455 protein-coding genes, 1 other RNA gene, 6 pseudogenes, 3 riboswitches and 1 other annotated feature (2 of these 466 running past the window's edge) are annotated in these 461,373 nt (G+C 43.8%); of the genes and pseudogenes, 345 read left to right on the forward strand and 117 right to left on the reverse strand.

Annotation, left to right across the window (positions count from 1 at the left end):
- The 22 genes from ftsA to pyrE form a co-directional block, all read left to right on the forward strand.
- A protein-coding gene (ftsA, locus tag M3193_RS01260; protein ID WP_251623879.1) for a cell division protein FtsA crosses the window boundary here: on the forward strand, positions 1-622 show its 3' end. It extends 662 nt beyond the left edge of the window; only the last 622 of its 1,284 coding nucleotides appear in the window; the start codon falls outside the window, past its left edge; it ends in the stop codon at positions 620-622.
- A gap of 41 nt (positions 623-663) precedes the next feature.
- The gene (gene ftsZ, locus M3193_RS01265; RefSeq protein WP_251623881.1) at positions 664-1,836 is read left to right on the forward strand and encodes a cell division protein FtsZ; all 1,173 of its coding nucleotides are present in this window, start codon (positions 664-666) and stop codon (positions 1,834-1,836) included.
- A 250-nt stretch (positions 1,837-2,086) separates the two neighbouring features.
- Complete coding sequence (locus M3193_RS01270) at positions 2,087-2,947, forward strand: sigma-E processing peptidase SpoIIGA (protein WP_251623883.1); 861 nt, start codon at positions 2,087-2,089, stop codon at positions 2,945-2,947.
- Entirely contained in the window at positions 2,931-3,644 is a 714-nt protein-coding gene (gene sigE, locus M3193_RS01275; protein ID WP_251623885.1) for an RNA polymerase sporulation sigma factor SigE, read from the forward strand. Before M3193_RS01270 ends, sigE begins: the two co-directional genes overlap by 17 nt.
- A 96-nt stretch (positions 3,645-3,740) precedes the next feature.
- On the forward strand, positions 3,741-4,520 hold the full coding sequence (gene sigG / locus M3193_RS01280; protein WP_435372026.1) for an RNA polymerase sporulation sigma factor SigG: 780 nt from the start codon (positions 3,741-3,743) through the stop codon (positions 4,518-4,520).
- A 478-nt stretch (positions 4,521-4,998) separates the two neighbouring features.
- Positions 4,999-5,241 carry a PRC-barrel domain-containing protein gene (locus M3193_RS01285; RefSeq protein ID WP_060209335.1) on the forward strand — a complete coding sequence of 81 codons (243 nt, stop codon included), beginning with the start codon at positions 4,999-5,001 and terminating at the stop codon, positions 5,239-5,241.
- 71 nt (positions 5,242-5,312) lie between these two features.
- Positions 5,313-6,008, forward strand: a complete 696-nt coding sequence (locus M3193_RS01290) for a YggS family pyridoxal phosphate-dependent enzyme (RefSeq protein WP_285851886.1) — start codon at positions 5,313-5,315, stop codon at positions 6,006-6,008.
- Positions 6,005-6,454 carry a cell division protein SepF gene (locus M3193_RS01295; RefSeq protein WP_251623889.1) on the forward strand — a complete coding sequence of 150 codons (450 nt, stop codon included), beginning with the start codon at positions 6,005-6,007 and terminating at the stop codon, positions 6,452-6,454. The genes M3193_RS01290 and M3193_RS01295 overlap by 4 nt, the downstream gene beginning before the upstream one ends.
- Before the next feature lie 19 nt (positions 6,455-6,473).
- Positions 6,474-6,770, forward strand: a complete 297-nt coding sequence (locus M3193_RS01300; RefSeq protein ID WP_251623891.1) for a YggT family protein — start codon at positions 6,474-6,476, stop codon at positions 6,768-6,770.
- Between the two features lie 37 nt (positions 6,771-6,807).
- A complete protein-coding gene (locus M3193_RS01305) occupies positions 6,808-7,584 on the forward strand; it encodes an RNA-binding protein (RefSeq protein WP_251623893.1) in 777 nt (258 codons plus the stop codon).
- A gap of 94 nt (positions 7,585-7,678) precedes the next feature.
- Entirely contained in the window at positions 7,679-8,185 is a 507-nt protein-coding gene (locus tag M3193_RS01310) for a DivIVA domain-containing protein (protein WP_251623894.1), read from the forward strand.
- 56 nt (positions 8,186-8,241) lie between these two features.
- Positions 8,242-8,456 (forward strand) — a binding site (T-box leader).
- Positions 8,457-8,496: 40 nt separating this feature from the next.
- Entirely contained in the window at positions 8,497-11,259 is a 2,763-nt protein-coding gene (ileS, locus tag M3193_RS01315; RefSeq protein ID WP_251623895.1) for an isoleucine--tRNA ligase, read from the forward strand.
- A gap of 144 nt (positions 11,260-11,403) precedes the next feature.
- A complete protein-coding gene (gene lspA / locus M3193_RS01320) occupies positions 11,404-11,880 on the forward strand; it encodes a signal peptidase II (protein ID WP_285851783.1) in 477 nt (158 codons plus the stop codon).
- A complete protein-coding gene (locus tag M3193_RS01325; protein ID WP_251623896.1) occupies positions 11,880-12,794 on the forward strand; it encodes an RluA family pseudouridine synthase in 915 nt (304 codons plus the stop codon). The genes lspA and M3193_RS01325 overlap by 1 nt, the downstream gene beginning before the upstream one ends.
- A 385-nt stretch (positions 12,795-13,179) precedes the next feature.
- Entirely contained in the window at positions 13,180-13,722 is a 543-nt protein-coding gene (gene pyrR, locus M3193_RS01330; RefSeq protein WP_251623897.1) for a bifunctional pyr operon transcriptional regulator/uracil phosphoribosyltransferase PyrR, read from the forward strand.
- A 28-nt stretch (positions 13,723-13,750) separates the two neighbouring features.
- A complete protein-coding gene (locus tag M3193_RS01335) occupies positions 13,751-15,046 on the forward strand; it encodes a solute carrier family 23 protein (RefSeq protein ID WP_435372007.1) in 1,296 nt (431 codons plus the stop codon).
- Positions 15,047-15,197: 151 nt separating this feature from the next.
- On the forward strand, positions 15,198-16,112 hold the full coding sequence (locus tag M3193_RS01340) for an aspartate carbamoyltransferase catalytic subunit (protein ID WP_251623899.1): 915 nt from the start codon (positions 15,198-15,200) through the stop codon (positions 16,110-16,112).
- Positions 16,079-17,386, forward strand: a complete 1,308-nt coding sequence (locus tag M3193_RS01345) for a dihydroorotase (protein ID WP_251623901.1) — start codon at positions 16,079-16,081, stop codon at positions 17,384-17,386. Before M3193_RS01340 ends, M3193_RS01345 begins: the two co-directional genes overlap by 34 nt.
- A complete protein-coding gene (locus M3193_RS01350; protein ID WP_251623902.1) occupies positions 17,383-18,159 on the forward strand; it encodes a dihydroorotate dehydrogenase electron transfer subunit in 777 nt (258 codons plus the stop codon). The genes M3193_RS01345 and M3193_RS01350 overlap by 4 nt, the downstream gene beginning before the upstream one ends.
- The gene (locus M3193_RS01355; RefSeq protein ID WP_251623904.1) at positions 18,156-19,070 is read left to right on the forward strand and encodes a dihydroorotate dehydrogenase; all 915 of its coding nucleotides are present in this window, start codon (positions 18,156-18,158) and stop codon (positions 19,068-19,070) included. Before M3193_RS01350 ends, M3193_RS01355 begins: the two co-directional genes overlap by 4 nt.
- Entirely contained in the window at positions 19,067-19,786 is a 720-nt protein-coding gene (gene pyrF, locus M3193_RS01360; RefSeq protein ID WP_251623915.1) for an orotidine-5'-phosphate decarboxylase, read from the forward strand. The genes M3193_RS01355 and pyrF overlap by 4 nt, the downstream gene beginning before the upstream one ends.
- The gene (gene pyrE / locus M3193_RS01365) at positions 19,779-20,408 is read left to right on the forward strand and encodes an orotate phosphoribosyltransferase (protein WP_251623917.1); all 630 of its coding nucleotides are present in this window, start codon (positions 19,779-19,781) and stop codon (positions 20,406-20,408) included. Before pyrF ends, pyrE begins: the two co-directional genes overlap by 8 nt.
- A gap of 52 nt (positions 20,409-20,460) precedes the next feature.
- Here the strand turns inward: pyrE and M3193_RS01370 are convergent, their stop codons facing one another.
- Positions 20,461-22,152: an Rqc2 family fibronectin-binding protein gene (locus tag M3193_RS01370; protein WP_251623918.1), complete on the reverse strand. Its 1,692-nt coding sequence runs from the start codon at positions 22,150-22,152 to the stop codon at positions 20,461-20,463.
- A 131-nt stretch (positions 22,153-22,283) separates the two neighbouring features.
- Between M3193_RS01370 and gmk the strand changes: the two genes are divergently transcribed.
- The 13 genes from gmk (at position 22,284) to spoVM (ending at position 34,905) form a co-directional block, all read left to right on the forward strand.
- Complete coding sequence (gmk, locus tag M3193_RS01375; protein WP_251623919.1) at positions 22,284-22,901, forward strand: guanylate kinase; 618 nt, start codon at positions 22,284-22,286, stop codon at positions 22,899-22,901.
- Positions 22,902-22,904: 3 nt separating this feature from the next.
- Positions 22,905-23,129: a DNA-directed RNA polymerase subunit omega gene (gene rpoZ / locus M3193_RS01380; protein WP_251623920.1), complete on the forward strand. Its 225-nt coding sequence runs from the start codon at positions 22,905-22,907 to the stop codon at positions 23,127-23,129.
- Between the two features lie 158 nt (positions 23,130-23,287).
- Positions 23,288-24,505 (forward strand): bifunctional phosphopantothenoylcysteine decarboxylase/phosphopantothenate--cysteine ligase CoaBC, encoded by a 1,218-nt coding sequence (gene coaBC, locus M3193_RS01385; RefSeq protein WP_251627155.1) that lies wholly within the window; start codon positions 23,288-23,290, stop codon positions 24,503-24,505.
- Entirely contained in the window at positions 24,495-26,906 is a 2,412-nt protein-coding gene (gene priA / locus M3193_RS01390) for a primosomal protein N' (protein ID WP_251623921.1), read from the forward strand. The genes coaBC and priA overlap by 11 nt, the downstream gene beginning before the upstream one ends.
- 33 nt (positions 26,907-26,939) lie before the next feature.
- Complete coding sequence (gene def / locus M3193_RS01395) at positions 26,940-27,437, forward strand: peptide deformylase (RefSeq protein WP_251623922.1); 498 nt, start codon at positions 26,940-26,942, stop codon at positions 27,435-27,437.
- On the forward strand, positions 27,434-28,375 hold the full coding sequence (gene fmt, locus M3193_RS01400) for a methionyl-tRNA formyltransferase (RefSeq protein WP_251623923.1): 942 nt from the start codon (positions 27,434-27,436) through the stop codon (positions 28,373-28,375). Before def ends, fmt begins: the two co-directional genes overlap by 4 nt.
- Positions 28,372-29,727: a 16S rRNA (cytosine(967)-C(5))-methyltransferase RsmB gene (gene rsmB / locus M3193_RS01405; RefSeq protein ID WP_251623924.1), complete on the forward strand. Its 1,356-nt coding sequence runs from the start codon at positions 28,372-28,374 to the stop codon at positions 29,725-29,727. The genes fmt and rsmB overlap by 4 nt, the downstream gene beginning before the upstream one ends.
- A gap of 72 nt (positions 29,728-29,799) precedes the next feature.
- Positions 29,800-30,558, forward strand: coding sequence for a Stp1/IreP family PP2C-type Ser/Thr phosphatase (locus tag M3193_RS01410; protein WP_251623925.1), 759 nt, complete (start codon positions 29,800-29,802; stop codon positions 30,556-30,558).
- Positions 30,555-32,522, forward strand: coding sequence for a Stk1 family PASTA domain-containing Ser/Thr kinase (gene pknB, locus M3193_RS01415; protein WP_251623927.1), 1,968 nt, complete (start codon positions 30,555-30,557; stop codon positions 32,520-32,522). Before M3193_RS01410 ends, pknB begins: the two co-directional genes overlap by 4 nt.
- A gap of 14 nt (positions 32,523-32,536) precedes the next feature.
- Positions 32,537-33,421, forward strand: a complete 885-nt coding sequence (gene rsgA / locus M3193_RS01420) for a ribosome small subunit-dependent GTPase A (protein WP_251623929.1) — start codon at positions 32,537-32,539, stop codon at positions 33,419-33,421.
- A gap of 2 nt (positions 33,422-33,423) precedes the next feature.
- The gene (gene rpe, locus M3193_RS01425; protein WP_251623930.1) at positions 33,424-34,089 is read left to right on the forward strand and encodes a ribulose-phosphate 3-epimerase; all 666 of its coding nucleotides are present in this window, start codon (positions 33,424-33,426) and stop codon (positions 34,087-34,089) included.
- A complete protein-coding gene (locus M3193_RS01430; protein WP_251627157.1) occupies positions 34,089-34,742 on the forward strand; it encodes a thiamine diphosphokinase in 654 nt (217 codons plus the stop codon). The genes rpe and M3193_RS01430 overlap by 1 nt, the downstream gene beginning before the upstream one ends.
- Positions 34,743-34,755: 13 nt before the next feature.
- Positions 34,756-34,905 (forward strand): stage V sporulation protein SpoVM, encoded by a 150-nt coding sequence (spoVM, locus tag M3193_RS01435; RefSeq protein WP_285851784.1) that lies wholly within the window; start codon positions 34,756-34,758, stop codon positions 34,903-34,905.
- A gap of 62 nt (positions 34,906-34,967) precedes the next feature.
- On the opposite strand, the gene rpmB is transcribed toward spoVM, so the two are convergent.
- A complete protein-coding gene (gene rpmB, locus M3193_RS01440; RefSeq protein ID WP_251623931.1) occupies positions 34,968-35,156 on the reverse strand; it encodes a 50S ribosomal protein L28 in 189 nt (62 codons plus the stop codon).
- Positions 35,157-35,549: 393 nt separating this feature from the next.
- Here rpmB and M3193_RS01445 point away from each other — a divergent pair, with 393 nt between their 5' ends.
- The 122 genes from M3193_RS01445 to hfq all read left to right on the forward strand — a co-directional run bounded on the left by M3193_RS01445 (position 35,550) and on the right by hfq (position 163,633).
- On the forward strand, positions 35,550-35,909 hold the full coding sequence (locus tag M3193_RS01445; protein ID WP_251627161.1) for an Asp23/Gls24 family envelope stress response protein: 360 nt from the start codon (positions 35,550-35,552) through the stop codon (positions 35,907-35,909).
- A gap of 21 nt (positions 35,910-35,930) precedes the next feature.
- Positions 35,931-37,589 carry a DAK2 domain-containing protein gene (locus tag M3193_RS01450; protein WP_251623932.1) on the forward strand — a complete coding sequence of 553 codons (1,659 nt, stop codon included), beginning with the start codon at positions 35,931-35,933 and terminating at the stop codon, positions 37,587-37,589.
- A gap of 114 nt (positions 37,590-37,703) precedes the next feature.
- On the forward strand, positions 37,704-38,366 hold the full coding sequence (gene sdaAB, locus M3193_RS01455; protein WP_251623933.1) for an L-serine ammonia-lyase, iron-sulfur-dependent subunit beta: 663 nt from the start codon (positions 37,704-37,706) through the stop codon (positions 38,364-38,366).
- A gap of 13 nt (positions 38,367-38,379) precedes the next feature.
- A complete protein-coding gene (sdaAA, locus tag M3193_RS01460; protein ID WP_251623934.1) occupies positions 38,380-39,288 on the forward strand; it encodes an L-serine ammonia-lyase, iron-sulfur-dependent, subunit alpha in 909 nt (302 codons plus the stop codon).
- Entirely contained in the window at positions 39,269-41,317 is a 2,049-nt protein-coding gene (recG, locus tag M3193_RS01465; RefSeq protein WP_251623935.1) for an ATP-dependent DNA helicase RecG, read from the forward strand. Before sdaAA ends, recG begins: the two co-directional genes overlap by 20 nt.
- A 1,159-nt stretch (positions 41,318-42,476) precedes the next feature.
- Positions 42,477-43,061: a transcription factor FapR gene (gene fapR / locus M3193_RS01470; protein WP_251623937.1), complete on the forward strand. Its 585-nt coding sequence runs from the start codon at positions 42,477-42,479 to the stop codon at positions 43,059-43,061.
- The gene (plsX, locus tag M3193_RS01475) at positions 43,058-44,050 is read left to right on the forward strand and encodes a phosphate acyltransferase PlsX (protein WP_251623939.1); all 993 of its coding nucleotides are present in this window, start codon (positions 43,058-43,060) and stop codon (positions 44,048-44,050) included. The genes fapR and plsX overlap by 4 nt, the downstream gene beginning before the upstream one ends.
- Positions 44,047-44,982 carry an ACP S-malonyltransferase gene (gene fabD, locus M3193_RS01480; RefSeq protein ID WP_251623940.1) on the forward strand — a complete coding sequence of 312 codons (936 nt, stop codon included), beginning with the start codon at positions 44,047-44,049 and terminating at the stop codon, positions 44,980-44,982. Before plsX ends, fabD begins: the two co-directional genes overlap by 4 nt.
- Positions 44,982-45,728: a 3-oxoacyl-[acyl-carrier-protein] reductase gene (gene fabG, locus M3193_RS01485; protein WP_251623942.1), complete on the forward strand. Its 747-nt coding sequence runs from the start codon at positions 44,982-44,984 to the stop codon at positions 45,726-45,728. The genes fabD and fabG overlap by 1 nt, the downstream gene beginning before the upstream one ends.
- A gap of 276 nt (positions 45,729-46,004) precedes the next feature.
- Positions 46,005-46,241 carry an acyl carrier protein gene (locus M3193_RS01490; RefSeq protein ID WP_060209057.1) on the forward strand — a complete coding sequence of 79 codons (237 nt, stop codon included), beginning with the start codon at positions 46,005-46,007 and terminating at the stop codon, positions 46,239-46,241.
- Positions 46,242-46,604: 363 nt separating this feature from the next.
- Entirely contained in the window at positions 46,605-47,372 is a 768-nt protein-coding gene (gene rnc / locus M3193_RS01495; protein WP_251623944.1) for a ribonuclease III, read from the forward strand.
- A 2-nt stretch (positions 47,373-47,374) separates the two neighbouring features.
- Complete coding sequence (gene smc, locus M3193_RS01500; protein WP_251623945.1) at positions 47,375-50,932, forward strand: chromosome segregation protein SMC; 3,558 nt, start codon at positions 47,375-47,377, stop codon at positions 50,930-50,932.
- A gap of 34 nt (positions 50,933-50,966) precedes the next feature.
- On the forward strand, positions 50,967-51,953 hold the full coding sequence (gene ftsY / locus M3193_RS01505; RefSeq protein ID WP_251623946.1) for a signal recognition particle-docking protein FtsY: 987 nt from the start codon (positions 50,967-50,969) through the stop codon (positions 51,951-51,953).
- Between the two features lie 135 nt (positions 51,954-52,088).
- The gene (locus M3193_RS01510) at positions 52,089-52,421 is read left to right on the forward strand and encodes a putative DNA-binding protein (RefSeq protein WP_251623947.1); all 333 of its coding nucleotides are present in this window, start codon (positions 52,089-52,091) and stop codon (positions 52,419-52,421) included.
- 12 nt (positions 52,422-52,433) lie between these two features.
- Positions 52,434-53,789: a signal recognition particle protein gene (ffh, locus tag M3193_RS01515; protein WP_251623948.1), complete on the forward strand. Its 1,356-nt coding sequence runs from the start codon at positions 52,434-52,436 to the stop codon at positions 53,787-53,789.
- Positions 53,790-54,107: 318 nt separating this feature from the next.
- On the forward strand, positions 54,108-54,380 hold the full coding sequence (gene rpsP / locus M3193_RS01520) for a 30S ribosomal protein S16 (protein WP_060209070.1): 273 nt from the start codon (positions 54,108-54,110) through the stop codon (positions 54,378-54,380).
- A 15-nt stretch (positions 54,381-54,395) separates the two neighbouring features.
- The gene (locus M3193_RS01525; RefSeq protein ID WP_251623949.1) at positions 54,396-54,629 is read left to right on the forward strand and encodes a KH domain-containing protein; all 234 of its coding nucleotides are present in this window, start codon (positions 54,396-54,398) and stop codon (positions 54,627-54,629) included.
- Positions 54,630-54,785: 156 nt separating this feature from the next.
- Entirely contained in the window at positions 54,786-55,301 is a 516-nt protein-coding gene (rimM, locus tag M3193_RS01530; RefSeq protein WP_251623951.1) for a ribosome maturation factor RimM, read from the forward strand.
- On the forward strand, positions 55,301-56,044 hold the full coding sequence (trmD, locus tag M3193_RS01535) for a tRNA (guanosine(37)-N1)-methyltransferase TrmD (protein WP_251627169.1): 744 nt from the start codon (positions 55,301-55,303) through the stop codon (positions 56,042-56,044). Before rimM ends, trmD begins: the two co-directional genes overlap by 1 nt.
- Positions 56,045-56,308: 264 nt before the next feature.
- On the forward strand, positions 56,309-56,653 hold the full coding sequence (rplS, locus tag M3193_RS01540) for a 50S ribosomal protein L19 (protein ID WP_251623953.1): 345 nt from the start codon (positions 56,309-56,311) through the stop codon (positions 56,651-56,653).
- Positions 56,654-56,786: 133 nt separating this feature from the next.
- Positions 56,787-57,344: a signal peptidase I gene (lepB, locus tag M3193_RS01545; protein WP_251623954.1), complete on the forward strand. Its 558-nt coding sequence runs from the start codon at positions 56,787-56,789 to the stop codon at positions 57,342-57,344.
- Between the two features lie 18 nt (positions 57,345-57,362).
- Positions 57,363-58,241: a ribosome biogenesis GTPase YlqF gene (gene ylqF, locus M3193_RS01550; protein ID WP_251623955.1), complete on the forward strand. Its 879-nt coding sequence runs from the start codon at positions 57,363-57,365 to the stop codon at positions 58,239-58,241.
- A gap of 179 nt (positions 58,242-58,420) precedes the next feature.
- A complete protein-coding gene (locus M3193_RS01555; protein WP_251623956.1) occupies positions 58,421-59,191 on the forward strand; it encodes a ribonuclease HII in 771 nt (256 codons plus the stop codon).
- Positions 59,192-59,197: 6 nt separating this feature from the next.
- A complete protein-coding gene (locus tag M3193_RS01560) occupies positions 59,198-60,988 on the forward strand; it encodes a hypothetical protein (protein ID WP_251623957.1) in 1,791 nt (596 codons plus the stop codon).
- A complete protein-coding gene (locus tag M3193_RS01565; protein WP_251623958.1) occupies positions 60,985-61,284 on the forward strand; it encodes an EscU/YscU/HrcU family type III secretion system export apparatus switch protein in 300 nt (99 codons plus the stop codon). The genes M3193_RS01560 and M3193_RS01565 overlap by 4 nt, the downstream gene beginning before the upstream one ends.
- A gap of 127 nt (positions 61,285-61,411) precedes the next feature.
- A complete protein-coding gene (sucC, locus tag M3193_RS01570) occupies positions 61,412-62,572 on the forward strand; it encodes an ADP-forming succinate--CoA ligase subunit beta (protein ID WP_251623960.1) in 1,161 nt (386 codons plus the stop codon).
- Positions 62,573-62,590: 18 nt separating this feature from the next.
- The gene (gene sucD, locus M3193_RS01575) at positions 62,591-63,493 is read left to right on the forward strand and encodes a succinate--CoA ligase subunit alpha (protein ID WP_251623962.1); all 903 of its coding nucleotides are present in this window, start codon (positions 62,591-62,593) and stop codon (positions 63,491-63,493) included.
- 70 nt (positions 63,494-63,563) lie between these two features.
- A complete protein-coding gene (gene dprA / locus M3193_RS01580) occupies positions 63,564-64,448 on the forward strand; it encodes a DNA-processing protein DprA (RefSeq protein WP_251623964.1) in 885 nt (294 codons plus the stop codon).
- Positions 64,449-64,619: 171 nt separating this feature from the next.
- Positions 64,620-66,695, forward strand: coding sequence for a type I DNA topoisomerase (gene topA, locus M3193_RS01585; protein WP_251623966.1), 2,076 nt, complete (start codon positions 64,620-64,622; stop codon positions 66,693-66,695).
- A gap of 311 nt (positions 66,696-67,006) precedes the next feature.
- Positions 67,007-67,924 (forward strand): tyrosine recombinase XerC, encoded by a 918-nt coding sequence (xerC, locus tag M3193_RS01590; protein ID WP_435372008.1) that lies wholly within the window; start codon positions 67,007-67,009, stop codon positions 67,922-67,924.
- Positions 67,925-67,933: 9 nt separating this feature from the next.
- A complete protein-coding gene (gene hslV / locus M3193_RS01595) occupies positions 67,934-68,479 on the forward strand; it encodes an ATP-dependent protease subunit HslV (protein ID WP_251627171.1) in 546 nt (181 codons plus the stop codon).
- The gene (gene hslU, locus M3193_RS01600; protein WP_251623969.1) at positions 68,476-69,879 is read left to right on the forward strand and encodes an ATP-dependent protease ATPase subunit HslU; all 1,404 of its coding nucleotides are present in this window, start codon (positions 68,476-68,478) and stop codon (positions 69,877-69,879) included. Before hslV ends, hslU begins: the two co-directional genes overlap by 4 nt.
- 83 nt (positions 69,880-69,962) lie before the next feature.
- A complete protein-coding gene (gene codY / locus M3193_RS01605; RefSeq protein WP_251623971.1) occupies positions 69,963-70,739 on the forward strand; it encodes a GTP-sensing pleiotropic transcriptional regulator CodY in 777 nt (258 codons plus the stop codon).
- Positions 70,740-71,035: 296 nt separating this feature from the next.
- Positions 71,036-71,428, forward strand: a complete 393-nt coding sequence (gene flgB, locus M3193_RS01610; protein WP_251623973.1) for a flagellar basal body rod protein FlgB — start codon at positions 71,036-71,038, stop codon at positions 71,426-71,428.
- Between the two features lie 2 nt (positions 71,429-71,430).
- On the forward strand, positions 71,431-71,892 hold the full coding sequence (gene flgC, locus M3193_RS01615; RefSeq protein ID WP_251623975.1) for a flagellar basal body rod protein FlgC: 462 nt from the start codon (positions 71,431-71,433) through the stop codon (positions 71,890-71,892).
- A gap of 22 nt (positions 71,893-71,914) precedes the next feature.
- On the forward strand, positions 71,915-72,223 hold the full coding sequence (fliE, locus tag M3193_RS01620; RefSeq protein ID WP_251623977.1) for a flagellar hook-basal body complex protein FliE: 309 nt from the start codon (positions 71,915-71,917) through the stop codon (positions 72,221-72,223).
- A gap of 369 nt (positions 72,224-72,592) precedes the next feature.
- The gene (gene fliF / locus M3193_RS01625; RefSeq protein ID WP_251623979.1) at positions 72,593-74,170 is read left to right on the forward strand and encodes a flagellar basal-body MS-ring/collar protein FliF; all 1,578 of its coding nucleotides are present in this window, start codon (positions 72,593-72,595) and stop codon (positions 74,168-74,170) included.
- 14 nt (positions 74,171-74,184) lie between these two features.
- Positions 74,185-75,198: a flagellar motor switch protein FliG gene (gene fliG, locus M3193_RS01630; RefSeq protein ID WP_251623981.1), complete on the forward strand. Its 1,014-nt coding sequence runs from the start codon at positions 74,185-74,187 to the stop codon at positions 75,196-75,198.
- A complete protein-coding gene (gene fliH, locus M3193_RS01635) occupies positions 75,182-75,961 on the forward strand; it encodes a flagellar assembly protein FliH (protein ID WP_435372009.1) in 780 nt (259 codons plus the stop codon). Before fliG ends, fliH begins: the two co-directional genes overlap by 17 nt.
- Positions 75,962-75,963: 2 nt before the next feature.
- The gene (gene fliI / locus M3193_RS01640; RefSeq protein ID WP_251623985.1) at positions 75,964-77,292 is read left to right on the forward strand and encodes a flagellar protein export ATPase FliI; all 1,329 of its coding nucleotides are present in this window, start codon (positions 75,964-75,966) and stop codon (positions 77,290-77,292) included.
- Complete coding sequence (gene fliJ, locus M3193_RS01645; protein WP_353056354.1) at positions 77,289-77,744, forward strand: flagellar export protein FliJ; 456 nt, start codon at positions 77,289-77,291, stop codon at positions 77,742-77,744. The genes fliI and fliJ overlap by 4 nt, the downstream gene beginning before the upstream one ends.
- A gap of 1 nt (position 77,745) precedes the next feature.
- Complete coding sequence (locus M3193_RS01650) at positions 77,746-78,351, forward strand: MotE family protein (RefSeq protein WP_251623987.1); 606 nt, start codon at positions 77,746-77,748, stop codon at positions 78,349-78,351.
- 44 nt (positions 78,352-78,395) lie between these two features.
- On the forward strand, positions 78,396-79,643 hold the full coding sequence (locus tag M3193_RS16780) for a flagellar hook-length control protein FliK (protein ID WP_251623988.1): 1,248 nt from the start codon (positions 78,396-78,398) through the stop codon (positions 79,641-79,643).
- Between the two features lie 3 nt (positions 79,644-79,646).
- Complete coding sequence (gene flgD, locus M3193_RS01660; protein ID WP_251623989.1) at positions 79,647-80,294, forward strand: flagellar hook assembly protein FlgD; 648 nt, start codon at positions 79,647-79,649, stop codon at positions 80,292-80,294.
- An 18-nt stretch (positions 80,295-80,312) separates the two neighbouring features.
- Positions 80,313-80,693, forward strand: coding sequence for a TIGR02530 family flagellar biosynthesis protein (locus M3193_RS01665; RefSeq protein ID WP_251623990.1), 381 nt, complete (start codon positions 80,313-80,315; stop codon positions 80,691-80,693).
- Between the two features lie 87 nt (positions 80,694-80,780).
- Positions 80,781-81,593, forward strand: a complete 813-nt coding sequence (gene flgG / locus M3193_RS01670) for a flagellar basal body rod protein FlgG (RefSeq protein ID WP_251623991.1) — start codon at positions 80,781-80,783, stop codon at positions 81,591-81,593.
- A gap of 278 nt (positions 81,594-81,871) precedes the next feature.
- Positions 81,872-82,093: a flagellar FlbD family protein gene (locus M3193_RS01675; RefSeq protein ID WP_251627175.1), complete on the forward strand. Its 222-nt coding sequence runs from the start codon at positions 81,872-81,874 to the stop codon at positions 82,091-82,093.
- A complete protein-coding gene (gene fliL, locus M3193_RS01680) occupies positions 82,083-82,508 on the forward strand; it encodes a flagellar basal body-associated protein FliL (protein WP_251623992.1) in 426 nt (141 codons plus the stop codon). Before M3193_RS01675 ends, fliL begins: the two co-directional genes overlap by 11 nt.
- 38 nt (positions 82,509-82,546) lie before the next feature.
- A complete protein-coding gene (fliM, locus tag M3193_RS01685) occupies positions 82,547-83,545 on the forward strand; it encodes a flagellar motor switch protein FliM (RefSeq protein ID WP_251623993.1) in 999 nt (332 codons plus the stop codon).
- The gene (gene fliY / locus M3193_RS01690) at positions 83,538-84,749 is read left to right on the forward strand and encodes a flagellar motor switch phosphatase FliY (protein WP_251623994.1); all 1,212 of its coding nucleotides are present in this window, start codon (positions 83,538-83,540) and stop codon (positions 84,747-84,749) included. The genes fliM and fliY overlap by 8 nt, the downstream gene beginning before the upstream one ends.
- 19 nt (positions 84,750-84,768) lie before the next feature.
- Positions 84,769-85,131, forward strand: a complete 363-nt coding sequence (locus M3193_RS01695; protein WP_251623996.1) for a response regulator — start codon at positions 84,769-84,771, stop codon at positions 85,129-85,131.
- 3 nt (positions 85,132-85,134) lie between these two features.
- Positions 85,135-85,860, forward strand: a complete 726-nt coding sequence (locus tag M3193_RS01700) for a flagellar biosynthetic protein FliO (protein ID WP_251623998.1) — start codon at positions 85,135-85,137, stop codon at positions 85,858-85,860.
- Positions 85,853-86,518 carry a flagellar type III secretion system pore protein FliP gene (gene fliP / locus M3193_RS01705; protein ID WP_251623999.1) on the forward strand — a complete coding sequence of 222 codons (666 nt, stop codon included), beginning with the start codon at positions 85,853-85,855 and terminating at the stop codon, positions 86,516-86,518. The genes M3193_RS01700 and fliP overlap by 8 nt, the downstream gene beginning before the upstream one ends.
- A 74-nt stretch (positions 86,519-86,592) precedes the next feature.
- Entirely contained in the window at positions 86,593-86,862 is a 270-nt protein-coding gene (fliQ, locus tag M3193_RS01710; protein WP_251624000.1) for a flagellar biosynthesis protein FliQ, read from the forward strand.
- Positions 86,863-86,866: 4 nt separating this feature from the next.
- Positions 86,867-87,643 (forward strand): flagellar biosynthetic protein FliR, encoded by a 777-nt coding sequence (gene fliR / locus M3193_RS01715; RefSeq protein ID WP_251624001.1) that lies wholly within the window; start codon positions 86,867-86,869, stop codon positions 87,641-87,643.
- A 3-nt stretch (positions 87,644-87,646) separates the two neighbouring features.
- The gene (gene flhB, locus M3193_RS01720; protein WP_251624002.1) at positions 87,647-88,726 is read left to right on the forward strand and encodes a flagellar biosynthesis protein FlhB; all 1,080 of its coding nucleotides are present in this window, start codon (positions 87,647-87,649) and stop codon (positions 88,724-88,726) included.
- Positions 88,727-88,794: 68 nt separating this feature from the next.
- Positions 88,795-90,825, forward strand: coding sequence for a flagellar biosynthesis protein FlhA (flhA, locus tag M3193_RS01725; RefSeq protein ID WP_251624003.1), 2,031 nt, complete (start codon positions 88,795-88,797; stop codon positions 90,823-90,825).
- Positions 90,825-91,937, forward strand: coding sequence for a flagellar biosynthesis protein FlhF (locus M3193_RS01730; RefSeq protein ID WP_251624005.1), 1,113 nt, complete (start codon positions 90,825-90,827; stop codon positions 91,935-91,937). Before flhA ends, M3193_RS01730 begins: the two co-directional genes overlap by 1 nt.
- Entirely contained in the window at positions 91,930-92,793 is an 864-nt protein-coding gene (locus M3193_RS01735; RefSeq protein WP_251624007.1) for a MinD/ParA family protein, read from the forward strand. The genes M3193_RS01730 and M3193_RS01735 overlap by 8 nt, the downstream gene beginning before the upstream one ends.
- A 1-nt stretch (position 92,794) precedes the next feature.
- Positions 92,795-93,928 carry a protein-glutamate methylesterase/protein-glutamine glutaminase gene (locus M3193_RS01740; RefSeq protein ID WP_285851785.1) on the forward strand — a complete coding sequence of 378 codons (1,134 nt, stop codon included), beginning with the start codon at positions 92,795-92,797 and terminating at the stop codon, positions 93,926-93,928.
- Positions 93,929-93,940: 12 nt separating this feature from the next.
- The gene (locus M3193_RS01745) at positions 93,941-95,986 is read left to right on the forward strand and encodes a chemotaxis protein CheA (RefSeq protein ID WP_251624009.1); all 2,046 of its coding nucleotides are present in this window, start codon (positions 93,941-93,943) and stop codon (positions 95,984-95,986) included.
- A gap of 16 nt (positions 95,987-96,002) precedes the next feature.
- Entirely contained in the window at positions 96,003-96,473 is a 471-nt protein-coding gene (locus M3193_RS01750; RefSeq protein ID WP_251624011.1) for a chemotaxis protein CheW, read from the forward strand.
- The gene (locus M3193_RS01755) at positions 96,463-97,095 is read left to right on the forward strand and encodes a chemotaxis protein CheC (RefSeq protein ID WP_251624013.1); all 633 of its coding nucleotides are present in this window, start codon (positions 96,463-96,465) and stop codon (positions 97,093-97,095) included. Before M3193_RS01750 ends, M3193_RS01755 begins: the two co-directional genes overlap by 11 nt.
- Before the next feature lies 1 nt (position 97,096).
- On the forward strand, positions 97,097-97,591 hold the full coding sequence (locus M3193_RS01760) for a chemotaxis protein CheD (RefSeq protein WP_251624015.1): 495 nt from the start codon (positions 97,097-97,099) through the stop codon (positions 97,589-97,591).
- Between the two features lie 132 nt (positions 97,592-97,723).
- The gene (locus M3193_RS01765; RefSeq protein WP_251624017.1) at positions 97,724-98,506 is read left to right on the forward strand and encodes a FliA/WhiG family RNA polymerase sigma factor; all 783 of its coding nucleotides are present in this window, start codon (positions 97,724-97,726) and stop codon (positions 98,504-98,506) included.
- On the forward strand, positions 98,503-98,805 hold the full coding sequence (locus M3193_RS01770; RefSeq protein WP_251624019.1) for an RNA polymerase subunit sigma: 303 nt from the start codon (positions 98,503-98,505) through the stop codon (positions 98,803-98,805). The genes M3193_RS01765 and M3193_RS01770 overlap by 4 nt, the downstream gene beginning before the upstream one ends.
- Before the next feature lie 5 nt (positions 98,806-98,810).
- A complete protein-coding gene (locus tag M3193_RS01775; RefSeq protein WP_251624022.1) occupies positions 98,811-99,326 on the forward strand; it encodes a hypothetical protein in 516 nt (171 codons plus the stop codon).
- Positions 99,327-99,470: 144 nt separating this feature from the next.
- A complete protein-coding gene (gene rpsB / locus M3193_RS01780; RefSeq protein ID WP_251624024.1) occupies positions 99,471-100,202 on the forward strand; it encodes a 30S ribosomal protein S2 in 732 nt (243 codons plus the stop codon).
- A 91-nt stretch (positions 100,203-100,293) separates the two neighbouring features.
- A complete protein-coding gene (gene tsf, locus M3193_RS01785) occupies positions 100,294-101,178 on the forward strand; it encodes a translation elongation factor Ts (protein ID WP_251624026.1) in 885 nt (294 codons plus the stop codon).
- Positions 101,179-101,255: 77 nt separating this feature from the next.
- Entirely contained in the window at positions 101,256-101,981 is a 726-nt protein-coding gene (pyrH, locus tag M3193_RS01790; RefSeq protein ID WP_251624027.1) for a UMP kinase, read from the forward strand.
- Complete coding sequence (gene frr / locus M3193_RS01795) at positions 101,982-102,539, forward strand: ribosome recycling factor (RefSeq protein WP_251624028.1); 558 nt, start codon at positions 101,982-101,984, stop codon at positions 102,537-102,539.
- 222 nt (positions 102,540-102,761) lie between these two features.
- Positions 102,762-103,556, forward strand: a complete 795-nt coding sequence (locus M3193_RS01800) for an isoprenyl transferase (RefSeq protein ID WP_251624029.1) — start codon at positions 102,762-102,764, stop codon at positions 103,554-103,556.
- Positions 103,553-104,347, forward strand: a complete 795-nt coding sequence (locus M3193_RS01805) for a phosphatidate cytidylyltransferase (RefSeq protein WP_251624030.1) — start codon at positions 103,553-103,555, stop codon at positions 104,345-104,347. The genes M3193_RS01800 and M3193_RS01805 overlap by 4 nt, the downstream gene beginning before the upstream one ends.
- Positions 104,348-104,369: 22 nt before the next feature.
- Positions 104,370-105,518, forward strand: a complete 1,149-nt coding sequence (locus M3193_RS01810; RefSeq protein WP_251624032.1) for a 1-deoxy-D-xylulose-5-phosphate reductoisomerase — start codon at positions 104,370-104,372, stop codon at positions 105,516-105,518.
- Positions 105,519-105,562: 44 nt separating this feature from the next.
- Complete coding sequence (gene rseP, locus M3193_RS01815; RefSeq protein WP_251624033.1) at positions 105,563-106,822, forward strand: RIP metalloprotease RseP; 1,260 nt, start codon at positions 105,563-105,565, stop codon at positions 106,820-106,822.
- Positions 106,823-106,860: 38 nt separating this feature from the next.
- On the forward strand, positions 106,861-108,561 hold the full coding sequence (locus M3193_RS01820; protein ID WP_251624035.1) for a proline--tRNA ligase: 1,701 nt from the start codon (positions 106,861-106,863) through the stop codon (positions 108,559-108,561).
- Between the two features lie 74 nt (positions 108,562-108,635).
- Positions 108,636-112,952 (forward strand): PolC-type DNA polymerase III, encoded by a 4,317-nt coding sequence (locus M3193_RS01825; protein ID WP_251624037.1) that lies wholly within the window; start codon positions 108,636-108,638, stop codon positions 112,950-112,952.
- Between the two features lie 373 nt (positions 112,953-113,325).
- Positions 113,326-113,802, forward strand: coding sequence for a ribosome maturation factor RimP (rimP, locus tag M3193_RS01830; protein ID WP_251624039.1), 477 nt, complete (start codon positions 113,326-113,328; stop codon positions 113,800-113,802).
- A gap of 22 nt (positions 113,803-113,824) precedes the next feature.
- Positions 113,825-115,045 (forward strand): transcription termination factor NusA, encoded by a 1,221-nt coding sequence (nusA, locus tag M3193_RS01835; RefSeq protein ID WP_251624041.1) that lies wholly within the window; start codon positions 113,825-113,827, stop codon positions 115,043-115,045.
- Positions 115,046-115,064: 19 nt separating this feature from the next.
- A complete protein-coding gene (rnpM, locus tag M3193_RS01840; protein ID WP_251624042.1) occupies positions 115,065-115,343 on the forward strand; it encodes an RNase P modulator RnpM in 279 nt (92 codons plus the stop codon).
- Positions 115,340-115,714 carry a YlxQ family RNA-binding protein gene (locus tag M3193_RS01845; RefSeq protein WP_251624043.1) on the forward strand — a complete coding sequence of 125 codons (375 nt, stop codon included), beginning with the start codon at positions 115,340-115,342 and terminating at the stop codon, positions 115,712-115,714. The genes rnpM and M3193_RS01845 overlap by 4 nt, the downstream gene beginning before the upstream one ends.
- Positions 115,662-118,184 carry a translation initiation factor IF-2 gene (infB, locus tag M3193_RS01850; protein WP_251624044.1) on the forward strand — a complete coding sequence of 841 codons (2,523 nt, stop codon included), beginning with the start codon at positions 115,662-115,664 and terminating at the stop codon, positions 118,182-118,184. Before M3193_RS01845 ends, infB begins: the two co-directional genes overlap by 53 nt.
- The gene (locus M3193_RS01855; RefSeq protein WP_251624045.1) at positions 118,181-118,459 is read left to right on the forward strand and encodes a DUF503 domain-containing protein; all 279 of its coding nucleotides are present in this window, start codon (positions 118,181-118,183) and stop codon (positions 118,457-118,459) included. The genes infB and M3193_RS01855 overlap by 4 nt, the downstream gene beginning before the upstream one ends.
- Positions 118,460-118,481: 22 nt before the next feature.
- The gene (rbfA, locus tag M3193_RS01860; RefSeq protein WP_251624046.1) at positions 118,482-118,829 is read left to right on the forward strand and encodes a 30S ribosome-binding factor RbfA; all 348 of its coding nucleotides are present in this window, start codon (positions 118,482-118,484) and stop codon (positions 118,827-118,829) included.
- Between the two features lie 83 nt (positions 118,830-118,912).
- Positions 118,913-119,824 (forward strand): tRNA pseudouridine(55) synthase TruB, encoded by a 912-nt coding sequence (gene truB / locus M3193_RS01865; RefSeq protein ID WP_251624047.1) that lies wholly within the window; start codon positions 118,913-118,915, stop codon positions 119,822-119,824.
- An 11-nt stretch (positions 119,825-119,835) separates the two neighbouring features.
- Positions 119,836-120,783, forward strand: a complete 948-nt coding sequence (locus M3193_RS01870; protein WP_251624049.1) for a bifunctional riboflavin kinase/FAD synthetase — start codon at positions 119,836-119,838, stop codon at positions 120,781-120,783.
- Between the two features lie 405 nt (positions 120,784-121,188).
- A complete protein-coding gene (rpsO, locus tag M3193_RS01875) occupies positions 121,189-121,458 on the forward strand; it encodes a 30S ribosomal protein S15 (RefSeq protein WP_251624051.1) in 270 nt (89 codons plus the stop codon).
- A gap of 142 nt (positions 121,459-121,600) precedes the next feature.
- On the forward strand, positions 121,601-123,724 hold the full coding sequence (gene pnp / locus M3193_RS01880) for a polyribonucleotide nucleotidyltransferase (RefSeq protein ID WP_251624053.1): 2,124 nt from the start codon (positions 121,601-121,603) through the stop codon (positions 123,722-123,724).
- A gap of 85 nt (positions 123,725-123,809) precedes the next feature.
- A complete protein-coding gene (locus M3193_RS01885) occupies positions 123,810-125,039 on the forward strand; it encodes a M16 family metallopeptidase (RefSeq protein ID WP_251624056.1) in 1,230 nt (409 codons plus the stop codon).
- 81 nt (positions 125,040-125,120) lie between these two features.
- On the forward strand, positions 125,121-125,396 hold the full coding sequence (locus tag M3193_RS01890; protein ID WP_251624057.1) for a YlmC/YmxH family sporulation protein: 276 nt from the start codon (positions 125,121-125,123) through the stop codon (positions 125,394-125,396).
- Positions 125,383-126,162, forward strand: a complete 780-nt coding sequence (locus tag M3193_RS01895; protein WP_251624060.1) for a hypothetical protein — start codon at positions 125,383-125,385, stop codon at positions 126,160-126,162. The genes M3193_RS01890 and M3193_RS01895 overlap by 14 nt, the downstream gene beginning before the upstream one ends.
- Before the next feature lie 12 nt (positions 126,163-126,174).
- Entirely contained in the window at positions 126,175-126,759 is a 585-nt protein-coding gene (locus tag M3193_RS01900) for a dipicolinate synthase subunit B (RefSeq protein WP_251624062.1), read from the forward strand.
- A 173-nt stretch (positions 126,760-126,932) separates the two neighbouring features.
- On the forward strand, positions 126,933-127,967 hold the full coding sequence (locus M3193_RS01905) for an aspartate-semialdehyde dehydrogenase (protein ID WP_251624065.1): 1,035 nt from the start codon (positions 126,933-126,935) through the stop codon (positions 127,965-127,967).
- An 86-nt stretch (positions 127,968-128,053) separates the two neighbouring features.
- Positions 128,054-128,944 carry a 4-hydroxy-tetrahydrodipicolinate synthase gene (dapA, locus tag M3193_RS01910; protein ID WP_251624067.1) on the forward strand — a complete coding sequence of 297 codons (891 nt, stop codon included), beginning with the start codon at positions 128,054-128,056 and terminating at the stop codon, positions 128,942-128,944.
- Between the two features lie 245 nt (positions 128,945-129,189).
- Positions 129,190-130,857 (forward strand): ribonuclease J, encoded by a 1,668-nt coding sequence (locus M3193_RS01915; RefSeq protein ID WP_251624069.1) that lies wholly within the window; start codon positions 129,190-129,192, stop codon positions 130,855-130,857.
- A gap of 113 nt (positions 130,858-130,970) precedes the next feature.
- Positions 130,971-133,328, forward strand: coding sequence for a DNA translocase FtsK (locus M3193_RS01920; protein WP_251624071.1), 2,358 nt, complete (start codon positions 130,971-130,973; stop codon positions 133,326-133,328).
- Positions 133,329-133,489: 161 nt separating this feature from the next.
- Positions 133,490-134,218, forward strand: a complete 729-nt coding sequence (locus M3193_RS01925) for a GntR family transcriptional regulator (protein WP_251624072.1) — start codon at positions 133,490-133,492, stop codon at positions 134,216-134,218.
- A gap of 168 nt (positions 134,219-134,386) precedes the next feature.
- Positions 134,387-135,445 (forward strand): BMP family lipoprotein, encoded by a 1,059-nt coding sequence (locus M3193_RS01930; protein ID WP_251624073.1) that lies wholly within the window; start codon positions 134,387-134,389, stop codon positions 135,443-135,445.
- 160 nt (positions 135,446-135,605) lie between these two features.
- The gene (locus M3193_RS01935) at positions 135,606-137,165 is read left to right on the forward strand and encodes an ABC transporter ATP-binding protein (RefSeq protein ID WP_251624074.1); all 1,560 of its coding nucleotides are present in this window, start codon (positions 135,606-135,608) and stop codon (positions 137,163-137,165) included.
- On the forward strand, positions 137,155-138,201 hold the full coding sequence (locus tag M3193_RS01940) for an ABC transporter permease (protein ID WP_251627179.1): 1,047 nt from the start codon (positions 137,155-137,157) through the stop codon (positions 138,199-138,201). The genes M3193_RS01935 and M3193_RS01940 overlap by 11 nt, the downstream gene beginning before the upstream one ends.
- A 1-nt stretch (position 138,202) precedes the next feature.
- Entirely contained in the window at positions 138,203-139,162 is a 960-nt protein-coding gene (locus tag M3193_RS01945; protein ID WP_251624075.1) for an ABC transporter permease, read from the forward strand.
- Between the two features lie 146 nt (positions 139,163-139,308).
- Positions 139,309-140,574: an EF-P 5-aminopentanol modification-associated protein YfmF gene (yfmF, locus tag M3193_RS01950; RefSeq protein ID WP_251624076.1), complete on the forward strand. Its 1,266-nt coding sequence runs from the start codon at positions 139,309-139,311 to the stop codon at positions 140,572-140,574.
- Positions 140,575-140,576: 2 nt separating this feature from the next.
- The gene (yfmH, locus tag M3193_RS01955; protein WP_251624078.1) at positions 140,577-141,875 is read left to right on the forward strand and encodes an EF-P 5-aminopentanol modification-associated protein YfmH; all 1,299 of its coding nucleotides are present in this window, start codon (positions 140,577-140,579) and stop codon (positions 141,873-141,875) included.
- Between the two features lies 1 nt (position 141,876).
- A complete protein-coding gene (gene ymfI / locus M3193_RS01960) occupies positions 141,877-142,605 on the forward strand; it encodes an elongation factor P 5-aminopentanone reductase (protein WP_251624080.1) in 729 nt (242 codons plus the stop codon).
- Positions 142,606-142,814: 209 nt separating this feature from the next.
- Positions 142,815-143,612 carry a YmfK family protein gene (locus M3193_RS01965; protein ID WP_251624082.1) on the forward strand — a complete coding sequence of 266 codons (798 nt, stop codon included), beginning with the start codon at positions 142,815-142,817 and terminating at the stop codon, positions 143,610-143,612.
- A gap of 17 nt (positions 143,613-143,629) precedes the next feature.
- Positions 143,630-144,505 carry a helix-turn-helix domain-containing protein gene (locus tag M3193_RS01970; RefSeq protein ID WP_251624084.1) on the forward strand — a complete coding sequence of 292 codons (876 nt, stop codon included), beginning with the start codon at positions 143,630-143,632 and terminating at the stop codon, positions 144,503-144,505.
- A gap of 55 nt (positions 144,506-144,560) precedes the next feature.
- Positions 144,561-145,139, forward strand: coding sequence for a CDP-diacylglycerol--glycerol-3-phosphate 3-phosphatidyltransferase (gene pgsA / locus M3193_RS01975; protein ID WP_251627181.1), 579 nt, complete (start codon positions 144,561-144,563; stop codon positions 145,137-145,139).
- Positions 145,140-145,151: 12 nt separating this feature from the next.
- Positions 145,152-146,405, forward strand: a complete 1,254-nt coding sequence (locus M3193_RS01980; RefSeq protein WP_251624086.1) for a competence/damage-inducible protein A — start codon at positions 145,152-145,154, stop codon at positions 146,403-146,405.
- A 173-nt stretch (positions 146,406-146,578) separates the two neighbouring features.
- On the forward strand, positions 146,579-147,643 hold the full coding sequence (gene recA, locus M3193_RS01985; RefSeq protein ID WP_251624088.1) for a recombinase RecA: 1,065 nt from the start codon (positions 146,579-146,581) through the stop codon (positions 147,641-147,643).
- 280 nt (positions 147,644-147,923) lie between these two features.
- On the forward strand, positions 147,924-149,492 hold the full coding sequence (rny, locus tag M3193_RS01990) for a ribonuclease Y (protein ID WP_251624089.1): 1,569 nt from the start codon (positions 147,924-147,926) through the stop codon (positions 149,490-149,492).
- Positions 149,493-149,581: 89 nt separating this feature from the next.
- Positions 149,582-150,379 (forward strand): TIGR00282 family metallophosphoesterase, encoded by a 798-nt coding sequence (locus M3193_RS01995; RefSeq protein ID WP_251624090.1) that lies wholly within the window; start codon positions 149,582-149,584, stop codon positions 150,377-150,379.
- Positions 150,380-150,466: 87 nt separating this feature from the next.
- Positions 150,467-150,736: a stage V sporulation protein S gene (locus tag M3193_RS02000; RefSeq protein WP_251624091.1), complete on the forward strand. Its 270-nt coding sequence runs from the start codon at positions 150,467-150,469 to the stop codon at positions 150,734-150,736.
- A gap of 245 nt (positions 150,737-150,981) precedes the next feature.
- Complete coding sequence (gene miaB, locus M3193_RS02005) at positions 150,982-152,532, forward strand: tRNA (N6-isopentenyl adenosine(37)-C2)-methylthiotransferase MiaB (protein ID WP_251624092.1); 1,551 nt, start codon at positions 150,982-150,984, stop codon at positions 152,530-152,532.
- The gene (locus tag M3193_RS02010) at positions 152,532-152,966 is read left to right on the forward strand and encodes a RicAFT regulatory complex protein RicA family protein (protein WP_251624093.1); all 435 of its coding nucleotides are present in this window, start codon (positions 152,532-152,534) and stop codon (positions 152,964-152,966) included. Before miaB ends, M3193_RS02010 begins: the two co-directional genes overlap by 1 nt.
- 116 nt (positions 152,967-153,082) lie before the next feature.
- Positions 153,083-153,640: an outer spore coat protein CotE gene (gene cotE, locus M3193_RS02015; protein ID WP_251624094.1), complete on the forward strand. Its 558-nt coding sequence runs from the start codon at positions 153,083-153,085 to the stop codon at positions 153,638-153,640.
- A gap of 116 nt (positions 153,641-153,756) precedes the next feature.
- Entirely contained in the window at positions 153,757-156,327 is a 2,571-nt protein-coding gene (gene mutS, locus M3193_RS02020; RefSeq protein WP_251624095.1) for a DNA mismatch repair protein MutS, read from the forward strand.
- Between the two features lie 69 nt (positions 156,328-156,396).
- Complete coding sequence (gene mutL / locus M3193_RS02025; RefSeq protein WP_353056356.1) at positions 156,397-158,307, forward strand: DNA mismatch repair endonuclease MutL; 1,911 nt, start codon at positions 156,397-156,399, stop codon at positions 158,305-158,307.
- 44 nt (positions 158,308-158,351) lie between these two features.
- Positions 158,352-159,845, forward strand: coding sequence for a glycerol kinase GlpK (gene glpK / locus M3193_RS02030; protein ID WP_251624097.1), 1,494 nt, complete (start codon positions 158,352-158,354; stop codon positions 159,843-159,845).
- 17 nt (positions 159,846-159,862) lie between these two features.
- A complete protein-coding gene (locus M3193_RS02035; protein ID WP_251624098.1) occupies positions 159,863-161,509 on the forward strand; it encodes a glycerol-3-phosphate dehydrogenase/oxidase in 1,647 nt (548 codons plus the stop codon).
- A complete protein-coding gene (locus M3193_RS02040; RefSeq protein WP_251624099.1) occupies positions 161,506-162,420 on the forward strand; it encodes an alpha/beta fold hydrolase in 915 nt (304 codons plus the stop codon). The genes M3193_RS02035 and M3193_RS02040 overlap by 4 nt, the downstream gene beginning before the upstream one ends.
- Positions 162,417-163,367 (forward strand): tRNA (adenosine(37)-N6)-dimethylallyltransferase MiaA, encoded by a 951-nt coding sequence (gene miaA, locus M3193_RS02045; RefSeq protein ID WP_251624100.1) that lies wholly within the window; start codon positions 162,417-162,419, stop codon positions 163,365-163,367. Before M3193_RS02040 ends, miaA begins: the two co-directional genes overlap by 4 nt.
- 41 nt (positions 163,368-163,408) lie before the next feature.
- The gene (gene hfq, locus M3193_RS02050; RefSeq protein WP_251624101.1) at positions 163,409-163,633 is read left to right on the forward strand and encodes an RNA chaperone Hfq; all 225 of its coding nucleotides are present in this window, start codon (positions 163,409-163,411) and stop codon (positions 163,631-163,633) included.
- A 109-nt stretch (positions 163,634-163,742) separates the two neighbouring features.
- On the opposite strand, the gene M3193_RS02055 is transcribed toward hfq, so the two are convergent.
- The gene (locus tag M3193_RS02055) at positions 163,743-164,339 is read right to left on the reverse strand and encodes a trimeric intracellular cation channel family protein (protein ID WP_251624102.1); all 597 of its coding nucleotides are present in this window, start codon (positions 164,337-164,339) and stop codon (positions 163,743-163,745) included.
- Between the two features lie 139 nt (positions 164,340-164,478).
- Here M3193_RS02055 and M3193_RS02060 point away from each other — a divergent pair, with 139 nt between their 5' ends.
- Positions 164,479-165,744, forward strand: coding sequence for an aminotransferase class I/II-fold pyridoxal phosphate-dependent enzyme (locus tag M3193_RS02060; RefSeq protein WP_251624103.1), 1,266 nt, complete (start codon positions 164,479-164,481; stop codon positions 165,742-165,744).
- 242 nt (positions 165,745-165,986) lie between these two features.
- Here M3193_RS02060 and lexA read toward each other — a convergent pair whose 3' ends face one another.
- On the reverse strand, positions 165,987-166,607 hold the full coding sequence (lexA, locus tag M3193_RS02065) for a transcriptional repressor LexA (RefSeq protein WP_251624105.1): 621 nt from the start codon (positions 166,605-166,607) through the stop codon (positions 165,987-165,989).
- A gap of 202 nt (positions 166,608-166,809) precedes the next feature.
- Here lexA and yneA point away from each other — a divergent pair, with 202 nt between their 5' ends.
- The 8 genes from yneA (at position 166,810) to M3193_RS02105 (ending at position 173,814) form a co-directional block, all read left to right on the forward strand.
- Positions 166,810-167,124, forward strand: coding sequence for a cell division suppressor protein YneA (yneA, locus tag M3193_RS02070; protein ID WP_251624107.1), 315 nt, complete (start codon positions 166,810-166,812; stop codon positions 167,122-167,124).
- A gap of 2 nt (positions 167,125-167,126) precedes the next feature.
- The gene (locus tag M3193_RS02075) at positions 167,127-167,789 is read left to right on the forward strand and encodes a YneB family resolvase-like protein (RefSeq protein WP_251624109.1); all 663 of its coding nucleotides are present in this window, start codon (positions 167,127-167,129) and stop codon (positions 167,787-167,789) included.
- A gap of 92 nt (positions 167,790-167,881) precedes the next feature.
- Positions 167,882-168,115: a DUF896 domain-containing protein gene (locus M3193_RS02080; protein ID WP_251624111.1), complete on the forward strand. Its 234-nt coding sequence runs from the start codon at positions 167,882-167,884 to the stop codon at positions 168,113-168,115.
- A gap of 104 nt (positions 168,116-168,219) precedes the next feature.
- Positions 168,220-170,229 (forward strand): transketolase, encoded by a 2,010-nt coding sequence (tkt, locus tag M3193_RS02085; protein ID WP_251624113.1) that lies wholly within the window; start codon positions 168,220-168,222, stop codon positions 170,227-170,229.
- Between the two features lie 170 nt (positions 170,230-170,399).
- Positions 170,400-170,849, forward strand: coding sequence for a sporulation inhibitor of replication protein SirA (gene sirA, locus M3193_RS02090; protein ID WP_251624115.1), 450 nt, complete (start codon positions 170,400-170,402; stop codon positions 170,847-170,849).
- A 124-nt stretch (positions 170,850-170,973) separates the two neighbouring features.
- Positions 170,974-171,210, forward strand: coding sequence for a YneF family protein (locus M3193_RS02095; protein ID WP_251627185.1), 237 nt, complete (start codon positions 170,974-170,976; stop codon positions 171,208-171,210).
- Between the two features lie 210 nt (positions 171,211-171,420).
- Positions 171,421-172,353 carry a tyrosine-type recombinase/integrase gene (locus M3193_RS02100; protein WP_251624116.1) on the forward strand — a complete coding sequence of 311 codons (933 nt, stop codon included), beginning with the start codon at positions 171,421-171,423 and terminating at the stop codon, positions 172,351-172,353.
- A gap of 555 nt (positions 172,354-172,908) precedes the next feature.
- Positions 172,909-173,814: an LAGLIDADG family homing endonuclease gene (locus M3193_RS02105; protein ID WP_251624118.1), complete on the forward strand. Its 906-nt coding sequence runs from the start codon at positions 172,909-172,911 to the stop codon at positions 173,812-173,814.
- A gap of 76 nt (positions 173,815-173,890) precedes the next feature.
- On the opposite strand, the gene M3193_RS02110 is transcribed toward M3193_RS02105, so the two are convergent.
- The gene (locus M3193_RS02110) at positions 173,891-174,406 is read right to left on the reverse strand and encodes a hypothetical protein (RefSeq protein WP_251624120.1); all 516 of its coding nucleotides are present in this window, start codon (positions 174,404-174,406) and stop codon (positions 173,891-173,893) included.
- A 357-nt stretch (positions 174,407-174,763) separates the two neighbouring features.
- Here M3193_RS02110 and M3193_RS02115 point away from each other — a divergent pair, with 357 nt between their 5' ends.
- The 8 genes from M3193_RS02115 (at position 174,764) to M3193_RS02150 (ending at position 183,584) form a co-directional block, all read left to right on the forward strand.
- Positions 174,764-175,090 (forward strand): hypothetical protein, encoded by a 327-nt coding sequence (locus tag M3193_RS02115; RefSeq protein ID WP_251624121.1) that lies wholly within the window; start codon positions 174,764-174,766, stop codon positions 175,088-175,090.
- An 84-nt stretch (positions 175,091-175,174) separates the two neighbouring features.
- Complete coding sequence (locus tag M3193_RS02120) at positions 175,175-175,528, forward strand: hypothetical protein (protein WP_251624122.1); 354 nt, start codon at positions 175,175-175,177, stop codon at positions 175,526-175,528.
- A gap of 77 nt (positions 175,529-175,605) precedes the next feature.
- Positions 175,606-176,667, forward strand: a complete 1,062-nt coding sequence (locus M3193_RS02125) for a hypothetical protein (RefSeq protein WP_251624123.1) — start codon at positions 175,606-175,608, stop codon at positions 176,665-176,667.
- 62 nt (positions 176,668-176,729) lie between these two features.
- Complete coding sequence (locus tag M3193_RS02130; RefSeq protein ID WP_251624124.1) at positions 176,730-178,196, forward strand: DEAD/DEAH box helicase family protein; 1,467 nt, start codon at positions 176,730-176,732, stop codon at positions 178,194-178,196.
- A gap of 288 nt (positions 178,197-178,484) precedes the next feature.
- A complete protein-coding gene (locus M3193_RS02135; protein WP_251624125.1) occupies positions 178,485-179,024 on the forward strand; it encodes a hypothetical protein in 540 nt (179 codons plus the stop codon).
- 250 nt (positions 179,025-179,274) lie between these two features.
- A complete protein-coding gene (locus tag M3193_RS02140) occupies positions 179,275-180,030 on the forward strand; it encodes an HNH endonuclease (RefSeq protein ID WP_251624126.1) in 756 nt (251 codons plus the stop codon).
- A 113-nt stretch (positions 180,031-180,143) separates the two neighbouring features.
- Positions 180,144-181,880, forward strand: a complete 1,737-nt coding sequence (locus tag M3193_RS02145) for a DNA/RNA helicase domain-containing protein (RefSeq protein WP_251624128.1) — start codon at positions 180,144-180,146, stop codon at positions 181,878-181,880.
- A 681-nt stretch (positions 181,881-182,561) separates the two neighbouring features.
- Positions 182,562-183,584, forward strand: a complete 1,023-nt coding sequence (locus M3193_RS02150) for an IS1595 family transposase (protein WP_251624130.1) — start codon at positions 182,562-182,564, stop codon at positions 183,582-183,584.
- 184 nt (positions 183,585-183,768) lie between these two features.
- On the opposite strand, the gene M3193_RS02155 is transcribed toward M3193_RS02150, so the two are convergent.
- The gene (locus M3193_RS02155; protein ID WP_251624132.1) at positions 183,769-184,623 is read right to left on the reverse strand and encodes a DUF2785 domain-containing protein; all 855 of its coding nucleotides are present in this window, start codon (positions 184,621-184,623) and stop codon (positions 183,769-183,771) included.
- A 426-nt stretch (positions 184,624-185,049) separates the two neighbouring features.
- Between M3193_RS02155 and M3193_RS02160 the strand changes: the two genes are divergently transcribed.
- The 7 genes and pseudogenes from M3193_RS02160 (at position 185,050) to M3193_RS02190 (ending at position 192,969) form a co-directional block, all read left to right on the forward strand.
- Positions 185,050-185,973 carry an STM4504/CBY_0614 family protein gene (locus tag M3193_RS02160; RefSeq protein ID WP_251624134.1) on the forward strand — a complete coding sequence of 308 codons (924 nt, stop codon included), beginning with the start codon at positions 185,050-185,052 and terminating at the stop codon, positions 185,971-185,973.
- A 1,099-nt stretch (positions 185,974-187,072) separates the two neighbouring features.
- Positions 187,073-187,663, forward strand: a complete 591-nt coding sequence (locus tag M3193_RS02165) for a recombinase family protein (RefSeq protein ID WP_251624136.1) — start codon at positions 187,073-187,075, stop codon at positions 187,661-187,663.
- A gap of 465 nt (positions 187,664-188,128) precedes the next feature.
- Positions 188,129-188,506: a hypothetical protein gene (locus M3193_RS02170; RefSeq protein WP_251624138.1), complete on the forward strand. Its 378-nt coding sequence runs from the start codon at positions 188,129-188,131 to the stop codon at positions 188,504-188,506.
- A gap of 554 nt (positions 188,507-189,060) precedes the next feature.
- Positions 189,061-190,368, forward strand: a complete 1,308-nt coding sequence (locus tag M3193_RS02175; protein WP_251624140.1) for a hypothetical protein — start codon at positions 189,061-189,063, stop codon at positions 190,366-190,368.
- Positions 190,325-191,566: an SIR2 family protein gene (locus M3193_RS02180; protein ID WP_251624141.1), complete on the forward strand. Its 1,242-nt coding sequence runs from the start codon at positions 190,325-190,327 to the stop codon at positions 191,564-191,566. The genes M3193_RS02175 and M3193_RS02180 overlap by 44 nt, the downstream gene beginning before the upstream one ends.
- A 277-nt stretch (positions 191,567-191,843) precedes the next feature.
- Positions 191,844-191,939 (forward strand): annotated as a pseudogene (locus M3193_RS02185) (YneF family protein); the annotation flags it as partial.
- 418 nt (positions 191,940-192,357) lie between these two features.
- Positions 192,358-192,969: a hypothetical protein gene (locus tag M3193_RS02190; protein WP_251624142.1), complete on the forward strand. Its 612-nt coding sequence runs from the start codon at positions 192,358-192,360 to the stop codon at positions 192,967-192,969.
- A 130-nt stretch (positions 192,970-193,099) separates the two neighbouring features.
- Here M3193_RS02190 and M3193_RS02195 read toward each other — a convergent pair whose 3' ends face one another.
- Positions 193,100-194,716 (reverse strand): thiamine pyrophosphate-binding protein, encoded by a 1,617-nt coding sequence (locus M3193_RS02195; RefSeq protein WP_251624143.1) that lies wholly within the window; start codon positions 194,714-194,716, stop codon positions 193,100-193,102.
- A gap of 769 nt (positions 194,717-195,485) precedes the next feature.
- Here M3193_RS02195 and M3193_RS02200 point away from each other — a divergent pair.
- From M3193_RS02200 to M3193_RS16855, 8 genes and pseudogenes are all read left to right on the forward strand, one after another.
- A complete protein-coding gene (locus M3193_RS02200; protein WP_251624144.1) occupies positions 195,486-196,019 on the forward strand; it encodes a hypothetical protein in 534 nt (177 codons plus the stop codon).
- Between the two features lie 192 nt (positions 196,020-196,211).
- The gene (locus tag M3193_RS02205) at positions 196,212-196,730 is read left to right on the forward strand and encodes a YfiT family bacillithiol transferase (protein WP_251624145.1); all 519 of its coding nucleotides are present in this window, start codon (positions 196,212-196,214) and stop codon (positions 196,728-196,730) included.
- A 394-nt stretch (positions 196,731-197,124) separates the two neighbouring features.
- The gene (locus M3193_RS02210) at positions 197,125-197,910 is read left to right on the forward strand and encodes a hypothetical protein (RefSeq protein ID WP_251624146.1); all 786 of its coding nucleotides are present in this window, start codon (positions 197,125-197,127) and stop codon (positions 197,908-197,910) included.
- Between the two features lie 86 nt (positions 197,911-197,996).
- Positions 197,997-198,260 (forward strand): hypothetical protein, encoded by a 264-nt coding sequence (locus M3193_RS02215; RefSeq protein WP_251624147.1) that lies wholly within the window; start codon positions 197,997-197,999, stop codon positions 198,258-198,260.
- 196 nt (positions 198,261-198,456) lie between these two features.
- On the forward strand, positions 198,457-198,921 hold the full coding sequence (locus M3193_RS02220) for an NUDIX hydrolase (protein ID WP_251624148.1): 465 nt from the start codon (positions 198,457-198,459) through the stop codon (positions 198,919-198,921).
- A gap of 47 nt (positions 198,922-198,968) precedes the next feature.
- On the forward strand, positions 198,969-199,598 hold the full coding sequence (locus tag M3193_RS02225; RefSeq protein WP_251624150.1) for a kinase: 630 nt from the start codon (positions 198,969-198,971) through the stop codon (positions 199,596-199,598).
- Positions 199,599-199,813: 215 nt separating this feature from the next.
- On the forward strand, positions 199,814-200,014 hold the full coding sequence (locus M3193_RS02230) for a cold-shock protein (protein ID WP_251624152.1): 201 nt from the start codon (positions 199,814-199,816) through the stop codon (positions 200,012-200,014).
- 122 nt (positions 200,015-200,136) lie between these two features.
- Positions 200,137-200,272, forward strand: a pseudogene (locus M3193_RS16855) (transposase); the annotation flags it as partial.
- Positions 200,273-200,614: 342 nt separating this feature from the next.
- On the opposite strand, the gene M3193_RS02235 reads toward M3193_RS16855, so the two are convergent.
- Positions 200,615-201,544, reverse strand: a complete 930-nt coding sequence (locus M3193_RS02235) for an alpha/beta hydrolase (protein WP_251624154.1) — start codon at positions 201,542-201,544, stop codon at positions 200,615-200,617.
- 15 nt (positions 201,545-201,559) lie between these two features.
- Positions 201,560-202,462, reverse strand: coding sequence for a hydroxymethylglutaryl-CoA lyase (locus M3193_RS02240; RefSeq protein ID WP_251624157.1), 903 nt, complete (start codon positions 202,460-202,462; stop codon positions 201,560-201,562).
- Positions 202,463-202,569: 107 nt separating this feature from the next.
- Between M3193_RS02240 and M3193_RS02245 the strand changes: the two genes are divergently transcribed.
- The 4 genes from M3193_RS02245 to M3193_RS02260 all read left to right on the forward strand — a co-directional run bounded on the left by M3193_RS02245 (position 202,570) and on the right by M3193_RS02260 (position 205,045).
- Complete coding sequence (locus tag M3193_RS02245) at positions 202,570-203,754, forward strand: acetyl-CoA C-acetyltransferase (protein WP_251624158.1); 1,185 nt, start codon at positions 202,570-202,572, stop codon at positions 203,752-203,754.
- Positions 203,755-203,772: 18 nt separating this feature from the next.
- Positions 203,773-204,021, forward strand: coding sequence for a YqkE family protein (locus M3193_RS02250; RefSeq protein WP_251624159.1), 249 nt, complete (start codon positions 203,773-203,775; stop codon positions 204,019-204,021).
- A 109-nt stretch (positions 204,022-204,130) separates the two neighbouring features.
- Complete coding sequence (locus M3193_RS02255) at positions 204,131-204,685, forward strand: YhcN/YlaJ family sporulation lipoprotein (protein WP_251624160.1); 555 nt, start codon at positions 204,131-204,133, stop codon at positions 204,683-204,685.
- A gap of 201 nt (positions 204,686-204,886) precedes the next feature.
- Entirely contained in the window at positions 204,887-205,045 is a 159-nt protein-coding gene (locus M3193_RS02260; RefSeq protein WP_251624161.1) for an aspartyl-phosphate phosphatase Spo0E family protein, read from the forward strand.
- Positions 205,046-205,083: 38 nt separating this feature from the next.
- On the opposite strand, the gene M3193_RS02265 is transcribed toward M3193_RS02260, so the two are convergent.
- Entirely contained in the window at positions 205,084-206,181 is a 1,098-nt protein-coding gene (locus tag M3193_RS02265) for a branched-chain amino acid aminotransferase (protein WP_251624162.1), read from the reverse strand.
- Positions 206,182-206,380: 199 nt separating this feature from the next.
- Here M3193_RS02265 and M3193_RS02270 point away from each other — a divergent pair, with 199 nt between their 5' ends.
- The 4 genes from M3193_RS02270 (at position 206,381) to M3193_RS02285 (ending at position 210,730) form a co-directional block, all read left to right on the forward strand.
- Positions 206,381-207,520: an NAD(P)/FAD-dependent oxidoreductase gene (locus tag M3193_RS02270; RefSeq protein ID WP_251624163.1), complete on the forward strand. Its 1,140-nt coding sequence runs from the start codon at positions 206,381-206,383 to the stop codon at positions 207,518-207,520.
- An 88-nt stretch (positions 207,521-207,608) separates the two neighbouring features.
- Positions 207,609-208,703 carry a carbohydrate kinase gene (locus tag M3193_RS02275; protein ID WP_251624164.1) on the forward strand — a complete coding sequence of 365 codons (1,095 nt, stop codon included), beginning with the start codon at positions 207,609-207,611 and terminating at the stop codon, positions 208,701-208,703.
- Positions 208,703-209,611, forward strand: coding sequence for a pseudouridine-5'-phosphate glycosidase (locus tag M3193_RS02280; protein ID WP_251624166.1), 909 nt, complete (start codon positions 208,703-208,705; stop codon positions 209,609-209,611). Before M3193_RS02275 ends, M3193_RS02280 begins: the two co-directional genes overlap by 1 nt.
- 360 nt (positions 209,612-209,971) lie before the next feature.
- Complete coding sequence (locus M3193_RS02285; RefSeq protein WP_251624167.1) at positions 209,972-210,730, forward strand: exodeoxyribonuclease III; 759 nt, start codon at positions 209,972-209,974, stop codon at positions 210,728-210,730.
- 67 nt (positions 210,731-210,797) lie between these two features.
- Here M3193_RS02285 and M3193_RS02290 read toward each other — a convergent pair whose 3' ends face one another.
- Positions 210,798-211,106 (reverse strand): KGG domain-containing protein, encoded by a 309-nt coding sequence (locus M3193_RS02290; RefSeq protein ID WP_251624168.1) that lies wholly within the window; start codon positions 211,104-211,106, stop codon positions 210,798-210,800.
- A 302-nt stretch (positions 211,107-211,408) separates the two neighbouring features.
- Positions 211,409-211,510: riboswitch (purine riboswitch) on the forward strand.
- A gap of 153 nt (positions 211,511-211,663) precedes the next feature.
- Between M3193_RS02290 and M3193_RS02295 the strand changes: the two genes are divergently transcribed.
- Both M3193_RS02295 and M3193_RS02300 read left to right on the forward strand, forming a co-directional pair.
- Positions 211,664-212,251, forward strand: coding sequence for a xanthine phosphoribosyltransferase (locus M3193_RS02295; protein ID WP_251624169.1), 588 nt, complete (start codon positions 211,664-211,666; stop codon positions 212,249-212,251).
- The gene (locus M3193_RS02300) at positions 212,248-213,546 is read left to right on the forward strand and encodes a nucleobase:cation symporter-2 family protein (protein ID WP_251624170.1); all 1,299 of its coding nucleotides are present in this window, start codon (positions 212,248-212,250) and stop codon (positions 213,544-213,546) included. Before M3193_RS02295 ends, M3193_RS02300 begins: the two co-directional genes overlap by 4 nt.
- 62 nt (positions 213,547-213,608) lie before the next feature.
- Here the strand turns inward: M3193_RS02300 and M3193_RS02305 are convergent, their stop codons facing one another.
- Together M3193_RS02305 and M3193_RS02310 are read right to left on the reverse strand one after the other, a co-directional pair.
- A complete protein-coding gene (locus M3193_RS02305) occupies positions 213,609-213,854 on the reverse strand; it encodes a hypothetical protein (RefSeq protein ID WP_251624171.1) in 246 nt (81 codons plus the stop codon).
- A 103-nt stretch (positions 213,855-213,957) separates the two neighbouring features.
- A complete protein-coding gene (locus M3193_RS02310) occupies positions 213,958-214,860 on the reverse strand; it encodes an aldo/keto reductase (RefSeq protein WP_251624172.1) in 903 nt (300 codons plus the stop codon).
- 104 nt (positions 214,861-214,964) lie between these two features.
- Here M3193_RS02310 and M3193_RS02315 point away from each other — a divergent pair, with 104 nt between their 5' ends.
- The 5 genes from M3193_RS02315 (at position 214,965) to M3193_RS02335 (ending at position 220,566) form a co-directional block, all read left to right on the forward strand.
- Positions 214,965-215,510, forward strand: coding sequence for an NUDIX domain-containing protein (locus M3193_RS02315; protein ID WP_251624173.1), 546 nt, complete (start codon positions 214,965-214,967; stop codon positions 215,508-215,510).
- Positions 215,511-216,417: 907 nt separating this feature from the next.
- Complete coding sequence (locus tag M3193_RS02320) at positions 216,418-216,876, forward strand: Fur family transcriptional regulator (protein ID WP_251624174.1); 459 nt, start codon at positions 216,418-216,420, stop codon at positions 216,874-216,876.
- 237 nt (positions 216,877-217,113) lie between these two features.
- A complete protein-coding gene (gene xerD, locus M3193_RS02325; protein ID WP_251624175.1) occupies positions 217,114-218,013 on the forward strand; it encodes a site-specific tyrosine recombinase XerD in 900 nt (299 codons plus the stop codon).
- A 46-nt stretch (positions 218,014-218,059) separates the two neighbouring features.
- The gene (gene deoB, locus M3193_RS02330) at positions 218,060-219,253 is read left to right on the forward strand and encodes a phosphopentomutase (protein WP_251624176.1); all 1,194 of its coding nucleotides are present in this window, start codon (positions 218,060-218,062) and stop codon (positions 219,251-219,253) included.
- Positions 219,254-219,267: 14 nt separating this feature from the next.
- Complete coding sequence (locus tag M3193_RS02335; RefSeq protein ID WP_251627187.1) at positions 219,268-220,566, forward strand: pyrimidine-nucleoside phosphorylase; 1,299 nt, start codon at positions 219,268-219,270, stop codon at positions 220,564-220,566.
- Positions 220,567-220,775: 209 nt separating this feature from the next.
- Here the strand turns inward: M3193_RS02335 and M3193_RS02340 are convergent, their stop codons facing one another.
- Entirely contained in the window at positions 220,776-220,940 is a 165-nt protein-coding gene (locus M3193_RS02340; RefSeq protein ID WP_251624177.1) for a hypothetical protein, read from the reverse strand.
- Positions 220,941-221,091: 151 nt separating this feature from the next.
- Between M3193_RS02340 and M3193_RS02345 the strand changes: the two genes are divergently transcribed.
- The 6 genes from M3193_RS02345 (at position 221,092) to M3193_RS02370 (ending at position 226,107) form a co-directional block, all read left to right on the forward strand.
- Positions 221,092-221,442 carry an anti-sigma factor antagonist gene (locus M3193_RS02345; protein WP_251624178.1) on the forward strand — a complete coding sequence of 117 codons (351 nt, stop codon included), beginning with the start codon at positions 221,092-221,094 and terminating at the stop codon, positions 221,440-221,442.
- The gene (gene spoIIAB / locus M3193_RS02350; RefSeq protein WP_251624179.1) at positions 221,432-221,878 is read left to right on the forward strand and encodes an anti-sigma F factor; all 447 of its coding nucleotides are present in this window, start codon (positions 221,432-221,434) and stop codon (positions 221,876-221,878) included. The genes M3193_RS02345 and spoIIAB overlap by 11 nt, the downstream gene beginning before the upstream one ends.
- A 3-nt stretch (positions 221,879-221,881) precedes the next feature.
- The gene (locus M3193_RS02355) at positions 221,882-222,670 is read left to right on the forward strand and encodes a SigF/SigG family RNA polymerase sporulation sigma factor (RefSeq protein WP_251624180.1); all 789 of its coding nucleotides are present in this window, start codon (positions 221,882-221,884) and stop codon (positions 222,668-222,670) included.
- Between the two features lie 3 nt (positions 222,671-222,673).
- Positions 222,674-224,122 carry a spore germination protein gene (locus tag M3193_RS02360; RefSeq protein WP_251624181.1) on the forward strand — a complete coding sequence of 483 codons (1,449 nt, stop codon included), beginning with the start codon at positions 222,674-222,676 and terminating at the stop codon, positions 224,120-224,122.
- A gap of 59 nt (positions 224,123-224,181) precedes the next feature.
- Positions 224,182-225,510 carry a diaminopimelate decarboxylase gene (lysA, locus tag M3193_RS02365; RefSeq protein ID WP_251624182.1) on the forward strand — a complete coding sequence of 443 codons (1,329 nt, stop codon included), beginning with the start codon at positions 224,182-224,184 and terminating at the stop codon, positions 225,508-225,510.
- A gap of 228 nt (positions 225,511-225,738) precedes the next feature.
- Positions 225,739-226,107 carry a GNAT family N-acetyltransferase gene (locus M3193_RS02370; protein WP_251627188.1) on the forward strand — a complete coding sequence of 123 codons (369 nt, stop codon included), beginning with the start codon at positions 225,739-225,741 and terminating at the stop codon, positions 226,105-226,107.
- Between the two features lie 20 nt (positions 226,108-226,127).
- Here M3193_RS02370 and M3193_RS02375 read toward each other — a convergent pair whose 3' ends face one another.
- Positions 226,128-226,559, reverse strand: a complete 432-nt coding sequence (locus M3193_RS02375) for a DUF309 domain-containing protein (RefSeq protein ID WP_251624183.1) — start codon at positions 226,557-226,559, stop codon at positions 226,128-226,130.
- 135 nt (positions 226,560-226,694) lie between these two features.
- Between M3193_RS02375 and M3193_RS02380 the strand changes: the two genes are divergently transcribed.
- From M3193_RS02380 to M3193_RS02450, 15 genes are all read left to right on the forward strand, one after another.
- Positions 226,695-227,459: a segregation/condensation protein A gene (locus M3193_RS02380; protein WP_251624184.1), complete on the forward strand. Its 765-nt coding sequence runs from the start codon at positions 226,695-226,697 to the stop codon at positions 227,457-227,459.
- Entirely contained in the window at positions 227,443-228,057 is a 615-nt protein-coding gene (gene scpB / locus M3193_RS02385) for an SMC-Scp complex subunit ScpB (protein WP_251624185.1), read from the forward strand. Before M3193_RS02380 ends, scpB begins: the two co-directional genes overlap by 17 nt.
- Positions 228,054-229,052 carry a D-alanyl-D-alanine carboxypeptidase family protein gene (locus tag M3193_RS02390; protein WP_251624186.1) on the forward strand — a complete coding sequence of 333 codons (999 nt, stop codon included), beginning with the start codon at positions 228,054-228,056 and terminating at the stop codon, positions 229,050-229,052. Before scpB ends, M3193_RS02390 begins: the two co-directional genes overlap by 4 nt.
- 117 nt (positions 229,053-229,169) lie before the next feature.
- Positions 229,170-229,901, forward strand: a complete 732-nt coding sequence (locus M3193_RS02395) for a pseudouridine synthase (protein WP_251624187.1) — start codon at positions 229,170-229,172, stop codon at positions 229,899-229,901.
- 92 nt (positions 229,902-229,993) lie between these two features.
- Positions 229,994-230,524: a thiol-disulfide oxidoreductase ResA gene (gene resA, locus M3193_RS02400; protein WP_251624188.1), complete on the forward strand. Its 531-nt coding sequence runs from the start codon at positions 229,994-229,996 to the stop codon at positions 230,522-230,524.
- Positions 230,525-230,540: 16 nt separating this feature from the next.
- Positions 230,541-232,193: a cytochrome c biogenesis protein ResB gene (gene resB, locus M3193_RS02405; RefSeq protein ID WP_251624189.1), complete on the forward strand. Its 1,653-nt coding sequence runs from the start codon at positions 230,541-230,543 to the stop codon at positions 232,191-232,193.
- A gap of 2 nt (positions 232,194-232,195) precedes the next feature.
- The gene (ccsB, locus tag M3193_RS02410; protein WP_251624191.1) at positions 232,196-233,380 is read left to right on the forward strand and encodes a c-type cytochrome biogenesis protein CcsB; all 1,185 of its coding nucleotides are present in this window, start codon (positions 232,196-232,198) and stop codon (positions 233,378-233,380) included.
- 104 nt (positions 233,381-233,484) lie between these two features.
- Complete coding sequence (locus tag M3193_RS02415; protein WP_251624194.1) at positions 233,485-234,204, forward strand: response regulator transcription factor; 720 nt, start codon at positions 233,485-233,487, stop codon at positions 234,202-234,204.
- Positions 234,197-235,999 carry an ATP-binding protein gene (locus tag M3193_RS02420; protein ID WP_251624196.1) on the forward strand — a complete coding sequence of 601 codons (1,803 nt, stop codon included), beginning with the start codon at positions 234,197-234,199 and terminating at the stop codon, positions 235,997-235,999. The genes M3193_RS02415 and M3193_RS02420 overlap by 8 nt, the downstream gene beginning before the upstream one ends.
- Before the next feature lie 75 nt (positions 236,000-236,074).
- Positions 236,075-236,602: an RNA polymerase sigma factor SigX gene (locus M3193_RS02425; protein ID WP_251624198.1), complete on the forward strand. Its 528-nt coding sequence runs from the start codon at positions 236,075-236,077 to the stop codon at positions 236,600-236,602.
- Positions 236,603-237,796 carry a hypothetical protein gene (locus tag M3193_RS02430; protein ID WP_251624199.1) on the forward strand — a complete coding sequence of 398 codons (1,194 nt, stop codon included), beginning with the start codon at positions 236,603-236,605 and terminating at the stop codon, positions 237,794-237,796.
- Positions 237,797-237,876: 80 nt separating this feature from the next.
- A riboswitch (FMN riboswitch) is annotated at positions 237,877-238,008 on the forward strand.
- Between the two features lie 217 nt (positions 238,009-238,225).
- Positions 238,226-238,807 carry an ECF transporter S component gene (locus M3193_RS02435; protein WP_251624200.1) on the forward strand — a complete coding sequence of 194 codons (582 nt, stop codon included), beginning with the start codon at positions 238,226-238,228 and terminating at the stop codon, positions 238,805-238,807.
- Between the two features lie 206 nt (positions 238,808-239,013).
- Entirely contained in the window at positions 239,014-239,772 is a 759-nt protein-coding gene (locus M3193_RS02440) for a chloride channel protein (RefSeq protein WP_251624201.1), read from the forward strand.
- A 99-nt stretch (positions 239,773-239,871) separates the two neighbouring features.
- Entirely contained in the window at positions 239,872-240,063 is a 192-nt protein-coding gene (locus M3193_RS02445) for a hypothetical protein (RefSeq protein WP_251624202.1), read from the forward strand.
- A 246-nt stretch (positions 240,064-240,309) separates the two neighbouring features.
- Positions 240,310-240,522 (forward strand): glycosyl transferase, encoded by a 213-nt coding sequence (locus M3193_RS02450; protein ID WP_251624203.1) that lies wholly within the window; start codon positions 240,310-240,312, stop codon positions 240,520-240,522.
- A gap of 263 nt (positions 240,523-240,785) precedes the next feature.
- Here the strand turns inward: M3193_RS02450 and M3193_RS02455 are convergent, their stop codons facing one another.
- On the reverse strand, positions 240,786-241,046 hold the full coding sequence (locus tag M3193_RS02455; RefSeq protein WP_251624204.1) for a ferredoxin: 261 nt from the start codon (positions 241,044-241,046) through the stop codon (positions 240,786-240,788).
- A gap of 109 nt (positions 241,047-241,155) precedes the next feature.
- Here M3193_RS02455 and M3193_RS02460 point away from each other — a divergent pair, with 109 nt between their 5' ends.
- The 39 genes from M3193_RS02460 to M3193_RS02650 all read left to right on the forward strand — a co-directional run bounded on the left by M3193_RS02460 (position 241,156) and on the right by M3193_RS02650 (position 276,235).
- Positions 241,156-242,193 carry a helix-turn-helix domain-containing protein gene (locus tag M3193_RS02460; protein WP_251624205.1) on the forward strand — a complete coding sequence of 346 codons (1,038 nt, stop codon included), beginning with the start codon at positions 241,156-241,158 and terminating at the stop codon, positions 242,191-242,193.
- Positions 242,193-243,629 carry a RecQ family ATP-dependent DNA helicase gene (locus tag M3193_RS02465; protein ID WP_251624206.1) on the forward strand — a complete coding sequence of 479 codons (1,437 nt, stop codon included), beginning with the start codon at positions 242,193-242,195 and terminating at the stop codon, positions 243,627-243,629. The genes M3193_RS02460 and M3193_RS02465 overlap by 1 nt, the downstream gene beginning before the upstream one ends.
- Before the next feature lie 80 nt (positions 243,630-243,709).
- On the forward strand, positions 243,710-244,408 hold the full coding sequence (locus M3193_RS02470) for a LysM peptidoglycan-binding domain-containing protein (RefSeq protein ID WP_251624207.1): 699 nt from the start codon (positions 243,710-243,712) through the stop codon (positions 244,406-244,408).
- 212 nt (positions 244,409-244,620) lie between these two features.
- Entirely contained in the window at positions 244,621-245,394 is a 774-nt protein-coding gene (locus M3193_RS02475) for a metallophosphoesterase (RefSeq protein ID WP_251624208.1), read from the forward strand.
- Positions 245,395-245,428: 34 nt separating this feature from the next.
- Positions 245,429-246,412: a YpdA family putative bacillithiol disulfide reductase gene (locus M3193_RS02480; protein ID WP_251624209.1), complete on the forward strand. Its 984-nt coding sequence runs from the start codon at positions 245,429-245,431 to the stop codon at positions 246,410-246,412.
- A 40-nt stretch (positions 246,413-246,452) separates the two neighbouring features.
- Positions 246,453-247,142 (forward strand): glutamic-type intramembrane protease PrsW, encoded by a 690-nt coding sequence (gene prsW / locus M3193_RS02485; protein WP_251624210.1) that lies wholly within the window; start codon positions 246,453-246,455, stop codon positions 247,140-247,142.
- Between the two features lie 122 nt (positions 247,143-247,264).
- The gene (gene sleB / locus M3193_RS02490; RefSeq protein ID WP_435372027.1) at positions 247,265-248,041 is read left to right on the forward strand and encodes a spore cortex-lytic enzyme; all 777 of its coding nucleotides are present in this window, start codon (positions 247,265-247,267) and stop codon (positions 248,039-248,041) included.
- Positions 248,042-248,100: 59 nt separating this feature from the next.
- The gene (locus M3193_RS02495; protein ID WP_251627190.1) at positions 248,101-249,387 is read left to right on the forward strand and encodes a PepSY1/2 domain-containing protein; all 1,287 of its coding nucleotides are present in this window, start codon (positions 248,101-248,103) and stop codon (positions 249,385-249,387) included.
- 95 nt (positions 249,388-249,482) lie between these two features.
- The gene (locus tag M3193_RS02500; RefSeq protein ID WP_251624211.1) at positions 249,483-250,121 is read left to right on the forward strand and encodes a flagellar brake protein; all 639 of its coding nucleotides are present in this window, start codon (positions 249,483-249,485) and stop codon (positions 250,119-250,121) included.
- Between the two features lie 375 nt (positions 250,122-250,496).
- The gene (cmk, locus tag M3193_RS02505; RefSeq protein ID WP_251624212.1) at positions 250,497-251,174 is read left to right on the forward strand and encodes a (d)CMP kinase; all 678 of its coding nucleotides are present in this window, start codon (positions 250,497-250,499) and stop codon (positions 251,172-251,174) included.
- Positions 251,171-251,752: a lysophospholipid acyltransferase family protein gene (locus M3193_RS02510; RefSeq protein ID WP_251624213.1), complete on the forward strand. Its 582-nt coding sequence runs from the start codon at positions 251,171-251,173 to the stop codon at positions 251,750-251,752. Before cmk ends, M3193_RS02510 begins: the two co-directional genes overlap by 4 nt.
- Positions 251,753-251,832: 80 nt before the next feature.
- Entirely contained in the window at positions 251,833-252,972 is a 1,140-nt protein-coding gene (gene rpsA / locus M3193_RS02515; protein ID WP_251624214.1) for a 30S ribosomal protein S1, read from the forward strand.
- Positions 252,973-253,094: 122 nt separating this feature from the next.
- On the forward strand, positions 253,095-254,405 hold the full coding sequence (der, locus tag M3193_RS02520; RefSeq protein ID WP_251624215.1) for a ribosome biogenesis GTPase Der: 1,311 nt from the start codon (positions 253,095-253,097) through the stop codon (positions 254,403-254,405).
- 78 nt (positions 254,406-254,483) lie between these two features.
- Positions 254,484-255,506 (forward strand): NAD(P)H-dependent glycerol-3-phosphate dehydrogenase, encoded by a 1,023-nt coding sequence (locus M3193_RS02525; RefSeq protein WP_251624216.1) that lies wholly within the window; start codon positions 254,484-254,486, stop codon positions 255,504-255,506.
- A 48-nt stretch (positions 255,507-255,554) separates the two neighbouring features.
- Entirely contained in the window at positions 255,555-255,743 is a 189-nt protein-coding gene (locus M3193_RS02530) for a DUF2768 domain-containing protein (protein ID WP_435372028.1), read from the forward strand.
- Complete coding sequence (locus M3193_RS02535; RefSeq protein ID WP_251624218.1) at positions 255,740-256,459, forward strand: hypothetical protein; 720 nt, start codon at positions 255,740-255,742, stop codon at positions 256,457-256,459. The genes M3193_RS02530 and M3193_RS02535 overlap by 4 nt, the downstream gene beginning before the upstream one ends.
- 99 nt (positions 256,460-256,558) lie before the next feature.
- Positions 256,559-258,037 (forward strand): stage IV sporulation protein A, encoded by a 1,479-nt coding sequence (spoIVA, locus tag M3193_RS02540; protein WP_251624219.1) that lies wholly within the window; start codon positions 256,559-256,561, stop codon positions 258,035-258,037.
- Between the two features lie 291 nt (positions 258,038-258,328).
- Positions 258,329-258,601: an HU family DNA-binding protein gene (locus tag M3193_RS02545; protein WP_037561579.1), complete on the forward strand. Its 273-nt coding sequence runs from the start codon at positions 258,329-258,331 to the stop codon at positions 258,599-258,601.
- A 249-nt stretch (positions 258,602-258,850) separates the two neighbouring features.
- Complete coding sequence (gene folE / locus M3193_RS02550) at positions 258,851-259,414, forward strand: GTP cyclohydrolase I FolE (RefSeq protein ID WP_251624220.1); 564 nt, start codon at positions 258,851-258,853, stop codon at positions 259,412-259,414.
- A 71-nt stretch (positions 259,415-259,485) separates the two neighbouring features.
- On the forward strand, positions 259,486-259,707 hold the full coding sequence (mtrB, locus tag M3193_RS02555; protein WP_251624221.1) for a trp RNA-binding attenuation protein MtrB: 222 nt from the start codon (positions 259,486-259,488) through the stop codon (positions 259,705-259,707).
- Between the two features lie 45 nt (positions 259,708-259,752).
- On the forward strand, positions 259,753-260,487 hold the full coding sequence (locus tag M3193_RS02560) for a heptaprenyl diphosphate synthase component 1 (protein WP_251624222.1): 735 nt from the start codon (positions 259,753-259,755) through the stop codon (positions 260,485-260,487).
- An 18-nt stretch (positions 260,488-260,505) separates the two neighbouring features.
- Positions 260,506-261,201 (forward strand): demethylmenaquinone methyltransferase, encoded by a 696-nt coding sequence (locus M3193_RS02565; protein ID WP_251624223.1) that lies wholly within the window; start codon positions 260,506-260,508, stop codon positions 261,199-261,201.
- A 25-nt stretch (positions 261,202-261,226) separates the two neighbouring features.
- Positions 261,227-262,201: a polyprenyl synthetase family protein gene (locus M3193_RS02570; protein WP_251624224.1), complete on the forward strand. Its 975-nt coding sequence runs from the start codon at positions 261,227-261,229 to the stop codon at positions 262,199-262,201.
- An 88-nt stretch (positions 262,202-262,289) separates the two neighbouring features.
- A complete protein-coding gene (gene ndk / locus M3193_RS02575) occupies positions 262,290-262,736 on the forward strand; it encodes a nucleoside-diphosphate kinase (RefSeq protein WP_251624225.1) in 447 nt (148 codons plus the stop codon).
- Positions 262,737-263,045: 309 nt separating this feature from the next.
- Positions 263,046-263,816 carry a CheR family methyltransferase gene (locus M3193_RS02580; protein WP_251624226.1) on the forward strand — a complete coding sequence of 257 codons (771 nt, stop codon included), beginning with the start codon at positions 263,046-263,048 and terminating at the stop codon, positions 263,814-263,816.
- A gap of 152 nt (positions 263,817-263,968) precedes the next feature.
- Positions 263,969-265,150, forward strand: coding sequence for a chorismate synthase (gene aroC, locus M3193_RS02585; protein ID WP_251624227.1), 1,182 nt, complete (start codon positions 263,969-263,971; stop codon positions 265,148-265,150).
- Position 265,151: 1 nt separating this feature from the next.
- A complete protein-coding gene (gene aroB, locus M3193_RS02590) occupies positions 265,152-266,258 on the forward strand; it encodes a 3-dehydroquinate synthase (RefSeq protein ID WP_251624228.1) in 1,107 nt (368 codons plus the stop codon).
- Positions 266,255-266,620: a chorismate mutase gene (aroH, locus tag M3193_RS02595; protein ID WP_251624229.1), complete on the forward strand. Its 366-nt coding sequence runs from the start codon at positions 266,255-266,257 to the stop codon at positions 266,618-266,620. The genes aroB and aroH overlap by 4 nt, the downstream gene beginning before the upstream one ends.
- A 27-nt stretch (positions 266,621-266,647) precedes the next feature.
- Positions 266,648-267,751, forward strand: coding sequence for a histidinol-phosphate transaminase (hisC, locus tag M3193_RS02600; protein WP_251624230.1), 1,104 nt, complete (start codon positions 266,648-266,650; stop codon positions 267,749-267,751).
- Positions 267,744-268,859: a prephenate dehydrogenase gene (locus tag M3193_RS02605; RefSeq protein WP_251624231.1), complete on the forward strand. Its 1,116-nt coding sequence runs from the start codon at positions 267,744-267,746 to the stop codon at positions 268,857-268,859. The genes hisC and M3193_RS02605 overlap by 8 nt, the downstream gene beginning before the upstream one ends.
- A gap of 19 nt (positions 268,860-268,878) precedes the next feature.
- Positions 268,879-270,183: a 3-phosphoshikimate 1-carboxyvinyltransferase gene (aroA, locus tag M3193_RS02610; protein ID WP_251627191.1), complete on the forward strand. Its 1,305-nt coding sequence runs from the start codon at positions 268,879-268,881 to the stop codon at positions 270,181-270,183.
- Positions 270,184-270,225: 42 nt separating this feature from the next.
- Positions 270,226-271,488, forward strand: a complete 1,263-nt coding sequence (locus M3193_RS02615; RefSeq protein WP_251624232.1) for a tetratricopeptide repeat protein — start codon at positions 270,226-270,228, stop codon at positions 271,486-271,488.
- Between the two features lies 1 nt (position 271,489).
- Positions 271,490-272,041, forward strand: a complete 552-nt coding sequence (locus M3193_RS02620) for a ReoY family proteolytic degradation factor (protein WP_251624233.1) — start codon at positions 271,490-271,492, stop codon at positions 272,039-272,041.
- A 57-nt stretch (positions 272,042-272,098) separates the two neighbouring features.
- Positions 272,099-272,548 carry a DUF2487 family protein gene (locus M3193_RS02625; protein ID WP_251624234.1) on the forward strand — a complete coding sequence of 150 codons (450 nt, stop codon included), beginning with the start codon at positions 272,099-272,101 and terminating at the stop codon, positions 272,546-272,548.
- Positions 272,549-272,768: 220 nt separating this feature from the next.
- Complete coding sequence (locus M3193_RS02630; RefSeq protein WP_251624235.1) at positions 272,769-273,272, forward strand: ubiquinol-cytochrome c reductase iron-sulfur subunit; 504 nt, start codon at positions 272,769-272,771, stop codon at positions 273,270-273,272.
- Between the two features lie 22 nt (positions 273,273-273,294).
- Positions 273,295-273,969: a menaquinol-cytochrome c reductase cytochrome b subunit gene (gene qcrB, locus M3193_RS02635; protein WP_060208191.1), complete on the forward strand. Its 675-nt coding sequence runs from the start codon at positions 273,295-273,297 to the stop codon at positions 273,967-273,969.
- 55 nt (positions 273,970-274,024) lie between these two features.
- Positions 274,025-274,795 (forward strand): menaquinol-cytochrome c reductase cytochrome b/c subunit, encoded by a 771-nt coding sequence (locus M3193_RS02640; RefSeq protein ID WP_251624236.1) that lies wholly within the window; start codon positions 274,025-274,027, stop codon positions 274,793-274,795.
- 92 nt (positions 274,796-274,887) lie between these two features.
- Positions 274,888-275,493 carry a DUF1405 domain-containing protein gene (locus tag M3193_RS02645; RefSeq protein WP_251624237.1) on the forward strand — a complete coding sequence of 202 codons (606 nt, stop codon included), beginning with the start codon at positions 274,888-274,890 and terminating at the stop codon, positions 275,491-275,493.
- A gap of 70 nt (positions 275,494-275,563) precedes the next feature.
- Entirely contained in the window at positions 275,564-276,235 is a 672-nt protein-coding gene (locus M3193_RS02650; protein ID WP_251624238.1) for a zinc metallopeptidase, read from the forward strand.
- A 335-nt stretch (positions 276,236-276,570) separates the two neighbouring features.
- Here M3193_RS02650 and M3193_RS02655 read toward each other — a convergent pair whose 3' ends face one another.
- On the reverse strand, positions 276,571-277,443 hold the full coding sequence (locus M3193_RS02655) for a YitT family protein (RefSeq protein WP_251624239.1): 873 nt from the start codon (positions 277,441-277,443) through the stop codon (positions 276,571-276,573).
- A gap of 72 nt (positions 277,444-277,515) precedes the next feature.
- On the opposite strand from M3193_RS02655, the gene M3193_RS02660 reads away from it, so the two are divergent.
- The 15 genes from M3193_RS02660 (at position 277,516) to M3193_RS02730 (ending at position 292,081) form a co-directional block, all read left to right on the forward strand.
- Entirely contained in the window at positions 277,516-277,887 is a 372-nt protein-coding gene (locus M3193_RS02660) for a nucleotide pyrophosphohydrolase (RefSeq protein ID WP_435372010.1), read from the forward strand.
- The gene (dapB, locus tag M3193_RS02665; protein ID WP_251624241.1) at positions 277,887-278,687 is read left to right on the forward strand and encodes a 4-hydroxy-tetrahydrodipicolinate reductase; all 801 of its coding nucleotides are present in this window, start codon (positions 277,887-277,889) and stop codon (positions 278,685-278,687) included. Before M3193_RS02660 ends, dapB begins: the two co-directional genes overlap by 1 nt.
- A gap of 24 nt (positions 278,688-278,711) precedes the next feature.
- Positions 278,712-279,845, forward strand: a complete 1,134-nt coding sequence (gene bshA / locus M3193_RS02670) for an N-acetyl-alpha-D-glucosaminyl L-malate synthase BshA (protein WP_251624242.1) — start codon at positions 278,712-278,714, stop codon at positions 279,843-279,845.
- Entirely contained in the window at positions 279,842-281,032 is a 1,191-nt protein-coding gene (locus M3193_RS02675; protein ID WP_251624243.1) for a CCA tRNA nucleotidyltransferase, read from the forward strand. Before bshA ends, M3193_RS02675 begins: the two co-directional genes overlap by 4 nt.
- The gene (locus M3193_RS02680; RefSeq protein WP_251624244.1) at positions 281,010-281,993 is read left to right on the forward strand and encodes a biotin--[acetyl-CoA-carboxylase] ligase; all 984 of its coding nucleotides are present in this window, start codon (positions 281,010-281,012) and stop codon (positions 281,991-281,993) included. Before M3193_RS02675 ends, M3193_RS02680 begins: the two co-directional genes overlap by 23 nt.
- 238 nt (positions 281,994-282,231) lie before the next feature.
- Positions 282,232-283,077 (forward strand): 3-methyl-2-oxobutanoate hydroxymethyltransferase, encoded by an 846-nt coding sequence (panB, locus tag M3193_RS02685; protein ID WP_251624245.1) that lies wholly within the window; start codon positions 282,232-282,234, stop codon positions 283,075-283,077.
- On the forward strand, positions 283,067-283,966 hold the full coding sequence (gene panC, locus M3193_RS02690; protein ID WP_251624246.1) for a pantoate--beta-alanine ligase: 900 nt from the start codon (positions 283,067-283,069) through the stop codon (positions 283,964-283,966). The genes panB and panC overlap by 11 nt, the downstream gene beginning before the upstream one ends.
- On the forward strand, positions 283,941-284,321 hold the full coding sequence (panD, locus tag M3193_RS02695) for an aspartate 1-decarboxylase (RefSeq protein ID WP_251624247.1): 381 nt from the start codon (positions 283,941-283,943) through the stop codon (positions 284,319-284,321). The genes panC and panD overlap by 26 nt, the downstream gene beginning before the upstream one ends.
- A gap of 136 nt (positions 284,322-284,457) precedes the next feature.
- On the forward strand, positions 284,458-287,235 hold the full coding sequence (dinG, locus tag M3193_RS02700; RefSeq protein ID WP_251624248.1) for an ATP-dependent DNA helicase DinG: 2,778 nt from the start codon (positions 284,458-284,460) through the stop codon (positions 287,233-287,235).
- 67 nt (positions 287,236-287,302) lie between these two features.
- Positions 287,303-287,782, forward strand: coding sequence for a DUF5590 domain-containing protein (locus M3193_RS02705; protein WP_251624249.1), 480 nt, complete (start codon positions 287,303-287,305; stop codon positions 287,780-287,782).
- 51 nt (positions 287,783-287,833) lie between these two features.
- Positions 287,834-289,027 (forward strand): pyridoxal phosphate-dependent aminotransferase, encoded by a 1,194-nt coding sequence (locus tag M3193_RS02710; protein WP_285851789.1) that lies wholly within the window; start codon positions 287,834-287,836, stop codon positions 289,025-289,027.
- 24 nt (positions 289,028-289,051) lie between these two features.
- Positions 289,052-290,347: an asparagine--tRNA ligase gene (gene asnS / locus M3193_RS02715; RefSeq protein ID WP_251624251.1), complete on the forward strand. Its 1,296-nt coding sequence runs from the start codon at positions 289,052-289,054 to the stop codon at positions 290,345-290,347.
- Positions 290,348-290,381: 34 nt separating this feature from the next.
- Positions 290,382-291,089: a DnaD domain-containing protein gene (locus M3193_RS02720; protein WP_251624252.1), complete on the forward strand. Its 708-nt coding sequence runs from the start codon at positions 290,382-290,384 to the stop codon at positions 291,087-291,089.
- Positions 291,090-291,099: 10 nt separating this feature from the next.
- Positions 291,100-291,750 (forward strand): endonuclease III, encoded by a 651-nt coding sequence (nth, locus tag M3193_RS02725; RefSeq protein WP_251624253.1) that lies wholly within the window; start codon positions 291,100-291,102, stop codon positions 291,748-291,750.
- A complete protein-coding gene (locus M3193_RS02730; protein ID WP_251624254.1) occupies positions 291,743-292,081 on the forward strand; it encodes a YpoC family protein in 339 nt (112 codons plus the stop codon). Before nth ends, M3193_RS02730 begins: the two co-directional genes overlap by 8 nt.
- Positions 292,082-292,126: 45 nt before the next feature.
- On the opposite strand, the gene M3193_RS02735 is transcribed toward M3193_RS02730, so the two are convergent.
- Together M3193_RS02735 and recU are read right to left on the reverse strand one after the other, a co-directional pair.
- Positions 292,127-294,805, reverse strand: coding sequence for a PBP1A family penicillin-binding protein (locus M3193_RS02735; RefSeq protein WP_251624255.1), 2,679 nt, complete (start codon positions 294,803-294,805; stop codon positions 292,127-292,129).
- Complete coding sequence (recU, locus tag M3193_RS02740; protein ID WP_251624256.1) at positions 294,802-295,440, reverse strand: Holliday junction resolvase RecU; 639 nt, start codon at positions 295,438-295,440, stop codon at positions 294,802-294,804. The genes M3193_RS02735 and recU overlap by 4 nt, the downstream gene beginning before the upstream one ends.
- Positions 295,441-295,603: 163 nt before the next feature.
- On the opposite strand from recU, the gene M3193_RS02745 reads away from it, so the two are divergent.
- From M3193_RS02745 to M3193_RS02790, 10 genes are all read left to right on the forward strand, one after another.
- The gene (locus tag M3193_RS02745) at positions 295,604-295,984 is read left to right on the forward strand and encodes a YppE family protein (RefSeq protein ID WP_251624257.1); all 381 of its coding nucleotides are present in this window, start codon (positions 295,604-295,606) and stop codon (positions 295,982-295,984) included.
- Entirely contained in the window at positions 295,981-298,260 is a 2,280-nt protein-coding gene (locus tag M3193_RS02750; protein ID WP_251624258.1) for a DEAD/DEAH box helicase, read from the forward strand. Before M3193_RS02745 ends, M3193_RS02750 begins: the two co-directional genes overlap by 4 nt.
- Positions 298,250-299,515 (forward strand): ribonuclease H-like domain-containing protein, encoded by a 1,266-nt coding sequence (locus M3193_RS02755; protein WP_251624259.1) that lies wholly within the window; start codon positions 298,250-298,252, stop codon positions 299,513-299,515. The genes M3193_RS02750 and M3193_RS02755 overlap by 11 nt, the downstream gene beginning before the upstream one ends.
- 98 nt (positions 299,516-299,613) lie before the next feature.
- Complete coding sequence (gene gpsB, locus M3193_RS02760) at positions 299,614-299,910, forward strand: cell division regulator GpsB (protein WP_251624260.1); 297 nt, start codon at positions 299,614-299,616, stop codon at positions 299,908-299,910.
- 72 nt (positions 299,911-299,982) lie between these two features.
- Positions 299,983-300,379: RNase P RNA component class B (gene rnpB / locus M3193_RS02765), an RNA gene on the forward strand.
- Between the two features lie 141 nt (positions 300,380-300,520).
- Positions 300,521-301,648: a THUMP domain-containing class I SAM-dependent RNA methyltransferase gene (locus M3193_RS02770; RefSeq protein WP_251624261.1), complete on the forward strand. Its 1,128-nt coding sequence runs from the start codon at positions 300,521-300,523 to the stop codon at positions 301,646-301,648.
- A gap of 69 nt (positions 301,649-301,717) precedes the next feature.
- On the forward strand, positions 301,718-303,634 hold the full coding sequence (locus M3193_RS02775; protein WP_251624262.1) for an ATP-dependent DNA helicase: 1,917 nt from the start codon (positions 301,718-301,720) through the stop codon (positions 303,632-303,634).
- A gap of 166 nt (positions 303,635-303,800) precedes the next feature.
- On the forward strand, positions 303,801-307,403 hold the full coding sequence (locus tag M3193_RS02780; protein ID WP_251624263.1) for a dynamin family protein: 3,603 nt from the start codon (positions 303,801-303,803) through the stop codon (positions 307,401-307,403).
- Between the two features lies 1 nt (position 307,404).
- Positions 307,405-308,232: a sulfurtransferase gene (locus tag M3193_RS02785; RefSeq protein ID WP_251624264.1), complete on the forward strand. Its 828-nt coding sequence runs from the start codon at positions 307,405-307,407 to the stop codon at positions 308,230-308,232.
- Positions 308,233-308,249: 17 nt separating this feature from the next.
- The gene (locus M3193_RS02790; RefSeq protein WP_251624265.1) at positions 308,250-308,852 is read left to right on the forward strand and encodes a metallophosphoesterase family protein; all 603 of its coding nucleotides are present in this window, start codon (positions 308,250-308,252) and stop codon (positions 308,850-308,852) included.
- A gap of 36 nt (positions 308,853-308,888) precedes the next feature.
- Here M3193_RS02790 and M3193_RS02795 read toward each other — a convergent pair whose 3' ends face one another.
- The gene (locus M3193_RS02795) at positions 308,889-309,299 is read right to left on the reverse strand and encodes a ribonuclease HI family protein (RefSeq protein ID WP_251624266.1); all 411 of its coding nucleotides are present in this window, start codon (positions 309,297-309,299) and stop codon (positions 308,889-308,891) included.
- Between the two features lie 79 nt (positions 309,300-309,378).
- On the opposite strand from M3193_RS02795, the gene M3193_RS02800 reads away from it, so the two are divergent.
- Entirely contained in the window at positions 309,379-309,567 is a 189-nt protein-coding gene (locus M3193_RS02800; RefSeq protein WP_251624267.1) for a zinc-finger domain-containing protein, read from the forward strand.
- 52 nt (positions 309,568-309,619) lie between these two features.
- Here the strand turns inward: M3193_RS02800 and M3193_RS02805 are convergent, their stop codons facing one another.
- On the reverse strand, positions 309,620-309,823 hold the full coding sequence (locus M3193_RS02805) for a cold-shock protein (RefSeq protein WP_251624268.1): 204 nt from the start codon (positions 309,821-309,823) through the stop codon (positions 309,620-309,622).
- Positions 309,824-309,970: 147 nt separating this feature from the next.
- Here M3193_RS02805 and M3193_RS02810 point away from each other — a divergent pair, with 147 nt between their 5' ends.
- Positions 309,971-310,615, forward strand: coding sequence for an HD domain-containing protein (locus M3193_RS02810; protein WP_251624269.1), 645 nt, complete (start codon positions 309,971-309,973; stop codon positions 310,613-310,615).
- A 158-nt stretch (positions 310,616-310,773) separates the two neighbouring features.
- Here the strand turns inward: M3193_RS02810 and M3193_RS02815 are convergent, their stop codons facing one another.
- From M3193_RS02815 to M3193_RS02830, 4 genes are all read right to left on the reverse strand, one after another.
- The gene (locus M3193_RS02815; RefSeq protein WP_251624270.1) at positions 310,774-311,154 is read right to left on the reverse strand and encodes a YmaF family protein; all 381 of its coding nucleotides are present in this window, start codon (positions 311,152-311,154) and stop codon (positions 310,774-310,776) included.
- A 180-nt stretch (positions 311,155-311,334) separates the two neighbouring features.
- Entirely contained in the window at positions 311,335-311,550 is a 216-nt protein-coding gene (locus M3193_RS02820; protein ID WP_251624271.1) for a hypothetical protein, read from the reverse strand.
- A gap of 161 nt (positions 311,551-311,711) precedes the next feature.
- On the reverse strand, positions 311,712-313,163 hold the full coding sequence (locus tag M3193_RS02825) for a PQQ-dependent sugar dehydrogenase (RefSeq protein ID WP_251624272.1): 1,452 nt from the start codon (positions 313,161-313,163) through the stop codon (positions 311,712-311,714).
- A 207-nt stretch (positions 313,164-313,370) separates the two neighbouring features.
- Positions 313,371-313,910, reverse strand: coding sequence for a transcription repressor NadR (locus tag M3193_RS02830; protein ID WP_251624273.1), 540 nt, complete (start codon positions 313,908-313,910; stop codon positions 313,371-313,373).
- Between the two features lie 89 nt (positions 313,911-313,999).
- Between M3193_RS02830 and M3193_RS02835 the strand changes: the two genes are divergently transcribed.
- The 9 genes from M3193_RS02835 (at position 314,000) to M3193_RS02875 (ending at position 323,525) form a co-directional block, all read left to right on the forward strand.
- Complete coding sequence (locus M3193_RS02835; RefSeq protein ID WP_251624274.1) at positions 314,000-315,103, forward strand: branched-chain amino acid aminotransferase; 1,104 nt, start codon at positions 314,000-314,002, stop codon at positions 315,101-315,103.
- Positions 315,104-315,374: 271 nt separating this feature from the next.
- Positions 315,375-316,175, forward strand: a complete 801-nt coding sequence (locus tag M3193_RS02840; RefSeq protein ID WP_251624275.1) for a DUF6612 family protein — start codon at positions 315,375-315,377, stop codon at positions 316,173-316,175.
- A gap of 361 nt (positions 316,176-316,536) precedes the next feature.
- A complete protein-coding gene (locus tag M3193_RS02845) occupies positions 316,537-317,790 on the forward strand; it encodes a DinB/UmuC family translesion DNA polymerase (protein ID WP_251624276.1) in 1,254 nt (417 codons plus the stop codon).
- 18 nt (positions 317,791-317,808) lie between these two features.
- Positions 317,809-318,141 (forward strand): YolD-like family protein, encoded by a 333-nt coding sequence (locus M3193_RS02850; protein WP_251624277.1) that lies wholly within the window; start codon positions 317,809-317,811, stop codon positions 318,139-318,141.
- A gap of 74 nt (positions 318,142-318,215) precedes the next feature.
- On the forward strand, positions 318,216-319,970 hold the full coding sequence (locus M3193_RS02855) for an ABC transporter ATP-binding protein (RefSeq protein WP_251624278.1): 1,755 nt from the start codon (positions 318,216-318,218) through the stop codon (positions 319,968-319,970).
- A 5-nt stretch (positions 319,971-319,975) separates the two neighbouring features.
- Positions 319,976-321,757, forward strand: a complete 1,782-nt coding sequence (locus M3193_RS02860; RefSeq protein WP_251627192.1) for an ABC transporter ATP-binding protein — start codon at positions 319,976-319,978, stop codon at positions 321,755-321,757.
- Between the two features lie 158 nt (positions 321,758-321,915).
- Positions 321,916-322,626: a cytochrome c biogenesis CcdA family protein gene (locus tag M3193_RS02865; protein WP_251624279.1), complete on the forward strand. Its 711-nt coding sequence runs from the start codon at positions 321,916-321,918 to the stop codon at positions 322,624-322,626.
- 64 nt (positions 322,627-322,690) lie between these two features.
- Positions 322,691-323,020, forward strand: a complete 330-nt coding sequence (locus M3193_RS02870) for a thioredoxin family protein (protein WP_251627193.1) — start codon at positions 322,691-322,693, stop codon at positions 323,018-323,020.
- A gap of 22 nt (positions 323,021-323,042) precedes the next feature.
- The gene (locus tag M3193_RS02875; protein WP_251627194.1) at positions 323,043-323,525 is read left to right on the forward strand and encodes a CcdC family protein; all 483 of its coding nucleotides are present in this window, start codon (positions 323,043-323,045) and stop codon (positions 323,523-323,525) included.
- 326 nt (positions 323,526-323,851) lie between these two features.
- Here the strand turns inward: M3193_RS02875 and M3193_RS02880 are convergent, their stop codons facing one another.
- The gene (locus M3193_RS02880) at positions 323,852-324,262 is read right to left on the reverse strand and encodes a DUF2621 domain-containing protein (protein ID WP_435372029.1); all 411 of its coding nucleotides are present in this window, start codon (positions 324,260-324,262) and stop codon (positions 323,852-323,854) included.
- A gap of 85 nt (positions 324,263-324,347) precedes the next feature.
- Here M3193_RS02880 and M3193_RS02885 point away from each other — a divergent pair, with 85 nt between their 5' ends.
- The 3 genes from M3193_RS02885 (at position 324,348) to M3193_RS02895 (ending at position 325,880) form a co-directional block, all read left to right on the forward strand.
- Positions 324,348-324,485: a YvrJ family protein gene (locus tag M3193_RS02885; protein WP_251627196.1), complete on the forward strand. Its 138-nt coding sequence runs from the start codon at positions 324,348-324,350 to the stop codon at positions 324,483-324,485.
- A 108-nt stretch (positions 324,486-324,593) separates the two neighbouring features.
- Positions 324,594-325,193 carry an SCO family protein gene (locus M3193_RS02890; RefSeq protein WP_251624280.1) on the forward strand — a complete coding sequence of 200 codons (600 nt, stop codon included), beginning with the start codon at positions 324,594-324,596 and terminating at the stop codon, positions 325,191-325,193.
- A gap of 27 nt (positions 325,194-325,220) precedes the next feature.
- On the forward strand, positions 325,221-325,880 hold the full coding sequence (locus tag M3193_RS02895; protein ID WP_251624281.1) for a lytic transglycosylase domain-containing protein: 660 nt from the start codon (positions 325,221-325,223) through the stop codon (positions 325,878-325,880).
- A 48-nt stretch (positions 325,881-325,928) separates the two neighbouring features.
- Here the strand turns inward: M3193_RS02895 and M3193_RS02900 are convergent, their stop codons facing one another.
- Both M3193_RS02900 and M3193_RS02905 read right to left on the reverse strand, forming a co-directional pair.
- Positions 325,929-326,183, reverse strand: a complete 255-nt coding sequence (locus M3193_RS02900; RefSeq protein WP_251624282.1) for a GlsB/YeaQ/YmgE family stress response membrane protein — start codon at positions 326,181-326,183, stop codon at positions 325,929-325,931.
- A 112-nt stretch (positions 326,184-326,295) separates the two neighbouring features.
- A complete protein-coding gene (locus tag M3193_RS02905) occupies positions 326,296-326,841 on the reverse strand; it encodes a cysteine hydrolase family protein (RefSeq protein ID WP_251624283.1) in 546 nt (181 codons plus the stop codon).
- A gap of 280 nt (positions 326,842-327,121) precedes the next feature.
- Here M3193_RS02905 and acnA point away from each other — a divergent pair, with 280 nt between their 5' ends.
- From acnA to M3193_RS02955, 10 genes are all read left to right on the forward strand, one after another.
- Positions 327,122-329,836, forward strand: coding sequence for an aconitate hydratase AcnA (gene acnA / locus M3193_RS02910; RefSeq protein WP_251624284.1), 2,715 nt, complete (start codon positions 327,122-327,124; stop codon positions 329,834-329,836).
- 133 nt (positions 329,837-329,969) lie between these two features.
- Positions 329,970-332,198, forward strand: a complete 2,229-nt coding sequence (locus M3193_RS02915; RefSeq protein WP_251627197.1) for an S-layer homology domain-containing protein — start codon at positions 329,970-329,972, stop codon at positions 332,196-332,198.
- 151 nt (positions 332,199-332,349) lie between these two features.
- Entirely contained in the window at positions 332,350-332,559 is a 210-nt protein-coding gene (locus M3193_RS02920) for a hypothetical protein (protein ID WP_353056360.1), read from the forward strand.
- Between the two features lie 37 nt (positions 332,560-332,596).
- Entirely contained in the window at positions 332,597-332,872 is a 276-nt protein-coding gene (locus M3193_RS02925; protein WP_251624285.1) for a hypothetical protein, read from the forward strand.
- Between the two features lie 65 nt (positions 332,873-332,937).
- The gene (locus M3193_RS02930) at positions 332,938-333,282 is read left to right on the forward strand and encodes a DUF3221 domain-containing protein (protein WP_251624286.1); all 345 of its coding nucleotides are present in this window, start codon (positions 332,938-332,940) and stop codon (positions 333,280-333,282) included.
- Positions 333,283-333,386: 104 nt separating this feature from the next.
- Positions 333,387-333,812 carry an acyl-CoA thioesterase gene (locus M3193_RS02935; RefSeq protein WP_251624287.1) on the forward strand — a complete coding sequence of 142 codons (426 nt, stop codon included), beginning with the start codon at positions 333,387-333,389 and terminating at the stop codon, positions 333,810-333,812.
- Positions 333,812-334,129, forward strand: coding sequence for a hypothetical protein (locus tag M3193_RS02940; RefSeq protein ID WP_251624288.1), 318 nt, complete (start codon positions 333,812-333,814; stop codon positions 334,127-334,129). Before M3193_RS02935 ends, M3193_RS02940 begins: the two co-directional genes overlap by 1 nt.
- 66 nt (positions 334,130-334,195) lie before the next feature.
- A complete protein-coding gene (locus tag M3193_RS02945) occupies positions 334,196-335,416 on the forward strand; it encodes an ATP-grasp domain-containing protein (protein WP_251624289.1) in 1,221 nt (406 codons plus the stop codon).
- Between the two features lie 32 nt (positions 335,417-335,448).
- Positions 335,449-335,859, forward strand: coding sequence for a CotY/CotZ family spore coat protein (locus M3193_RS02950; protein WP_251624290.1), 411 nt, complete (start codon positions 335,449-335,451; stop codon positions 335,857-335,859).
- A gap of 102 nt (positions 335,860-335,961) precedes the next feature.
- The gene (locus M3193_RS02955) at positions 335,962-338,127 is read left to right on the forward strand and encodes a YheC/YheD family protein (protein WP_251624291.1); all 2,166 of its coding nucleotides are present in this window, start codon (positions 335,962-335,964) and stop codon (positions 338,125-338,127) included.
- Between the two features lie 38 nt (positions 338,128-338,165).
- Here the strand turns inward: M3193_RS02955 and M3193_RS02960 are convergent, their stop codons facing one another.
- Positions 338,166-339,383 (reverse strand): ATP-grasp domain-containing protein, encoded by a 1,218-nt coding sequence (locus tag M3193_RS02960; RefSeq protein WP_251624292.1) that lies wholly within the window; start codon positions 339,381-339,383, stop codon positions 338,166-338,168.
- A 176-nt stretch (positions 339,384-339,559) separates the two neighbouring features.
- Here M3193_RS02960 and M3193_RS02965 point away from each other — a divergent pair, with 176 nt between their 5' ends.
- The 4 genes from M3193_RS02965 (at position 339,560) to M3193_RS02980 (ending at position 344,297) form a co-directional block, all read left to right on the forward strand.
- A complete protein-coding gene (locus M3193_RS02965) occupies positions 339,560-340,963 on the forward strand; it encodes a Mur ligase family protein (RefSeq protein ID WP_251627198.1) in 1,404 nt (467 codons plus the stop codon).
- Positions 340,964-341,083: 120 nt separating this feature from the next.
- Positions 341,084-341,527: a hypothetical protein gene (locus M3193_RS02970; protein ID WP_251624293.1), complete on the forward strand. Its 444-nt coding sequence runs from the start codon at positions 341,084-341,086 to the stop codon at positions 341,525-341,527.
- Between the two features lie 71 nt (positions 341,528-341,598).
- Entirely contained in the window at positions 341,599-342,888 is a 1,290-nt protein-coding gene (locus M3193_RS02975; protein WP_251624294.1) for a YheC/YheD family protein, read from the forward strand.
- Positions 342,889-342,914: 26 nt separating this feature from the next.
- Entirely contained in the window at positions 342,915-344,297 is a 1,383-nt protein-coding gene (locus tag M3193_RS02980) for a UDP-N-acetylmuramoyl-tripeptide--D-alanyl-D-alanine ligase (protein ID WP_251624295.1), read from the forward strand.
- A 51-nt stretch (positions 344,298-344,348) separates the two neighbouring features.
- Here the strand turns inward: M3193_RS02980 and M3193_RS02985 are convergent, their stop codons facing one another.
- The 3 genes from M3193_RS02985 to plsY form a co-directional block, all read right to left on the reverse strand.
- Positions 344,349-345,737, reverse strand: coding sequence for an NlpC/P60 family protein (locus M3193_RS02985; protein ID WP_251624296.1), 1,389 nt, complete (start codon positions 345,735-345,737; stop codon positions 344,349-344,351).
- Positions 345,738-345,943: 206 nt separating this feature from the next.
- The gene (locus M3193_RS02990; protein ID WP_251624297.1) at positions 345,944-346,237 is read right to left on the reverse strand and encodes a HesB/YadR/YfhF family protein; all 294 of its coding nucleotides are present in this window, start codon (positions 346,235-346,237) and stop codon (positions 345,944-345,946) included.
- A gap of 37 nt (positions 346,238-346,274) precedes the next feature.
- Entirely contained in the window at positions 346,275-346,877 is a 603-nt protein-coding gene (plsY, locus tag M3193_RS02995; protein ID WP_251624298.1) for a glycerol-3-phosphate 1-O-acyltransferase PlsY, read from the reverse strand.
- 255 nt (positions 346,878-347,132) lie between these two features.
- On the opposite strand from plsY, the gene parE reads away from it, so the two are divergent.
- The 3 genes from parE to M3193_RS03010 all read left to right on the forward strand — a co-directional run bounded on the left by parE (position 347,133) and on the right by M3193_RS03010 (position 352,919).
- Positions 347,133-349,103, forward strand: a complete 1,971-nt coding sequence (parE, locus tag M3193_RS03000; protein WP_251624299.1) for a DNA topoisomerase IV subunit B — start codon at positions 347,133-347,135, stop codon at positions 349,101-349,103.
- Complete coding sequence (gene parC, locus M3193_RS03005; RefSeq protein ID WP_251624300.1) at positions 349,100-351,532, forward strand: DNA topoisomerase IV subunit A; 2,433 nt, start codon at positions 349,100-349,102, stop codon at positions 351,530-351,532. Before parE ends, parC begins: the two co-directional genes overlap by 4 nt.
- 154 nt (positions 351,533-351,686) lie before the next feature.
- The gene (locus M3193_RS03010) at positions 351,687-352,919 is read left to right on the forward strand and encodes an MFS transporter (RefSeq protein WP_251624301.1); all 1,233 of its coding nucleotides are present in this window, start codon (positions 351,687-351,689) and stop codon (positions 352,917-352,919) included.
- 123 nt (positions 352,920-353,042) lie between these two features.
- On the opposite strand, the gene M3193_RS03015 is transcribed toward M3193_RS03010, so the two are convergent.
- The 4 genes from M3193_RS03015 to fni form a co-directional block, all read right to left on the reverse strand.
- Entirely contained in the window at positions 353,043-353,417 is a 375-nt protein-coding gene (locus M3193_RS03015; protein ID WP_251624302.1) for an rRNA methyltransferase, read from the reverse strand.
- Positions 353,418-353,422: 5 nt separating this feature from the next.
- A complete protein-coding gene (locus tag M3193_RS03020) occupies positions 353,423-354,085 on the reverse strand; it encodes an LAGLIDADG family homing endonuclease (protein WP_251624303.1) in 663 nt (220 codons plus the stop codon).
- On the reverse strand, positions 354,054-354,221 hold the full coding sequence (locus M3193_RS03025; protein WP_251624304.1) for a hypothetical protein: 168 nt from the start codon (positions 354,219-354,221) through the stop codon (positions 354,054-354,056). Before M3193_RS03025 ends, M3193_RS03020 begins: the two co-directional genes overlap by 32 nt.
- A 112-nt stretch (positions 354,222-354,333) precedes the next feature.
- The gene (gene fni / locus M3193_RS03030; RefSeq protein WP_251624305.1) at positions 354,334-355,365 is read right to left on the reverse strand and encodes a type 2 isopentenyl-diphosphate Delta-isomerase; all 1,032 of its coding nucleotides are present in this window, start codon (positions 355,363-355,365) and stop codon (positions 354,334-354,336) included.
- 281 nt (positions 355,366-355,646) lie between these two features.
- A riboswitch (FMN riboswitch) is annotated at positions 355,647-355,794 on the forward strand.
- A gap of 58 nt (positions 355,795-355,852) precedes the next feature.
- On the opposite strand from fni, the gene M3193_RS03035 reads away from it, so the two are divergent.
- From M3193_RS03035 to ribH, 4 genes are all read left to right on the forward strand, one after another.
- Positions 355,853-356,032: a hypothetical protein gene (locus M3193_RS03035; RefSeq protein WP_251624306.1), complete on the forward strand. Its 180-nt coding sequence runs from the start codon at positions 355,853-355,855 to the stop codon at positions 356,030-356,032.
- Between the two features lie 206 nt (positions 356,033-356,238).
- A complete protein-coding gene (gene ribE / locus M3193_RS03040) occupies positions 356,239-356,889 on the forward strand; it encodes a riboflavin synthase (RefSeq protein ID WP_251624307.1) in 651 nt (216 codons plus the stop codon).
- Positions 356,890-356,901: 12 nt separating this feature from the next.
- Positions 356,902-358,095, forward strand: a complete 1,194-nt coding sequence (locus tag M3193_RS03045) for a bifunctional 3,4-dihydroxy-2-butanone-4-phosphate synthase/GTP cyclohydrolase II (RefSeq protein ID WP_251624308.1) — start codon at positions 356,902-356,904, stop codon at positions 358,093-358,095.
- A 13-nt stretch (positions 358,096-358,108) separates the two neighbouring features.
- On the forward strand, positions 358,109-358,573 hold the full coding sequence (ribH, locus tag M3193_RS03050; protein ID WP_285851791.1) for a 6,7-dimethyl-8-ribityllumazine synthase: 465 nt from the start codon (positions 358,109-358,111) through the stop codon (positions 358,571-358,573).
- 53 nt (positions 358,574-358,626) lie between these two features.
- Here the strand turns inward: ribH and M3193_RS03055 are convergent, their stop codons facing one another.
- Both M3193_RS03055 and M3193_RS03060 read right to left on the reverse strand, forming a co-directional pair.
- Positions 358,627-358,818, reverse strand: coding sequence for a hypothetical protein (locus tag M3193_RS03055; RefSeq protein WP_251624309.1), 192 nt, complete (start codon positions 358,816-358,818; stop codon positions 358,627-358,629).
- A gap of 91 nt (positions 358,819-358,909) precedes the next feature.
- Positions 358,910-359,626, reverse strand: a complete 717-nt coding sequence (locus tag M3193_RS03060; protein WP_251624310.1) for a YwaF family protein — start codon at positions 359,624-359,626, stop codon at positions 358,910-358,912.
- A 134-nt stretch (positions 359,627-359,760) separates the two neighbouring features.
- On the opposite strand from M3193_RS03060, the gene M3193_RS03065 reads away from it, so the two are divergent.
- Positions 359,761-360,069 (forward strand): hypothetical protein, encoded by a 309-nt coding sequence (locus M3193_RS03065; RefSeq protein WP_251624311.1) that lies wholly within the window; start codon positions 359,761-359,763, stop codon positions 360,067-360,069.
- Between the two features lie 39 nt (positions 360,070-360,108).
- On the opposite strand, the gene M3193_RS03070 is transcribed toward M3193_RS03065, so the two are convergent.
- Genes M3193_RS03070 through M3193_RS03080 form a run of 3 tightly spaced genes read right to left on the reverse strand, consistent with a single transcriptional unit; the run spans position 360,109 to position 363,786 of the window.
- Positions 360,109-360,621, reverse strand: coding sequence for a (2Fe-2S)-binding protein (locus tag M3193_RS03070; protein ID WP_251624312.1), 513 nt, complete (start codon positions 360,619-360,621; stop codon positions 360,109-360,111).
- Positions 360,618-361,448 carry an FAD binding domain-containing protein gene (locus M3193_RS03075; RefSeq protein WP_251624313.1) on the reverse strand — a complete coding sequence of 277 codons (831 nt, stop codon included), beginning with the start codon at positions 361,446-361,448 and terminating at the stop codon, positions 360,618-360,620. The genes M3193_RS03070 and M3193_RS03075 overlap by 4 nt, the downstream gene beginning before the upstream one ends.
- On the reverse strand, positions 361,435-363,786 hold the full coding sequence (locus tag M3193_RS03080; protein WP_285851792.1) for a xanthine dehydrogenase family protein molybdopterin-binding subunit: 2,352 nt from the start codon (positions 363,784-363,786) through the stop codon (positions 361,435-361,437). Before M3193_RS03080 ends, M3193_RS03075 begins: the two co-directional genes overlap by 14 nt.
- Positions 363,787-363,936: 150 nt before the next feature.
- On the opposite strand from M3193_RS03080, the gene M3193_RS03085 reads away from it, so the two are divergent.
- Together M3193_RS03085 and M3193_RS03090 are read left to right on the forward strand one after the other, a co-directional pair.
- Positions 363,937-364,947, forward strand: coding sequence for an XdhC family protein (locus tag M3193_RS03085; RefSeq protein WP_251624314.1), 1,011 nt, complete (start codon positions 363,937-363,939; stop codon positions 364,945-364,947).
- 20 nt (positions 364,948-364,967) lie between these two features.
- Positions 364,968-365,531 carry a nucleotidyltransferase family protein gene (locus M3193_RS03090; protein WP_251624315.1) on the forward strand — a complete coding sequence of 188 codons (564 nt, stop codon included), beginning with the start codon at positions 364,968-364,970 and terminating at the stop codon, positions 365,529-365,531.
- A 51-nt stretch (positions 365,532-365,582) separates the two neighbouring features.
- Here the strand turns inward: M3193_RS03090 and M3193_RS03095 are convergent, their stop codons facing one another.
- From M3193_RS03095 to modA, 3 genes are read right to left on the reverse strand one after another with little or no spacing between them, the layout of a single operon-like run.
- The gene (locus M3193_RS03095; RefSeq protein ID WP_251627201.1) at positions 365,583-366,227 is read right to left on the reverse strand and encodes an ABC transporter ATP-binding protein; all 645 of its coding nucleotides are present in this window, start codon (positions 366,225-366,227) and stop codon (positions 365,583-365,585) included.
- A gap of 4 nt (positions 366,228-366,231) precedes the next feature.
- Positions 366,232-366,918, reverse strand: a complete 687-nt coding sequence (gene modB, locus M3193_RS03100) for a molybdate ABC transporter permease subunit (protein ID WP_251624316.1) — start codon at positions 366,916-366,918, stop codon at positions 366,232-366,234.
- A gap of 56 nt (positions 366,919-366,974) precedes the next feature.
- Positions 366,975-367,748: a molybdate ABC transporter substrate-binding protein gene (gene modA / locus M3193_RS03105; RefSeq protein WP_251624317.1), complete on the reverse strand. Its 774-nt coding sequence runs from the start codon at positions 367,746-367,748 to the stop codon at positions 366,975-366,977.
- 184 nt (positions 367,749-367,932) lie between these two features.
- Between modA and M3193_RS03110 the strand changes: the two genes are divergently transcribed.
- Positions 367,933-368,928 carry a helix-turn-helix transcriptional regulator gene (locus tag M3193_RS03110; protein ID WP_251624318.1) on the forward strand — a complete coding sequence of 332 codons (996 nt, stop codon included), beginning with the start codon at positions 367,933-367,935 and terminating at the stop codon, positions 368,926-368,928.
- Between the two features lie 101 nt (positions 368,929-369,029).
- On the opposite strand, the gene M3193_RS03115 is transcribed toward M3193_RS03110, so the two are convergent.
- Positions 369,030-370,238 carry an AI-2E family transporter gene (locus M3193_RS03115; RefSeq protein WP_251624319.1) on the reverse strand — a complete coding sequence of 403 codons (1,209 nt, stop codon included), beginning with the start codon at positions 370,236-370,238 and terminating at the stop codon, positions 369,030-369,032.
- 18 nt (positions 370,239-370,256) lie between these two features.
- The gene (locus M3193_RS03120) at positions 370,257-371,219 is read right to left on the reverse strand and encodes an LCP family protein (RefSeq protein ID WP_251624320.1); all 963 of its coding nucleotides are present in this window, start codon (positions 371,217-371,219) and stop codon (positions 370,257-370,259) included.
- A 176-nt stretch (positions 371,220-371,395) separates the two neighbouring features.
- Here M3193_RS03120 and M3193_RS03125 point away from each other — a divergent pair, with 176 nt between their 5' ends.
- Positions 371,396-371,500, forward strand: coding sequence for a YjcZ family sporulation protein (locus M3193_RS03125; RefSeq protein ID WP_251624321.1), 105 nt, complete (start codon positions 371,396-371,398; stop codon positions 371,498-371,500).
- A gap of 131 nt (positions 371,501-371,631) precedes the next feature.
- Positions 371,632-372,162, forward strand: a complete 531-nt coding sequence (msrA, locus tag M3193_RS03130) for a peptide-methionine (S)-S-oxide reductase MsrA (protein ID WP_251624322.1) — start codon at positions 371,632-371,634, stop codon at positions 372,160-372,162.
- A gap of 458 nt (positions 372,163-372,620) precedes the next feature.
- Here the strand turns inward: msrA (M3193_RS03130) and M3193_RS03135 are convergent, their stop codons facing one another.
- The 3 genes and pseudogenes from M3193_RS03135 to M3193_RS03145 form a co-directional block, all read right to left on the reverse strand.
- On the reverse strand, positions 372,621-373,169 hold the full coding sequence (locus M3193_RS03135; protein ID WP_251624323.1) for a hypothetical protein: 549 nt from the start codon (positions 373,167-373,169) through the stop codon (positions 372,621-372,623).
- A 107-nt stretch (positions 373,170-373,276) separates the two neighbouring features.
- A pseudogene (locus M3193_RS03140) lies at positions 373,277-373,455 on the reverse strand (IS1595 family transposase); the annotation flags it as partial.
- A pseudogene (locus M3193_RS03145) lies at positions 373,456-374,101 on the reverse strand (transposase); the annotation flags it as partial. It lies immediately after the preceding pseudogene.
- A gap of 331 nt (positions 374,102-374,432) precedes the next feature.
- Between M3193_RS03145 and M3193_RS03150 the strand changes: the two are divergent.
- Positions 374,433-375,440, forward strand: a pseudogene (locus M3193_RS03150) (IS1595 family transposase).
- Positions 375,441-375,511: 71 nt separating this feature from the next.
- On the opposite strand, the gene M3193_RS03155 reads toward M3193_RS03150, so the two are convergent.
- Together M3193_RS03155 and M3193_RS03160 are read right to left on the reverse strand one after the other, a co-directional pair.
- Positions 375,512-375,727 carry a hypothetical protein gene (locus M3193_RS03155; RefSeq protein ID WP_251624324.1) on the reverse strand — a complete coding sequence of 72 codons (216 nt, stop codon included), beginning with the start codon at positions 375,725-375,727 and terminating at the stop codon, positions 375,512-375,514.
- 260 nt (positions 375,728-375,987) lie between these two features.
- Positions 375,988-377,187, reverse strand: a complete 1,200-nt coding sequence (locus tag M3193_RS03160; protein WP_251624325.1) for an MFS transporter — start codon at positions 377,185-377,187, stop codon at positions 375,988-375,990.
- A gap of 513 nt (positions 377,188-377,700) precedes the next feature.
- Here M3193_RS03160 and M3193_RS03165 point away from each other — a divergent pair.
- Together M3193_RS03165 and M3193_RS03170 are read left to right on the forward strand one after the other, a co-directional pair.
- Entirely contained in the window at positions 377,701-379,308 is a 1,608-nt protein-coding gene (locus tag M3193_RS03165; RefSeq protein WP_251624326.1) for an ABC-F family ATP-binding cassette domain-containing protein, read from the forward strand.
- A 124-nt stretch (positions 379,309-379,432) separates the two neighbouring features.
- Complete coding sequence (locus M3193_RS03170) at positions 379,433-380,119, forward strand: hypothetical protein (RefSeq protein WP_251624327.1); 687 nt, start codon at positions 379,433-379,435, stop codon at positions 380,117-380,119.
- A 46-nt stretch (positions 380,120-380,165) separates the two neighbouring features.
- Here M3193_RS03170 and M3193_RS03175 read toward each other — a convergent pair whose 3' ends face one another.
- Positions 380,166-380,366, reverse strand: coding sequence for a cold-shock protein (locus M3193_RS03175; protein WP_147055882.1), 201 nt, complete (start codon positions 380,364-380,366; stop codon positions 380,166-380,168).
- A gap of 174 nt (positions 380,367-380,540) precedes the next feature.
- Positions 380,541-380,861 carry a DUF1033 family protein gene (locus M3193_RS03180; RefSeq protein ID WP_251624328.1) on the reverse strand — a complete coding sequence of 107 codons (321 nt, stop codon included), beginning with the start codon at positions 380,859-380,861 and terminating at the stop codon, positions 380,541-380,543.
- 193 nt (positions 380,862-381,054) lie between these two features.
- Between M3193_RS03180 and M3193_RS03185 the strand changes: the two genes are divergently transcribed.
- On the forward strand, positions 381,055-381,717 hold the full coding sequence (locus tag M3193_RS03185; RefSeq protein ID WP_251624329.1) for a 5-bromo-4-chloroindolyl phosphate hydrolysis family protein: 663 nt from the start codon (positions 381,055-381,057) through the stop codon (positions 381,715-381,717).
- Entirely contained in the window at positions 381,704-382,906 is a 1,203-nt protein-coding gene (locus M3193_RS03190) for a toxic anion resistance protein (RefSeq protein ID WP_251624330.1), read from the forward strand. Before M3193_RS03185 ends, M3193_RS03190 begins: the two co-directional genes overlap by 14 nt.
- 39 nt (positions 382,907-382,945) lie before the next feature.
- Here the strand turns inward: M3193_RS03190 and M3193_RS03195 are convergent, their stop codons facing one another.
- From M3193_RS03195 to M3193_RS03220, 6 genes are all read right to left on the reverse strand, one after another.
- A complete protein-coding gene (locus M3193_RS03195; RefSeq protein ID WP_251624331.1) occupies positions 382,946-384,838 on the reverse strand; it encodes a vWA domain-containing protein in 1,893 nt (630 codons plus the stop codon).
- 10 nt (positions 384,839-384,848) lie between these two features.
- A complete protein-coding gene (locus M3193_RS03200; RefSeq protein ID WP_251624332.1) occupies positions 384,849-385,712 on the reverse strand; it encodes an AAA family ATPase in 864 nt (287 codons plus the stop codon).
- Positions 385,713-385,769: 57 nt separating this feature from the next.
- The gene (locus M3193_RS03205; protein WP_251624333.1) at positions 385,770-385,967 is read right to left on the reverse strand and encodes a DUF6501 family protein; all 198 of its coding nucleotides are present in this window, start codon (positions 385,965-385,967) and stop codon (positions 385,770-385,772) included.
- A 70-nt stretch (positions 385,968-386,037) separates the two neighbouring features.
- On the reverse strand, positions 386,038-387,276 hold the full coding sequence (gene odhB / locus M3193_RS03210; RefSeq protein WP_251624334.1) for a 2-oxoglutarate dehydrogenase complex dihydrolipoyllysine-residue succinyltransferase: 1,239 nt from the start codon (positions 387,274-387,276) through the stop codon (positions 386,038-386,040).
- A gap of 64 nt (positions 387,277-387,340) precedes the next feature.
- Positions 387,341-390,154, reverse strand: a complete 2,814-nt coding sequence (locus M3193_RS03215) for a 2-oxoglutarate dehydrogenase E1 component (protein WP_251624335.1) — start codon at positions 390,152-390,154, stop codon at positions 387,341-387,343.
- A 198-nt stretch (positions 390,155-390,352) separates the two neighbouring features.
- Positions 390,353-391,429, reverse strand: a complete 1,077-nt coding sequence (locus M3193_RS03220) for an undecaprenyldiphospho-muramoylpentapeptide beta-N-acetylglucosaminyltransferase (RefSeq protein WP_251624336.1) — start codon at positions 391,427-391,429, stop codon at positions 390,353-390,355.
- 116 nt (positions 391,430-391,545) lie between these two features.
- On the opposite strand from M3193_RS03220, the gene M3193_RS03225 reads away from it, so the two are divergent.
- Positions 391,546-392,892 carry an MATE family efflux transporter gene (locus M3193_RS03225; protein ID WP_435372011.1) on the forward strand — a complete coding sequence of 449 codons (1,347 nt, stop codon included), beginning with the start codon at positions 391,546-391,548 and terminating at the stop codon, positions 392,890-392,892.
- A gap of 38 nt (positions 392,893-392,930) precedes the next feature.
- Here the strand turns inward: M3193_RS03225 and M3193_RS03230 are convergent, their stop codons facing one another.
- From M3193_RS03230 to M3193_RS03290, 13 genes are all read right to left on the reverse strand, one after another.
- Positions 392,931-394,013 carry a Ger(x)C family spore germination protein gene (locus M3193_RS03230; RefSeq protein ID WP_251624337.1) on the reverse strand — a complete coding sequence of 361 codons (1,083 nt, stop codon included), beginning with the start codon at positions 394,011-394,013 and terminating at the stop codon, positions 392,931-392,933.
- The gene (locus tag M3193_RS03235) at positions 394,010-395,029 is read right to left on the reverse strand and encodes a GerAB/ArcD/ProY family transporter (protein WP_251624338.1); all 1,020 of its coding nucleotides are present in this window, start codon (positions 395,027-395,029) and stop codon (positions 394,010-394,012) included. The genes M3193_RS03230 and M3193_RS03235 overlap by 4 nt, the downstream gene beginning before the upstream one ends.
- Entirely contained in the window at positions 395,026-396,462 is a 1,437-nt protein-coding gene (locus tag M3193_RS03240; RefSeq protein WP_251624339.1) for a spore germination protein, read from the reverse strand. Before M3193_RS03240 ends, M3193_RS03235 begins: the two co-directional genes overlap by 4 nt.
- A gap of 143 nt (positions 396,463-396,605) precedes the next feature.
- Positions 396,606-397,409 (reverse strand): CAP domain-containing protein, encoded by an 804-nt coding sequence (locus M3193_RS03245; RefSeq protein ID WP_251624340.1) that lies wholly within the window; start codon positions 397,407-397,409, stop codon positions 396,606-396,608.
- A 190-nt stretch (positions 397,410-397,599) separates the two neighbouring features.
- Entirely contained in the window at positions 397,600-398,499 is a 900-nt protein-coding gene (locus tag M3193_RS03250) for a CobW family GTP-binding protein (protein ID WP_251624341.1), read from the reverse strand.
- 58 nt (positions 398,500-398,557) lie between these two features.
- Entirely contained in the window at positions 398,558-400,054 is a 1,497-nt protein-coding gene (locus M3193_RS03255; RefSeq protein WP_251624342.1) for a S41 family peptidase, read from the reverse strand.
- A gap of 86 nt (positions 400,055-400,140) precedes the next feature.
- Positions 400,141-400,842 (reverse strand): purine-nucleoside phosphorylase, encoded by a 702-nt coding sequence (deoD, locus tag M3193_RS03260; RefSeq protein ID WP_251624343.1) that lies wholly within the window; start codon positions 400,840-400,842, stop codon positions 400,141-400,143.
- Between the two features lie 80 nt (positions 400,843-400,922).
- Complete coding sequence (locus tag M3193_RS03265) at positions 400,923-401,144, reverse strand: YozE family protein (RefSeq protein WP_251624344.1); 222 nt, start codon at positions 401,142-401,144, stop codon at positions 400,923-400,925.
- 13 nt (positions 401,145-401,157) lie between these two features.
- Positions 401,158-401,583 (reverse strand): peptide-methionine (R)-S-oxide reductase MsrB, encoded by a 426-nt coding sequence (gene msrB / locus M3193_RS03270; protein ID WP_251624345.1) that lies wholly within the window; start codon positions 401,581-401,583, stop codon positions 401,158-401,160.
- On the reverse strand, positions 401,580-402,110 hold the full coding sequence (msrA, locus tag M3193_RS03275; RefSeq protein WP_251624346.1) for a peptide-methionine (S)-S-oxide reductase MsrA: 531 nt from the start codon (positions 402,108-402,110) through the stop codon (positions 401,580-401,582). The genes msrB and msrA (M3193_RS03275) overlap by 4 nt, the downstream gene beginning before the upstream one ends.
- A gap of 138 nt (positions 402,111-402,248) precedes the next feature.
- Positions 402,249-402,824 carry a YpmS family protein gene (locus M3193_RS03280; RefSeq protein WP_251624347.1) on the reverse strand — a complete coding sequence of 192 codons (576 nt, stop codon included), beginning with the start codon at positions 402,822-402,824 and terminating at the stop codon, positions 402,249-402,251.
- A gap of 12 nt (positions 402,825-402,836) precedes the next feature.
- Positions 402,837-403,649 (reverse strand): GDSL-type esterase/lipase family protein, encoded by an 813-nt coding sequence (locus tag M3193_RS03285; protein ID WP_251624348.1) that lies wholly within the window; start codon positions 403,647-403,649, stop codon positions 402,837-402,839.
- Positions 403,650-403,695: 46 nt separating this feature from the next.
- Entirely contained in the window at positions 403,696-404,535 is an 840-nt protein-coding gene (locus M3193_RS03290) for a DegV family protein (protein ID WP_251624349.1), read from the reverse strand.
- A gap of 71 nt (positions 404,536-404,606) precedes the next feature.
- Here M3193_RS03290 and trhA point away from each other — a divergent pair, with 71 nt between their 5' ends.
- Positions 404,607-405,242, forward strand: a complete 636-nt coding sequence (gene trhA, locus M3193_RS03295; RefSeq protein WP_251624350.1) for a PAQR family membrane homeostasis protein TrhA — start codon at positions 404,607-404,609, stop codon at positions 405,240-405,242.
- 14 nt (positions 405,243-405,256) lie between these two features.
- On the opposite strand, the gene M3193_RS03300 is transcribed toward trhA, so the two are convergent.
- The 8 genes from M3193_RS03300 to M3193_RS03335 form a co-directional block, all read right to left on the reverse strand.
- Positions 405,257-405,742: a dihydrofolate reductase gene (locus M3193_RS03300; RefSeq protein WP_251624351.1), complete on the reverse strand. Its 486-nt coding sequence runs from the start codon at positions 405,740-405,742 to the stop codon at positions 405,257-405,259.
- A gap of 34 nt (positions 405,743-405,776) precedes the next feature.
- Positions 405,777-405,920, reverse strand: a complete 144-nt coding sequence (locus M3193_RS03305; RefSeq protein ID WP_251624352.1) for a hypothetical protein — start codon at positions 405,918-405,920, stop codon at positions 405,777-405,779.
- 56 nt (positions 405,921-405,976) lie between these two features.
- On the reverse strand, positions 405,977-406,918 hold the full coding sequence (locus tag M3193_RS03310; RefSeq protein WP_251624353.1) for a thymidylate synthase: 942 nt from the start codon (positions 406,916-406,918) through the stop codon (positions 405,977-405,979).
- Between the two features lie 587 nt (positions 406,919-407,505).
- Positions 407,506-408,108 carry a YpjP family protein gene (locus M3193_RS03315; protein ID WP_251624354.1) on the reverse strand — a complete coding sequence of 201 codons (603 nt, stop codon included), beginning with the start codon at positions 408,106-408,108 and terminating at the stop codon, positions 407,506-407,508.
- Between the two features lie 311 nt (positions 408,109-408,419).
- A complete protein-coding gene (locus M3193_RS03320) occupies positions 408,420-409,205 on the reverse strand; it encodes a class I SAM-dependent methyltransferase (RefSeq protein ID WP_251624355.1) in 786 nt (261 codons plus the stop codon).
- Positions 409,195-409,632 carry a BrxA/BrxB family bacilliredoxin gene (locus M3193_RS03325; RefSeq protein WP_251624356.1) on the reverse strand — a complete coding sequence of 146 codons (438 nt, stop codon included), beginning with the start codon at positions 409,630-409,632 and terminating at the stop codon, positions 409,195-409,197. The genes M3193_RS03320 and M3193_RS03325 overlap by 11 nt, the downstream gene beginning before the upstream one ends.
- 108 nt (positions 409,633-409,740) lie before the next feature.
- Positions 409,741-410,877 carry a conserved virulence factor C family protein gene (locus M3193_RS03330; protein WP_251624357.1) on the reverse strand — a complete coding sequence of 379 codons (1,137 nt, stop codon included), beginning with the start codon at positions 410,875-410,877 and terminating at the stop codon, positions 409,741-409,743.
- A 17-nt stretch (positions 410,878-410,894) separates the two neighbouring features.
- The gene (locus M3193_RS03335; RefSeq protein WP_251624358.1) at positions 410,895-412,781 is read right to left on the reverse strand and encodes an ABC-F family ATP-binding cassette domain-containing protein; all 1,887 of its coding nucleotides are present in this window, start codon (positions 412,779-412,781) and stop codon (positions 410,895-410,897) included.
- Positions 412,782-413,054: 273 nt separating this feature from the next.
- Between M3193_RS03335 and M3193_RS03340 the strand changes: the two genes are divergently transcribed.
- Complete coding sequence (locus M3193_RS03340; RefSeq protein WP_251624359.1) at positions 413,055-414,548, forward strand: peptide MFS transporter; 1,494 nt, start codon at positions 413,055-413,057, stop codon at positions 414,546-414,548.
- A 133-nt stretch (positions 414,549-414,681) separates the two neighbouring features.
- Entirely contained in the window at positions 414,682-415,698 is a 1,017-nt protein-coding gene (locus M3193_RS03345) for a DUF1646 family protein (protein ID WP_251624360.1), read from the forward strand.
- 41 nt (positions 415,699-415,739) lie between these two features.
- On the opposite strand, the gene M3193_RS03350 is transcribed toward M3193_RS03345, so the two are convergent.
- Both M3193_RS03350 and M3193_RS03355 read right to left on the reverse strand, forming a co-directional pair.
- The gene (locus M3193_RS03350; RefSeq protein ID WP_251624361.1) at positions 415,740-416,708 is read right to left on the reverse strand and encodes a proline dehydrogenase family protein; all 969 of its coding nucleotides are present in this window, start codon (positions 416,706-416,708) and stop codon (positions 415,740-415,742) included.
- 193 nt (positions 416,709-416,901) lie between these two features.
- A complete protein-coding gene (locus tag M3193_RS03355; protein ID WP_251624362.1) occupies positions 416,902-418,320 on the reverse strand; it encodes an amidase in 1,419 nt (472 codons plus the stop codon).
- A 507-nt stretch (positions 418,321-418,827) separates the two neighbouring features.
- On the opposite strand from M3193_RS03355, the gene ilvA reads away from it, so the two are divergent.
- Positions 418,828-420,090 (forward strand): threonine ammonia-lyase IlvA, encoded by a 1,263-nt coding sequence (gene ilvA / locus M3193_RS03360; RefSeq protein WP_251627203.1) that lies wholly within the window; start codon positions 418,828-418,830, stop codon positions 420,088-420,090.
- 42 nt (positions 420,091-420,132) lie between these two features.
- Here ilvA and dacB read toward each other — a convergent pair whose 3' ends face one another.
- The 3 genes and pseudogenes from dacB to M3193_RS03375 form a co-directional block, all read right to left on the reverse strand.
- Positions 420,133-421,617, reverse strand: a complete 1,485-nt coding sequence (gene dacB / locus M3193_RS03365) for a D-alanyl-D-alanine carboxypeptidase/D-alanyl-D-alanine endopeptidase (protein ID WP_251624363.1) — start codon at positions 421,615-421,617, stop codon at positions 420,133-420,135.
- A gap of 189 nt (positions 421,618-421,806) precedes the next feature.
- Positions 421,807-423,223 (reverse strand): annotated as a pseudogene (locus tag M3193_RS03370) (NAD-dependent succinate-semialdehyde dehydrogenase).
- Positions 423,224-423,247: 24 nt separating this feature from the next.
- The gene (locus tag M3193_RS03375) at positions 423,248-423,958 is read right to left on the reverse strand and encodes a DUF421 domain-containing protein (protein WP_251624364.1); all 711 of its coding nucleotides are present in this window, start codon (positions 423,956-423,958) and stop codon (positions 423,248-423,250) included.
- A 156-nt stretch (positions 423,959-424,114) separates the two neighbouring features.
- Here M3193_RS03375 and M3193_RS03380 point away from each other — a divergent pair, with 156 nt between their 5' ends.
- Positions 424,115-424,591 carry a general stress protein gene (locus tag M3193_RS03380; RefSeq protein ID WP_251624365.1) on the forward strand — a complete coding sequence of 159 codons (477 nt, stop codon included), beginning with the start codon at positions 424,115-424,117 and terminating at the stop codon, positions 424,589-424,591.
- 49 nt (positions 424,592-424,640) lie between these two features.
- Here M3193_RS03380 and M3193_RS03385 read toward each other — a convergent pair whose 3' ends face one another.
- The 4 genes from M3193_RS03385 to M3193_RS03400 all read right to left on the reverse strand — a co-directional run bounded on the left by M3193_RS03385 (position 424,641) and on the right by M3193_RS03400 (position 427,629).
- The gene (locus tag M3193_RS03385) at positions 424,641-425,189 is read right to left on the reverse strand and encodes a DUF420 domain-containing protein (protein WP_251624366.1); all 549 of its coding nucleotides are present in this window, start codon (positions 425,187-425,189) and stop codon (positions 424,641-424,643) included.
- A 138-nt stretch (positions 425,190-425,327) separates the two neighbouring features.
- Entirely contained in the window at positions 425,328-426,077 is a 750-nt protein-coding gene (locus tag M3193_RS03390; RefSeq protein ID WP_285851794.1) for an amino acid ABC transporter ATP-binding protein, read from the reverse strand.
- 53 nt (positions 426,078-426,130) lie between these two features.
- Complete coding sequence (locus tag M3193_RS03395; RefSeq protein WP_251624367.1) at positions 426,131-426,790, reverse strand: amino acid ABC transporter permease; 660 nt, start codon at positions 426,788-426,790, stop codon at positions 426,131-426,133.
- A gap of 65 nt (positions 426,791-426,855) precedes the next feature.
- Positions 426,856-427,629, reverse strand: a complete 774-nt coding sequence (locus M3193_RS03400) for an amino acid ABC transporter substrate-binding protein (RefSeq protein ID WP_435372030.1) — start codon at positions 427,627-427,629, stop codon at positions 426,856-426,858.
- Between the two features lie 245 nt (positions 427,630-427,874).
- Between M3193_RS03400 and M3193_RS03405 the strand changes: the two genes are divergently transcribed.
- Complete coding sequence (locus tag M3193_RS03405) at positions 427,875-428,159, forward strand: hypothetical protein (protein WP_251624369.1); 285 nt, start codon at positions 427,875-427,877, stop codon at positions 428,157-428,159.
- A 172-nt stretch (positions 428,160-428,331) separates the two neighbouring features.
- On the opposite strand, the gene M3193_RS03410 is transcribed toward M3193_RS03405, so the two are convergent.
- The 16 genes from M3193_RS03410 to M3193_RS03485 form a co-directional block, all read right to left on the reverse strand.
- Positions 428,332-429,912, reverse strand: coding sequence for a class I adenylate-forming enzyme family protein (locus M3193_RS03410; protein ID WP_251624370.1), 1,581 nt, complete (start codon positions 429,910-429,912; stop codon positions 428,332-428,334).
- 26 nt (positions 429,913-429,938) lie between these two features.
- Entirely contained in the window at positions 429,939-431,090 is a 1,152-nt protein-coding gene (locus tag M3193_RS03415; RefSeq protein WP_251624371.1) for a thiolase family protein, read from the reverse strand.
- Between the two features lie 93 nt (positions 431,091-431,183).
- Positions 431,184-432,362: an acyl-CoA dehydrogenase family protein gene (locus M3193_RS03420; protein WP_251624372.1), complete on the reverse strand. Its 1,179-nt coding sequence runs from the start codon at positions 432,360-432,362 to the stop codon at positions 431,184-431,186.
- A complete protein-coding gene (locus M3193_RS03425; protein ID WP_251624373.1) occupies positions 432,359-433,909 on the reverse strand; it encodes a class I adenylate-forming enzyme family protein in 1,551 nt (516 codons plus the stop codon). The genes M3193_RS03420 and M3193_RS03425 overlap by 4 nt, the downstream gene beginning before the upstream one ends.
- Positions 433,910-434,067: 158 nt before the next feature.
- Complete coding sequence (locus tag M3193_RS03430; RefSeq protein ID WP_251624374.1) at positions 434,068-434,838, reverse strand: 3-hydroxyacyl-CoA dehydrogenase; 771 nt, start codon at positions 434,836-434,838, stop codon at positions 434,068-434,070.
- Between the two features lie 15 nt (positions 434,839-434,853).
- Entirely contained in the window at positions 434,854-435,645 is a 792-nt protein-coding gene (locus M3193_RS03435; protein WP_251624375.1) for an enoyl-CoA hydratase/isomerase family protein, read from the reverse strand.
- Positions 435,646-435,726: 81 nt separating this feature from the next.
- Entirely contained in the window at positions 435,727-436,896 is a 1,170-nt protein-coding gene (locus M3193_RS03440) for an acyl-CoA dehydrogenase family protein (RefSeq protein ID WP_251624376.1), read from the reverse strand.
- 60 nt (positions 436,897-436,956) lie between these two features.
- The gene (locus M3193_RS03445; RefSeq protein ID WP_251624377.1) at positions 436,957-437,727 is read right to left on the reverse strand and encodes an SDR family NAD(P)-dependent oxidoreductase; all 771 of its coding nucleotides are present in this window, start codon (positions 437,725-437,727) and stop codon (positions 436,957-436,959) included.
- Positions 437,728-437,742: 15 nt separating this feature from the next.
- Positions 437,743-438,990, reverse strand: a complete 1,248-nt coding sequence (locus M3193_RS16785) for a thiolase family protein (RefSeq protein ID WP_353056392.1) — start codon at positions 438,988-438,990, stop codon at positions 437,743-437,745.
- 10 nt (positions 438,991-439,000) lie between these two features.
- The gene (locus M3193_RS03455) at positions 439,001-440,155 is read right to left on the reverse strand and encodes a CaiB/BaiF CoA transferase family protein (protein ID WP_251624379.1); all 1,155 of its coding nucleotides are present in this window, start codon (positions 440,153-440,155) and stop codon (positions 439,001-439,003) included.
- A gap of 35 nt (positions 440,156-440,190) precedes the next feature.
- A complete protein-coding gene (locus tag M3193_RS03460; protein ID WP_251624380.1) occupies positions 440,191-440,619 on the reverse strand; it encodes a MaoC/PaaZ C-terminal domain-containing protein in 429 nt (142 codons plus the stop codon).
- On the reverse strand, positions 440,606-441,241 hold the full coding sequence (locus M3193_RS03465) for a TetR/AcrR family transcriptional regulator (RefSeq protein WP_251624381.1): 636 nt from the start codon (positions 441,239-441,241) through the stop codon (positions 440,606-440,608). The genes M3193_RS03460 and M3193_RS03465 overlap by 14 nt, the downstream gene beginning before the upstream one ends.
- A gap of 329 nt (positions 441,242-441,570) precedes the next feature.
- Positions 441,571-442,296 carry an amino acid ABC transporter permease gene (locus M3193_RS03470; protein WP_251624382.1) on the reverse strand — a complete coding sequence of 242 codons (726 nt, stop codon included), beginning with the start codon at positions 442,294-442,296 and terminating at the stop codon, positions 441,571-441,573.
- 213 nt (positions 442,297-442,509) lie between these two features.
- On the reverse strand, positions 442,510-443,208 hold the full coding sequence (locus tag M3193_RS03475; protein ID WP_251624383.1) for an amino acid ABC transporter permease: 699 nt from the start codon (positions 443,206-443,208) through the stop codon (positions 442,510-442,512).
- A gap of 77 nt (positions 443,209-443,285) precedes the next feature.
- Complete coding sequence (locus tag M3193_RS03480) at positions 443,286-444,131, reverse strand: transporter substrate-binding domain-containing protein (protein ID WP_251624384.1); 846 nt, start codon at positions 444,129-444,131, stop codon at positions 443,286-443,288.
- Positions 444,132-444,150: 19 nt separating this feature from the next.
- Positions 444,151-444,903: an amino acid ABC transporter ATP-binding protein gene (locus M3193_RS03485; protein WP_251624385.1), complete on the reverse strand. Its 753-nt coding sequence runs from the start codon at positions 444,901-444,903 to the stop codon at positions 444,151-444,153.
- 151 nt (positions 444,904-445,054) lie between these two features.
- On the opposite strand from M3193_RS03485, the gene M3193_RS03490 reads away from it, so the two are divergent.
- A complete protein-coding gene (locus tag M3193_RS03490; RefSeq protein WP_251624386.1) occupies positions 445,055-446,218 on the forward strand; it encodes an acyl-CoA dehydrogenase family protein in 1,164 nt (387 codons plus the stop codon).
- A 268-nt stretch (positions 446,219-446,486) separates the two neighbouring features.
- Here the strand turns inward: M3193_RS03490 and M3193_RS03495 are convergent, their stop codons facing one another.
- Positions 446,487-447,014, reverse strand: coding sequence for a thioredoxin domain-containing protein (locus M3193_RS03495; RefSeq protein WP_251624387.1), 528 nt, complete (start codon positions 447,012-447,014; stop codon positions 446,487-446,489).
- 332 nt (positions 447,015-447,346) lie between these two features.
- Complete coding sequence (locus tag M3193_RS03500; protein WP_251624388.1) at positions 447,347-447,853, reverse strand: hypothetical protein; 507 nt, start codon at positions 447,851-447,853, stop codon at positions 447,347-447,349.
- Positions 447,854-448,429: 576 nt separating this feature from the next.
- Between M3193_RS03500 and M3193_RS03505 the strand changes: the two genes are divergently transcribed.
- The gene (locus M3193_RS03505) at positions 448,430-449,452 is read left to right on the forward strand and encodes a serine hydrolase domain-containing protein (RefSeq protein ID WP_251624389.1); all 1,023 of its coding nucleotides are present in this window, start codon (positions 448,430-448,432) and stop codon (positions 449,450-449,452) included.
- 178 nt (positions 449,453-449,630) lie between these two features.
- Here M3193_RS03505 and M3193_RS03510 read toward each other — a convergent pair whose 3' ends face one another.
- The 10 genes from M3193_RS03510 to M3193_RS03555 all read right to left on the reverse strand — a co-directional run bounded on the left by M3193_RS03510 (position 449,631) and on the right by M3193_RS03555 (position 460,840).
- Positions 449,631-450,698 (reverse strand): YkvI family membrane protein, encoded by a 1,068-nt coding sequence (locus M3193_RS03510; RefSeq protein WP_251624390.1) that lies wholly within the window; start codon positions 450,696-450,698, stop codon positions 449,631-449,633.
- A gap of 105 nt (positions 450,699-450,803) precedes the next feature.
- Positions 450,804-451,916, reverse strand: coding sequence for an o-succinylbenzoate synthase (gene menC, locus M3193_RS03515; protein ID WP_251624391.1), 1,113 nt, complete (start codon positions 451,914-451,916; stop codon positions 450,804-450,806).
- Positions 451,913-452,755: a GNAT family N-acetyltransferase gene (locus M3193_RS03520; RefSeq protein WP_251624392.1), complete on the reverse strand. Its 843-nt coding sequence runs from the start codon at positions 452,753-452,755 to the stop codon at positions 451,913-451,915. The genes menC and M3193_RS03520 overlap by 4 nt, the downstream gene beginning before the upstream one ends.
- A gap of 151 nt (positions 452,756-452,906) precedes the next feature.
- Positions 452,907-453,764 carry a MurR/RpiR family transcriptional regulator gene (locus tag M3193_RS03525; RefSeq protein WP_251624393.1) on the reverse strand — a complete coding sequence of 286 codons (858 nt, stop codon included), beginning with the start codon at positions 453,762-453,764 and terminating at the stop codon, positions 452,907-452,909.
- A 356-nt stretch (positions 453,765-454,120) separates the two neighbouring features.
- Positions 454,121-455,746, reverse strand: a complete 1,626-nt coding sequence (locus tag M3193_RS03530) for a BCCT family transporter (RefSeq protein ID WP_251624394.1) — start codon at positions 455,744-455,746, stop codon at positions 454,121-454,123.
- Positions 455,747-455,858: 112 nt separating this feature from the next.
- On the reverse strand, positions 455,859-456,944 hold the full coding sequence (locus M3193_RS03535; RefSeq protein WP_251624395.1) for a tartrate dehydrogenase: 1,086 nt from the start codon (positions 456,942-456,944) through the stop codon (positions 455,859-455,861).
- Positions 456,945-456,956: 12 nt separating this feature from the next.
- Complete coding sequence (locus M3193_RS03540) at positions 456,957-458,402, reverse strand: aldehyde dehydrogenase family protein (protein ID WP_251624396.1); 1,446 nt, start codon at positions 458,400-458,402, stop codon at positions 456,957-456,959.
- Positions 458,395-459,486 carry an aromatic ring-hydroxylating oxygenase subunit alpha gene (locus M3193_RS03545; RefSeq protein ID WP_251624397.1) on the reverse strand — a complete coding sequence of 364 codons (1,092 nt, stop codon included), beginning with the start codon at positions 459,484-459,486 and terminating at the stop codon, positions 458,395-458,397. The genes M3193_RS03540 and M3193_RS03545 overlap by 8 nt, the downstream gene beginning before the upstream one ends.
- 52 nt (positions 459,487-459,538) lie before the next feature.
- Entirely contained in the window at positions 459,539-459,787 is a 249-nt protein-coding gene (locus tag M3193_RS03550) for a ferredoxin (protein WP_251624398.1), read from the reverse strand.
- Between the two features lie 24 nt (positions 459,788-459,811).
- The gene (locus M3193_RS03555) at positions 459,812-460,840 is read right to left on the reverse strand and encodes an NAD(P)/FAD-dependent oxidoreductase (RefSeq protein ID WP_251624399.1); all 1,029 of its coding nucleotides are present in this window, start codon (positions 460,838-460,840) and stop codon (positions 459,812-459,814) included.
- 247 nt (positions 460,841-461,087) lie between these two features.
- On the opposite strand from M3193_RS03555, the gene M3193_RS03560 reads away from it, so the two are divergent.
- Positions 461,088-461,373: the 5' end (the start) of a sigma-54 interaction domain-containing protein gene (locus M3193_RS03560; protein WP_251624400.1), read on the forward strand. It continues 1,076 nt past the right edge of the window; only the first 286 of its 1,362 coding nucleotides appear in the window; the start codon lies at positions 461,088-461,090; its stop codon lies off the right edge, out of view.

The raw sequence follows: 461,373 nt of genomic DNA on the forward strand, positions 1-461,373 counted from the left end.
TAACCGCTTTATTTCAACAGCTGTCATTCCGGTTGGCGGGGACCATATTACAAAGGATCTATCGATCATTCTGAAGACACCTACTGAGCAAGCTAGAAAAATCAAGCATCAATATGGACATGCCTTTTACGATGACGCGTCGGATGACGAGCTTTTTGAAGTCCCTGTCATTGGTGCCGATTCGAAAGATCAATATAGTCAAAGATACATATCGGAGATCATAGGTGTCCGATTGGAAGAATTATTCGACTTGGTTCTTGAAGAGCTGTACCGTATGGGTATCCATGATTTGCCGGGCGGCGTCGTATTGACTGGAGGAACGACGAAGCTCGATGGGATTTTGCAACTGGCAAGACACGTATTGAGAACGAGGGTACGGATCCATACTCCTGAATATATCGGAGTTCGTGAACCGATGTATTCGACTGCTGTGGGGCTTATCCGTTATGCTAGTATGGAAGATAGCTATTTTGGAATAGAAGCTGAATCGCAAACTGCAGCCACGCAAAGCGAGATGGATTACCCATCTTCCAGTAAAAAGAAGGTCGCTGTCCAACCTAAAGAGAAAAGGACAAGCTTCATGAGCAAAACTAAGAGATTTATTGATGGATTTTTTGAGTGACTGATCTAAATGTGGTCATATAGGGATTAGGAGGAGAGAGCATGCTGGATTTTGATACAAATGTCGATGCACTCGCAGTCATTAAGGTGATTGGAGTAGGTGGCGGCGGAAATAACGCGGTTAATCGTATGATTGAACATGGAGTGCAAGGTGTTGAATTCATTGCAGTGAATACGGACGCCCAAGCGCTTAATTTATCCGAAGCTGGAGTGAAGCTGCAAATCGGAGCAAAATTGACTCGCGGACTTGGCGCGGGGGCAAATCCTGACGTTGGGAAAAAGGCGGCTGAAGAAAGCCGTGAACAAATAGAAGAGGCGCTTCGCGGCGCTGATATGGTGTTTGTTACTGCCGGTATGGGCGGAGGTACAGGGACAGGTGCGGCACCAGTGATCGCTCAAGTGGCAAAGGATCTTGGAGCGCTGACGGTAGGTGTTGTCACACGTCCATTCACTTTCGAAGGAAGAAAGCGCCAAACGCAGGCGATCGGTGGAATCGCGGCGATGAAAGAATCGGTAGACACGCTGATCGTCATTCCAAATGATAAATTGTTGGAGATTGTGGATAAAAACACGCCGATGCTTGAAGCATTCCGTGAAGCTGATAATGTTCTCCGTCAAGGGGTACAAGGAATTTCAGACTTGATCGCTGTTCCTGGACTTATCAACTTGGACTTTGCAGACGTGAAAACGATCATGTCCAATAAAGGTTCTGCACTTATGGGAATCGGCATGTCGACGGGTGAAAACCGTGCTGCAGAAGCTGCGAAAAAAGCCATTTCCAGCCCGCTTCTGGAAACGTCGATCGACGGAGCTAAAGGTGTCTTGATGAATATTACAGGCGGGTCCAACCTGAGCTTGTTTGAAGTTCAAGAAGCAGCGGATATTGTAGCTTCCGCTTCCGATGAAGATGTTAATATGATCTTCGGTTCTGTCATCAATGATGGATTGAAGGATGAAATCCTCGTTACAGTCATTGCAACAGGGTTCAGTGAAGAGCAATTGAGCGCTTCAAAGCCTTCAAGGAATCCAGGATTCGGTGCTCCACGTCAACGTGAACGAGAAAGAGAACCACAGACTATTCAACAGCCTTCACATACACGACGTGAAGAGCCGCAACAGCATTTCCAACAGCCTGAGCCGACTAGGCAGCAGCAAGGCCATCAGCAAGAGGACGCGTTGGACATTCCGACGTTCTTGCGCAATCGCAGAAGATAATAAATAATAGAATTTCAAGTTCTCCGGCAGTCCGATTGGGACATGCCGGAGAACTTTTTTTGCTTGCATTCCGCTGCAACATAACAATTATCGTTTGCAACAGCAAACGAGTTCGTAACAAAACGAATATTGTTCACAACAAAACCCGTCCCTCCGCTATTCATGTCGAATATTTACTATAAATTATCCCTTGTTCCGACAAACATTGCGGTCACGGAATGTTATCCTTACGTACAAGGAGGGCAGGCTGATGTATGGAGAACTCATTATCGGCATTAACATGGTCTTCAATTATGCGATTTTGTCCTTTGCGAACCGAATGGTCAAGGCACAAGCTACTAGGCTTCGCCTATTGCTCGCTTCATTTGCAGGCGCATTGCCCGTCGTGGTTTTCCCTGATTCCTGGCTCGCCATCTTTGTGGCTTTCGGTGTAATGATTGTCTGTGCATTCGGGATAGCACTTGCTCATATCGGCAACCCAGCTGTCATCGTACTAGTCGGTGCACTTTTTGCGGGCGGCGCGCTAACGGTCTTCACGGATAAGTTCATGTTTTCAAATTCAAAGTCTACAGTTTTCCTCAGTGCACTTTTAGCTTATGTTTTTCTGTATTTACTAAAGACCAAGTGGTTGGATGTAAGAATGGCCCGACAACTGTCCTCCTATTCTGTTGAGACGGTGTTGTACATGTGGAATGAAACAATTCCTATTCCCAGTTTCATCGATACAGGAAATCGATGCACAGAACCACTTTCCGGTGAACCGGTGCATTTTGTTTCATTTAAATCAGTGGAACGCTTTATGCCTGATGAGTTGAAAGGCCCTTTACTTGCATGGAAAACAGAAGATATGCCCCAACTTTCAACTTTCCCAAAGAAATTCCAAAAAAGTTTGCGGTTGATCCGTCTCCAAACCGTCCAAGGTGCTTCCTGGGCGGTCGGTTTTAAGTTCGACAGATGGGTCATCGGAGAAGGGAGTGAGCTGCCAGTAGGCTATATCGTCTTTACTAAGCAGGATAACCGTTATCCGGAAGGGGCAGGCGCCATTATGCATGCTTCCGCATTAGAATCCATTACAACCGAAAGGGGAACCAGTCATGTTGCAGGGACTTAAAAAATGGTTGTCGATCGTAAAGAGCTTCTTTTTCAGGAAAAAGAGCGGTACGTATTATATCGGTGGCCATGAATCGCTTCCAAAGCCATTAACAAGAGATGAAGAGGCAATTGCAATTCGGGCTTTTATGGAAGGGGACATGGATGCCAGGGATACACTCATTGAAAAGAACCTTCGTCTTGTTGTTTACATTGCCCGTCGTTTTGATAACACGAATACGCATATTGAAGATTTAATTAGCATCGGGACAATCGGACTTATAAAAGCGATCGAAACATTTAAAGCCGATCGTAATATTAAATTGGCGACATATGCTTCAAGATGCATTGAAAATGAGATACTTATGCATTTAAGAAAAACGAACAGGACACGGTCGGAGATTTCATTTGATGAACCGTTAAATTCCGATGCCGATGGAAATGAGCTGCTGTTGTCTGACATTCTGGGGACGGATGAGCATATTATCATCGACGACGTTGAAAAGAAATTAGAAAGGCAACATATGATTGAAGCGATCAGCACTTTGGACGAACGGGAGAAATATATAATGGAATGCCGCTTCGGATTGACTGGAAGACTTGAAATGACGCAAAAAGAAGTTGCAGAACTACTTGGCATTTCTCAGTCTTATATATCGCGTCTTGAAAAGAAAATCATCTCAGATCTTCGTGACAGGCTGAATCACCCTATTGCCTGATGGTTGAAATTGGCGAATTGGATTTCGCATATTCCGCAAGTGTGAGGACAAACTATTTTGTACAGTCATCTACAGAATGCGGAGGAAAAGCGAATGATGCGTACAAGAGTTGAAATCTGTGGTATCGATACGTCCAATTTGCCCTTACTGACAAATGAAGTGATGAAAGAAACGTTTATCCGGCTTCAGAGTGGTGACGAATCGGCAAGAGAAGAGCTGGTAATCGGAAACTTGCGGTTAGTTTTAAGTCTTGTTCAAAGGTTTGCTTATAGGGGGGAGCAAGCAGACGATCTATTCCAGGTTGGTTGCATTGGATTATTGAAGTCCATTGATAACTTCGATTTGAAACATAATGTCCGATTTTCAACATATGCCGTTCCGATGATTATCGGTGAAATCAAAAGACATTTAAGAGACCATCATGCCATTAGGGTATCCAGATCACTCCGGGATATAGCCTATAAAGCAATCAGGGCGAAGGAACAATTTGTGAATGATCATCAGAAAGAGCCTAGAATATCTGATCTTTCAGAAGCGACGGGCATTCCCGAGGATGATATTTTATTTGCTTTGGATGCAATTCAAGATCCGATGTCCCTTCATGAACCGATGAATGGCGAAGGCGGTGATCCGGTTTATATTATGGATCAGTTGCAGGATAAGAAAGTATCGGAAGAACGTTGGTTGACGTATGTGTCGGTGAAGGAGACTGTGTCTGGCATGACGGAAAGGCAGCAGCTTATTCTTTCCAAACGATTCTATTTAGGGCAGACGCAAACCGAAATTGCAAAAGAACTAGGCATTTCCCAAGCTCAAATTTCAAGACTTGAGAAAAACGCGATTCAAATTATCAGAGATGGTATGGAGAATAAATAATCTTTACAAAAACGCATTGCCTCGGCATTGCGTTTTTTTGGGCGGTTGTGCATACGCTGTAGAAAGGAAATAAATGAGTTCCATAAAAATTGGGTTTAGCTTTTCGTTCCAGCACTCGCTTTACGCTGGCGTTGCCATTCGAACCACGAAGAGTTAGATACTCTCGAAACGCCCAGCTTTTACTCGCAAAAGCAATCTTTGTAACGACTTTCGCAGGAGTCTCGCGCTTGCACTTCAAACATCAGTACTAAGAAATAGAAATTTTTTATCAACAGAAACTTACTGTGAAGTTTGTAAAGTAACTGTTTTTTAATTTGTTGATTGTAACGGAAGGCGGCGACTCCTGCGGGAAAGCGGGACAGGGGAGACCCCGCAGGCAACAAAGCGCAGCGTAGCGGACGAGGAGGCTCACCGCCCGCCCGCGGAAAGCGTCCGCCTGGAGTGGAAATCAATTTATTTATCAGAGGAGGGAATATCAATGCGTTTTTCGGACTTGCAGAAGAAAGAAGTGATTGAAGTGAAAAAGGGCTCGTTTCTAGGATTTGTACAGGACGCGACAATTGATATGAAAAACGGCAAAATTGACGTACTGCAAATAGGTGGAGCAGAAAGATCCCTTTTCTTAGAATCGAAAATGAAGGATTTGAAACAAATTAAGTATGACGACGTCCTTACAATCGGAAAAGATATCGTATTAGTAGGCAAAAAGACTGATAAATGAAGACTAATCATTGATATGTGTCCATCCAATTGATACAATAAAGCAAAGTAAGCAGAAAGACAGTGATTTTATTGGACACACTTCAACAGCGTATGCAAAAAATAGAACAAGAAATTCAAGCAGCATGTGACCGATCGGGAAGGAAACGTCAAGACATAACAGTCGTAGCGGTAACAAAGCAAGTATCTGCAACAAGGGCACTGGAAGTCATCGAACTCGGTATTACGGACCTTGGCGAAAATCGCTCGGAAGGACTTCTCACAAAGCAGGATAGCATCCAATTCGAGGAGCTCTACTGGCACTTCATCGGTAATGTGCAAAGCAGGAAAGTGAAGGATATTATCGACCAAGTCGATTTTCTCCATTCACTTGATCGGCTCAGCATTGCAAAAGAGATTCAAAAACGTGCCTCCGCTACGGTCGACTGCTTTGTTCAAGTGAATGTATCGGGGGAAGAGTCCAAGTCAGGGCTGCAGCCTGACGACTTGGAGGAATTCGTACTTCAATTGGCCGAATATGATATGATCCGGGTTGTAGGCTTGATGACGATGGCTCCATTCACGGAGGATGAGGAATGGATTCGAACAACTTTCCGTTCATTGCGTGAACTTCGTGACAAACTTGTCGAGAAAGAACTGGATCATGCACCATGCACTTTATTATCTATGGGAATGTCAAATGATTTTGCCATTGCTATTGAAGAAGGTGCAACTCACGTTAGAATCGGAACTGCATTAGTCGGAACGGAGAGCGAGGGAGACGAATGAGCATAAAAAGACGATTTGAGAAATGGTTCTATCTTGATGAAGAAGAGGAATTCCAGCAAGAGCAGCCTGTCCGGGAGCAGCAGCCCGTACAAGAGCAACAGCCGAGAAGGGCGGTTGCGCGGAAGCCGCAAGTTGCGGAAGCACCACAGCAACCAGGAACAGTCGTCAGCTTGCAGAGCATCCAGAAATCTTCAAAGGTCGTTCTTTTCGAACCGCGTGTATACGCAGAAGCACAAGATATTTCGGAGCATTTAAAGAATAAAAGAGCCGTTGTCGTCAATTTGCAGAGAATCGAGCGTGATCAAGGGATCCGCATCGTCGATTTTCTAAGCGGGACCGTCTATGCACTTGGCGGAGATATTCAACGGATCGGCACTGACATTTTCTTATGCGTGCCGGAGAACGTAGAAGTGGCTGGTACCATTTCGGATTTTTTTGAGAGATAGGATTGGATGAGGTGTACAGATGGGACTAATAGAAATAGTTAATTTGCTTTTCTCGATACTAATACGGGCAATAGAATTATACTCGATACTCCTCATCATTTATATATTGATGTCATGGGTGCCTGCATCACGTGAGACAAAATTCGGGATTTTCTTGGGAAAGATCACTGAACCTTATTTAGGTTTTTTCCGCAAGTTCATCCCTCCGCTAGGAATGATCGATATATCACCGATCGTCGCAATATTCGTTTTGAATTACTTGATTTCGAGCGGGATACGGGAAGTATATCGCTTGATCATAGCCTCACTCATGTGAGGTTTTTTCTATAAGGTTCGCTAAGGAGACGTTCAACATGGATTCGATCATACAACATTTCAGAAAAGAAGAGCAGCCGTTTATTGAAACGGTAGTCGGGTGGACGAGGGAAGTAGAGGATACTTATTCTCCGAAGCTTACAGGCTTTCTTGATCCGAGGCAGATCTTCATTTTGAACTCCATCGTCAAAAGCACCGGTCTGCAATTCGGAGTCCATGGCGCATTCCAAGAGCCTGAAAGACAGCGAGCATTGATTTACCCGGATTATTTTGAACCGGAAGACAATGATTTCCAAGTGTCGATCTTTACGATTAGATATCCAGCGAAATTCATGACGCTTGAGCACAAAGATATATTAGGCTCTATTATGGCGCTTGGCATCGACCGTTCAAAATTCGGAGATATCCGTTTGGAGGGAGACCTCGTACAATTCGCCGTCGCAGAGGAGATGAAGGATTACCTTTTCGCGAATTTAACGTCGATCGGCAAGTCTAAAGTACGAGTGGAAGAGCTTGGACCTTCTGATGAACTAATTGTGCTGGCAGAATCGTGGAAGGAAGAGCTTCACACGATCAGCTCGCTGAGGCTTGACTCGCTTGTTGCTTCGTTGGTGAATTGTCCGCGCCAAAAAGCGGTATCGCTCATCCAAAATGATAAAGTGAAAGTGAATCATGTTGTCCGCGATCAGCAAGCTTTCGAAGTGAATGAATCAGATATTCTTTCAATTAGAGGCTCAGGCCGTTTTAAGGTCTTGTCGATAGAAGGACGGACACGAAAAGACAAAATACGGTTGTTGATTGGTAGGTTAGAATGATTTTTCAGACAACCAGTGGAAAAACTGGTGTCTTATCTGGTGAGGGCATGTATAATAGGAATTAGAAGATTTACTTGAAAGGGAGGAACAACAAATGGCATTGTCACCACTCGACATACATAATAAAGAGTTCAGCCGCGGCTTCCGTGGATATGATGAAGATGAAGTGAACGAATTTCTAGAACAGATCATGAAGGATTATGAAAATGTCCTGGAAGAGAATAAAATGTTGAAAACCAGTTTGAGCGATACGAAAGATAAAATATCCCATTTCAACTCAATCGAAGAGACTTTACAGAAATCGATTCTAATCGCCCAGGAAGCAGCCGAAGATGTCCGACGTAACTCGGTGCAGGAATCGAAACTAATTGTAAAAGAAGCGGAGAAGAATGCGGACCGCATTGTGAATGAAGCATTGTCACGAGCCCGTAAAATCGCAATGGAAATTGAGGACCTGAAAAAACAATCGAAAGTGTTCAGAAACCGTTTTCGCATGTTGATTGAAGCCCAACTCGATATGATCAAGACAGATGACTGGGAAAAACTTCTTGAATACGAGCCGGAGACAGAACATTTGGAATCCGCTGCGGATGTGGAATGACACGGAAGCTTGACATTCTATTCCCTTCACACATATAATAATGACATTATAAGCAGGAACAGGCGTTGAAAGAGAGAGTACTTTCCGACATTCAAGTATAGCGAGCCAGGGGCGGTGGGAGCCTGGTCTGAAACGGGAACGAAAATCACTCCAGAGCCGGATTGACGAAAATTGATCCCGGATGCACCCCGTTATGGTGTTCTGAGAGGCAGTATGACATCATCATTCTGCAACTAGGGTGGTAACGCGAGAATAATCCCTCGTCCCTTTATTAGGGACGGGGTTTTTTTATATTTAAAGGAGGAAACAATATGGATTACAAAGACACATTGCTCATGCCGAAAACAGAATTTCCAATGCGTGGCAACTTGCCGAATAAAGAACCTGACATGCAAGCAAAATGGGAAGACATGAACATTTATGAAAAAGTTCAAAAACGTACGGAAGGACGCCCTTTCTTCGTTCTTCACGACGGACCGCCTTATGCGAATGGAGATCTGCACATGGGCCACGCCCTTAACAAAGTGCTGAAAGATATGATCGTTCGTCATAAATCGATGACAGGCTTCCATGCACCTTACGTACCGGGCTGGGATACGCATGGTCTTCCGATCGAGCAGGCTCTCGTCAATAAAGGTGTCAACCGTAAAGAGCACTCCGTTGCCGAGTTCCGGAAGATGTGTGAAGAATACGCATATAGCCAAATTGATAGCCAACGTTCACAATTCAAACGGATTGGCGTACGCGGCGATTGGGAGAATCCATATATCACATTGAAGCCTGAATTTGAAGCTAGGCAAATTCAAGTGTTCGGTGAAATGGCTAAGAAAGGCTATATTTACAAAGGGCTTAAGCCTGTCTACTGGTCGCCTTCAAGCGAATCGGCGCTTGCTGAGGCTGAAATTGAATACAAGGATAAAAAATCCCCTTCCATCTACGTGGCGTTTCCGATCAAAGATGGCCTCGGTGTTGTCGATGAGGATGTCCGTATTGTCATTTGGACGACAACTCCATGGACAATTCCTGCAAACCTCGGAATTTCGGTTCACCCTGAATTTACTTACGCTATCGTTACTGTAGATGGAAATAAATTTCTCCTTGCAAAGGATCTCGTCGAGTTTGTTGCAAAAGAGATTGGTTGGGAATCGTATGATATCGTTACCGAGTTAAAAGGCTCGGATCTGGATCGTGTAATTGCGAAGCATCCATTATACGAACGAGATTCCCTTGTCATGCTAGGAGAGCACGTCACGGCTGAGGCTGGTACTGGCTGCGTGCATACGGCTCCTGGCCATGGTGAAGACGACTTTTATGTTTCTAAGCAATATGGAATCGACGCATTGTCGCCAATCAATGATCGAGGCGTCATGACAGAAGAAGCTCCTGGATTTGAAGGATTATTCTACGAAGATGCTAATAAAGAAGTGACAAAAAGATTGGAAGAAGAGGGAGCTTTACTGAAGCTTTCATTCATCACGCACTCGTATCCGCATGATTGGCGTACGAAGAAACCGGTCATTTTCCGTGCAACGGCTCAATGGTTCGCGTCCATTCAATCGTTCCGCGATGAGCTGCTCGAAGCAATCCGCAATACGAAGTTCACTCCATCATGGGGCGAAACACGCCTTTACAATATGGTGCGTGACCGTGGCGACTGGTGCATTTCACGCCAACGTGTATGGGGCGTTCCAATTCCTGTATTCTACGCGGAAAATGGAGAAGCCATTATCACCGATGAGACGATCGCTCATGTTGCAAAACTATTCAGAGAGCACGGTTCAAATGTCTGGTTCGAAAGGGAAGCGAAGGACTTGCTTCCGGAAGGATTCGAGCATGAAGGCAGCCCGAACGGTCAATTTTCAAAAGAGACGGATATTATGGATGTTTGGTTTGATTCAGGTTCTACACATCAAGGTGTGCTAGTGGAAAGGGACGATCTCGTCTATCCGGCTGATTTGTATTTGGAGGGCTCCGACCAATATCGCGGATGGTTCAACTCATCATTGACGACAAGTGTTGCCATCAATGGGATTGCACCATACAAAGGACTACTGAGCCATGGGTTCACATTGGACGGCGAAGGTCGCAAAATGAGTAAATCCCTCGGCAACGTCATTGTACCTTCAAAAGTGATGAATCAACTCGGTGCCGATATTCTTCGTCTTTGGGTGTCTTCGGTCGATTATACCGCTGATGTACGTGTATCCGATTCGAATTTCAAACAAGTGTCAGAAGTATACCGGAAGATCCGTAATACGCTCCGCTTCCTACATGGGAACGTGGCAGATTTCAATCCGGCAGCCGACCGCGTAGCGTTTGATGATATGCGTCCTATTGACCAATACGTTTATGTAAAGCTACAGGATCTGATCAAAGACGTCCTTGAAGCGTATGAAAAATACGAGTTTGCAGGCGTATATCACGCAGTGAATAATTTCTGTACAGGTGAATTAAGCTCGTTCTATTTAGATATTGCTAAAGATGTCGTCTATATCGAAGGCGTTGATCATCCACATCGTCGTGCAATGCAGACAGTCATGTACGATTCACTCCTTGCTTTGTTGAAGCTATTGACGCCAATCATCCCGCATACGACGGATGAGCTTTGGGCTTATCTTGAGCATGTCGAAGAGGAAAGCGTCCAACTTACAGACATGCCGCAAGCAGAAGATCTCGGAGAGAAAGCGAACGCACTTCACGAACGTTTCAGCAAATTGATGCTCGTGCGTGATGATGTGTTGAAGGCGCTTGAAGAAGCAAGGAATGCAAAAGTGATCGGTAAATCGCTCGAGGCGAAAGTTACCGTCGCATTGCCTAAAGAGATGGCGGGCATTCTTGCAGCAGACGATATCGATTTTGCACAGTTCTTCATCGTTTCAAAATTCGAGGAAGGTGAAGAAGGTAAAATGCGGGAAGACGCGCTCAAACTAGACGCTGCTACAGTCCTTGTAGAAAAAGCGGATGGTGAAAAGTGCGATCGCTGCTGGACGATTTCTGAAACTGTAGGAACTGACGCAGAACACCCAGAGCTCTGCTCGCGTTGTGCGGGTGTCGTGAAAAAATACTATTCATAAGCATTTTGGTAAAGGCTGTTTGCAACTGTGGCTATTCCATAGTTGCAACAGTCTTTTTCTTATCCACTGAATACACGCTAATTTCATAAATAAGATGACTTTGTGGTAAAATGAAGCAGATACTGTTGGACGGGGGTTTTTGGATTGATTCTATATTATGGATTGGCGCTATTGCTAATATTGCTCGATCAACTGACAAAATGGATTGTCGTACAGAATATGAACCTCGGCGAGCGGATCCCGATAGCTGAACCTTATTTGGCATTCCTGTCACATCGTAATAAAGGGGCAGCATGGGGAATGCTAGAAGGGCAGATGTGGTTATTTTATATTGTCACAATGCTAGTTGTAGGTGGGATCATTTATTTTTTCCACAAGGAAGCGAAAGGCAGCAAATTACTAAGTGTCAGCCTGATGTTTTTATTAGGCGGAGCAATTGGAAATTTCATCGATCGATTATGGCGTAAGGAAGTTGTTGATTTCATTGATGTCCTCATCCCGGTCATCAATTATGACTTTCCGATCTTCAACGTAGCTGATGCTGCGTTGACAGTAGGGGTCGTCCTCGTTATTCTTCACGTCATAATTGATGAAAAAAAGAACAAGAAAAAGGTGACATGATGGAACCGTTTGAAATTGTACTAACAGAAGAACATGGAAGTGGCAGAATTGATAAAGTCCTATCGGATATTAACCCTGATTGGTCCCGCACGCAAATCCAGCAATGGGTGAAGGATGGGGCAGTACTTGTAAATGAAAGTACGGTAAAACAGAACTACAAAGTGAAAATTGGGGATGTCATCGAGGTGACAGAGCCAGAACCCGTAGAACTAGATATAGTTGCGGAAGACCTCGATTTAGAAATTGTCTATGAGGATGCGGATGTGCTCGTTGTGAATAAGCCGCGCGGTATGGTTGTCCACCCTGCGCCCGGGCATGCCACGGGCACATTAGTGAATGGCTTGATGCACCAAGTTAAAGACCTTTCCGGAATAAACGGCGTCATGCGCCCCGGGATTGTCCACAGAATCGACAAAGACACTTCAGGTTTGCTGATGGTCGCCAAAAATGATCAGGCACATGTATCGCTCGTCGATCAGCTTGTCGATAAATCCGTGACGCGTATTTACACGGCTCTCGTTCACGGTCATATTCCTCATGATCAAGGAACGATTGACGCTCCCATTGGAAGGGATCAGAAAGATCGTCAAAGCATGACGGTTACGGATAAGGGAAAACATGCCATCACCCACTTCAAAGTGTTGGAACGTTTTGGTAATTTTACATTGGTGGAATGCCGTCTGGAAACCGGAAGGACCCATCAAATACGTGTGCATATGAAGTATATTGGTTATCCGCTTGCAGGGGATCCGAAATATGGACCGAAGAAGACAATCGACTTTAATGGACAAGCATTGCACGCCGGCACAATCGGCTTCAAACACCCGCGTACCGGTGAATATTTGGAGTTTACCCAACCTTTGCCAGAAGAGTTTGAAGCATTGATTGAAAAAATGCGTGCTAAAACTAATTGACAAAGTGAAATTGGGCAACTATACTAATCAATGAAATGAATAGCGATACCTTTAAGATCAGTCCAGAGAGGCTGGGAAGGTTGCACGGAAGTACGGTAGGATAGCTGCGCGCTTATTCTTCGGTACGCTTCTTTCTGCACCTGTACCCTCCTGTCATCTGGCAGGAGGGTTTTTTAATGCAAAAGCGAAGGGCGCTTGCTCAGATGCGACAGGCATAAGGCGAAGTTGTGAAGTGGCGGTTTTTGCCACGTAACAGCTTTGACTTATGACCCCGAGCAAGTCGAACTGCGAAGGGTTCGATTTGCCGTATTTCTGCGGTTTCTGCAGAAATTAAGGCATCCTACTAGCGCCCGGAGCTGGATGATAACTAATAGGAGGAATTCAAATGACGGAAAAAGCAATCATTCTAGACGAACAGGCAATTTCCCGGGCGGTGACAAGAATTGCTTACGAGATTATTGAAAAGAACAAAGGAATCGACGGATGCATCCTTGTCGGCATTAAAACAAGAGGTGCCGTACTTGCGAAACGGCTATCTGAACGGATAAAACAAATTGAAGGAAGACCAATCTTGACTGGTGAGTTGGATATAACTCTGTATAGAGATGATCTTCAACATAAACATGGCAACCATGAACCTCTTGTCCACCAAGTCGACATCGAGCACGATGTCACCGAAAAGAAAGTGATTCTTGTGGATGATGTTCTCTACACTGGCAGAACTGTAAGAGCGGCGATGGATGCAGTTATCGATTTAGGAAGACCGTCAGCAATCCAGCTTGCAGTCCTCGTTGACCGAGGACATCGCGAATTACCAATTCGTCCAGACTTTGTCGGTAAAAACATTCCGACCTCTAGTGAGGAACGAGTAGTGGTCAACGTCATCGAAGAGGATGGGTCAGACGGAGTAATAATTCATTCAAAATAAATAAAATCCGAATAGGAACAGGTGAGAAATGATGAATGACAACAAGGTAATAGACGTACTCGACAAGCCGGCTCCTATAAGATGGCTCGCCCTCAGTGTACAACATATGTTTGCAATGTTCGGGGCGACGATCCTCGTACCTCAATTAGTCGGATTAAGTCCGGCAATCGCTTTGCTCACGAGCGGACTTGCGACACTCATCTTCGTCCTTGTCACGCGGTTCAAAGTTCCCGCCTACTTAGGTTCATCGTTCGCTTTCATTGCACCGATACTTGCGGCTACAGAATCAGGAGGCATTGGAAGCGCGATGATCGGAAGCATGTTTGTCGCCCTGGTATATGCACTCGTATCGCTCTTGATCTGGACGACGGGTTCAGGGTGGATTATGAAATTCCTCCCGCCAGTCGTTGTCGGACCGGTCATAATGGTTATCGGATTAGCATTGGCACCAACGGCAGTAAGGATGGCGAGTACAATACAAGTGAATGGCGAGGCGCAATACAATCTCCTGCATTTCTCGGCGGCACTTGTTACATTGGCTACTGCGATCATCTGCCTCATGTTCTTTAGGGGAGTTATCAGCTTGATGCCAGTCCTGATCGGAATAATCGTCGGTTACATATACTCGGCGGCAATCGGAATATTGGACTTTACAAAAGTGCATGAAGCAGCATGGATTGCAATACCGGAATTCCTGATTCCTGGAATAGATTATGAGTTTGTCGTAACTCCTACATTACTAGCAGCCATGGTTCCAATATCAATTGTTACAATTTCAGAGCATATCGGTCATCAGTTAGTACTTGGCCGAGTCGTCAATAAGGATTTTATCAGAGACCCTGGTTTGAACAGGTCATTACTTGGAGACGGGTTAGGAACACTCTTAAGTGGATTCCTTGGCGGTCCACCGAAAACGACTTACGGTGAAAACATCGGGGTTATGGCAATCACACGTGTCTATAGCATCTACGTCATTATCGGCGCGGCAGTATTCGCGATTTTGTTCTCTTTCATCGGCAAGCTGATGGCGGTCATCGCGACGATTCCGGCTGCAGTGCTTGGTGGGATATCGATTCTACTGTTTGGGATCATCGCTTCATCAGGATTAAGGATGCTCGTCGATCACAAAGTAGATTTTGGACAGCAACGAAATCTTGTTATCGCCTCGGTCATTCTTGTCATTGGAATCGGAGGCGCGTCTATCCGATTCAGTGAAACATTCCAAGTCGAGGGAATGGCGCTTGCTGCAATCGTCGGCGTGTTCCTCAACATGGTATTGCCAGGCAGGTCAAATGATAACTTGGCAGATAATCCAACAGAATAGAAAGACCTTTTAAAATTGTACTGAGAGACAAGGAAAGGTTCAGTTGACTAGTAGTCATTCAAACGGATGACGATTGTTTAGTCATGCCCACTGGCCTTTCCATTTAACGGAAAGGCCATTTTTTTATCCAAAACGGAAGGGGATTTTCTATATGAAAAACCTATTATCAATGAAAGATCTAACAATCGACGAAATTTCAGCTATTTTGGATCGGGCGGCAATGTTAAAAAGGTATGGCATCCGCGCATTACCTCAAAAATACATGGTTAGCAATCTATTCTTTGAGCCGAGCACCCGAACAAAAATGAGTTTTGAAGTGGCGGAGCGGAAATTGGGTCTTGAAACAATTCCTTTTGAAGCCGGTTCTTCAAGTGCAGTAAAGGGAGAGACATTGTACGACACGCTTCGCACACTTGAAGAAATCGGGTTGGATGCAGTTGTCATAAGACATCCTGAAGAGCGCTATTATGAAGACCTTGTTGGAAAGATGAATATGGCAATCATCAACGGCGGAGACGGTTCAGGACAACATCCAACACAATCCTTGCTTGACTTGTTCACGATAAAAGAAACGCTCGGCGGTTTCAAAGGGCTTAATGTGCTCATCGCCGGTGACATTTCCCATAGTAGAGTTGCAAAGTCGAATGCGGATGCGCTTACGATGCTTGGTGCAAATGTGAAATTCTTATGCCCTCCTGAGTGGGCAGGTGATTTTCCATACGTGAGTGACTGGGATGAAGTGGTGTACACAAGCGATGTGGTCATGCTTCTAAGAGTCCAGCATGAAAGGCATGATGGCAAAATGAGATTTACAAAGGACGAATACCACACGAAGTACGGAATGACAGTTGAACGGGAAAGGGAAATGAAGCCCGGATCAATCATCATGCATCCTGCACCTGTTAACCGGGACGTAGAAATAGCAGGAAGCCTAGTCGAATGCAGCCGTTCAATGATTTACAAGCAAGTTGAAAATGGCGTCTATATACGTGCGGCTATCTTAGAAACGATTTTACAGAAGGAGGAATTGGCATGGGAAAGATCATCAAGAGTGCATATGTTTTAAACGAAGCAGGTGAAAAGGTTTTGACAGATGTCCGGATTGCAGAAGGGAAGATAACTGAAATCGGAACCGATTTACATGCAGGCGAATCCGAGGTCATTGACGGCAACGGACTACTGTTGGCGCCGGGATTCATCGATGTCCATGTCCATCTGCGGGAACCAGGCGGAGAGCATAAAGAAACGATTGAAACTGGAACTCTTGCGGCAGCTAAAGGCGGTTACACGACGATCTGTGCAATGCCGAATACGAGACCGGTTCCTGACACGAAGGAAAACTTGTCTCTCGTCCATAACTTGATTGCTGAAAAAGCGCATATTCGAGTCCTTCCTTACGCCTCCATAACAATTAGGGAAGCCGGAAAAGAACGGACGAATTTAAAAGAACTGAAAGAGAACGGAGCTTTCGCTTTCACAGATGACGGCGTTGGTGTCCAGCAAGCGGGCATGATGTATGAAGCGATGCAAGATGCAGCTGAGATTGGCATGCCGATTGTCGCTCATTGCGAAGACAATACACTGATATATGGCGGAGCGATGCACCATGGAAAGAAAAACAAGGAGCTTGGACTTCCGGGCATCCCGTCAATCGCTGAATCTGTTCATATTGCACGCGATATACTGCTTGCTGAAGCAGCTGGCGCACATTATCACGTCTGCCACGTCAGTACGAAAGAATCTGTCCGGGTCATCCGCGATTCGAAGAAAGCCGGAATCCACGTAACTGCAGAAGTGAGTCCGCATCATCTGATCTTGTCAGAGGATGATATTCCTGGAGACGATGCTGATTGGAAAATGAACCCGCCACTTCGCGGAAAAGACGATTTGCATGCATTGCAAGAAGGGTTGATGGATGGCACGCTTGATTTCATCGCAACCGATCACGCACCGCATACAGCAGAGGAGAAAAATGCCGGTTTTGCAAAAGCACCGTTCGGAATTACAGGATTTGAAACAGCTTTCCCTCTTCTATACACGCACTTCGTGAAAGAAGGAAAATGGACATTAAAGCAATTGATTGATTGGATGACTGAAAAGCCCTCAGACGTTTTCGGTCTTCCTTATGGGAAAATTGAAGTCGGGGCCCAAGCTGATCTGGTTCTTCTTGATTTGGATAAAGAACAGACAATCGATCGGAATACGTTTCTGTCAAAAGGAAAAAACACTCCATTTGATGGCTGGAAGTGTGTTGGCTGGCCAGTGAAGACAATCTACGAAGGTAATATCGTCTGGCAGGATCAAATGGATGTGATGCCAAAACAGCAGGTGATACTATGATCATCCAAGATAGGATGAGAGTGACGGGTCAAAGGGAAATTGCTAAGAATATATTTGAAATGAAACTGACTGGAAAGCTGGTTGGGGAAATCAATTCCCCTGGCCAGTTTGTCCATATCCGGGTGTCGGATTCATTCGAACCTTTGTTAAGAAGACCGATTTCCATCGCTTCCATCGATCATCAAGCAAACGAAATGACAATCATTTATCGCGCTGAGGGTCGCGGCACTCAATTGCTGTCGATGAAGAAGGAAGGCGATGAGGTCGACGTGCTCGGTCCGCTGGGCAATGGCTTTCCTGTTGGTGAAACATCCCCTGGAGAAACAGCGGTACTTATTGGCGGAGGTATCGGGGTACCGCCTTTATACGAATTATCGAAGCAGCTGACTGCCAAAGGGGTTACATGCATCCATGTGCTAGGCTACCAAACAGCAGATGTGTCCTTTTATGAAGAGGAATTCATTAGACTGGGAGAGACGTATATCGCAACGGTGGATGGTACAAAAGGATCGGCAGGTTTCGTAACCGATGTGATGGAGAAGATCGGAGACGGATTCACGACATACTATAGCTGCGGACCGATGCCGATGCTGAATGCGGTTCAAACAGCCTACACAGGCAAAAGAGGCTTCCTTTCATTCGAACAGCGGATGGGATGCGGAATAGGAGCTTGCTTCGCCTGTGTTTGTGAGACGACTGATAAAACGGATAAAGAGTACATCAAGGTTTGTTCGGATGGACCAGTATTTCCAGCGGGGGTGGTGTCGATATGAATAGATTGGCAGTGGAATTGCCTGGTTTGCAGTTGAAAAATCCAATCATGCCGGCATCCGGTTGCTTTGGTTTTGGCAAGGAATATGGGAATCTATATGACTTATCAATGTTAGGCGCCATTATGATCAAAGCGACGACTCTTGATAAAAGATTCGGCAATCCGACACCGCGAGTAGCAGAAACTGCATCAGGCATGTTGAACGCCATTGGTTTGCAAAATCCGGGGCTACAAGGCGTCATGGAAAATGAACTGCCTTGGCTGGAACAGTACGATGTTCCGATCATTGCGAATGTTGCAGGAACAGAAACGGCCGATTACGTTGAAGTGGCAAAAACAATTTCCATGGCTCCCAATGTAAAGGCATTGGAATTGAATATTTCTTGCCCCAACGTTAAATGCGGCGGCATCACTTTTGGCACGAATCCGCAGCAAGCACATGATCTGACGGCGGCTGTTAAAGAAGTATCCGAAGTGCCGGTGTATGTAAAGCTGTCACCAAACGTCACGGATATCAAAGAAATTGCAAAAGCGGTCGAGGCTGGAGGCGCTGACGGCATTACGATGATCAATACGCTAGTCGGAATGAGGCTCGATCAAAAGACGGGAAGACCTGTTATTGCTAATATAACAGGCGGTTTATCCGGACCAGCTGTCAAGCCGGTCGCCATCAAAATGGTGTACGAAGTGAGTCAAGTCGTACAAATTCCGATTATCGGCATGGGCGGCGTCTCAGAAACAGCGGATGTAATTGATTTTCTATCTGCAGGCGCAAGCGCGGTCGCTGTAGGGACCGCGAATTTCGTAGATCCGTTCATCTGTCCGAAAATCATAGAAGAGCTCCCTTCTAAATTGGATGAGCTTGGCGTCAACCAAATTTCTGAGCTTGTAGGAAGGAGCCATCGGTTATGAAAACCTCCCCAATCATTGCGCTAGACTTTGATTCATCACAAAAGGTATTCGATTTTCTGGAATCATTCGAAAGCGATATTAATGTAAAAGTCGGTATGCAGCTTTATTACAAAGAGGGCCCTGCAATCATCTCGAAATTGAAAGAGAGCGGGTTCGATATATTCCTAGACTTGAAATTGCATGACATCCCAAATACAGTCATGTCCGCGATGGAAGTGCTGGCGAGTTTAGGAGTAGACTTAGTGAACGTTCATGCCGCAGGCGGAAAGTCAATGATGGAAGCTGCATTGGAAGGGCTTGATAAAGGGACGCCGTCAGGTATGAAACGTCCTTCAATCATCGGTGTGACTCAATTGACGTCTACAGATGAGCGGCAAGTTAGGGAAGAACAGCTTATCCAAAGTTCACTTCAAGATTCCGTTCTTCATTACGCGAAGATTGCGAAAGATGCAGGTTTGGATGGAGTCGTTTGCTCCGTACAGGAGGCAGCTATCATTTCCGAAGTTTGTGGACCTGAATTTTTGAAAGTGACTCCTGGCATACGTCTTCCCGATAGTGGGACGCACGACCAGAAAAGGATTGCAACGCCTGAGGAAGCAAGGCAGGAAGGATCGACGCATATCGTAGTCGGCAGGGCGATTACAGGTGCATCGGATCCCCGTGCAGCCTACGAAAAAATTACCGCAAAATGGAAAGGGGTAGAATGGGTTGGGTAAAAAGGAAATTGCAGAAATTCTATTGAACGTCGGGGCAGTGGAACTAAGTCCGGAGGATCCATTTACATGGGCATCCGGAATTCAATCCCCAATCTACTGTGACAACCGATTGACGATGTCAGATCCTATAGGACGCAAACAAATTGCGGAAGGACTTGCCGGGTTAATTAAAACTTATTACCCTGAAACGACGCTTATTGCGGGAACAGCAACAGCGGGCATTCCACATGCTGCATGGGTCGCCGATATTCTCGGATTGCCGATGGTGTACATCCGTTCAAAAGCAAAGGGGCATGGCAGAAGCCGACAAATTGAGGGGAAAGTGAAGCCAGAGGATAAAGCGATCATCGTCGAAGATTTGATTTCCACAGGTGGCAGCAGTCTGAACGCAGTCGAAGCGCTGCAATTAGAAGGGACTGAAGTTGCAGGTGTCGTTTCCATTTTTACATATGAACTTGAAAGCGCAGATAAAGCATTCGCAGAGGCAGACTTATCTTATAAGAGTTTGACCAATTTCGGAGCGCTTGCTGAGGTGGCGATTGAAAGTGGAGCAATTACAGCAGAGTCAATTGATGGCCTACTGGAGTGGCATACAAAAATGAAGGCGGGTTTATTAGCTTAACTAAGCAAAAACGAAAAAGGATTGCCATCCTCGTTGGAATGGCAATCCTTTTTCACTTCCTCAACTTCCTTACAATGTCCTCGTCAGGCGTGACAAACAATGTCTTCTGCTCAAAGTAAATGACAAATCCCGGTTTGGCACCATTCGGTTTCTTCACATGACGGATTTCCGTAAAATCGACCGGAACAGACGACGAACCCCTCGCCTTACTGAAGTAAGCCGAAAGAACTGCCGCTTCTTCAATCGTCCGCTCATCCGGATCTGCATCATGAATGACGACATGCGATCCTGGAATATCCTTCGTATGCAACCAAACATGATCCCGTGCCGCAATCTTGAACGTCAAATAATCATTCTGCTTATTATTCTTCCCAACGGAAATTGGAATGCCAGACGATGAAACATATGACTCAGGAGTAGGTTTCTTAGGCTTCTGTTTTTTCCTGCCCCTTCTTGCCCTCATCAAGCCTAATTCCGCCAACTCTTCCCTTATTTCATCAATATCTTCCGGAGACGCTTGCATGACTTGCTGTTTGATCATCTCAAAATAGTCGATGTCCTCTATCGATTTCTCCAACTGTTTTGCAATCATAATCAATGCGTTTTTTGCCTTCGTATAGCGTGAATAATAGCGTTGGGCATTTTCAATCGGCGTCTTCCTCGGATCAAGCGGAATCGTTACAGTCGTGCCTTCCTCATAATAGTTGTCGACGACCGCTTCCGTATCGCCTTTACTGATCGCATAGCTATTGGCAGTGAGCAGCTCGCCGTATAACTGGAACGTATCAAGTTTCTCGGCGGCATTCTGCTCTTTTTCCAACTTATTCATTTTCAATTTCAACTTCGCAATTTCATTATCGAGCCAGCGCTCCAAATCAGCCGCCTGGGATTTCACCCGTTCCCGTTCTGCCCGTGCAAAATAAACCTTATCAAGCAGTTCCCCGAGTGTATCGAAAGTCGCGACTGTATTGTCTGCATACGTTAACGATGCAGCTGAGAAGATTATTTTATTCCCGACTTCGGCAATCGTCGGAGTTTGGGTTCCGCCTTTGAATGAAGAAAGGAAATCCTTGTATACGCGATAGGCATCTTCAGCAGCGGTATCTTTCAACCGGTGCAACAGCTCTTCTCCATGAATCGGCGAGAATCCGGAAAGTTTGCTAACGACCTGTTTGGCATTCTCCCATTCTGGCAATAATGCTAGGAACTCCTTTTCATCCAACTCAAAAGGATCCAATTTCTCCTGTGGTGGAGCAGGGACATATGGCTGTCCAGGTAAAACCGTACGATAACTGTTTACGGAAGGGGGCAGATGCTTCATGCTGTCGATGATCATATTCCGCTCCGGATCAAGTAACAGCAGATTACTATGCCTTCCCATGATTTCTACGATCAATCGGCGGTGGATATCGTCACCGATTTCATTTTTCGCCCGGATATCGAATGAGATAATTCGATCATTCCCGGATTGCTGAATTGATTGGATCATGCCGCCTTCGAGATGCTTCCGCAATACCATGCAAAACATCGGTGGCTCAGAAGGATTTGCAATCGTCTCCTCGGTCAATTGAACGCGGGAATAAGATGGGTGAGTAGAAATAAGAAGTTTAAAATTGCTTCTTCCTGCCCGAACCATCAATACAACTTCCTGAGCGTTCGGCTGATGTATTTTTGAAATTCGTCCGTCTTTAATTTGTTGCAGCTCTTGCGTAATCGCTGCGGTGAATAAACCGTCAAATGCCATAATAATTCCTCTTTCAAACGTTTTGTACCATTTTAGCACTCTCTGCGTGCGATATGTTATAATATGAGAAGATTGTTTGCTATGATGAATGGAACAATAGAAGGTAGAGAATACATAAGAAGAGGGATTGCATGTACAAACAACGTGGACTGTTGATTGTCCTGTCCGGACCATCCGGTGTCGGAAAAGGGACGGTCAGAAAAGAGCTATTTCAACAACCTGACACGAATTATGAATATTCAATATCGATGACGACGAGAAGCCCCCGAGAAGGCGAACAGGACGGCGTCGATTACTTTTTCAAATCGCGCAATGAGTTCGAGCAATTGATAAACGAAGGAAAATTATTGGAGTACGCCGAATATGTAGGAAATTATTATGGCACCCCTCTGGATTATGTGAATGAAACGCTTGATGCCGGAAGGGATGTATTCCTGGAAATCGAAGTTGTCGGGGCGGCGCAAGTCCGTAAATTAGTTCCCGATGGATTATTCATTTTCCTTGCTCCGCCAAGTCTGTCCGAGCTTGAAGATCGTTTGATCGGCAGAGGAACGGAGAAGGCGGATGTCATTGCAAGCAGAGTATTGAAAGCGCGTGAAGAGCTGGAAATGATGAACTTGTATGACTATGTAGTTGAAAATGATGAAGTTTCAAAGGCATGCGATCGCATCAATGCCATCGTGACGGCCGAACATTGCCGACGGGAACGTGTTGAAAAAAGATACTTACTTATGTTGGAAGGGGAATAATTTATGTTATATCCATCAGTTGACTCGTTAAAGGATAAAATCGATTCGAAATACACACTTGTTACACTTGCCGCTAAGCGTGCCCGTGAAATGCAGGAGAGCAAGAATATGTTGCTGCCGTCCTACACTTCATACAAGAATGTAGGGAAAGCTCTGGAAGAAATTTCAGCAGGGGCATTATCAAAACAAGTTCAAGACGCTTCCATTGTATACGAAGACGAAGTATGATCACTGCTCAATAAGTTGATGCATTTGAATAGGTCTGCATACTCCCTTAGAAACAGAATTTCTTTGGGAGTTTGTCATTTTTAATTAGCGTTTTTCAGAAGTCGATTGTCGGGTTATGGAGTACGTACATATGTCGTAAACGTAGAGAAAGGGTGGGGCTGTTGGTAACTAAAAAAATACTTGTCTGTGTAACTGGTGGGATTGCCGTCTATAAGGCGGTAGCTCTTGTAAGCAAACTAACGCAAGCAGGGGCAGAAGTGAAAGTGATGATGACTGATTCGGCAAAGGAATTCGTGACACCGCTTTCTTTTCAGGTTCTATCAAGGAATGATGTTTTTTATGACACCTTTGATGAAAAGGACTCAAGTGTCATAGCGCATATCGATCTCGCTGATTGGGCGGATCTTGTCATCGTTGCACCTGCAACTGCAAATATAATCGGAAAGCTTGCGAACGGCATTGCGGATAACATGGTCACGACAACCCTTCTCGCGACGACTGCGGAAGTTTGGATTGCACCGGCAATGAATGTACATATGTATGAAAACAAGTCGGTCATCCGAAACATCGGACAGCTCCATGAGGACGGTTACCGTTTCATTGAACCTTCAGAAGGATTTCTGGCATGCGGCTATGTCGGCAAAGGCAGACTCGAGGAGCCTGAAAAAATTGTCCAACTGATCAAGGAGAGATTTTCGCAACCTGAAAATCTGCCTCTTGCAGGGAAAAAGGTCGTTGTTACGGCCGGTCCGACCCGGGAACGGATTGACCCAGTGCGTTACATTTCAAATTTTTCGAGCGGCAAAATGGGATATGCACTAGCGGAAGCTGCTGCATCGTTAGGGGCCGAAACAATATTAATTTCTGGTCCTGTCGGATTGGCAAAGCCCGGCGGCGTCCAACTCATCAACGTGGAAAGTGCTGCACAAATGCTCGACGCTGTGCTTGCTGAATTCGACGATGCAGATATGGTTATCAAATCGGCGGCAGTTGCGGATTATCGCCCGAAAGAGCAATTTACACAAAAGATGAAGAAACAGGATGGGGATTCATCCATTGAACTCGAACGGACAACCGATATTCTCAAGACGCTCGGAGATAGGAAAACGGGACAAGTCCTTGTAGGATTTGCTGCTGAGACGAATGATGCAGTCGAGTATGGCATGAAAAAGCTGTCCAATAAAAACTTGGACTATATCATCGTTAATGATGTGACAGATCCCGATGGCGGCTTCGGCAGTGATACGAATGTTGTCACGTTATTATCAAGAAAGGGGAAGGCATATCCTTTCGATGCAATGCATAAAAAGGAACTGGCGCAAGTACTTCTGAGGACGGTACTGGAATTGGAGAGTGACGTTACAAATGATAGCTGAAGTCATCGTCGATGTATCGGCGTATCCGATCGATCGTCCCTTTGACTACGCTGTGCCTGGACACCTTGAAACGGTGATAGAATGCGGGTCGCGCGTTAAAGTCCCTTTTGGACCAAGGAAAGTGATTGGCTATGTCACAGGCCTCAAGTCAGAGAGTGATCTCGAAGAGCATAAGTTAAAGAAGATTGAGGAACTGATCGACTTGGATCCTGTTCTTTCTCAGGAGCTGATGGGCTTGGCCAAAAAAGTGGCGAGAGAAACGCTATCTTATGAAATCGACGCGCTGCAAGTGATGTTGCCTGCAGCGATGCGTGCCAAATACGAGAAATTCATCAGCATCGAAAGACCGGATGAAATTGATGATGCGAGGGTTTTATCATTACTGAATGGACGTAAGCGCATTCCTTTGAAGCAGATTACTGATTCCGTCTTATTGAAGTTGGTCAAAGAGTATTCGGAAAAAGGGATTGTTTCCGTCGATACGGCGATTAGCCAGCAGACGGGAGTGAAAAAAGTACGAGTGATCCATATCGGGGATTCAGACACATTATCCGAATTGCTGCTCACCATTCATCCGAATGCGAAGAAACAAGCAGAACTGATAGGATGGATGTTGGATCATGCAGGGGAGTCGGTAGAGGCAGCGAAACTGATGAAGGAGTCAGGCATCCAAAACCCGGTACTCAAAGCAGTCATTGAAAAAGGCGGTGCAACAGAAGCATATGTTGAAATGTATCGTGAGCCGGATGCCCCGAAACTTCAGGATACAGCTAAACCCCTTCAGTTGACCGAGGAACAGGAAACCGCACTCGAGAAAGTGAAAGCGGCTTCTGATTCAGGTATTGCTGAAACATTCCTGTTGCATGGCATAACGGGAAGCGGGAAAACCGAAGTCTATTTGCAAGCGATCAAACACGTACTTGACGAGGGGAAAGAAGCGATCGTCCTCGTTCCTGAAATTTCATTGACGCCGCAAATGACTGCCCGATTCCAAGAACGGTTTGGCGGACTAGTTGCAGTCATGCACAGCGGGTTGTCAGCAGGTGAAAAATATGATGAGTGGCGAAAAATCCACCGACGGGAAGTGAAGGTAGTCGTCGGTGCAAGGTCTGCGATTTTCGCTCCATTTGAAAATATAGGAATCATTATCCTGGATGAAGAGCACGAATCGACTTATAAACAGGAAGATACGCCTCGGTACCATGCGAGGGACGTTGCTATCTGGCGTTCAGAGTATTACGGTTGCCCCGTCATCCTTGGCAGCGCGACACCTTCACTTGAATCGTATGCGCGAGCATCAAAAGGAGTCTATACTCTTTTGGAGCTATCCAAGAGGGCAAAGAATCAACCGTTGCCAACTGTCACGGTCGTCGACATGAGAGAGGAATTAAAGGAAGGAAACCGATCGATGTTTTCCGTGCAATTGGCGGAGGCCATCCGACTTCGCTTGGAGAAGAATGAGCAAACGGTCCTTTTTCTCAATAAAAGAGGATTCTCTTCATTCGTATTGTGCAGGGATTGCGGGACGGTCGTCCAATGTCCGAACTGCGACATTTCATTGACCTATCATCGTGCAAATGAAAGCTTGAAATGCCATTATTGCGGCCATGAGGAACCTGTTCCGCTCGTTTGTCCGGAATGTGAAAGTGAGCATATCCGGTTTTTTGGAACAGGCACGCAAAAGGCCGAAGAAGAAATTTCGAAGCTCTTCCCCGAAGCGCGAGTGTTACGGATGGATGTAGACACAACGCGGCAAAAAGGGGCACACGAACGCATACTTCGCCAATTCAGCGAAGGGAAGGCGGATATCCTGCTAGGCACTCAGATGATTGCAAAAGGACTCGACTTCCCGAATATCACCTTAGTCGGAGTGCTTGCTGCGGATACAACATTGCATTTGGCGGATTTCCGGGCCGCGGAAAAAACATTCCAATTGATGACGCAGGTCAGCGGACGTGCAGGTAGGCATGAATTGGCCGGTGAAGTCTTCATTCAGACATATTCACCGGAACATTATGCAATCGAGCTTGCAAAGACCCAGCATTATGAGCCGTTTTACAATCTGGAAATGTCGGCGCGCAAACAATACGGGTATCCCCCTTTCTTTTTTATAACCCTTGTACAGTTTTCACATGAGGATCTATTGAAAGTTGCAGATTTTGCAGATAAGGGGACTCGTTATTTGAAAAGTTCGTTGTCGCCAGAAACTGTCATCATCGGACCTGCGGCAGCTGCGATTAGTCGTGTGAACAATAGATATCGGTACCAATGTTTGATAAAATACAAAAAAGAGCCGAAGTTGATTGGAACGCTTCAGCAATTGATCAGAATGTACCGGACGAACTGGATGAAGGAAGGTCTGCTCATGTCAGTAGATGTGGATCCGACTTCAATTTTTTAATCAGTACGAACGAGTTGGAAAAGAGGAATTAAATTGGCAATACTTGAAATCGTAAAAAGTCCTTCAACAATGCTGACACAGCGTTGTAAGGAAGTTGAAAAATTTGACGAGGAATTGGCTAAGCTGCTCGATGACATGTACGACACAATGATTGACGCGGATGGTGTAGGGCTTGCGGCTCCTCAAGTAGGAGAGTTGGTCCGAGTTGCCATCGTCGATATGGGTGAAGGGGAAGAAGTGATTGAAATGATCAATCCTGTCGTCACTGCAATCGGAGGATCTGTCGTAGAAGTTGAGGGCTGCTTAAGCTTCCCGGGACTGTACGGTGAAGTGGAACGACCGTTTTTCGTTCGTATAGAAGCACAGGAACGGGATGGTTCTCTGTACGAACTGGAAGCGGAAGATTACGAAGCACGGGCGATCCTGCATGAAATTGATCATTTGGATGGCGTGTTGTTCGATTCGAAAATTACAAGGATCGTTGACCCGGAGGAATTTGAAGAGGTAGATGGGGAGGGGGAAATAGAATGACAAAAATCGTATTCATGGGAACTCCCGACTTCTCAGTTCCTGTCTTGACAATGCTGCACGAGGAAGGGTACGACATCATTGCAGTTGTCACCCAGCCTGATCGACCCGTTGGAAGAAAGAGGATATTGACACCTCCACCAGTAAAGGAAGAGGCCGTTCGACTTGGCTTGCCTGTCTTGCAGCCGGAAAAGCTGAGAACTTCCGAAGAGCTTGCGGAACTTATCCAGATGAAGCCGGATTTGATTGTCACTGCTGCATATGGACAAATCCTGCCGAAAAACCTGCTTGATGCCCCGCGACTCGGTTGCATTAATGTCCATGCTTCATTGCTGCCGAAATACCGGGGAGGCGCGCCGATCCACCAAGCAGTAATCGACGGTGAGGACGAAACAGGAGTAACAATCATGTATATGGTTGAGAAGCTCGATGCGGGAGATATTATCTCACAGGTAACTGTCCCTATTACTGATGAAGATAATACCGGCAGCCTCTTCGATAAATTATCCGTCGCCGGTACAAAATTATTGAAAGATACATTGCCTTCCATTATTGATGGATCGAATGAACGGATTCCCCAAGATGAAAAATACGTTTCATTTGCAGGCAATATAACTCGTGAACAGGAAAGAATCAACTGGGCCAAAGGCGGCACAGCCATTTTCAACCAAATCCGCGGGCTCTATCCGTGGCCGGGTGCCTATTCCGTATTTCAAAAAGAGAACGTAAAAATATGGATGGCGGACAAATCCGACATTGACAGTGAGGCTGATCCTGGAACGATATTAAAATTGATGAAGGACAGGCTAATCGTCAAAACTGGCGACAATACATCTATCGCCATAACGGAATTGCAGCCAGCCGGTAAGAAGCGGTTGTCGGCGGAAGAATTCCTTAATGGTATTGGAGCCAAATGGAGTGAAGGGGATAAATTCGAATGACGAATGCCAAAAAGAAGATTTGGAACGGAAATGTCCGCGATGCGGCATTATCAATATTGATGGAAATAAATCAGAATCAGGCTTACAGCAATCTTCTTCTCAACCGGACGATCAAGAAATATGATATCGATCCGAAAGACAGGGGTTTATTGACCGAACTGACGTATGGCACTTTGCAGCATAGATTGACATTGGATTACTATTTGGAGCCTTTTGTCAAAGGGAAATTAGATCCGTGGGTAAGGGAATTACTGCGATTGTCAATTTATCAAATAGTATACTTAACCAAAATTCCTCCGCATGCTGTCGTCCATGAAGCGGTGGAAATCGCCAAAAGAAGAGGGCATAAAGGCATCTCTGCAACCGTGAACGGCATTTTACGTTCCGTATTACGAAAAGGTGTCCGCTCGATCGAGGAAATCCCCGACGATATCGAAAGGATGTCGGTTGAAACAAGCCATCCTGCATGGTTGATTGAGCGCTGGGTTAAGCAGTTTGGCAAAGAAGAAGCGTTAGCGATGGCTCATGAAAACAATCATCCAGCCCGGATGACGGCGAGGGTCAATTCATTGAAAGCGACAGTCGAAGAAGCAATCTCGGCGCTCGCTAAGGAAGGGATTGAAGCATCCAGGGGAGAAGTGATCCCCGGGAGCATCCAAGTATCCAGCGGGAGCTTGGCGAATACGGAAGCATACGCGGAAGGATTATTGACAATCCAAGATGAAAGCTCCATGTTGCCGGTTCTTGCACTTGACGTGAAGCCTGATATGAAAGTGTTGGATATGTGTGCAGCTCCAGGCGGAAAGACGACGTTCATAGCAGAAAAGATGAACGGTACAGGTGAAATTTATGCACATGATTTGCATGACCATAAACTTTCGTTGATCGAGTCGAACGCTAACCGTCTCGGTATACAATCCATCATCACGAAAAGCGGGGATAGCCGTGAGCTGGAGTCCGTATACGGACCTGCATCATTTGACCGCATCCTAGTTGATGCGCCTTGCAGCGGACTAGGAGTCATCCGACGCAAGCCGGAAATAAAATACAATAAGACCGAGCAGGATTTGAAAAGTTTGACGGAAATCCAGGAGCAGCTTCTCGCAACTGCCTACCGGTTACTAAAAGATGATGGCATTATCGTCTATAGCACATGCACCATAGAGTACGACGAAAACGAAGGGATGGTCCGACGTTTCCTGGAAACACATCCAGATATGACGTTGTATTCGCTCGATGCGCTTGCCGACATTGACTCATTGGCAATCAAAGACGATCTGCTTCAAGTGATGCCGCAGCACTTTGGGAGTGATGGATTTTTTGTCGCTGCTTTTCACAAAAAATTGAAGTGAGTAATGAAATGTACGGACATCTGGCAGGGGAGTTTGAAATTCGGTGTCTTTGAAAAAAAGGGGGGACGAGTGTTGCAATTTGAAGTGGTGACAGACATCGGGAAGAAGCGGACAGTGAATGAGGACAGCGCAGCGGTTTTTGCGATTCAGGACGGACCGACGCTCGCAGTTGTCGCGGATGGCATGGGAGGCCATCGGGGCGGAGACTATGCAAGTTCGACAGCGGTCAGGATACTTGGCGAACGGTTCATGAAAGTGGATAGCGCTACAACCATGGACGAGGATGATTGGAGAGAGTGGCTTCAGGAAACGGTCATGCAAGTAAACCGCACTCTATATGACGTTGCTGAAGATGATAATGAATACAAGGGGATGGGAACTACATTAGATGCAGTGCTCATCTACGGCGATAAAGGCCTAGTCACTCACATCGGGGATAGCCGGGTGTATACGATAAACCGGAATGAAATCCTGCAAATTACGAAGGATCATTCATTCGTAAATATATTGCTTGATTCCGGGGAGATCACCGAAGAGGAAGCGGCAAAGCATCCCCAAAGGAATTGGATCATGAAGGCTGTAGGATCCGAAAAAACAATCATGCCCGACTTCTATCAAATCAAATTGGACGGTCAGACATACTTGTTGATTTGTACGGATGGCTTAAGCAATAAAGTCGACAATGCACAGATTCAGACAATCGTCACTGCGGATGGAGATTTGCATGACAAGGCGGTTAAATTGGTCGAGTTGGCGAACGAATTGGGCGGAGAGGATAATATTTCCGTCATATTGGCGAGCCCTTCCGCATCGGAGGTGAGCCCACAATGATCGGTGAAAGAATCGGCGGCCGTTACGAAGTGCTCAAAGGAATCGGAGAAGGCGGCATGTCGAAAGTCTATTTGGCTCATGACATCATACTGGACCGCGATGTCGCCATTAAAGTCTTGAACTATGATTTCGCAAATGAGCAGGATCTGAAAAAAAGATTCCAACGGGAGGCCCTATCTGCCACAAGCTTGACCCATCCTCATATCGTCAATATTTTTGACGTAGGTGAAGATGAAGAACTTCATTATCTCGTTATGGAATATATCGAAGGACAAACTTTAAAGAAATATATCCAATCGAACGGACCATTGCAAGTCCGTGAAGCAGTCAGGATCATGAGGCAGCTTGTCTCCGCGATTGCAAATGCCCATCATAACGGGATTGTCCATCGGGATATAAAACCGCAAAATATTTTAATGGACGCTGACGGCAATGTGAAAATAACCGATTTCGGCATTGCCATGGCGTTAAGCGCAACGGCGCATACAAAAACGAATTCTGTTATCGGTACGGTCCATTACTTATCTCCTGAACAGGCGAGAGGCGGCATGGCAACGAAAAAGTCGGATATTTATTCGTTGGGGATTGTCTTCTATGAACTATTGACAGGTGAACTTCCTTTTTCTGCAGAAACAGCAGTTGCGATCGCTTTGAAACACTTGCAGGAAGAGACGCCTTCAGTGCGCCTATCGTTTCCCGGCATTCCGCAAAGCGTCGAAAACGTCATTTTAAAAGCGACAGCGAAGGATGCTACATACAGATACCAGTCGGCGAATGAGATGTATGAGGATTTACTAACCGTTTTATCACCTGAGAGGCAGCATGAAGAGAAATTCATCATCCCCTTCGATGATGACCGGACACGTGCAATTCCGATCATTGCAGATACATCAAAAGCGGACCACTCAGAAAAGACCAAAATCATAAATCCTGTCGTTCCTGACCCTTTGCCGCCACAGCAGAAGAAGAAACGAAAAAAATGGCCGATCATCGTAGTCCTCTCCGCTTTGCTGTTGGCGATTGCAGTCCTCCTGATCTATTTTTGGCCAACCTTATTCGGTCCTAAAACTGCCGTGATACCAGAGGTGGTCGGATTGGAGGAAGCGGATGCGATTTCATTGCTTGAGGAAAATGGCTTTGTTGTTGAAGATAAGGTTGAGGATTATTCGGATGAATATCCCGCCGGACAAGTTTTCAGGACAGATCCGGAGGCGAATAAAAAACGGGAAATCGCATCAGCTGTCACCATATACGTTAGTACCGGCAAGGAAACGACAGAACTGACCAATTATGTCGATAGGGACTATGAAGAAATTGTAGATTTCCTAGATGGTAGAGGATTTAGGAATATTCGACCAGAATGGGTTTACAATGATGCACCAAAAGGGACAATCCTGAAGCAGACGCCTGAAGCTGGCGAAAAGGTAGTTCCGGAAGAAACCGATATCGTGTTTACAGTCAGTTTAGGGAAAGAAATGAAAACACTTGCTGATCTATCGAATTATACCGAGAACGGACTGAAGGAATATGCTGAGAGTTCGGGCTTCAATATCCGAATTGTAAATAGGGTAGAGTCCGAAAGTGTTAAGGAAGGCCTTGTCATTTCTCAAAAACCTTCTGCGAACACTGAACTTGAAAAAGGTTCGACAGTTGACGTAGTCCTTTCAAAAGGCAAAAAGAAGCTGCCGGTTAAATATTTTGTGAACACGGTTACGATTCCATATGAACCATCGAATGTTGAAGACGATGAGGAAGACATAGACCCTGAACCGCAAACGATCAAAATCTATATTCAGGATAGCAAACATTCCATGACGAAACCGGTTGCGGAATTTACGATAACGGAAGATGTGAAAAGAGAGATTACAATCACACTGGAAGAAGGCCAAACCGGCCATTACCAGGTCCGTAGAGATTCGGAAATTATTGCGGAAAAATCGTTCAATTATAATGATACCGAATAAGAGAGAGGGATTGGATGCCGGAAGGTCAAATCAGAAAAGCAATAAGTGGTTTTTATTATGTCAAGGTGAAGGACGGAGATCTGATACAGTGCAAAGGCCGCGGGGTTTTTAAACTCAGGGGTATATCACCCCTTGTCGGCGACTATGTCACGATTGTTCGTGAAGGCGATAATGATGCAACCGTAACGGAGGTTCATGAACGGGAAAATGAGCTGGTCAGACCTCCGATTGCAAACGTCGACCAAGCGTTGCTCGTATTTTCGATTGTGGAACCCGATTTCAGCTTCCATCTATTGGATCGGTTCCTCGCTGTCATCGAATCAGTCGGCATAAGACCCGTTATCTGTCTGACGAAAAAAGATGTCGCGGGGGAAAAGGAGCTGCAACATGCTGAAAATGCAGCTGACTACTACCGCGGTATTGGATACGATGTAATCGTTACTTATATTGGAGATCCAGAGCTATTCCTATTGCTTAAACCATATTTAGAAGGGAAAACAACGGTTCTTGCCGGTCAGTCCGGTGTCGGGAAATCGACATTGCTCAATACGTTGATTCCTGAGCTTTCTTTGAAGACCGGCGAAATTTCAGAGGCGCTTGGTAGGGGCAAGCATACGACCCGCCATGTAGAGCTTTTGGAAGTCGCAGGAGGGCTCGTCGCTGACACACCAGGCTTCAGCTCACTTGATTTTGATCATATCGAGAAAGAAGAATTACGTGATACTTTCGTTGAAATGGAAAACGTAGCCCATCAGTGCAAATTCAGGGGATGCTTGCATTTGAAGGAGCCTGGATGTGCAGTTAAACAGAAAGTGGAGACGGGGGAAATCCTTCAATCCCGCTACTCTAATTATTTGCAATTTCTGCAAGAGATTACTGACCGAAAGCCGAGGTATTAAAGATGATTAAAATCGCACCGTCCATTTTAGCTGCGGACTTTTCAAAGTTGGCAGATGAAGTGAAAGAAGTAGAGAAAGCCGGGGCTGAACTGATTCATATTGATGTAATGGATGGCCATTTTGTTCCGAACATTACGATGGGACCGATTGTTGTGGAAGCGTTGCGTCCTGTTACGGATCTTCCGCTCGATGTCCATCTCATGATTGAGAACCCTGATGCATATATTGAACAGTTCGCGAAAGCGGGAGCGGATTATATCACTGTCCATGTGGAAGCGTGCCGACACTTGCACCGCACAATTCAGCTGATCCGCTCTTTCGGAGTGAAGCCGGGTGTCGTGCTGAACCCGCATACGCCGGTTGAGCATATCATTCATATCCTTGAAGAGATCGACATGGTCTTATTCATGACGGTCAATCCGGGATTCGGTGGACAGAAGTTCATCCATTCCGTACTTCCGAAAGTGAAGCAATTGTCCGATCTGATTAAGGAAAGAGGATTGTCCATTGATATTGAAATTGATGGCGGCATCAATGAGGAAACGATCATCCCTTGCGTTGAGGCGGGCGCCAATATTTTCGTCGCGGGCTCGGCCGTTTATAATGCGGAAGATCGTACGGAAGCATTGCAACGGATTAAATCCGCTGGGGAGAGCGCACGGAATTGATGGAGAGGATCATCATCTGCGCAGGCGGGCCGGTCGGGGAGTTGCCTGACCTGTCCGCATACAAGGCGGAGGGGACGATTTTCATCGGTGTAGACCGTGGGACAATTCATTTACTGGATCAAGGGATTGTTCCCAAAGAGGCGATCGGAGATTTTGATTCTGTGAGTGAAGAGGAGTATTGCAGAATAAAAGAATCTGTGGAACGGGTCTATCCCTTCCAGACGGAAAAAGACGAAACGGACACGGAACTGGCTATAGATCGTGCCATTTCCTATCGTCCGGGAGAAGTGGTTTTGACCGGTGTCACTGGGGGCAGGTTGGATCATTTCGAATCGGCATTGCACTTATTATATCGGATGCAGATCGAACATATAGAAGTTTCCTTCCGCATCCGCAACGCTCATAATGAACTATCATTACTTCGTCCTGGAGTCCATCGGGTGAAAAGGGCTGCCCAGTTCCCTTATATTTCATTTTTCCCCTTTGGCAGTTCTGTAGAAGGTCTGACATTGACCGGTTTCAAGTATGAGACGGTTAACGAAAGGATCGATATGGGCATGACGAAATTCACGAGCAATGAACCAATTTCAGAAGTTTGTACTATCTCATTCCGGCAGGGCATATGCTTAATGGTAAGAAGTTCAGATTCCTGAAAGGAGAAGGGAATTGCGAGTTTATACATTTACGATGCCGAAGTTTCTAAGTAGCTTTGTACGAAAATGCATGGTTGTCTTCCAAAAAGAAGATAAGGTCAAAGCCCAAGCTACTGCAAGCCAGCGAAACAAAAAACGGAAAAAAGAAAAAACGTCAGGCTGAACTTATCGGCCTGGCGTTTTATTTCTTTTTGTCTTATAGTAATCGGAACGCGGATAAAGATATTATACTCTTTGCACTTTACCTGATTTGAGCGCTCTCGCAGATACCCAAACACGTTTCGGTTTACCGTTTACAAGAATACGGACTTTTTGAAGATTAGCTCCCCAAGTACGTCTGTTGGCATTCATTGCGTGTGAACGGGCATTCCCCGTACGTGCTTTGCGGCCAGTAACTACACATTCTTTAGCCATTTTTATGACCTCCTCGCTAATATTGATTAAGCGATTCACTATCTAATTCGCATACCATAATACTTTATCACAGGAAATAAGGGCATGCAACCTTTTTTACTGATGCTTTCAAGTGAAATTCCTTTACAACAGTTACTACGCTTTTATATTGTCCAGCTTCGGATGGCAGAAGGCTGCCTTAATTTCTGCAAAACACCGCAGAAATACGGCAAATCGAACCCTTCGTTGTTCGATTTGCTCGGGTCACTTCGGCCTTGAAGCGATAGGTAAAACCGCCTTTCGGTTCAATTCCTCCAGTGCCTGTCGCAGTTAAACACCATCCTACGCTTTTATATTGTTATGGTGTATAGTACAATGGGGGTAGTTATTATGGATGCAGGAGGGGAAGCTTTCATGTCAATCGAGATGAAAAACGATTACGGTACGATAGATATTACGAACGACGTCATTGCCCAAGTGGTGGGAGAGGCGGCAATCGAATGCTACGGAATTGTCGGCATGGCTTCGCGTCATCAGATCCGGGATGGACTCACGGACATCCTTGGAAAAGAGAACTATGCAAAAGGAGTCATTGTAAGGAATATCGGAGACGAAACACATATCGATATGTATGTCATCATCGGATATGGAACAAAAATCTCCGAGGTCGCATACCAAGTGCAATCCAAAGTGATGTATACATTGAAAAAGACCTTATCGTTAACAGTGGATTCAGTGAATATATTTGTTCAAGGAGTTCGGGTGACGAACTGATAGAAGGAGGAAAACATTTCAATGAATTTTATTGATGGTGTGAAATTTGCCGACATGGTGAGGATGGGTGCCCATCACCTGCATCAAAATGCAGACTATGTCGATTCACTTAACGTCTTTCCCGTACCTGACGGGGACACAGGGACAAATATGAATCTATCCATGACTTCTGGTGCCAAGGAGACGGAATCTAACGTTTCTGTGCATTTGGGCAAGACTGCCCAAGCTTTGTCCAAAGGGCTGTTGATGGGAGCGCGCGGGAACTCCGGGGTCATTCTATCCCAATTGTTCCGGGGGTTTGGCAAGGCTGTTGAAGAGGAAGAGAAGCTAGATAGCAAGAAGTTCGCAAATGCACTGGAATATGGGGTGCAGACGGCATATAAAGCGGTCATGAAGCCTGTCGAGGGTACGATACTTACTGTTGCCAAAGATGCAGCGAACAAAGGTGTTGAAGTGGCGAAATCGACTACGGACATCATTAAAGTGATGGAGTCAATTGTCGAAGAGTCGAAAGCTTCATTGAAACGGACCCCGGATCTACTTCCGGTCTTGAAGGAAGTCGGTGTCGTCGATAGTGGCGGACAAGGCCTTGTTTATGTATATGAAGGCTTTTTGGCATGTCTGAAAGGCGAAGAGCTCCCAGAGAGGGCGAACATGGATCTCATGGAAGATCTGGTAAACGCCGAACACCATCGCGGAGTCCAAGGGTTCATGAACACTGAGGATATCGTATACGGATATTGTACGGAATTCATGGTGAAATTCGAGGATGAAAAAGTGAAGGACCATCCATTCGAGGAAGGCGATTTCCGTCAGGATCTCAGCAAGTTCGGGGATTCATTGCTTGTCATTTCAGACGAGGAAATTGCGAAAGTACATATCCATACTGAAGAGCCGGGAGATGCATTGAATTATGCACAGCAATACGGTTCCCTCATTAACATTAAAATCGAAAACATGCGTCAGCAGCATATAGATATTGTCGGGGAAAGCCATTCTGCCAAAAAGGCGGAGACAGCGTCACATCCTTACGCAATTGTGACGGTTGCAATGGGGACGGGAATTGCCGAATTGCTGAAGAGCATCGGTGCTGCTGCAGTCATTGAAGGCGGACAGACGATGAATCCATCAACCGAGGATATCGTCAAAGCTATCAAGGATGTGGGCGCAGAGCGGGTCATCATTTTGCCTAATAATAAGAACATTATCATGGCGGCAAAACAGGCAGCAGAGGTGATTGGCATCGAAGCGGCTGTCGTCGAAACGAAATCCGTTCCGGAAGGGCTGGCGGCGATTCTCGCATTCAATCCTGAAGCTGAAGTTGCGGATAATGAAAAGAGCATGTCCAAAGCGGCGGCTGGCGTGAAAACTGGTCAAGTCACTTATTCGATCCGGGATACTTCTATAGATGGCATTGATATTAAAAAAGATGATTTTATGGGACTAGCAGGCAGTAAGATTGTTATCTCCAACCCATCTTTAGATGACGTGATGAAGGCATTGCTTGAATCTCTCATTGATGAAGATGATGAAATCGTCACCATTATCTATGGCGAGGATGTAACTGAGCAAGAAGCTGCTGAAATTGCAGAATATGTGGAATCCACATATGATCATACAGAAGTCGAATTGTACAACGGGAAACAACCTCTTTATCCATTTATCCTTTCCGTGGAATGATACGGAAAACGACGGCATGCCTTTTGAAGGCATGCCGATTTTCTATTTTGTCTTTACTTGAAATGTACGGTAAAATGAAGAAAGCGTTTGCTTCTCAATAAGGGGGTAGTTTACATGAAATATAGATCTGTCTTTGAAATTATCGGTCCCGTCATGATCGGGCCTTCATCTTCGCACACCGCCGGAGCTGCTCGAATTGGACGAGTCGCCCGGGATTTATTCGGGCGTCAGCCGGAGTGGGCTAGAATCCATCTCTATGGTTCTTTTGCAGAAACATATAAAGGGCATGGGACGGACGTAGCAATTATCGGAGGTCTGTTGGATTACGATACGTTCGATGAAAGAATAAAAACAGCTTTCGAAGATGCCGCAGCTGTTGGCATGACTTTCGAGTTCATTCCCGAAGAGGAAGAAGCCGATCATCCGAATACAGCGAAAATTGTTATTGGCGACAGTCAAGGGGAAATGGAGCTTGTCGGGATATCAATCGGCGGCGGCACAATGGAAGTCACTGAGTTGAATGGCTTTCCACTTCGTTTATCAGGACACTTCCCGGCGCTTCTTGTTGTACATGATGATCGCTCAGGCGTCATCGCGAATGTATCCAACGCTATTGCTTCGCAAGGCATGAACATCGCCCATATGGAAGTAGGCCGGAAAGAAAAAGGGAAAATGGCACTTATGGTCATTGAAGTCGACCAGATGTTTGATGAAACACTCATAAATGAATTGAAATCATTGCCAAATGTTACGCAAGTTTCAACATTGGCGAACTGAGGAGGGAATCGCAATGGAAGTTCTATTCGGTACTGTTAAAGAATTAGTGGCACTCGCAGAAGCGCAAAATAAACCGATTTCTGAAATTATGATTGAACAGGAAATGCAAATAACAAGACGTTCACGTGAAGAGATTGTCGCTCAAATGGAAAACAATTTATCCGTCATGGAAAGCGCTGTCGAGCAAGGACTGCAAGGCGTAAAATCGACTTCCGGTTTGACAGGCGGCGATGCTGTCCTAATTCAAAACTATATTAAATCCGGGAAATCGCTTTCGGGGGACCTTATTTTGGATGCTGTGAGTAAAGCGGTAGCTACGAACGAAGTAAACGCAGCAATGGGAATGATCTGTGCAACACCTACTGCAGGGGCTGCCGGAATTGTACCAGGAACGCTTTTCGCAGTGAAGGACAAGTTGAACCCGACGAGAGAGCAAATGGTGAATTACTTGTTTACATCGGGTGCTTTCGGCTTTGTCGTGGCAAATAACGCATCCATTTCTGGAGCGGCAGGAGGATGCCAGGCGGAGACTGGTTCGGCTGCTTCAATGGCTGCGGCTGCGATTGTTGAAATGGCTGGAGGGACGCCTCAGCAAAGCGCTGAAGCTTTTTCAATCGTTATGAAAAACATGCTGGGACTTGTGTGTGATCCGGTGGCAGGTCTAGTGGAAGTGCCATGTGTGAAGCGTAATGCGATGGGTGCTGCGAAGGCCCTTGTCGGAGCAGATATGGCACTGGCAGGAGTCGTCAGCAGAATTCCGACGGATGAAGTGATTGAAGCAATGCATAGAATCGGACAGTCAATGCCTTCTGCTCTTAGGGAAACCGCAAAAGGGGGCTTAGCTGCCACTCCTACTGGAAAGGCGCTCGAAGCCGAGATTTTCGGAAAGGACAAAACGTCTCGTGACACCGTCAATTCTTGACCCTGTCTCAACACTGAAAGGCGTCGGCAAGGCATCTGCCGAACAACTTCAAAAACTGGGCATAGGAACGATTGAAGAGTTGATCAATACATTTCCGTATCGCCACGAAGACTTCAGATTGAAAAACTTAGCTGAAACGCCGCATAATGAGCGGGTTACGATTGAAGGAAGGGTCGAAAGTGAGCCTTCCGTTCTTTTTTTAGGAAGAAACAAATCGCGGCTCCAAATACGGCTGCTGGCCGGAAACCATCTCGTTAAAGCGGTTTTCTTCAATCAGCATTACTTAATAGACCGAATTTCAATCGGAATGATCGTCACTGTGACCGGAAAATGGGATCGTGGCAGGCAAGTGATCAATGTAAGCAATTTCAGTGAGGGTCCGAAAACGGATCACGCTGATTTCGAACCTGTCTATAGTTTGAAAAACGTCATGCATCAAAAGACGTTCCGCAAATATATGAGACAGGCGCTGGATCTGTGCAGCGGTGAGATTGCCGAAGTGCTCCCGTCTTCATTGAGGGAAGCTTATCTGTTGCCGTCGGTCGGAGAAGCGCTTGAAATGGTACATTTTCCAAAATCGCCGAATGATGTGAAGCAGGCGCGTAGACGCTTTGTCTATGAGGAGCTCTTGAAGTTCCAATTGAAAATGATCGGTATGAAAAAAATCCGTAAAGAAACCGAAAAAGGAACTCCGATTCATTATGATCTTGATCGTATTAAGGAGTTCATTGCCTCATTGCCTTTCGAGCTGACGAATGCACAAAAAAAGGTTGTCAATGAGCTATGCGCAGAATTGAAAAGTCCGACGCGGATGAACCGTCTTCTGCAAGGAGATGTAGGATCCGGGAAAACAGTCGTAGCAGCCATTGCTCTATTTGCAGCAATTACCGCAGGGTTTCAAGGGGCGCTGATGGCGCCGACTGAAATTCTTGCGGAGCAGCATGCCGATTCCCTATCATCGTGGCTGGAGCCGTTTGGAGTGAATGTCGCCTTTCTCTCTGGATCCACGAAAGGGAAGGCGAGAAGGATCATCATTGAGAAATTGCAAAGCGGGGAAATTGATCTGCTCATCGGCACGCATGCGTTGATCCAGCCGGACGTCGGTTTTGCAAAATTGGGACTCGTTATAACGGATGAACAGCATCGTTTCGGTGTGGAACAACGGCGTATATTAAGAGAGAAAGGTCTGAATCCCGATGTCCTTTTCATGACGGCGACTCCGATTCCGCGTACATTGGCCATCACTGCCTTCGGGGAAATGGATGTTTCCATCTTAGACGAAATGCCGGCAGGACGGAAAAAAATTGAAACATACTGGTTGAAAGAGGACTCTTTATTGCCGGTTTTACGGAAGATGGAGAAGGAGCTGCAGGCGGGAAGACAGTCGTATGTCATATGTCCGCTCATCGAAGAATCGGACAAGCTCGATGTGCAAAATGCAGTCGATGTTCACGCACAGCTCACGCACCATTTTGCTGGGCGGTACACAGTCGGCCTCATGCACGGTAGACTTCATTCCGATGAGAAAGATGCCATCATGAGGGACTTCAGTGAGGGGAAAATCGATTGCCTTGTTTCGACAACCGTCGTTGAAGTCGGTGTGAACGTTCCGAATGCGACCTTCATGCTCATTTATGACGCCACCCGTTTCGGACTCGCCCAACTTCACCAATTAAGGGGGAGGGTCGGCAGGGGGGCGGACCAATCGTATTGCGTACTTCTTGCCGATCCGAAGAACGAGGAAGGCAAGGAACGAATGCAGTCGATGACAGAGACGAACGATGGATTCTTATTAGCCGAAAAAGATCTTGAGCTTAGAGGCGCGGGCGACTTCTTCGGAAAGAAGCAAAGCGGAATGCCTGAATTCAAGATGGCTGATCTTGTGCATGACTACCGGGCACTGGAAACAGCGCGTCAAGATGCCGAGAAGATGCTGGCATCGGATGATTTCTGGTCCTCACTGGAGTATAAATTCCTAAGAGAAGACTTGGAGCAATCAGGCGCGCTATCGCATGAACGGATAGACTGAAATTCTAACTTACATGGGCATTTGCTTTCCGCTCCTGGCGGACGCTTCCTTACCTGTAGTCAAGTGTTTTACTGATTTCTTTGGGGCTTGGAATGAATTAGAGATGCTAGTCATGTCAACAGGCTGTTGCTTTCCGTTCCAGCGCACGCTTTCCGCGGGCATGGCTTGAGCCAATCGAACCACGAAGAGTTCGATTTGCCGTATTTCTGCGTACTTTGCAGAAATTAAGGCATCCTAATCCTGCTCCATTAGGGTCGCAAAAAAACACTGCTCGCAGCGCTGCGCTTGTGCTCGCAAACGCCGTTCTTCGTAACGGCGTTCGCAGGAGTCGGCGCCTGCACTACAAGCTACAGGTGCCACTATATTAGAATAGTGGGTATGACAAGTGGAGTTCTAATGAATCTTTAGCCGATCCTTGGTTAATAGCGACTGCTAAAACACTTGATTACACAGTTGTTTCTTTTGAAAGCATAATAAACTATAACGTTGGTACAGCTATGCCAAGGGAAAAAATACTAAATGTTGTCAGGACTTAAATGTGAATTGTACAAGCTTATTTAGCATGATGGAACAATTAGGCGTTAAATTGTAGATATAGAATTAGAGTTTCAAACTCCTGGCGAAGTTTTCATTAGTTTAATAGTAATAATTACTGCCTTATATTTAACGAAAATACCTACTGGAAACGGCGGGTATTTTTTTCTTTCTAATATAATTCCTTTTAAAGCTCAGGTAAACGTAATGAAGAACTAGAATAAATTATAGTATCTATTAAATGTAGCACTTATTGAATAAATCAACATAACCTTTTGCTTTTTTGAATTGTTTGATGGGCTGATTAAAGGATGTACATTGAATAAGCCTTTTTGGCAAATAGAAAAAAACACATTTTATTTCTATTTAAATATATAACGAATTTTGTTGATTGGAGTGGAGAGCGGCGACTCCAGCGGGAACAGCGCGAGCTGAAAGTCCCGCAGGAACGTAGTGACGAGGAGATTGAAGCCGTGCACGCGGAAAGCGTCCGCTCGGAACGGAAGTCAACGGTTAGTAGAATACATTACATTTTTAGACATGCCTATTTTTTGTAGAAATCAATGATGAACTATGATAATATACTGGTATTAGTACCAAGTGCTAATCCGGAAGGGTGAATCGAGTGAGAGTGCCAAAAAGGGAGAGGCAGCGCCAGCTTGAAGTGAGCCTCGAACAAAATCCTTTTCTGACAGACGAAGAATTATCCAAGCAATTTAACGTTAGCGTTCAGACGATACGATTAGATCGATTGGAATGTGGAATACCGGAATTGCGTGAACGATTGAAAACCGTGGCTGCACGAACAATAGATGCTGAAGTGAAATCTCTCCAATCCGATGAGGTGATTGGTGACATCATAGATATTGAGCTGGATAAGAGGGCCGTTTCCATATTCGATGTAACGGACGATCATGTTTTCCGTAGAAGTGGGATCACTCGTGGCCACCATTTATTCGCACAGGCAAATTCATTGGCGGTTGCAGTTCTCGATGATGATCTTGCTTTGACTGTCACATCGGACCTCCATTTCCTGAAACCCGTCAGATCGGGTGATCGGGTCATTGCACGTGCCATCGTTGATAAAGAGCGTTCAAATGATAAAAGGACTTTTGTCGATGTCATCTCGACCGTCGAAAACGAGACGGTTTTCACCGGTGAATTCCAGATGTATCAAACTACGGACCACAGCAGGAGGGAATTAAGATGATCATTGCATTGGATGGAATGGGCGGAGATCATGCACCAGGTGAGATTATTGAAGGCGCACTTCTGAGCCTATCTGAATTTGATGATATACATATACATATTTATGGAAATGAAGAAAAGATGGCGCCGTATTTGAAAGAACATGGACGCTTGAAAGTAATTCATTGTACAGAAAAAATCGAAGCGGACGATGAGCCGGTCCGTGCAATCAGAAGGAAGAAAGATGCCTCCATGGTGAGGATGGCGCAAGCTGTGAAAGACGGAGAAGCCGATGCATGCGTCTCTGCCGGGAATACCGGAGCGCTAATGGCAGCCGGGCTATTCATCGTAGGACGGATCGAAGGCATCGATCGCCCGGCGTTATCGCCGACCTTGCCGACAATCGATGGACAAGGTTTCGTCTTCTTGGATGTCGGCGCAAATTCTGACGCAAAGCCTACTCATTTACAGCAATATGCAATTATGGGAAGCATTTATGCGGAAAAAGTGCGTGGCATTCAAAAGCCCCGCGTCGGACTTTTGAATATCGGCACCGAAGAAGGCAAAGGGAACGAACTGACGAAAGCTGCATACAAACTTCTTTCAGAAGCGCCTATTCATTTTATCGGTAACGTCGAATCGAGGGACATTCTAAGCGGTGCGGCGGATGTCATTGTGACGGATGGATTTACAGGAAATATGGTGTTGAAGACAATTGAAGGGACAGCAGCCGGTTTCTTTTCGATGCTGAAAGAAGTATATGGAGCCTCGTTGAAGTCCAAGCTTTCAGCGGCATTGGTGAAAGATGACCTTCGCGGATTGAAAAAGAAAATGGATTACACCGAGTATGGCGGTGCGGGATTATTCGGGTTGAATTCCCCTGTCATCAAGGCACACGGTTCCTCAAATGCCAATGCGATTTATAATGCAATTAGACAAGCGAGGAAAATGGTCGAATTCGATGTGTGCGGAACAATTAGAGAGACAGTAGGAAAGGTGGATGCGGAATGACGAAAATAGCGTTTATTTTCCCAGGACAAGGTTCTCAGTCTGTCGGAATGGGAGCAGAACTATTCAATAGTGGCGGGAATTTCCTGGAACGAGCGGATGAAGTATTGCAGTTCGGCTTAAGCCGTTTGATTACAGAAGGTCCCCAAGAGGAACTGACATTGACATATAATGCTCAGCCTGCACTGTTGACAGTCGGCGCCATGATCGCTTCAAGGCTTGTTGAGGAAGGCATTACACCTGACTATACTGCTGGACATAGTCTAGGTGAGTATACTGCCCTCGTCGCTTCAGGAGTTCTTTCCTTCGAGGATGGAGTGTCAGTCGTCCATAAGCGCGGCTTATTCATGAACGATGCGGTACCTGCAGGTGAAGGAGCGATGGCGGCTATTCTTGGACTGGATGGCGAAAAGCTTCAGGAAGTGACAGATTCCATAACGGCTAAAGGCGATGCGGTCCAACCGGCCAATTTGAACTGTCCTGGACAAATTGTCATATCGGGAACGAAAGCAGGCGTCGAGAAAGCTTGTGTCGAGCTTAAGGAAGCGGGAGCGAAAAGAGCGATACCACTGGATGTGAGCGGACCATTCCACTCTTCCCTTATGAAGCCTGCAGCGGAACGTCTGAAAAATGCGTTGGATGAAGTAGGAATGAAGGATGCTTCCATCCCGGTCGTTGCAAATGTAAACGCTAAAACGGTTTCCGATCACGAGGAGATCAAGCAGCTCCTCGTGGAACAATTATACTCCCCGGTTCGTTGGGAAGACTCCGTTCGTGAATTGATTAACCTTGGCGTTACACATTTCATTGAATGCGGCCCTGGAAAAGTGCTCAGCGGCCTTGTAAAGAAAATAGATCGATCTGTTACAGTGCTTCCTGTCTATGACGAAGAGTCATTGCAAGCAGTCATCGATGCAGCGAAAGGGTGGGAATGATGGGTAGATTTGAAGGGAAATCAGCGATCGTCACTGGTGCCTCAAGAGGAATTGGGCGCGAGATTGCAATTTTGCTAGGAAAAGAAGGCGCGCGCGTTGCAGTGAACTATAGCGGCAGCAAAGAAAAAGCGGAAGAAGTCGTTGAATTGATTAAGCAATCCGGTGGAGACGCTTTTGCTATCCAAGCGAACGTTTCGGATTCCGAACAAGTGAAAGAAATGATTGATGAGACATTGAAAACGTTCGGTTCTATTGATATGCTCGTAAATAATGCAGGAATTACTCGTGATAATTTGTTAATGCGAATGAAGGAAGACGAATGGGATGACGTTATCAACATAAATCTGAAAGGCGTGTTCCTCTGTACGAAAGCTGTGACACGCCAAATGATGAAACAGCGTGCCGGGAAGATTGTCAACCTTGCATCGATCGTCGGCGTCATCGGCAATCCAGGACAGGCAAATTATGTAGCTGCAAAAGCCGGTGTTATTGGCTTGACGAAGACGACCGCGAGAGAACTTGCGACAAGGAATATTACTGTGAACGCAGTTGCACCAGGTTTCATTACAACAGATATGACTGAAGCTCTTCCCGAGGAAGTTAAAGCACAAATGTTGGGCTCCATTCCTTTGGGTAAACTAGGATCAGCTGAAGACGTCGCAGGCGCAGTAGCATTCCTACTGTCAGACGATGCAAACTATATTACAGGACAAACCATCCATGTTGATGGTGGTATGGTGATGTAAGGGACCTACGCTTTTCTAGTGTCCAGCTGCGGGTGGCAGCTGCTCGGGTCATAAGCCAGTCATGCTGTGCGGCAAAGATCGCCGCTTCGCATGCCCGTCTTATACCTGTCGCAGCTACACGCCACCCTCCGCATTTCTATTGTGCAGCTTCGGGCGCTAGCCCCTCGAGTCGCTTCGGTCTTGAATCAAATGGCAAAGAACGCCTTTTGTTCAAGCCCTCCAGCGCTTGTCGGGGCAAAGCAAGCGCCCTACGCTTTTCATTGAGAGGAGGTGACTATGTTGTCAGTACTTGAACGTGTAACGAAAGTGGTTGTCGACCGACTTGGTGTCGATGAAAGCGAAGTAAAACCTGAAGCTTCTTTTAAAGACGATCTCGGCGCAGACTCTTTGGATGTCGTTGAGCTAGTTATGGAACTAGAAGATGAATTCGATATGGAAATTTCCGATGACGATGCAGAAAAGATCGGAACTGTAGGCGATGCAGTAAAATATATCGAAGAAAAAGTGAACTAATTTTATCTTGATTCAACAGTTGTCCAAGCTCCCGCTTAATCAAGATAAAGCCTCCGGCGGATGTCAGAGATTTTGAATGGAGTTAATGAAGGCAACCTAAGTTCGCCGCGTCCTGCGGCAACGGTTGCATGACCAACATCCTGTTGGCCTCAAGCGCAATTCAAAATCCCGACGCAATTACGCCGAGGCATAATTGATTAGGAATCCGAAAAAATGTGCGCATCACTGCATGATGCACTTCCAATGAGATGCTTTCAACCTTTCTTGCGATTTGAAGGGATGAAAGTATCTCTTTTCGGTTTTGCATGTATGACGTGAACAATGTAAAATTAAATGGACTACGAAGTGAAAGGCAGAATCTTGATGACTAATAAACGGAATGTAAAAAGTAAATACCCAACAGTTCCACTTCCAAGCGAGGTGCGGAAAAAATTTGAAGACTTGCAAGGGCGCCTTGACATCCACTTTAAAGACGAAACGCTCCTTTATAATGCATTCACCCATTCGTCCTACGTCAACGAACATCGTCGAAAAAATTTCACGGATAATGAAAGACTTGAGTTCCTTGGAGATGCCGTTCTGGAACTCGGTGTTTCCCGATTCCTTTACGCGACTGAACCGAATATGAGCGAAGGCGAGTTGACAAAGCTGCGGGCAGCCATCGTTTGTGAGCCATCACTCGTCAAGTTTTCGAATGAACTGCACTTCGGTGAATTCATCTTGCTTGGCAAAGGTGAAGAACAAACCGGCGGAAGATTGCGTCCGGCATTGCTTGCAGACGTATTTGAAGCGTATATCGGTGCGTTGTTTTTGGATCAGGGAATGGAACCGGTCACCAAATTCCTTGAAAAGGTTGTATTCCCGAAAATCGGGGACGGTGCTTTTTCGCATGTGATGGATTATAAAAGCCGCTTGCAGGAAATCGTGCAACAGACGAACAGCGGCAGCTTGAATTATGAAATTATAGAAGAGAAGGGTCCTGCGCATGCGAAAAAGTTTGTCACCGTCGTAAGATTGGAAAATCGTGAACTTGGTACCGGAATCGGAAGATCGAAAAAAGAAGCCGAGCAGGAAGCGGCCCGTCAAGCCATCCAAGTATTAAAAGGAAATGAGGCCGAAGGAGAGAACTGATTGTGTTTCTAAAAAGAGTTGAAATTATTGGTTTCAAATCATTTGCCGACAGGATTGGCATCGATTTCGTACCAGGCGTAACAGCCATTGTAGGACCGAACGGCAGTGGAAAAAGCAATATCACCGACGCAATCCGTTGGGTGCTCGGTGAACAATCCGCCAAATCCCTTCGCGGTGCAAAAATGGAGGATGTTATATTTGCAGGCAGTGATTCCCGAAAACCGCTGAATTTTGCGGAAGTGACTCTGATCCTGGATAACACGAATGGGCTCTTCCCGCTCGATTACACAGAAATCAGCGTCAGCCGCCGGGTCTTCCGTTCGGGAGAAAGCAATTACTTATTGAACGGTCAACAATGCCGTTTGAAGGACATCAATGATGTCTTCATGGATTCAGGGTTAGGTAAGGAAGCGTTTTCTATCATATCCCAAGGCCGTGTCGACGAAATCCTAAACAGCAGGCCTGAAGATAGACGCAGTATTTTTGACGAGGCAGCGGGTGTCTTGAAATATAAAACACGGAAGAGGAAGGCAGAGCATAAGCTTTTCGAAACGGAGGACAACCTGGATCGTGTACTGGATATCCTTAAAGAACTTGATTCAAGAATCGGTCCACTCGAAAAGAATGCGGAAGCGGCAGAAAGACATCTAGTGCTCTCAACAGAAATCAGGGAAGCTGATGTCCGTCTTCTGAATTACGATGGAGCGAAATTACGTGAGGAAATCATTGCGAAAACTGAGCTGATCGAAGAAAAAAGGTTGCATCGCGAACAATTGGTGGCGGAGATCGCCAAAGTTGAGCAAGAATCGAATGCGTACAAGATTCGTTTAGAGCAAATCGACCGAAATATTGAGTCACTCCAAAAACAGTTGGTGGAAATTAGTGCTGAAGCTGAGAAGTGGGAAGGGCGCCGGCTATTATCGCTTGAAAAGCAGAAGAATTCGGAGCAGCAGCTAAATAGGATCCGCCAAGAGTTGGCAGATGTGAAAAAGGGTAAAGAAGACGTTGTTGTTAAATTGGCCGCGGCGAAAGAGAAATTGGCCATTACAGGATCTTCTTTGGACAAAATTAATTCGGAGATAAATGAAATTGCGCAAATCCTGAAAAGATCGGCAAAAGAGACCGAAGAGGAAATTGATGAACTGAAGTCATCCTATATTGAAATGCTGAACGAAGAAGCGACGATCCGGAATGACTTGAAGCATATTGAAGAACGGATGCAAGGGGAAAAGACTTCGTCAGTCCGCATATCGGAACAAACTTCCTTGTTAAAGAGCAAGCTTCAAGAGTTACAGGGAAGAAGGTCTATCCAATCTGCCGAGCTTTCTTCCTTGCAAGAAAAATTGGAGAAAGCGGAATCGGCATTTAGTAAATCCGAAAAATTATATCGCGAGTCGGAAGAAGAACTGGGAATCCAGCAGCAATTCATGCAAAATGCGATGAACAAGCAGTCCGAAATGCAGGGGAGATTGCGAGCGCTTCAAAGTTTGGAGGCGGATTTTTCAGGATTCTATTCAGGCGTCAGAGCCGTACTCATTGCAGCAAAAGAAGGCAAGCTGGCTGGTGTTGATGGGGCTGTTGCAGAACTCATTACTGTGGATGATCCCCATATTAAAGCGATTGAAACAGCTTTAGGCGGTGCGATGCAGCATATCGTCACAACTACGGAATCGGAAGCTCGAAATGCGATCGGATATTTGAAGCAGAGAAACGCCGGTCGTGCGACGTTTTTGCCGCGTGATGTCATAAAATCCAGGAAAATCCCAATTGCGTCACTCCGTATTGTGGAGCAACATCCGGAGTTTATCGGAACGGCTGATCAACTTGTGAAGACAGATTCAGCCTTTTCAATCATCACTGAAAATCTTCTTGGCATGACCATCGTTGCAAAAACGCTGGCCGGAGCTTCCGCTATTGCCAAGATGCTAGCATATAAATTCCGTATAGTAACACTTGACGGAGATGTTGTGAATGCCGGTGGTTCCCTTACCGGGGGTGGAGCGAAAGGGCAGTCGACCGTATTTTCCAGAAAAGCGGAGTTGGAGACGCTCAGCGCCCAACTTAAGAAAATGACTAATTCTATTGAAATGGCAAACAGCAAAATTGGTGATTCAAAGATGGCTGTCGCCCAGCATATGCATGATACGGAAAGATATCGTCATCTAAGGGATTCCTTAAGGCAGGAATTGGTTTCAAAAGATTCAGCTCTACGTGAACTGAATATGGAAATCAGGGCGATCGAGTCTGAAATCTCGTTAGCCGAAAGAGGAATCGCCGGCTCGGAAAACGTGGGTGCGGAACTACTGAATAGGAAAAAGGCATTGCTCGAACGCCACGAATCGATCAAATCATCACTCGATTCCACTCAAACAGAAGTGGAAACACTTGAGCGGTTGGCTGCAAATCGACGGAACGAGGAAGCGGCCCTGATGACCAAAAATAGTGAGCTTCGTGAGCAGGCGGCCATCCTACGCGAACAGAAAGGGCACCAACAGGCGACAATTTTCGATATGGAGCAAACACTTATTCAATTAGAAGAAAAGATGTCCGCCTTGGAAGTAGATCGGGATATTTACACCGAACATGAATTAGGCATCGATCTAACGCCAGAGGAAATCGCGGCGCAGATAGAAAGGTCTACGAAGGAGAAGTCTTCGATTGAACAATCCCTGTCTGGGGAACGTAACAGCAGGAGCAAAATTGCATCTGCGCTCGAAAAGCAGGCGGAATTGCTGAAAAATATTCGCAACGATGAAGGGAAGGCGGTCTCTTCTCTGAATGAAATCAATGTTGCCGTCTCGCGTCTTGAAGTGAAATATGAATCCATCACAAATCGCCTTTTGGATGAGTATGGACTTTATCCTGATTTCGAATCCGGGAGCGATTTTGACGTGGATGCAACAAGAGATCGGGTCGACGAATTAAAAAGCGAGATCGAGTCGCTCGGTTCCGTCAATCCGAGTGCAATTCAGGAGTTCAAAGAAGTTTCTGAGCGTCATGCGTTTTTAACTGAACAACGGAACGATCTTCTGGAGGCGAAGAATACACTCAATGATGCAATGTCTGAAATGGACCGTGAAATGGAAGCGCGGTTCAGTACGACGTTCAATGCGGTAAGGAATCGGTTCCATGTCGTCTTTAAAGAAATGTTTGGTGGTGGGGATGCGGACTTGATCCTTACACAGCCTGACAACCTGCTGGAAACAGGGGTTGAGATCGTTGCAAGGCCACCAGGCAAAAAGTTGCAGAACTTGAGCCTGTTATCAGGCGGTGAAAGAGCGCTTACGGCAATCACATTGCTGTTTTCAATCATTGAAGTGCGGCCTGTACCATTTTGCATTTTGGATGAAGTCGAAGCGGCGCTCGACGAAGCGAATGTCATCCGTTACAGTAAATACTTGAAGAAGTTCTCGGATAACACTCAATTCATCGTCATCACCCATAGGAAAGGGACGATGGAAGGGGCGGATGTTTTGTATGGAATCACAATGCAGGAGTCGGGAGTATCAAAGCTGATTTCCGTGAAGCTCTCCGAAGTTCCCGCTGAAGTGTTGGGATAGTCTTCAATAGTATCAGGAAAAGGAGAGAGTCGATTTGACTTTTTTTAAGAAGCTGAAAGAGAAAATTACGGGCACCAATGAAACGGTAACTGAAAAATTCAAGGACGGCCTTTCGAAGACCAGGAATTCATTCACCTCTAAAGTGAATGACCTTGTGGCACGTTTCCGTGAGGTCGATGAGGAGTTTTTCGAAGAGCTTGAGGAACTGCTGTTGCAGGCGGATGTTGGCGTCGAAACAGTCATGGAGCTTGTCGATCAATTACGATGGGAAGTTCAAAGGAAAAACATTAAGAACACCGAGGGCATCCAATCGGTCATTTCTGAAAAACTCGTGGAAATATATAAAGCTGGAGAAGAACTGGACACCGAATTGAATATGCAAGATGATTTGACTGTCATTTTGATGGTAGGCGTCAACGGAGTAGGAAAGACAACGACAATCGGGAAGCTTGCAGCACGTCTTAAAGAAGAAGGAAAGACCGTCATGCTTGCGGCTGGAGATACATTCCGGGCAGGGGCGATCGATCAGCTAGTCGTTTGGGGCGATCGTGTCGGCGTCGAAGTGATTAGACAATCGGAAGGTTCCGATCCTGCCGCTGTCATGTATGATGCAATCCGGGCTGCAAAAAGCCGGAAGGTGGATGTACTGATTTGCGATACTGCCGGCAGGTTGCAAAACAAAGTGAACCTGATGAACGAACTCGAGAAAGTACATCGAGTAATCGGCAAGGAAATCGAAGGTGCTCCTCATGAGGTCCTCCTCGCACTGGACGCGACGACTGGCCAAAATGCATTGATCCAGGCGCAGACGTTCAAAGAGGCTACGAATGTCACTGGAATCGTTCTTACAAAGCTTGACGGGACTGCGAAAGGCGGAATTGTTTTAGCGATCCGCAATAAACTTAAAATTCCGGTCAAATTTGTAGGACTTGGTGAAGGCATGGATGACTTGCAGCCATTTGATCCGGAGAAATATGTTTACGGACTCTTCGCTGAAGGCCTTGAAAAAGAAGCTGAGTAATATTTCTCCATCTTTGTAGTCGAGCTTCGGAAGGCAACTGCTCGGGTCACTTCGGTCAGGAGATAAATGCATCAAGTAAATTTACTTGACAGTTCAATTCAAGCATACTAAGATAAGCAGAGGGGGCGAAGCGCTATGCTTGAAAAAACAACACGCGTCAACTTCCTCTATGATTTCTATCAGACACTGTTGACCGAAAAACAACGGATTTACATGCAGCTCTATTACCTAGACGACCTGTCTCTCGGTGAAATTGCCGAAGAATACGGAGTGTCGAGACAAGCTGTCTACGACAATGTCCGAAGAACAGAAGCTATGCTGGAAGACTACGAAGAAAAATTGAAGCTTTTCTCCAAATTCCGGAACCGGATGGAGATTATCGAGAAGCTGGAACAGCATGTGTTCAGTAATGATGAAGCATCCAGTGAAGTACAGATGTTGCTGAACGCATTGAAAGATCATGAATAGGGGGTTCTGTGCATGGCATTTGAAGGTTTGGCCCAGCGCCTGCAAGGGACGCTTCAAAAAATAAAGGGCAAAGGAAAGATCAGTGAAGCCGACGTCAAGGAAATGATGCGCGAAGTGCGTTTTGCACTTATCGAAGCAGACGTTAACTTGAAAGTCGTAAAAGAATTTGTCAAGACGGTCAGTGAGCGTGCTGTCGGGCAGGACGTCATGAAGAGCCTGACACCCGGCCAACAGGTCGTGAAAATCGTCAAAGACGAATTGACGAATTTGATGGGCGGAGAACAGAATCCGATCCAGTTCGCAAGGAAATCACCGACAGTCATCATGATGGTCGGTCTGCAAGGGGCAGGGAAAACAACGACGACGGGCAAGCTCGCGACAGTTCTTCGAAAACGCCATAATAAGAAGCCGCTTCTTGTGGCGGCGGATGTTTATCGTCCAGCTGCGATCCAACAGTTGGAGACGCTCGGAAAACAATTGACGATGCCGGTATTTTCATTGGGCACGGATGTCTCTCCGGTTGAAATTGCACGCCAAGCGATTGCAGAAGCCGAAAAGGAACATCACGACGTCGTTATCATCGATACGGCGGGCCGTTTGCATGTCGATGAAAACCTCATGCAGGAATTGAAGGATATCCGGGAATTGAGTAAGCCTGACGAAGTATTCCTCGTCGTCGATGCAATGACAGGGCAGGATGCCGTCAATGTGGCAAAGTCGTTCGACGAAGCAATTGGCATTACAGGAGTCGTCCTCACGAAACTGGACGGCGACACACGCGGAGGCGCTGCATTATCCATCCGTTCCGTTACGCAGAAACCGATCAAGTTCGTAGGTATGGGCGAGAAGATGGACGCCTTGGAACCGTTCCATCCCGAGCGGATGGCTTCTCGGATTCTAGGGATGGGTGACGTCATGTCACTCATCGAAAAGGCGCAGGAGAATGTCGATGAGGAGAAGGCGAAGGAACTAGAACAGAAGTTCCGCACGCAAACATTCACACTTGATGACTTTTTGGACCAACTTCAGCAAGTGAAGAAGATGGGCCCTCTTGATGAAATATTGAAAATGATGCCGGGAATGAACAAAATCAAAGGGCTTGAAAATGCACAAGTCGATGAAAGCCAAATGGGGCGCGTCGAAGCAGTCATCCGTTCGATGACAATTGCTGAACGCACAACACCCGAAATCATCAATGCAAACAGACGTAAGCGGATTGCGAAAGGATCAGGAACTTCTATCCAGGAAGTGAACCGTCTATTGAAGCAATTCGAAGACATGAAAAAGATGGTCAAACAAATGACCAACATGCAGCAAAAAGGCAAAAAGAAAATGAAAATGCCTGGTTTCGACTCTTTATTTAGGTAAATTTTAATTTTGATTCTAGGAAGCTTCTTTGATTGAAGCGAAAGGCGGCGACTCCTGCCAAAGCCGTAACGAAGAACGGCTTTTGCGAGTAAAAGCGTAGCGTTACGAGCAGGCTGCCTTAATTTCTGCAAAAGGCGCAGAAATTAAGGCCAATCGAACCTTGCGCTGTTCGATTGGCTGAAGCCAAGCCCGCGGAAAGCGTCCGCCTGTAGCGGAAATCAACGCAATTTCAAGGTGTTAAGAAAAAACACTTTACAAACATGAAAAACCTTGATAATATACTATCTTGTGTGAAACTATTCGGAGGTGCAAGAAAAAATGTCAGTAAAAATTCGTCTTAAACGTATGGGAGCAAAGAAAACTCCTTTCTATCGTATTGTTGTAGCAGATTCACGTTCACCACGTGATGGCCGTCAAATCGAAACAGTAGGTACTTATAACCCGCTTACAAAACCTGCTGAAGTGAAAATCGATGAAGAATTGGCTCTTAAATGGCTTCAAAACGGTGCTAAACCATCTGATACAGTTCGTAACCTGTTCTCAGAACAAGGCATCATGGAGAAATTCCACAACGCTAAATACGGTAAATAATCAGGAGGGGTGGACATGAAGCAGCTGATTGAAACGATTGTCAAACCTTTGGTCGATCATCCCGGAGACGTTCAGGTCGACAAGGATGAGCAACATCATCGTGTCACTTACAAACTTTCCGTTAATCCTGAAGATATGGGGAAAGTGATCGGAAAGCAGGGGCGTGTCGCCAAGGCGATACGTACTATTGTTTATTCAGCAGCAGGAAGTCGCCACGGTAAGAAAGTTTACCTTGATATCATCGAATGATGAAAATCAGTCTTGGACAACGGGTTTACACGGATAGGCTAATGCCGTCCCTGAGAAACCAACACAAAAAAGGAGGGAGCTCATGTTCCTTCCTTTTTTGTCTACTTAAGCTTAAGGAATGCATCCAAGTCCCTAATGAAAAGGAAGGTGTATTGTATGCAATGGTTCAACGTTGGTAAAATTGTCAACACACATGGAATACAAGGAGAAGTGCGCGTTATCTCGCGTACCGATTTCCCGGATGAAAGATATGCAGTCGGAAATGAACTCTCTTTATTCATGCCGAATGAAAAAAAACCGATTAAATTGATTGTAGCAAGCCATCGCCGCCATAAGAACTTCGACCTCCTCACGTTTGAAGGCCATATCAATATCAATGATGTTGAGAAGTATCGGGATGGTTTATTGAAAGTTTCCGAAAAGCAACTTGGTGATCTTGATGAAGGGGAGTTTTACTACCATGAAATCATCGGATGCACTGTTTATACGGATGTTGGTGAAGAGCTCGGTGCAGTGACGGATATACTGGCGACAGGCGCCAATGATGTGTGGACTGTCACACCGAAGACTGGAAAGTCGCATTACATCCCGTATATCGAAGATGTTGTCAAAGAAATTGATATTGAGAAGAAACAAATTATTATCGAGCCGATGGAAGGTCTGCTGTCATGATGAAAATAGACGTTCTCTCGCTGTTTCCGGAAATGTTCGAAGGTGTTCTCCACTCCTCCATTATGAAGAAGGCGCAGGAGAACGAAGCCGTTTCTTTCAATGTGACGGATTTCAGGGAATTCTCCGGTAACAAGCATCATAAAGTGGACGACTATCCATATGGCGGCGGCGCGGGTATGGTGTTGAAGCCCGAACCGCTCTTTGCGGCGGTCGAATCCCTCGCTCTCGATACGTCGAAGAGACCGCGAGTCATCCTCATGTGCCCTCAAGGCGCCAGATTCAATCAGAAAAAGGCCGAGGAGCTCTCAAGGGAAGAACATCTAGTCTTCCTCTGCGGGCATTACGAAGGCTATGACGAACGCATTCGAGAACATCTCGTTACAGACGAGATATCCCTCGGCGACTTCGTTCTGACAGGCGGGGAGATTGCATCCATGGCAATCATCGACAGCGTCGTCAGACTCTTGCCGAATGTTTTGGGCAATACAGATTCCCCTGTCCACGATTCATTCTCGACAGGACTCCTCGAGCATCCTCAATACACAAGACCTGCCGATTTCAATGGCATGAAAGTACCTGACGTCCTATTATCAGGAAACCACGGCGAAATCGAAAAATGGCGCCAAGAACAATCACTAAAACGCACATTCGAACGCAGAAGAGATCTTCTCGAAGAAGCTCCATTAACAGAACACCAACAGAAAGTATTAAAGCAGCTAATTAGTGAGGAATCCGATCGATAGGAAGTTCCGTTGATTGTAGCGGAAGCCGGCGACTCCGGCGGGAACAGCACGAGCTGAAAGCCCCGCAGGAACGAAGTGACGAGGAGATTGAAGCCGTGCCCGCGGAAAGCGTCCGGCTGAAGCGGAAATCAACTTTTAAGGCTTGCACATGCCATCCCTTTATGATAATATCTACTATGTACTTCTATTGGAAGTACATACTGACTGGTGTTCCGCTGCAAAGGCAACAAGTGCAAGAGCATCTGTGGATAAGGAGAGAAAAACATGCAAAACATTATTGCAGAAGTAACAAAAGACCAACTTCGTTCAGATCATCCTGATTTCCGTCCTGGGGATACTGTCCGCTTGCACGTGAAAATCGTTGAGGGCACGCGTGAGCGTATCCAGCTCTTCGAAGGAGTTGTCATCAAGCGTCGTGGAGGCGGAATCAGTGAAACATTCACAGTCCGTAAAATCTCCAACGGTGTAGGTGTTGAACGTACATTCCCTGTACACACACCGAAAATCGCTAAACTAGAAGTTACTCGTCGCGGTAAAGTCCGTCGTGCGAAATTGTACTACCTTCGCAACCTTCGCGGAAAAGCTGCACGTATCAAAGAAATCCGATAAAATTCAAACAGCGGGGATTGCATCTCCGCTGTTTCCTATTCATGAGGAGACCAAAAAGATGGTCTCCTTTCTTTTTGCCTCCATACTGAATAGAATGTACAATGAAGGTAGTGACTTGGCAGGAGGCTTTGTGATGAATGAACAGAAAAAGAAAAATGAAACTTGGGAATGGATCAAGGCGCTTTTAATTGCGTTTGGATTAGCGGCAATCATCCGTATATTTCTATTCACACCGATTGTTGTGGATGGCATTTCAATGATGCCCACGCTTGAACATGGCGATAAAATGATTGTGAACAAAATCGGTTACACACTCGGAAAACCCGAACGTTTTGATATCGTCGTCTTCCATGCCCCTGAAAAGAAGGATTATATTAAGAGGGTCATCGGTCTCCCGGGAGATAAAGTGGAGTATAAGGACGATATTCTTTACATTAATGATCAACCATATGAGGAACCGTATCTTGATCAATATAAAGCCGAGATTCCAGATGGCACGTTGACCGAAGATTTCACACTAGAAGAGAAAATCGGAATGCAGACGGTCCCTGAAGGCCATGTCTTCGTTATGGGCGATAACCGCCGAAAAAGTAAAGATTCCAGGCATATCGGTGCAGTGCCGATCGATGAAATCATAGGAAGCACAAAATTCATATTCTGGCCGATCAGTGATTTCGGCAAGGTGGACTGAAGGAAGGGGGATGAAACAATGACCATACAATGGTTTCCAGGCCATATGGCAAAAGCCAGACGTGAAGTGACGGAACAATTGAAGCTCGTCGACATCGTCTTCGAATTGATCGATGCCCGATTGCCCCTATCATCGAGAAATCCGATGATCGATGAAGTTATCCAGCAAAAACCGAGACTGCTCATTTTGAATAAGATGGACCTAGCTGACGAGAGGGAGACGGAGCGGTGGATCAGACACTTCGAATCGGAAGGTATCCGGGCTGTCGCCATAAATTCCTTCGAAGGAAAAGGGCTGCAGACCGTAACAAAGGCAGCGAAGGAAATATTGGCTCCAAAAATTGAGCGGCTGAAAAAGAGGGGCATTCGACCAGGAGCAATCCGCGCCATGATCGTCGGGATCCCCAACGTCGGGAAGTCTACGTTGATCAACCGGCTTGCGAAGAAAAACATTGCAAAGACAGGCAACAAGCCGGGTGTCACGAAAGCACAGCAATGGATTAAGTTCGAGAAGGAACTGGAATTGCTCGACACGCCGGGAATCCTTTGGCCGAAATTTGAAGACCAAGCCGTAGGGTATAAACTTGCATTGACAGGTGCAATTAAGGATACGATCGTCAATATGGAAAACTTGGCAGTCTTCGGACTCCGCTTTCTTGAGGAGCATTATCCGGATCGGCTTGAAAAGCGGTATGGCATTACAGCTGTAGGTGAGGACATCCAAAAGATATTCCATTCCATAGGCGAATCCCGAAAGACGTATACACAAGGCGGCGAAATCGATTATGACAAAGTGGCTGAACTGATTGTCCAAGACATCCGCAGTGAGCTGCTTGGCAAGCTGACTTTCGATTTCACATCAGATTTATCAAAACAGGTCGATGAAGTCACGGACTAATCCCGTGACAATCGACCTTTTCTTATTGAATAACAATCACAATCAGAAATCCTGTCCGATATAAAAAGAGAATGTTTGTCTGAAGTACGGCAAATCGAACCGTTCGCCGTTCGATTGGAAAGCGTCGACCTGTAGTGAAAACCCATTTATATTGCTTATACATAATAGAAGGTGAAAAGATGAAAACAATCAAAGAAATAGCCGAAATGCTGCAACAAACTTCCGACCCAGAACCGTGGATGAATAAACTAGAAGACGATCATCGCGCAGGTGTCAAAACAGAACTGCGAAAATGGTATCGCAATTATGAAAAGAAACAGCAATTGGAACAATTGCTCCAAGAAAAAATAAACTTTGACAACAGTTTTAAGTCATACGACGGAACGCTTGTCGCAGGGGTGGATGAAGCCGGAAGAGGTCCATTGGCAGGCCCTGTGGTCTGTGCCGCAGTCATTTTGCCTAAAGAAGCAAACGGTCTGCTAGGTCTCAATGATTCAAAAAAGCTATCCATCCAAGAAAGAGATCGATTATCTGTGATCATTAAGGAAGTTGCAATCAGCTATTCAGTACATATTCAATCAGCGGAAAGAATCGATGAAATGAACATTTATGCCGCTACTCGGGAATCTATGGAGAAGGCAGTGAATGCTTTAGAAACCCGTCCGGAAATCGTTTTGGCGGATGCCATGAAGCTTCAAGTCGGCTGCAGATCTGAATCCATCATCAAAGGGGATGCTCAAAGTCTTTCCATAGCTGCAGCCTCCATCCTCGCAAAGACGACGAGGGATCGATTGATGAATCGTATTCACGATGAGTTCCCGATGTACAACTTCAACAAGAATGTCGGTTATGGCACTGCCGAGCACGTGGAAGCCCTCCATCTCCACGGACCGTGCCATCACCATAGAAAAACCTTTGAGCCTGTCAAATCGATTTTGGAAGGAAGGTGACCTAGGATGAACAATCCATCGATTCCCCGCTTGAGCAACCAGTCCATCCCTGTATCGCAGCCACCGTTGACAATGCGGGAAGGACAAATGTTCCACGGGCACATAAAACAGCTTTACCCGGGACAGATGGCCGAAGTGCAGATCGGTGGCCAGAAATTGATGGCCAAACTGGAAGTGCCCATGAAAGCGGGCGACGCGTATTACTTTCAAGTGAAGTCGGTCACCCCTGAACTGCAAATCAAAGTCGTGTCCGGCCCTTTACAAGCAACGGAAGGACAAGCGAAGCAAATGACCAGCTTGTTAGACTCGATGCAACTTCCAAAATCACAGGAAATCATTTCTGTACTAAATTTTTTTTTGAAGGAGAGACTCCCTGTTTCCAAGGATACCTTGCTGAATGCTGCAGATCTTTTAAAAACCGTTCCGCCATCGGTTCAAAGCGAAGCTCTTGATTCTATCCGGAAATTGGTGGAATTGAAACTACCGCTAAATGAGTTTAATTTCCAATCACTTTTAGGGGTGGAGAAAAAGGAAGGCTTGCACGATGGCTTGATTGCTTTGCGAAATGTATTGCTCGCCGACACAGACATACCGACGCAATCAAAGGAAAGAATCCTTGCAACGATTGCTGATGCAAGCCGGATAACAGTTTCTGCTGCGGAAAAAGCATTGGTTAGTGGGGCTGTTCTAAAGTTGCTTGATGATCGTATACCCCGTGAGGAGCGGTTCCAAGTATTGCAAATGCTTAAGAGCTCGGGGATCATGCCGCCAAGCACGACACTTGCCAATATACAAACAATAATGGATACGAACATGGCGGAGCGGATGGCGGGAGCAGGACAAATGAAAGAGTTGGTTCAAAACGACCCTGTCTTACAACAGTCTACTAAGTTGCAGCTGATCGGCTTACTGGAGGAAATTGAACATAATCGATCGGTCGAAACGAGGAACTATCAAGCTGGTGAACAAGCCGGCAAAATCATTCGTCTAGTTGCGGATCATATCCAATCCATGCCATTCACGGATGATGAATCCTCAGCTGCCTTCAAGTTATTACTGCCTGATGATGCTCGCGCAAAAACTCCGGAATTGTATCGTATGATGGAGCAATCCCCGTTGCCAGTAGCAAAGGAGCTAATGCAAGGAGCCCAAACGGTGGTGGAACAAGCGATTGATGGCAAGGTGATGAAAGAAGTCATGCAAAACCTTTTCAAATCTCTCGGTTTCAATTATGAAGCGGGACTGCTAAGTGGAAATCAGGATATCGGAAAGACGATGGACATGCTGAAACCTCAATTGGTTGCGCTGTTGCATGACAGCGCAGTATCTCCTGTATTGCGCGATGCGGCAGAGACAATAATTGCGAGAATGAATGGCTCAATCATACAGTCCGGTGACACAGGCCTGAACCAACAGATTGTCATGCAGCTGCCCCTGGAATTCCTCGGGAAACGAGTCGATGCAACGATTCAATGGAATGGGAGAAAGAAGGCGGATGGCAAGATCGATGCGGATTTCGCCCGAATCCTGTTTTATTTGGAACTGGAATCGATCGACAAGACAGTTGTCGATATGCAAGTTCAAAATCGGGTCGTCGCGCTAACTGTTTTCAACGAAAACCTTCAATTGCGGGAAATTGGCGGTCTTTTGCAAATGAAATTGAGGGATGGCCTCGAATCGGTAGATTATCGATTGTCAGGAGTCACATTTAAACAATTTGAAGCAGAAGGTACTAGAGAAACGAAAAAACGGAATGATTGGATGTCTGAACAGGGTGGAGTGGACTTCAGGATATGACAGAACAGAAACATACCCGCAAAGAGGCGATTGCGCTTTCTTATGATCCGAATGCAGGGGATGCCCCGAAGGTTGTCGCCAAAGGAAAAGGGAAGGTTGCAGAAAATATTTTGGAGAAGGCGAAAGAACACGATGTTCCGGTACAGGAAGATCCGACTCTTGTGGAGTTGCTTGGGCAGCTGGAAGTGGATGAAACAATTCCCGAACAACTATATCAAGCTGTTGCAGAAGTGTTTGCTTATATTTACCAAGTGGACCGGGAGCATGGCTCTCAGAAGAATAATAGGGAAAACTGACGGAAACTATCAAAAGATATCAAAAAATGCTTATATGGCTACAACAAGTGTGGACATTATTTTACATCTTTACTACAATGGATACGGCAGTAAATTATGAGCTACAAGTTCGAATGGAGGATGTAAGATGAATATCCATGAATATCAAGGAAAGCAGCTGCTCAGAGATTATGGCGTTGCTGTTTCAAATGGTCGGGTAGCTTTCTCACCCGATGAAGCTGTAAAAGCGGCAAAAGAACTCGGTACGGACGTAATCGTAGTCAAGGCGCAAATCCATGCTGGCGGGCGTGGCAAGGCGGGTGGCGTTAAGATCGCCAAAAATCTTGATGAAGTGCGCGAGTATGCGAAAGAGCTACTTGGCAAAACCCTTGTAACCCATCAAACAGGCCCTGAAGGTAAAGAAGTTAAACGACTTCTTGTCGAAGAAGGATCAGATATCAAAAAAGAATATTATTTAGGTCTTGTACTCGACCGCGCTACAGATCGCGTTACTCTCATGGGGTCTGAAGAAGGCGGAATGGACATTGAAGAAGTCGCTGAAGAGACTCCTGAAAAGATCTTCAAAGAAGTCATTGATCCAGTCGTCGGCCTTACAGGCTTCCAAGCGCGCCGCATGGCATTCAATATGAACATCCCTACACATCTTGTGAATAAAGCTGCGAAATTCATGCTAGGACTCTACCAAGTATTTGCTGAGAAAGACGCATCAATCGTTGAAATTAATCCGCTTGTCGTTACAGGCGATGACAATGTACTAGCATTGGATGCAAAATTCAATTTCGATGACAACGCACTATACCGTCATAAAGATATTGTCGAATTACGCGATTTCGACGAGGAAGATCCGAAAGAAATCGAAGCTTCCAAATACGACCTTAGCTACATATCCCTAGATGGCAACATCGGCTGCATGGTAAACGGTGCAGGTCTTGCGATGGCGACGATGGATACAATCAATTACTACGGCGGATCACCGGCCAACTTCCTTGACGTTGGGGGCGGCGCTACAGCTGAAAAAGTGACGGAAGCATTCAAAATCATCCTCTCTGACGAGCATGTCAAAGGAATCTTCGTCAATATTTTCGGAGGCATCATGAAATGTGACGTAATCGCGGAAGGTGTTATTACTGCTGCGAAAGAAGTCGGCCTTGAAGTGCCGCTAGTTGTACGTTTGGAAGGCACGAACGTAGACAAAGGCAAAGCGCTATTGAACGAATCAGGATTGAATATCATCGCTGCTGACACAATGGCGGACGGTGCACAAAAGATTGTTGAACTCGTAGGCTAAGAAAGGCAGGGAGAAACGATGGCAATTTATATTAATAAAGACACAAAAGTGATTGTACAAGGAATTACAGGCTCAACAGCACTTTTCCATACGAAGCAGATGCTTGAGTATGGCACGAAAATCGTCGGCGGTGTAACACCGGGCAAAGGCGGAACGGAAGTTGAAGGAGTACCTGTCTTCAATACAGTTGAAGAAGCCGTAAAAGCGACAGGAGCAAATGTTTCTGTCATCTACGTTCCGGCTCCGTTTGCAGCAGACGCGATTCTGGAAGCTGTCGATGCGGAATTGGATATGGCCATCTGTATTACAGAACATATCCCGGTTCTTGACATGGTAAAAGTGAAGCGCTACATGGAAGGCAAGAAAACACGTCTTGTCGGACCAAACTGCCCGGGTGTCATTACATCCGATGAGTGTAAGATTGGTATCATGCCAGGCTACATCCATACGAAAGGCCACGTTGGCGTCGTATCCCGCTCAGGGACATTGACGTACGAAGCTGTTCATCAGCTTTCACAAGCAGGCATCGGTCAGACGACAGCTGTCGGTATCGGCGGAGATCCTGTAAACGGAACGAACTTCATCGACGTACTGAAAGAATTCAACGAAGACCCAGAAACATACGCGGTCGTCATGATCGGTGAAATCGGCGGTACAGCTGAAGAAGAAGCAGCTGAATGGGTGAAGGCGAACATGACAAAACCTGTTGTCGGCTTCATCGGCGGACAAACAGCGCCAGAAGGGAAGCGTATGGGTCATGCCGGCGCTATTATCTCCGGTGGTAAAGGAACAGCTGCAGAGAAAATTAAAGCACTTAACGCTGCAGGTGTTGAAACGGCTGACACGCCTTCCGTCATCGGTGAAACATTGATCAAAGTACTTAAAGAAAAAGGGCTTTACGAAAAATGTAAAACACATTGAGGCACAGTACGGCATGCAGGATAACTGCATGCTGTTCTTTTGCATATCTGGAATATGAAGGAGGAATCTTGTGTTACTCACAGACGTCGACCGAAAGTTGCTTGCCTTGCATTATGTCTATCCCGTCCCATTTAATAAAGTAACGGAAATCTTGAAGATGGACCCCGATCTTCGTCATCTGTTCACTCATTGCACTAACGAACTGGCGGCATTTCTTAAAATCCCCAAATCGAAAGCCGTCCAGTTGAATGGACAGTTGAAACGGCATGAACAAACTCCTTTCCCCCTTCTTTATCAACGAGAGAAAATCATCCCTATTCCAATTACGAATCCGGCGTATCCGAAGCCGTTGAAATGGCTGGTCGACCCTCCAACAGTCCTCTATGTAAAAGGTGATCCAACAATTTTGGATGCTTCAAAGAAGGTGGCAATCATCGGTTCCAGAAAAGCCACCAACTATTCCAAGGAAGCGCTTTCTTTCATCGTTCCTCCGCTTGTCGATCAGGGAGCGGTCATCGTTTCCGGCCTCGCGAAAGGGGCGGATACCATGGCGCATGAATCTGCAATCCAATTTGGCGGAAAGACGATTGCGGTACTTGGACATGGTCTATTCCATCTGTACCCTCATGAAAACAAAGAGCTTGCAAGATTACTAGGTGAACGCCATTTACTGCTGACGGAATATCCTCCTTATATGAGACCCGCGAAATGGACGTTTCCGATGAGGAATAGGATTATCAGCGGCTTGTCGGAGTCTGTCATTATCACAGAATCTGAGGAGAAAAGCGGAACAATGAGTACCGTCGATCATGCGCTTGAGCATGGGAAGGCTATTTACGCGGTTCCCGGGCCGATTACCTCTGCTTTATCCCTTGGGCCGAATAAATTGATTGAACAAGGTGCAAAGCCTATCTGGAATGGCTTTCAAGCGCTTGAAAGCTGCTCTTTTCCATGACGGGTAAAACACTCCTTTTATTGAAAAGGTTGATTTTAATTCGAATCTGTTATACATTTTGCAACAGATATCCTTTTACATCCGGAATCACCAAGATCCGGAATGGGCAAGAATAAGAGACAGCCCTGCGGATGTACAAAAAGGGAACCTCTATGAGGAGGAACATGATAAATGGCAGATTACTTAGTTATTGTTGAGTCGCCCGCCAAGGCGAAAACAATTGAACGTTACTTAGGCAAGAAGTATAAGGTCCGTGCTTCCATCGGACACTTGCGGGATTTGCCCCGCAGTCAGATGGGCGTGGATACTGAAAACAATTATGAACCGAAATACATCACGATTCGCGGGAAAGGCCCTATATTGCAAGAGTTGAAAAAGGATGCTAAAAAAGCGAAGAAAATCTTTCTCGCAGCTGACCCCGACAGGGAAGGGGAAGCAATCGCATGGCATTTGGCACACCAACTAGGTGTGGACATCAACTCGGATTGCCGCGTCGTATTCAATGAAATTACAAAAGATGCCATAAAAGATTCTTTCAAAAGCCCGCGGCCTATTGATATGAACCGGGTAGATGCCCAACAGGCAAGAAGGATATTGGATAGACTCGTAGGCTATAATATTAGCCCGATCCTATGGAAGAAAGTGAAGAAGGGACTGTCCGCCGGACGTGTGCAATCGGTCGCATTACGATTGATCATCGACCGGGAGAATGAAATAAAGGCGTTCGTACCCGAAGAATATTGGAGCATCAGCGGAAAGTTCACTAAAGATGGCAAAACGTTTGAGGCTTCCTTCTATGGCGATGCCAAGAAGAAAATGAAGCTGGAAAACAAAAAGCAAGTCGATGAAGTCCTTTCAAAAATGTCTGGTGATGAATTCGAGATTGTCAATGTTGTCAAGAAGGAGAGAAGAAGGAATCCAGCCCCTCCATTTACAACATCTTCCCTGCAACAGGAAGCAGCGCGCAAATTGAATTTCAGAGCAAGAAAAACAATGATGCTTGCCCAACAGCTCTATGAAGGAATCAATACCGGCAAAGAAGGCATCGTTGGTCTCATTACGTATATGAGAACGGACTCAACGCGAATATCAGAAGGTGCAAAAGGAGAAGCCGTCTCCTTCATCGAAACGATGTACGGCAAGGATTTCATCGCCACGTCGAAGGTGAAATCCAAAGAATCGGCTAATACGCAAGATGCGCATGAAGCTGTACGACCAACCTCGGTCATGAGGCCGCCTGAAGCGATGAAACAGTATTTGTCACGCGATCAGCACAGACTTTATAAATTGATCTGGGAGCGCTTCGTGGCTAGTCAGATGGCGCCTGCAGTGCTTGACACGGTCACGGCGGATCTGATGAATGGCGACGTTAAGTTCAGGGCGACAGGCTCAGAAGTTAAATTTCCAGGCTTTATGAAAGTGTATATCGAAGGTGAAGACGACCAAGAAGAGGAGAAGGACCGCATTCTGCCTCCGTTAGAAAAAGGAGAGCACGTGAAAGGGAACGAAATCGATCCGAAGCAGCATTTCACGCAGCCGCCTCCGAGGTATTCAGAAGCTCGTCTTGTCAAGACGTTAGAGGAGCTTGGAATAGGCCGGCCGTCGACATATGCGCCTACACTCGACACAATCCAAAAACGGGGCTACGTTACGTTGGACGCTAAACGGTTCGTTCCGACAGAGCTTGGAGAGATCGTCCACCAAGCGGTGAATCAATACTTCCCCGATATCATTAACATCAAGTTCACTGCCGATATGGAGAAAAACCTTGATGATGTTGAAGAAGGCGAGATTGAGTGGAAGAAAGTCATTGATGAATTTTACAAAGAATTCGAGAAGCATGTCAAAGTTGCCGACGAAGAGATGGAGAAAATCGAAATCAAGGATGAGCCTGCCGGTGAGGATTGCGAGAAATGCGGTTCTCCAATGGTGTTCAAAATGGGTAGATACGGTAAATTCATGGCTTGCTCAAATTTCCCTGATTGCAGAAACACAAAAGCAATCATCAAACCAATCGGAGTCACCTGCCCATCCTGTAAAGAAGGTCAGGTTGTCGAGAGGAAGAGCAAAACGAAAAGGATCTTCTTCGGCTGCGATCGATATCCAGAATGCGAATATGTATCATGGGATAAACCGATTGCTAGGCCGTGCCCGAAATGTCAACACACATTAGTTGAAAAAAGACTGAAAAAAGGCGTGCAAATTCAATGTACGGAATGCGATTATAAAGAGGATGCACAAGAATAAGAAGTAGAGGCGTTTGAGTATACTTCAGCTGCACATGTAGGAGAAAAATCCGCATTGTGCAGCTTTTTACTGTGTAGATCACCTAAAAATTGAACAAACTGTGTCTAAAAATACAGTAGATGTCTGACAACCTAAGACGATTATGTTGCCGGAACAATATAGTTTGCGTTATAGTGAATCGTGGATGACTTTTGAATTTCCGAATTAGTTCTCCTATTCGATTAATAGTGAAGATCAAGCGGGTCAAAACGGTAAAAATAACCACTATTCAAACATGTTCCAATTTTGTTATAATTGACAGAGTGATTCATATGGGGGTGAAACACTTGCAACGAAATAGTCCTAAGGACGTTCTTGACGAATACATATCTTTTATACGCCTCGAAAAGAACTATTCCTCCCGGACAGTTTCGGAATATAGCAATGATATTCACGAGTTCCTCTCCTTTTTATCCCAAGAAGGAATTTCTGACCTGGACAATGTCGAATATCCCGAAGCAAGATTGTATATAACAACTTTGTATGACAAAGGTTTCGCCAGAAAGACGATTTCAAGGAAGATTTCATCCATTCGTTCTTTTTATAAGTTTGGCAATGCTCGATTCGGGATAAATGATAATGCATTCCGTTTATTGCACCATCCAAAGAAGGAAGAACGGCTTCCGGCTTTTTTTTATGAAAAGGAATTGGAATCGCTCTTTGAAACATGTACTGGGGAAGATCCGAAATCATTACGCAATAGCGCGCTTCTAGAACTGCTTTATGCCACCGGAATCCGGGTAAGTGAGCTGACATCCATCGAATTGGGCGACATCGATAATTCACTCGGCATTGTGAAAGTGATGGGCAAGGGCAGGAAAGAGCGTTATGTCCCATTCGGAAGCTTCGCTCAGGATGCTCTTGAATCCTATATGGATAAAAGTCGTCCTATGCTTATGAAGAAGAAAAGTCATCATGCACTGTTTGTGAATTTGCGCGGTGATCCGATTACGGACAGGGGTGTACGCCATGTGCTGAATGCAATGATGGAGAAGGCATCTATCCCAGGAAGAATTTATCCGCATATGATTCGCCATTCCTTTGCTACGCATCTTCTGTCAAATGGTGCCGACATGAGAACAGTACAGGAATTGCTTGGACATAGTCATTTATCTTCGACTCAGGTATATACGCATATCACGAAAGAGCATCTGCGGAAAACGTATATGAAAACACATCCGCGGGCTTAGGAGGATGAGCTGATGGAATTTCATTCTACAACAATCTTTGCCGTCCGGCACAAAGGTGTTTGTGCCATGTCGGGTGACGGACAAGTGACAATGGGGGAATCCGTTGTCATGAAAAATACCGCTAAAAAAGTCCGAAGGCTTTTTGGCGGGAAGATAATTGCAGGATTTGCAGGGTCTGTCGCTGATGCTTTCACCCTCTTTGAGTTGTTCGAAGGCAAGCTTGGCGAATTCAATGGCAATCTGGAGCGGGCCTCTGTGGAATTGGCGAAAGAGTGGCGAGGTGATCGCATCTTGAGGAAATTGGAGGCGATGCTGCTCGTCGCTGACAAGGACAAGCTTCTGCTCGTTTCGGGAACCGGTGAAGTGATTGAACCGGATGATGGCGTACTTGCGATCGGATCAGGTGGGAATTATGCATTGGCGGCCGGACGTGCTCTCAAAAAATATAGCGGTGATACACTCGACGCCGAGCAGATTGCAAAGGCTGCACTAGAGACGGCGGCGGAAATATGTGTCTACACAAATGATCGGATAATTGTGGAGGTACTCAAATGAATAAGAAGCAGGAATTGACCCCGCGAGAGCTTACTGCTTACCTGGATCGATATATTGTAGGGCAGGACGCTGCGAAGAAAGCGGTATCCGTCGCAATCCGGAACAGGTACAGAAGAAGCCTTTTGACAGATGAGGAAAAAAGGGAGATCATCCCTAAGAACATTTTGATGATCGGACCGACAGGCGTTGGGAAGACGGAAATAGCGAGAAGAATCGCACGGCTTGTCAATGCTCCGTTCATTAAAGTGGAAGCAACGAAATTCACGGAAGTTGGATATGTAGGCAGAGATGTCGAATCGATGGTGAGGGACTTAACCGAGTCGGCCGTCCGCATCGTTCGGGAGGAAATGCGGGAGTCCGTTAAAGGCCAGGCGGAAAAGCTTGCTGAAGAACGACTTGTCGAATTGCTCGTTCCGGAAAAGAAGCGCAAAGTCAATATGCAGAACCCTTTTGAAATGCTTTTTGGACAGAAGACCGATGAGGATGAAAACAGTCCCGAGGAAGCGGATGATATTAGCCGGAAACGGTCTGAAATTGCCCGACGCCTCGCAAATGGTGAACTGGAGGAGCAATCGATTACTGTCGAAGTCTCCTCCCAACAGCCTTCCATGTTTGATGCACTTCAAGGTTCGGGAATGGAGCAAATGGGTGCAAGCATGCAGGATGCTTTATCTTCTTTAATGCCTAAAAAGATGACGAAACGCAAAATGAAGGTGAAAGACGCAAGGAAAATCCTTCAAGCCGAAGAGGCGGATAAATTGATCGATCATGATGAGATCGCAAGAAGGTCTGTTGAACTCGCTGAGCAATCAGGCATCATCTTCATCGATGAAATGGACAAGATCGCAAGCCGAGGCAACGGTGGCGGGTCATCTGCCGATGTATCAAGGGAAGGCGTCCAAAGGGACATACTTCCCATCGTGGAAGGCTCTACGGTGACAACGAAATATGGTCCCGTAAAAACGGATTTCATACTTTTCATCGCGGCTGGTGCATTCCATATGTCAAAGCCCTCCGATATAATTCCGGAACTCCAGGGTCGTTTTCCGATTCGCGTAGAACTCGAAAAGCTGACGAAAGATGATTTTGTCCGGATCTTGAAAGAACCTGACTTTTCATTGATCAAGCAATACGAAAAACTATTGGCGACGGAAAATGTCATAATCGAATTCTCGGAAGAGGCCATCGAGAGGGTCGCGGAAATTGCGTTCGATGTGAATGACAATACAGAAAACATCGGTGCAAGAAGGCTGCATACGATATTGGAGAAATTGCTGGAAGAGTTATCGTATGAAGCTGCTGAAATTGGACCTTCGTCGATCAAGATAACTGTTGCCTATGTCGATGAAAAGTTGAAAGATATCGTAAAAAACAAAGATTTGTCACATTATATCTTATAATGGAGCGTTTTTGTTTGATTAATGATTGAAAAGCTTTAGAATATTCTTAAACCCATAAGGTACTATTAGGAGGAAAAGTAATTATGTCTTTATTAACGAAAACAAGAAACATCAACGCAATGCTTCAAGAAACAGCTGGAAAACCTGTAAACTTTAAAGAAATGGCCGAGAAATTAAGTGTTGTCATTGAATGTAATGCATTCATCGTCAGCAGAAAAGGAAAATTGCTGGGCCTTGAAATCCATCATCAAATCGACAATGAACGAATGAAGCAAATGTTCCAGGAGCGTAAATTCCCAGAAGAGTATACGCAAAAACTTTTCGAAATAAATGAAACGTCTTCAAATATTGACGTGTACAGTGATTATTCGGTCTTCCCTGAAGAAGAGCGCGAACTATTCAAGGATGGCTTGACGACTATCGTTCCAATCATTGGCGGCGGCGAGCGTCTTGGAACACTAATCCTTGCGCGTCTAAAAGAGAAATTTACTGAAGATGACCTTATTCTTGCTGAATACGGCGCAACAGTAGTCGGTATGGAAATCCTTCGTGAAAAATCCGAAGAAATTGAGGTTGAAGCTCGTAGCAAAGCTGTCGTTCAAATGGCTATCAACTCATTGTCTTACAGTGAACACGAAGCGATTGAACACATCTTTAAAGAGCTCAATGGCAATGAAGGTCTCCTTGTCGCTTCGAAAATTGCAGACCGTGTAGGGATTACACGTTCCGTTATCGTCAATGCTTTACGTAAACTTGAAAGCGCCGGTGTTATCGAATCTCGTTCACTTGGCATGAAAGGTACGTACATTAAAGTGTTGAACAACAAATTCCTTGAAGAGCTTGAAAATCAAAAAAATTAACAAATTATTACACTCCGGTTGAGAATGCCGGAGTGTTATTTTTTTGTGAAGAAGTTGCAGAATAAAGAAATAGGGAGTATTACTTTTCTTCCGGGTTATGATATTAGTCCTAAGAACTATAAATGCCGCGTTTGTGGTGATGTAAAAGGGTTGTTTTGACCTAATCTATTTTGATTAATATGATGGACAAAGTTCGCCAAAATCCGATACAATAAGATATGTGTTTTAATTGAAAGTTTAATAGAAAAGGTTATCTTTCATATATAACGATAAAACAACTAGAGGTGAAATAGATAATGAACATTTATGGATCAACGATTTCACTGTTGGAGCAAGGTTTGAATTTTTCTTCTGCAAAAGGAAAAGTTATTTCGCAAAATATAGCAAATATCGACACGCCGAATTATAAGTCGAAACATGTCAATTTCAAGCAAATGATGGACGAAGCAAAAAGTGAGGCTTTTAATGCATATCGTACAAATGAAATGCATTTTGATTTTTCTTCAAAATTATCAAAACCGGGTATAGCCAAATATGCCGGTTATAATTATCGACAGGATGGAAACGGCGTTGATATGGACAAGGAGCAGGCAGATCTAGCGGCAAATCAGATTTACTATAATGCGTTGGTTGATCGTCTGAACAGCAAATTCAACTCTCTTCAAAATGTTATTAAAGGAGGCCGATAACGATGTCTATTTTCCATAGTCTCAACACCTCTGCATCGGCCCTTACAGCCCAGCGGCTAAGGATGGACGTTATCTCTTCCAACATGGCAAATGTTGAAACGACACGAGGGAAGATGGTAGACGGCGAGTGGCAGCCGTATCGACGGAAGTCGGTCAGCTTCCAACCGATGGAAGGACGATTCTCTTCAATGCTGCAAGCAGCAATGGGAAGCCAAGATAGAGGAGCGGCGGGTTACGGAGTGACAGTTGCCCGCATTCGTGAAGATCGGGAAACACCGTTCAAGCTTGTCTATGATCCTAGCCATCCGGACGCTAACGGTGAAGGGTATGTTCAAATGCCCAATGTGGATCCGTTAAGGGAAATGATTGACCTAATGTCAGCGACCAGATCTTATGAAGCGAATGTGACAGTGTTGAATGCAAACAAAGCGATGTTAATGAAAGCACTTGAGATAGGGAAATAACGACCTGAATGGAGGATGACTAATGCCTATACAATCTATTCAAGGCGCAGGAATTGTGCCAGGACTACTGAAAGTAAATGATGGCCCCAAGCCGACACCTTCTGAATCGCAGAAAAGTTTCGGTATGTTCTTAAAAAATGCCATACAGGACGTGAACATCAAACAGATCGAATCGGATAAAATGACCCAAAAACTCGTTTTAGGGGAAGATGTCGATTTGCATAATGTCATGATTACAGCTCAAAAAGCTTCCATCGCATTGAGTGCGACAATGGAAGTACGGAACAAGGCTATTGAAGCGTACCAGGAAATAATTAGAATGCCAGTTTAAAAGCGAAGGCGACCGTTTAGGCCCCTACCAATAGGGCAACGATGTGCTCGCAACGCTTTGCTATTGCTCGCAAAACTCCGTTCTTCGTGACGGTAGAGCAACGATGTGCTCGCAACGCTTTGCTTTTGCTCGCAAACGCCGTTCTACGTGACGGCAGGGCAACGATGTGCTCGCAACGCTTTGCTATTGCTCGCAAACGCCGTTCTTCGTGACGGTAGAGCAACGATGTGCTCGCAACGCTTTGCTTTTGCTCGCAAACGCCGTTCTTCGTAACGGTAGAGCAACGATGTGCTCGCAACGCTTTGCTATTGCTCGCAAACGCCGTTCTTCGTAACGGCGTTGACTATGAACGCAGACCGGGGGATAAGAATGAAAGAAAGATTGACGAAAATTGGAACTGACTTGAAGCAGTTCTGGTCGAGTCGCACAAAACGACAAAAAACAACATATATCGTGTCCGCGGTTGCTGTTATTGCTATTGCTGCTTCCTTGACTTACTTCCTGTCAAGGACGGAATATGTCCCTCTATACAGTGACGTCTCGCGCGCAGAAATCGGCAGGATCAAGGAAGAGCTCGATGTGCAGGGCGTACCGAGCCAAATTGCTCCCGGGGGCACTTCAATCCTCGTTCCGAAAGAACGGGTTGATGACCTCCTTGTGACACTCGCTGCGGAAGGGTACCCAAATACGGGAACTATCGATTATTCGTTCTTTTCTCAAAACGCCGGTTTTGGAACGACCGACAATGAATTCAACATGATCAAGCTTGCTTCTATGCAGACCGAGTTGGCGAATCTTATAAAAGGGATTCAAGGTGTGAAGGATGCAAATGTAATGCTCACCTTGCCCACGCAAAGTGTCTTTTTAAATGAAACTGTTCAAAATGCAAGTGCTGCTATTATGCTGAAAACGGAACCTGGACATCAGTTTACGGAATCTCAAATTACCGCCTTATATAATTTAGTATCAAAAAGCTTACCGAATTTATCCACAGACGATATTGTAATCATGAACCAGTTTTCCGAATACTTTGACCTGAAGTCATCTGAGCAATCAATTGGCACTAGTGTGGTCAATCAAATGGATTTGAAAAAGACGATTGAACGTGATTTGCAGCGGAAAGTGCAAATGATGCTCGGGACGATGTTAGGACAGGATAAGGTCGTCGTCTCCGTAACGACAGACATTGACTTCAAACAGGAGAATAGACAAGAAAACCTTGTCGACCGTGTAGATGAGGATCTTGATAGCCTGGCAATCAGTGTTCAAAGGATCACAGAGTCATTCTCAGGGAATGGGGCTGTTGCCGGAGGCGTTCCTGAAGGCGAAGATCCTACAGACAACCGGACAAGCTTTGTCGAGGGCAACAACGCCAATGGAGACTATGAGCGCTTGGAAGAAACAATTAACAACGAAGTGAACCGGATCAGGAAGGATATTGTAGAAAGTCCTTATAAGATTCGAGATATCGGTATCCAAGTTATGATGGAGCCATCCGACGGGAATAACGTGGAAGGTGACATTAGAAACATTCTAGAGACGATTATCAGAACTTCCATTGATAAAACATATTTGCCGGCAGAAATTCCAGGAGATTACTGGGGAAGTAAGATTGCAATCACTACTCAAAACTTCGATGGCAAGCTCGTTACTGTACCTCAATCTTCTGAAAGTGCAATCCCTTGGTGGTTGTATGCAATCGGTGCAGCTGTACTGGTCGTCATCGCCATCCTTATCGTTGCGTACTTCCGCAAACGCAGACAGGAAAACGAATTGGAAGAGGCGTTGATACTCGAAGAGCAGAGGGAAGCATTGAATGTGGAAGATATCAATACGGAACAAAACGAAACAGAAGCGACCCTTCGCAAAAAGCAGCTTGAAAAGATGGCGAAGGATAAGCCTGAAGAATTTGCCAAGTTGCTGAGAACATGGATTGCCGAAGATTGACGGAGGGATGAACAGTGGTAAAGAAGGAAAAAGGAATGACGGGCAAGCAAAAGGCTGCACTTTTGCTCATATCGCTCGGTCCGGAAGTTTCGGCAGCCGTCTATAAACATTTGACAGAAGAGGAAATCGAACGGTTGACGCTAGAAATTTCAGGTGTGAAGAAAGTCGACTCCAACGTCAAGGAGGAAATCATCGAGGAATTTCATAATATCGCCCTTGCGCAGGATTATATATCCCAAGGCGGAATCGGTTATGCAAAAACCGTATTGGAAAAAGCGCTTGGAAAAGAACACGCTCAAGCTATCATCAATCGCCTGACATCATCTTTACAAGTGAGACCATTCGATTTTGCAAGAAGGGCAGAGCCGGGTCAAATTCTGAATTTCATTCAAAATGAACATCCGCAAACAATTGCATTGATATTATCTTATCTTGAAGCGGAGCAGGCAGGCATGATCCTGTCATCTCTACCGCAGGAAATGCAAGCGGATATTGCAAAACGGATAGCGACGATGGACTCCACTTCCCCCGAAGTCATCAGTGAAATCGAAGCCGTTTTGGAGAGAAAGTTATCTTCCACAGTCACACAGGATTTCACGGAGACGGGCGGAGTCGATGCAGTTGTACAAGTATTGAACGGCGTCGACAGAGCTACCGAAAAGACCATTTTGGATGCACTCGAAATCCAGGATCCGGAGCTTGCGGAGGAAATCAGGAAAAGGATGTTCGTTTTCGAGGATATCGTCACATTGGACAACCGTTCCATTCAGCGCATTGTGCGTGAGTGTGAAAATGAGGATCTCATCTTGTCGATGAAAGTGTCCAGCGAAGAAGTCAGGGAAATTCTCTTTAAGAACATGTCTCAACGGATGGCCGAATCATTCCAGGAAGAAATGGATGTCATGGGGCCAGTCCGCTTAAGGGATGTTGAAGAAGCGCAGGCAAGAATCGTATCCATCATCCGTAGATTGGAAGATTCAGGAGAGATCATCATAGCCCGCGGTGGAGGGGATGACATCATTGTCTAACATTTTTCGTTCTTCCCGAACGATTTCTGAAGAAGGCAACGTCAAGGAAATAACAATCCGGAATTTGCATATGCCGGCGGTTGACGGTAAAGAGGAAGTGATTTCAAAAGAATCCCTCTTTCTAGAACGTGACCGGATGCTGAAAGATGCGAGACGGCAGATTGAACTGGAAAAAGCCGATGCGGAGTATATGAGACAAATGGCGCAAGAGGATATTGCCGCCATGCAAGCAGCATGGGAGCAGGAGAAGACGGTGCTTCAACAGCAAGCCTATGAAGAGGGCTTCCAAGTCGGATACGAAGAAGGCAGGAACAAGTCCATATCCGATATGAGTGAATCATTAAAGGTGGCAAATGAAATCACTGAGCATGCGAATGAAAATGCGTTGAAATACCTGGAGGAACAAGAAAGAGTCATATTGGAGATTGCAATGAGGACGGCGGAGCGCATTCTTGGCAAGACGTTAGCAGAGGATGAGGAAGCTTTCCTTTCAATCGTGAAAAGAGGGTTGAAGGAAGCGAGGGAGATGAAGGAGATCAAACTATACGTACCGGTCTCCCAATTTGAACTTGTCTCATCGAACCGGGCTGAACTTGCATCCATCTTTCCGCCTGATATTCCTTTCCTTATTTTCGCAAATGACGACTTCGAAACGAACGAATGTATTATCGAAACGAACCAAGGCCGGATAGTTGTCAGTGTGGATGAACAATTGAACGAGCTTAAAGAGAAACTCGTTGAACTGCTGGAGAGTGGTGACTAACGATGAAAAAAGCGAAGGAATTGCTAGAGATCATTCCAAAAATGAATTCATTTCCGAAATTTGGACGTGTCGCACGGGTAGTCGGCCTCATGATTGAATCACAAGGTCCTGAAAGCTCGGTCGGGGATGTATGCCGCATTCATCTAACTGATGGAGAAAAGGAAGACTCTGTCATTTTGGCGGAAGTCGTTGGTTTCAGAGAAGAAATTGTCATCTTGATGCCTTACTCGAATATCACTGACATATCAAGTGGCTGCCTTGTCGAATGTACCGGGAAGCCGCTTGAAGTGAAGGTCGGAATGAATCTGATCGGTAAAGTACTCGATTCCATGGGAAACCCGATTGACGGCAGTCCACTTCCGAAAGGTTTATCGACTGTGCGAACAGAACAGGACCCCCCGAATGTCATGATTAGAATGCCGATCAGTGAAAAACTGGCTGTCGGTGTCAAAGCCATTGATGGGATGTTGACCGTCGGAAACGGCCAGCGGGTCGGGATTTTTGCGGGTTCAGGCGTTGGGAAAAGCACATTGCTCGGAATGATTGCAAGAAATACAACAGCTGATTTGAACGTAATCGGTCTGATCGGAGAACGCGGCCGTGAAGTCCGGGAGTTCATCGAGCGGGATTTAGGTCCCGAAGGATTAAGCAAGACAATCGTTGTTGCCGCGACTTCCGACCAACCTGCACTCATGAGGATCAAAGGCGCCTTCACAGCTACCGCAATTGCAGAGTATTTCCGGGATAAAGGATTGAATGTCATGCTCATGATGGATTCCGTCACCCGCGTCGCAATGGCGCAGAGGGAAATCGGGCTTGCGGTAGGAGAGCCCCCTGCAACGCGCGGTTACACGCCATCCGTATTCTCGATTTTGCCAAAGCTTTTGGAACGGACTGGAACGAACGATGTCGGTGCAATTACAGCATTTTACACAGTGCTTGTCGATGGCGATGACATGAACGAACCGATTGCAGACGCGGTACGAGGTATACTCGATGGCCATATTGTCCTGGATAGGACACTTGCCAACAAAGGACAGTACCCGGCCATTAATGTCTTGAAAAGCGTAAGCCGTCTCATGAATCATATTGCCAGTCCTGAACATGTAAAAGCCGCCGAAAAGCTCCGTGAGTTGTATTACACATATGACAAGTCCGAAGATCTTATCAATATCGGAGCGTATAAGCGGGGCACTTCAAGGGAAATCGATGAAGCGATTGAATACGAAGCGCATATCACCAACTTTTTGAAGCAGAGTTATCAAGAGAATGTCCAGATGGAAGACAGCATCGAAGAATTGATATCACTTGCTCCAGGAGGAGGTACATGATGAAACCTTATGAATACCGATTTGAAAAGGTGCTCACATACCGGGAACAGGAGAAAACGGAGACCGAGGTAGAATTCAAAAAAGCGGTCGAGTCTTTCGAAACGATCGCAACTGAATTATATGAAGTGTTGAAACGGAAGGAAGACGTCATCGGCGAACACCAGGAAAAAATGAAAACAGGCTTTTCCATCAATGAAATCCATCACTATGCCCGATTTATCGATAGCCTCGATAAACGGATCGAGGATCTGCAGCAATCGGTTCTTAAAGCCCGTTCCAAAATGAATTGGTTCGAAGAGAGATTGCTCGAGAAGACGATCGAAGTGAAAAAGTTTGAAAAGATGAAGGAAAAAGATAAAGAACATTATCGTACTGAAATGGAACAAGCGGAAGCAAGTTTGTTGGATGAATTATCAACATTGAAGTTCCATAGAAGAGAAACAGGGTGGTAACTTGGCAAGGAACTCAAAACTTCAAACGGACGAGAACATCGTTGAAAAGAAAAAAGGCGCCCGCCTCTTCCAGGAAGTGTTGCTATGGACTCTCATTCCGCTTCTATTCACGACGATGGTGCTATTGATCATCGCATATGTCGCCGATGTGAATGTTTTTGACAAAGCGAAAGAATTGACACAATCCCTTCCATTCACAAAGGAGAAGCAGGTTGATGATCAAAAAGGCAGCGACATGATCATTGAAGAGCGTGTCGTCGAATTGCAGGCGGAAATCCAAGAGAAGGAAGCCCAGCTGTACAAACTACAAGAGGATCTCACAAAGTCAGCAGATGAAAAAAAATCTTTGCTCGATGAACAAACGAGCTTGCTGGCTCAAATTGAAGCATTGAAAGTTGAAAAAGATGATTATAAACGCGACATGAAAGAAATCATTTCAACATTCGAGAAAATGTCAGCAAAGTCCGCAGCTCCTGTTATCACCAAAATGAGCGATGCGGAAGCAATCGAATTACTTAGCAAGCTAAAACCTGAAGTTCTCGCACCGATATTAGAAAAGATGTCGCCTGAAGATGCAGCAAAGTACACAAGTCTTATGACCAAGTAAGCGGAAACTGAGGGTGGCATTTATTGAGGGGAGGTGAAAATAGAGTGAACATCGGAACATTACAAACAATGATAAGCGCTAATCAAGCTGTAACAAAAAAAATGCAAAACAGCGGGTCGGTCACTTCCAAGTTCGGATCGGTATTCGCCGGCATATCTTCAAAAACGGCTAAAGTTGAGAGTCCAACTAACGGAGAAATTCCGATCGAATTAATTCCGAATCTATTTACTGCCTCAACAGTTGAAAATTTGGAGAATGCTGTACAAGCGATTCAAGGTAACGAGAATGTTGCTATCGGAAGCAATGGGAGCTTAGAAGAAGTAGCAAGTTGGTTATCGATTAACCCTGAAGAAATGCTCAAAAAGCTTCAACAATTGCTGGAGGAAGCCGGCATATCTAAAAGCGAAACTGAGGAAATTACGATCGCCACCGATATGTGGACTTTGCTAGACATGATCGACGAAGCAGGAATACGTTTTTTCGAAAATTTGAATGAGGAACTTCTAAAGCCAGGTACAAGGAATGAGGCAACTCAACTCTTATCCTTACTAAAAACAATCGAATTGTTGGCTCCAAAATCAGATATGGATTTATGGATGGAGCAGAAGGTGGATAATTTCCGCCAAGTGATCTCAGTGGCTGCTGGCCAATTCGAACAGCGGATGACAACAGCAGGGAGGCAGGAACAATTGCCGTTCCTCAATCAGAAAACCGACTTCAGGATCATCCTTGAAACAAATTCTGCAACTTCCGCAAATGCAGAAGGAGCTGGGCAGAAACAAGCCGAGGCAACACCGCAATCTGGAGCTGTTCATGCAACAACGGTAGTCAGAGCAGAAGTGTCATTACAGCAGGCAGAATCGAATTCAGCGAACCGGAGCGAAACACTGCTTAGGGAAATGCAGGCGTTAATGAAACGTTCCAATTTCGGACAAGTCGGCGGAACCAATCGGATGCTCATTAAGTTATATCCTGAACATCTCGGCCAAGTCCGTATCGAGCTGCTTGAAACGAATGGAATCATGACAGCAAGAATTCTCGCATCAACGGCCCTGGCTAAAGGAATGCTTGATAGTCAGCTACATCAACTGAAACATGCATTTAATCAGCAGAACTTGCAAGTCGACCGCGTTGACATTGCGCAAACAATCCAAGAATCGCAAAAAAATGAGCGTGAACAAGCTTTTAATGAACATTTCAAGCGTGAGCAACAGACGGATGATAACAAACAGAACCAATCACAGGAAGATGAACTTTCATTTGAAGAATATATGATTGAACTGGAGGTGTAGTGATTGATAGAAGGACAAAAATCGATAACAGAATCGATGTTTCTGATAAATAATCAGCGGGATCAACGAAAAACGGGATCGGGCACAATGGGCAAGGATGCATTCATGAAAATCCTTATTGCACAGCTGCAAAACCAGGATCCTACAAACCCGATGAAAGATAACGAGTTCATTGCGCAAATGGCACAATTCTCATCTCTTGAACAAACGACGAACTTGACAAGTGCATTTGAGAAGTTCGCCGAGGCACAAAACCAATCCCAATTGATCCAATACAATCAATTCGTCGGAAAGAACGTCCGTTGGCATGAGATATCAGACAAGAAGGACGAAGCAGGCAAACCGATCGTCAATGAAGGGACAGGCATCATCCAATCCGCAAAGTTCGTAAATGGATCTGTCGTATTCTCGATGGCAGACGGGAAGGAATTAACACCAGGCAATATTTCCGAAGTGCTAGCAGGTTCGGGAAATACGAATAGTTTAGTAGAGGCAAGTCTTTTAATTGGAAAAACAGTCGGTTATTTGGATGGTGAAGAGGAAAAATCAGGATTAGTCGTTTCTGTTTCCAATAAGGAAGGAAAGCTTCAATATATATTGGACGACGGTACCAGAATCAATGGCGATTCATTCACATCCATCAGTCAATAATCAAAAAGGAGCGAGTGTATGGACAAGTTGAACATCCACCACGTTCCATCGCAGCCACTCATACGCCATGGACAACCTTTGAAAACACCGCCACAGCCAAAACAGTCATTTATCGAACAGCTGAACAAAGCAATCCGGCCACAGGAATTGAAAATCAGCAAACACGCAAATGATAGGCTGAAGGAGCGAAACATTCAGATTACAGAAACTGAATGGGCGCACATCACAGACAAGGTGAATGAAGCAAAAGTAAAGGGAATTAAAGAATCGCTTGTACTGATGGATCAAGCAGCACTGATCATCAGCGCAAAAAATTCCACAGTCATTACAGCGATGGATCGCAAAGAAGCGAAAGACCAACTATTCACAAACATCGACGGCACAATCGTGCTCAGCTAACACCGGCAGGACCTCAGACAGAGGATGCCGACGTACTGCCGACTGACAGAGGCAAGTACACTTACAATCCGAGAGGGGAAAAATTAAATGTTACGATCAATGTACTCAGGAATCTCAGGCCTACGAAACTTCCAAACAAAATTGGATGTCATCGGGAATAATATATCGAATGTAAATACTTATGGATTTAAGAAGGGCAGAACGATTTTCAAGGATTTGATTTCACAAACAGTTGCGGGTGCATCAGGCGCTACAGCAACTCGTGGAGGAGTAAACCCGAAGCAGGTAGGACTAGGATCGCAAATCGCTGCAATTGATACTATCCATACTGGCGGATCCACACAATTCACAGGAAACACTCTGGACTTAGCGATTTCAGGAGATGGATTTTTCCAAGTAGCTGATGGCAATCCGACAACAGGTTTCAGTACAAGCCGTTTATATACGAGAGCAGGTAATTTCTATTTAGATAACCAAGGGTTTTTAGTAAATAGTGACGGAAAATATTTAGTTTCGACATCAGGTAGACCATTAAAAATTCCTACAGATGCACAAAGCATGTCAATCGGACAAGATGGTTCTGTCAATTATGTAGCATCAAACGGAACATTAACTCCAGAAGGTCAAATTCAACTTGCCAAATTCCCTAACCCAGCAGGTCTTCAAAAAACGGGTGGTAATTACTTCCAACAAACAGCTAACTCAGGTGCAGCTTCAACGGGAACTGCAACAACTTCTGGTCTAGGTTCAATTGAATCCGGCTTCCTAGAAATGTCCAACGTTGACCTTGCCGAGGAGTTCACTGAAATGATCGTTGCACAACGTGGTTTCCAAGCAAATACACGTATTATCACAACATCAGATGAAATTCTTCAAGAACTTGTCAATTTGAAACGATAAGTAGGTTTCACATACTATATTAATTTTTTTATATCTATTAAGTAGCAGTAGTTGGTTGTAGTGCAAGCACGAGACTCCTGCGGGAATAGCATGAGCCTTGAGACCCCGCAGGTAGCGAAGCGGACGAGGAGGCTCAAGCCATGCCCGCGGAAAGCGAGTGCTGGAACGGAAAGCAACGGACTAAGTAATAATTTATATTTTATTTACGCGTGAATAAACAACTTTATGCGTTTATAGCAAAGGAGGGTCGGGCCGGCCCAGTGCCCGGCCCCTTACATATGATCCAGGTAACTCGCCTCAATGGCAAAGCGTTCACACTGAACGCTTTATACATAGAAACAATCGAATCATTTCCCGACACAACCATCACATTAACAACTGGCACCAAATACGTTGTCCTGGACCCGATCGACGAAGTCAATCGCCGCATCATTGAATTCTATCAATCGGTCCAATTACTATCGAATCCGCATATCCGGGGTGAAGAAGATGAAAAATAAAGCATTAACAATCGCACTAATTATTGTAGTAACCTTGACGCTTGTCGGGATCATCGGCCTGATCCTCACCTTGCAGCTAAAAGGGGATTCCGCTCCTAAAGAGCCCACAATCGATGACATTATCGAAGCATCCGTAGACGTGCCTGAAATCATGACGAATTTATCAGGAAACGAATTTATCCGGATTTCATTAAAAATCCAAACAACTGATAAAAAAGCAGCTGCTGAACTGGCGAAACGTGACTTCCAAATCCAAAACATTGTCATACAGGAACTATCAGAGATGACATCAAAGGACTTTGAAGGAAAAGCAGGAAAGCAGGAATTCGAGGAATCCATCAAATCACAATTGAATCCACTCATGCAAAAGGGTGAGATCGAAAAAGTCTACATCGTTTCGTACATTATTCAATAACAAACTGATGGACATATACTATGCCGGGAGGTGGCCTTATGCCGGGAGATATTTTATCCCAAAATGAAATTGATGCCTTATTGTCGGCATTATCGACAGGTGAAATGTCGGCGGAAGAGATGAAGAAGGAAGACGAGACCCGGAAGGTGAAAGTATATGACTTCAAACGTGCTCTCCGCTTCTCAAAAGACCAGATACGCAGCTTGACGCGGATCCATGAAAACTTCGCAAGATTGTTGACGACTTATTTTTCCGCACAATTACGGACGTACATTCAAATAAATGTCGCTTCGGTCGATCAAATCCCATTTGAGGAATTCATCAGATCCATTCCGAATATGACGTTACTCAATATTTTCGAAGTGCCGCCGCTTGAGGGGAATATCATTATGGAAGTCAATCCGAACGTCGCATATTCGATGCTTGACCGAATGATGGGCGGAGTGGGGGATGGCCCAGGAAAAGTGGATAATATGACCGAAATCGAAACTAAGATATTGACAAACCTATTTGAAAGGTCATTTGATAACTTACGCGAGGCTTGGTCGGGGATCATCGAAATGGATCCGTTCCTATCAGAAATGGAAGTGAACCCACAATTCCTTCAAATGATTTCACCGAATGAAACAGTTGTCGTCATTTCGTTCAACATCGTCATCGGAGAATCCAGTGGAATGATCAACATATGCATACCGCACGTCGTCTTAGAGCCGATCGTGCCGAATCTATCGGTCCGTTATTGGATGCAGACCAATAAGAAGGAACCGACACCCGAACAAAGCCTCAGATTGGAAAAGCGGTTGAAGCAAGCAAGTTTGCCACTGACAACTGAGTTGGGGAAAGGTTCCATATCGGTCGAGGATTTCTTGTATCTTCAAGCTGGGGATGTCATTTCCCTTGATCGGAAAATTGAGGACCCATTGATTGTCAAAGTGGGAGACATACCAAAATTTACAGCACAGCCTGGTCATCTTCGAAACAGGATGGCTGTACAAATAATAGATATATTGAACGGAGGGGATGAAGATGATGAGTGATAATGTACTTTCACAGGAAGAAATCGAAGCGTTGCTGCGTGGAGAACCGATCCGGACGGAAGAAACAGGAACATCGTCCTCTGAACATCAGAATCTTGATGACCAATTAAGTGAAATGGAAAAAGATGCATTAGGGGAAGTCGGGAATATTTCCTTCGGCAGTTCTGCAACAGCCCTCTCCTCATTGCTCGGACAGAAAGTGGAAATCACCACTCCTGCAATATCTGTTGTGGACCACAGTATGCTAGAAACAGAATTCGTTCATCCATATGTTGCAATCCAAGTTGAATATACGGAAGGTTTAAATGGCACGAATCTTCTCGTCATTAAACAAAGTGATGCCGCAATCATCGCTGATTTAATGTTGGGCGGGGATGGAATGGCTCCAAATGAAGAATTAAACGAAATCCATCTTAGTGCCGTACAAGAAGCGATGAATCAAATGATGGGCTCGGCGGCTACGTCGATGTCCACTGTTTTCAATAAGAAAGTCGATATCTCTCCTCCATCTATAGACTTGATGAGTATGGAAAATGAGGAAAGCATCGATAAGATTCCGAAGGACGAAATGATGATTAAAGTTTCATTCGAATTGAAAGTCGGAAACTTAATCGATTCAAACATTATGCAATTGTTCCCGCTTCAATTCGGAAAAAACCTTGTTGCATCGCTTATGGGCATGGGAGCGGAGGAGGAAGCTGCTGTTACATTGGAAGCGCCGGCCAGACCGACATCCAATGAACAGAAACCGCGGCAGAATGAATTTCCGCAAGAGGACCAATTCGGATTCAATTATGGGGAAAGTGCATCTCAGTCGATTTCCCCCCCTGCTTTTGAACAGCCGGTTCAGCAACGGATGCCACAAAGGCAGCAACAACCTCCTGTACACGTACAGGAAGCCCGTTTCGCGAACTTTGAAGGTCCTTCTTTAAACCAAGCAGAGACGAACAACTTGAATATGTTGTTGGATATTCCTTTACAAGTGACTGTGGAACTTGGAAGAACGAAACGTTCGGTTAAAGAAATACTAGAAATGTCCAGCGGTTCCATCATAGAATTGGACAAGTTGGCGGGGGAACCGGTCGATATTTTAGTAAATAACCGGCATATCGCTAAAGGCGAAGTCGTCGTCATCGATGAAAACTTCGGCGTGAGAATAACAGATATTTTGAGCCAGACAGAACGACTAAATAATTTAAGATAAGATCCGGGAGGTCAAGAGAATGGGTAAACGTATTTTAATAGTGGATGATGCAGCTTTCATGCGCATGATGATTAAGGATATTTTGACAAAGAATAATTTTGAGGTGGTCGGTGAAGCTGCCGATGGTGCGCAAGCTGTTGAAAAGTATATGGAATTAAAACCGGATCTCGTAACGATGGATATTACGATGCCTGAAATGGACGGTATTGCTGCTCTGAAAGCTATTAAAGAAAAGGACCCATCAGCAACAATTATTATGTGCTCGGCAATGGGACAGCAAGCGATGGTCATCGATGCAATTCAAGCAGGGGCAAAGGACTTCATCGTGAAGCCGTTCCAAGCTGATCGTGTTGTTGAAGCGATCCAAAAAGCAATAGGTTGACCTATGAATTTATCAGTTTTACAAAAGTTTTCATCAATTTTCCTGTTGGCAGTCGTCCTACTCAGCACTTTGCCTTTAGTTGCGCATGCAGAAGACAATCCGGCCAAATCTGTAGCTGATTGGTACGGTAAGGATAAAGAAAAGGAAAAGGAAAAGGAAAAGGAAAAGGACAGTGGGGAAAAGAGTACAAATGTAATTGAGGAAGACGAGCCAGCTGCCGACCGAACGCAAGAAGGGGCGGCAGCTGTCGGCTTATCTTGGTGGGATTATGTAAAAACACTTTTGGCGCTGCTCTTTGTAGCCGGCCTTCTTCTCGCCCTATTAAAGTTCATCAATCGGAAAAACCGTATGTTTGGCCAGCATCGATTAATGAAAAACGTCGGAGGGCTCTCGTTAGGACAGCAGAAATCCATTCAATTGGTCGTCATCGGAGAATCTTATTATCTCATAGGCGTAGGAGACGAAGTTAGGCTTCTGAAAGAGATTACAGACCCGCAAGAGATTGCGGCACTGGAAAGTTATTTCGATGACGATGAACTTCCGTCATCGGCGGGCGTTGTGGATAAATTGCTGACGATGCTTCCGATTGGCAATGGGAAGTCATCTGAAGATCGCGAGCAACCCGCCGATTTTAAAAAAATGTTCGCTTCCAGACTTGATGAATTGAAAGCGGAGAGGAAAAAGCATTTAAAACGATTGGCAGAAAAGGAGAGCAGAAAAGATGAATGATTTCGTCCAGTTTTTTTCGGACAGCAACCCGACAAATGTATCGACATCCATCAAAATGCTTCTCCTTCTAACAGTCTTATCACTAGCGCCGGCAATCCTCATCCTGATGACATCATTTGCGAGGATTGTCATTGTTTTATCTTTTGTTAGGACTGCGCTGGCAACACAGCAAATGCCGCCAAACCAGGTTATTGTGGGGCTTGCACTGTTTTTGACCTTCTTTGTCATGGCGCCTACATTTCAACAGGTGAATGAAAGATCCCTTACACCTCTATTTGCTGAAGAAATTACACTCGAGGAAGCATATGAACAGGCCAGTTTGCCATTTAAAGAGTTTATGAGCAAACACACACGGCAGAAAGATTTAGAGCTATTTTTACGATACAACCAAGCGGAGCGACCGGAAACATTGGAAGACATTTCATTGACGATGTTAGTGCCGGCTTTCGCATTAAGTGAGATTAAGACCGCGTTCCAAATGGGCTTCATGATTTTCATCCCTTTTCTTGTCATTGACATGATTGTTGCAAGTATTCTCATGTCTATGGGGATGATGATGTTGCCGCCGGTTATGATTTCTTTGCCATTTAAGATTCTCTTATTCGTCCTAGTCGATGGATGGTATCTTATCGTAAAGTCTTTATTGCAGAGTTTTTAGCTAGTAAGTAACAAACGCAACCTGTCATCTCCCTTTAGGAAATCGGCAATTTAACAGTTTAGGAGTGATAAGTAATGACAGGCGAAGTAGTCATAGCGATAGCTGAACGGGCGGTTTGGGTCATTTTATTAACTTCGGGTCCGCTGTTGATTGTTGCGTTGGTTTCCGGTTTGGTCGTCAGTATTTTCCAGGCGACAACACAAATCCAGGAGCAGACGTTGGCTTTTGTGCCGAAGATCATCGCCGTCCTTGTCGCGCTCATTTTTTTCGGTCCTTGGATGTTGGCCAGGGTGACGGCGTTCACGATCGACATTTTCGACAATCTAGTTCGGTATATAGGGTGATGGAATGGAAGAACTGATTCCTTCTTTGGCTGCGTACTTGCTCATTTTGACAAGAATAACCGCTTTTATCGTAACTGTCCCTCTGTTTTCATACCGTGCGATCCCGACCACGCATAGGATCATCCTTGCCGCGTTATTGGCGTGGATGATGGTATATACAGTCGATGCCCCGGGAATTGAAATTGATGGCACATACATACTTCTAGTCCTAAAGGAAGCTATTACCGGCATTTTCATTGGCATCATTGCCTATATCGTCATGTCGGCAATCCAGATTGCCGGTGGCTTCATCGACTTTCAGATGGGTTTTGCGATTGCCAACGTCATCGACCCGCAAACAGGGGCACAGTCGCCGCTTCTGGGTCAATTTTTCAATGTCCTCGCTATTTTGCTGTTGCTGACATTGAATGGCCATCATATGCTTCTGGACGGAATTTTTTACAGTTACCGCTTCATACCAATTGATATGCTTTGGCCAGCATTTGGGGATGAGCGGCTCATCGAATTCGTAATCCGGACATTTGCCACGACGTTCGCAATTGCTTTCCAAATGTCCGTGCCGATTGTCGCAACTTTGTTTCTCGTCGACTTGGCATTAGGCATAACGGCGAGGACGGTTCCGCAACTGAATATTTTCGTTGTCGGATTTCCCATCAAGATCGGTGTCAGTTTCCTCGTCCTTGTGACGATGTTCACGGTTATGATTGCGATGATGAGAAAGTTGTTTGAAGTGATGATGTCGGCGATGAGGGACTTGATGATCATCTTAGGAGGTGGCTGACGAATGATTCGTTTGGACTTACAGTTCTTTGCAGGCGAAAAGACGGAAAAAGCCACTCCGAAGAAACGACTCGACTCCCGAAAGAAAGGACAGGTATTAAAGAGCCAGGATGTTACAACTGCAATTGTCCTTCTCTTCGTATTCCTGTTCCTTTTTTTCGCTGCCGGCTTCATGCGTGATCGATTTTTTGTGTTCTTTACGCATTCATTTACAGAATCCGTTGCAATCAAGGCATTGGATATCGACCAAACAATGATTCTTTACATAAACATGATTGTTCAAATGGCATATATCCTCCTGCCGATCATGGCCGTTGCTGTCATTGCGGGCATAGTAGGAAACCTGATGCAATTCGGATTGCTATTTACAGGAGAGCCTTTGAAGTTCGATTTGAAGAAGATAGATCCAATCAAAGGGTTGAAACGGATATTCTCCATACGTGCAATCGTTGAATTATTGAAATCTTTGTTGAAAATTTCTTTCATTGGTTCAGTGACGACTTTCATTCTCATGACAAACATTGAAAAAGTGTTAGGCCTTGCATTTAAGACGCCCCATGACACATTGGTGACAGTCGGACAATTGGTCGCTTTAATGGGAATCGTCGCCTCCTTCGTTCTGTTGTTCATATCGGTATTGGACTATTTTTATCAAAAGTTTGATTACGAGAAAAACTTACGGATGTCCAAACAGGATATTAAAGATGAATATAAAAATACGGAAGGCGATCCGATCATCAAGTCGCGCATCAAACAGCGCCAAAGGGAAATGGCGATGCGAAGGATGATGCAGGAGGTGCCGCAGGCGGATGTCGTCATCACGAATCCGACCCACTTTGCAATTGCACTGAAATACGACGATGAAAAAATGGACGCACCCGTCGTCATTGCAAAGGGAGCAGACTTCGTCGCACAAAAGATCAAGCTGATTGCGAAGGAGCATGATATTGTCATGGTGGAAAATCGTCCATTGGCAAGGGCTATGTACGATGAGGTAGAGATCGGGGATCGCATTCCTGATCAGTTCTTTAAGACAGTCGCGGAAATATTGGCATATGTTTATCGCATACAACGGAAAATATAACTTGCTGATGCAAGTTAAGACTCCGGACGCAATCATTGATATATATATTTAGAGAAAGAGGGGATGGCATGCAGTTCAGAGATATCGGAGTGTTGGCAGCGGTCATTATGATTGTTGCCATGCTCGTCATCCCATTACCGCCTTGGCTTTTAAGCTTTTTGATCATTATTAATATAACACTTGCATTAATGGTCCTTTTGACATCGATGAATATGCAGGAAGCCTTGCAATTTTCGATATTTCCTTCGTTGCTTTTATTGCTGACGCTTTTCCGTCTAGGTCTGAACGTTTCAACGACCCGTGCAATTCTTTCACAAGGGGATGCAGGCGGAGTTGTTGACACATTCGGTACATTTGTAACCGGTGGAAATATCGTCGTCGGTCTTGTCGTCTTTGTCATTTTGATCATCATCCAGTTCATCGTCATCACAAAGGGATCTGAGCGGGTTTCTGAAGTGGCCGCCCGCTTTACGCTCGATGCGATGCCGGGTAAGCAGATGAGTATCGATGCCGATTTGAACGCAGGAATGATTTCTGAGACAGAAGCAAGGATGCGCCGTGAGAAGGTGAGCAATGAAGCCGACTTCTATGGCGCGATGGATGGAGCAACGAAATTTGTTAAAGGAGATGCCATCGCAGGAATTATCATCGTCATCATCAACCTTCTCGTAGGGATGATCATCGGTGTTGCCCAGATGGAGTTGCCATTTGCCGAGGCTGCAACGAAATTCTCCAAATTGACCGTTGGGGATGGAATCGTTTCCCAAATACCTGCTTTGCTTATCTCGACTGCAACAGGGATTGTAGTAACACGTGCTGCATCCGAGGGAAATCTTGGTACGGATATAACGAGACAGCTGTTAGGCCAGCCCAAGCTTCTCTACGTTGCAGCTGCAACAGTTTTCCTTTTAGGACTGTTTACACCAATCAATGACATTCTTACGATTCCGATTGCAGCTCTTCTCGTGCTAGGTGCCGTCACGATGTCTCGTAAACCGGAAGAAGATCCTAACGAATTGCTTGAAATGGAAGAAGAGGTTGAAACGGAAGGGATGAAGAGTCCGGAGAATGTCGTCAACCTGTTGAATGTCGATCCAATCGAGTTCGAATTCGGCTACGGACTCATCCCTTTAGTCGATGCCCAGCAAGGCGGAGATCTACTGGACAGGGTCGTTATGATCAGAAGGCAGCTGGCACTTGAATTGGGGCTCGTCATTCCGGTCGTCAGGATCAGGGATAATATTCAGCTGCAACCGAATGAGTATCGCATCAAGATCAAGGGAAATGAAATGGCTAGAGGGGAACTCCTTCTTGACCATTATCTCGCGATGAGTCCGGGGGGCGATGATTCGATTGTTGGAATTGATACAATTGAGCCATCATTCGGCCTTCCTGCGAAATGGATTACGGAAGCCGTCAAAGAGGATGCTGAAATTATGGGGTATACGGTCGTCGATCCTCCAAGCGTCGTTTCGACACATCTCACTGAAGTGATCCGTGCGAATGCAGCCGACTTGATTGGGCGCCAGGAAACGAAACAGCTTGTCGATCACGTCCGCGAGACGTATCCAATCTTGGTCGATGAACTTACACCGACGCCTCTCTCCATAGGAGAAATCCAAAAAGTATTGGCGAAATTATTGAATGAAAATGTATCAATCCGTAACTTGCCGATCATTTTTGAAACGCTTGCCGATTATTCGAAGTACTCATCCGATGTCGATTTGCTGACGGAATATGTTCGGCAATCGCTAGCAAGACAAATTACCGGTCAATACTCAACTGGGGTTGATGCGCTGAAAGTTTTGACCGTATCAGGTAAAGTCGAGAAATTGATAGCGGATCATATCCAGCAGACTGAGCAAGGCAATTATTTGTCGATTGACCCATCCAATTCCCAAGAAATATTGGAATCGATCGCAAGAGAGGTCGAAAGGGTGGCGCTGATGGACCAATCACCTGTCATTCTCTGCTCGCCTGCAATAAGGATGTACTTAAGGGAGATTACGGAGCGGTACTTCCCGCAAATACCTGTGTTATCTTACAATGAGCTTGAAGCTTCAATTGAAGTCCAAAGTGTCGGGGTGGTGGATATCTGATGAAAATGAAGAAGTATACAGCTGAGTCGATGGTAGAGGCGATGAAGAAGGTGAGAGCCGATTTCGGAGATGAAGCTGTCATCCTCAGCTCAAATGTTGTCACATCTAAAGGGTTTCTCGGTTTTTTTCAAAAAAAGTCGGTTGAAGTCGTTGCCGGTTTCGATGAACCTTCCTTCACGCCGGCACCAACAACATTCATACCGAAACCGGCTGCCGAGTTTCTAGATCTCAAGCAGGACACGGAAATCAGGAAAGAGATGAATGAAATGAAAAGACTGCTTCAGGAAATGAAACAGTCCGCTTCTTTCGCAAACTTTCCGGATGAACTGAAACCGCTGCTCACTTTTTTAGAGAGGCAGGAGTTATCGGAAGAGCTGATCCTCCAAATTGGAAATGAAATCTTTACGATGATGAAAGAAGATAAAAAAGATTTCTCAAAAGAGGAGCAAGTGGAACTGGCAAAGGCGTTTTTATTGAAAGAATTCTCGGACTTGCCATTTGGAGGCATTTCAACTACTAAAAAATATATTAATGTCCTCGGACCGACTGGGGTTGGAAAGACGACAACGATTGCTAAAATTGCGGCTAGGGCCCTTTTGGAAGATAAGAAGAAGATTGGCTTCATAACAACTGACACCTATCGGATTGCTGCAATCGAACAACTGCGCACGTATGCGAATCTTTTGCAGGCCCCAGTTGAAATCGCCTATAACGGCAAGGATTTTGAAGAAGCCATCAAGAAAATGCAAGATCGTGACTTGATCTTCATCGATACAGCAGGCCGCAATTATAAGGAAATTAAATATGTAGACGACTTGAAGCGTCTGATCGATTTCTCGTTGGACATGGAATCATTCCTTGTTTTATCTGTGACATCTAAGGAAGAAGATATGAGGACAATCGTCGACAAGTTCACTTCCTTTCCGATTACGAAATTTATTTTCACAAAAGTGGATGAAACCGGCTCGATTGGCCCGATGTTCAATCTGATGAAACAATACGGCTTCGGCACTGCATATTACACGGACGGACAGGAAGTGCCGGAAGATCTAACTGAAGCAGAACTCGAGAGAATGCTCACATTGTTATTGGCAGGTGCTGAACATGCGTGACCAAGCGGAAGCACTTCGAATGAAGATGCTGAAAGCACAGGGCGGATTGGCCAAATCCATTGCGATTGTCAGTGGAAAAGGCGGGGTGGGCAAGTCGAACTTCTCGACGAATTTCGCCCATTCTTTACGGTTAAAGGGGAAGAAAGTCATCGTCGTCGATATGGACATCGGTATGGGCAACATCCATATTCTACTCGGTGTTGCTCCCCGTTATAGTTTAAGAGATTATTTGACCGGCCAACAGCAATTGGAAAATGTCATCAATGCAGATGAGGATGGTCTAACATTCATTTCAGGAGGATCGGGATTGGATTCTGTTCTGGATTGGTCCGAGGATATGTTTGAACGACTGCTGGGTGCTTTCGAACAGCTTCAGAAAGAGTATGACTTCATCCTCTTTGACATGGGGGCAGGTGCCACACAACGTTCCATCGAACTGATCATTGCAGTGGATGAAGTGATTGTCATCTCCACAACAGAGCCCACTTCAATCACAGATGCCTATTCGATGATGAAGTTTATCTGTCTACGGGACCCCGATAAGAAATTCAGTATCGTCAGTAATCGGGTGGCGAAACTCGATGACGGAAATGACGCGGTGACACGATTGCAATATGCGATGAGGAAATTTCTTGATAAAGACACATCAATTTTAGGGTTTTTACCGGAAGACTCCGCTGTCCAAAAAGCGGTGGTCGCACAAAAACCATTTATATTACTCTATCCCAATGCTCTTATTTCAAAGCGAATGGCAGCAATTGCCGGTGAATTTGTTACAGTGGATCAGGCTGAGGAAAAACAAGGATCCGGATTCCTTCAAAAGTTGAAGGGGATTTTCTTGAAAGGGCGTGAATGATTTGGGATTCGGCACTGTAAAAAAAGTGCTTGTCGTTGATGATTCCGCGTTTATGCGAAAATTGATAACAGACATGCTTTCAAAACATCCGTTGCTTGAAGTGGTAGGAATAGCGCGAAATGGAAAAGATGCCGTTGCTAAAGTTGCGGAACTTCAACCGGATGTCATTACAATGGATATTGAAATGCCGATCATGAATGGGCTAGAGGCATTGAGACAAATCATGGAACAACAACCCACCCCCGTTGTTATGCTGTCAAGCACGACTGAAATAGGGGCGGAAAACACGATGATCGCAATGGATTATGGTGCCGTGGATTTTGTCGCCAAGCCGGGTGGACCCATTTCACTTAATTTGCATGAAGTGGAACAGGAGATTGTGGGCAAAGTAGTTGCAGCAGCAAAAGTCAGAATTTCCAAACTCCTGAAACAACCATTGCCGCATGCTGACCAGTATGATAAGAAAGAATATCCTCCTTATGAAAAGGGAACTGGGTCATCTGTTTCAATAATCTCTCAAGCAAAATCATTGTACGCAAAAAAAAGCAACAAAGGGTTGGAGACTTTTGTTATAATAGGTACATCGACAGGGGGACCACGGGCACTACAGGAAGTACTTACACGATTGCCGTCTGATCTAAACGCCCCAATTCTAGTCGTTCAGCATATGCCGCCGGGATTTACAAAATCATTGGCCCAGCGATTGGACGGCTTAAGTGAAATTAGGGTGAAGGAAGCCGAGGATGGAGAGGCTCTTCAGAAAGGTGTTGCCTATATTGCACCTGGCGGAAAGCATTTAAAATTCGAAAGGTCCCCAGCTGGTTTTTGCATCCGGCTCGACACCACGGATCCACCCCGAATGGGGCATCGGCCGTCTGTAGACATACTGTTGGAGTCTGCTGCTTCCAAGCAGGACCTGCAATACGTTACGGCCATCATGACGGGGATGGGGCAAGACGGCACGGAAGGTATGAAACAACTGAAATCAGCTTGTTCAACGATAACAATTGCAGAATCCGAAAAGACATCTGTCGTCTATGGAATGCCGAAAGCGATTAAAGAAGCGGGTCTAGCTGATCGTATCGTTGATGTGCAAGACATTGCGGCAGTAATTACGGAAATCTTACATTCTTGAGGGGGCGTCATGATGGATACAAATCAATATCTTGAAATGTTTCTTGAAGAAAGTAAAGAACATCTTCAAGCTTGCAACGAACACTTATTGGAACTGGAAAAAAACCCGGAGGATTTAGCTATTGTCAATGAAGTATTCCGTTCAGCACATACATTGAAAGGTATGTCTGCAACGATGGGATACGAAGACATCGCTGATTTGACACATAAAATGGAAAATGTTCTGGATGCTATCCGAAACTCTAAAATCAGCGTTTCGACCGAAATTCTCGACATCGTTTTCAAGGCTGTCGATGACTTAGAAGAAATGGTGATGGATATTGAAGCGGGCGGCACAGGGAAAAAGGATGTACAAGAACTTGTAACTGCATTGAATCTTATAGAGACAGGCAATTCAGCCATTATTACCCCGGAAATGGAGACGGCTGCCTCCACTATGGCGATTGAGCCGATGAAACAAGATGCTCCGTTCTTCCATTACGATGATTATGAACTGACGGTGATTGGCCAATCGAAGGAACAAGGTTTCCATGCATATGAAATATCGGTCACACTTCGTGAAGACTGCTTGCTTAAGGCGGCAAGGGTGTTCATGGTTTTCGAGATCCTTGAAAAATCAGGAGAAATCGTTAAGACAAAACCTTCTGTTGAACATTTAGAAAATGAGGATTTCGATGAGGTATTTACCATAGTTCTTATCTCTAATGAAGAAGCAAGTTCACTAGAAGCAAAAGTGATGAAAGTTTCCGAAGTGGATCGGGTCGATATCAATCATGTTATGGGCGTAGCCTTGCCAATGGCACAGAAACCTGCCGAGATAGAGGCCGACTCCATGGCGACTTCCGCTAAGGAACCTGTGAAGGAAACTGTCGTCCCTCAAAAAGGACGCCGAGCTACGAATGCACATAATGCGAACAAGACAATCCGAGTCAATATTGACCGGTTGGATATTCTTATGAATCTTTTCGAAGAGCTGGTCATTGATAGGGGTCGTTTGCAATCGATCGCAGGTGAATTACATAATCCAGACTTGAATGAGACTGTCGAGCGCATGACACGGGTTTCCGGAGATCTCCAAAATATCATTTTGAATATGCGTATGATTCCAGTAGAGACAGTTTTCAACCGCTTCCCGAAAATGGTCCGTCAACTTGCGCGGGATCTGGATAAGAAGATAAATCTTGAAATTATCGGTGCCGAAACAGAACTGGATAGAACCGTTATCGATGAAATTGGGGATCCCCTCGTCCATTTGATTCGCAATGCATTAGATCACGGCATAGAGAGTCCTGCAGAACGACTTGCAAAAGGCAAGCCTGAGGAAGGTACTGTCACATTGAGAGCGTATCATTCCGGCAATCATGTATTTATTGAACTGGAAGATGACGGTGCAGGCATCAACAAGGATCGAGTTTTACAAAAAGCGCTTGAAAGAGGCGTCGTTACTGAAGAGATAGCAGCCACGCTTACGGATCGGCAAATTAGTGAACTTGTTTTGGCTTCCGGATTTTCCACTGCTGAAAAAATTACTGATGTATCGGGTCGGGGAGTCGGACTGGATGTCGTGAAGAGTACAATTGAATCACTTGGCGGCTACATTACAATTGATTCGAAGGAAGGGCAGGGTTCCCTATTCCAAGTTCAGCTGCCGTTAACGTTATCCATTATTTCAGTAATGCTTGTCAACTTGGAAAAAGATATTTATGCAATCCCGCTGTCCTCCATCATCGAAACTGCCATCATTCAAACTTCCGACATATTGAATGCGCATAACCAGAAAGTGATCGATTTCAGAGGAAGCATCGTACCGCTCGTCAACTTGAAAGGGATTTTCGAGATGGATGGGGCTCAGGAGAAGGAAGAGTACCAATCTGTTGTCATTGTCCGCAAAGGCGAAAGAATGGCTGGACTCGTCGTAGATTCGTTTATTGGGCAGCAGGAGATCGTATTGAAATCTCTTGGCAATTATCTGCAGAGCGTATTCGCTATTTCCGGCGCTACAATATTGGGGAACGGACAAGTTGCGCTTATCGTAGATTGCAATGCATTGATTAAGTAGGTTGGAGGGGAAAGCAATGGCTGACGTAAGTGAAAGTACCAGAGAAATGAAAGTGATCGTGTTCCAGTTGATGGATAAGGAATATGCCGTTGGAGTAGAGGTTGTCGAGTCGATTGAGAAACTCATTTCCATTACGAGAGTTCCGAAAACACCTTCCTATATAAAAGGCGTCATCAACTTAAGAGGAGTCGTCACCCCGATTGTCGATCTGCGGGAGCGTTTCGGCATGGAAGTGAAGCCTCTTGATGACACAAGCAGAATCATCATTGTTTCATTGGAGGAATTTGAAGTGGGTCTTATCGTTGATTCTGCGAACGATGTGATCGATATTCCGGTCACTTCGATTGAGCCTCAGCCCGAAGTTGTCGGGTCGATTGAATCGGAATTCATATCGGGAGTGGCCAAAGTAGACAAGCGACTCTTGGTCATGTTGAATCTTGAAAAAGTGCTGCTTCCTGTGAAAAGAGTGACCACGGATGAAATCTGAACACGAGATTACAGATATGCATCTCGACGTGCTGAAGGAGATAGGTAATATTGGTGCGGCTCATGCAGCAACTTCCCTTTCACAATTGCTCAGCAAGAAGATTGAAATGCATGTTCCCAAAGTTTCACTCGTGTCATTTGATGAAATGTTTGATTTGGCAGGCGGAGCCGAACGAATCGTGGCAGGCATCTATCTGAAAATTCAAGGGGATCTATCGGGCAGCATGTTCTTCGTCCTTCCGATCGATTCCGCAAATCAGTTCATCCGCAGATTGATTGGCAATGAGGAGTTCGACTTTTATAAGACGCCGATTCCGGAAATGGGCATATCGGCAATGCAGGAGCTTGGAAATATTTTATCAGGTTCCTACTTGTCCGCATTATCGGATTTCACAGGATTAAAAGTCCATCCGACAGTTCCATCCTTAAGTGTAGATATGGTTGGAGCCATTGTCAGCTTTGGACTTATTGAAGTTTCACATTATAGCGATGAGGTCATCGTTATCGATACCCGCATTGAAGAGCAAGGAACTAATGGGAATTCCAGCGTTGATGGGCATTTCTTTCTGCTTCCCGACCCCGAATCATATATAACGATTTTCCGTTCGTTGGGTGTGCTGTAAGATGGGCATAGTCAAAACGGTAGTAAGGGTCGGAATCGCAGACATGAATGTGGCACATGCACCGCATTCACTCCGGACGTCTGGTTTAGGATCTTGCGTCGGAGTCGTGCTTTATGACGAAACGAAGAAGATTGCAGGACTTCTTCATGTAATGCTTCCGGATTCAAGTCTGGGAAGGTCGGACCGGTTGAATGCGGCAAAGTTTGCAGACACAGGCATCTATTCATTAATGGAAATGTTAAAAGCGGAAGGTGTTCGCCCGCTATCTTTAAAGGCCAAGATTGCAGGGGGCTCCCAAATGTTTCAGTTCGGCTCAAGTGATACCATCCGCATCGGTCCCAGGAATGTAGAAGCTGTCAAACAGGAGCTTGCCCGACTTTCCATTCCGATCATAGCGGAAGACACAGGCGGTTCAAGCGGGCGGACAATCGAGTTCGACCCGATGACGTGCGCTTTGAGAATCAGGACAGTCAATTTGGGGACGAAAGAAATTTAAGTTTTCTCCAAGAGAATAGAAGCATCAAAGCGACTGAACGATTCAGTCGCTATTTTTTGTCGAAATTTGCTATAATGGAAATCATACAATTTCTTTATTTTTATCGGACCATTATAGAAAGTGAGGGATTCGATGTCCAAGGAGGATCTGACGGAAGAAGATGCATGTTGGAAACTATGGTTGAATGATCGGGATCCCGACGCTGGCGATATGCTTGTCAGAAAATATACGCCTCTCGTAAATTACCATGTACAGCGAATCAGCTCGGGTCTACCGCGCAATGTTTCGCGGGATGAAATCACGAGCCTAGGACTTCAAGGGTTGTTCGACGCCTTGACGAAATTCGATCCAGGCAGGGACTTGAAATTTGATACGTATGCTTCCTTTAGAATCCGTGGGTCGATCATCGACGGGTTGCGCAAGGAAGACTGGCTGCCGCGTTCTTCCCGTGAGAGATCAAAAAAGCTCGAAGAAGAGATCTCAAAACTGGAACAGAAACTTCAGCGCCATGCAACGCCTGAAGAGATAGCGGACCATCTTGGGATGTCAGTGGATGAAGTCTATCAGACTGTACAGGAACACTATTTTTCTAATGTTTTATCCATAGATGAGCGTATGAATGAGGATGAAGAGGAAGGACAGAAATCATTCATTATAAAGGACAATCATGAGCGTACTCCTGAACATCAGCTTGTCATGGGAGAACTTGTAGGGGATTTGGCATTGAAGATAAAAGAGCTCAATCATAATGAACAGCTGGTTTTGAATCTGTTTTATACGGATGAAATGACGTTGACGGAAATCGGGGAAATCCTAAATTTATCAACATCAAGAATTTCGCAAATCCACTCAAAAGCACTTTTCAAACTGCGGAAATTACTGTTGCCGGAAATTGTCGATGGGGGGATCTTATGAGCCTGAAAGGAATCGAACTCCAAATAGCCATCCCCAAAACGTTCGAGGCGGGAAAGATGGCAGAACAGAAACAGCAGCAATCACAGCTTAACCAAGATCAGGCACAGCTTCAGACTGAAAAAGAGACATTGAAGAACAGGGAAAGCGTCCGTCATTCCGAGAAATATGCCAAAGCGGATAAAGACGCAAAAAGGCAAAAACACGAACAGGATCTCAATGAAAAGGAACATCAGCATAATGAAGAGGAAAAGAAGACCACGCATCCTTATAAAGGTTCGTTTGTCGACTTTACGGGATAACTAGCATGCAAACGGTATTTTTATTATTTTTATTCATCTTGCAAGTGATCGGCTTTTATTTCATAGCGTTGCTTTACATGAAAGTTTCCAAATTCAACAACTTGGAAAAGAAGCAGCATAAACTGATGGCGGAAATGGACGATGCAATCGGTGCATATTTATCTGAATTGAAAGAGGAAAATGATCGACTCATCAACATCATCGAGAAACAGCAGGAAAACAGCAGCCTTCAGGAAACGGTACATGTAGATCTTCCAAAAGAAGGTCCCGCCGAGTCGTCTGAGATGAAGGCGTTTCACATTAAGGCGCCAGGCTATCCTATGAAAGCCGCGTTGAAATCCTATCGTGAAGCGCCTGCTTTAAATAAAAGCAGTTTGGCCGTACAGGAAATAGAAGAATCCAAATTGGATGATCGGACGCTTGCGATTCGACTGCATGAAAAAGGAAAGCCAATCGAGGAAATTGCAAAAAGGCTTGGCAAAGGGAAAACGGAAGTGGAGTTGCTTCTTAAATTCAGGTGAAGTGAGTTGCAATCGGTTTATCAGTATGGTATATTATCAAATGGTGTTACTACACACGTATGTGGATGATGGGAACAGGTGCCGAAAGGTCATTCCATCGCATGAGACATACGGAGGAAACTAACCAAATTGGAGGAAAAACAAATGTCAGTAATCTCAATGAAACAACTGCTTGAAGCAGGTGTACATTTCGGACACCAAACTCGTCGTTGGAACCCGAAAATGAAAAAGTATATTTTCGTGGAGCGTAACGGAATATACATCATCGATCTTCAAAAGACGGTGAAAAAACTTGAAGAAGCTTATGACTTCATGCGTCAAGTAGGTGCAGATGGCGGAAAAGTTCTTTTCGTTGGAACTAAGAAGCAAGCACAAGATGCAATCAAAGAAGAAGCTGAACGCGCAGGAATGTACTACATCAACCAACGTTGGCTTGGTGGTACACTTACAAACTTCGGTACGATCCAAAAACGTGTTGCACGTATGAAAAAGATCGAAACGATGGAAGAGGACGGTACATTTGATGTACTTCCTAAGAAAGAAGTATCTGAACTAAGAAAAGAACACGATCGTCTTGTGAAATTCCTTGGCGGTATCCGTGATATGAAATCATTGCCAGACGTCATCTTCGTTGTTGACCCTCGTAAAGAGCGCATCGCTGTGGCTGAAGCAATCAAATTGAACATTCCACTCGTCGGTATTGTTGATACGAACTGTGACCCGGACGAAATCGACTATGTCATTCCTGCGAATGACGATGCAATCCGTGCGGTTCGTCTACTTACTAGCAAAATGGCAGATGCATTAATCGAATCAAGACAAGGCGCTGATGAAGAAGTATCTGAAGAAGCGACTGAAACGGCAGCTGCAGAGTAATAGTAGTAATAGAACAGACGATAAGCGGCCAACCCCTTATCGTCTTTTTTAAAGGTGTCGTCTCAAATCACTCATACAGGAGGAACTAACAATGGCAATTACAGCACAAATGGTAAAAGAATTGCGCGAAAAAACAGGTGCAGGTATGATGGACTGCAAAAAAGCACTTACTGAAGTAAATGGTGATATGGACGCGGCGGTAGACTTCCTTCGTGAAAAAGGTCTATCAAGCGCAGCTAAAAAAGCTGACCGTATCGCTGCTGAAGGTACGACAGACATCATCGTTAACGGTAACGACGCTGTCATTTTCGAAGTGAACGCTGAAACGGACTTCGTCGCGAAAAACGAAGCGTTCCAAGCCCTTGTAAAAGAACTTGGCGAACACCTTCTAGCAACAAAACCAGCAACAGTCGAAGAAGCAACCGAATCAAAAATGGAAAACGGTCTTTCAGTCGCTGACCACATTTCCAATGCAGTTGCTAAAATCGGTGAGAAAATCACTCTTCGCCGTTTCGAATTGAAAACAAAGACAGACAACGATGCTTTCGGTCCTTATCTTCATATGGGCGGCCGCATTGCAGTACTTACTATTCTAGAAGGCACTACAGACTCCGATGCTGCTAAAGATGTTGCAATGCACATTGCAGCTATGAACCCGCAATACATTTCACGTGACGAGGTTTCAGAAGAAGAAGTTGAGCGCGAGCGTAAAGTCCTTACTGAACAAGCGTTGAATGAAGGCAAGCCGGAAAACATCGTTGCGAAAATGGTTGAAGGACGTCTTGGAAAATACTTCGAAGATATTTGTGTTCTTGACCAAGCATTCGTTAAAAACTCCGATCAAAAAGTGCGCGATTTTGTTAAATCGACTGGCGGAACGTTGAAAGAATTCGTTCGTTATGCTGTCGGTGAAGGAATTGAAAAACGCGAAGACAACTTTGCTGATGAAGTCATGAGCCAAGTAAAAGGCAACTGATCAGATAAAAGATCAATTAGGGGACACAACTTTGTGTTCCCTATTTTTCGAGAAAACACAGTAGACGGAGGGTACATATGGGCGTCCCAAAATATAAAAGAATTGTTTTGAAGCTTAGCGGCGAGGCACTTGCGGGTGAAAAAGGCTATGGTCTATCACCGGAAATCATCAAGACAGTCGCAGTACAAGTAAAAGAAGTTGTTGACCTTGGTGTGGAAGTTGCGGTCGTAGTTGGTGGAGGAAACATATGGCGAGGTAAAATCGGCAGTGAGATGGGTATGGACCGGACAACTGCAGATTATATGGGTATGCTTGCCACAGTCATGAACTCATTGGCTCTTCAAGACGCTCTTGAAAAGTTAGACGTTGAAACACGTGTGTCATCATCGATCGATATGAGGCAAGTAGCCGAACCGTATATCCGCAGGAAAGCGATCCGCCACCTTGAGAAAAAGCGTGTCGTCATTTTTGCTGCGGGAACAGGGAATCCTTACTTCTCAACGGACACGACAGCTGCACTGAGAGCGGCAGAAATCGAAGCGGACGTCATCCTGATGGCAAAAAACAACGTTGACGGCGTCTATTCAGCAGATCCATTAAAAGATGAGACTGCAGTGAAATATACGGAATTGACGTACTTGGAAGTAATCAGCCAAGGTCTGGAAGTCATGGATTCAACTGCTTCAACCCTATGTATGGACAACGATATCCCTCTCGTAGTATTCTCAATTATGGATAATGGAAACATTAAAAAGGCCGTGCTCGGTGAACCAATCGGTACGGTTGTGAGGAGGAATGGGTAAATGCCGAAAGCGGTAATGAATCAAACGAAGGAAAGAATGGACAAAGCGATCGGGTCTTTCTCGAGACAGCTTGCTTCAATACGGGCAGGACGTGCAAATGCTTCATTGCTAGATCGGATTTCAGTGCTTTATTACGGAGCTCCGACGCCATTGAACCAAATGGCAGGCATTTCGGTGCCAGAGGCGAGACTGATGGTCATTCAGCCATATGATAAGACGACTTTAGGTGATATTGAGAAGGCGATATTGAAATCGGATATCGGCATCACTCCTTCCAATGATGGATCGGTCATCCGTTTGGCAGTCCCTGCTTTAACGGAAGAGCGACGCAAGGAATTGGTGAAGGAAGTCAAAAAAGAAGCGGAAGACTCCAAGATTGCAATCCGAAACGTACGCCGGGATGCTAACGATGAGTTGAAAAAGCTTGAAAAAGATGGGGAGATCACAGAGGACGAACTGCGCCGTGAAGGTGAAGAAATCCAAAAGTTGACTGATTCCTACATCGTTAAAATTGATGAGCTTGCGAAAGATAAAGAAAATGAAATTATGGAAATCTGATCGAAGAACTTTCTATACACTGGGGCGTCCTACTTTCAGGACGTCTTTTTTTCTGACCGTATTTCATTCACTTTCCGGAATGATAAATAATTCACTACATAACAAGCATAATCTAAAAGAGCATAAACACTAATTTTCAACTGTTTTAAATGAAATTTATCGGCCGATTTGATACGATAGACTAGGTACTTGCTCAAATAGCAGGCGAGTGGAGGAAACGGAATGCTAGATAAACTGTTACGGAAAAAAACTGTAGAGAACCAATCATCAATTTCCGACAGGCTTGCGAAAGTCAAAAGTAGAACAATACCTTCACACGTCGCCATCATAATGGATGGAAACGGCAGATGGGCAAGACGACGCAGTTTACCACGGATTGCCGGCCATCATGAAGGCATGAAGACCGTTCGGAAAATCACCCGGATAGCAAATGAAATTGGTATTAACGTCTTGACATTGTACGCTTTTTCGACTGAAAACTGGAAGCGGCCTAAAATGGAGATCGACTTTTTGATGAAACTGCCCGGAGAGTTCCTGACAACATACTTGCCGGAACTGATTGAACAGAACGTGAAGGTTGAAATGATCGGGAATTTCGATGCCCTTCCACCACATACGAAAGAGGCAATTGTAAAAGCGATAGAGGCCACTTCCAGCAATGACGGACTTGTCCTGAATTTTGCTATGAACTACGGCAGCCGTCTTGAAATGGTGGAGGCAGTGAAAGAAATCGCCAAACTGGCTGTAGACAACCAACTAACAATAGATGAGATTGACGAATCATTGATCGGGTCGCATCTCATGACATCACACTTACCCGAACCTGATTTGCTCATCAGGACGAGTGGGGAAGTGCGATTGTCGAATTTCATGCTTTGGCAGCTAGCTTATTCGGAATTCTCCTTTACAGACGTGCTCTGGCCGGACTTCGATGAGTCATGCATGTTAAGCGCAATCGAAGAATTCCAAATGCGCAATCGAAGATTTGGAAGTGTGGAAGGGGATAAAGGAGAATGAAACAGAGAATTATTACAGCGATCGCCGCATTGGCCATATTTTTCCCGCTAGTCATCATCGGTGGGCTCCCATTTACAATCGCCATATATATTATTGCTTCTATCGGGTTATATGAATTGCTACGCATGAAAGATATTCGTGTTTTTTCTTTCGCAGGCATTACCGTCTGGATTGCACTGGCTATTTTATTATTGCCATCAAGATGGACTATTGAAGCTGAGCAGTGGATTGGCTATTCCAAAATTGAAATGTTATTTGCACTCATTCTTATTTTATTGATTTATACAGTAATCTCTAAAAACAGATTTACATTCGATCATGCGGCATTTACTGCATTCAGTGCACTATACGTCGGCATCGGATTTTATTATTTGATCGAAACCCGGTTTTATGGGTTTGAATATGTGTTTTACGCGCTCCTAGTAATTTGGACGACAGATTCAGGTGCATACTTTATTGGCAGGAAAATTGGCAAACGGAAATTATGGCCGGATATCTCTCCGAATAAAACAGTTGAAGGGTTTATCGGAGGCATCGCATTTGCCGTCTTATTCGCTAGCGTGTTCCAAATCTTTTATCCGTTAGCGCCTTCTTTCTTAATGTTGATCGTTGTAACAATCATCGCTTCAATTGTCGGACAGTTGGGGGATTTGGTCGAGTCAGCGTTGAAAAGGCATTTCAATGTGAAAGATTCCGGGAATCTCTTGCCGGGACATGGAGGAATTCTTGACCGTTTCGATAGTCTCCTTTTCGTGTTGCCGCTCATTCATTTTTTACATCTAGTCGGTTGATGGAAGGGAAGTTAATCATATTATGACAAAGCAAATAAGTCTGCTTGGTGCCACTGGTTCTATCGGTACACAGACTCTCGATATTATTCAATCAAACAAAGAGCAATTTAAACTCGTATCTTTTTCAGCTGGTATGAATATACCGAAAGTGAGAGAAATTACGGCGCAATTCCGTCCGGAGCTTGTATCCGTCATGCGGGAGGAAGATGCAGTAGCATTGCAATCCGAATTTCCGGAAACGCGTTTCGTGCATGGCAAGGAAGGGCTCGTTGCCGTGGCGGCGCAGACTGGCGCAGATATGCTTGTCAATGCGGTCATCGGGAGCGTTGGTCTGGAACCGACTATGGAAGCCATCCGCCAAGGCATCACGATTGCCATTTCGAACAAAGAGACACTCGTCGCCGCTGGTGATATTGTCATGGAAGAAGCCAGGAAGAGGAATGTCGCACTCTTGCCGGTTGACAGTGAGCATTCAGCACTTTTCCAATCGTTGAACGGCGAGAATCCGAAACGAGTTTCCCGGCTTATTCTGACAGCTTCCGGTGGAAGTTTCAGAGATCTCTCAAGGGATCAATTGCAAGGCGTTACAGTCGAGCAAGCGTTGGCTCATCCGAATTGGTCCATGGGCAACAAGTTGACGATCGATTCTGCTACCATGATGAACAAAGGTCTTGAAGTGATTGAAGCACATCATTTATTCGACATGCCATATGACAGGATCGAATGTTTGTTGCACAAGGAAAGCATTATCCATTCCATGGTTGAATTCGAAGATACGAGTATTATGGCTCAACTCGGCTCCCCTGACATGAGGGTGCCGATCCAGTATGCGATGACATATCCGGACCGGATTCCGATGCAAAACGCCAAGCCGCTCCGTCTCGAGGAAATTGGAACACTCCATTTTGAAAAAATGGACTTTAAACGGTTCAAAGCCCTCGCCCTCGCCTACGAAGCAGGCAAACAAGGGGGTACGATGCCGACAGTGATGAATGCTGCAAATGAAGTGGCGGTCCATCTGTTCATGCAAGGCAGAATACCTTTCCTCCAAATTGAGGAAATCGTGGAACGGATGATGGACAATCATCAATCAATTTCATCTCCGGACTTGGAAGCGATTTTAGAAACCGATTCAATCACCCGTAAAATGGTGTATGATATGGTGGAATGAGTAGTTCATAAATCGGCCGGTGTGGCCAGTTAAGGTGGTTTTTAATGGAAACCGTTATAGCTTTTATTATCATATTTGGTTCTCTTGTCTTTTTTCATGAATTAGGGCACTTCCTTTTTGCGAAAAGAGCCGGCATCATGGTACGTGAATTTGCAATTGGTTTTGGTCCGAAAATCCTTGCCATCCGGAAAAAGGAGACTCTTTATACGATCCGTATTCTTCCGCTTGGCGGGTATGTAAGAATGGCTGGAGAGGATTTCGACACGATCGAATTACAACCCGGATACCGTGTCGGTGTCATCCTGAATAGTGATGATAAAATTGAAAAGATCTATTTGAATCGTGATGTCTCTAATCCGAATGTGTTGTTTTTGGAAACGGAATCTGCCGATTTAAGTAAAGAACTTTTCATCGAAGGATATGACGAAGATGGAAATCTTGTGAAGTATGGGATTTCTCGGGACGCTGTCATCTATGAGAAAGGGCAGGAGACACTCATTGCGCCTTATGACCGCCAATTCGATTCGAAGTCGTTGGGAAGCAGGGCGATGGCTATTTTTGCCGGTCCTCTATTCAACTTCATCCTCGCGTTTTTTATCTTCTTGGCAATTGGTCTGCTTAATGGAATTCCGACAAACGAGCCTATTATTAAAGAAGTTATCACTGATAGTCCTGCTTATGCTGCAGGAATGGAAGCTGGAGACTTCGTTAAGGAAGTGGACGGAAAACCGATTGGAAGTTGGCAGGAATTCACTGCAACGATACAGGAAAATCCCGGAAACAAACTTCGATTGAAGGTAGAAAGAGCTGGAGAAATGGTGACATTGGCAGTCGTTCCAGAGAAAGTGGTCAAAGATAGAGATGAATTCGGTCAAATCGGTGTCATGTATGAAAGTCCAGTTGAAAAGAATGCGCTAAAAGCATTCGCCTTCGGGGCGGAGCAGACATATGGCTGGATGAAGAAGATTTTTGAACTTCTCGGTATGCTCGTCACTGGCAAATTCACAATTGACGCACTAAGCGGACCTGTCGGTATTTACAAAGCGACAGAAGAGGTCGCTCAATGGGGGATGTACTCCCTGATGAACTGGGCAGCCGTGTTAAGCATAAACCTCGGAATCATGAATCTATTGCCACTACCTGCACTGGACGGCGGAAGATTGCTCTTCTTCCTATTTGAAGGTGTCCGCGGGAAACCAATCGACAAACAGAAAGAGGGCATGGTCCATTTTGTCGGCATCATGTTACTGATGGTTCTTATGCTTGTCGTCACCTGGAATGACATACAAAGATTCTTTTTTTAATACAATAGCCCACTACAGAAATTCGAGGTGAAATCTTCATGAAACAATCACGGACATTCATCCCGACTATGCGTGAAATACCGACGGATGCTGATGTGATTTCCCATCAGCTACTGCTCCGCGCCGGATATATTCGTCAACATATGAGTGGTGTGTATTCCTTTCTTCCGCTCGCGAAAAAAGTGATTCGGAAGATTGAGAACATCATACGGGAAGAGATGGAAGCAATTGATGCCGTTGAACTATACATGCCGACATTGCAGCCGTCCGAGCTTTGGGAAGAGTCAGGGCGGTGGTCTTCGTACGGCGCTGAATTGTTCAGGCTAAAGGATAGACATGATCGTCAATTGGCTTTAGGCCCAACTCATGAAGAAGTGGTTACATCACTCATTCGGGATGAAGTGAAATCCTATAAGAAACTGCCGCTCACTGTCTTTCAGATTCAGACGAAGTTCAGGGATGAAAAACGACCGCGCTTCGGTCTGCTTCGCGGCAGGGAATTTATCATGAAGGATGCTTATTCATTCCATTCAACAAAAGAAAGTCTAGAAGAGAAGTACAATGAAATGATGCAGGCATACTCGAAAATCTTCTTAAGATTAGGTTTGGATTTCCGTGCTGTCATTGCTGATGGCGGAACAATCGGCGGGGATGGAACTCACGAGTTCATGGCATTGTCCGATATCGGGGAAGATACGATCGCTTACAGCGACGAATCCTCATACGCTGCAAATATCGAAATGGCAGAAGTCCATACCGAATATGTGGAATCCAAAGAAACATTGAAAGAGCTCGTTAAAGTAGAAACACCAGGTAAGAGGACGATTGCGGAAGTGGCGGAATATTTAAATGTAGATCCTTCTAAAGTGATAAAAACGCTCCTCTTCAAAGTGGATGAAACGCTAATTGTCATTCTGTCACGCGGTGATTATGACATTAACGAAATCAAGTTGAAAAATGCTTTACAGGCAAAGGATATCAACCTCGCAACAGAGAGTGAGATCGAAGAAATGCTTTCTTGCAAAGCTGGTTCCATCGGCCCTGTCAAATTACCTCTCGATTTGAAAGTGTATGCGGATTTTGCAGTCGAAAAGGTCGTTAATGGTGTTTGTGGAGCAAATGAAGATGGATACCACTTGATGAATGTTAATCCAGAGCGTGATTTTGCAATCGAGCGCTATTTGGATCTGCGATACATCAGAGAAGGGGATCCTTCGCCGGATGGAAACGGAACAATCCGATTTGCCAAAGGAATTGAACTGGGCCATATCTTTAAATTGGGCACCGCTTATAGCGATCCGATGAAAGCGACGTACCTCGATGAAAACGGCAAGGCCCAACCTTATCTCATGGGGTGCTATGGCATTGGCGTTTCAAGGATTTTGGCGGCCGTCGCTGAGCAGCATAATGATGCGAATGGGCTAAAATGGCCGAAGCATATTTCCCCGTATGATATTCACCTAGTAACGATCAACATGAACGATGAAGCACAAGTAAAACTGTCGGAGGAGCTTTATCATCTGCTTACATCATACCGATACGACATTTTACATGATGACCGTGACGTGCGGCCGGGTGTAAAATTCACAGATGCAGACCTTATCGGATTACCGGTGCGTCTGACAATCGGCAAGAAAGCGCAGGATGGGATCATTGAAGTAAAATTCAGGGGAACAGGTGAAACTGTCGAGTGGCAAAAAGAAGAAGTTACTGAAAAGCTGCAAGCCTTTTTTAGTTAAAAATAAATGGAAGGGAGGGGAGGCCGGATTCCGGTACTTCCCTTCTTTTCACTGTACGAAGCGGGGGGTTACATATGGATGCAAAGATGAAGTTGCTGACATTGCTGCAGCAAATTGGAATGGCAGATGATCAAATGATCGTACATTTCGAGCAAGGAACGTTGGAACGGGTAGATATTCATCGTAAATCGAGAATGTGGCAATTTAATGTTGAGCTTGAAAAAACACTGCCCGTCAAAGTCTTTCAGTTATTCCAACAGAGGATGATAGAAGCCTTTACATCCATCGCTGCGGTGCGGATTCAAATATCAGTGCGAACAACAGAAGGAGATCCGGAACTGATCATCGGCTATTGGCCTTTTGTCTTGCAGGAAATGACGGATATGTCGCCTCCGATCCGCGAGAGGCTTGCCGGGCAAAAACCTGTACTCGTCGGCGGGAAAATGACATTGACTTGCATGAATGATTTTGAACAACAAACATTGAAAAATAAATACGGCCGCATTATTGCAGAGGTTTATGAATCTTTCGGTTTCCCATCGATGGCTATCGAATTTACGATTTCTGAGGAAGCGGAAAATAATGAAGAGGAAATACTTGCATTCATGGCGCAGAAACAGGCAGAAGAAGAAGCGTATGCCAAGAATGCCTTAGCCAACCTTCAAAAGATGGAAGCAATGAAGAAGGAGAACGGGGATATCGGCAACAGACCATTCGTGTTAGGAGTCCCGATCAAACCGGATGAACCGATCATCGGTATCCAGTCGATACAAGATGAAGAAAGACGCCTTACAATCGAAGGCTACGTTTTCGATGCGGAAGTAAGGGAATTGAGAAGCGGCCGGTCATTGCTCACAATAAAAGTTACGGATTACACAGATTCCATTCTCGTAAAAATGTTCTCTCGGGATAACGAAGATGCAGAGCTCATGAAAACATTGAAAAAAGGTGCATGGGTACGGGCGAGAGGCAGCATCCAGAACGATACATTCGTACGGGATCTCATCATGATGGCACAGGACATCATGGAAGTCACTCCTGTAATCAGAAAAGACAGTGCGCCTGAGGACCGTAAACGAATTGAATTGCATGCCCATACGACAATGAGTCAAATGGATGCAGTAACATCGGCATCGGCATTGGTCGCTCAGGCCGCGAAATGGGGGCATCCTGCAGTTGCAATCACCGACCATGCAAATGTCCAATCGTTTCCTGAAGCTTATTCTGCGGGCAAGAAACACGGCATAAAAGTGTTGTTCGGGTTAGAAGCGAACTTGGTAGATGATGGCGTGCCAATCGTCTTTGACGAGCAGCATCGGGAACTCGAAAACGATACATTTGTCGTATTTGACGTAGAAACGACAGGTCTGTCTGCGGTGTACGACACAATCATCGAGTTGGCTGCAGTAAAAGTCGTAAATGGTGAGCTTAAGGAAACCTTTGAAAGGTTCGCGAATCCTCATCATCCCTTATCTTCAACAACGATTGAACTTACTGGCATAACAGATGACATGGTGAAAGACGCTCCTGAAGTATCGGAAGTCATAAGGGACTTTAAGGATTTCATCGGAGATGCAATCCTAGTCGCTCATAACGCATCTTTTGATATGGGCTTCTTTTACGAAGCGAGCAAAAAGGCAGGTCTTCATGACAAGAACTATCCTGTCATTGATACACTTGAATTGGCACGTTTTCTCTATCCGGAAATGCGGAATCATAGATTGAACACCTTGGCGAAGAAATTCGATATTGAATTGACGCAGCATCACCGCGCAATTTACGATACCGAAGCGACAGCCTATCTGTTCATCCGTCTTATGAAAGAGGCGGCAACGGAAAAAGGAATCGAATACTTGGATGACTTCAATAAACATATAGGGGAAGGGGATGCCTACAAACGTTCGAGGCCATCCCACTGCACTTTGCTTGCAATGGATGACGAAGGCTTAAAGAATCTATTCAAACTCGTCTCTATATCCCATATGAACTACTTTTACAGAGTACCGCGCATTCCTCGTTCTTTATTGATGAAATACCGCAAGGGGCTTCTTGTCGGTTCAGGCTGCGACAAAGGTGAAGTCTTCGAGGGCCTGATGCAAAAATCGATGGAAGAAGTTGAAGAAATTGCAGGCTTCTATGACTACCTGGAACTGCAACCGAAACCTGCCTATTCTCACTTGATTGAATTGGAATTGGTCAGGGACGAATGGAATCTTGAAGATATAATGCGCAAGATGATCAAGCTTGGAAAAAAAGTGGGGCTTCCTGTATGTGCTACGGGGAATGTCCACTATATCGACGAGACGGACGCGACGTATCGTCAAGTTCTAGTCAGATCCCAAGGCGGAGCAAATCCGATGAACCGTCATTCATTGCCTGAAGTCCATTTCCGGACGACTGATGAAATGCTTGAGCACTTCTCGTTTTTGGGCAAGGAAGTCGCCGAAGAAATTGTCATTGATAATCCGCAGGCAGTGGCCGACCGTATCGGAGATGTGAAAGTGATCAAAGATGATTTGTATACACCGACAATCGTCGGTGCGGACGATGAGGTTCGGGAATTGACCTATTCGATGGCACGCCATATATACGGTGAGCAATTGCCTGAAATAATCGAAGCGCGGATCGAGAAAGAATTAAAGTCGATCATCGACAATGGCTTCGCGGTCATTTATCTCATCTCGCATAAGCTCGTCAAGAAATCATTGGATGATGGATATCTTGTCGGATCCCGTGGGTCGGTCGGCTCCTCCCTCGTTGCAACGATGATGGAAATCACGGAAGTGAATCCGATGCCTCCGCATTACGTTTGCCCATCTTGCAAGCTCTCTGAGTTCTTCGATGATGGTTCGGTCGGATCCGGATTCGACTTGCCGGACAAAGCGTGCCCGTCGTGCGGTACGATGTTCAAAAAAGATGGACAGGACATCCCGTTTGAAACATTCCTTGGTTTTAATGGAGATAAAGTTCCAGACATCGATTTGAATTTCAGCGGAGAATACCAGGCACATGCACATAATTATACAAAAGAGCTTTTCGGAGAAGACTATGTATATCGTGCCGGAACAATCGGAACTGTTGCCGAAAAGACGGCATACGGCTATGTCCGTGGGTATATGAACGACAATAATCTTCATTTGCGCGGGGCGGAAATTGACCGGCTCGTGCAAGGCTGTACAGGCGTTAAACGGAATACAGGTCAGCATCCGGGCGGAATCATCGTCGTCCCGGATAATATGGAGATCTTCGACTTCACACCGATCCAGTTCCCGGCAGACGATGCCGGATCAAGTTGGCGAACGACGCATTTCGACTTCCATTCAATCGATAATAACCTTTTGAAGCTGGACATCCTCGGACATGATGATCCGACGATGATCAAAATGCTTGAAGACCTTTCAGGAATCGATCCAAAAACAATTCCACCTGATGATGAAGGAGTCATGGCGCTGTTCAGCGGGACCTCGTCATTAGGGGTCACGGAAGAGCAGATCGATTGCAAAACGGGGACACTAGGTGTACCGGAATTCGGTACGCGCTTCGTTAGGCAAATGCTCGAGGAGACAAAACCGTCCACGTTTTCGGAGCTGATCCAAATTTCCGGGCTTTCCCATGGAACCGACGTGTGGCTTGGCAATGCCCAAGAGCTGATTCAAAATAAGATCTGCCAATTGTCCGATGTGATCGGCTGCCGTGATGATATTATGGTCTACTTGATTTACCAAGGGCTAGAGCCTGCAATGGCATTCAAGATAATGGAATCAGTGCGGAAAGGAAAAGGGCTGACCCCTGAATTCGAAGAGGCAATGAAGGCGAACCAAGTTCCCGGCTGGTATATCGATTCCTGTAAAAAGATAAAATACATGTTCCCGAAGGCGCACGCCGCTGCTTATGTTCTTATGGCGCTTCGTATCGCCTATTTCAAAGTGCATCATCCGATCATGTATTATGCTGCTTATTTCACTGTCCGCGCGACCGATTACGATCTTGCGACAATGACGAAAGGCAATGCGTCCATAAGGGCGAAAATCAAGGAAATCAACGATAAAGGATTAGAAGCATCGCCTAAAGAAAAGAACTTGCTTACCGTATTGGAGATTTCATTGGAAATGTGTGAGCGCGGATTTTCATTTGCTAAACCGGACCTGTATAAATCCGATGCCACAGAATTTCTTATCGATGGCAATCAATTGATCCCGCCTTTCGACGCGATTCCATCCCTGGGAACGAACGTTGCCAAAGGGATTGTTGAAGCCCGCAAGGATGGCATCTTCTTATCGAAGGAAGATCTGCAGCAACGAGGCAGAGTTTCGAAAACGGTCATTGAATATATGGATTCATTAGGGTGTCTGGAAGGTATGCCTGATACAAACCAGCTTTCACTTTTCTGATACAACTCTCAATTGGCAACGGCAAGCATTTGGCATCGTTTATACTCGTCTAGACTCCGGGCGCCAGAGGCTCGGGTCATAAGTCAAAGCTGCTCTGTGGCAAAAAACGCCACGGCGCATCTTCGCCTTATGCCTGAGGCCGGCAGGAAGCCGGTCATGCAGTCGTTGCCGCAGGACGCGGCGCACTTAGACTGCGGACCTTTGCTAGGCAGGCGCCCTTCGCTTTTGCAGATTGTTTGCAATGACACCCAGTAGATGGTACAATTGGAGCAACTTTTGCTATATGTCTTGCGAAAAAAGAGTGGGATTTCCCGCTCTTTTCTGTTGTTTATTCGTATAAGACAAGTTTCAATCAAATTTCGGGAGGGTTATGATGAGTAAAATTACAGAAGAAGTTGAAAAGCTCGTCAGTCCGATAGTGAATGACCTTACGTTGGAATTAGTTGATGTTGAATTTGTGAAGGAAGGAAGGGACTGGTTTTTACGGGTTTATATCGATACGCCGGAAGGGAATATCGATATCGAGCAGTGTGCACTCGTCAGCGAAAGGCTTAGCGAAGAACTGGACCGTACTGATCCAATCCCCCAGAACTATTTCCTTGAGGTTTCCTCACCCGGCGCCGAACGTCCGCTTAAAAGAGAAGAGGATTTTGTAAAAGCGATTGGGCAATATGTATTCATTAAGACGTATGAACCGATCAACGGAATGAAAGAGTTTGAAGGATACTTGCTTTCTTATGGTCCTGATGCTGCAGAAGTTGAAATCCGCATCAAGACACGGAAGTTGCAAGTCGTAATTGACAAGGAAAAAATTGCATTTGCACGACTAGCAATCGATTTTTCCGCATAATTGAATATAGGAGTGATTAATTATGAGTAGTGATCTACTCGATGCATTGACGGCACTTGAAAAGCAGAAAGGCATTTCAAGGGATGTCATTGTGGAAGCAATTGAGGCGGCACTTGTTACCGCATATAAAAGAAACTTTAACCAGGCGCAAAACGTGCGCGTCGATTTGAATTTGGAAAAAGGGACGATGAAAGTATATTCCCGTAAAGATGTCGTGGAAGAAGTGGAAGACGAGAGACTTCAAATCGCACTCGAAGACGCATTAGCCATCAACCCAGCCTACGAACTCGGAGATGTCGTCGAAGAAGAAGTGACGCCGCGTGACTTCGGACGCATTGCAGCACAAACTGCCAAGCAAGTTGTTACGCAGCGTGTTCGTGAAGCTGAACGTGGGCTGATTTATGATGAGTATGTGGATCGGGAAGACGACATCGTTAATGGGATCGTAGAGCGCCTGGACGCAAGGAATCTATATGTAGGGCTTGGGAAAGTGGAGGCCGTGCTGCCTTCGAGTGAACAGATCACTACAGAATCCTACAAACCTCATGACCGCATCAAGGTCTATATTACAAAAGTTGAGCGCACTTCAAGAGGGCCTCAAGTGTTTGTTTCCCGTACGCATCCAGGACTTCTGCGTCGGCTGTTCGAAATGGAAGTTCCGGAAATCTACGATGGAACAGTTGAAATCAAATCGATTGCCAGGGAAGCGGGTGACCGATCGAAAATTTCAGTTCATACGAACAATGAGGAAGTCGATCCCGTAGGTTCCTGCGTCGGATCCAGAGGTGCCCGGGTCCAATCCATTTCTAATGAATTGAACGGGGAAAAGGTCGATATCGTGGAATGGTCCGAGGACCCTGTCATCTTCGTGGCGAATGCATTGAGCCCATCCAAAGTGTTGGACGTGCAAGTGAATGAAGAAGACAGATCCACAACAGTTGTAGTGCCGGACTACCAGTTGTCGCTAGCGATTGGGAAACGTGGACAGAATGCCCGTTTGGCCGCCAAATTGACTGGATGGAAAATCGATATCAAAAGCGAAACGGATGCCCGTGAACTCGGCATCTATCCGTCTGCCACCGATCAAACGGCCGGAGAACGGCTATTTGAAGAGGATGTATATGCCGTTGCCGAAAATGGAAATGATGCATATAATGAGGATCCGTATTTAGATAATGAACCGGATGATGAATCCGATCTCGAAACAATCGATTTATATTCGGAAACAGACGAAGACAATTGAGTTGAAAGGATGACTGCCCATGACAAGCAAAAAGAAAATACCTTTGCGTAAATGTGCTGCGACAGGAGAGATGTTGCCGAAGAAGGAAATGATCCGCATTGTCCGCACTAAAGAAGGTGAAGTTTCGGTTGATCTGACAGGCAAAAAATCAGGACGTGGTACATATGTATCGAAAACTGAAAATGCTGTTGAAACTGCGAAACGCAATAGATCGATTGAAAGCCAGCTTGGAACATCGGTGCCTGAAGAAGTCTTTGATGATCTTCTGCATGCAATCCGTCGTGAGGCATTGAAATGAATCCTACAGCAATCTTTCAATTGTTAGGAATGGCTGCGAGGGCCCGGAAACTGATCACCGGCGAAGAGCTGGTCGTCAAAGAAGTGCGTTCGGGCAATGCTCGCTTAGTCATCGTTTCTGAAGATGCTTCAAAAAACACACAGAAAAAAGTGAACGATAAATGTAATTTCTACAACGTTGAGAAGCATGTGTTCGGGAGCCGGGAAGCTCTCGGCCATGCAATCGGAAAAGAGTCGCGGGTCGTACTCGCGTTAACGGATGCCGGCTTCGCCGGAAAATTATCCGGGCTCCTCAACGAATATAACCGGGGGTGGGCTAATGACGAAGATACGTGTACACGAATACGCGAAACAAGTGAATCGGACGAGTAAAGAAGTCATCGAAGAGCTTGGGAAAATGAATGTGAATGTAACAAACCATATGTCGATGCTTGATAGAGATGCGACATCAAAATTGGATCAACGCTTTGGTAAAGGCGGTTCTACTCCATCCGACAAGCCTCGAAATGGACAAAATGACCGGAAGCCAGCTGCAAATTCGCCACGTCCAACAGGCAATAGCCAGAACAACAAGCAACAGAGCGGCCAACGCCCAGGACAAAGCGCTCAAGGCGGCAACCGTCCGGCACAAGGCGGCCAACGTCAAGGACAAGGCGCTCAAGGCGGCAACCGTCCGGCACAAGGCGGCCAACGTCAAGGACAAGGCGCTCAAGGCGGCAACCGTCCGGCACAAGGAGGCCAACGTCAAGGACAGGGCGCTCAAGGCGGCAACCGTCCGGCACAAGGAGGCCAACATCAAGGACAAGGCGCTCAAGGCGGCAACCGTCCGGCATCCCAAGGCGGTCAGCGCCCAGGTCAAGGCGCTCAAGGCGGCAATCGTCCGTCATCCCAAGGCGGTCAACGTACCGGCCAAGGGGCGCAAGCAGGCAACCGTCCGTCGACTCAGGGCGGTCAACGTCCGGGACAAGGTGCTCAAGGCGGCAACCGCCCGGCTGGACGCGGCGGAAGACCACCTGCACGCGGCATTAACCAAGGGCGCAGGAGACATCGTCCGGCACCAATGCCGAAAGTGGAAAAGCCATTGCCGGAAAAAATCACCTTTTATGAATCACTTACAGTCGGTGAACTTGCGAACAAACTTGGCAGGGAACCATCTGAAATCATCAAAAAGCTATTTATGTTGGGCGTCATGGCGACGATCAACCAAGAGTTGGATAAAGATGCAATCGAGTTGATTTGTGCGGAATATGAAGTGGAAGTGGAAGAAGAAATCCGCATCGATGTGACGGATCTTGAAATTTACTTCGAGGAATCTGAGGAGACAGAAGCGGAATTGACAGAGCGTCCTCCTGTCGTAACAATCATGGGGCACGTTGACCATGGTAAAACGACGCTTCTCGATTCAATCCGTGATACGAAAGTGACTCAAGGGGAAGCTGGCGGAATCACACAGCATATCGGCGCCTATCAGATCAACGCTGATGGCAAGAAAATCACGTTCCTGGACACTCCTGGCCACGCAGCATTTACAACAATGCGGGCACGTGGAGCAAAAGTGACAGACATTACGATTCTTGTCGTTGCAGCTGATGACGGTGTCATGCCTCAAACGATTGAAGCGATCAACCACGCGAAAGCGGCTGAAGTGCCGATTATCGTAGCTGTAAACAAAATGGATAAACCAACTGCGAATCCTGACCGGGTCATGCAAGAGCTGACAGAGCATGGCTTATTAGCTGAAGCATGGGGCGGCGATACAATCTTCGTACCGATTTCCGCTTTAAAAGGTGAAGGAATCGATCAGCTATTAGAAATGGTCTTGTTGGTGGCGGAAGTCGCGGAATTGAAAGCAAGCAAGAATATCCGTGCAAAAGGTTCAGTCATCGAAGCACAATTGGACCGCGGAAGAGGTTCTGTCGCAACACTTCTCGTCCAGGATGGAACGCTTCGTGTAGGTGATCCAATCGTCGTTGGAAACACTTTCGGTAAGGTTCGTGCAATGATCAACGACCTTGGCCGCCGGGTGAAGGAAGCTGGTCCATCTACGCCGGTCGAAATTACAGGCCTTAGCGATGTACCGCAAGCGGGCGACCGTTTTGTCGTTTTCGAAGACGAAAAGACAGCCCGACAAATTGCCGAATCGCGCGCAGGCGATGCATTGCAGGAGCAACGCGGCGAGAAAACTCGTGTAACGCTCGATAACTTATTCGATCAGATGAAACAAGGGGAAATGAAGGAATTGAACCTTATCGTCAAAGCTGACGTTCAAGGAACAGTTGAAGCGATGGCAGCTTCCCTTATGAAGATCGAAGTTGAAGGTGTCAATGTCCGGATCATCCATACCGGAGCAGGCGCCATCAACGAATCGGATATTTCCTTAGCGGCAGCATCCAATGCAATCGTCATTGGTTTCAACGTCCGTCCGGATGTCAATGCTAAACGTGCGGCTGAAGCAGAAGGCGTCGATATCAGATTGCACCGTGTCATCTATAAGGTGATCGAGGAAATCGAATCCGCAATGAAAGGCTTGTTAGATCCTGAGTATGAAGAAAAAGTGATCGGTCAAGCTGAAGTACGTGAAACGTTCAAAGTTTCGAAGATCGGAACGATTGCAGGAAGCTATGTGACGGAAGGCAAAATCACCCGTGACGCAGGCGTACGTGTCCTACGTGATAATATTGTAATCTTCGAAGGCGAACTCGACACATTGAAAAGGTTCAAGGACGATGTGAAAGAAGTCGCAAGAGGCTATGAATGCGGAATTACCGTAAAGAACTTCAATGATATTAAAGAAGGCGACATCTTTGAAGCCTTCATCATGGAGGAAATTAAACGGGCATGATCGTCTATGCGGAATGCACATTCTTCATCCCTGACGTCCATTCGTTGAAAGGCAAACGATCCGTCTTGAAAAGAATGACAGATCGTGTGAAAAATGAATTCAACGTCTCCATCGCCGAAATCGATCATCAAGACTTGTGGCAAAGAACAACAATCGCTCTCGTTTCGGTTGCGTCCCTAAAAGAAGCTGCCGAAGGGGAGACGAGAAGAGCCATTCGCTTTTTGGAATCGAATCCGGAATGGGAAATGACAGAAATGATACTTGACTACTATTGATACGGAATCGGGGTGACCATCCATGTCTATGCGTGCGAATCGTGTTGCTGAACAGATGAAGAAAGAATTAGGTGGAATCATCGGCCAAAAATTGAAAGACCCTCGCATCGGCTTCGTCACTGTGACGGACGTTGAAGTGACAGGCGATCTTCAACAGGCGACAATTTTCATTTCAGTACTTGGAAATGAAGCAGAAAAAGAGGCGACTCTTGCCGGCCTGACGAAAGCAAAAGGGTTTATCCGTACGGAAATCGGGCAGCGGATCAGACTCAGGAAGACACCTGAGATCGAATTTGCATTTGATGATTCTGTCGCATACGGGAATCGTATCGAATCACTGCTTCGTCAAGTGAACAGTGAAGAAGAATGAATGAAATGGAGGAAGTCGGCGTCCAAATGGACTTTCCGGCTTCCTCCATTTTGCTTACTAAAGTTAAAATGAGGAGGATGTATATGGATGGAATTCTACCTTTATGGAAACAAAAAGGGATGACTTCGCATGATTGCGTATTCAAGCTCAGGAAAATCTTAGGCATGAAGAGAGTTGGGCATACCGGGACACTTGACCCGAACGTGGAAGGCGTCCTGCCGATATGTCTTGGACAAGCAACAAAAGTTGCGGAATATATCACTGATTCAGGAAAGGAGTATATTGCGACCGTTTCAATCGGCACTTCAACTGAAACGGAGGATGCAGAAGGCGCAATCGTCTCAGGGGACAATTCCTATAAAAAAATAAGCAGGGAAGCTATTCTTCAAGTACTTGAGCAGCTGACCGGCGAGATTGTTCAAATACCGCCGATGTATTCCGCTGTAAAAGTGAATGGCAAGAGGCTGTACGAATACGCAAGAAAAGGTATCGAAGTTGAAAGACCTGAACGAACAGTACATATATACGACATCGAATTGCTCGACGAACGGGAGTCGTTCGAGGGGGAAGAGATCCAGTTCGTAATCCGGATTGCATGCGGAAAAGGAACATATATCAGAACATTATCCGTACAAATCGGAGAGAAGCTTGGATACCCCGCACATATGGCGACTTTAGTCCGAACAGCTTCCGGAAACTTCCGTCAAGATGATTGTTTGACGCTAGAGGAAGTGGCTGAACGGAAAGCTCAAAGCACTCTCGGACAACATATCCGGCCGCTTGAAGAAGCGCTTGCCGAGTTTGAATTCGTCGAAATTGACGATGATTTATATGGTAAGATAATAAACGGACAAGTGTTACCGCAGCATCCTTCATTAGCAGTTAGGGAGGCCATCGTTTTTACGAAATTGGAAAAGGCGATTGCCATCTATTGCAAGCATCCGACAAAAGAAGGATTGATGAAACCTGATAAGATGTTTCCATTCAATCAGTAGGGGAGAATCTCATGGAAATTTACCATTTGCACTATCCATCTCAAACAACTATCGATGATAAAGGTCCTTTTTCGCTAGCCATCGGTTTTTTCGACGGCTTGCATAAAGGTCATCAAACAGTGATAAAAGAAGCGAAAGCCAAAGCGGAACAATTAGGAATCCGTTCCGCCGTTATGACGTTCGACCCTCATCCATCACACCTGTTTGGCAAGGGCAGAGAAAAAATCGGTTACATTACCAAGTATCCTGAAAAAACGCGTCTCTTGGAAGAAATGGGAATTGATGCCCTCTTTATTGTGGCATTTGACTGGGATCTTGCATCCCTTTCTCCGGAGAGATTCATTGAAATATTCATTAAAGACCTAGGAATCAAGCATGTCACCGCCGGATTCGACTTCACTTTCGGCTCAAAAGGCGTCGGCACGATGGAACAGATGGCGGCTCTATCGGAAGGTGAATATGGCACGACGATCATCGAAAAAGTGACCGATTCTGATGAAAAGATCTCATCCACCCGGATCCGCAAACATCTCTCCGAGGGGGACGTCGAAAAGACCGCTTCATTGCTCGGAAGACCGTTCAGAACAGTCGGTACTGTCATTGACGGTGAAAAGAGAGGCAGACTGCTTGGCTTTCCAACGGCAAACGTATCCATTGACGAAGATACAATCCTGCCTGCAAACGGGGTTTACGCTGTCCTATTCACCATTGATGGACAATCATATAAAGGCGTATGCAATGTCGGGGTAAAACCTACCTTCCACGACCCCGCTAAAGTGAAGACAAGCGTAGAAGTCCACGTTCTCGATTTCAATGCCGACTTGTACGGTAAAGAAGCAGCAGTCGACTGGATCGCCCGCATCCGCCCAGAACAAAAATTCAATTCAGTTGACGAACTGATTGAACAAATAGGGAAGGACAAGGAAACCGCCAAGCATTTACTAAACGAGATGAACTAATAAATAGTGATCCTAGCTACTTGGAGTGAAGGGCGGCGACTCCTGGGGGATTAGCAAGCGCCGTAACGTAGAACGGCGTTTGCGAGTAAAAGCGAAGCGTTACGAGCAATGTTTTCTGCGACCTTAAGGGAGCAGGAACCTAGTAGATCGGATGCCTTAATTTCTGCAAAAAGCGCAGAAATACGGCCAATCGAACTCTGCGTGGTTCGATTGGCTGAAGCCATGCCCCCGGAAAGCTTCCGCCCGGAACGGAAAGTAGCGGTTCAAACTGGACTTCTTAGTTGCATCCGTAATCCGCTCATGTTATGATAAATCAGTGCAACAGCACTAACCTTTCCTTGGCAATTCGAATCACCAACGTTTGCTCGGGATTTGGGGATATTTCATTATTAGGAGGTGAAAAGGATGGCTATTACACAAGAACGTAAACATGAATTGATCAACGAATTCAAAACTCATGAAAACGATACTGGATCTGCTAATGTACAGATCGCTATCCTTACTGAAGAGATCAACAATTTGAACGCTCACTTGAGCACTCATAAGAAAGACCACCACTCACGTCGTGGACTTTTAAAAATGATCGGTCGTCGTCGTAAGTTGCTTAAATACCTACGCGAAACTGAAGTTCAAAGTTACCGTGATCTTATTGCTAAACTCGGCCTTCGCCGTTAATAAGATGTATACGAAAAGCGGGCCTTGCCCGCTTTTTTTTATTGAATGATATTTTTCGCATATGTCCTTCTTTTTTGATACACTACTACGTAATACATACTTCGTATGCTATCCATGTTTGAAATTAGAGAGGGGTACCATAATGACAGAACAAAAAAAGGTTTATTCATTTGAATGGGCTGGGAGACCGTTAACGATTGAAACGGGCCAGCTTGCGAAACAAGCGAACGGCGCTGTGCTGATCAGATACGGAGATACAACAGTCCTATCTACAGCGACCGCTTCGAAAAAACCGAAAGCGCTTGATTTCTTCCCGCTGACAGTTAACTATGAGGAAAGACTCTATGCTGTAGGAAAGATCCCTGGCGGATTCATCAAACGTGAAGGACGTCCTTCAGAGAAGGCTGTATTAACAAGCCGTCTCATTGACCGCCCGATCCGCCCGTTGTTCGCGGATGGATTCCGAAATGACGTGCAAGTCATTTCACTCGTCATGTCAGTCGATCAAAATTGTTCTTCCGAAATGGCAGCTATGCTTGGATCATCACTCGCTTTGTCGATTTCCGACATACCGTTTGAAGGACCGATTGCAGGCGTACAAGTCGGCCGAATCGATGGACAATTCATCGTGAATCCGACTCCTGAACAATTGGAAGTGAGTGAACTTGACCTTGTTGTGGCTGGGACAAAAGATGCCATCAACATGGTTGAAGCAGGCGCGAAGGAAGTTGCCGAGGATATCATTCTCGAAGCAATCATGTTCGGTCATGAACAGATCATCCAGCTGATTGAACTCCAAGAGAAGATCATTGCTGAAGTAGGCAAGGAAAAGATGGAAATCACTTTATTCCAACTTGACGAAGATCTGTTGGCTGAGGTGAGGGACAAGTGTGAGAACGATCTGATCAATGCGATCCAGACGGAAGAGAAGCACGCTCGTGAAGAAGCGATTACTACTGTGAAAAATGAAGTGATGGAATACTATACAAATGAAGAGTCAGACGAAGAGACGATGAAGCAAGTGAAGAATATATTGGATCATCTTGTTAAAGAAGAAGTCCGCCGACTCATCACTGATGAAAAAGTCCGTCCTGATGGCCGTGGTTTGGATGAAATTCGTCCACTTTCCACTGAAGTAGGCATTTTGCCGCGTACACATGGTTCTGGATTGTTCACACGTGGACAAACTCAGGCGCTAAGCGTTTGTACATTAGGGGCTCTTGGTGAAGTTCAAATTATCGACGGTCTCGGACTTGAAGAATCGAAGAGATTCATGCATCACTACAACTTCCCGAACTTCAGCGTAGGGGAAACTGGCCCAATCCGTGGACCAGGCCGTCGTGAAATCGGTCACGGCGCTTTAGGTGAACGAGCACTGGAGGCAATCATTCCCGACGAGAAGGAGTTCCCATACACGATTCGCCTCGTAGCGGAAGTATTGGAGTCGAACGGTTCATCCTCCCAAGCATCAATCTGCGCCTCTACAATGGCAATGATGGATGCGGGCATCCCGATCAAAGCTCCAGTCGCGGGAATCGCAATGGGACTTGTGAAAAAAGGGGACAACTATTCCGTCCTTTCCGATATCCAAGGGATGGAAGACCATCTCGGCGACATGGACTTTAAAGTGGCTGGAACTGAAAAAGGAATTACAGCTTTGCAAATGGATATTAAAATCGAAGGACTATCCCGTCAAATTTTGGAAGAGTCATTAACTCAAGCGAAAATCGGACGGATGCACATCCTTGAACATATGATATCGACAATTTCCACGCCGCGTGAAGAACTTTCACAATATGCTCCGAAAATCATCATGATCCGTATCAATCCTGACAAGATCCGTGATGTCATCGGACCTGGCGGAAAAGTGATCAATAAAATCATTGAGGAAACGAATGTTAAAATCGACACTGAACAAGATGGAACGATTTACATCTCTTCTCCTGATTCGAACATGAATGAAAAAGCGAAGGCGATGATTGAAAACATTGTCCGTGAAGCAAAAGTCGGAGAGTATCATTTAGGAAAAGTGAAACGGATTGAGAAATTCGGTGCATTCCTAGAGATCTTCCCTGGTAAAGATGGACTTCTCCATATTTCTGAAATTCAGGAAGAGCGTACGAAGGCTGTTGAGGATGTATTGAAGATGGGCGATGAACTTCTAGTGAAAGTCATCGAGATCGACAATCAAGGTCGTGTAAACCTTTCCCGCAAAGTCGTTTTGAAAGAAGAGAAAGAAGCGGCTGAAAAAGGGAAGAACGAATAACTGATTAGCATACTATAATGGAAAGCCCCTCTTTACGATGGCGTGAAGATGGAGGCTTTTTATTCTTTTAAACGGGGGTAAAAAATTGATACAAAAAGAAATCAGCCATAACGGCATTAGAATCATCCATGAAAAGATGCCTTATGTTCGCTCATTGGCAATCGGCCTATTTATAAAAGCCGGTTCCATCAATGAGACGGAAAAGGAATGGGGGCTCTCCCACTTTATCGAACATATGCTGTTCAAAGGAACGAAAACGCGCACTGCAAAAATGATAGCGGAACAATTCGACGGGATGGGCGGGGATATAAACGCTTACACGTCCAAAGAGATGACTTGCTATTATACAACGGTGCTTGATCATCATGCAGAAGAAGCGCTGACAATTATGGCGGACATGTTTTTTAATTCGCGGTTCGATGAAGTAGACATGCAAAGGGAGAAATCCGTAATCTTGGATGAAATTGCATCAGTGGAAGATACACCTGATGATGATGTCGATGAACGTCTTTGGTCTGTCATGTATCCGAAGCATCCGATAGGAAAATCTATCGGCGGAGTAAAGGAAACGATTGAACGATTTGATAAGGGAATGATCGAGCGTTATATCTCAAAGCATTACACTGCTGATAATATCGTCATTTCAATTGCTGGAAATTATGATGATAAATTAATCGGTTTCATCGATAGCCTGTTCAATTCATACGCAACTGGCGGTAACATGACAGAAACGAATGAAGGATCATATCCTATTTTCCATAGCGGAAACACAATGAAATACAAAGAAATTGAACAGGCGCATATTTGCATCGGTTACCCCGGCTTGGCCCTTTCTGATGACAGGCTCCATGATCTGATTCTGCTGGATAGCATTGTCGGTGGCACGATGTCTTCCCGGATGTTCCAAAAGATACGGGAGGAGAAAGGGCTTGCTTATTCCGTGTACTCCTATTATTCATCCTACTTGGCAACGGGCTCATTCGTCATTTACGGGGGTACCGGACCTGAACATTTGGAGGAGATGGTATCCACGATGGATCAGCTCATTGGTGAAATTGTATCGGATGGGGTTACGGAGAAGGAATTGCATAATGCGAAGGAGCAATTGAAAGGCAGCTTCCTGCTTGGCCTTGAAAGTTCGGAATCGAGAATGCACCGGAATGGAAAGAACGAACTGATTTTATCAGAGCATAAGACAATTGAAGAAGTTGTCGAACTAATCGACAATGTGAAGCTCAACAATGTTAATCGAATCGCATGTGAAACGTTTGCCCATGACCGAGCGATTTCAATTATCGCACCTAAAAATCGGTGAAGGAATCACATTGTAGGAATGTGCAGCTTTGCCTCCCCTGAATCATATGATAAGTCAGGACAATTAGAAGGGGGCAAGGATATGCTGCTATCTGAAATGGCGCAAAAAGAGCTTATTCAAGTAGAGGAAGGCATCCGCTATGGATTTCTTGCAGATACGGATTTAATCTTCAATCGAAAAACGGGAGAGATCATCGGCTTCGAAGTGAAAAAGAAATATGGCCGATTCCCATTCCGCAACAAAGAGCAGGAGACTTCGGAATTCATCCCTTGGAGTGAAATCGTATTAATTGGAGAACATCGCATCCTATTTGGAAAAACTTATAGTCTGGGGGAATTTGACATTGACGATAATTGACGGAAAGTGGTTATTCATTGGAACGGACCTTAGATTATCAGAATGCAGCCGAATAATGGGGGAGAAGGGCTATGATGTGTTCCATTATAACGGAAACAGTTATTCGGCACGGTTAGCTTGCATCCTTGATGAATTCTCGCCTGATCATATCGTATTTCCAATTCTGCAAATGGAAGGTGCCATTCCGGTTGATAAAATTAATAAATCGGCAGTCCTTTATCCGGGAGTAGCTGCTAGTGATTGGCTCGCTCCTTTTTCGGAAGCAGGTTTCACCATCCGTCCGTATTTGAAGGAAGTGGAATTCGTCTGGGAAAATGCAGTTTTGACAGCTGAGGGATTCCTGCTTGAATACTATCCTTCTTCAAAACGACGTATTTCAGGTGAACACTTCTATATCGCCGGATTCGGCAAAGTCGGAAAAATGACTGCGGCGGTCCTGGCTTCGCTTGGAGCCTCTATAACCGTAGTCGCGCGTTCTGTGGAGCAGCTTGGCGAAGCGGCAGCAATCGGCTACCGCACAATGCACTTGCCGACCGGAGCGATGGGGGTAAAAGGGATCCTCGTAAACACGATACCCGCGAAATGGCTAGAAGTCGAGGTGGATTCAACATTGCGCATATATGATTTAGCATCTGCGCCCGGATGCCTAAAGGACAATTCCCCGGATGAATACTATACAATACACCTCGGATTGCCGGGAAAACACTTTCCCACGGATGCAGCTACGGCTTTGTCCAAAGCGTTGCTGAGGATGAATAGTAGATGAAAGGGGAAAAAAATGCTACAGGGGAAAAGAATAGGGCTTGGTATTACGGCTTCCCATTGTACGTATGACCAAATATTACCCGTTATTAGCGATTTGCAAGAAGCTGGGGCAACAGTCGTCCCTGTCATTACGCATTCCGTGCTCACAGCTGCGACACGGTTCGGTACAGGCGAGGAATGGATCGCGAGAATCGAAGAAGCAACAGGCGAAAAAGTCATCTCCACAATAGTAGGAGCTGAGCCATTCGGTCCAAGTTCCCCAGTCGATTGCATGATCATTGCGCCGATGACTGGAAACTCCATCAGTAAATTTGCCAATGCCGCAACGGATTCACCAGTATTGATGGCTGCGAAAGCCACCTTGCGGAATGGAAGCCCGGTGCTGCTCGGTATTTCAACAAATGACGCATTAGGATTGAATGGCCCTAACATCATGAAGTTATTGAACATGAAGAATGTATATTTCATTCCATTCGGTCAAGATGATCCTTTCAATAAGCCGAACTCATTAATCTCCGATTTTACATTAATGGTCCCCGCCGCGGCGGCCGCCCTCGAACACCAACAATTACAACCACTGTTAATTATTCATAAATAAAAGTAAAGTTACAAAGCAGAAAACTTCCTAATATGATATACTTTCTCAAATGAACTCTTATAGGACGCAGGATATGGTTTTATTGATGCAAAAGATTAAATTGTCTTCATTTGCATTAATAATCTATACACTGTATATATATCCAGAGGTCCTAAAATGAAAGGGAGATTGAGATGAATAGAGAAAATTTGAATGTGGCAATTGTTGGGGCAACTGGAGCAGTGGGAACGAAAATCCTTGAAAAGCTTTTAGAACGGAATTTCCCAGTTAAATCGATTAAATTACTAGCTTCTAAGCGTTCGGCAGGACTGGAGATTGCTGCCGGCGGTCAAACATATATCGTCGAAGAAACGGTTCCAGAATCTTTTGAAGGCGTCGATATTGCGTTTTTCAGTGCAGGAGGTTCCATCTCTCAAAGGTTTGCGCCTGAAGCGGTAAAACGTGGTGCGGTCGTCATTGATAATACAAGCGCATTCAGGATGGATGAAAACATTCCGCTCGTCGTGCCTGAAGTGAATCCGCATACATTGAAAAACCATTCAGGAATCATTGCGAACCCGAACTGTTCCACGATTCAAATGGTTGCGGCGCTTCAGCCGGTCAAGGAAAAATTCGGTATCAACCGAATTATCGTATCGACGTATCAGGCAGTTTCAGGTGCGGGTGCCGAAGCGATCGATGAACTTGAACTGCAAAGTACGCAAATTACGGACCGTGCAAACATCAAAGCGGAATTGCTTCCAAGCGCTTCTGCGGAACGCCATTATCCGATCGCATTCAACGCCATTCCGCAAATCGATGCTTTTGATGAATCGGGGTATACGTTAGAGGAATTAAAAATGATGAACGAAACGAAAAAGATCTTCGGCGACCAACAGATGGCTGTGACTGCCACATGCGTCCGGCTGCCTGTTGTTACAGGGCATTCGGAATCCGTGTATATAGAAACGGATGACGAAAATGCTACTGTTGCCGACATCCGTTCAGCAATGGAAAATGCGCCGGGTGTTATCATCCAGGATGATCCGTCTTCACAATTGTATCCGATGCCATTATTCGCTGAAGGGAAAGATGAGATCTTCGTCGGCCGCATCCGGAAAGATCCGAAACACCCTGCCGGCTTCCATATGTGGATCGTTTCTGATAATTTGTTGAAAGGTGCCGCGCTGAATTCGGTTCAAATTGCTGAGGAATTAATTAAAAACTGAGTGAAACGGTTGTTCCATGCCATTAGCAGGCACAGGAAGACCGATGCAATTGCTTCACCATAAAGCCATGAAAAGGAATGGTCAGATTGGAACTTGGACAAATAGGAACAGCGATGGTCACTCCTTTTTCTAAGTCTGGAGCAATCGATTTTGACTTGACGGAACAGCTGATCGAGCATTTGATCGCAACGGGGACGGATTCCTTAATCGTCTGTGGTACTACGGGGGAATCTCCCACGTTAAATCATCAAGAGAAATCGGAACTATTCAAATATGCAATTGAAATCGTCGGAAAAAGGATTCCCGTCATTGCAGGAACAGGAACCTTCAATACCGCGGAAACGATCAAGTTGACAAAACAGGCAGATGAGCTTGGTGCAGACGGAATCATGCTCGTGACCCCCTATTATAATAAGCCTGACCAAAAGGGGATTGTCACACATTTTACCCATATTGCAAAAGAGACGGACCTTCCTATTCTTCTCTATAACATCCCTGGAAGAGCCGCGGTCAATATGGAGGCGGAAACCGTCATTGAATTATCCAAAATAAAAAATATCCGGGCTGTGAAGGAAGCGAGCGGCAGCCTCGATCAAATGTCCGATATCATATCCGGAACGGATAAAACATTCAAAGTTTACAGTGGAGATGATGCATTGACATTGCCGTTGTTATCCATAGGCGGAGATGGAGTCATTTCGGTCGCTTCGCATCTCGTAGGAGCTGAAATGCAACAAATGATCAATGCCTTCAGAGCTGGTAATACGACCAAGGCTGCAACGATGCATAGAACCTTGCTGCCTCTATTCCATGCTGTGTTTTCTGCACCGAATCCTGTCCCTGTCAAATATGCCCTTAACAAGTTGGGGATTGAAACGGGCGGCGTGCGCATGCCGTTGACTGCTTTCGGAAAAGACTCCGCTGCCTTCGACGAAGTATGGGATAAATTCAAAAAAAACGAGTTTGTTTTTCAATAAAGCAAAGCCGGTAGCAATCACCGGCTTTTTTTGTTTGTGTAGTAGGGTCATTCTCACGTATAATGAAACTTAGTCGTTGTGGACGGGTTACCATCAAACAAGAAACAACAGTTATCATTGAAAATTGACAGTTGGAATTTCACTAAGAAGTATAGGCGCCCATAGTAAAATCGCCAGAAAAACATACATAGACGGTTCATGATCCAACACCAGTCTTTTTCAAAAAATGTATAGGAGGAAACAATGTGGCAAAAACAAAAAATGAAGTTATAAAAGTAATCCCCTTGGGAGGAGTCGGGGAAATCGGAAAAGCGATGTACGTTGTCGAAATCGATGACGAACTATTCATCGTCGACGCGGGACTCATGTTCCCTGAAGGCGAAATGCTTGGCATTGACATCGTCATTCCGGACCTGACATATATCGAGGAAAATAAAGATCGGGTTAAAGGGATTTTCCTGACGCATGGACATGAAGATGCAATCGGATCTATCGCCTATCTTCTACAAAAAGTTCAAGCTCCAGTATACGGCTCAAAGCTGACGCTCGCACTCGCCAAAGAGCATTTGAAAGAGATGCCGGCACCAGCAGGCGTGAAATTCTTTGAAGTGTCGAATAAAAGCAGGATGAATTTCAAAAAGACCTATGTAACGTTCTTCCATACGACGCATAGCATTCCTGATTCGCTTGGCATTGTATTCCATACGAGCGAAGGCGCAATCGTCCATACGGGAGAATTCAAATTCGATCAATCAGCAAAAGGGAAGTATCGTCCCGATTTCGCAAAAATGGCAGCTCTCGGCGAAGAAGGAGTCTTCATTCTGATGTCCGATTCAAATGAAGCGGAACGACCAGGCTACACAACATCCGAAACTGTAATTGAAGACCGGTTGTCAAATACTTTCCATGGTGCGGAAGGGCGTATTCTCGTTGCGTTGTACGCATCCAATTTCATTCGAATTCAACAGGTCTTCGATAAAGCACTGGAAACAGGCAAGAAAGTCGCTGTCGTAGGCAAGAGCCTGGAAAGCTATTTTGAAGTCGGGATGCGGTTAGGGTATTTGCAAATTGACGAAGAAACGGTCATATCCGTAAAAGATATCGGTAAGTATTCCGATGATCAAATCGTAATCATTTTAACGGGCAATCAAGGTGAACCGCTTGACGCGCTTGAAAAGATCGTCCGCAAACACCATAAGGATATTAAAATCAAAGAGACTGATACAGTCCTCATTACCTTCACACCATCCCCTAGCATGGAAGTGTCCATGTATCAGATGGCGAATGAGTTGGCGAAAGCCGGGGCAAACGTCCTCACTGCCTCGAAGAATGTCCACGTATCCGGACACGGCAGCCAGGAAGATTTAAAAATGATGTTGAATTTGATGCGTCCGAAGTATTTCATTCCAATCCAAGGCGAATATAAAATGCTGATTGCGCATTCTAAGCTTGCACAACAGGTAGGGTTGCAAAAATCCCAGATCTTCATTGCGGATAAAGGGGATATCGTTGAATATAAAAACGACAAAATGAGAATGAGCGGCCGAGTCCAAGCAGGAAATATTCTCATTGACGGGATTGGGGTCGGAGATGTCGGCAATATCGTTTTGCGGGACAGGAAGTTGTTGTCGCAAGATGGCATATTCACTGTAGTGATAACGTTAAGCCGCAGACAGAAGAGAATTGCTGCAGGTCCCGAAATCGTCTCCCGTGGCTTCGTCTATGTAAGAGAGTCCGAGGAACTGCTCGAAGAGGCGAGGAACCTTGTAAGGAAGATTGTGGAAAAGTATGTGAATAAAGATACGTTCGAATGGACAAACATAAAGCAAGAGATCCGCGATACACTAAGCTCCTATTTATTCCAACAGACGAAAAGAAGACCGATGATCATTCCAATCATCATGGAGTATTGAATTAGTCTGTACGGTATAAAGACGGAGATATGACGGACAGCTACAGAACTTGAGAAAAGGATTTCCATGCCGACCGGACGGCGGGAAATCCTTTTTTCAAAAGGAGGAATTACATGTCTAAAAAAACGAAGAAAAAAAGAAAGGCGAGCGCTTCCAGAAAGAAGAATGAAGGCCTCCATCCATTACTGTACGAAGTAGCCGGTTTGACGATGATCGGCTTTGCAATTATGATCATTTTTGAATTTGGCATCGTAGGAAGAGGTCTATCCTCTTTTACAAGACTGCTATTCGGGAATTGGCATGGAGCTATTCCCCTTCTGTTGATCGTACAAGCGTTGCTCTTTATGGTGAAACGGAAGGCGGTCGGCTGGAAGAACCGGATTGTCGGAGGAAGCTTATTCATACTGGCAAGTTTGCTATTATTTAGCCACATTTATTTGTTCAAGGGACTCTATGAGAGCAAAGTGCTTATGTCGAACTCTGCTTTTAAAGAGACGTGGAAAGTGCTTGTGACGAACGAAGGGATTGTATCGAGAAGCGGAACCCTCGGTGGAGGACTGGCGGGAGCATTGCTATTTGCGCTCTTCCATTCGCTATTCGATTCGGCAGGAGCGACAGTAGCGGGAGTCCTGCTGTTGTTGATAGGTATTGTTCTACTCACTGGAAAGGCACTCGTTCCATATATTGCGGAACTATATCCCAAGTTGCTCGCTTCATTGAAAGCTAAAACGGAACGGAAAGAAACGAAAAAACCTAAAAAAGAAATTGAACCTGCACTCTCAAGGACGGCGAAGCGTTCCAAAAAGTCGCCTGCCGTTTTGGACGAACGGGTGGAGGTTGTGACCGGTGCCGCTGTTGAGGAACAGGAAGAAATCCATTCGAAACCGATCATTTCCGCATTCAACGAACGGATTGAGCCGGCAGCGACCAATGATGAGCATGCAGCGGTTATCGAAAAAGCAGCGGAGGCATCGCCGGAATTTGAGGCGGAAGCCGCTGATGTTCCTGCATATTCAAACATAGCTGGAGAAGAAGAAAATGTTTCTTATATTCTGCCACCGCCTTCATTACTGAAGCAAACACCAGCTAATGATCAATCTGCAGAATATGACTCTATTCACGCAAATGCGCAAAAGCTTGAGAGGACGTTTTTAAGTTTTGGCGTGAAAGCGAAAGTTACCCAAGTCCATTTAGGGCCTGCTGTGACTAAATACGAAGTGCTGCCGGATACAGGCGTTAAGGTGAGCAGGATTGTCAGCCTGGCAGACGATATCGCGCTTGCCCTCGCTGCGAGCGATATAAGAATAGAAGCACCGATTCCCGGAAAATCTGCGGTAGGAATAGAAGTTCCGAACAAATCGGTTGCAATCGTCAGTCTGCGGGAAGTGATCGATTCGAAGGAAAATAATCGACCCGATTCTAAACTGAGTATCGTTCTAGGCAGAGACGTGACAGGCCAGGCAATGATGGCCGAATTGAACAAAATGCCGCACGTCCTCGTTGCGGGGTCGACAGGAAGCGGGAAGAGTGTATGCATTAATGGAATCATCATCAGCATCTTAATGCGCGCTAAGCCGCATGAAGTAAAGATGATGATGATCGATCCGAAAATGGTTGAATTGAATGTCTACAACGGCGTTCCGCATTTGTTGGCTCCAGTCGTAACGGATCCTCGGAAAGCCTCTCAGGCATTGAAGAAGGTCGTTTCCGAAATGGAAAGAAGGTACGAGCTGTTTTCCCATACAGGAACTCGGAACATTGAAGGATACAATGAACATATCGAACAGTGGAATGAGGAGAATGAAGAAAAACATCCACGTATGCCGTACATTGTTGTTATTGTCGATGAACTTGCAGACTTGATGATGGTGGCATCTAGTGATGTGGAAGATTCTATTACACGTCTTGCCCAAATGGCGCGTGCTGCGGGAATACACTTGATCATCGCCACACAACGCCCAAGTGTGGATGTCATAACAGGTATCATTAAAGCGAATATCCCTTCACGAATCGCTTTTGCTGTTTCTTCCGCCGTCGATTCAAGGACGATTTTGGACGGGGGCGGAGCAGAGAAGCTGCTTGGACGCGGAGATATGCTGTTTCTGCCTGCAGGTGCATCCAAGCCTGTCAGAGTCCAGGGAGCTTTCGTATCAGATCAGGAAGTGGAGGCTGTCGTCGATTTTGTCATTGAGCAGCAAAAGGCGCAATATCAGGAAGAAATGATACCGACAGAAGTGGAAGAGGTCCAGCCATATGAGGAGACGGATGAACTATATGATGATGCCGTCCAACTCGTCATGGAAATGCAGACCGCATCCGTATCAATGCTGCAACGCCGTTTCCGCATCGGCTATTCTAGAGCGGCACGAATTGTTGACCAAATGGAAATGAGAGGCGTTGTAGGTCCTCCGGAGGGCAGCAAGCCGAGACAAGTCCTGACTTCTTCCGTCGACTCGGACTATCATGCGTGAAAAACATGACAAAAGATGGACAATTAAAATGGAATTCATACAGTTTCAAGTTTTTTTGAAAAACAGATGTTTATTTTGGAGTAGTAAAATGATATAGTATGGATGATTGAGAAATGGGGTAACACATCAGATGTCTTACCTCATCGGGAGGGGGGATATTAATGGTGGTTAAAACGGACCAGAGGCATTTGTATATCCAAGTGATCGAGCGCCTGAAAGAAGATATCGACACCGGTGTCTTCAAGGAGAACGAAAGGTTCCCATCAGAATTTGAACTTGCCAGAACGCTTGGGGTCAGCAGGGCGACGCTTCGGGAAGCACTCCGTGTCCTTGAAGAGGAAAAAGTAATAATCAGAAAGCACGGTGTCGGAACTTTTGTGAATCCGCGACCATTATTTTCATCTGGCATCGAACAGCTATCAAGCGTCTCTTCCATGATCTGTGATGCAGGAATGGTTCCTGGCACGATTTTTATGGAGGTGCAAGAGAATCTCCCAAACGATGAAATGATTGGCAAGTTTGAATGCAATGAAAATGATAGTCTTGTTACAATTAAAAGAGTTAGGACTGCAGACGGCGAGCCCGTAGTTTATTGCATCGATCATGTATTATCGAAAAATCTTCACGGAGGATCGGATGTCATTCTGAACGAATCCATTTTCAACTTGATTGAAAAATCAGGCCAGATTAGGATTGCTCAGGCTGTCGCCAACATCGAACCTGTCGGCTATGATGACGAAGCTTCTTCCATATTAAGATGTGGAGTGGACATCCCCCTCCTTGTATTGCTTCAACATCATTACAGTGAGGAAGGCGAAATGGTCCTTTACTCCAAAAACTATTTCAGAGCTGATAAATTCAGCTTCCATGTAGTGCGCAAAAGGGTATAAGGTACATTTTGGAAAGGGTTGGGGAGCAAGCTGAGAATGGTGGGCAACAAGTTCTACTGTAACAATCGCCTGTCTTTTTGGCTGCCGACTGAATACTTTTCAAGTGTGCATTTAAGACGTTCATTCGTCATATTTAATACCAAAATAAAAAACAGGGAGGTCCAATCGGTGAGCAAACGTAAATACGGTCTTGCATTATCATTGGTACTAGCAGCAGGCACATTACTCGGTGCATGCGGGACAGACAAAGAAAAAACAACAACTTCCAAAGGTGGAAACGAATCAGAGTTTTCACTAGCAATGGTCACGGATGTCGGCGGCATTGACGACAAATCGTTCAACCAATCCGCTTGGAAAGGTATTAAAGATTTCGGTGAAGCGAATGGTTTGAGTGAAGGCGACGGCGGATATGCATACCTCCAATCAAAAGGGGAAGCAGATTACACGTCCAACTTGAATGCGCTTACCCGTCGTGACTTCGATCTTGTTTTCGGTGTCGGTTTCATGATGGAAGAAGCGATCAATACAATTGCTGAGCAACAAGCTGATACAAACTTCGGAATCATCGATGGTGTCGTTGATCAGCCGAACGTGGCAAGCATCCTGTTTAAGGAACAGGAAGGTGCATTCCTTGCTGGAGTTGCTGCTGCATTAATGACAAAATCAGATAAGATCGGTTTCGTCGGCGGTATGGAAATTCCTGTTATTGAGCGCTTTGAAGCTGGATTTGTTGCGGGTGTTGCAGCGGTAAATCCGGATATTAAAGTTGATGTAAAATATACTGGAGCATTTGACAAAGCTGAGCTTGGAAAAGCGGAAGCTGGCCGTATGTATTCATCAGGTGTAGATATTATCTTCCACGCAGCGGGTGGTACAGGAAACGGTGTATTCACAGAGGCGAAAGAGCGTAAAGCAGCTGACAAAGATGCTTACGTATGGGTTATCGGTGTTGACTCCGATCAATATGACGAAGGTCAGGTTGGCGATGACAATATCACGTTAACTTCAATGCTTAAACGCGTTGATGTAGCGGTTCAAGACATTGCGGAGCTTGCTAAGGAAGGAAAATTTCCTGGCGGCGAAACGAAAGTATATGGTCTTGAAGATGACGGTGTAACATTAGCTGATTCCCGTGGTGCAATTCCACAAGATGTAATGGATAAAGTGGAAGAGTTCAAGAAGAAAATTGCTTCAGGTGAAATCGAAGTGCCTGAGTTTGCTAAGTAATTAAAAACACGACATAGGCCGGATCAGTCCGGCCTTTGTTGTGACAAAAGCACGGTGAAAAATGACAGACTAAAAGGTTTTTCACATAAAAGAACCTTTTATTGTGTTCATTTTACTAGCTAACTATAAAGAGAAACTATTATACGAGGAAGTGAAACCATTGGAATATGTCATTGAAATGCTGAACATTACAAAGCAATTCGGTAATTTCCGGGCGAATGACAACATCACCTTGCAATTGAGGAAAGGTGAGATCCATGCGCTTCTAGGTGAAAATGGCGCAGGGAAAACCACTTTGATGAATGTGTTGTTCGGACTGTATCAACCTGAAGAGGGAGAGATACGCGTCAATGGGAAAAAGGTAAATATTACGAGTCCGAACGTTGCAAACGACCTTGGTATTGGTATGGTTCATCAACACTTCATGCTCGTCGAGAATTTGACAGTCACCGAAAATATTATTTTAGGCAATGAGCCGAGAAAGATGGGTATTGTCAATAGTAAAGATGCAGCAAAGAAAGTAGCGGAGATTTCCAAGACGTATGGATTGAATGTCGATCCCTTTGCAAAAATCGAAGATATATCGGTCGGAATGCAACAACGTGTGGAAATTCTAAAAACACTTTATCGTGGTGCAAATATACTTATTTTTGATGAACCAACGGCTTCTTTAACTCCTCAAGAAATACAAGAATTGATTGGAATCATGAAGAAACTAATCACCGAAGGAAAATCAATTATCATCATCACCCACAAACTACAAGAAATCATGGATGTATCCGACCGTGTTACTGTCATTCGAAAAGGACAAGGGATCGGTACGGTTGTGACGTCAGAAACGAATCCTGAAGAACTTGCAACGTTGATGGTCGGAAGGCAAGTGACATTTAAGACGGAAAAAGGTCCTGCAAATCCGCAAGAAGATGTGTTAAACATCGAAAATCTTGTTGTCTTGGATTATAGAGGGGTCGAAAAAGTGAAAGGGTTGAATCTTTCAGTCCGAAAAGGCGAGATTGTTGGCCTTGCCGGAATCGATGGCAACGGGCAATCTGAATTAATTGAAGCAATTGCTGGCCTGCGCAAAGTGAAGAGTGGAAAGATCACCATCAATTCCAAAGATATTACGTCATTGAAAACGAGAAAAATAACGGAATCCGGTTTAGGTCATATCCCGCAAGACCGTCATAAGCATGGTCTTGTACTTGACTTTTCTGTCGGCTACAATGCTGCCTTACAGGAGTATTACCACGCACCATTTTCGAAAAATGGACTCATGCATTATGAAGTTGTAGCGGAAAAAGCAAAGAAAATCATTGAAGAATATGACGTGAGAACCCAAGGCGAGCATGAACTTGCCCGGGCTTTGTCGGGAGGAAATCAGCAAAAGCTGATTATCGGACGCGAAGTTTCACGTGATCCCGATTTGCTTATTGCGGCTTTGCCGACGAGGGGTTTGGACGTCGGGGCAATTGAATTCATCCATAAAAGGCTGATTGAACAACGTGATAAAGGGAAAGCGGTCTTCCTCATTTCCTTTGAGCTTGATGAAGTCATGAACGTATCTGACCGGATTGCCGTCATCCATGATGGCCAAATCGTCGATACAGTCATTCCATCGGAAACGACCGAAAAGGAGCTAGGTCTGTTAATGGCCGGGCATTCGAAGGATGACAAAGGGAAACATGAACGGAAAGAAGGTGCAGATCGAGATGTCCAATAGAGTAATTAAAATTTTAGTGCCGGCCATTTCGATTATTCTGGGTTTACTCGTAGGAGCAGTCGTCATGCTATTCAGCGGCTACGATCCAGTGGCCGGCTATATAGCATTATGGAATGGTATTTTCGGAGATAGCTATGCAATCGGGGAAACGATCCGGCAGATCAGCCCGTATATCCTGGCGGGTCTAGCAGTTGCATTCGCATTTCGTACGGGGCTATTCAACATCGGTGTAGAGGGACAGCTCATGGTTGGATGGTTTGCTTCGGCATATGTCGGTGCTGCATTTGAATTGCCAATGTACATACACTTGCCATTCGCACTACTGGCTGCTGCATTGGCTGGAGCGCTTTGGGGCTTGGTACCCGGCATATTGAAAGCGACATTACGTGTCCATGAAGTAATTGTCACAATCATGATGAACTATATTGCACTTCATGTCGTGAATGCATTAATCAAAACCGTATCCGGCGGAAGCTACAAGACGGATAAAATACATCCGACGGCTTCATTGCGCTCGGAATTCCTATCTAATTTGACTGATTACTCTACTCTCCATTTCGGAATTTTCGTGGCGCTTGCCATGGTCGTCGTCATGTGGTTCATCCTAGAAAAGACAAAAACCGGTTTCGAATTGAAATCGGTCGGTTTTAACCAGAACGCTTCCCACTATGCAGGGATGAATGTAAATAAAAACATCATTTTGTCCATGGTCATTTCAGGTGCTTTTGCAGGTCTTGGCGGTGCCATGGAAGGTCTGGGTACGTTTGGAAGCATGACGAACCAAGGAGGGTTCACTGGAATCGGGTTTGACGGAATCGCTGTAGCATTACTCGGTGCCAACTCACCGCTCGGCGTCATCTTCGGTGCATCATTGTTCGGTTCATTGAAGTACGGAGCAAATAATATGCCGAATGCAGCGAGCATTCCACTGGAAATCGTTTCAATCGTAATTGCACTTATCATCTTCTTTGTTGCTTGCGGATATATCATCCGGGTTGGGCTGGAACGGTTGAATAAGAAAAAGGAGGCGAAATGACATGAGCTTTTTAGAAGTGCTTTACTTTATCGTGCCGACTTCGATCGCTTATGCCGCCCCTCTCATTCTCACTGCCATCGGAGGCGTTTTCTCAGAACGGTCCGGTGTTGTCAATATTGGACTCGAAGGCCTAATGGTCATGGGTGCGTTTATAGGAATTGTCTTCAACTTGGCATATGCGGACGTCTTCGGTTCATGGACTCCATGGATTGCTTTATTGGTTGCTATGCTAGTTTCTGCCGTCTTTTCGATCTTACATGCAATTGCGTCTGTCTCATTCCGAGCGGACCAAGTCGTTTCCGGGGTGGCTATCAACATGCTCGGTATAGCGATCGCATTGTTTTCTGTGAAAATGATGTTCGGAAAAGGGCAGACTGATTTCATCCAGAAGAAAATCCCGCGTATCAATATACCGATACTGCAAGATATCCCTGTAATCGGACCGATGTTTTTCAAATCGGTATACGGCACATCGGTCTTGGCGATCGTCGTCGCTGCAATTGCCTGGTTCGTCATCTACAAGACTCCATTCGGACTCCGTCTCCGTTCAGTAGGGGAGCATCCGATGGCAGCAGACACGATGGGCATCAATGTTACGAAAATCCGTTATACAGCAGTTATTCTGTCGGGCGGGTTAGCTGGCATAGGCGGAGCAATCTACTCTCAAACGATGACCGGAGACTTCGGTCATGCGACGATCAACGGCCAAGGATTCATGGCATTGGCGGCGATGATTTTCGGTAAGTGGCATCCGATCGGTGCGATGGGCGCAGCATTATTCTTCGGATTCGCCCAAGCGCTTGCGATTAGTGCGGGATCGATTGATCTTATCAAGAATGTCCCGACCGTCTACTTCCACATCCTTCCGTATGTTCTGACGATTCTTGCACTTGCAGGGTTCATCGGAAAGGCGAATGCTCCGAAAGCGAACGGCATTCCTTACATTAAAGGCAGCCGATAAACTATCAACAACCGCTTGGCTCCAAATTTATTGGAGACCAGGCGGTTTTCCGTTTTGGAAAAATGCGTTTATTTTGCCATACAGATATGATGAAATGTATATTGTAGAAGGGTATTCGTATAATAAAGAAAAAACGAGGTGGTCGTATGTTTACAAAGGTCGAGCTTCAAAAGGGAGTCAATTTATATATACGCAGGACGGAGCAGTTTAAAACGATAACAATGTCCATCAAATGGCTGTCTGAACTTGATGAGAAACAGGCTGCATTCAGGGCGGTCTTATCAAACGTACTCCAAGATTCGAGCGCGGATTATCCAAAACAAAGCGATTTACGGAAAGCGCTGGATGAATTATATGGTACCGTATTCTACATGGATGCAGGAAAACGCGGTAGATCACATATCGTCTCATTGAATATGGAATGTGTAAACGACGAGTACCTATCGACATCAGGCGTCTTTGATGAAGCATTGAAGATGATGAGTAGAATCATCTTTAATCCGAATTTAAAGGACGGAACATTCGATGAGTCCGTCGTTAACCGGGAAAAACGGACTGTAATTGAAAGGATAAGATCTATATATGACGATAAAGGAAGGTATGCGCATAAACGCATGCTTGAACTGATGCGTCCGAACGATCCAGCTTCAATGTCTGCAAGCGGAACGGAAAAGGATGTTGAGAGCATTACAACTGCGTCACTCCTGGATACATACAAGAGAATGTTGGATGAAGATGAAATCGACATTTATGTAGTCGGAGATGTCCAAGAGAATGAACTGGCTGAAAAAATAAAATCGATGTTCAGCTTCCCGGCAAGAGAAGCTGTGAGGAAACAATATGAACAGCCCGATACGAAAAACAGAGAGGCGCGCCAAGTATTTGAACGGCAGGACATGAAGCAAGGGAAGCTGCAAGTCGGATACAGCACTCCTGTTTCCTTCTTCCATCCTGATTACCCTAAAATGCAAGTTGCCAATGGTGTGCTTGGCGGGTTCGCGCATAGTAAATTGTTCATGAACGTGCGGGAAAAAGAAAGTATGGCATACACTGTAAACAGTGCGTACGCGGCATATTACGGCATTGTATATGTCATGGCGGGAATTGATGCGGACCTCGAGGAGAAAGCCGTAAAGTTGATCGGTGAACAGATTGACGCTCTGCAGAACGGGAACGTATCTGATTTGGAGCTTGACCAGACAATCGCCTTACTGACGAACAGCATCCGCAGCGCATTCGATTCCGCAAGAGGCCAAATTGAATTGTACGATCAATACAAACAATTGGATGAGGATTTCACGGCCGATAAATGGATTGCCAAATGGGAGGCGGTCTCAATCGAAGATGTTCAACAGATGGCATCTCAGATCCACCTGGAACTTATCTACTTGCTATCGGGAAGAGAGGCGTAACGATGGAAAAAATCATTTTTGACAACTTACAAGAAACCCTATTCCACGAAAGGCTCGACAATGGCCTGCACGTGTATATATTGCCTAAGCGAGGATTTTCGAAGACGTATGTGACATTTACGACGAAATATGGTTCAATCGACAGGACGTTCATTCCTAGGGGCAAGGAAGAATATGTTACAGTGCCTGACGGGATTGCCCACTTCCTGGAACATAAGATGTTCGATAAGAAGGATGAGGACGTATTCCAGAAGTTCGGCGTCCTTGGTGCTTCCGCGAATGCTTTCACTTCATTCACGCGGACATCCTATTTGTTCTCCACAACCGATAACTTATATGAAAACACAAAAGTGCTGCTCGATTTTGTGCAGGAGCCTTATTTCACAAAAGAAAAGGTAGAGAAAGAAAAGGGCATCATCGCACAGGAAATTACGATGTATGATGACAATCCCGATTGGCGGAACTATTTTGGGACGATCCAAAGCTTATACAAAGAATTTCCTGTCAACATCGATATTGCGGGAACCATCGATACAATCCAAGAAATCACTGCAGAGCACTTGACTGAATGTTATGAAACGTTTTATCATCCTTCGAATATGACTGTATTCGTCATAGGCGCTGTAGATCCGGATGAGATGATGAGTTTTATCCGTGAAGATCAAAACAGCAAGGAGTTTTCCGAGCCCGAAGAAATAAAGCGGAAGTATCCAGAAGAGCCTAAAGAAGCGAACAGGAAGAAAACTGTGTTGGAAATGGATGTTCTAAGACCAAAATTCAATTACGGCATGAAGTGCAATCATACAATTTTGGATGGAGATGAAATGCTCCGCCAGGACTTGTCGGTTAATCTTCTCCTTGATATTTTGTTTGGTAGGACTTCGGAATTCTACACAAAGGCGTACAATGATAATTTAATCGATGAAACATATCACTATGATTTCATATTTGAGAAAGGCTTCGGATTCGCAATGGTTGAATCGGATACGGATAACCCGGAAGAGTTGGAAGCAGCAGTTCGTAGCACGATGAATTCATTAGCTAAAAAATGGACGATTACTGAGGATGATCTCAATCGAGCAAGAAAACGAAGGATCGGTCAATTCATGCGTTCATTGAATTCCATTGAATTCATTTCCAATCAGTTCACTCAATACAATTTCAATGACATGAATTTATTTGATGTTGTGCCGACGCTTGAAAATATTGAAATGGGACATTTAAAGGACGCATTCGCAACAATTTCCAACGAAGAAAGTCATACTGTCATGACAATCATTCCAGGTTCAAAAGAAGACTGAAATGACTAGGCGGGCAGTGATTCTCGGTTCGTCCGGAGGAATCGGGGAGGCGATAAGCCGCAAACTTGCCGATGACGGGTGGACCTTATATCTTCATTACAACCGAAACGAAGAGCGGGCGCTGGACTTGCAGAGGAGATTGACAGAAAAATATCCTGAGCGAGATTTCCATATTGTCCAATCGGATTTTTCTAAGGAGGATGGCGCCCGGAGGCTTGCAGAGCAAGTGGGACAAGTCCAAGCGATTGTTGTCGCTCTCGGGCAGTCGGTGTTGAAATTATTGACCGACACGAATAGCGACGACATGGATGCTTTATGGCTTGTGCATATGCGGAACCCAGCATTGTTCATAAGCCTCACATCTCCCCAGTTGCGCAGCCATCCCGTTTCATACGTCCTATTCATCGGATCGATTTGGGGGAACACGGGTGCAGCAGGGGAAGTGATGTATTCCGCCGTGAAAGGAGCCCAGCATGCATTCGTCAAAGCGTATGCAAAAGAGGCAGCTTATACGGGAACACGGGTGAACGCCATAGCGCCTGGATGGATTGATACCGAAATGAATAGCGAATTGTCAATGGATGATAAACAACTCATCCTGGATGAAATACCTTTGCAGTCAACCGGCCAACCTGAGCAAGTGGCTGATCTTGCAAGCTTCCTTCTCAGCGGAAGAGCGGATTACATGACAGGGGAAGTTTTGAAGCTCAATGGCGGATGGTATATCTGAACTTGAAATCAGTACGCAATTACGCCGAGTTGGAATTGATGTTATAGGGGAGACGATTATCCCCTTTTTCTTTTTTCCTTTTCTTCAGCTGTCGAATCCGTTATTATAGAACTAAGTTGCGTCTTTTGCGTCCTACTACTTGAACCGTTCCAAAAGGGGCCGTATAATCAAATTCGCTAGAGTGAAAATGGTTCGAAGGGGTGTGTCGAATGGGTGAATGGTATGTCGAATATGAGATACAGGTGAATCGGCCAGGCTTGCTCGGAGACATCGCTTCCCTATTAGGGATGCTGCGCGTCAACATTGTAACGATCAACGGTGTGGACGGCGGACATCGCGGCATGCTAGTCCGAACTGAGAATGACGATCAGATTAAGCGTTTCGAATTAATTGCATCCACGATGGAGACCATTCAGGTGAAAAAGATCCGTGAACCGAAACTGCGCGATATTTTGGCAGTGAGGCATGGACGTTACATTCAACGGGATGTAGATGATCGGAAAACATTCAGATTCATTCGCAGCGAATTGGGTGTCCTTGTAGATTTCATGGCGGAGCTGTTCAAGCAGGATGGCCATAAATTGATCGGCATCCGGGGTATGCCTAGGGTCGGAAAGACGGAATCCGTCGTGGCCGCAAGTGTGTGTGCGAATAAGAAATGGATTTTCCTTTCTTCCACGATGATCAAACAGACCGTACGGAACACCTTGGCGGGAGATGAGTTTTCGAAGGATAATATATTTATCCTCGACGGCATTGTCACGCGTAAATCCGGTGATGAAAGGCATATGCAGCTCGTCCGTGAAATGATGAGCATGCCTACCATCAAAGTAGTCGAACACCCTGACATGTTCGTTCAGCATTCTGAATACGACATGGAGGATTTTGATTATATTATTGAATTACGGACAGACCCCGATCAGGAAATTACATATGAAATGATGGAGAAAAACCATATGATGTCCGATGTCGGACCGATGGGTGGGTTTGGTACGTTCAACTTTTAAACAGGCAGGTGATACAATTGACCGGATTAGGTGAACGTCTTAAAGAGGCGAGAACAGCTAAGGGATATTCACTGGATGATTTGCAATCAATTACTAAAATTCAAAAACGGTACCTTTCCGGTATTGAAAATGAAGATTACAGCATGATGCCAGGCGCTTTCTATGTACGTGCATTCATTAAACAGTACTCGGAAGCTGTCGGTTTGGATTCAGATGAAATGTTATCCTTGTATAAAGGATCGGCCATGCATGAAAAACTCGAAGAAGAGAATGCCCAGCTCACTCCTCCTATGACGAGAAGCCGTGGATTAGGAAACAGCCGTCTGAACGAGTTGTTTCCGAAACTTATTGTGGCATTATTCATTATCGTCATCATCGTTGTTATCTGGATATTTTTCCAAAAGAACGCTTCCAATGAAACGGGGATGGATGTAGAATCGGAAAAACCGATTACGATGGACAGCAATCAGCCTCCTGCAGGAAATACGGATACAGACGGCGGCGCTGCGTCTGGGGAAGAATCAGACAAGAAAGAGACGACTGAGACCGATTCAGAACCTGAGGAAGTAGTGAAGGAACAGGCTCTCACGTACGTAGGCACAAGTGGGGAAGATTCTACGTATACTTTGACTGACGCCGATGAATTCAAGCTGAAAATCGATACATTTGGTGATACTTGGATAGGTGTGCAGAACGAAAACAAAGAAGAACTCACACCGCAGGCCAGGGTTATGAAAAAAGGCGAAACGATTGAGTTGGATGTTTCGGATGCTGAAGTTGTACGCATACGTGTTGCGGTGACTTCATTTGCGGATATCTATGTAAATGGGGAAAAGCTGGAGTACGTGGCAAACAAGTCGCCGCAAAACATTTTTATAGAATATGAGAAATGAAAAATAGTCATCTACAAAGATGACTTTTTTCATTACAGAAGGATAGGTGAGACGATTGAATTTACCGAATAAAATTACAGTGTCCCGAATTGTGCTGATACCGATATTCATTATTTTCATGGTTGTCGATTTTGGATTAGGTTCATTTGCAATCGGAGGCACTATTCTCTCCGTGGAGCATTTGATCGGTGCGTTGCTGTTCATCATCGCAGCGGCAACGGACTGGTTCGATGGCCATTTGGCGAGGAAACATAATCTTGTAACGAATATGGGGAAATTCCTTGATCCACTAGCGGATAAACTTCTCGTTTCAGCTGCTCTCATCATTTTAGTGGAGTTGGGATCTGCCGCTTCGTGGATCGTCATCATTATCATCAGCAGGGAGTTCGCCGTTACCGGATTGAGGCTTATCCTTGCGGGTGGCGGGGAAGTCGTGGCAGCAAACCAATTGGGGAAAATCAAAACAGCGACACAACTGATCGCAATCGCATCGCTATTGCTTAATAACATTTTCTTTGAAGCAATTAACTTTCCGTTCGGTTCGATCATGCTTTATATTGCCCTTTTCTTTACCATTTGGTCAGGTGCGGACTATTTCTATAAAAACCGGCGGGTCTTACTTGACTCCATGTAAGGAGATGAAGGATTGAAAGCGGAAATCATCGCAGTAGGCTCGGAGCTTCTATTAGGTCAAATCACAAATACGAATGCGTCGTTCATTTCTTCGCGACTTGCAGAGGCCGGTATCGATGTTTACTACCATACCGTCGTCGGGGACAATCCTAAAAGGCTAGAGGAAGCGATATTGATTGCGCAGAACCGTGTCGATCTTATCGTCTTTTCAGGAGGCCTAGGCCCGACAAAGGATGATTTGACGAAAGAAACGATTGCCAACATGATTGGTGTCGACCTTGAAATTGATCAGTCAGCCTTATCATCCATTGAAGAGTATTTCAATCGGACAGGCAGGACAATGACGGAAAATAACAAGAAGCAGGCCCTTGTACTCTACGGTTCGACGGTTTTACTAAATAAGCATGGGATGGCACCCGGAATGGCTCTTGAAAAGAATGGAAAAAGCTATATTTTAGTGCCTGGACCGCCTCATGAAATGAAACCGATGTTTGAAAAAGAGGCGATTCCCTATTTACTCGGGACCTTAGGGAAACGTGAAGTCATCGTTTCCCGAGTATTGAAGTTCTACGGGATTGGTGAAGCTGAACTCGAATATCGGATCCAATCGATTTTGGAGAAACAGACAAATCCGACAGTCGCACCTTTGGCATCACCCGATTCAGTAATTTTGCGGTTAACTGCAAAAGCTGAATCGATTGAGGCTGCGAAAAACCTGATAGCGCCTGTCGAAACAGAGATCCGTTCATTGGTCGGTCAATTCATCTACGGCACTGACGATGACACATTGTCATCAAAAGCGGCTGAATTATTAATAGGAAACCAGTTGACAATTGCTGCTGCCGAAAGCTTGACTGCGGGTCTCTTTCTTGGGGAACTGGCTGATGTACCTGGCATCAGTTCCTCTCTAAAAGGCGGGGTGGTCGTCTATGATGAGGAAGCGAAGAAGGTCCAGCTGGATATACCTGCTTCCTTGCTGGATGAGTTTGGCGTTGTCAGTCCGGAATGCGCCGCGGCATTAGCCCAACATGTAAAACGGAAATTCGATTCGGACATCGGCATCGGATTGACAGGCGCGGCCGGACCGGATCCGCATGATGGAAAACCGATGGGGACCGTTTGGATCGGGATTGCTTTGCAAGATGGAACAGTGGAAACATATAAACTGAAGCTTTCCGGATCCAGAAATACCAACCGAAAGCGCGCAGCGAGATTCGCTCTCTATTATCTCATACAAGAAATGAATAAAAGGGAATCGAAAATTTGATTTTTGCCCCCTATTCTCATTTAAAATGGATATTTAAGCCTCATTCTCATTTAAAAATAGAATTCGATAAAATAAATCGAATAAGCGTTCGTTTTTTATTTGAGTATTTCTCATAAAAGGAGTATACTAGAGACAGGAAGAAAAGAATAACGCCTTTTAAGGGAGGAAACGTTTTGAGCGATCGTAAAGCAGCTTTGGACCAAGCTTTAAAACAAATTGAAAAACAATTCGGGAAAGGTTCCGTTATGAAATTGGGGGAAAAGACAGATCGGGAGATTTCAACGTCATCAACGGGCTCGCTTGCTTTAGATGCAGCATTAGGGGTTGGCGGCTATCCAAGAGGACGCGTCATTGAAATCTATGGACCGGAGAGCTCCGGTAAGACAACTGTAGCATTGCATGCAATTGCTGAAGTACAAGCTTCAGGCGGACAAGCAGCATTTATTGATGCTGAGCATGCGCTGGATCCGGTTTATGCACAGAAGCTAGGTGTGAATATTGATGAATTGCTTTTATCACAGCCAGATACAGGCGAACAAGCGCTTGAAATTGCAGAAGCACTCGTTCGAAGCGGCGCAATTGATATCGTCGTCATTGACTCTGTTGCAGCATTGGTGCCAAAAGCGGAAATCGAAGGGGAAATGGGCGACTCTCACGTCGGCTTGCAAGCCCGTCTCATGTCCCAAGCGCTTCGTAAACTGTCCGGCGCCATTAATAAATCGAAGACCATTGCAGTGTTCATCAACCAAATCCGTGAAAAAGTAGGCGTCATGTTCGGGAATCCTGAAGTGACACCTGGCGGCCGAGCATTGAAATTCTATTCGTCGGTCCGCTTGGAAGTGCGTCGCGGTGAAGCTATTAAACAAGGAAACGACATCATGGGTAACAAAACACGTATCCGTGTCGTGAAAAACAAAGTAGCTCCTCCGTTCCGTACTGCAGAAGTGGATATCATGTATGGGGAAGGGATTTCCAGAGAAGGGGAAATCGTCGACCTCGGTGCCGAGCTTGAAATTGTACAAAAGAGCGGCGCATGGTATTCCTATGAAGGAGAGCGCCTTGGCCAAGGACGTGAAAATGCGAAGACATTCCTAAAGGAAAACCCGGATATCCGTTCGGAAATCGCAAACAAAATCCGGGCTTCTTATGGGATGGCTGCCGCCAACTACGTTATTGCAGCGCACAGCGAGGACGAAGAAGAAGAACTAGATCTATTACTTCTAGAAGAAGAGAAATAATTGATTACATGCGGACTGCCTTCAATCGGCGGTCCGTTTTGTATTTGAGGTTTTAGCTATTCGGCTTGGAGAAGCGTCTGCTCTGCGCTCGCCCATGGAAAGTGAGCGGTAAGCTTCGGAAAACATAGTCCCAAGCTTTACAATCCTTGACATGTCAAAATTTCATAGATACAATTAGAATTGTATAATTTCACATCAATGAAATCATAATGGCAGTATGTTGATTGTTAATATACGAGCCGACTGAAAACGAAAAGAATAGCAGGAGGAGGTGACCTGGATGCCAGATGGAATCATCGGAAACATCATCTCCGCTTTGCTCGGTCTGTTCGTCGGTGCTTTTGTTATCTATTTAGTTATCAAAAAAGTGAATGATTCAAGAGTGACGGGTGCTAAAAACTCTGCCGAACAAATCGTGGAAGATGCGAAACGTGAAGCGGAGGCTATGAAAAAAGAGGCCCTGTTAGAAGCCAAAGATGAAAATCACAAACTGAGAATTGAAGCGGAATCAGAAATCCGTGAACGAAGAGCGGAACTGCAAAAGCAGGAAAACCGCCTTTTGCAACGGGAAGAAAATCTTGACCGCAAAGATGATGCTCTCAATAAAAGAGAAGCAGGGCTGGAACGCAAAGATGATGCGCTATCCAGTAGACAACAGCATATTGAACAAATGGAACGCAAGGCGGAAGATCTTGTTGCTACACAACAGACGGAACTTGAACGAATCTCGGCACTTACACGGGATGAAGCGAAACGGATCATCCTGGATGATGTCGAAAAGGAACTTTCCACAGATATCGCCGTAATGACGAAAGAATCGGAGCAGCGTGCAAAAGAGGAATCCGAAAAGAAAGCCCGTGAAATCCTTTCACTTGCATTGCAACGTTTTGCAGCAGACCATGTTGCAGAAACAACCGTGTCTGTCGTGAACTTGCCGAACGATGAAATGAAAGGCCGTATCATCGGAAGGGAAGGGCGAAATATCAGGACACTGGAAACACTGACTGGTATCGATCTGATTATCGACGATACACCGGAAGCGGTAATTCTTTCCGGTTTTGATCCTGTTCGTCGTGAAACCGCCCGCCTCGCACTTGAGAAACTCGTGCAAGATGGCAGGATTCACCCGGCCCGGATTGAAGAGATGGTGGATAAGGCGCGTAGGGAAGTAGATGAATTGATCCGTGAAAAAGGGGAACAGACTACATTCGATGTAGGCGTCCATAATCTGCATCCGGATCTGATCAAAATCCTTGGAAGATTGCATTTCCGTACAAGCTATGGTCAAAACGTCCTGAAGCACTCTGTTGAAGTCGCTTATCTTGCGGGATTGTTGGCAGCCGAGGTTGGCGAAGACGTCACTCTTGCAAGGCGTGCAGGTCTTCTCCACGATATCGGAAAGGCGATCGACCATGAAGTCGAAGGAAGCCATGTCCAAATCGGAGTTGAGCTTGCAACGAAGTACAAGGAGCACCCTGTTGTCATCAACAGTATTGCTTCCCATCACGGCGACGAGGAAGCTACATCGGTCATTGCAGTGTTAGTTGCTGCAGCTGACGCATTATCGGCAGCAAGACCGGGTGCCAGAAGTGAAACGCTTGAGAATTATATTCGCAGATTACAAAAACTTGAAGAAATTTCGGAATCATACGAAGGCGTAGAAAAATCATTCGCCATTCAAGCAGGGCGCGAAGTGCGTATCATTGTACGACCTGACCAGATCGATGATATTACAGCACATCGACTGGCGAGGGACATTCGGAAACGGATCGAGGAAGAACTCGATTACCCGGGTCACATCAAAGTGACAGTCATTCGCGAAACGCGTGCAGTCGAATATGCAAAATAATGAAAATGACTCCTGTCCAACAATGGTTCAGGAGTCATTTTCTTATCATTTCAAACGAGGTTCTCATTAGTAGAAAGAGGTTGTAAATAATGAAGGTAATTTTTATAGGTGATATCGTAGGATCAATCGGTAGGGACATGGTATTTGATCATATCGCACGATTGAAACGGAAATATAAGGCGGATGTAATCATCGCCAATGGTGAAAATGCTGCTTCCGGAAGAGGTATTACAAAAGCGATTTTTGATGATTTACTCCGTTCGGGAGTCGATATCGTGACGATGGGCAATCATACGTGGGACCAAAAAGAGATATACGATTTTATTGATGAAACAGATTACTTGATCCGGCCAGCGAACTTTTCGGACGAGGCTCCAGGAAAAGGAATGACGACGATTACAAAAAATGGAGTGACTTTATCGGTAATCAATCTGCATGGCCGTACATTCCTCCCTCCACATGGCGATCCGTTTGACAAGGCGGAGGAATTGATTGAAAAGGCAAGCCAACTATCCCCGCTCATCTTCGTCGATTTCCATGCAGAAGCGACGAGTGAAAAGATTGCGATGGGATGGCATCTGGATGGTAAAGCATCCGTTGTCGTCGGGACGCATACACATGTACAAACGGCAGATGACCGAATATTGCCAGGCGGTACTGCCTATTTGACGGATGCCGGAATGACTGGACCGTATGATGAAATATTAGGAATGAAGAAAGAAGATGTCATCTACCGTTTCCGTACGAATTTGCCTGTACGATTTGAAGTGCCGAAAAGAGGACGTGCCCAATTGAACGGGGTGTATGTTGAGTTGAATGACCAAACCGGGAAGGCGGTCGCAATCGAGCGCATTATGATCAATGAGGATCATCGATTCGAAGCATGATGTGCGTCTAATCATCTCTTTCTTTTCATAAGATGACTTATGGATAAATATATTCCATAGACATCGTGAAAACAAGGAGGAAACATGGTGAGTCCATTGAAGGTATCATCCCGCTCTAATCCGAATTCCGTCGCAGGAGCACTCGTAGCGGTGATCAGGGATCAAGGGTACGCAGAAATGCAGGCTGTCGGTGCAGGCGCATTGAACCAAGCCATCAAAGCAGTCGCGATCGCACGGGGATTCGTTGCCCCAAGCGGAAGCGACCTCGTTTGCGCACCGGCATTTACCGATATTGAAATTAACGGCGAAGGCAGAACGGCATTGAAGCTGTTAGTGGAAAAAAGGAAAAGAAATTAAACTGTTATAAGATAGGAGCTGTCGAGAAAGTCGTAAAATTGACTTTCTCGACAGCTTTTTAAAATCGGCTCAAAAGTCAGCGGACTCGCGTCTAAAGCACGACCTCACTGTCATGAAAATGCTGAAAAAACCTACAATTCCGTAAATGAAAAAATTTAGCTACTTCAAAGTGGTAAGATGTTCATGTATAATGGAGTCAATCTGTTCAAATCCCACAAAGTTTGAAGAAAGGGGAAGTTTTTTGCATGAATGAAGAACAACGCCTGGAAACCGGGCTTGTCAAACCGGGTACAGTGAAAACTGCATCTGAACAGGAAAAGGACTACAGTAAATATTTTGAAACTGTCTATACACCTCCATCCTTAAAGGATGCTAAAAAGCGTGGGAAAGAAGAAATCTCCTACCACGACGATTTCCAAATTGATGAGCGCTTTCTTGGCATGGGTGCTGGACGCAAGTTTTATATCCGTACATACGGTTGTCAAATGAACGAACACGATACCGAGGTGATGGCAGGCATCTTCACGGGATTGGGTTACGAAGCAACGGACACGGTGAACGATGCGGATGTCATTCTATTGAACACATGTGCAATCCGTGAAAATGCAGAAAACAAGGTGTTCGGCGAACTGGGGCATCTGAAGCCGTTGAAGCTTGAAAAGCCGGATTTGCTTATCGGCGTCTGCGGCTGCATGTCACAGGAAGAGTCGGTCGTCAATAAAATCCTGCAAACATACGATCAAGTCGATATGATTTTCGGAACGCACAATATCCATAGATTGCCGAATATCCTTCACGAAGCATATATGTCGAAGGAAATGGTCATCGAAGTATGGTCGAAGGAAGGAGACATCATTGAAAACCTTCCAAAAGTGCGCCATGGCAATATAAAAGCGTGGGTCAACATCATGTACGGCTGTGATAAGTTCTGCACCTATTGCATAGTGCCGTACACACGCGGGAAAGAGCGCAGCAGACGTCCGCAGGATATCATCCAGGAAGTTAGGCAGCTAGCTGCTCATGGATATAAGGAGATCATGCTCCTTGGGCAAAACGTCAATGCGTATGGCAAAGATTTCGATGATATTGATTACCGCCTAGGTGATTTGATGGATGACCTTCGCCAGATCGATATACCGCGTATCCGCTTTACAACGAGCCACCCGAGGGATTTCGACGACCATCTCATCGAAGTGCTTGCGAAAGGCGGTAACCTGCTGGATCACATCCACTTGCCTGTTCAGTCGGGTTCAAGCGATATTTTGAAAATTATGGCACGAAAGTATTCCAGGGAACAGTTTTTGGAACTTGTCGCTAAAATTAAGGCAGCTATTCCGAATGTCACTTTGACAACGGATATCATTGTCGGCTTTCCGAACGAGACAGACGAACAGTTTGAAGAAACGCTTTCTCTGTACAAAGAAGTAGGGTTCGAAATGGCGTATACGTATATTTATTCTCCGCGTGAAGGAACGCCTGCTGCCAAGATGGTGGACAATATACCGATGGAAGTGAAAAAGGAACGTCTGCAACGCCTGAACAAACTCGTCAACGAGATGTCGGCGGAAGCGATGAAACCTTACCAAGGTAAAACAGTCAAGGTACTTGTCGAGGGAGAAAGTAAAAGGAACCCCGATGTGCTTGCCGGTTATACAGAGAAGAATAAACTTGTCAATTTCAAAGCGCCGCGTTCGGTGATCGGAGAAATTGTCAATGTGAAAATAATCGAGGCCAAAACATGGTCGCTAGACGGCGAATTCATTGGTGTCGTAAAAGAGGAAAAGGTGATGTCATAATGGAAAAACTTTATACAAAAGAAGAGATAATTAAAAAGGCACGGGAAATTGCGCATATGATCGCAAATACAGAGCAAGTCGAATTTTTCAAACGTGCAGAAGCACAAATTAATGAAAACCAAAAAATCCGTGAAAAAATTGCGAGCTTGAAATCATTGCAAACACAAGCGGTTAACTTCCAAATGTATGAAAAGGAGAGGGCACTATCAATTATTGAAGGGAAAATCGAAACGATTCAAGCGGAAATCGACGATGTTCCGATTGTTCAGGAATTCAAGCAATCTCAACTTGACGTGAACCAACTTCTCCAGTTGGTGTCGAACACGATCGCCAATAGTGTGACGGATGAAATCATTGAATCCACGGGCGGAGATGTACGTCGCGGCGAAACAGGATCATACGTCAGAAGTACGCAGCATAAGCCGTTACAATAATGAAAACCGATGAGGATAATTTCCTCGTCGGTTTTTTTCACTTTCTGGGCTTCTGGTGCATAGGATAAATAGACGTTAACGAAGGAGGAAGCATACTGAAGAATTTACGGCAAATTGTGACGAAGGCAGTCATTGCAAAAGGGAAGCTGCGGACGGAATCGAATGTCTCTCTGAAGCCGCCGAATAATCCATCAAGCATATTGGGCTGTTGGGTAATCAACCACACGCATCATGCGAAAAAAGTGGGACGATACATCGAAGTGACAGGTAAATTTGATGTGAATGTCTGGTATTCGCACCATGACCACTCAAAAACATCCGTCTTTTCGGAATCGGTGCCGTATAAGGATAAGATTAGGCTCCATTATCGGGATGAACCGGTATCCGGACAGGAAGAAATCATCGTCAATGTTGTCCAACATCCTAATTGCACAGAGGCGCTTATCTCCGAGTGCGGTGAAAAATTCATCATTAAAGTGGAGAGGGAATTGGTAGCGGAAGTCGTTGGTGAAACTAAAGTGTGCATCACTGTCCATCCGCATCAATTTGAAGAGGAATGGTCATTCAAGGATGAATCTTCTTCTCATCACGGCCACGGCCATGAACATGACCACCACAAAGCAGACGAAGAGAAGCGCCATGAGGACAGAGGAAAAGATTCACGCCCGTTTTAAGCCGGAAGGAGCATCCGGCTTTTTTTTTGTGATAACTCCGGCTTTTTCGCTTTGTTACTTTGAAGCAGCATGTTTTGATATAATATAAGAAAATGCAAGATTAGCGAGGTTCTGGAATGACTACATACACACCAATGATTCAACAATACTTACAAGTGAAAGCGGAACATGAGGATGCGTTCCTCTTTTTCCGTTTAGGAGACTTCTATGAACTGTTTTTCAACGACGCAATAGAAGCATCCAATATCCTGGAAATCACATTGACGAGCAGGGATGGCGGAAGCGCGGACAAAATCCCGATGTGCGGGGTGCCTTACCACTCAGCTGAAGGCTATATTGAGACATTGGTTTCAAAAGGCCATAAAGTGGCGATCTGTGAACAGACGGAGGATCCGAGGGCGGCGAAAGGGATTGTGAAACGGGAAGTCGTGAAAGTGGTCACGCCGGGTACGATCACTGAAGGGAAATCCTTGGATGCCAATGCCAATCATTTTATCGGGGCTGCCGACCAGCTTGATGAAAGGCGTTATGCACTAGCTTATGTCGATCTTGCAACGGGTGAAGGGAATGTGGAAATTGTAACGGGGGATGAGCGGACACTGATTGGGGAAATCGAATCGCTCGGAATGAAGGAGATCGTTGTCCGAGAGCGATTGCATATTTCCTTGAATGAATGGATGTCCAAAAGGGATATTGTCCTCTCGATGGAAAATGGAGATGGGGAAGACAGCTCGATAAGCGTCCAAACGCAAATTCCGCATGAAGTAAGTGAAGCGTGCGATATTCTGGTTTCCTATTTAAAACGTACTCAAAAGTCCTCCTTGGAGCATTTGCGTCCTTTTGAATACATACAGAAATCATCCAAACTTTCCATCGATGCCAATTCGATGCGCAATCTTGAGCTAGTCCAATCGATCCGGAGCGGAAGCAAGGAAGGAACTCTTTTCTGGCTTCTCGATGAGACTTCAACAGCGATGGGTGCCAGGAAACTGAGAATTTGGATTCATCAGCCTCTTGCGGACAGAACTGCTATTGAGGACAGACTGACAATCGTGTCGGACTTGATTGAGGATTACTTTCTTCGTGACGATTTGAAAACATCGTTGAAAGAAGTATATGACCTTGAACGTTTGTCGGGCAGAATCTCCATGGGCAGTGCCAGCGGAAGGGATCTAGCACAGCTGCGTAATTCCCTGCGATGTGTGCCTCATTTGAAAAATGCGCTGGAGCAATCCGGCCACGAGCGTCTGCAACGTTTTTCCGAGCAGATTGACCCGTGTTCGGAAGCACTTGGACTGTTGGAGAAGTCGATAGCGGAAAATCCGCCTATTTCTGTAAAAGAAGGCGGCATCATCAAAGACGGCTATCACGAAAAGCTCGATCAGTATAGAGATGCTTCGAGAAACGGCAAGGAATGGCTGGCGGGGCTCGAACGTGATGAACGGGAACGTACAGGTATTAAAAACCTGAAAATCGGCTACAACCGCATTTTCGGCTATTTCATTGAAATTACGAAATCCAATATCCATCTGGCAGATTTAACCCGCTATGAACGTAAGCAGACCCTTGCCAATGCGGAGCGCTACATTACGTCCGAGTTAAAAGAAAAGGAAGATTTGATCCTTAACGCTGAGGCTGAAGGTCAGGAGCTGGAATACAGCCTTTTCTGTGCTGTGCGTGATGAAATGAAAGACCATATCCGCAGAGTCCAGCAATTGGCAAGTGTCCTATCTGAGTTGGACGTCCTGCTTTCATTCGCTGAGGTGTCCGAAAAGCAACGGTTCGTCAAACCGCAGTTCCATGACGGACGGGCATTGGAAATAAAAAACGGAAGACATCCGGTCGTAGAAAAGATGATGGATCATTCATTATATGTTCCGAACAGCTGCACATTGACCGAAGAGTCAAACATGCTGCTCATTACCGGCCCGAACATGTCCGGTAAAAGTACATTCATGCGGCAAGTCGCATTGACGGTAATCATGGCTCAAATTGGCTGCTATGTACCGTGCGAATCCGCAACTCTTCCCGTGACGGATCAGATTTTCACGAGAATAGGCGCGGCGGATGATCTTGCATCAGGCCAAAGTACATTCATGATGGAAATGATGGAGTCTAAATATGCAATTGCAAATGCTACCGGCAACAGCTTGCTTCTTTTCGATGAAATCGGCAGAGGAACATCTACGTATGACGGAATGTCGCTTGCACAGGCGATGATGGAATTCATTCATGATGAAATTGGTGCAAACACATTGTTTTCAACACATTATCATGAGCTCACGCAGCTTGACATGAAGTTGGAAAGGCTCACCAATGTCCATGTCGCCGCTATGGAGCAGGAAGGAAGAGTCGTCTTCCTCCACAAAGTGATGGCAGGACCGGCGGATAAGAGCTACGGCATTCACGTTGCTCAACTGGCAGGCCTTCCGGAGACAATTGTCGTTCGTGCGAAAGAACTGCTTGATGCTTTTGAAAGCGCAGAACAGCCCGGTGCCGCGACTTCTGGATCCGAACAATTGACGTTCTTCGACTTGCAGGAAGAAGCTGATTCGATATCTGAATTGGATATCGATGTTCTAGAGCAGATGAAACAGGCGGACTTATTGAACATGACGCCGATGCAGGCGATGAACTTGATCCTTGATTGGCAGAAACAATTGAGTGCATCTACTAAAGCGGACTGACAAATTGTGTCACCGCTGCCTATTGAAATTCATTACTACGACCAAAAGACAAAAAAGGAGGGAGCCAGTGTGGATATCATTTCAGTCATGGACGATTCATTGTCCAACAAAATCGCAGCAGGGGAAGTCGTCGAGCGGCCTGCTTCGATTGTAAAGGAATTGGTGGAGAACTCGATAGACGCAGGCAGTACTTCGATTGAGATTGCACTTGAGGAGGCGGGGCTCACTTCCATCCGCGTGACCGACAATGGAAAAGGGATGTCACGTCACGATGCTGTCCTTGCTTTTGAGCGTCACGCAACGAGTAAAATTTCTACTGAACATGATTTGTTCCGGATCAGGACCCTCGGATTCAGGGGGGAGGCACTCGCCAGTATCGCTTCCGTATCAAAGGTCAGCCTCTTTACGTCGGACGGTGAAACCGAGGGGACAGAAGTACAGCTTGAAGGCGGACTTCTTCTCAAGCAATCGAATGCGGCTTTCAGAAAAGGAACCGATATGACGGTTTCGCAACTTTTTTACAACACGCCCGCCAGGCTGAAATACATGAAGACGATCCAGACAGAGCTTGGGCATACGATCGATCTCGTCAACCGACTGGCGCTCAGCCATCCGCAGATCGCTTTTAAGCTGTCCCATCACAGCCAGACTGTCCTGCATACGTCAGGCAGCGGGGACCTTCGAAAAGTCCTCACGGATATTTATGGAATGGCTGTCGCTCGAAAGATGGTGTCATTTTCAGCTGAAAGCGCCGATTTCAAAGTGGATGGATACGTCACGCTGCCTGAGATGACAAGAGCATCCAAAAACTATATGACGCTAATCGTCAATGGAAGATGGGTAAAGAGTTATACTGCAAACCAGGCGGTCATCGAGGGGCTTCATACCTATTTGCCAATCGGACGGTACCCAATTGCAGTCATCAACGTAGAAACAGACCCGTTTTTGACGGATGTCAACGTGCATCCTTCCAAACAGCATATACGCATGAGCAAAGAGGGCGATCTGTTTGACCTCATCAAATCGGCTGTCCGAGAAGCGGTTAAACGGTCAATTATCGTCCCCGATGCCGTGAAGCGGGAACCGGTCAAGAGAATTCCCTCCGAGCAAGTGACAATCTGGAACGACTTCCGACCGGCAGCTACTTGGAATGAAAGAGAAGCAGGACAAGAGAAGGTTGATGTTGATAAAGAAGAGTCTCCGGTTAAACAGGAAGAGTCGATAATTGAATCGAATCTGTTTGAGAAGAAACCGCTCCAAGCTGTTTACGAACCTGTCAAGCAAGAACCTGTGCAAAAGGATCAGCCCGAAAAGGTAATGGAAGTGCAGGAAATACTGAATGAGCAGAAGGAGCCTGTTCCTGAAATAGATGCAACAACTGAAAAGAAGGAAAGAAGATTCCCGCCGCTCGTACCAGTCGGTCAAGTCCATGGCACATACATCGTCGCTCAAAACGAAGACGGATTTTACATGATCGATCAGCATGCTGCACAAGAACGTATCAAATATGAATTCTTCAGGGAGAAATTAAGTAAGGTGGAAGAGGATGAAAGGCAAATGTTGCTAATGCCGCTCATCTTCCATTATTCTGGCGACGAAATGGTGAAAATAGAGGAGAATCTGGAAGCGCTGAATGAAGTTGGAGTCTTTCTGGAGGAATTCGGACCCTCCTCATATACAGTAAAAGAATATCCGGCATGGTTTCCGGCAGGAGAAGCGTCGACTCTTATCGAAGAATTGATAGAGCAGGTGTTGACGAATCGGAGGACAGATATCGGGAAGCTGCGCGAAGAGACGGCAATCATGATGAGCTGTAAACGTTCCATTAAAGCGAATCATCATTTATCGATTGCAGATATGGAAAGACTTCTGAACGATCTGTCGCATGCGGAGAATCCATATACATGCCCGCATGGACGTCCGGTCCTTATCCATTTCTCAACTTATGAAATTGAAAAGATGTTTAAGAGGGTAATGTAACTCTGTATAGGAGAACCTATAGTTGAACAAGGGAGCGGGTACCAATGGGAGAGTTCATATTAACGATCGACCAAGGCACGACTAGCACGAGGGCGATCCTATTCAACCGGAAAGGCGAGATTGTCCATACTGCGCAACGGGAATTCAGGCAAATATTCCCGAAACCGGGCTGGGTGGAACATAATGCGAGCGAAATATGGGGTTCTGTATTAGCTGTCATCGCTTCGGTACTGACGGAAAGCGGACTTCAACCTGAGGACATCGATGGAATCGGCATTACAAACCAGCGGGAGACGACTGTTGTTTGGGACAAGCTTACTGGACAACCCGTCTATAATGCAATTGTCTGGCAGTCAAGACAGACCCAGCAGATCATCAATGAGTTAAGGGAAGCTGGCAAGGAAGAGAGCATCCGTCAAAAGACGGGTTTGCAGCTTGATCCTTACTTTTCCGCTTCGAAAGTGAAATGGATCCTTGACGAGGTGGAAGGTGTGCGTGATCGGGCGGAAAAAGGGGAGCTGCTTTTCGGTACGATCGATTCGTTCCTCATTTGGAAGCTGTCGGATGGAGCTGTACATGTAACTGATTATTCGAATGCTTCGAGGACGATGCTATTCAATATTCACGAGCTCGAGTGGGATAAAGAGCTATGCGCGATGTTGGATATTCCGATGGGCATGCTGCCTGAAGTGAGGATGTCTTCGGAAATCTATGCCCATACAGACCCTTCCGTATTCTTCGGTGCTGCTGTTCCAATCGCCGGTGCCGCAGGAGATCAGCAATGTGCTTTATTCGGGCAGGCCTGTTTTCACGTTGGAATGGCCAAAAACACGTACGGTACAGGTTGTTTCATGTTATTGAATACCGGAGAACAGCCTGTAGCTTCCGAAAATGGTCTGCTGACCACGATAGCCTGGGGGCTGGACGGCAAGATTACATACGCACTTGAAGGCAGTGTGTTCGTCGCAGGTTCTGCTATCCAATGGCTCAGGGACGGCATGCGCATGATCCAAAAAGCCTCCGATTCAGAAATGTACTCGACGCGGATTGCTTCCACGGATGGTGTGTATGTCGTGCCTGCATTCGTTGGACTTGGCACGCCATATTGGGATTCGGATACTAGAGGGGCGGTATTCGGATTGACTCGAGGGACCGAAAAAGAGCATTTCATCCGTGCAACTGTTGAAGCGCTGGCCTATCAGACAAAAGATGTGTTGTTGACGATGGAAAAGGATGCAGGCATCGACATTGATGTTTTGCGTGTTGACGGTGGGGCTGTCGGGAATACATTCCTCATGCAATTTCAAAGCGATATGCTACAGAGCGAGGTCGAGCAGTCGGCGTATATGGAGACGACGGCACTCGGGGCGGCTTATCTTGCCGGACTCGCGACAGGATTTTTCGAATCTTGTGATGCAGTGGAAGCTTTATGGGCGAAAGAACGGACATATTCTCCGAAGATGGCAGTGGAAGATCGGGATGCCTTGTACGGAGGTTGGAAGAAGGCTGTCGAGGCGGCGCGGCTATTCAAACTTTGACTGGAGGAGAGCGAAAGATGTTATCATCGATCACAAGACCGAAAGTGAAACAGTTCATGCGCGACTATCAGTTTGACCTGTTAGTCATTGGGGGAGGGATAACCGGAGCCGGCATTGCTCTTGACGCAGTGACAAGGGGATTATCCGTCGCCCTTCTCGACATGCAGGATTTTGCGGCGGGCACTTCCAGCCGATCGACGAAACTGATCCATGGAGGCTTGCGGTATTTAAAGCAGATGGAGTTGAAAATCGTTTCCGAAACCGGAAAGGAACGGGATATCGTCTATCGGAATGCACTTCATGTAACGGAGCCCGAGCGTATGCTTCTACCTTTCCACAAAGGCGGCTCATTCGGAAAGCTGACCACTTCTGCAGGACTATTCGTCTATGATAAATTGGCGGGTGTAAAAAAAGAGGAGCGCCGTGAAATGCTGTCACCCGAAGAGACGCTCGCGATGGAGCCATTAGTAAGGGAAGAAGGTTTGCTTGGCGGTGGACATTACGTGGAATACCGTACCGATGACGCACGGCTGACAATCGAAGTAGTAAAGAAAGCTGCACAAAAAGGTGCACTATGCCTCAATTACATGAAAGTCGAGCAATTTACGTATCACGACGACAAAGTGTCGGGTGTAACTGTCCGGGATATGCTCACAGGAGAAGTGACGGACATAAGCGCTTCCGTCGTCGTCAATGCGACAGGCCCTTGGGTGGATGAATTGCGGGAAAAGGACGAGGTGTCGAATGACAAACGGCTTCGATTGACAAAAGGAACGCATATTGTAATCGATAAGTCGAGATTCCCTTTGCAGCAGGCAATCTATTTTGATTCACCTGACGGCAGGATGATCTTTGCAATTCCGCGGGGCAATAAAGCCTATATCGGAACGACAGATACCTTCTTCGATGGTAACCGGGCCAATCCGGTTGCAACGGAAGAAGACATCGCTTATCTTCTTGATGCACTTCATTATATGTTCCCTTCCGTAAAAGCTGGCCGCAATGACGTTGAGTCGACTTGGGCAGGTGTGCGGCCGCTTATTTACGAAGAAGGGAAGGACGCTTCCGAAATTTCACGGAAAGATGAAATTTGGGAAGCAGGAACGGGATTGATAACAATTGCTGGCGGGAAATTGACCGGCTATCGCAAAATGGCTGAAACCGTCGTAGACCATGTTGTAAAGAGGTTGCCGACAACTTCGTTCGGGCCATGCGTAACGGAGTATCTCCCGTTGGCGGGTGGAGACTTCGAGAACGAAGAACAGTTTACAATCTTCATCGAGAGTAAATCGAATGAAGCTGAGTTATACGGACTTACGAAGGAAGAAGGACGAGCGCTTGCCTCATTATACGGATCGAATGTCGATCAGGTCTTTGCCTATGTGAGTGCGGTTTCAACAGAGAAGACAGCTTTACCTGCTCTGTTGAAAGCGGAAATCCTCTACTCCATTCACAATGAAATGGCCATGACGCCGTCTGACTTCTTTATAAGGAGGAGAGGGGATCTCTATTTCAACATGCCGTTTGTAAAATTGTATAAAGAGGCGGCAACGGACTATATGGGAGCTATCCTGTCCTATACCGAAGAAATGAAAGAGTTCTATCTCTCGCAATTGGATCAGCAAATAAAAGCAGCTGAAGGAAAGGTCGGTGAACGTGTGTGAATGAACATGTGCTGACGATGTCAGACGGTTTTTCCATCCATACGGTGAATGCGCAACCTGCAGATCGTCCTATCGCCCATATTCATCTGCTTCATGGAATGGCGGAGCATATCGGCCGATATGAAGAATTCATAACTTTTCTTACAAGCGAAGGTTTTGCTGTATCAGGCCATGATCATCGAGGTCATGGCCGGACAGCCAATTTAAATGGGAAAATAGGAGATTTCGGCGATGCTGCCGGCTTTGATCGAATCGTTGAAGACGCTCATGAAATCATCGGTTTTTACAGGGACAAATACCAACTCCCCCGTCTGATCCTTGTCGGGCATAGCATGGGTTCATTTGTAGCAAGGAGATATGCTCAAAAATTCGGAAGTGAACTCGATAAGCTTATTTGCTTGGGAACCGCCGGCGATCCTGGCATGGGACGAAGCATTGGACAAGCTCTGGCTCATATGAAAGCCAAGTCAACGAACTACGACGAACCCGACTATTTTATGAACAAGATGGTATTCGGCGGGTTCAATAAAATAGCAGGGACACCCAAAACACCTTTTGATTGGCTTTCGAGAGACACGAAAGCAGTGGAGAAATACATGATTGACCCGAAATGCGGTTTCGTGCCGACAGCCCGTTTTTTCACCGATCTTTTCGACGGGCTCGGGAAGATCAATGAGATGGACGATATACGACAAGTCCCTAACGGCTTGCCGATCCTTCTTTTATCAGGATTAGATGATCCTGTTGGCAATAAAGGCAAAGGAGTCTGGCAGGCTGCACGGCAATTTACCGATGCCGGCATTGAGAATATAACAGTCATGCTATACGAAGGCGGTCGCCATGAAATGTTGAATGAAGTGAATCGGGAACAAGTATTTAATTTCATAAAGGATTGGATAAAAAAAGAATGAGTCAATCAGATAGAGTCATCGCCATTGTAGGACCAACTGCATCGGGCAAAACTTCTTTAAGCATCGAGCTTGCCAAGAGGCTGGATGGAGAAGTTATCAATGGGGACGCGATGCAAGTATATAAAGAGTTATCTATCGGCACTGCAAAAATAACTGAAGAAGAAAAGGAAGGGATACCTCACCATCTCTTCGACATAAAGGAGCCTTCGGATTCGTTTTCCGTAGCGGAGTATCAGTATGCCGTGAGAAAATGCATTGAAGATATCCGAAGTCGAGGTAAACAGCCGATCATTGTCGGCGGCACGGGTTTGTATATCCAATCGGTACTATTCGATTTCAGATTTACCGAAGAGGCGGGAGACGAAAACGTCAGGGCTGAATTGGAAAAAGAACTTGAAACAGAAGGCGGCGCGGAACGTCTGTATCATCGGCTACAAGAGATGGATCCGGCTAGTGCAGAAAAGATTCATCCGAATAACCATCGACGTTTGATACGTGCGCTTGAAATCATCCAAGTTACTGGAAAAACGAAAAATGATCATGAACAAGGGGCTGGTGAGGCGCCTTTATATGATCATTTAATCGTTGGCCTCACACTGGAACGTGAAATACTCTACAGGAGAATTGATGTGAGGGTCGATCAAATGATGGAAGCTGGATTGCTTGAAGAGGCTAGGGGGTTGTGGGAGAAAGGCATCCGCAATGTCCAGTCGGTCCAGGCGATCGGATATAAAGAGCTGTATCAATATTTCCAAGGTGCCATCTCTTTGGATGAGGCAGTAGAGTTAATAAAGAAAAACACTCGTCATTATGCGAAACGCCAAATGACGTATTTTCGGAACAAAGTAGAAATCAGCTGGTTCGATGCTCATTCAGAAAAAGAAAAGATTATCGATGAAATTATATCGATTTTGAAGGGTTTTGAAGAGGCGGAATCGAATAAGTAAGAAGGCAAGAGAAATATAGAAGCAATTGGAGGCTGGGGTGTATGGCACAAGGTAATATGCAAGAAACATTTTTGAACTCACTACGGAAAAACAACACGTTCGTCACTGTATTCCTACTAAATGGTTTTCAGTTGAAAGGCCTTATCAAATCATATGATAATTACACCGTTCTTTTGGAATCGGACGGCAAGCAGCAATTGATCTACAAGCATGCAATATCGACGTATGTGCCTGCTAAACCTGTAGTATTAAAGGACGAGGAATAAAAACCATATGTCACAATGAAGGAACAGGTTTAATAGCCTGTTCCTTTTCCAATGGGAATATTATTACGCATTACTAGCTATAAGAACCCGAACTGATTGAAGTTTCACCTTATGAATCGCTCCGAGGCAATTCCCAGTGATAACGATAGGAGAGGATACGTAATGTTGCAACAACTACTAGCAATGCGTACAACGCCCAATCATAGCTGTATAGACCGATACCGACGAAAAATCCGGCACCGGCTGCCCAAACGGCATAAATGTCCCTTTTAAAGACGAGAGGACGCCTTCCAGCGAGTAGATCCCGGATCACTCCTCCGCCTGCACCTGTCAACACAGCAGCAACCATTACTGCGAATAACGACAGATTCAAATTGACCGCAAGCATCGCCCCTTGTATCGCGAACGCCGCTAGTCCGATGGCGTCAAAATAAGTGCCCCACCGATTCCAATGATTAATGATTGTTTTTGAAAAAAAGAAAATGAACGTTATTAAAATCGATGCGACGATGAAGAGGAAGTTTTGACTCCATAAAACGGAAGCTGGCAAGCCTAGAAGAACATTCCGGACAGCCCCTCCGCCGAACGCCGTCACCATCCCTAATATATAGACGCCGAAAATATCATATTTCTCTTCCTGCGCGATGAGTGCACCCGAAATGGCAAAAGCCGCAGTGCCGATAAAACTGAAAACATCCCAAGCCAATGAAGTTCCTCCTTGCTCCAAACATTTCATATAGTATATCAAATTAGAGCCTTTGCCAATTCGATCATTTTCCATTGACCAATCCCGACAGACTGATAAGATATTATAGTGACTATTTGTAGGAATGAGGAAATCGAAAATGATGATACGTGAATTTGCTTCTGAAATTGAATTAAAAGCGGAAGCAACAGAACAAAAACTTGCTCCTTATTTTAAAGAAGCGGATAAAACCGCTTTTTTCAATCAACGGAAAGTGCTGGCAGCATTCCGTAAAAACATGGTGAGCGATTTTCATCTGACCGGCTCAACGGGTTATGGATATGATGATAGCGGAAGAGATGTACTCGAACAAGTATATGCGGACACTTTCGGCGCGGAAGCCTGTCTCGTCCGTAACCAGATCATCTCAGGAACACATGCCATCTCACTATGCCTGTTCGGTGTACTCCGACCGGGGGATGAACTTCTGTACATAACAGGTAAACCATATGACACACTGGAGTCAATCGTATCGGGAAACGGTGAAGATACTGGATCGCTCATTGATTACGGAATCACATACAAGCATGTCGATCTTAAAGAGGATGGCTCAGTCAATTTCGAAGAAGTGAAGAAGAACATTCACAGCAAGACGAAAATGATCGGTATTCAGCGTTCAAAAGGATATTCGGACCGGCCCTCCTTCCTAGTTGAACAAATCAGTGAAATGGTACGCTTTGTCAAATCGATTAACCCGGACCTTGTCGTATTTGTCGATAATTGCTACGGGGAATTCGTGGAAACGAAAGAGCCGGTTGAAGTGGGGGCCGATCTGATGGCGGGCTCACTCATAAAAAATCCCGGCGGAGGACTTGCTAGGACCGGAGGATATATCGCGGGACGCGCCGATCTTGTGAAAAAATGCGCCTATCGCATGACTTCGCCAGGTATCGGGGCCGAAGCGGGTGCATCGCTTGATACACTTTTGGAAATGTACCAAGGCTTCTTTATTGCGCCACATGTCGTCAGCCAAGCCGTGAAAGGCGCTCTCTTCACAGCAGCGTTCCTGGAAAGCTTCGGATTTGATACGACTCCACATTATTCTGCTGCACGGACGGATTTGATACAATCCGTTAATTTTGGCAATGCAGAGCAGATGATCGCTTTCTGTAGGACCATCCAGATGAACTCGCCGATAAATGCGCATTATGCACCTGAACCGTCGTATATGCCGGGCTATTCGGATGATGTGATAATGGCTGCCGGGACATTCATACAAGGCTCCAGCATCGAACTCACTGCAGACGGGCCGATTCGTCCGCCGTACACGGCTTATGTACAAGGTGGATTGACATATGAACATGTTAAGGCGGCAGTCATGTCTTCCATGGATAAGCTGCTAGAAGAAAAGATGGTTGAAGAATAAATTAAAAAGAAGGGGCTGTCCAGAAAACAACAATCTGGACAGCCCCGAACTGTTTGTGCAAGTGATCTTGATCATAACCACTTGCGCGCTTGGAGTTCACGTTTCCATGAAAAGTTCTCGTTTATGCGCTCGGGTTCTCACGATCCGCGTCAAGCCTTCAAAAAAGCCACTGCCATAAAAAAAAGACTATCACGGAAAGTCGATTCATCAACTTTCCGTGCAGTCCTTTTCTATTAATTTTATTAATGGATCTGACGATAGACGCCGACAACTTTTCCAAGGATCGAAACCGTATTGACGATGATCGGCTCCATCGACTCGTTTTCCGGTTGCAAACGGAAATAATCCTTCTCTTTAAAGAAGCGTTTCACCGTTGCTTCGTCCTCTTCTGTCATGGCGACGACAATCTCACCATTATTGGCAGTATGCTGCTGTTTGACGACGACATAATCCCCATTCAGAATTCCGGCTTCTATCATACTATCTCCGACAATTTCAAGCATGAACAATTTATCGTCCGACGTGCCGTACGTATCCGGCAACGGAAAGTATTCTTCAATGTTTTCAATTGCAGTGATCGGCAAGCCGGCGGTCACCTTTCCGACAAGCGGAACGTGGACAACACCTGATTTCAGTGCTGTCAGACCTTCAGGATCCAGCACCTCAATCGCTCTCGGCTTAGTCGGATCCCTGCGGATGTAGCCCTTGCTTTCCAATCTGGCCAGATGACCATGCACGGTTGAGCTGGATGCTAGTCCGACAGCTTCTCCGATTTCGCGAACGGAAGGCGGGTACCCTTTCAGCTTCACTTCATCTTTAATAAACGTTAGGATATCCTGCTGTCTCTTTGAAATTTTCTTCATTTTTCCACCCCTCCAATTAATAGAATCAATGATTAGCAATTGTGCGAACAAAGGTCCGCAGCCGCAATTGTTTCTTAAAGAGAGTATAACAGGTGTTCGGGTGATTGGCAAACAAAGGTTCGAACATTTTATTGACTTCTCATAAAACCTGCCCTATAATGGGAACAGGTATTCCGAACAAACATTCTTGGAGGGGTTTTTAATGACTTTCATTCAAAAATACGGTTTTATTCTATTAATTATTTTCCTCTGCACAGCCTTTACACTCGTAGGTGTCATGAAAGAAGCAAAATCAGCCTCAACTTCATTCATTGAAGTAACAATAACAGAAGGCGATACACTTTGGGGCTTAGCGCAAGACTATTCCCCTGAGGAACACTCAAAGAAATGGATAGCGAAAGTAATGGAATTGAATGGCATGCAATCCACTATGATCAAATCAGGAGAAAGATTGAAATTGCCTACGGTTGATTCAGCAATCCACGATCCGATCATGACAGAATTGGCAGGAGACTAATGATGACGGGGAAAATGAAAACCTGTGTCCTATATTGCCGTGTCAGTACGGAAAAAGATGCTCAAGTCGCCTCTTTGTCCAGGCAGGAAGAGGAACTAAAGCGGCTTGCAGACGAGCTAGGGCTGAAGCCTGTACATATATTCAAGGAAAAACATAGCGGCTACGATATGGACCGAGAAGAATTACTCGACTTACTGGACTGCGTCCGTGATGAAAAGATAGACGCAGTTCTCGTACAAGATGAGACTAGACTTGGAAGGGGAAACGCCAGGGTCGCCATCCTGCATCTTCTTGCCAAAACGAATACAACAGTCATTACGAACCACGATAGCGGTGCGTTGAAATTGAACGAGATGGACACGATGCTGCTTGAGATATTGGCGATCGTTGAAGAGTACCAACGCAAATTGCACAACGCCAAAATCCGTAGGGGAATGAAACGGGCTGTCCGGGATGGCTACAGGCCGGAACGAAATTTGAAAAACAAAGGAAATCTCGAAGGACGCGAACGAATCGAAGTCCCGATCAGTGAAATCGTGTCCTTACGCCAAAAGGGCTTGACCTTCGAAGAAATCGCCGGCGTATTGAGAGGCCTCGGTCATAACGTAAGCAAAGCAACGGTCCACCGCCGTTATAAAGAATATGAACAAGAGCAGGAAGGCTGATGAGTTGCACTTCCTGCTCTTTTTGTATACCTTCAAAGTATAGTTTTAATGAGTTCCACTTCAATTGTGGACAATACAACTGGAGGAATTTTATGTTATCCCAAGATAAAATCAAACGTATCAACGAGCTATCAAAAAAGTCGAAAACAATCGGACTATCAATCGAAGAAGCAAAAGAACAAACACAACTGCGCAAAGAATACCTGGAAACTTTCCGGTCATCCATGCGGGACACAATCGAAAACGTCAAAGTGATCGATCCTGAAGGAAACGACGTCACGCCAGAAAAAGTGAAAGATGCACGAAACAAGAAGTTCCTCAACTGAACTTCCGGACATAGGATGGATTGTATTTCATCTATTTATTGACTACACTAGAGAAGGTATAACAATTGCAACTACAAGATAAAGCACGGGAAAGGATGTTCTGAATGACCGAAAAGATTGACCAATTAGCAATTAATACGATTAGGACGTTATCCATCGATGCAATCGAAAAGGCGAATTCCGGCCACCCTGGATTGCCAATGGGAGCTGCTCCGATGGCTTACACCCTATGGACGAAGCATATGCATCATAACCCTTCCAATCCTGAATGGTTCAACCGCGATCGGTTTGTCCTCTCGGCAGGTCACGGTTCCATGCTGTTATATAGCCTGCTTCATTTGAGCGGTTACGATTTGCCGATGGAAGAAATTAAGAACTTCAGACAGTGGGGATCACAAACACCTGGTCATCCGGAATACGGGCATACTGTCGGTGTAGAAGCGACAACTGGTCCACTCGGACAGGGAATTGGAATGGCAGTAGGAATGGCCATGGCCGAAAAACATTTAGCTGCGCTCTATAACCGCCCAGGGTTCGACATTGTCGATCACCACACATTTGCACTTTGCGGCGACGGCGACCTTATGGAAGGCGTTGCAGCCGAAGCGATTTCCCTAGCAGGTCATCTGCAATTGGAAAAATTGATTGTCCTTTATGACAGCAACGACATCTCACTAGACGGCGAGCTGGATATGTCATTCACGGAGAACATCCGAAAGCGTTTCGAATCATACGGATGGAATTATATCCGTGTTGAAGACGGCAACGATATTGAACTTGTTTCAAAAGCGATTGAAGAGGCGAAAGGTAATACAGGCGGGCCGACAATGATTGAAGTCAAGACGGTCATCGGCTACGGTTCGCCGAATAAATCCGGAAAAGCTGACGTCCATGGTGCTCCTCTAGGCGAAGATGAAATGAAGCTTACAAAGGAATACTACAAGTGGACATATGAAGAGGATTTCTGTGTTCCGGAAGACGTCTACGAGGCATTCAAAGAGGCGACAGATGAATTGGGAGTCAAGAAGGAACAGCAATGGAACGAACTGTTTGCACAATACGAGAGTGAACATGCTGACTTGGCGAATCAATTGAAAGCGGCAATCAAAGGTGAATTGCCTGAAGGACTTCCAGAAGCGCTTCCGACGTATGACGCCGGTTCTTCACACGCTACTCGATCCGCTTCAGGAGATGCCATCAACGCCATTGCAAATGTGCTGCCTTCATTCTTCGGAGGAAGTGCAGACCTTGCAGGCTCAAATAAGACGACAATCAAAGGTGCAGGAGACTTCCTGCCGAGCGATTACAGCGGCCGTAACATCTGGTTCGGCGTACGTGAATTTGCAATGGGTACTGCATTGAACGGGATGGCACTCCACGGTGGCTTGCATGTATTCGGCGGAACGTTCTTCGTATTCAGCGACTATGTTAGACCGGCAATCAGATTATCCGCCCTTATGGGTATGCCTGTCACATACGTATTTACGCATGACAGCGTCGCAGTAGGGGAAGACGGACCGACTCATGAGCCGGTTGAACATCTTTCATCCCTACGCTCAATGCCAGGATTGACTGTCATCCGCCCAGCTGATGGCAATGAAACTTCGGCTGCTTGGAATATAGCGGTCTCATCGAAAAATAGACCGACAGTACTTGTATTATCCCGTCAAAATCTGCAAGTGTTGCCGAAATCCGGTGAACTTGCAATGGATGGCGTGAAACGTGGAGCCTACACGATTTCTCCTGCCGAAAAAGACGTAGCAGACGGAATCCTCATTGCGACAGGCTCTGAAGTAAATCTTGCTGTTGCAGCTCAATCGAAACTCCGTGAAGAAGGAATCGATGTGTCAGTCGTATCCATGCCTTCATGGGACTTGTTTGAGCAGCAGGATGAACAATACAAAGAAAGCGTACTTCCAAAAGCAGTTAAAAAACGTCTTTCTATTGAAATGGGTGCTTCCCTCGGTTGGCATAAGTATGTAGGTGACGAAGGCGGAGTCATCGCAATCGACATGTTTGGGGCAAGCGCTCCAGGGGAAAAGGTTATTGAAGAATATGGCTTTACAGAAGAAAACGTAGTACGTGAAATGTTGACGATTCTCAGTCGCAACTAATCCTTACCGCTTCGGAATGTCATAAGACTACTTATTCCGAAGCGGTATTTTTCGCTATGTGATTGATTCACTATTGTAAAACTTTCGACAACAATAGTGCCTTTCTTTACCGTGTTTTGACAAACTTTTTACTTCTAGTGGGATAGACTATGTAAAAAGGAGTGACGGTCATGAGAACTTATGATATTTATAAAGTAAAAAAAAGATACCAATCGTTCATTCTAGGAAGGGAAGGGCTTCTCTATGATTTGCTTAAAGATCATGCGCAGGAGCAACAACCTTTGCAAGAAGTCCGTTATTTATGCGATGAAATTGAAGAGTCCGCAATTGACCAGGCAATCCTAAGCAACTTGGGGAAAAGTTTTACGACGGTCGAAAGCGATGATGGCGAATATAAATTATCCCATCCAGTGAAAGGTTCCATTCACATTTCACTTACCCCATATTCCCTACAAGCATATTGCGATGGCTCGCGTATGTTGGACCTCGATTTGTTTGTCGCATTATCCGGATCGGATGATCGTTTTTTTGCAGTGATGGACAAGCATGGCGAGTGGGGATGGCTGAAACCTGTCAAACAGGAAAACCATCTAGGAAATGATCGTACATTCTTATTTTAAATCTTTAATCGGTATAATATAGAAATATTTACAGCCGGTCATTGCTATCCGCAGCCCCTTTGTTGTATAATCCATCATGGTAGAGTATTCTCGAATCACGGTAGTGGAGGAGGTATAGCGGATGATAAGCATGATTTGGGTAATCCTCATTGCCGTCGTCGCGTTAATCGCAGGTGTGGCCCTCGGATTTTTCATTGCACGTCAATATATGATGAAATATTTGAAGGAAAACCCGCCGATCAATGAGCAAATGTTACGTATGATGATGATGCAAATGGGACAAAAACCTTCACAAAAGAAGATTAATCAAATGATGGCACAAATGAACAAAGTAAGTGACACTGCGGGTAAGAAAAAATAATTGGACAAGTAAGCAATAATGTTGAGATAACGCAGTTTGTGAGCGTTTCAACAAATGCTCGCTAATGAGTTCTTATAAATTATTGCCTGTTACAATGTTGTACAGGTTAATCATTCTACTGCAAATTGCATTTTGTGCTTAATCTTTCTTTATGAATACAAACTAACCACTTTTTCTGGTGAAAGATAAACCGGAAAGGTGGTTTTTTTGTTGGAATTAGAAGATGTATTAGAGGAATATCGCTATCACTGCTTAGCAAAAGGATTCACAGAAAAAACTATGAGAAATAAGCGTCAAGAATTGAATCAAATGAAAACATATCTTATGGAAAAGAGAGCTATAACAGATTTAGAGAGCGTTACCGTACATGACATGAGGGCTTTTATCAGACGGAAGCAAATAGCCGGATTACAGCCACAAAGTATTGTAGCGATGATAAAACTAATCTCCGCTTTTTTTAATTGGTGCATTTCAGAAGAGTATTTAGTTGAAAATCCGATGACCAAAGTAGAAAAGCCAAAAGTCCCTAAGAAGATAATGAAGGGGTTTACTCCTCAAGACATCCATAAAATGATTGATTCATTCACTTACAAATCTTATTTAGAGGCAAGAAATAAAGCTATCATAGCTATGCTGGCGGATTGTGGATTGAGGTCAATGGAAATTAGAGGTTTACGCTCAATCAATGTTAATGACACAACAATTATGATTAATGGGAAAGGGAACAAGGAGCGTATTGTATTTATAAGTCCAGTATTGAAGAAGATATTAATTAGGTATGAACGGTTAAGAAAACAATTTTGTAGAGAAAAGATGATTATTAACTCTGATAGATATTTTTTAACGTACTTAGGAGAGGGGCTAAGCCATGTGGCTCTTTATAATGTAGTCAAGGAGGCAGGGGAAAGAGCCGGCATTGTGGGTAAGAGGGTATCCCCTCACACATTCAGACACTTCTACGCAGTCCAGGCGCTAAGTACTGGTCAGATGGATGTATATTCTTTATCGCGCATTCTGGGGCATTCTGATATTGCTACTACACAACGATATTTGACCTCTTTAAGTGACATTCAGCTTCAGGATAAAGCTGTATCGTCAAGTCCATTAATGAATCTCTTTAAAGGTGATCCATCAAATGAATAGATTTAAACTTACTAATACTTTCGAAAACGTTTAATGAGGGCAGCTGAAAGCTGCTCTTTTTTAATTACTAGTTATAGATGTGATTAGGGGACAATATTTCTAGTAAGAAACAGTTGCAAATTGGTGGTGGTGGAACAGTTCTATACAGAAACCCTTGTTAAATGTTTCACGATACAATACATTTTCATATAATTTATTAATTATATGAAAATGTAAAAGTTTTTTATATTAGTTCTTTATTTTCTATTGTAAATAGTAGAGTATATGGTAGAATCAAATACAATGATTCTTGAAGTTAAATATAATTAATGAACTAATGGTGATGCAGAAATGACCTTTTTAGTTAAAAAGTGCCTGCATTTACCATGTCTGTAGTTGTATAAATAAATTTCAGCTGATGTTGTGAAATTAATATTGAAGAGAGGGATTCTCCATGAACATATGTTTATTAAAATACAAATCTTATTTTAGTCAGAGTGTCTTATAAGAGACACTCTGACTTTTTTTTTAGTACTTTTTTTAGCACTTATAAAAATTATTAATAGGGGGATAAAAATGAGAAAATCGCTCACTGTTGAACAAAAGAATCAAATACTTGAATATTATTCAGGTGGTCTAAGTTGTGAAAAGATAGGTTTGAAATATAATGTATCTTGGCAAACTATTAGGTCAGTCTTGATTGATAATGGAATTAAGATGGGACCCTCAAGAAGCAAGTGTAAACTTAGTAATCCAGAAATAATAAAAATGTATTATGAAGGCATTAGTATTGATAATATTGCAAGAAAAGCTGGTGTAAAGAGTCAAGCTATATGGAGGCGGTTAAAAAAAAATGGGGTCAAGTTTCCGAGAGGTAGTACAAGGAAAGTAAAAGTTGATGAATCTTTTTTTGAAAATTGGTCACACGAGATGGCTTACGTACTAGGATTAATTTTGACTGACGGTAATATGCCGAAGGATCGGAATAGCATTACTATTACTCAAAAGGATAGACAAATATTAAATAATGTTGCTCAAAGCCTTGGAATGGAAAAGGATTGTGTTACTTACAACGGAAAAATACATTGCTTAAGTATTTACTCTGTCAGAATTTGTCGGAGTTTATTCTGGCTAGGAATCACACCAAATAAATCAAAGACAATCGAATTCCCTAATGTACCTAAAGTATTTATGGGTTCATTTCTGAGAGGTGTAATTGATGGAGATGGCTGGGTAGATGCGAAAGATTATAGAGTTATAATAACTACTGCTTCAAAAAAGTTTGCTGAGGGATTATGTAATGCATTTTTAGACCTGAACTTGAGTAATGCTAGAATCCGAATAGAGGGTAGGGGATATTATGAAGTTAGAGTCTCGAACAAAATTAACATTGGGAAATTAGCGAAAATAATCTATAAAAATAAAGGTAATTTATATTTGGAGAGAAAATATCAAAGACTTTGCTCTCCAAGAAGTAAATGAAATTACAATTTTATTTAGTAGTCAGTCGGAGCAGATCAATTTTAAATTGTAGATTAGGGAGAATTCAATATTCTCCCTAATCAACAAAACGGAATGTATATACATATTGATTGTTTTTCTTTTTGATACGGGTTTTGAATCGGAAAAACGTATGGGTATTCCCGAAAGAAATATACCTTATATATGTCCCTTTCTTTTTTCCGTTTCCGCCCATAACATTCTCTAATATTAATTCATCCAAATAAACCGTTCCGTTGTACTTGATATTCTTAATTGTATTATAAACCTTTTCGATCCCCTCTATGTAAATAGTATCATTGAAAGTAAGTTGTCTACCGTCTTGCAGAGATAATCTAATTTCTTCCGATAAACGAATGTCTTTCGAAAACTCAATTGTAATGGTTTCTGTTTCAAACTGTTTTTCTTTTTCATATTCCATTATTTCCTTCAGTAGAAATAGCGGCATTTTACCATTATCCACTCTCAATCGTACTGGTGGAAAATATTCATCATCTTTTGAGCGATTTTCAACCCATTGCACCGGTAACCCCCATCTAGTTGCCAGGTCTGACAGTGCCAACAATTTATCCATTTCTTCTCCTCCCATTTTGGTGTATTCCAATTAATTTTATCAATGTTTCTGGATATTGCAATATTGTTAATTATATATTATCTCTCAATACAAGTTTAGAAAACGTCTTTATACAAATGGAATGAATACCCATATTTTTGTAGTCTTAATAGCTAATAATAATTAATTAGTATTGGCGATACTAATTAATTATACCTATATTTTTTTGATTAGTGTTGCCTACACTTAGTCATAAAGAACTATATTTATGTTGTTTTTTATGATTTTCCATGCTATTGTATATTTAAAGGATTAGATTTGAAGTGCATAATTGCACTTTTTAATATTTATTATTTATCAAGAGTGAGGTGAAAAAGAATGAATAAAGAGTTCAATAATACTCCTGAAAATTGGTTTGCTGATTTAGTAATTGAAAAGTTTCGAGCTTATGCAATTGTAGATGTTGAAAATAAAATTCAACAAACATTGCTAGAAGCACCTGGGCATGTACTTTTTGAAGAACGTGTTTCGAAATTGATGGAAGAACGATCGTATTATGAAAGAGCTTCAAAAGTATATTTATTGGCAGATTTAATTCAATCGGCTAAAGAACGCTTTCAGGAAGACGAGATGAGCTATGCTAAAGCTGCTTTTGATCTCGTATTATCTAAACGTAAATTTAGTTCCTACCATAAAACGCTATAGTTATAAGGGTAGTGAACAACAAGGTATTTCAAATATAAAACCTACTATTTCGATTGGATAAGTAGGTTGGGATGAGGGATTAATTTGGAGAAAATTATTAACGTAAATGCAGCAGAATTAACTGTTGGAGAAAATGTCAGAGAAACAGAAACTGTAAAGATTCCAAAGTTTTCGTTTGTAAAAGAACTTGCGGAAAGCTATCGTTCTCGTTTATTAGAGAACTATAAAATGTATATCATTGATAACTATGAAAATGAAAATGACTTAACTGAAGAGTTAATGAGAGAAGCAGTTATGATTATGGATGCATCCGAAGAAGAGATACTAAAAATGTTTTTCGAAGATGCATATGGTAGTTATCCTGAAATAAATAAGCAAGCTTATTTCAATCAGTTATTTGAAGTAGCTACACCGTTCCCTTATTCTACGGGAAATTAATGAAGACTGTTTAAGTAAAGTGGAGAATAAAATCTCCATTTTACTTCTTAAAATAAAAAGAGAAAAGGAAGATTAACATGGCATTTAGTACTAAATATTTAAGCGATGAATTGGCATTTTACATCGAAACAGCAGAAAATGATTACGAACGTAGATCACGTAGTATTTCTGTAAAAATTCATTTAATGGGGGGGATTTCTCTTTCCGAATTAGATTCTGGTACGGTTGTTGCTAAACGGGCGATAAGTGAATATAACCGAACTATAGGAAAAAAAGAAGGGACATATACAGAAGAGATGTATGTATATGGCACTCCTTTCCGTACAGCATTTGCTTATATCACTGAAAATCAAAATTTTTTCTTTACTCGTTTGAAGTATGCGGTTAGAAAACATGGTGAGAAATCAATAGACTTTCATCGTATGGGTAAGAACTATAGTGCTGATAGTGTTGTTGCAATTTACAATCAAGATCATACAGCTATTCATAATCCACTATATGTGACATATCACTCGATTTCGCTAGGTATTTTACGACAAGAATTTAAGTCGAAAAAGGAATTGAAGAACGAGTTTAAGTTGTCTGATATAGAATTAAATAAAGCTCTAGAGATAGGTACATTTTTTTATCAAGATTCAACTGTAACGTTGAAAATTGTGAAGTCCAGTATTGAGCCTTCGTTTGAAGAACATAAAAGAATGACAGAAGGCTACTTAGAATCATTGGAAAGATCCTTAGTAAATGAGTATTCTCGTTACAATGAATCTGAGGTGGATTTAGAGCGTTTATGTGTGCAAATTCAAGAGGCGAAAGAAGAGATTCTAGCTTATGAAAAATTGATACAACAAGATTCTTTTCATAATGTTCGTGTAATGAGTTTAAAAGAAAAAAATCCCGTGGAGCTCTGGGGACAGATTGAATCAGAGTTAAAAGCGCTTTACGATTCACATAAAGAAGCAATTAAAGGTTTATTAGATAATGAACCCGCTGATTTGTTTATTGATGGAGTGGTGATAGATTACAGCAAGTTTCTAAATATAACTCCAAATATAATCTGTATAGATTATATTTTAAAGTCATTAATAGACTTTGAACATGAGATGTTTAGAGAAGGGATTCATCTGAAAAAGATAGCATAAAACTCAAAAGTTAGAGGGGCTACAAGCTAGCTCCTTTAATTTTTTACAGAGGAGATCACATCATGAACGTAACAGAAATTATTCAAAATGATTATTTAGAGTGGCAGCAGGGAGACTTGGTTGCTATTTCTGCAGGCACAGGCAAAGGGAAAAGTCATTTTGTGAAAAATGCACTTTATGATTATGCGAAAGAAAAAGGAAAGCGGATATTATTCTTTTTGCATCGTAGTAACACACTTGAACAATTTAAGGCTGAGATTGAGGCTGAAGGAAAATCAGATGTGATTGAATTGATCACATATCAGAGCTTTGAGAAGTCAATTATCCGTCAAAATCAGCTTGATCTATGGATGTATGAATTTATCATTTGCGATGAATATCATTATTTTGGTAATGATTCTGCTTTCAATAAATACACTGATGTGTCACTCAATGAGATTATTGAGGGGACGGATGAAAGAGTTGTAGTGTTTATGAGCGCCACAAATGAGTTTATTAAAGAGTATTTGCATAACCGCAAATCGATCAAACCAAGAGAATACGTTCTGCCAGCTAACTATGATTACCTTAAACCGTTAGAATTTTTTGATGACAAACAGTATTTAATTGATGCATTGAAGGTGCGTGTAGAGAAAGGAGAAAAGGCTCTCATCTTTATTGAATCCGCCACTGATTGCTATGAGCTATATAAGCAGTTTGAAGAACATAGTATGTTCATTTGCGGAAAAAGTCATGGTAAATATAAGTATGTGGATGAAGATAAGCGGGAGCAACTATTAAGTAACCAACGCTTTGAGGATTTATTCTTATTCACTACGCAAACACTTGATGCAGGATTGAACATCATTGATGATGACTTGCACTTTATTATAGTCGATATAGCTGATCCTGATGTGCTGGTTCAGTGTGTAGGAAGAAAGCGAATAAGAGACGTTGAAAGAGATTATGTACATTTAGCTGTGAAAAATCGGTCAAATGGGCGATTAGGCTATGACAAAGGTAATTTAACGACTCGTATGAAACATGCCAAATTTCTTGAGGAACATTCCCGTGAAGAATATGATCGAGAGTTTTATCGTGAGCCTGATCCTTTTCAACTCGTATATTTTGAGCCACTCCCTAATCAATTGTATAAATTAGGTGTTAATGAGCTTCTATATGATAGCTATAAATACAAATATAAGCGCCTTGAGGATATACAAGCATTGGCTGGCGGATATCGTCAATTTATTATTGAGCTTTTCGGACAGCAAGGTAGTGTTTCAATGGATGCTTATTTAAATTCAAATACTCGTACAGCATTAGAAGAAGCTTATACTCAAGACCTTGTATTTTATAGTCTAAAAGAAAAGCGAGCTTTTGCAGAGCAGTTAAATTTGAAATCCAATGGCAGGCTTGTAACAGGATTTCGAAAAATTAACGATTTACTAACTACTAAAGATGCATCATTTCGTGTTTATCAATATGAAGCGAAAAAGGATGGAAAACGCTATAAAACTGCTTGGAAGATTATTCGAATGCCAAATTAAGTTGGATGAAAATGTTGTTAGTGATATTATATACGGACACCAAATTCGACCAAGCATGAAAATCGTCGAGGGGTTTGGGGACGGGCGAAAAGCGTGTTTTCGAATTGCTTTTATCGGAAGCGAAGCGGGAGATAAAAAAATTCAAAACCGCAGCGTCCCCAAGACGTGATTTTCAAGTCAAAAATAGAAGAGTTAGTTAGAGGGCAACAAATGAAAAATTGTATAGTTGAATGAACTATAAGTACGGTTAATTCAACACTTTTAATGCTAAAGCAAAGGGTGATGAAAATGGAGTCGAAATTAACAAAGATGAGGATGTTAGATGCGGCACATAGGTCATTTGACAAAAAGGATGAGCTATTATTAATGAGTATTGATGACTGTGAATATGATGAAAGTAGCCGCAACGTTGCACTTATCGACTATATTAATAAAGGTTATCAAGCAGATGAAATTTGTTTAGAAGATTCCTTATCTGAGGTATCAAGAAAGGTAGTTCACTTTATTTTCAGAAATGGAATCGTTGAAGATATGCATGCAGGTAAATTCAGCGTGCATAAATACGAAGAGATACCTAAAGGCACACCTATTGAGATAATTAGCCAGCTCTCTGATCCAGATATGATGGCATTGAATAAATATATGATGGATCGAGTAGGGTACTTACTTAAACTACTTCAAAGTTCTGACTACACTAAACTGCACTATGTTCTAAACGAACATGATGATGAAGATGCTAACTGGGATATGCCCAATACACATGAGGTTGAAAACGAGATTAATGAACTCATTTGCAAAGAAATGGAATTTCATCTTAAACATAAATAATTTAAAGCACATTCTAATGGCTGTCAAGAATCGGATTCAAAGTCCAATCGATACAAAATAGAAACCTTAGATGTTGGGATGAAAATGTTGTGACAGGTATTATATAGGGACACCAAATTTGACCACATGAGTATCATTTGTGTGGTCTTGTTATATTTTATAAGAGACGATGAATTTGCAAGAATAGTAAAAAAGATCTAATATATAGTTTAGAACGTTAGAACTTATATTAGGATAAGGGGGTTAGATTATGAAATTTCCTTTTGTCATAGGTGAAGAATACAGTAGAAAAAATGTGAAAGCAATTATAGGTCATCCAGAACCAGATAGTATCGGTGGGATCTGGGCAACAGGTTATGCTTCTTATGAAGGATGTTATTTTATATTTGCAAATATAGAATCAGCTGGAAGAACGGGACATGACTACCCAAATATATTAACTGATAATGAATTATATTGGTTTAGCAAAGGACGGGACACGTTAAGTACAAATACCATTCAACATATGATGAATGGTGAACATGAAGTCTACATATTTACAAGAGGGGATAGTAGTAATGTAAACTTTGTGTTTAGAGGATTAGGGTATGTTAAAGATTTTGAAGATGGAAAGCCGGCACATATTGTTTGGGGCTTTGTAGATAATATTGCAAGTATATCTAATCAATATAAAGCGGCAAATCGCAGAAGATTTATTGAAGGTACTAAAAAGGATAGTACTATTACTATTTATGAAAGAAATCCAGCAGCACGAAAAGCTTGTTTAGATTATTATGGTTATGGTTGTTTAGTATGTAGTATGAATTTTGAAGAACGATATGGTGAAATTGGAAGGGAATTTATTCATGTTCATCATGAAGTGGAGATTAGTACAATTGGAGAAGAGTATGAGATTGATCCAATAAATGAGTTAAAGCCAGTTTGTCCAAATTGCCACGCCATGCTTCATAAACGAAAGCCTGCTTATTCAATAGATGAGTTAAAAGAAATTTCTGGGTATCACTAAAGAATGTTTATTTTTTCACATTTATTATCAACCTTTAAAGCGAAAGCGTTCTGAGATAATGAGTCAAATAAATTGTTCAATGAACTACTATTACTTATAAGGAGTGTGATGGAATGAAAACTTTTTATATGGAATTATCCTTGAAAATAAACAAAACAATTCCTTTCCAAAATGAGATTACAGCATTATCTGTTCATAAGAAGTCAGTTTTAGAAGATGGATATGTGACTTATATCTATTTTAATACAAGCGAAAAAACAATCTATATCGGTGAAACGAAACAATTTTTAATTCGTCATGACCAACATATGGGAGAGGATCATTTTAAAGAAGGAAACTTTAATCGGTGTATTGTAATTTTTAATAAGGGGATATTTACAAAAACACATGCTGAAGACTTGGAGTATATTCTAATTAACCATCTAATCGCAGATTTGCCGGATAGCAAGTTTACATTATTTAATAGAAATAATGGTAAAGAGCAAAATGAGTACCCTGGTAAAATAGACATTAAGCAAAAAGTGTTTATGGAAGTATGGACAGAAATACTTTATCCTAGAGGTTTAGTAAGTACATTAGATATAGAAAAAATTAGACAAAGTATTTTATATAAATATTCTCCTTTTAAAGAACTTACAGCCAGACAATATGAGATAGAACATTCTATATTAGAAAACTCAAGTGATAATCATTTGATTCATGGTGGTGCGGGGACAGGCAAAACTGTTTTATTAATGTCACTTATGTATAAACTTATTAATGAGTATCCTGATAAAAAGATTGGTTTAGTAACAACCAGCAATTTATTGAGTAGATTTAATAGTATTTTAAAGCAACTAAATCTAAGTAAGAGATTGCAATTTGAAAGGGCTGGGGCATTAATTTCAAGTGGAATTAAGTACGATGTCATACTTGTTGACGAGGCACACCGTTTACAAAGAAATTATGCCAAGGGACATCCTGCAGCCAAAAAGCATTTTATAAATCAAAAAACAAGTGAATTAGAAATGCTATCTAATGCTTCGGGCAACTTAATTTTATTTTATGATCAATTCCAATCTATTCGTCCACAAGATATACCAAGACGTGATTTTATAAGTGGTACTAAAGATTACACACCATATACACTAGAGCAACAGTTAAGGATTATTAGTAATGGTGAATTTGATGGAAATGACTATATTAAAGGATTATTTTATGCTTTAGGATTTAGTGACAATAAGGAATTCAATCCAAAGGTTTTTGAAACAATAAATGAAGATTCTTATTTTGGTACAGTAGATAGCATTAAAGGTTTATTTGAGTACTTGGATGAAATGGAAGGGCTCACAACCAATACAACAAATAGGGTGCTTGCCGGCTATACGAGAAAGTGGGTTTCTAAAAGTACATCTAAGAAGAATGCAGCGATTATCAAGAGAAATAAAGAAATTGAAAATGAAGCCGACCATGAACCGCTACCATACGATTGGGAGGAAGCTGATAATAAGTGGCGCTGGAATAAAAGTTATGAAAGATGGTCTGAATTACCTCAATCTAGAATGGAAATTGGTTGCATACATGCTGTACAAGGAGCAGACCTGGATTATATCGGTGTAATAGTAGGAAAAGATTTGATGGTAAGTAAAAAAGGATTAGTTGGAGTACGGAAATATTACAAGGATACAGGTGGCACACCATTAATTGAAGGCTTCGATGAAGCTGAATTCAGTGAATTTATTTTAGATATTTACTATGTGCTACTAACTAGGGGAATAAGTGGCTGTAGAGTATATTTTGAAGATGATAGAGTTAAGTCTTACTTTATGAAAAAGATTTCGGAAGGTACAAAAAGAACAATTGAAGTATAATCCGTTAAACCAAAAAATTTGCTATTGAGCATAAATTAACCTTTATGCTCGATTTTTATTGTATTTATTAATAAGGTAGGAATTCACCAAAGTATTACGTTACGTTGCTTCAATTTTGAGTTTAGATATACATGATTTAAGATGAGAAGTCCCAAGAATTTTCCCCCGATTGAGATTACACATTGAATAAATCTTAGATGAAGAGTTTGCTGAAATAGAAAAGGCAAATAAATTAAGTTCTCTAGGCAAGTTTGTTTCAGCAACTGGAGCTGAGTTGAAGCGAAAATAATAACCTTTAAAAAAATTTCAAGTTGGGCGAGTAGTGATTGTGCTACTCGTTATTTTTATGTGTATCAGTAGCAAAAGTGATTAACCGTTACCACAGACGAGACGACAGGCTCCCGTGGCGGAAAAATATAGTCATTGATAAGACATGATAAAACACACATAAATCATGGAAGATGGCTCTAAACGATCAATGGACATTAAGCAGCGATACATACGTCAAGATGTAACATCAACTAAAGTGTGATTATTGACGGGGTTTTTCATAGGGAAACACAGGGCTTGACGATGACATTTGTAATTTCATTAGGCTATGTTAAATTTAATGGTTGATTTTGAATAAATCATCGTCTTTTGTGATATTCTGACTTTAAAATTACAAAAGGGGCAATTCAAATGACTTTAACGAACATAATAGCTGATATTTCTTCCTTGAATGATAAGGACAAAGAATACATTCTAGATTATCTAACTCGTCATTTCTCGCCGTCTGTCTCACAGCAAGGAGCTTTAATCGGAGAATTGAGAGAGAGAAAGTTTTCTCGTGGTTTTCATTGTCGGCATTGTGGAAGTACATCAGTGGTTCGTTACGGGAAGCGGGATGGTCGCCAACGTTATAAGTGCAAAGACTGCCATAAATTAAGCAGTGATTTGACCAATTCCCCTATGTATCGTTCGAAAAAAGCAGATAAATGGATTCCATTTATTGAATGTATGTTGAATGGTCTATCACTTCGTGAAACAGCTTTAAAAATTGGTATCACTCATGTAACCGCTTTTTATTGGAGACATAAAGTGTTATCTGCTCTCGCAAAAGAACGTATCGGTATTTTCGAAGGACTAGTAGAAGTAGATGAAACATACTTTTTAGAAAGCTATAAAGGACGAAGAGTTATTCCTAATCGCAAACCAAGAAAACGTGGCGGTTCTGCAACCAAAAGAGGTATTTCCAATGAACAAGTCTGTGTATTAGTCGCTAAAGACCGAAACGAAACAACGCTTTCAAAGCGAGTCGGTTCAGGTAGAATTCTAAAGGAACAACTTGATACCATTCTTACATCACATTTTAAGAGTGATACAGTGCTTATTTCCGATGCTCACAATTCTTACAAATCTTATACGTCTGGTAACAATGTGGAGCACGTAATCATAAACGGCAGCAAGAAAGAGTATGTAAAGAAAGGTATCTACCACCTCAATAATATTAATAATTATCATTCACGTCTAAAGAAATGGATACGTCGATTCAATGGTGTTTCTACGAAGTATTTACAGCTTTACTTAGTGTGGTTTCAATTCCTGGACAATAGAAAAATGGAAAGTGATTTGAGCAAGAAAAGGCAAATGCTTTTCTTGGCAAGTGTTCATGGAACATGGGAAACAGCAGACAAGTTAAGGCTGAGAGACTATGCATTCTAATTGAAAAATGCACATAAAAAATGAGCTGGAAAATGTATCTCCAAGCTCATTGTATTTTGATGTCCATTTTTACTAAAGCACCACGTTAGTTGAATAAGCTATTGTCTTTTGGTATCAGTCATCAAGAAAACCATAGCGTTTTGTGATAAGTTTAACACTATGTTAGCTATTTAATTCTTAGCTTCTAATACAAAGAAATTTCGATTAGACACTTTTTAATACTCTTTTTAAGAGGTACTAATTCACAATTCTTATTTACTTTGATGTAAAAACTTTTTAAGAATGTCTTACAGTTAGAATATAAGAACCAATACTCTTCTTCCTCTAACTGTTCTTTTTGAACTTTTAGTTCTAGTGGTACATTTTGTATTAATGTTTCTATTTCAACTTGTTCCAATCCGTTATTCACCATTTCTAGTATGGGAATTAAAATCCTTTCATCTTCATCGTGGATATAAACACTAGTTGAAACAAATACCTTACTCCATAGTACTTTTAATATTTTTAAGTAAAACTTCTTATCTATTTTTGGACTTTTTACAAGTTCATCAATAGCATCAGTTACATGAGCAACACTATGAGCCCAGCCTTTTCCAGATACATATCCCCGTAAATCCTTCTCCAAATTAATATAATCGAGTAATATATCTTTTATTTTAAACACCATTTCTTGGGAAAGAAAGTTGTCTTCATTATCCCTATATAGAATAAGTGCTATTAAAAGAGTAGTAAATGACCTTGTAAAAACAGTATCAGTTTCATTTTCCCCAATTCCTTTAAATAACAAGTCACTTAAACACAATTCTAGTAATTCATTTAATAACTCATGCTCAATTTTATTTTTTTCTATAATTAATTGATAAAAAGAGTTATAAATTAATTGGTCTCTCAGTTCACTATCAGTTGAACCGATGTGCTCAACCATAGATTTTACTATACAAACTATACTTTCTTCTTCCCAAGTTCTTCCCTCGCTTTTAATTTCCATTAAGATTTTTTTCAGTTCAATCGCCTTCATTGGAATTTCTAAGCTTTCCATACCATCCACCCCTTTTCTAATATCACAAACTTCTTCTTAAACTAAACTGCCCCGTTAGTTTAAGTGTAAACCTTCACAAACTTGTTCTTATTTTAACATAAATACCCAAATGGTACGAATATTATTTAATCAGATGTTGGGTAGGTGTCACCATACCATTTACTCAAATCAACCTTTTCCTTTAACATAGCCTTTCATTAAACCACATTTAAAAATAACCTGAAGTCGTGTAGTGACGATATAGAGGAGTGGGAGAATTGCATAACAACTATGTAATCTATTTTCTTACTAGCACATCATTAAGTTGGTGTGCTTTTTTTTGTATTCTCTTCGGTTTATATCTGACCAAGTAACTTATTATTGATGTCCAAATGTATATGACTGTTTACTTACACTACTTTAAGTTGGTATGCTGATATAAAAGGGGTGGTTATTCTGACAGTTTTTGAAGTTTACTCAAGAAGGCATGGTATAGTTGAGTCGTCTGATATTTATGAATATGATGAAATCCCAATTGCTTTTAGGAATCAATTTATTAATATCATCACAAAGGTTTTCTCTGATTTTGAATATAGGCAAATCACTAAAAGTAGTATATTCTGGAAAGAAGTGGCAGAAGAGGTAAAAGTCGAAATGGGATTGTTAAATTACACCGTAGCAAATCCAGGATTGTCGGATTTACCTAACACCGTTCAGTGGGTAATGGCATATTTTTTAGAGTGTGGTGATAGAGAAGCAATTGATATTATAGATTTGTTAGTTCACTTTCATTATAATTGTGCTCATAAACATATAGAGTATAAAGATAAGTGTTCTATTGCGTTTGATAAAATTAATCAGAAATTTAAACAAAACTCATTAGGATATGAAATAGTTAATAATCAATTAATACGCATTGATAATCAATTTATCCATTCAGAAGTAGTAATTGGAGCAATTAATTTGTTAGTTGAAGAATCATTTACATCCGTTTCAGATGAATTTCTTAAAGCACATGAGCATTATAAAGAAGGGAATTATAAAGATTCTATTGTTAGTTGTGGGAGAGCATTTGAAAGTGTGATGAAGGTCATATGTAAGGAATTGAATTATCCTTATAAACCTAACGATACGGCAAGTCCTTTGATTTCACTTTTATTAAAGAACGAATTTATACCGTTATATTTACAAAATCAGTTCACAGGTTTAAATAATACTTTAGTGAATAGCGTTCCAACTCTGAGAAATAAAAATGGTGGTCATGGAGATATAGATGTAAATGTAATACCCGATTCGATAGTTAGGTATACTTTAAATCTTTGTGCAACTAACATAGTTTTCTTAGTAGAACGATTTAACGAGATTAGATAGAAATTACTAAAAGTACATCACAATTAAGTGAAGTTCATTTCAGATATATTTTCAAATGAGTAGCCAATGGTCTACTCGTTTTTTATTATCTCTGTAACAAATATTTATTGCTGTTAATAGACATCGAGACGATAAGGTTTAAGTGCCTCAGATTGCATTTCATTGATTAGCGATGATTAAACACACTAAAACCTGTATAGTTGCTCTAACTGGATAACATGTTAACTAGCAGCGGTACATGGATCAAAATGTATCATCGTTTGCAGCGTGTAATTATGGACAGATATTTTCATAAACGAACATAGGTCTTAACGATAATGGTTGAGAGACATCATAAAGTGAATGTTGTATATTACTTCAAATACGACATGCTCTATTGAATTCTCATAACCTTTTATTTTCCGTATTCGATTATTGAGTTTATTTTTCTTTTTGTATATTGAAATTTCTATTTAATTGCTATATAGTAAGAAATGGCAAGCATTTTGGGGAACTTAGGCTTCAAGGCGGCCATAGTTTAAAAAGTGCGTAATAGCTTACTCCAGATAGCTAGTATCCGACTTGTCGGTAAAAAACTATCATTGGGGGAATATATATGAACAAAAATGCTTTAATTGGACTACTTATTTTGGCAGTCCTACTGGGGATAGGCACAGGTTTTTTAGTATTTGATTTTGATAATTTTAAGCTTTTCCTTATTCTACTGGTCTCCTTAATCACAGGCTTTTATAAAGACCTGGGTGGTCCTAGAGGGAACAGTAGCACTAGGAATGGGGAGAATAGTACGTCTTAGACGTGCACTCCCCACACCTCTAGGGGATAGAAATGTAAAAGGGAAGATAAATATTTAGATAGCTAGATCATGGTTTGAATAGCTAGATTATTTTTATCAAAAGAATTTCAAGTTCATATTCCTCTTAATGATGGTAGAGGGGCTGTCGCTATGTAGACCCAGATGCATAGAAGGCAGCCCTATACTTTTACCCTATTGGTGTCATAACTTAAGAGTATTGACACCGGAAGTCCAATGCAGTAGTATCAAGGTATCAAGCGGTGTCGCAATTAGGTGTCATAAGTAATCGTGAAAAGAGGACCTAAAATGACAGTATATGGATATGCAAGAGTATCAACTAAGGGGCAAGACCTAGAAGCGCAGATTCAGGCATTAGAAGGAGAGAAAGTAGAACACATCTATCAAGAAAAGTTTACAGGTACTAAGAGGGATAGACCTGAATTTACTAAAATGCTGGATGAACTTAAAGCAGGTGACAAAATTGTGGTTACAAAGCTAGATAGATTTGCCCGATCCACAATCGATGCATTAACAACAATCAATGCTTTAAATGAAGGAGGTATTGATTTAGTTGTATTGGATATGGGAGGGGAAAAAATTGATACTTCTACAGCGAGTGGAAAACTTTTATTTACTATAATGAGTGGCTTTGCTGAGTTTGAGCGAGAAATGATTATACAGCGAACACAGGAAGGTAAAGCGATTGCAAGACAGAACCCTAACTATCGTGAAGGTCGTAAACCTACATATACAAAAGCACAGCTAGACCATGCCTTAGGGATGCTTGTAAACCATTCATATAATCAAGTGGCTGAAAAAACAGGTATTAGCAAGAGTACGCTAATCAGAGCCATGAAGAAGCGTAAGGCGGAGGAAGTTAAACTGGACAGCAAATAAGAATCTGTAAGAATCAGAAGATGACTTTATGTTTTAATGGGATATTAATAAGGTTACGTTGAGGTAATCGGAAAAGGAAAATGAATATCCTATATGGCTTTTTTCTTATCTAATTAATTTATATTGTGCCTGTAAAAACTGAGTTTTAAGCAGTAATTGGATGGAGCGCAAGAGCCGTTCGTGAAGCCATAGTAGCATCATATGCGCAATTCTGGACATGGATGATTGATATTGTTGGCGGATGTCTGAACCGCAATGTAGTGCCATTTTAAGTGCTATATAGCATAGTTAGGGGAGGGGGTACTTTCCGATATTTTGGTGTTGGTGAATCAAGAATTGGAGCTACCTACTACACACACACCACTTGGATAATGAAACGATACGAGTATAGTTACATGAATATTGAAAAACGTAGTATGGCTGTAATTAATTTTATAAACTGAATAGGATAAGGTGATGTAATTAATGATATTAAGACATTTAACCACGAAAGATAAATATAAGGAAATACTAAAAGCAGGCTGTCTAATTGGATCAAATAATATGCGGAAGGACCATAAGGGGTATGTTTCCTTTGAGTTGTTTAATCAAAGTTTTGAAGAAATGGAGTTTAAAAAAGTATTTGCCGTTGCTAAGAATACTAGTGTTGAAAACGTTGTTCAACTTTTATTTGATGGTAATCAAATGCAAGCTGATGGTATCGAAATTCTAGAAAATTTTAAAAATGGGATAAAACATTCCAAGGTTGAATTAACACTATACCCTATTGATTTTGATATTAATCAAATCGGTGAATATAGATTTGTTTATGGAAATGTAAGTTTAGAATACTTAATAACGTAAGAAAATTAAGCTAATGACTATAGTTATTCTTTTACTAAAATTAAAAGTTACTTAGAGTGTGAGTTGTCTATTAAAAAAATGCACTCTTTTTGTACTTTTTTGAATATGGTGGGTGATATTATTAAAGCAGACAACAAATTTGACCATATAAAATCCTGGGAACAAAGGAGCTAAGTTACTTAGCTTTTTTTTATTACCTAGAGGTTGAGGTTGAAAAAGAATCTGCCGTTAATTTTACGATATCAGTATATAAATCCTTTTTCTGAGCTGCAAAGTGATCCTTTCCTAACCAAGTGCACCTATCAATTTTTCCTCTCTTTAATAACTTAAAAATAACCCTGTGAATTTTAAATCAAATATAAATTCTATTATCATTTGTATGTTAATAGAACTATAAAATAAATGTAAGTCGAATAGAGCTAGAAAGTAACAAATAATTGTAATTTTCATTTCAAAATGGTTACAATAATAATAGTCGGAGTTTGTCGAAATTTGTAAAAATGAAATCAAAATTAACATTAGCGATAGAATACAAGAAGGTAGGGGTGAAATAATTGGTTAAAAAAACTAAGACTAGTATTGAGCAAATGAATATTTTTAACGGATACAAATTCGCCGAATATATAGACATGTCTTATTTTAAAGAAGTATTAAAAAAAGAACTCTCGCTAGAATTCCAATCAGAATCACTAGGAGAAATATACATGGAAATTTCGGTAAATCATCCTGATAAAAAGTATGCACTTGATAAGATTTTTTTTGATTGTATTATGTATAGTCATTTAAAAAATGTATTTGTACACGATATTGCTGAAGTACCGAAGTTAGAAGTTTTTAGAACAAGAGTGAGAAAACTAATCGAGAAATTAAATAAAAAAGATTCTATCCCACAAGCTTTGCATTCATTAATGAGCGAAGATGGATTTTACTTAATGGATAAACTTAATATTACATCATTAACAACTAAATTCATCGCAGGCTTCGATTTCAAGGTCGAAAAAGGTGAATTAAAACAAGCCAGATTTTTATTTACTGAAGTAGTTCCAGTTGGAACTAGGCAAGAATATTTTCTTGCTGGAATAGACTTGGATTTTGAAAATAAAACATGTTTAATTATGATGAAAAACAAATTGCATATTTCAAAATTGGAAGATGAACAAATGAGTCAACACTTGGATAAAACAATCAACTCTTTATATAGAAGGTCAATGGAAATGGTAACGATGGAATTGCTTGTATTGGAAGATATAGAGGTGAAATCTGATAGAAGGGCAATGTATAATCTCTGCAAAGATTTGGATAGCGAGCTCTTAAAAGACATAAGAAAAGAAGTCTCCGATAAGACTAATAAATCTGTTGGTTTGAGTGTAGATAATTTTATTAAAGATTTATTCACTACAACTAAAAAGCCCAGTGGTAATGATAAGAAATTATTAGATGAGAATATTACCTCTTTATTAATAGGGTTATTCGTAAAGACAAATTTTTCAGGAAGTAAGTTGGTTAAAAAAGCCAAAGATATGAAACTATTAGGTTACCCAACAAAGATTAAATTCACTTCAAATAAAGCAAATAGAGGTGCAACACAATCTCCAAGTAGAACACAACCCGTATCTTCTTCAGAAATGTTTCATAGTTTGTATATCAGTTTTAGAGATGCATTAGCTCTGGAACAATGGTCAATTTCTTGGTTTACTGATACTCAATTTAAAGATGTTAAATGTACAGATGTAATCCAGACAACTATTTATTCTAAGTCTACAAATTTTCATATAATATTTAAACCCACTAGGCCATTGGAAAAGGAGATTATTTATCATGTTATTAACAACCTTAATAAATATCGTAAAGCAAAGAGTTAATGGTATTGATGAAAACGCAATAATAGATATACTTGATACAATTAGTAACGAGGATTTATTTACAAAAGAGATAATATCTTCTTATTTAGCTAACGGTGATGACCTTCAAACTTTTTTGGATGTATTGTGTGAACATAATATTATTGAAACTATGTTTAATTATGAATGTGAAGATGAGGGTGACGATGTAGAAATTGCTAAATCACTTCAAGATAATTGCATGTATTGCAAGCGATCAATCGAAGAATCTCCTCATATTGTAAGAGAGATATACAAAATAAAAAATGATGAGCTTTCATATTTAATTGAAAAGCATATTGATGAAGGAATGGAAAGGTATGTAGGGAGGGAATATATAACTAACTTGAAGGAGTTAAAGAAAAGAATAAGAGATGTTGTACCCTTTCTTGGTTCTGGTACCTCTATTCCACTTGGCTTGCCGAATTGGGTAGGTCTGATAAGAGAATTACAGGATGGGCTATATGATGATGATTTAAGACAGTTTAATAATTACTTGGATGCAGGCGACATATTTAATGCTCTCGATTTGTTAGTAGAATGTTCAATTACTTATTCTGAAACAGAAATAAAAACATTTATAAAAGATTATATTCATGAGCATATCAAAACAGAATTAGACGAGAAATATCATAATATTAATGATATCTTAAAACTAAACTCTGATTTTTATATAACAACCAATTATGATAATGCACTATCATTTTATAAAGGTAAATTTTCTACTTCACCATTTATCCTTGATGATTTGAAGGACTTGCAAGATTTGTTCGAAGAAAAGAACAATAGAATTATTCACTTACATGGAAACGTAGAAAGAAAGGAATCATTGGTAGTAACAAAAAAGGACTATGAAAAAGTTTATGAGAGTGAAAAGAATAAAAATATTGTTAATGGAATAATGACAAGAAAACATTTCTTGTTTATTGGTTTTTCTTTTACGGACAAATATTTCACTGATTTATATACACTCTTGCAGAATAATATAGGAGGACAACATTTTATTATACTATCTGATTTACATCGACACCAAGTGAAGAGCTTAAGAGATATTGGATTAAAACCTATAAGTATTAAAGTAAATGAAAGTGAGTATGTAAAAGAGCACGATGTTACAAGTGAAAAAACTCAAAAAATTGTTCATTCATTAAAACATGTTATAAATTATTTGATTAGATAATACTTTCAATTTAACAATTTCAAGATTGGTTAAGAAACAAATAATGAGATTTTGTTCGAAGATTTTATTTGAAAGGTTAAAACCTGACAAGTAGGCAAGATCATTATGAAGTCTATTTCTGCTACTTTGCCCAATGTTCTTAAAAAACCGGAGAAAGCTTAAGCACTTGTTAAATTGTACACTATAATAGACTAGACTAATCGTTAACATAATGGTATATTTTCCTTACCAGAAAAAGTTATCGGTATAGTTGGTGGAAATCCCTTCATATCAACGTTTGATGCAAATGGGACAAAAACCTTCACAAAAGAAGATTAATCAAATGATGGCACAAATGAACAAAGTAAGTGACAATGCGGGTAAGAAAAAATAAGCTAGCTTATTTTCCTTCTATAAATGTTATTTTCATTTGATTTATTTGTACAAGCTGTCGGAAACTAGATGCAATCGACAAAAACCACTTTTTACTGATGAGAAATCAGGAAAGTGGTTTTTTAGTATTTCAGATGATCCGCTCTTATCATCTGTGACTGAAGCGGTGCAACTTTTTAAGGCAAAGTTGTTTAAAGTAAGGGATTATCATTTTACTTTTTTTGGTTTCTTTATTGCATTGATGACAATCATTTTATTATTGATTTTATTAGGTAGAATCATGTAAAAGGGTCTTTAGAACAATTGTACATATCCATTGACAGGGGATTGCGTGAATGGTTTGCCAAATATTCCATTCATTGAAACAAAAAGTTGTTTTATTCCGTCTAATTTATAAAGCTAACAAGGAGACGATGGAATTGAAGAAATTAAGTATAATGGTGAGCATTCTTTTCTTGGCTGCTTGTTCAGCGAAAAACCTAACGGATGAAAGAGCAAAACCGGAAACCAGTGTCGTGGAAGTTTCCGGTACAGCAGTTCATCAGCAACCCGAAGGAGAAGAAGAACAAGAGTATATTAAAATTCTAAAAGATGATGCCCCGAAACTTTGGAGTGATGCTGACGTTCAACTATGGAAGTATGTGTCGGATTATTCCCTTTCTGAAGAAATGGGTTATAAGCAAGAAATTACAAGTTGGAGAAAATTAGAAGGTGAATTTGATAAATCGCTTTCAATGCCAAATCAAACTTGGGAAAATCCAGGAAAGCTCCTTTTAGCTTTCATGACTGATATGGAAGTTAGCAATTTCTTAGGTCAAGGCATTTGGGAGGTCAATTCACGAATCGAATTTTTGGATGGGAATAATGCACTAGGCTATATCATGAGTTATGGATTATATGATGATTCTGCTGCTGGAAGTGACATCAAATTAAAGATGAAAAAAGAGAATGGATTCTGGTATATAGAATCTGCTGAAGAACGAGAGCATTGTTCAAGGGGGATCGGTGAAAAAAGCGGATTCTGTATATAATTTCATTAGGGGGATTTACAATTAAAAAACAGCTATGAAACAGTATTATCCACTCAAAAAAACCCTTTGTATAACAATGCCACATTTGATGTGACCATTGATTATACAAAGGTGTGAATTGCAACAAACTTTAGTTGGTTTCCGGAAAGAATGCTTGGGATGTCTGGATGTCCACGAGTGCAGGAGCTGTTGTTTTTAGGGCGGATTCAAGTACGGATTCAAGCTCCTTATCTGTTGCGACATGGAATCCTTTCCATCCGCACGCTTCGGCGATTTTGATGAAATCAGGGTTGGTGAGGTCAACTCCCACTTCTTTTTTGTCCATGACGTTAATCTTGTCCCTTTCCATTTGAAGTGAGCCGTTATTTATTACAATGACGGTAATGTCGAGTCCATAGCGAGTCGCAGTCGTCAAATCGGCTAGCGTCATTTGGAGGCCGCCATCCCCGACGATCGCTACGACTTGTTTTTCCGGTTTTTCAAGCTTTGCCGCCATTGCTGCTGGTAGACCGAAGCCCATCGTCCGCCAGTATCCGGAGAATATAGTCTTTTGCTGTTTTTGCCTGAAATTGCGATTCAGCCACACCGTAACGTCGCCTGTATCGACTGCAAGAATTGCATCTGCACCGACTGTTCTCTCAAGGGCCCTCATAATACGGGAAGGGTGCACGGGAGACCCTACAGTATTGCCTTCCTGCTCATTTTGCACGGCCCATTTCTGTTTAGCTTCCATGCAACGGTCAACCCAGTCTTCAGTTCGGGAAAAGCCTTGCAGGCCCTCCCTTAAAAGCGGAAGAACTTCTTCTGTTGATCCTGTAATGCCGAGCTTGACGGGAATGCTCTTTTCAATTTTATCGAAATGTGTGTCTATCTGGATAATTTCTGCGTTGGATGGGACATACCCTTCCGGCCACCATGCTGTGCCTGCAAGAAGGACAACATCGGCATCTTTCAAGATTTCGGCAGCAAACGGATTGCCGCCCTCGCCAATGCCTTGCAGCAGGAGAGGGGAAGATTCATCCAACAACCCTTTTCCGCCTAAACTGGTTAAGATGCCAGCCCCCCATAATTCCGCAAGTTTCTCAACTTCTACTGATGCAGCGGCTGCTCCGGAGCCAGCGAGAATCATTGGGCGCATTGCTGTTTTCATCATTGATGTTGCCTGTCTCAAGCTGTCCGTTGTGAAAGAAGAAGAGCCCTCTATATGTTCTGGCAAAGCTCGCGGTACAACAGAAGTGGATTCCATGAATAAATCCTTTGGAATGGACAAATGAGTGACGACCCGCTGACCGAGCGATTTGCGCACTGCTCTATGCAGAAGTTCGATTGTTGCATCCTGATTGGCAAGAGTGGCGGAAAAAGCTGCGAATGGTTTCATTAGCTCCTGTTGATCCACATATTGCGGAGATTCTGTTCCGATTTTATCCGTAGGTGCTTGACCAGTGATTGCGAGGACAGGTGCTCTGTCTGCATATGCGTCTCCCAAGCCGTTCAGCAAGTTGGCTGCCCCAGGACCCATCGTTGCCATACATACTGCAAGCCGGCCTGTCAGTTTCGCTTCTGCAGAAGCCATGAAAGCCGCAGTAGATTCATGTTTAACAGCGATAAATTGAATTTGATCTTGTTTTGCAAGCGCGTCAATGAGACCGATAATCGCATCACCGACTACACCGTAAATCCTTTTTACACCGAATAACGACAGTTGATCAAGTACCAATTCTGCAACTGTCCGTTCATTTTTTTTCATGTCATAAAACCTCCTCGATAGATTATAACTATCTTGCTATCAGTGTAGCAGGAAAGTTCACTCTTATAATTCTTCCTCTAAAAAGCTGTAGGTAAACTTTAGGGTAGACGACTAAAAGTGTTTAAAATAAATATAGGAGACAGACTGACGTACAACATCAGTTATTGAGGAAAAGGGAAAGGCCCTTTATGGTCTTAAAAGATATGAAGAGGCAGTGGCCTGTTTTGAGCAGGTGAGGATTCGAGACTACGCAAATCATCCATTCGACGTATCTATTTTGTACGAAAAGGATGCTTATACGGCTCTTTTTCATATGGCTTTAGGGGATAAGCAAGAAGCGAAACATTGAGAAGCTGTTGAGAATATATCAACGATGCCCCTTATAAGGAATTTAAAATGAATACCTATAATATCTTCTAAAAGCTATGGTAACTTACACCTTCCAAAAGACAAGGAGGGTGTATTTTTTGTTTTTAATAAGTATTTAGAAAATATAGCTGTAATTCGTGATATAATTGACTGTAAGGAAATATATAGAAAGGTAAGGGAAAGCAGTGGGAAACGCTGATCTATTGATAAGTTAAACATGACGTTTGAACTACTTGAGAATAGACGGCTTTCTTAAGCGGAGGACATCTATCAAGAATGTCTTCGAACACAACTCAAAGAAACTCGCAGAAGTTGATGACCTTGAGGAAGTAGATGAGGTTAAGAGTATGCTTGATGGATTTGATGTTTATTATTTGAGCGGGAGAAAGGGAGGGTTTGAATGTTTCAGCCTACAGCATTTTTTCATGCAGGTTTAAAGATTATTGGTGTGCTAACGATCATTTGGGGTTTGACACATGTTGTTACTGTTGTTTATTCATTCTACTCAGTTCTTAATCTTTCAAATTTGATGTCTGGAAGTGATTTAATGAATTATCGTCTATCTCTAATCTTTCAGGCGGCATATCCTGTCTTGCTTTTAGCACTGGGGGTTTACTTATTAAAGAGTGGTGCGGCAATCATACAATTTGCCTCACGGGGTTTGGAAGAGAATTACGAAGACAAGGCCGGAGAGCTGTTCATACTGTTTATGAAGTTAGCCGGGTTGGTCTTGATTATTTATTCTATACCAAAAGCATTTCAGATAGTGGCTAATGTCATGTTTGTTTCTTCTGCAAAATTAATAGATACAAGTATCCAAGTGGACTTCATCATTCATAACCTAGTTATTACTGTTATTCAGTTATTGCTTGGCGTTTATTTATTAAAAAGTGGTAAGGTTTTTCATAAATTGGGATTCGCAAATTTATTATGACGGTGTTCTTAAGTGCTGGATAATAATACATTTCGAAAGGCAGATGATTATAAGAATGCAAACCACAGTTAAGATACTCGTTATTCCTATTGAAAATCTGTACGAAGAGTTGAAACAGTCAATTCCGCGTTATAATTACTAGTGAAATTATAAGTGACTAACTTAAATTAATTAGGAAAAGGGTGATGGAAAATGGACGTAAGATATCCAATTGGGGAATTGCAAGTTCCTGAAAATGTAACATTGGAGAATGTTCGAGAATGGCTAAGGGAAATCGAATCTTATACGACTAGGTTAAGAGAAACGGTAGACCATTTGAGTGACGAGGATTTAAATAAAACATATCGCGATGGTGCTTGGACAGTGCTGCAACTTGTTCATCATATTGCGGATTCACAGGTAAACATGTATCAACGCTTGAAGCTTGCTTTAACGGCTGAAAATCCAATAGTACCAGGTTTCGATGAAGAAAAGTGGGCAATCCAACCGGATACAGAACTTCCCGTGGAAAGCTCCATTAAAATGTTGGAAGGTATTAATGATCGGATCGTAGCATTAGGAAATAGTTTAACCGAAGAGCAGCTAGATCGAGTTTTCACTCACCAGAAAAACGGTGAAATAGCAGTAGCTACGAAGATTGCAAAATTAGCTTGGCACGAAAATCATCATTTGGAACATATAAAAATCGCACTAAAAACGAACGCAAAATAAGATTGCTGCGTGTTTGAATAATGCACGTACGTAATTGGATACACCTTCCTTAAGAGTAGGGGGTGTATTTTTATTTGACTTGGAGGAATAGCGTGAAAATACTTGCTGCCTTCATGATATAATCGTCATAGCAAGGACTAATTTGTAGTAATGAACAATTATTGTAATAAACTTTACCGGTAATATGGATCTTGTTTTTTGGTTATGGAATCATTAGTTCTCTTGTTATTAACAGTATTGGGAAGTTCTCTCTTTCTCTTTCTTTTGGTAAACAGATGTTGCTTTATATATTATTCGGCTTTCAGGTGAAATGGTGGAAAGAGGAGTAGCGTAGTAACCTGACTGACAGCAAATTACTTCTCAAGCATTTAAATAGCTTATACGGGGGCAAAGAATGTGTAAGAAAATCATTATTTATCTTCTAATTGGTGTAGTTGCAGTAGTGTTTTTATTTTCTGAATATAACGAGTATAAAGAAAAGAGCTTGGATGATTTAGTTGCAAATGCTAAATCTATTTCATTTAAGATTCATAATGATGACGATAGATGGACAACGGATAAAAAAGAAGCGATAGATGAATTAACAAAGTTCTTAAGCCAATATCAAATCAAAAAAATGAAAGATCCAAAGGGAATTGTCTATTCGGAAGAAGTTGGATTTTGGCTGGCCATTCACACGAAAGATAAAATTATCATGGCTGCACTTTACGAAGAACGTATTTACATTCCAGGTATGGGCTATTACAAGGTTCTCAATGGGCCGATAGACAAGGGATGGCTCCAAAGTTTTACTGAAAAATATCAATCAGGTCAAAGTATAGATGCAACAACCAAACAAATTGAAATTAGTAATTACAAAGCTCGAATTTTAAAAGTTGATACAAATTTAGAAGAGGAACATGTTTGGCATTTCGTTCCTGAAGACGTTAAAACAATGGCTATTTCTGTGGAAGCAGAGAATGTTGAAACAATCCTATTCTGGATAAGTCCAACAGGAACTGAGACATGGGGGGAAGGAACACTTATTGGGTACGATATAGATGGAAGTGACGGATGGTCCATTACGTGGGAATTTGGTGATAGAATTTTCCTCGACCGCATTATAGTTCAAGCATTGGGAAGTGATGGCGTCACACAAGCAAAAGAGACGCTCAATCTCCGTTCCCGTCATAAGGAATAAGTTAAACACTGGCATAGATATGAGAAGGTGAATAGTGAGTCTTTCACAGTCGGATTATTTTGAATCAGCATAGGAGTGAACGAAATTTGAAGAGAGTTCTAATTGGTGGATTCGTTATGATGGGCGGTTTAATCATCGCTGCAACCGTAATTTTAGCAGGTGCTATATATGTACCAGATTCGACGTCATGGTGGTCGGGCAGGTCGAAATTTTGGTTCGCGATTTTGGGTGGAGAACAATACGGTGATGACGCTGTGGATTCGTTATTTTTGGGGTTGCCGCTTATTACAGGTGTGCTATTAGCGCTTGTGGGGTTACTAATTTTGGGGCGCGAATACTATAGGAAATGATGAGGGTTTAATTATTTAGATAAAGTTTCCTAATCACTTGTTTGTAAATTAGTAAACTGGAGCTAAGGTTTCTATCTTAGGAGGATCAATGGCGTACTTTGACTTCGTGGATATGTGGGTAATGAACAGCATGTTTGGAATCCTAGTGATCGCTTTATTTTTGTTAAGGGAGATTAAGATATATAGGAGGGATTGCATGAATTATATTCAAAATATGAGAAAGCTCATCGGTCACGAAACCTTATTCACAGTTGGCTGTGGAGTAATTATAGAAAACGAAAGCTGTATATTATTGCAGCACCGCACTGACGAAGATAACTGGTGTATTCCCGGCGGAGTGATGGAGATCGGGGAAACGTTTGAACAAACAGCTAAGAGAGAAACTTACGAGGAAACAGGATTAGACATTGATCAGTTAAAATTTTTCGGTATGTATTCTGGAGAGAGCTGTTTTGTTCAATATCCAAATAAAGATCAAGTATACAGTGTTCAAATCATATTTATGACAACTACATTTAGCGGTGAACTGAAGCAGCAAGGAATTGAAAGTAAAGAACATCGGTTTTTTAAGAGAGATGAATTACCTGCTAACTTGAACCCGCGTCAAGAACAGTTTATACACCATTGGGCTGAAAATAAAACTTTGCCTGTGATTAGTTGAATTTGCAATCAGGAGGATCAAAGTAGATTAAATTGGGGGCGATGTAAATGTCTATTAATGAGATGGTAGATATGATTATCTTTCAATTCTCAATACGCCCTAATCAAGCTTGTCCATTAATAGTCGGAATAGATGGTTTAGGCGGCTCAGGAAAAACGACATTAGTAAAAGAAATTGCACAAGGATTAAGTTGTCACAGCTTCCAAGCCCTCTCTATTCATCTGGATGATCACATTGTTGAAAGGAAAAACCGATACCAAACAGGTTACGAAGAGTGGTATGAATATTATTACTTACAATGGAATGTTGATAAGTTGACGTCCAATTTATTTGAACCGCTGAATAGCGGTTATAACAATCTTTCACTTGATTTTTATGACAAATCTACGGATACAGCTTTAAACAAACATATTAGTTTGACATCCGAAAGTGTTGTTCTCATTGAAGGTATATTTCTACAAAGACAGGAATGGCGAAGGTTTTACAATTTACTCATTTATATAGATTGCCCCCGGGAACGAAGGTACGAGCGAGTATTAAATCGTGACTTGTATATCGGGAATTATGAAGAACGACTTAACAAGTATCAAAGAAGATATTGGGTAGCTGAAGAACATTACATGGATATCATAAAGCCAATTATGAATGCAGATGTAGTATATAACACAAAAAATTAGCTTGGAACGAAGATCATCACTTGACGCATAGGAAAAATGCATTGTCCAAATAAACTTGCCATGTATGATTTGCTATTTCCTCATACATCTGTTATTCTAAAGAAGAATTATTTTTGTTCTGTTTCAGATCGAGACTAGATTTTGTTTTTCGTCTAAAGTATTTGAGCAAGGATAATAACACATTGTGTGGATGACCGCACTAGGAGGCAACAATTATGGAACAAGGTACAGTTAAGTGGTTTAATGCAGAAAAAGGTTTTGGATTTATCGAGCGTGAAGGTGGAGAAGACGTATTCGTACACTTCTCAGCAATCCAAAGCGAAGGTTTCAAATCTTTAGACGAAGGTCAAAGCGTAACATTTGAAATTGAGCAAGGACAACGTGGCCTACAAGCTACAAACGTTCAAAAAGCTTAATTATAGCTAAAAGAAACCCTCTTTCCGATATACTGGTAAGAGGGTTTTTTGTCATATTGGCTCTATAATATTTGTTGGGGTCTTCGATCAAATTCTACATAAAAATGCTCGTTATCACCATTTCTTTTTGGCTTCAATATTTCAATGGGTTCCTAGAAGGAACTAATAACAAAACCAAAAGTGATGAAGCGCAATGCCTATGGGTTTAGGTGGTTTGATCACTTTAGGGCAAAGATATTTATTAAACATTCGATATAAAGAAATTAGGGTTTTAAGTTAGTGCTTTCTTTTACTGCGCTTTTGCTTTAGAAGAGATTCGTTGATTGGAGCGTAGGGCGGCGACTCTTGCGAAAGCCGTGACGAAGAACGGCTTTTTCGAGCAGTGTTTTTTGCGACCCTAAGGGAGCAGGATGTGGTGGCTGCCTTAATTTCTGCAAAGAACGCAGAAATACGGCAAATCGAACCCTTCGCTGTTTGACTGGCTGAAGCCGTGCCCGCTGAAAGCCTCCGTCTAAAGCGCAAATCAATTTTTAAAAGTAAAACTAAATGAAAGGGTGACGTGGAAGCAGATCACATCACCCCAACATATGAACCGTTATGTCATGAAGTCTGAAAACCGAAATTATGTAGGAAGTGCAATACTTCCTGTTCATATTCCTCTGGATTCTCATTGAATGACTTAGCATGGGCACCCTTATCAAAAAGCTTCATCATCTTTTTGTCTTCCTTCAATCCGTACAGTTCTTTCGTCATTTCCGGTAGAATGAAATCATCTTCCATGCTATGAATGAACAGCATCGGTTTGTTAATGTTTACGATCGCTTCCCTCGGCGAAATGAGACCTGTCGTGTAGCCGTCTCTGATCTTCAGAAACAGATTGGCGGCCCGCAATGTCATTGACGACCGAAGAGGTGTGCTCGTACGCATAATATGAAGGATCTGTTCGGTGAAATCGGAGAAAGGACAATCGACAATGTAAAAATCTGCTTCATCTTCAAATTCTCCCGCATAAAGGATTGTCGTTGCAGCTCCCATCGATTCACCGTGGATGCCGAGCAATGCCCGGCTGCCGATCCGGTCGCGTACAGCAGATACTAGTGCATTCAAGTCAACCTTTTCATAAAAACCGAAGCTTGTCGTCTTTCCTCCTGAATCCCCATGGCGGCGGTGATCGTAAATGACTGAATTGAATCCCAGCCGTTCAAATAATCTCGCGTATTTGATTGAGTTGATTTTATTCTCAGTCACGCCATGGCAAATGATTACTGTTCTTGTTGTATCGAGCGGTTGTAAAAACACCGCACGCAACGGGTAACCATTCGGGGAGTCCACCCAAAAATCCTCTTTCCGTACTGTTTCATACCAATGCTCATCAAACCTCTTGGCAATAATTTCACGTTTTACAATCAGGTCATGATCTTTCAGTTTCATGAACATTAAACGATTTGCCGCGTAAAAACCGAGAATTGTAAGAATGGCGGTATAGATGCTTCCAATAATGCCTGTAATATATAGGAAGCGCCGTTTCAATCTACTTCAACTCCTTCAGCAGCTGCGATTTTTGTGCATTTTGTACAGTCCTGTGTCGATAGGATGCGAAACAAGAGGGGCAATCATTCCCACAGCTTCACAAATCTTTTCAACGCTGATCCCCGTTTCAATTCCTAGGGAATCCAGCATATGGACGACATCTTCTGTCGCTACATTTCCTGTTGCGCCGGGTGCAAAAGGGCATCCACCCAGGCCGCCGGCGGAAGTATCGAAACGGTCGATGCCTGCCTGCAATGCAGCAAAAATATTTGCGATTGCCATTTTGCGTGTATCGTGAAAATGGGCTGTCAGAAGAACTTGCGGAAACTGTTCTTTCAACAAGTTGAACAGGTCATAGCTTTCAACTGGATTTGCCATCCCAATCGTATCTGCTACGCTCAATTCATCCACTCCCATTGAAACGAATCGTCTGCACAGGTCACTGACTTCCTCTTTCTCTATCTTCCCTTCGTAGGGACAATAAAACGCGGTTGAAATGCATGCCCGCACGAAAAGGCTATCCCGTTTCAATTTTGAAATGACAGGTTCAAGTGCATCCAAGCTCTCGACTGTTGTCCGATTGATGTTCTTTTTATTGAATGTATTGCTGACGCCTACAAACACGGCGATACTTTCCGCACCCGCTTCAATTGCAAGATCCGCTCCTTTTTCATTTGGAACCAATACAAATTGGCGGCCGATCTTCTTTGTTTTTGCAACGATGTTTTTTGCATCAGCCATTTGCGGAACCCATTTTGGTGAAACGAAAGAGGTTAGTTCCATTTCCTTGATGCCTGCAGCTTGCAATGAATGAATGAAATCCAATTTGTCATTTTCATCCACATGATTCTTTTCGTTTTGAAGGCCATCTCTAGGCCCGACCTCGATAATTGTGACGTTCTTTGGTAAACTGAACATATCATCCCTCCTTTATATATTGTACTGAAGGGATGCGTCAAAGGGCAACGCGGAATAAAGAATTCTCTGAAGTTATGAAAGCGCAAACAAAGATAGGGGGAATCTGTATGTCAAACGAAGTAGTTATTGTTAGTGCCGTCCGTACGGCAATCGGATCTTTTCTAGGGTCATTGAAGGATGTATCTGCCTCAGAGCTCGGCGGCATTGTCATTAAGGAAGCACTGTCGCGTTCGGGTGTGAAGGCGGAGGAAGTGGATGAAGTGATCATGGGGAACGTGCTACAGGCAGGCTTAGGTCAAAATCCGGCCCGGCAAGCGGCGATTAAAGGGGGACTTCCTGAAACAGTTCCTGCCATGACGATTAATAAAGTATGTGGATCCGGTTTGAAAGCCGTCCATTTGGCGAGGCAAGCAATACTTGCAGGTGACGCAGATGTTGTTGTTGCTGGCGGGATGGAAAATATGAGCCAAGCACCATTTTTACTTCGCGATGCAAGGGAAGGCTTCAAGATGGGGGATCAGAAACTCGTCGATAGCATGATCTCTGACGGACTTTGGTGTGCGTTCAATGATTATCACATGGGTATTACGGCGGAAAATCTTTGCGACCGCTATTCAATTACTAGGGAGGAACAGGACGCGTTTTCAGCTGCGTCTCAAGAGAAGGCTGCCGCCGCAATTGAAAATGGCAAATTCAAAGACGAAATCGTTCCTGTAGAAATTCCACAACGCAAAGGTGATCCAATCGTATTTGAAACAGACGAATATGTTAAAGCAGGAACGACGACAGATAAATTAGGTAAATTGCGTCCTGCATTTAAAAAGGACGGCAGTGTAACTGCAGGAAATGCATCAGGCATCAATGACGGTGCAGCTGCATTTGTCATTATGTCACGAGCGAAAGCGGAAGAGCTTGGCATTGAACCTCTAGCAATCTTGACTGCAAACGCAAATGCCGGCGTCGATCCGTCAGTCATGGGGATCGGGCCTGTCCAAGCAGTGAAAAACGTACTTGATAGATCAGGACTGAATCTTGCGGATATCGACTTGATCGAAGCGAACGAAGCATTCGCAGCACAATCACTTGCTGTCGACCGCGAGCTGAAGTTCGATAAAGAAAAATTGAATGTCAATGGCGGTGCGATCGCTTTGGGCCATCCGATCGGCGCAAGCGGTGCGCGGATACTTGTCACGTTATTGCATGAAATGAAGCGTCGCGATGCCAAAACGGGTCTTGCTACATTATGCATAGGGGGCGGACAAGGAGTCGCCACAATCGTTCAACGTCCTTAAGGAAAGAAGGTGGACTGAATGGCAAAGAAAAATTCGAGGACAGCAACTCCCCAAAAAAGCGAAAATGAAAAAGCCACGCTCTCTGAGGCGCTTGATAATAATGTTTTATTGAAATTGAAAGCTGCCAAGAAGGAATTGACGGCTAAGATTGAGGCTGAAGAAGCTGAGCATCGGGAAAAGCTCCGACGTGAACGTCTAGAACGTGAGAAGAACAAAAGCTTTGCTGAATTGCTTGATGAATTCGGCGACAGCGGCTCAAAATTTTGACCGGATGGGATTCCCATCCGTTTTTTTGTTTAAAAAATTAAAAGCCCCGAATAGAAGAAGAAAAGCTACACATTCTATTGATGAACAAATGAAAAGGAGTGAAACAAGGATGAAAAAACGAATAATCTTTCCAATTTCGTTGTTGCTCATACTTGCATTGGTAGGATGTGCAAACAGAGGTGCGAACAATACAAATGGAAATGCAGTCAATGACAACAACCGGGCAACAGAAAACACAGGTGTCGGCGAATCAGCCCATGGAACGAATGATTTGACCAACGATCAAAACAACATGAACGGTCACAATGGTACTAACACGGCTGGCAATACTGAAAGGAAAGTCGAAGTGGCGGACGATGCAGCAGATAAAATTGCATCAATGAAAGAAGTCGAGAGGGCAAACGTACTCGTAACGGATAGAAATGCGTATGTCGGCGTCGAATTGAAGAAAGACGTAAAGGAAAGCGAGCAATTGAAGAAGAAAATTGCAGATGAAGTCAGAAGAGTGCATTCTGAATTCAACAATGTATATGTATCGTTCAATCCAGATGTAGCTACACGCTTTACTGAATATGGAAACCAAATCCGTGCTGGAGAACCGGTGGAAGGATTTTATGAAGAATTTACAACCGGCATCCATCGGATGTTCCCTGAGGCGAAATAATAATTAAAATATCGTTTGATTTCCATTTAAAGGTTTAGCAGATGAGCGGAAGGGGTAGTTTATGCATACCTCTTCCTTTCTATTGTGGCGAATATGTGACAAGTGATTTATTTCAAGAATTTCACACACAGTTCGACATTTTTTTTAAATGGTCTACATTATGATAGGCAAAGGTAAAAAAAATGACGGAGGAAATGCGCGATGCGATTGTTAGGGAAACAGCTTTTATCTTTCAAGATTCACATGAAGCGATCGAAGATGGTCAAGATAGCAAAGGACCGTGGATTTACTCATCCAGCAGTAGTAGCTTGCAGCCAAGAATTGGATTCTTTACTGAATCGTTATCAAAATATAGCGTGAAAAAAGACATACCGCAATTAGTGGTATGTCTTTTCTTGTTACGCCAATTTGACAAGTTGGCTTTTCAATTCCATTATCCAATTGAAGGGATCAGCTTCATTTCCTGCCTGAATATTGGAAAGTGTGTCGAATAGACGCTTCGCCAATGGGCCTGTTTCGCAGTTGTTGACGACCATTTTATAGCCATCCCAATTCAGTTCACCGACGGGCGAAATGACAGCCGCCGTTCCCGTTCCGAAGACTTCTTCAAGCTGTCCTTCATCATAGGCTGCCCGAATTTCATCCATTGAGATTTTTCGTTCTGAAACAGGGACATCCCAATGCCGCAAAAGTTGTAAAATCGATTTCCGCGTTATCCCTTCCAGGATACTTCCGTTTATAGCCGGAGTGATGATTTCGCCGTCAATTTTAAAGAAGATATTCATGCTTCCCACTTCTTCGACATATTTCCGCTCGACTCCGTCCAACCAAAGCACTTGGGAATAGCCACGTTGATCTGCAGCTTGCTGAGCTTTCAGACCGGCCGCATAATTGCCTGCAGTCTTTGCGCCACCCGTGCCGCCTTTCACAGCTCTTACAAATTCATTTTCAACGAGAATTTTGACTGGGTGAATTCCTTCTTTGTAATAGGATCCTACAGGTGACAGGATAATGAAGAATTGATATTTTTTCGCTGGTGCCACTCCAAGGAATGCTTCATTTGCAATGACAAAAGGTCGTATGTACAACGAAGTACCTTCAAACGTTGGAATCCAGTCTTTTTCAATAAGGATGAGCTGAGTCAACGCATGCAGGGCTGCTTCTTCATCAATCCGAGGCATGCAAAGTCGATCCAACGAAAGGTTCAATCTCTTCATATTTTCCTCCGGGCGGAATAATCGCACAGTGCCATCTTCGGCAGAGCGATATGCTTTCATGCCTTCAAATACGGTTTGCCCGTAATGCAAGACGATGGAAGCGGGATCCAATGTAACCGGAGCATAAGGGACTATGCGGTGGCTGTGCCAACCTTTTCCTTCATCATAATCCGCAACAAACATATGGTCGGTGAAACTTCTGCCGAATACGAGATTCTCGGGATTCGGCTTCTCTTTCTTAACATCGCTTAGTTTAATCTGGATGGGTGATCTTGTCATTCCGATCAAATCTCCTTATGAATAGTCAAATAGACCATTTACTTTTGAATAAAATAAGTATACTGCATTTTTAGAAAAATGGAAGAGTTAAGTTGTTATATTATTGTTACGATTTTGAAAACGATTACATGTTGGCTATGATTGTATGTATGTTATACCGCTTGTACAATAGAACTAAAACAGAGAAAAGGTGTTTGACTTGGAAAGAATCATTATAATTGGTGCAGGGATCCTTGGCGCTTCCGCGGCGTATCATTTGGCGAAGCAGGGAGCGGAAGTGATCGTCATTGACCGGAAGGACAAAGGGCAGGCAACGGATGCTGCAGCAGGAATCATTTGCCCGTGGCTTTCCCAGCGGAGAAATAAAGCTTGGTATGCTTTGGCAAAAGGAGGAGCATCCTATTATCCTGAGTTGATTAAACAGTTGAAAGATGATGGTGAGGTCGAAACGGGTTATCGGAAAGTCGGTGCAATCAGTTTACATAAAGAATGGACTAAGCTTGAAAAGATGGAAGCACGTGCTTTGGATAGAAGGGAGGAGGCTCCTGAAATTGGGGAAGTTACGCTGTTGGATGAACAGGCAACCTCTACTCTTGTCCCTCTTTTGGAGGAAGGTTTTTCATCTGTACACATCGAAGGTGCTGCTCGAGTCGATGGCAGGGCACTGAGAAATGCGCTGATAAGTGCTTCTGAAAAACATGGAGCCACCATTATACAGGGCGCCGCAACGCTTGCTATAGAAGGAGGCAAGGTCTGCGGCACCTATGTGAACGGGGAATTTTTGCCAGCATCGAAAGTTGTTGTAGCGGTTGGTGCGTGGGCTGGTGAATTATTCAAACCGCTCAAGTTGGATGTACTGGTAACCGGTCAAAAGGCACAAATCGTCCATTTGCGCTTGAATGGGCATGACACAACACACTTGCCGGTCATAATGCCTCCAACTGATCAGTATATTTTGCCATCAGATGACGGGAAAGTGATTATTGGGGCGACCCATGAAGATGATGTGGAAGCGGACAATATGGCGAACCCGACAGCTGTCGGTATTCATGAAGTATTGGATAAAGCTTTGAAAGCGTCACCTGGCTTGAAGGAAGCCATATTTGAAGAAATACGTGTCGGAATTCGGCCGTTCACACCAGGTTTCCTGCCTGTCATCGGGGAAGTGCCGGGACATCCTGAGCTGCTATTTGCAAACGGATTAGGTGCTTCAGGATTGACGGTCGGTCCGTATCTAGGAAAGCAGTTGGCAAGTATTGTTCTCGATAATGAACTCGATATCGACCTTTCTTTATATGAAGTCGAAAAAGCGATAAATGTACAACATGATGACAGGTAAAATCTAGTAACGACCTAGATAAATGTTTTTGTTGCAATCCATAAAACAAAAGTTTACAATTAAAACAAATGTTTAAAGGGTGATGGAATTGAATGAAAAGGAAAGGGCTGTTCTTGACTTAATTCGAGCCAACCCTTATTTATCACAACAGGAAATGGCGGATGCCCTCCGTGTTTCCAGGCCCTCCTTGGCAAATATCATATCCGGTTTAATTAAACAGGGAAAAATCTCAGGTCGGGCATATATTCTTCCTGAAGAAAAAGAAATCATTTGCATTGGCGGGGCGAATATTGACCGTAAATTCCATCTCGATAAAGAAACACAACTTGGAACTTCTAATCCGGCTTCCATGACGGTTTCAGTTGGTGGTGTTGCACGGAATATTGCTGAGAATTTAGGACGGCTCGATCACAATGTCCGGCTTCTTACAGTTGCCGGAAATGATAGTGACTGGGATGTGATTGTTCGTGAATCCTCATCTCATATGGATGTTACGGACGTAGGACAATTGATCGGGAAATCGACTGGCTCCTACTCGGCAGTATTGGATCAGGAAGGTGAGCTTGTCATTGCACTGGCGAACATGGAAATCTATGATTATTTGACCCCGGTCTACTTGGAGGAAAAATCAAGAGTGATTTCAAACGCAGCAATGATCATCATCGATTTGAACTGTCCGAAGCAGTCTGTCGATTATATTAAAAACCTAGCGTACCAAAAAGGAAATCCGCTTGTCATCATTCCTGTCTCTTCACCGAAAATGAATAGGATGCCGAGTGACCTGAAAGGCGTCACATGGTTCATCTGCAACCGGGATGAAGCGGAGGCATACACAGGCCGGTCGATTGCCAATGATGGGGATTGGAAGAAAGCCGTACAGGAATTGCTTGCGTTTGGCGCTGAAAATGTCGTCGTCACTTCCGGGGCAAGAGGTATCATGGCTGCGAGTGCGGGCGAAGAACCGATTCATTTTCCTGCAGTGGAAGGCGTCCATGTTGAGGATGTCACAGGTGCAGGGGATGCATTCGTTGCAGGATTGCTTCATGGACACTTAATAGGAGAAACATTAAACGAAAATGTCCGTATGGGATTGCTGAATGCAGCCAAGACACTGGAAAGCTCCTTTACGGTAAGACCTGAATTGACAAAAGATCTTCTTAAAAAAGAATTGGAGGAAATATAATGAAACAATATCTAACGTATTCAAACGAAGTGCAAGAAGCTATGGCGGCAGGTAAACCGATTGTCGCATTGGAATCCACAATCATTTCACACGGCATGCCGTATCCGCAAAACGTGAAAACTGCTCGCGAAGTAGAGCAAATCATCCGCGATAACGGTGCTGTCCCTGCAACGATCGCCATAATCGATGGGAAAATTAAAATCGGCCTATCTGATGAAGAGCTTGAAATGTTCGGGAATAGCCAAGGGGTCGCAAAAGCGTCTAGACGTGATCTTGCTTATCTAATCGCAACAAAACAACTAGGTGCGACAACAGTTGCGGCAACAATGATCTGCGCGGCGCTTGCAGATATAAAGATTTTCGTTACAGGCGGAATCGGCGGAGTCCATCGCGGTGCTGAAACGACAATGGATATTTCTGCTGACTTGGAAGAGCTTGCACAAACAGATGTCGCAGTCATTTGTGCTGGTGCGAAGTCCATCTTGGATCTTGGATTGACGCTTGAGTATTTGGAGACGAACGGTGTTCCGGTTGTCGGTTACGGCACAGATGTCCTTCCGGCATTCTTTACGCGCGAAAGTGATTTCGGATTGAATATCCGTGCGGACAAACCAGAAACCGTCGCTGACATGCTTCGAGTGAAATGGGACCTTGGATTAAAAGGCGGAGCAGTCATCGCGAACCCAATTCCGGAAGCGGACGCAATGGACAAGTCGTTCATCGACGGCATCATCGAGGCGGCACTTAAAGAAGCTGAAGAGCTCCACATCGCTGGAAAAGATGTTACACCATTTATGTTAGGCAAAGTGAAGGACCTAACAGAAGGCCGTAGCCTGGAAGCGAATATCGCTTTAGTGAAAAATAATGCTGTTGTTGGCGCGAAAATCGCAGTTGCATTGAACGCATAATAAGAGAACGTTGCATAGGAGCTGTCCGGAAAGTCTTCCGGACAGCTTTTTTGAATTGGCTAACTCTCGCGCTCAAGAAAGGCCGTTTAGCGCTCAAGAAGTGCTGGTCCGCGCTCAAGAAGTGCTGTTCCGCGCTCAAGAAGTGCTGTTCCGCGCTCAAGATATGCCATCCGCGCCTAAGAAGTGCTGTTCCGCGCTCAAGATATGCCATCCGCGCTCAAGAAGTGCTGTCTCGCGCCCAAGATATGCCATCTCGCGCTAGACATGCTTCTTTGCGCTCATACTAAGCTGTCCTTTTCTTTTCCGACTCTCCCTTTTCTAGTACAATGAAAAGTATTGTGTAAAGAAGGAGTTTTCTACATGAAATTGATCTCGTGGAATGTAAATGGAATCAGAGCGTGCGTGCGAAAAGGGTTTCTGGACTATTTTAAAGAACAGGATGCCGATATTTTCTGCATCCAGGAGACAAAGCTGCAATGTGGTCAAATTGAACTTGAATTAGAGGGATACCATCAATATTGGAACTATGCACTGAAGAAAGGCTATTCAGGTACCGCCGTTTTCACGAAAGAAGAACCGATTGATGTGACATATGGAGTGGGGGATTCGGAAACTGAAGACGAAGGACGGATCTTAACACTCGAATTCCCTCAATTTTACTTAGTGAATGTGTATGCGCCAAATGCGCAAAGAGATTTGGCGCGACTTCCTGTCCGGTTGGATTGGGAAAGTAGAATGAGGGAGTACCTGATTCAATTGAAAAACAAAAAATCTGTCATCCTTTGTGGCGATTTGAATGTCGCCCATCAAGATATCGATATACGTAACTTCAAATCAAACGTAGGGAATTCAGGATTCACGGTTGAGGAAAGAGGAGAATTTTCAGCGGTATTGAACGAGGGATTCATTGACACTTTCAGACATCTAAATCCAGACACTGAAGGGGCGTATACATGGTGGTCCTATATGCGGGATGTCAGGGCAAGGAACATCGGGTGGCGAATCGACTATTTCCTCGTTTCGGATTGTCTGATACCATCTTTGAAAGCTGCGGATATTCATGCCGAAGTGATGGGAAGTGACCATTGTCCGATCGTTTTGGAGGTCGCTATCACATAAAAAAAGCTGGAAACGGTGAAGAAAAATCGTTTCCAGCTGTTTTATTCATAATGTTGATGGAAATTTATTAACGTCTGCTGCTATTGTTGTTATCGTTTTGTTGAGCGCGGGCTTCTCCGCCTTTTCTGCCGATCTCTTCATAGAAATCTCTATCATGATTTTTCGCAGTAGCTTCTCCGCCTTTGCGACCGATTTCCTCGTAGAAATCCCTGTCATGATTTTGCGCAGTGGCTTCTCCGCCTTTGCGTCCAATTTTTTCATAGAAATCTCTGTCATGATTTCTAGCAGTAGCTTCTCCGCCTTTACGGCCAGCTTCTTCCAAAGACATTTTCGCGCGATTGTTGTTAGAATTGTTATTGTTGTTGTTTTTAGCCATAATAAATATCTCTCCTCTTCGTTGATATATTTGTAGTGGCCTACAGTCCATCTATTACCTTCCCGAGCGGATGATAAACTGGTAGAGAGGGGAATTAATCGAAGTGAAATATTAGTAACTTCACTGAGATATGTGTGATTTAAAAGTAATGGGAAAATTCGTTTATATTACAAGCACTTCCAGATAATTCTATTTCAGAACAGTAAGCCCTTACATTACATTCTTGGGCGTTATTGTTCATGAATTTAACATATTTTAATGTAAAAATTCATTGAAACCTTACTTCTGCGTGCTATAATAAAAACCTAAATAACACATCCACTCATATAATCGCAGGGATATGGCCTGCAAGTTTCTACCGGTCCACCGTAAATGGATCGACTATGAGAAGCAAAGTAAAAAAGGTACATGCGCAATCTATGCATGCGGCTTTTTTATTCATTCGGTTTTTCTCAAACCCCGAATGATCTTGCTCCACTCATGTATTGAATGGATGCACGGTCATTGGGGGTTTTTTAATTCCTTCTGATCGTGAATGAAAAAGGAGGAGCATCAGGTTGAAGCAGCTACGGGAAAAAATCATGCAGGACGGGAAAGTGCTATCCGATCAAGTGTTGAAAGTGGATTCGTTTTTGAATCATCAAATCGATCCTCCGCTTATGAAGGCGGTTGGAGAGGAATTCGCGGAACGTTTCAAGGAGAATGGAGTGACAAAAGTGCTATCCATTGAATCATCGGGGATTGCCCCAGCAATGATGACAGGTTTAGTACTCGGGGTGCCAGCGATTTTTGCACGGAAACGCAAATCATTGACGATGAGCGAAAATTTATACACAGCTGACGTTCATTCCTTCACTAAAAATGAAACGAATGAAATCTCGGTTTCCAAAGATTTCTTGAAAAAAGGAGACAAGGTTTTAGTCTTAGATGATTTCCTTGCCAATGGACAAGCAGTCCTCGGGCTTCTTGATATCGTTAAGCAGGCGGAAGCGGAGCTCGTCGGAGTTGGAATCGTCATTGAAAAAGGCTTCCAGCCAGGAGGCGAAATGATTCGGAGTAAAGGGATACGTGTTGAATCATTGGCGATCCTCGAATCACTTGAAGATGGAAAAGTCGAATTCAGGGAAGAAGGTACATCATTATGAAATCGGTTGTATTAGGTTTTCAACACTTACTAGCTATGTATGCAGGTGCGATTCTTGTCCCGCTAATTGTAGGACAGGCAATCGGCTTAACCTCTACCCAATTGACGTACCTTGTATCCATCGATATTCTCATGTGCGGAATTGCGACAATCCTACAAATCATGAATAACAAGTTTTTTGGGATCGGATTGCCGGTTGTGCTCGGTTGCACGTTCACAGCTGTTGGGCCAATGATTTCAATCGGGGATAAATACGGAATTTCTGCAATATATGGAGCGGTCATCGCTTCGGGATTGATTATCGTGATAATCAGTACGTTTTTCGGAAAGCTGATCAAGTTCTTCCCGCCAGTAGTAACAGGTTCTGTAGTTACAATAATCGGGATCACTTTGATTCCAGTCGCTTTAAATAATATGGGTGGGGGATTCGGAGCGCCTGATTTCGGATCGAGCACCAACATTCTTCTCTCTTTTGGAACACTTCTATCCATCATACTTCTCTATCGATTCACAACAGGTTTCCTTCGATCAATTTCGATTCTGCTAGGAATGGCTGCGGGCACAGTAGCGGCGATGATTTTTGGCATTGTAGATTTCGGTGCAGTGAAAGAGGCTTCAGCCTTCCATTTACTAACGCCGTTTTATCTAGCAACACCGACGTTCCATCTCGTTCCAATCTTAACGATGACGTTAGTTGCAATGGTTTCCTTGGTAGAATCCACTGGAGTATATTTTGCACTAAGCGATATAACTGAGAAGGAAATTACTGAGAAAGACTTGGAGAAGGGGTATCGCTCCGAAGGATTGGCTTCATTGATCGGCGGGATTTTTAACGCCTTCCCATATACGACATTTTCACAAAACGTCGGTTTAGTGCAAATGTCCGGCGTGAAATCACGTAGAGTCATATTAATTACAGCGATCATGCTTGTCTCATTAGGATTTATGCCGAAAATCGCTGCTATGGCAACGGTCATTCCGACGTCAGTGTTGGGTGGCGCGATGGTGGCAATGTTCGGCATGGTCATTTCACAAGGAATCAAAATGTTGAGCAAGGTGGTAGGTGAATCACAGGAAAACGCGATGATCATCGCTTGTTCAGTAGGCCTCGGCCTTGGCGTATCCGTTGTACCAGATATTTTCGCAAACCTGCCCGCAAGTATCCAGATGTTGACAAGCAACGGTATTGTAGCCGGAAGCTTGACGGCAATTTCGTTAAATATCATATTCAATATGCTTCCTTCGAAAAAGCGCAAAAAGGTCGCACAGGTAAAGTTAACAGAGCAAGAAGTTTAACAATGTAAATAGCAAAAAAAACGAGACTCAATTTTAGAGTCTCGTTTTTGTGTTTCATTCGCTTATTTGCTGTCATCGGCATCCGTGTCAGTATCCAAGTCAGTATCAGTATCTGTACCGTCATCTGTATCAAGGTCGACATTAGTATCATTTCCATCGTTAACGCCGTCATCTACTTCAGCTGGTGGATTATTCACATCTACGTCCGTATCATCGTCGCCATCACCACATGCTGCGAGTAGTCCTACGGAAAGGAATGTTGCTGCTCCAAGTTTCAACCATTTTTTGTCTTCTGTAAGTAGTTTCAATGAAATCTCCTCCAAGGTGTAATGATTAATTCTTGCCTACTTGTTAGATACCCGTGAAGTAGTTTCCTAATCATTACAGATTTATTACGAGAGTATTACAGACTCATAACCGGTGCTGTTCGTATTGATGTACCTTAGTTAGTTGCGCAATGGAGGCTATATCGGATTGCTCGGCTTTCTTTTCATACGCTAAGATTGTATCGAGAAGCTGATCCTTAGAACTGGCGCCGATCAAAACGGAAGCTACTACATCTTCTATTAGGTTAAATGCTAAGGCGCTCGCATGCAGATCACTTGCAGTTTCATGCAACTTGCCGACCGTCCTCTTCAAGTCTTCAGAATCATATGCAACAAATCCGTCCATCTTACTGACCCGAGTAAGGGCTTCGTCCGTCAATAATCCTTTTGCCAATGTCCCCCTTGTGATGACAGATGCTCCCGCTTCTCGGATCATAGGGAACCATTCCTCCGGACGCCGGTCCAGCAGGCTGTATTGCATCATGACGGAAACCGCAGAGCCATTCGTTAAAAACCGTTCGATGACATTTGGACGGATGGACGAAATGCCGTACTGACGAATGACCCCTTCCTTTTTCAATGCTTCAAAGGCTTCAATCGTTTCTGTCACATCATCTTCCATCGTACCTCCATGCAACTGATAAAGGTCGATGTAGTCAGTGCCTAGACGTCTCAAACTGTCCTTTACTGCCTCCGTAATATGTACCTTCGAAGAATCCCAGACCCATCCATCTTCCCCCGGAATCATTCGGTTGCCGACTTTCGTCGCAAGAATTATTTCATTACGCCGTTCTTTTAACGCTTTGCCAACCAAAGATTCGTTTTTGCCACCAGCGTATAAATCTGCCGTGTCGAAAAAGTTGATGCCGGCATGTAATGCCGCGTCGACAATGCTCCTCACTTCTTCCAGGTTATCAGGGAATGACATGCACCCGAGTCCTAATTCGGATACGTAAATTCCGGTATTTCCAATTTCTCGCTTTTTCATTGGCGCACCTCCGCAATTGTTTTCATCTACTTAAAATAAACTGTACAATGTAGAAGTTGATAGGGGAAGTTTGTTGCTTTAGTCGAGAAAAGGAGAGTGGCGTAATGAATCGTTTTGAAGAGAAGACTGTTGCATCTGAAACAATATTTGAAGGAAAAATCATTTCCCTTCGTGTAGATGAAGTCGAACTGCCTGACGGCAAGCGGTCGAAAAGGGAGCTCATCAATCATCCAGGTGCCGTCGCCGTCATCGCCATAACCGATGAGGGAAAAATGGTTCTTGTCGAGCAATATCGAAAGGCATTAAATCGATCCATCGTTGAAATCCCAGCCGGAAAGATCGAGCCTGGAGAAGATATCAGGGTCACAGCGATGCGTGAATTGGAAGAAGAGACCGGCTACGGGGCTAATCAATTTGAATACCTCCAATCATTCGCAACATCTCCGGGATTTGCGAACGAAATCATTCATATTTTCGTAGCGCAAGAACTATATAAAGTAGACAAGCCTGCTGCGGGGGATGAAGACGAGTTCATTGAACTGATGGAATGTACTCTCGAAGAAGCGGAAGAGATGGTGTTGAATCAACGAATTTACGACGCGAAAACAGCTTTTGCAATCCTCCACGCAAAAAAACTTCTAAATAAATGAGCTATTATAAAGATGAATAAATGATTTAAATCAAGTGGCTCCAGTGGATTGGAGTGTAAGGCGGCGACTCCTGCGAATGCCATTACAAAGAACGGCGTTGCGAGCATTGTTTTCTGTGACCTTAAGGGGGAAGGATGAGGTTGCCTTAATTTCTGCAAAAGGCGCAGAGATACGGCAAATCGAACCCTTCGCTGTTCGATTGGAAAGCGTCCGCCTGGAACGGAAATCAACTGTTTGCATGCTTTTTAATTCATCATATGTTGGAACGGACAAGCATACGTTATAGAAACGATGCGGAGGTGAAGCCTATGGTCCGTTCCTTATCTTTTATCCATCTATTTATCGTACTAGCCGTCGGATATATCGGCGGGGCATTGTTGTTCAGAGAAATTCCGATAGCTGCATCCGAAAATTGGATCAGCTTTTTCGATTCACGAGTCATATCAACTTCCGATGGGTCTGCATGGAGACCCTTTATAACATTGCTGTCATTTTTTGTAATGACGTTCCTTCTGTCAGTGAATAGCAAAACAAGACATGCCGTAGTTCTTTTTGGTGCAATAAAATGTGTGCTATTCGGATTGTCATCCTCTTACCTCCTATATTCGGGGATGAAAATCTGGCAATACGCAATTTGGTGGTTCCCGTTCCAGTTTATTTCCTGTCTATTATTCCTGATTTATTGTGTTGTTTTGAGCCCTCCATATTTCAACAGAGTATCGAGGAAAGCGCGGAATCTACAAGGGGTTCCCGTGTTGGCGGGAATGGCATTCTTCATTTTTCTAATAGAGATTACGATCTTTCATTTTCTAGTTCGCTGACCGGATTGCAAGTCTCCTATTTCCTTTCTGTTGTCACAAAGATCGCCTCTTTGATATAATGGTCTCAGTGTTGAGGGGGGCGTCATATGGAGAGCCGGATTGAACGGATCAAAAAGCAATTGCATGGGGCCAGCTATAAGTTGACGCCTCAGCGGGAAGCTACGGTCTTGGTCCTTCTTGAGAATGAAGAAGATCATTTAAGTGCTGAAGATGTTTTCTTACTTGTCAAAGAGAAGGCGCCGGAAATTGGCCTTGCCACTGTCTATCGGACATTGGAGCTGCTGACGGAGCTGAAGATTGTCGACAAGATTAATTTTGGTGATGGCGTCTCCCGTTATGATTTGCGTCAAGAAGGGGCATCACGTTTTCACCATCATCTTATTTGCATTGAATGTGGAAAAGTCGCTGAAATACAAGAAGATCTATTAGGTGATGTCGAGAAAATTGTCGAAAACCGATATGGATTTAACGTAAAAGACCATTGGTTGACCTTCCACGGAGTTTGCGAAAATTGCAAATCCGCGGGGAATGACGGTAAAAAGTGAAATGGGGATGGCGCGTAGCTGTCCCTTTTTGTCATTGGATCTAGACTTCGGGCGCCAGAGGCTTGGGTCATAAGTCAAACCTGCTTTGTGGCAAAAAGCGCCACGTCGCATCTTCGCCTTATGCCTGAGGCCGGCAGGATGCCGGTCATGCAGTCGTTGCCGCAGGACGCGGCGTACTTAGACTGCGAACTTCTGCTAAGCAGGCGCCCTTCGCTTTTGAAAGGAGGAGTGATTTGCATGGAGGATGCTAAGTTTGGTTTGGAGGATTACATCCATTTTCTGAAAGTGGAACGGCAACTGTCTCAGAACACGGTCACTTCCTATAAACGAGACCTTTCCGATTATCTCCTTCAATTGGAAAAGGAAGGTGTCAGCTCAATTGACGACATCGATCGTTCCGCAATTCTGCATTATTTGCACAGCATTAAAGAGCAAGGGAAATCGTCAAGGACTATCGCTAGGCATATATCTTCCATACGTTCGTTTCATCAGTTCCTTCTCCGGGAGAAAGTAACGACGGAAGACCCGACAGTCCATTTGGAAATGCCGAAACTTGAACAAAAACTGCCCTCGGTCCTTTCCGTCAAAGAAGTGGACAAACTGATTTCCATGCCGGAAAGCAGTAAGCCACAGGGGAAACGGGATATTGCATTGTTGGAATTGCTCTATGGCACCGGAATGCGTGTCAGTGAGCTGATCAGTTTGGACGTTGACGATATACACATCTCCATGGGGTTTGTCCGTGTTTTCGGTAAGGGCGGAAAGGAAAGGATTATCCCGCTGGGCGGCGGTGCGATGAAAGCCTGTACAACTTACATACATGAAGCACGTCCTGTTTTCATCGAAAAAACGAAAGGGACGGATGCGCTTTTTGTCAACATGAGGGGGAGTCGCTTGACTCGGCAAGGCTGTTGGAAAATAATTAAAGGATATGCATCCGCAGCCGGTATCCAAAAAGAATTGACCCCGCATATTTTGCGTCATTCTTTTGCTACCCATCTCATTGAGAATGGGGCGGATATACGGGCTGTCCAAGAAATGCTGGGGCATGCTGATATCTCTACGACACAGATTTATACTCATGTCAGCAAATCGAGATTAAAAGATGTATACGTAAAGTTCCATCCCCGTGCTTGAAAAAATGGTGGAAGGTTTGGGAAATATGACTAGTGGAGGTTTGGATATGGAAGAAACGAAATTTAACCGCATACATTTGATCGTACTTGACTCTGTCGGAATAGGTGAATCGCCTGACGCTCATTTATTCGGAGATCAAGGAGCAGACACGCTTGGTCATATTGGCGAAGAGATAGGCGGATTGAAGATGCCCAATATGGGTCGGCTTGGCCTTTCGAATATCAAGGAAATCAAAGGAATTGAAGTTGAAGCTACTCCCGCCGGCATTTATGGAATGATGCAGGAAGCGTCAGTAGGTAAAGATACGATGACAGGCCATTGGGAAATGATGGGCTTAAACATAACTAAGCCTTTCAAAGTCTACCCGAATGGATTCCCTCAAGAGCTGATCGATGAGCTCGTAAAACGGACAGGGAGAAAAGTGATCGGCAATAAACCAGCGAGCGGTACAGGAATCATCGATGAGCTAGGTCCGGAGCATATGGAAACGGGCGCCATCATTGTCTATACATCCGCAGATCCTGTTTTACAAATTGCGGCTCATGAAGGGATCATTCCGATTGATGAGCAGTATCGAATTTGTGAGATTGCCCGTGAACTCACGTTGAATCCTGAGTTCCTAGTTGGGCGTGTTATCGCAAGACCGTTTGTCGGAGAACCTGGAAACTTCACCCGTACGACAAATCGTCATGACTATGCATTGAAGCCATTCGGCAGAACAGTCATGAATGAATTGGAAGACGCCGGAAAAGCAGTCATTGCTGTCGGAAAGATTTCCGATATTTTCAATGGTGAAGGCGTGACAGATGCAGTACGGACGGTAAGCAATATGGACGGAGTCGATAAATTAATTGAAGTTATGAAATCAGATTTCACCGGCATGAGCTTTACAAATCTTGTCGATTTCGATGCGTTATTCGGACATCGCAGAGATCCGATCGGTTATGGAAACGCGCTGGAGGAATTCGACGCCCGCTTACCGGAAATTATCGAGTCCTTGAAACAGGATGATTTGCTAATCATTACAGCGGATCATGGTAATGATCCAGTTCATAGCGGAACCGACCATACGAGGGAATATGTTCCATTACTCATCTACTCACCGGCTTTCATAAGTGGAGGCGAATTGCCATTGAGGAAGACATTTTCAGACGTTGGCGCAACGATTGCCGAAAACTTCAATGTGAAAGCTCCCGAGTTCGGAGAAAGCTTCTTAAGTTCATTAACGGAAAAGGTGTGATGATTGTGTTCAGGATGGTTGATATCATCGAGAAAAAAAGAGATGGGGAAATGCTTTCCAAGGAGGAAATCACTTTTTTCATCAACGGCTATACAGACGGATCCATTCCGGATTATCAAGCAAGCGCCCTATTGATGGCAATTTACTTTCAAGGCATGACGCCTGAGGAACAAGGCCACCTGACGATTGCGATGGCTGAATCCGGCGACCAGATTGATCTGTCGGCGATTGAAGGGATTAAGGTCGACAAACATTCGACCGGCGGAGTCGGCGATACGACTACATTGATCCTGGCTCCTCTCGTTGCAGCTTGCGGCGTACCGGTTGCAAAAATGAGCGGCCGCGGTCTTGGTCACACGGGTGGAACGCTCGACAAGCTCGAAGCGATTAAAGGATTTCATATCGAGCTTACCGAGAAGCAGTTTGTCAACCAAGTGAATGATCTGAAAGTAGCTGTCATCGGACAGAGCGGCAATTTGACTCCGGCGGATAAAAATCTTTATTCCCTACGCGACGTAACGGCAACTGTCAGCAGCATTCCACTCATCGCAAGCTCCATCATGAGCAAGAAGATAGCCGCAGGCGCAGATGCAATCGTATTGGACGTGAAAACGGGCGAGGGCGCATTCATGAAGACATTGGAAGATGCTGAGGCACTTGCACATTCCATGGTTGCGATCGGTCGCCAAGTAGGCAGGAACACAATGGCAGTCATTTCAGACATGAGCCAACCGCTAGGCTATGCGATCGGAAACGCGCTTGAAGTAAAAGAAGCGATTGACACGCTGAAAGGCGAGGGCCCTGAAGATTTAACGGAGCTTTGCCTCGTTCTAGGAAGCAAGATGATTGTTGCCGGTGAGAAGGCGGAAACGGTTGAAGAAGCACGCGCCATGCTCGAAGCGGTCATCAAAGACGGTTCAGCATTGAACCTATTCGGCAAATTGATCGAAGCACAAGGCGGAGACGCCCGGATTGTTCACGATCCTTCATTGCTCCCTTCGGCGAAATTCCAAATTGAAGTCCCTGCCTTATCATCGGGAACGATTTCCAAAATGGTAGCAGATGAAATCGGAGTCGCAGCAATGCTTCTAGGAGCCGGACGAGCAACAAAAGACGACGTCATCGACTTAGCTGTCGGCATCGTCCTGAAGAAAAAAATCGGCGATAACGTAACCGCTGGCGAACCACTAGCCATCATCCACTCCAATCGGGAAGACGTTGCAAAATCCATCGAATTGATTCAAAAACATATCCACATTTCAGATCAAGAACAAGAAAAACCTGCTTTGATTCATGAAATGATTACAGGCTAATACCATTTAACATGGGACTGCCTTGGAAAGTCGATAAATTGACTTTCCGAGGCAGTCTTTTTTATGTTGGACGGTGTTTTATGATCACTAGCAGGGAAATCCCCGAATAATAGGAGACTACGTTGATTGAAGTGTAAGGCGGCGACTCCTGGGGGATTAGCGAACGCAGTTACGAAGGACGGCGTTTGCGATCAATGTTTTTTGCGACCTTAAGGGAGCAGATGGTCCATTATCCCTTGATTTCTGTAAAAAGCGCAGAAATACGGCAAATCGAACCCTTCGCTGTTCGATTGGCTCACCGCCCGCTCCCCCGGAAAGCGGCCGCCTGTAGCGGAAATCAACATTATATAAACTGCTCTATTTATTCCTAACATGTGTAAACCGTCCTGAAAATGGATAGACTTTTTCAGGTAGAACGCTTTGTCGAAACATAGGAAAAACACAAAGTTACTGACTAGTTATGTCAGGTGAAAGGATTTCCCTTGCCCGATGTTGAATGTAATCCGCATGAAGGAGGGATTCAGCATGGCTGATATTAAACAAATTGATAGCATTGTGGTCGTAACATTAGCAGGGGAGTTGGACAATCTTGAAGCAAACAGGATCCGTTCCACTATCACATCTTCCATCTTTACTGGAAAAGTGAAAGGGATCATCTGGGACTTGAGCCGATTGGGATTCATGGATAGTGCAGGCATCGGGCTCATACTTGGCAGGATGCGTGATCTGGCGCCATTCAATGGAGAGACGCTCATCTTGAACCCGTCCCCGACTATGGAGAAAATCTTCAATTTTTCCGGCTTAGGTTCCAACATCAGACATGGCTCGGTCAACAGTGTAATTGGTGAAATCGGAGGGGTCTTACATGAGAAATGAAATGACATTATCTTTTGTTGCAATCGAAGAAAATGAAGCGCTGGCGAGGATGGCGATGACATGTTTTATAACGCCATTGGACCCGACCCTTGAAGAAATATCGGAATTCAAGACAATCGTTTCAGAAGCCGTCACCAACGCCATAATCCACGGCTATGAAAATGATGGAAAGAGCATGGTCACGATCCATGCTGTAATTGATGAAAATAAAGTGACGATGACAGTCGAAGACAAGGGCGGAGGTATTTTTGACGTTCAACAGGCGATGGAGCCGATGTTCACGACGAAACCGCTCATGGAACGATCAGGAATGGGATTTACGATCATGGAAAGCTTTTCGGACAATCTCTCAGTGGAATCGTCCTTTGGAAATGGAACGGTAGTGCGGTTCGAGAAAACGTTTTCTCCGGTCACGGAAGCAAGCAGAATGAGGTGACCGATGGATACATCAGTTGAGCGACAAGATGCCCTATTGTCACAGGAGAAAATGAGAGTGCTCATCCAGCAATCCCAGGATGGCGACAAAGATGCAAGAAGAATGATGGTGGAAGGGAATACTAGGCTCGTCTGGTCAATCGTACAACGATTTGCATCCAGGGGAGCCGACCTTGAAGATCTGTTTCAAATCGGCTGCATCGGCCTCATGAAATCGATTGATAAATTCGATCTATCCTATGAAGTGAAGTTCTCCACGTATGCCGTACCGATGATTGTAGGGGAGATTCAACGTTTCCTTCGAGACGATGGCATGGTGAAAGTCAGCAGATCGATTCGAGAACTGAGTTTCAAAATTCGCCATGCGACGGACGACTATGTTAAAAACCACGGAAGATCACCTTCCGTTTCTGAAATTGCCGAAGTGTTGGATGTGTCGATTGATGAAGTCATTCTCGCATCGGATGCATTGCGGGATCCCGCTTCCCTACATGAACAGCTATATGAAAATGAAGGGGATAGTTTAACGTTGATGGACCAGCTGAGGGATGACCGTTCAGAGAGGTTTTTTGATCATATACCGCTCCGGGACGTTGTTTCCAAGCTAAATAAAAGGGATCAAACAATCATTTATATGAGATATTACTTGGATTATACGCAAAGTGACATCGCTGAACGAATCGGTATTTCGCAAGTGCAAGTTTCCAGGTTGGAGAAAAAGATATTAGCTCAGTTGAAGACATGGATGAGTGCACAACCAGAGGAAAGTGATGGCAAAGTGAGGACGGAATAATACATGGCTAAGTTATTTACATCTTTGAAAGACGGAGAAGAGTGGTTCCATAGTAAATTCGGCGAAAATGAAACATTCGATGCTACGGCGAAAACCGTCCATTTATGGGGAATGCCTGCATTATTGCTTTACATTAACGGATTAGTAGATGGAAACATTTTGACGACGCTGTTGACGGAAATGCAAGAAGGCCTAAAACCCGAAGAGGAAAATAGGGATGATCCGGCATGGTTTCTTACGTACTTCCCTTATTATGCCCTGGCGGATGTCGATGAGAAAGAGAAACTGCTCAATAATGTATTAAGTGGACAGGTCGGCTTCGTGCTCCCCGATGGTTTTGTTTTCATCGGGGATATCCGAAGCTATCCGGGAAGGTCGCCTGAAGAGCCGGACACTGAAAAAGTCATCCGTGGATCTAGAGATGGTTTTACAGAGAACATCATCACGAACACGGCTCTTGTCAGGAGACGGCTCAAGACGGAAGATCTTCGTTTTGAAATGCACCAAACGACTGTGAACGGAAAGACGGATGTCGCCATCACATTCATGAAAGGTGCTGCCAGTGAGGAGCACCTTTCCTACATCCGGAAAAGGCTGGATGAGATTGAACATGATGGACTGACAATGACAGATAAATCATTGGAAGAATTCCTGTTTAAGCAACGATTCCACCCGATGCCGTTCGTTCGCTTTACGGAAAGGCCGGATATTTGCGCCGCGCATCTCCTTGAGGGCCATATCGCAATTATCGTCGATACATCCCCTTCAGTCATTTTAGTGCCTGCGACCATATTTCATCATTTGCAGCATGCAGAGGAATACCGTCAAGCACCGTTTATCGGAACGTTTGTGAGATGGATCCGCCTGATCGGTGCGTCGCTCAGTCTATTGCTGCTTCCATTTTGGTATTTACTTGCGACCTATCAGCAATACTTACCGATTTCACTTAGTTATATCGGACCGAATGATCCGGGATCCGTCCCTCTGCTGGTGCAATTATTAATTGCAGACATCGGCATTGAGGTCTTACGGATGGCCGCTATACACACCCCATCTCCGATGACGACTGCCATGGGACTCGTTGCAGCGATTGTAATCGGGCAAGTGGCAATCGATGTCGGCCTGTTCACTGGAGAAGTCATCCTGTACGTTGCTGTGAGCGCTATTTTCACATTTGCAATTCCGTCTTTCGAACTTAGCATTACAACGAAAGTGTTCAGGATCTTCATACTTATTTTAACGGGAATTCTTGGAGCTCCAGGGTTCTTCTTAGGAATCGCTTTCCTGTTTTACTATTTGGCATCCCTCAAACCAATGGGGACACCATACCTATGGCCGGCAGTTCCGTTTTTCCCTGAGGCCATGAAGCGAGTATTGATCCGTTATCCAATGACGATGGATGCACCTAGGCCATACATTACAAAAGCACCTGACCGGAATAGGCTTTCGTAGATTGATTCCTGCCTTCCAGTTGTGATAAAGTTTTAACAACATGACTTGGAGGAATGAATATGCATCTATATGGAACTCAATCGGTGAACAATCAGGGCCACTTGACGATAGGCGGAGTAGATACAGTAGATCTTGCGCATATATATGGCACACCTTTGCTTGTATATGATATTGCTCTATTCAAGGAACGTGCGGTTGCTTTCCAGGAAACATTTGTAAAGGCTGGAATCGTTGCGCAAGTAGCTTATGCAAGCAAAGCTTTTTCTTCTATAGCCATCTATGAACTTGCCAAGCAAATGGGGCTGTCATTGGATGTTGTATCAGGGGGAGAGCTTTACACGGCGGCAGCCGCAGATTTCCCACGGGAAAAGATTCACTTTCACGGAAATAACAAAAGTTACACGGAACTGCAATTCGCTTTTGATGAAAAAATCGGATGCATCGTAGTTGATAACTTCCTGGAAATTGAAATGCTTAAGGAGATTTCAGAATCGCGTAAGGAGAAGATGAATGTTCTGCTGCGTGTCACTCCTGGTGTTGATGCTTCAACTCATGACTATATTACAACCGGCCAAGAGGATTCGAAATTCGGTTTTGATTTAAAGAATGGCCAAGCGGATGATGCCTTCCTCAAGCTCTATAATCATCCTTACATTACTGTACTCGGTTTGCATTGCCATATCGGCTCTCAAATTTTTGAAACAGAAGCATTCCGTTTTGCTGCGGAAGCGCTTATGGTGAAAATGATTGAGTGGCGGGAGAAATTCAAATTCGTATGCACAGTACTCAATTTAGGTGGAGGTTTCGGCATTAAGTATACGGTCGAGGATACACCGCTTCATCCTTCCGCTTATGTTGAGGAGATGGAGGATGTTGTGCTATCGATGTCGCGCAAAGCTAATTATCCAGTACCGGAAATCTGGATTGAACCTGGCAGATCGCTCGTCGGAGATGCGGGCACTACACTCTACACTGCAGGCAGCAGCAAGGAAGTTCCAGGTACAAGGACTTATGTAGCGGTCGACGGAGGCATGTCTGATAATATCCGTCCAGCGCTTTACCAGGCGAAGTATACGGCTGCTACGGCGAACAGAATGTTGGATCCCCATGCTGACAAAGTGACGATCGCAGGGAAATGCTGCGAATCAGGAGATAAATTGATTGAGGATGCGTATATTGCCGAACCAGCAGAAGGGGATATCATAGCCGTTTTCTGTACAGGGGCTTATACATACTCCATGGCAAGCAACTATAATCGGCTTCCGAAGCCGGCAATCGTATTTTGCGAGAACGGCCAGCATCAATTGGTAGTCCGTAGGGAAACATATGAAGATGTTATCAGGTTGGATATTCCCTTGCAGAGGACAGAGCAGGAAATTTCAACATGAAAAAGCGTAATATGATGCTTTTCCTGTTAATGGTCATTGCTGCAATCATTTGGGGAGCAGTGTACTGGTACTTTATTGCCCCATTTGCGGGACCGAATAAATGAACTTTCTCGATCATTGAAAAAGCCTGAGGTATCATGTACGATTATCATTATCTGGCATAGGTCCTCTGAAGGACAATCTCATTGCCGATGCCTGAGGATTTTTTGAAAAGAAGGGATTTCAATGATGCTTTTACGATACAAAAAGGCGTATGAGAAAATCGCCATGGGCTTGCTTTCTTATATGCCCGGAGAAAAGTCTGTGAAAAGATTGCAGGAAACGATTCATCAGTACGAAACTGAAGAAAATTGGCAGTTGTTCCTTTTGAAGCAAGATGAAGATATCATTGGCCTCGTCGGAATCATCTTGGATGCAGATTCGTATACCGTAATGCACCTTTCTGTTAATCCGTCTTTCCGGGGAGAGGGGATCGGCAGCAAAATAATCACGAAGCTCGGGGATCTTTTTCCTGACTTGGAATGCAAGAGTAATGAGGAGACAGAATCGTTCTTGAGAAAATGCCGCCAAAAGGAAGATACTGAACTAGACGAATGAAGAAAAGGAAAAGGCGCAGATCATTGTGGTCTGCGCTTTTTCTTTTCGCGTTCCTCAAGAATATCGGAACGATCCCGAAGCATATGTTTATGAGTGACAGCATCACTTCCAACGGGAAGAAGCTCCATGGAAGAGGCGATTTCTTCAACTGACTGTTGAAGGAGTTTTGATTTCAAATGAATCTTGAACCCGGAAAACGGTTCACCCTTTTTCAATTTAGTGACAGCCGTTGCCGTATCCTGTACAAGCCGTCCATAATCGATATCTTCCGTATATCGAATATCGAACTCCTGGATGGCTAGCATTTTATTTTCCGCTTTAACAAGTGTGCGGTATGCCCCCTCCATATTTCCCCTTCTCCAATGGTAGAGTCCTGTGGATAAAAGGATGAAGGCAGTAAGAGGATGATCTTTCGTATAATCCGGTATGGATTTCCAATACTCTTCAAGCACTTCATGACACTCAAAGTAATCTTGATTCCTATTAAAATAAACAATAAAATTTAAGAACAGCGGATGATGATATGGGTGCACACAACCATTCCTTTCTGTATGATGAAGCAATAATGTGTAAAGGAGCAATTCCTATTGACTTACAAAGTGAAACTGGAGGCTTTTGAAGGCCCCCTAGATCTATTATTACATTTAATCAACCGACTTGAAATTGATATCTATGATATTCCGATGGCAGAATTGACAAATCAATACATAGAACATCTTCATGCGATGCGCGTTTTAGAACTCGACGAACTAAGCGAGTACTTAGTACTGGCAGCCACGTTAATTGAAATCAAAAGTAAAATGCTCTTGCCAGTACATGAAGGAGAAGCATTGGATGAAGACACCGAATTCGATTTCGAGGAAGATCCGAGGGATGAATTGGTCGCCCGTCTCATAGAATACAAAAAGTACAAAGAAGCAGCCAATTCCTTACTGGAATCAGCAGAAGATCGTGCAGATCATTTCACGAAACTGCCCGGGGACTTATCGGAATACGGAGAGGTAACCGCAACAGTTCCGGAAGAGAAGATGAACGTTTTTGACTTAATCGGCGCATTCCAGAAAATGCTCGAGCGAAAGAAGCTGCGTGCTCCGCTTACTGCAAATATTGCAAAGACAGAGCTTTCGGTTAGTGAAAAAATGGACAACATCATGACATCGCTTGAAAGGCTGGGCGGGCGATGCGATTTCGAAAGTTTATTTGAAAAAGAAGACCTGGAAGATTTAGTCGTGACGTTCCTATCATTATTGGAATTAATGAAACGGCTTGATATTATCGTACGGCAAGAAAATAATTTTGGCAAAATGACAGTCATGGTTGGAGGGGAAGAGACTGATGGAAACAATCGATGAACGGCTCAAAGGAATGTTGGAAAGCTTTTTATTCATAGCAGGAGATGATGGGTTGACGTTGAGTCAGATCGCCTCACTGCTTCAAATAGAAACGGATGCGGCTGCTGAAATCGCTGAAAGGCTCCGTGTGAATTACGAGGAGAGACCGGACTCGGGAATTACACTCAGGCTATACGGAGGTCATTACAGGCTCGTGACAAAAGCCGAATTCGCTGATGATATTCTTAGGATGCTCGAAAATCCGTCGCGCAATTCCATTACACAAGCCTCAATGGAAGTATTGGCAATCATAGCATACAAGCAGCCTGTCACTCGTGTGGAAATTGATGATTTACGTGGTGTGAAGTCGGACGGTCCGATCCAGACGCTCGTTGCAAAAGGTTTCATTATGGAAAAAGGACGTATGGAAGCGAGCGGAAGGCCAATACTTTACGGGACGACTGATTTATTTCTGGACAGATTTGGTCTGGAATCGATCGATATGCTTCCTCCGTTAGTGGAGGGGGAAGAAGAAGAATCTTTCGGAGATACAGATCTATTCATGACGAAATTCCAAGAAGCATTTGAGATGACAGAAGAAGGAGGAAACAGTGATTGAGGCATGTAGCAGCCATTGTACTGTTCTTATCGGTCTTATTGACAGCCTTACCGAAAGAAGCGGCGTCTGGAAGTGCTTGGGTTGTTATTGACGCTGAAACAGGACGTCTTTTGAGCGGGTCCAATGAAAATCTTCAATTGCCGATAGCAAGTCTGACGAAAATCTGGACAGCCTTGACATTCATTGAAAGCGGAGCAGGAGAAGGTGAAATTGTCATATCACCGCAGGCCGCCACTGCTGAAGGCTCTTCCATTTATTTAGAGCAAGGCACTCGAATCGATTCCGATGCTTTGTTATATGGATTAATGCTGCGTTCAGGAAATGATGCTGCTTATGCACTAGCTGAGCACGCCGGCGGCTCGGTTGACGGCTTTGTCGATTTGATGAATAGTAAAGCTGAATTGTATGGATTAGAACGAACGACATTTATGAACCCGTCAGGTCTTCATGATGACCGGCACCTGTCAACTGCGTATGAGACAGCATTAATGCTTTACTTTGCTATGAAGAATGATAAGTTCTATAAAATCGCTTCCACGGAAAACTTCGTCTATCGGAAAGGTGACGAGGTAAGAAGCTGGAGGAATAAACATCGTCTAATCCATACAAATGATCATGTCATTGCAGGCAAGACAGGATTCACGAAAGCTGCGGGCAGGACGCTCGCAACTTACTTTGAAAAGGATGGCAAGAAACTGATTGTCGTCACGTTGAACAATGGGAACGACTGGAATACCCATGAACAATTGGCCAATGAAACATTCAAGAAATTCGACAACGTAACTGTTGCGAAGAAAGGTAAATACCGCATTCTTCCAGGTGTGAATGGTGAATTGAAGAAGCCGATTGTCCTGTTATTGAATGAGGATGAGTTGGATAAGGTCTCCCATGTCGTCTATATACCGCGGAAGAATGAACGGAAAGTGAAAGGGACATGGGCTGTATCCCTAGATAATGAATTGCTGGTTACCGCTGACATTGAAATACGAAAATGAAGTTTTCGGCATTTGAACAGTAAGTAATTAGGGAAGACTGACTGTATATAGGTCGGTCTTCTTTTCATTTGCTGGGAAATGTGACATAATTTTTTGAGGTAGAAAGAAGGTGACGAGTTGGAAAGATTACAAAAAGTATTGGCACAAGCGGGAGTCGCATCCCGAAGAAAAGCGGAAACACTCATCGTTGAGGGGAAAGTGAAAGTGAACGGCAAGGTCGTTACTGAGTTGGGCACTAAAGTGACACGCGCAGACCGCGTCGAAGTCGAAGGTGTGGAGTTGGTCAAAGAGCAATTCGTCTATTATTTGCTATATAAACCTAGAGGCTATATTTCGACGGTCAGTGATGAAAAAGGGAGAAAGACGGTTCTCGACCTCCTTCCGATGGTGGAAGAAAGGATTTTCCCTGTAGGAAGATTGGATTTTGATACATCAGGAATTATCATCATGACGAATGATGGTGACTTCTCCTATTTGATGACACATCCGAAGTTCGGCATCCAAAAGAAGTATGTTGCGAAGATTAAAGGGATACCAGACCGGGATGCATTGAAAAGACTGGAACGAGGCATCGAACTTGAGGATGGCATGACAGCCCCTGCCCGAGTGAAAATGCAGTCATTCGATAAAAAGACAGGAACTGCACTTGTTGAAATCACAATCCATGAAGGTCGAAATCGCCAAGTCCGTAGAATGTTCGACGCAATCGGGTGCCCGGTTCAAAAACTGAGACGGGAGTCTTTTGGGATGTTGACGACGCATGGCTTAAATGCCGGTGAAGCACGTGAATTGACGACCCACGAAGTGAAACAATTGAGAGTTCTTGCAGAAACAGGGAAAATCGGTTAAAAGTTCACAAACCTATCACCACTTCGTTAAAATTACGATTGTTGTTTTGCTATACTTAGTATCGGAATCTTATTACGATAGGGGGCTGTCAATTGTCCAAGGCGAATAAAAAGCGTACACGCCTCATTTTTCGGGGGGCTGTTTTACTATTGCTTGCATCAGCCATTCTATTTTCCATTTTCTCGAAAGACAAAGTCAAAGTCCTGGCGGTAGGCGACAAAGCCCCGGATTTTGAACTTGTCGATTTGGATGGGAATAAGCATCGGTTATCAGATTACTCAGGAGAAGGAGTCTTCCTGAACTTTTGGGGAACGTGGTGTCCACCTTGCAAACGGGAAATGCCATACATTGAAAATCAATACCAAGCTTTCAAGGATAAAGGTGTACATGTATTGTCGGTGAATATTGCCGAATCCAACCTGAAAGTGGATACATTCCGTGATCAATATGAACTGACGTTTCCGATCGTCATCGATAAAAACAAAGATGTTAAGGAGCTCTATAACATTTTACCGCTTCCGACGACATTGCTGATCGATAAAGACGGGCGGATCACGAAAATCATCACTGCAGAAATGTCGGAGAAGGAAATCATTTCGTACATGGAAAGCATCCAACCTTGATAAGGAGTTCGTACACATGAGTAAAATCAAATGCAAATGCGGTCATGATAACCCATTTGGAACAGTGCTTTGTGAAAAATGCGGCCGCCCGATGACCGAGGAAGCGAAAAACAGTGAAGTTGTCGATATGCGTTATGAAGGATCGGCGCGCAGATCCCAAACGTATAAACGTTCAATCATCGATAAGATTTGGAATTTCTTCTCCAGTGTGAAAATTGGAGTAAGCATTATCATCGCTGTACTTGCCACATCGGCGATCGGCACGCTTTTCCCACAGAAATTTTACGTACCGGTAAATCAGGAATCACCAGCGGAATTATTAGCGTATTATGAACGTCTGTACGGATTTGTCGGAACACTTTATTACAAATTAGGGTTCTACGATATGTATAATAGCTGGTGGTTCAAAATACTGATCGGAATGCTCGGAACCTCCATTATAATTGCGAGTGTCGACAGGGTGATTCCACTTTACAAATCATTAAAGAAGCAACGGACAAAGCGACATCCATCGTTTATGAAACGGCAGCGGATCTATGGCGCTGGCCCTTCCGAAAATGCCGATGAGTCACTCGCGAAAGCAGAAGAGAAATTAAAGGAAATGAAATACAACGTAAAGACGGAAAATGGCGCGATTTTGGCCGAAAAGAACCGTTTTTCTCGTTGGGGTCCATATATCAATCATACAGGACTCATCCTTTTCCTATTCGGTATCCTATTACGCGGCATTCCCGGCTTTTATGTTGATCAGACGATGTGGATACGGGAAGGTGAATTGCGTTCAATCCCTGGAGCTCCGGGCTATTATTTGGAGAACAAGGATTTCAACATGGAGCTGTACTCAAAAGAAGAAGCAGACGAAGTTTTTGGAAAAGCGATTGATCGAGTCGGCTCAATTGTGAAATCCTATCAGACCGAAGTTTCGTTATACAAAACGAAAGAAGACAGCCTTCCGGGATCGACTGATCTGGAGCACGTGAAAGACTATCCGATCATCGTCAATAAGCCTTTGAAGTTTGATGGGTACAACATCTTCCAGATGGATTACCGTCAAGATGAGTTGAAAGCGATGACAATGGAACTGATTGAGAAGAAAACCGGAAAGTCTTTTGGTGAATTCACAATCGACCTTGACGATCCGAAAGGGATATATGAACTGAATGACGGGGCGCGTGTCGATTTGATCGGCTATTATGCAGATTACGATGGTGTCGAAAATGGCGAACCGGTTTCCAAGTCGCCGATTCCGAATAACCCGGCCTTCATTTTCAATATGATCACACCCGAGAAACCACAAGGCGAAAAAAGCTTTGTCGCAATACGGCAAACGCTTGAAACGCAAGAAAATGCGTATAAAGTAAAATTCGTCAGAGCAGATACCCGGGATATATCCGGGCTGACAATCCGAAAAGACAAGACATTGTATGTTCTTCTACTTGGCGGACTCATCTTCATGATCGGCGTCATTCAAGGTTCCTATTGGAATCATAGACGTATTTGGATTCAAAAAGGGGAAGGCGAAGAGCTATTGGTTGCCGCCCATACGAATAAAAACTGGTTCTCATTGAAAAAGGAACTGGATGCCGTCAAAGATGTTGCCAGCCTGCCGAAATATGAGGACAGGCAGGACAATGAGTCGTCAACTGAGGAAGAGAAAGGAGAAAAATAATTATGGGATTAGCATCGTTAAGCGCAAATCTGCTTTTAGTCTCTTTCATTGCCTATTTGGTAGCCACTTTGTTTTTTGGCGGAGCGGTGAAAGGCGCTAAATCGGAAGCATCCTATAGGAATCATAGATGGGGCAATGTAGCGATTACAATCACTATTATCGGCTTCATCACCCATCTAGGATATTTCATAACGAGATGGATCGCTTCAGGACATGCTCCTGTTAGTAATATGTTCGAATTTACAACTGCGTTTGGCATGATGCTTGTAGGGTCTTTCATTCTACTGTTTTTCTTGTATAGAACACCATCCCTTGGGTTATTTGCATTGCCGATTGCAATCATTATTATCGGTTACGCAAGCATGTTCCCCCGGGAAATTACGCCGCTCATACCTGCGCTTCAAAGTTACTGGCTGACAATCCACGTCATCACTGCTGCGCTTGGTGAATCGATTCTCGCAATCAGTGCGGTGGCGGGACTTATTTACTTAGTGAAAAATATTGATATGACTAATCCTTCGAAACAGCGATTTTGGATTGAAGCGGTCATGTTCACACTTGTCCTTGTCCTTGGATTCGTCCTATCATCGACGACATTCAAGCTGACGGGCTATGAAGCGAAATTCACGTATATCGATAAAAACGAGACACTAGCGAAAATCGAGTACAATTACCCGCCGTTATTCGGAATGCACGAATATGAAGCACAGACGCCTGAAGCAATGACTCCATGGGCCGAAATGCCGGCTATCGTCAATGCAAAAACATTGACGACGTTCGTTTGGTCAATCGCTACAGGAACAGTCTTATATCTTCTGTTGCGGCTTATATTCCGTAAACCGATTGCGGCTTTATTCCAACCTTTCGTGAAGAAGGCCAATTCACAGCTCATGGATGAAATCGGCTATCGTTCCGTTCTCATCGGCTTCCCGGTCTTCACTTTAGGGGCTTTGATCTTCGCGATGATTTGGGCGCATGAAGCATGGTCAAGGTTCTGGGGCTGGGATCCGAAAGAAGTATGGGCCCTTATTACATGGCTATTTTACGCTGCATTCCTCCATCTTCGACTCTCAAAAGGATGGGAAGGGAAAAAATCAGCATGGCTTGCGGTTATCGGATTTGTCATCATCATGTTCAATCTGATTGCTGTGAATTTGATTATTGCCGGTTTGCACTCATACGCGTAAACCGAATGGACTGCACAGAGCCGAGAAGGAGCCTGTGCAGTTTCTTTTTTTATATACAGCTTGTACAATGAGAACAGAAGCGTTGTTGAAAGGGGACATTGATTATGGAAGAGAACGTTAGGTTATTAGTGGTGGACGACGAGGATCGGATTCGTCGTCTTCTCAATATGTATTTATCCCGCGAAGGCTTTGAAATCGATGAGGCAGTTGATGGCGCCGAGGCGATTGAAAAGGCGCTTGCTAATCAATATGACTGTATATTACTTGATTTGATGATGCCTGAAAAAGACGGCCTGGAAGTGCTGCAAGAACTTCGTGACGAAAAGAAAATGACACCTGTCATCCTTCTGACGGCGAAGGGAGAGGAGTCCGACCGGGTAGTTGGATTTGAAACAGGAGCAGACGATTACATTGTTAAACCGTTCAGTCCACGTGAGGTTGTGCTTCGTGTGAAGGCCATTCTGAGAAGATCGGTCACTTTCCCGGATGCAGCGGCCACGAACAGTTCGAAGGATCTTGTCGTTTTCCCTCAATTGACAATCGATCATGATGCACACCGGGTCACCGCGGAAGGGAAAGAAGTGAATTTGACGCCGAAAGAATACGAACTGCTTTATTTCCTTGCGAAATCACCGGATAAAGTGTTCGACCGCGAGCAATTATTGAAAGAAGTTTGGCACTACGAATTCTTCGGTGATTTACGGACAGTCGATACACATGTGAAAAGGCTGCGGGAGAAGCTGAGCCGAGTTTCGGAAAGTGCTGCTAAGATGATCGTTACTGTTTGGGGCGTCGGTTATAAATTTGAGGTTCCAAATGAATAGAATATGGCATTCAATCGTCGGGAAGCTATGGGCAACCATATTGCTTCTCGTTTCCTTTGTCCTTTTTATCGTGACCGTATTTCTCCTTGAATTCCTTGATAATTTCCATACGACGCAAGCGGAGGATTCGCTCCGCAGAGAAGCGACGACAATTGGTAAAATAGTCCTTGACCATGAAAACGAATCCGCCATGCAACTCATTATCCAGGATATATTAGATAACGAAACGAATGCGATGATCATCGATTCGGATAAAAAGGTCTATTATTCATTTCATCGGGGGCTGAATCAGGAAAAGATAGAGCAGAAGATCTTATCGGAACCGAAGTTTTTCTCAAATAGTAAGATTAATAAAAAGGTTGTGAAGGAACAGATTCTTCCTTCTCTTACGGATGAGAATGCCATGGAGAAATTTTTGGTCCTCATGTATCCATATGCCGAAGTCAATGGCACCATGCAATCCATCGTCATGTATCAAAGTCTTGACGCTATTCATCGAACAACAAAAAGGACGACGCATATCGTATTCTTATCAGCCTTCATTGCTTTTGTGTTGACAACCATTTTCGCCTTCTTCCTATCCACTAAAATCACTTCACCATTGCGGGGTATGAAGCAGGCGGCCTTTGAATTGTCGAAAGGGAATTTTGAAACGCGTCTTCCGGTCATGCAAAATGATGAAATCGGCCAACTTGCGACCGCTTTCAATCAGATGGGCAGACAGTTGAAATACCAGATGGAATTGATCAAGCAGGAAAAGGAGCAATTATCAAGCATTCTCACATCGATGACGGATGCAGTCATCACGTTCAATCGGGATTATTCGATTTTGCTAAGTAATCCCCAAGCTGAGCGATTGTTGCAGAAGTGGTATTTTGCTAATGGCGCGGATGACAAAGTATTGCCGAAAGAAATCTTTCATATGCTTGAACACGTCATAACGTTTGCAGAGGAAGTGGAGGATGAGCTTGAAATCGGAGGCCAGTTTTATGGCATTTCCATCAGCCCGCTTTACAGTGAAAACAGCATCCGTGGAGCAGTAGCCGTGTTGCGTGACATGACCGAACAGCATAAGCTTGAAAAACTCAGATCCGATTTCATAGCCAATGTATCACATGAACTAAGGACGCCGATATCCTTACTGCAAGGATATAGTGAGGCGATTATCGATGATGTAATGACGAGTGATGAGGAACGCAATGAAATGGTTCAGATTATCCACGATGAATCGAAACGTATGAGCCGTCTCGTAACAGATTTGCTTGACCTGGCACGTATGGAATCGGGACATATGCGGTTATACAAATTGAATTTCCCATTAGTTCCTTTTTTAGATAGAGTTCAAAACAAATTCATGCAAATTGCGCGGGATTCGAATGTTGCGCTTACGTTGGACGCTGACACGGACGATAATGAGATTATTCTCTATGCAGATGATGACCGTCTTGAGCAAGTATTTACAAACTTGATCGATAATGCGATCCGCCATACGCCTGATGGAGGAAAAGTAACAGTCGGTGTCGAAAAGATAGGGGATCTGGTCGAAATCTCCGTCTCTGATACGGGGAGCGGCATACCAGAAGAGGATCTGCCTTTCATTTTCGAACGTTTCTACAAAGCCGATAAAGCGAGGACGAGAGGGAAAGGCGGCACTGGACTCGGTCTTGCGATCGCAAAGAATATTATCGACTCACACGGAGGAAGGATTACCGCAGAACTTGGCGAAACGTATGGGACGATCTTCAAATGCGTATTGCCTGCCGGACCCGCAGATGTAAACGAGGAAGAGCTATAAAAAAGCAATAAAAAGAGTAGTGGGATGAAACTTTTCATCTTGAATTACGACTAATGTAATGAACGGGGGGATTTCGTGGATGACTCCGTTTTCCACAGGCTATACGAGCAATATCATCAGGACGTGTTCAATTTCCTCATCTATTTGACGAGAGATCGACATTCGTCCGAAGATCTAATGCATGAAGTGTACGTCAGAGTGTTGAAGGCATATGCGGGTTTTGAAGGGAAGAGCTCTGAAAAGACCTGGCTCTTCTCCATCGCGAAAAATGTTGCGATAGATCACTTCAGAAAGAAGAATGTGCGTCAAAAACATAATTTTGATAAATTTGACTGGGAGCAGAGTGAGTTGCCCTCAGTAGGAAGCACTCCTGAAGAAATTGCATCGTTGAATGAAGAAATGAGACAGTTACTGCAGGTTTTAGACACCTGCACCGGCGACCAAAAGATGGTGATCATCTTGCGGTATTTCCAAGAGCTCTCCATATCGGAAACCGCCGACACCCTCGGCTGGACGGAAGGAAAGGTGAAGACCACCCAACACCGTGCAATCAAATCGTTGCAAAAGAAATTGAATGCTCTTTCGGCAGAGGAGGAAAGATGAATGACAAACAATCAATGGGATGACAACAAGCTGGAAAGCCTTCTTCATTCATTGCCGAAAATTGAAGATAACCGTTCAAAGGAACAAATTCTGGAGCGTCTTAAACGGGATCAGCGCCTGAGAAAACCACACCGAATGAAACCCAGGAAATGGATGCCTATACTAGTGACAGCTGCTGCACTGGTCCTTCTCAGTTTACTTGTCCCTTCGATGCTCAAAAACAATGAAGAGGCTATCGAGGATGCAGAGTCCGTTTCTTTCGATGCCAAACGAGCAAATGACACAGAAAATGAGGCGATGGAGGAATCAGCAGATACATTTAGCGTGTCCGAAGCGAAGGAATCGACAGCGATGGATTTCGCCGCTGTTGAAAGCCATGTCGTTCTTCAAGATGAATTATTTGACGTCATTCCTTTTCAAATTGGATTGGAGCAATCCGCGTATATCGTTCCGATCACATTTTTGATTCCTGATTCTCTGATTCAATCCGATTTCCCAAAAGGAAATCCGACAACGGTTGACCTTTACAATAAATATGCCGCTGAATTTCCGGAAGAGGAACTTGGTTTCAATGACTACCATCCGTATAAAGGCAGGTTATATGAGGAAAATGGCATTCTCCATCATCAACTTCCGGATGAACATAATTATGAAATGTCGAGCTCGACGGTTTTTAATTATTTCTCTTCGATGAGAGAAACTTTTTCGGGATATGAAAAGCTGCAGCTTGTTGATGAAACGGGCAAACCAACCTCATTTCCAAGTGTTGGAGATTCAAATGTAATGGATTTAAAAAGGCCGTTCCCTTATTACAGATTCACGACACCTTCCGGTAAGGCTTATTTGGCTCCTTTAGGGACTATTGAGTCTGTAGACACAGTAACGCAGGGACTTTCCGCGATGAAAAATAAGGTGAATGGAGATACCTATGAATCATTGGTTCCGGACAATGTGGAGTATGAAGTTAGGGTAGAAGATAATATTGCCGTCATTACGTTCACAGAGCAATTGGATGTCACTGCACTTGAGCAAAATGCAGTAAATCAAATGATTGAAGGATTCATGCTAACCGCTCAAGGCTATGATAAACAAGTTCGGCTTGAAAACGTTGTTCAAGAGAGCTTTGGCAAGTATGATCTAACAAAAGCCTTGCCGATGCCGGTGGGCAGCAATCCAACATGGTTCACTCCATAAATACAAAAAAAGCGTCTTGTAAACAGTAGAGTTTACAAGACGCTTTTTTTTCGGTACAATAGATTTGTAACATAATATTGATTCATCTTCGGGGCAGGGTGTAATTCCCGACCGGCGGTAATGGAAGTTCCACTTCCTAGCCCGCGAGCCTAACAGCTGATACCGGTGTGATTCCGGAGCCGACAGTATAGTCTGGATGGGAGAAGGTGAAGGTGCAGCCGTCTTTTTGTGTTGTCCACAAAACGGTGCTTATTTAAGTATGGGAACTTGCAAAAGGGATTCCACCTTTTACATCCACCCTTATTTAATGATGCCTTTTAAACTCTCCCTAAAGCTTATTTGCTTTAGGGATTTTATTTTGGACAATTACCAAATAGCGGTCAGACCTTTCCTCTTTTGAAGTGAATCGCAAAAGGAGAGAGGGTTAACATGAACAACAAGAAATTGCGTAGGATGATTCTCATTGCAATACTGGGAAGCATTTCAACGGTATTGATGCAGTTGAATTTTCCGCTGCCTGCATTGCCTGCATTCCTGAAAATCGATTTCAGTGAAATTCCGGCAGTGCTTGCAATTATGACAATGGGACCGGTCGCAGGAATCGCCGTGGAACTGCTTAAAAACGTATTGCATTGGTTTTTATCAGGCAGCCCGACAGGTGTTCCAGTAGGGGAGATTGCGAACTTTGCAACTGGCGTCCTATTCATTATGCCAATCTATTTAATCTTTAAGAAAATCCGATCGACAAAAGGCCTTACTGCTGGCTTGTTTGCCGGCACGGTTTCCATGGCTGTCGGAATGAGCGCATTGAATTATTTCGTATTCCTGCCGATGTATGTATACTTCATGAATATGCCAGCCTACACGGGCGATGCTATGTTCAATGTGATTGTACTAGGGATTCTACCATTCAACTTGATAAAAGGCATCATGCTGATGTTCATTTCATTGTTACTGTATAAGAGCATGAGCAAATGGATCGACCAACAAAACCGTCAATTGACGATGTAATAAATATAGATTAATCGAGTATGTGAACAACTTATTGTTCGCATGCTCTTTTTTTATTGGAAATACGTGAAAGTTTATGAAACGATTTGATTTATCATTCGTATAACAAGTCATGCCAGAATAAGCCAGATTGATGAAGTAATATAAAAAGTGAAGAACTCAATGGTGTTTTTACTTCGAAAAGATTAGGAGGTACTATATGAGTTATGAGTCCAAGTGACATTATTTCCCTTTTTCTAATTGGGGTTGCAGTATTCATTGCGATTCTATTTGTTTGGTTTACTTTTAGAAAGAGACCTAAACCCGCAATTGCACTAATTGTCATTCTTGTTACAGGATATATAGGTTACATACTATATTATCCAACTTTAAAAATAAAAACGCATGCAAAGCGATACGAACAAATTACTGACTATCTTGTAGAAAATTACCCAGATAAGGAGTTCAATATTTCACCCAAGCAATATGAAGCAGGATATAGGGTAGGGGAATTTAATGTAAATGATATTGAGACACCGACGATAGGTGTGATGTTTCGCGTCGATGATAAAGCAAAGGCGACGCAAATTAGCTCTTGGTCAAGCAAAGACTATCCAAAGCAGCAAGAACTTTGGCGGGAGATTGAATATAGTTATGGAGAACCTTATACGTTAGATAAAGATATCGCAGACATCACTAAAGAAGATGAATGGATCAAAGGTGTACTGACAGCATTTGCTCTAACCATTGATGGAATGCCTGCAATTGCTTTATTCAATTACTCCGAAGAAGGTTATGGCTTATTGGACTTACAACAAGGGGATCGAGATGGGTTTGTTGTTATTGAAGAAGAGGGCTTTATATTTATTTATGCAGATGAACGGTATGAAAGAGAAACGGTCACAACAATTCTCAAAAACGGTAATGAAATCACATTGAATATAGCCCAGCAGAAAGGTCGATTAATTGTTGAGACACAACAATAATCATTATCCAATAAGATCTGGCAATATGCAATAAGCGAAGTAAAAGTTAAAGATGATATGTCAAGCTTTTCGGGACGAGAGAAATGAGAGGAATAATATATGAGAAAGATTGGATCGAAATTAGGCATAGTAGTAGCGATGATAGCGGTGTTTATACTTGTAAATAAATCATGTTGTCCGTCCCTACCGATAGATAATCTTTCAGCAAAAGAAGCAATTGAAAAGCTGAAAAATTCCGATGAAAAAATAGTAGAGATTGCAACAGATGATTCCATTTGGTATATCACATGAACTGAAAATGAAGGTATATCGATAGCCGATGAAAATAGTAAACACATGATTGCTTCAAAAGGATGGAAATTTAAACAGAAAGATGGTGCTGTTCTGTTCTTTGAAAAAGCTGGAGAAGGATTGATTGTGACTACTACAATGTGGACTAAAAAATACGTGCTTGTCCAAGTGGAAAATAAATTTATAGAACTTTGAAGTATTAAAGAATCGGGCTCACTTGACGGGAAATCGGGAAGGAGAATTCATATGAAAAAGTGGGGAAGTTTTTTAGTTCTTGGAATCATAACTATCCTGATGAGTACACCTTTAGCATACAAGTTAGTCGGCGTAGTATATCGTAATCGAAATTTAACAGGGGAATATATTCCAATTTTAAATGGTTTCATACATTCGTTGATGTTAGTAGGACTCATGATATTTATAGCTGGCATAGCACTATTTATAAAAGACAATAAGTAACTAGTTCTCTCAATGCGGACATACCAAGTATTGTAGCGGAAGGCGGCGACTCAAGCGAACGCCGTCGCGAAGAACTGCATTGCGAGCATGCTATGTAAGCTGCCTTAATTTCTGCTAAGATCGCAGAAATTCGGCAAATCGAACCCTTCGCTGTTCGATTGAAAAACGTCCTCCTGAATCGCAAATCCGGTTCTAAGAACAAAAAAGCTGTCCGGATTTTATTCCGGGCAGCCTCTCGGGTCAATTCGCCCTACGCCTTTGTTTTAGTCCTCATATTTTAACGGATCGCCATCAAACGGTGCATCAGCGACTTTGATGGAATCTGTCGGACAACCGTCAAATGCGTCTTCCATATCTTCCATCAGTTCTTCTGGAACTTCTGTTACGCCCGTGTTATCATCAAGAATAACGTAGGCAATCCCCTCATCGTCATAATCGTAGATGTCAGGTGCAGCAGCGCCGCAAGCACCACATGCAATACATGTATCTTGGTCAACGATGGTGTATTTTTTGCTAGTAGACATTGACGTTCTCTCCTCTTTTCTCCGCACTAACTATTTAGTTCCCTTACCATTCTAAAGCTGTTTTCATTTGTTTTCAACAATAAAACATTTATTTTAAGGGGGGCCAACCATGAATTTGTCTTCCATTCTTCTATTTGTCATAAGTAAAATGAACGGCCAACGGACTTTGAATGCTGGACTCCATCTATTACGCGGAAAAAAATCAGGACAAACATTGACAGATGTGGAATATTTTAATGTTAAGCCTTTCTTCGCCATTCTTCCAAAATTAGAAGAATCAACTTACTCACAAGCAATTGACGAATTACTCGACTCGGGATTAATTATCCAAGATGAGAAATTTATCAAACTGACTGAAGAAGGGAGTAAAAGAGTTGAAGAGTTGCCTGAATTTCATTTCAGAGGTTGGGATTATAGGGGACGTGAAATGATTTTCTTTGGCAGAATTGCTCTACTTGTCCAAACCCTATCCTTCTTGCGGGAAGGGGAATTCTCATTCAACCCGATTCAAAAGGATCGGGATATCCAGATCTTCGTTAAAAGGCTTCTTGAACGCCAACCCCTTACCGATCCCGGATTTGCCAAGCGAATAGGAGACGAGTTGAAAATGGCGCTTTTAAAAAGTGGAATGAGCGAGATTCAGAAATACATATTTGCGTGCCGGTTAACCGGCAGTACTGCAACGGCGAAGACTTGGGATCAATTGGCTGCTGAATTGGGAGGGGGCACTGACGCTCTACGTCTGCAATTCATTGAATGCCTGCATAGACTTTTGCCGATCGTAGAAGACTCGGATGAGTTTCCTTTTCTTGGCAAAGTCGCTTTCGGCATCAAGGTGAATTCCTATCTGACTGATTCGGCAATGCATACGAAGAGGCTTTTTGACCAAGGACATTCAATGGCAAGCATTGCTACAATACGGAAATTAAAAATGAGTACGATTGAAGACCACGTCATTGAGATGGCGATGAATGATAAACGATTCCCGGTTACCCATTTCGTCTCGGAAGAACTCATCCAAGCGGTCGTTTCAAAATCGCAAGAGTTAGGAACAAAGCGCTTGAAGCTATTGAAAGATGAGTTTGACACATTATCCTATTTTGAACTGCGGCTAATCATGACTGCTTGTAAGGAAGTGGACAATTGATGGATTTGAATAGAATATTGCTGGAACGCTTCGGATATGAGAGCTTCAGGCCCGGACAAGAAGAAGTGATACGTCATCTTTTGGACAAACGGGATACGATTGCAATTTTACCGACTGGTATGGGTAAGTCGCTTTGCTATCAGCTGCCAGGTTCTGTACTGGAGGGTTCCGTCCTAATCATTTCCCCACTCGTTTCCTTGATGGAAGACCAAGCGATGCGAATGCGGCAAAATGGAGAGAAGAGGGTTGTCGCGTTAAATTCGTTTTTGCCGTATAGCGAGCGGCAGCGGATTATGGGGCAGCTTCAAAACTACAAATTCATTTTTATTTCTCCGGAGATGCTTTCACAGGAGGCATTTAGCCGCAAGTTGAACCGGATACGGCTATCGCTCGTGGTCATAGATGAAGCTCACTGCATTTCCCAGTGGGGATTTGATTTCCGGCCGGATTACTTACGGATTGGTGATTTCCTAAAACTGAAGGGTCGTCCTCCTCTATTAGCGTTAACTGCTACCGCGGACGAAAAAGTGTTGAACGATATCCAACACTATTTCAAAATGGAAAAACCAATTGTGCAACGGCATTCATTGGATCGGCCGAATATCTCCTATTCCATAGTGGAAGTGCATTCATCGCAAGAAAAAACAGCTTGGATCAAAGAACGGGTCGCACAAACGGTCGGTCCGGGAATTATCTATGCATCTTCCAGAAAACGTGCGGACGAATTGGCGATTGAACTTCAACTGGAAGGGATCGCCGTACAATCATATCACGCTGGGAAGGAGCAAGATGACCGCTCCATCATCCAAGAACAGTTTCTAATGGGCGATCTGGAATGGATATGTGCAACGAATGCATTTGGTATGGGAGTTCATAAAGATGATATACGGCAAGTGATACATGACCACCTCCCTCCGACAATTGCCGCGTACATCCAAGAAGTCGGAAGGGCGGGTAGGGACGGACAACCAGCTGCCGCCTCGCTGCTTTATATGCCGACTGATGAGCAGACGTCAAGTTTCATCATCCAATCAGATATGCCACGTGAAGAGGAGATACGCCACTACCATAGGATGATTGGAGAAGGGCATTCTCCAGGCTCAGCTTCAGAGCTTGCTAGTTTGACAGAGACGGGAAAACGGGTACTAGATTATTATATGGAGCATTATTCGCTTGAGGAAATCTTGCTAAAGTTCCATAGACTTTCTACTGAAAAGAACGAACAGCTTCGCCAAATGGTCCAACTTGTCACAGGCGGATTGTGCATCCGTCAACGTGCATTGTCATATTTTGGTGAAATGGGCGGGACAAAGCCTGTTGAATGCTGTTCTATTTGTGGGCTTGAAACTGTTAAATGGCTTTATGAAAAATCGATTAAGCCGAGTGCTGCAGAAAAATTCAGTTGGGATGAAAGGATTACCAATCTATTAGGATAACAGTTCTGATGTACGTTTACTTTTACGACAATATTCGTCATAATATAAAGAAGAGCATCACTGAATAGGAGAATATGTCGATGAAAAATAATGATTACAAAGTTGAATTCGAAGAACACCGCAAAGAGATCGGTATTGAACGAACTGATGATGTAGTCCTGCCTTCGCGTGTAGATCGCCATAAGCGTCGACGTAAAGGGAAGAAAACGTCACGGTATACGACGATCAATTTAATCCTGGGCATTTTTACATTCATTCCGATCTTAATATTTGTCTATGTCATTTATAATTTCTACTTTGGGTCAGATAGCGGTTCGGCTAAGGTTGAAAGTTTTCAAACTCCTGTCGAGTACGGAACTAACAATTCTTCACCTGTAAAAGGTGATGGTTTTGGATCGGTTGTCGTTGATCCCAAAGAGGAAAAAAAGGATGAAGAACAAACGAGTGGGGATGCTGATAAGGCAACATCAACAGTTCCGAAGCAGGAATCTGAAAAGCCTCCTGTAAGCGTCAATCCGCCGGCAGTCGAAAAAGAAACTCCGAAGCAGCCAGAAACTTCTAAGCAGCCAGTAACTCCGAAAGTGGAAGAAAAACCGAAGACTGAAAAGAAGCCCGAGGAAAACACGAAAGCTAGGACACATACTGTAGCGGCTAATGAAACGCTTTATCGAATCTCCATGAAGTATTACGGATCCGATACCGGAATCGATAAAATTAAAAAAGCGAACGGCCTCTCATCAAATGAGATAATGGTGGGTCAAAAGCTGATAATTCCCTGATGGAAACTAACGAAATGGAAGAAAAGGCAAAGTCAGCTCTTTGCCTTTTTCTTTTTATCCCGCATTAACTGGCTGTAAGATCCACGTTTCCGGTTGTAGCTAGAAATCAAATGATAAGCAGGGATTAACAGCCAGTAAATGCCCAATTGGTTCAACTACACAATCAGTGGGAATCATCACTGATTGAAGTTTCACTTTATGGCAGGTGCAAAATGAAAAATGTATTGACTGGTTTAGCGTGCTTTACAGGAATGATTGCAGGTATTTTTGCATATATGTTCATTTATGCACGTAAGAAGAATGTCGTTCACCATTCATTCTCCGTTCGGAAAGATGACCGGAGCAATAAGGAGTTGTCTGTTTTTTTTATTTCGGACATTCACCGAAGAAAGATTGATGGACAACTGATGAACAATGTGAAATCTTTTGGAAAGATTGATATCGTGATTGTAGGCGGAGATCTTGCCGAAGGCGGCGTTCCTCTTTCTCGAATTGACAGGAATGTGAAGAAGCTTTCACAGCTCGCTCCATTGTTTTTCATATGGGGCAATAATGATCGGGAAGTCGGAGAACTGGAGATTCGACGTATTATTGAAAAGCATGGCGGTATCATATTGGAGAATTCGGATGCAATTATCGATAGCCATCCGCTTTGGGGGATTTGTGGAACGGATGATCCTTCAAGTGGAAATGTGGATATCGATGCTGCCTTAAAAAATGCAGAGTCGTTCGATTATTTGATTGTCGCGACACATACCCCTTCTTTATTCCGTAAAGTGGAGATGGCCTGCAATCCCGATCTGATGGTGGCTGGACATATGCACGGAGGACAAATCAGATTCGGGAAATTTGCATTGCATCCATTAGGGCAGTTCAGCGAAGTAGACGGAAAAGCGAGATTGATCAGTAATGGCTATGGCACCTCTTTAGTCCCGCTTCGTTTTGGGGCCGCCCCGGAAAGCCATGTCATAACGATAAAATATTGAGTAACGAAGATAGTTGCGAATGATTGTAAGGAGAATGATGAAATTGATTTACAAGGATGCAATTGTGATCGGTGGAGGGCCATGTGGTCTATCTGCCGCAATCGAATTGAAGAATATCGGGTTGGACGTTTTAGTGATTGAAAAAGGGAATATCGTCAACTCGATTTACCGTTATCCGACTCACCAAACTTTTTTCAGTTCAAGTATTAAGTTATCGATTGGAGATATCCCTTTCATTACAGCGAAAGAAAAGCCCCAACGTAATGATGCGCTCGTTTATTATCGGACTGTAGCTGAACTGAAGGATATTTCTATCAATAGTTTTGAAATGGTTGAAACAGTCGGTAAAATAGATGGCGTTTTTACGGTGAAAACGGATATTGCGAGCTACAAGGCAAAATTTGTCATTGTCGCTACAGGTTATTATGACAACCCGAATTCTTTGGGCGTGCCCGGGGAGACATTACCGAAAGTGTACCATTACTTCAAGGAAGCTCACCCTTTTTACAAGAGAAAGGTGGCAGTCATAGGAGGCAAAAACTCAGCGGTGGATGCAGCCATCGAATTGGCACGCGCTGGAGCAAGTGTGACAGTCATTTACAGGGGATCGGATTATTCGCCTAGCGTCAAGCCATGGATCCTTCCGGGTTTCGATAGTTTGGTCCGCAGTGGTGAAATTGATATGCATTTCAATTCGAATGTTGCCGAAATAACAACTGATTCCATTATTTTTGAAACGGATGGCATGCGCCGTACGATTGAAAACGATGCTGTTTTTGCGATGATCGGCTATCACCCTGACCATGGGTTCCTGACAAGGATGGGGATCAAAGTCGACGAGGAAAGCGGTCGACCAGCTTACAATGTAAATACGATGGAGTCCAATGTAGAAGGTCTGTATATAGCAGGAGTGATTGCTGCTGGGAATAATGCAAACGAGATTTTCATAGAAAATGGGCGTTGGCATGGCGGTTTGATTGCAGAGCATATTGAGCTGGTTTTAAGCGAGCACAAATAAAGGCAGTACGCTAGAATGGCAGGGAGGGGGCCGCCTAGTTATGATCATATTGGTGACAGTGGCGATTGCGCCAGGCTTGGCGCTATTCAGCTATTTCTATTTGAGGAAGCAGATTGCAAAAGAGCCTTCTCGTACATTGTTTCATACATTTATATATGGAGCGATGATGACCTTTCCGATCATGTTCATACAGCACGTCTTCGAAGAGGAGAACATCATCTCGAATGAGTTTTTCAGAAATGCGATTTTCACAAGCTGGATTGAAGAATTTTTTAAATGGCTCATCCTGTTAATAGCAATCTTTAAGCATGTCGAATTCGAGGACGCATATGATGGAATCCTTTATGGTGCCAGTGTGTCGCTCGGGTTCGCGACTGTGGAAAATATCCTTTATTTAATCATCTTCGGGATGGACACAGCTTTTCTGAGGGCCCTCTTGCCTGTATCGAGCCATGCGCTGTTCGGTGTCGTTATGGGGTATTACTTTGGAAGGGCGAAGTTTACGACCATCACAAATCGTAGAGGCATGTTGTTCTTCGCCTTCTTCGCACCCTTCATCCTTCATGTCATTTACAATGGCATTTTGGGAGTTCATGATTTCTCAATATACTTGATCATTCCGTTCATGCTTTACCTTTGGTGGTTCGGATTGACACGGGTGAAGTCCGCCCATACTTTTGCAATGCAGCAGTTCCGCAGTAAAGCTAATGAGGATATGAGAGTAGAATAATAGCATATGATTGACAAGAAAGGATCTGGCTGAAGAAGCCGGATCTTTTTTTATGCTGCAAGGATAATAAAAAGAATTTGTTTGGACAAACTGAGAAAAAGGAGGGCATGAATGTGAAGAAAATACTACTACGTATAATGATTGTTGCATTATTGCTTGGAACGGCTTATGCAACTTCCCCGATTAAAATTGATGCGTTCAGCTCGCGCGATATTGCAAGAGGGGCTACGGGAGATGATGTCATCGAGCTTCAAGCAAGACTTCAATACGCGGGATTCTATAACGGTAAAATCGATGGGAAGTTCGGGTATGGCACCTATTGGGCGTTGCGGAATTTCCAAGACAAATACGGGCTGCCGATAGATGGCATAGCCGGCTCCCAGACGAAGAAGAAGTTGACATCAGCTTCCAAATACGATCAGAAATTTGTAATGGATAATTTGAAGAAAGGAAATCAGTTCACCCATTACGGTGGAACCCCTCTTTCCGCTCAAGTGAAGAAAGGCGGAGGCGGCAGAGAGAATATGAATTTGCCGTCGAAATACTCCCAGCAAGATTTGAACCTCATGGCAAATGCCGTTTATGGGGAAGCCAGAGGAGAGCCGTATGAGGGGCAGGTAGCTGTTGCCGCCGTCATATTGAACCGAGTGGAACATCCTGACTTCCCGGATACCATCTCAGGAGTTATCTTCCAACCGTTAGCCTTCACGGCAGTGGCGGACGGGCAAATTTGGTTGACACCGAATGAACGGGCGAAAGAAGCCGTTCTAGATGCATTGAATGGATGGGATCCTTCCGAGAACTCAATTTATTATTTCAATCCGATCACTGCTACAAGTAAATGGATTTGGTCCAGACCGCAAGTAAAGAAAATCGGCTTGCATATCTTTTGCCATTGATGGCAACTTGAAAGGTGGATTGCGAATGGCTCTGACAGGAAGGGCTATTTACAGTGACTATGAAAAAAATGATATTTGTGCTTGCCTATGCATTAGTCGTAGTTTCAGTTTTCGCGTTTACGAAGACAACTGAAAATAATAAACTGGCGATTTTATTAAGCAACCAATATGCCCAGCAAATGGCGGATGCTTCGGATAAAATGGAGGAGCTCGATACTGCAGTGAAACAAACGCTCCTTTTCAACCAATCTGAAGGCTCGAAGAAAGCGCGAGAAGATATTTGGAGACTTTCTTCGGATATTAAGCGATCTGTCGCTTCATTGCCGTTGGATACAGCTTTTTCGACCTCATGGATCAATTACTTGGGGAGGATCGGTAATTATGCAAAAGTGGCCGATGCCTCAAGCGAGCCTGGGGAATATCATAAAGTGATGTCCCAGGCATCTAAAAACTTAGGCGCGATGCATGATGATTGGAGGCTTGCTACTGCAGGGCTCATCAACGGAAGGTATTCAATGGATGAATGGAATAATAAGCTGAATGCCTCGAATCCTGATATCAATTGGTCCAATCTAAGCACCAGCATTAAGCAATACACAGAAGCCGACTTTCCTTTGACTGCCAGTGAGTCGGATGCTATGAAAAAGAAGGAATTGAAAAATATTGACGAGGCTAAAGTGACTCAGGCCGAGGCGGTAGAACGGTTCAAGACGCTCTTTCCGCAAGTGTCGAACGACGTCGTCGGTGTGGACAGGAGCAAGCCGGGTTCTCCTTACCCTTTCTATCACATCCGTTTTACTGATGGGGAGTCCATTGGCTACATCGATATTACTGAAAAAGGCGGACATGTACTTTCCTATCTGGCAGAAAGACCATATGGCAAGACTTCCGTTCCTTTTGAAGAACTGAAAAAGTTTGGAGAGGAATTCCTCAAGGCGGCAGGGTATAAAGACCTTGTATACGAAGAGGCAAGGGAAAATAATACTGCATGGCATTTCGTTTTCGTAAGGGAAGAGCCATTCTATGGCGCGAAGGTGTTCTCGGATGTTATCCATTTAAAACTAGCGAAGGACACGGGTGATGTCCTTGGCTTGAATGCAATGGAGTATATCCAAAAAGAAAAACTTCATCGCCAGTCCATCAAGAAAATGAATTGGAAGGAATTCTTCCACAGAGATGTTCAGATAGTGGAGAATGAACTTGCTTATGTGGAGAATGAAAGAAAGGAACAAAGGCTTGCGCACTATTTAAAGGTGACTCGCGACGAGAATGGGCATATTGGAACGTATAATGTCCTAGTAGATACCGAAACTTCCGAAGTCATCAAAACAGAAAAGCTCGATTAATGACCTGTCTAGTTCAAATGGACTGAAAATCAGCATTGGAATTTACACCTACCCATGACATAATAGATGTATCGATAAAAGGTGGGTGTTTTGCAATGCGTCTTTCAATTGGTATGAATGTAATGATTGATAAGGATTTTACCGAAACCGGTGATAGGTATAAAAGTAAAGTAGTCGACTTTAGCGACGAGTTTGTGTTGATCGATTATCCTGCACATATCAGCACGGGCAAGACCGCGTTTTTCATGGATGGGACACAGCTGCTCATTTCCTTTGTGGAAAACAAAATGTCCTATGCATTCCGTACTGAAGTGACAGGCAGGGTGAATAGAGGGATACCTATGTTGAAGTTGACCTATCCCGGGGATGATCAGCTGATTAAAATACAAAGGCGTGAATTTGTTAGAGTTGAAACTCCGATTGATGTTGCAGTTGCTATTGATGGCATTTTCCAGCAGTTCGTTGCGGAGGACATCAGTGCTGGAGGCATTGCTCTCCATATCGGTCAGGAAAATCCATTTGAAGGAACAGATTTTGTTTCATTGATCATCGCACTTCCCTATGTAAACGACGATATTAAATACATCAGGACAGACGCAAGAGTGGTAAGGGTTTGGGAGAAGGACAACAGCCGTATTGCTTCGTTGGAGTTTCTCAAAATCAACACGATGGAAAGACAGAACATCATTCGCTTCTGCTTTGAAAGGCAATTGCTTTCCAGGAATGAATTGTAAAGTGTTAAGCAGGGGAAAGTCCTATTTGTACAGGACTTTTCCCTTTTCTATTTAAAAAGCGGAAGGTGGCGGTTAGGTGGGACAGGCATAAGGAGAAGTTGAGGAGTGGCGCTCTTTGCCACGAAGCAACTGAAACTTATGACCTGAGCACCTCCCACCTGAAGCTGGATTATTAAAAAGAGGATAGTAGCGGTTAGCAAAAAGTTCGCAGTAAGTGTGCCGCGTCCTGCGGCAACGACTGCACACCTGCATCCTTGCAGGCGTGGAGTGGCGTTCCTTGCCACGGAAAGCAGCTTAAACTTATGATCCGAGCACCTGCCACGTGAAGCTGAATTGTGTTACAATGTTTTCGAATTGAATTCGGGGGTAGATGATATGTTAAAAGGAATTAGCATTGCTATTGATGGACCTGCAGCGGCGGGGAAAAGTACGATTGCAAAAAGGATTGCTCAGAAATTGCATTACACGTATATCGACACAGGTGCGATGTACCGCGCTTTGACGCATAAAGCGATCCTTTCGGACATAGATATGGACAGTGATAACGATTTAGCGGACTTATTACGGAACACAGAGATTCTATTGATACCTGAAAAAGGCGGCCAAGCTGTATGGATAGATGGAGTTGATTGTTCGGACGTAATTAGGTCTCAGCAAGTTACTGGGGCAGTTTCCAAAGTGGCATCACATCCGACAGTCCGAAAAATGATGGTGGATAAGCAACGTGTGCTTGCAAATGCTTCTGGTGTCGTAATGGATGGTCGCGACATCGGTACAGAAGTACTTCCGGATGCAGACTTGAAAATCTTCATGACTGCTTCTGTTGAAGAAAGGGCAGTTAGGCGCTATCAGGAAAATGAAAAGCGCGGAATGCATTCTTCGCTTGAGCAGCTGAAAGAGGAAATTGAAAAGCGCGATCGTGCTGACAGCGAACGGGAAGTATCTCCGCTAAAGAAGGCGGATGATGCCATCCTGGTCGATACGACTTCTATGTCCATAGACGATGTAGTCGATAAAGTGATAGAACTTGCGGAAGCGAGGATGGAACGATGAATCTATATCCGTTCGGAAAATTTCTTGTCAGTACGATACTCTATCCCCTGTATCGAGTCAAAGTGATCGGTGCTGAGAATTTCCCTTCTGAAGGCGGAGTGCTCCTTTGCACGAACCACATTGATAACCTGGATCCGCCCGTCGTCGGCATGACTTGTCCACGAACCGTCCACTTCATGGCTAAGGAGGAATTGTTCAATGCGCCACTCCTTAAAACCGTTCTGCCGAAAGTGAACGCTTTTCCCGTAAAACGGGGCATGAGCGATCGTGAAGCTTTCAGGAAGGCTTTGAAACTATTGCGGGGCGGTCATGTAGTGGGAATGTTTCCGGAAGGGACAAGGAGCAAAACCGGAGAACTGGGAAAAGGACTTGCAGGTGCGGGCTTCTTTGCGTTAAAAGGAGAAGCGGTTGTAATGCCGTGTGCAATCATTGGACCTTATAAACCTTTCCGTACTTTGCGTGTCGTCTATGGCAAGCCGATAGACATGACGCCCTACCGCGAAAGCAAGGCATCAGCGGAAGAAGTGACAGAAGTCATCATGAATGAAATCCGCATCCTTTTGGAACAGCATAAATAAATTAATAAGGTTAATTTTTTGTTTTTATGCATCGATTCGAATAATATAGAGATAGGATTCATTATGGAGGAGGACTACATATGACTGAAGAAATGAATTTGGATGAAATGAACGGATTTAAGGAAGGGGATCGTGTCACTGGTAAAGTGACAAAGATCGAAGATAAATCCGTATTGGTCGAAATTACAGGTGCGCCTTTCGATGGTGTCATCCCCATCAGTGAATTATCAAGTCTTCACGTTGAAAAGGCTTCTGATGCAGTGCAAGTCGGAGATGAACTTGAACTGATCATCACGAAAGTGGAAGATGAAAATTATGTGCTTTCCAAGCGGAAAGTCGATGCGGAAAACGCATGGGATTCCCTTGAAGCGAAATTCAATAACCAGGAAACAATTGAAACGGAAGTGAAAGATGTCGTGAAAGGCGGCCTTGTCGTCGATCTAGGCGTCCGTGGTTTTATTCCGGCTTCCCTTGTAGAAGACCATTTTGTTGAATCCTTTGAAGACTACAAAGGGCGTACGATGGAATTCAAAATCGTCGAAATGGACAAGGAGAAAAATCGTCTCATCCTCTCCCATCGTGCCGTACTTCAAGAGGAAAAAGCGAGCAGGAAAGAAGAGATTCTTGAAGATTTGAAAGAAGGGCAAGTACTGGAAGGGACTGTACAGCGCATTGCTTCGTTCGGGGCTTTCGTTGACATCGGCGGTGTGGACGGATTGGTCCATATCTCGCAGCTTTCACATGAACATGTAGAAAAAGTGTCCGACGTGTTGAAAGAAGGGGAGAAGGTTAACGTGAAAGTCCTCTCGGTCGACCGTGATTCGGAACGGATTTCATTATCCATCAAAGAGACATTGCCAGGACCATGGGAAAATATCGAAGAAAGAGCGCCGAAAGGATCGGTATTGGAAGGCACTGTAAAGCGCCTTGTATCGTATGGCGCATTCGTTGAGGTATTCCCTGGCGTGGAAGGGCTAGTCCACATCTCCCGAATTTCCCACCAGCATATCGGAACCCCTCATGAAGTGCTTGAGGAAGGACAAAAAGTCGATGTGAAAGTTGTTGATGTGAATGCATCGGAGAGACGGCTTTCCCTCAGCATCAAAGACCTTCTTGAGAAGGAAGAGGTCGAGTCATACGGCGATTATGAAATGAAAGAAGAGTCGGGCTTCTCATTAAGTGATGTCATCGGTGATCAATTGAAAAAATTCACCGAGTAATATTTGACAAATTATCGAACAAACGAATGAAACGCAACTGTATGGGTGATGGTGCTTACATAGGCATCATCATCTTTTTTGTGTATAATACACAAGAGATATATTGGAAGGGTGTTTAATTAATGAGTAAACCAACCGTAGCGATTGTCGGAAGGCCGAACGTAGGGAAGTCGACAATCTTCAACCGTATCGTTGGAGAACGTATTTCAATTGTCGAGGACGTAGCCGGGGTGACAAGGGACCGGATCTATAGCTCGGCAGATTGGCTGTCGCATGATTTCAATCTGATTGACACAGGCGGCATTGATATCGGAGATGAGCCAATCCTGGAACAGATTAGAATGCAGGCGGAGATTGCCATCGAAGAAGCCGATGTCATCATCTTCTTAACGAATGGGCGAGAAGGAGTGACCGATGCGGACGAGCATGTCGCTAAAATCCTTTATAAAACGAAGAAGCCAATCGTCTTGGCAGTGAATAAAGTCGACAATCCGGACATGCGCGATATGATTTATGATTTTTATTCGCTAGGTTTTGGCGATCCGTATCCAATTTCCGGATCCCATGGACTGGGACTTGGAGATTTGCTGGATGCAGTTGCAGCAAGCTTTCCGGAAGCAGGGGAAGAAGTCGAAGAGGATGACGTTATTCGCTTTTCTTTAATTGGAAGACCGAATGTCGGTAAATCATCACTTGTAAACGCGTTGCTTGGCGAAGATCGCGTCATCGTCAGCGATGTAGCAGGAACAACAACAGATGCAATCGATACCTCATACGAGTTCGAAGGTCAGAAATATAAGATCATCGATACAGCAGGGATGCGTAAAAAAGGCAAAGTGTATGAGAGTATGGAGAAATACAGTGTTTTACGTGCTCTGAAAGCAATCGACCGATCGGATGTCGTCCTGATTGTCCTCAACGGCGAAGAAGGAATCCGCGAACAGGACAAGCGGATTGCAGGCTATGCGGAAGAAGCTGGGAAAGGCATCATGTTTGTTGTGAATAAATGGGACGCTATCGAGAAGGACGATAAAACCATGAACCGCTTCAATGAAGATATCCGCAAAAACTTCCTGTTTCTTGACTATGCTCCTATTGCATACGTTTCAGCAAAAACGAAGCAGCGAGTGACGACGTTATTCGACCAAATAAAAATGATCAGCGAAAATCACGCTCTGCGCATCCAGTCAAGCGTATTGAATGAAGTGATCGAGGATGCAGTCGCACGCAATCCAGCCCCATCCGATAAAGGCCGCAGACTGCGCATCTATTATGCTACGCAAGTTGCGGTCAAGCCTCCGGTCTTCATTGTATTTGTCAATGAACCGGAACTGATGCACTTTTCCTATGAGAGATTTCTGCAAAACCGCTTAAGGGAATCTTTTGGATTTGAAGGGACGCCAATCCGGCTGATTACGCGTGCGAGAAGCTGACAGACATATTTTCTAAATGTCATTAAGCAGAAGCGATTCGACGGATGTAGTATTGTAATTACTAATGAGGTGAACGTATTGGAAAAAGTATCAGTGATCGGTGCAGGTAGTTGGGGAACCGCAATTGCATTCGTCCTCGCAGAAAACGGTCATGATTGCCTGCTATGGACAAGAAGGGCGGAACAGAGTGCCGAAATCAATGAAAAACATACAAATGCTGCGTATTTGCCCGGCATTGCATTGCCTGAAAATCTTAAGGCGACCTCCGATTTGAAGGCAGCCGTGCAGCATGCTGATAGTATTGTCATTGCAGTTCCGACGAAAGCGATTCGGGCATTAAGTTCCGAACTCAATCAGCTTGCAGACAAATCAAAGCTGATCATTCACGTTTCCAAAGGCATTGAGCCGGATACATTGAAGCGGATTTCCGAAGTGATCGAGGAAGAAGTTTCTCCGGAGAAACGAAGTGCCATTGTTGCACTTTCCGGTCCGAGCCATGCAGAGGAGGTCGTTCTTCGCCATCCTACGACGATCACAGCAGCTTCATTCGACAGAGAGGCCGCAGAACACGTACAGGATTTGTTCATGAATGATCAGTATTTCCGGGTATACACGAACGATGATCTGATCGGCGTGGAACTTGGTGCGGCACTGAAAAATGTCATTGCGCTAGCTGCCGGAATCACGGATGGCATCGGTTATGGGGATAATGCCAAGGCAGCACTCATAACACGCGGTTTGGCGGAGATCACAAGACTTGGCGTGAAGATGGGGGCGAATCCGCTGACTTTTTCAGGCTTGACGGGTCTTGGCGACTTGATTGTGACTTGCACAAGCGTACATTCGCGAAATTGGAAGGCCGGCAATCTATTGGGCCAAGGGAAGTCATTGGATGAAATTGTCTCGGGCATGGGCATGGTCATTGAAGGGGTACGTACAACTAAGGCCGCCTATCAACTATCGTTGCGCTACGATGTATCAATGCCTTTGACAGAGGCGTTATATTCGGTCCTCTTCGATAATATTCCGCCGAAGGAAGCTGTCGATCAGCTTATGAGTCGAATGAAAAAGCAGGAAATTGAAGATATTTATTTCAAATAAGTTGTTTTGAGATACGAAAGGATGATTCACTTGTCCTCACTGGATAAAATGTGGCTGTCGTTTTACGCAATGGGTTTCATGGCTATTTCCATGGGACTCATCTACGTAAGCAGACATAAGCTTTCGAATAGATTATTGAAGTTCATTTTTGCCCTTATCGCTTATTCCTTATTGATAATTTCGTTTGTAGCGATGGTATACCTAGTATTCAGTGGGCCTACTGGAGGAGGAAGATGAAGATGGTGCCAAAAACTTCCGTTTTACTTCCATCCGTTATTGCCATTGTGCTTCTTCTTTCTGGATGCATGTACAAAGGTGAAGATAAGGCTGTCAGAGAGAATCCATATGAAGATCAATTAGAGTTGATCCAAAAAGCTGTCAATGCTTACAAGGAAAACAACGGAGGCCTGCTCCCGATTAAAACGAGAGACCAGGAAACAGATATGTACATAAAATACCCTATTGAATTTTCCAAGATAGTCCCTGCATACACTGAAAAAATCCCCTCCAATGCTTACGAAACCGGGGGTATTTATCAATATGTCCTAATGGACGTCGAGGAAAATCCGACTGTTAAACTAGTCGATCTGCGAATTGCCGAGAGGATCCGTGATTTAAATCTTAGAAAGCACATCAATGGAAAGCTTCCCTTTAAAGATCCTGTAGGGGAGAATGTATACGAAATCGATTATGAGGCTATGGGGTTCAAGGAGCCATTGAAGGTTGAAAGTCCCTATTCTGACGCCTTGCTGCCTATTGTTGTCGGTGGGGACGGTCATTTTTATGTCGATTATTCCATTGACCTGAACAGGATTCTTCAGGAGGAAAAGCCTGATGTGAAAAAAGGGGAAGATATCCGTTATCTTCTGTCCGAATCCTATCCGATTTTGCCCGCCTATTCCTTGCCGTATACGGTGAACGATAAAAACGAACCTGTTTTCTTGAAGAAGTGACCAATTTCATATGAGTCTATTAAAACGTTTCATGCATTTTTAGCATGAAACGTTTTTCATTTACATAAACTAATATGCGCGAAAAAAGGAGGGCTTAGTATGAAAGAGGAATTATATGAAAATCTGGCTAGAAGAACGGACGGGGATATTTATATAGGTGTGGTCGGCCCTGTTCGTGTAGGAAAATCGACTTTTGTCAAAAGGGTGATGGAGGAGGTCGTCATACCGAATATGACGGATGCAGGCGATAGGGCACGAGCACAGGACGAACTGCCTCAAAGCTCGCCAGGTCCGATCATTATGACGTCTGAACCGAAATTCGTTCCAGCGCAAGGCACCCAAGTCTCAATCGGGGAGGGGGAGCTATCTTTTCAGATTCGACTTGCGGACTGTGTCGGTTATGTAATTGATGGAGTGAAGGGATATGAGGATGAGGATGGTCCGAAATATGTCCATACGCCTTGGCATAATGAACCGATTCCATTCGAGGAAGCTGCACGCATCGGTACGGACAAAGTGATAAGAGATCATTCTACAATCGGGATTCTCGTGACGACGGATGGGACAGTAAACAATATTCCGAGAGCTGCTGCAGAGGTAGCTGAAGATGACATCGTTGGAAAGCTGAAAGAAATCGGTAAACCGTTTGTCATAGTCCTGAATTCCAAAATGCCAGCGCATGAAAAAACTGTAGCACTTAAGGAAAAACTTCATGAAAAACATGGAGTACCTGTCATCGCGATCAGTGCCGACCAATTGAACGCGCAGGAGATCCAACTCATTTTGAAGGAAGCCTTGTACGAATTCCCGATTACGGACATCGAATTGCAAAAGCCGGACTGGATGGATGTGCTCGGATCCGAACATGAGTTGAATGCAGCAATTGATAATGTCATTAATGAAGGATTCCTCGAGGCGTCGAAAATTCGAAAAGTACAAGAACTGGCAGAACGTCTGAAGGACGAAAAGTATGTCCGTAATGCCGAAGTCGTCGATGTGGATGCGGGGAAAGGAAAGGCCACTGTCAATATCGAGATGGATGAGCAAGCATTCCGTGAAGTATGCGAAGGCCTCATGCAACAAGAAATGAAAACGAAAAAAGATTGGCTTCTCTTTGTGAAAGATGCTGTCAAAGCTAAGAAATCATATGATATGTATGCTGAAGCTATTGAAACCGCCAAAAAGACCGGTTATGGAGTCGCTTTGCCAACAATTGATGATTTCCAGCCATCTCCTCCTGAACTCATCAAACAAGATAATTTCTACGGAGTGCGCATGAAAGCGGCAGCACCATCCCTTCACATCATCCGGATCGATATGGACGCGGAATTCTCGCCGTTGATCGGCTCGGAATTCCATAGCCATCACTTGCTGAAGGAGCTGAAGAATGCCTACCTTCATGACCGGGAAGCTCTTTGGCAGACGCAGCTCTTCGGTACACCACTGCATGAAGTGATGAAGGAGAGCATCCGCTTCAAAACGTCCTCCGTTCCGCCAAACGCCAGAAAAAGGCTCAGAGAAACGATCGAGCAGATGGTTAATGATGGAAATAAAGGCATGATAACGTTCATCGTATAGACAGGAAGCCTTTCGTCAGGTCATTCACTTTAGTGTGACTCTTCGAGGTAAGACAAAGCCTGATAAGTCAAGTGATATAGCGGTTTTTAAGAAAAAAGATCCGTTTTTGACGGGTCTTTTATTTTTTTTCCGAAATAATCCTGAAAAGGCGTATAAACGTTGTTAATATTGTTGCGCCGCGGTTTTTAGTATGTTACTCTTTTTACAGTGTTCAAAGAAAAGCTCCAGGTGGCGTTTTGCTGCCAGCTAGAGCTGGACAAAGACTATAACCTTTGAGAGGAGGTGAATGGTGTGAACAAAACAGAATTGATCAACTCAGTTGCCGAAGCGGCAGGTCTGACGAAAAAAGATGCTACTAAAGCGGTTGAAGCTGTATTCGATACAATCCAATCTACACTTGCAAATGGTGACAAGGTACAATTGATCGGATTCGGTAACTTCGAGGTGCGTGAGCGTGCTGCCCGTAAAGGCCGCAACCCACAATCAGGTGAAGAAATCGAAATCGCAGCAAGCAAAGTTCCTGCGTTCAAAGCAGGTAAAGCGCTTAAAGATGCTGTTAAGTAATCTTTAAGTTTACATAGGAGCCCCTCCGCAAATGTCTCATCGACATAAACGCGGACGGGCTCCTTTTAGTTAAGGCTGACAAAGTGCATCCATATAACTTAGGCAGTTGCTTTACGTTCTTTTGCTCGCAACGCTAAGATTGTGCTCGCGAACGCCGTTCTTCGTAACGGCGCTCGCTGTACGTATTCATGCGAGTATGCTACTATCTTTGAAGGAATAGCATTAGATTGGGATGAGGAGGAAGTCTGTATGAGAGAAGTGGATCTCGGTAAGATAGAGAAAGCGGTTTCGATGATCCTTGAAGCAATAGGGGAAGACACCGAACGTGAAGGTTTGCTCGACACCCCAAAAAGGGTCGCGAAAATGTACGCAGAAGTTTTTGAGGGACTACATAAAGATCCAAAACAATATTTCGAGACGGTATTCCACGAGAACCATGATGAAGTGGTGCTTGTGAAGGACATTCCGTTCCATTCGATGTGTGAGCATCACCTTGTCCCATTCTTTGGGCATGCTCATATCGCATACATACCGCGCGACGGGGTAGTCGCTGGACTTAGCAAATTGGCAAGGGCTGTCGAAACGACTGCGAAGCGGCCCCAGTTGCAGGAAAGGATCACATCCACTGTTGCAAATGCGATGATGGATATGCTCAATCCGATCGGCGTCTATGTCATCATTGAAGCGGAACATATGTGCATGACGATGAGAGGAATTAAAAAGCCTGGTGCAAAAACAATAACAACTGTCGCACGTGGAATCTACGAGCACGATGATGTGAAGAGAGCAGAAATTCTGTCTCTTCTGAAGTGATCTGATGCCTTTGCGGATCAATTCATTTCTATGATATGATGGGATGTATATGGATGACAGGAGATGAGAACATGTCACAACCTGAATTTATCATGATTAAGGCGCAAGAAGATGGAGTGAACGTCATTGGTCTCACTAGGGGCAATGACACGAAATTCCATCACACCGAAAAGTTAGATCGCGGGGAAGTGATGATTGCCCAGTTCACTGAGCATACGTCCGCAATGAAAATCCGCGGCAAAGCCGAAATCCACTCGGCACATGGTATTGTCTACAGCGATGGAAAAGAATAGACATACAGGACCCTACACATATGGTCTTTGAATGGAGAACCGAAGATGGACAGACAAACTATCAATCGATATATTCAAAATTATATAAGCGAAGTCGAACGTTCTATACAAGAGCCCATATTGAACAGGGATCTTGGGAAGATGCCGCTTGACGAAGCGAAGGCGTTTTTCCTCCTCTTACCTATGTTGAACAACGAGGAGTGGACCTCTGAGATGAATATATCTGCGATTGCGGTGGGCGCTGTACATGCGGCCTTCGATATGCATGACAGAGTGGACATCTTGGACGCAACGTCAAAGGAGCAACAACTGATGGTCCTCTCCGGAGATCATTTCAGCGGCATCCATTATCGTTTATTGTCATCGCTTCCAGACTTCCAGCTCATTACTTCCATGTCGGAAATGATTGGGCATATAAATGAGACAAAAACAAATCTGTTAATGGAAGACAATGATGGAATTGAGTTGCTGATCGACTCGATGATCAGCATAGAATCGGGATGTATCGTTGAGTTTCAAAACAGATATGGCTTAACTAGATATTCAGAAATTGCCGAAACGGCACTGGGTCTTATCTGGTTTTTCAAGAAGTTGATGAAAGATCCGGCCGTCGAGCAAGTATGGGCGGGAAATAGGATTAAAAAAACCGCTGTTGAAGATGCGATTTCCATTTTAACTTCGAGGTTGCAAAATCACCTAGCAGAAGCGGGATTTTTGACCCCGTTCTTAAGGCAGGAAATCCATAGGTTTGCAACACCACTCTTGGGCAAGCCTATTTAGAGAAAGAAGGGAAGACATATGGGGACGTCCAAAGAAGAGAAAGTCCATCACGTCTTTGAGAAGATCGCCGTTGATTATGATAAGATGAATTCCGTCATAAGTTTCAACCAACATATAAAATGGCGAGACGATATTATGAAACGAATGAATGTCCAAAAAGGATCCAGCGCATTGGATGTTTGCTGCGGAACAGCAGATTGGACAATCTCCTTGGCCGAGGCTGTAGGACCGGAAGGAAAAGTGACCGGTCTAGACTTTAGTGAGAGCATGCTTGCGTCCGGAAGGCCGAAAGTCGCCAAATACGAAAACGTTGATCTAGTTCAAGGGAACGCAATGGAGTTGCCATTCCCTGATAATAGCTTCGACTATGTGACGATCGGATTCGGTCTACGCAACGTTCCTGATTATGGACAAGTGCTGAAGGAAATGCACCGGGTCTTGAAACCGGGTGGTATGGCTGCGTGCCTGGAGACTTCGCAAACGGAGATCCCGGTATACAGGCAATTATTCCGCTTTTATTTTAAGTTCATTATGCCTTTATTCGGCAAGATTTTCGCTAAGAGTTACAGAGAGTATTCATGGCTGCAAGAATCGGCGGATGATTTTCCGGGATCAAAGCAGCTTGCACAAATGTTCGTAGATGCCGGTTTTCATGATGTATCTTTTAAGAAGTACAGCGGTGGGGCTGCAGCCGGGCACATCGCGTTCAAATAATTGCAAGTAGGGGAAGGTAATCGTCTTGGAGAAATTGAAGTTAATGTCGCTTTACGCAGATTTCCGAAAGGATCTTTCATTCATTGAAAAAGAACTAGAACGATCCGTCGATTCCTCTTCCCCGGTCATTCGGCAAGCCTCCCTCCTGCTCCTGCGGGCAGGCGGAAAAAGGATACGTCCGATATTTGTCATCCTTTCATCCAAGTTCGGTGAATATTCGATGGAAAATGTGGCGAAAGTGGCAGTATCCTTGGAATTGATCCATATGGCGTCCCTTGTTCATGATGATGTCATCGACGATTCCGACTTCCGCCGAGGCTTTGAGACAGTGAAGGCAAGGTGGAATAACAGGATTGCCATGTATACCGGCGACTACATCTTTTCGCGTGCGCTCGTCTCAATCGGCGAAATTGAAATGCCTGCTGTTCATCAACTGCTTGCTGAAACGATGCTGGAGATCTGTAAAGGTGAAATCATCCAATTTGAATACCAGCAAAAAACGGATCAGACATTCCGTGACTACCTGCGCCGCATCAAAAGGAAAACGGCGTTATTGCTTTCATCCAGCTGTGAATTGGGGGCGCTTGTCTCCCATGCAAGCCCGGATGTTGTCGGTAAGCTGAAACGATTCGGCTATTTTGCGGGAATGGCTTTCCAAATTGTAGATGATATACTCGATATCACATCGACAGATGAAAAACTCGGCAAACCTGCCGGCAGTGATCTGTTAAATGGACATTTGACGTTGCCGACGCTATACATAAAAGATGATCCCGAATTCCAGCCATTCCTGTACCGTTCATTTGACGGTTCATTGACGGAAGAGGAGCGGAGCCGGATGCTCACCTATATCCGAGAATCCGGCGCGATAGAAAAATCACAGCAAGTGAGCGATATGTACTTGAGGAAAGCGATAGCGGAAGTGGAGTCATTGCCGGATAATGAAGCAAAGAAGTCACTGCTGCAAATTGCGGACTTCCTCGGAAAAAGAAAGTTCTGAGCAACAGCCTACCAGTTGAAAGATCGTGTCCCGAGTGGTACGATCAGTAAGGATAAAATTCCATACATACGTGAAGGAGTGTTTATAAATGGAAAAAACATTTTTAATGGTTAAACCTGATGGCGTTCAACGTAATTTGATCGGTGAAATTGTAAACCGTTTCGAAAGCAAAGGGTTCACATTGGTTGGCGCTAAATTGATGCAAATCAGCCAAGAGCTTGCTGAACAGCATTATGGCGAACATAAGGAGCGTCCTTTCTTTGGGGAGCTTGTAGACTTCATCACTTCCGGACCAGTTTTCGCAATGGTTTGGGAAGGTGAAAACGTAATCTCGACTGCACGCTTAATGATGGGTGCGACAAATCCGAAAGAATCTGCACCAGGCACAATCCGCGGCGATTTCGCTGTCACTGTCGGCAAAAACATCATCCACGGTTCAGATTCACCTGAATCAGCTGTTCGTGAAATCGGTCTTTTCTTCAAAGAAGAAGAACTCGTCAACTATGACAAATCAATGGTAAGCTGGATCAACTAATAAATATTTATAAACAGCCTAGCGGTCAAATGCTTGGCTGTTTTTATTTATTATTATTCATTATTTAATACTGATGACCTAACAGGTTTATAGTAAGGATTGAAGCGGAAGACGGCGACTCCAGCGAAAGCCGTCAAGGAGAACGGCTTTTGCGATCAAAAGCGAAGCGTTGGGAGCAGGCTGCCTTAATTTCTGCAAAAGGCGCAGAAATACGGCAAATCGAACCTTGCGCTGTTCGATTGGAAAGCGTCCGTCTGAAGCGTAAATCCTATGGTATAATAGGGAAAAAGAGTACCAGGGGGATTAATCATGTCAGATTACATCGATTTCATATCGAAAATAAAGAAGAAGACCGGAATCGACTTATCACTATACAAAGAGGCCCAAATGAAAAGAAGGCTTACCTCCCTATACGAGAAATTGGGATTCCATAACTTTACCGACTATTATTCGGCCATACATAATGATAAACAGCTCCTGAACGAATTCCTCGATAGAATGACAATCAATGTCTCGGAATTCTACCGGAACGCCCAGCGTTGGGATGTCCTCGACAAGAAAATCTTCCCCATGCTGTTAGCCCGAAACAAAAATCTGAAAATATGGAGTGCAGCCTGTTCCACAGGGGAAGAACCATATTCCCTCGCCATGGTCCTATCATCTCACTTGCCATTGCGGGATATTTCGATTTTAGCTACGGATCTCGATGCGGGGGTATTGGAACGTGCAAAGGTCGGCCTTTACCAAGAACGGTCTTTGAAAGAAGTTCCTAAACCTATCTTGGACAAGTATTTTGTCAATGAAGGACAGCACTACCAAGTGAAGGATGAAATTAAACAGACAGTCCAATTTAAACAGCAAAACCTTTTAGGCGATCCCTATGGTACAGGTTTTGACCTTATTGTGTGCAGGAATGTGATGATTTACTTTACAGAAGAGGCAAAAGACCAAATTTACACCGATTTTTCAAAAGCACTGGCTCCAGGTGGAATACTGTTCGTCGGGAGCACCGAACAGATATTTAATCCATCTAAATACGGCTTTGAATCCGTGGAGACATTCTTTTACAGAAAGCTTTAGTGAATAGCAGTTTATAGCAATTATCCTTTAAATCCGGAAAATATCCGGATTTTTTCATTAATACCTATAGTCAAAATTGTTTTAGTTTGATAAAGTGCTATGAAACGGATGTTTACTCCATCCTTAAGAAAAGAGATAAAGGAGGAAATGAAATGAGGTTTTTTACAGCTGGCGAGTCACATGGACCACAATTGACAGCCATTATTGAAGGATTGCCTGCTCAAATGCCATTGACGGCAGAAATGATAAACAATGAATTGAAAAGGCGTCAAGGTGGGCATGGGCGTGGCCGTCGGATGCAAATAGAAAAAGACCAGGTGCTTATCACATCCGGTGTACGTCATGGGAAGACGCTCGGGTCGCCTGTTACGCTGACTGTCGTCAATGACGACTGGAAGCATTGGACAAGAATCATGGGAGTCGAACCATTGGCGGAAGACATGAATCCTCAAGACGTCAAAAGACAGATCACAAGACCACGGCCGGGGCATGCGGATCTTGTCGGCGGCATGAAGTACGGACACCGTGATCTACGGAATGTGTTGGAACGATCCTCTGCGAGAGAGACGACGATGCGCGTGGCGGTGGGTGCTGTAGCTAAACAGTTTCTTCATCAACTAGGCATCCGGACTGTCGCTCATGTAACGGAAATCGGCGGGATTACAACCGATCCGGACGCTTATTCGGGACTTACAATGGATGAACTGCGAGTGATTGTCGAAAACGATCCAGTCTATTGCGCAGATCAGGGAGCATCAGCCCGGATGGTTGCTGCCATTGATGACATTAAAGGACGTGGAGACACGCTTGGAGGGGTCGTGGAGGTCATTGTGGAAGGATGCCCGCCAGGTATAGGAAGCTACGTACAGTTCGATCGCAAAATGGATGGAAAGCTTGCGGGAGCGATGATGAGCATCAATGCGTTCAAAGGGGTTGAATTCGGTTTGGGCTTTAAAATGGCGCAAAAACCTGGCAGTGAGGTTCATGATGAAATTGCCTGGTCAGAAGAGCTCGGCTACTACCGCAAGTCAAATCGGCTTGGTGGTCTGGAAGGCGGTATGACGACAGGCATGCCGATTGTCATCCGAGGCGTCATGAAACCGATTCCGACATTGTATAAGCCGCTTGAAAGCGTGGATATCGATACGAAAGAACCATTCGTAGCAACAATCGAAAGATCGGATCCTTGTGCGGTGCCGGCAGCTTCTGTCGTTGCGGAGCACGTTATTGCGACTGAAATGGCAAAAGCGATCATGGAGGAATTCCGTTCAGATACGATTGAAGGCTTGAAGGAAGAAATTGAACGATACCGAGACTATGTAAAGGGGTTTTGATATGGGGAAACTGACCGTTCAATTGCCCGATGCAAAATATGACGTGCATATTGGAGAACGTGTGTACGATTTGTTTTCATCCGATTATAAAGACTTGTTGCAGAGCGCCGATCGGGTAGGCATCATTGCTGACAAAAATGCCGCTGACCTGCACTTGTCCGTTCTACTCGCCGCTTTACAAAAAGCGGATGTTGCACCTCTTGTAAAGATCGTCCCTTCGGGGGAAAAATGCAAAATGCAGGAAGTCTATTTCGAATGCCAATCCTATTTAATTAATAAGAATTTCACTCGGAATTCCCTGCTCATTGCATTCGGGGGAGGGGCATGTGGGGATTTAACCGGATTCGTCGCCGCTACATACATGAGGGGGATCAGGTTTATACAATGCCCTACGACAATTCTGGCACACGATAGTGCAGTAGGCGGCAAGACCGCCATCAATCTGCCGGAAGGGAAAAACATGGTCGGCTCTTTCCATCAGCCGGCAGCGGTACTCTTCAATACTAAGTTGTTAACAACGCTGCCGCCGCGTGAAATCCGTTCTGGAATGGCGGAATTGATCAAACATGCTTTCATTTCCGATGAGAACTGGTCAGAAAAATTGCTGGAAGAAGGGACGTTTTCTAATCCGACGGAAGAGTGGTTAGCAGCAGAGCTTCTAAAAGGGATTCAAGTGAAGGCGAATATCGTTGCGGAAGATGAATTCGAGCATTCGACAAGGAAATTCCTGAACTTCGGCCATACATTCGGCCATGCTGTTGAAGCCGTTTGCGGTTTCGGAGGGTTGAGTCACGGGGAATGCGTCATGATTGGAATGGCATACAGTTTCTTACTCAGTGAACAGCATGGAACGATTGAAGCAGCTTTTACAAACAAATTCATCCTGTTTGCAAAAAACAATGGATACTCGTTTGATCCTGTAGTAGAGCATTCATTTAGCAATTTCCTTGTTTACATGGAAAAAGATAAAAAAGCCTCTTTCGGCGAAATGAATTTCGTCATGTTAGAGAAGTTGGGCAAGCCTTTTGTTAAAAAGGTTTCAGCGGCGGAATGTGAACAGGCTTTTTTTGAATTGCAGAATAGAATCGGAATGGGGGAGCGGTCATGACGGTTAGAGGAATAAGAGGGGCGACTACCGTTGTCTCAGATGAAACTGACGGGGTACTCGAAGCTACAAGAACATTGGTGCTGGAAATGGCTAGGCAAAACGGCATAGCTCCAGGCGATATTGTTTCAGTCATCGTTTCAACTACACGAGACATTGAATCGGCATTTCCTGCAAAAGCAGTCAGGACATTGGATGGATGGAAATATGTACCGGTCATGTGTACGCATGAAATGGACGTTCCGGGATCAATGCCGCTATGCATACGGATTCTTATGCATGTCAATTCTGAGACACATCAAAAGGACGTCAAGCACATTTATCAAAACGAAGCAGTGAAGTTGCGGCCAGACTTGCAAAACTAAAAATACATGTAGACCGGAGGAGTACATATGCAGTGGAAACAAGTTTTATCTACTATAAAACCTTATAAACCTGGCAGATCGACTGAAGAAGTGAAACAGGCTTATCACTTAACGAATGTCGTGAAATTGGCTTCAAATGAAAATCCTTACGGTTGCGCTTCTACAGTTGCCGAGTTTTTAAGCAGTGCCTCAATGCCGTTTGAGATCTATCCAGACGGACACGGGACAACCCTTCGTGCAAAACTGGCAGAGAAACATTGTGTTGAAGAAGCGTCGATCCTTTTCGGTAATGGTTCGGATGAAATCATTTCAATCATTTCACGTGCATTGCTTGACGAAAAAGTGCATACGATTATGCCGACTCCGTCATTTCCACAATACGCCCATAATGCTAAAATTGAAGGTGCAGATATAACGGAGATTTCTTTGAAGGATGAACATCATGACCTGAACGATTTTATCGAAGCCATTAATGAACGGACGGCAATCATTTGGGTATGCAATCCGAATAATCCGACAGGAAGTCTTATTCCAAAATCCGAACTGGAAAGCTTTTTGGAGCGGGTTCCCGAAGATATTTTAGTCGTACTGGATGAGGCTTATTTTGAATACGTAACAGATCCTGATCATGTCGATTCAGTTGCACTTCTAGATCGGTTCCCCAACATCCTGGTACTGCGTACTTTCTCGAAAGCGTATGGCTTAGCTTCCTTCAGAATGGGGTATGCGGTTGGCTCACCCGAAATCATCACTGAGCTCAATAAAGTGAGAAATCCATTCAACAACAATACGTTGGCTGTAGCAGTTGCAACAAAGGCACTGGAAGATGATGCATTCATCGATATGTGCCGGGAGTTAAATGAAAAACAGAGGAAACGTTATCGCTCTTTCGCTTCTGAAAGAGGAATCCATATGTATGATTCGGAAACAAACTTTGTATTAATGGAAGTACCCGGAGATGCTGATGAAGCAACTGAATACCTCTTACGACACGGCTATATCGTTAGAAGCGGAAATGCACTCGGAACTCCGGGATACATCAGAATTACAATCGGAACGGATGAACAGAATTCGGGATTGCTTCACGCATTCACTCTTTTATTACAAGAAAAGGTAGAAAGCAATGAATGATCATGTAGCAATTATTGGATTAGGCCTCATTGGGGGTTCTTTGGCGCTAGCATTAAAGCGCGGCGGCAACAAATTTCATATAACAGGATTTGACCGTTCATATAAAACTGCAGACGAAGCGTACCGCCGAGGCATCATTGATACGATTGCACCTTCAGCAAGAGCGGCATGTGAAAAGGCGGATTATATCATTTTTGCGACCCCTGTGAATACGACAATCGCATTGATGGAAGAAGCTTCCGAATGGACGTTTAAAGAAAATGTCATTCTCTCGGATACAGGAAGTACAAAAAATCCGATCATGCTAGCTGCCGAGGGACTTCAGGCCAAAGGAGTGACATTCATCGGCGGGCATCCGATGGCAGGTTCCCATAAAAGCGGCATCGCGGCAGCGAAAGGGCATCTGTTTGAAAATGCATATTATGTTTTGACGCCTAGCAATCGTGAGAACCCAGAACAAATTGATAGGCTGTCCAATCTATTGACGCCAACTAAAGGCAAAATCGTCATTTTGGACGCGGCTGAGCATGATCGGATGACAGCGATTGTCAGTCATTTCCCTCATATTATCGCCTCTTCACTTGTCGGCAGGCTCGCTGACCAGGAAAAAGAACAGCCATTCGTGAAAGATTTAGCTGCCGGCGGTTTCCGCGACCTTACACGGATCGCCTCAGCAGATCCGACGATGTGGCGGGACATTACAATTCAGAATCGGGATGAATTGCTTGACCAACTGGATGGCTGGTTACGGGAAATGAATTCAATCCGGACGATGATCCTTGAAAACGATCCCGACCGGATTTATGATTTCTTTTCCGATGCAAAGGAGTTCCGGGATCAATTGCCTTCCACTTTCAAAGGGGCGGTGCAAGGAGCACTGTATATGACCTTCGATTTGCATATCGATATACCTGATCATCCAGGTGTCATATCCGAAATCACAAAAATACTTGCTGATGAGCAAATCAGCATAACGAATATTCGGATCGTAGAAACGCGAACAGACGTGTACGGAATCCTTGTCATCAGTTTTCAAACGGCGGATGATCGGAAGGATGCTAGGACGATCCTTGCAAAAAAAACGGATTACAGCATGCATATTCTCTAAATAGGGAGGGCTCTTCATGATGGAAACAAAAACAGTGACATTCAACAAGCCGATAGTAAAAGGTTCTGTAAAAGTGCCGGGGGACAAATCAATTTCTCATCGTGCTATCATGTTAGGGTCTATAGCTGAGGGCCGCACGAGGATAAAAGGATTCCTCGATGGAGAAGATTGCTTACGGACAATCGAAATTTTCAAGCGATTAGGCGTCTCGATTGAGCGCAGTGGAACTGATGTCTTAATTACAAGTCCGGGGATTACGAAATGGGTCGCTCCTACTGAAGAGTTGTACGCGGGGAATTCCGGCACAACGGCCCGACTGATGCTCGGTATATTGTCGGCTTCGGCGGTCACATCCACCCTGACAGGAGACGCTTCCTTATCAAAGCGACCGATGAAAAGAGTGACCACTCCTTTGCAATTAATGGGAGCTGATATTTCAGGCGAAGAGGGGGGCGATTTCCTTCCGCTGACGGTTGTCGGTTCAACGCTTGAAGGAATTGACTATACAATGCCTGTGGCAAGTGCACAAGTGAAATCTGCAATCCTTTTTGCCGGATTAAGCGCAAAAGGAGAAACAGTGATAAGAGAAACTGCCATTTCAAGAGATCATACGGAAAGGATGCTTCAACAGTTCGGAGCTAAGCTTCTCAAGGATGGAAATACGGTACGCATCCAAGGAGGACAAGCTTTATCGGGGACGGACGTACTAGTTCCAGGTGATATTTCATCCGCGGCATTCTTCATGGCGGCGGCTGCTATGATCAAAGACAGTGAAGTGGTATTTACTAATGTCGGTCTGAATCCGACGAGAACAGGAATTATTGATGTGCTGCGTCAAATGGGTGCAGAAGTGGAAATACTTGAACATAACGGCGAAAAAGGCGAACATTATGGAGTAGTTAAAGTGGCGCATTCCCGATTGGAAGGGATAGAGATAAGCGGAGAAATCATACCGACACTTATCGATGAATTGCCGATCATCGCGTTGCTCGCAACACAAGCGACGGGAACAACAGTCATCAAGGACGCTGCTGAACTGCGCGTCAAGGAAACGGACCGCATTGCCGCCGTCACGGATGAACTGATGAAGCTCGGCGCGAAGGTGGTAGCGACAGAGGACGGGATGATCATTGAAGGACCGACTTCCCTAACAGGGGGAGAATTGAAATCCTACGGTGATCACAGGATAGGGATGATGGCTGCCATTGCGGCTTTGGTGTCAGCTGGTCCTATACACATTGAAGACCCATCCTGCATCGCGATTTCCTATCCGAACTTCTTTGAACATTTATCCCAACTCGTCAAAGCACGTAGTGAAGAATAATTTTCCTAATGTATACAACATGAAGGAACAGGTGAAAATATGATGCAGTTACATGATTTTGAAAAAGCGGTACTCGATGGTGATATCGGGCTACTAAATGATTTGATTGATCGGGTGGAAAAATCAGGGGACTTTGACTTGCTATATGAGGCTGCAGGTTTATTGGTCGATTACGGATATGTCGGACAAGCCGACCATATTTACGAAATGTTGATAACCTATATGCCTGATGAAGCTCAATTAAAGATTGACCGGGCCAACACATTGATGGAGCTTGGCGAGGAAGATGATGCATTGCTGTTGCTGTCAGAAGTGACGCAAGATCAGGAGGAGTATACCCAGGCATTGCTAGCGCTTGCTGACTATTACCAAATGATCGGCATGGCAGAGGCTGCTATTGGAAAGGTGAAAGAGGCTCTGTCGCGATCACCTCATGAGCCTGTCATCCGTTTCGCATATGCCGAATTGCTGTTAGATGCAGGGAGATATCTTGAAGCTGCAAAACTTTACACCGAACTTTACAATGAAGGCCATAATGAAATTGCTAGTACACTGATACCGCTCAGATTGGCTGAGACATATAGCGCAGGAGCTGCATATGAGGAAGCGCTGCCATATTACGAAAAACTTTTGAAAGACGATCAGCTTCCCGATACGCTATTCGGTGCAGCGTTTGCTTACTACCAGAGTAGCCAGCCGGAAAAGTCGGTGCAGTTGCTAGAACAATTGATTGAAATGGATCCTGATTACTTCTCCGCTTATATGCTTGCTGGCCAGGCGCAGTCTCAATTGGGCGACGATGAACAAGCATATGACTTGTTTGAGAAGGGCATCAAGCGGGACGAATTTGACAAAGAACTCCGCCTGTCCGCAGGTAAATCTGCATTGAAGCTCGGACTCCCCCTTGAAGCGGAAGAACATTTACAGCATGCGATTGCGCTGGATCCCGAATATATAGATGCGATCGTCACACTCGCATCCCTTTATAATCAGCAGGAAGAAGACGAAAAATTATTATCATTACTGACCGAATTGAATGAAGAGCAGATGGATATTCCATTATTGTCGGCTTTCAAAGCATATGCACTGGAAAGAGAGGAACAATATGCACATGCATACGTATCTTACAGTAAGGCATATGTTGGAATGAAGGATGATCCATCTTTTCTGGATAAATACGCTAGATTCCTTTTGGATGAAGGAAAACGTGATGAAGCTATCGAAGTAGTAAAGACGTTGGTAAAGCTAGAACAACCTGAGGAATGGACCGCTTTTCTTGAAACGTTGAATGACGAGGAGGTGTGATATGACAGCCATGATTCCTGTCGCTGCCAAAAAAGACTTCGTAAGGTGGTTTTTAAAGCGCTATAAACTGAAGCGCCGGGAATGTGTGTGGATTCTGAATTATCTTCTAAGCCATGAACAACTACTTCAAAACGTCCACTTTACGGATGAGGCACATTATTGTCCGAGGGCGATGGTGATTTCTACAATAAACTCTGAAAGCATCCCTTTCCGGTTTTACAAAGGCAATCTGATGACAGCAGATGCGGAAAAATCATTCCATGATCTCCGGCTCCATCCTGATGAAAAAATGTATATTCAGCTGAACTTTCCGAACAGCCATGCATGTCCTCAATATGCGAGCGTAAGAGAGGAAAATCCCTTCCTTCCTGCTGAGCTTCAGGTGAGTGCACGTGATCGGAAGATTGCCGAGCAGCTGCTCGAAGAAAGTGCCGCCTCTATGTCCTTGGATTTGCTTATGAGGAGGGTGGATGAAGCGCTTGATGCCAATGACCGGGAACGGTTCCTCATTCTATCGGCAATGCTGAACGACATGAAAATCACAAAAGAGTAATGACTCCGTCTTCCTGACGGAGTCATTTGTATGATATTTTTAGGAGGCTATTTAACTATGAATTGGACAGGCAAGGACATGGATACATATTTGCTTCAAAGAGAATATATCGATACGTTGGTGATACCGCTTGTAAAAGTTGAAACGAAGATGGATAATATGAAGACAAGCGCTTCTTCGACAGAATTCGTCATGCATTTGGCTTCCCTTATTGAAACACAATTCAAAGGGAGGATGATGTTTGCTCCACCTTTTGCTTACACATCGGGAACGGATCAACAACACATGGCGCAAACAACATTGCGGGAATTTTCCGCAACATCTTTCAAACATGTTTTTTTCTTGACAACGGATCATACTTGGACAGCAATGGAGTTGCCAGGACAAGTCATCTGGATGCCTTCCATCCCTCTTGAAAACATGGATGCTTCTTTACGGCAATCAATACTGGAGGATCAACTGCGCCAAGCACTCCCGAAATTTACGGAGGAATGGGCGAAACAATAATCGGTTTTCTAGGGTATGAATTCTTCACGTTGGAATAATGATCATCGGGTGGATATGAATGGGACATGTGTAAAATTCATGAAATGTTCACAATCTGTACATACAGCTGAAAGCATGATTGAATTTACATTAATATTGATATATCATAGATATGTCCTAGTATTACAATTAGTAAAAGTATGTCCGTTGGACGGAACTTGGAGTAAGAGGAGGGAAACTGATGAGCAGCAAAGTGTCTAGACGCCAATTCCTAAGCTATACATTAATGGGTGTCGGTGGATTCATGGTTTCAGCTACATTGATGCCGATGGTCCGCTTTGCGGTCGATCCAGTATTGCAACCAAAAGGTGAAGGTGATTTCATTCCGACTCCACAAAAAGTGGACGAGTTGTCTGAAACTCCTGTACGTGTTGACTTTACTATTAAAGATCGTAAAGATGCATGGTACAAATCCGATGTATCGAACACCGCTTGGGTCTATAAAGAAGGCGATACGATCATCGCGCTTTCTCCAGTCTGTAAGCACCTTGGATGCACAGTGAACTGGGAAGGCGACGAAAAGCATAAGAATGAATTCTTCTGCCCATGCCATAATGGACGTTATGAGAAAAACGGTAAAAACATACCGGGAACTCCACCACTCGGACCGCTTGATGAGTTTATGGTCGAAGTCGTGGATGGCTATGTACATCTTGGAAAGACGGTTCCAAACACATTAGTTTAATATGTAAGGGGGTACGACCGAAGTGCTGAATAAAATTTATGATTGGGTTGACGAACGGTTGGATATCACCCCGATTTGGCGTGATATCGCTGACCACGAAGTACCTGAGCACGTAAACCCTGCACATCATTTTTCTGCATTCATTTATTGTTTCGGAGGTTTGACGTTTTTCGTAACGGTCATCCAGATTCTATCAGGTATGTTCCTTACAATGTACTACACCCCGGATATTGAAAATGCATGGAAATCCGTTTACTATCTTCAAAATGAAGTTGCATTCGGTGAGATTGTGCGTGGGATGCACCACTGGGGAGCATCGCTTGTTATCGTTATGATGTTCTTGCATACACTGCGTGTATTCTTTACAGGCTCATATAAAAAGCCTCGTGAATTGAACTGGATCGTCGGCGTTTTGATCTTCGTCACGATGTTAGGTCTAGGGTTCACTGGTTACTTATTGCCTTGGGATATGAAAGCGTTGTTTGCAACAAAAGTAGGTATTGAAATTGCGGCATCGGTGCCATTCATCGGTGAGCAGATTAAAATCCTTCTAGCTGGTGACTCCACTATCCTTGGAGCTCAAACATTGACACGATTCTTTGCGATTCATGTATTTTTCCTACCTGCTGCTTTGCTTGGGTTGCTTGCGGCACACTTTATCATGATCAGAAGACAAGGAATCTCCGGTCCGCTATAAGATTCACATCGGAAACGATGTTGATTGTCTGAAACTAGAATAAGGAGGGGACAAAATGCAACGCGGAAAAGGTATGAAATTTGTTGGTGACTCGCGCATCAAAGCTGAAGGCAAGATGCCGAACGTCCCTAAAGACTACTCGGAATATCCGGGTAAAACAGAAGCTTTCTGGCCGAACTTCCTCTTGAAAGAGTGGATCATTGGTGCCATCTTCCTAATCGGATATTTAATCCTGACAGTTGCCCATCCGTCTCCGCTTGAACGTCAAGCAGACCCTACGGATACAACATACATACCGGTTCCAGACTGGTATTTCCTATCCATGTACCAATTGCTTAAGTATGAATTCGCATCCGGACCGTATAACGTCATCGGAGCGATCATCATGCCAGGCTTGGCAATCGGAGCTTTAATGCTAGTTCCTTTCATGGATACATCGAAAGAGCGTCGTCCATTTAAACGCCCTCTTCCGACTGCTTTCATGCTCCTTTCTTTCGCAGCGCTTTTCTATTTGACATGGGAATCCGTTGTGAACCATGACTGGGAAAAAGCGAAAGCACAAGGTGCGATCGTTGAAGAAGCTCAATTCGATGAGAATTCTGAAGGTTATCAGATTTACGCAGGATCTTCATGTATCGGCTGTCATGGTGACGCTTTCCAAGGTGGTTTAGGACCAGCGTTAATTGACACTGGCCATACACCAGAAGAGATTGTCGACATTGCGCATAATGGTATTGGCACAATGCCTGCAAATCAGTGGACAGGTTCAGAGGAAGAATTGCAAGTTCTTGCAGAATTCCTAGCGAACTTGAAAACAGCAGAGTAATTCAACACGAAAAAAGAGTCAGGTGACTGACTCTTTTTTTTTACAAACTATTATACATAATTACTAACATACTTGTGTTTGGGGAGATGGACATGATTTCTCTAGTCGATCGAATTTGGTTCTTGTTAACTCATAAATCATTCCTTTGGATTTTACTATTCATCAATCTGCTCGGCACAGTATACGGCTACGATTGGTATATGTGGCAGTTGAAAATAACAGAACCGAAATTTTGGATTTTCGTTCCGGACAGCCCAACGGCAAGCCTGTTTTTCACGCTTGCGATCATCGGATGGCTGATTGGCAGGAATTTCAAAATCATTGAGGCACTGGCATTGATTACACTTGTCAAATACGGTCTCTGGGCTGTTGTCATGAACCTGCTCACTATGTTGGAAAATGGCTACTTAGATCCTGTCGGTTGGATGCTGATCGGCTCCCATTTCGCAATGGCGGTCCAGGCGGTCCTCTATAGTCCTCTGTACCGTTTTGAATTAAGACATATCGTTATTGCAGCAATTTGGACATTGCACAATGATGTCATCGATTATGTATTCGGCCAAATGCCGATTTACTACGACTTGATGAAACATATGCAGCAAATTGGCTACTTTACATTCTGGCTCTCCATTGCGTGCATCGCATTGGCTTATATTCTGTGGGAGAATAGGAAAAAAAGGGTAAAAGCTATAGTGTGATAGCAAAAAGTTGCGGTTAGTTCGGGCTCATTATAAAATAGAAGTAGATAGAAAGGGAGGGGAAACATAAATGTCATTTTTGGTTTACCTGGGTATTATCATTTTGCTTCCGTTGTATGCCCAATTCAAAGTGAAAAGTACGTATAATAAATATGCGAAAGTACGCTCGACATCTGGTATGAACGGAGCACAAGTTGCACGTCTGATCCTTGATCGAAATGGTTTACAAGATGTCAAAGTCGTTGAAAGCAAAGGTTTTTTGACTGACCATTATAATCCATTAACTAAAACGGTTGCCTTATCATCCCAAAACTTCCATGAAGCTTCAGTTGCAGGTACTGCAATTGCAGCCCATGAAGTTGGACACGCGATCCAAGACGCTGAAGCTTATGCATTTTTGCGTTTCCGCCATCGCTTGGCACCCGTAGCCAATATTACATCGAATGCTTCTTGGGGATTCATTATCGCCGGTTTGATCTTTTCAAGTATGAATTCCTTACTCGGAATTGGTATCGTCTTGATGGCAGTCGGCGTTTTATTCCAAATCGTAACACTGCCGGTAGAATTCAATGCATCTAGCCGTGCAATGAACCAAATTGTTGAGCTAGGGATCATTCGTAACGAAGAAGAGCCGCACGCGAAAAAAGTATTGAGCGCTGCTGCAATGACATACGTCGCTGCCACAGCAGTAGCCGTAATGGAATTGCTCCGCCTCATTCTTATTTTTCAAAGCAGAGACTAAAACTAAAACCCGACCGCAATTGGTCGGGTTTTTACTTTAACTTTTTTTATTCTCAAGTGATGAATGAACTTTCTAAGGATTGGAGCGTAAGGCGGCGACTCCAGCGGGAACAGCGAACGCCGTTACGAAGAACGGCGTTTGCGAGCACAAGCGCAGCGTTGCGAGCAGTGTTGTTTTGCGACCCTAAGGGAGCAGGATAATGTAGGATACCTTAATTTCTGCAAAGAGCGCAGAAATACGGAAAATCGGACTCTTCGTTGTCCGATTGGCTACACCGCCCGCCCCCTGGAAAGCGTCCGCCTGCAACGGAAATCCGTTTAAACATACGGTGTTCGTCAATGATCCAAAGGCCGTTTCTGATCATCAAGTGTAAATCCTTCGCCCAACACATCATGCACATCCGTAACCGAAACAAAAGCATGCGGATCAATTGATGTAACAATATTTTTCAAACGCATCATTTCATTTCTGCCAACGACGCAATATAATATCTCACGGTCCGATTTCGTGAAATGGCCATAACCTCTGAAAACAGTGACGCCCCGATCCATTTCCAACGTGATCGACGACGCGATCTCATCCTGGGACTCCGAAATAATGAAAGCCCCTTTAGCAGCGTAAGCACCTTCTTGTACAAAATCGATGACCCTGGCGCCGACGAATAACGCGACAAGCGTGTACATCATGGACCGATGATCCAAGTAGACCGCCCAAGATAGCAAAATAACGAACGCGTCAAACATAAACATTGTCTTTCCCATGCTCCAGCCTATGTACTTATGCGCCAAACGTGCGATAATATCTACACCGCCAGTTGTTCCGCCATACCGGAAAATGATGCCGAGCCCAACTCCGATGAAAACCCCTGCAAACAGGGCGACAAGGAACATATCCCCCTCCAAGTGGATGCTGAACTGATATTTCATGAAGACTTTCAAAAAGACTGATACCGCGACTGTGCCGATAACTGTGTAAATGAAAACTTTCCTCCCGAGCAGTTTCCACCCGATGATGAACATCGGAATGTTCAACAGAAGGTTCATGATCGCGGGATCCCACTTGAAGGCAAATAGAAGGATAAGTGTGATTCCAGTGAATCCGCCTTCCGCAAGTTCATGCTGGATATTGAAATGTACAAGGCCAAAACTAAAAATGGCGGCGCCCAAAATGATAAAAAAGATATTTTTAAATTTTATTCCATTAAGCAATTGATGACCACCTTTCCTTGGTGCGCATTTACATTGTCGTTCATTACAGAAATTTTGACAATACTCCTATGAATGAATACGATAACAAATGAAGGGGACGGAAGCAAATTGGAACAAGCTAAAACGATGAAAAACCTGCAAGAAGAAGTCCATTCATACATATCGGGCTTTGAAGAAGGCTATTTCCCTCCGATGGAAATGTTGGCCAGGCTAACAGAAGAACTGGGGGAACTTTCTCGGGAAGTCCAGCATGTATACGGCATGAAGAAGAAAAAGGATAGTGAAGAAATAAAATCATTGGAAGAAGAGACAGGTGATTTGCTATTTGTTCTCGTATGTTTTGCAAATTCACAAGGCATCAGCTTAGAAGACGCACTTATGGGTGTACTGAATAAATTTAAAGAGCGCGATGCAGACCGATGGACAAAAAAGGAGGATTTTTGATGAAGATAAAAGTGGCCATTGCTGGAGCACGGGGAAGAATGGGGACTACGGCGATAGAAGCGATAGAAGCAGCAAAAGATGCAGAAGTGGTAGCTGCTCTTGATTATAAATACGATGGTTTGCATTTACATAACGGTGTTATAAATGATGAGCAACAAGGTATTCCAATCTATACATCGCTTTCACAGCTTTGTGCGGAGCTTCAACCAGCCGTACTGTTGGATGTGACTGATCCGGATGCTGTATTCAAAAATGTGAAAGATGCTTTGTCGCTAGGCGTCCATCCGGTTGTTGGGACTTCCGGCCTGACGAAGCAGGAGCTGGAAACCATTTTTGAAATGGTGGAATCGACACGTATCGGAGGAATCATCGCGCCGAATTTTTCAATCGGCGCAGTGCTCATGATGAAATTCGCAGCGCAGGCGGCCCGCTATTTAGGGGATGTGGAGATCCTGGAAATGCATCATGACCGGAAATTGGATGCCCCTTCAGGAACGGCAGTAAAAACAGCAGAGATGATAAAAGAAATCAGGCCGGCTCATATCCAAGGACATCCTGAAGAGCAAGTCCATTTGGAAGGGGCTCGCGGAGCGGATGTGGAAGGGATGAAAATCCACAGCATCCGGTTGCCTGGACTTCTTGCCCATCAGCAAGTGCTTCTCGGAGGCGAAGGGGAATTATTGACGATTCGACATGATTCATTTGATAGGAAGAGCTTTATGCCAGGCATCATGATGGCAATTCGGGAAGTAATTGGTCGGAAAGATCTTGTGTATGGCTTGGAGAATATTATCGATTAACGTTTGGTGGAAGAGGTGCAGTATATGAAAAAATTGAAAGTCGGTATAATATGTTATCCAACAGTTGGAGGTTCGGGTGTTGTCGCGACAGAACTCGGATTGAAAATGGCGGATAGGGGGCATGAAATGCATTTTATCACTTCTAGCAGGCCTTTCCGTGTCCCGGATGTCCAACCGAATATTTATTTCCACGAAGTGAAGATTGACGGGTATGCCGTTTTCAAATATCCGCCTTACGATATTGCTCTGGCGAATCGGATTGCACGGGTGATTGAAGAGGAAGGACTTGATCTTTTGCACGTCCATTACGCAGTGCCGCATGCCATTTCAGCAGCTCTGGGCAAAGATATGGCTAATTCCGACATTGGTGTCATTACGACATTGCATGGAACGGACGTCACAATTCTAGGTCATGATCCTGCTTTGAAAAACACGGTCCGTTACGGAATTGACAAATCGGATATAACGACAGCTGTTTCGGAATCACTGCGGCAGGATACGCTTTCATTAATTGAGCCTCAAAATGAAATTCTGACAATTTATAATTTCATCGATGAAGAGAAATACCGGCCGGTCGATCCGGGTTCATTAAAGAGCGATATGGGAATCCGAGATTATGAAAAGGTCATCATCCATATTTCTAACTTCCGCAGCGTCAAAAGGATAGGCGATATTATCGATAGTTTCAAACTTATCCGAAAGGACATCGATGCGAAATTATTATTGGTAGGAACGGGTCCGGAAAAGCTTGAAATGATGGAGAAGGCAAGGAAAGAAGGATTGGAAAAAGATATTATTTTCACAGGAAAACGTGATGACTTGCCGGAACTTCTAGCAATCAGCGATGTCATGTTCCTATTATCCGAGAAAGAGGCGTTCGGTCTTGTACTGCTGGAAGGATTTGCTTGCGGCGTGCCAGCGATTGCAACAAATATTGGCGGAATTCCTGAAGTGATCGAGGATGGGGATAATGGATTCCTTGTCGAGCTGGGGGACGTGGAAGCTGCAGCAATGAAAGCGAAACTGCTCCTCAAAGATCCAATCATGCATGAAAGTTTCCGCGAGAGTGCATTAAGGACAGTACATGATAAATTCAATTCTGCCTCAATTGTTCTCGAATATGAAGAACTGTACTACAGGGTGGCGGGTTTAACATGACATCGGAATTTGGAACTGCACCGAGTCGGAAAGTCGTCCGTCAATTGGAGGATGCAGGATACGAAGCGGTATTTGTAGGCGGGGCGGTCCGGGACCATTTGCTTGGCAAGGAGGCGTCCGATTTCGATATTGCCACGTCTGCGACTCCGGAAGAAGTAAAGCGGGTTTTCTCCCACACAATTGATGTCGGAATTGCACATGGCACAGTACTAGTGCTTCTGGATGACGAACCGATCGAAGTGACGACGTACCGTACGGAAAGTACATATACGGATCATAGACGACCTGATGAAGTGAAATTCGTCAGGTCTCTGATAGAGGATCTGCAGCGCCGGGATTTCACTATAAATGCTTTGGCTTTGACATTGACAGGTGAACTGATTGATCCTTTCGGAGGCATCAAAGATCTTAAGAGCCGTCGAATCCGGGCAGTCGGCAACGCAGCAGACAGATTTCATGAGGATGCGCTGCGCATGATCCGCGCTGTCCGCTTTGCTTCTGTTTTAGGGTTCGCGATCGAGCAACATACCCTACAGGCAATTGAAGATAATGCCGCTAGTATCGTTCATGTTTCCGTCGAACGAATCAAAGTGGAGATGGATAAGTTATGGAAGGGGACAGCTGCAGGAAAAGCACTTGAAATGATAGCGGATACCCGCCTATCGGAGCATATGCCCCTATTTCCGAATGATGTTCATCTGGTATCGAACTGCGCACCATATTCAACAGCGGAGCAAGGGTGGTCCGCATTAATGTTGGCCGGTCATTTTTCGGCTGGAGAGATTGCGAAGGCTTATAAACTTTCCAATCGAGAGAAGGATTTTCTGGCAGACGTCCAAAATGCGTTTGCTAACAGGCAGGCGAGTCGATTCACGGTTGATGATTATTACCGCTTTACATTGGACGTGTTGATTGCAACCGAAAAAGTTTGGCAAGCCATTTATCCATCAGAACCCGGTATTTCCATTAGAGAAATGAATCTAATGAAAGAAAGCCTCCCGATCCATTCCAAAGATGATCTTCAAGTCGACGGGAAAGACCTGATGGAGTGGACAAACCAAAGGGGCGGCAGATGGGTTGGAGAATGGATGCGGAAAATCGAACATTCGGTGCTCCATCAAATTTATCCGAACGATGCGGAAAAGATAAAGGAATGGTTTCTAAGTGAATACGAACATCAAGAGTGAATTGTTGAAAAGACTTTTTGAAGCTCAAGGAAATCCGATTTCCGGACAGGAGTTTGCGGATGAATTCGGACTGTCCAGAACAGCAATTTGGAAATATATTAGAGAGTTTGAAGAGGAAGGCTATGAAATCGCATCCATCCGTAAAAAAGGATATGTGCTTATCGCTTCGCCGGATCTCGTGAACGCCGCAAATATAAAGAAGTATTTACAGACAGCAACCTATGGCAGGAAAATCGATTATCATGTCAGTTGCGGTTCGACCCAAATACTGGCGCATGACGCTGCACAGTCAGATGCGCCCGACGGTACACTCATCGTTTCAGAGGAGCAGACTGCCGGCAAGGGGAGACTGTCCCGTCCTTGGGATTCAGCAGCCCAAAAAGGGATTTGGATGAGTTTGATCATCAGGCCTTCCCTCATGCCCCAGCAGGCTCCGCAAATGACACTTGTGGCTGCCGTCGCAATTGTTAGAGCGATTGAAAATGTCGCCGGCATTGAAGCGACGATCAAATGGCCGAATGATATATTGATCAACAACAGGAAGGTGACGGGCATACTGACTGAACTTCAATCCGAGCCCGATCGCGTAAAAGCGATTATTCTCGGAATCGGTATGAACGTCAATCAGGATAAAGATGATTTTCCATCAGAACTGATTGAGATCGCGACTTCCTTGAAGATTGCCGGCGGAAAGCACATCGATCGCGCAAAGCTGATCGCCGAAATCCTTTTCTTTATTGAATCGTATACGAAAATGTATGAGAAACACGGCTTCGGACCGATCAAATTGCTTTGGGAGGGGTATTCCAATATAGCAGGCAAGCGAATCCAGGCTGTCATGTTAAATGAAACGGTCGAAGGCACCGCCTTAGGCATTTCAGAAGAAGGGCTATTAGAACTGCGGCTCAACAACGGTACAGTTCGAGGCATCTATTCAGCGGATGTCATCCTCAAAGATTGAACTATACAAATCTTCCTTGATTTGCTATAGTTATGGCGAAGGGCAGTATCAACCGGAATTGCACCTTCAGAGCTAACTGTTTGTCAGAAAACCTAATAAGATCTGCCTTGATCTTGTATAAGACAGGGACGGAGGAAACCAAAAATCGTTTGTACACAATCCTTCTGCCCTTTTTAGGTCGGAAGGATTTTTAATTTTCGGTTTTCTCTACTTTGAACAGAAAAGGGAGAGGATACGGATGAAAAGCACTACTGATTTTTCGAAAATGAAACAGAATGGGGAAAAAATCGTCATGGTGACCGCATACGACCATCCTTCTGCACAATTGGCGGAGGAGGCGGGCATCGATGTCATCCTTGTAGGCGACTCGCTAGGCATGGTCGTTTTAGGGTATGAATCGACTGCTTCCGTTACAATCGATGATATGATTCATCATGGAAAAGCGGTCAGGAGGGGAGCAAAGGACACGTTTGTCGTCGTTGACATGCCTTTCGCTTCCTATCATGGTTCAGAAGATAGGACGCTGGAAGCCGCTGTCCGCATCTTCCAGGAGACGGGAGCAAACGCTTTGAAACTGGAAGGCGGGGGAAAGGTGATTGACGCCATCCATCTCTTGACGGAGACAGGGATACCAGTTGTTGCACACCTAGGTCTCCTTCCTCAATCAGCTGCAGTAGCTGGGGGTTACAAAGTGCAAGGGAAGACTGCGGAAGCAGCAGAAAAACTTATCCAGGATGCAATCGCTTGTGAAGCAGCAGGAGCATGTATGGTCGTATTGGAGTGCATTCCCTATCAATTGGCGGAGCAGGTATCGAAAGCGGTCGCAATTCCTACAATCGGTATAGGAGCTGGCGCAGAGACGGATGGTCAAGTGCTTGTCTTCCATGACACGGTTAAATACGGAAATCATCATATTCCTAAATTCGTCGAAGCGTATGCTGATATTGGAAGCGATATTCGAAATGGTTTAACGAAATATGCGGCAGCCGTCAAGACAGGGGATTTTCCTTCTGAAGCACATCGTTTTACAATGAAAGAGGAAGAATTGGTCACATTATACGGGGGAATGAACGATGTACGTTGATAGTCCTGACATCGAAGTGATAGAAACCATACAAGAACTACAGAAAAAGCTAAACCGAAATGAACGTAAAAATACAACAGTCGGCTTCGTCCCAACTATGGGCTATTTGCATGAAGGGCATTTATCCCTTGTTAAGCATGCAAAAGAACAAAACGACATCGTTGTCATGAGCATATTTGTCAATCCGGCACAGTTCGGACCCGGTGAGGATTTCGAATCGTATCCGCGTGATCGGGAAAGGGATATCCGACTCGCAAACGAAGCAGGGGTCGATATACTATTTATCCCGACGGTCGATGAGATGTACCCCGCTGACGGCGGCGTCCGCATATTGCCGGCCAAGCAGGCTCATGAGCTTTGCGGCGCTTCAAGGCCAGGACATTTTGACGGTGTTCTCAAAGTTGTTTTGAAGCTATTCAATATTGTCGATCCGGACCGTTCGTATTTCGGCATGAAAGATGCTCAACAACTGGCCATAATCGAAACGTTTGTACGGGACTTCAATTTACGGACAGTTATCGTGCGGGTTCCAATTGTTCGGGAAGAGGATGGATTGGCGAAAAGCTCGCGCAATGTGAATTTGACGCCTTCGGAACGTACAGAGGCGGCTTCGATCTACAGGGCATTGCAAATCGGCTCAGAAATGTTTGCGGCTGGAGAAATTCCGGAAGCTATTAAGCAGCGCGTTTCGGACTTCATCGTTTCGAATAGTTCAGGGATGATCGATTATGTCGAATTCCTGACATACCCTGGATTAGATCCTGTAACGGACGGGGCGCAGGAAGTGATCTTGGCATGCGCAGTGAAGTTTTCGTCAACTAGATTGATAGATAATATTATTATGTCAACAAAGGATGGTACCTATGTTCCGAATGATGATGAACAGTAAATTGCATCGCGCAACAGTGACAGAAGCAAACTTGAATTATGTTGGAAGCATTACGATTGATAGCGACTTGTTGGATGCAGCGGGTATGCTCCCGAATGAAAAGGTCCATATCGTCAACAATAATAATGGAGCACGTTTTGAAACATATATTATTGCGGGAGAGCGTGGAAGCGGCGTCATTTGCGTTAACGGCGCCGCAGCCAGATTGGTCCAGAAAGGTGATATTGTCATCATCATCTCGTATGTCTATGTAACAGATGAAGAGGCCATCACCCATCAACCGACAGTCCTTCTCATGGATGAAACGAATGGGATCAAAGAAGTGATCAAAGAAGCACCTGGCGTAATCGCCTAATGGAAATAGTCGCCGATGAAGGATTGAATTTTCCTTCATCGGCATTTTTTACTTGTATGGATACCTAAATGCGCAATCGGACCGAGGAATATGATACAATCTGCTGTAGTATTCATTACAGGAAGTTGATGATTGAATGGATAATTGTACATATGCAGTCGTTGACTTGGAGACGACTGGACATTCCCCTTCAAGAGGGGACAGGATCATACAAATTGCAATCGTATTCATTGAAAATGGGACGATAACGCGCCAGTATGCCCGATTTGTCAATCCGGAACGTGAAATACCTCCGTTCATCCAACAATTGACCGGGATAACGGATAATGAAGTGCTTTCTGCCCCTCCATTTGAAAAGATTGCGCAGGAAGTATCCGATATGTTGCAGGGGACGGTATTTGTCGCGCATAATACCGATTTCGATCTGTCGTTTTTGCAAAGTGAATTCAAACGATGCAATGTAGCCGGTTGGTCCGGAAAGAAAATTGATACTGTTGAATTATCCAAAATCCTTTTCCCATCCTCCTCAAGCTATCGTTTGCAGGATTTGGCAGAGGACTTGGATATTGAGCTGCCTGCCGCACATAGAGCGGATGATGATGCGAAAGCGACTGCTAATTTGTTGTTGACGGCATTTTCCAAGCTTCGGACGTTGCCGGAAGAAACTTTGAACTTATTGCACAGGCGATCATTTTCATTGCGCTCGGATATTTCGACACTGATCTATGAAACGTTAAAGCATGTGCGGAACTCCTCTGGCGGTAGAAAGCTCCCTTTATTCAGGGGGATTCCATATAATAGTGCTGAGGCTCCCACGTGTGTTTTGAGCGCGCGCTGTACCTACCCGAAGCTGGAAGAGGAGAAAGTCGATCTATTGAAGAAAGGCTATCCTTCTTTCGAATACCGGAAATCCCAATTGTCTTTCATGGATTCCATATGGGAAACACTTTCCACGCATTCTGAAATCGTTGTCGAAGTGCCCACAGGAGTCGGTAAAACGGTCGGCTATTTGCTGCCTGCAGCAATTCATTCCCTTCAGACCGGAAAACCTGTGGTGATCAGCACGTTCACGAATCATCTAGTCGATAAAATCCTGGAGGATGAAGTGAAGCGCATCCGGAAAATCCTTGGCATCGAATGCACTGCAACAGTCCTTAAAGGCCGGGAACAGTATATATCGCTCGGAAAGTTCGAAGAATTATTAAGGATTACGGATGAATCGTATGATGAAACGTTTACAATCATGCAGATCCTCGTCTGGCTGACAGACACGGAAACAGGTGATGTTAATGAATTGAATGTGTCCGGCGGTGGACAATTATTTGTCGATCGAATCCGTAAACGGAATAATCGACTGAAGGCGGATGAAAGATCGGCGGATTACCATCAAAAGATGAAGGAAGCCTGCAGCCTATCGAATCTCATTATTACGAACCATTCGATGCTCCTATCGGATGTCAGTCGTGAACAGAAGATTTTCCAGAACTTTTCCGGCTTAATCATCGACGAAGCTCATCAATTTATTCATACAGCCGCCAATTCCAATGAGACGGTCTTTTCCTATATGAATTGGAAGTATGTCATGGGGCAGATGGGATCGGACGCTGTTGGCCAGCTTCTCAATCAGATGATGAAACTTCATAGGAAATATGGCAATTATGGGAATCAGGTGTTTGCAAAGCTAGCCCTCTCCTATGAACAATTTACGAATGTATTTGATGAAGTCGCTGCGCTGTTATCAAGTCATCGCCCACAGGTAAAAGGCAGCCATCAAGCGAACAGGGTCGTTTTCGATCTAGAAGAATTAGTGGGGAATGAATCCCTCTTTTCCAAAATGGCTGAAAAGATGAATGGTTATATTGAGGATGTACAACTTATTAGTTCCCGTCTGGAAGTGCATAGGGAGAGAATGTCGCCGAAAGAACAGGCATTTTTGGCAGAATGGGAGTACTGGGTAAGGGAATTGAAGATTAAGGCTGGAGAATGGGTGGAAATATTCCTGGATGACGAAAAGGAGAATTACACCGTTTGGATTGAAAAAGATAAACGGAGTTTGCCCGGTAGTCTTACGGTTGTCAAAAGCCCCGTCGAAGGGACCGCCATTACAAGGGAATTCATGCGAGGTCTTAAAAATGAAAAGATTGGAATCATCTGGACATCTGCGACAATGACAATCAACCAGGATGAGCGATTTGTTTCCAGGCAGCTAGGAATTTCTGAACGTGTACCCGTTTTAACATTTGACGCTCCTGCACATTTCTATGATAACGCAGGGATATTCATCGTCGATGATATGCCATCTATCCAGCATGTGTCACAGAGCGATTACATCGAAGCAGTGGCGGATGCAGTCGTCCAAACAGTGTTTGCGACCGGCGGAAGATTATTCGTCCTGTTCACCTCTCAAGATATGCTTCGGAAAACGTATGAATTGATCGTAGAAAGTGAACTATTGAAGGATTACGCTCTCATTGCGCAAGGGGTGAGCTCTGGTAGCAGAATGAAACTGTTGAAATCGTTCCGCCAGTTCGAGAAATCGATTCTATTCGGCACAAACAGTTTTTGGGAAGGCGTCGATGTGCCAGGTGAGGCATTGTCTGCTGTTATCATTGTCCGTCTTCCGTTTTCATCTCCGGATGAGATCGTTTTTAAAGCGAGGGCGACCAGGCTTGCAGCGAACGGATCCAATCCATTCACAGATTTATCATTGCCGGAAGCGATATTGAGATTCCGGCAGGGATTTGGACGATTAATTCGATCGTCTGGAGACAGGGGCTTTTTCATCATTTTGGATAGGCGTATCTATACAAAATCATATGGGAAGCGTTTTTTGAATGCGCTGCCGTCTGTCCCCGTTCATAAAGTGTCCTTAGAACATATGGTGAATGAGCTCGAAGATTGTTATAATAAATAGGGATACAGTAGAAGGTGGAATGTGAAATGCTTTCCAATTTGCAGTTTGTATATAGGAAGTGAGTCGAATGATGAATTGGATCAAGTTCATCGCAGCTTTCCTTTTGGTGTTATCTCTAATCATTTTTGTCATCGTTTTTTATAATGCCAACACACCTTTTTCAAACGCCAAAGAAAAGGCGGAAGAAGATGCATTGGAGTATGGCGCTTTGAATTCTGTCGAACGCACTACAATTTATAATGGCACAGTTTCGATGGTGACCGTATTCGGCAAAGATGACGAAGGCAATGAGAAGGCGGTATTCATTGAAGGGAAGACAGGAGAAATCCTTGATGAAGTAGTTTTGAAAGATGGCATCGGAGCCAAAGCCGCAATTGAGACGGTAAAGGCGGAGCTGCCAGTGGGGAAGATCCTCCACGTAGTGCTTGGTTTAGAGGAAGGCCATCCTGTATGGGAAGTCGCATTTAAAGGCGAAAATGGCAAATTGAATTATGTGTATGTCTTTTTTGAGAACGGTGAATGGTGGAAACGGATTTTAAATCTTTAGGATTGATCCGTTTACATTCAATAGATGAAGGGACAAAAGGGAGCGATTCAATTGAAAAAGAAGTTAGCAGCGAGAGTAAGTACATTATCACCATCCACAACCCTGGCCATTACGGCGAAAGCAAAAGAGATGAAGGAGTCGGGCATCGACATCATCGGGCTAGGGGCGGGGGAGCCGGATTACAATACTCCTGAAAACATTTTGGAAGCGGCTTATCAATCGATGAAAGATGGCAAGACAAAATATACACCTTCTGGTGGCCTTCCTGCATTGAAGGATGCTGTCATCGCCAAACTGAAGACGGATCAGCAGTTGGAATACACTAGACAGGAAATCATGATCGGCATTGGGGCGAAGCATGTTCTTTACACATTGTTCCAGGTCCTATTAGATCCGGGTGATGAAGTGATCATTCCGACACCTTATTGGGTCAGCTATCCTGAGCAAGTGAAGCTGGCAGAAGGCGTTCCAGTTTTCGTTGAAGCTACATCGGAGGCCCAATTCAAGGTGACGGCAGAACAGATCCGCGATGCAATTACATCTAAAACGAAAGCTGTCATAATCAACTCTCCGGGCAATCCGACCGGGATGATCTATTCTCAAGAGGAACTCCGCCAAATTGCAGAAGTTTGTCAGGAAGAGGACATATGGATCATTTCGGATGAAATTTATGAAAAGCTCATCTATGGAAATGAGAAGCATGTTTCGATTGCGCAGCTATCGAATGATGCGAAAGCGCGGACATTCATCATTAATGGAGTATCCAAATCCCATTCGATGACAGGATGGAGAATTGGATACATTGCGGGAGATGCAGAAGTTGTGAGTGCGATGACGAACTTGGCCAGCCATTCGACATCTAATCCGACAACGACTTCACAATACGCTGCGATTGAAGCGTATAATGGTCCTCAAGATGCAGTGGAAAGCATGCGGAAGGATTTCGAGTCGAGGCTTGAGCGTATTTACCCTCAGTTGGCTGCGATTCCCGGCTTTACAGTTGTAAAACCTCAAGGCGCTTTCTATCTGTTGCCGGAAGTTACTGAAGCTATGGAGAGAACAGGCTTTTCAAGTGTAGATGATTTTGCATCAGCGCTTCTGACGGAAGCGAAAGTGGCAGTCATACCCGGATCCGGTTTCGGTTCCCCTGAAACGATCCGCTTGTCCTACGCAACGTCGATTGATCTGCTTGAGGAAGCGGTAAAACGAATCCGTTCATATGTTGAAGCAAACTGGAAAGAATAATAGTTCATACTCACGGAGGTACTTATGAAAACAATCATGATTCACGAAATGCCTGATCACGTAGGAGAGACAGTCCGGATCGGTGCATGGGTAGCAAATAAAAGATCGAGCGGTAAGATCGCGTTTCTGCAACTTCGCGATGGGTCAGGTTTTGTCCAAGGCGTTGTCGTCAAAGAGGTTGTAGGTGAGGATATTTTCGCAAAAGCAAAATCCATCCACCAAGAATCATCCCTTTATGTAACTGCGGAAGTGACGGAGGATGAACGTTCTTCATTCGGCGTCGAACTGCAAGTGAAAGATATTGAAATCATTCATGAAGCAATTGATTATCCAATTACTCCGAAGGAACACGGAACTGAATTTTTGATGGATAACCGTCATTTATGGCTGCGTTCTCGCAAACAGCATGCAATCATGAAGATTCGGAACGAAATTATCCGCTCGACATATGAATTTTTCCATTTGAATGGATTTGTAAAAGTGGATCCGCCTATTTTGACGGGTTCTTCACCTGAAGGTACGACGGAACTTTTCCATACAAAATATTTCGATGAAGATGCTTATTTATCGCAATCAGGACAGCTTTACCTGGAAGCTGCAGCGATGGCTCTCGGGAAAGTATTTTCATTCGGACCGACTTTCCGTGCAGAGAAATCAAAAACACGACGTCATTTAATTGAATTCTGGATGATTGAACCTGAAATGGCATTCGTCCAACATGAAGAAAGCTTGGAAATCCAAGAGCAGTATGTTTCGCATATCGTCCAGTCCGTATTGCAAAACTGCCCATTGGAACTTGAGCGTCTTGGCAGGGACCTTTCAAAACTTGAAAAGATTCAAGCGCCATTCCCGCGCATCACTTATGATGACGCAATTACGTTCCTTCACGAAAAAGGCTTTAATGATATTGAATGGGGCGATGACTTCGGTGCACCGCATGAAACTGCGATTGCTGAAAGCTTTGATATGCCAGTCTTCATTACACATTATCCAAAAGATATTAAATCATTCTATATGCAGCCGCATCCAGATCGCGACGATGTCGTTCTATGCGCTGATTTGATCGCTCCGGAAGGTTATGGAGAAATCATCGGAGGATCGGAACGGATTTATGATTACGAATTGATGAAACAACGAATCCAAGAACATAATTTGGATGAATCCGCCTACGCATGGTATTTGGAATTAAGCAAATATGGTGCGGTTCCACATTCCGGCTTCGGGCTAGGATTGGAACGGACAGTGGCGTGGATCTCAGGTGTGGAACACGTTCGGGAAACAATACCGTTCCCACGTCTGTTGAACCGTCTTTACCCTTAATTGACACAGATTTAATACTAGTGAGGTGTTCGGCATGAAAGATGAAGAACGGCTCCGTATTTGGATTGAGCAGGGGAATGTCACTATTCCCCAGCTCTTTTTTCAGCATTATAAAGCATTGGAGATAAAAGATGTCGATGCAATGCTACTTTTGCATATGTGTGCGTTTCAGGCAGGTGGTTCGCAATTTCCAACGCCAACCGACCTTGCAGCACGCATGCATCTGACTGAGAACCAAGTATCCGAAATCCTCCAACGTCTCATGCAAAGAGGATTGTTGGAAATCCGGCAGGGACAGGATGAAAACGGAGTGCTGTACGAGCAATTTTCGATGCAGCCCCTATGGAGCAGGCTTGTAAATATTGTGGTTACAGAAAAGACTGTAGTAGAAGAAAAGAAGGACAAAGAGGAAGAAGGAGAAATCTTCACGTTGTTCGAGCAGGAATTCGGCCGTCTTTTATCTCCGATGGAATGCGAAACGATTTCAATGTGGCTGGATGAAGATGGACATGCCGTCCAGATAATAAAGGCTGCGCTGAAAGAAGCCGTACTCGCACAAAAACTCAGTTTGCGCTATATTGATCGGATTCTGTTCGAATGGAAGAAGAAAAGAGTGAGAACGTTGAATGATGTGGAGAAACAATCCAGATCGTTCAGGACAGCAATGATACGTCCAGTTCAGAATCGGGAGACCGTTGTAAAGAAGGTTCCTTTTTATAATTGGTTGGAAGAACGGGAATAGGTGATGGAATATGTTGACGAAGAAACAGTGGGAAATCTGCCTTGAAGAGTTTGGAAGGATGTTTCCCGATGCTCATTGTGAGCTGGTGCACGAAAATGCTTTCGAGCTGCTCGTCGCTACATTGCTCTCCGCTCAATGTACGGATGTCCTCGTTAACCGCGTTACAGCGGATTTATTCAAAAAGTACAAGAGCCCTGAAGATTATTTGGCGGTTGAAATAGAGGAACTTCAAAACGATATCCGCTCAATCGGCCTCTATCGGAATAAAGCAAAAAACATTCAGGCATTGAGTGCGCTTTTGATTGAAGAATTTAATGGTGAGGTACCGGGCGATCGTGATGTACTTACGACTTTCCCCGGCGTCGGCAGGAAAACGGCGAATGTCGTCGTTTCCAATGCGTTCGGCATCCCGGCAATGGCAGTCGACACACATGTTGAGCGTGTAGCTAAACGCCTCGGTATGAATCGTTGGAAAGACTCTCCTCTCATGGTGGAAGAGAAAATCATGCGATGGACGCCAAGGGAAAAATGGACGGATACACACCATCAGATTATTTTCTTTGGACGGTATCATTGCAAAGCCCAAAATCCCGCTTGCGGTGAATGTCCGCTACTTCCCTTATGCAGGGAAGGGAAGAAAAGGATGAAAGGCATTGCATAAGTCTGAATTGGACAGGAAGGCACTGCTTTATTCCCATTGGGACAATTGGCTGGACATGAAAGAAAGAATCGAGGAAGCATATAAGCAAAAGGATCCCGAAGCTGCCAACTTGTTGGACATGGCAATCGACAATTATGTGGAATTGATAAGATCATTTAAGAACGACGATTCATCTTCTTCTGTTATGTCACAGATTGAACCATTGAATGGGGAAGAGAGATTGCAATTCATCCGTACGAAAAGAGCGGGGCATTTTGCATACGTCCAGTTGGATGCCCTGTATACCGAGGCGATGAAAAAAGCGGTTAGTCGATTGGCGATGATAGAATAAAACAGCCTGAAGTGATAGAGATCATCACTTCAGGCTGTTTTTTAGTTATCCTCCACTGCCGTCATCGGTTCCGTCACCGGTTCCGTCATTTCCGCCAGTTCCTGGTTCAGTTGTCTCATCACCTGATGAGCCGGAGCCGCCGGTCGTATCGTCAGCGTCTCCATCGTTTCTATTATTTCCAGTGTTTCCGTTATTCTTATTCCCATCGTTCCCCGTGTTGCCGCTTCCGTTGTTGTTCCCGTTGTTGTTTCCGTTATTTCCCTTATTGTCGTTATTATTCTGACCGTCGTTTTCGTTGTTATTTTCATCCTCTTCTCCGTTATCCACAGAAGGGTCATCTTCGGTCTGTCCTTCTATTAGAAGGGAAGTTGAAACTGAACTGCTTTCGATTTCCCCTGAAATCGCCTTGACATAGAAGGTGTATGTGCGCCCCATTTCTACTCCCGAGAACGTTACATTATTTACAGAAGTCGTCGTCATGTTTTGAGGCTCACCGCCATCCACTGAAACCGAGACGCTGAATTGCACTGGTTCCGGAAGTGCATAGGCATCTGGATTGTCATATGACCAGCTTAATGAAACGGAATTCGACTCTGCATTATATTGCGCGGACAGTCCGCTTGGCGCTGCCAGTTCGGCAATAACCTCTTTCTCCATTTCAGTTGGTACAGTTCCTCTGACGAATAATTCTTTGCTCTTCAGTGCCGCCGGAGTCGAATTGCTCGCAAGAATTGGCGGATTGGATCCTTTTACGATGACCGCCTCTTCAACGGAGCTAGGCTTCTTGAATCGCGGTGTAGTTTTTCCGGACACTAGATCAGTCATGACTGTCCTGAATAGGATCTGCGGTACATAGCGGCCTTTATCATATGTTGTAATCGGTGTCGTAGGTATTTTATATCCGCCCCAAACGGAAATTGTGTACTCGGTTGTATAGCCCGTGAACCAGCTGTCGGGTACATCCGTGTTTTTTAGTCCGTGTTTTCTAATCGTTTCTGCATCATAGTTTGTCGTTCCTGTCTTCCCGGCCATATCAAGTCCGGATACACCCGCTGTCTTTCCGGTTCCATAGGATATGACATCCCTTAAAATATCAGTCACCATATAGGCGGTGGAATCTTTCATGACTGTGACAGGGTCAGGAGCCAAGTTACGCTCGGAGCCATCACGGAATGTAATTTTTTTGACTGCATGAGGTTTCGTGTAAATGCCTCCATTGCCGAAAGGAGCATAAGCACCGGCCATTTCAATGGTTGAAAATCGATCATCTCCTCCACCTATCGCAAGCGTGGAAGTCATCTCTCCATACTTCAGACCAAGCTTGCCTGCAAACTCACGTGCTCTTTTCGTTCCTACTTCCTCAAACACTTTGATGGCTGGTATATTTCTTGAACGATACAATGCTTCTCTTGCTGTGATTGCCCCCATGTATTTCCCATCCACATTCCGGATAGAAATGTTGGTGCCTTTGTATTTATATGGTTCGTCATTAACGATATGGGCAGTTGACCAGTTTTCGTATTCAATGATCGGGCCATACGATAAGATCGGTTTGATAACAGAGCCCGGCTGCCTTCGGTTGTCACCGGAAGCAAAGTTCAAATTTCGTCCTGTGAAATTCCGCCCACCGCCGATTGCTGCGATTTCCCCGGTTTTCGTATTCAGAACGGTCATACCGGCTTGCATCTCCTCAGACTCATAGATCGGCGAATTGATTGCTTTTTCTACCGCTTGTTGCGCCGTCGGGTCAAGGGCCGTTTGAATGGTTACCCCTTCTGCTAGGATATCCATCATGCCGGCTGCTTCCAATTCATCCAAGACGATATCAACATATGCAAGGTACTTGGAATCTTTTTTCTCTTGACGTTGGTCTTCCGGAAGAAGTGTTTCCGTTACAGGGATGGCTTTCGCCTTCTCCATTTCATCCTTCGTTATTTTTTCGTGTTTGTACATAAGCCCGAGGACAGTATTCCTGCGTTTTTCTGCTCGCTCTGGATTCTTGAATGGATTATAGCCGTTAGGGGATTGAGGCATCCCTGCCAATAGTGCCATCTCATGCAATTCTAGCTCATTCAAATCTTTTCCATAGAACTCTTTTGCAGCCGTCCCGATTCCGTAAATGTTGCCTGACATCAAGATTTTATTGAAATACATTTCAAAAATTTGTTCTTTTGAATACTCCCTTTCAAGCTTGAAGGCGAGCCACGCTTCCTGCGCTTTCCTTTTCAATGTCTTTTCATCTGAGAGGAAGGAGTTCTTAATGACTTGCTGAGTAAGCGTAGAAGCTCCTTGCGATCCAAAGCCGCTTTGGAAGTTAGCTAAAACAGCGCCGCCAAGCCTCCAGAAGTCCATTCCGTGGTGTTTGTAGAATCGGACGTCCTCTGTCGCAAGGACAGCATCTTCCATCTCTTTCGGTATATCCTTATACGGAACGAACTCCCGCTTTTCTGCTCCGAATTTCATAAAGACATTTCCATTGCTGTCGACAATATCGGATGTAAGCGGATCTTTCAATAGATTTTCGTCAAGATCTGGTGCGCTGCTTGCGTAGAATGCGAATAATCCTACTCCGCCGATCAGAACTGCTACACCAAGTGCAACGATGCTGAGAATGATTTTCTTCAGTAGATTGCTGCCAGTTTTCTTCTTTTTATTTCTCCCGCGCCTCTTTTCAGCTTCCATCTGCTGACGTCTGGCTGCTCGAGATTTTGTTTGATCACTCATAAGTTTTCCTGCCTTTCAATTGTTTCTATTCCAGGTTTCTGCAAATATGAATCCAAAGCGGACAAATAGTCTAGCCGTGGATTGAAACCTGCATGTATCTCTATGGATATCTCTTCCATTTCAGAGAGTGTAATAGATTTCCTTCCTCCTGCTATCATTCTTTCCCACTTTTTTTCGAAATACTCGTAGGGAACGATGAAATATCGATCGAGAGCGGAAAATTTCACTAATAGAAAAGCGATGCCTGCATGCTCAGTGACGTTTTTCATATGTTCAACCTGATGCTCATGAATATTCTGCAACGGAAAAGAGGTCATACTTTTCGTTTCCTTCGCTTCAAAGTCGATATATTTCCCTTTCCATACTCCATTATAGTCTGTCGTGGAAGGAGATCTGAAATATGCTTCGGTAATGACAGCTGCGCTTCTGGCGGGATATTTCACGTGTACGATTTGGATAGGGACCGGCTTCTTATGGATGACGGCTTGATTGTTGGCCAAATAATATTCATTTGTTTCGTTCAACTCGTCTTCCAATGTTTTTCCCCGGTTGCTGAACGATAGATTTTTATTATCCACTCGGGCAGAGCGTTGCACCGGAATATATTTTTTCCCGTTAGGATATCGAATTGTCATTCCTACCACCTCGCATTTCCTATCATACCATAATGATTGGACGGATTATCGCTCTAAAAGTTCCGCAAATTAATTGTTCTACAGGTTTTGAAGAATGCACGTTCGTTAAGGCTTGGTGTCCGCATGCAGTTTTTGATAGACTATAGGAAAGACTTCGGAGAGGATGGTTCACTTGTTAACCTTAGTAGAGAAAACGGAACGGCTCCTTTCTGTGTGTGAAGAGTGTTTGGAAAGACTCCCAGCGATGCGTGAATTGGATCGGGAGCCTGATTTTTTTACAGAAGTAAAACCTTATGCAGATACAAACCATAGATTGCTTGACGAATGGACCGAGGAAATCAAAACGTTAATCCGGGAAGAACGACCGAAATACATTCATCTTCCTCAAATCGAATCATTAAATGAATCAATGAAGCAATTCATCGTCCAATCTTTTTACGCGAAGACGGGGAAGAAACGGTTTGTCCTTTCCATTAATTCAGCGACATACACATTAAGAACAGTTCTGGACGAATTGCAGCAAAGAGGAGGAGAGCTGGGATGAAGAAGACAAGCGTCCGGGAAACGGTCGAACACTTCTTATCCAATCCTGAATTATCGTCCAATATTCGCCACTATGAAAAGATTGATGGGAAACCTGCCGAATACGCCGCATTCCCGGATCAGCTTCATCCTTCCATAGTTAAAGCGCTGGCCAAGAAAGGGATTGAACGACTATACAGTCACCAGCGCGAAGCGTTCGATATTGCGACGTCAGGCGATTCGATAACTGCTGTGACGCCGACTGCATCCGGGAAATCATTATGTTATCATCTGCCCGTCTTGCAAAGCATTTTGGAGGATGAATCATCCCGCGCACTTTATCTGTTTCCGACAAAGGCGCTCGCCCAAGATCAGTTGGCGGATTTGCATGAATTGATCGAAGCGAGCGGGGAGACGATCCTTAGTTACACATATGATGGCGATACTGCGCCTGGATTGAGAACCAAGGTTCGAAAATCAGGTCATATCGTTTTGACGAATCCCGATATGCTGCACTCAGGCATATTGCCACACCATACGAAGTGGGTTTCACTTTTCGAAAACTTGAAATATATCATCATAGACGAATTGCATACGTATAAAGGGGTATTCGGGAGCCATGTCGCACATGTATTGAGAAGGCTGAAGCGCATTTGCAATTACTATGGGTGCAATCCGACGTTCATTTGCACATCGGCGACAATTGCCAATCCGAAAGAGCTTGCCGAGGCATTGACCAATACACCGATGCGGCTTGTATCGAAGAATGGCGGCCCTTCAGGCGTCAAGCATTTCATCTTCTACAACCCGCCGATCGTCCATAAAACATTCGGCATCCGGCGAAGCGCCATTCTTGAAGTCCGGGATATCGCATCGTTTCTGTACAGGGAAGGGGTCCAGACGATTGTCTTTGCAAAGAGCCGGGTGCGCGTTGAAATGCTTGTCACCTATATGAAGGAATTGACGAAGAAGAAACTGTTCGATCAGACGATTATGGGCTACCGAGGCGGCTATTTGCCTTCAGAACGTAGAATAATTGAAAAAAGGCTGCGGGACGGGGACATCAAGACGGTGGTGAGCACGAATGCGCTCGAGCTTGGCATCGATATCGGCCAATTGCAAGCATGCATCATGACCGGCTACCCTGGAAACATCGCGAGCGCCTACCAACAGGCCGGCCGAGCAGGGAGGAGGCAGGATGACGCATTGATCATTTATGTCGCCCAATCGATGGCGCTTGACCAATACATCATTCAGCATCCTGAGTACTTGCTTGGCCAAACACCGGAAGAAGCAAGGATCCATCCCGATAATATGCTCATCCTCATGGATCATTTGAAATGCGCATCATTTGAATTGCCGTTCACAATGACGGAAGCATACGGAGAATTCGAGGTTCAGGAACTTCTTGCTTTTCTGGAAAGTGAAGGGGTGCTCGTCAAAACATCCGATAAATGGCATTGGATGACAGACCGATTCCCGGCAAGCGAAATCAGTCTGCGCTCCGCATCCCAAGAAAATGTCGTTATCATCGACAAAACGATTCCTAAAGGGACCGTCGTGATCGGCGAAATGGATCGATACAGCGCAATGACTTTGTTGCATGAAGAGGCGATTTATATGCATCAAGGAAAGCAATACCAAGTCGAAATGCTGGATTGGGAGGAAAAAAAGGCATACGTAACGGAAGTCGATGTCGATTATTATACCGATGCCAACTTGGCAGTGGAATTGAAAGTAATCAGCGAAGATGAAAGCGAGCAACTGGGGGAAGCGGAAGTGGCGTATGGAGATATTGCTGTTTTGGCGATTCCGACGATTTTCAAGAAAATCCGTTTCGACACACATGATAATATCGGTTCCGGACCGATCTCGCTGCCCGCAGAGGAGCTGCATACGTCATCCACGTGGTATTCATTCCACACTCCGGAAGGATGGAAAGAGTCCGATTTGACGGATGCGCTAACAGGCGCTGCGTACGCAATCCAATCATTCATCCCGTTATTCGTCCGTTGTGATCGGTCGGATATCCATGTAATCCCTCAAGTGAAGGCGGTCCATACGGGCAAACCGACAATTTTCATTTACGACAGTTATCCGGGAGGCATCGGGTTAAGCGAAAAGATCTATGGCCGTTGGAATGAACTGCTGAAAAAGGCGGCAGAGCATGTACAAGGATGCCATTGCGAATACGGCTGTCCTGTCTGCATAGGGGCGCAGGAGGAAGGAATCCGCATGAAGCAGGATGTCATCTCACTTTTGCGAGCCCTTGTTGGAGGGAAGACCGATGTCATATGAAGCAAAAATGATGGAAATGAAGAAGCTACTTAAAAAGAAAGCTTCTAAAACTGATGAAAAGCCCAAAACACAGAAACGTGAAACGCCTCCGCCTCCTCATTATGAGAAGAGGTGGCTCGCGGCAGGATTGACAAAAGATGAAAATGAATACGGTGTCGTCTATAAACGGACTGTCGTCTACGAGCCGGAATACCGACATGGGGACTACGAACTTTCCGGCTTATTGGATACAGTGGAAAGATGGCGTGAAGCAGAGGAAATGCATCCGCTTGCGCCGGACTTTTCGCAGCCTCTTGTGTTCTTCGATACGGAGACGACTGGCTTGAAAGGGGCTGGCACACTCATCTTCCTAATGGGGTTTATCGAATATACGGAAGAGGCGTTCACATTGACGCAATACGTACTGGCTGGACCCGACCAAGAAGCCGCATTCCTTTATGCAACAGATCTATGGAAAACGCCGATGTCGATTGTCATGTATAACGGAAAAAGCTTTGATATGCCACAAGTGCAGACGAGATGGACAATGAATCGAAATGTGCTGCCGGAGTTATTGAAGCATACAGAAATCGACTTGCTGCACGGATCGAAAAGGATCTGGAAAAATGAAATGGACACATTTAAACTGACTGCTGTCGAGGAAGAGCAGCTCGGCTTTATCCGGGAAGGCGATATTCCCGGCCATATGGCGCCGATCATCTACCAAGATGCAGTGAAAAACGGCAGGGCTGAATTGCTGATGAAAGTCCTTCTCCATAATGAATGGGATATCCTTTCCCTCGTCACCCTCTATATCCGTTCAACAGACCTCCTGCTGCAAGGCGACGGGCTGTCAACCGCGAACGCAAAAACGAATATCGGGAAATGGTATACAGATCTGAAATCGTTTAACCGAAGCAAAGATGTCCTTATGGATGTCATTGCAGAATACGGAACAGAAGAACCGATGGCGCATTTTCATATCGGATTCCTTTTGAAGAAGGAAGGTATGCATTTAAAGGCGATTGCATCATTTGCAACTGCAGCTGCCGGTTTGAATGGAAGGGAAAAAGTCATCGCGCTTGAGGAATTAGCGAAGCTGTTCGAGCATAAAGTGAAGGAGCCGGAAAGAGCTCTTTATTATACAAAGGAAGCTATCCGTGCTTTACAGGATGATCATGACATCACGGAACGATTTAAAATGAGGATGGGAAATGAATTAAGGCACAGGGAAATAAGATTGAAAAGAAAGCTATTTCCCGGGGAAGCGCAGTAACCGACAAAATACTCCTCTCAACCGGAAATAGAAAGACAAAGTTGTACAAAATATGCTATACTTGCGACATGTAAACATTGATGGAAGGGCGTCATTTCATGGAAATAAAACTTGATTCTAAATCAATACTTGAAAAAGAGTTTAAAACAGGTTTACGCGGATATAATCAAGAAGATGTGGATTTATTCCTGGATACAATCATTCAGGATTATGAAGCTTTTAAAAAAACAATTTCGGAGCTGCGGATGGAAAATGAAAAGCTGAAGGATGAACTTGCTTCAGCAGTCAAACGTCCAGCTGCAACCAACGCCAATACGACTAACTTCGACTTGCTGAAACGGATTTCCAATCTGGAGAAGCACGTATTCGGCAGCAAATTGTTCGACCACGAATAAGTAAATGATCGGCGGAGAAGAAATCCGTTGATATTTGTCGAAAATTGCAGTATACTATTGTAACCATAGTGTGAATTCAGGTAATCGCTGCAACGTCAGTTGTAGAGGAAAGTCCATGCTCGCACGGTTCTGAGATGACCGTAGTGTTCGTGCTCGGCGAAAAGATAAGCCGGGGCTTTGCGCAATGCGCATTGACGGCGGGGATAAGTCCTACGTGTGCTTTGCACATATGGATGAGGTCCCCTGAAAAGTGCCACAGTGACGTAGCCGACTCGGAAACGGGTAGGATGGAACGCGGTAAACCCCACGAGTGAGAAACCCAAATTATGGTAGGGGCGCTCTTCTGAAGGAATTGAACGGATGAAGGGACAGACGACTTCTTAAGATCTGTCTGTAGATAGATGATTACCACCCTAAGTACGAGGCGCAAGCCGTTTGAGTACACGGGAACAAAACATGGCTTATCGAATTTACGATGGTTCAACATAACAATCAATGCTCTCCTTTTCGATTGGAGAGCATTTCTTTGTTATTGGGGATAAAAATTGATGTAAATGACAATAGTAGGCAGACTACATATAGACATGACTAGAATTGGAGTTGGAAATGCATGACAAATTATAAATTGGTCGCCACATCCGCCATGGGGCTTGAATCGATCGTTGCAGATGAAGTGAAGGAACTGGGCTTTCATACGCAAACCGAGAATGGAAAAATCTATTTTGAAGGCGATGAAACAGCAATTGCCAAAGCAAACATGTGGCTTCGTGTCGCGGATCGCGTCCGCATCATTGTCGGTGAATTTACTGCAACGACATTCGATGATTTATTTGAACAGACGAAATCTCTTCCTTGGGAACAATACCTGCCTGTCGATGCAAAATTCCCTGTCGCCGGGAAATCGGTTAAATCGACATTGTACAGTACACCTGACTGCCAGGCGATCGTAAAAAAGGCGATTGTAGAACGACTAAAGACCGCATATAATCGGGTCGGTTTTCTAGACGAGACAGGCCCTTTATTCAAACTTGAAGTCTCCATCTTGAAAGATAAAGTTACATTGACAATCGACTCAAGCGGGGCAGGCTTGCATAAACGCGGATACCGTGTCGGGCAAGGCGACGCTCCGCTTAAAGAGACAATGGCGGCGGCACTCGTTAAATTGACGCGGTGGAATCCCGACAGACCGTTCGTAGACCCGTTTTGCGGATCGGGAACAATTGCAATCGAAGCGGCAATGATCGGGCAGAAAATCGCTCCGGGCTATAACCGTGACTTCAGCAGTGAGGAATGGCCTTGGATGGATCAGGCAATTTGGGACCGGGTGAGAGAAGAAGCGGAAGACGTTGCAAAGTATGACCAGCCGCTTGATATTACAGGTTTTGACGTGGATCCCCGAATGATCAAAGTAGCTCAGCAAAATGCAGTTGAAGCGGGATTCATGGACATGATCCGCTTTGAGCAGCGTGACGTCAAGGATTTGACTGTTGAAGGTTTGAATGGCGTACTTGTCGGCAACCCTCCTTATGGAGAACGATTAGGTGAAATCGAGGAAGCTGAGGAACTTGCCCAGATTCTCGGTCATATAATGGATAGATATCCTTCTTGGTCCGTATACATGTTGTCCTCGCTTGAGAACTTTGAAACGATGTACGGTAAAAAAGCTACGAAGAAACGAAAGCTGTTCAATGGATTCATCCGGACAGATTTTTACCAATACTGGGGCCAACGAAAATAAGCAATCTGAGTAGACGGAAGAGGTCATGCCTCTTCCGTTTCCATGTGTGAAAAGGAAAGGGGAGCGCAAATGAATAGAAAAATGCCATTTTCATTAACAAGAGAAAAATCATTCTATGAATCCTTGAATGACTGGATTGGCGATACATTGTATGATGATTTGACCGAAAAGGGATTCGAATGCAGAGATGAACAAATCTATATGGCATTTCAAATTGAACAAGCGCTGAAAGAGAAAAAAGTCCTTCTTGCGGAAGCTGGTGTCGGAACGGGGAAGACGATCGCCTATTTATTGCCGGCTATCGCTTATGCAAGATATACAGGCAAACCCGCTCTAATTTCCTGCGCAGATGAAACATTGATTGATCAGCTTGTAAAAGAAGAGGGGGATATCCGCAAACTAAGCCAAGCGTTGCAAATCGATATTGACGTCCGTCTTGCAAAAGCCAGGGATCAATATTTATGTCTAAAGAGATTGGATGAAGCGGTAGACGCATCGACGGAGGATTTTGCGGAGATTGTGCACAGCGGATTGCCGGATTTCGTCAACGGCAATGCTTCTTTGCAATCAATATTCCCATATGGGGAGCGATCCGAATATCCTCATTTGAACGATGACCAATGGAAAACGATGAATTTCCATCCTATCCAACAATGTGCTGCATGTGATATCCGGAACCGCTGCGGACAGACAATCCACCGGAATCATTACCGGGAAGCGGCGGATTTGATCATTTGCTCGCATGATTTCTATATGGAGCATATTTGGACACAGGAATCGAGAAAGCGTCAAGGCCAAATGCCATTATTGCCTGATGTCTCGATGATTGTTTTCGATGAAGGACATCTACTTGAATATTCCGCTCAACGCGCACTAACATACGAAGTTCAAAATCATACGTTACTCAATCTGTTGGAACGGGTCATGGTTGACGGGGTACGGGAAGAGACATTGCAATTGATGGAACGGTTAATTGATGTCCATGAACATTTCTTCCGGCTTTTGCAGTCCGCGACAAAAAAGAACGGGGATGAACGGAAAGCGATCCGAAAAACTGGGGAAATTCACTCAGCCGGCAGAGAAGCGATCTCCATTTCAACGGCGTTGTTGGAAGAGTTCGTCTTTGAAGGTGAGTTATATATCATTCCGGAATATGATTTGAAGATGGTCGAAGAATATTTGGAGCAATATATTTACTCTATGGAATTATTCGTCTCTGAAAATGATGCGGTCGACTGGTTGGAACAGAATGAAAATGGGATGACGCTCATCATCATGCCGCGGCTTGTCACAGATATATTGAAAGAAAAGCTATTTTCCTCCAATATTCCAATCATCTTTTCATCCGCGACGCTCTCCGTCGGACAGGATTTCAGGTATATATTGGATAGTCTTGGCATCGATGATTTCCTTTCATTTTCAGTGGAATCTCCTTTCGACTATGAGGAGAAGATGGAAGTTATTGCAGCTGATATGGACGCAGGAGAAAAGCCTGAATATGTGATGGATTTGTTGAAGGATGGTCAGCAAACTTTATTGCTGTTCAAATCGGAACAATCGATGAAAAAATTCCAAACCGAATTGACCGAAGAACAAAGAACCGGAATTGCTTTCGAAGGGGAACGGGAATTATCGTCTATCATCCGGGACTTCCAGCAGAAGGAAATCTCTGTACTTTGTTCGCATCATTTATGGGAAGGCCTTGATATTCCGCAAGATGCCCTTACCCGGGTCATTATTTACGACCTGCCGTTTCCTCCTCACGACCCTCTCTTTGATGCACGCAGGAAGCATGCTGAAAATCCGTTTGCAGAAGTGGATCTGCCATTCATGCTTCTTCGTTTAAGGCAAGGTGCAGGACGCCTCATCCGGACATCGGAGGATTCCGGAACAGTGCATATCCTGATGGAACATCAAGAACAGGAAATGAAAGAACTGATTGCCGGAGCTTTTCCGGTGGAGCTCCAGACATTCGTTAAGAAATAAGGAACAAGAAGGAAAGCTGTCTTATCGAGGATGTTCGATATAGACAGCTTTTCCTATACCTGAAGACTTATAAGGATTATGATTGAAATTCAAATACTCAATCTACGGCAATCGATTAAAGTAAAATGGTATAGTAGAAAGAGAATGTTAGGAAGGATCGGATATTATGTTTACTAATAAAATCTTAGTACAGACAGCTATTTACGGTCATTTATTCACCAAAAATCACGACGAGGAACGAGTACAAAAAGCAGCATCCTTGGCCCGGAAAGTAATGGATGAAGAGTTTGTCATCGGATTCGCAGGCCATTTCTCGGCGGGAAAATCTTCCATGATCAACGCCTTGACAGGTGAGGATTTTTTGCCGACCAGTCCAATCCCGACGAGCGCCAATATTGTCAAAGTGAAGAAGGCCGATGAAGAATTCGCCATCATCCATCGGACGGACGGCTCGCTCGTTAAATACAAAGGCCACCGTTTCTTTGATGCGATCAAGTCGTTCAGTAAGGACGGAGCGGAAATTTCTCTCATTGAAATAGGGCATCCCGGATCCAAGTTACCAGAAGCGATAACAGTAATGGATACGCCAGGAGTTGACTCGACAGATGACGCCCATCGGTTATCGACAGAATCGGCACTCCATCTAGCTGATCTCGTTTTCTATACCATGGACTACAATCATGTCCAGTCGGAACTGAATTTCAAGTTTACAAAAGAATTATTGCGGTATAACACCAATGTCTATCTAATTATTAACCAAATTGACAAGCATCGGGAAAGTGAATTGCCTTTCGAGGACTTCAAAAAGTCTGTTGAAGATTCATTCATACTATGGGGCGTGGAGCCGAAAGGGATCTTCTATACATCCCTGAAATCCGATAATCTTCCTTTCAATGATTTTGAAAAGGTCAAACGCATTGTGGAAGGATCGATTGGTAACTGGAAAGATCATTTCTTGGCAAACGCCGAACAATCGCTATTGAAACTGAAAGAAGAGCACCTTGAATTTCTGGAAGACGAGAAATTCGAGTGCAAAGCCGCTTACGCTGAAACCGTTTCCGATGAAGAGTGGAATGAGTACGAAGAGCTATCGGCGGAATTGGGTGGTTTGAGGAAACGTGCTTCCCTTCTGTCCGGGGATGAGTTGTACGCCACTTTTGAAAGGGAGCGGAATGAATTACTTCGGAACGCATCGATCAGCCCTTTTGAAACACGGGAGCTATTGAAGGATTATTTGGAGTCGAAATCCCCTCGATTCAAGGTAGGTTTATTATTCGGTGCTAAAAAGACAGCAGAGGAAAGAGCAAGGAGAAAGGATGCCTTAGCCTCCAACTTATCAAAGCTGATACATACGCAGATTGAAGTGCATTTGAAAGCACTTATGAAAAAGACGCTAAAAGATGCAGGGCTGATGACCGATGAGCGGTCCATTGAGATTGACGAAATGGATATGTCGGTGCCTTTCGAAGAGATTGACACTTCTTTGAATGTTTCCGATGTTGTTACCGGAGATACTGTACTGAATCTGGCGGAGCAGATGAAGACTGCCATCCAGCAGGTTTTCCGTAGACGGACAGAAGACTGGAAACAAGAAATGTCCGCAATTGCGGCATCTGCAGGCAATGAACAATTGGAATCGCTCCTTCAAATAATCCAAACGCTTGAGCGAAAACTTGCAGCCATTGCACAAGTGAACGAAATCGAACATAACCAGTCCGAATTCACCGCCAGTCTAGCAGCCCCGACTGCAACACTGCTAGCTTCAGGCGATTCCTTGCTCAAGAAGTGGGAGAAGAGGCCGGACTTTGAAACGATTGAACTCAATGAATTGGAAACAGCGGCGGCCAACGTGACGGAAACCGGATCTGTTGCGCAGAGCCAAGCAAGTACAGTTGAAGTTCATTCAAGTCCTGACGCGGAGAGTGTCATTAATCAAGCCCTTCATATCGCCCAGTCGGTAATGGATATACCCGGATTTTCGGAGACGGCAGATTATTTGCGAAATAAAGCGGATCGACTTTCCAATCAGGAGTTCACTGTCGCTTTATTCGGTGCGTTCAGTGCCGGGAAATCTTCCTTTTCCAATGCGTTGATCGGCGACCGCGTGTTGCCGGTCTCTCCTAACCCGACAACAGCCGCGATTAACCGCATCAGACCGATTGCTGTCGGGAAAGAGGATCGGACAGCGGATGTTCGTTTAAAAACGAAGAACCAAATGACCGAAGATGTAGCATTTTCCTTCGAAGCGCTCGGAATGCCTGTCTCAACATTGGAAGAAGCGTTCCAAAAAGCCGGCGACGTCTTAGGAAAAGAGCTGGAAAACGAAAGCCTGCACATCCACAAGACGTTCATCCGGGCATTTCAAACGGGCTACCCGGTATATAAAGATATACTTGGGACTGTCATGAATGTCGATGAAACCGAATTCACCCGATTCGTCGCGGAGGAGGAGAGGAGCTGCTTTGTCGACTCAATCGATTTGTATGTCGATTGTCCATTGACAAGGCAAGGAATCACACTCGTCGATACACCAGGAGCAGACTCCATCAATGCAAGGCATACTGACGTCGCGTTTGAATATATAAGGAATGCTGACGCAATTCTTTTCATCACTTATTATAATCATGCTTTTGCGCGAGCTGACCGTGAATTTCTCATCCAACTCGGTCGCGTGAAAGATGCATTTGAATTGGATAAGATGTTCTTCATCGTCAATGCAATCGATTTGGCAAACGATGAGGAGGAGGCGAAGACCGTCCTTTCGTTCGTTGAACAGGAACTGTCCGCCTTCGGAATCCGTCACCCACGGGTGCACGGCATTTCCAGCCTGCAGGCGTTGGAAGCGAAGCTTGATGGTCGTTCGGATAGTTCCATGGAGGTTTTTGAACAGCACTTCGCCCATTTCCTGAAGGATGATTTAAAAGGGCTTGCCGTTCAGGCATTGGAAGAAGAGGCTGCTAAAGCCGTCAACAGGCTTGCGATATTGATTGAACGGGCGAAAGCGAACAGATCTCGCAAGGCAGAGCGCTTAGTGGAGCTCGATCGCTTTGAACAGGAAGTTCGTGCACATTATGCACACGGGTTTGCAGAAGTATTCCGTAAAGCTTCCCGCAATGAATTGAATGAATTGGTTTATTATATTTTGCAGCGGGTATTTCTTCGTTTTGGAGACTTCTTCAGGGAAGGCTATAGTCCTTCAACATTCGCCAATCATACGGCGGAAAAGGCACTAACGATGGCGCTTTCCGAAACAGTACACATGGTTGGTTTCGATTTGACACAGGAATTGAAAGTGACCAATTTACGTATGCTGAATTTCATGAAGAAATTATTGAAAGAGCGGGAACGTTCCGAAATGCGGTACCTTGGCGATAAAGACAGTTCCATTTCCCCTTCACCGTATGAAGCGGAAGAGGCCGAAATGTTGTCGTTCGCCGCACCATTCGAAAATCCGGCCATCTATAAAGATGTAAACCGCTCATTTAAAAACCAGAAGTCATTTTTTGAAAGAGGCGAACGACTCGTTTTGAAAAACCAACTGGAAGAACGGTTAAAAGAAGATGCCTCTATCTATTTAGGCAAGGAAAAAGAACGGATCGATATTTGGGCGGAACAGTGGATCGACGCGGAGGCGGAAGGGCTGAGGCTTCATTTACTGAACCAGAGCCTTAAGCAGATCGAATCTGAACGATCTCTCTTACAAGACACAGAGCAATTGGAAGAATGGAGCGCAATCCATAAGAAAATTCAATTGAAGGGGCTGGGTTGAAATGAGTGAAGTATTCAAGTCGATCAAAGCAGTGGACGTCCACGATGTAAAATGGATAGATGCCCGTTTTTCATTGCAAGATGGCGGATCGGGGAGAAAAAAATTCAAAGAGGGGCATATTAAAGGGGCACAGTATTGGGATTTAGAGAATGACCTCTCCGATATGGATGAGAAAGCAGGAAGGCATCCCTTGCCTGACAAAGATACGTTAACGTCGTTATTCAGGAAGAGCGGTCTTGAGTTGGATGACCGTATCCTCATTTACGATGATGGCGGCAGCCCTTTTGCGGCAAGAGCTTGGTGGATTCTCCAATACGGGGGATTCAAAAATTCCTTCATTTTACTGGAAGGCTTCGAGGAATTAGCCGCTCTGGGAGTCCCTGTATCGAATACTGCTGATGCGGATGTGCCTGAACCTTCCAATGTCGTTCCTGTCTGGGATGAAACGATATTCGCAACCCGTGAATTCGTCGAAAAGACGGTCGAAGGGAAAACCGGCAATGTGCTGGTAGATGCACGTTCCGCAGAACGATATCGGGGGGAAGTCGAACCGATCGATCCGATCGCCGGCCATATTCCCGGGGCATTGAATTTCAACTGGGAGCAGTTGAAAAGAGACGGTTCATTTGACTTGAGTGATGATGTCGGTGAGCAGCTAACCCAAATCGTGAAGCGTGATGAAGAAATCGTCGTATACTGCGGAAGCGGTGTAACTGCCGCTCCGTTATTTGCGATGATGAAACAAAACGGCTATGAAAACGTCAAGTTGTATGTCGGAAGTTATAGCGACTGGATTTCAAGGGAAGTCGTTGAAGTAGAAAAGGGGTAAACGAAGGCGGTGGCACCATGAAGATGCAATATGCAATTATAGGGGATGTCCATTCCTCAAAAAAGGATTTAACGGACGTCCTCTCCCATATTAAAGAACGGGCACCTGAAGCTGTTTTGATCGGCACTGGTGATCTGTTCGAATGTATGATCAGCAAGCGCTATGTGAATGAACGCACGTTTGATAACCTTGAAGAAGTGATGCTTTTACCTGAAGGTTTTGTTGAGCTCCTCACATTTCCTTCGGTGATAGGGAATCAGGAAGAACGGATTCTGTTCATTACCAAAACGGATGATCCTATGCTCGGAATACTCTCGGCAATGCCTGAAAGAATTGAACTTGGCGAGGCGGAAGTGATCCACGGCCATCAATGGAAGTGGGGCGGTGAACCGTGGTCGTTAGTAGAAGCGGAAGTGTCGAAAAACCTTACGTTCTATGGCCATAGTCACCGTTCACGATTGCTGCGAAATGGAACTGAGGAAGAAGTCATCCTTTTCGATCATCCATATGAGGTGAAGGACGGCCAAACCCTCGTCAATGTCGGTGCAGTCGTTTCCGATAAGGAATGGGTGCTTTACGACCACGTGCAGGACACCGTTACATTTATGAAAGCGAAGTAGGGAATAGCGCAATTGCTGGACGGGGAATGATTCTCATTATGTTTCTTCCCCGTCCTTTTTCCCTTGTTTATGGATCGCTTCTCGGGCAAGTGCGTCCGCGGCGCGATTTTCGGTATCCGATATCCATTTAATGAAAAAGTAATCGAACGTTTTGGCAATGGATAGGATCTTATTCAAATAATCCTTATGTAATTCATTTTTCACAAACTCATTTTCCACAGCCGAGACGACAGCTTTTGAATCAGAGCGTGCCGAGACGATTCCCGTTGTCAGTTTTGCGGCTTCCTCCATTCCGCGAAGAAGAGCTATGAACTCTGCTGTATGATTGTTAGTCGGCTCGATCGGTTCAGACAGTTTGACAATCTTTCCTTCACCTTTGATGTATATTCCGATGCCGCTCTTGCCTGGATTTCCGGCACTGGCGCCATCAACGTACAATTCGATCATGCTTCATCTCTCCTTTTCTTTGTTGCAACCTGCTGAAAAGCATATTAAAATAAATGAACGACTTTACCGGGAGGCTGCTATGGATAAACTGACAGTCATGAATGAAATCAATGAAGTGCTTGATACGTATTGTGCAGGATGTTTTGTCAAAAGGCAACAGGCGAAAGACATCGGAAAGACAGGGGCGCATCAGTTTTGCATTCAAACGTGCACAATTGGGGAACAACTTCAATTTTTAGGGAATGAAATGAATAAATTGACAAAATAATATCCCGCCTGGATTTTCTAGGCGGGATATTGTACATATACTCATTCATTATTCATGTTATAGTCAAGACATTTGCCGCTTGAGGTCCGCGGTTACCTTCCACGATTTCGAAGGATACGGTCTGGCCTTCATCCAATGTCTTGAATCCTTCTGACATAATGCCAGTATAGTGGACAAATACGTCTTCACCGTTATCCGCTTCAATGAAACCATAGCCTTTTTCATTGCTGAACCATTTTACTTTACCTTGGTACATGCTTATTCCTCCCTCGGCATTTCAATGTCTTCCCCATTATTAACATGGATGCATTTACTATACATGAATCGACAATTAACGTCAATGACGCGACTAAATTTTCAGTCGAATTGATTTTTAAATGAATAAAAGAAAAGGGTGGTTGCTATGGAAGCCATAGTTCGAAACGTAACGGAGCAGGTAATCGATATTTATGAACAGTTCGATGCCAGTCATGATTATGATCATATTTTACGGGTTATGAAAAATGCTGAGGAGATTGCACTGACGTTCCCTGAAGCAGATCTGTCGGTTGTAAGACTTGCTGTCCTGCTGCATGACATCGATGATCCTAAATATAGAGAGAACGGTAATGTTACTCCAATGGAGCTGTTACGATCCGCTCGGGCGGCTGATGAATTGACGACGAAGGTTCTTGATACGATCAGAAGCGTTTCATTTAATGGAGGCAACGAAGAAGAAATCATTTCGATTGAAGGCGCGATTGTCAGGGATGCGGACAGGCTTGATGCAATCGGTGCAATCGGAATTGCTCGGACTTTCGCTTTCGGAGGAGCGAGAGGAAGGAAGTTATACGACGCGGATGAAATTGCAAGAACTGAAATGTCAGAGGATGAATACCGATCAAAAGATACGGCTTCTGTGACGCATTTTTATGAAAAACTGCTTTTATTGAAAGATTTGATGGTGACCGCGGAAGGGAAGCGTCTTGCGGAAGAACGTCATGAATTCATGCTTGATTTCTTAGAACAATTGAAGGCGGAAACCGGTTTTGATGGAAACGGCAAATGAGCTGCAATAATGGTCTCGTGGTTTAATTAACGATTATTTTTCAAATGAATAGGTGAATTGAAGTGTAAAACCCCTTGGAGGTCCAAGGGGTTTTTTTGATAATGAGTTTTAAGTTGTTTTATTAATTTTTCATATAAATTACGAGTCAGAAAACGCCATTATAAACTTGTTCTTCCACTATAACTGTGTCTATGGGGATTAGCACCATTTACAGTAGTAAAACCACTAAATTCATGATAATGACCGCCGTTAGGTAGGGGAATAGCTAGACCAGTAACTCCATAAATCTCATGTCGATGTCGATCATCGACTGATGTAAAAGTAAAGTATCTATGAGTGTGTGGTACACCACTTGGGGCTGGTTCAGTAGTTCCGGCATATCTGTGATTATGTCCTACATCGAAAGAAGTGACACCTCTAAATTCGTGGACATGCGCAGGTACGGGGCTTCCATCCCATTGAGTAATAAAAAGATGATGGGAATGCGTAGGGTCAGAATCATCTGAATGATACATGAATCCAGAAATCGGTATTTCCAAAAATATAACTCCTTTTCCCTTTTTCATACTATATGTATGGTGAGGTAGAAAGGGTTTTTATAAAGGTATATTGATAAGGAGGTTTATAAGAGATTTATTGCACTAATAGAGGTTTAGCAATGTTAAATATAGGCGAATGCACAGACTGTCATCCCTTACATTACATAACCTAAACTGACATCAAAAGGAGGAGATATATTGACACGATTTGATTTCGATCGCGATAGATACGATGATGATGACTATGAATACGACAGTTATGGAAGACGTCGCAGAAGACGTCGCCCACGTTTTCAATACCCATTTTTCCCGATTTACCCCTTCTATCCATTCTACCCACCATACCCACCATACTCTCGCTATCCATACTATCCATACTATCCATACTACAACCAACCATACAACCGTCCTTACGGCTATTAATAGATAAGATGCCTACTTTCTAAATACAAGGACCGACAGTGTTTTTCAGATACTCTCGGTCACTTTTCGTTTATATTTCAATATCATATGAGAATGCGACACATCTAGTATTGAGTAAAGAGTAGAGTTACAGATCATGGAACAATTTCAAAGATGATTCCTTTGTTGTAGTCAGTCACATTCATAGAGCCATAAACCCCTAAATAAAGCTTGGTTTGATTCATATTTGTTCCTAAACTAACATAATGAGCTGATTGAGACCCAAAATTATAATCAGTTTGTATAACACTAAAATCATTTAGTTTACCATCTGTTCTTACTTTGGTATAAGCTAAAACTCCTCTACCCGGTTGAGATCCCTCATCCCGGGCGATATCGGTAAACACAACGCTTCCCGTTAAATCGGGTATTCCATTCCCCATGTAGGCTTGCACTCCTGTAAGCGCAGTTCCTCCAAACTTATCGGGTCGGGGATCTTGATGAAAATAACTAGTTAAAGGCAGAAGACGCTTGAATGAGGTCTCTACTGCATCATTGTAATAAGCAATTGTTTTTTCATCCAAAGTCGGATTTGCAGAGCAGCCCCTTATTATCGAAGTAGGAAAAGCACCTTCCCACCCACGCCAGCCAAAGTTAATAAATCCTTCCTGGTCAGGTTGAGATTTTAGTAAAGAAGCTTGAATGATCTGAGTAACCGGTATTGGTTTATATTGAACGAATGAAAAAATTGACTCTACTAAATCCTGTCCGACGTTTCCCACATACTTGATATATTGATTATAAAACCTTTGATATGAAATGCCTGGTATATTTCGAACTCCTTTAGCAATTACCGTAAGTGTTTCCTGAATAGTTGCGGGAAGTTCATTAAAACGTGTAACTACGGGGGGATTTTCAATAAATGTATTCCTATCTACATCAACTTCAATTACTTTACCCGCTATTTCCATATCGTTCTGACTTAAGTTAAATGGATCATAGCCTGATCCACCATCTCCGGTTGTTAACACAAGTTTTCCTGTTTCAGGTGAAAAGTTTAAGCTGTTGACACCATTATGATTAAAAAATGGTCTTCTTAAATTAAGTAACGTCCGCCGTTTTTGAGGTTGACCATTTGGTTGTATAATCCATTCTTCAACTGTATCAATATGATCATATTGCATTTCTCTATTTATCCACCTTAGGTTTAAGGTGCTAGGGTCACACGGATTAGGATTGAAAAATTCAGGAAGAGCATTACGAGCGGGTCTTGCAGCTTCTGACTGAGGCAGGGCGCCCGGACCTTGTGTTCCAGCTACTGAATAATGAAGATAAAACAGACCATTGTAATAGAAATTAGGGTGAAACGCCAGACCCAGCAATCCCCGTTCATCATAACCACCACCAGCCGCGCCTAGTTTTAAGATTCGCGGACGAATATCTAAAAAAGTTCTTATATCTCCGTTTCCTATGTAATAGATTTCTCCTAACTGGGTTGCAATAAATAGCCTTTCAATTGTGTCGCCCGGAAGTATAGCTGTTTTTAAAACAGTTGGTAAATTCACCCTACTAACTATCGGCCGTAAACTAACCTTAACTTTTCTCAACTAACTTTACACTCCTCTGATTGTTTTCTATAGAATATGATTAGGATTGTTCTATTAGTCCAAATTAAAGGCAGCGCATCTGGCAGAGTATCGCACCATTTTTTATGCGAAAAACGAAAAACATCATCTGTAGAAAGATGATGTAGGAACGGTAAACCTTGTTGTGTAAAGGTTTTAATATGAAACTTACTTCCGAATTAATATTCGTCATTCGACGAGAATACCCGCTTTTTTCAATGCGATTTCGGCATTATCGATTTGATGCTGTTCATCTGCAATGACGGTATGGAGGTGGATGCCTCCCTCAGCCAGATTTGAAAGGTAAATCGCATTGGCTTCGTTGACTCGCTTTATAAATTCCTTCACTTCAAGCCGATTTGCCACCATGATGGAAGCACTTAAGTCACCATAGACAGGGTGCTCAACTTTTACGTCTTTCACAGTTAGCCCGTGATCGACAAGGATATTTAACTCTTCCTCTGTCTGCTCAGGAGTGTGGTGGCAGACGAGCACCTTCTCGATTTTTTCCGGTCCGGCAGACGCATGCATGTATATGTACCCTTGACTCGTCGCAAGGATCGGCTCGTTCTTCGCTTTTAATAATGTAATATCCCCGACGATGACTTGGCGGCTGACATTTGACAGTTCACCAAGCTCTTTTCCTGTCATCGGATTGTCCGCTTTCTGCAGAGTTTCCAAAATCAATTGCCGGCGTTCATCCCCGGGCATTTTCTCAGTCCCATTCAATGTCATCCCTCCATTTCAACCATTTTACCATATCCGTTGCCACAGTTTCGTGTATAATGAAAAAATACATAGCAAAAGGGGGATTTACGATGACCAATTCAGTAATCAAAGTTGAAGAGACCTTACATCCGAAAACGAAACCGGCGTTTGATCAGCTTTCCTTCGGTACTGTTTTCACCGACCATATGTTTACGATGGATTATACGGAAGAGCTAGGCTGGCATGATTCGAAAATTGTTCCATATGAGCCGATCATGCTTGACCCTGCGGCAATGGTATTCCACTACGGTCAGACAGTGTTCGAAGGATTGAAGGCGTATGTGACGGATGATGAGGAAGTGCTTCTTTTCAGACCCGAAGAGAATATGAAGAGATTGAACCGTTCGAATGAAAGGCTTTGCATTCCGGAATTCGACGAAGAGCTCGCTCTCACCGGCCTTCGGAAACTGATCCAAGTCGATAAAGACTGGATCCCGAACATTGAAGGGACGTCTCTTTATATCCGGCCATTCATCTTTGCGACGCAACCGTATTTAGGTGTCGCTCCATCGAAAACATACCGCTTCATGATTATTCTTTCCCCAGTCGGCGCCTACTATAAGGAAGGCATCAATCCCGTTAAGATTGCGGTCGAATCCGAATTCGTCCGTGCGGTAACGGGCGGGACAGGCAGTGCAAAAACGGCAGGCAACTATGCCGGCGCGATGAAAGCGCAAGAAGTGGCGGAAGCGAGGGGCTATTCGCAAGTTCTTTGGCTCGATGGGAAGGAACACCGATACATCGAGGAAGTCGGTGCGATGAACGTCTTCTTCAAATTGAACGGAGAAGTCGTTACACCCGAGCTCAATGGAAGCATTTTGGAAGGAATTACACGGAAATCCGTTATTGAATTGCTCCAGCATTGGGACGTCCCTATTGTCGAACGTAAAATTTCCATGGAGGAGCTTTACGAAGCATTTCAGTCGGGAACCTTGGAAGAAGCGTTCGGCACAGGAACTGCAGCGGTCATCTCTCCGATCGGTGAGCTTTATTGGAACGAAAAGAAAATCACCATCAATAACGGAGAGATCGGCGAATTGGCACAAAGAGTCTATGACACGATGACGGGCATCCAGACCGGAAAAGCGGAAGACCCGTTCGGATGGCGGATGACAGTGGACGTTGATACAGCAGTCACACCAAGTCATAAGTAATTAATGCAGGCATCCTGCCGGTGACGGCAGGGTGTCTTTTAAGCATTTATCGGTACGCAGGAAGGTGAATCGGCTTTGCGAATTACAGACGTGACGATCCGTAAGATGAAAATGAGAACCCTTACAGACATTTGGCGTTCTAAGGAGAATTAATGATCATTTCAAATTTACTAAAGTGCAACTTCTCTAGCGGAATGTCCGTCCAATGGATTGATGAAGTGCGCATCTTCCGGTAAAATGAACGTAGGTTTTGTAGAGAGGAAGTTTACATGTGAAAAAACTTATCAGTGCCCTTGCTGTCGGATCGCTTGTTCTTCTATTAGCTGCTTGCAGCAGTTCAGGGACTGCCCAAAAGAAAATGACAGCCGGAGATTTATTGGATAAATCCCAGGAAGCGATGGACAACTCATTGAAAGCTGTTCGTTCTCATATTGTGTTTGACGATTATGCAGTAGCTGTTTATGACGGCGATCTTGAAAAACCTGAAAGAGCCGGCATAAATTTCGATATACAAGTCGAAGCCTTCCTTGATCCGGCTAAGGTGCATTTACATTCAAAAGCCCTGCCGCGTGGCGCGAAAGCATGGAATATGGATCTGTACCAAGTGGGAGATCGACTGGTTGTAACTGACGACCGCAAAGGCGAATGGGAAGAACTGCCGTCCGGTTCGGTCGAAGAACTGTTTGGCACACTAGTATCCGAAACGTATCCGATCCTTGACTTGTCCAAGTTCAAAGAGTTCGAGGACGAATTTGTTCTGGAGCCGATCGAGTACGACTATGCACTGAAATTGACGTTGGACCGCGATGGATTCAAACGGTTCAAGAAACTTTTCCCGGACGTCGGACCAAGTGAAGACGGTTTCACAATTATCGATAAAATGGAATTGGTCATCACATTCAACAAAAAAACTACTTATGTGACAAGCTTTAAAGTGTCCTCGGATATGAGGACTTTCAGTGACGGGAACTCCTATCGGTCCCGCCAGAAGCTGAATGCTACTTACAGCTATTTCAATGACATCGAAGATTTTAAGTTGCCAAAGGAAGTCAGTGATTTGGTAGCCGAATAAAACGGGGATGCATCCATTTGATGCACACCCCGGAAGTTAGTTTGACTCTAACTTCCGGGGTGTTTTATTATGGCCAAATATAGATGTGCTTTAAGACTATTATTCACATAAATCAAAAATACAAATCCCCTGTTTTTCATTTGCCCGTCCATAAAACTTTGGAACTTTTACCTCTACACATATAAAAGCCCACAACCATCTAAAGTAACGAGAAGAATCTTTTTTAGAACGCAGGACTTATGTGCTATTCCGCAGCACATTCACTTTCCATTTTTGCCAATTGGCAATAAGGACCATTGAATATGAACGTCTGTTCTGGGTATACTGAATAGAACTAGTGTTCTTTTTGGAGGGATGCGCGATGTACGAAGATTTGCCGGACCGGAAAATTGTATGCCTGGATATGCGAAGCTTCTATGCCAGTTGTGCGGCTGCAATCGAAGGACTCGATGTCATGGATACGCCGATCGCCATCATTGGCAATAAAGAACGGAAGGGTGGAATTGTTCTGGCTGCTTCGCCTGCATTGAAGAAGGAGTTCGGCGTGCAGACCGGAATGCGGCTCTATGAAATCCCCGATGACCCATCCATACGGCTGATCGAGCCCAAAATGCAGTTTTACATCGATGTTTCAATGGAAATCGCCAAAAATTTGAACCGATATGTGCCGAAAGAGGCGATCCATGTCTATTCCGTCGACGAAAGCTTCATTGACTTAGGAGGGACGGAGCGGCTATGGGGCGACCCTGAAGAAACCGTCAAAAGAATCCAAGATGAACTTGTCAGCCAATACCAGCTCCGATCCGCCTGCGGAATGGGACCGAATATGCTTATGTCGAAGCTAGCACTTGATTTGGATGCAAAAAAAACTGGCTTTGCCCGCTGGACGTATGAAGATGTACCGAAGAGACTATGGCCGGTCGCACCGCTCAGCCGGATGTGGGGAATCGGCAGCCAGCTTGAAAGGACGCTGAACAATATGGGGATCTTCTCGGTAGGCGACTTAGCCCGTACGCCCCTTGAACGGCTTGAAACGAAATTCGGTGTCATGGGCAATCAATTGTATCACCATGCGCATGGCATCGACTTGTCCGATCTCGGAGCACCGCTTGTCGAAGGGCAGATCAGCTACGGAAAGGGACAAATTTTGTTCCGCGATTACACGAAGCGGGAAGATATCCTCGCCGTCATCCTGGAAATGTGTGAAGATGTCGCGTTACGCGCAAGAGTAGCGGGTAAGGCGGGGCGCACAGTCCACTTGTCAATTGGCTATTCGAAGAATTCACTCGGAGGGGGATTCGGCCGTTCCCGTTCGATGCATGAAGCGACGAACGATACGATGGCGATCTACCGTCTTTGCACGAAGCTGCTCGATGAGTTCCATGACGGCCGTCCCGTGCGCCGCATCGCCATCAGTCTGGCAAATCTCGAAAACGAATACGCCATGCAGCTCAGCCTTTTCGACCAACACAAATGGCGCAACCGTCAGCTTGCAGAAGCGATGGATTTACTGCGCAAAAAATACGGCTCCACAGCTGTCCTCCGCGCGGTCTCCTACACAGACGCAGGAACCGCCGTCCACCGTTCCAAACTTATCGGCGGGCATTATAAGTAAATCAAAGGAGATGATCGAATGATCCGTGACCGAGGACGTATCAAATGGACGGCGATGATGCTGCCCGAACATATCGAACAGCTGCGGGAATGGCAAAAAGAAGATGAACATCAATTGAGGCAACAGCCCGACGAACAGCAACTCGAACAATGGAACTACCAGATCCACGAAGCGGCAGAAAGAAATTTGCAGCTATCCATCCGTTATTGGGACAATGAAAAAGTAGTTGAGAGCAGAGGCTATATCCAAAAAATCAACATGCTGGACGGAACACTGCACCTCATTTCCGACAACAGTGAAACACACCGAATCTCCTTTATCCACCTCGAAAGTATTTCAGAAACCGAATAATTTAAGTTTCGCACCTTTTCTATTGTTCAGACTTTTGATAGACTATTCAAAGATAGAGAAAAAGGGGGATTACTTTGAAAGTCTTACTGCAACTTGGCTGGTTTTTCAAACAACGGAAGAAACAATATGGACTTGGCGTCGCAGCGCTTGTGTTCGTCTCCTTATTGCAATTGCTTCCTCCGAAAATCATCGGCTTGATCGTCGATGACATTACGGAAGCCACATTGACAGCTTCCGAGCTGACGAAGTGGCTTATCATTTTGGCCATAGCCGGAATTCTCATGTACGTGTCCCGCTATTATTGGCGCGTCATGATCTTCGGCTCCGCAGTTCTATTGTCGCGGACGATGCGGGAGAAATTATTCAATCATTTTACGAGGATGTCGCCTTCCTTTTATCAAAAGAGAAGGGTCGGGGACTTGATGGCCCATGCGACAAATGACATCAACGCCGTTCAGCAGACGGCAGGAATGGGAATTTTGACGCTCGTCGACTCCATTTCCACTGGCGGTTTCGTCATTTTGACGATGGCGTTGACCATCAACTGGAAATTGACAGTCATTGCACTTATTCCATTTCCATTCATGATTTTCCTGACAAGCTATTATGGGAGATTGCTGCGCAAACGTTTCCGATTTGCGCAAGAGGCGTTCTCTAATCTGAACGATAAGACGCAGGAAAGCATTTCTGGCATAAAAGTAATCAAAACATTCGGTCAACAAAAGGAAGACATCGAAGATTTTACAGATCTATCGACGGATGTCGTCGCTAAAAATATGCGGGTGGCAAAAGTGGATGCGCTTTTCGATCCGACAATCACCGGCATCTTTGCGGTATCCTATATTCTATCTTTCTACTTCGGAACAAAATTCATCGTTGCAGGGGATATGTCCATCGGTGACATGGTGGCATTCAGTACATACCTCGGACTGCTTGTATGGCCAATGCTCGCTTTCGGATTCCTGTTCAATATCGTGGAACGTGGGAATGCATCGTACAGCCGTATTACGGAACTATTGTCCATCGCTCCGGATATTAAAGATGTCACAGGAGCAATCGATCGCCGTCCGGAGGGGGATCTCCACTTCGACATCAATGAATTTAAATTCCCGGATGATGAAACGCCTGCGCTCCACAATGTCCACTTCACTTTGAAACGAGGAGAGACACTCGGCATTGTCGGGAAAACCGGCTCCGGAAAAACGGCAATCCTGAAATTATTGCTGAGAGAATTTGAAGGTTATAAAGGAAGCATCGTTTATGGCGGGCATCCGATCAATCAATACAAACAGCAGCGTTTGCGGGAGTCTATCGGATACGTGCCGCAGGATCATTTCCTGTTCTCGACGACGATTGCGGAGAATATTGCGTTCACGAATCCGAAAATCGATCGGGAGAAGATTTATGAGGCGGCGAGGCTCGCCCATATCCACGATGATATTGAAGGATTCGCAGAAGGCTATGAAACGATCGTTGGAGAACGCGGGGTTTCTTTGTCCGGAGGCCAGAAGCAACGGGTATCCATTGCGCGCGCACTGATCATGCAACCCGAATTGCTCATTTTGGACGACTCGTTATCGGCAGTCGATGCCAAAACCGAAGAAGCAATCCTTGAGTCGCTGAAGCGGACACGCACAGGCGAGACGACAGTCATTACGTCCCACCGATTAAGCGCCATCCAGCATGCTCATAAAATTATCGTCATGCATGAGGGAACGATTGTCGAAGCAGGTACGCATGAAGAATTGATTGCCATGGATGGAAGATATAAAGAAATGTATGACCTGCAGCAATTGGAAGTGCTTGTCGAGCAAGGAGGGGAAGAATAATGCAGATGGAAAAACAGCCTAAATTGACGGCAAAGGACCAATGGATCGTCTTCAAGCGGTTGATGCGCTATGCAATTCCACATAAGGTAAGCATCTCGGTCGCATTGTTCTTCCTTATCTTAACGATAACAGGAAGCATTGTCGGCCCGCTCATCATCCAATCATTTATCGATGATTATTTGACACCGCTCAACTTTCCGAAGAATGAAGTGATGACGCTCGCACTCGTTTATATCGGGCTGCAGATCTTCATTGTCGTTGTATCGTATTTTCAACTGCTCCGCTTTCAGGACATTGCGTTGAAGATCATTCAACAAATGAGGATCGATGTATTCTCGAAAGTCCAAGGGCTAGGTATGCGTTATTTTGACAGGACACCGGCAGGAAGCATCGTGTCACGTGTGACGAACGACACAGAATCCATCAAAGAAATGTTCGTCAGCGTCGTCGTCACGTTCTTGCAAGCGATCTTCGTCATTATCGGTGTTTACATTGCTCTCTTTTCACTTGACGTGAAACTATCGTTTGCTTCCATGATTCTCTTGCCATTGTTCTTTGCGATCATCTTCGTCTACCGTCGATACAGCGCTGATTTCTATCAGGACATCAGGGAGAGATTGAGTCAATTGAATGCCAAAATTGCCGAATCGTTATCCGGGATGGGCATGATCCAGGCATTCCGGCAGGAGGAACGATTGTCTAAGGAGTTTGATGATATTAACGAAGGGCATTATCGTGCAGGCATGCGGAACATCAAATTCGATAGTGTGCTATTAGGGCCGTTCATCGACTTGCTCTATGCCTTCGCAATTGTTGCCGTCCTTGGCTATTTTGGATTCATGTCATTGGACAGTGCAGTCGAAGTGGGGATCATCTATGCATTCACGACACTGATCGGCCGTCTCTTCCAACCGGTCCAGCAAGTGATGCAGCGGTTGTCCATTTTCCAACAAGCGCTCGTTTCGGCGTCACGCGTATTCAAGTTGATGGACGACCCGGATATGGAGCCTGCGCAACAGGAAACAGAGCATAAGGAAATCCAAGAAGGGACAATCGAATTCCGAAATGTGACGTTTTCCTATGATGGCAAAAACGATGTGCTGAAAAACATCTCGTTCACAGCGAATGCCGGTGAAACGGTGGCATTGGTCGGTCATACGGGAAGCGGAAAGAGTTCAATCATCAACTTGCTTATGAGGTTCTATGAATATGGGCAGGGGGAAATCCTCATTGACGGCGTCTCCTTAAAAGACTTGCCGAAGTCGGAACTGCGGAAGAAAATCGGATTAGTTCTACAAGATCCATTCTTGTTTTATGGCGATATCGAAAGCAATATCCGTCTTCATAATGAGGGGATGTCATCAGAGGAAGTCCGTGCAGCTGCTGAATTTGTCCAAGCGAATGAATTCATTGAGAAGCTGCCTGATAAATATTCACAGAAAGTGACAGAGCGGGGATCCACTTTCTCGAGCGGACAGCGTCAACTTGTGGCATTCGCACGGACGATTGCAACGAACCCGAAAATACTCGTGTTAGATGAAGCGACCGCGAATATCGACACGGAAACGGAAGTTGCCATCCAGGCAAGCTTGGAAAAAATGAGGAGAGGACGTACGACAATTGCCATTGCCCATCGATTGAGCACAATCCAGGATGCAGAACTGATCCTCGTCCTCCACCAAGGCGAAATTGTCGAACGTGGCAACCACCAGCAGCTGTTAGCACAAAAAGGGCTCTACTTTATGATGTATCAATTACAAAACGGTCTCATGGAAGACGCGATGTAACAAACCGGTTCGCCAACGCATCTCTTGTGAAGGCGAACCGTTATTTTATTTACACACGCTACGCTTTTCTTTGTTCAAAAAGAGTTCACAGTTAAAATAGGCGAATTTCGGCATGGGATTTGATACGATGGGAGAAGAATAATGAAGGGGAGAGAATGATGGCAACTGATTTAAATATATTTCTAGCATTTGGAGCTGGGTTTCTCAGTTTCATTTCGCCTTGTGTCCTGCCATTGTATCCGGCATTCATATCTTATATTACCGGCATGTCGCTTGAAGAGCTGAAATCGGATTCAAAACGGATGAACCGGAATGGCATGCTCCATACGCTGTTCTTCTTAATCGGATTTTCAGTCGTATTCGTCTTTTTAGGGTTCAGCACATCCTTCGTCGGCAACTTCTTCATCCAGTACAAGGATTTGCTTAGACAAATCGGTGCCATTTTCATCGTATTATTCGGCCTAATGGTCATCGGATTATTTACACCGAAATTTTTAATGCAAGAGCATCGTCTGCAATTCAAAAACCGTCCGGCCGGTTATTTAGGGACAGCATTGATTGGGCTCGCTTTTTCTGCGGGATGGCAACCGTGCATGGGACCGATCATCGGAGCCATCATCGGACTGGCAGCCGCAAATCCCGGTTCCAGCATGCTATACATGATGATGTATGTACTCGGTTTTGCGATTCCGTTTTTCGTCTTGTCGTTCTTTATTACTCGACTCGGCTGGATCCGAAGAAACAGCAACCTGATAATGAAAGTCGGCGGTTATATTATGATTGCCTTCGGACTATTGCTGTTCTTTGACGGCATTGTTTTCCTGACAAGCCTACTAAGCCCGATATTCGGGGATTTCCAAGGATTTTAACAAGTATAGCCTCCGAGCATCTTGCTTGGAGGCGTAATTGATTTTTGAAGTGGAGGAACTGCCGATGAAAGAGATCGGATCTTTTAAACAATGGCTCGACATAATTGCGAGCGAGCCTCGGCTTGTCGTGTTTGTAAAAACGAATCACTGCTCCGTCTGTGAAGGGCTTTATCCGCAAGTGGCCGAACTGGAAGAGGATTATCCATTTCCTTTTTATAGAGTGAATGCTGCACAAGTCCCTGAAATGGCGGGACAGCTCGCCCTATTCACTGCACCTGTTGTTCTCCTGTTCCATGAAGGAAAGGAAACTGCCAGATTTGCCAGGTTCGTTCCGATGGAGCAGCTGAAATACCGTTTGGATGAGTTGCTGGAGTGGGGGGAGGGCCATGCTTAAACTTCATGAAATTATTGAGTACATATTCAATGAAATCCCTTCTGTGTATTTGATCGTCGGCTCAACGCTGTTATTCTTATTTATGGGAACGATGGCGTTCATTGTGCGTACGAAAGCGGCAAAAAGACCGGTTTCACCTAAAAAAATCATCTTGCCGCCGCTGTTCATGTCGACAGGGGCGCTTATGTTTTTATTTGAAGAATTCAGGGTGCCCTTGCTTCAAGTCTTCGAATCGGTTATTGTCGGAATGCTATTTTCGATTGTGTTGATCAAAACAACGAATTTTGAAGTGAAGAATGAAAAGCTTTATGTCAAAAAGTCGCGAGCTTTCCTAATCATCCTCTTCGGTCTGCTACTTGTACGTTTTGTCGCGAAATTAATTTTAAGCAGCACCATCGACGTAGGGGAGCTTGGCGGCATGTTCTGGATACTCGCATTCGGCATGATTGTCCCATGGCGCATCGGGATGTTGGTGAAATATTACAAACTGAAAAACACCATTTAAAAAAACTAGAGGTTCTGGTTCGGCTTATACTTAGAAATTGAATTTATTTTACTTGGAAATTTTGCTTGAAGTGCAGGCACTCGACTCGCGCGGAAAGCGAGTGGCTGAAAGGAAAGCAACGATATTGGAAGGCAGTAAATAATAAAAAGGTGCTACCACAGAAATTCAAATTTCATTGAATTTCAGGGAAGCACCTTTTTAGGTTCACGTCTAGACTCCGGTGACCAGCCCCTCGAGTCGCTTCAGTCTTGAAGCATAAGGCAAAGAACGCCTTATTTTCAAAACTTCCAACGCTTGTCGGGGCTAGGCGGTCACCTCCGCTTTTGTTAATCAAATAAATGCTCGTAAGGTGTAATATCAATTTCCATCGAGTCCAATTTCCTGCGTAAAAATTTATGATCGCGTTTCGGAGTAGCGATAATGTAACCGCGGATAATATGATCGAAGCTTATTGTCTTCGCACGGTCTTCCAACGCAATTTGACCGATTTTAGAGCCGATCTTCTGCTTGGCGACGTCACGGAACAATTCCGGAACGGGGCTGACGAGTTCATTCAATAACTCTTTCGCTTCATCATTCCAGAGATGAAGGGATTCATTCACATAATGCTCTTCCCAATCAAGCGTCGATTTACCATCCGCCTTCGGAAACACTTTCAGGAATTTGCGGAACATGAAAAAGCCGCCGATTCCGAAAAGGCCGACCAGGACGACACACCAAAAAATGATGAACCACATAAAAAAATCTTGCAACAGTCTTCACCTCTTCCATTCTACTCCCCATTATAAGAGCTTTTTCAAAAAAATACACGGACAAAGTATCATTTCTTCCTTCCACGGTTGGCTAGTGCTCATACAGCAGGTCGGATTTCCGATCTTTGTATCATTTTACCTGTTGCACCGTCTTGGAACGAAACTGAAAGCAATTCACACTGCGCTTGTTTCATTACATGTGAAATGAACTTCACGGAAACGTCAAAGATTGGACAAGAACGATGAACCCATGCGGTTGTTTGATAAGTATGCATCCACTATGATAAAGTAAGTACGAAAGTGGAGGGTTCTGTATATGCGCAAAAAAATATTTTTATTGTCCATCATGATGCTTATGCTAGTAGTGAGTGCATGTTCAATGGGCGGGTTCAAAGCGGATCATAACTATAAGATTGACCCGTTTGAATTTACGAACCAACATAATGAGAAAGTATCCCTTGACGATTTGAAGGGGACTGTCTGGATTGCCCAATTTGTCTTTACAAATTGTGAGACCGTCTGCCTGCCGATGATGGCGAATATGACGGATTTGCAGAAAATGCTGCATGACGAAGGCATTGAAGATTATAAAATTGTATCCTTCAGCATAGACCCTAAAAATGATACGCCTGAAGCTTTGCAAGAATACTTGGATGCATTCGAGCCTGTCGATCAAAGCAAATGGGAAATGTTGACCGGATATAGCCAGGAAACGATTGAAAACTTGGCGATCGGCTCTTTCAAGACGTTCGTCAGCAAGGCGCCGGGAGAGGACCAAGTTGTCCATGGAACGGCATTCAGCTTAGTCAATAAAGACGGAGTGTCTGTTAAGACTTACAGTGGTGCGGAAGAAGTTCCTTACGAGGAAATCGTGAAAGATATGACCGCGCTCATCAAAGAAAAACCGAAATCCTAATTAGAAATGAAATGAAAGGGTGGTACAGTGAAGAAGAAAAAAAAGGGGATATCTATAAAAGCGAAGTTTTTTATGATCGTTTTGCTTATCCCTGTTGCTGTAACCACCTTCACCATATCAGCTATTATTTGGACAGGCATCCAAAACCCCGAGCTCATAAAAAAATCTGCAAGCACGTTGCTTGAGTTCCAGGACCGGCATACCGCATTGGTCATACCGGAAGAGTATATTCCAATATACAAAGCGGCTGCGGAGGAGTACGGCATTCCCTGGACGCTACTTGCCGCCCACCATCGGATTGAAACCAGATTCTCAACGATGAATACTTTGTTATCTCCAGCCGGTGCGGAAGGGCATATGCAGTTCATGCCTTGCACCTTCGTAGGCTGGGGATATCCAGGTTGTGAAGGGCTTGGAAAAGGGAATATACCTGATAAGGACAAGACGGATCCTGCTGTCATTAAAAAGTATGGCGGGTACGGAGTCGATGCAAATGGGGATGGAATTGCTGACCCTTTTGATATTGAAGATGCGATATTCAGCGCCGCACATTATTTGTCCAAAAGCGGGGCAGCAGATGGGGAGATTGAAAAGGCGGTATTCCATTACAATCATAGTGATAAATATGTAGAAGACGTCTTATGGTTCTTCAATGAGTTTGAAGCTCAAAGACTGGAAAGTAAATGAAAAGAGCGTCAAGAGAAAAATCTCTTGACGCTCTTTTTCATTTTTTCATTAGGTAGCTCTGCGCATTGATTTCATGATCAAGCTCACAATAAACACGAGGATGATTGCGCCGAGCAATGCAGGAAGGATATAGAAATCCGAAACTTTAGGACCCCATGACCCAAGCAGCATACCACCAATCCAAGCACCGATGATGCCGGCAATGATATTACCGATGACTCCACCTGGAATATCTTTTCCTAAAATAAGTCCTGCGAGCCAACCGATAATTCCACCAATAATTAGAAACCAAATAAAGCTCATTTAATCCATCTCCTTTTTTAGTGATTCATAATCGCTTATGTAGTACTTAGATATCCGTTTTTTCCATACCTTAAACATCTACAGAAGAGAAAATCACTAAAAAACATCAACATTAGCGGATTACTGTGGCCCCAAGTGTCTTTTCAAAATGCCGTAGTGCCCATTCGTGTCCAGCAGCATCGAAGCTCGCCACGCCTCTTTCGTGGATAACGATATCAAAGCCCCGATTATAGGCATCGACCGATGTATGAAGAATGCAGATGTCCGTACAAACACCGACAAGATGCAATTCAGTTATCCCGCGTGCCCGAAGCTGCAATTCAAGTTCGGTTCCCGTAAATGCGCTGAAACGTGTTTTATCCATCCAGATAATCTGATTCTTGTTTTCTTCAAATACATCGTGAAGTGCGCCATATAGGTTCCGCCCCGGGGTACCTTTTATATTGTGCGGCGGAAACATTTTTGATTCCGGATGATACGGATCATTTTCTTCGTGGAGATCGACAGGCATGATGACAAGATCACCTTTATCCAAAAACTTCTTTGTCAAGTCGACGATATACATTTCAAGATCAATGCCTGGCTGACCACATGTCAATGCTCCATCTTCTGCAACAAAATCATAAGTGTAATCGATTACTAACAATGCTTTTTTCAACAATCCCACTCCCTTTACATATCTTCCTATCTATCATGCCATATATGTAGTAAAAACTCAGTAGATTTCTATTCTATAGTTCAAAACTTTGCGCGAATAAGTTTTTCAGAATATACTTGACAGTGAGCTGTTTCTTTATGCCTTCGTACATACGGTCATCATATTTTCTTATGAAAGACTATAATTTTTATGTATTTTACTTATGAACCTAGCTGTACTATGATGGAGTAGAGAAACGCTTACACAAAACCTTTTCAATAGATAAAGGAGGAATTTACAAATGGCGAAAAGTAATTTGCATAACAGCCGCAAATCTTTCGAGTTGAACGGTAAAACATATAACTATTACCATATTAAAGCACTCGAAGATGCCGGCGTTGCGAATATTTCCAGACTACCTTATTCAGTAAAAGTGCTACTTGAGTCCGTCCTGCGCCAACATGACGGATATGTGATCAAAGATGAACACGTTGAAAACTTGGCAAAATGGGGCAAGGATGCAGACAAGGACGCAGAAGTCCCTTTCAAACCTTCCCGTGTAATCCTACAAGACTTTACTGGAGTTCCAGTTGTCGTTGACCTTGCATCGCTTCGTTCAGCTATGGCTGAAATGGGCGGAGATCCAAACAAGATTAATCCTGAAATTCCGGTTGACCTTGTTATCGACCACTCGGTACAAGTTGACCGCTACGGTACGCCGGATGCACTCCGCCTTAACATGGAACTTGAGTTCGAGCGTAACGCTGAACGTTATCAATTCCTGAGCTGGGCACAAAAAGCATACGATAACTACCGTGCAGTGCCACCCGCGACAGGTATTGTTCACCAAGTAAACCTCGAGTACCTTGCTGCAGTTGTCCATGAAGTGGAAAACGAAGACGGCACTTTCGAAACATATCCAGATACACTTGTCGGTACTGACTCCCATACAACGATGATTAACGGCATCGGTGTTCTCGGATGGGGTGTTGGTGGGATTGAAGCTGAGGCAGGAATGCTTGGACAGCCTTCATACTTCCCGATCCCTGAAGTTATCGGAGTGAAATTGGTCGGTGAACTTCCGAACGGCACAACTGCAACAGACCTTGCGCTTAAAGTGACACAAACACTACGTGCACATGGTGTGGTCGGTAAATTCGTCGAGTTCTTCGGACCAGGCGTATCTAAATTGCCACTTGCAGACCGTGCGACAATTGCTAACATGGCTCCTGAATACGGCGCAACTTGCGGTTTCTTCCCAGTTGACGAAGAATCTCTTGATTACATGCGTTTGACTGGCCGTGATGAAGAGCATATTCAAGTTGTACAAAAATATCTTGAAGAGAACGATATGTTCTTTACTCCTGATAAAGAAGATCCGACATACACAGAAGTAATTGAAATTGATCTTACAAAAATCGAAGCAAACCTTGCTGGACCGAAACGTCCACAAGACTTGATTCCGCTTTCCGGATTACAGCGTTCGTTCAAAGATTCTGTTGTAGCTCCTGAAGGGAACCAAGGCTTCGGTCTTACTCCGAAGGAATTTGAAAAGAAAGCTACTGTCGAGTTCGCAGACGGCCGCACTGTCGGCATGACAACAGGAGACCTTGCAATTGCAGCGATCACTTCTTGTACGAACACTTCCAACCCATACGTAATGTTAGGTGCTGGACTTGTTGCCAAGAAGGCTGTCGAAAAAGGGCTTACACCTCCTGCATACGTGAAAACATCACTTGCACCAGGTTCAAAAGTTGTTACAGGCTATCTAGAAGACTCGGGTCTTTCCAAATACTTGGATCAAATCGGATTCAATACAGTCGGTTATGGATGTACAACATGTATCGGAAACTCCGGTCCACTTCTTCCTGAAATCGAAAAAACGATCATGGAAAACGACCTATTAGTTTCTTCTGTCCTTTCCGGTAACCGTAACTTCGAAGGACGTATCCATCCGCTTGTAAAAGCGAACTACTTGGCTTCACCGCCACTAGTTGTCGCATATGCGCTTGCTGGAACTGTCGATATCGATTTTGAAAAAGATCCGATCGGTAAAGCAAAAGACGGCACAGATGTTTACTTCAAAGACATCTGGCCAACAACGGAAGAAGTGAAGGAAGTCGTCAAAGCGACAGTAACACCTGAACTATTCCGCAAAGAATATGCTCGCGTATTCACTGAGAACGAAGCATGGAATGCGATCGAGACTACTGACGATTCATTATATGATTTCGATGAAAACTCGACATATATCCAAAACCCTCCGTTCTTCGAAGGACTTTCAAAAGAGCCTGCTGATATCGAAGCTCTAGCTGGACTTCGCGTCATCGGTAAATTCGGTGATTCAATCACGACGGACCATATTTCACCTGCAGGTGCAATTGGTAAAGATACACCGGCTGGTAAATACTTGCGCGAACATGGCGTAGAGCCACGTTACTTCAACTCATACGGTTCCCGCCGTGGTAACCATGAAGTGATGATGCGCGGTACATTCGCGAATATCCGTATTCGTAACCAAATTGCAAAAGGCACGGAAGGCGGCTACACAACCTATTGGCCGACAAAAGAAATCTGCCCGATCTATGACGCAGCTATGCGTTATCAAGAAGATGGAACAGGTCTTGTCATTCTTGCTGGTAAAGATTATGGAATGGGCTCTTCACGTGACTGGGCTGCAAAAGGAACTTCATTGCTCGGCATCAAAACAGTCATCGCTGAAAGCTATGAGCGTATCCACCGTTCAAACCTTGTCATGATGGGTGTTCTTCCTCTTCAATTCATGAAGGGAGAAAGCGCTGAAACACTTGGTCTTACTGGCGAAGAAGAAATCAGCGTAAACATCGCGGAAGGCGTAAAACCACGCGATATCCTTAAAGTGACAGCAACTGCAAAAGACGGTTCCGTCAAAGAATTCGACGTACTTGCACGTTTCGACTCTGACGTTGAAGTCGACTACTACCGTCACGGTGGAATCCTTCAAATGGTTCTGCGTGATAAAATGAAAAACAACTAATAGATAAAATAAAGGCGTCCGATTACATCGGGCGCCTTTTCTTTATGTTCTATTCTCCAACCGACAATCATACAATCTAAAGATTGCTTTCTAACACAAAGAAATGTAACCTAGGAGGGTTATTTTGGTGAAAATGAAAAAGCTAAGTATGATTGTAACTTCTTCCGTTTTGTCTCTAGGAATGTTTTCTTCGATTGCAGATGCTTCAACTACTATGAATGGACAACCAGAAAAGGTGCGGATCCAAGTTGCTTCCGCTGATGCTGTTATCTCGAAAGAGGAATTGATCAAGAAATTCCGAAAGATGTTCCCAAATCAGTTTGACTTCTTAACAAATGCCGATTTTCAAGTGAACCGTGCGCATATTTATCCAGAAGATGAAACGGTGCGGCATGATCTTTATTTCACAAAGATAATTGATGGGAAGCGGGTCTACGGGAATGTAGGCTTTGTCGGGAAGGAATTGGATATTGAATACTTCTCCTATCAGCCTCCTAACGTAAAGGATGCTTTGTTCCCAGCAAAAGTCTCAAAAGACGAAGCTAGGAAGATTGCAGAAGATTTTATGCAGAAGTTTCTAGATGGAAAAGACTATCAATTAGAGGCAAATACGTTCAATTATTATCCGCAGCAAATCCTAACAGAACCGATACGCTATTCGTTTACATTTGCACGTACGAAAAATCAGGTTTCCATTGCTGACCAAAGAATGGAAGTATCTGTTTTAGGAAACGGTGAAATCGTTAGTTTTTACAAGATGTTTCCTAGTACAAATGCAACATCGTCAACCTTTGATGACGTGACCAAAATTAAAAATAAAAATGAGATGGTCAAAAAAATGAAAGATAATCTTTCTGTAGATTTGAATTATCAAATCAACTATGACTACCAAACGAGCAACCGTACTGTAGAGCTTGTCTACCGTCCAACGGCTAAACTACAAGGCATTGAAGCGGAAACAGGGAAGTGGATGACTGCAAATGGCTATACATCGAACTTGCCAGGGAAGACAAAAATCGAAAAAATTACGGCAAAGCCACTCCCGGCAAAGCAGAAGGGAATTACGGTAGAAGACGCGAAAAAGATTGCTGAAAAATTTCTTGCAATTGATTCCGATAAGATTAAGTTAAGGATTGAGTCAATTCATGAAATGGAGAATTATAATGGAGTTCCAGTCATTTACGTCCAATATATGTATCAGTATGCAAATGGCGGATCTGGATCAAGTTTAGAAATTAATAAAAACACTGGGGAAATTATTCACTACTACAATATGAAAGACCATCTTCTGATGGAAATCGGGGAGAATACAAAAAAAGTGAATAAACTCTCCCAACAGAAGGCACTTAGCCAGGCTGTGAAATCTCTTAAAGAGTGGGTCCCTTCCTATCTGCATAACTATGCAATGCCTGTAGAAGAACCTTATGTCGACGATAGGCTGGGTTCGTATAACTTCACTTTCCCGAGAATCGTTAATGGGATTATCGTCAGCGGCGATCAGATCAGTGTAGGGATTGCAGCTGATGGTTCTTTAAACAGCCTAAACGTCAATTACCAAGAAATTGAAAATTGGCCATCAAGTAATGACATCATTTCCGAACAAGAGGCAAAAAAGATTTTTGAAGAGGCGCTTAGTCTGAAGCTTACGTATATGAAACATGCAAAAAAGGAAAAGGAAAACCATTACGACCTCGTCTATTTACCTGTATTCAATGAAGATCCATTTAGTTATGTGAATGCCAATACTGGAGAATGGAGTAACATGTTGAATGGCAAGGACTCAATCACAGTGACACATCCTTGGGCGGAAGAAGAGCTCAATTATCTCATTAACGCTAAAGTATTGGATGTAAAAGATGCAAAGAGCTTTAACGGGGATGCCGCCATATCAAAGGGTGAAGCATTAAAGGTGCTTATGAAATCACTCACTTATTTCTATTACGGCGGTTATTACCACGGACAGGAAGAACCTAATCAGACCTTCGAAAATATTGACCCTAAACACCCGTTATATCAGGAGATTGAACGTGCGGTTGAAGCGGGTATCGTTAAAGCGGATGGTAAGAACTTCGCTGCCGATGCGCCAATTACAAGAGAAGAACTTTCCGTTTGGATGATTCGAGTATTAGGACTCGAGCAGGCAGCAAAAGATAACAGCATCTTTAAGCTTGGCTTTGCGGATGCTGATAAAGTGCACTCTGCAAATACAGGTTATGTAGCTATAGCAAACTCATTGGGTTTACTAAAGGAAGAGAGTAACCGATTTAATCCTAATCGTGAAGTGACGTATGCGGAGTTGGCAGTGTCGACAATCCGTCTAGCGCATGCGATTGCTGAAAATGGAAGAGGGCTGCGGTATTGATCATTCGCTATTGACATGCGTCCCTTTACTAGGGAGGAGTGCGGTTGAAGTGAAAAAGGGCTAAGCGAACAAACCGCTTAGTCCTTTCTTTATTCCTTTTCAAAATTTATAGAGTTATAATTAAGAAAATATAGAAATGCGGGGCTATGTTATGTGGATACAACGTATTATCGACACGACGCGGGGAAATTTCGAGATTTATGAAAGAGGGCAAGGGGAACCATTAGCCGTCACTCATCTATACAGCGAATACGATGAACGGGGAAATGCGTTCGCGAATCCGTTTACGGACCAATATCATGTCACCTCATCAACTTGCGTGGAGCGGGTAAATCGGTTGGTGCGCAATCAGTACTACTAGCTATATCGCCACGGGATGCTCCGACGGCTTTTTCGGTATGGTAGAGATTTTGGCTGTAGAATATAATTTGGGGCGACAGGATCTTTTTGAGTTGGAATTAAAGTATGGAGATAAACTGGAAAATGAAGTGAATACAAAAACAAAAGAAGTCACAAAAGTCATTAACTCAAAAGAAACAAGGGCAATTAGAGATTTTCAAGTTACCGCACAAGTGAAACAAGAGATTTTTAAACGGTTAATCCTGGCGAATTATTTAGGTGATCTTAAGCTGAAAACACTTGCCAGTCTGATGTGTCCAAAGCCTATTATCTAAAAGTATATATTAACGGCGGGGATCATGAATACCATTGGTCTAGTTGCGATCAAGGTCCGGACGGTTTGAAATTTACCGACATCGCTGAATATATAATTGTGCAATCGGAGACGGAGCAAACTGAAAATCCCGAAACCGTTATCCAAGGGTATGTACTACAGGTAAAAGAGGATACGTTGTTAATTGGAAAGGATTTAAATAGGATGCAATATGAATGGCTTAAAGATGAAATAAAGCATACCGACCTAGACGCATACGCATTTACCTTTATCAGTTTGAAAGGCGTTAAAACCGATGGATATAAAATTGGAGATAAAATAGAAGCAATTGTAAAGGGAACCATTATAGGTTCAAATCCCGGAAAAGCTCAGGTTAAGGATATAAGACCACTGTATATACGAAACAACTAAACAGACACTGAAAATGAATCAACATTATTAGACTATTCGTTACAAGTTACACAAACAGCAATTCGCCCATCTCTTTTGTATAATGGACAACAGAGGTGAAGAAAATGTTTGTAAGTGAAAAAGAAGTGGAAATCCGGTATGCAGAGACGGACCAAATGGGCGTCGTCTACCATGCCAATTACTTAGTATGGATGGAAATTGGCCGAACGAGCCTTATTCAAGATCTAGGCTTTACATACGCCGGCCTCGAAACAGAAGGTTATTTATCTCCTGTAATTGATTTATCAATCCAATACAAGGCGGCCATGAGATACGGACAAACCGCAACAGTCCGGACATGGGTCGAGTCCCATGGGAAGCTTCGCACAGTATACGGCTACGAAATCCTTCATGAAGACGGAACGGTAGCGGCAACCGCAACTTCCGAACATATTTTAGTGAAAAAGGAAAACTTCCGTCCCGTTTCATTGCGGAAAATCGATCCGGAATGGGACGCCAAGTATTTGGAAATCTGCAGGGTGGCCGAATAATGGCGTTCGGCATCAATCGGGCGGAATTAAAAGCTTGGAAAGAAGCAGTCACTGCCGGAGAGATCGCTTTTCTCACGCACTACTGGCTCGATGACCGTTTTCCGAATTGTAAAACCGTAACGAAGGCGGGTTGTGCAGATCTTGATAAATTAATCGAATGGGGAAAAAGATACGGATTGAAACCTGAATGGATTGACCAACATGAGGACTATCCTCATTTCGACCTTTTCGGGAAAACCGAGTTGCAAGCATTGCTGGACGCCGGTTTAATGGAACAAGTGAATCGATTTAACTTACTAAGTAAGCATGAGGGATAATCCTTCATGCTTATTTGAATTGCCTAAGGCTGCATGGTTCAAATGCATACAATTGGAAGAAGAGGATTGTCTTCATGGAAGGATGAAGAAATGGGGGCAATTGTATTTATCGGATCAGCTATGTCTGGATCAAGCATGGACGCATTGCAGGCTGCTCGCCGGTTAGGCTATACTGCCATTTTGCTGACGGATCGAAAAGCTTTTCTTCGAAAACAGCTTGTAGATGTTCAACTCATTTATCTGGAGTTAATGGAAGAAGGAATCATCCGGAAGCAACTTGTTCAACTACTTCAATCAGGTCAAAACATTAATGCAATTGTCAGTTTTGTCGATCCATATGTCTCGATGGCCGCAAATCTATCCAATGAATTTTGTGGATCAACCATTTCTTCCGAAGCATTGCAATTAATGGAAGACAAAATTGCAACGCGTCTTGCATTGGAAAATGATAGGGCGTCTTGCAATATCGAGATAATTCCTTTAGGTGGAATGAAACTATTAACTACTAACTATCCTGTAATTATGAAAAATCCGGTTTCCAACGGGTCAAAAGATGTTTACTTAATTCAAGATGAAGAACAATATGAGATTGCTATAAAGCGGCTGAAAAAAAGCTGCGCCGGAATGCAAATGCTCATAGAAGAATTCATAGAAGGACCGCAATATATTATTGAAGTTGTTGTCGTCGCTGCAATACCGATTATTGTGGCAGTCATTCAGCAGGAAATCAGTCAGGATTACACATTCATTGTCACTGCGTATGATGTTGTCACTAAAATGGATGAGACGGACTATCGGGACTTATGGAAGACTGTCACTGGCATACTACAAAAAATAGGCTTTCACCAAGGTACGTGCCATTTTGAAATGCGACGATCTAAGAGCGGTTGGAAACTGATTGAGCTGAACCCCCGGATTTCCGGCGGCGCTATGAACCGTATGATTGAAGAGGCATTCGGCATCAATCTAGTGATGGAAACGATAAAGATTTATCTCGGCGAAGAACCGGATTTGATTAGAAAGAAAAAGCAGTCCATCCATACATCTTATATAACGCTCCATAGTACTGGTGTGTTACTGGACATTGAAGGAGTTAAACAGGCTGCTTTGTATCCGGGGGTTGTTGATGTCAAGGTGAAACCGTCAATCGGCGCGACAATAATGCCGCCCCTGTCGATGGGTCATCGATATGGATATGTGATGGCGGTGGGAGAATCATTGGAAGAGGCAAAGGAACGGGCAGAAAATGCTGCCAGAGTGATAAAATTCTACATTGAACCGTTCTGACGTAAGGAACATAAAGAAGGGAGGGGAAAGAGTTGAAGAAGTGCTTTCTATGTGAAGAGTTGAAGCAATTATGGAAGGAGCAGCAATTACTCGAGGTGTTTGGAAAAGGATTCCGTTTCATTCATCTGCCGGGCGCCATGGACACTATCCCCTTCATGCTGCAATCTACAAACCATTCCGATCCTTTCACCGCGATATTGAATAGAATTGCCACTCCGTATTTCAGAGTGGAGAGAATCAATGAAGACAGCTGCATTGCGCAGTTATCATTGCTTCGACCGATCGATTTAAAAGGTCAGCCGGCAATAACCGAACAGGAACTTTATACATTGAAAAAGACATCCCATTGTATCCTCGTAAATCTTTGCAGCTTTAGTGCAATCACCCCGCTTTCCCACGAACTCGTCGACCGTCCACTGCCAATCATCGTGTCAAAAACATAGAGCCGGAAAACTAAATCCCCTGCCTGTAAACTCTTGTCCTTATCATTTCAGATGCGCATGAATGTACTAGAGAGAACTGAAAAAGAGTAAAGGAGAATGTTCATGACGATTATAGGCATGTTGCATCATCGGAAAAATCCGGACACTGTCATGAAAGCTTATGCATTTGCGGCTGTAGCAGAAGCGGAAGGGGCAAAGTTTTTCTATTTCTCCCCTGGAGAAGTGAATTTTTTGAATCGCACCATCAAGGGACAAGTATATGAAAAAGGGGAATGGAAGTCGAAAGTCATGCCCTTTCCAGATGTCATTTATAATGCAGGGAGTCCGGAAAAATTATCGAAGTCGAAAGAGATAATCGAAAAGTTGAAAAAAGTGATTCCTTTTACGACATATTCAATCGGCAATAAATGGAGCGTGAACCGTCGATTGAAAGAAGCAAAAGATTTTGCGAGCTATCTGATACCTACGGAAGTCGTGAAGAACGCAGACCATTTCTTCAAATTCCTTTCAGCTTTTGAGAAAGTGGTCTTCAAACCGATTGACGGCCGAAAAGGTAAAGGGATTTTTTTTATTGTGCAAGAAAAAGGACAATTTGTTGTGAAAGGGGAAGGAACAGACAGGATCTATGAGAAATCCCAATTAAACGGCTTCCTTAAACAGAAATTAGCCAAGGAGACATTCATCGTCCAACCGTATATCCAATCTGTTACGAAGTCGGGGCAAGTTTTCGATTTCAGGTTGCACGTTCAAAAAAACGGAAATGGCGAGTGGGTAATTACAACAATATATCCACGGATTGCACCGCAGGGTTCCATCATTGCGAATATCAATAGCGGCGGCTACACGAATTATTTAGATCCTTTTTTGGAGCATGAATTCAAGGAAGATGCATTCAATATCCGAAAGAAACTGGAGTTCTTCTCCTTATCGCTCGCCAAGCATTTGGATGAGCTTCAAATGGAGAAATTCGGCGAAGTAATAGATGAAATTGGGGTAGACGTCGGAATGGATGATCAATTGAAATTATGGATCTATGAAGTGAACTGGCGCCCAGGCTGTCCTCCGGCATTTTATTTGGAATTGGATGTTGTTAAAAACACAATCAAGTACGCCATGTATGTAGCGAAAAACCAAAAGTCCATCCGGTCGAGAATCAAGGAAGTAAAACGAAATAGGTCTGCAAATCAGCAGGCAACGCCGATCATCGCGATTACAGGAAGTGCCGGGAAAACGACGACGAAAGCTTTTCTATCTTCGATTCTATCAAAGAAATGGAATGTCTTCGAATCGAAGGACTACTGGAATACGACGGAACATACGAAAAAGCATGCATCGGAAATCAACTCATCCCATCAGGCGGTTGTCCTTGAATACGGCATGGCCTATCCAGGTGTAATCACTGAGCATTGCCAAATTATCCAGCCGAATATGTCAATTGTAACAAATGTCGGGTTAGCGCATGTCGGGAATTTCAATGGCGATCCAAGAGGCGTTGCGAAAGCCAAGTCGGAGCTGATTCATGGGATGGATCAATATGGCGTGCTCTGTCTCAATCAGGACAATGACAATTCGAGATTTTTGGAGACGCAAAACTTCAAAGGGAAGAAGATTACAATTGGTATAAAAAAACCTGCTGATTATCGTGCCTATGACGTCCAGTATACGGAACAGGGCATGAGCTTTAAATTGAAGCTCCAAAATGAAGAAGTCGATTTGTTCATTCCGATTTTCGGGGAGCATCATGTGTACAACGCATTGTCGGCCATTGCAATTGCAGACCAGCTAGGGTTTTCACCGATGGAAATCAAGGCGGGCCTTCTATTTAAAAAGCCTCCACGACGATTGACGATTTATAATTGCAAAGACAACATCACACTGATTGACGACACCGTCCACTCCCATCCGGAAGGAGTGCGTGCAGCGATCGATGTCCTTGTGAATCTTGGAAAGCACAGGAAAATTGCCATCATAGGACAAATGAGGGAACTTGGCGATCTGCGTGAAAAGGAATACCGGAAAGTGGGGGACTATATCCAAAAGCAAGGGATTGATCTATTGATCACCTATGGATTCCGGACGGAGGAAATTGGCGCCCAGGCATTGAGAAAGGGGATGGCTGCAGATAACATCCACCATTTCACGGATCGGGAGAAATTGCATGCGCTATTGAAGAAATTGATTCAAAAAGGCGATACCATCCTTATTAAAGGGGCAAGCAAAACAAATATGTTTGAAACGGTCAAATATATCGACCAGAATTATAGTTAAAAAAACGAGAGGACTCCTTTTCGCGGGAGCCCTCTCGTTTATTGCTTCAAGTGAAATTGAATTTCTTCCGCTGCCTTTTTCGCCAATGATTCAGCCATTTCCAATGTCGTTCCTTTGGCGATGACATATGCGTACCGATGACCCATTGATAGTGGCGGCGTGAGTAGCGTCCCTTTTCGTGGCTTAACGTACACTTCGACGACCCCTGGCGATTTTCTAGCTCTTTTCTTCCCTGTCACTCTCTCCAAAATCCCTTTTTGCTCGATAATGACATATTGGGTGAAAACGAAATTCCGCTGTTTCTGAACTAAGGATGGCATTTCACCTAAGTATAATTTTAGTGTTTCCTCGACCAAGTCAAAACCGAATGCCGCTTTCAGCATATTGTTCATTGCCCCGCCTGAAATCCTTGGATTGATTTCAATCAGTCGCCATCCATTTTTCGTCAGACGCATTTCAAGATGCAACGCTCCATTTCGGATGTCGAATTTCGCAATGATCGTGTTCAACACTTCCATGATGCTGTCATTCAATTGTTTTGGAACAATTGCAAGTACACCGTAACCAGTGATGATGAATCGTTTGCCATATGTGATTTCCTGTCGGATGACACCGGCGATTTGGATTTCCCTGTCATGGACTACGGCCTCCACTAAGTATTGGTCACCTTCGATGAATTCCTCGATAATAATTGACTCATTTGGATCTTTTTCAGTGAATTTCCGGATATGTTGCTTCAACTCTTCCAAATTAGCTGCCCGCAAAACATCTTTCGACCCGGTGGAGGAAGATGATTTCACAATAAGGGGAAAACCGGGTAGTGGCTCTATTATTGACGGTTCAAGTTTCGCTTTCGGGTGAATTGTTATGAACCTCGGAGAAAACGGAAACTCACGTAATGAAGCCCTTGTCCTTGCTTTGTTCTCCATAATATCGACTGCGTCAGAGGAGGTGCCGTTCGGACAAAACTCCTCACACAACTTTAGGGCACGGGCGACATTGGAGTCAACGAAACTGACAATCGTCATCACAACGTTTCCTTTGGTTAGCAAAGTACGGATTTCTTTCCGCATCGACGCTAAATTAGTCGTGTCAACGAATATCATTTCGTGGACATCTACATATTCCTTCCGTTGCTTGATCTGTTTTTCGTTATTTGTAAATAACACGGTGAAGTAACCGAGCCGTTCTGCAGCTCTGATCGCTTCCCTGCTTGAACCCGATTTGTTTGTTCCGATAAAGATGATTGTTTTCAACAAGTCCAACTCCTTCATTTAGACAACTCTATATAGGTTATGAAGGAATCATTTATCGACATGGTTATACATCATCTAGGTCAGTAACTATCGCCGATTTGGTGTACTCAGGTTTTTCGTACAGGCTCTTTACAGCGACAAGGCATACGATAGGAGAGGGGAAGGGAGTGAATCAAATGAAACCTCTAACGACAGGATATATCCGGAACATTATATCCGGCAAATTAGTTCAAGGAAAAGATGACCTGCCTATACGTCATGGGGCTTATCGTCTTAAACAAGTGAGGCATCCCTATACGATCTTATTTTTAAAATGGAATATTGTCAGATGGGAGAAGTTAAAGCCTTATTTTCCACTTGCAATTGTGACGGAGCGGGAGATGGATCTGAAAGGACAACAGATCGAGGATTTGACGATTATCAAAGTTGACAATCTTGAAGAAGCTTATTGGAAGTTCATCGACAACTACCGGTCTTCCATTACGATCCCAGTAATCGCCGTAACTGGTACATCCGGTAAAACGACGACAAAGGAGATGATTCGGCACCTATTATCTTTCAGTCGGAAAGTCGCGCATACAACGAGTACAAATAATTCAAGGACTGCGCATTTGACATATCTGCTCAGTATGGACGACTCAACGGAAGCTGCAGTGTTCGAAACGGCTGTCGGTGCGCCTGGCGATATTACAAATGCAGCTGCCTATTTGAAGCCGACAATTGGCATCATCACAAACATTGGCGAACATCACCTCAATTACTGCAAGACAGTGGAAGGTTATATCGCTGCGAAAGGGGAAATGTGCAGCGCTCTTCAACCAGATGGAGTTCTCATTCTAAACGCAGATGATCAGAACACAAAGAAACTGGATTTAAATAGCTTCAAGGGAACGATTATAACGGTCGGACTCCAATCGAAAAGCGATTTTAAAGCAAATGATGTCTGCTATTCTTCCGAAGGCATGTATATGACTGTGGAGCATCGACAAATGAAATACAGAATGCTTGTTCCGGGCCTCGGCGAACATCAAGTCTACAATGCGCTCGCGGCAATTGCAGCAGTTCATCATCTCGGTATGGAACTTGCTGACATAGCAGTTCATTTCAGGTCTTTCCCCACGCTCAATAAGCAGTTGCAAGTAGTGGAAGGAATCAATGGTGCTACAATCATCGACGACACATGGAGCATTACAACAACTTCACTTCAAGCAGCGTTGAAAGTGCTACAGGCAATAGAACCCGCTAAAAAGAAGATTGCTATCATCGGAACAATAACTGACCTCGGATCTTGGGGATATACAATCCATCAACGAGCCGGTGAACTACTATATCAGAGTAAAATAGATGTATTGCTCACAATTGGAGAGCATGCAAAAATAATGGCAGATACAGTTTCCAAAAAAAGCACCAACATAGAAGTCCATTCGTTCAACAATCATATTCTTGCGTACGAGTACTTGAAAAGTATTGCATCAGAAGACGCAATCGTGCTTATCAAGGGGGATATGTTGAGCGAGTCAATCAAAAAGCTTGCTGCCCTCCTGCGGAGTAAGGCTGATAAAAAGAAAGGCACATTATGAGTCTATGATATGACTCCAATTGAAAATTATTAATTACCCAAGTTAGGACAAACACCAAGCCGCCTCCTTCTAAACATCAATATAGTAGAAATAGTTCAAATAGAAAGGGGGGAAATCATTATGGGTGTGGAATGTCCATGTGGTGTATTAGTCAATGCAGTTTCAAGAAGAAACAATGTCCGATTCAATGGACAAATGGGGACCGTCAGAGGTGACTTGATGTACATGGCGAACGTATGTGTCACAACTCTGGATACGTCATCCTTGTCTCTGCAATTTACAGATACAGAGACGATGGGTGGAGTGAACAGCTTTACATTTACCGCAAACTCAATCACTTCTGTTGTGTGCAATCGGGAAGGTCAAAATTGCGAAGTGACCGTTACCGGCACTGGACTCATCAACGGAGTTCAATTTCCATTTGAGGCTGTCTTCAGAGACCAGGTTGCCTCAGCGAACGTTGATATTGTACAAAGCTTTGTCATAACCGGATTCTTCGATCAAAATGGAGCGGCACCGGTTGCTCAAGGTTCGATTGTTGCACTTGGCTGTCAGGAAAATTAATGATATGGGAACTCCTGATTTCTTGTCGGGGGTTCTCCTTCTACTAAAATGTAATTGAAGGAGGATAGTCTGTGAGGGGTATTCGAGGTCGTTATGGCCAACATAGGATTTTAGAGACGGATCCCGCTTTATCAATGCATCTATTGGATACAAAACTGTTTTCAGAAGCCACGTTCTACAAGTTTCTTGAGAAATATAAGTTCCTAATCATTAAACCGCTAGTAGGACCGCAAGAAGTCCGCATTACGGTAAACGAAGAAGTAATCGAATTGGCGACCGGCATTGAGGTTTTCCATTTTTCAAGCAACGAGGAAACATATAATTTTTTGATACAGCAAGTTTGCACAGGAAAGTATTATATCGTTCAAGCTTCCCATACAAACCCATCAATTCTTCGCTATTACCGTTTCACCCTTCACAGAAAATCCCCGAAAACAACTTGGAGAATCGTAGGCAGCACCTCTGTAGAGGATGGCAACGATCCTCAATACCATGCATGGAAGCTTGCCAGTTCAGTAACAGCGGCAGCTAAAAAGCTAGGTGCAGCTTTTCCAGACTGCCATACAATCGTAGTCGAGGTCGTCAAGGATCATTTCAGGGATTTCCGGATCACTGACACAATTTTGCATGAACGCAATAGTAAATGGAGCCAATATCATTCACTTCATCAAAAGAGGGCTTTACGTCGCTTCCTTCCAGCTACGGATTTGTGTACAAAACATACATTGCTCGCATTTTTGAATACCTATCCAGAGGTGGTCATCAAGCCATGCGTAGGGCAACAGGGAAGAGGCATCGTAAAAATATCAAGTACTGATGATTCGACTTTTGAAGTGCATGAAAAGCAGAGAAGAAAGGTCTTAGATGATTTTGAGCAGCTGTTCAGTTATGTGCGCCAACAATACCTATCCCAAAAAGACTATATTGTTCAGCAAAGGATTTCTCTAATTGAGAATGACGGGAAACCTTGCGATGTGAGGGTCATCACCCAGTTCGATGAAGGGAAATGGATCGTGACAGGGCAGGTTGTTAAAGTCGCAGCAAAAAATTATTTCGTTTCAAACAGGGCTAGTAAATTACTTACATTGGAAAATGCACTGTCCAACCAACAAAATGAAGGGTTATACAACCGTTGTGCCAAATTGATTGAAAAAGTATGCACCAAAGCTTCTAAAAGACTGTTTAAGAATAATGGAAAACTTTCGATTATCGGATATGACATTGGAGTTGATAAAGAAGGGATGGTATGGGTGATTGAAGGAAATTATGCACCCTCTCTCTCCATGTTTTACATGTTCGACAACAATGAAATGCACAAAAACATTTCTTACTATATAAAGAAAAATAAAAAGAGTGACTGATAAGACGTTGGAAAGGAGGAAATACAATGAAGCCGATAGCTGTCAACGACATTAGGAAAATACTCGGAGGAAAAATCATCACCGGACCGGTAAATTGGAATGTGGAAGATGCCATCTACTACACACGACATGACCACACGAAGCGAAAATCCCTTCTTTTTGCAAGTAGGGGTGAACCGATTAATTGGATGGAGATCGATAGGAAAGGCCCTTCCCTTGTCATTACCGATAAGTCCCCAATTAACGTGGAAGATATATTGCCGAATACGACGGTCATGCAAGTGACAAGCCTCGTCCAGTCTTATTGGAAGTTCATCGATTATTATCGGAATCAGTTTCATATACCAGTTGTGACGATAACAGGAACTTGCGGCAAAACAACAACGAAAGATATGATCAAACATATGCTATCAGAAAAATGGAATGTGCATGCGTCGGTCAGCAGCAAAAATGAACCGAGACGTTCATTTCCTTATTTGATGGGGATCGACGAGCGCACGGATGCTGCAGTTTTCGAACATGGCCTCGGCAATTCAGGCAATATTAAGCACCAATGCATGATTTATCAGCCGACAATTGGGATCATCACAAATATTGGGGTCCACCATTTGGACGGGTGTGTAAATCTCGAAGGCTACATTAAAGCGAAAGAAGAGATCATCGGTGGCATTAAGGATGGCGGCACACTTATTTTAAATGCAGATGATCAGAATAGTAAAAAGCTGAGAATCCATCAATTCAAAGGAAAAATCATTTATTTTGGAACGGATGGAAAGTCGGATTTCAAAGCTTCCCAGATCACTTACGGAGAAGGCGGAATGAATTTCACCCTGCATGTGGATCGCATGGAGTATAACGCTTTTGTTCCTGGGTATGGGGAACATCAAGTGAGCAATGCGCTTGCTGCGTTGGCTGCTGTTCACGAAATGGGAATGAAGTTGAATGCTGCAATCTTCCGTTTAAAAACGTATAAGAATATGGGCAGGCATTTGGAATTCTCGAATGGGAAAAATGGCTGCACAATCATCGATGATACTTGGACGAACAATCCAACATCGGTGGAGGCGGCACTGAAGGTGCTTGACTCAATTGGAAGAGGGAAAAAGGTAATCCTCATCTTAGGAGATATTAATCGGCTTGGAAATTTCGAAAAGAAATATCACCGTGAAATCGGCAGTATGGTCGCAGAGCGGAACATCCATGCACTAATTACAATCGGTAAAAAGGCGGAAGAAATTGCGAGGCAAGCAATACGGGATGGAAGCACTGCTACTATAAGGATATTCAAAGATGTGAGCGATATCGGAAATCGGTTGGATCATGTATTTGACGATCAGTCGATTGTGCTGATTAAAGGACCGATGTCCAGTCGCGGCATGATTGAATTTGCGGAGTCGTTGAAGCGGTGAATGAAAAAGAAGCATCCAACGTCCAAGCGTTATGATGCTTCTTTTCTTTGATTAGTTAAGGACACGACGTGCTTTTACGTAGTTTTGCGCTGCCCATGTGGAAGATAGGCTTTGTTGTACTACTTTACCGGTAGTGGAGAGACTGATAAATTGATTTCCTCCAATATAAATGCCCGTCTGATTAATGGCTGTTCTTTTATTATCCAATGAGAAGAAAAGGAGATCCCCTTTTTGGAGATTGGATTTCAGAACGGCAGTACCAACTTGAGATTGTCGGCTAGCCAATTTGCTTTTTAAATCGATTCCTTGCTGTTTATATACATAATACGTAAAGCCTGCACCTGTGAATGTCAATGTACTTTCATTATATCCGTAGCCGAATTTCGCTTTGTTCGTCAGGCTACTTGCAAAATTGACAAGCTTGTCCGCAGAAGTTGATGTATATGACGGCTTGGACACAGATGGCGCAGGAGATGCTGGCTCAGAAACAGAAGGCGTTGAAGCCGTATTGTCCGTGAAGACTCTCTTCGCCGTAATATACCGATCATTATAGTAATCTACGAGTTGAACTCTTGTAATGACTGCGCCAGTAGTAGGAATGATTAGACGATGATCACCTGCATAAATGGCAACTAGAACTGGAGTAGTTGAGCCTTTCGAGCTCCCGAAGAAGACTAGATCACCTTTCTTCAAGTTGGAACGGGATACAGTCGTACCTTTGCTTTGTAGTGCTTTTAAGCTGGATGCATTCAACGTGACTCCGTTGTTTTTGTATACATAGTTGACGAATCCTGTGCTCGTAAACTTTTTTGTACTTTCGTTGTTTACGGAACCGATTGTCGCTTCGTCTTTTAACTTATAAGCAAGGTCTACGATATTGTCGCCTTTCGTTGCTGGACTGGATGACATCAAGCTAGGGAGTACTCGGCGTGCACCGATATAGCTCTCTGTATAGTATGGTTTGTCACTTAGGTCGGAAATGACGATATCCTGTTTGGGATCTGCCATATGGATGACTTTGTTATTTCCGATATACATAGCTACATGATCTGGTATCTTCGATGCCTTACTACTGAAGAAGAGGAGATCTCCTTTTTGCCATTGACCTTTCGCGACTGGCGTTCCTTGTTGCATCATGAAGTCTTCGTTGTATGTTGCCAAGTCGACGCCGTTTTTCTCAAATATGTACATTAGGAAAGTTGCGCATGAAAACTTGTACGGATAAGTAGGCTTATAGACTGCCGTACTATATGTCGATTTTCCGATCAAACTTTTAGCGGTTTGAATCAATTGTTCCGCTTTAGCTGCCACAGCCTGCTGAGATGTTTGAGATGTTACCGTGGCGGCAGAGACTGTTTGAGATTGATCGTATGAGGGTATAGCCAAAGAGCTGACACTTACACACGTGATTAATGCAGCTGAAAGAAGTTTACGTTTCATGTTTTTCCTCCTGAGATTAGTAATGTCTTACCTGAGAATGATCGTAGCATGGAATAACAGGGTAGATTTGAGGCAATATTTACCTTTTGAAATGCAGGTTTGCGAGATTGCAAGCCAGCAGAAGACTGAACGGGTTTCTTTACAAATAGATTACAGCCCGAAATTGGAAATTGGAGGAATAAAAAAAGCGTGCGGCTAGTGTGCCATCACGCTTTTTCATACATATAAACGAGCTCCTTCAAATGCGGATCAACATCTACATGAAGGTCATGTTCATCGAAAAACCAGTAGTCCCTCTGTTCAATATAAAAATGCACTCCGTCTCTTTCCGTCTCGACCGCCAATTCGTCAGGCACTTCTTTCATAACTCCGAGCGAAAATCCTTCATGCAACTGGCTGGACCCTCCATAACGAGCGAAAAATTTAATATAATCGCCTGTTTGGGCTTCCATTTCTTCTTCAAACCATCTGCGCGCATCATCCGATAAAACGATTTTCATTTCAATATCCCGCCTTTCGGTTGGTGCTTCCATTGTATTACAACCACTTCACTTTAGGCTCGGTTCCCGCTTTAATCCTCGCGATATTCGTCCGGTGCCTATAAAAGATGAATAGTCCCATCAAACCGACAATGATCATCAAATAGAAATCTCCAGACCATAAATAGAAGGCGATGCAGTAAATGAAACCGACAACCGCCACGATCATTGACGAAAGAGATACCATTTTCGTTATCTTTAGTGTAATGAGGAAAGTAAGAAGGACGATGATGAATATCGGCCAGTTATAGCCAAGCAAAACACCGCCGGAAGTGGCAACAGCCTTGCCGCCTTTAAATTTTGCAAAGACAGGGAACATATGTCCGATGACAGCAAAAACCCCGAGAAGAAGCGGATGTATACCTGCTGAACTGAAATAAGGAAGCAGGGGAAGCAGCACAGCAGCCGTCCCTTTCAAAATATCAAGGATTGTGACGAGCAGTCCCGCTGTTTTTCCAAGAACCCTGAATGTATTCGTTGCACCGAGGTTCCCGCTGCCATGCTGCCTGACATCGGTATTATAGAACAATTTGCCGATCCATAATGCAGATGGGATGGAGCCAAGTACATAAGCGATTAGTATAAGAATCATAATTTCCATGACGTTCCCCTTTACCTTTATTGAATAGTTATGTGTTTCAAGTTTAGCAGAACAGATGAATGCCGACAATGGAATGTATGTAGTTCCGAAAGTCAGCCGATTGTCTAGATTTTCCTCATCTCATTGCAATCGGTCGGTTTATTCTATACAATTAATTGAGCAAGCTTCCTGAAACGTTGATTTGACAAGCTTTACAGGAAGCGATACGATAGTACACAAAGAGAAAGAGAACATTCGTTTGATGGGGGTTGCAATTTGACGAAGAAAGAAGAAATTTACACATATGATGATGATTCGATCCAAGTGTTGGAAGGTCTTGATGCAGTACGGAAGCGCCCGGGGATGTATATCGGTTCCACTGACTCCAGGGGACTTCATCATCTAGTCTATGAAATCGTCGATAACGCAGTTGATGAAGCGCTAGCCGGACACGGTTCGGAAATTGATGTTACGATCCACAAAGATGGCAGCATTGGTGTACGTGACTATGGACGCGGGATGCCGACGGGGATGCATAAGACAGGAAAGCCGACGACGGAAGTAATTTTGACCGTCCTTCACGCTGGCGGAAAGTTTGGGCAAGGTGGTTATAAGACGAGTGGCGGTCTACATGGCGTAGGCGCATCTGTTGTCAATGCCCTTTCCGAGTGGCTGGAAGTGACGATTTTTCGTGATGGAAAAAAATTCAGGCAACGGTTCGAAAATGGCGGAAAGCCGGTCACTACATTAGAGGAAATCGGCTCAACGCGTGAGAAGGGAACATTAATTCATTTCAAACCCGATCCCGCGATTTTTTCCACGATTAAATATCAATATGAATTATTGTCGGAACGTCTAAGAGAATCCGCGTTCCTTCTGAAAGGCTTGAAAATCGAGCTGAAAGAAGAAGGAACTGAAAAGCATGATGTTTTTCATTATGAAACCGGTATTGAAGCATTCATCTCCTATTTGAACGAAGAGAAGGATGTCCTGCATGATGTCGCATACCTTGAAGGGATGTCCGAAGATATTGAAGTGGAATTCGCATTTCAATTCAGCGATGGCTATTCCGAAACAATCCTTTCTTTCGTCAATAATGTACGGACGAAGGACGGCGGTACACATGAAACAGGTGCGAAAACCGCAATGACCCGCGTTTTTAATGAGTATGCGAGGAAAACCGGCATTTTGAAGGAAAAAGATAAGAACCTTGATGGCTCGGATATTCGGGAAGGGATTTCCGCAATCATATCGGTCAGGATTCCTGAAGAGATCCTCCAATTCGAAGGTCAAACAAAAGGGAAGTTGGGGACGAGTGAAGCCAGGTCGGCAACCGATGCAATCATCTCCCAGCAGCTCCTGTACTTTTTGGAGGAGAATGCGGAGCTCAGCGGTAACTTGATCCGAAAAGCAATCCGGGCCCAGCAGGCAAGGGAGGCAGCACGGAAGGCCAGGGAAGATGCTCGCTCCGGTAAAAAACGCCGTCGTTCGGATACCCTGCTAACAGGAAAGCTGACACCGGCGCAGTCGAGGAATGCTGCGAAAAATGAGCTGTACCTAGTCGAAGGGGATTCCGCCGGCGGTTCAGCCAAGCAAGGCCGGGACAGGACGTTTCAGGCAATCTTGCCTCTGCGCGGTAAAGTGATCAATACCGAAAAGGCCAAATTGGAAGATATAATGAAGAACGAAGAGATCAATACGATCATTCATGCAATCGGCGGAGGAGTCGGCGCTGATTTTCAAATCGATGATATCGCTTACGACAAAGTAATCATCATGACTGACGCAGATACCGATGGAGCGCATATCCAAGTGCTTCTCCTGACGTTCTTCTATCGCTATATGAAGCCTTTGATCGAGGCAGGGAAAGTGTTCATCGCACTACCGCCACTTTACAAAGTCTCGAAAGGCGCCGGTAAGAAAGAGCAAGTTGAGTACGCATGGACGGAAGCAAATCTCGACGACGCGATCAAAAAAATCGGTCGAGGCTATATGTTGCAGCGCTACAAAGGACTCGGTGAGATGAATGCTGATCAATTATGGGACACGACGATGAACCCGGAAACACGTACACTGATCCGTGTAACCATCGAGGATGGGGCGCAGTCGGAAAGACGTGTCACCACACTTATGGGGGACAAAGTCGAGCCAAGAAGAAAATGGATCGAATCGAACGTCGATTTCGGCACCGAAGACCATAATATTTTAGAAAATGAATTTTTGCATGTTGAGGGGGACTTTGAATGACTTCAACGGAGCGATTCCAAGACTTGCCTTTGGAAGAAGTGATCGGCGACCGTTTTGGACGTTATAGTAAATACATCATTCAGGACAGGGCACTTCCGGACGCAAGGGACGGATTGAAACCTGTTCAAAGAAGGATCCTTTACGCCATGTTCCATGAAGGCAACACTCATGACAAAGCATTCAGGAAATCCGCAAAGACAGTCGGAAACGTCATCGGGAACTATCATCCCCATGGTGATACATCCGTGTATGATGCGATGGTGCGGATGAGCCAAGAATGGAAACTTCGCCATCTAATGATTGAAATGCATGGAAACAACGGATCGGTTGACGGGGACCCGGCAGCTGCAATGCGATACACGGAAGCGCGGCTTTCTGCAATCGCATCAGAAATGCTCCGTGATATCGGAAAAGACACAGTAGAATTCATACCGAACTTTGATGATACCGAACCCGAACCGACCGTATTGCCTTCCCGGTTCCCGAATTTACTCGTCAACGGGTCAACAGGTATTTCTGCGGGATACGCGACAGATATCCCTCCGCACGCTTTACATGAAGTGATCGATGCTGTCCTGATGAAAATGGACGAGCCGGACGTGTCAGTCGAACAATTGATGACAGTCTTGAAAGGGCCTGATTTTCCAACAGGCGCAATCATTCAAGGGACGGAAGGAATCAAGACGGCCTACGAAACGGGGAGAGGCCGCTTTATCATCCGCGCTAAATCGGAAATTGAACCCTTGAAAGCCGGTAAATCGCAGATTGTCATCACCGAAATTCCATACGATGTAAACAAGGCGAATTTGGTGAAGAAGATGGATGAACTCCGGTTGGATAGAAAGCTCGACGGAATTGCGGATGTGCGTGATGAATCTGACCGTACAGGACTTCGGATTGTCGTAGAATTAAAGAAAGATATGGATGGCAATGCAATTTTACAATATTTATTGAAAAATACGGATCTTCAAGTGACGTATAATTTCAATATGGTTGCCATTTCAAATAGGAGACCGACGCTCATGTCGCTTCCGATGTTATTGGACGCTTACATCGATCATCAAAAGGATGTCGTTACGAGAAGATCGAAGTATGACATCCAGAAAGCGAAAGATCGTCTTCATATCGTAGAAGGTCTTATGAAAGCTTTATCAATCCTCGACGAAGTGATTAAGGCGATCAGAGCATCGAAAGACAAACGCGACGCAAAAAATAATATCATTGAGAAATTCGGTTTTACGGAAGTACAAGCAGAAGCAATCGTCTCCCTTCAATTATACAGATTGACGAATACGGACATTACCGAGCTTAAAAAAGAGGATGCTGATCTGCGGAAGCTGATTGAGCAGCTAGACGCTATTCTTAAGAGCGACAAAAAGCTTTCTGCGGTCATCAAGAAGGAATTAGTGGAGATCCGCAAACAGTTTTCTGAGCAAAGAAGATCAATTATCGAAGAGAAGATTGAAAACATCAAAGTCGATCTGGATATCCTTGTACCGAGCGAAGAGGTCGTTGTATCGGTTACAAAAGACGGCTATGTGAAACGCACGAGCATCCGTTCGTATAGTGCTTCAAACGGCACCGGACAAGAGATGAAGGAATCGGATTACAGCCTAATGGAGACAGTGATGAATACACAGCATCATCTACTGCTATTCACATCGCTTGGCAACTACTTGTATCAACCTGTGCATGAATTGCCTGATATCCGTTGGCGTGATTTAGGTCAACATATATCAAGCATCGTTTCATTGGAACCGAACGAAGAGATCATATCAGCAATTGGTATCGAAAACTTCGATGAGCAAACATCTGTTCTGACCGCTGCGGATAACGGAAACGTCAAGATCTCCAAGCTCTCAGATTTTCAAGTGCAGCGTTATTCCCGGACTTTCAAGGCGATGAACTTGAAAAAGGGAGATCGGATGGTTGATGTGCAACTCGTATCTGGAGATGAAGATGTTATCCTATTCAGTGAACAGGCATATGCACTTCGATTCCCGCTCGCGGAATTGTCGGTTACTGGCGTACGAACAGCCGGAGTACGTGGGATCAATCTAAGGACAGAAGATAAACTTGTATCCATACAAGTTGTCCGCGATGAAGCGGAATCAGTATTGATTGCCACGCAGAGAGGATCCGTCAAGAGAATGGCGTTGAAGGAACTGGAGATTGCCGCTAGGGCCCAACGTGGTGTAGTTGTATTGAAAGAGTTGAAAGCGAACCCGCATCGGATTGTTGGCACGCAACTAGTCAAACCGAGCGAAATTGTTATCCTTGCAACTAGCAAAGATAATAAAATTGCCGTCGAGTCGGGAACATTGAGGCTCGTCGATCGCTATTCGAATGGGAGCTCACTAGTGGATGAAAACAAAAATGGAAAAATAACTGCAGTTTATAAAGAGCAAAAAGCTGAAACGAAAGCATGATGAAAAGCGTTCGCTGGCAAGGATGGCTTCCTGCCGGTGGACGTTTTTTTGCATTGCAGTGAAGGCTAAAATCTTCGTGACAATAGGAAGATTTTGGCGTATAATAATTCGGAAGTCGAAGTAAATAATAAATTATGGGGATTGGTGAGCGTGAATGTGGAAAAACCGTAACGTTTGGATCATTTTATCTGGTGAAATGATTGCCGGGCTCGGTTTATGGACAGGGATTATTGGAAATCTTGAATTCTTACAAGAAAAAATTCCATCGGATTTTGTAAAAGCAATAATTTTATCAATCGGATTATTGGCAGGTATCCTAGCAGGTCCGACAGCCGGGCGAATCATCGATCAGTCGAGAAAGAAGACCGTTTTGATGGTAGCAGGGCTAGGAAGGCTGATTAGCGTCATATTCATGTTGCTGGCCATTGCAACAGGATCTGTCTGGTGGATGGTTGCATTTATCATTTCCATTCAATTATCAGCAACTTTCTATTTTCCTGCGTTGCAGTCGGCGATCCCTCTTGTCGTAAAAGATGGGGATTTGCTCACGATGAACGGAATGCATATGAACGTTGCTACGATATCGCGTGTCCTCGGTACTGCTCTCGCGGGTGTCATGCTCGTTTACTGGTCGTTGTCATCATTATATTGGGTTTCAATGATTGCATATGCAGCACTGTTGGGGTTCACAATGATGCTCAAGATCGATGAAGGGAAGGGGAGTGAGCGCTCCCAGAGAAAAGAGGGGGACGGGGATAAAGGCGGTTTCATGGAAGTGTTTCCTGTCCTAAAAGAGTTTCCCGCAGTCGGAATGACACTAATAATGACGATGATCCCATTACTGTTTATCGGCTCTTTCAATCTGATTGTCATTAATATAAGTGAAATCCAAGATTCCGCATCTACTAAAGGATTGATCTATACGTTTGAAGGGATTGCCTTCATGATTGGATCATTTGCAGTAAAGCTCATTACAAGGAAATGGAAGACAACTGTCATTCTATTCTTTTTTGCGACATTGGTGGCAGTTGCTGAGTTCATGCTTTATTTTGCACATAATATTGTTGTGACATTGGCTGCATTTGCGGTATTGGGCTTTGCATTAGGTTGTTTTTTCCCGACAGCAATGGTTATTTTTCAGAGACAGATGCCGAAAGCGTACCATGGACGTTTTTTCTCATTCCGCAATATGTTGGAGCGGGTCATGTTTCAAGTAGTATTGTTGAGCGCTGGAGCATTTTTGGATATTGTCGGACTACAGATGATGGTAATTATTTTCGGGATCATCAGTCTAAGTTTGACGTTGTTGTTTTTTATTCAAATGAAACGAAGGAATATCGTATTAGAAGAGAAATTAACAGAACCTGCAGCGGAAATCATTTTATGATCCGTTGCAGGTTTTTCATCTCAAAAATCGGTTTTGTCTCACTGTTTCAAGTATACTTTAATGTGATATTTAGTGTCCGCTAATATATATTATGACGGGGGCGTTCTTTGAGAATTAAATTGTTTACTTCTCTATTCTATATCTATAGTTCCTGCTCTTACTTTCTTCTATATTTATGAATTGCACGCTATGTTCAATTAGATCATTGATGAATATATTGTGATCCTTTGCCTTCTTCTTTATTTCTTCTAATAACTCTTTGTCGTATGTTGTTTTATATTGTACTCGATCTTTCGGTCTTAAGTCTTTATTGAACGCAATTACATCTAGCTTTAATACATGCAGCAAGCCACTTTCTAATAAATAGTTCGTATGGGTATCATTTTCCTCTGCTAGTTTGTTTAAATCATTTAGTATCTCTTTGCTAATGTTTGTTCTAAATTTTACTCGATCTGTATCCGAAGTTTGTTGCAACTTACCATTTACTAATTTCCACATATTATTCACTCCAATTGTAAAATTGTTTGTTCCGATTTAACTGCATGTTGCATCATTCTTATCCTTTTATTATCGTTAAACAATTCACCAGCTCCATCGTAAATAATATCGGCAAGTTTAGGCAGAGCTCGTTTTCCTTTTACCCATATACGATAGATGGTTTTCCCGGATTTCGTAAGTTCACTTGTTGTTTCCGACCGTAAATTCCAATTTTGAAATACTGCAAAAAGCCCATTTGCAAACAATTCGCTTGCTGTAGTGACATTCATTACATATCCACGATCCTGTACCCAGCCATCCCCATCAATAACACCTCTGACAAAAGCAGGTAAAAATGCTTCTGGTACATTCGGAAAAGCCACTGAATATGATTTGTTCGGTGTAATACCTAGCCGCTCGAGATCCTGTTTAATGATTTTCGAGTTAATAATTAACATTGGCGTTGTTCTAATACCGGTCCCTTTTGCAATTGTCGGATTCGCATCCATGAGACTGGCTACTTTTCTCAATAAATCTTCATCTTTTTGAGCTAGATAAACAGAATGGACTTTTTTATTTACATGGCCATCCGTAATGAAAAATCCCAATACCCAAGCCATCTCATGAGACCATGTTTTGAAAAAGTCTTCATTTACTTTATGGATTCTCCGACGGCCAATCGGATTCAATGCAACCCCGTTTTATCAATACATTACGGATTGCACGATCCGACAATCCAATTTTGTTGCAATGTTTGTCATAGGATAAGCCGCTCTTATACAATTCAATGATCTTTTCGTCTGTCATTCCCGGATTTCGAGGCATTTCAACCAATCCCCCTTTTAATCCATTATACAAACAAATGTTCTTGTTTTCAACTAATTAACTGAATATATATGCAAATCGGCCACTCTGTTTGCAAGTGGCCATCTCATTCCTATTTCATATAGCGTACTCTATCGCTCGTTTGCAGTTTTGCCAATGTCGATGCACCGACTCCGAACATGGCCATTCGCAGCTCGAGTTCTTTTGTTTCCATCACTCTCAAGACATCTTCCGGAGATTGTGTTGCTTCTTTCAAGATAGATCTTCCGAAACCGACGATATCCGCGCCTAAAGCGATTGTTTTCGCTGCGTCCAGTCCAGTCGATATGCCGCCACTTGCAACAATTGATTGCGTATCAATCTTTTCACGGACAGACACAACACAATCGACCGTCGGAATGCCCCATACGCTGAACGTTTCAGCAGCGGCTTGCTTTATAGGATCGGTTGAACGATATTTTTCCACTTGGCTCCAAGATGTTCCACCTGCTCCCGCAACATCAATAAAGGCCACCCCGATATCACAAAGCTTTTTGGCTGTCTCCCCGTCGATTCCCCAGCCGACTTCTTTCACACCTATAGGAACTTCCAATGCATTCGTCAATTCTTCGATTTTCACTAGCAAGTCCTTGAAATTCAGATCTCCGTTCGGTTGAATGACTTCCTGAAGACTGTTCAGATGCAATACCAAAGCATCTGCTTCCGTCATTTCGATGATTTGTCGGCATTCATCGATGCCAAATCCGTAATTCAATTGAACCGCGCCTAAATTGGCGATGATCGGGACAGTCGGCGCGTATTGTCTCACTTGGAAGGATGCCCGATGCTCTTCACTTTCAATTAATGCACGCATCGATCCCAAAGCCAATATCCACCCTTTTTCTTCTGCAGCAAGCGCCAAGTTGCGGTTGATTGTTTCGGCGAATGCAGCGCCACCCGTCATGGAGCTGATCATAAAAGGCGTTGGGCGCAATTGGTCCACAAACTTACTTTTGATGGAGATTCCTGTAAAGTCAATTTCAGGTAAAGCGTTATGAATGAAGTGAACCCTTTCCAATCCTGTCGTAATATGGTTCCCTGTCACTTTTTCATTTAGCGTGATGTCGATATGCTCCGCTTTCCGTTGATGAATCGAACCAGTCATTATCCAACATCCCTCTTCCTTAAACATTAAAATACATAACTCACTCGATTATAAACCATTTTTCGGTTATAATTCACGCCATTCTTAAGGTTCATTTTTCAATAAAGGATTTTGACCCATCTTTTCAAACAAACCCATTAAAACCTATGCTCTTTTTCATGGAATCTCAATTTATCTTATCATTGAATTACGTAGATGACGAATAATCCCGTGCCCATTAAACAATTAGTAACTTGGCAACTATTTCTAAAGTATGTTAAATTGGAATCGGTCAAGTCAAAACGACACTTCGGGGCAAGGTGAAATTCCTTACCGGCGGTGATCAAGCGCTATGCTTGTCAGTCCGTGACCCGTTCTTCCCTACGGAAGACGGTGGAGCTGGTGAAACTCCGGCACCGACAGTTAAAGTCTGGATGGGAGAAGTTGCTCGTGTTTGAAGGCCATGCCCAACTCTATCCGCCCTTTCCATAATGAAAGGGGGAATTCGATGGACCACACCGATAACACGGAGTCATCTCTGTTGGAAAAATTGAAGCAGGTGTGTGTACAGAGACAATTATTGCAAACGGCTGACGCCATTTCTTCAACGCGTCCATTAATCCGAATCCTTCCTACACTTGTAAAGGGATTAGGCTTCTTCAGGATGCCGGAATTGAAGCAATCATGATTTTTTGTAAAAAAGAGGCGGATTTCAGCAACCGGGCATTTTCATATCTAAAGTTCCAAAAAACCTACGTCAACTATCTTCCAGAAAACCCTTTCCTCACCACCCGTTTGCCCCATGGTGGAAAGAACCCAATACCAATTATTTTTAATAGGCGTCTTAGGACACCTGGAGTTTCAAGCACGTTTCCGAACGGAGGTGTAAGCTGATTGTTTACAGGAATTGTTGAAGAGATTGGAACCGTTCATGCAATAAAGAAAGGTTCTTCTTCAATGCAATTGTTAATTAAGTGCAGCCATGTACTTTCCGATGTAAGAAAAGGTGACAGTATTTCCGTTAATGGAGTATGTCTGACCGTATCGGAGTTCACAACAACGCAATTTGCAGCGGACGTTATGCCTGAGACGTTCATGGCAACGACACTATTCACATTAAAATCCGGCAGCCGTGTAAATCTGGAACGTGCCATGGCCGCGAATGGCCGTTTTGGCGGCCATTTTGTGACAGGTCATGTCGATGGCATCGGTAAAATTACTGCGGTCAGACCGGTCGAAAATGCGATCTATATGGATATTCAGTTGGCTTCTGAGTTTCAGTCGCATCTTGTCCCGAAAGGTTCCATAACGGTTGACGGCACATCATTAACTATTTTCGGCATTTCAGATCAAGGGTTTACGCTATCCCTTATCCCCGTAACTCAAGCTGATTCAATCATTGGTGATAAACGTGCTGGGGATTTAGTGAACGTAGAATGTGACATCCTTGCAAAGTATTTAGAGCGGATTGTATCCAGGAAAGAAACTAGACCGTCCGGCGGATTGACGATGGATGCACTCGCCAAGAGCGGATTTTTAGATTGAGAGGTGAAGACGATGTTTGCAACGGTTGAAAAAGCGATCGAAGAATTAAAAAAAGGGAAAGCGATCATTGTCGTGGATGATGAAAGTCGTGAAAATGAAGGTGACTTTGTTGCACTCGCTGACTATGCGACTCCGGATATGATCAATTTCATGGCTAAAGAAGGCCGCGGCTTAATTTGCACGCCGATCGAACAACAGTTGGCGGATCGACTAGAATTGGCGCCAATGACCAATACGAATACCGATGTACATGGGACAGCATTCACGGTCAGTATTGACCATTCCTCTTGCCATACAGGAATTTCAGCATTTGAACGCTCGGAAACGATCTTAAAAATGCTGGATAGAGACTCAAAGTCTTCTGACTTCAGAAGGCCAGGCCATATTTTCCCGTTAGTCGCGAAATCGGGCGGCGTTTTGGAGCGCCCGGGACATACGGAAGCTGCAGTTGACCTGGCCCGTCTTGCAGGGACGACTCCAGCAGGTGTCATTTGTGAAATCATGAATCTAGATGGGACAATGGCCAGAGGACAAGACCTCGTGGAAATTGCAAAGCAGCACGAACTCATCATTTTAACAATCGAACAATTGATAGCATACCGAAAGCGAAATGAAACGCTTGTCGAAAAGGTCGTATCGATTCATTTACCTACTTCGCACGGTGATTTCACAGCGACAACATACGTAGAAAAATTGACTGGACGGGAACATATCGCTTTAGTGAAAGGGGATCTCAATGAACACGAGTCCCCTCTCGTTAGAATCCATTCAGAATGCCTGACAGGTGATGTATTTGGGTCATGCCGATGTGACTGCGGACCGCAGTTGCAGACAGCCCTTGCCCAAATCGAGGAAGCCGGGACAGGGGTCCTTGTCTATATGCGCCAGGAAGGCCGCGGAATCGGTCTTGTCAATAAAATGAAAGCCTATAAACTTCAGGAACAAGGATATGACACAGTCGAGGCTAATGCCCGATTAGGTTTCGGGGATGATTTGCGGGAGTATTTCATTAGCGCACAAATCCTTGCTGATCTAGGATGCACCCGAGTTCAATTGTTGACGAACAATCCTCGTAAAATCAAAGGCCTTTCAGAACATGGCATTACAATAGAGAATCGGATCCCTATCGAACTGCCTGCCAAAGACACCAACCGATCCTATATGGAAACGAAAAAGAAGAAGCTAGGGCATTTATTGCATAACTGAGGAGGAAAAACAAATGAGCATGACATATGAAGGACATTTAATTGGTACAGGACTTAAAATCGGCATCGTCGTATCCCGGTTCAATGAATTCATTTCAGGGAAGCTTCTATCTGGAGCTGAGGATGCATTGCGCCGCCACGGAGTTGACACCGATGATATTGAAATCGCATGGGTCCCCGGCGCTTTCGAAATTCCGCTTGTTGCAAAACGGATGGCGGCTTCAAAGAAATATGATGCTGTCATTACAGTAGGCACGGTCATCAGAGGCTCTACCCCCCACTTCGACTATGTCTGTAATGAAGTCGCAAAAGGAGTTGCCGCCATCAATATGACGGAAGGGATACCAGTCATTTTTGGCGTATTGACGACCGACTCAATCGAACAAGCGATTGAACGCGCGGGGACGAAAGCCGGAAATAAAGGCTGGGACGTAGGCGTCTCCGCGATTGAGATGGCAAATCTCATGAAACAGTTATAAGCAAAGAAAAAAAGCAAGTTCCTAGTTGGGATTTGCTTTTTTTATCATGATGATTAAACGCCCATTTTCCGGCTCGATTGTGTTACTTTTTTCGCCTGTTGGCTTTTCATTTTCGGCGTTTGTTGAATTGGATTGCCGGTTGTTTTTGCTGTCTGCGTCTTGTTTTTCTTTGCCTCCAGCTGTTGTTTGACTGCGTCTTTCAAGCTGATTTTCCCTTTTTCCCCTGATTGTTTGCCCGTTTCCATTTTGGTCATCTCCCTCCCCTATTGTCGGTTAGTAAATTTTAGCACTCCTGATGAATGATTGTCCATATGGAAAAATACGCAGCAGTGTTAGTTAATTTGCTGCCTTTCTCCCCTTCTTGCGTAATAATAGCCAAATGACCGTAAAGATGATGAATGCGACCGCTTCCAGCGACAAAATATACCAGGGGTAAGGCCCCAGGAAATCAAGCAAACTGCCATTCTGGGGTTTCGCCTGCAAGAACATGTAATTCCCGGCAAAGATCCTGTTTACAACCAGTATAAACGGTACAATCGCATTGATGATCAACATAGTTTTCATTACACCCTTAAACGTAGGTTCATACCCTTTGACCCATACAAAATATAGTCCCGTTACGATAATTCCCGCATGTGTATAGAAAAAATGGAAAAAGCGGAAATGAGGAAAACCCATATCAAGAACAGGTGTTGCCATTGCTTGGAGAGCGCCGCCGATGCCCGCGAAAATGACAAAATCGATCAAGTGCCGATTCCCCGTCACCAACAAAACAATCGAGACGAGTAAAGAGAGGCTGCATAGTTCAAGAGGCAGCGAGTCATCCAACCCCCATCGACCTGTGGAAAGGAGCCATAAATGATAGGTGATCTCCATTGCCAATAAAGACAATGCGAAATAACGCTCAGCAATTTTCAATCTTGAAACACTCTCTTGCAATCTCTTTCGATGCCAAAACAGTAGAGTAACAATGAAAGCAACTGTTACAAGAACCGATAAATGCGCATAGGAAAACAGTATAAACTGATCTTCTGGGATGCTGCCAAAAGCCATCTCCCATCCTCCATTCCCATAGCATGTTTATCCCAAATTATAGCATTGGTATAGCAATCTCGAAAGAATCGTTTGTTTAATCTTATTGTAATGCACACATACTATGACAAATCAGATCGAAAGGGGATAATAGGATGGTCCAACAAAATGCCGAGCAACAATTTCAGATGGAGAAAAAGCAGATCCTTCAGAAGCTGCAAAAAGCGTCCCAGACAATCCAACAGATGAGTACACTATTCGATTCACAATCCATGCAGCAAGCGCAACAGCAGCTTCAACAAGCCTCCCAGCTTCTGAACCAACTGCAAGGGCAAGCGGCGACCCAATCGCCTTCCACTGTTCAGCAACAGTTGGAACAGGTCCGTAAACAGATCGATCAGGCCGCCCAAACCTTGCAGTTTATTGAGACGTTGAATACTGGCAATAAAAGTTTTAAAAAATAGAAACGAACCCTTGGCATACTCTATCCAAGGGTTCGTATTTCATTGCTCCGCAGTATCAATTCCGTTAGAATCCAACAAGTTATTTGCATTCAAAGCGGATTTAATTGCATCTTTTATTTCCTGATACCCGGTGCATCTGCAAAGGTTCGACTGCAGCCATTCCTCAATCCGTTCATCTTCCGCATCGGGATGCTCCGTCACCAAGGCATGGCCATTGACAATGAATCCCGGTGTACAGTAACCGCATTGAATCGCCCAGTTGTCGACAAATGCCTGCCTTACCGGCGAATGTCTCAAGCCCTCTATCGTCGTTATGCCACTGTTCAATGCCTCCATCGTCAATAAGAGGCATGAATGCATCGGCTTGCCGTCCACTAACACGGTGCATGCTCCGCAATCTCCATTTCCACAAGCTTGCTTTGCACCGGTCAAACCTAGCTGATTGCGTAATGTACATAGCAATGTATCAGCAGACCGGATCATGATATCCTGTGATGAACCATTGACAAGCAAAGAAACTACGGTATATTTTCCGGTGTTCGATACGATCATCGGCTTCCCTCCCAAACTGCGTTCATTTCAGTTAATAGCTTATTCAGGACAAACTTACGAAAGTCTTTTGAGGCAATGAAATCATCCGTGACATTCGTTGGCAGTTTGGCTATCGCCTTATCAATCCTCTGTTGATCCTCAATTGTCTCATCGTTCAAAATCCCTTCAACGACTGCGGAACGGAATGGGTGCTCATGTATACCACTGAAGGCGATCCTTATACGACCTTCTTTACGTAAAGCAGCTAAGCTGACGATCGGATAACCGACTTTCGATGAGCGGGTCCGCTTCATTGAAACAAAAGGCAGGTCAAGATTTGAGGCCGCCACTTTTACTTGAGTTAAAAACTGGCCTTCCGCTAATTCTGCGGCAGCTAGATTATCAACAGGCATCGCTTCCGTTCCCGCAGGTCCATAAACGACAGCTATTGCATCCGTGATCAGGAATGGCAGGATCCCTTCCCGATATCCAAGTTTGCTCATGAGATTGCCGCCAATTGTAATTTTATTTCTCGATGTATGGTCTGCAATCGTGCGCACAGTTTTGCTCAATAATGGAAAGTGATTGGACTCTACTAATCGATTCAGTGTCACTGCAGCTCCGATGACCAGGTCATCCCCTTGCATTTCAAGCATCGTGCATTCCGGAATTCCTTTCAGGTCGATAACGGAGTCGAAAGTCATTTTCCCTCCGCGTGCAAACGTGATCACTTCAGTGCCGCCTGATAGATAAATGACTTTCTTTCCTAACTTCCATTCACTCGAATAGATTTTCAATGCTTCTTCCAAAGTCTCCGGTTTGAAATAATCAAAATTAAACGGGATCATAGGCTGCTCTCCTCGTACGCCATATAAGTTCGGGTGTCAGTGGCAGTTGAGTCAGTTCGACATTTGTCGCGAGTGACAGGCCGTTAGCCAAAGCTGCAGCAGCACCAATCACTCCGTACTCGCCGATCCCCCTGGCGCCAAATGGTCCATCCTCCGCCGGAGTCTCTACGAATTCAACGATATACTCGTCAGGCTGTTCTCCAAACCGCATTAACTGATACGTCCGTAAGTCTGGATTTTGGATCACGCCCTGCTCATTAAATTCGAACGATTCCCCGCGAGCGATGCTGAGGCCTAGGAAAATGCCCCCTCTCATTTGTTGTGCGGCTGTCATTGGATTGATGATTGTGCCGCCATCCAGCACCGTTACCGCCTTCACGATCTTATAATGATAATTGCTTTCATCCCATTCGATTTCAACCGCTTGCGCGCCGACCGACCACCATGGACCTGGGTCCCCGAAGCCTGTCTCCTTATCCATCGGGGTCAAATGCCGTTGCACATGAACGCCAATTCCGATAACTTGTCCCCCTACCGTATGGCCGTTCGGATACTTGTACCCGAGTGCAACGGTTTCGATGTTGATCCCGATATCGGGTTTCGCCTTTATATAAACCCTGCCATTACCGACGTCCAAGTCTTCTTCAGAACATTGCAAAGCGACAGCACCGATTCTCTTCAATTGCCTGATGGCGTCATCAGCAGCCGCCAATACGGCATTTCCCGCTAAAAATGTCGTGCTGCTTGCGACCGTCCGCCATTGGTGCGGCGTGTATTGTGTATTCACTTCCATTGTGACGTGAATATCAGAAACATTCATTTTCAATCGTTCAGCGGCAATTTGCGCCAAAATGGTTTTCGTCCCTTGCCCGAGCTCGACAGCTGCGGAAGTCAATGTTACTGTTCCGTCCGCTTCAAACTTTAAAATAGCCCCCGCCTGCGCATTCGTGGATGTCGTCGACGTTTTCCAGAACAATGCAACCCCTTTGGCACGGACCAAGCCATTTTCCGATACAATCGGCTGCTTCCCATCCCAACCAATCAATTCCTTTGCCCTTGTCATGCACTTCGCTGCGTCTCCGATATTGTTTGGTGTCAGTATGGACTGAGTTGGTGTCGTCTGGCCCGGCTTAATGACGTTGAGCAATCGAAATTCAATTGGATCCATCTGCAGTTTATCCGCAAACTGATCAATTGTCCGCTCTATGGCGAATGTCAGTTCGGGGTGGCCGTATCCTCTGAACGATGTGGCGTATGGATGATTCGTATACATACAGTACGAGTCGCACCATACATTCGGAATGTGATAAGGGCCAGTGCAATCGAGTGCGGCTGCCCGCGTAATCCCTGCAGCCTGGTCTGAATATGCACCGGCTTCAATTAAGAACGTATACTGTCCTGCAATGAGCTTCCCTTCTTCGTTTACACCAAGTTTGACAGTCGCGTTGAAACCAATATGGCATGGGGCCGTCATCATATCTTCTTCCCGTTCAAATTGCAGCTTGACTAATTTTCCGCCAACCGCATTAGATGCCAAGTATGCAAGAGGTTCGAGCTGGACTGCACCCTTTCCTCCGAAAGCTCCACCTAACATTGGGATGTGGACGATGACTTTGCCGACATCCAAATTAAAAAACTGGTTGAATATTTTTTTGATCGTAAACGGAGATTGGCTCGTGGAATGGACAATTACCCGTCCGTCCGAGTTAATTTCAACTGTTGCTGTCCGTGTCTCCATTGCCGCGTGGTCTGATAAATTGAAGGAGTATGTAGCGGAAATTGTATCTTTGCACACTGCCCACGCTTTCCCGAATTCCCCTTTTCTAATCTTGACATGGCTTGCAATATTCGTTCCGGGGACAGGATACACATTATCGATGAGTTTTGTATACTGTCCTGATTGTTCGTGGATCAATGGGGCATCCTTCTGAAATGCCTGTTCGACCGAATTGACGATTGGGAGAGGCTCGTATTCGGCAACTATTTTTCCGGCCGCCTGCTTTGCCTGGTAAGGGTGATCTGCGACGATGACAGCAATGGGTTCTCCGTAATAGCGGACTTTGTCGAAGGCGATCGGCGGTCGATCGGCGAGTATAGGTCCTATCGGAAATGGGAAGGTCTTACCCGTTACGATTGCGCGCACGCCCTGCACTTTCCAAGCCTCGCTCGTATCAATCGATTTAATGCGGGCATGTGCTTCTGTGCTTGTCGCTACTTTGGCATGCAGCATTCCTTGGAAAGACTTATCCCCTAGGTACTTGACATTTCCGGTGGATTTTTCTACAGCATCTATACGTTGTTCCGCAAACCCTACAGTCGTTCGACTTCCATAATGCAAGATCTCTTCCTCCCTTACATAATTAAACCTATTTAGTAAAACTAGTAATAGGGTAGCCAGTTCAACCGACTTTTATAAGGACCGATCGAATAAATAGACGGCGAGTTGATGAGACTATTTGTATTGGGTGAAAATTCGAGGTGATGAATGATGGGGTCAATACCACAGTTAGTTGAAAAGCTCATTGAATCTGGTCAGGCGGCGGTACTAGCGAAGGTCATACACGTAGAGGGGTCTGCCTACCGAAAGGAAGGTGCATGGATGTTCTTTCTTGAGGATGGCAGTAGAATAGGAATGCTTAGCGGTGGATGTCTTGAAAACGATCTGCAAAGCCGCACTAAAGAGATGTTCCGTACTGGAAGTGTAAAGATCTGCGAATTTGATTTGCGTGCGGAGGATGATCTCGGCTGGGGCCGTGGTGCAGGATGCAACGGTGTCGTAACTGTTATGCTCCGAGATGTCGATGCTATTTTCAATGAATCGCTTGGGTTTCTATCTGAACAACTGAAACAAGGGCGTCCCGTACAGTTTGTGCAGTCTCTGGAAAATGAGTATGGTTTCTGCTTCGCTTCTAGTTCGGAGAAGCGCGGAACATTAACGAAATTCTTCTCAATTGCAGAAATGCATCCTTTTCAGCATTCGGCTGGCCGTAAATGGATTAAAGACGAATTCTTTTATCATCAATGGATTTGGCCTGCGCCATCCTTGTATCTATTCGGCGCAGGTGCAGACGCACGCCCATTCGCTGCTTTAGCAACATCTGTCGGATACTCCGTGAATGTATGCGATTGGAGAGAGTCGAATTGCACGCAAGAGCATTTTCCGACCGCGGTTTCATTTAACATCGGTCCAATTCATGAATTACTGAACCGAATAACTTTTACGGAACTTGATTCGGTTGTCATCATGACGCATGATTTCCAGGCAGATCAGCAAATCCTGCAAACACTGCAAAATCAAAAGCTGCTATACGCCGGTTTATTAGGCTCGAAAAAAAGGACTGAACGTTTGCTAGACCATCCCATTCCCGAATGGCTTCATTCCCCTATCGGCCTATCGATCGGAGCAGACGGTCCTGAAGAAATCGCAGTGAGCATTATTGCCGAAATGATTGCAGTCAGGAAAAGGAGAACTATATGCACATCATTGGCATCTATCTAGCAGCAGGAAACAGTCGGAGGATGGGGAGGAATAAATTGGCGCTCGCTGTTGGCAAGATGACGTTAGGCAGCCTAGCACTCGACACGGCAGTTCAATCTGCACTTGACAGGATCTTCATCATTTCGAATGAAAGAGATGATTTGGCATGGCTGCCAGCACGATTGAAAATGCATGAAAAGTGCAAAATGGTCAAATGCAGGGATGCAGGTGAAGGCCAGTCGGCTTCAATTCGCTGCGGCATTGAATATGCAATCGAAGCCGGAGCGTCTGCAATTGTCATCCTATTGGCCGATCAGCCTTTCATAACAAGTCGGATGATCGATGAAATGGTGGCATGTTGGAAGCTGCATCCTACCAGTAAATATATTTCCACTACACATGATGGAACAATGAAACCGCCGATCCTCATTACCAAGGAGCTCTTTCCGAATCTATTGAAGATACGTGGCGATCAAGGCGCTAGAAAGGTTTTACGCGGAGAATTTCTCGAACATGGGAAGCAATTGCCTTGCACAGATGCGAGACTCGTATTCGATGTGGATGACGCTGATGATTATTCAAATTTACTTTCTAAAATGGAATAGAGAAAAATGCCCTGTGCTTCTAAAAAGAGTCACGGGGCATTCTAATGGCATCTATTTTTCTCTTTCATCCACGATTTGTCCATGATCGAGAAATAAAATACGATCCCCTAATTTCTCGGCTTCTTCCCTATCATGCGTTACGATAATGAATGGAATCTTCCACATTTCATGCAGGCGGATCAGCTCATTCTGGCAATCGATACGGGTTTGTTTATCCAATGCGGATAAAGGCTCATCCAATAACAGGATGGATGGCTCCGATGCCAATGCTCGCGCTAGAGCCACTCGTTGTTTTTCTCCGCCGGATATTTGGTGAGGGTATTTCATTGAAAGTTGATGGATGCCCAACACTTGCTGGAGTTGATCAATGACAAAAGATCGGTTCCCGTCCTTCCCTTTAATCCCGTACTGGATGTTCTGCTCAACCGTCATATGCGGGAACAATGCATAATCTTGAAATAACATGCCTACATTCCTTGCCTGGACTGACATGGAATCTTTTCTACCGCTGAAAAACGACTTATCCCCTAATTTGATCGATCCTTCGTCCGGCATTGCCAAACCCGCAATCGTATGTAAAATCGTCGTTTTTCCGGAACCGGATGGCCCGAACAGGACGAGGATTTCATCTCCCATACTGAAATCGACTTCGAGATCATAATGGGATAACCGTTTTTTAATATCCACTTCCAACATCGTATCACCTACTCCGGTTTTCATTTGTATAGCGCTGCATGTTTCGTCGGCTCCACCAATTGAGCCACAAAATAGTGCTGAAGCCCAATGCGACAATGATGACTACCCAGAATGCTGCTTTCTCCATCTGTCCCGATTCAACAGCGAAATAGATTGACATCGGAATCGTATCGGTCTTACCAGGGATATAGCCTGCAAGCATGAGGGTGGCGCCGAATTCTCCAAGCCCTCTTGCAAATGACAGAACGAGACCGGCAAGCAGGCCAGGCCAGGCAAGCGGGAAACTGATGGTCCTGAATACACGCCATTCAGAAGCCCCCAATGTTCGGGCGGCATTTTCAAGACGGTCGTCCAGGCTGTTGAATGCCGCTGCCGCACTTTGGTACATCAACGGGAAAGAAACGACGATGGAAGCGATGACAGCGCCAAGCCACGTGAACACGATCTGGACATCAAACCAATCGATCAGCCACTTCCCGATCCAACCATGCTTTCCGAATAAAAGAAGCAAAGCGAAGCCGACTACAGTAGGCGGCAAGACTAGGGGCAACATGAAGATGGCCTCGATCATCGACTTGCCGAAAAATTGTTTTCTTGCCAAAACGCGTGCAAAAAAGACACCGGAAATGAATACGACCGTTGTGGAAATGGCCGCCACTTTTAGTGAAAGCAATAGAGGTGAATAATCCATGCCTGTCGCCCCCTCCTCTTCTAGTTATTCAAAGTCCTATTTATGTAAAGCCCTTCTTACTTAAAGCCATATTTCTGAAGAACCGCTCTTCCTTTTTTCCCTGATAGGAGATCGAGGAAATCCTGAGCCTCGGTTGGATGAACAGAATCGCTCATAACTGATCCCGGATAGACGATGTTTGTATGCCAAGAGGGGTCGGCTTCTGCCACGACAATCACTTTGTCTGAGGTCTTCGCATCACTTGCATATACAATGCCATAATCTGCATTCCCCATTTCGACATGCGTCAACACTTGTCTTACATCCGACCCCAAGACCAGCTTGTCTCGCAGAGGGGCCCATAATTGCAGATGCTTCAGAACTTCCTTTCCATATCTTCCTGCTGGGACAGTATCCGGCTCCCCCATCGAAATATGATCGAATCTGGCAGTACCGAGCTGTTCGAATGATGAAACGGGATTATTTACGACTTTGTTCGTAATTAACACGAGTGAGTTTTCAGTGAATTCCACCATTGTCGTTTCATTGACAAGCCCATGCTCCTTCAGCCTCTCCATGTCTTCCATGCTTGCTGAGAGAAAAATATCTGCTGTTGCGCCTTGCTCAATCTGCGTCGCAAGCTTCCGGGAACTCCCGAAATTCAAAGTGACGGAAACATCATCATGCTCGTCTTCAAAGATAATTTTCAATTCATTCAATGCATCTGTCAAACTGGCGGCTGCTGAAATCGCAACCTCCTTTTTCTCCATATCCTCCTCTCCTATTTTGGCACAGCCAGACATAGTGGCAACAATGGCGATTACTAGCAGAGACTTAATGAACTTTATCAACTTACTCCTCCTTCATTTCTGTTATTACTATCTATATTCATATATAACATAATATAACTAGATGTATCTTCTTGTAATTAATTATACCTTCTTATTATTTATTATAGCTAGTTATATCTGAATATATTGCGTTTTAGCTCAATATAAGAGAAGATAGAAATAAGAAACTGACAGGAGGTTGCTTATGACTGGAAATCAAGAAGCATCGTATACGACCGAGGAAATCGCGGATCTTTTGAAAGTCTCTAAACTGACCGTCTATGATCTTATTAAAAAAGGTGATCTCCGCGTATACAGGGTGGGACGGCAGATGCGCGTCGATGCAGAAGACCTGGAAGCTTACAAAGACAGAACGAAAAGCGGCGGGAATATTATCAAACAGGAAAAACCGGCTTCCCAAACAACACCCGTACAACCGATTCGAAAAATTGATCCAACTCCGCCTCCCCAACCGTATCAGCCGGCATCACAAAGGAAACTGATTATTAGCGGACAGGACATCAGCCTGGACTTGCTTGCAAATGCAATTGAAAGAAGCGGTGCTGGCTACCGTCCTCTACGTTCATATACAGGCAGTCTAAACAGCTTGATTGCAATGTATGAAGGGGAAGCAGACATTGTCAGTACCCATCTATTCGACGGGGATACGGGAATGTATAATATCCCATATATTAAAAGGATCCTTACCGGTCATGAATTTGTAGTCATCAATTTGCTGTCGAGATCGGCAGGTCTTTTCGTACAAAAGAACAATCCGAAAAATATACGAACATGGGCGGATTTCAGCAATCCCTCCGTTAAAATGGTCAATCGGGAAATAGGGTCAGGTGCGAGAGTGCTGCTCGATGAAAAATTGCGGTTGGAAGGGATACTCCCCCGTTACGTTGAAGGTTATGAAACAGAGGAAATGAACCATATTTCCGTCGCCAGCAAAGTGGCATTCGGTTTTGCGGATGTCGGTGTCGGGATCGAAAAAGCTGCGGCCATGGTAGGCGTAGACTTCATCCCCCTCGTCCAGGAACGATACGACCTCGTCATGTACAAGACTCCTGAGAATGAATATGTACGCGACATAATCTTATCCATCCTCCGCTCCCCGGAATTCCAAAATGAAATCGGAGCGTTGGGAGGCTACGACCTTTCATTGACTGGGACAATCATGTATGAGACGGATTCCTAAAGGGCACCTTGAGAAGCGGGTGCTCTTCTAACCTCACATCTTAGTTTACATAATAATATTATGTAAGAAAAAAAGAACGCCCGACATCGGACGTTTTTTGTTTATTCTTTTACATCTTCATAATGCATAGCACGATCCGGCTCGTACTTGTTATACCTGATCTTCAACAACTTGAACATATGCGTCAGAACCACTTTCAATAATGCGTAGCCAGGTATACCTAGAACAACCCCTGCCACCCCGAATAAAGATCCCGCAGTCAGCAAAACGAAAATGATTGTAATCGGATGGATCTTCAACGATTTCCCCATTATTTGCGGGGATATGAATTTGCCGTCCACCAATTGAACTATTGTCCAGACGGCGGCAAGCTTCACTAGCATTAAAGGCGAAGTGACGATGGCTATGATGACTGCCGGCGTAATTGCAATTAGCGGACCCAAGTACGGAACAACGCTTGTGAACATTGCGAGCGCACCTAATAGCAGTGCATATTTCATGCCTATGATTTGAAAACCGATCGATACCATAATTCCGATGCTTATGGCAACAAGGATTTGACCTTGGATATAAGCACTGATCTGATGGTCTGCATCGTTGAGAATCACTTCCGCATCATCCCGCAGGCGTGGCGGCAGCATTTTTTTAATCATCTGCGGGAGCTTATCCCCGTCCTTCAATAAATAAAATAGGATAAATGGAACAGTCACAATCGCCAGTATGAAGCCGGTCAATGCTGAAATGAATGAGGTGATCCCGGAAGCGATGCCGCCGACTGCATCTGTTATGAATTCTCCAATGTTCCCCTTACCGTTGTCGAGAAAACTGTTGATGTTTATATCCATTTCTTTATAATACGTTGAAAAAATCGAGGTCCTCATAAATGTGTCTACATTGATGAGCATCTGATTGAAATACGTAGGAAACTCCTCAATCAAGTTAGCAAATTGCATCTTTAGAAAAGGAAAAACTAGAAAAACCAATAAAGTGATCAAACCGATGAGGCCGACGAATATGATGAAAATCCCCCATACTCTAGGAATTCTTATCCGTTCGAAAAAACGGAGTATAGGCCGTAGCAAATAATAGGCGATAGTAGCAAGTATTATCGGCAGTACGACAGTTGAAAAGAATACTCTTATCGGATAAAACACGAAATCCACTTTGCTGAACACTAAAATAATCAGGCCGATCAATAAGACAGAGAGGAGCACGAACATTGTAGCTCGTCCTCCTAGAAAACGGATAATCCGCGGTGTTCCATCATTCAGTTCTGTTCGCGCTGTTGACCTCATTTCTTCGTAATCCATTGACTCCCCCACTTTCCATCATTCAAGTTCCAAATCAAGAAAGGCTGCAAGCTCCTCTTTATTCTTTTCAACATCGAGCTCAATAACCGACCCAGCATGTGAATAATAGTTGAAACGATAGGTGCCTTCAACGGGAATAGTCATCGTTTCCAAATCGGCTTTGCCTTTTAGCAGAAGGGTGAACGCTTTTGAGATTTCGTCCTTTGTCGTTAAATCGGTCTCAATGAAACCAGATAAAGCGCCGGACAATTTCGGAACATGAAGCAGCATTCCAGGTCTCATCGCCTCATCTTTGACTGCGTTCATTACCTCTTGTTGTCTTGCCACCCTGCCGAAATCCCCTTGTGCGTCCGCGCGGAAGCGGGCATAACCAAGCAGTTCCTTGCCATTTAAGCGTTGTTCTCCGGGCATGAGCGTGACACCGATCTTCTCGGACATCTCTTTTTGGACATCAATTTTCACTCCGTCTGGAAACGCAATATTAATGATCGACTCAAAATTATCGAAGTCTACAATAGCATAATGATGAATTGGGATGCCGAACATGCCTGTAATTGTATCTTTGACGGTCTGTACCCCATTCAAGTAATAGGCTGTATTGAGTTTATAGGATCGATAACCAGGAATATCTGCATAAATATCCCGCATGAACGAAACAATGCGGATCTCCCCTTCTTGTTTATTCCAAGAAAGGACCATCATTGTGTCCGTACGAGATTTTCCGCTTCCATCATCGTCAATTCCTAATAGCAGATAATTTTCGACGGATGGGTTCTGAGGGTCGATGACATCACCATGGAAAGGGCCTGGGTCAATGGCATTCCCTTTCGCCAACGACTTCCCTTCCTTATATTGAAAATATGAATAAAGCCCTGTCACAATAATAACGATGAATAGGATCGTAAAGAACAACCTGCCGATCCGCAGCTTTCTTCTCCTTCTTCTTCTAGGAACTGGGCCTTCGTACTGGTCTTCGTTCAAGGTTGATTCCTCCAAATTGTAAAGTCACCGATAGGACGATTGTTGAATGCCAATGGTTGCGTATGTACATGGATAGTATACCATGTGAGGAGCTTAAGATATTGCTTATGAATCTGGTCATTTCCCCATGCAAGTAGTGAAGCGTAGCATAGTCTATATTGAAGGTGGTGGTATATATGGGTCGTGAATACGGGGGCGGAAGCGGTTACGGTTCTTCCTTTGCTTTGATTGTTGTGCTTTTTATCCTGTTAATCATTATTGGCGCAAGCTTTGTCTATTAATCCATAAAACAATAAGCACAACCACTCATTGGCACTTCGAGAGAAGGTTGCACTGCGGTTTTGATGGCCCGTATGCAGCCTTTCTTTCGTGTGCTACAATTTAGATTATGAATAGAAAGGAGTTGCATACAATGACAAGTAAAGGAATCGAAAAAGCGGCATTCGCCGGCGGGTGTTTTTGGTGCATGGTGAAGCCATTCAAGGAATGGGATGGCATTGTTGACGTCGTGTCGGGATATATGGGTGGGCATGTTGAAAACCCTACATATGAGGACGTGAAAAAAGGAGATTCAGGACATTTGGAAGTTGTCGAGATTACGTATGATCCTGCTATATTTACATATGAAAAACTTCTGGACTTGTATTGGCCTCAAATCGATCCGACTGACGCGGGCGGACAGTTCCATGATCGTGGACATTCGTATACGACTGCAATCTTCTATTATAACGATGAACAAAGAAAAGCTGCAGAGCGCTCAAAAGAGAAGCTTGCCAATAGCGGCAGGTTTGCAAAGCCGATTGTGACAGATATCCGGCCGGCGGAAACATTCTACCGTGCTGAAGAATATCACCAGGACTACCATGAAAAAGAGCAGCAACATTATGAAGAGGACCGCGCAAAATCAGGACGGGACGAGTTCATAAGTGAATATTGGAAATGAATGTTTCAAAAAACAGGTGAAGGATTTAATCCTTCACCTGTTCAGACTGTAGACAAAAGGGTTGGAAATCATAGATTTCAAACCCTTTTGCTTAAACATGTACTTTTTAACTGTCAGTAGACTGTAAATAACGTTGATTTCCGTTCCGGGCGGACGCTTTCCGGGGGGCTTGCCCTCAGCCTCCTCGTCGCTTCGCTCCTGCGGGGTCTTCACGCTGCGCTAATCCCCCAGGAGTCGCCGCCCTGCACTCCAATCAACTGGAAAACCTTTAAGACGGGGTATCATTTTAGCCCCCATAGCCGGCGCTCTCCACGTCCAACTGGCCAGCTTCTTAAGATTTAGGCTGTGTTAAATAATAATGTTGATATCTCTTAATAAAGAACAGGACCTATTTACGGTCCTTTTTGGTATATCATTATTAAGCTAACGCACCCGTTAGTTAAATAAGAGAGTTAAAATTATTGTGTTATCTGTTCAATTATTTCACCTTCTGAAGATAAACCTGTAATAGTAGAGCCTGTAAGGTCTTCTCCATTACTAACTAAAAACCAAAACTTCTCGGTATGGTCATATTCAATTAGTTTGGCTTTATACTTGTTTCCACCCTTAGTTTTAACGTTTACTTCTTCTATTTGAGGGTCAAGAATCTTTCCTCTGATTAAATCTGTGTAGTTCGAAAAGTGAAACTCTAAGTTTGAAAAACTCCAATCTAACTTATATCCATGAGAAAGTTCGCTTGAGCTACTACCAACAACTTTCCATCCAAGTAGGTTTTTTCTAAAAAAAACACTTCCGAAATGGAGATTTTCTTTATGACCCCATTCATAAAAAACTATTGCTTGATTTTCATCTAAAAATTCTATATGAGCAATGTTCTTCATGGGTTGGTGCAATGAGTTCATACCCTTTTCAATTTCTGGAATATCATCTCTTAATACTAAATTTGTAATATAAACTCCTAATAAAACTGCAGCTAAATATAGGACAATTTTTAATTTCTTGGACACAGAAACTATCCTCCCCTCACAAAAGTACAACACGCTCACCAATAATATTAGGTTTCATTTACCTATATTTTCTTACTAAGCTCCCAGTTAGTTGAACAACAACAGTCTTAATACTGATACGTTCTTAATGAGTGATAAGTTTCATTAATTGGTAATAAACAACTTTCTACTATCATTTTGCTTATGGAACCATTATCACTTCTGTGCTTCACAATATCGAGGAATTGAAAATAACTCAAATAATGTCGAGGTATTTTGTCGCCACGCCATTGAATCGTAGTATCCAGCTCTTTACGTAATAACCACTTTCCGGGTCTGTTGTCGACTCCTTGATCTCCTTATACTCTTCCTTTACAAACTTTTCCGGCGGGAATGGTTTCTTCCCATTCCTTTCAGTATCCGGGTTGAACTCCTCCTGAAGCCTCTTTTCATAAGCCCGCGTCTCTTTACGAACAACCTTTTTCTCAAACTTTCTCTTATTCGCATTCGCTTTCACATGAGTCGAATCAATGAAGATATGATCCGGGCTGAGAAGCCCACGGTTTTCCACCTCGTTTAGAACTTTATAGAAGATCTGCTCGAACAGATCAGTATCTACAAATCGACGGACATAGTTCTTCCCGAACGTGGAGAAGTGAGGAACCTATGTATGGAAGCCGAAGCCTAGTAACCAGCGATATGCCACGTTAGTTTCAATTTCCTTGATTGTCTGGCGCATGGATCGGATGCCGAAGGTATATTGAATGTATATCATCTAGATCAGTACCACTGGGTCTCCCAATGGTTGAATACAGATCTTCAACTAATGGATAGATGAAGGAAAAATCAAGGGCGGCATCGAGTTTGCGCACCAGATGGTCATGAGGAACCAACTGCTCTATGGTCAGCATTTCCAACTGTTCTCGTTCATTAATTTGATTCCTTGTCATCATATCCATCACCTCATTCAGTTAATAGAAAACACTGTTGATTGGAGCGGAGAGCGGCGACTCCTGCGAAAGCCGTGACGGAGAACGGCTTTTGCGACCCTAAGGGAGCAGGATGTGGAGGCTGCCTTAATTTCTGCAAAGAACGCAGAAATTAAGGCAAATCGAACCCTTCGTTGTTCGATTTGCTGAAGTCGTGCCCGCGGAAAGCGTCCGCTCGCAGCGCAAATCAACATTGTAGCTTTATCTCTATTTTAAAGGCTGTTTTCGTATAGATTGTTGCTTTCTTGACCAGACTTTTACAAGGTTGGTATAATGCGGTTAGGAGGCGGTACTTATGTGGGAGGATGTATATAAGGATTTCGGTGATTTGCCAAAATCGGAGCAAATAGCAATGTTTGAAGCGATTAAAAAGGACTTGCTACCCGACGAGCCAGATAAAATCACAAAACTACTCAAAAGCATTCGTGAAGCCCGATTCGCTTCTGGTTTGGGTTGTGTTCATTGTGGAAGCACATCGGTTAAACGGAACGGCAAATATCGTTCAAGACAACGCTACCTCTGTATTGATTGCGGGAAATCTTTCAATGATATGACCAATACGCCATTTTCAGGTTCCCGCTATCCCGCAAAATGGGTGAAGTACATTGAATTAATGGTAGAGGGATACACACTCCCAAAAATCGCTAAAAAGTTGAAGATTCATATTTCTACCGCATTCTATTGAAGACATAAAATCTTGAACGCATTAGGCAGTCTCGGATTTAACCAATTGCTTGGTATCGTTGAAAGTGACGAAACCTTTTTTCGTGAATCCATGAAAGGTAGAGAAGTATCTCATAGGAAAGCCAAAAAGCGTGGAGAGAAGGACAAGAAAAGAGGCATTTCTAACCTGAAAATTGCAGTTGTGGTTGCACAAGACCGCAACGGTAGTGTGATTGCTCGGAAAGCAGGCACTGGGCGTGTCAAAGCCGAAGAAATTGACACAGTGATAGGTGAGTATATTCACCCGTCTGCCTTGTTATGTACGGATACCGCAACGAATTATAGGAAATTCGCCAGAATAAAAGGGTTGCAACACGAAACGGTCAATGAACGACAGAAACAGCGTGTAAAGAAAGGTATCTATCACATTCAACACGTCAACAACTTCCATAATCGCTTAAAGACTTGGATGGAAAGGTTTCAAGGTGTTGCGACAAAGTATCTGGATAATTACCTCTACTGGTTCCGTTGGCTTGATAAGGGAAAAAACTTGGCATTTGAAAAACAAGTCGAGCAAATGCTTATTTCAGCGTGTCAAAAATCAAATTATAATACGGTACAAGTATTAAAAAGTGCTTAGAGTAGAAAAAAACGCCGAAATGTAGTCATTTCAGCATTTTCATTTCTGTCTTATTTAAGCCAACTTACGTCTTAGGTATGGCTTTTAACAACTTTACCTACACCAAGGGCAATTGGAAGGATTAGTAGTAGCGAAAGTGCTACAGCCCAAACACTACCCTCTCCAAACAGAGCAACTAACACAACATCAAACGATGGGACACCTGATGCACTTAGCAATGGCAATCCAACAGCAGTGGCGAGTACACCCATCACGAAAGTTAGTATCAACATTTTTTTTCTGCTCATAGATTTCACCTCCTATATAAATATATTATCACAAAAATTGTAATTGCCTAATTATATTAAAGAATATTAATTACCTTTCCATTTTGGTTGGTTGAGTATTCTTATATTTCAGTCTACACACCACTTTTTATTCCAATAACAACAATCTTTGCGAAAACAGCCATTTTAAAAGAAGAGACTGTAGGCAAACACCCAAATTCATGGTGTTTGTCTACAGTCTGAACAGGTGAAGGATTTAATCCTTCACCTGTTTTTACTCCCTATTCCACTTTCTGCTCTCGGTCGCCAATCAAAAACGTCAGGATCATCATCGTTACAAACAATCCCATGAAAATCATCAATGTATATTGATGCTCGCCCGTCCAGTCGTAGATCAATGCAATCAATAACGGCAAAAAACCTGCGATCAGATAGCCGCCCGTCTGCATCATTGCGGTCCATTCATTTGTATCCTCTGCTGTTTCGGTCGCATCCAATGGAAATAACAACGAAATGGGGAAAAGACCTGCCAGAGGAATCGCCATTAGAATGGAACTCACCCACATAAGCATGCGATCTCCGGTCCAAAACAGAATGAATGCAAGTAATCCCATCGTTAAAAATACAAACAGCCAGAATCTCCTTTTTGGGAAACGTTCATAAATGATTGGAAAGAGGAGGTTTAAAAAGATTTGCAGCGTCATCATGACACTCAACAAAGTGCTCGCTTGCACGAGTGACATTCCGGCATCTGTCGCAAGCGGAACAATCCACGTAATGATACCAAAGAAACTTGACGCTTGTAAGCCGAAGAATAGCAAGTACAGCCATGCTTTTTTCTGCCGCCATGGCGACAAGGCGCCAACTGTTCTCTTTTCACCCTTCTCATTTACCTCCCGCTGAAGACCGCTATCCCCTTTTACCGAAAGTCTCCAGAATACAATTCCCGCAACTGACAGAACAGCCCAGATGCCTAGTGCAAACGGGTATGAACCGGTGGATTCGAAAAATAGCGCAGTAAGTCCAGCTCCCAATGAAGAACCGACTCCCATACCGAATGAATAGACACCGATTACACTCGTCGCCCGTTCCGGAAAGCTTTGTTTAATCATCGCAGAGAGAAGAGGGCCCATTACGGCAATTGCAATCCCGATAATTATTGCAGATATGAGCAAAGAAGCATAAGTTGAATATAATCCCCTCATTGCTGTCATAAGGCCAATGACAAACAGCATGAGGTACATTGACCGTGTAAGCCCCAACTTGCGATTTAGAAGAGGTGCCAATGACGCAAACAGGCCCATGCAAAATACCGGCAAAGCCGTCAACAGACTCACTTTTGCATTGGTCAAGGATAGATCATCCCGAATGATGTCAAGCATCGGACCAATCGATGTTATTGCCGGCCTCATATTGACCGCCACAATAAAAATTGTAATGAGTAGTAAAATTGTGTTGTGCTTCAAAGAACGTTGTGACATTACAAAACTCCTTATAAAATGTTGATTCCGAACTTGTGTTCCTTCACTTCTTCCACTATACTAAAAAGTGAAAGGAAAGATGTACCATGAAACTTCTCCATTGGGAATACACTCGGAAGTATCAAGTAAAATGTAGATTCGCCGAGTTTCCCCACACTGTTTTTATTTTCCGCAAAGTGAAGGACTATTATTTTCTATTCTCCATGTCTGGATTGGATAAGCATGCCGTTGCAACAAAAAAGGATTATGTGCGAATGGAATATTTATTGAATAAAGAGCTAAGTCTATTGGACGCTTATCGGCAACGAAGCGTATTCAAATGCTGATCCCCTATTACGGGGATTTTTTTGTGGAAATGAATCGGAGGATGAATAGAAAAGCTTGATGCAGAAAACGTACAGTACAATCATACACGAGATGAACTGAAAAAGTGTGAAAAGCGGATCGAACCCGTACCACTCCATGAAGAATCCGTGTTATAATAGGAGCATTGTGAATTTAGGAGGATTTTTTATGATAGCAGTTAGTAATGTTAGTCTTCAATTCGGTGACCGTAAACTGTTTGAAGATGTGAATATACAGTTCAACCCTGGTCATTGTTACGGATTGATCGGTGCAAATGGAGCCGGAAAATCAACATTCCTTAAAATCTTGTCAGGCGAGCTTGAACCTCAGACAGGCAACGTAATCATGAATAAGGATGAACGCTTAGCAGTCCTTAAGCAGAACCACTTCGAATATGAAGAAAACGAAGTGCTTGATACGGTCATTAGAGGCCATGAGCGTCTTTATAATATTATGACCGAGAAAAATGCTATTTACATGAAAGAGGATTTTTCAGATGAAGATGGCATGCGCGCAGCTGAACTTGAAGGTGAATTCGCTGAATTGAATGGTTGGGAAGCTGAATCGGAAGCCGCCATCCTTCTTCAAGGTTTGGGCATTCCTGAAAGTCTTCACCATGTTAAATTGGCTGAACTGAGCGGTTCTGAAAAGGTTAAAGTACTTCTTGCACAAGCGTTATTCGGAAAACCGGATGTCTTGCTGCTGGATGAGCCGACGAACCACTTGGACTTGAAAGCCATACAATGGCTGGAAGAATTCCTGATTAACTTTGAGAACACTGTCATCGTTGTATCCCATGACCGTCATTTCCTGAATAAGGTTTGTACGCAAATCGCCGACCTTGACTTCTCAAAAATTCAACTGTACCCAGGAAACTATGATTTCTGGTACGAGTCCAGCCAATTGGCACTAAGAATGGCACAAGACCAGAACAAGAAAAAAGAAGAAAAGATCAAAGAATTACAAGCTTTCGTCGCCCGTTTCAGTGCGAACGCGTCAAAATCGAAACAAGCTACTTCCCGTAAAAAAGCACTCGAAAAAATTGAATTGGATGATATTAAACCTTCATCACGCAGATATCCATTCGTCAACTTCCAAATTGGACGTGAAATCGGTAATGATGTGCTAAGCGTTAAGGATCTATCTAAATCTCAAGACGGAAAAGTCATGCTGAAAGATGTAACTTTCACAATGAATAAAGAGGATAAGATCATCCTATTAGGCAATCCACTAGCTAAAACGGCCTTGTTGGAAATCCTAGCTGAAGAAGCTCAACCGGACTCCGGAACATTCAAATGGGGCGTAACGACTTCCCGTTCCTACTTCCCTCTTGATAATAACAAGTACTTCGAGGGATCTGAAACGTCATTGGTTGAATGGCTGCGCCAATACTCACCTGAAGATCAGACAGAAACGTTTCTGCGCGGCTTCCTTGGCCGGATGCTCTTCTCCGGTGAAGAGGTTAAAAAGAAACCATCTGTTTTATCGGGTGGAGAGAAAGTCCGTTGCATGCTTTCCAAAATGATGTTGAATAATGCAAACGTCCTTCTCCTTGATGAGCCGATGAACCACTTGGATTTGGAATCGATTCAAGCATTGAATAATGGCTTGATTGCTTTCAAAGGTGCGATGATCTTCACATCCCATGACCAGCAGTTCATTCAGACGGTAGCGAATCGGATCATTGAAATCCGTGAAGACGGAACAATCTTTGATAAAATGATGCAGTATGATGAATATTTGGAGTGGAAAGACCAACAATCGGTATCCAACTAATACGAAACCGTTTTCCTTTTATGGAAAACGGTTTTTTCGTTTTGAAAGTCTGGCATCGGTAATGTATATAATAAGGATATTCATCATCTTATCGGCAATACTACTGGAAAGGAGTGTACAGCAGATGAAAATAAAAACCATTTTATTGCAAATTTCACTTATTGCATTGATCGCTTCCGGTTGTACGAACAAAACCACTAGCATGAACAATTCAGGAAATAGTGGAGAGACAACAAATCCAACTGAACAAAAAGGGAATGCCAACGATTCGAACACAAAGCCAAATCAAAACGACCAGACATTACTTGACTACTTCCTTCCTGCGGGATCAACTGCGCGGTATAAAGGGGAAGGAAACGAATTTGCTAAGTTGGATATTGATTTTGCGCATCCGTATGAGGACTATGTAATTCTTCATGAAAATAATGGCGGTACAGTAATCAGGCGCATTTACAAAATCGAGAAGGAACAGATCCTGAAGATGGAAGAAAAACCAGTAGATTTGCATGAAGACTTCCCTTCTCAGCAAGAGATTGATGCAATGGAGCCTATCGGCATTTATTTAAAAAAGCCTTTGAAAGTCGGTACAACATTTGACGGTTGGGAAATCGTCGAAACCGACGTTGCGGTGGATACGCCGTATGAAAAATTCACGCATGCTTTTGTCATTGAAGAAAAGGGCGAGGATTTTGTCAACCGCAAATACTTTGTAGAAGGATTCGGAGAAGTGAAGCGCGAATCAATTATGAAATCGGTTGGTGAAGAGTATATTGTCACGTCAACTTTGGAATCTGTTACAAAACCTGAATAAACATAAAAAAGAGGCACCTCGAGAGGCGCCTCTTTTGTCTGACGAATTATAGTTTAACTACGTTAGCAGCTTGAAGACCACGATTGCCTTCTACAACTTCGAACTCGACTTGTTGTCCTTCGTCCAAAGATTTAAATCCGTCTCCCTGAATTGCAGAGAAGTGTACGAATACATCGTCTTCCCCTTCAACTTCGATAAATCCGAAGCCTTTTTCAGCGTTGAACCATTTTACAGTACCTTGTTTCATTTGTGACTACCTCCAAATAATTGTTCTTGCTAATACATGAAAAAAATTCACATATTACAAAAAGCACCGACAACGCCGATCACCTTTTGTAATACGTGAATACGTCTGCTTCGGTAAATCGTTTTATCTTACTGCTACTATACCATACCCAAATTAATTGTCAATATAACATTATCAAATATTCGAATTATTCATCATCATAAGCGAAGCCGGCTTGCCGTCCATCAAAGAAACGACCCCGTGGAATATTTGCAGATCTTCATCGCAGCCTTCACAAAAGATGCGTTCATTATCCGTCCAGTATGCGAAAAAACAATCTTTCCGCTCTTCCCTGTATTTGTACTTTGAACCAAATTCATTGTTCAACTCTCGTAAGTATTCCAGAGCCTCTTGAGCGGTTTCAAATGCCTTCCTTGACTGGATTTTCTGTTCCCAGTCTTCAAACATCCACCACGGTTCGTAATCCGCTTTTATATAGACGACTTCATATTTCATTTAAGTTCCCCCTCTAAAAGCCGTGAGTGGATTCATTTTAACAAATCCCGATTAACTATCCAAGTAAATGAATTCATATAACCCATTACAATGTAATTCTGTAAGGAATCAGGTATAATCGGACTAAGGGAATGAAACTTTTGATCGTTTCAAACGTAATAAAGGATAGAGATTATAAGGAGGCCTGTAGACGATGCAAGAAGTTAAGCAGTTTTTTCAACGGCACTTAATAGCGGCGCCAATAAGCTTCGGCTCTTGGTTGACGATGATCCTTGCTGCAGGCATGAATCCAGTCGCCGCAACCGGTCTGATGATTGCAATTTACTTAGGTGGTAATTTTACGATCAAACAAATACAGCTATCGTCAAATGTAAAAGAGCTTGGCATGTCAAGATCGGAATACAAGCATATTAAAACCCAAATCTCCGAAGCGAAATCAAAAATAAATAAATTGAATGGGTTATATGGCCAGGTCCGCTCAGTGCAAGCATTTAAACAAGTATACGAGATGAATAACTTGGCAAAGAGGATTCTTACCATAGTACGCAAAAACCCTAAGAAATTCTATCATGTCGAGAGATTTTTCTATTCACATCTCGATTCAGCTGTCGAGTTGACGTCCAAATATGCAATGCTGGTCAATCAACCATTGAATGATCAGGAAATTAGGGTTGCCCTCCAACATACTAGGGAAACACTTACAGAAGTGAATAAACAATTGGAGCAGGATCTTCGAGGCGCCCTGGCAACAGATATTGAACAATTGCAGCTTGAACTGGACTACTTGGATGTGACGATGAAAAAGAACAAACCGTTGCTTGAGATGAAAGGAGAAATGCGTAATGACAGAAAATAACACGACGAATTCCGATGTGAAATCGATGGATGACCTTTTGGACAATCCATTTACTATGAATGAACCGCTTCTGCCGAAAGAAATGCAGACGGAGCAAACGAAAGGCCAGGTGGCTGTTAAGCTGATGGATCGCCTGACACCTGAAGAGCAGGAAAAAGCGAGACAACTAGCCGAACAAATTCCAGTTGGAAATTATGAAGCGATTATCACATATGGCGCAAATGCACAGAATGAATTATCCCGCTTCTCCCATAAAATGCTCGACCACGTGCAAAGCAAAGATATTGGTCCTGTTGGAGATGTTTTAAGTGATTTAATGGGCAAGCTGTCGGAAATTGATCCCGAGGACCTGTCCGCAAAGAAAAAAACCGGGCTGAGCCGCCTGTTCAGCAAAGCTACTCGATCAATCCAGGAAATGATGACGAAGTATCAGAAACTGAGTACACAAATCGATCGCATCGGTGTCCAATTGGAGCATTCCAAGCGCGGCTTGCTTGAAGATGTACAAATGCTTGACAACCTTTACGAACAGAACAAGACATACTTTCAAGCATTGAATGTCTATATTGCTGCGGCAGAACTGAAAAGGGATGAAATCGCAAATGTCATTATTCCTGAAATGCAAAGGAAAGCGGAACTTTCGAATGACCAAATGGCATTCCAAGAAGTGAACGACATGGGACAATTCCTAGATCGATTGGAAAAACGATTGTACGATCTCCAGCTTTCCAGACAGATTACAATTCAAAGCGCTCCGCAAATTAGGATGATTCAACAGACGAATCAGACGCTTGCTGAGAAGATCCAATCTTCCATCATGACCTCCATCCCGTTATGGAAGAACCAGATCGCTATCGCGCTGACATTGAATAGACAGCGGAAGGCCGTAGAATCCCAACGTCTAGTGACAAAAACAACGAACGACCTTCTCTTGAAGAACTCTGAAATGTTGAAAGTGAACTCAATAGAAACTGCGAAGGAAAACGAACGCGGCATCATTGAAATCGACACATTGAAGAAAACGCAGGAAAACCTGATTCAGACAATCGAAGAAACGCTTGTTATCCAAGCGGATGGTCGTGCGAAGCGTAAACAGGCAGAAGTGGAAATTGCCCGGATGGAAGAAGAATTAAAACAACGCCTTCTTGCCGTACACGAAAAAACACAATCTCCAAATCGACCACTATAACATTAAAAAAACCGCCCTTTTGGCGGTTTTTTTCTTCTCTCAACCCACAACAATCGCTAACAATTTCCTTAAAATCCTCAAAGTCTGATCAGCAAACTGTTCAACAGATTTTGATGCTGCCGATTTATTTCCAAACATCATTGAAAACAGTGCACGCTGATCATCTGTCGGTTCCTCAGATGATAAGAACAAGTGGATGACAGAGACACCTTTCTTCTCCGCCTCCAATACCGATTCCCTCGTATCCAAAATGCCGTTTCGGTCATAACCAAATGCAGACGGCTCTCCATCCGAAAATACGAGTAAAAATTTGTGTTTCTCCGGTCTGCCTAACAACCTGCGCGTCATCCATCTAATCGCAAAACCATCTCGATTATCTTCATTCGTTTCAAAAGAAAGAATCGTCAACCCATCATCTTTCCGCTGATCATCAAATGTATGCATCAACCCAAAAACGTTCGGCTGCATATCCTTGGATGCATAATTGGCATCTTCGTAATAAGAGGATATTTCATGTTGGACGGACAGCTCCCGTAAAACATCATGGAATAGTAAAACAGCTTTCTTCGTCTCGTCGAGTTTATCCATCATTGATGCGGAACCATCTACAAGTAAACCGAACACCGCGTCCAACTTTTCCGAAGGAACGTTTTTCCGATAAAAAGGACGTGGACTTTCATCCACTAGTAACGTCGTCAACTTCGACGACAACCTGCCCTTCATTAATCGATTCCTTTTAGCATCGGCTTTCAATTCAATCCGCTTTCTCATTTCCTCTGTAAATGAACGGACATGCGGTTTTTGTTCTTCGCGACATGTTAGTAGCTTTGTCAGATTCACATCATCGCGGTCTGCTTGAACTGCCTGCTCTTCATATACGACATTGACATGCTCTTTGCCAAAATCATGACCTGCAGTTTTTCGCTTTGACTTCTTTCCTGAATGGCTACGTTCGACATCGGACCACTTGCTGCTTACATTTCCCTCTGATTGTCCAATCCCTGTTTCTTGAATTTCGGCATTTTCATTGCCTTCAGTCGAATTGTCGCCGTCTCCCCTGCCAGCCCGGCCATGCTCCAGCTCGTATTCAAGGTGCACACCCGATTCACTTTCACTTTCACGGTGCCACGTACGGAAGATTTCCTCAATCGTTTCCTTTGGAATGTCTTCACCTTGTTCTGCATCAATCATTCCTTCGTGATAATGAAATGCGGCTATTTCTTCCGGGAGGGCATCTCCAACAGCATAATATTGATGAATAAGGTCATTTTCAATGATTTCTTCAACCATGAAAAGAATACGCTCTGCCAATTCGGCTACATCTTCAGTTGATTTCGCATCCGTCGCATATGCAGCAATCATCATAATTTGGCTGATCGGCAAGTTCCAATCCACTTGCGTTTCAGTCACAAAACCTTCATGCAATGTAATATACAGCTGATTCAGCAAAGCATCTGCCCAGAACGACTTATTCGTATTGGATAAGAGCCGATCCTGATGGAATTTCAGCATTAGCTGCCGTCGGATGAAAAATGCTTTTGCCGTTCCAGGCCTCTCCTTTTCAACCACATCGATCAATCTGAATTCCTCAAACATCAGCAGCAACTCTTCAGCAAACTTTTGTAAAGGGTGGTTGTTGTACGTATTCCTGAAACGGATCCACACTGGAACGGAAAAATGCTTCCAAAAACCCGCAGTCAATAAATACACGTCCGATAACCGGCCGGCATGTGTTACTTCTTCGGATCGATGCCTCCAAAACACACTAATTGAAATGGTGCCTTCCTTCGGCTGGAATTCGAATAGTTTACGCTCAGTCAATTCCAGGAATTCCGCTTCCGCTAGCGCCCTGCCCAAACGTTCGTATAACAGCAGCATGTTTACATCGATCGTTTCATCATTAAACTGTATAAACCGATTTAATTTAACCATGGTTTACGCCTCACTTCACCCATGTTTCCACTAATTCCATGAGGAGATCCCTGTCCATCCTGTCTTCAAGTTTTTCCGCAATTGCATAGCGGACGGCGCGTATTACCGGCATATGCTCCGCTAACGCTAATGCGTCCAACAAACTTCTGACAGAAGCGGCTTCCTCAGACAATAAACCGTTCAACACTTGTTTTCTAATATCTTCATGGATCTTCAGCATCGTATTTACTAAGTTTTCATCGCCGAGAGGAAAAAGGTTTTGAATGATCTCCCGTAGTTGCTCCCCGGATAAATAAGGGATTGAATACGAAATGAATCGGTTTTTCAACGCCTCATTCATCGGGGAGGTTCCGACATATCCTTCGTTAATAGCCGCAATTACCGTAAAATCAGGATGTGCATGAATTACTTCACTTGTAAAAGGATTTGTAAGCATCCGCCTATGATCAAGGACGCTATGTAAAATGGGGAGAGTCTCCGGTTTCGCCATATTGATTTCATCTATATAGAGGATATGGCCTTCTTTCATTGCCTGAACAACAGGTCCTTCGACAAACTCTATGATGGATTGTCCACTGCTTGCATTGATTGTCTTGAAACCCAGAAGAGATTCCGCGTCCAAATCGACCGAGCAGTTTACACTATGCATCGGTTGGTTGAAGAAATGGGAGATGCTCTGTGCAAGTTTCGTTTTTCCAGAACCGGAAGGCCCTTTCAATAGAACAGGCTTTTTCAATACGACACCGACCAGAATATCCTCCCATAAATCAGGAATTGGGGAAACATAGCCGCCCTCCTGTAGTAAAGCGGTAAATTGCTTTCCGTATTCTCTGGCTTGCCGATTTGCTCTTTCATTGGCGATAAAAGAATCCATGAATTGCTCATCCTCCTAAAAAATGCCCGTTGCCTAACAATCGGCACGGGCAATGATTCATTCAAAATATGTTTTATAAAAGCCGCCGACTTTGCCGGTATTGTCCACGATGAAAATGAATTCGTCTGTTTCGTTTTTTACATCATATTCTTTACCGGGTGTTAAACAATCGTTCACGACATACTTTGCCGCATCCGCATGCTTACAGATGACTTTACGCAGTGTCGGGGCAGTCGTCCACTCTTTGAAAGACATTTCGTTCACCATCCACTTTCAGTAATTTGAAAAAGCCCGAGAGACTCGGGCTTTTTAATTAGGTAGAAAATCAAGATCCAAGAAGCAGATCCTCTGGGTTCTCAATCAATTCTTTGACCATCTTAAGGAATCCGACTGAGTCTTTTCCATCGATGACACGGTGATCATAAGACAATGCAATATACATCATTGGACGGATTTCCACTTTATCGCCTACAGCAACAGGACGTTTTTGAATCGTATGCATTCCTAGGATACCCACTTGAGTACCGTTTAAAATAGGAGTCGAGAATAAAGATCCGAATACGCCGCCATTTGTAATTGTGAAAGAGCCGCCTGACATATCTGCAATCGTCAATTTATTGTCTCTCGCTTTTCCAGCAAGCTCTCCGATTGTCGATTCGATTTCAGCGAAATTCTTACGATCTGCATCGCGGACGATCGGTACAACCAATCCGCCTTCAGTTGAGACTGCAATTCCTACATCGTAATAGTGTTTTAAAATGATTTCGTCGCCATCGATTTCTGAATTGACGTAAGGGTATTTTTTAAGTGCAGCAACAACAGCTTTTGTAAAGAAGGACATGAAACCAAGACGCACATCATTTTTGTCATAGAACTCATCTTTTTTACGTGAACGGAGTTCCATAACTGCAGTCATGTCGATTTCATTGAACGTAGTCAGCATTGCAGTTGACTGTCTGACTTCCAATAGACGTTTCGCGATCGTTTGGCGGCGACGCGTCATTTTTTCACGTGTTTCACGGCCATCTTGTGCAGGTGCGGCAGCTGCTTTAGCTGGAGCTGCAGGTGCAGCAGGAGCTTTTGGAGCTGTACCATGTGCTGAGACGTCTTGCGCACGTACGCGACCCATCGGATCTACTGGTGATACTTCTGCAAGATTAATGCCCTTTTCCCGTGCAAGCTTACGAGCTGCCGGGCTTGCGATCGTCCGGTCGGAAGAAGACTGTTCAGTTGTTTGAACTGCTGCCGCCTCCTGTGGTGCCGGTGCTGCTGCAGGAGCCTCTTCTGCTTTAGGAGCAGGTGCAGATGGTTGTGCCGCTGGCGCTCCGGAGCCTTCGCCTACGACTGCAATGACTTGACCTACTTCAACTGTGTCACCTTCAGCAGCAAGAAGTTCTTGGATGACTCCGGCTTCTTCTGAGATGACTTCAACGTTTACTTTATCCGTTTCCAGTTCTACGATGAACTCGCCTTTGCCAACACTTTCACCGGGTTGTTTCAACCACTTTGCAATCGTTCCTTCAGTTATCGATTCTGCAAGCTCAGGTACTTTGATTTCAGCCACAATAAATTCCTCCTCTGTTCTACCGTTTCAACGGTGGCAACAAATATCTTTAAGTAAAGTGAAATTATTTTTTCAAAGCTTCTTCGATGATGCGTTGCTGCTCTGCTTTGTGCGCTTCCCCATTACCTTCTGAAGGGCTCGCACGGTGAATACGGCCTACGTAGGAAACTGATTTCTTATCTCCTGCGATTTCCAGCATGTATTCCAATGCAAATGACCAAGACCCCATGTTTTTAGGCTCTTCTTGAACCCAGACAAGCTCCTTCGCTTTTGGATAGCGCGCTGCGATTTCCGCAATTTTATCTGATGGGAACGGATAAAGCTGTTCGACACGTACGATATGCAAGTGGTCGAAGCCTTCTCCATCCTTAACTTTTTCTGCCAGATCAATTGCCATTTTACCGCTTGCGAACAGGATCTTTTTCACTTTGTCAGGATTTTGACCGGTTCCAGGCTGTTCAAGAACAGTTTGGAAGTGGCCTTCTGCTAGATCACTCACCTCAGCGCCGACAAGCGGGTGACGAAGAAGTGATTTCGGCGATACGATGACAAGAGGACGCTCCACTTCAGTACCAAGCATCATTGCCTGTCTGCGCAAGACGTGGAAGTAGTTCGCTGCGCTTGAAATATTCGCAACCGTCCAGTTATTTTCCGCACTTAGCTGCAAGTATCTTTCGAGACGTGCGCTTGAGTGTTCCGGTCCCTGACCTTCGTATGCATGAGGCAGAAGAATGACCATGCCCGATTGCTGTCCCCATTTTGAATGGCTGGACGAAATGAATTGGTCGAACATTACTTGTGCCATATTTGCAAAGTCCCCGTATTGGGCTTCCCAAATTGACAACGCTTGGTCTTTCTCCAAGTTATAACCGAATTCATAACCGACGACGGCAAACTCAGTCAGCGGGCTATTGTAAGCGACAAATGAAGCTTTGGAGTCACTGATATGATGAAGCGGAACAAATTCTTCTCCTGTCTTTTCGTCGTGAAGCACAAGATGACGGTGTGCAAAAGTACCCCGTTGGACGTCTTGGCCCGTTATGCGGATCGGCTTGCCATCTTGGAGGATGGAACCGAATGCCAATTGTTCGGCGTGTGCCCAATCGACTTTCCCTTTGCCTTTGAACGGCTCTTCACGACGCTTCAAAATCCGATCCAGCTTGCTGAACACTGTGAAGTCTTCCGGATAAGATAGAAGCTCTTCGTTCATCCGCTGCAATCTGTCATGGTCTACACCAGTTTCAAGATCCCGAGGGTACCCCGCCATGACAGCTTCAGGTGTCGCATTGGATTTTTCTTTGGCTTTAGAGGAATCCTCTTTCACCTTGTCGTATGCGGCTTGCATCATCGCAAAAATGTCAGCATCCAGCTTATCAACATCCTCGTCTCTCAAGATGTTTGCCTCTACTAGTTGTGAACCGTATAGTTGGCGTGCAGTCGGGTGCTTATGAATTGAATGGTACATCATCGGGTTCGTCACTAACGGTTCATCCATTTCGTTATGACCGTAACGGCGGTATCCGATCAAGTCTATTAAAATATCCTTGCCGAACTTTTGACGATATTCGAAGGCAAACGCTGCAACAGCCAAAACATCTTCCGGACTGTCTGCATTTACATGCAGGACTGGAACTTCAAAACCTTTTGCCGGATCTGATGAATAATGTGTAGATCTTGAATCGTAATATTCAGTTGTAAATCCGATTGTATTATTGGCGATGATATGGATTGAACCGCCAGTCTTATAACCGCGGACGCGGCTATAGTTGAACGTTTCAGGCACAATGCCTTGACCTGGGAATGCGGCATCTCCATGGATCATGATCGCATAAGCTGCCTTCATATCCTGCTCAGGCAGACCTTCATGAGCTGTCGACTCCTGTGCGGCGCGTGTCTGGCCTGCAACTATCGGATTGACGACTTCCAAGTGGGAAGGATTGTAAGCCAAGAAACGTTCGGTTCCTGATGGAGCTTTATAAAGGGCTCCCATATGGTATTTAACATCACCGAACCAGCCATGGGTCGTCTCAAGCGATCCATCTTGAGGTAGGAATGGATCTGAAGGGACGCCGGCAAATTCAGCGAACATCATTTCATAAGGTTTATTCAAAATATGGGTCAATACATTCAAACGTCCACGGTGTGCCATGCCAATCAATATCTTCTTCACTCTGTCAGCCTCTGAACGGCGAACCAATTCATCAATGAGGATGACTAGCGAGTCAAGTCCTTCAATGGAAAATCGCTTAGCCCCGACAAATGTGCGGTGAATGAATTTCTCAAAGCCTTCGACCTTCGTAAGACGCTCTAGTAATGCTTTCTTTTCATCCTCGGAAAGTTCTACGGATAGTTCTCCGTTTTCAATTTTCGATTGGATCCAAGTCCGCTCTTCTTCATCAATCACATGGGCGAATTCATAAGCAATCTTGCCCGTGTATAAGGATTTCAGATAGTTTACCGCGTCCAGTCCGCTTTCTACATGGGCGGGCGGATTTTTAACAAATAAGGAGGCTGGCATTGACTGTAAATCACTCTCGGACAAACCGTAATACGAAAGTTCCAGTCGAGTTGCATCTTTGGGTCTATCGTTCAGCGGATAGATATCCGAGGCAAGATGCCCGTATGTGCGGATAGCGTCGATTAGCGTGTAGGCGGCCAGAACTTTTCCGAAATTACCTTCTGGCACAGCTGACATTGCTGTATTTTGATCTGCACCCTCTATAGAAGGCGCACCGTAGCTTCTGAACATTTCAGCAAGTTCGGGATCCACCGATTCGGGTGACACTTTAAACTGATCATACATTTCCATTACATACCCAAGGTTCGGACCAGCGAATACCGAATAAGGGGAACGTTGGGTACCAACATTGTTCGACATGTAAAATGACCTCCACATTTTGCCTATTGGCATGTTGTGTTTCTATTTTTTATCCGTATCCATATTACCACGCAAATAATAGAACGGGAAGGGATTAGTTCTATTTTATTGACATATTGGCATTCTACAAAAATAGATTCCTTTTTATTTATTTGCAACTCTCTTTTTCAACTTACACTTTACAAAATCCTGTTCCAGCTAATTTTTGTGTGAAAGGATTAACTCCACCATCGTTTCAGGGGATTTCGTGTGTGAGACTTTTCTCATATTCGATACAAGATAATCCCGATTGTCCCTTAATGATGTGAATAGTTCAGCGATGGAGTTTTCACCCAGCTCTTCTTCTTGGATCACCTTTGCTATGCCTAGTGATTCGAAAAGGGAAGCATTTAATAACTGATCCCCCCTGCTTTGTGAAGCGGATAAGGGAATTAGCAGCATCGGTTTTAAGACGGACAGCAATTCAAATATTGCATTTGATCCCGCACGTGATACTGCATAATCGGATGCCGCCAATAAATGCGGCAGCCCTTGAGTGACGTATTCAAACTGTGTGTAGCCTTTCATCGGCTCCAGAGACTCTTCAATATTCCCTTTGCCGCAAAGATGGATGACTTCAAAATGTTCAAGTACAGCATCCAATTCACTTCGCACGGCGTTATTGAGCAATGCTGATCCTTGGCTGCCCCCCATGACGATAACTACCGGTTTTTCTCCTGTCAATCCCGCGATCCGCAACCCTTCGTTCCTGTCTCCTTGGAATATTTCAGGTCTGATGATAGCACCTGCGCAAGTTGCTTTTCCAGCAGGTACATAATCAAGCGTCTGCTCGAAGACAGTATAAATATGTTTGGAAAACGGAAGAGCCAGTTTGTTTGCAAGTCCTGGAGTAACGTCCGATTCATGAACGACGACTGGAATCTTTGCTAGCTTTGCTGCTAAAACGACAGGCACGGAAACAAATCCGCCCTTTGAGAAAATAATTTCCGGCTGTACCTTGCGCAATATCGAATAAGCCTGGAGAACCCCAGCTCCTACACGGAATGGATCAGAAAAATTCTTCATGGAAAAATAACGTCTTAACTTACCGCTTTGGATTGCATGATAGGTCACTTCGCGGTGACCGTCTTTTATCAATTCTTTTTCGATGCCATTATGGGAACCGATATAATGGATTTCATATCCTTTTTCAATAAATACGGGTATTAGTGCTTCATTTACCGACACATGACCTGCAGTGCCGCCCCCGGTTAGTAATACGACAGGCCGTTTCATGGCCATTCACCTCATCTATTCTCAAATATAAGAATTCACCTTTATGAACTCCATAGTCATTATAGCAAACGAACCATGGTACAATGGGGGTAATTTTGGATTAAAGGATGATTTACTTGCAAACTACCGTTCCATTGAAAAGAAAACCGTTCAAACTGGCGACCATTGTTATGCCGATACTCATTACACAGGTTGCCCTCTACATGATTACCTTCTTCGACATTCTTATGACGGGGCGATACGATACATACCACCTTGCGGGCGTGACAATTGGTTCTTCGTTCTGGGTGCCTGTCTATACTGGCCTAGCCGGCATCTTGATGGGGCTTACGCCCATTATCGCCCAGCTAATAGGTTCACGACGGAAAGAAGATGTGAAATTTACAGTTCAGCAAGGTCTCTACGTGTCTATCGCCCTAGCTGCTATCGTATTTCTGATCATTCGATATGGTGTTTCACCGATCCTCGAATCGATGCCACTTGAACAAGAAGTCCGTATTGTAGCTGCCGACTACCTGGAAGCCATGAGCTTGGGACTGTTTCCGCTATTTGCATACACCGTTTTACGCTGTTATTTCGATGCACTCGGCGCTACACGAGTCTCAATGGCTATCATTCTGTTATCAGCGCCACTAACCATTTTCACGAATTATCTTCTTATTTACGGAAACTGGGGCTTTCCTGAATTAGGTGGTGTCGGAGCAGGTTATGCAGCTGCAATCACCTATTGGCTCATTTTTTTCATTGCCTATGGTGTCGCTTGGAAACACAGATCGTTCAGCGAATACCAGCTATTCACAAAATGGGGCAAGCTCTCATTTGTAAGGTGGAAGGAAATACTATTCATCGGCGTGCCGATCGGGATTTCAATATTTGTCGAAACGAGCATCTTTTCTGCGGTTACATTGATGATGAGTAACTATTCGACCACTGTTATATCGGCACATCAGGTTGCCCTAAATTTCTCGTCTCTACTCTATATGATTCCTTTGAGCATTTCGATGGGCGCAACAATTCTAGTCGGACAGTCTGTTGGCGCTGGGCAGTTCCGTGATGCGAAGCAATACAGCTTTTTAGCTGTCGGTCTTGCCATTGCCTTCAGTGCCGTGGCCATCATCATCCTCCTTATCTTCCGGGAGCAAATCGCCTCTCTCTATACGACTGACGTCCGCATTATTGGAATGGCGGCCCAGTTCCTCATCTATGCGGCGCTCTTTCAATTATCGGATGCAATCCAAGCACCCGTCCAAGGCGCGTTGCGCGGATATAAAGATGTCAATATGACATTCATAATGGCGATCATGTCTTATTGGGTGCTCGGTTTGCCTATCGGATACCTTTTGGCGACATTTAGCGACTTAGGCCCGTTCGGCTACTGGGTCGGTCTCATTTCAGGTCTGACGGTCGGAGCACTCGCACTGACACTCCGTCTGCTCCACATTCAGAAAAAGAAATTCAGTTAATAAGAAACCCGCGGTGCTTTTAGCTCGCGGGTTTTCCTTTAATTCAATATGCCGGTTCTTGTAATTTCAGCCTCAACTTTTACATTGATCTCGAGTTCGGCAAATGTATCTTGCCACTTTCCTTTTTTCCATAACTGAGGATGGAACGCACGGACAGTTCTGCCAAAGCCGACAGGGTCACTTTTCGCTTCCTGCAATTTCTTGACCACGTCATTAAAATCCTTTGTCAGCTCTTTTGAAAGAAAATCCTCCAATTCTTTCCTAGATCTTTCTTTATCTAGATGATCGAACGCAAACTCATTGACACTGAATTTCATTTTATACGTTGCATGGATTGAATTCCCTGTTATGACCCATTTTTTTTTGACCTTATTTTGTGTGACAGTAACCGGATAGTCTTTATCCTCTTTTTTCCACTTGTATGTAAACATAGCACTTTTTCCAGGCTTCTTTTTAAGAATTTGAATTATGGTCGACTCCTTCGCATTCAATGTATGCCCAGAAAAAACTTTATCGCTGAATAAAGCGACCCCTTCCACCCCAGGTGTGCCAGTCGCTTCGGACATTTTCATATACGGCAATTGAAGATCAATTCCTTCATCGAGCAGCAATCGGGCAGCACTTTGAATATTAATGTCTGGAATAACTGAATCTAATTCAGCAGTTTTCAAATTTGCTTCGTAATAATCGGGGAGCTCTTTGCCCATATTCTCAGTTTTTTTATGATATTGGGCCAAATCCCCTTCCACCACGACCAAGCGACCGCTCAATCGGGTACGTGGCATCCTGTAAGCGATGTCGAAAGTCTCAATAGGATTCGTTTTCGCAGCTTCAGTTGTGAGAAGTACAACTAATACTTGTGAAGGATCGAGTAATTCGCCGGTTTTTCGATTGGCATCAAGCCGAGTATCCTCAATTGAAACACCACTTCCTTGTATTGTCGAAAAACTGATGCTATCGGGCTTAGCGACTACAGCATGCGTGAAGTATCCCGTCCAGCTTCCTTGTTTCCCGTCATAAGCAATCAGCGGAACAATTGTAATGTCTTTGAATAGCCGTTCATCCCAGCATCCTACCAGAAGAAAAGAACAAACGATCGAAATAAGAATGATTTTTTTCATTTCTGCTTCCTCCGATTCATAAGGATCACGATAAGCGGAATGAATAGGCCAAAAACAAGATAAAGATAAATGATTACGTCATTCAGTTTTTCAACAAATCCCTTGGACAAGAAAAACAATGGCAACAGCACAAGAAATATGTGCCAAATGATTGTATCCCTTTTTTGATGCTCGTTGAAATGTAGCCGGTGAACATACAATGCGGCAAAGGATATGATTACAATGGTGATTATGGTCCAAACCGTCCAAATATATAAGAAAAAAAGATCGAGGCGCTCAACAAAAGTCACTTCCTGGGCCTTTAACAGAAATAAGAGCGGTTCAGGAAGCCTTTCTAATCCGCGGGGTGTGTAATATAAAATCACTATGAGCACAGAGAAAAAAAAGAATGTAAACCATAATATTTGGTAGAAAAATAATGGGCGGCCTTTTATTTTTTGTTTGCTATCAACATGCTTTCTAAAAAACACATATAATTCACTGCCTATGAAAGCGATTTGTGCTTTCAGGAATCCTTTTGCCCATTCCGCACCCGTCGACTCCCCGAAGGGAAAAAGATTCGTCCAGACCAAATCCTTCCAAGCGAATTGCAGGAAAATGACAAAGACAAAGATAAGCGGAATCAGCATGACAGATAAATTGATCACCGTTTCTGCCCTGCTCAAATTCGCATAGAGAGAGACAGTTACTAACACTGCAATAACAATAATTTGTGGAGTTTCCGGAAACCCCCATACCGCTAATGTATAGTCGATATATGCCATATAAACGATGGTCAAAAAGAGCCAGTAAATTTTGTATAACCACCCAACAAACGGTCCAATCTTAAAATTCTTATAATTTCTTTCATAAAAGAGCAACAGCATATAGTGCAAAGCTCCAGCAACGATGAATACAAGCCATGCATCCCTTCCAGCAGCATTGACAAAAGGCGATGGGAAAGAGAAGAACGATGATCCTGACTGGACAACAAACAGAATGAGGAAAAATTGATTTCTGGATAGATTGAAGTTCAATTTCTTCCCCGCCTTTTCCGCCTGCCAGTGCCGTGTGTAAATGTTTGTTGTTGCTTATGATTTTTAAAGTAGGGAATCCTGAAGAATATATTCTTAAAACGGGAAGGGTCAAATGGCACGACAGGTGACAAATAAGGTTGGCTCAGCGATGACCTGTTCATCAAATGGATAAATAAGATGATTGTCCCAATAGCAATACCGAAAAAACCGAATAATGTAGCAGCCAACATGAATGGAAATCGGATAATCCGAATTGTCGTGTTCATTTCAACACTTGGAACAACAAAGCTTGAAATTGCAGTCATTGCGACAACGACAACCATTAAATTAGACACGAGACCTGCATTGACGATTGCATCTCCGATAACTAATCCCCCGACGATACCAATTGTAGGACCAATCGGTGCGGGTAGCCGAATTGTTGCCTCCCGGATGACTTCTATAAATAGCTCCACAATAAGTGCTTCAACAATTGGACGGTACGGGATAAATTCCACAGCTGTTTTCACTTTCATACTTAGATCATACGGTAGTACCTCCGAATGGAAACCGACCACAGCGATATAATATGCAGGTAGAAATACTGCTATAACGAAGCTGAATATCCTCAACATGCGAAAGAAAGAGCTGACAATTACACGTCCATTAAAATCGTCCGGCGTTTCGTAAAATGAAAAAAAATTGACAGGTGCAATTAACGCCGAGGGTGATTGGTCGGTGAAAAGCACAATTTTTCCTTCCAATAAATTTGCAACGGCACGATCTGGTCTTTCCGTGTTCAAAAACTGTGGAAATGGGGACCAAAGTGAATCTTCCAAATAATCCTCTATTTGACCTATGCTGTAGATCTTTGTTCGATCTATATTTTCAAGACGTGATTTAACTTCGTTTACGACATCCTTATCCGCGATTGACTCGATAAAAACATAGGTAACTTTCGTATTTGTATCTTCCCCAAGCTTTACATCTTTCACAACTAAATCAGAAATTAAGAGATGCTTTCGGATAAGCGAAATATTTTTGTCGATGCTTTCCACGAAACCTTCATGGGCCCCGCGAATAACAATTTCATTATTCGGCTCGGTCGTTGAACGAACCTCAAACGAAGGGATTGTAATCGTCAATAGCAGATTTGTGGCTGGGAAAAAAATTGCAACAAATCCATTTGTAACAGTTTTTATCAGTTTCGGTACTGAAAATGCTTCTACACTAGAGGTAGCGGTTCCAGCCCAATTTGGAAGCTCAGCAATTGAACGAAGTCGTAGAATCTCAATCTGCTTGTTCACTTCGCTGCTTTCCGTCATTGTACTGAGAAAACAAACAATGCCGTCTCCATCTTTCCAAGAGATTTTCCGCACAATAAGATCTGCGGAATCATGGAAAAGGTTTTGTATATATAAAATCAAACTATCATTCGATTTTACGTCATCCATGATATTCACCTCTTGGAAAAGTATGTACCCAGTAAAAATGTTTTAAACGTTTCAGGAGTTTATGTGTGGCAATCATCTGAATCACATCAAAAAAAGTCACCCTTTGCGCCATGGCGGCACAAAGGATGACTCTTTAATTGTGTTTATTTTTGGATGAACTGTTGTGTCCAATAGTTACCGTTTGCATCGTAACCAATGCCGATATGAGTGAAGTTCGGTGTCAAGATGTTTTGTCTGTGACCCGGGGACTCCATCCAAGCTTTCACAACTTCTTCAGCAGAACGCTGACCCATTGCGATGTTTTCAGCAGCAGAACGGTATGTAACGCCGTTCGCTTTCATTTGGTCAAAAGGAGAGCCGTATGTCGGGCTCGTATGGGAGAAGTAATTTTTAGTCGCCATGTCTGTTGATTTTTGACGTGCAGAGTTCATCAAATTCTTGTCGATTTGCAATGGCTGCAATCCGGCCTTTTGTCTCTCGGCATTCGTCAAATTAAGCACTGCTTGTTCAATAGCTGAGATATTTTCATTTTGAATTGTTTTCTCTGCTGGTTTTTCCTGAACAGCTGGTTTAGCTTGTTCTACTGGTTTTGGCTGTTCCATCGGTTTTGCTTGCTCCACTGGTTTAGGTTGTTCTACAGGTTTTGGCTGCTCCGCCGCTTCAGCCTGCTCATTAGGTTTACCTTCGACCGGCTTCATAACCGGAACTTCAGATTGTTGTAGGGGAACCTCTATGTGTTTACCAAAATACTTTTCAAGTTCTTTCATGTACGTATTTACGTATTGGGAAACCTCTTCGGAATTGTACGCAGAATAGTTCCCACCATATACATAGTACTGAACGTTTTGCACTTTCAAGTCGTTATTGCTGTAAGAAGCTTCAGCACTGTTGTTGTTCGACAATAAGAGCGCCGAACCGAGCAAGATGACTGCCATCGATTTTTTCATCTCTTAACTCCTCCCTTCGCAAACTATCATAACGCATGGGAGAAGTGGAGAATCGGAATGAATTCCCAAAAAGTCCAATTAATTTCTTAACACGATGACAAAGGCGATTCCATCACAATTGAATTGGATGGTTTTGGCTGATTCTACTATTATTTCATTGAATAGAGGGTTGACAGTCACGCCATCTCCACTATTCCCTATACTCTATTTCATTGATTCCTTCCCCAATGATTACAAGTTTCGGATCCATTTTTACATATTCCGGAAGCCAGTTGACCATTCCGTATGCATATTGGAAGAGATAAGGGTTGGTTATTCCTTTAACCGGTACGTAGCCTTTCATCCGGTACACTGTGTCTGGCAGAGATTTGACCCATGCTTCGAACTCCTCTTTATCAACCGGCTGGTCGAACGTTATCAGCTTGGATGCCAATGTCAGGTTCCGACCGGAAACGATGGAATCCTTTGTCGGTTTTGGAGCATTGCTGAGCATTTCTTCGATGAAGGAGAAAGAGATTTCTGCATTCGTTGTCTGGATAACGGGCGCCGTATTATTGAAGTTGGAAAGTTCCATTGAAACGGTTGCTAATTCCGCTTCTGACAATAAATCAGTTTTATTAGCTAAGAGAACATGTGCATGGCGAATCTGTTCCATGAATAATGATCGGATCTGAGGCGACATCTTATCCCTTTCCAGCCATCGTTTTGCGTCTGCCACAGTTACAATTCCTTTGAAATGCAGCCTTTCTGCGAAAATAGGCGAAAAAACAGCGTCCAACGCTTCAACAGGATGAGCTGCACCAGTCGTCTCAATCAGTATGACATCAATGTCATCATTCTCTTCCAATAGTCCTTGTAGCTGTGCCTCTGTCTTTTCAGAGCCGGTACAACAAATGCATCCATTTAAAAGTTCTTTCAATGGTATGTCTTTTTCCTTTCCAACTGTATCGGAGTCGATTGAAATAGATCCGAATTCGTTCATGAAAATTGCCGGTTTTTTTCCTTGTTCTTTTAGTTGGGAAATCAAATTCAGTAATAATGATGTTTTACCGCTGCCTAAAAAACCGCTTAACAAATATACGTCAATCATCTGTAACCCTCTTTTATATATGAAAAGCGCCCAACCGTTAGGAGTGGACGCTTTTCAATCATTTTTTGATCTGTTCCATTAAGACCTCTTTTGCTTTTAGCAATTGCGGATCTTCTTCACGGATTTTATTTCTCAGTTCATTCATCAAACCATATGTCGTATCGCCAACTAAAATGCCATCCGCTTTTAAGGACAATGCTTTTTGGAGTTCTGTGACAGCTATCTGCGTCGTTTGGTCGAACAGACCATCGATCTCTCCCGGATCATATCCGACAGCGCTCAGCATTTCCTCAGCTGTCTTGATAGCAGGTGATACCATTCCCTCTTTCATTTCCATTGACGGATCAAGGAATGGGAGCGTGGCGTAAGATGGGTACGGGACTTCGATGTCAGGCTCGATACCTTTTTCATGTATCCAGTTGCCATTCGGTGTTAACCATTTGGCTGTTGTCAATTTCAAGTTGGAACCGTCAGGCAAATCTTTTGGTGTCTGGACAGTTCCTTTCCCATATGTCTTAATGCCGATGAGAGGTACATTTGCAGATTCTTTTAAAGCGCCTGCTAGTATTTCAGACGCAGAGGCACTGCCGTCATCAATAATTAATGTGACTGGGACCTGAACTTTCTTTCCATCAGATGCAACATATACTTCAGGATTCGTTCCTTTTCCTTCATATTGGAAAAGGTTTTTATCCTTTTCAACGAACAAATCAGATATATCGATTGCCGTGTTCAGCATGCCGCCTGGATTTTGACGCACATCCACGATCAGGCCTGCCATTCCCTTTTTTTCCATTTCATCCAAGGCCGCCAATAATTCATCATACGTATGTTCCGAAAAGCTTGTTATATGAATATGAGCTATGTTGTCATCAAGCATTTCCGCGTAGACAGTTTCAATCGGAATGACGTCTCTCTCAATTTTTACGTCAAACGGTTCTCCAATTTCGCCTCGTCGGACAGAAAGTGTGACCGTTGTCCCCTTTTTCCCTCTAATAAGAAGGACTGCTTCCGATGAGGACATGCCCTGGATGCTTTTGCCGTCTACCGCGATGATCATGTCATTCGGCAAAAGACCTGCACGTTCCGCGGGCGAATTCTTTATCGGTGAAACGATATTAATATACCCGTTCAATTCCTGTATCTCCGCGCCGATTCCTTCAAAACTTGAAGAAATACTCTCGGTTAATTGACGGGCCTCTTTTTCATTTAAGTAGTCCGAAAAAGGATCGCCAAGTGCTTCGATCATCCCATTAATTGCCCCATCGATAACTGCCGTTTCGTCAATTTCATTATAATAGTTCTTTTTCATTTCATCATAAGCTTCATACAGCTTCTTGAATTCCTTACGCTCCGCCGGGTTTTGAGGGCTGACTACTTCAACGACCTTATCTTCACCGGTCGTCAACGCAAAAAAAGTCACCGCGGCTGTTGCAAGAACGAGGCCGAATATGAGCATGACTAACGAGAACGGTTTCATTCGTATATATCGTTTTGCGGGCGGTTCATAGTTCGTTTCAACTTCAGGGCCGCCATTTTTCTCTTTTTCGTCCATCCCATTCCCCACTTTCTTTCCCGTTATAACGGTTCATTCAAAAAAAAGACCGCCGTTGATGCAGCGAGCGGTCCTCCGTTGCATTATTATTGAATAGCAGCTTCAAGCGCAACAACGATCATGTCATTGAATGTCGTCTGGCGTTCTTCGGCAGTTGTGACTTCCCCAGTTAGGATATGGTCGCTTACTGTCAATACCGCTAAAGCTTGTCTTCCGAATTTTGCAGCCAACGTATAGAGAGCGGCCGCTTCCATTTCAACTGCTAACACGCCGTATTGTGCAAGTTTTTCATGTTCAGCGTGTTCATTGTAGAAGAAATCTTCCGTATAAATGTTACCCACTTTCAACTCTAGACCCTTTTCCAAACCAGCGTTATAAGCCTTCAGCAATAAATCGAAATCTGCTGTCGGTGCATAGTCGACGCCGTTGAAAAACGTGCGGTTGATCGGTGAATTCGTTGTCGCACTTTGCGCTAATATGACGTCGCGAACGTGCACGTCTTTTTGAATAGCACCGCAAGTTCCCACGCGGATCAGTTTCTGCACATCAAATTCTTGCATCAATTCATTGACATAAATAGAAATGGATGGCACACCCATTCCTGTTCCTTGAACAGATATGCGCTTCCCTTTATATGTTCCTGTGTATCCGAACATATTCCTCACTTCATTATACTGTGTTACATCTTCCAAGAATGTTTCTGCGATATATTTTGCACGCAATGGGTCTCCTGGAAGGAGAATCGTATCCGCAATATCGCCTTTTTTCGCATTAATATGTATGCTCAATGTACACGCCTCACTTTCAAATTTCTTTTCTAATCATACAGTTAATCATCATTTTATGCAATGAAGATGATGCTCCCGTCCTATTGGAACCGCTCTTTATACAATGTATACAATTCATCGAAAATGATGCTTGGCATTTCGGGATCCGCTTGTTCCTCCAAGTAACGGGAAAGCGGATCAAAGCCTTTTTCATCTTTAGGGAAACTATGGTCATTGAAAACAGCTTCTGCAAAAACGGATTTTTCGTCGCCTTTCTTTCCTCCCCGGAAAGATAAGACAAATTGATAAAACGAACGGTCCATCTTATCCCTCCTGTCAATCAGTAAATAAATGAGAGTACTTTTCGTAACCTTCTTCTTTGAGCTTATCTGCTGGGATAAATCGCAGAGCTGCAGAATTGATGCAATAGCGTAGACCAGCAGGCCCTGGACCATCAGGGAAAACATGTCCTAAATGGGAGTCCGCTGTTCGGCTCCGCACTTCAGTCCTCCGCATTCCATGGGTTGCATCGAAGTGCTCTGTCACTTCCTCGTCCTCAATAGGTTTCGTGAAGCTCGGCCAACCGCATCCTGCATCATATTTATCTTTGGAGCTGAACAGCGGTTCTCCCGAGACGATATCTACATAGATTCCATCTTCGTAATGATTATCAAATTCATTATTGAACGGCGGTTCTGTTCCGTTTTCCTGTGTCACGTAGTATTGCATGTCGGTCAGTTTCCTTTTAAGATCTTCACTCATGATTGATCACCCCAATGTTCAGTTTTGAATCGCTCCCGTCCCGATCCGATCGAATAGCGTTCGTAATGGGAAGGGTTTTTCGCATAATAGTTCTGATGTCCTTCTTCGGCAGGATAGAATGGTTTGGCTTTCAAGATGTCGGTTTTGATCGGCTTAGTAAACTTGCCGGAAGAGGCAAGCTTCTGTTTCGATTTCATGGCTAGTTCTTCTTGTTCAGATGAGTGGGTGAAAATTGCTGTTTGGTACGATTCACCTCGATCGAAAAATTGTCCCCCTGCATCCGTCGGATCAATTTGCCGCCAGAAGATAGAGAGTAGCTCCTCATAGGAAATGATGGAATCGTTAAAGGTAATTTGAACAGCCTCCCGATGCCCAGTCGTATTTGTACAGACCAGTTCATATGACGGATTTTCAACATCCCCTCCCGTATATCCGGAAATGACAGATAAGACACCGTCATACCGATCGAATGGCTTTACCATGCACCAGAAACACCCGCCGGCAAATGTCGCTTTTTGAATTGCCAAGTTTACCCCTCCTCATTTAGAATGCGCAGGGCGCCCGACTAGAAACGACGGGCATAAGACGAAGATGCGAAGTGGCGCTCTTTGCCACGCAGCATATTCGACTTATGACCCCGAGTTTCTGGCGCCCGAAGCTGGACCTCAGTCATTTGGAATCGTCACTTCGAGTTCAATATTATCATTCACAAGATCAACCGATTTAGCCCTCACTTGTAAATTACCTGCGATTTCAAGCTCCGATAAGTGGATGAATATCTCTTCTTCTTTCGGTCTGACAATCATCCAGGGCGGCAGTTTGACCGAATCGCGCAATACGCTTAAAACGGTCGAAGGAGGAAGATTCAATTCTCCGATTTCCATTGAGGTTTGTTTCAACATTAAGTTCCCGTCCTGTAGAACAACCGGATCAAAATGCATCATAAGAGGAAATGTCATACCGAATGCTGTCAATTCGGAAAGAAGCATGACATCATCCTGCACTTCCATTGTTACAGGAAGCTTTTCACCCTTCATCGCTTTTCGGATATAATTATTCGCGAGTGCCTCCAAGTCATTACGGGTCGCCTTGACGCTCAATACACTGCCCTTTGGGGAATATTGATTCAACGGTGGAAGCGGATCCGAATCACCTGGTCCCTCAAGTAAAATCACTAATGCAATAATACCGGACACAATTATGCCGGCTAGCACGAAAAATGCTACTTTCCAATAATTCACCAACGGTCACCTCTACATATCCAATTTTCCATCCGACAATTCCGTCAAACCGCATTGATCGATCTTTTCGATAAAGCGATTTGCCATCGATTCATAACCTTTCGCATTTGGATGAAAAAAATCGGAGTGGTATACCATGTTTTCATTGCTTACAAATAAGTCGACGACAGGTACGAAACAGGCTTTGCCGTCCATGATCGCCTGAATTTCAATTGCTTCATTCCAATCATCGATGACTGTTTCAAATTCATTCGCTTCATCGGTGACAATGGATAGCGGATTGTATAAGCCCGCAACGACGATGACTGCATCCCCGTTCAATCCGCGTATCATCTTAAATATTTCATCGAGTCGATTTTCAAACTTACCCAATTCGGCATAAAATGGCTTTGCGGTCAAATTGAAAAGATTCGCCTTAACGACTTTCATCATGTCATTCCCGCCGATTGTCATATAGATGACGTCCGCCTTTTTAATTTGTGCCTGGATGTCTTCTTTTTCCAGTTGGTTGATCAATTGGTCGCTGCGCCTGCCTCTTTTGGCCAGGTTTATCGAATTGATCTCTTCAACACCTTTCCAATCATTCATTGCAAGTGCAACACGACCGAAATATCCGCTTCTCTTCAGCTCGTCCCCCACCCCTTGGGTAAGTGAATCCCCAAGGCCGATGACCGTGACAGGTTCCGGAATGAAGTAGTCTGGGATTCGATAGTCCGATAGTGCCAAGCCTTCCCTTTCGGAAAATGAAGTTGTCTCATATATGGCATTTTCCTGGCATCCTGTTAAAACGAATGAGAAGACGATCAATAAGAAAATTCTTCTCATAAACACAGTTCCCCTTTTATTAGAATTTGAACCGCCTGCCAAGTGATCAGTCGGTATAATACATGAATCCGATAGCTCCTTCACCCGTATGTGTACTGATAATCGGGGAAGTGAAGGAGAATTTGACGTCTTTCCAGCCTGATTCTTCCATTAGCTGCATAAGCGGTTCAGCCATTGCCATTCCATTCGCATGAGAGATGCCGATTGAACGGATGATTTTGCCTGCCGTCTCTTCTTTGAAGGATTTGAAAAGTTGTGAGACGACCTGCTTATGGCTGCGTGCTTTGCCAACTGGCGTGTAGACGCCGTCTTGCAAAGTTGCAATCGGCTTGATGTTTAATAGAGAACCGATGAGCGCTTTTCCTTTTCCGATGCGTCCGCCTTTCACGAGGTTATCCAGCATATCGACAACAACGAATAGAGTAGTGTTTTTACGAACATCCACCAATCTTTTCACAATCTCTTCCACACTTTTTCCTTCACTGGCCATTTTGGCAGCTTCCACGACTTGAAACGTCAAAGCATGTGAAATAAACATAGAATCAATGACAGTCACCTTCGAATCGGTCATTTCAGCAGCAGCTTCTGCAGATTTCACAGTTCCACTCATCCCGCCAGTCATATGGATGGATATGATTTCACTTCCATCTTCGCCAAGGCGGTCATACAGTTGTTTGAAAACGCCGGCAGCAGGCTGTGAACTCTTTGGAAGATCTTTGGTCTCTTTCATTTTTTCAATGAAAGACTCTGGCTGTAAATCGATTCCATCGATATACGTTTTTCCATCAATATGAATTGTTAGCGGTACAACGTGTATATCATATTGGTCAGTATAATTTTCTATTAAATCCGCTGTGGAGTCCGTGACAATATGAATTTTCTTCAAGTTTAGCACTTCCTTTATTGTATTGGCGCAGTCATGGTATGTTAGGATTGTTACTGCAAGGAGGTTTTATGATGTCCGAAGCTTTTGATTATAAAAACCCAAGAGAGGAACTTTGGAATGCAATCACTCACGGCATTGGATTGGCATTGAGCATTCCAGCCCTTGTATTGCTCATAATTGCAGGAATTAAACATGGCAGTGAAACCGCGGTAGTCAGTTTCACCATTTTCGGAGTGTCAATGGTGCTCTTGTTCCTAATGAGCACACTCCTACACAGTATGCCTGTAAACCTGAAACAATTGTTTTCCATCTTTGATCATTCCGCGATTTATATCCTAATCGCAGGCACATACACGCCATTTCTACTGGTCACCATCAAAGGAGCCCTCGGATGGTCACTTTTGGGAGTCATCTGGGGACTTGCCATTGCTGGAATACTTTTCAAAGTATTTTTCATCCATAAATACGAAGCCGTTTCTCTCGTATTCTATATTGTGATGGGCTGGTTGATCGTTTCAGCCATTAAACCTTTATACATCAATTTGCCGATTGAAGGCTTCGTATTATTAGTGATCGGCGGATTCCTCTACACATTCGGTTCGATTTTCTATGCATGGAGGAAGATCCCTTTCAATCACGCAATCTGGCATATCTTTGTCATCGCCGGCAGCGCTTCGATGTTTTTCAGCGTCCTTCTTTATGTATGAGGACGCTTTTTTATTTATTTCTGTGTCTTATCATATATCAAATACGAATACGGTATCCCATCTTCAGTAAATTGGTCAGCCGATTGTGAGACCACCTTCCAACTGCCGTCAATTTCAGGGAAAAACGTATCCCCTTCAAACTCTTTCCGGATGACCGTTATGTATAAACGATCAGCAATATCCATCGTTAAGTTAAAGATTTCGGCACCACCGATAATTACAACTTCATCGGAGTACGATTTCCCTCGTTCAATAGCTTTGTGGAGATCATGGAACACTTCTGCTCCCTCAGCTTCAAAATCTTTGTTGTGGGTGACGATAATATTCAATCGCCCTGGCAACGGCCTACCGATTGATTCAAACGTTTTTCTTCCCATAACCATGGCCTTGCCCATCGTTACTTTTTTAAAGTACTTCAACTCTTCCGGGATATGCCACGGCATTTTATTATCAATGCCGATCACCCGGTTAAGATCATAAGCTACAAGTAAAGAAATCATAGTATCATCCTCTATTCTTTTACATCTATATAGTTTACACGACAGTAGCTTTCCGTTTCAGGCGGACGCTTTCCGCGGGCATGGCTTCAATCTCCTCGTCGCTTTGCTCCTGCGGGGCTTTCAGCTCATGCTTTTCCCGCTGGAGTCGCCGCCTTCCACTCCAATCAACTTTAGTCATATTGACCAATTCATTTGTGCTTCTAATGTAGACACCAGACTCCCTACTATTTTGTTTCACACTGCAATTGGAGCCTTTATTCTCGGATATGGATCATAGCCTTCAACCGCAATATCATCAATGGTCAATTCAAAAATGGATTTACCGTCCGTATTCAATTTCAATGTAGGCAGTTTTTTCGGTGTCCTTGATAATTGTTCCTTAACTTGTTCCATATGGTTCAGATAAATATGTGCATCCCCTAGCGTATGGATGAATTCACCGACTTCCAAATTACATTCATGTGCAATCAGATGGACAAGCAATGCGTATGATGCAATGTTGAATGGCACACCAAGGAAGACATCACCGCTTCTTTGATAGAGCTGGCAAGAAAGTTTGCCGTTTGCAACGTAAAACTGAAATAATGCATGGCAAGGCGGCAAAGCCATTTCATTCACTTCAGATGGATTCCAGGCAGTGACAAGATGTCTGCGGGAATCAGGGTTTCGTTTTATCCCCTCAATCAACTGTTCAATCTGATCGATAACTCCTTCTCCCGCATTCCACGACCTCCACTGCTTTCCGTATATCGGTCCTAGGTCTCCATATTTCGCCGCAAATTCATCGTCTTCAAGAATCCGTTTTTTATAAGCGGCCATTTCCTCTTTATATGTATTTGCGAACTCCTCATCATGAAGACTGCGCCTTCCGAAATCAGTCATATCCGGTCCATTATACTCCGCGCTTTTCACCCATCGTTCAAAACCCCACTCATCCCAGATCGGATTCCGGTCGTTGATCAACGTCCGTAAAGATGTGTCGCCTTTTAGAAACCATAGTAATTCTGAAGCAATCAGGCGGAATGCTGTTTTTTTCGTCGTCATCAACGGGAATCCCTCTTGGAGATCGTATCTCATTTGATAGCCAAAAACGCTAATTGTTCCAGTTCCCGTTCGATCCTCTTTCACAGTCCCTGTTTCAAGGATATGGGAGCATAAATCCAAATATTGTTTCATTGTCTAATCCTCCTTGTTCTTACTATGAAGTATAGCAAAAATAGTGGTTTGAACATAAAAAAACGTCCTTCCTGCAATGGATAATACTAACTCCTATTACATCAAGGACTTTTTTGACAGGTTTTAAATCAATTTTTAAGGTAATATGATCTGCACGTCAATCTTTCAGACGCTTTCTTACCTGTCAAGTGCTTTACTAGTTTCTTTTCTGCTTAAATGAATTAAAGGCGCAGAGTTCTGTCAATATACTGTTGCTCTCCGTTCTAGTCGCACGCTTTCCGGGTGGGGGGCGGGTGCTGAGCCTCCTCGTTCGCTTCGCTCCCTGCGGGGACTCACCCGTCCCGCAAATCCCCAGGAAAAGCGAAGCGTTGAGAGCACATCTTTGCACTTCGGCGCCTTTCACTTCAAGCAACTAAGTGATAATATATGAAAAATTCTATTGTAAAGCGCTTCTCAGAGACATGAAGCAATGCCCCCTGAAAGCAGAGCACCGTTTCCTAAGAATGCCCAAATTTTCTCAAAAAGAAAAGAGGCTGTCCCAAAAGTCAGTTTTCATCGACTTTCCGGAAATCCCCTTTTCAAATATCTTATGACAACCATTTCGGCGGCGTGTTCTTGGACCAATAAATATCTCCAAGAGAATGATGTACAGTAAAATTGTCTTCTGCAGTATGGTAATGGAAGTTATAGAAATAGCCGTCCAGCGGCCTTTTCTCTGTCCTAACATGAAAACGGATCAAGTCTTTGTCACTCACAGTGTCAGAAACGTGAAATATTTTCTCTGCGTAATCCCCGGAAGGAGTCTCAGTAATGGAAAGCATGCTATTCTCCAGTCCTCCGGTAGAGGCGACCGTCTGTTGAATAACCTCTTCAATCTTCGGGTAAATATTGCTATCAAATTCTTTTTGAATGACGGGACCGATTCTCGAACCGAATTTCAAATATGCCAATTCCTTGGCAGGTTGCAATAGAGCTTCTTCAATTGAAAGTGTATGTCCAAATGAATCTCTCTCAAAAATAGAATCCTCAAGACCTAACTGTAAGTCATGTTTGGCGCTAGTCGGAATGCCCGTTTGCCTTGCGTCGTCTTTCGGTTGCAGGTTCGTCCAAATCTCATGGGTAGGAGGTATAACACCAAGCGTCAGGACCGCGACGAGTGCAATGATAAGTTTTTGTGAATATTTTTTCATCAGGCCACCTGCTTTTTATTATGTATTTCGAAATTTCCCATTACTTAATTGCTAGTACTACAACTCTTCAATATATCAATGGCTTACTCATATTACGAAATAGACTTGAAAAGGTTTCATATTTCTTAAATTCATTGTACAATAAAAATGAAGATAATTGTGAGGTTTTATGAAGGAGGTTTTTATAAATGAACGTAGAATTACTTATGGGAATCGGAATGCTCGTACTCGTCCTTTATTTAAGCTCATTGAACTTTACAAATTGATACAAAAAGCCGTCCATCCTAAAAAAACGGAATGGACGGCTTTTTTCATCTGGATAAGTAACCGAAATGGAACTTTGTGTTCGGCCTAATTTTACGATGCATGTTGAATTGGCTGAATACGTTTGAGTCGAACCTGTCTTTCACGACAACGCGTCGGTTGCATACTCGGAAAGCTTCCTGCATCCACTTTTCAGTCAAGGAAGTATGTACACCTGCTTGCCGAAGAGGCTTGAAATTCGATGATTCTACGATCGGAGCCTGAAACATCGGGTCGATGTACACAACATCCCACGATCGATCGGGCTGATTTGCTAAGAACGCAATCGCTTCAGAATGAATGACTTCAATCTTCTGCATGGCCATCTCCAACGCCTCGAAATTGGCAGGAAATCTTCGAAGCCCTGTTTTAACTACAAAAGCAACAGTCGGATCCGCTTCCAATCCTACGCATTTCCCTTCTTCCCCTATTATATAGGAAGCAACAATACTATCTGATGCCAATCCTAGCGTACAGTCAAGGAATGTATCCCCTTCCGACAAGTCTCCAGCCTCTATAAGTGGATCCATTTCACCTTTCAATATGCGCTTAAGACGAAAAGCCGCTGAATTCGGATGGAAAAAGAGCGGTTGTTCCATTCCCTCCCGGAAAAGCTCATAACGGTCTTTACCTGCAACAAGGACATCGGCTTCGTATTCTCGCTTCATGCGTTCAACGGACCGCTTCTTCCTTTCGACAATCGGAAAACCGAGCTTCGAACTTGCAATCTCTGCTAATTCATACGTCAGCGGATCTGGTCTTCCTGCCGTCGTGATGATTGTTTTACTTCGCACAAACTTGTTCTAGAACGCCGCTCAGATGCTCTTTTATCTGTTCCATTTCAAAATTCTCGATCTGCTCCCTCGGAATGAAGTAGGCAAGCGCTCCGTCTTTCCATACAGCGATGGAAGGTGAACTCGGCGGAACTTCAGGGAAATAACTTCTCATCGTCTCTGTCGCTTCTTTGTCCTGGCCGGCAAACACTGTAAATAGATGATCTGGTTTATTTTCCGCCGTAAGCAGCGCCTCTCTCACCGCTGGACGGGCTAGTCCTGCTGCACATCCGCATACAGAATTGATGACAACCAAAGCAGTGCCTTCTAGAGTTTTCATTGTATCTTCCACCTCTTGGGCTGTTGTCAGCTCAGTGAAGCCCGTTTGAACGAGTTCTTCCCTCATTGGTTTAACAATACTCTTCATATATTCATCGTACGCATTCATGGTCCATTCCCCTTTCGACAAGTCAATACTCTCGGTATCATTCTACAATGAAAACAAAGCAATTTCATGTTTTCAATATTTACTGTACGTGTGTACAGCTCTAGTAGTTTACATAATATTATTATGTGTGTTGATTTCCGTCATCTGCTTCCAGATGGATCCTTTAGCCTCTTCACCTTCAGTAATTCTTGCAATGGCCATCCTCACTTGCAGCTTCACTTCGAATTCCGTATCGTTTTCTGCCTCATGCAATGCAGGTAAAGATTTTTCGGTCCCGGATTCGTATAGAAACATGGCAGCACGCCATCTGACAAGTTTGTTCCTATCTTTCAACGCTTCCATGGCAGCATCCTCAAAACCGGCAAACCCTAAATCACTCATGCAATCGCCTGCCGTTCTGCGGACTGCCCAACTCTTATCTTTCAACGCCTTTTCTACATATAGGATGACAGACTCGTCCTCGATCATGCCGAGATAGACCGTTGCAAGACGGCGAATCGACATCTTTTCGTCCTCCAATGCCCGATCAAGTAATGGAAGATCCGAAACATCCGGATCCGGCATCTGGTCAATCAGTTGGAAACGTTTTTCCCATTCTGGCACGTTGAAATCTGATAACGTTACTTTTCGCTTCCGTTCTTCCACATTGCTTTTTCCCTGTGCAGATTGACGAATAATTTCACGCAATCGGTCATCAGGATAGGCGGCTTCAACTTCCAGAACTACAGTTTCACCTATTTCCTGCATCTCACCATACCGGATGCCATAGTCAGACCATTTCCGAAGGAGGATATAGTTTTCCACCTCGGTGCTATGGACTTTTTCCATCGCATCCTGAAAACGTTGGCTTAGACCCAATCTCAGTTCGGAATCGCTATCGAAAACTTTCACTTGAAGGGGAATATCCTTATACGTTTGGACGTGGACATACACTTCTCCGAAATGATCATCAGGTGTCTGTTCAGAATCTTTATCAACAAGCACAGATTCATCATTGAAAACAGCTTGCACTTCCGACAGGATGTCTTCCCAAGCGATATTGCCTATTCGTTCGACCGCCATGAAATCCATGACGTGGTAGATTCCTTTGACCCCTTTGATTTCAAGTATTTTCGATACTGGGTGAGGTGCACCATCGGCATCTTCTTTCTTATAGTTATGGCTGACACCCATAGGCAGTGTTTCGTCCAATACGATCTTCATTGAATTCGGACTTGGTGTCGGTTCTATCGTTACAATATTCATATCGTAAACTCCTCTCCTTAGAATCGGGATAGTTCCTGTAAATATTCCCATCGTTCGAATAAACGCTCATATTCAGCATTCAAGTCATCCAGCTGTTTCGTTAATTCACTCAAACGGTCGTAGTCTGATCCCGATGCGACCATTTGTGCTTCTGTCGACGCAATCTTCGCTTCTACATCGGCAATGTTTGATTCGATGGATTCCCATTCCTTCTTCTCAGAATAGGTCATCCGTTTTTTAGGGGCAGCTTGTTCCGGCTTATGTTCAACTTGGGATGGTTTTATGGATACGGAATCATTTTTTCTGGCATTCTCCATTTCCAAATAGTCCGAGTAAACGCCATAAAGGGTTTCGATCGTACCTGAGCCGTCCAGCACCCAGAGCTTTGTTGAAGTCCGATCAAGGAAAAAGCGATCATGCGAAATAGTCAACACAACACCTGGAAAGGAATCAATAAATGATTCAAGCACTGAGAGAGTTTCGATATCGAGATCGTTCGTCGGTTCATCGAGTAGCAGTACATTCGGCTGCTCCATGAGCAGTTTCAACAAATACAGCCGCTTCCTTTCACCACCGGACAGCTTGCCGATCGGGGTACCATGGGAAGAAGAAGGGAACAGGAAACGTTCCAGCATTTGAGTCGCCGATATCCGCACTCCGCTGCCGTCTTCAATATCATTTGAAGTTTCCCTTATATATTCGATGATCCTCTTGTTTTCGTCCATTTTCGGAAGATGTTGATGAAAATGGGCAATCTTCACGGTTGATCCCATCTCAATGGTACCGTTGTCCGGCTGAAGATCTTTCGCGAACAGTTTCATAAGTGTCGATTTTCCAGCTCCGTTCGGACCGACGATAGCAATACGGTCACCCGATTGCAAAATACAGCTGAAGCGATCGATGATTTTTTTCTCGCCGTAAGCTTTTGTGATCGCATCTGCTTCGATCACTTTCTTGCCCAAACGGGATGTTTTCAAGGACACGTCCATGTCAACCGTAGGTCCCTCTTTCTTCAAATTCTCCTGAAGTTCTTCAAAGCGTCCAATCCGCGCCTTCTGTTTCGTTGATCTGGCTTTGGCTCCGCGCCTGATCCACTTCAATTCCGTTCGGTATCGATTGCGCATTTTTGAGTCGGTCGCTTCCGCCATTTCTTCCCGAAGTGCCTTTGATTCCAAATAATCGGCAAAATTTCCCGTATGGGTGTAGAGTTTGCGGTCGGCCAATTCATAAATATGCGTGGCCACTTCGTCCAGGAAGTACCGGTCGTGGGTAATGAACATGACAGCGCCTTGCTCACCCTTCAAGTATTCCTGGAGCCAAGTGATCGAATCGACATCTAAATGGTTCGTCGGCTCATCCAGAAGCAAAAGATCTGACGGTTCGATGATCACTTTCGCTAATGCTACACGCTTCTGTTGCCCTCCGGATAGCTCGCCCATCTTTTTATCGAATGAATCAATCCCTAATTTTGTTAGGACCATCCTCGCTTTTGTATTCAAGTCCCACGCCGATCTTGCATCCATCTCATTTTGCAGCCGTGAGAAATGTTCCTGATTTTCGGCTGAAGAAGAATCGTTGGCGAGTTGCGCTAATGCATGCTCGTATTCCAAATTCAATTTAATAATCGGCGCATCAGACATAAAAACTGTTTCCATAACTGTTTTATCCGGGTCGAGCTTAGGTGATTGAGGTAAATAAGAAATGCTATATTTATTCGGATGCTCTTTCGTGATCGCGTCCGCATCCTCTAACCCCGCTATAATTGAGAGGAGCGTAGACTTCCCTGTTCCATTTATCCCAATCAAGCCTACTTTATCGCCACTCAAGATCGTGAAGGAAATATCACGGAACAACGTTTTTTCCCCAACACTTTTTGTTAGGTTTTCAACAATCAATTGGCTCATAACAACACATCCATTTCTACTAACTGCATATCTACATGATAGCTCATATTCAAACATTTTTGAACGCAGACGAACCGTTCTTCACAAAACAGGTCCTACAGAAAAATATTCCAACAGATATTTCAATATAAATCTAATTTTAAAAATAATAGAGGTATCAGAAAACATTATATTGTCAGGGTAAAAACAAATTTAAAATTGTCCATTTTTATTTTGACAATATAATTAATTTGTCTATATAATAATGAAATACTAAAGGAGGCAACATTTCAAATGTCACAGATAACGAAAAAGCAAATTGTTGAAAGTGTTCCCCAAAAAGGGTTCTTCGGGCATCCAAAAGGCCTTTTCACTTTGTTTTTCACAGAATTTTGGGAACGTTTTTCCTATTATGGAATGAGGGCAATCCTCCTCTTCTACATGTACTATGAAGTTACCAAAGGCGGACTCGGCATTAGTGAGACTACAGCACTTTCCATCATGTCCATATATGGTGCACTCGTCTATATGTCCGGCATAATCGGAGGATGGCTTGCAGACCGTCTGTTCGGAACGTCAAAAGCCGTGTTCTACGGCGGAATTCTGATCATGTTTGGCCATATTGTCCTTGCAATGCCAGGAGGAGCGACAGCGCTCTTCATCTCAATGGGATTGATTGTTCTTGGGACAGGTCTATTGAAACCGAACGTTTCCAGCGTTGTCGGAGATTTGTATGATATAAACGATAATCGCCGTGATTCCGGCTTCAGTATCTTCTATATGGGAATTAACATGGGTGGATTCCTCTCTCCTTTGATTGTAGGGGAGATCGGATTGAAATATAACTTCCATCTTGGATTCAGCATCGCTGCAATCGGGATGTTCTTCGGACTTGTCATGTTCATGTTGACGAAAAAGAAAAACTTGGGTCTTGCCGGTACGCAAGTCCCGAATCCATTGAAGCCTGAAGAACGCAAACGCTTCATGTTGACTACTTTGGGGGCTGTAGTTGTCTTAGTCATCCTTATGGTCATTTCCATTCCTAGAGGATGGCTCACATTTGACTCCTTCATCGGGCTTGTAGGGATCCTTGGATTCTTAATTCCTTTCTGTTATTTCATCGTCATGTATCGAAGCAAAAAGACGAATTCGGATGAAAAATCAAGAATACTTGCATACATTCCATTATTTTTGGCTTCTGTCATGTTTTGGTCGATTGCAGAACAAGGTTCAACGATTTTGGCGCTCTATGCAGACAAGCGAACGAACTTAGATGTTTTCGGCTTCCATATTTCGCCTGCATGGTTCCAATCGTTTAATCCATTGTTCATCATCGTGCTAGCACCGGTCTTTGCCTGGTTGTGGATTAAAATGGGGAATCGCCAACCGACGATACCACAAAAATTCTCGTTCGGTATTCTCTTTGCAGGACTTTCGTTCATTGTCATTCTGTTGCCGGCCTATTTCGGTGGAGCGGATACGCTTGTGAATCCACTTTGGCTTGTACTAAGCATCTTCATTGCAGTATTAGGCGAACTTTGCCTTTCACCGGTTGGATTATCCGCAACGACAAAACTTGCGCCGGCGGCCTTCTCCGCGCAGACGATGAGCCTATGGTTCCTATCGAACGCAGCGGCACAAGCATTGAATGCACAGCTAGTGAAGTTTTACTCCGCTGAAACAGAAATGATGTATTTTGGGATCATTGGCGGTGTGGCGATCGTGTTAAGTCTAATTCTATTCGCCATCTCTCCAGTTATTTCTAAGTTTATGAAGGGTGTCCATTAATTAAATAACATCTTAAGTAGCAATGCCGTCACTGGCATTGCTTTTTTTATTTTCAATAGATTGTTCTCCTCAGAAAATCAAAATGATATGATAGAATTGAAAGTTAATTCTGTTACGGAAAAGGGGATTGATTATGATTTTGGGACTGGCATTCATCTTGGCTTTGGTTTTGTTTCTACCCTTTACAATCCCGTTCGTCGAGCGCAATTTGGAAGTGTTCCTTTTCGTCATGGGAATCGCAGCGGTCGTAGTCAGCGGAGTGTTGAATAAGGAATTGGTGTTGAAAGCACTGGAAGATCCAATACATATTACGATTGCCGTCATAGTGGCTGGCCTCATTTTCAAATGGTTGCAGAAGCCTTTTGAAAAAATGATCAAAGGAGTTAGCCGGATATTGCCTTTCAGACTATTTTTAGCGCTGATCATCATAATCCTCGGAATCGTTTCAAGTATCATCACGGCAATCATTGCAGCTCTTGTTTTAGTTGCGATTGTTAGTGTTTTGGAACTGGACCGCAAATCGGAAGTCCGTTTTGTCATACTCGCCTGCTATTCGATTGGGATGGGGGCTGTATTGACTCCGATCGGCGAACCGCTATCCACGATCGCAATTAGTAAGTTGGATGAAAATTTCTTTTATCTTTTAAGACTTATTGGCCCTGATGTCATTCCTGGATTGATTGCTTTTGGCTTATTGGCAATTGTTTTAATCCGCCCAGTCAAAAGGTCCGGGGGCTTGAAGGCGAACCAGGGGAAAGAATCGTTGTTGGATATCCTGATCAGAGGCTTCAAAGTTTATCTATTCGTCATGGCGTTGACATTATTGGGAGCAGGTTTTGAACCGTTCATAAAAAGATTCCTGCTGGACTTGAACCCCTATATCCTGTACTGGATTAATATGATTTCTGCTGTACTCGATAACGCAACGCTTGCAGCAGCAGAAATTAGCAGTGAAATGGACGAACCTACAATTAAGGCAATTCTACTAGGTCTACTCATCAGTGGCGGGATGCTAATCCCCGGAAATATCCCGAATATTATCGCTGCTGGAAAATTGAATATTAAAAGTGTTGAATGGGCAAGATTCGGAGTGCCTATCGGTTTGATTGCAATGGTCATCTATTTTATTGTCATTGTTATCTTCGGATAAAAAACGGTCAGTCACTGGATAATCCAATGGCTGACCGTTTTTTATTTTTTGCTCGTTAGACGTCCCAGCAGGAATGCCCCGGCAGCTAAGCCGATCATTGTATTTGTTTTCTTTGTAAACACCTGTTTTACGACTAAGTTCATATTTTGAGGCCTCTCAGCAAGGCGGCGCATGAAATATCCGTACCAATCTTGGCCAAACGGAACGTATGTACAGAAGTTATACCCTTCTTTAGCCAATTCCAATTGCATGTCCTTCCGGAAACCATATAACATTTGAAATTCAAACTTTTCGTTCGGGATATTGTTGTCTTTAACGAATTGCTTCACATGGTTAATGACATTATGGTCATGTGTCGCAATGGATGTGAATTTACCGTTCAGTAAATGCCATTCGATTAATTCAATATAATTCTTATCGATTTCCTGCTTGTCTTGGTATGCGACTTCCGCGGGTTCTTTATAGGCTCCTTTGACGATTCTGAGCCGGTAGTCTTTATGCTTGTGCAAGTCTTCCTCAGCGCGGAAAAAGTAAGCTTGGATGACCGTTCCGATATTGTCGTATTTTGTTGAAAGTTCGTCCAAAAGATTGAAGGATGGCTGGAGTCGAGCATGATCTTCCATGTCGAAATTGACAAAGATCCCGTATTTATTTGCCGCAGCAACGATCTCTTCAATATTTCCCTTACAGAAATCATAGTCGATGTCGAGCCCAAGTTGGGAAGGCTTCAGCGAGATATGCGCATCCACTTCATTTTCATGGATAGCTTCAATGACTGCTAGAATTTGTTGTTTTGCAGCAACCGCTTCCTCCTTCTCGAAGACGAATTCGCCTAGATTGTCGACAGTACAAGAGATGCCATGTTTGTTCAATTCCTTGATGCTTTCAATCGTTTCAGCAATGTTTGTTCCCGCTACGACGTTCTGCGCGCCCATTTTCAAACCATATTTTTTCGCAGCAGTATTCAGAAACTGGTTTTGGGATAGGCCCATAAAGAAATCTTTTAACATTTCCATTACTCCTCATTAATAATTTACTTTTCACCAAGCATTATATCATAGCAACCACTTTTCACCATCATATTTTGCAATTTGAGTTTATAATTATAGTATACTCGCAGTTGTTTATAACTTGAACAGTCCGACAATCATTTGAAGCTCTTGAACATTTAATTCGTCCGCAACAGATAAATACATCAAATAGTTAATCCACTCTCGAGTAACCTCCAAATTCCTTCTCAAGAAAGGATCCGAGTGAAAAGATCGCATCCTCATTGCCGTTTTTGCTGATGATTTGCATACCGATGGGCATGCCATCATGATCCTTTCCCATTGGGACAGTCAGGGAAGGAAGCCCCCATGTGTTCGCGTACGCGGCAAACGGCATGTATTTCTCGAATGTCTTTCTGATTGAGAAAATCTCTTTATAAACAACTCCATGAGGCGGAGCGGCGATATGATAGACCGGCATGATTATCAACCGTTTTTCTAAATACTTGTCCAAAAATTCATCCCCTTGCTCGAGCAAGCTCCCTATTTCATCTATTCGGTTACGCGATGGTTTGAACAGGGAAGCGCCAATCAACGCCCATGATAGATATCGGTGAATATCGGAAGTTCCGCTAATCCTTTCTCTTACATAAGCTGTAAGCGGGCTTCCCTTTCCATTCTGGAATGCTGTCTTTCTCGTCGACTCTCCACCGTCTATTGACATGATTTCCTGCCAAAGAAGTGCTGATTCTTTGAGGTATGGCAATGGTTCCCTTTCTGTCGTATACGTATTTTTACAGGACAGGTATACGTTGTTCAATAACTTTACTGTTTCATTGGAAATCGGCAGTTCGGTCGTTCGGTATACGTTTATCGAAAAGTCTGCGATGTCCCGTTCTTCAATAGAGTGTTCCGCAATGATCGAATAGATGAGTTTTGCATCCCTTACTGTTTTGACGATCGGTCCAATTCCAAGCATCCTTTGCTGCCATGGGTCTTCTACAAATGGGAAGCTGCCGACTTGTGATACTTGCCCTTTCCCGGATTTGAATCCTATGACTCCATTAAAATGGCTAGGAAACCGGATGGACCCGCCTATATCGGATCCGAGCCCGGCCGCCGCTGCACCTAGCGCTATTGCTGCCCCTTCCCCACCACTGGATCCGCCCGCTGTCCGCTCCGTATTCCATGGATTATTTGTCCTGCCATACAATTTGTTATCCGTCTCTTGGCAAAAACATAATTCAGGAGTATTTGTCTTGCCGATGATGATTGCCCCTTCGGCTTTCAACTTACTGACAACAACGGAATCTTCTTTCTGCACCGACCCTCTTCTTCCGAGCAGACCACCCGTCGTTTGCAATCCAGCGACGTCAAATGACTCTTTCATGCTCATGGGAACACCAAACAAAGCCCCTGTTGCTTTTCCACTCGATACTTGAGCATCCGCCCGTACTGCTTGCTCCATTGCTGCGTCGAAGCGTTCTTCCGCAAGAAAATTCACAGAAGGATTTTTATCTTTGATTCGATCAATGAATATGGTAGTGACATCGGAAACAGATATCTCCCTATTCAAAACCATTTCACTGATTTTCATAGCATCCGCACTCAAAATCGATTCAACTTTCCCCATTACATCCCCACCCTCCCGAGCTTACCCACTATTCTTTCTATTCATTATAAAGAGAAACCCATTTTTAAACAAATGAATAAAGCCTCCTCCCATATTGGAAAGAAGCTTTACGGAATTACATAAGATTTACCAAGATGACAATGAGTATGACAAGGAACGAGACACCTAGCGCTGCCCATTGACCTGAATCGGGTTTGTCTGGTCTGCTATCCCATTTCTGCATAACATCCCCTCCTTTTATTGTCAGCTATATATATATTTCCCAACTTCAGGAATCCCTAAACTGACAAGCCAAAAACCAGATAATCCATTAGTACTCGTTTCGACTCATAAAAATTTCTATTCTCATAAAGAAAACGCTTACAAAGTTATCCGAATAATTCATTTCGATGAATTCATTTAAATTCATTGTCAATTATGAACATTCTTATGTTCATCTTCCATGTTTCATGTTACTATAATAAAATATTCATATATAATACCGGAGGGAAAGAGCATATGACGAAAATGGCTAAGAGTGAAACGAATACCGTACAAGTGGAAGATATCCTAATCGCCAATCAACTGCTCAAGGATGTTGTGAATCATACACCTTTGCAAAAAAACGAAAGGCTATCTGAGAAATATGGATGCAATGTCTATATTAAGCGTGAAGATTTACAATATGTCCGTTCTTTCAAGTTACGCGGCGCTTATTATAAAATCAAAAGAATTGAAACAGACGCTCGGGAAAAGGGCATTGTTTGTGTAAGTGCTGGAAATCATGCGCAAGGCGTCGCCTATGCATGTGCGCACCTGCAGATTAGCGGCAAAATCTTCATGCCGCAAACAACGCCTAAACAGAAAGTCAACCAAGTGAAAATGTTCGGAAAGGAATTTGTTGAGATTATCCTAGTCGGCGATACGTTTGATGACTCGTCCGTTCATGCAGTAAATTGCGCGGAACAGGAAGATCGGATTTTCATTCATCCTTTTGATGATAAAGATATCATCGCTGGTCAAGGGACGGTCGCTGTCGAAGTGATGAATGATATCGAAGAGCCGATCGATTATGTATTTGCAAGCATCGGCGGCGGTGGTCTCATGGCAGGGATCAGCACATATATTAAGAATCTCTCCCCTATGACGAAGATGATCGGTGTTGAACCGGAGGGAGCAAGCAGTATGAATGCTGCCATTCAAAACGGCGCAATCATAGCTTTGGATACTATCGATAAATTCGTCGACGGCGCTGCGGTCAAATGTGTCGGTGCACAAACGTATGAAATTTGCCGGAAGTATGTGGATGAAATTTTGAGCGTTCCAGAAGGGAAAGTCTGCACATCTATTTTAAATCTATATAATGAACATGCCATCATCGCTGAACCTGCAGGCGCTTTGCCAATAGCTGCACTGGATTTCTATAAAGAAGAGATCAAAGGTAAATCTGTCGTTTGTGTCATTAGTGGCGGGAATAACGATATCGGCAGAATGCAGGAAATCAAGGAAAAATCCCTATTGCATGAAGGTCTGCTCTATTATTTCATCATCAATTTCCCTCAGCGTGCAGGAGCATTACGGCAGTTGCTTGACTCCGTGTTAGGACCGGACGATGATATTACAACGTTTGAATATACAAAGAAGCATAACAAGGAAAATGGACCCGGGCTTGTCGGCATTGAATTAAAACGAAAAGAAGATTATCCCGGTCTCTTGCTTCGAATGGAACAGAACGGATTTCCATTTACAGAAGTGAATAAAGATAGTACGTTATTTGAACTTCTTATCTAACAAAAAAACCGCAAAACGGCGATGCGAGCCGTTTTGCGGTTTTCATTTAGTTGTCGTAGCAATGATTGTCGCTATCCGATCAATTGCTGGTAATGCAGTTGTTTTCTGGCCTTGAGTGAGAATGCTGAAGATCAACGTTTCCCCATCTTTTGTTGTAGCATAGCCCGCCAAAGAATTAACATGGTTCAAGCTACCCGTCTTGGCTACTACTTTCCCTTTTACAGCTGAGCCTGTTAATCTGTTTTTCAACGTTCCGCCAACGAAGCGGTCATTTATTCCTGACACCGGCAATCCTTGAACGAAACTGCCGTACCAAGGTGCTTGCCGCGCAGCAAACAGCAATTCAGTCATTTGTGCTGATGTCGCTTTATTCTTATGGGACATGCCTGACGCGTCCTCAAAATTCCATTCAGTTGAACGTAACCCTACGGATTGTGCAAATTCATCCATGACCTTCAGACCTGCATTCCAGCTTCCTTCCCCATAAACCTGTTTCCCCATCGTCTTCGCCAATATTTCGGCATGTGTATTATTACTTAATTTCATAAATGGTTTCATTAAACTCTTCAAAGGCATCGACTGCCTGGAAGTGATTACAGTTGCGTTTTGAGGAACCACCCGTCTTACCACTTTTGATGATTTAGTAAACTTGATCCCTTTTGCAGAGAGCGACTTTTTAAATACGTCCATCGTATATGCCGTCGGGTTGGAGACGGACACCCATTCTTTCTTCCCCACACTTCCAATAGGCACATTTCCCGCGATGACAATCGTATTCGTCCCATGCTGGCGCTTTATGGACAAAGTGTTTTTAGAACCTTTCGGAACTGTGTTGCTTTTATTGATGACGGTGACGATGCCTGTATCTGGCGTCATTGTCACTTTGGCTTTATACCCTTTTTTCGTAGGGCTGGCATTCACAATTACAGTGCCTGCATCATAATCGGAATTCGGAGATAAAGTCAATCCGGAAATTTGCGCGGCATAGTAAAACGTTTCATCACTTTTATCAATTCCGGGAGAGAGCCGTACAGAGTCAAACCAGCTGTCATCTCCAATAAGGTCCCCTGTAATTGTCTTAACCCCTTGCTTTGACAATGTGGCGGCAAATTGATCTAAATCTTTTTTCAGTAGAGTAGGATCCCCTTGCCCCCGCAAATAGAGATTACCATTCAGTACTCCTTTTGCTATTGAACCATCCGTGAGCAGATCTGTCGTGAAACGGTATTCCTCGCCAAGCGTTTCCAATGCAGCAGCAGATGTAAGAAGCTTTAATGTGGAAGCAGGAGTCACTTTGCCGTCAGCATTAGCTTCGTAAATTACTTCACCCGTCGAAGCCTTGCGGACTGTCACGCTACTGACGACAGATTTTTTTGAGACATCTGCTAGAATCGCATTAATACTTTTTTCCAGTTTTTCGTATTGACTTGAAGCTTGTACATTTGGTTGACCTGGAGTTACCGTGAACATAGCAGCGAACGACATGACTACCGCCATAATGAGCATGGCTGTTCTTTTCAGAATCAAATCTTTCCCCCTCTTTCTCGATGTTCATTCCATTCTACCATTTTTATCAAGTGGAATAAATAGACTTTAAGATAAATTGAGTCAAATTAATAAATTATCATTTATCAAATAATGTAGTATTTTCGATATGTATATAGTAATAGTGACAAAAAAAGGCATCCATTTTACATGAATGCCTCTTCCTCTTTTTTATAATCCTACTGAAATATATTTAATCTCAATATATTCATCCAAGCCATGATGGCCACCTTCGCGACCGAGGCCGCTTTGCTTGAACCCTCCGAATGGTGCCTGGGGGGTTGATGGCAGTCCATCGTTCAAACCGACAATTCCATATTCCAATTTTTCACTCATCCGAATGCCCCTTGAAAGATTCTCCGTAAATACATAAGCAGCCAAACCATAAATCGAATCATTCGCCCTTCTTAGGACTTCTTCTTCTGATGAAAAAGTTGTTATGGGAGCGACAGGTCCAAACGTCTCTTCCTTCATGCAAACCATATCATCATTCACATTAAGTAAAATGGTCGGTTCGTAAAAGAGAGCTTCCTTCCTTGAGCCGCCGACAGCTATTTTTGCACCTTTTGAAAGCGCGTCATCAACGTGTAATTGTACTTTACCGATTGCTTCTTCATCAATAAGCGGACCGATGGCAACCCCTTCATCTAATCCGTTTCCGACTTTCAATTGTTCCACCCGCTCAACCAACTTCTGTGAAAATTCTTCTGCAATCATTTCGTGAACGTAGATGCGGTTCACACATACGTGTTTGGCCAGCGTTCCTGAACTTAGCTGCAACGACTCCTTCAACCGCTTTATTGATATCGCAGTCTTCCATGACGATCGCTGGAGCATGGCCTCCAAGTTCAAGAGAAATTTTCTTCACCGTTTCTGCAGCTCCCCGCATGAGCAATTTCCCCACCTCAGTTGAGCCGGTGAATGTCAATTTACGGACACGAGTATCTTGAAGCCAAGCATCGCCGATTGCACTAGCCTCCCCTGTGACGACGTTAATGACACCAGCAGGAATGCCTGCTTCCAATGCCAGCTGTGCCAATCGGATTGCCGTTATCGGCGTCTGCTCGGCTGGTTTGATGACAACTGTACATCCCGCGGCAAGTGCCGGACCTACTTTTCTTGTAATCATCGCCGCCGGGAAATTCCAAGGCGTGATGACAGCTGTTACACCTACAGGCTGTTTAGAGATGAATATCCGTTTTCCTGTATGACTTGAAGGGATCATTTCCCCGTAAATGCGCTTTGCTTCCTCCGCATACCAAGAAATGAATCCGTTCGCGTATTTTATTTCACCCTTTGCCTCTGATAAAGGTTTCCCTTGCTCCTTAGTCATCGTATGAGCAAGGTCTTCCAGATGCACATTAATCAACTCATGCCATTTCACCAATAATGAACTCCGATCATAAGCGGAAAGACCGGACCATTTTTGAAATGCATCATATGCGGCCTCGACAGCCATAACTGCTTCTTGTGCACCTCCATCGGGCACTGTAGCTATCAACTCTCCTGTCGCGGGATTCATGACTTGAATAGTAGAAAGACCTTCTCCAATTTCCTCTCCATTAATAAGCATCGAAAATGTTTGCATCCAACTGCCCCCTCCATTTGCCGATCAGCTTGGCTGATGTCCATTTACCTCTATCGTATCAGCAAATCCTTTAATGAAGAAGCCATCAGTCTCCGACCATTCACAATAGAGAATATCTTCAACATGATCATATCCTATTGCACTGATACCTTCGTGCAGCCATTCTTTGGATTTTCCGATTGCATGCAGTACTTCCGATTTCACTTCACCTTCATCGATTAACAATACACTAGGTTCTTCTTCCTTCTTTTCAATGTCCAAATCCTCCGCGACGACAGTTTTATATTTAGCAAATGAATTGATCGAAATTTGGCCACCCGGTTCGATATACATATCACGGACTTCCCTTAATGAAAAAATCCCTTGTTGACGGAGCATCGTTCGGACCTGCTCCATTTCCAATTGATTTTTCTTAAATGCTCTTTGATTGATTTTTCCATTGGCAATCAATTGATCTGGCTCCCCTTTTAATAGAATGCGCAAAGGATTGACTTTAGCCACAAGCGTTTCGATAGCGAATATCGCTGTTGCCCACACTGCCATAGAAAAAAGGAACATCCATATAGAGGTTTTATTGTCATATAAGGTTTCTTCGAGGATTCCACCGAACATTATCAAATAAATGATATCGTACGGAGTCATCTCGGCCAAATGCTTCTTCCCTAACAGTCGAATGACGACCATGAAAGTAATCAACCCTACAACAAGTTTCATTCCATTTATTAGATAGTCCATAGCTTTCCCTCCTATACTCCTATTAGTTACCCGATTAGCCTATCTCTAAATCTATAACAACGCTGTCAATTCCTTCATGTTTGAAAATGATAGGTTGGGGTATTTTCTAGAATAGCAATTCGCTAGAACAAAATTCTTTTCAGGAGGCGTTTTTAAATGGTACAACGACACGTAGTAGGTTATTATGACAACGAATCAGAAGCTGTTGCTGCAATTGAAGAGTTGAAACGACAAGGGTACACTTCAAATGATATTTCCATCCTTAGTAAGGACAGAGATCATGTAGATTACATTGAGGAACAAACAGGAACGCATGCTGCAGATGGTGCAGCGACAGGCGCCGCAACTGGCGGCTTGCTTGGCGGACTAGGCGGAGTTTTGGCAGGTATCGGAGCACTTGCAATTCCTGGTATCGGCCCGATCATCGCAGCGGGGCCGATTGTAGCAGGAATTACCGGTGCTGCAGCAGGAGCTGGAGTCGGCGGACTTGCCGGCGCATTGATCGGGATGGGCATTCCGGAAGAGGAAGCGCATCGCTATAATGATTATTTCAATGAAGGAAAGATTTTAGTGCTAGTGGATGGTGAGTATAGAGATACACGCTTGGACTATCCAGATCGTCCCCTCATTTAAAACGTAGAAAAGGCTGCTCCCTAGTAATGGGAGCAGCCTTTTCTACGTTTTAATAATATGGAGAGATCAGGATATATACGAGAACACCGGTAAAGCTTACATACAACCAGATCGGCATTGTCCATCGAACGATTTTACGATGGCGCTCATACTCCCTGTTCCAAGCTCTTGCAACACTAGTCAATGCAAGCGGTACGATTGCCGCTGCAAGTAGTATGTGGGTGATCAGTACAAAATAATAGATCCCTGCCAAGATGCCGCTACCTCCATATGGAGTGGATGGCGCTAAATAATGAAAAGCGACATATGTGACGAGGAATAAAGCAGTCGTACAAAATGCGGCATAGATGAATTTACGATGGACACCGACATTTCTTTTCTTAATGGCAATAAGCGCTCCTACTAGGAATAAGAATGTGAAGCTATTCAAAATGGCATTCATCAGCGGAAGGATGGTGACATCAAACGCATCGAAATCCTCCACACCTTGCTTGCCTGATAAAAGGCCAATTACGCCGATTAAAACAATTGATAAAATGATGATGGCCGGCCGATAATTTCTTTTTTTGAACGGCTTATCTTCTGTGGAATGAATCATTCGAACATCTCCTTAATCACTACATTTCTATCCGTAGTGTACCATATTTACCGCACTAGTATCCCCACTTCACATTGTTGTCAAAATATGAAAAAACAGCCGGGGATAATTTCCCGACTGCAGTCTGAAACCGGCTGTTCACTTGGACAATGTACGATATAAAAAAGCTTTTGTTCTTTCCATTTGAGGATTGTTTAATAGGTCGACTGGACTTCCAGATTCAACAATTTCCCCTTTGTCCATGAAAATCGCTTTGTTAGCGACTTCCTTTGCAAACTCCATTTCGTGAGTGACAACAACCATTGTCATATCCTCTTGAGCAAGGTCCTTCATGACACGAAGCACTTCCCCCGTCAATTCCGGATCAAGAGCTGATGTTGGTTCATCGAAGAGGAGAACTTCAGGCTTTCTCATTAAGGCTCGGGCAATGGCCACCCTCTGTTTCTGACCTCCCGAAAGCTTGGACGGCAATACATCAGCCTTATCTGACAGTCCGACTTTCGACAACAACTCCATGCTCAATTCACGGGTTTGTTCCGCGCTTCCCTTTTTCAATAGCTTTGGTGCCAGTTCAAGATTCTCCACGACAGTTAAGTGCGGAAATAGATTGAAATGCTGAAACACCATTCCCATTTCGGATGTAATCTCTTTCAATTGCTGAGGTTTTGAATAAATGCCATCCTTAACAATATAGTTTCCATTAACTGAAATACTGCCCCCATCCAACTCCTCTAAATGGACAAGACTTCTGAGCATCGTGCTTTTCCCCGATCCGGATGGACCGATGACAGCGATGACATCATTTTTATTCACTTCAAAACTAATCTGCTTAAGCACTTCAAGCGGACCGAATGATTTTTTTATATTTTCCACTTTAAGAATTGGCATTCTTTACACTCCTCTTTTATATCCCGATACTGTCATATGGATACGTTGAAAAATTAATCAAACCGCAATCGTCTCTCCAACCATTTGAAGAACAGAGTCAAAAACAATGTAATTATTAAATAGATGACCCCTGCCAGTAAAAATGGTGTTATTGTGAAGTCACGGTTGACTGCTGTTTGTGCAAAATGCAACAGTTCAGGAACCGCTACCGCATAGAGTAAAGCCGTATCCTTCACTAGAGTGACTGACTCATTCGCCACTGCGGGCAACGCAATGCGGAACATTTGAGGGAATACAATTTTTCGCATTGTCTGCCATCTATTCAATCCGAGCACTTTAGCCGCTTCGAACTGACCTTTGTCGATGGCAAGGAGACCGCCGCGGAAAATTTCAGCGAAATAAGCTGCGTAGTTCAAAATGAATCCTAAGCACGCTGCGGTAAACCGGTCAAGAACTAGATATTCCCCGACGACCGGAATAAGCGGCAAACCGAATACAATGAACAGGAGCTGCAGCAAGAGCGGCGTTCCCCGCATCAAATAGATATATGCATTTGCTAAATAAGCTAACGGTTTGATGGAGCTTCTGACAATCAAAGTCAGCAGGAAACCAAGCGGAATCGAGACGATGATGGCTATTAGGAATAATAGGACTGTCGCTCGGGCTCCTTCGAGCATAGGTATTAAAATGGAAACAAAATAGTCGATAGACATACGTAATGACTCCTTCTAAAAAGCAAAACAGGTTTTCTTATCGAAAACCCGGCATGCTTGATTCATTATTTAAGTACTTTATCTTCCCCGAACCATTTCGTGGAGATTTCAGCTGCACTGCCGTCTTCATTCATTTTATCAAGAGCGTTTTGAAGCTTCTCAAGCAATTCTTCATTGCCTTTTTTCACACCTACACCATATTCCTCAGGCGCCAGGGACTCGTCCAACACTTTGAACGCACCTTCTTGCTTGGACATGTAATAATCAATGACCACTTCGTCAATGATGACTGCATCAACACGGCCGGATTTCAAGTCGGATAGTGCTAGAACATTGTCTGCATATTCGGAGACAGACTTGATTTCAGAACGGATCGGATTGGCGTTCAAAGCGTCCGCTGCCGAGGATAATCCTTGCAGACCTACTTTTTTACCGGATAGATCTTTTAGTGCTGCAATATCTGAATTTGCTAACGTTGCTACAACTTGCGCGTTTTTCAAATAAGGTTTTGTAAAAAGAACTTTTCCTTTTCGTTCATCCGTGATTGTATACCCATTCCAGATCAAATCAATTCGTCCACTGCTTAATTCAGTTTCTTTTGTTTTCCAATCAATCGGTTGGAATTTCACTTCCATACCCATATGCTCTGCTGCCGCCTCAGCATATTCGATATCGAAACCAGTGAGATTATTGTTTTCATCCCGGAAACCCATTGGAGCGAACTTATCGTCTACACCGATGACAAGAACATCTTTTCCGCCTGACTTTCCAGTTGTTTTGGAATTACCGCAACCTGTTACCACGAGCAATGCTACTATTGATAGGATGAATAGCGTCATATATTTTTTCAATGATCTCTCTCCTTTTTATATTCTCGCTTTAACACTTTAGTCTGTTAACGTATTGCTACTATATCATGCTTTACCTATAAAGAGAACCCCTTAAACGAATTGCGGAATTTTCTTTCAATGGACCCATGCTTAGTATACGGAAGAGCTAAGTTTTGATTCTGTTTAAATAGGTAATTGAACAGTAATAGAGCAAATTGAAAAACACGAATCATCCATTAAAGGAGGAGATTGAAATGGATAAAGACCTCATGGGCGAAAAATTTCAAAGTGAAGATAACAAGAAGGATTTTAAAAATGAATTTGTGGAAAGCAGCAAGAACAATATATCCATGCAAAAACAGCAGGCCTATGCGAGACAAACAGCAAGAAACGAGTCGGATAGCGAACCGAATGGAATGGATCTGGAAACCATTTTTGAAAAAGGGCTATCTTTCCAGGAAAGTCCCGAGGAATATTTTTCACAACGGATGAATCATTTTGAGAAAGAGCCAAACAGCATCAACCGAAAAGATAGATGAACAGAAACAAAAACGCTGCCTGGATTATCAGTTTTCACTGACTATCCGGGCAGCCTTGATTTTTCCGACGTCCCATAACACACCGAATTGGCCTTTTGCAAATGAATTTGTCATGATATCGCTGAGTATCTTCAATTCTGGGACGAATGTAATATCAGTATTGAATAATATTTTAATGAACTTTTCTAAAAGTGTCTTTCCAATACTTCTCTTTCACATGCCGTCTTAAAACCTTCCCTACTGTGCTGGTAGGAAGCTCATCCACGAAGACAATCGATTTTGGCACTTTATATTTCGGCAGCTTAGCAGCGACAAAATCAATCATCTCTTGTTCAGTAGCTTGGCTTCCGTTCTTCAGGACAACTTCGGCATGCACAATCTCGCCCCATTCCTCGTTAGGGACTCCGATAATGACTGAGTTGCTGACATCTGGGTGGGAGTTGACGGCATTTTCCACTTCAACTGCATATACATTGAAACCTCCGGTGATGATCATGTCCTTTTTGCGATCGACGATGTAAAAATAACCTTTGTCGTCAACATAGCCAAGGTCTCCAGATTTCCAGAAGCCGTTCTCAAATTCGGAAGCCGTTTCCTCTGGTGCATTTTTATATCCTTTAATGACTGAATCAGAGCGGATCCACAGCTCACCAATCGTACCAACCGGAACTTCTTTCCCTTCTGGATCTGCAACAAACACATCGACACCCAGCAATGGCTGTCCCGCTGCCGAAAGGCGTTTTCGATCTTCGGCCGTTTTTATGATATGATCCTTTTTCCTCAAACTTAATACCGGCGGGAAGGCTTCAGTGGAACCGTAACCTTGCACAAAAACATTGCCGAATTTATTCTGTAGCGTTTCGAGCTTTGACGTGCTCATCGGTGATGCTCCGTACAGGATACAATCCAATGTACTCAAATTATATTTATCGTGTAGCCCGAGTTCTTCCAGCCGATACAGCAAAGTAGGGACTGCAAATGTAGCAGTGATGCCATATTCTTGTATCGTTTTGCATAACAACTCCAAATCAGGCAAATTGATAGTATAATTTGTTCCACCTTTCATATGGGTTGGCGGAGCAAATGCGCCGGTAGCATGTGTCATTGGCGTCATATGCAGGAATTTGGTGTCTTCTCGATAAATATTATCCGGAATGGAATGGTTCTGTACGATCGTGCCGAAGATATTACGGAAAGTATACATCGCACATTTTCCGCGTCCTGTCGTACCTCCCGTAAAACGATACAAGATGACATGCTCGTCTATATCGTATTCCGTATCGATATGCGCATCACTTTGCCCTTTGATGATATCCCAGAAATATTCAACTTTTTCGTGTTCCTTATCGCTTCTATCCATGCAAACAATGCGGATACCTCTATTGTTTAGTTCTTTCAGATAACCATCCTTTAACAACACTGCGTCTTCTACGAAAATGACTTTCGGTTTCACATAATCAATCTGATACAAATGCTCGGTCAAATTGTCCCGGTAATTAAGCCAGACCCCTGCCACTTCCGTTTTATAGGGTCCAAAATTTAAGAAACTCATATTATCGTTTTCGAGTAACGCCGCGTAAGAATCACCTTTCTCAAGTTGAAAATGATCCGTTAGCAGATGGCAGATCTTATTCGTAAATAAATCCAGTTCTTTGTATGTGAATTCCCTTTTTCTTTCCGTATTGACCAATGCTAATTTGTCAGGCCGCTTCAATGCGTTGTCACGATACATTCTGGCAAAATTTACTTTCATCCTTTGCATCCCCTTTAAACGTGGTCCTACTCCAATCTTTCAATGACAGTGGCATTCGCCATCCCCATTCCTTCACAAATTGTAAGCAAACCAAATCGTTCATTATTCCGTTCAAGACGATTTAACAAGGTTACAAGTAATTTTGTTCCTGTCGCGCCAAGAGGATGTCCTAAAGCAATGGCTCCCCCATCAACATTTAATTTTTCATATTCTCCCTCAACATCTTTTAACCATACCAAAGGAACTTGAGCAAAAGCTTCATTCACTTCATAGGTATCGATGTCCTTTACAGATAGACCTGCTTTTTTCAATACTTTTCTGGTCGCTTCGATTGGACCTGTCAGCATAAGCGTTGGATCCGATCCGACGACGGAGCATGCAACGATACGGGCACGTGGTTTTAATCCTAATTTTTCTGCTTTTTCACGGGACATCAACAGAACCGCTGAGGCTCCATCACTAATCTGACTTGCATTCCCTGCCGTGATTACACCGTTTTCATCAAAAACCGTTTTTAATCCGCTTAAAATCTCCAACGTTGTCCCTTCACGCGGACCTTCATCTACAGCAAATAGGGTCGTTGTCCCATCTTCTTGCTCAACTTCCACAGGTACGATCTCATTTTCAAAATGCCCATTTTCAATGGCGTTGAATGCACGAGAATGGCTGTTTACAGAGTATTGATCCAACTCTTCCCGTGTCAAACCCCATTCTTTAACCATTCTTTCGGATGACATCCCTTGGTTTATAATTTCATATTGATCGGTCAATTTCTTACTTGGACCTTTATCGAGCAGGCTCGAAAACATCGGGACACGAGTCATGCTTTCGACACCTCCCGCAATGACAATGTCCATATCGCCGGAGGCAATCGCTTGTGCTGCAAAATGCACAGCCTGTTGACTAGATCCGCATTGACGATCGATTGTCACACCTGGTACGTGGATTGGAAATCCAGCTATCAATAATGAAGTTCTGGCGATATTCATGGCTTGCTCCCCCACCTGGGATCCGCAACCTAAAATGACATCTTCTACCTCACCTTTATCGATCCCGGTACGTTTCACGACTTCATCTAGTACGATTGCTGCTAAATCATCTGGCCGAACATGGGCCAAAGCCCCTCCTCGTCTCCCTACTGCAGTCCGAACCCCTTCAACAATGACTACTTCCCTCATGTATCTATTCTCCCTTGAACTACTATAATTTTGGCATTCCTATCTTGGAATAATAGATAGACAACGTTTCATTATTCCTGAGATTTCCCTTTGTTATAACCCAAGTTTTTTCGCAATAATGGTTTTCATAATCTCGTTCGATCCGGCGTAAATGGGCACAACTGCAATATCACGGTACCAGCGGGCAATTTTATATTCTTCCATGTATCCGTATCCGCCATGAAGTTGCATACACTCAGGCGCCATTTTTCTCGCATTATCCGAAATCCACCACTTAGCCATCGACACTTCTTTTTGAAGTTCTTCCCCTGACATATGTTTTACAATTAAATCATCCAAAAATGTTCGGCCTATTTGAACATGCGTTGCCATTTCAGCGAGTTTAAATTGCGTGTTTTGGAATTTACCAATTGGTAGTCCAAAAGCTTCGCGTTCCTTCACATATTCAATCGTCATACGCAACATTTCTTCCGCTGCAACCTGCGCACCTACAACCGAAAGAATTCTTTCCTGCTGCAACTCTTTCATTAAGTGATAGAATCCGTTACCTTCTTCACCTAGTAAATTGGCAGCTGGGACTTTGACGTTTTCAAAAACCAATTCTGCTGTATCCTGACTGTGCAATCCGATCTTTTTGAGCTTTCTTCCGCGGGAGAAACCAGGCATATCACTTTCAACTAAAAATAAACTAATTCCCTTATGCGCTGGGACTGCCTTTGGATTTGTTTTAGCAACAACCACGACTAGATCGGATTGGATACCATTGGAAATGAATGTTTTTTGACCATTTAATAGATAACTATCCCCATCCTTAATAGCGGTTGTACGAATGGAAGCCAAATCGGATCCTGCACCTGGCTCTGTCATTGCGATGGCGGTAATGATATCGCCGCTCATACAGCCGGGCAAGTACCTTCTCTTTTGTTCTTCTGTTCCAAAATTATTAATGTACGGAACAACGATACCGCTGTGAAGGTCAAGACCACCTAAGCCAAATCCGATGCGGCAAAGCTCTTCGTTTAAAATCACAGTAAAAAGAAAATCCGCTCCTATCCCCCCATATTCCTCGCCTATCCAAGAACATAGAAATCCATTTTCTCCGACTTTCTTCCAAAAACTGCGCGGAACAAGCCCCTCTTCTTCCCACTGTTCAAAATAAGGAATAGCCTCTTTTTCAAGGAATTTTCTTAATGCGTCCCGAAACATTTGATGTTCTTCCGTAAAATAAGATTGCTTACTTATTGCAGCTTCCTTAACAGTCGCGTTTTTCATCGTTCCACCCCCATTGGGAGAGTATTGCTTTCAGTGTATGCCTCTCTTAACTGATATTTCATTAGTTTTCCAGAGGCGTTTCTCGGTAAAGCATCTACAAAAACCACTTTCTTAGGCGCTTTGAAACGTGCAATATTTAATTGAGTAAAATCAATGATTTCTTGTTCAGTAACTTCTTCATTAGGTTTCTTCACAACGATTGCCGTAACAAGCTCTCCCCATTTCGTATCAGGACTGCCAATGACTGCCACATCCGCAACCTTGGGATGCATGCCAATTGTATTCTCCACTTCAATGGAATAAATATTTTCTCCGCCTGAAATAATCATGTCTTTATTTCGATCGACCAGTTGAATATATCCATCTTGATCTTTCATTGCTAAATCCCCGGTATGAAGCCAGCCGTCTCTAATTGTCTTCGCTGTAGCTTCCGGATTGTTATAATACTCTTTCATCACAGTTGGACCTTTAAATAGTAGTTCTCCAACCACACCCGGTTCTACCGATTCCCCTTGCTCATTCACGATATCCACTAAAGTGAACATCGAAGAATTTTTTCCGGCCATTCCGGCGTGCTTCTTATGATCTTTTGGATATAAAACAATTCCATTTGGTCCCCCCTCGGTCTGACCACATAAACTGTACATTTGGTGGGTTCCGTAATAATCGATGCATTTACGAACCACATCCACCGACATTGGTGCCGCGCCATAGAGGATCTTTTCTACTGATGAAAAATTAATATCTTCATCTTTCGGTGTATTGATAAATGCGATATGCATCGTTGGGACGGCTAAAAAGCTAGTAATACGGTACTTTTTAATATCCGCTAAAATCACTCTTGGATTAAAATCACGATAGACAACCGTCGTTGCCCCAATGTAAAACCCACTAAGCATACCAATTGTCAATTGTGCGCAATGGAACAATGGGCAGAAATTCATCATTCGTTCATCTGAATGATAATTCAGCGTTAAGATGAACTGTAATGCCACAGCCTCTACGCGATCATGGTCAAATAATGCACCTTTGGGTAATCCCGTTGTCCCTGAAGTGTAAAGTAAATGCAAATCATCTGTGCCATTTAACTGAATTCCAGGGTTTTCTGTCCTATCAATAAAAAGCTTTGAGAGAGATCCATACCGTTTATTTATTGCAAAAGGCGCAGTGAATTGCTTTGATACCGTTGGAATCTCCTTTATAGCTTCATAGACAATTTCTTCGTACTCTTGGTCAGCAACAATAAAATTTGATTCGGATTGGGTCATAATATAGTTAATTTCTTTAGGTGATAAACGGAAATTTATCGGAACGAGTATAGCCCCAATCTTAGCACCCGCATAGTATGTGAAAACAAAATCAGCAGAGTTCTTCATGAACATCGCGATTTTATCGCCTTTTTTCACGCCTTCCTTTACTAGTCCGTGTGCCAACTGGTTCACTTTCACATTAAACTCCTCGTACGTATATGTGCTATTTTGATAGATTAACGCTTCTTTACTTGGATGTCTCAGTGTATTCACTTCCAACATTTCAACGATATTCATCCTTTTCCCCTCACTTCATTATTTTTTATCAATGAACATTCCAAGAAATTGTGAACCAGCCTTCTAGGCACTTTTCCGATTGTTGTAACAGGCAGCTCCTCGACAAAGTAAATAATTTTAAATGTTTACTGGAACCGATTTTCCTTTTTCCGATGCATTTATCTAGGCGACATACGGATGCTTCCATCCAGACGTACAACTTCTCCGTTGATATACTCGTTTTCAATCATAAATTTTACTAAATCTGCATATTCATCTGGTCTTCCCAACCGTTTCGGAAATTCCACGGATTTCTCCAATTTCTCCACCACATGATCATCTAATATTTCGGCTAAAGGTGTGCGGAATAGTCCCGGTGCAATTGTATTCACCCGGATACCGAATGAAGAGAGATCCCGAGCGGCAGGCAATGTCAATCCGACCACCCCTGCTTTACTTGCACCGTAAGCTGTTTGGCCCATCTGTCCTTCGTACGCCGCAACAGATGCGGTATTAATAATAACTCCCCGCTCTCCGGAATCTGTAAGTGGTTCGTTTTTTGCAATCTGCTCTGCCGCCAGCCGAAGTACATTAAATGTCCCGAACAAATTGATATCAACTACCTTTTTGAAGTTCTCAAACGGAATCACACCTGACCGACCGATTATCTTTTGTGCAATACCTACTCCTGCGCAATTTACACAAATATGGAGCGAACCATGTTGTTCCATTGTTTGCTGGATTCCTGCATGAACGGCAGCCTCATCTGATACATTCACAACTGCATAGGACACCTTTTCTCCAAGTTCATTACTCGCTTGTTTCGCTTTTTCTTCATTCAAATCAAATATGACCACTTTTGCCCCTTTTTCAGCCAATGCTTTCACGGTTCCCAACCCTAATCCGGATGCTCCTCCGGTTACGATTGCCACTTTGTTTTCAATATTCATTTTGTTGCCCCCTATTTAGTATCCTTTAAATTCCGGTTTTCTCTTTTCAACGAATGCGTTTAATCCTTCGTTCATGTCATAGGACTGTGTATGCGCTTTCAAACTAAGCAACTCTTGTTTTAACGCAAGTTCCAATGGTTGTTCCAATCCATCGCGCACGAGTTGCTTCATTTTCTTTAAAACAAGCGGACTTTTCTCCGCAATCTTCTCAGCAATCGCTTGGACAGTCGACTCAAGCTCTTGTGGATTCACCACTTCATGAACCAAGCCATATTCTTTCATTTGATTAGCCGATATAAAATCGCCCGTAAACAATAAATACTTTGCCCGATTCACACCGATGATTCGAGGCAGCTTGGCGGAACCACCAGCCCCCGGCAATACACCGAAGTTCGCATGGGCATCCCCGATTTTAGCTTTTTCCGATGCAACGACAATATCCGCCGACATCGCAAGCTCCAAGCCACCTGCTAATGTAATACCATTCAATGCCGCAATCAACGGTTTACTTAACTTCGTCAAACTTCCAAAAGTGGAATCTGCATAGTCCAATAGATTCGTCTGTCCAGGTTGTCTATTCTCCAAATCCCGCATCATCTCTTTCAAGTCCGCCCCAGCACAAAAAGCTTTCCCTCTTCCGGTCAGAACGACTACCCGTATCTCTTCATCAGCTTCAACAGTAAGGATTGCTTCCTTTAAACCTTCTAATATTTCTTTTGAAATCGCATTCATGTCATTCGGACGGTTTAAATAGACCCACGCGACTTGATTTCTTTTTTCAACAATTACTGCCTGCTCATTCTTCATAACGACCATTACTCCTCATCCCTTTACACAAAAATTTTCGAATTAGCTTTTACAGATCCACACTCCATAATCCCTCCGTTTTTATTCTTTGAAAATGTCTTTGCCAATGATCTCTTTCATGATTTCAGATGTCCCACCGTAAATCCGTTGCACTCTGGCATCCGTGAATGCCCGTGCGACCGGATATTCTTTCATATAACCGTAACCACCGAATAATTGGAGGCATTTGTCGGCGACTTCCCCTTGGGCTTCCGTACACGAAAGCTTGGCCATGCTGGCTGTTGCTGTGTCTAGCGTGCCGTCCATCATCATATCCATGCACTCTTTTACAAACGAGCGATGAACTCTTGTTTTCGTTTGTAAATCAGCAATGACAAATCGGGTATTCTGGAACTCAGACAGCGGCTTGCCAAAAACTTCACGCTCCTGCACATAGCGGATTGTCTGCTCAAGGACTCCTTCCATTGCCGCCACTGCATTGACCGAAATGGTTAGGCGCTCGCGGGGCAATTCACTCATGAGGATTTTGAATCCTTCATTGAGATTCCCCAAAAGCTTATCTTCTCCCACCCATACATCTTCGAAATACATTTCGGAAGTATCGCAAGCATGAAGTCCGATTTTCTCCAAGTTCTTCCCACGGCTAAACCCTTCGGATGAGACATCCACAAAAAACAAACTAGTCCCTCTAGATGGCTTCACAGTCTGATCAGTTTTAGCGACCACAATGACAAAATCACAATGCTGTCCGTTAGAAATGAACGTTTTCTGACCATTCAACTTATAAGCTTTTTTCGTTTCATCATATACAGCGGTTGTCTTAATACCCTGCAAGTCGCTACCTGCACCTGGTTCAGTCATAGCGAATGCTGCCACTAGCTCACCAGATGCCATCCCTTTCAAGTAATGAGATTTTTGAGCTTCCGTTCCATAATTCAAGATATACTGGGCCGTTATAATATCGTGGACCGATAAATTAGTGGAAATTGCACTATAGCCAAGTTTTGAAAATTCCTCTACAATGGCCATAGAATATGATAAAGGAGCTCCCAGCCCACCATATTCCTCCGGTATTTCTGTCAGCAGAAAACCTTGATCGCCTAATTTGCGCCATAGATCGCGGGGAATATTCCCATTGCGTTCCCATTCATCATAATATTCTGAAACTTCTTTTCGTGAAAAATCTCTTACACTTTTTCTGAGCAGTTCAAGTTCCTGTTTCTCGATAACTCGATTTTTCAATGTACTCATGAACAATCCTCCCTCTATTTTCCCCAGGATGAAGTAGACCCTGCTGACTGTTATTATTCATCATCTAGGAGGCAGTCTTGTCGCACCATCCAGTCTGACAACTTCACCGTTAAAATACGTGTTTTCGATAATATGGACAACCAATGATGCGAATTCAGAAGGATCTCCAAGGCGTTTTGGATATTCCATTTGGTCTTTGATACCTTCCAACAATTCATCAGATAGCCCGGCAGCCATAGGCGTCATAAACAGCCCAGGGGCAATGGCATTGATTCGGATGTGATAGTTCGCCAAATCCCTTGCAATCGGCAAAGTCATTCCCGCGACGGCGGCCTTACTGGCAGCATAGGCAGCCTGTCCCATTTGGCCGTCATACGCCGCTCCGGAAGATGTATTAATAATGATTCCTTTTTCCAGACCGTCAGACGCTTCATTTTTGACCATTTTTTCTACGGCATTGCTCAAAACGTTAAAAGTGCCATTCAAATTGATATCTATGACTTTCTTGAATTTATCCAGAGGAAAGACGCCTTTCCTATTGTACGTCTTCACCCCAACTGAGACGCCTGCACAATTGACACAAATATCTATCGAACCGAACTTCTGAAATGCTTGATCGATTGCATTTCTCACCGATTCCTCATCGGTTACGTCCGTTTCAATTGCATCGACACGGTCGCTTCCAAGCCGGCTCGTGATGTCATCGAAATTTTTCGTATCTCTGTCGAGGATCGCCACATTTCCCCCTTTTTCAATTAACTTTTCAACAGTAGCAAAACCTAGACCTGACGCTCCACCTGTCACAATAGCCGTTTTCCCTTGGATATCCATTGTTCTCCCCCTCCATTAATTGAGCTTTTTTAAGATGGTGATAGCAGCTACCGCTTCCTCGAGGCCATAAACTCCGCCGCCGTTTTCAGCGATAGCCACTTTGGCATTCTCAACTTGCCTTTCGCCAGCTTCATTTCGCAATTGAGTTACCAGTTCAAAGATCTGACCGAGACCCGTTGCCCCAATAGGATGCCCTTTCGATTCCAAGCCTCCCGATGGGTTGACTGGAAGCCGGCCCGATAAGCTGAACTCCCCTTTTAAGCTCAATGGTCCACCTTCCCCGAAGTCGCAGAAGCCGAGATTTTCAATTTGAATAATTTCCCCGACAGCCGTCGCATCATGTACTTCTGCCACCGATATATCTTCCGGCCCGAGCCCCGCTTTTTCGTAGGCTCTCTTTGCCGCAAGTGCCGTTAGATGTTTTTCAACTTCTTCCGGTTTGCGGTTCGACCCCGTTTGAACGACTGAAGCAGCGACTTCCACTGCTCGGCTTTTATCCTGCAATCTTTTCAGCCCTCCTTCAGTGCAAACAATTGCAGCAGCAGCCCCATCACTGACCGGAGAACACATCGGTAACGTATAGGGGTATACAATCGGCGGCGCCGCCAACACTTCTTCAATCGTGAATGGTTTTTGGTACTGGGCTAAATTGTTGTACACCGAGTGCTGATGATTTTTCGCCGATACAGCCGCAATCTGTTCCTGTGTGGTCCCGAAGCGGGTCATATGATATTTTGCAAAGGAAGCATAAACATCCATGAACATGCTATAATTAGCCGCATTTTTCGCGTCTTTCGGCATGTCAAAACCTTTTTCCAATCGTTTTAGGACCTCCATATTTTCCTGAGGCGTATCAACATCCCATGCAGAGTCAAAAATGCTAAAATCCTTTTCCCCCGACTTTTGGTACATTTTTTCCGCCCCGACGGCCAAAGCAAAATCGCCTTCCCCCGCCTTCAGAAATTGGATCGCCTGGTTTAAAGCTGTGCTTGCACTGGCACAGGCGTTTTCCACATTAATTACAGGGATCTCTTCAAACCCGAGCGGACGGACAGCCACTTGTCCCCTGACCGCATGTTGGCCCTCAATGGCCCCTTGGCCGGTGTTGGAAAAATAAACTGCATCAATCCATTCTTTCGGTACAGCTGCATCTTTCAGTGCCCCGTCTACCGCTATCTTTGTAAGATCCTTTAAGGAGAAGTCATATAGTTTCCCGAACTTCGTCATGCCGACGCCGACAATATAATACTTTTCGATTGTAATTCCCCCCTATTCATGTAATGGCGTTATTAGTAGAAGCCGCGTTTGTTAGGCTATTCAGGATTTCCTCAGTATGCTCTCCGAGAGCTGGCGCACGCCTTTTAGGAACCGCGGGTGTTGCAGAAAGTTTAATGGCACTATTGATTTCTTTGAATCCGCTGTCCCGCTCTTCCTTAAGGCATTCCAACATCTGGCGTTCGGCTATTTGAGGGTCTTGATCCAGCTCTTCTAATTTTAAAATCGGCGCAACACATGCCTCTCCATCTGAAAAAATCTCCATCCATTGTTCTAGCGTTTTTTGTTTGATCACTTCTTGAACTTCTTTGATTAAGCTTTCCTGCTCTTCCCCCGGTGCTTCCTGCAGCGCAATGAACTCCGGTTTACCGATTCCTTCACAAAATACTTGCCAGAACTTCGGCTCTAAAGCTCCTACTGAGATATGCCGTTGATCATAAGTCTCATAAACTTGATAACAAGCAAATCCCCCATTCAATAAGGCCTCACCACGCTTGATTTCCTGTCCTGCGTAATGCTGCGGCAATAATAAATGCAGCCAAGAAATGACACCATCCAACATCGAAATGTCAACCATCTGTCCTTCCCCACTCTTGCTTCTTTCCAATAATGCAAGCAGAATCCCTATAACTGCCGGCATAGCACCGCCACCAATATCTGCAATTTGCGCTGTTGGCACAATCGGCTTGCTACCCCTCTCACCCATTAAGTCAAGCAGACCGGCATAACTCATATAGTTAATGTCATGTCCGGGCATTTCTGCGTACGGTCCAGTTTGCCCGTAACCAGTGATGGCACAATAGATCAGCCGAGGATTCAGCTTTTCAAGTTCAGCATAATCAAGCCCCAACCGCTTCATGACACCAGGTCGAAATGATTCCACTATAACGTCTGCTTCCTCTACCAGTTTTAAAAAATGACTGCGCTCTTCACGATCCTTCAAATCTAGGCATATACTTTTTTTATTGTTGTTCAGAGAATGGTAGACTGCGGAATTTTCATCCCGTTTCGGTTCAAAATGGCGAATATAATCTCCAATCCCCGGCTCCTCCACTTTAATCACCTCTGCTCCGAAATCAGCAAGGATCATCGTACAATAAGGACCTGGCAGCAACCGCGATAGATCTAGCACCTTTACACCTTTAAGTGGCATCTCTTCTTCTCCCTCCTATATGTAAGCCCTTACACTTATGCACGAACGATGGCTTTTAGAGTGAATTCCATCACCTCTTTTCCATTTTGGTTATGCACTTTGGCATCTATGGTTATCAAGCCCCGGACTCCATCTGATAGCTTTCTTTTTTTGGTTATTTTGAATTCCCCGGTAAGCTGGTCATCAGGTTTTACCGGAAGCAACCAATTCAATCGCTCAATACCGGCACCTCCGATGGCATCTTCTCCGACTATATCGAGTGCTACCCATTTAGACCAAACCCCTGCTAATGAATGCAATCCCGAAGCAATTAGCCCTCCATATGGTCCATTTTCGGCCTTTTCTTCATCAAGATGCATATGCTGGGGATCATATTTTTCTGCAAACTCAATGATTTCCTCTTTTGTAACAGTATAGGGTGCCATCAGAAAAGTATCGCCCACTTCGAATTCATTGAACTTCATCATCGCCACCTCCATTTACATAGTTTTCATCAGGATTTTGGAGTAGCATGCGGAGCAAGTAGAAAGCAATCATGTCGGATAGCTCGGCTTTACTCTTCTTCCCGCCTTCTGAATACCATTGCATCACCCAGTTCATGGCTCCAAGCAACAAGTTCCGGACGATTTTGATATTCCCTTGGATAAAGACCCCTTCTTTTACCCCTTTTTCAATCAATTTATCAAATTTGCTTTCATATTCGTTTTTCAATCGAAGAATTTCATTCTGCTGTTCAATTGTTAGAAAAGATTCAGGGTTTAACATACTTTCGAAACCTGAACGTTCATTAATCACATATTCCGTATGTTGAACAATGGCTTTTTTCATCTTTTCTATAGTTGTCGATTCACTGTCCAAAATTTCCGATATCAGATGGTTACTTTTTTGCAGCAGATATACTTGGCTTTGATAAAGTAAATCCGGCTTATCTTTAAAGTAGTAATAGATCGCGCCTTTTGTCATGAATAATTTTTGGGCAACATCCTCCAATGATGCACCTCCATAACCTTTTTCAGTGAAAACACTGATTGCTGCTTTCATGATGGCTTCTTTTTTGTGAGCAGCTTTTTGTTCACGTAAATTCACTTAATTCACTTCCTTTATTTATTGACATCTTTATTCTAGTTGGTATTTTTTTAAACGTCAAGTATCTTTTTGAATTATGAGTCTTTTCTATCTTGTTTTCATATAGCTTCCCGAACAAACTAATTTCATAATGTAAGCTTCAATTTTGCAGTAATGAAGATTTGGTTATGTAATGCAAAAGAAATGAGGACAACGAATGACACAGCGAAATGCTGTAATTAAAGTTGTCCTCTGGTTTATTTACATTTTTTCATTACATCGCTTAGGGCTACAATCTGAAACGCCATTACTCTTAGTTGTGAGCAATGGCGCTTTTCATCAGTTTTTTATTAAGCGGATGCATTCAGACCGATTCTTGCTTCAGAACGACTCATCCTCTTCTCTAGCTTAAAAAAGATAAATTCAAAGACGAGGCAAAGAAACCAATAGATAATGGATGCGACTAAATACATTTCGATGAAACGGTATCCATCATTCGCTATAATTTTTGAAATGGCTAATACTTCTATAACTTTTACAGCGAAAGCTAAAGAAGTTGCTTTAATAAGCCCGATAAAAACGTTTCCCAAATTAGGCAATGCGATTAAGAACGCTTGCGGCAGAATGATTCGCGTCAAACCTTGTCTCGTTGTCATCCCGACCGAATAGGCTGCTTCCATCTGTCCTTCATTAGTGGCATTAATGGATGAACGGAAGATTTCCGCTTGATAAGCTGCGGTATTTATCGTATAAGCAACAAGCGCATACAGTAGCGGCGGTATTTCATCAGCATCTATTTGGATACCAAGACGAGGGTTCAGGTAGTCTATGAGTACGGGAACACCGTAGAAAAAGACGTATAACTGTACTATTAAGGGCGTTCCTCTAATGAAAGAAATATACAAAATGGACAACTGATTTAATACAGGTAGTTTATATATCCTGCAAAGAGCAATGAGTAAACCCAAAATGAGTCCAAAAAGCATTGCAACAATGGCTATTGTTAATGTCCAAGGTACTCCTTTTAACACTGTGGGCACTTGTTCTAAAGCAAATTTAAAGTCTACAACAGCCATAATTTATCACGTTCCTCAATAAGTTATCTTCATTCAGCAGGCATTTAGACGCCCGCTGAATGAAGGCCTCCGGCGGATGTCACAGATTTTCAAGGGAGTTATGGAAGGCAGTCTAAGTGCGCGACGTCCTGTCGCAACGGCTGCATGACCTACATCCTGTCGCCTTCCAGCGCAATTCAAAATCCGGACGCCATCACGCCTTGGCGTGATTGATTATTTTGATAGACCAACATGCCCTTTCCTGAAGACTTTTTCAGCATAACCGACAAGACTTTCAATAATAATGCAAGTAGCCCAGTAAACAAGAGAAATTACAACGTAAATCTGAAACATTCCGATGCCATGATTATTTCCTAAAATAATACGGACTTGCCCCATAATGTCGATGATGCCGATCGTAAAGGCTAGTGAAGTGTCTTTCAATAATTCGATAATATTGTTTCCTAAATTAGGCAGTGAGATGAGAAAGGCTTGTGGTAATATGATTCTCCTTAATGCTTGTGGATAGCTCATTCCTACACTATAGGCTGCTTCAAGCTGGTCCTTCCCTACTGCTAAATAGGCTGAACGAATAACCTCAGACATAAATGCACCTGTATGAAATGAGAAGGCCATAATGGCAAAGACAAGCCGATCCCAATGGTTAATATCTAGATGAAAGACAAGTAGCAGCTGAGGGAGTCCAAAATAAACTAGAAACAATTGGACCAACAAAGGAGTACTTCTTGTAAACGATAAATATAATGTTGCAACTCCATAGATATACCTGTACTTTTGAATTCGTATAATTGCAATACCTAACCCAATAAGTAAAGCGAAGAATAAGGATAGGACAGTCATCAGTAGTGTTAGCGGGAGTTTATCCAGTACTCTAACGAATATGTCAACCCAGGCTGTCAAACTCGAACTCATCTTTCCCACCACCTAATAAATATGTACGAACGTACACCGCAAGATTGTCTTTCAATTCAATGCGGTGGTGTTCATTATTATTCGTAGCTGAATCCTTTTTCATTGATGTACTCGAGGTCTTGGAAGAAGTCTGTCGAAAACCACTTATCGGATAGTTTCGAAAGGGTTCCGTCCTCTGTCAGTTCGAGCGTAATTTTGTCGATTTGATCAGCTATTTTGATGTTTTCTTTATTGTAGACAACAAAGATAGGTTCTTTTGAAACGATTCCAGCTACTTTTAAGTCTAAGTTCAATGATTCTTGAACAGCATCAAATGTTGATTTATTGAGGAAGATCGCATCCGCTTTTCCTTCGTCAACGCGCTTTAAGTTATCTGCATTTGAAGGGTGTTCTATGCTTTCAATTGTTAAAGGATTATTAGGATTCCTTGTGTTGTACCCATTTAATATAGAACGGAGTCCGCCACTAGCAGACATGGGCGTGAACTTTTTCCCAACCATGTCATCTAATGTTTTTATATCATCTCTGTCTGTTTTCGTTATAAGTGATGTTAAAGAGTAGCCATATTCATACTTAGGATAATGAAACTTCTCTTCTCTTTCCGGATTTTTGAAGAACCAGTTAATGGCCATGTCAACTTTACCTGTTGAAAGACCGACTAAGTTAGATTCTTCCTCTCCGAAGATGTATTCGAATTTGTAGTCCGGCAACCTTTTTTCAACTTCAGCTAAATAGTCCATGTCGTAGCCTATCGGGTTGTTTTCATTATCTGTATATAGAAAGGGTGGATTGACATCATCGCTCAATGCGACTTTAATAATCTTTTTTCCGTCTTCTGTTGTTGAACCTCCGCCATTTGAACAACCTGGGACAATGGCTAGGAACACCATTGCTCCAAATAGTACTAGCCAATTACGTTTCATACGTATCCCTTCCTCTGTCTTAAATTTCATATTCTGGTTCTTTCGTAAGTCTACTTAAGAATTGTTTTGTGCGTTCGTGTTTTGGTTGGACTAGTACGTCTATCGGCGTACCTTGTTCAACAACAACCCCATCTGCCATGAAAATAACTTCAGTGGCCACTTCTCGCGCAAAGTCAATTTCATGTGTCACGATAATCATCGTAATTCCCTCATCCGCAATTTTCTTAATAATAGAGAGAACTTCTCCAACCATTTCGGGATCGAGTGCAGACGTTGGTTCATCGAATAATAATACGGAAGGCTTTAATGCCAGTGCGCGGGCAATCCCTACGCGTTGTTGCTGTCCACCTGAAAGTTGTACCGGGTAGTCATTTGCTTTTTCTTCCAGACCCACTCTTCGAAGAAGATCCATGCTGATCAAACGTGCCTCATCTACGTTAACTTTCTTCGCAACGAGAAGGCCTTCCATAATGTTTTCGAGCACGGTTTTATTCCTGAATAAATTATAATGCTGAAAAACCATAGCTGTTTTTCGTCTTAAGGTTAGAATGCTTTTTTTCGTTGCACTTTTTTCATCTACGGAAAAATCATCGATGGAAATACTGCCTTCATCGGGCTTTTCTAAATAGTTTATGCAACGAAGAAGGGTTGTTTTTCCCGATCCACTTGGCCCGACGATTACCACGATATCTCCTTTATTCACTGTTACATTAATGCCATGTAGCACTGGTTTCTTATTAAAACTCTTTTTAATGTTTTTTAACGTTATCAATTCCCCACCCCCCTTCTATAATATTCTGAATATATATTAATAGTTCATAGAGTAACATAAGTATTCCGAGTTGTAAAGTAGACATTAGATGATATACTAGTTAAATACATTGAAAGTGTAGACTAATCAATCCAATAAGGAAGTGTCAGACATGTCGAAAAAGTTATTTATTGAAAATGCATTTCAAAAGGAATGGCTTGAAAAGCTAATGAACTATGAGGGAGCTTTTAAAAGTCATTCAAAAGAAAATGATGAACAGGTACGATTTCCAAAGGAAAATATAAAAACACTTGTAGATCTAGGTTATACAAAACTTACGTTGCCGAAAGAATATGGAGGCGATGGTATCAGTGTGCGTGACATGGTTCTTTTCCAAGAAACGATTGCTAGTTTTGATGGAGCTACAGGGTTAGCAATTGGGTGGCACCAAGGTGTTGTAGGAGAACTTTATGGAAAAAAACTGTGGAGTGAAGATATGTTAACTTCATTTGCACAGGAGGTTTTGGACGGGGCGTTGGTGAATCGAGCAGTTAGTGAAGCTCAAACGGGCAGTCCGACCCGTGGTGGACGTCCTGGGACGAATGCCATTAAACGTAATGACAAATGGGTGATTACGGGGCAAAAAAACTTTACGACCATGTCACCCGTGTTAACACATTTTCTAGTATCTGCATGGATTGAAGAGAAAGAGGGCATCGGCTTCTTCTTAGTGGAACGAGATTCAAAAGGTTTATCAATTAAAGAAACTTGGGACGTTATCGCGATGAGGGGAACAGAGAGTCATGACTTAGTGTTAGATCATGTTGAAGTTTCGGAAGAAAAATTTGTAGAATTCAATCTTGGTCCTAGGGGCAATACGGTGAATGGGTGGATTCTTCATATCCCCGCTTGTTATCTAGGCATTGCACAAGCCGCTCGTGACTATGCAGTGAAATTTGCAGTTGAATACTCCCCGAACAGTTTAAATGGGCCGATTAGTCAATTGCCAAATGTTCAAAACTTAATAGGTGAAATGGACCTGGAACTGATGAAAGCAAGACACTTCCTTTACAGTGTGGCCGATGCCGTGGATGATGATTCTCGCCGTGAGCAGATAACGAATGAACTGGCTGCCGCTAAGCACATAGTGACAAATTCAGCAATCACGATTGTGGACAAAGCGATGCGATTGGTCGGAGCGAAAAGTCTTCAAATGTCAAATCCGTTGCAAAGGTATTATCGTGATGTACGTGCGGGTCTACATAATCCACCAATGGACGATATGACGATTTCTAAATTAGCTCAAACAGCCATTAAAGAGGCAGAGTCAATCTAAGAAATTACGCCAGAGATTTTATCAAGGAGGAATCGACCTTCATTCTCCCCCGATCAGCGGGCGTTTGAAAACCCGCTGATCAATATAGCGCATCCATCTCAATATCTAAAATGGCGGAACTTTTCTGGAACTGATGATTCGTTTGCAGTACAAACTATTTGCAGAGTGAAGATAAAAAAGCAGCAGCCTTACTTACAGGCTGCTGTTCAAGATAATGAATATATATTGTTAAAGGCATATTAATAGGTGTGCGATACCTTCTCTCATCTTACGAAATTTTTGCCAATGACGTTTCTACTGCCTGCTTTAAATCAGCAGGCTCTAGCTCATATGTAAAACCTAATAATTTTTCACCATTGAAGAATAAAGTTGGCACGATTTTCACTTCGCGTTCAATCGCTTCAGCCGTAATCGCTAAGCTTACATCAACATTTTCGAGGCGTTCCTCTTCTTGCAGATTATATTTATCGACAAGTAATCGTTTTAATTCTTTATCGGATAGATCATGCCATTCTTGTTGTGTTTCAAGTAGTTTTCCGATCACGTCTAATGTTTCTGTTGGATCCGCATTATCAAATGTCCAATGAATTAATGCACCGCGGAGAAGTTCTTCACGAGGTTTATCGTACAACTTCACAATTACTTCAATTTGACCATTTTCGATATATGGGGGCAATACTTCTTTTGCTAAATGATAAATTCTTGCACTGCCTGGGCAGGCCAAATTAATAAAAGCCTCAAGTTTCAAAGGTGCATTCGCACTGCCGAATTTCAAATGATCATTTTTAATTGACATATTCAATCTCCCCTTCCAACATTCTATTCTTAATATATACTAAAGTTATAGGAATTGTAAACATTAGAATTAAGAATACTATGTTAATATGATAATTACAAATAACAAGGAAGGATTTATCCATACCGATTCCCCTTCTTTGATGCCATGCTTTTCAGCTAGTTCCTTAAAGGCCACCTCAGTTGTTTCCTTTTCTCGTTATACCTCTTCCCAATTCGGAACTTCAAATCTCCGTCAACCCTCCCCCCTTTATTTTTAAGTAAAAAGATATGTATAAAAAAAACACTCCCGACTAGAGAGTGTTTACATTAAAGCGATAGGATAGTTGGGCTTTACTTTAAACGATTTTCTATTTCCATGGACGGGAAGTAATCGCCGTACTCGTTTGATTCTCTTTCCATGCGATTCATACTGATTGTTCCCACTCCTACGTATTCAATCGTCAATGTTTGCCAACCTTCATGATCCAATAATTCATCAGAGAGCTGACTATATCTTGTAACGGCTAAATCTTCTGCGGAGAATCTAGCATCTGGCGCCATTTTTATAACAGCTCTTATTTCTTCATTTTCAATAGTCGTGCTAACTAACTTATCGTCAATACCTACACCATTGTATTCAATAAGCTCGGTAACTTCTTCAATAGACATATCTTGTGATTCTTCCTTAGCAGGTTCTGCAATCGGTTCTTCTGCAATTGGCTCCTCTGAAGATTCTTCCTGAACAGGCGCTTCTATTTTGACTGTCTCATCATCTTCGACAACAGCCGTCTCTTTCGTGCCATCAGCACAAGCAACCAATAACATAGCAGCCATAAATAATATGAATAATTTTTTCATGTTTATCTCCTCCACTGGCAATCATAACTAAAAATAGGGGAATTGTGAACCTACATGGTGAAGGCCAGACGAATTCATCTTCGTAGATGTAAATATATTTCCGCTACCATTCTCTTTAACAAGGAAATTCATGCAAAGTGATCCAGAAACGTCATTGGTATTTGATGATCGGGACGTAAATAAGCGTGTGTAGACATTTCTTGAAGAAGTAGATCAAACTGCGGTAAAGCAATTCGAAGACCTTGTTTCAATCAATAAATAGTATATTGGGGACACTTTAGGTGATTACCGCCAATTTAATGTACCACTCTTGACAAGTTTTTTTACCACTGAATGACAAAGATTTGTACAAGTGAGTGGCGTTAACCTTGCCATTTCATACCTTCTAGCTAATCATGTATAAAAAAACAAGCTATTCAAGAATATTATGAATGTTATAATTGATATGCAAACTTAACTAATTTCAATAAAATCGATATTCCGTAAACTAGCCAGATTGTGAAGTAACCATATTAGGTATAATAAAAACTTTTATCCTTTCGATTAGAGGCTTTTACATAAGGGAGAGAAATAGGAATGGAATTATTAATTAATAAAGATTTTTTTAATGATGTTACATCCTATGTAGAGACAATAAAGGAAGAGATGCATGCGTCGGGTTCCGCGTTAGTAATTATTAAAGATAATAAAATAATACATGAATGGTATGCAGGCACTCATCATTTCGAAAATGGTGCAAAAAAAGTGGATGATACGTCTAGATTTAACGTATATTCGGTTAGAGTTACATTCGTCGGTTTGGCTTTAGCAATAGCAATCCATGAGGGCTTATTAAGCTTGGATGATAGAGTAAGTGATCACCTAAATGAATACGATGTAGACATTCTTGGCAATACAACAATTAAACATTTACTCACTCGTTGTACTGGTTTGAAATTCGAAAAGAATACGGTTAGTCGCGTCTTTGATCCAGAAACGAGTATTGAAGGAAAAAAACCAGATTTACTAGCGAAAATCCTTTACAATGCCACGGGGAAAACAGTGAATGAAGTACTAACAAAAAAAGTAATAAAACCTTTAAATTTAACAAATACAGGTTGGGTTACTGAGGGTAACGACAACTTGGTCTGTGATATTAATTTATCTACTGGTTATCCAACATTGAGGATGGGTTCAAACAAAGGTGATGATCGAAATTTATATGTAAGTGCTAGAGAGTTAGCGTTATGGGGGAATTTACATTTAAATAAAGGAAGTCATGAAGGTGAACAAATACTCCCTAGAAATATTTTCGATTTAGCCACTTCTATCCAAAATCCGGATAGTTTACCTAAGCAGCTGCCAAAGTTCGGTTTTCTATGGTGGATTAAAGATAGTGAAGTTAATGTTAATTATAATGAATTAGGTTCAGACTTACCTGATGGATCATACCAAATACTAGGAGCATCAGGATGTTCATGTACGGTTATTCCTAGATTCAACATGGTTGCAGTTAGAATGTATAATTGTATAGATGCATATGAAAACTTAGGTTTTGATTATATAAAAGACATACAAAGGTTTGGAAATCTAATAGTTCAAAGTGCGAATAATCTCTAATTATTAATGATTAATATATTACATAAACGGTGTAATGGAAACAATACATTACAAAGGATATTTTTTGAAAAACCGACAACGAACTGGTGCAAAAAGCGCTTGAAAAATCGATTATCGAAATCTCAAGCGCATTTCCAGTCCATAATATGTCGGTTAATTAGGGAAAAACAGTAGTAATTTAGTGTACTTCCTCACTAACCGGAGACTTTTTTTTCTTTACCCAGGCAAAGATAATTGCGCCGATTAAAATGAAGCCTAAGTACCCCATTACTGGATAGACCGTTCCAACAAGTGTGATGAAGCCAACGAAACTTGCACCGAATGCGACTATCCCAAACAAGACAACGGCACCTTTGAATTTCTTCGTTTCCGGCGTCACGATACGTGCCGTAAATGCATAGAGCATCCCGACTGCGGTATTGTAGATCATTCCCAGCAAAATAATGGAAAAGATTATACTCATAACCGGGCTCATGCTATCCGCTAACGCTAACATAGGCATCGGAACAGAGGCAATTTCCTTCAATTGCGTCAGCATCGAGACGTTGATGAGAATAATAAGAAGACCAAGACCCAGTCCTCCGATGATACCTCCCCATGCGGCCACTTTTTCATCCTTAACCGTCCCGCCCATCACTGTCAGCATCGCTGCTCCGGCTGCAATATTATACGATACATATAAAACCGCCGCTAACAGCCAGTGGGAAGCCCCTCGACTTTGACTAGCGGCCACACCTTGCAAATCAGCAGCTGCAAAATCAAAGTTGATGACCGAATAGACCGTAATGACAATGACAATCAACAATAAAAAAGGAGTAAATGCGCTAATCAATGTGATTACCTTCCGAACACTGAATGTCACAGAAGCGATTGTAACGACGGCTAGCAATAGATTTCCAACGATACCTGGAATCCCAAATTGCTGTTCAAAAATAGCTCCAGCCCCTGAAAACATGACAACCGTGACACCGAACAAGAAAAACGTAATGATAATATCGACAAGCATTCCTAAATAACGGCCACAAATATAATAGATGACTTTTTGATGGGAAGTCGTCTGTAAACGGCTACCAAGCTGCGTCAAATTCATCCCGATAAATGCAAATAGTAGCGTGGCAACAATCGAGCCTGCAATACCGATTCCTCCGAAACTAGTGAAAAACTGTAAAATTTCCTGTCCTGAGGCAAAACCGGCTCCGACAATGACGCCGATAAAAGCCGCACCGATTTGAAAACTCTTTCTCATAAACGTATCCCCCCGCTGACAATTCATCAGCCTAAATAATGTAATTTTCTGAATTTAGATTCCAAAAGAAAGAATGTGGGTGACTGTTTACCCACATCGCTTCCGTTAGTAAGCTTTGAACTGGTATTGCTCGACTGTAAACTTATCCATCGCATTATAATTTGGTTCATAACCAATTCCATATGCGGTCGGTACTGTAATATAGCCGTCTTCCACGATCACTTCCGGTGAAATGACATCCTCTTCCCAATAGCGGGAGGAGCCAGCTGTATCACCTGGCAAAATGAAATTCGGCAATGTCGTCAACGCCACATTATGGGCACGTCCGATACCGGATTCCAGCATGCCTCCGCACCAAACTGGGATGCCCTGTTCCATGCAATAATCGTGTATTCTTTTGGCCTCGGTCAAGCCACCGACCCGACCGATTTTGATATTGATGATTTTAGTACTTCCGAGCTCCACTGCTTTCCGTGTATCTTCGAGCGAGTGGATACTTTCATCCAGACAGATCGGTGTTATCAGCTGTTTCTGTAATGTCGCATGGTCGATGATATCGTCCGAAGCAAGCGGCTGTTCAATCATGGTCAAATTGAACACATCTAGTTGTTTCAGCAATTCGACATCATCCAGCGTATAAGCCGAGTTGGCGTCTGCCATTAGCGGTACGTCCGGGAATTGTTTGCGCAACTCGCGTATCACTTCAACGTCATAGCCCGGTTTAATTTTCACTTTAATACGTTTATAACCTTCCTCGACAAAGCGACGGACAGTTTCGACCAAATCTTCCACTTTTTCATGGATCCCAATACTGATTCCGACTTCAATTTTGTCTAGCTTTCCGCCTAATGCATGCGCCAATGTCATCTCATTCCGCTTGGCGTATAAGTCCCAAATGGCTCCTTCAACAGTCGATTTCGCCATATTATTTTTGCGGATGGCGCTAAACCTTTCACTCACTTCATCGGGATGGCCGATTTTCTTTCCTACTATAATAGGGATGAGGAAATCTTTAATTATATGTAAATTTGTTTCAAGTGTTTCTTCGTTGTACCAAGGTGAGTCGAAAGCGACGGATTCACCCCAGCCGGAATTGCCAAGTTCATCTTTTGCTTCGAGTAGCAGAAAGTTCTTTTCATGAAATGTACCAAAACTAGTCGTAAACGGATGCTTCATCTTCATTTTCATTTTACGGATGTTTATTTCTTGAATGATCATTTGACTTCTCCTCTTTCACTTATATTCAAGGGGATGGTGTCCCTTTTGACTGCTTGGTAATAGTGGACTCCGGTGGTTGACCGATTGACGTTTACCAATGCATACCCTGCATCGAAGAGTGTTTGGAAGATCTTCCTGATTTTCAATCTCCAATCGAGTGCTAATTGCGGCTCATTTTTTTTGATCACTTGAAAATGTTCAGGTATTGGAATTTCAATGCCATCACTGTTTGTCGATAGATGCAATTCATCCCATTCCAGGATTGGGTTTCCTAGTTCGGATTTACCTACCTCAAACGGACAGTCATAGCTGTCAATTAACGGTTTCCAGTTATTCTCGACTCTTTCGCTCGTAATCCACCACTCAATTTTAAAACGGTCCGATGGTAATCCTTTGTTCAATCCATCTTCCATTTCTCCGTACCAATTTTCTAAATAAGTACTACAAATCCCATTCAATTTCGATAGATTCAAATACGCATTCCGACTTTCAAGCGGATCGAATGTCCATGTCATCAAGTCGTAGCCCATTTCCATGGCGAATTTGCGTTGCTCTTCCTTCAATTTTTTTCCAATTCCCATCAGCTGGTATTCCGGTTGGATCCCAAGCATATGCGAACATAAATACGTTTTTCCATTGGCGAATCCGGTAAATCCATAGGAGAAACCGACGATTTTCTCCCCGTCAAAAGCGCCCAGCATTAGGCCTCCATTGTGTACCGCTGTATATGTCTGATGGACCGGAATCGGTTCCGAGCCCCATACCGTTATTTCAAGGTTTTGTATAAGACGCATCTCTTCAATCGTTTCCAATTTGCGCGTTGTAATGGTTCGATTCATTGTTCCACATCCTTTTTTTCAGCCGTTCAAACGTTTCAATCACTGCCCTGGTCAAGATTTCAATTCCGGTCAAGATGCTGTCTTGGTTAAATGTCATGTTCGGATGATGGAGACCGGGCGAAAGGTTTCACTTCTCGCAATACCGTTTTCATCATTCTTCCATCCCTTCAACAAATAAGAAATCACTTTTTAATGATTGATAGGTTTTTTGGTGTTTCTCAAAGTTATCCTTTTCCTTCACGGATACCCCGGCAACCATTGCATTCATAAACGAAAACAATGAAGCCGTCGCATCGAGTGTAGATTTTTTCGGTGAATAGATGGGAAAGAGCACGTCGCTATGTGCTTCAATGGGCGCCAATAACGAGTCCGTAATCGCGATGACATAGGCTTGCTGTTCATGGGCCAATTCAGCGATGCGGACCGTTTCTTTTAAATAGCGATGAAAGGAAATGGCAACCAAAACGGATTTGTCATTCATGGTACTTAGCGTTCGAATGATATCTTCCGATTCAGTACGAATAAGCTTGACGTCATGCCTGACCAATCCAAGTGTATAGGAAAGCCAACTCGCCGCGGCATGAGAGGACCTAAGCCCTAATATGTAAATCGTTTCTGCATTGGAAAGATGGGCTATCGCCGTTTCATAGTCTGTCTCATTGATTTGTTTGATTGTTTCCGCAATGGTTCTGCGATCCTGTTCCATCACTTGTTCGTAAAAATGGGGTGCTTGTTCCAGTTCAAGCTTGGATTGCCGATAAGTATGCAAACTGCTTTCTTGAAATAACAGTTGTTCCCGAGTGTTTTTTTGCAGTTCGGTATAACCGGAAAATCCGAGACTATAACAAAAACGGATGACCGTCGTTTCACTCACCCCGATTATCCTGCCGATTTCCTGTGCTGATGACACGGCAACATTCCGGGGATGATCCAAGATATAAGTAGCGACTTTCCTTTGGCTTTTCGATAAGTTATGCAAATGCTCATGCACGAGCTCTCTTAATTTCATCAGATTAACCACCATTTGAAGTATCAGCATTTTTTTTACTAAAATGAAGTGTACACTTCATTTATGAGCGTAAGTTATTCTAACATGAAAATTCGCAGAGTACAATCGGTTTTCTGAACTTTCTATATAACTTGCTCGCGTAGAGATGTTACTACTCGATATCTAAGGTGAAATTGAGAGCACTTTCCAAAAGATAGCTATATATGAAAGGGATTGATTCGAACCCAAACGAGACTATTACCGATACTGACCATAAATAAGGAACCAAGTTCTAAACAAATCAGAATTGTTTAGAGCCAGGTTCCTTATTAGGTAAACAACAAATAACTTTCAAGTACTTCTGTTGTTTTTGGTTTTTAATTTTCGAATCTAGTTTTTGATAGAATTGATGCTTTATCCGAACGCTTCCGCTTCTTCTCAACTGGAACTTGTTCCTCTTCCAAATGTAAACGATCAGGTACAGCGTTTTCTTGCTCCCGAATGATTGTGTCATAATCTACTCTAATCCATTTAACAAATGAAGCAATCATTAGCAACATGATAAATACTAACGGTAATGCAGTAATGACGGATAGTGTCTGCAGCGCTTCTAACCCATCGCCGTACATCAGAACGATTGAGATACTAGTTAACAGTATTCCCCAAAACACTCGGTACCAGCGAGCAGGCTCTTCACCTGCTTGTAAGTTTTGAGAAGCGACATCTGATAATGTATAGGCTGCAGAGTTAACGGTCGTCGCAAGGAAAATCGCTGCCACAAGCAAGTACAGAACAAGCACAATACCGCCCAACGGAAGTGCATTCAACGACGCAAGAATGGCTGCAGGAGCACCCTCATTTTGAAGAATGTCCAATACAGGGACGAGACCTGTTATCTCGAAGAACATACTCGTGTTACCGAAAATCGCGAACGCCAACCAACATCCTAACGTACCGCCCACCAATTGCCCAATAATAAGCGATTTAATGGTTCTCCCCTTAGAAATTCGAGCAGCAAACATACCCGTAAATGGTGCGTAAGAAAACCACCAACCCCAATAAAATAATGTCCACGACTCACTAAAACCAGATTTTCCGACTGGATCAGTATAGAGACTCATCCTAAAGAAGTTTTGAAACAACACACCAACGCTTTCGGAAAAACTCGCAACGATAAAGGCCGTCGGACCGAAAATGAAGATAAATACGGCAATCGCCATATATAAATACAAATTCCAGTCACTTAACAGCTTTAATCCTTTCTTCAGTCCGAAATAAAGACAGATTGAGAAAAAAACCATTAACGATACGACAATACCTAAATTCAGTGTAAGCGTTTTCTCCACACCGAACAAATGATGGATTCCTTCGGCTAAGAGCGGTGTACCTAATGCTAAAGATGTTCCAATTCCACCAATCAGTCCAAACATGAAGCAAATATCAATGATTTTTCCTACAATCCCGTCTGCACGATCGCCGATAATCCCACGGCATGCCGTACTTAGTCTGAAGGACGTATGCTTCTTAATATAGACAGCGTACGCAATCGGGATTGACGGAACACAGTAAATTGCCCAAGCTGAGAACCCCCAATGGAACATGCCATATGTAGAAGCAAAACTGGCCGCTTCCACACTCAGTGGATCGAGTCCATAGGGTGGACTTGAATAGTAGTAAGCCCATTCAATAATACCCCAATACATAATCCCAGAACCGATTCCAGCAGTAAAGATCAGTGCTAGCCAGCTAAACGTAGAAAACTCGGGCTTGCCACTACCTAACTTTACTTTTCCATACTTACCGAATGCTATCCAAAGTAAAAAACCGAATATGCCCAAACAGGCCCATAAATATAAGGGTCCAAAATTGATTGTAATCGTATTCAAAACTGTTTTTAAAAAAGCAGTACCTTTTTCGGGATTAATCAAAATTGGGACTGTTAATAGTGCCACCAATGCCAATGCGATACTCAGAATCTGTTTATCAATCGTATTGCCTCTCATGCATTCACTCCTATTAATATCTCTCTTTGATTTAGCCGAATGTTGAAACAATTGAAGATGTATACAAATGTACTATCGGCGTGAAAATCACACCGATAGCAATCACAATCACTTATACACGAGCAGGCATCATTTCTGCAATTATGCCGACCAAACGATCTCCGACTTCAGAGGTGGAGGCCGTCCCTTTCATATCTGGTGTTAATGTCGTGTTCTCAATTAGCAATTCTTCAATTGCGTCTACAACTAATCTGCCATAATTCTCGTGTCCAAAGTGGTCTAGCATTTGACTGGCGGACCAAATAGAAGCCAATGGATTTCCGATACCCTTTCCAGCGATGTCCGGTGCAGAACCATGAACCGGCTCAAACATGGACGGGAACTCACGCTCCGGATTCACATTAGCACCCGCTGCAAGGCCAATACCGCCCGCCAGAGCAGCCCCGATATCCGTCAAAATATCACCAAATAAATTCGATGTAACGACGACTTCAAATCGTTTTGGATCTGTAATCATGAGCATTGCTGCCGCATCTACTAGATAAGAGGCCGTCTTCACTTCTGGATAGTCCGCACTTACTTCTTCAAAAACTTGATCCCAGAAGACCATTGAATAGTTTAGAGCGTTCGCTTTACTAATGCTTGTTAAGCTGCGTCCTTGTTTTTTCGCAGTTTCAAATGCGTAACGAATAATTCGCTCCGTCCCTTTACGTGAAAAGACACCATTTTGTAGCACAACTTCATTTTCTTGGCCTTTGAATAACCAGTCGCCTGCCCCGGAATATTCCCCTTCCGTATTTTCACGGATAAACAACATGTCAACGTCCTCCCGATTGACATTTGCTAACGGGCAATGTGCACCTTTCAATAGCTTCACCGGACGAATATTCACGTATTGATCGAAACTCTTACGGATGACCAACAACAAGTCCCATAAGGAGATATAATCGGGGACGCCTGGAAAACCGACAGCGCCCAAGTAGATCGCATCAAATTGTTTTAATTGTTCAATCCCGGTTTCCGCCATCATCCGACCATGCTCGGCGTAATATTCACAACCCCATGGAAAATGTGTAAAGTCAAATTGGAAACTACTGTCAAGCTCTGCTACCTTGTTTAGTACTTTAATTCCCTCATCAATTACTTCAGGACCTATGCCATCCCCTGCAATTACAGCAATCCTATATATATTCGTCACGTTTTTTCACCCTTATCCTTGATTCCAAACGATTAGTTTTAACTCTGTCATCTCTTCAACGGCATACTTTATTCCTTCACGGCCTGTCCCACTATCTTTCAAACCTCCATATGGCATTTGGTCAACCCGGTACGTTGGTACGTCGTTGATCATCACACCACCGACTTCCAGCTTTTTAGCGGCGTATAATGCATGTTTCACATTATTTGTATAGATGCCCGCTTGTAAACCGAATTGGGAGTCATTCACAAGCACCACCGCTTCTTCAACAGAAGCTACTTTGTTCACAACAACAATCGGCGCAAAAGCTTCTTGGCATGATACTTTTAAGCATGAATCCGCATCTGTGATGATCGTCGGTTCAAGTATACCATCCTGTGCTCCCCCACCTGTAAGAATTGTTGCATTACTTTGTTTCGTCTCTTCAATCCAACCGAGTGTACGTTCCAGTTCACCAGGTGTAATTAACGAAGATATATACGTTTCCGAGTCGAGCGGATCACCCATTTTCAATTGTTTTGTTGCAGTTGCAAACTTCTCGACAAACTCCTCGTATCGGTCTTCGTGAACATATACGCGTTGTAAAGAGATACATACTTGCCCTTGGTTCGAAAACGCACCCATCACACAACGGTCAATGATTTCGTCGATTTCAACGTCCTTGTCGATAATTAAAGCGGAATTTGAACCGAGCTCCAATGTCGTTTTTTTCAAGCCCGCTTTATTGTTAATGCCGATGCCAACACGTGGACTCCCTGTAAATGTCACCATTTTCACACGGTCATCATCTACAATCGCTTCCCCGACAACACCGCCAGGACCTGTTACAACGTTTAGAACCCCTGCTGGTAATCCAGCTTCCTCGAACACTTCTGCAATGAATAGAGCCGAAAGTGGCGTTTGTGAAGCTGGTTTCAATACAATTGAATTACCCGCTGCAATCGCAGGTCCAACTTTATGTGCAACTAAATTCAACGGAAAGTTGAACGGCGTAATGGCTCCAATGACACCGATCGGCTCTTTGATCGTATAACCGATTCGTCCCACACCGCCGCTTGCAGCATCGAATGGAATCGTTTCGCCGTGAATTCGTTTCGCTTCCTCTGCGGAAAACTTGTACGTCTCAATTGTTCTTGCCACTTCTGCTCGTGCAAATACGATTGGTTTTGCCGATTCCGTGGAAATGATGGTTGCAGCTTCTTCGGCTCTATCTGTTAAGATTTTTACAACATTTTCTAAAATTTGCGCTCGTTGATAAGCAGGCATTTCGCCAATAATATCTTTTGCTTCATATGCAGCTGTAATGGCTTGTTTTGTCAACGTTTCATCTGCCATCGCAATATCAGCGATTTGTTCACGTGAATACGGGGAGTAAAGTGGAGCGTAATTTGCTGTCTCCACTTTTTCACCATTAATCAATAAATATTTTTTCGCTGTTCGATCGAGTATCTTATTCATCGAGGGCCTCCAATACCATTTCGTGGAATTGTACAATTGCTTGTTCTGATTGAGAGTAACGGCCTCTGTTAAATGCACGGGAACGGAAACCAATTTGCTCAAGTTCAACAAGTTCAATGTCTTCTGAACGAACTTGTTCAGCAAATGTCATCAAGTCTTTTTCCTCTTGGGAAATCTTATCCAAGCTATCTGCACGGAAATAATACGTGTACACAGCCATTGTCGTTTCGTGATCGATTGGAATCATTTCAATCGATGCCATATTCCCTGGTCCAGGGTAGAACGTCAACATGAGGTTCGGCCATAGCCAGAAGAACGAACCGCCTTGCATTTCCGACTCATTCAGATCGACTTCACCGTATTGTTTGTCCGGTTTCACAATAGATCCCTGGATGGAATAGTTCTCACATGTAATAATTTGATAGTCATCCATATCCAATGTATCGACGAAGCTAGGGTGTGCAACATGGCAGTGGTCACACTCTAGGTAGTTATCAATAAAAGCTTTCCAGTTTGATTTAAAAATACGTGTCTTACGGTGAGTACGTTTTAAATCACTTAAAAATTCGAACTTACTTAAGCGGTCAAAGAAATCACCATAAGACTCACTTAGCGGCTTGGCTTCATCATCCAAGTTAACGAAAATTAAAGACTCAAGTACTTCCATTCTGACAGATCGCAAGCAAGCATCCTTGACACACGCTTCTTCTTCTCCACGGAAGTTTGGTGCTTTGTTCAACTTACCGTCTGTTTTGAATGTCCAGCCATGATACATACATTGCAAAATTTTCTTTTTACCAAATTCATTCTTTTCAAGCTTTGTTGCACGGTGTGGACAAACATTATAAAATGCACGCAACACTTCGTCTGTCCCACGCATGATGATAATGGGCTCGTCCATCACTTCAGCTGTAAAAAACTGCCCTGCTTTTTCTACTTGGCTTACATGACCGACAAGATGCCAGGTCTTGTCAAAAATAAGCTCTCTTTCTTTTTCTAATACTTTTGGATCTGTGTACATGTCATATGTCATTGTTCTTTCAAACGTTCTGTTTGTCGCATTTTGCACTTTGTTGTAAGCCATTTTTCCGTCTCCCCTTATTCTCATTTAGTATTTATACTGTTGTTTTTTTGTGCTAACTCGCTTCAACTTTTTGACAATTAAATGGTGTGTCAGCCATTTTAATTGAGTCTGTTGGACAACCGTCTATCGCATCTTCCAAATCCTCAATTAAATCCTCAGGTACCTCCGTAGTGCCCTCATTGCCATCCAATAACGCATAGGACAGTCCATCCTCTGTATATTCAAACAGATCTGGAGCATTGGGATTGCATGCACCACAGGCAATACAAGTACTACGATCTACCATTGTGTATGTCGCCATTAGAAATCCTCCTTAAAACTAAATCTAGACACTTACCTGGTCTTTTTTCTTATTCGTTTCTTGCTCTCCCATAACGGATGTACTATGAAGTGGTTGTACTTTTGCAGTCGGATCAATATAGACTTTCGCATTGCTGACAGCAACCGGCGCTTCACCAAACCCGCTTGCAATAAGTTTCACCTTTCCGTCATAGGTGCAAATATCTCCTGCCGCATAAATGCCTTCGATATTTGTTTCCATTTTTGAATTCACAACAATTGAGTTCTTATCAATTTCCAAGTCCCAACTTTTAATCGGACCTAATGATGAAACGAAACCATAGTTCACAAGAACATCATCTACTTCAAGTTCCAGCTGTTCACTATTTTTCGTTTCTTGAATGATAACGCCTTCAATTTTTTCATCGCCAATGAGTTCGACTGGAACGTACGGTGTGACAATGTCGACTTTCGATTGTCGTAAAAGTTCAACACTATGCTCATGAGCACGGAATTTGTCTCGTCGATGGACGAGTGTCACTTTTTCTGCAATCGGTTCTAACATTAATGCCCAGTCAACCGCTGAATCGCCGCCGCCGAATAGCACGACTTTTTTATCTTTAAATTGATTCATATTGTTTACGAAGTAATGAAGATTTGTATTTTGGAATTTGTCTTCTCCGATAATATTCATTTTCCGCGCCTGGAAAGCCCCATTCCCCGCTGTAATAATAATCGTTCGCGTATAGTGAACACCTTCGTTTGTTGTTAGTTTGAAAATACCGTTATCACCTTTTTCAACTTCTTCAACAGATTCTCCAAGACAAATTGTCGTTTCAAATTGATTCATTTGCTCGATGAGTTGATCCACAAGCTGTTGCGCACCGACCTTTGGGAAACCGGCAATATCGTAAATATATTTTTCTGGATAAAGGGCGGATAATTGCCCACCTAAGTGGGGTAAGCTCTCAATAATTTTTACCGATGTTTGACGCAATCCTGCGTAAAAAGCAGTAAATAATCCTACTGGTCCACCACCAATTATTGTAATATCCATAACTTCAGAATGATCCATAACTTTGCCTCCTTGTTTGCTTTGGTGTTAAAACCGATTGCTCTTGATGACGTGATCTTACAAAATGCATATCTTGATCACGTTGATAAATAGTTATGCAACTTGCATGCCAAGTTTCAAAAAGTCATAAAATTCTATCTCAATCTCCTATTTCATTTAAAAACGTGCTATAATCTATTCAAAATTGACTCAACAAAAAAACGTGTTTTCCCAAATTTGACTCAACTAACCTTTAAGGGGTGGTTTCATGCTAGAGAATGAAAAATTAAAAAATAGCGATTTGACATTAGAGTCCTTTTTAAAAATATTGGATTATTCCTCTGATGAAATTTATGTAGTCGATCGCAATACGCGTATTGTCTATGTAAATAAAAATTGCGAAAAGCACTATGGTCTAAAAAAAGATGATGTCCTTGGGAAGTTAAATAATGATTTTTTGGATAAAGGCTATTGGGCACCTTCCGTCCTTCCAGAGGTTTTTGAAAAGAAAGAACCCGTTTCTATTAGACAGCAAACCTATATTGGCGCAGAGC

The sequence above is a fragment of the Sporosarcina luteola genome, from assembly GCF_023715585.1.
In the GTDB taxonomy this organism is placed as follows: Bacteria; Bacillota; Bacilli; order Bacillales_A; family Planococcaceae; genus Sporosarcina; species Sporosarcina luteola_D.

What these genes read in the sequence shown, in the direction of transcription:
- ftsZ (WP_251623881.1), top strand. Translation starts at nt 664, where the DNA reads ATGCTGGATTTTGATACAAATGTCGATGCACTCGCAGTCATTAAGGTG.
- M3193_RS01270 (WP_251623883.1), top strand. Translation starts at nt 2,087, where the DNA reads ATGTATGGAGAACTCATTATCGGCATTAACATGGTCTTCAATTATGCG.
- sigE (WP_251623885.1), top strand. Translation starts at nt 2,931, where the DNA reads ATGTTGCAGGGACTTAAAAAATGGTTGTCGATCGTAAAGAGCTTCTTT.
- sigG (WP_435372026.1), top strand. Translation starts at nt 3,741, where the DNA reads ATGCGTACAAGAGTTGAAATCTGTGGTATCGATACGTCCAATTTGCCC.
- M3193_RS01285 (WP_060209335.1), top strand. Translation starts at nt 4,999, where the DNA reads ATGCGTTTTTCGGACTTGCAGAAGAAAGAAGTGATTGAAGTGAAAAAG.
- M3193_RS01295 (WP_251623889.1), top strand. Translation starts at nt 6,005, where the DNA reads ATGAGCATAAAAAGACGATTTGAGAAATGGTTCTATCTTGATGAAGAA.
- M3193_RS01300 (WP_251623891.1), top strand. Translation starts at nt 6,474, where the DNA reads ATGGGACTAATAGAAATAGTTAATTTGCTTTTCTCGATACTAATACGG.
- M3193_RS01305 (WP_251623893.1), top strand. Translation starts at nt 6,808, where the DNA reads ATGGATTCGATCATACAACATTTCAGAAAAGAAGAGCAGCCGTTTATT.
- M3193_RS01310 (WP_251623894.1), top strand. Translation starts at nt 7,679, where the DNA reads ATGGCATTGTCACCACTCGACATACATAATAAAGAGTTCAGCCGCGGC.
- ileS (WP_251623895.1), top strand. Translation starts at nt 8,497, where the DNA reads ATGGATTACAAAGACACATTGCTCATGCCGAAAACAGAATTTCCAATG.
- M3193_RS01325 (WP_251623896.1), top strand. Translation starts at nt 11,880, where the DNA reads ATGGAACCGTTTGAAATTGTACTAACAGAAGAACATGGAAGTGGCAGA.
- pyrR (WP_251623897.1), top strand. Translation starts at nt 13,180, where the DNA reads ATGACGGAAAAAGCAATCATTCTAGACGAACAGGCAATTTCCCGGGCG.
- M3193_RS01335 (WP_435372007.1), top strand. Translation starts at nt 13,751, where the DNA reads ATGATGAATGACAACAAGGTAATAGACGTACTCGACAAGCCGGCTCCT.
- M3193_RS01340 (WP_251623899.1), top strand. Translation starts at nt 15,198, where the DNA reads ATGAAAAACCTATTATCAATGAAAGATCTAACAATCGACGAAATTTCA.
- M3193_RS01345 (WP_251623901.1), top strand. Translation starts at nt 16,079, where the DNA reads ATGGGAAAGATCATCAAGAGTGCATATGTTTTAAACGAAGCAGGTGAA.
- M3193_RS01350 (WP_251623902.1), top strand. Translation starts at nt 17,383, where the DNA reads ATGATCATCCAAGATAGGATGAGAGTGACGGGTCAAAGGGAAATTGCT.
- M3193_RS01355 (WP_251623904.1), top strand. Translation starts at nt 18,156, where the DNA reads ATGAATAGATTGGCAGTGGAATTGCCTGGTTTGCAGTTGAAAAATCCA.
- pyrF (WP_251623915.1), top strand. Translation starts at nt 19,067, where the DNA reads ATGAAAACCTCCCCAATCATTGCGCTAGACTTTGATTCATCACAAAAG.
- M3193_RS01370 (WP_251623918.1), bottom strand. Translation starts at nt 22,152, where the DNA reads ATGGCATTTGACGGTTTATTCACCGCAGCGATTACGCAAGAGCTGCAA.
- gmk (WP_251623919.1), top strand. Translation starts at nt 22,284, where the DNA reads ATGTACAAACAACGTGGACTGTTGATTGTCCTGTCCGGACCATCCGGT.
- rpoZ (WP_251623920.1), top strand. Translation starts at nt 22,905, where the DNA reads ATGTTATATCCATCAGTTGACTCGTTAAAGGATAAAATCGATTCGAAA.
- priA (WP_251623921.1), top strand. Translation starts at nt 24,495, where the DNA reads ATGATAGCTGAAGTCATCGTCGATGTATCGGCGTATCCGATCGATCGT.
- fmt (WP_251623923.1), top strand. Translation starts at nt 27,434, where the DNA reads ATGACAAAAATCGTATTCATGGGAACTCCCGACTTCTCAGTTCCTGTC.
- rsmB (WP_251623924.1), top strand. Translation starts at nt 28,372, where the DNA reads ATGACGAATGCCAAAAAGAAGATTTGGAACGGAAATGTCCGCGATGCG.
- pknB (WP_251623927.1), top strand. Translation starts at nt 30,555, where the DNA reads ATGATCGGTGAAAGAATCGGCGGCCGTTACGAAGTGCTCAAAGGAATC.
- rsgA (WP_251623929.1), top strand. Translation starts at nt 32,537, where the DNA reads ATGCCGGAAGGTCAAATCAGAAAAGCAATAAGTGGTTTTTATTATGTC.
- rpe (WP_251623930.1), top strand. Translation starts at nt 33,424, where the DNA reads ATGATTAAAATCGCACCGTCCATTTTAGCTGCGGACTTTTCAAAGTTG.
- M3193_RS01430 (WP_251627157.1), top strand. Translation starts at nt 34,089, where the DNA reads ATGGAGAGGATCATCATCTGCGCAGGCGGGCCGGTCGGGGAGTTGCCT.
- rpmB (WP_251623931.1), bottom strand. Translation starts at nt 35,156, where the DNA reads ATGGCTAAAGAATGTGTAGTTACTGGCCGCAAAGCACGTACGGGGAAT.
- M3193_RS01445 (WP_251627161.1), top strand. Translation starts at nt 35,550, where the DNA reads ATGTCAATCGAGATGAAAAACGATTACGGTACGATAGATATTACGAAC.
- M3193_RS01450 (WP_251623932.1), top strand. Translation starts at nt 35,931, where the DNA reads ATGAATTTTATTGATGGTGTGAAATTTGCCGACATGGTGAGGATGGGT.
- sdaAB (WP_251623933.1), top strand. Translation starts at nt 37,704, where the DNA reads ATGAAATATAGATCTGTCTTTGAAATTATCGGTCCCGTCATGATCGGG.
- sdaAA (WP_251623934.1), top strand. Translation starts at nt 38,380, where the DNA reads ATGGAAGTTCTATTCGGTACTGTTAAAGAATTAGTGGCACTCGCAGAA.
- plsX (WP_251623939.1), top strand. Translation starts at nt 43,058, where the DNA reads ATGATCATTGCATTGGATGGAATGGGCGGAGATCATGCACCAGGTGAG.
- fabD (WP_251623940.1), top strand. Translation starts at nt 44,047, where the DNA reads ATGACGAAAATAGCGTTTATTTTCCCAGGACAAGGTTCTCAGTCTGTC.
- fabG (WP_251623942.1), top strand. Translation starts at nt 44,982, where the DNA reads ATGGGTAGATTTGAAGGGAAATCAGCGATCGTCACTGGTGCCTCAAGA.
- M3193_RS01490 (WP_060209057.1), top strand. Translation starts at nt 46,005, where the DNA reads ATGTTGTCAGTACTTGAACGTGTAACGAAAGTGGTTGTCGACCGACTT.
- rnc (WP_251623944.1), top strand. Translation starts at nt 46,605, where the DNA reads ATGACTAATAAACGGAATGTAAAAAGTAAATACCCAACAGTTCCACTT.
- M3193_RS01510 (WP_251623947.1), top strand. Translation starts at nt 52,089, where the DNA reads ATGCTTGAAAAAACAACACGCGTCAACTTCCTCTATGATTTCTATCAG.
- ffh (WP_251623948.1), top strand. Translation starts at nt 52,434, where the DNA reads ATGGCATTTGAAGGTTTGGCCCAGCGCCTGCAAGGGACGCTTCAAAAA.
- rpsP (WP_060209070.1), top strand. Translation starts at nt 54,108, where the DNA reads ATGTCAGTAAAAATTCGTCTTAAACGTATGGGAGCAAAGAAAACTCCT.
- M3193_RS01525 (WP_251623949.1), top strand. Translation starts at nt 54,396, where the DNA reads ATGAAGCAGCTGATTGAAACGATTGTCAAACCTTTGGTCGATCATCCC.
- rimM (WP_251623951.1), top strand. Translation starts at nt 54,786, where the DNA reads ATGCAATGGTTCAACGTTGGTAAAATTGTCAACACACATGGAATACAA.
- trmD (WP_251627169.1), top strand. Translation starts at nt 55,301, where the DNA reads ATGAAAATAGACGTTCTCTCGCTGTTTCCGGAAATGTTCGAAGGTGTT.
- rplS (WP_251623953.1), top strand. Translation starts at nt 56,309, where the DNA reads ATGCAAAACATTATTGCAGAAGTAACAAAAGACCAACTTCGTTCAGAT.
- lepB (WP_251623954.1), top strand. Translation starts at nt 56,787, where the DNA reads ATGAATGAACAGAAAAAGAAAAATGAAACTTGGGAATGGATCAAGGCG.
- ylqF (WP_251623955.1), top strand. Translation starts at nt 57,363, where the DNA reads ATGACCATACAATGGTTTCCAGGCCATATGGCAAAAGCCAGACGTGAA.
- M3193_RS01555 (WP_251623956.1), top strand. Translation starts at nt 58,421, where the DNA reads ATGAAAACAATCAAAGAAATAGCCGAAATGCTGCAACAAACTTCCGAC.
- M3193_RS01560 (WP_251623957.1), top strand. Translation starts at nt 59,198, where the DNA reads ATGAACAATCCATCGATTCCCCGCTTGAGCAACCAGTCCATCCCTGTA.
- M3193_RS01565 (WP_251623958.1), top strand. Translation starts at nt 60,985, where the DNA reads ATGACAGAACAGAAACATACCCGCAAAGAGGCGATTGCGCTTTCTTAT.
- sucC (WP_251623960.1), top strand. Translation starts at nt 61,412, where the DNA reads ATGAATATCCATGAATATCAAGGAAAGCAGCTGCTCAGAGATTATGGC.
- sucD (WP_251623962.1), top strand. Translation starts at nt 62,591, where the DNA reads ATGGCAATTTATATTAATAAAGACACAAAAGTGATTGTACAAGGAATT.
- topA (WP_251623966.1), top strand. Translation starts at nt 64,620, where the DNA reads ATGGCAGATTACTTAGTTATTGTTGAGTCGCCCGCCAAGGCGAAAACA.
- xerC (WP_435372008.1), top strand. Translation starts at nt 67,007, where the DNA reads ATGGGGGTGAAACACTTGCAACGAAATAGTCCTAAGGACGTTCTTGAC.
- hslU (WP_251623969.1), top strand. Translation starts at nt 68,476, where the DNA reads ATGAATAAGAAGCAGGAATTGACCCCGCGAGAGCTTACTGCTTACCTG.
- codY (WP_251623971.1), top strand. Translation starts at nt 69,963, where the DNA reads ATGTCTTTATTAACGAAAACAAGAAACATCAACGCAATGCTTCAAGAA.
- flgB (WP_251623973.1), top strand. Translation starts at nt 71,036, where the DNA reads ATGAACATTTATGGATCAACGATTTCACTGTTGGAGCAAGGTTTGAAT.
- flgC (WP_251623975.1), top strand. Translation starts at nt 71,431, where the DNA reads ATGTCTATTTTCCATAGTCTCAACACCTCTGCATCGGCCCTTACAGCC.
- fliE (WP_251623977.1), top strand. Translation starts at nt 71,915, where the DNA reads ATGCCTATACAATCTATTCAAGGCGCAGGAATTGTGCCAGGACTACTG.
- fliF (WP_251623979.1), top strand. Translation starts at nt 72,593, where the DNA reads ATGAAAGAAAGATTGACGAAAATTGGAACTGACTTGAAGCAGTTCTGG.
- fliH (WP_435372009.1), top strand. Translation starts at nt 75,182, where the DNA reads ATGACATCATTGTCTAACATTTTTCGTTCTTCCCGAACGATTTCTGAA.
- fliI (WP_251623985.1), top strand. Translation starts at nt 75,964, where the DNA reads ATGAAAAAAGCGAAGGAATTGCTAGAGATCATTCCAAAAATGAATTCA.
- fliJ (WP_353056354.1), top strand. Translation starts at nt 77,289, where the DNA reads ATGATGAAACCTTATGAATACCGATTTGAAAAGGTGCTCACATACCGG.
- M3193_RS01665 (WP_251623990.1), top strand. Translation starts at nt 80,313, where the DNA reads ATGGACAAGTTGAACATCCACCACGTTCCATCGCAGCCACTCATACGC.
- flgG (WP_251623991.1), top strand. Translation starts at nt 80,781, where the DNA reads ATGTTACGATCAATGTACTCAGGAATCTCAGGCCTACGAAACTTCCAA.
- M3193_RS01675 (WP_251627175.1), top strand. Translation starts at nt 81,872, where the DNA reads ATGATCCAGGTAACTCGCCTCAATGGCAAAGCGTTCACACTGAACGCT.
- fliL (WP_251623992.1), top strand. Translation starts at nt 82,083, where the DNA reads ATGAAAAATAAAGCATTAACAATCGCACTAATTATTGTAGTAACCTTG.
- fliM (WP_251623993.1), top strand. Translation starts at nt 82,547, where the DNA reads ATGCCGGGAGATATTTTATCCCAAAATGAAATTGATGCCTTATTGTCG.
- fliY (WP_251623994.1), top strand. Translation starts at nt 83,538, where the DNA reads ATGAGTGATAATGTACTTTCACAGGAAGAAATCGAAGCGTTGCTGCGT.
- M3193_RS01695 (WP_251623996.1), top strand. Translation starts at nt 84,769, where the DNA reads ATGGGTAAACGTATTTTAATAGTGGATGATGCAGCTTTCATGCGCATG.
- M3193_RS01700 (WP_251623998.1), top strand. Translation starts at nt 85,135, where the DNA reads ATGAATTTATCAGTTTTACAAAAGTTTTCATCAATTTTCCTGTTGGCA.
- fliP (WP_251623999.1), top strand. Translation starts at nt 85,853, where the DNA reads ATGAATGATTTCGTCCAGTTTTTTTCGGACAGCAACCCGACAAATGTA.
- fliQ (WP_251624000.1), top strand. Translation starts at nt 86,593, where the DNA reads ATGACAGGCGAAGTAGTCATAGCGATAGCTGAACGGGCGGTTTGGGTC.
- fliR (WP_251624001.1), top strand. Translation starts at nt 86,867, where the DNA reads ATGGAAGAACTGATTCCTTCTTTGGCTGCGTACTTGCTCATTTTGACA.
- flhB (WP_251624002.1), top strand. Translation starts at nt 87,647, where the DNA reads ATGATTCGTTTGGACTTACAGTTCTTTGCAGGCGAAAAGACGGAAAAA.
- flhA (WP_251624003.1), top strand. Translation starts at nt 88,795, where the DNA reads ATGCAGTTCAGAGATATCGGAGTGTTGGCAGCGGTCATTATGATTGTT.
- M3193_RS01730 (WP_251624005.1), top strand. Translation starts at nt 90,825, where the DNA reads ATGAAAATGAAGAAGTATACAGCTGAGTCGATGGTAGAGGCGATGAAG.
- M3193_RS01735 (WP_251624007.1), top strand. Translation starts at nt 91,930, where the DNA reads ATGCGTGACCAAGCGGAAGCACTTCGAATGAAGATGCTGAAAGCACAG.
- M3193_RS01745 (WP_251624009.1), top strand. Translation starts at nt 93,941, where the DNA reads ATGGATACAAATCAATATCTTGAAATGTTTCTTGAAGAAAGTAAAGAA.
- M3193_RS01750 (WP_251624011.1), top strand. Translation starts at nt 96,003, where the DNA reads ATGGCTGACGTAAGTGAAAGTACCAGAGAAATGAAAGTGATCGTGTTC.
- M3193_RS01755 (WP_251624013.1), top strand. Translation starts at nt 96,463, where the DNA reads ATGAAATCTGAACACGAGATTACAGATATGCATCTCGACGTGCTGAAG.
- M3193_RS01760 (WP_251624015.1), top strand. Translation starts at nt 97,097, where the DNA reads ATGGGCATAGTCAAAACGGTAGTAAGGGTCGGAATCGCAGACATGAAT.
- M3193_RS01765 (WP_251624017.1), top strand. Translation starts at nt 97,724, where the DNA reads ATGTCCAAGGAGGATCTGACGGAAGAAGATGCATGTTGGAAACTATGG.
- M3193_RS01770 (WP_251624019.1), top strand. Translation starts at nt 98,503, where the DNA reads ATGAGCCTGAAAGGAATCGAACTCCAAATAGCCATCCCCAAAACGTTC.
- M3193_RS01775 (WP_251624022.1), top strand. Translation starts at nt 98,811, where the DNA reads ATGCAAACGGTATTTTTATTATTTTTATTCATCTTGCAAGTGATCGGC.
- rpsB (WP_251624024.1), top strand. Translation starts at nt 99,471, where the DNA reads ATGTCAGTAATCTCAATGAAACAACTGCTTGAAGCAGGTGTACATTTC.
- tsf (WP_251624026.1), top strand. Translation starts at nt 100,294, where the DNA reads ATGGCAATTACAGCACAAATGGTAAAAGAATTGCGCGAAAAAACAGGT.
- pyrH (WP_251624027.1), top strand. Translation starts at nt 101,256, where the DNA reads ATGGGCGTCCCAAAATATAAAAGAATTGTTTTGAAGCTTAGCGGCGAG.
- frr (WP_251624028.1), top strand. Translation starts at nt 101,982, where the DNA reads ATGCCGAAAGCGGTAATGAATCAAACGAAGGAAAGAATGGACAAAGCG.
- M3193_RS01800 (WP_251624029.1), top strand. Translation starts at nt 102,762, where the DNA reads ATGCTAGATAAACTGTTACGGAAAAAAACTGTAGAGAACCAATCATCA.
- M3193_RS01805 (WP_251624030.1), top strand. Translation starts at nt 103,553, where the DNA reads ATGAAACAGAGAATTATTACAGCGATCGCCGCATTGGCCATATTTTTC.
- M3193_RS01810 (WP_251624032.1), top strand. Translation starts at nt 104,370, where the DNA reads ATGACAAAGCAAATAAGTCTGCTTGGTGCCACTGGTTCTATCGGTACA.
- rseP (WP_251624033.1), top strand. Translation starts at nt 105,563, where the DNA reads ATGGAAACCGTTATAGCTTTTATTATCATATTTGGTTCTCTTGTCTTT.
- M3193_RS01820 (WP_251624035.1), top strand. Translation starts at nt 106,861, where the DNA reads ATGAAACAATCACGGACATTCATCCCGACTATGCGTGAAATACCGACG.
- M3193_RS01825 (WP_251624037.1), top strand. Translation starts at nt 108,636, where the DNA reads ATGGATGCAAAGATGAAGTTGCTGACATTGCTGCAGCAAATTGGAATG.
- rimP (WP_251624039.1), top strand. Translation starts at nt 113,326, where the DNA reads ATGAGTAAAATTACAGAAGAAGTTGAAAAGCTCGTCAGTCCGATAGTG.
- nusA (WP_251624041.1), top strand. Translation starts at nt 113,825, where the DNA reads ATGAGTAGTGATCTACTCGATGCATTGACGGCACTTGAAAAGCAGAAA.
- rnpM (WP_251624042.1), top strand. Translation starts at nt 115,065, where the DNA reads ATGACAAGCAAAAAGAAAATACCTTTGCGTAAATGTGCTGCGACAGGA.
- M3193_RS01845 (WP_251624043.1), top strand. Translation starts at nt 115,340, where the DNA reads ATGAATCCTACAGCAATCTTTCAATTGTTAGGAATGGCTGCGAGGGCC.
- infB (WP_251624044.1), top strand. Translation starts at nt 115,662, where the DNA reads ATGACGAAGATACGTGTACACGAATACGCGAAACAAGTGAATCGGACG.
- M3193_RS01855 (WP_251624045.1), top strand. Translation starts at nt 118,181, where the DNA reads ATGATCGTCTATGCGGAATGCACATTCTTCATCCCTGACGTCCATTCG.
- rbfA (WP_251624046.1), top strand. Translation starts at nt 118,482, where the DNA reads ATGTCTATGCGTGCGAATCGTGTTGCTGAACAGATGAAGAAAGAATTA.
- truB (WP_251624047.1), top strand. Translation starts at nt 118,913, where the DNA reads ATGGATGGAATTCTACCTTTATGGAAACAAAAAGGGATGACTTCGCAT.
- M3193_RS01870 (WP_251624049.1), top strand. Translation starts at nt 119,836, where the DNA reads ATGGAAATTTACCATTTGCACTATCCATCTCAAACAACTATCGATGAT.
- rpsO (WP_251624051.1), top strand. Translation starts at nt 121,189, where the DNA reads ATGGCTATTACACAAGAACGTAAACATGAATTGATCAACGAATTCAAA.
- pnp (WP_251624053.1), top strand. Translation starts at nt 121,601, where the DNA reads ATGACAGAACAAAAAAAGGTTTATTCATTTGAATGGGCTGGGAGACCG.
- M3193_RS01890 (WP_251624057.1), top strand. Translation starts at nt 125,121, where the DNA reads ATGCTGCTATCTGAAATGGCGCAAAAAGAGCTTATTCAAGTAGAGGAA.
- M3193_RS01900 (WP_251624062.1), top strand. Translation starts at nt 126,175, where the DNA reads ATGCTACAGGGGAAAAGAATAGGGCTTGGTATTACGGCTTCCCATTGT.
- M3193_RS01905 (WP_251624065.1), top strand. Translation starts at nt 126,933, where the DNA reads ATGAATAGAGAAAATTTGAATGTGGCAATTGTTGGGGCAACTGGAGCA.
- M3193_RS01920 (WP_251624071.1), top strand. Translation starts at nt 130,971, where the DNA reads ATGTCTAAAAAAACGAAGAAAAAAAGAAAGGCGAGCGCTTCCAGAAAG.
- M3193_RS01925 (WP_251624072.1), top strand. Translation starts at nt 133,490, where the DNA reads ATGGTGGTTAAAACGGACCAGAGGCATTTGTATATCCAAGTGATCGAG.
- M3193_RS01940 (WP_251627179.1), top strand. Translation starts at nt 137,155, where the DNA reads ATGTCCAATAGAGTAATTAAAATTTTAGTGCCGGCCATTTCGATTATT.
- M3193_RS01945 (WP_251624075.1), top strand. Translation starts at nt 138,203, where the DNA reads ATGAGCTTTTTAGAAGTGCTTTACTTTATCGTGCCGACTTCGATCGCT.
- yfmF (WP_251624076.1), top strand. Translation starts at nt 139,309, where the DNA reads ATGTTTACAAAGGTCGAGCTTCAAAAGGGAGTCAATTTATATATACGC.
- yfmH (WP_251624078.1), top strand. Translation starts at nt 140,577, where the DNA reads ATGGAAAAAATCATTTTTGACAACTTACAAGAAACCCTATTCCACGAA.
- ymfI (WP_251624080.1), top strand. Translation starts at nt 141,877, where the DNA reads ATGACTAGGCGGGCAGTGATTCTCGGTTCGTCCGGAGGAATCGGGGAG.
- M3193_RS01965 (WP_251624082.1), top strand. Translation starts at nt 142,815, where the DNA reads ATGGGTGAATGGTATGTCGAATATGAGATACAGGTGAATCGGCCAGGC.
- rny (WP_251624089.1), top strand. Translation starts at nt 147,924, where the DNA reads ATGCCAGATGGAATCATCGGAAACATCATCTCCGCTTTGCTCGGTCTG.
- M3193_RS01995 (WP_251624090.1), top strand. Translation starts at nt 149,582, where the DNA reads ATGAAGGTAATTTTTATAGGTGATATCGTAGGATCAATCGGTAGGGAC.
- miaB (WP_251624092.1), top strand. Translation starts at nt 150,982, where the DNA reads ATGAATGAAGAACAACGCCTGGAAACCGGGCTTGTCAAACCGGGTACA.
- M3193_RS02010 (WP_251624093.1), top strand. Translation starts at nt 152,532, where the DNA reads ATGGAAAAACTTTATACAAAAGAAGAGATAATTAAAAAGGCACGGGAA.
- mutS (WP_251624095.1), top strand. Translation starts at nt 153,757, where the DNA reads ATGACTACATACACACCAATGATTCAACAATACTTACAAGTGAAAGCG.
- glpK (WP_251624097.1), top strand. Translation starts at nt 158,352, where the DNA reads ATGGGAGAGTTCATATTAACGATCGACCAAGGCACGACTAGCACGAGG.
- M3193_RS02035 (WP_251624098.1), top strand. Translation starts at nt 159,863, where the DNA reads ATGTTATCATCGATCACAAGACCGAAAGTGAAACAGTTCATGCGCGAC.
- miaA (WP_251624100.1), top strand. Translation starts at nt 162,417, where the DNA reads ATGAGTCAATCAGATAGAGTCATCGCCATTGTAGGACCAACTGCATCG.
- hfq (WP_251624101.1), top strand. Translation starts at nt 163,409, where the DNA reads ATGGCACAAGGTAATATGCAAGAAACATTTTTGAACTCACTACGGAAA.
- M3193_RS02060 (WP_251624103.1), top strand. Translation starts at nt 164,479, where the DNA reads ATGATGATACGTGAATTTGCTTCTGAAATTGAATTAAAAGCGGAAGCA.
- lexA (WP_251624105.1), bottom strand. Translation starts at nt 166,607, where the DNA reads ATGAAGAAAATTTCAAAGAGACAGCAGGATATCCTAACGTTTATTAAA.
- yneA (WP_251624107.1), top strand. Translation starts at nt 166,810, where the DNA reads ATGACTTTCATTCAAAAATACGGTTTTATTCTATTAATTATTTTCCTC.
- M3193_RS02075 (WP_251624109.1), top strand. Translation starts at nt 167,127, where the DNA reads ATGACGGGGAAAATGAAAACCTGTGTCCTATATTGCCGTGTCAGTACG.
- M3193_RS02080 (WP_251624111.1), top strand. Translation starts at nt 167,882, where the DNA reads ATGTTATCCCAAGATAAAATCAAACGTATCAACGAGCTATCAAAAAAG.
- tkt (WP_251624113.1), top strand. Translation starts at nt 168,220, where the DNA reads ATGACCGAAAAGATTGACCAATTAGCAATTAATACGATTAGGACGTTA.
- sirA (WP_251624115.1), top strand. Translation starts at nt 170,400, where the DNA reads ATGAGAACTTATGATATTTATAAAGTAAAAAAAAGATACCAATCGTTC.
- M3193_RS02105 (WP_251624118.1), top strand. Translation starts at nt 172,909, where the DNA reads ATGAGAAAATCGCTCACTGTTGAACAAAAGAATCAAATACTTGAATAT.
- M3193_RS02110 (WP_251624120.1), bottom strand. Translation starts at nt 174,406, where the DNA reads ATGGATAAATTGTTGGCACTGTCAGACCTGGCAACTAGATGGGGGTTA.
- M3193_RS02115 (WP_251624121.1), top strand. Translation starts at nt 174,764, where the DNA reads ATGAATAAAGAGTTCAATAATACTCCTGAAAATTGGTTTGCTGATTTA.
- M3193_RS02125 (WP_251624123.1), top strand. Translation starts at nt 175,606, where the DNA reads ATGGCATTTAGTACTAAATATTTAAGCGATGAATTGGCATTTTACATC.
- M3193_RS02130 (WP_251624124.1), top strand. Translation starts at nt 176,730, where the DNA reads ATGAACGTAACAGAAATTATTCAAAATGATTATTTAGAGTGGCAGCAG.
- M3193_RS02135 (WP_251624125.1), top strand. Translation starts at nt 178,485, where the DNA reads ATGGAGTCGAAATTAACAAAGATGAGGATGTTAGATGCGGCACATAGG.
- M3193_RS02140 (WP_251624126.1), top strand. Translation starts at nt 179,275, where the DNA reads ATGAAATTTCCTTTTGTCATAGGTGAAGAATACAGTAGAAAAAATGTG.
- M3193_RS02145 (WP_251624128.1), top strand. Translation starts at nt 180,144, where the DNA reads ATGAAAACTTTTTATATGGAATTATCCTTGAAAATAAACAAAACAATT.
- M3193_RS02150 (WP_251624130.1), top strand. Translation starts at nt 182,562, where the DNA reads ATGACTTTAACGAACATAATAGCTGATATTTCTTCCTTGAATGATAAG.
- M3193_RS02155 (WP_251624132.1), bottom strand. Translation starts at nt 184,623, where the DNA reads ATGGAAAGCTTAGAAATTCCAATGAAGGCGATTGAACTGAAAAAAATC.
- M3193_RS02165 (WP_251624136.1), top strand. Translation starts at nt 187,073, where the DNA reads ATGACAGTATATGGATATGCAAGAGTATCAACTAAGGGGCAAGACCTA.
- M3193_RS02170 (WP_251624138.1), top strand. Translation starts at nt 188,129, where the DNA reads ATGATATTAAGACATTTAACCACGAAAGATAAATATAAGGAAATACTA.
- M3193_RS02180 (WP_251624141.1), top strand. Translation starts at nt 190,325, where the DNA reads ATGTTATTAACAACCTTAATAAATATCGTAAAGCAAAGAGTTAATGGT.
- M3193_RS02195 (WP_251624143.1), bottom strand. Translation starts at nt 194,716, where the DNA reads ATGAAAAAAAATGAACGGACAGTTGCAGAATTGGTACTTGATCAACTG.
- M3193_RS02200 (WP_251624144.1), top strand. Translation starts at nt 195,486, where the DNA reads ATGTTTCAGCCTACAGCATTTTTTCATGCAGGTTTAAAGATTATTGGT.
- M3193_RS02205 (WP_251624145.1), top strand. Translation starts at nt 196,212, where the DNA reads ATGGACGTAAGATATCCAATTGGGGAATTGCAAGTTCCTGAAAATGTA.
- M3193_RS02210 (WP_251624146.1), top strand. Translation starts at nt 197,125, where the DNA reads ATGTGTAAGAAAATCATTATTTATCTTCTAATTGGTGTAGTTGCAGTA.
- M3193_RS02220 (WP_251624148.1), top strand. Translation starts at nt 198,457, where the DNA reads ATGAATTATATTCAAAATATGAGAAAGCTCATCGGTCACGAAACCTTA.
- M3193_RS02225 (WP_251624150.1), top strand. Translation starts at nt 198,969, where the DNA reads ATGTCTATTAATGAGATGGTAGATATGATTATCTTTCAATTCTCAATA.
- M3193_RS02230 (WP_251624152.1), top strand. Translation starts at nt 199,814, where the DNA reads ATGGAACAAGGTACAGTTAAGTGGTTTAATGCAGAAAAAGGTTTTGGA.
- M3193_RS02240 (WP_251624157.1), bottom strand. Translation starts at nt 202,462, where the DNA reads ATGTTCAGTTTACCAAAGAACGTCACAATTATCGAGGTCGGGCCTAGA.
- M3193_RS02245 (WP_251624158.1), top strand. Translation starts at nt 202,570, where the DNA reads ATGTCAAACGAAGTAGTTATTGTTAGTGCCGTCCGTACGGCAATCGGA.
- M3193_RS02250 (WP_251624159.1), top strand. Translation starts at nt 203,773, where the DNA reads ATGGCAAAGAAAAATTCGAGGACAGCAACTCCCCAAAAAAGCGAAAAT.
- M3193_RS02255 (WP_251624160.1), top strand. Translation starts at nt 204,131, where the DNA reads ATGAAAAAACGAATAATCTTTCCAATTTCGTTGTTGCTCATACTTGCA.
- M3193_RS02260 (WP_251624161.1), top strand. Translation starts at nt 204,887, where the DNA reads ATGCGATTGTTAGGGAAACAGCTTTTATCTTTCAAGATTCACATGAAG.
- M3193_RS02265 (WP_251624162.1), bottom strand. Translation starts at nt 206,181, where the DNA reads ATGACAAGATCACCCATCCAGATTAAACTAAGCGATGTTAAGAAAGAG.
- M3193_RS02280 (WP_251624166.1), top strand. Translation starts at nt 208,703, where the DNA reads ATGAAACAATATCTAACGTATTCAAACGAAGTGCAAGAAGCTATGGCG.
- M3193_RS02285 (WP_251624167.1), top strand. Translation starts at nt 209,972, where the DNA reads ATGAAATTGATCTCGTGGAATGTAAATGGAATCAGAGCGTGCGTGCGA.
- M3193_RS02290 (WP_251624168.1), bottom strand. Translation starts at nt 211,106, where the DNA reads ATGGCTAAAAACAACAACAATAACAATTCTAACAACAATCGCGCGAAA.
- M3193_RS02300 (WP_251624170.1), top strand. Translation starts at nt 212,248, where the DNA reads ATGAAATCGGTTGTATTAGGTTTTCAACACTTACTAGCTATGTATGCA.
- M3193_RS02310 (WP_251624172.1), bottom strand. Translation starts at nt 214,860, where the DNA reads ATGAAAAAGCGAGAAATTGGAAATACCGGAATTTACGTATCCGAATTA.
- M3193_RS02315 (WP_251624173.1), top strand. Translation starts at nt 214,965, where the DNA reads ATGAATCGTTTTGAAGAGAAGACTGTTGCATCTGAAACAATATTTGAA.
- M3193_RS02320 (WP_251624174.1), top strand. Translation starts at nt 216,418, where the DNA reads ATGGAGAGCCGGATTGAACGGATCAAAAAGCAATTGCATGGGGCCAGC.
- xerD (WP_251624175.1), top strand. Translation starts at nt 217,114, where the DNA reads ATGGAGGATGCTAAGTTTGGTTTGGAGGATTACATCCATTTTCTGAAA.
- deoB (WP_251624176.1), top strand. Translation starts at nt 218,060, where the DNA reads ATGGAAGAAACGAAATTTAACCGCATACATTTGATCGTACTTGACTCT.
- M3193_RS02335 (WP_251627187.1), top strand. Translation starts at nt 219,268, where the DNA reads ATGGTTGATATCATCGAGAAAAAAAGAGATGGGGAAATGCTTTCCAAG.
- M3193_RS02340 (WP_251624177.1), bottom strand. Translation starts at nt 220,940, where the DNA reads ATGTTAGGAATAAATAGAGCAGTTTATATAATGTTGATTTCCGCTACA.
- M3193_RS02345 (WP_251624178.1), top strand. Translation starts at nt 221,092, where the DNA reads ATGGCTGATATTAAACAAATTGATAGCATTGTGGTCGTAACATTAGCA.
- spoIIAB (WP_251624179.1), top strand. Translation starts at nt 221,432, where the DNA reads ATGAGAAATGAAATGACATTATCTTTTGTTGCAATCGAAGAAAATGAA.
- M3193_RS02355 (WP_251624180.1), top strand. Translation starts at nt 221,882, where the DNA reads ATGGATACATCAGTTGAGCGACAAGATGCCCTATTGTCACAGGAGAAA.
- M3193_RS02360 (WP_251624181.1), top strand. Translation starts at nt 222,674, where the DNA reads ATGGCTAAGTTATTTACATCTTTGAAAGACGGAGAAGAGTGGTTCCAT.
- lysA (WP_251624182.1), top strand. Translation starts at nt 224,182, where the DNA reads ATGCATCTATATGGAACTCAATCGGTGAACAATCAGGGCCACTTGACG.
- M3193_RS02370 (WP_251627188.1), top strand. Translation starts at nt 225,739, where the DNA reads ATGCTTTTACGATACAAAAAGGCGTATGAGAAAATCGCCATGGGCTTG.
- scpB (WP_251624185.1), top strand. Translation starts at nt 227,443, where the DNA reads ATGGAAACAATCGATGAACGGCTCAAAGGAATGTTGGAAAGCTTTTTA.
- resB (WP_251624189.1), top strand. Translation starts at nt 230,541, where the DNA reads ATGAGTAAAATCAAATGCAAATGCGGTCATGATAACCCATTTGGAACA.
- ccsB (WP_251624191.1), top strand. Translation starts at nt 232,196, where the DNA reads ATGGGATTAGCATCGTTAAGCGCAAATCTGCTTTTAGTCTCTTTCATT.
- M3193_RS02415 (WP_251624194.1), top strand. Translation starts at nt 233,485, where the DNA reads ATGGAAGAGAACGTTAGGTTATTAGTGGTGGACGACGAGGATCGGATT.
- M3193_RS02420 (WP_251624196.1), top strand. Translation starts at nt 234,197, where the DNA reads ATGAATAGAATATGGCATTCAATCGTCGGGAAGCTATGGGCAACCATA.
- M3193_RS02430 (WP_251624199.1), top strand. Translation starts at nt 236,603, where the DNA reads ATGACAAACAATCAATGGGATGACAACAAGCTGGAAAGCCTTCTTCAT.
- M3193_RS02435 (WP_251624200.1), top strand. Translation starts at nt 238,226, where the DNA reads ATGAACAACAAGAAATTGCGTAGGATGATTCTCATTGCAATACTGGGA.
- M3193_RS02440 (WP_251624201.1), top strand. Translation starts at nt 239,014, where the DNA reads ATGAGTCCAAGTGACATTATTTCCCTTTTTCTAATTGGGGTTGCAGTA.
- M3193_RS02445 (WP_251624202.1), top strand. Translation starts at nt 239,872, where the DNA reads ATGAGAAAGATTGGATCGAAATTAGGCATAGTAGTAGCGATGATAGCG.
- M3193_RS02450 (WP_251624203.1), top strand. Translation starts at nt 240,310, where the DNA reads ATGAAAAAGTGGGGAAGTTTTTTAGTTCTTGGAATCATAACTATCCTG.
- M3193_RS02455 (WP_251624204.1), bottom strand. Translation starts at nt 241,046, where the DNA reads ATGTCTACTAGCAAAAAATACACCATCGTTGACCAAGATACATGTATT.
- M3193_RS02460 (WP_251624205.1), top strand. Translation starts at nt 241,156, where the DNA reads ATGAATTTGTCTTCCATTCTTCTATTTGTCATAAGTAAAATGAACGGC.
- M3193_RS02465 (WP_251624206.1), top strand. Translation starts at nt 242,193, where the DNA reads ATGGATTTGAATAGAATATTGCTGGAACGCTTCGGATATGAGAGCTTC.
- M3193_RS02470 (WP_251624207.1), top strand. Translation starts at nt 243,710, where the DNA reads ATGAAAAATAATGATTACAAAGTTGAATTCGAAGAACACCGCAAAGAG.
- M3193_RS02475 (WP_251624208.1), top strand. Translation starts at nt 244,621, where the DNA reads ATGAAAAATGTATTGACTGGTTTAGCGTGCTTTACAGGAATGATTGCA.
- M3193_RS02480 (WP_251624209.1), top strand. Translation starts at nt 245,429, where the DNA reads ATGATGAAATTGATTTACAAGGATGCAATTGTGATCGGTGGAGGGCCA.
- prsW (WP_251624210.1), top strand. Translation starts at nt 246,453, where the DNA reads ATGATCATATTGGTGACAGTGGCGATTGCGCCAGGCTTGGCGCTATTC.
- M3193_RS02495 (WP_251627190.1), top strand. Translation starts at nt 248,101, where the DNA reads ATGAAAAAAATGATATTTGTGCTTGCCTATGCATTAGTCGTAGTTTCA.
- M3193_RS02500 (WP_251624211.1), top strand. Translation starts at nt 249,483, where the DNA reads ATGCGTCTTTCAATTGGTATGAATGTAATGATTGATAAGGATTTTACC.
- cmk (WP_251624212.1), top strand. Translation starts at nt 250,497, where the DNA reads ATGTTAAAAGGAATTAGCATTGCTATTGATGGACCTGCAGCGGCGGGG.
- M3193_RS02510 (WP_251624213.1), top strand. Translation starts at nt 251,171, where the DNA reads ATGAATCTATATCCGTTCGGAAAATTTCTTGTCAGTACGATACTCTAT.
- rpsA (WP_251624214.1), top strand. Translation starts at nt 251,833, where the DNA reads ATGACTGAAGAAATGAATTTGGATGAAATGAACGGATTTAAGGAAGGG.
- der (WP_251624215.1), top strand. Translation starts at nt 253,095, where the DNA reads ATGAGTAAACCAACCGTAGCGATTGTCGGAAGGCCGAACGTAGGGAAG.
- M3193_RS02530 (WP_435372028.1), top strand. Translation starts at nt 255,555, where the DNA reads ATGTGGCTGTCGTTTTACGCAATGGGTTTCATGGCTATTTCCATGGGA.
- M3193_RS02535 (WP_251624218.1), top strand. Translation starts at nt 255,740, where the DNA reads ATGAAGATGGTGCCAAAAACTTCCGTTTTACTTCCATCCGTTATTGCC.
- spoIVA (WP_251624219.1), top strand. Translation starts at nt 256,559, where the DNA reads ATGAAAGAGGAATTATATGAAAATCTGGCTAGAAGAACGGACGGGGAT.
- folE (WP_251624220.1), top strand. Translation starts at nt 258,851, where the DNA reads ATGAGAGAAGTGGATCTCGGTAAGATAGAGAAAGCGGTTTCGATGATC.
- mtrB (WP_251624221.1), top strand. Translation starts at nt 259,486, where the DNA reads ATGTCACAACCTGAATTTATCATGATTAAGGCGCAAGAAGATGGAGTG.
- M3193_RS02560 (WP_251624222.1), top strand. Translation starts at nt 259,753, where the DNA reads ATGGACAGACAAACTATCAATCGATATATTCAAAATTATATAAGCGAA.
- M3193_RS02565 (WP_251624223.1), top strand. Translation starts at nt 260,506, where the DNA reads ATGGGGACGTCCAAAGAAGAGAAAGTCCATCACGTCTTTGAGAAGATC.
- ndk (WP_251624225.1), top strand. Translation starts at nt 262,290, where the DNA reads ATGGAAAAAACATTTTTAATGGTTAAACCTGATGGCGTTCAACGTAAT.
- M3193_RS02580 (WP_251624226.1), top strand. Translation starts at nt 263,046, where the DNA reads ATGTCAGATTACATCGATTTCATATCGAAAATAAAGAAGAAGACCGGA.
- aroC (WP_251624227.1), top strand. Translation starts at nt 263,969, where the DNA reads ATGAGGTTTTTTACAGCTGGCGAGTCACATGGACCACAATTGACAGCC.
- aroB (WP_251624228.1), top strand. Translation starts at nt 265,152, where the DNA reads ATGGGGAAACTGACCGTTCAATTGCCCGATGCAAAATATGACGTGCAT.
- aroH (WP_251624229.1), top strand. Translation starts at nt 266,255, where the DNA reads ATGACGGTTAGAGGAATAAGAGGGGCGACTACCGTTGTCTCAGATGAA.
- hisC (WP_251624230.1), top strand. Translation starts at nt 266,648, where the DNA reads ATGCAGTGGAAACAAGTTTTATCTACTATAAAACCTTATAAACCTGGC.
- M3193_RS02605 (WP_251624231.1), top strand. Translation starts at nt 267,744, where the DNA reads ATGAATGATCATGTAGCAATTATTGGATTAGGCCTCATTGGGGGTTCT.
- aroA (WP_251627191.1), top strand. Translation starts at nt 268,879, where the DNA reads ATGGAAACAAAAACAGTGACATTCAACAAGCCGATAGTAAAAGGTTCT.
- M3193_RS02615 (WP_251624232.1), top strand. Translation starts at nt 270,226, where the DNA reads ATGCAGTTACATGATTTTGAAAAAGCGGTACTCGATGGTGATATCGGG.
- M3193_RS02620 (WP_251624233.1), top strand. Translation starts at nt 271,490, where the DNA reads ATGACAGCCATGATTCCTGTCGCTGCCAAAAAAGACTTCGTAAGGTGG.
- M3193_RS02625 (WP_251624234.1), top strand. Translation starts at nt 272,099, where the DNA reads ATGAATTGGACAGGCAAGGACATGGATACATATTTGCTTCAAAGAGAA.
- M3193_RS02630 (WP_251624235.1), top strand. Translation starts at nt 272,769, where the DNA reads ATGAGCAGCAAAGTGTCTAGACGCCAATTCCTAAGCTATACATTAATG.
- M3193_RS02640 (WP_251624236.1), top strand. Translation starts at nt 274,025, where the DNA reads ATGCAACGCGGAAAAGGTATGAAATTTGTTGGTGACTCGCGCATCAAA.
- M3193_RS02645 (WP_251624237.1), top strand. Translation starts at nt 274,888, where the DNA reads ATGATTTCTCTAGTCGATCGAATTTGGTTCTTGTTAACTCATAAATCA.
- M3193_RS02650 (WP_251624238.1), top strand. Translation starts at nt 275,564, where the DNA reads ATGTCATTTTTGGTTTACCTGGGTATTATCATTTTGCTTCCGTTGTAT.
- M3193_RS02660 (WP_435372010.1), top strand. Translation starts at nt 277,516, where the DNA reads ATGAATACGATAACAAATGAAGGGGACGGAAGCAAATTGGAACAAGCT.
- dapB (WP_251624241.1), top strand. Translation starts at nt 277,887, where the DNA reads ATGAAGATAAAAGTGGCCATTGCTGGAGCACGGGGAAGAATGGGGACT.
- bshA (WP_251624242.1), top strand. Translation starts at nt 278,712, where the DNA reads ATGAAAAAATTGAAAGTCGGTATAATATGTTATCCAACAGTTGGAGGT.
- M3193_RS02675 (WP_251624243.1), top strand. Translation starts at nt 279,842, where the DNA reads ATGACATCGGAATTTGGAACTGCACCGAGTCGGAAAGTCGTCCGTCAA.
- panB (WP_251624245.1), top strand. Translation starts at nt 282,232, where the DNA reads ATGAAAAGCACTACTGATTTTTCGAAAATGAAACAGAATGGGGAAAAA.
- panC (WP_251624246.1), top strand. Translation starts at nt 283,067, where the DNA reads ATGTACGTTGATAGTCCTGACATCGAAGTGATAGAAACCATACAAGAA.
- panD (WP_251624247.1), top strand. Translation starts at nt 283,941, where the DNA reads ATGTTCCGAATGATGATGAACAGTAAATTGCATCGCGCAACAGTGACA.
- dinG (WP_251624248.1), top strand. Translation starts at nt 284,458, where the DNA reads ATGGATAATTGTACATATGCAGTCGTTGACTTGGAGACGACTGGACAT.
- M3193_RS02705 (WP_251624249.1), top strand. Translation starts at nt 287,303, where the DNA reads ATGATGAATTGGATCAAGTTCATCGCAGCTTTCCTTTTGGTGTTATCT.
- asnS (WP_251624251.1), top strand. Translation starts at nt 289,052, where the DNA reads ATGAAAACAATCATGATTCACGAAATGCCTGATCACGTAGGAGAGACA.
- M3193_RS02720 (WP_251624252.1), top strand. Translation starts at nt 290,382, where the DNA reads ATGAAAGATGAAGAACGGCTCCGTATTTGGATTGAGCAGGGGAATGTC.
- nth (WP_251624253.1), top strand. Translation starts at nt 291,100, where the DNA reads ATGTTGACGAAGAAACAGTGGGAAATCTGCCTTGAAGAGTTTGGAAGG.
- M3193_RS02735 (WP_251624255.1), bottom strand. Translation starts at nt 294,805, where the DNA reads ATGAGTGATCAAACAAAATCTCGAGCAGCCAGACGTCAGCAGATGGAA.
- recU (WP_251624256.1), bottom strand. Translation starts at nt 295,440, where the DNA reads ATGACAATTCGATATCCTAACGGGAAAAAATATATTCCGGTGCAACGC.
- M3193_RS02745 (WP_251624257.1), top strand. Translation starts at nt 295,604, where the DNA reads ATGGTTCACTTGTTAACCTTAGTAGAGAAAACGGAACGGCTCCTTTCT.
- M3193_RS02750 (WP_251624258.1), top strand. Translation starts at nt 295,981, where the DNA reads ATGAAGAAGACAAGCGTCCGGGAAACGGTCGAACACTTCTTATCCAAT.
- M3193_RS02755 (WP_251624259.1), top strand. Translation starts at nt 298,250, where the DNA reads ATGTCATATGAAGCAAAAATGATGGAAATGAAGAAGCTACTTAAAAAG.
- gpsB (WP_251624260.1), top strand. Translation starts at nt 299,614, where the DNA reads ATGGAAATAAAACTTGATTCTAAATCAATACTTGAAAAAGAGTTTAAA.
- M3193_RS02770 (WP_251624261.1), top strand. Translation starts at nt 300,521, where the DNA reads ATGACAAATTATAAATTGGTCGCCACATCCGCCATGGGGCTTGAATCG.
- M3193_RS02775 (WP_251624262.1), top strand. Translation starts at nt 301,718, where the DNA reads ATGAATAGAAAAATGCCATTTTCATTAACAAGAGAAAAATCATTCTAT.
- M3193_RS02780 (WP_251624263.1), top strand. Translation starts at nt 303,801, where the DNA reads ATGTTTACTAATAAAATCTTAGTACAGACAGCTATTTACGGTCATTTA.
- M3193_RS02785 (WP_251624264.1), top strand. Translation starts at nt 307,405, where the DNA reads ATGAGTGAAGTATTCAAGTCGATCAAAGCAGTGGACGTCCACGATGTA.
- M3193_RS02790 (WP_251624265.1), top strand. Translation starts at nt 308,250, where the DNA reads ATGAAGATGCAATATGCAATTATAGGGGATGTCCATTCCTCAAAAAAG.
- M3193_RS02795 (WP_251624266.1), bottom strand. Translation starts at nt 309,299, where the DNA reads ATGATCGAATTGTACGTTGATGGCGCCAGTGCCGGAAATCCAGGCAAG.
- M3193_RS02800 (WP_251624267.1), top strand. Translation starts at nt 309,379, where the DNA reads ATGGATAAACTGACAGTCATGAATGAAATCAATGAAGTGCTTGATACG.
- M3193_RS02805 (WP_251624268.1), bottom strand. Translation starts at nt 309,823, where the DNA reads ATGTACCAAGGTAAAGTAAAATGGTTCAGCAATGAAAAAGGCTATGGT.
- M3193_RS02810 (WP_251624269.1), top strand. Translation starts at nt 309,971, where the DNA reads ATGGAAGCCATAGTTCGAAACGTAACGGAGCAGGTAATCGATATTTAT.
- M3193_RS02835 (WP_251624274.1), top strand. Translation starts at nt 314,000, where the DNA reads ATGACCAATTCAGTAATCAAAGTTGAAGAGACCTTACATCCGAAAACG.
- M3193_RS02845 (WP_251624276.1), top strand. Translation starts at nt 316,537, where the DNA reads ATGTACGAAGATTTGCCGGACCGGAAAATTGTATGCCTGGATATGCGA.
- M3193_RS02850 (WP_251624277.1), top strand. Translation starts at nt 317,809, where the DNA reads ATGATCCGTGACCGAGGACGTATCAAATGGACGGCGATGATGCTGCCC.
- M3193_RS02860 (WP_251627192.1), top strand. Translation starts at nt 319,976, where the DNA reads ATGGAAAAACAGCCTAAATTGACGGCAAAGGACCAATGGATCGTCTTC.
- M3193_RS02865 (WP_251624279.1), top strand. Translation starts at nt 321,916, where the DNA reads ATGGCAACTGATTTAAATATATTTCTAGCATTTGGAGCTGGGTTTCTC.
- M3193_RS02870 (WP_251627193.1), top strand. Translation starts at nt 322,691, where the DNA reads ATGAAAGAGATCGGATCTTTTAAACAATGGCTCGACATAATTGCGAGC.
- M3193_RS02880 (WP_435372029.1), bottom strand. Translation starts at nt 324,262, where the DNA reads ATGTGGTTCATCATTTTTTGGTGTGTCGTCCTGGTCGGCCTTTTCGGA.
- M3193_RS02890 (WP_251624280.1), top strand. Translation starts at nt 324,594, where the DNA reads ATGCGCAAAAAAATATTTTTATTGTCCATCATGATGCTTATGCTAGTA.
- M3193_RS02900 (WP_251624282.1), bottom strand. Translation starts at nt 326,183, where the DNA reads ATGAGCTTTATTTGGTTTCTAATTATTGGTGGAATTATCGGTTGGCTC.
- acnA (WP_251624284.1), top strand. Translation starts at nt 327,122, where the DNA reads ATGGCGAAAAGTAATTTGCATAACAGCCGCAAATCTTTCGAGTTGAAC.
- M3193_RS02915 (WP_251627197.1), top strand. Translation starts at nt 329,970, where the DNA reads ATGAAAAAGCTAAGTATGATTGTAACTTCTTCCGTTTTGTCTCTAGGA.
- M3193_RS02920 (WP_353056360.1), top strand. Translation starts at nt 332,350, where the DNA reads ATGTGGATACAACGTATTATCGACACGACGCGGGGAAATTTCGAGATT.
- M3193_RS02925 (WP_251624285.1), top strand. Translation starts at nt 332,597, where the DNA reads ATGGTAGAGATTTTGGCTGTAGAATATAATTTGGGGCGACAGGATCTT.
- M3193_RS02935 (WP_251624287.1), top strand. Translation starts at nt 333,387, where the DNA reads ATGTTTGTAAGTGAAAAAGAAGTGGAAATCCGGTATGCAGAGACGGAC.
- M3193_RS02940 (WP_251624288.1), top strand. Translation starts at nt 333,812, where the DNA reads ATGGCGTTCGGCATCAATCGGGCGGAATTAAAAGCTTGGAAAGAAGCA.
- M3193_RS02955 (WP_251624291.1), top strand. Translation starts at nt 335,962, where the DNA reads ATGACGATTATAGGCATGTTGCATCATCGGAAAAATCCGGACACTGTC.
- M3193_RS02965 (WP_251627198.1), top strand. Translation starts at nt 339,560, where the DNA reads ATGAAACCTCTAACGACAGGATATATCCGGAACATTATATCCGGCAAA.
- M3193_RS02970 (WP_251624293.1), top strand. Translation starts at nt 341,084, where the DNA reads ATGGGTGTGGAATGTCCATGTGGTGTATTAGTCAATGCAGTTTCAAGA.
- M3193_RS02980 (WP_251624295.1), top strand. Translation starts at nt 342,915, where the DNA reads ATGAAGCCGATAGCTGTCAACGACATTAGGAAAATACTCGGAGGAAAA.
- M3193_RS02985 (WP_251624296.1), bottom strand. Translation starts at nt 345,737, where the DNA reads ATGAAACGTAAACTTCTTTCAGCTGCATTAATCACGTGTGTAAGTGTC.
- M3193_RS02990 (WP_251624297.1), bottom strand. Translation starts at nt 346,237, where the DNA reads ATGAAAATCGTTTTATCGGATGATGCGCGCAGATGGTTTGAAGAAGAA.
- plsY (WP_251624298.1), bottom strand. Translation starts at nt 346,877, where the DNA reads ATGGAAATTATGATTCTTATACTAATCGCTTATGTACTTGGCTCCATC.
- parC (WP_251624300.1), top strand. Translation starts at nt 349,100, where the DNA reads ATGACTTCAACGGAGCGATTCCAAGACTTGCCTTTGGAAGAAGTGATC.
- M3193_RS03010 (WP_251624301.1), top strand. Translation starts at nt 351,687, where the DNA reads ATGTGGAAAAACCGTAACGTTTGGATCATTTTATCTGGTGAAATGATT.
- M3193_RS03015 (WP_251624302.1), bottom strand. Translation starts at nt 353,417, where the DNA reads ATGTGGAAATTAGTAAATGGTAAGTTGCAACAAACTTCGGATACAGAT.
- M3193_RS03025 (WP_251624304.1), bottom strand. Translation starts at nt 354,221, where the DNA reads ATGCCTCGAAATCCGGGAATGACAGACGAAAAGATCATTGAATTGTAT.
- fni (WP_251624305.1), bottom strand. Translation starts at nt 355,365, where the DNA reads ATGACTGGTTCGATTCATCAACGGAAAGCGGAGCATATCGACATCACG.
- M3193_RS03035 (WP_251624306.1), top strand. Translation starts at nt 355,853, where the DNA reads ATGGACCACACCGATAACACGGAGTCATCTCTGTTGGAAAAATTGAAG.
- M3193_RS03045 (WP_251624308.1), top strand. Translation starts at nt 356,902, where the DNA reads ATGTTTGCAACGGTTGAAAAAGCGATCGAAGAATTAAAAAAAGGGAAA.
- ribH (WP_285851791.1), top strand. Translation starts at nt 358,109, where the DNA reads ATGAGCATGACATATGAAGGACATTTAATTGGTACAGGACTTAAAATC.
- M3193_RS03055 (WP_251624309.1), bottom strand. Translation starts at nt 358,818, where the DNA reads ATGGAAACGGGCAAACAATCAGGGGAAAAAGGGAAAATCAGCTTGAAA.
- M3193_RS03060 (WP_251624310.1), bottom strand. Translation starts at nt 359,626, where the DNA reads ATGGCTTTTGGCAGCATCCCAGAAGATCAGTTTATACTGTTTTCCTAT.
- M3193_RS03065 (WP_251624311.1), top strand. Translation starts at nt 359,761, where the DNA reads ATGGTCCAACAAAATGCCGAGCAACAATTTCAGATGGAGAAAAAGCAG.
- M3193_RS03070 (WP_251624312.1), bottom strand. Translation starts at nt 360,621, where the DNA reads ATGATCGTATCGAACACCGGAAAATATACCGTAGTTTCTTTGCTTGTC.
- M3193_RS03075 (WP_251624313.1), bottom strand. Translation starts at nt 361,448, where the DNA reads ATGATCCCGTTTAATTTTGATTATTTCAAACCGGAGACTTTGGAAGAA.
- M3193_RS03085 (WP_251624314.1), top strand. Translation starts at nt 363,937, where the DNA reads ATGGGGTCAATACCACAGTTAGTTGAAAAGCTCATTGAATCTGGTCAG.
- M3193_RS03090 (WP_251624315.1), top strand. Translation starts at nt 364,968, where the DNA reads ATGGGGAGGAATAAATTGGCGCTCGCTGTTGGCAAGATGACGTTAGGC.
- M3193_RS03095 (WP_251627201.1), bottom strand. Translation starts at nt 366,227, where the DNA reads ATGTTGGAAGTGGATATTAAAAAACGGTTATCCCATTATGATCTCGAA.
- modB (WP_251624316.1), bottom strand. Translation starts at nt 366,918, where the DNA reads ATGGATTATTCACCTCTATTGCTTTCACTAAAAGTGGCGGCCATTTCC.
- M3193_RS03110 (WP_251624318.1), top strand. Translation starts at nt 367,933, where the DNA reads ATGACTGGAAATCAAGAAGCATCGTATACGACCGAGGAAATCGCGGAT.
- M3193_RS03115 (WP_251624319.1), bottom strand. Translation starts at nt 370,238, where the DNA reads ATGGATTACGAAGAAATGAGGTCAACAGCGCGAACAGAACTGAATGAT.
- M3193_RS03125 (WP_251624321.1), top strand. Translation starts at nt 371,396, where the DNA reads ATGGGTCGTGAATACGGGGGCGGAAGCGGTTACGGTTCTTCCTTTGCT.
- msrA (WP_251624322.1), top strand. Translation starts at nt 371,632, where the DNA reads ATGACAAGTAAAGGAATCGAAAAAGCGGCATTCGCCGGCGGGTGTTTT.
- M3193_RS03155 (WP_251624324.1), bottom strand. Translation starts at nt 375,727, where the DNA reads ATGAGCAGAAAAAAAATGTTGATACTAACTTTCGTGATGGGTGTACTC.
- M3193_RS03160 (WP_251624325.1), bottom strand. Translation starts at nt 377,187, where the DNA reads ATGTCACAACGTTCTTTGAAGCACAACACAATTTTACTACTCATTACA.
- M3193_RS03165 (WP_251624326.1), top strand. Translation starts at nt 377,701, where the DNA reads ATGATAGCAGTTAGTAATGTTAGTCTTCAATTCGGTGACCGTAAACTG.
- M3193_RS03170 (WP_251624327.1), top strand. Translation starts at nt 379,433, where the DNA reads ATGAAAATAAAAACCATTTTATTGCAAATTTCACTTATTGCATTGATC.
- M3193_RS03175 (WP_147055882.1), bottom strand. Translation starts at nt 380,366, where the DNA reads ATGAAACAAGGTACTGTAAAATGGTTCAACGCTGAAAAAGGCTTCGGA.
- M3193_RS03180 (WP_251624328.1), bottom strand. Translation starts at nt 380,861, where the DNA reads ATGAAATATGAAGTCGTCTATATAAAAGCGGATTACGAACCGTGGTGG.
- M3193_RS03185 (WP_251624329.1), top strand. Translation starts at nt 381,055, where the DNA reads ATGCAAGAAGTTAAGCAGTTTTTTCAACGGCACTTAATAGCGGCGCCA.
- M3193_RS03190 (WP_251624330.1), top strand. Translation starts at nt 381,704, where the DNA reads ATGACAGAAAATAACACGACGAATTCCGATGTGAAATCGATGGATGAC.
- M3193_RS03195 (WP_251624331.1), bottom strand. Translation starts at nt 384,838, where the DNA reads ATGGTTAAATTAAATCGGTTTATACAGTTTAATGATGAAACGATCGAT.
- M3193_RS03200 (WP_251624332.1), bottom strand. Translation starts at nt 385,712, where the DNA reads ATGGATTCTTTTATCGCCAATGAAAGAGCAAATCGGCAAGCCAGAGAA.
- M3193_RS03205 (WP_251624333.1), bottom strand. Translation starts at nt 385,967, where the DNA reads ATGTCTTTCAAAGAGTGGACGACTGCCCCGACACTGCGTAAAGTCATC.
- M3193_RS03215 (WP_251624335.1), bottom strand. Translation starts at nt 390,154, where the DNA reads ATGTCGAACAATGTTGGTACCCAACGTTCCCCTTATTCGGTATTCGCT.
- M3193_RS03220 (WP_251624336.1), bottom strand. Translation starts at nt 391,429, where the DNA reads ATGAAACGGCCTGTCGTATTACTAACCGGGGGCGGCACTGCAGGTCAT.
- M3193_RS03230 (WP_251624337.1), bottom strand. Translation starts at nt 394,013, where the DNA reads ATGAAAAAAATCATTCTTATTTCGATCGTTTGTTCTTTTCTTCTGGTA.
- M3193_RS03240 (WP_251624339.1), bottom strand. Translation starts at nt 396,462, where the DNA reads ATGGATGACGTAAAATCGAATGATAGTTTGATTTTATATATACAAAAC.
- M3193_RS03245 (WP_251624340.1), bottom strand. Translation starts at nt 397,409, where the DNA reads ATGAAAAAATCGATGGCAGTCATCTTGCTCGGTTCGGCGCTCTTATTG.
- M3193_RS03250 (WP_251624341.1), bottom strand. Translation starts at nt 398,499, where the DNA reads ATGATTGACGTATATTTGTTAAGCGGTTTTTTAGGCAGCGGTAAAACA.
- M3193_RS03255 (WP_251624342.1), bottom strand. Translation starts at nt 400,054, where the DNA reads ATGGACGAAAAAGAGAAAAATGGCGGCCCTGAAGTTGAAACGAACTAT.
- M3193_RS03265 (WP_251624344.1), bottom strand. Translation starts at nt 401,144, where the DNA reads ATGGACCGTTCGTTTTATCAATTTGTCTTATCTTTCCGGGGAGGAAAG.
- msrB (WP_251624345.1), bottom strand. Translation starts at nt 401,583, where the DNA reads ATGAGTGAAGATCTTAAAAGGAAACTGACCGACATGCAATACTACGTG.
- M3193_RS03285 (WP_251624348.1), bottom strand. Translation starts at nt 403,649, where the DNA reads ATGAGAAGAATTTTCTTATTGATCGTCTTCTCATTCGTTTTAACAGGA.
- trhA (WP_251624350.1), top strand. Translation starts at nt 404,607, where the DNA reads ATGTCCGAAGCTTTTGATTATAAAAACCCAAGAGAGGAACTTTGGAAT.
- M3193_RS03300 (WP_251624351.1), bottom strand. Translation starts at nt 405,742, where the DNA reads ATGATTTCTTTACTTGTAGCTTATGATCTTAACCGGGTGATCGGCATT.
- M3193_RS03305 (WP_251624352.1), bottom strand. Translation starts at nt 405,920, where the DNA reads ATGACTAAAGTTGATTGGAGTGGAAGGCGGCGACTCCAGCGGGAAAAG.
- M3193_RS03310 (WP_251624353.1), bottom strand. Translation starts at nt 406,918, where the DNA reads ATGAAACAATATTTGGATTTATGCTCCCATATCCTTGAAACAGGGACT.
- M3193_RS03315 (WP_251624354.1), bottom strand. Translation starts at nt 408,108, where the DNA reads ATGAAAAAATATTCACAAAAACTTATCATTGCACTCGTCGCGGTCCTG.
- M3193_RS03325 (WP_251624356.1), bottom strand. Translation starts at nt 409,632, where the DNA reads ATGAATGCGTACGATGAATATATGAAGAGTATTGTTAAACCAATGAGG.
- M3193_RS03330 (WP_251624357.1), bottom strand. Translation starts at nt 410,877, where the DNA reads ATGAATATTGTAACGATAGAACCGACACCAAGTCCGAATTCAATGAAG.
- M3193_RS03335 (WP_251624358.1), bottom strand. Translation starts at nt 412,781, where the DNA reads ATGAGCCAATTGATTGTTGAAAACCTAACAAAAAGTGTTGGGGAAAAA.
- M3193_RS03340 (WP_251624359.1), top strand. Translation starts at nt 413,055, where the DNA reads ATGTCACAGATAACGAAAAAGCAAATTGTTGAAAGTGTTCCCCAAAAA.
- M3193_RS03345 (WP_251624360.1), top strand. Translation starts at nt 414,682, where the DNA reads ATGATTTTGGGACTGGCATTCATCTTGGCTTTGGTTTTGTTTCTACCC.
- M3193_RS03350 (WP_251624361.1), bottom strand. Translation starts at nt 416,708, where the DNA reads ATGTTAAAAGATTTCTTTATGGGCCTATCCCAAAACCAGTTTCTGAAT.
- M3193_RS03355 (WP_251624362.1), bottom strand. Translation starts at nt 418,320, where the DNA reads ATGGGGAAAGTTGAATCGATTTTGAGTGCGGATGCTATGAAAATCAGT.
- ilvA (WP_251627203.1), top strand. Translation starts at nt 418,828, where the DNA reads ATGGCTAAGAGTGAAACGAATACCGTACAAGTGGAAGATATCCTAATC.
- M3193_RS03375 (WP_251624364.1), bottom strand. Translation starts at nt 423,958, where the DNA reads ATGGACTATCTAATAAATGGAATGAAACTTGTTGTAGGGTTGATTACT.
- M3193_RS03380 (WP_251624365.1), top strand. Translation starts at nt 424,115, where the DNA reads ATGGTACAACGACACGTAGTAGGTTATTATGACAACGAATCAGAAGCT.
- M3193_RS03385 (WP_251624366.1), bottom strand. Translation starts at nt 425,189, where the DNA reads ATGATTCATTCCACAGAAGATAAGCCGTTCAAAAAAAGAAATTATCGG.
- M3193_RS03390 (WP_285851794.1), bottom strand. Translation starts at nt 426,077, where the DNA reads ATGCCAATTCTTAAAGTGGAAAATATAAAAAAATCATTCGGTCCGCTT.
- M3193_RS03395 (WP_251624367.1), bottom strand. Translation starts at nt 426,790, where the DNA reads ATGTCTATCGACTATTTTGTTTCCATTTTAATACCTATGCTCGAAGGA.
- M3193_RS03400 (WP_435372030.1), bottom strand. Translation starts at nt 427,629, where the DNA reads ATGACGCTATTCATCCTATCAATAGTAGCATTGCTCGTGGTAACAGGT.
- M3193_RS03405 (WP_251624369.1), top strand. Translation starts at nt 427,875, where the DNA reads ATGGATAAAGACCTCATGGGCGAAAAATTTCAAAGTGAAGATAACAAG.
- M3193_RS03410 (WP_251624370.1), bottom strand. Translation starts at nt 429,912, where the DNA reads ATGAAAGTAAATTTTGCCAGAATGTATCGTGACAACGCATTGAAGCGG.
- M3193_RS03415 (WP_251624371.1), bottom strand. Translation starts at nt 431,090, where the DNA reads ATGAGGGAAGTAGTCATTGTTGAAGGGGTTCGGACTGCAGTAGGGAGA.
- M3193_RS03420 (WP_251624372.1), bottom strand. Translation starts at nt 432,362, where the DNA reads ATGAAAAACGCGACTGTTAAGGAAGCTGCAATAAGTAAGCAATCTTAT.
- M3193_RS03425 (WP_251624373.1), bottom strand. Translation starts at nt 433,909, where the DNA reads ATGAATATCGTTGAAATGTTGGAAGTGAATACACTGAGACATCCAAGT.
- M3193_RS03430 (WP_251624374.1), bottom strand. Translation starts at nt 434,838, where the DNA reads ATGAATATTGAAAACAAAGTGGCAATCGTAACCGGAGGAGCATCCGGA.
- M3193_RS03435 (WP_251624375.1), bottom strand. Translation starts at nt 435,645, where the DNA reads ATGAAGAATGAGCAGGCAGTAATTGTTGAAAAAAGAAATCAAGTCGCG.
- M3193_RS03440 (WP_251624376.1), bottom strand. Translation starts at nt 436,896, where the DNA reads ATGAGTACATTGAAAAATCGAGTTATCGAGAAACAGGAACTTGAACTG.
- M3193_RS03445 (WP_251624377.1), bottom strand. Translation starts at nt 437,727, where the DNA reads ATGGATATCCAAGGGAAAACGGCTATTGTGACAGGTGGAGCGTCAGGT.
- M3193_RS03455 (WP_251624379.1), bottom strand. Translation starts at nt 440,155, where the DNA reads ATGCCACTTAAAGGTGTAAAGGTGCTAGATCTATCGCGGTTGCTGCCA.
- M3193_RS03460 (WP_251624380.1), bottom strand. Translation starts at nt 440,619, where the DNA reads ATGAAGTTCAATGAATTCGAAGTGGGCGATACTTTTCTGATGGCACCC.
- M3193_RS03470 (WP_251624382.1), bottom strand. Translation starts at nt 442,296, where the DNA reads ATGGCTGTTGTAGACTTTAAATTTGCTTTAGAACAAGTGCCCACAGTG.
- M3193_RS03475 (WP_251624383.1), bottom strand. Translation starts at nt 443,208, where the DNA reads ATGAGTTCGAGTTTGACAGCCTGGGTTGACATATTCGTTAGAGTACTG.
- M3193_RS03480 (WP_251624384.1), bottom strand. Translation starts at nt 444,131, where the DNA reads ATGAAACGTAATTGGCTAGTACTATTTGGAGCAATGGTGTTCCTAGCC.
- M3193_RS03490 (WP_251624386.1), top strand. Translation starts at nt 445,055, where the DNA reads ATGTCGAAAAAGTTATTTATTGAAAATGCATTTCAAAAGGAATGGCTT.
- M3193_RS03495 (WP_251624387.1), bottom strand. Translation starts at nt 447,014, where the DNA reads ATGTCAATTAAAAATGATCATTTGAAATTCGGCAGTGCGAATGCACCT.
- M3193_RS03500 (WP_251624388.1), bottom strand. Translation starts at nt 447,853, where the DNA reads ATGAAAAAATTATTCATATTATTTATGGCTGCTATGTTATTGGTTGCT.
- M3193_RS03505 (WP_251624389.1), top strand. Translation starts at nt 448,430, where the DNA reads ATGGAATTATTAATTAATAAAGATTTTTTTAATGATGTTACATCCTAT.
- M3193_RS03510 (WP_251624390.1), bottom strand. Translation starts at nt 450,698, where the DNA reads ATGAGAAAGAGTTTTCAAATCGGTGCGGCTTTTATCGGCGTCATTGTC.
- menC (WP_251624391.1), bottom strand. Translation starts at nt 451,916, where the DNA reads ATGATCATTCAAGAAATAAACATCCGTAAAATGAAAATGAAGATGAAG.
- M3193_RS03520 (WP_251624392.1), bottom strand. Translation starts at nt 452,755, where the DNA reads ATGAATCGAACCATTACAACGCGCAAATTGGAAACGATTGAAGAGATG.
- M3193_RS03525 (WP_251624393.1), bottom strand. Translation starts at nt 453,764, where the DNA reads ATGAAATTAAGAGAGCTCGTGCATGAGCATTTGCATAACTTATCGAAA.
- M3193_RS03530 (WP_251624394.1), bottom strand. Translation starts at nt 455,746, where the DNA reads ATGAGAGGCAATACGATTGATAAACAGATTCTGAGTATCGCATTGGCA.
- M3193_RS03540 (WP_251624396.1), bottom strand. Translation starts at nt 458,402, where the DNA reads ATGAATAAGATACTCGATCGAACAGCGAAAAAATATTTATTGATTAAT.
- M3193_RS03545 (WP_251624397.1), bottom strand. Translation starts at nt 459,486, where the DNA reads ATGGCTTACAACAAAGTGCAAAATGCGACAAACAGAACGTTTGAAAGA.
- M3193_RS03550 (WP_251624398.1), bottom strand. Translation starts at nt 459,787, where the DNA reads ATGGCGACATACACAATGGTAGATCGTAGTACTTGTATTGCCTGTGGT.
- M3193_RS03555 (WP_251624399.1), bottom strand. Translation starts at nt 460,840, where the DNA reads ATGGATCATTCTGAAGTTATGGATATTACAATAATTGGTGGTGGACCA.